At 44.2% G+C, this 413,800-nt stretch carries 396 protein-coding genes, 11 tRNA genes, 4 rRNA genes, 13 pseudogenes and 3 riboswitches (2 of these 427 cut by a window edge); of the genes and pseudogenes, 122 read left to right on the top strand and 302 right to left on the bottom strand.

Going from position 1 to position 413,800, the window contains the following annotated elements:
* Both MHI44_RS16235 and MHI44_RS16230 read right to left on the bottom strand, forming a co-directional pair.
* Positions 1-1,037 (bottom strand): 16S ribosomal RNA (locus tag MHI44_RS16235) (it extends 513 nt beyond the left edge of the window).
* Positions 1,038-1,330: 293 nt separating this feature from the next.
* Positions 1,331-2,215: a nucleotidyltransferase-like protein gene (locus MHI44_RS16230; RefSeq protein WP_003243727.1), complete on the bottom strand. Its 885-nt coding sequence runs from the start codon at positions 2,213-2,215 to the stop codon at positions 1,331-1,333.
* Between the two features lie 207 nt (positions 2,216-2,422).
* Between MHI44_RS16230 and MHI44_RS16225 the strand changes: the two genes are divergently transcribed.
* Positions 2,423-2,776, top strand: a complete 354-nt coding sequence (locus tag MHI44_RS16225) for a YgzB family protein (RefSeq protein WP_014479226.1) — start codon at positions 2,423-2,425, stop codon at positions 2,774-2,776.
* A gap of 34 nt (positions 2,777-2,810) precedes the next feature.
* Here the strand turns inward: MHI44_RS16225 and perR are convergent, their stop codons facing one another.
* Together perR and bcp are read right to left on the bottom strand one after the other, a co-directional pair.
* Positions 2,811-3,248: a peroxide-responsive transcriptional repressor PerR gene (gene perR, locus MHI44_RS16220; protein WP_003223285.1), complete on the bottom strand. Its 438-nt coding sequence runs from the start codon at positions 3,246-3,248 to the stop codon at positions 2,811-2,813.
* A gap of 122 nt (positions 3,249-3,370) precedes the next feature.
* Complete coding sequence (bcp, locus tag MHI44_RS16215; protein ID WP_003233532.1) at positions 3,371-3,844, bottom strand: thioredoxin-dependent thiol peroxidase; 474 nt, start codon at positions 3,842-3,844, stop codon at positions 3,371-3,373.
* Between the two features lie 152 nt (positions 3,845-3,996).
* Between bcp and MHI44_RS16210 the strand changes: the two genes are divergently transcribed.
* Together MHI44_RS16210 and MHI44_RS16205 are read left to right on the top strand one after the other, a co-directional pair.
* Entirely contained in the window at positions 3,997-5,286 is a 1,290-nt protein-coding gene (locus MHI44_RS16210; RefSeq protein ID WP_029317453.1) for a glutamate-1-semialdehyde 2,1-aminomutase, read from the top strand.
* A gap of 220 nt (positions 5,287-5,506) precedes the next feature.
* Positions 5,507-6,568, top strand: a complete 1,062-nt coding sequence (locus tag MHI44_RS16205; RefSeq protein ID WP_003233537.1) for an aromatic acid exporter family protein — start codon at positions 5,507-5,509, stop codon at positions 6,566-6,568.
* A 76-nt stretch (positions 6,569-6,644) separates the two neighbouring features.
* On the opposite strand, the gene MHI44_RS16200 is transcribed toward MHI44_RS16205, so the two are convergent.
* From MHI44_RS16200 to fabL, 5 genes are all read right to left on the bottom strand, one after another.
* Complete coding sequence (locus MHI44_RS16200; protein ID WP_009966836.1) at positions 6,645-8,387, bottom strand: ABC transporter ATP-binding protein; 1,743 nt, start codon at positions 8,385-8,387, stop codon at positions 6,645-6,647.
* Positions 8,388-8,473: 86 nt separating this feature from the next.
* On the bottom strand, positions 8,474-9,004 hold the full coding sequence (locus MHI44_RS16195) for a DUF402 domain-containing protein (protein WP_003223272.1): 531 nt from the start codon (positions 9,002-9,004) through the stop codon (positions 8,474-8,476).
* Positions 9,005-9,147: 143 nt separating this feature from the next.
* Entirely contained in the window at positions 9,148-9,408 is a 261-nt protein-coding gene (locus MHI44_RS16190; RefSeq protein ID WP_339202431.1) for a YgaB family protein, read from the bottom strand.
* Positions 9,409-9,580: 172 nt separating this feature from the next.
* Entirely contained in the window at positions 9,581-9,835 is a 255-nt protein-coding gene (sspE, locus tag MHI44_RS16185) for a gamma type acid-soluble spore protein SspE (protein WP_003233541.1), read from the bottom strand.
* 68 nt (positions 9,836-9,903) lie between these two features.
* Positions 9,904-10,656, bottom strand: coding sequence for an enoyl-[acyl-carrier-protein] reductase FabL (fabL, locus tag MHI44_RS16180; RefSeq protein WP_003223262.1), 753 nt, complete (start codon positions 10,654-10,656; stop codon positions 9,904-9,906).
* Between the two features lie 81 nt (positions 10,657-10,737).
* On the opposite strand from fabL, the gene MHI44_RS16175 reads away from it, so the two are divergent.
* The gene (locus MHI44_RS16175) at positions 10,738-10,962 is read left to right on the top strand and encodes a hypothetical protein (RefSeq protein ID WP_003233542.1); all 225 of its coding nucleotides are present in this window, start codon (positions 10,738-10,740) and stop codon (positions 10,960-10,962) included.
* Between the two features lie 7 nt (positions 10,963-10,969).
* Here the strand turns inward: MHI44_RS16175 and mutY are convergent, their stop codons facing one another.
* A complete protein-coding gene (mutY, locus tag MHI44_RS16170) occupies positions 10,970-12,079 on the bottom strand; it encodes an A/G-specific adenine glycosylase (protein ID WP_003243838.1) in 1,110 nt (369 codons plus the stop codon).
* A gap of 215 nt (positions 12,080-12,294) precedes the next feature.
* On the opposite strand from mutY, the gene MHI44_RS16165 reads away from it, so the two are divergent.
* Complete coding sequence (locus tag MHI44_RS16165) at positions 12,295-13,278, top strand: metal-dependent hydrolase (RefSeq protein ID WP_003244136.1); 984 nt, start codon at positions 12,295-12,297, stop codon at positions 13,276-13,278.
* Here MHI44_RS16165 and MHI44_RS16160 read toward each other — a convergent pair.
* The 6 genes from MHI44_RS16160 to MHI44_RS16135 form a co-directional block, all read right to left on the bottom strand.
* The gene (locus MHI44_RS16160) at positions 13,271-15,856 is read right to left on the bottom strand and encodes a YfhO family protein (RefSeq protein ID WP_087614457.1); all 2,586 of its coding nucleotides are present in this window, start codon (positions 15,854-15,856) and stop codon (positions 13,271-13,273) included. The two genes, MHI44_RS16165 and MHI44_RS16160, sit on opposite strands and share 8 nt — an antisense overlap.
* 71 nt (positions 15,857-15,927) lie before the next feature.
* On the bottom strand, positions 15,928-16,917 hold the full coding sequence (locus MHI44_RS16155; protein ID WP_003244113.1) for a glycosyltransferase family 2 protein: 990 nt from the start codon (positions 16,915-16,917) through the stop codon (positions 15,928-15,930).
* A gap of 231 nt (positions 16,918-17,148) precedes the next feature.
* Positions 17,149-18,009 (bottom strand): epoxide hydrolase EphM, encoded by an 861-nt coding sequence (gene ephM, locus MHI44_RS16150; protein WP_076458543.1) that lies wholly within the window; start codon positions 18,007-18,009, stop codon positions 17,149-17,151.
* Positions 17,996-18,328, bottom strand: coding sequence for an SdpC immunity protein SpdL (gene spdL / locus MHI44_RS16145; RefSeq protein ID WP_003242803.1), 333 nt, complete (start codon positions 18,326-18,328; stop codon positions 17,996-17,998). Before spdL ends, ephM begins: the two co-directional genes overlap by 14 nt.
* Before the next feature lie 84 nt (positions 18,329-18,412).
* Positions 18,413-18,931 (bottom strand): SH3 domain-containing protein, encoded by a 519-nt coding sequence (locus MHI44_RS16140; RefSeq protein WP_003243363.1) that lies wholly within the window; start codon positions 18,929-18,931, stop codon positions 18,413-18,415.
* A 144-nt stretch (positions 18,932-19,075) separates the two neighbouring features.
* Positions 19,076-19,345 carry a YfhJ family protein gene (locus MHI44_RS16135; RefSeq protein ID WP_327847241.1) on the bottom strand — a complete coding sequence of 90 codons (270 nt, stop codon included), beginning with the start codon at positions 19,343-19,345 and terminating at the stop codon, positions 19,076-19,078.
* A 124-nt stretch (positions 19,346-19,469) separates the two neighbouring features.
* Between MHI44_RS16135 and MHI44_RS16130 the strand changes: the two genes are divergently transcribed.
* A complete protein-coding gene (locus MHI44_RS16130) occupies positions 19,470-19,622 on the top strand; it encodes a small, acid-soluble spore protein K (protein WP_003223241.1) in 153 nt (50 codons plus the stop codon).
* Positions 19,623-19,653: 31 nt separating this feature from the next.
* On the opposite strand, the gene MHI44_RS16125 is transcribed toward MHI44_RS16130, so the two are convergent.
* The 3 genes from MHI44_RS16125 to recX all read right to left on the bottom strand — a co-directional run bounded on the left by MHI44_RS16125 (position 19,654) and on the right by recX (position 22,100).
* Positions 19,654-20,847: an MFS transporter gene (locus MHI44_RS16125; protein WP_003243500.1), complete on the bottom strand. Its 1,194-nt coding sequence runs from the start codon at positions 20,845-20,847 to the stop codon at positions 19,654-19,656.
* A 142-nt stretch (positions 20,848-20,989) separates the two neighbouring features.
* Positions 20,990-21,304: a YfhH family protein gene (locus MHI44_RS16120; RefSeq protein ID WP_003244592.1), complete on the bottom strand. Its 315-nt coding sequence runs from the start codon at positions 21,302-21,304 to the stop codon at positions 20,990-20,992.
* A 1-nt stretch (position 21,305) separates the two neighbouring features.
* The gene (gene recX / locus MHI44_RS16115) at positions 21,306-22,100 is read right to left on the bottom strand and encodes a recombination regulator RecX (RefSeq protein WP_038428646.1); all 795 of its coding nucleotides are present in this window, start codon (positions 22,098-22,100) and stop codon (positions 21,306-21,308) included.
* An 88-nt stretch (positions 22,101-22,188) separates the two neighbouring features.
* On the opposite strand from recX, the gene MHI44_RS16110 reads away from it, so the two are divergent.
* From MHI44_RS16110 to MHI44_RS16100, 3 genes are all read left to right on the top strand, one after another.
* Entirely contained in the window at positions 22,189-23,100 is a 912-nt protein-coding gene (locus MHI44_RS16110; protein WP_198878901.1) for a TIGR01777 family oxidoreductase, read from the top strand.
* A 54-nt stretch (positions 23,101-23,154) separates the two neighbouring features.
* Positions 23,155-23,265 carry a YfhE family protein gene (locus MHI44_RS16105; protein WP_003223230.1) on the top strand — a complete coding sequence of 37 codons (111 nt, stop codon included), beginning with the start codon at positions 23,155-23,157 and terminating at the stop codon, positions 23,263-23,265.
* 66 nt (positions 23,266-23,331) lie between these two features.
* Positions 23,332-23,523 carry a YfhD family protein gene (locus MHI44_RS16100; RefSeq protein ID WP_003233561.1) on the top strand — a complete coding sequence of 64 codons (192 nt, stop codon included), beginning with the start codon at positions 23,332-23,334 and terminating at the stop codon, positions 23,521-23,523.
* A gap of 38 nt (positions 23,524-23,561) precedes the next feature.
* On the opposite strand, the gene MHI44_RS16095 is transcribed toward MHI44_RS16100, so the two are convergent.
* The 4 genes from MHI44_RS16095 to MHI44_RS16080 all read right to left on the bottom strand — a co-directional run bounded on the left by MHI44_RS16095 (position 23,562) and on the right by MHI44_RS16080 (position 27,259).
* Positions 23,562-24,146 (bottom strand): nitroreductase, encoded by a 585-nt coding sequence (locus tag MHI44_RS16095; protein ID WP_003243940.1) that lies wholly within the window; start codon positions 24,144-24,146, stop codon positions 23,562-23,564.
* Between the two features lie 87 nt (positions 24,147-24,233).
* Complete coding sequence (locus tag MHI44_RS16090; RefSeq protein ID WP_339202428.1) at positions 24,234-25,115, bottom strand: PhzF family phenazine biosynthesis isomerase; 882 nt, start codon at positions 25,113-25,115, stop codon at positions 24,234-24,236.
* A 114-nt stretch (positions 25,116-25,229) separates the two neighbouring features.
* The gene (locus tag MHI44_RS16085) at positions 25,230-26,261 is read right to left on the bottom strand and encodes an iron ABC transporter permease (protein ID WP_339202426.1); all 1,032 of its coding nucleotides are present in this window, start codon (positions 26,259-26,261) and stop codon (positions 25,230-25,232) included.
* On the bottom strand, positions 26,258-27,259 hold the full coding sequence (locus MHI44_RS16080) for an iron ABC transporter permease (protein WP_327847244.1): 1,002 nt from the start codon (positions 27,257-27,259) through the stop codon (positions 26,258-26,260). The genes MHI44_RS16085 and MHI44_RS16080 overlap by 4 nt, the downstream gene beginning before the upstream one ends.
* Before the next feature lie 130 nt (positions 27,260-27,389).
* On the opposite strand from MHI44_RS16080, the gene MHI44_RS16075 reads away from it, so the two are divergent.
* Positions 27,390-28,367 (top strand): iron-siderophore ABC transporter substrate-binding protein, encoded by a 978-nt coding sequence (locus MHI44_RS16075; protein ID WP_339202424.1) that lies wholly within the window; start codon positions 27,390-27,392, stop codon positions 28,365-28,367.
* 16 nt (positions 28,368-28,383) lie between these two features.
* Here the strand turns inward: MHI44_RS16075 and mprF are convergent, their stop codons facing one another.
* On the bottom strand, positions 28,384-30,954 hold the full coding sequence (gene mprF, locus MHI44_RS16070; protein ID WP_212059899.1) for a bifunctional lysylphosphatidylglycerol flippase/synthetase MprF: 2,571 nt from the start codon (positions 30,952-30,954) through the stop codon (positions 28,384-28,386).
* A gap of 171 nt (positions 30,955-31,125) precedes the next feature.
* Here mprF and MHI44_RS16065 point away from each other — a divergent pair, with 171 nt between their 5' ends.
* Together MHI44_RS16065 and MHI44_RS16060 are read left to right on the top strand one after the other, a co-directional pair.
* On the top strand, positions 31,126-31,608 hold the full coding sequence (locus tag MHI44_RS16065) for a MarR family transcriptional regulator (protein WP_015252522.1): 483 nt from the start codon (positions 31,126-31,128) through the stop codon (positions 31,606-31,608).
* 110 nt (positions 31,609-31,718) lie between these two features.
* Complete coding sequence (locus tag MHI44_RS16060; RefSeq protein ID WP_339202422.1) at positions 31,719-33,275, top strand: MFS transporter; 1,557 nt, start codon at positions 31,719-31,721, stop codon at positions 33,273-33,275.
* On the opposite strand, the gene bstA is transcribed toward MHI44_RS16060, so the two are convergent.
* The 3 genes from bstA to estB form a co-directional block, all read right to left on the bottom strand.
* Positions 33,272-33,808: a bacillithiol transferase BstA gene (bstA, locus tag MHI44_RS16055; RefSeq protein WP_339202420.1), complete on the bottom strand. Its 537-nt coding sequence runs from the start codon at positions 33,806-33,808 to the stop codon at positions 33,272-33,274. The two genes, MHI44_RS16060 and bstA, sit on opposite strands and share 4 nt — an antisense overlap.
* 111 nt (positions 33,809-33,919) lie before the next feature.
* A complete protein-coding gene (locus MHI44_RS16050) occupies positions 33,920-35,008 on the bottom strand; it encodes an acyltransferase family protein (RefSeq protein ID WP_014479205.1) in 1,089 nt (362 codons plus the stop codon).
* Positions 35,009-35,196: 188 nt separating this feature from the next.
* A complete protein-coding gene (gene estB / locus MHI44_RS16045) occupies positions 35,197-35,829 on the bottom strand; it encodes an esterase EstB (RefSeq protein ID WP_003243184.1) in 633 nt (210 codons plus the stop codon).
* Between the two features lie 272 nt (positions 35,830-36,101).
* Between estB and padR the strand changes: the two genes are divergently transcribed.
* Positions 36,102-36,650, top strand: a complete 549-nt coding sequence (gene padR / locus MHI44_RS16040; RefSeq protein ID WP_003233588.1) for a transcriptional regulator PadR — start codon at positions 36,102-36,104, stop codon at positions 36,648-36,650.
* A 72-nt stretch (positions 36,651-36,722) separates the two neighbouring features.
* Here padR and lnrN read toward each other — a convergent pair whose 3' ends face one another.
* The 16 genes from lnrN to glvA all read right to left on the bottom strand — a co-directional run bounded on the left by lnrN (position 36,723) and on the right by glvA (position 55,824).
* Complete coding sequence (lnrN, locus tag MHI44_RS16035; RefSeq protein ID WP_339202419.1) at positions 36,723-37,880, bottom strand: linearmycin resistance permease LnrN; 1,158 nt, start codon at positions 37,878-37,880, stop codon at positions 36,723-36,725.
* A 13-nt stretch (positions 37,881-37,893) separates the two neighbouring features.
* Positions 37,894-39,084, bottom strand: coding sequence for a linearmycin resistance permease LnrM (gene lnrM / locus MHI44_RS16030; protein WP_192858322.1), 1,191 nt, complete (start codon positions 39,082-39,084; stop codon positions 37,894-37,896).
* A gap of 11 nt (positions 39,085-39,095) precedes the next feature.
* Positions 39,096-40,031, bottom strand: coding sequence for a linearmycin resistance ATP-binding protein LnrL (gene lnrL / locus MHI44_RS16025; RefSeq protein ID WP_192858321.1), 936 nt, complete (start codon positions 40,029-40,031; stop codon positions 39,096-39,098).
* Between the two features lie 143 nt (positions 40,032-40,174).
* Entirely contained in the window at positions 40,175-40,837 is a 663-nt protein-coding gene (gene lnrK, locus MHI44_RS16020) for a two-component system response regulator LnrK (RefSeq protein ID WP_101172078.1), read from the bottom strand.
* Positions 40,834-42,036, bottom strand: a complete 1,203-nt coding sequence (lnrJ, locus tag MHI44_RS16015) for a two-component system sensor histidine kinase LnrJ (RefSeq protein ID WP_192858320.1) — start codon at positions 42,034-42,036, stop codon at positions 40,834-40,836. The genes lnrK and lnrJ overlap by 4 nt, the downstream gene beginning before the upstream one ends.
* 123 nt (positions 42,037-42,159) lie before the next feature.
* Positions 42,160-43,341, bottom strand: a complete 1,182-nt coding sequence (locus MHI44_RS16010; protein WP_010886447.1) for a Gfo/Idh/MocA family oxidoreductase — start codon at positions 43,339-43,341, stop codon at positions 42,160-42,162.
* Between the two features lie 9 nt (positions 43,342-43,350).
* Positions 43,351-44,292, bottom strand: a complete 942-nt coding sequence (locus MHI44_RS16005) for a sugar phosphate isomerase/epimerase (protein WP_003244504.1) — start codon at positions 44,290-44,292, stop codon at positions 43,351-43,353.
* Between the two features lie 26 nt (positions 44,293-44,318).
* Positions 44,319-45,767 (bottom strand): sugar porter family MFS transporter, encoded by a 1,449-nt coding sequence (locus MHI44_RS16000; RefSeq protein WP_339202414.1) that lies wholly within the window; start codon positions 45,765-45,767, stop codon positions 44,319-44,321.
* Between the two features lie 174 nt (positions 45,768-45,941).
* Complete coding sequence (locus tag MHI44_RS15995) at positions 45,942-46,886, bottom strand: helix-turn-helix domain-containing protein (protein ID WP_003243004.1); 945 nt, start codon at positions 46,884-46,886, stop codon at positions 45,942-45,944.
* Positions 46,887-46,979: 93 nt separating this feature from the next.
* Positions 46,980-47,837, bottom strand: a complete 858-nt coding sequence (gene catE, locus MHI44_RS15990) for a catechol 2,3-dioxygenase (protein WP_339202412.1) — start codon at positions 47,835-47,837, stop codon at positions 46,980-46,982.
* 17 nt (positions 47,838-47,854) lie between these two features.
* Entirely contained in the window at positions 47,855-48,259 is a 405-nt protein-coding gene (gene catD / locus MHI44_RS15985; protein ID WP_042978123.1) for a DoxX family oxidoreductase CatD, read from the bottom strand.
* Positions 48,260-48,412: 153 nt separating this feature from the next.
* The gene (locus MHI44_RS15980; RefSeq protein ID WP_339202410.1) at positions 48,413-50,227 is read right to left on the bottom strand and encodes an ABC transporter ATP-binding protein; all 1,815 of its coding nucleotides are present in this window, start codon (positions 50,225-50,227) and stop codon (positions 48,413-48,415) included.
* Positions 50,221-51,942 (bottom strand): ABC transporter ATP-binding protein, encoded by a 1,722-nt coding sequence (locus MHI44_RS15975; protein ID WP_339202409.1) that lies wholly within the window; start codon positions 51,940-51,942, stop codon positions 50,221-50,223. Before MHI44_RS15975 ends, MHI44_RS15980 begins: the two co-directional genes overlap by 7 nt.
* A gap of 105 nt (positions 51,943-52,047) precedes the next feature.
* Positions 52,048-53,631: a PTS maltose transporter subunit IIBC gene (malP, locus tag MHI44_RS15970; RefSeq protein ID WP_003233606.1), complete on the bottom strand. Its 1,584-nt coding sequence runs from the start codon at positions 53,629-53,631 to the stop codon at positions 52,048-52,050.
* 14 nt (positions 53,632-53,645) lie between these two features.
* Positions 53,646-54,410 carry a MurR/RpiR family transcriptional regulator GlvR gene (gene glvR, locus MHI44_RS15965; protein WP_015482966.1) on the bottom strand — a complete coding sequence of 255 codons (765 nt, stop codon included), beginning with the start codon at positions 54,408-54,410 and terminating at the stop codon, positions 53,646-53,648.
* 64 nt (positions 54,411-54,474) lie between these two features.
* On the bottom strand, positions 54,475-55,824 hold the full coding sequence (glvA, locus tag MHI44_RS15960) for a maltose-6'-phosphate glucosidase (RefSeq protein ID WP_003244008.1): 1,350 nt from the start codon (positions 55,822-55,824) through the stop codon (positions 54,475-54,477).
* A 335-nt stretch (positions 55,825-56,159) separates the two neighbouring features.
* Here glvA and MHI44_RS15955 point away from each other — a divergent pair, with 335 nt between their 5' ends.
* Genes MHI44_RS15955 through MHI44_RS15930 form a run of 6 tightly spaced genes read left to right on the top strand, consistent with a single transcriptional unit; the run spans position 56,160 to position 60,032 of the window.
* Entirely contained in the window at positions 56,160-56,474 is a 315-nt protein-coding gene (locus MHI44_RS15955; protein WP_339202407.1) for a WXG100 family type VII secretion target, read from the top strand.
* A gap of 5 nt (positions 56,475-56,479) precedes the next feature.
* Positions 56,480-57,703: a hypothetical protein gene (locus tag MHI44_RS15950; RefSeq protein WP_015482965.1), complete on the top strand. Its 1,224-nt coding sequence runs from the start codon at positions 56,480-56,482 to the stop codon at positions 57,701-57,703.
* Positions 57,704-57,714: 11 nt separating this feature from the next.
* A complete protein-coding gene (locus MHI44_RS15945) occupies positions 57,715-58,482 on the top strand; it encodes a hypothetical protein (protein WP_042978110.1) in 768 nt (255 codons plus the stop codon).
* Positions 58,483-58,513: 31 nt separating this feature from the next.
* Positions 58,514-59,071, top strand: coding sequence for a YfjD family protein (locus MHI44_RS15940; RefSeq protein WP_003244496.1), 558 nt, complete (start codon positions 58,514-58,516; stop codon positions 59,069-59,071).
* A gap of 9 nt (positions 59,072-59,080) precedes the next feature.
* On the top strand, positions 59,081-59,653 hold the full coding sequence (locus MHI44_RS15935) for a YfjD family protein (protein WP_339202404.1): 573 nt from the start codon (positions 59,081-59,083) through the stop codon (positions 59,651-59,653).
* A gap of 49 nt (positions 59,654-59,702) precedes the next feature.
* A complete protein-coding gene (locus MHI44_RS15930; protein ID WP_010886445.1) occupies positions 59,703-60,032 on the top strand; it encodes a YnfA family protein in 330 nt (109 codons plus the stop codon).
* A gap of 35 nt (positions 60,033-60,067) precedes the next feature.
* On the opposite strand, the gene MHI44_RS15925 is transcribed toward MHI44_RS15930, so the two are convergent.
* From MHI44_RS15925 to MHI44_RS15870, 12 genes are all read right to left on the bottom strand, one after another.
* The gene (locus MHI44_RS15925; protein ID WP_339202401.1) at positions 60,068-60,247 is read right to left on the bottom strand and encodes a small acid-soluble spore protein H; all 180 of its coding nucleotides are present in this window, start codon (positions 60,245-60,247) and stop codon (positions 60,068-60,070) included.
* 53 nt (positions 60,248-60,300) lie between these two features.
* A complete protein-coding gene (acoR, locus tag MHI44_RS15920; RefSeq protein WP_339203567.1) occupies positions 60,301-62,118 on the bottom strand; it encodes an acetoin dehydrogenase operon transcriptional activator AcoR in 1,818 nt (605 codons plus the stop codon).
* 116 nt (positions 62,119-62,234) lie between these two features.
* A complete protein-coding gene (acoL, locus tag MHI44_RS15915) occupies positions 62,235-63,611 on the bottom strand; it encodes an acetoin dehydrogenase complex dihydrolipoyl dehydrogenase (protein WP_032723005.1) in 1,377 nt (458 codons plus the stop codon).
* Between the two features lie 20 nt (positions 63,612-63,631).
* Entirely contained in the window at positions 63,632-64,828 is a 1,197-nt protein-coding gene (acoC, locus tag MHI44_RS15910) for an acetoin dehydrogenase complex dihydrolipoyllysine-residue acetyltransferase (RefSeq protein ID WP_339202399.1), read from the bottom strand.
* 13 nt (positions 64,829-64,841) lie between these two features.
* The gene (gene acoB, locus MHI44_RS15905; RefSeq protein ID WP_339202398.1) at positions 64,842-65,870 is read right to left on the bottom strand and encodes an acetoin:2,6-dichlorophenolindophenol oxidoreductase subunit beta; all 1,029 of its coding nucleotides are present in this window, start codon (positions 65,868-65,870) and stop codon (positions 64,842-64,844) included.
* A 3-nt stretch (positions 65,871-65,873) separates the two neighbouring features.
* Positions 65,874-66,875 (bottom strand): acetoin:2,6-dichlorophenolindophenol oxidoreductase subunit alpha, encoded by a 1,002-nt coding sequence (gene acoA / locus MHI44_RS15900; protein ID WP_339202397.1) that lies wholly within the window; start codon positions 66,873-66,875, stop codon positions 65,874-65,876.
* 231 nt (positions 66,876-67,106) lie between these two features.
* A complete protein-coding gene (locus tag MHI44_RS15895; RefSeq protein WP_069322455.1) occupies positions 67,107-67,796 on the bottom strand; it encodes a hypothetical protein in 690 nt (229 codons plus the stop codon).
* A 29-nt stretch (positions 67,797-67,825) separates the two neighbouring features.
* Positions 67,826-68,278, bottom strand: coding sequence for a DUF6884 domain-containing protein (locus MHI44_RS15890; protein WP_167407977.1), 453 nt, complete (start codon positions 68,276-68,278; stop codon positions 67,826-67,828).
* Between the two features lie 192 nt (positions 68,279-68,470).
* Complete coding sequence (locus MHI44_RS15885; protein ID WP_015715509.1) at positions 68,471-69,448, bottom strand: tRNA-dihydrouridine synthase; 978 nt, start codon at positions 69,446-69,448, stop codon at positions 68,471-68,473.
* A 736-nt stretch (positions 69,449-70,184) separates the two neighbouring features.
* Positions 70,185-70,469, bottom strand: coding sequence for a YfzA family protein (locus MHI44_RS15880; protein WP_021481197.1), 285 nt, complete (start codon positions 70,467-70,469; stop codon positions 70,185-70,187).
* 572 nt (positions 70,470-71,041) lie between these two features.
* Positions 71,042-72,442, bottom strand: coding sequence for a 23S rRNA (uracil(1939)-C(5))-methyltransferase RlmD (gene rlmD / locus MHI44_RS15875; RefSeq protein WP_015252551.1), 1,401 nt, complete (start codon positions 72,440-72,442; stop codon positions 71,042-71,044).
* A gap of 113 nt (positions 72,443-72,555) precedes the next feature.
* The gene (locus MHI44_RS15870; protein WP_317680116.1) at positions 72,556-73,419 is read right to left on the bottom strand and encodes a DNA-3-methyladenine glycosylase; all 864 of its coding nucleotides are present in this window, start codon (positions 73,417-73,419) and stop codon (positions 72,556-72,558) included.
* 117 nt (positions 73,420-73,536) lie between these two features.
* On the opposite strand from MHI44_RS15870, the gene corA reads away from it, so the two are divergent.
* The gene (gene corA / locus MHI44_RS15865) at positions 73,537-74,496 is read left to right on the top strand and encodes a magnesium/cobalt transporter CorA (protein ID WP_003233650.1); all 960 of its coding nucleotides are present in this window, start codon (positions 73,537-73,539) and stop codon (positions 74,494-74,496) included.
* A 98-nt stretch (positions 74,497-74,594) separates the two neighbouring features.
* Positions 74,595-75,455 (top strand): NAD(P)-dependent oxidoreductase, encoded by an 861-nt coding sequence (locus tag MHI44_RS15860; protein WP_003243106.1) that lies wholly within the window; start codon positions 74,595-74,597, stop codon positions 75,453-75,455.
* A gap of 37 nt (positions 75,456-75,492) precedes the next feature.
* Here the strand turns inward: MHI44_RS15860 and pdaA are convergent, their stop codons facing one another.
* The gene (pdaA, locus tag MHI44_RS15855) at positions 75,493-76,284 is read right to left on the bottom strand and encodes a delta-lactam-biosynthetic de-N-acetylase (RefSeq protein WP_339202394.1); all 792 of its coding nucleotides are present in this window, start codon (positions 76,282-76,284) and stop codon (positions 75,493-75,495) included.
* Positions 76,285-76,384: 100 nt separating this feature from the next.
* A complete protein-coding gene (locus MHI44_RS15850) occupies positions 76,385-76,570 on the bottom strand; it encodes an SE1561 family protein (RefSeq protein WP_003223132.1) in 186 nt (61 codons plus the stop codon).
* A 144-nt stretch (positions 76,571-76,714) separates the two neighbouring features.
* Here MHI44_RS15850 and yfkAB point away from each other — a divergent pair, with 144 nt between their 5' ends.
* Positions 76,715-77,836: a radical SAM/CxCxxxxC motif protein YfkAB gene (yfkAB, locus tag MHI44_RS15845; protein WP_003233655.1), complete on the top strand. Its 1,122-nt coding sequence runs from the start codon at positions 76,715-76,717 to the stop codon at positions 77,834-77,836.
* Complete coding sequence (gene mscC, locus MHI44_RS15840; protein WP_251188083.1) at positions 77,837-78,679, top strand: mechanosensitive ion channel protein MscC; 843 nt, start codon at positions 77,837-77,839, stop codon at positions 78,677-78,679.
* 38 nt (positions 78,680-78,717) lie between these two features.
* Here the strand turns inward: mscC and MHI44_RS15835 are convergent, their stop codons facing one another.
* Together MHI44_RS15835 and cax are read right to left on the bottom strand one after the other, a co-directional pair.
* A complete protein-coding gene (locus MHI44_RS15835; RefSeq protein WP_003233657.1) occupies positions 78,718-79,512 on the bottom strand; it encodes a YfkD famly protein in 795 nt (264 codons plus the stop codon).
* Positions 79,513-79,582: 70 nt separating this feature from the next.
* Positions 79,583-80,638: a calcium/proton exchanger gene (cax, locus tag MHI44_RS15830; RefSeq protein ID WP_003242902.1), complete on the bottom strand. Its 1,056-nt coding sequence runs from the start codon at positions 80,636-80,638 to the stop codon at positions 79,583-79,585.
* A gap of 167 nt (positions 80,639-80,805) precedes the next feature.
* Here cax and MHI44_RS15825 point away from each other — a divergent pair, with 167 nt between their 5' ends.
* Positions 80,806-81,981 (top strand): MFS transporter, encoded by a 1,176-nt coding sequence (locus MHI44_RS15825; protein ID WP_339202388.1) that lies wholly within the window; start codon positions 80,806-80,808, stop codon positions 81,979-81,981.
* Between the two features lie 198 nt (positions 81,982-82,179).
* Here MHI44_RS15825 and MHI44_RS15820 read toward each other — a convergent pair whose 3' ends face one another.
* Genes MHI44_RS15820 through yfkJ form a run of 3 tightly spaced genes read right to left on the bottom strand, consistent with a single transcriptional unit; the run spans position 82,180 to position 83,839 of the window.
* Positions 82,180-83,007: a YihY family inner membrane protein gene (locus tag MHI44_RS15820; protein WP_003242564.1), complete on the bottom strand. Its 828-nt coding sequence runs from the start codon at positions 83,005-83,007 to the stop codon at positions 82,180-82,182.
* 23 nt (positions 83,008-83,030) lie between these two features.
* Complete coding sequence (locus tag MHI44_RS15815) at positions 83,031-83,351, bottom strand: hypothetical protein (protein ID WP_003233665.1); 321 nt, start codon at positions 83,349-83,351, stop codon at positions 83,031-83,033.
* Positions 83,352-83,368: 17 nt separating this feature from the next.
* Positions 83,369-83,839 (bottom strand): protein-tyrosine-phosphatase, encoded by a 471-nt coding sequence (yfkJ, locus tag MHI44_RS15810; RefSeq protein ID WP_317680113.1) that lies wholly within the window; start codon positions 83,837-83,839, stop codon positions 83,369-83,371.
* 202 nt (positions 83,840-84,041) lie between these two features.
* Between yfkJ and MHI44_RS15805 the strand changes: the two genes are divergently transcribed.
* Both MHI44_RS15805 and MHI44_RS15800 read left to right on the top strand, forming a co-directional pair.
* Entirely contained in the window at positions 84,042-84,257 is a 216-nt protein-coding gene (locus MHI44_RS15805) for a DUF1128 domain-containing protein (protein WP_010330293.1), read from the top strand.
* 109 nt (positions 84,258-84,366) lie between these two features.
* Entirely contained in the window at positions 84,367-85,557 is a 1,191-nt protein-coding gene (locus tag MHI44_RS15800; RefSeq protein ID WP_003233671.1) for an MFS transporter, read from the top strand.
* A 38-nt stretch (positions 85,558-85,595) separates the two neighbouring features.
* On the opposite strand, the gene yfkM is transcribed toward MHI44_RS15800, so the two are convergent.
* Positions 85,596-86,114: a general stress protein 18 gene (gene yfkM / locus MHI44_RS15795; RefSeq protein WP_015252557.1), complete on the bottom strand. Its 519-nt coding sequence runs from the start codon at positions 86,112-86,114 to the stop codon at positions 85,596-85,598.
* A gap of 243 nt (positions 86,115-86,357) precedes the next feature.
* Here yfkM and MHI44_RS15790 point away from each other — a divergent pair, with 243 nt between their 5' ends.
* A complete protein-coding gene (locus MHI44_RS15790) occupies positions 86,358-90,746 on the top strand; it encodes a multifunctional 2',3'-cyclic-nucleotide 2'-phosphodiesterase/3'-nucleotidase/5'-nucleotidase (protein WP_339202383.1) in 4,389 nt (1,462 codons plus the stop codon).
* A 37-nt stretch (positions 90,747-90,783) separates the two neighbouring features.
* Here MHI44_RS15790 and MHI44_RS15785 read toward each other — a convergent pair whose 3' ends face one another.
* The 4 genes from MHI44_RS15785 to treP form a co-directional block, all read right to left on the bottom strand.
* A complete protein-coding gene (locus MHI44_RS15785) occupies positions 90,784-91,449 on the bottom strand; it encodes an NAD(P)H-dependent oxidoreductase (RefSeq protein ID WP_029317487.1) in 666 nt (221 codons plus the stop codon).
* 139 nt (positions 91,450-91,588) lie between these two features.
* Positions 91,589-92,305, bottom strand: coding sequence for a trehalose operon repressor (treR, locus tag MHI44_RS15780; RefSeq protein ID WP_003233679.1), 717 nt, complete (start codon positions 92,303-92,305; stop codon positions 91,589-91,591).
* A gap of 20 nt (positions 92,306-92,325) precedes the next feature.
* A complete protein-coding gene (gene treC / locus MHI44_RS15775) occupies positions 92,326-94,014 on the bottom strand; it encodes an alpha,alpha-phosphotrehalase (RefSeq protein ID WP_339202379.1) in 1,689 nt (562 codons plus the stop codon).
* Between the two features lie 70 nt (positions 94,015-94,084).
* The gene (gene treP / locus MHI44_RS15770; protein ID WP_003233682.1) at positions 94,085-95,497 is read right to left on the bottom strand and encodes a PTS system trehalose-specific EIIBC component; all 1,413 of its coding nucleotides are present in this window, start codon (positions 95,495-95,497) and stop codon (positions 94,085-94,087) included.
* 192 nt (positions 95,498-95,689) lie between these two features.
* Between treP and MHI44_RS15765 the strand changes: the two are divergent.
* Both MHI44_RS15765 and MHI44_RS15760 read left to right on the top strand, forming a co-directional pair.
* Positions 95,690-95,869 (top strand): annotated as a pseudogene (locus MHI44_RS15765) (spore germination protein); the annotation flags it as partial.
* Between the two features lie 261 nt (positions 95,870-96,130).
* Positions 96,131-96,403 (top strand): annotated as a pseudogene (locus tag MHI44_RS15760) (spore gernimation protein); the annotation flags it as partial.
* On the opposite strand, the gene MHI44_RS15755 reads toward MHI44_RS15760, so the two are convergent.
* The 3 genes from MHI44_RS15755 to MHI44_RS15745 form a co-directional block, all read right to left on the bottom strand.
* Entirely contained in the window at positions 96,400-97,815 is a 1,416-nt protein-coding gene (locus MHI44_RS15755; RefSeq protein WP_339202377.1) for a sodium:alanine symporter family protein, read from the bottom strand. The pseudogene MHI44_RS15760 and the gene MHI44_RS15755 overlap by 4 nt on opposite strands.
* 124 nt (positions 97,816-97,939) lie before the next feature.
* Positions 97,940-98,332, bottom strand: coding sequence for a DUF1992 domain-containing protein (locus MHI44_RS15750; RefSeq protein ID WP_003233692.1), 393 nt, complete (start codon positions 98,330-98,332; stop codon positions 97,940-97,942).
* Between the two features lie 18 nt (positions 98,333-98,350).
* Positions 98,351-98,488, bottom strand: a complete 138-nt coding sequence (locus MHI44_RS15745) for a hypothetical protein (RefSeq protein WP_072557053.1) — start codon at positions 98,486-98,488, stop codon at positions 98,351-98,353.
* A 100-nt stretch (positions 98,489-98,588) separates the two neighbouring features.
* On the opposite strand from MHI44_RS15745, the gene ltaS reads away from it, so the two are divergent.
* Positions 98,589-100,538 (top strand): lipoteichoic acid synthase, encoded by a 1,950-nt coding sequence (gene ltaS / locus MHI44_RS15740; protein ID WP_003233694.1) that lies wholly within the window; start codon positions 98,589-98,591, stop codon positions 100,536-100,538.
* 32 nt (positions 100,539-100,570) lie between these two features.
* On the opposite strand, the gene nagE is transcribed toward ltaS, so the two are convergent.
* The gene (gene nagE, locus MHI44_RS15735) at positions 100,571-101,929 is read right to left on the bottom strand and encodes an N-acetylglucosamine-specific PTS transporter subunit IIBC (protein WP_029317493.1); all 1,359 of its coding nucleotides are present in this window, start codon (positions 101,927-101,929) and stop codon (positions 100,571-100,573) included.
* Positions 101,930-102,100: 171 nt separating this feature from the next.
* On the opposite strand from nagE, the gene map reads away from it, so the two are divergent.
* The 4 genes from map to MHI44_RS15715 all read left to right on the top strand — a co-directional run bounded on the left by map (position 102,101) and on the right by MHI44_RS15715 (position 103,802).
* On the top strand, positions 102,101-102,850 hold the full coding sequence (gene map, locus MHI44_RS15730; RefSeq protein WP_003233698.1) for a type I methionyl aminopeptidase: 750 nt from the start codon (positions 102,101-102,103) through the stop codon (positions 102,848-102,850).
* 81 nt (positions 102,851-102,931) lie between these two features.
* A complete protein-coding gene (locus MHI44_RS15725; protein WP_029317494.1) occupies positions 102,932-103,246 on the top strand; it encodes a DUF3243 domain-containing protein in 315 nt (104 codons plus the stop codon).
* Between the two features lie 106 nt (positions 103,247-103,352).
* The gene (locus tag MHI44_RS15720) at positions 103,353-103,508 is read left to right on the top strand and encodes a hypothetical protein (RefSeq protein ID WP_003244572.1); all 156 of its coding nucleotides are present in this window, start codon (positions 103,353-103,355) and stop codon (positions 103,506-103,508) included.
* 156 nt (positions 103,509-103,664) lie between these two features.
* Positions 103,665-103,802, top strand: a complete 138-nt coding sequence (locus MHI44_RS15715; RefSeq protein WP_003233704.1) for a YflJ family protein — start codon at positions 103,665-103,667, stop codon at positions 103,800-103,802.
* 40 nt (positions 103,803-103,842) lie between these two features.
* Here MHI44_RS15715 and MHI44_RS15710 read toward each other — a convergent pair whose 3' ends face one another.
* A complete protein-coding gene (locus MHI44_RS15710; RefSeq protein WP_014479155.1) occupies positions 103,843-104,508 on the bottom strand; it encodes an MOSC domain-containing protein in 666 nt (221 codons plus the stop codon).
* 66 nt (positions 104,509-104,574) lie between these two features.
* Between MHI44_RS15710 and MHI44_RS15705 the strand changes: the two genes are divergently transcribed.
* Positions 104,575-104,850, top strand: coding sequence for an acylphosphatase (locus tag MHI44_RS15705; protein ID WP_003233709.1), 276 nt, complete (start codon positions 104,575-104,577; stop codon positions 104,848-104,850).
* Here MHI44_RS15705 and nosA read toward each other — a convergent pair.
* From nosA to MHI44_RS15655, 10 genes are all read right to left on the bottom strand, one after another.
* Entirely contained in the window at positions 104,841-105,932 is a 1,092-nt protein-coding gene (nosA, locus tag MHI44_RS15700) for a nitric oxide synthase (protein ID WP_003233711.1), read from the bottom strand. The genes MHI44_RS15705 and nosA overlap by 10 nt on opposite strands.
* 118 nt (positions 105,933-106,050) lie before the next feature.
* Positions 106,051-106,845, bottom strand: a complete 795-nt coding sequence (locus tag MHI44_RS15695) for an MBL fold metallo-hydrolase (RefSeq protein ID WP_029317495.1) — start codon at positions 106,843-106,845, stop codon at positions 106,051-106,053.
* 55 nt (positions 106,846-106,900) lie between these two features.
* On the bottom strand, positions 106,901-108,202 hold the full coding sequence (citM, locus tag MHI44_RS15690; protein ID WP_029317496.1) for a citrate transporter CitM: 1,302 nt from the start codon (positions 108,200-108,202) through the stop codon (positions 106,901-106,903).
* Between the two features lie 43 nt (positions 108,203-108,245).
* Positions 108,246-108,371, bottom strand: a complete 126-nt coding sequence (locus tag MHI44_RS15685) for a hypothetical protein (RefSeq protein ID WP_003233716.1) — start codon at positions 108,369-108,371, stop codon at positions 108,246-108,248.
* A 26-nt stretch (positions 108,372-108,397) separates the two neighbouring features.
* Positions 108,398-109,357: a tripartite tricarboxylate transporter substrate binding protein gene (locus tag MHI44_RS15680; RefSeq protein WP_029317497.1), complete on the bottom strand. Its 960-nt coding sequence runs from the start codon at positions 109,355-109,357 to the stop codon at positions 108,398-108,400.
* Positions 109,358-109,359: 2 nt separating this feature from the next.
* Positions 109,360-110,040 carry a two-component response regulator CitT gene (gene citT / locus MHI44_RS15675; RefSeq protein ID WP_015252569.1) on the bottom strand — a complete coding sequence of 227 codons (681 nt, stop codon included), beginning with the start codon at positions 110,038-110,040 and terminating at the stop codon, positions 109,360-109,362.
* Positions 110,012-111,640, bottom strand: a complete 1,629-nt coding sequence (gene yflR / locus MHI44_RS15670) for a two-component sensor histidine kinase CitS (protein WP_029317498.1) — start codon at positions 111,638-111,640, stop codon at positions 110,012-110,014. The genes citT and yflR overlap by 29 nt, the downstream gene beginning before the upstream one ends.
* A gap of 127 nt (positions 111,641-111,767) precedes the next feature.
* Entirely contained in the window at positions 111,768-113,204 is a 1,437-nt protein-coding gene (locus tag MHI44_RS15665) for an anion permease (RefSeq protein WP_003233725.1), read from the bottom strand.
* Between the two features lie 126 nt (positions 113,205-113,330).
* Entirely contained in the window at positions 113,331-114,593 is a 1,263-nt protein-coding gene (locus MHI44_RS15660) for a pectate lyase (RefSeq protein ID WP_003244025.1), read from the bottom strand.
* A gap of 189 nt (positions 114,594-114,782) precedes the next feature.
* Positions 114,783-115,130, bottom strand: coding sequence for a general stress protein (locus tag MHI44_RS15655; RefSeq protein ID WP_003233729.1), 348 nt, complete (start codon positions 115,128-115,130; stop codon positions 114,783-114,785).
* A gap of 243 nt (positions 115,131-115,373) precedes the next feature.
* On the opposite strand from MHI44_RS15655, the gene MHI44_RS15650 reads away from it, so the two are divergent.
* The 5 genes from MHI44_RS15650 (at position 115,374) to yfmF (ending at position 119,683) form a co-directional block, all read left to right on the top strand.
* Complete coding sequence (locus tag MHI44_RS15650; protein WP_339202371.1) at positions 115,374-115,742, top strand: YfmB family protein; 369 nt, start codon at positions 115,374-115,376, stop codon at positions 115,740-115,742.
* Positions 115,743-115,850: 108 nt separating this feature from the next.
* Positions 115,851-116,798 (top strand): Fe(3+)-citrate ABC transporter substrate-binding protein YfmC, encoded by a 948-nt coding sequence (gene yfmC, locus MHI44_RS15645; protein ID WP_339202370.1) that lies wholly within the window; start codon positions 115,851-115,853, stop codon positions 116,796-116,798.
* Between the two features lie 72 nt (positions 116,799-116,870).
* Positions 116,871-117,872: a Fe(3+) dicitrate ABC transporter permease FecD gene (gene fecD, locus MHI44_RS15640; RefSeq protein WP_015482945.1), complete on the top strand. Its 1,002-nt coding sequence runs from the start codon at positions 116,871-116,873 to the stop codon at positions 117,870-117,872.
* Positions 117,869-118,870 (top strand): iron chelate uptake ABC transporter family permease subunit, encoded by a 1,002-nt coding sequence (gene yfmE / locus MHI44_RS15635; protein WP_213415009.1) that lies wholly within the window; start codon positions 117,869-117,871, stop codon positions 118,868-118,870. The genes fecD and yfmE overlap by 4 nt, the downstream gene beginning before the upstream one ends.
* Positions 118,871-118,882: 12 nt before the next feature.
* Positions 118,883-119,683 (top strand): Fe(3+)-citrate ABC transporter ATP-binding protein YfmF, encoded by an 801-nt coding sequence (yfmF, locus tag MHI44_RS15630; RefSeq protein ID WP_003233737.1) that lies wholly within the window; start codon positions 118,883-118,885, stop codon positions 119,681-119,683.
* Between the two features lie 572 nt (positions 119,684-120,255).
* Here yfmF and MHI44_RS15625 read toward each other — a convergent pair.
* Entirely contained in the window at positions 120,256-121,719 is a 1,464-nt protein-coding gene (locus MHI44_RS15625; RefSeq protein WP_003244287.1) for a formylglycine-generating enzyme family protein, read from the bottom strand.
* Positions 121,720-122,054: 335 nt separating this feature from the next.
* Between MHI44_RS15625 and MHI44_RS15620 the strand changes: the two genes are divergently transcribed.
* Entirely contained in the window at positions 122,055-123,275 is a 1,221-nt protein-coding gene (locus MHI44_RS15620) for an MFS transporter (RefSeq protein ID WP_015252577.1), read from the top strand.
* A gap of 481 nt (positions 123,276-123,756) precedes the next feature.
* Positions 123,757-124,776 (top strand): NADP-dependent oxidoreductase, encoded by a 1,020-nt coding sequence (locus tag MHI44_RS15615; protein ID WP_339202369.1) that lies wholly within the window; start codon positions 123,757-123,759, stop codon positions 124,774-124,776.
* A 52-nt stretch (positions 124,777-124,828) separates the two neighbouring features.
* Here MHI44_RS15615 and MHI44_RS15610 read toward each other — a convergent pair whose 3' ends face one another.
* A complete protein-coding gene (locus tag MHI44_RS15610) occupies positions 124,829-125,275 on the bottom strand; it encodes an N-acetyltransferase family protein (RefSeq protein ID WP_339202368.1) in 447 nt (148 codons plus the stop codon).
* Between the two features lie 67 nt (positions 125,276-125,342).
* Positions 125,343-126,473, bottom strand: coding sequence for a DEAD/DEAH box helicase (locus MHI44_RS15605; RefSeq protein ID WP_015252580.1), 1,131 nt, complete (start codon positions 126,471-126,473; stop codon positions 125,343-125,345).
* Positions 126,474-126,645: 172 nt separating this feature from the next.
* On the opposite strand from MHI44_RS15605, the gene MHI44_RS15600 reads away from it, so the two are divergent.
* Positions 126,646-128,202 carry an ABC-F family ATP-binding cassette domain-containing protein gene (locus tag MHI44_RS15600; protein WP_033883242.1) on the top strand — a complete coding sequence of 519 codons (1,557 nt, stop codon included), beginning with the start codon at positions 126,646-126,648 and terminating at the stop codon, positions 128,200-128,202.
* Between the two features lie 157 nt (positions 128,203-128,359).
* Here MHI44_RS15600 and MHI44_RS15595 read toward each other — a convergent pair.
* Positions 128,360-128,446 (bottom strand): annotated as a pseudogene (locus MHI44_RS15595) (hypothetical protein); the annotation flags it as partial.
* A 104-nt stretch (positions 128,447-128,550) separates the two neighbouring features.
* Here MHI44_RS15595 and MHI44_RS15590 point away from each other — a divergent pair.
* Positions 128,551-128,707: pseudogene (locus MHI44_RS15590) on the top strand (GNAT family N-acetyltransferase); the annotation flags it as partial.
* Positions 128,708-128,742: 35 nt separating this feature from the next.
* Here MHI44_RS15590 and MHI44_RS15585 read toward each other — a convergent pair.
* The 6 genes from MHI44_RS15585 to yfmT all read right to left on the bottom strand — a co-directional run bounded on the left by MHI44_RS15585 (position 128,743) and on the right by yfmT (position 135,469).
* Entirely contained in the window at positions 128,743-129,933 is a 1,191-nt protein-coding gene (locus MHI44_RS15585) for an MFS transporter (protein WP_003233759.1), read from the bottom strand.
* A 65-nt stretch (positions 129,934-129,998) separates the two neighbouring features.
* Entirely contained in the window at positions 129,999-130,421 is a 423-nt protein-coding gene (locus MHI44_RS15580; RefSeq protein ID WP_014479143.1) for a MerR family transcriptional regulator, read from the bottom strand.
* 124 nt (positions 130,422-130,545) lie between these two features.
* Positions 130,546-130,992, bottom strand: a complete 447-nt coding sequence (locus tag MHI44_RS15575; RefSeq protein WP_019712577.1) for a YfmQ family protein — start codon at positions 130,990-130,992, stop codon at positions 130,546-130,548.
* Between the two features lie 122 nt (positions 130,993-131,114).
* Positions 131,115-133,004, bottom strand: a complete 1,890-nt coding sequence (locus tag MHI44_RS15570; protein ID WP_019712578.1) for an ABC-F family ATP-binding cassette domain-containing protein — start codon at positions 133,002-133,004, stop codon at positions 131,115-131,117.
* 133 nt (positions 133,005-133,137) lie between these two features.
* A complete protein-coding gene (locus MHI44_RS15565) occupies positions 133,138-133,998 on the bottom strand; it encodes a methyl-accepting chemotaxis protein (RefSeq protein ID WP_003233767.1) in 861 nt (286 codons plus the stop codon).
* A 13-nt stretch (positions 133,999-134,011) separates the two neighbouring features.
* Positions 134,012-135,469 carry a benzaldehyde dehydrogenase gene (gene yfmT / locus MHI44_RS15560; protein ID WP_019712579.1) on the bottom strand — a complete coding sequence of 486 codons (1,458 nt, stop codon included), beginning with the start codon at positions 135,467-135,469 and terminating at the stop codon, positions 134,012-134,014.
* A gap of 249 nt (positions 135,470-135,718) precedes the next feature.
* Here yfmT and MHI44_RS15555 point away from each other — a divergent pair, with 249 nt between their 5' ends.
* The 3 genes from MHI44_RS15555 (at position 135,719) to MHI44_RS15545 (ending at position 139,227) form a co-directional block, all read left to right on the top strand.
* A complete protein-coding gene (locus MHI44_RS15555) occupies positions 135,719-137,104 on the top strand; it encodes an amino acid permease (RefSeq protein WP_003233771.1) in 1,386 nt (461 codons plus the stop codon).
* 91 nt (positions 137,105-137,195) lie between these two features.
* Entirely contained in the window at positions 137,196-137,903 is a 708-nt protein-coding gene (locus MHI44_RS15550; protein ID WP_032677442.1) for a YjjG family noncanonical pyrimidine nucleotidase, read from the top strand.
* Positions 137,904-137,997: 94 nt separating this feature from the next.
* Positions 137,998-139,227, top strand: a complete 1,230-nt coding sequence (locus tag MHI44_RS15545) for an MFS transporter (protein WP_014479139.1) — start codon at positions 137,998-138,000, stop codon at positions 139,225-139,227.
* Between the two features lie 30 nt (positions 139,228-139,257).
* Here the strand turns inward: MHI44_RS15545 and MHI44_RS15540 are convergent, their stop codons facing one another.
* The 7 genes from MHI44_RS15540 to cypD all read right to left on the bottom strand — a co-directional run bounded on the left by MHI44_RS15540 (position 139,258) and on the right by cypD (position 149,864).
* Entirely contained in the window at positions 139,258-140,193 is a 936-nt protein-coding gene (locus tag MHI44_RS15540; RefSeq protein ID WP_015252589.1) for a putative nucleotide-diphospho-sugar transferase, read from the bottom strand.
* The gene (locus tag MHI44_RS15535) at positions 140,194-141,372 is read right to left on the bottom strand and encodes a glycosyltransferase family 2 protein (protein WP_339202365.1); all 1,179 of its coding nucleotides are present in this window, start codon (positions 141,370-141,372) and stop codon (positions 140,194-140,196) included.
* Positions 141,373-141,400: 28 nt separating this feature from the next.
* Entirely contained in the window at positions 141,401-142,312 is a 912-nt protein-coding gene (locus MHI44_RS15530; protein ID WP_339203565.1) for a putative nucleotide-diphospho-sugar transferase, read from the bottom strand.
* 23 nt (positions 142,313-142,335) lie between these two features.
* Entirely contained in the window at positions 142,336-143,304 is a 969-nt protein-coding gene (locus MHI44_RS15525; RefSeq protein ID WP_080529050.1) for a GDP-mannose 4,6-dehydratase, read from the bottom strand.
* Positions 143,305-143,310: 6 nt separating this feature from the next.
* Positions 143,311-144,075, bottom strand: a complete 765-nt coding sequence (locus tag MHI44_RS15520; protein WP_003244408.1) for a glucose-1-phosphate cytidylyltransferase — start codon at positions 144,073-144,075, stop codon at positions 143,311-143,313.
* 237 nt (positions 144,076-144,312) lie between these two features.
* A complete protein-coding gene (gene ltaS1 / locus MHI44_RS15515; RefSeq protein WP_024572622.1) occupies positions 144,313-146,232 on the bottom strand; it encodes a lipoteichoic acid synthase LtaS1 in 1,920 nt (639 codons plus the stop codon).
* A gap of 446 nt (positions 146,233-146,678) precedes the next feature.
* Positions 146,679-149,864, bottom strand: a complete 3,186-nt coding sequence (gene cypD / locus MHI44_RS15510) for a bifunctional P-450/NADPH--P450 reductase (protein ID WP_217024743.1) — start codon at positions 149,862-149,864, stop codon at positions 146,679-146,681.
* A gap of 149 nt (positions 149,865-150,013) precedes the next feature.
* On the opposite strand from cypD, the gene MHI44_RS15505 reads away from it, so the two are divergent.
* A complete protein-coding gene (locus tag MHI44_RS15505) occupies positions 150,014-151,078 on the top strand; it encodes a DUF3900 domain-containing protein (protein ID WP_134156867.1) in 1,065 nt (354 codons plus the stop codon).
* A 147-nt stretch (positions 151,079-151,225) separates the two neighbouring features.
* On the opposite strand, the gene MHI44_RS15500 is transcribed toward MHI44_RS15505, so the two are convergent.
* Together MHI44_RS15500 and MHI44_RS15495 are read right to left on the bottom strand one after the other, a co-directional pair.
* Positions 151,226-152,947 (bottom strand): AAA family ATPase, encoded by a 1,722-nt coding sequence (locus tag MHI44_RS15500; RefSeq protein ID WP_070548690.1) that lies wholly within the window; start codon positions 152,945-152,947, stop codon positions 151,226-151,228.
* Between the two features lie 174 nt (positions 152,948-153,121).
* Entirely contained in the window at positions 153,122-154,231 is a 1,110-nt protein-coding gene (locus tag MHI44_RS15495; protein WP_339202362.1) for an FAD-dependent oxidoreductase, read from the bottom strand.
* A 162-nt stretch (positions 154,232-154,393) separates the two neighbouring features.
* Between MHI44_RS15495 and yetL the strand changes: the two genes are divergently transcribed.
* A complete protein-coding gene (yetL, locus tag MHI44_RS15490; protein ID WP_038829581.1) occupies positions 154,394-154,897 on the top strand; it encodes a transcriptional regulator YetL in 504 nt (167 codons plus the stop codon).
* On the opposite strand, the pseudogene MHI44_RS15485 reads toward yetL, so the two are convergent.
* From MHI44_RS15485 to MHI44_RS15470, 4 genes and pseudogenes are all read right to left on the bottom strand, one after another.
* Positions 154,887-155,059: pseudogene (locus MHI44_RS15485) on the bottom strand (hypothetical protein); the annotation flags it as partial. The gene yetL and the pseudogene MHI44_RS15485 sit on opposite strands and share 11 nt — an antisense overlap.
* Positions 155,060-155,122: 63 nt before the next feature.
* A complete protein-coding gene (locus tag MHI44_RS15480; RefSeq protein WP_029317448.1) occupies positions 155,123-155,767 on the bottom strand; it encodes a Bax inhibitor-1 family protein in 645 nt (214 codons plus the stop codon).
* 109 nt (positions 155,768-155,876) lie between these two features.
* Complete coding sequence (locus tag MHI44_RS15475; protein ID WP_003244522.1) at positions 155,877-156,044, bottom strand: YezD family protein; 168 nt, start codon at positions 156,042-156,044, stop codon at positions 155,877-155,879.
* A 154-nt stretch (positions 156,045-156,198) separates the two neighbouring features.
* Complete coding sequence (locus MHI44_RS15470; RefSeq protein ID WP_029317447.1) at positions 156,199-157,071, bottom strand: STAS domain-containing protein; 873 nt, start codon at positions 157,069-157,071, stop codon at positions 156,199-156,201.
* Between the two features lie 197 nt (positions 157,072-157,268).
* Here MHI44_RS15470 and MHI44_RS15465 point away from each other — a divergent pair, with 197 nt between their 5' ends.
* The 3 genes from MHI44_RS15465 to hmoA all read left to right on the top strand — a co-directional run bounded on the left by MHI44_RS15465 (position 157,269) and on the right by hmoA (position 158,647).
* The gene (locus MHI44_RS15465) at positions 157,269-157,763 is read left to right on the top strand and encodes a hypothetical protein (protein ID WP_003233802.1); all 495 of its coding nucleotides are present in this window, start codon (positions 157,269-157,271) and stop codon (positions 157,761-157,763) included.
* A 91-nt stretch (positions 157,764-157,854) separates the two neighbouring features.
* A complete protein-coding gene (locus tag MHI44_RS15460) occupies positions 157,855-158,217 on the top strand; it encodes a VOC family protein (RefSeq protein ID WP_003233803.1) in 363 nt (120 codons plus the stop codon).
* Positions 158,218-158,320: 103 nt separating this feature from the next.
* The gene (hmoA, locus tag MHI44_RS15455) at positions 158,321-158,647 is read left to right on the top strand and encodes a heme-degrading oxygenase HmoA (protein ID WP_014479126.1); all 327 of its coding nucleotides are present in this window, start codon (positions 158,321-158,323) and stop codon (positions 158,645-158,647) included.
* A 32-nt stretch (positions 158,648-158,679) separates the two neighbouring features.
* On the opposite strand, the gene MHI44_RS15450 is transcribed toward hmoA, so the two are convergent.
* From MHI44_RS15450 to MHI44_RS15275, 36 genes and pseudogenes are all read right to left on the bottom strand, one after another.
* Positions 158,680-159,375, bottom strand: coding sequence for a DUF421 domain-containing protein (locus MHI44_RS15450; RefSeq protein WP_014479125.1), 696 nt, complete (start codon positions 159,373-159,375; stop codon positions 158,680-158,682).
* Positions 159,376-159,457: 82 nt separating this feature from the next.
* A pseudogene (gene lplD, locus MHI44_RS15445) lies at positions 159,458-160,796 on the bottom strand (alpha-galacturonidase LplD).
* Between the two features lie 8 nt (positions 160,797-160,804).
* A complete protein-coding gene (locus MHI44_RS15440; protein ID WP_003233807.1) occupies positions 160,805-161,692 on the bottom strand; it encodes a carbohydrate ABC transporter permease in 888 nt (295 codons plus the stop codon).
* Between the two features lie 13 nt (positions 161,693-161,705).
* Positions 161,706-162,662, bottom strand: coding sequence for a sugar ABC transporter permease (locus tag MHI44_RS15435; protein ID WP_069322444.1), 957 nt, complete (start codon positions 162,660-162,662; stop codon positions 161,706-161,708).
* Between the two features lie 54 nt (positions 162,663-162,716).
* Positions 162,717-164,225, bottom strand: a complete 1,509-nt coding sequence (locus MHI44_RS15430) for an extracellular solute-binding protein (protein ID WP_167407960.1) — start codon at positions 164,223-164,225, stop codon at positions 162,717-162,719.
* Positions 164,226-164,346: 121 nt separating this feature from the next.
* A complete protein-coding gene (locus MHI44_RS15425) occupies positions 164,347-166,920 on the bottom strand; it encodes a hypothetical protein (protein ID WP_339202356.1) in 2,574 nt (857 codons plus the stop codon).
* A 43-nt stretch (positions 166,921-166,963) separates the two neighbouring features.
* Positions 166,964-168,955: a beta-galactosidase YesZ gene (gene yesZ, locus MHI44_RS15420; protein ID WP_339202353.1), complete on the bottom strand. Its 1,992-nt coding sequence runs from the start codon at positions 168,953-168,955 to the stop codon at positions 166,964-166,966.
* Between the two features lie 7 nt (positions 168,956-168,962).
* Positions 168,963-169,616, bottom strand: a complete 654-nt coding sequence (locus MHI44_RS15415) for a rhamnogalacturonan acetylesterase (RefSeq protein WP_339202350.1) — start codon at positions 169,614-169,616, stop codon at positions 168,963-168,965.
* A 156-nt stretch (positions 169,617-169,772) separates the two neighbouring features.
* The gene (gene rhgX, locus MHI44_RS15410) at positions 169,773-171,611 is read right to left on the bottom strand and encodes a rhamnogalacturonan exolyase (protein WP_339202347.1); all 1,839 of its coding nucleotides are present in this window, start codon (positions 171,609-171,611) and stop codon (positions 169,773-169,775) included.
* A gap of 45 nt (positions 171,612-171,656) precedes the next feature.
* A complete protein-coding gene (gene rhgW, locus MHI44_RS15405) occupies positions 171,657-173,519 on the bottom strand; it encodes a rhamnogalacturonan lyase (RefSeq protein ID WP_080348113.1) in 1,863 nt (620 codons plus the stop codon).
* 120 nt (positions 173,520-173,639) lie between these two features.
* Complete coding sequence (locus MHI44_RS15400; RefSeq protein ID WP_003233820.1) at positions 173,640-174,266, bottom strand: YesL family protein; 627 nt, start codon at positions 174,264-174,266, stop codon at positions 173,640-173,642.
* The gene (locus MHI44_RS15395) at positions 174,263-174,925 is read right to left on the bottom strand and encodes a YesU family protein (protein ID WP_339202345.1); all 663 of its coding nucleotides are present in this window, start codon (positions 174,923-174,925) and stop codon (positions 174,263-174,265) included. Before MHI44_RS15395 ends, MHI44_RS15400 begins: the two co-directional genes overlap by 4 nt.
* On the bottom strand, positions 174,918-175,616 hold the full coding sequence (gene rhgT / locus MHI44_RS15390) for a rhamnogalacturonan acetylesterase (RefSeq protein ID WP_080121151.1): 699 nt from the start codon (positions 175,614-175,616) through the stop codon (positions 174,918-174,920). The genes MHI44_RS15395 and rhgT overlap by 8 nt, the downstream gene beginning before the upstream one ends.
* 13 nt (positions 175,617-175,629) lie before the next feature.
* Positions 175,630-177,915 carry a transcriptional regulator YesS gene (gene yesS / locus MHI44_RS15385; protein ID WP_339202341.1) on the bottom strand — a complete coding sequence of 762 codons (2,286 nt, stop codon included), beginning with the start codon at positions 177,913-177,915 and terminating at the stop codon, positions 175,630-175,632.
* A 22-nt stretch (positions 177,916-177,937) separates the two neighbouring features.
* The gene (gene yesR, locus MHI44_RS15380) at positions 177,938-178,972 is read right to left on the bottom strand and encodes a rhamnogalacturonyl hydrolase YesR (RefSeq protein ID WP_014479107.1); all 1,035 of its coding nucleotides are present in this window, start codon (positions 178,970-178,972) and stop codon (positions 177,938-177,940) included.
* A gap of 15 nt (positions 178,973-178,987) precedes the next feature.
* The gene (locus MHI44_RS15375) at positions 178,988-179,878 is read right to left on the bottom strand and encodes a carbohydrate ABC transporter permease (RefSeq protein WP_212059999.1); all 891 of its coding nucleotides are present in this window, start codon (positions 179,876-179,878) and stop codon (positions 178,988-178,990) included.
* A 3-nt stretch (positions 179,879-179,881) separates the two neighbouring features.
* Positions 179,882-180,811, bottom strand: coding sequence for a sugar ABC transporter permease (locus MHI44_RS15370; RefSeq protein WP_003233835.1), 930 nt, complete (start codon positions 180,809-180,811; stop codon positions 179,882-179,884).
* Positions 180,808-182,091, bottom strand: a complete 1,284-nt coding sequence (locus MHI44_RS15365) for an ABC transporter substrate-binding protein (protein ID WP_144531319.1) — start codon at positions 182,089-182,091, stop codon at positions 180,808-180,810. The genes MHI44_RS15370 and MHI44_RS15365 overlap by 4 nt, the downstream gene beginning before the upstream one ends.
* Positions 182,092-182,193: 102 nt before the next feature.
* Complete coding sequence (gene yesN / locus MHI44_RS15360; RefSeq protein ID WP_339202340.1) at positions 182,194-183,300, bottom strand: two-component system response regulator YesN; 1,107 nt, start codon at positions 183,298-183,300, stop codon at positions 182,194-182,196.
* Positions 183,300-185,033, bottom strand: a complete 1,734-nt coding sequence (yesM, locus tag MHI44_RS15355; RefSeq protein ID WP_220396549.1) for a two-component system sensor histidine kinase YesM — start codon at positions 185,031-185,033, stop codon at positions 183,300-183,302. Before yesM ends, yesN begins: the two co-directional genes overlap by 1 nt.
* Entirely contained in the window at positions 185,030-185,659 is a 630-nt protein-coding gene (locus tag MHI44_RS15350) for a YesL family protein (RefSeq protein ID WP_019712807.1), read from the bottom strand. Before MHI44_RS15350 ends, yesM begins: the two co-directional genes overlap by 4 nt.
* Positions 185,660-185,773: 114 nt before the next feature.
* Positions 185,774-186,077: pseudogene (locus MHI44_RS15345) on the bottom strand (YesK-like family protein).
* A gap of 22 nt (positions 186,078-186,099) precedes the next feature.
* A complete protein-coding gene (locus MHI44_RS15340) occupies positions 186,100-186,642 on the bottom strand; it encodes a GNAT family N-acetyltransferase (protein WP_213385798.1) in 543 nt (180 codons plus the stop codon).
* 124 nt (positions 186,643-186,766) lie between these two features.
* On the bottom strand, positions 186,767-187,336 hold the full coding sequence (gene cotJC, locus MHI44_RS15335) for a spore coat protein CotJC (RefSeq protein ID WP_003233850.1): 570 nt from the start codon (positions 187,334-187,336) through the stop codon (positions 186,767-186,769).
* 14 nt (positions 187,337-187,350) lie between these two features.
* Complete coding sequence (cotJB, locus tag MHI44_RS15330; protein ID WP_003219491.1) at positions 187,351-187,614, bottom strand: spore coat protein CotJB; 264 nt, start codon at positions 187,612-187,614, stop codon at positions 187,351-187,353.
* A complete protein-coding gene (gene cotJA, locus MHI44_RS15325) occupies positions 187,598-187,846 on the bottom strand; it encodes a spore coat-associated protein CotJA (protein WP_003219489.1) in 249 nt (82 codons plus the stop codon). Before cotJA ends, cotJB begins: the two co-directional genes overlap by 17 nt.
* Before the next feature lie 128 nt (positions 187,847-187,974).
* Positions 187,975-188,840: pseudogene (locus MHI44_RS15320) on the bottom strand (NAD-dependent epimerase/dehydratase family protein); the annotation flags it as partial.
* Positions 188,837-189,280 (bottom strand): nuclear transport factor 2 family protein, encoded by a 444-nt coding sequence (locus tag MHI44_RS15315; protein WP_151262066.1) that lies wholly within the window; start codon positions 189,278-189,280, stop codon positions 188,837-188,839. The gene MHI44_RS15315 and the pseudogene MHI44_RS15320, both read right to left, overlap by 4 nt.
* Before the next feature lie 78 nt (positions 189,281-189,358).
* Positions 189,359-189,943: a TetR/AcrR family transcriptional regulator gene (locus MHI44_RS15310; RefSeq protein ID WP_339175944.1), complete on the bottom strand. Its 585-nt coding sequence runs from the start codon at positions 189,941-189,943 to the stop codon at positions 189,359-189,361.
* A 114-nt stretch (positions 189,944-190,057) separates the two neighbouring features.
* Positions 190,058-190,495: a spore coat protein YeeK gene (gene yeeK / locus MHI44_RS15305; protein WP_024571798.1), complete on the bottom strand. Its 438-nt coding sequence runs from the start codon at positions 190,493-190,495 to the stop codon at positions 190,058-190,060.
* Between the two features lie 133 nt (positions 190,496-190,628).
* A complete protein-coding gene (locus tag MHI44_RS15300) occupies positions 190,629-191,348 on the bottom strand; it encodes a YebC/PmpR family DNA-binding transcriptional regulator (protein WP_003242611.1) in 720 nt (239 codons plus the stop codon).
* A gap of 159 nt (positions 191,349-191,507) precedes the next feature.
* Complete coding sequence (phrH, locus tag MHI44_RS15295; RefSeq protein WP_024571797.1) at positions 191,508-191,681, bottom strand: phosphatase RapH inhibitor PhrH; 174 nt, start codon at positions 191,679-191,681, stop codon at positions 191,508-191,510.
* Complete coding sequence (gene rapH / locus MHI44_RS15290; RefSeq protein ID WP_015715464.1) at positions 191,671-192,801, bottom strand: response regulator aspartate phosphatase RapH; 1,131 nt, start codon at positions 192,799-192,801, stop codon at positions 191,671-191,673. The genes phrH and rapH overlap by 11 nt, the downstream gene beginning before the upstream one ends.
* Before the next feature lie 147 nt (positions 192,802-192,948).
* Positions 192,949-194,109 carry a lysozyme inhibitor LprI family protein gene (locus tag MHI44_RS15285; RefSeq protein ID WP_339202336.1) on the bottom strand — a complete coding sequence of 387 codons (1,161 nt, stop codon included), beginning with the start codon at positions 194,107-194,109 and terminating at the stop codon, positions 192,949-192,951.
* A 200-nt stretch (positions 194,110-194,309) separates the two neighbouring features.
* Positions 194,310-194,747, bottom strand: a complete 438-nt coding sequence (locus tag MHI44_RS15280; RefSeq protein WP_015252628.1) for a hypothetical protein — start codon at positions 194,745-194,747, stop codon at positions 194,310-194,312.
* 214 nt (positions 194,748-194,961) lie between these two features.
* Complete coding sequence (locus tag MHI44_RS15275) at positions 194,962-195,978, bottom strand: hypothetical protein (RefSeq protein WP_339202334.1); 1,017 nt, start codon at positions 195,976-195,978, stop codon at positions 194,962-194,964.
* 211 nt (positions 195,979-196,189) lie between these two features.
* On the opposite strand from MHI44_RS15275, the gene MHI44_RS15270 reads away from it, so the two are divergent.
* A complete protein-coding gene (locus MHI44_RS15270) occupies positions 196,190-197,938 on the top strand; it encodes a T7SS effector LXG polymorphic toxin (protein ID WP_339202332.1) in 1,749 nt (582 codons plus the stop codon).
* A 15-nt stretch (positions 197,939-197,953) separates the two neighbouring features.
* The gene (locus MHI44_RS15265; RefSeq protein ID WP_181216862.1) at positions 197,954-198,337 is read left to right on the top strand and encodes an Imm50 family immunity protein; all 384 of its coding nucleotides are present in this window, start codon (positions 197,954-197,956) and stop codon (positions 198,335-198,337) included.
* Between the two features lie 451 nt (positions 198,338-198,788).
* On the opposite strand, the gene MHI44_RS15260 is transcribed toward MHI44_RS15265, so the two are convergent.
* The 4 genes from MHI44_RS15260 to srfP all read right to left on the bottom strand — a co-directional run bounded on the left by MHI44_RS15260 (position 198,789) and on the right by srfP (position 205,969).
* Positions 198,789-199,952, bottom strand: coding sequence for a DUF3578 domain-containing protein (locus MHI44_RS15260; protein ID WP_181216861.1), 1,164 nt, complete (start codon positions 199,950-199,952; stop codon positions 198,789-198,791).
* Positions 199,953-200,054: 102 nt separating this feature from the next.
* Complete coding sequence (rlmD, locus tag MHI44_RS15255) at positions 200,055-201,437, bottom strand: 23S rRNA (uracil(1939)-C(5))-methyltransferase RlmD (protein WP_339202328.1); 1,383 nt, start codon at positions 201,435-201,437, stop codon at positions 200,055-200,057.
* Between the two features lie 310 nt (positions 201,438-201,747).
* Positions 201,748-202,659 (bottom strand): diacylglycerol kinase, encoded by a 912-nt coding sequence (locus MHI44_RS15250; RefSeq protein ID WP_339202326.1) that lies wholly within the window; start codon positions 202,657-202,659, stop codon positions 201,748-201,750.
* Between the two features lie 151 nt (positions 202,660-202,810).
* A complete protein-coding gene (gene srfP, locus MHI44_RS15245; protein WP_014479080.1) occupies positions 202,811-205,969 on the bottom strand; it encodes a surfactin resistance protein SrfP in 3,159 nt (1,052 codons plus the stop codon).
* A gap of 131 nt (positions 205,970-206,100) precedes the next feature.
* Between srfP and MHI44_RS15240 the strand changes: the two are divergent.
* A pseudogene (locus MHI44_RS15240) lies at positions 206,101-206,971 on the top strand (TetR/AcrR family transcriptional regulator).
* Between the two features lie 14 nt (positions 206,972-206,985).
* Here the strand turns inward: MHI44_RS15240 and gatB are convergent.
* From gatB to gatC, 3 genes are read right to left on the bottom strand one after another with little or no spacing between them, the layout of a single operon-like run.
* A complete protein-coding gene (gene gatB, locus MHI44_RS15235) occupies positions 206,986-208,416 on the bottom strand; it encodes an Asp-tRNA(Asn)/Glu-tRNA(Gln) amidotransferase subunit GatB (RefSeq protein ID WP_029317417.1) in 1,431 nt (476 codons plus the stop codon).
* A 13-nt stretch (positions 208,417-208,429) separates the two neighbouring features.
* Positions 208,430-209,887: an Asp-tRNA(Asn)/Glu-tRNA(Gln) amidotransferase subunit GatA gene (gene gatA, locus MHI44_RS15230; RefSeq protein WP_003242878.1), complete on the bottom strand. Its 1,458-nt coding sequence runs from the start codon at positions 209,885-209,887 to the stop codon at positions 208,430-208,432.
* A gap of 15 nt (positions 209,888-209,902) precedes the next feature.
* On the bottom strand, positions 209,903-210,193 hold the full coding sequence (gene gatC / locus MHI44_RS15225; protein WP_003219442.1) for an Asp-tRNA(Asn)/Glu-tRNA(Gln) amidotransferase subunit GatC: 291 nt from the start codon (positions 210,191-210,193) through the stop codon (positions 209,903-209,905).
* Between the two features lie 413 nt (positions 210,194-210,606).
* On the opposite strand from gatC, the gene opuE reads away from it, so the two are divergent.
* On the top strand, positions 210,607-212,085 hold the full coding sequence (gene opuE, locus MHI44_RS15220) for a proline transporter OpuE (protein ID WP_339202323.1): 1,479 nt from the start codon (positions 210,607-210,609) through the stop codon (positions 212,083-212,085).
* A 105-nt stretch (positions 212,086-212,190) separates the two neighbouring features.
* Entirely contained in the window at positions 212,191-212,889 is a 699-nt protein-coding gene (locus MHI44_RS15215; protein ID WP_010886431.1) for an MgtC/SapB family protein, read from the top strand.
* A gap of 35 nt (positions 212,890-212,924) precedes the next feature.
* On the opposite strand, the gene MHI44_RS15210 is transcribed toward MHI44_RS15215, so the two are convergent.
* The 5 genes from MHI44_RS15210 to MHI44_RS15190 all read right to left on the bottom strand — a co-directional run bounded on the left by MHI44_RS15210 (position 212,925) and on the right by MHI44_RS15190 (position 220,300).
* Positions 212,925-213,935 (bottom strand): phosphotransferase enzyme family protein, encoded by a 1,011-nt coding sequence (locus MHI44_RS15210; protein WP_339202320.1) that lies wholly within the window; start codon positions 213,933-213,935, stop codon positions 212,925-212,927.
* 161 nt (positions 213,936-214,096) lie between these two features.
* The gene (locus MHI44_RS15205; RefSeq protein WP_080529014.1) at positions 214,097-215,287 is read right to left on the bottom strand and encodes a CamS family sex pheromone protein; all 1,191 of its coding nucleotides are present in this window, start codon (positions 215,285-215,287) and stop codon (positions 214,097-214,099) included.
* A 15-nt stretch (positions 215,288-215,302) separates the two neighbouring features.
* Positions 215,303-217,309 carry an NAD-dependent DNA ligase LigA gene (ligA, locus tag MHI44_RS15200; RefSeq protein ID WP_144483598.1) on the bottom strand — a complete coding sequence of 669 codons (2,007 nt, stop codon included), beginning with the start codon at positions 217,307-217,309 and terminating at the stop codon, positions 215,303-215,305.
* A 23-nt stretch (positions 217,310-217,332) separates the two neighbouring features.
* A complete protein-coding gene (gene pcrA / locus MHI44_RS15195) occupies positions 217,333-219,552 on the bottom strand; it encodes a DNA helicase PcrA (RefSeq protein ID WP_015383008.1) in 2,220 nt (739 codons plus the stop codon).
* A 61-nt stretch (positions 219,553-219,613) separates the two neighbouring features.
* Positions 219,614-220,300 carry a heptaprenylglyceryl phosphate synthase gene (locus MHI44_RS15190; RefSeq protein ID WP_339202318.1) on the bottom strand — a complete coding sequence of 229 codons (687 nt, stop codon included), beginning with the start codon at positions 220,298-220,300 and terminating at the stop codon, positions 219,614-219,616.
* A 262-nt stretch (positions 220,301-220,562) separates the two neighbouring features.
* On the opposite strand from MHI44_RS15190, the gene MHI44_RS15185 reads away from it, so the two are divergent.
* Positions 220,563-222,140, top strand: coding sequence for an FMN-binding glutamate synthase family protein (locus MHI44_RS15185; RefSeq protein ID WP_327847463.1), 1,578 nt, complete (start codon positions 220,563-220,565; stop codon positions 222,138-222,140).
* A gap of 37 nt (positions 222,141-222,177) precedes the next feature.
* On the opposite strand, the gene MHI44_RS15180 is transcribed toward MHI44_RS15185, so the two are convergent.
* The 3 genes from MHI44_RS15180 to MHI44_RS15170 are packed head-to-tail and all read right to left on the bottom strand — an operon-like array spanning position 222,178 to position 225,259.
* Entirely contained in the window at positions 222,178-222,492 is a 315-nt protein-coding gene (locus tag MHI44_RS15180; RefSeq protein ID WP_003219429.1) for a YerC/YecD family TrpR-related protein, read from the bottom strand.
* Positions 222,493-222,494: 2 nt separating this feature from the next.
* Positions 222,495-223,490 carry a DUF3048 domain-containing protein gene (locus MHI44_RS15175; RefSeq protein ID WP_129092303.1) on the bottom strand — a complete coding sequence of 332 codons (996 nt, stop codon included), beginning with the start codon at positions 223,488-223,490 and terminating at the stop codon, positions 222,495-222,497.
* A gap of 26 nt (positions 223,491-223,516) precedes the next feature.
* Positions 223,517-225,259, bottom strand: a complete 1,743-nt coding sequence (locus MHI44_RS15170; RefSeq protein WP_032726723.1) for an adenine deaminase — start codon at positions 225,257-225,259, stop codon at positions 223,517-223,519.
* Between the two features lie 128 nt (positions 225,260-225,387).
* Here MHI44_RS15170 and MHI44_RS15165 point away from each other — a divergent pair, with 128 nt between their 5' ends.
* Positions 225,388-225,615, top strand: a complete 228-nt coding sequence (locus MHI44_RS15165) for a DUF2892 domain-containing protein (protein WP_032726724.1) — start codon at positions 225,388-225,390, stop codon at positions 225,613-225,615.
* Positions 225,616-225,629: 14 nt separating this feature from the next.
* Here MHI44_RS15165 and MHI44_RS15160 read toward each other — a convergent pair whose 3' ends face one another.
* Positions 225,630-226,904 (bottom strand): amino acid permease, encoded by a 1,275-nt coding sequence (locus MHI44_RS15160; protein ID WP_327847464.1) that lies wholly within the window; start codon positions 226,902-226,904, stop codon positions 225,630-225,632.
* Positions 226,905-227,047: 143 nt separating this feature from the next.
* On the opposite strand from MHI44_RS15160, the gene MHI44_RS15155 reads away from it, so the two are divergent.
* Positions 227,048-227,467: an Lrp/AsnC family transcriptional regulator gene (locus tag MHI44_RS15155; protein ID WP_015252648.1), complete on the top strand. Its 420-nt coding sequence runs from the start codon at positions 227,048-227,050 to the stop codon at positions 227,465-227,467.
* 39 nt (positions 227,468-227,506) lie between these two features.
* Here MHI44_RS15155 and purD read toward each other — a convergent pair whose 3' ends face one another.
* From purD to mneS, 23 genes are all read right to left on the bottom strand, one after another.
* Positions 227,507-228,775, bottom strand: coding sequence for a phosphoribosylamine--glycine ligase (gene purD / locus MHI44_RS15150; protein ID WP_339202314.1), 1,269 nt, complete (start codon positions 228,773-228,775; stop codon positions 227,507-227,509).
* 15 nt (positions 228,776-228,790) lie between these two features.
* Positions 228,791-230,329, bottom strand: a complete 1,539-nt coding sequence (gene purH, locus MHI44_RS15145; RefSeq protein ID WP_003233940.1) for a bifunctional phosphoribosylaminoimidazolecarboxamide formyltransferase/IMP cyclohydrolase — start codon at positions 230,327-230,329, stop codon at positions 228,791-228,793.
* Complete coding sequence (gene purN / locus MHI44_RS15140; RefSeq protein ID WP_015252651.1) at positions 230,326-230,913, bottom strand: phosphoribosylglycinamide formyltransferase; 588 nt, start codon at positions 230,911-230,913, stop codon at positions 230,326-230,328. The genes purH and purN overlap by 4 nt, the downstream gene beginning before the upstream one ends.
* On the bottom strand, positions 230,910-231,950 hold the full coding sequence (gene purM, locus MHI44_RS15135; RefSeq protein ID WP_021481302.1) for a phosphoribosylformylglycinamidine cyclo-ligase: 1,041 nt from the start codon (positions 231,948-231,950) through the stop codon (positions 230,910-230,912). Before purM ends, purN begins: the two co-directional genes overlap by 4 nt.
* A gap of 101 nt (positions 231,951-232,051) precedes the next feature.
* Complete coding sequence (gene purF / locus MHI44_RS15130) at positions 232,052-233,482, bottom strand: amidophosphoribosyltransferase (RefSeq protein WP_003233947.1); 1,431 nt, start codon at positions 233,480-233,482, stop codon at positions 232,052-232,054.
* Positions 233,458-235,686, bottom strand: a complete 2,229-nt coding sequence (purL, locus tag MHI44_RS15125; RefSeq protein WP_339202311.1) for a phosphoribosylformylglycinamidine synthase subunit PurL — start codon at positions 235,684-235,686, stop codon at positions 233,458-233,460. The genes purF and purL overlap by 25 nt, the downstream gene beginning before the upstream one ends.
* Positions 235,670-236,353, bottom strand: a complete 684-nt coding sequence (gene purQ / locus MHI44_RS15120) for a phosphoribosylformylglycinamidine synthase subunit PurQ (protein WP_339202310.1) — start codon at positions 236,351-236,353, stop codon at positions 235,670-235,672. The genes purL and purQ overlap by 17 nt, the downstream gene beginning before the upstream one ends.
* Entirely contained in the window at positions 236,350-236,604 is a 255-nt protein-coding gene (gene purS, locus MHI44_RS15115; protein WP_003219409.1) for a phosphoribosylformylglycinamidine synthase subunit PurS, read from the bottom strand. Before purS ends, purQ begins: the two co-directional genes overlap by 4 nt.
* Complete coding sequence (gene purC, locus MHI44_RS15110; protein ID WP_041337795.1) at positions 236,597-237,322, bottom strand: phosphoribosylaminoimidazolesuccinocarboxamide synthase; 726 nt, start codon at positions 237,320-237,322, stop codon at positions 236,597-236,599. The genes purS and purC overlap by 8 nt, the downstream gene beginning before the upstream one ends.
* Before the next feature lie 73 nt (positions 237,323-237,395).
* Positions 237,396-238,691 carry an adenylosuccinate lyase gene (gene purB / locus MHI44_RS15105; RefSeq protein ID WP_003233955.1) on the bottom strand — a complete coding sequence of 432 codons (1,296 nt, stop codon included), beginning with the start codon at positions 238,689-238,691 and terminating at the stop codon, positions 237,396-237,398.
* A complete protein-coding gene (purK, locus tag MHI44_RS15100; RefSeq protein WP_221777168.1) occupies positions 238,688-239,830 on the bottom strand; it encodes a 5-(carboxyamino)imidazole ribonucleotide synthase in 1,143 nt (380 codons plus the stop codon). Before purK ends, purB begins: the two co-directional genes overlap by 4 nt.
* The gene (gene purE, locus MHI44_RS15095) at positions 239,823-240,311 is read right to left on the bottom strand and encodes a 5-(carboxyamino)imidazole ribonucleotide mutase (protein ID WP_003244134.1); all 489 of its coding nucleotides are present in this window, start codon (positions 240,309-240,311) and stop codon (positions 239,823-239,825) included. The genes purK and purE overlap by 8 nt, the downstream gene beginning before the upstream one ends.
* Positions 240,312-240,452: 141 nt before the next feature.
* Positions 240,453-240,554, bottom strand: a riboswitch (purine riboswitch).
* A gap of 79 nt (positions 240,555-240,633) precedes the next feature.
* Positions 240,634-240,831 carry an NETI motif-containing protein gene (locus MHI44_RS15090; RefSeq protein ID WP_003219403.1) on the bottom strand — a complete coding sequence of 66 codons (198 nt, stop codon included), beginning with the start codon at positions 240,829-240,831 and terminating at the stop codon, positions 240,634-240,636.
* The gene (locus MHI44_RS15085; protein ID WP_015482896.1) at positions 240,831-241,385 is read right to left on the bottom strand and encodes a DUF5698 domain-containing protein; all 555 of its coding nucleotides are present in this window, start codon (positions 241,383-241,385) and stop codon (positions 240,831-240,833) included. Before MHI44_RS15085 ends, MHI44_RS15090 begins: the two co-directional genes overlap by 1 nt.
* A gap of 213 nt (positions 241,386-241,598) precedes the next feature.
* Complete coding sequence (locus tag MHI44_RS15080; RefSeq protein WP_003244066.1) at positions 241,599-241,766, bottom strand: Fur-regulated basic protein FbpA; 168 nt, start codon at positions 241,764-241,766, stop codon at positions 241,599-241,601.
* 158 nt (positions 241,767-241,924) lie between these two features.
* Entirely contained in the window at positions 241,925-242,728 is an 804-nt protein-coding gene (locus MHI44_RS15075; RefSeq protein ID WP_144459068.1) for a hypothetical protein, read from the bottom strand.
* 210 nt (positions 242,729-242,938) lie between these two features.
* Positions 242,939-244,261 carry a hypoxanthine/guanine permease PbuG gene (gene pbuG, locus MHI44_RS15070; RefSeq protein ID WP_021481311.1) on the bottom strand — a complete coding sequence of 441 codons (1,323 nt, stop codon included), beginning with the start codon at positions 244,259-244,261 and terminating at the stop codon, positions 242,939-242,941.
* A 135-nt stretch (positions 244,262-244,396) separates the two neighbouring features.
* Positions 244,397-244,498: riboswitch (purine riboswitch) on the bottom strand.
* A 143-nt stretch (positions 244,499-244,641) separates the two neighbouring features.
* Positions 244,642-246,183: a glutamine-hydrolyzing GMP synthase gene (gene guaA / locus MHI44_RS15065; protein ID WP_003244399.1), complete on the bottom strand. Its 1,542-nt coding sequence runs from the start codon at positions 246,181-246,183 to the stop codon at positions 244,642-244,644.
* Between the two features lie 9 nt (positions 246,184-246,192).
* On the bottom strand, positions 246,193-246,333 hold the full coding sequence (locus tag MHI44_RS15060) for a hypothetical protein (RefSeq protein ID WP_009968829.1): 141 nt from the start codon (positions 246,331-246,333) through the stop codon (positions 246,193-246,195).
* 12 nt (positions 246,334-246,345) lie between these two features.
* Positions 246,346-248,553 (bottom strand): DUF4129 domain-containing transglutaminase family protein, encoded by a 2,208-nt coding sequence (locus MHI44_RS15055; protein WP_339202308.1) that lies wholly within the window; start codon positions 248,551-248,553, stop codon positions 246,346-246,348.
* A 21-nt stretch (positions 248,554-248,574) separates the two neighbouring features.
* Positions 248,575-249,771: a DUF58 domain-containing protein gene (locus MHI44_RS15050; protein WP_264099510.1), complete on the bottom strand. Its 1,197-nt coding sequence runs from the start codon at positions 249,769-249,771 to the stop codon at positions 248,575-248,577.
* Entirely contained in the window at positions 249,771-250,733 is a 963-nt protein-coding gene (locus tag MHI44_RS15045; protein WP_339202305.1) for a MoxR family ATPase, read from the bottom strand. Before MHI44_RS15045 ends, MHI44_RS15050 begins: the two co-directional genes overlap by 1 nt.
* Positions 250,734-250,883: 150 nt before the next feature.
* Positions 250,884-251,756 carry a manganese transporter MneS gene (mneS, locus tag MHI44_RS15040; protein ID WP_339202303.1) on the bottom strand — a complete coding sequence of 291 codons (873 nt, stop codon included), beginning with the start codon at positions 251,754-251,756 and terminating at the stop codon, positions 250,884-250,886.
* 73 nt (positions 251,757-251,829) lie between these two features.
* Here mneS and MHI44_RS15035 point away from each other — a divergent pair, with 73 nt between their 5' ends.
* From MHI44_RS15035 to MHI44_RS15005, 7 genes are all read left to right on the top strand, one after another.
* Positions 251,830-252,117 carry a hypothetical protein gene (locus MHI44_RS15035; protein ID WP_032726737.1) on the top strand — a complete coding sequence of 96 codons (288 nt, stop codon included), beginning with the start codon at positions 251,830-251,832 and terminating at the stop codon, positions 252,115-252,117.
* Positions 252,118-252,154: 37 nt separating this feature from the next.
* Entirely contained in the window at positions 252,155-253,564 is a 1,410-nt protein-coding gene (gene gabP / locus MHI44_RS15030; protein WP_220396848.1) for a GABA permease, read from the top strand.
* A 151-nt stretch (positions 253,565-253,715) separates the two neighbouring features.
* Positions 253,716-255,257 (top strand): outer spore coat copper-dependent laccase CotA, encoded by a 1,542-nt coding sequence (gene cotA / locus MHI44_RS15025; protein ID WP_014479048.1) that lies wholly within the window; start codon positions 253,716-253,718, stop codon positions 255,255-255,257.
* A gap of 98 nt (positions 255,258-255,355) precedes the next feature.
* Positions 255,356-256,342 (top strand): DUF4003 domain-containing protein, encoded by a 987-nt coding sequence (locus tag MHI44_RS15020; RefSeq protein WP_032677457.1) that lies wholly within the window; start codon positions 255,356-255,358, stop codon positions 256,340-256,342.
* A 12-nt stretch (positions 256,343-256,354) separates the two neighbouring features.
* Positions 256,355-257,170 (top strand): alpha/beta hydrolase, encoded by an 816-nt coding sequence (locus tag MHI44_RS15015; protein ID WP_041333557.1) that lies wholly within the window; start codon positions 256,355-256,357, stop codon positions 257,168-257,170.
* An 82-nt stretch (positions 257,171-257,252) separates the two neighbouring features.
* Positions 257,253-257,462 (top strand): cold-shock protein, encoded by a 210-nt coding sequence (locus MHI44_RS15010; protein WP_003234008.1) that lies wholly within the window; start codon positions 257,253-257,255, stop codon positions 257,460-257,462.
* A gap of 189 nt (positions 257,463-257,651) precedes the next feature.
* Positions 257,652-257,810, top strand: a complete 159-nt coding sequence (locus MHI44_RS15005) for a hypothetical protein (RefSeq protein ID WP_003243985.1) — start codon at positions 257,652-257,654, stop codon at positions 257,808-257,810.
* A gap of 33 nt (positions 257,811-257,843) precedes the next feature.
* On the opposite strand, the gene MHI44_RS15000 is transcribed toward MHI44_RS15005, so the two are convergent.
* Together MHI44_RS15000 and walM are read right to left on the bottom strand one after the other, a co-directional pair.
* Entirely contained in the window at positions 257,844-258,890 is a 1,047-nt protein-coding gene (locus tag MHI44_RS15000) for a PD40 domain-containing protein (RefSeq protein WP_038827715.1), read from the bottom strand.
* Positions 258,891-258,955: 65 nt separating this feature from the next.
* Positions 258,956-259,327, bottom strand: coding sequence for a cell wall metabolism protein WalM (gene walM, locus MHI44_RS14995; RefSeq protein ID WP_003234013.1), 372 nt, complete (start codon positions 259,325-259,327; stop codon positions 258,956-258,958).
* Positions 259,328-259,763: 436 nt separating this feature from the next.
* On the opposite strand from walM, the gene bdhA reads away from it, so the two are divergent.
* Complete coding sequence (gene bdhA / locus MHI44_RS14990; RefSeq protein WP_003234015.1) at positions 259,764-260,804, top strand: (R,R)-butanediol dehydrogenase; 1,041 nt, start codon at positions 259,764-259,766, stop codon at positions 260,802-260,804.
* Between the two features lie 47 nt (positions 260,805-260,851).
* On the opposite strand, the gene iolT is transcribed toward bdhA, so the two are convergent.
* Positions 260,852-262,273, bottom strand: a complete 1,422-nt coding sequence (gene iolT, locus MHI44_RS14985) for a myo-inositol transporter IolT (RefSeq protein WP_116316325.1) — start codon at positions 262,271-262,273, stop codon at positions 260,852-260,854.
* A gap of 583 nt (positions 262,274-262,856) precedes the next feature.
* Here iolT and MHI44_RS14980 point away from each other — a divergent pair.
* Entirely contained in the window at positions 262,857-263,882 is a 1,026-nt protein-coding gene (locus tag MHI44_RS14980) for a potassium channel family protein (RefSeq protein ID WP_003234030.1), read from the top strand.
* 46 nt (positions 263,883-263,928) lie between these two features.
* On the opposite strand, the gene MHI44_RS14975 is transcribed toward MHI44_RS14980, so the two are convergent.
* From MHI44_RS14975 to gutB, 7 genes are all read right to left on the bottom strand, one after another.
* Positions 263,929-264,900, bottom strand: coding sequence for an SPFH domain-containing protein (locus tag MHI44_RS14975; protein ID WP_003234032.1), 972 nt, complete (start codon positions 264,898-264,900; stop codon positions 263,929-263,931).
* Positions 264,901-264,930: 30 nt separating this feature from the next.
* Entirely contained in the window at positions 264,931-265,692 is a 762-nt protein-coding gene (locus tag MHI44_RS14970) for a YgcG family protein (RefSeq protein WP_326131835.1), read from the bottom strand.
* Complete coding sequence (locus MHI44_RS14965) at positions 265,692-266,717, bottom strand: TFIIB-type zinc ribbon-containing protein (RefSeq protein WP_029317392.1); 1,026 nt, start codon at positions 266,715-266,717, stop codon at positions 265,692-265,694. Before MHI44_RS14965 ends, MHI44_RS14970 begins: the two co-directional genes overlap by 1 nt.
* A gap of 65 nt (positions 266,718-266,782) precedes the next feature.
* Positions 266,783-267,466, bottom strand: a complete 684-nt coding sequence (locus MHI44_RS14960) for a PspA/IM30 family protein (protein WP_339202299.1) — start codon at positions 267,464-267,466, stop codon at positions 266,783-266,785.
* Between the two features lie 195 nt (positions 267,467-267,661).
* Entirely contained in the window at positions 267,662-268,624 is a 963-nt protein-coding gene (locus MHI44_RS14955) for a carbohydrate kinase (RefSeq protein WP_339202298.1), read from the bottom strand.
* A 94-nt stretch (positions 268,625-268,718) separates the two neighbouring features.
* A complete protein-coding gene (locus tag MHI44_RS14950) occupies positions 268,719-270,095 on the bottom strand; it encodes an MFS transporter (protein WP_339203562.1) in 1,377 nt (458 codons plus the stop codon).
* A gap of 73 nt (positions 270,096-270,168) precedes the next feature.
* Positions 270,169-271,230 carry a sorbitol dehydrogenase gene (gene gutB, locus MHI44_RS14945; protein ID WP_339202297.1) on the bottom strand — a complete coding sequence of 354 codons (1,062 nt, stop codon included), beginning with the start codon at positions 271,228-271,230 and terminating at the stop codon, positions 270,169-270,171.
* A 201-nt stretch (positions 271,231-271,431) separates the two neighbouring features.
* Between gutB and gutR the strand changes: the two genes are divergently transcribed.
* Entirely contained in the window at positions 271,432-273,909 is a 2,478-nt protein-coding gene (gutR, locus tag MHI44_RS14940) for a glucitol operon transcriptional regulator GutR (RefSeq protein ID WP_339202295.1), read from the top strand.
* Between the two features lie 196 nt (positions 273,910-274,105).
* Here the strand turns inward: gutR and MHI44_RS14935 are convergent, their stop codons facing one another.
* The 4 genes from MHI44_RS14935 to groES all read right to left on the bottom strand — a co-directional run bounded on the left by MHI44_RS14935 (position 274,106) and on the right by groES (position 280,800).
* Positions 274,106-274,495 carry a hypothetical protein gene (locus MHI44_RS14935; protein WP_024573002.1) on the bottom strand — a complete coding sequence of 130 codons (390 nt, stop codon included), beginning with the start codon at positions 274,493-274,495 and terminating at the stop codon, positions 274,106-274,108.
* Positions 274,496-276,185: 1,690 nt separating this feature from the next.
* Positions 276,186-278,501: a glycoside hydrolase domain-containing protein gene (locus MHI44_RS14930; protein ID WP_326214479.1), complete on the bottom strand. Its 2,316-nt coding sequence runs from the start codon at positions 278,499-278,501 to the stop codon at positions 276,186-276,188.
* A 336-nt stretch (positions 278,502-278,837) separates the two neighbouring features.
* Positions 278,838-280,469: a chaperonin GroEL gene (gene groL / locus MHI44_RS14925; protein ID WP_003234067.1), complete on the bottom strand. Its 1,632-nt coding sequence runs from the start codon at positions 280,467-280,469 to the stop codon at positions 278,838-278,840.
* Between the two features lie 46 nt (positions 280,470-280,515).
* Positions 280,516-280,800, bottom strand: a complete 285-nt coding sequence (groES, locus tag MHI44_RS14920; protein WP_003155970.1) for a co-chaperone GroES — start codon at positions 280,798-280,800, stop codon at positions 280,516-280,518.
* A 238-nt stretch (positions 280,801-281,038) separates the two neighbouring features.
* Between groES and MHI44_RS14915 the strand changes: the two genes are divergently transcribed.
* Both MHI44_RS14915 and MHI44_RS14910 read left to right on the top strand, forming a co-directional pair.
* Positions 281,039-281,773 (top strand): type II CAAX endopeptidase family protein, encoded by a 735-nt coding sequence (locus tag MHI44_RS14915; RefSeq protein WP_285300193.1) that lies wholly within the window; start codon positions 281,039-281,041, stop codon positions 281,771-281,773.
* Positions 281,770-281,961: a YdiK family protein gene (locus MHI44_RS14910; protein WP_003225680.1), complete on the top strand. Its 192-nt coding sequence runs from the start codon at positions 281,770-281,772 to the stop codon at positions 281,959-281,961. Before MHI44_RS14915 ends, MHI44_RS14910 begins: the two co-directional genes overlap by 4 nt.
* 232 nt (positions 281,962-282,193) lie before the next feature.
* Here the strand turns inward: MHI44_RS14910 and tatC are convergent, their stop codons facing one another.
* The 4 genes from tatC to moaC are packed head-to-tail and all read right to left on the bottom strand — an operon-like array spanning position 282,194 to position 284,316.
* Complete coding sequence (gene tatC / locus MHI44_RS14905) at positions 282,194-282,958, bottom strand: twin-arginine translocase subunit TatC (RefSeq protein ID WP_015252680.1); 765 nt, start codon at positions 282,956-282,958, stop codon at positions 282,194-282,196.
* A gap of 6 nt (positions 282,959-282,964) precedes the next feature.
* Positions 282,965-283,138 carry a sec-independent protein translocase protein TatAY gene (gene tatAY, locus MHI44_RS14900; protein WP_003234072.1) on the bottom strand — a complete coding sequence of 58 codons (174 nt, stop codon included), beginning with the start codon at positions 283,136-283,138 and terminating at the stop codon, positions 282,965-282,967.
* Between the two features lie 21 nt (positions 283,139-283,159).
* Complete coding sequence (locus MHI44_RS14895) at positions 283,160-283,807, bottom strand: redox-sensing transcriptional repressor Rex (protein WP_003234073.1); 648 nt, start codon at positions 283,805-283,807, stop codon at positions 283,160-283,162.
* Entirely contained in the window at positions 283,804-284,316 is a 513-nt protein-coding gene (gene moaC, locus MHI44_RS14890) for a cyclic pyranopterin monophosphate synthase MoaC (protein WP_047182181.1), read from the bottom strand. The genes MHI44_RS14895 and moaC overlap by 4 nt, the downstream gene beginning before the upstream one ends.
* A 125-nt stretch (positions 284,317-284,441) precedes the next feature.
* Here moaC and MHI44_RS14885 point away from each other — a divergent pair, with 125 nt between their 5' ends.
* The gene (locus MHI44_RS14885) at positions 284,442-286,370 is read left to right on the top strand and encodes an ABC-F family ATP-binding cassette domain-containing protein (protein ID WP_029317385.1); all 1,929 of its coding nucleotides are present in this window, start codon (positions 284,442-284,444) and stop codon (positions 286,368-286,370) included.
* A gap of 230 nt (positions 286,371-286,600) precedes the next feature.
* On the opposite strand, the gene tsaD is transcribed toward MHI44_RS14885, so the two are convergent.
* From tsaD to MHI44_RS14825, 12 genes are all read right to left on the bottom strand, one after another.
* Complete coding sequence (tsaD, locus tag MHI44_RS14880; RefSeq protein WP_003234076.1) at positions 286,601-287,641, bottom strand: tRNA (adenosine(37)-N6)-threonylcarbamoyltransferase complex transferase subunit TsaD; 1,041 nt, start codon at positions 287,639-287,641, stop codon at positions 286,601-286,603.
* Positions 287,634-288,089 carry a ribosomal protein S18-alanine N-acetyltransferase gene (gene rimI, locus MHI44_RS14875; RefSeq protein ID WP_015252683.1) on the bottom strand — a complete coding sequence of 152 codons (456 nt, stop codon included), beginning with the start codon at positions 288,087-288,089 and terminating at the stop codon, positions 287,634-287,636. Before rimI ends, tsaD begins: the two co-directional genes overlap by 8 nt.
* Before the next feature lie 9 nt (positions 288,090-288,098).
* On the bottom strand, positions 288,099-288,788 hold the full coding sequence (gene tsaB, locus MHI44_RS14870) for a tRNA (adenosine(37)-N6)-threonylcarbamoyltransferase complex dimerization subunit type 1 TsaB (protein WP_339202293.1): 690 nt from the start codon (positions 288,786-288,788) through the stop codon (positions 288,099-288,101).
* Positions 288,769-289,245, bottom strand: coding sequence for a tRNA (adenosine(37)-N6)-threonylcarbamoyltransferase complex ATPase subunit type 1 TsaE (tsaE, locus tag MHI44_RS14865; protein ID WP_319621433.1), 477 nt, complete (start codon positions 289,243-289,245; stop codon positions 288,769-288,771). The genes tsaB and tsaE overlap by 20 nt, the downstream gene beginning before the upstream one ends.
* Positions 289,246-289,259: 14 nt before the next feature.
* Complete coding sequence (thiL, locus tag MHI44_RS14860) at positions 289,260-290,237, bottom strand: thiamine-phosphate kinase (protein WP_339202289.1); 978 nt, start codon at positions 290,235-290,237, stop codon at positions 289,260-289,262.
* A gap of 180 nt (positions 290,238-290,417) precedes the next feature.
* A tRNA-Asp gene (locus MHI44_RS14855) sits at positions 290,418-290,494 on the bottom strand.
* A gap of 60 nt (positions 290,495-290,554) precedes the next feature.
* Positions 290,555-290,631 (bottom strand) — tRNA-Met (locus MHI44_RS14850).
* Between the two features lie 14 nt (positions 290,632-290,645).
* Positions 290,646-290,761: ribosomal RNA gene (rrf, locus tag MHI44_RS14845) — 5S ribosomal RNA — on the bottom strand.
* Between the two features lie 55 nt (positions 290,762-290,816).
* Positions 290,817-293,744: ribosomal RNA gene (locus MHI44_RS14840) — 23S ribosomal RNA — on the bottom strand.
* Positions 293,745-293,914: 170 nt separating this feature from the next.
* A 16S ribosomal RNA gene (locus tag MHI44_RS14835) occupies positions 293,915-295,464 on the bottom strand.
* Together the 16S, 23S and 5S rRNA genes with 4 tRNA genes alongside form the textbook arrangement of a ribosomal RNA operon.
* Positions 295,465-295,624: 160 nt before the next feature.
* Positions 295,625-295,698, bottom strand: a tRNA-Gly gene (locus tag MHI44_RS14830).
* Between the two features lie 13 nt (positions 295,699-295,711).
* Positions 295,712-295,788 (bottom strand) — tRNA-Arg (locus MHI44_RS14825).
* A gap of 326 nt (positions 295,789-296,114) precedes the next feature.
* Here MHI44_RS14825 and MHI44_RS14820 point away from each other — a divergent pair.
* Positions 296,115-296,969, top strand: a complete 855-nt coding sequence (locus MHI44_RS14820; RefSeq protein ID WP_021481617.1) for a manganese catalase family protein — start codon at positions 296,115-296,117, stop codon at positions 296,967-296,969.
* 58 nt (positions 296,970-297,027) lie between these two features.
* Here the strand turns inward: MHI44_RS14820 and gmuG are convergent, their stop codons facing one another.
* From gmuG to MHI44_RS14780, 8 genes are all read right to left on the bottom strand, one after another.
* Entirely contained in the window at positions 297,028-298,116 is a 1,089-nt protein-coding gene (gmuG, locus tag MHI44_RS14815) for a mannan endo-1,4-beta-mannosidase (protein WP_339202288.1), read from the bottom strand.
* Positions 298,117-298,134: 18 nt separating this feature from the next.
* A complete protein-coding gene (gene manA / locus MHI44_RS14810) occupies positions 298,135-299,082 on the bottom strand; it encodes a mannose-6-phosphate isomerase, class I (protein ID WP_339202287.1) in 948 nt (315 codons plus the stop codon).
* Positions 299,079-299,978, bottom strand: a complete 900-nt coding sequence (gmuE, locus tag MHI44_RS14805) for a fructokinase GmuE (RefSeq protein WP_339202286.1) — start codon at positions 299,976-299,978, stop codon at positions 299,079-299,081. The genes manA and gmuE overlap by 4 nt, the downstream gene beginning before the upstream one ends.
* A 28-nt stretch (positions 299,979-300,006) precedes the next feature.
* Positions 300,007-300,720, bottom strand: a complete 714-nt coding sequence (gene gmuR / locus MHI44_RS14800) for a transcriptional regulator GmuR (protein ID WP_015715336.1) — start codon at positions 300,718-300,720, stop codon at positions 300,007-300,009.
* Positions 300,721-300,868: 148 nt separating this feature from the next.
* Entirely contained in the window at positions 300,869-302,266 is a 1,398-nt protein-coding gene (gmuD, locus tag MHI44_RS14795) for a 6-phospho-beta-glucosidase GmuD (RefSeq protein WP_339202285.1), read from the bottom strand.
* 17 nt (positions 302,267-302,283) lie between these two features.
* Positions 302,284-303,612: a PTS cellobiose transporter subunit IIC gene (gene celB, locus MHI44_RS14790; RefSeq protein WP_003244271.1), complete on the bottom strand. Its 1,329-nt coding sequence runs from the start codon at positions 303,610-303,612 to the stop codon at positions 302,284-302,286.
* Between the two features lie 18 nt (positions 303,613-303,630).
* Entirely contained in the window at positions 303,631-303,963 is a 333-nt protein-coding gene (locus MHI44_RS14785) for a PTS lactose/cellobiose transporter subunit IIA (protein WP_015252690.1), read from the bottom strand.
* A complete protein-coding gene (locus MHI44_RS14780; protein ID WP_003242472.1) occupies positions 303,963-304,274 on the bottom strand; it encodes a PTS sugar transporter subunit IIB in 312 nt (103 codons plus the stop codon). Before MHI44_RS14780 ends, MHI44_RS14785 begins: the two co-directional genes overlap by 1 nt.
* 176 nt (positions 304,275-304,450) lie before the next feature.
* Positions 304,451-304,550, top strand: a riboswitch (purine riboswitch).
* Between the two features lie 55 nt (positions 304,551-304,605).
* On the opposite strand from MHI44_RS14780, the gene pbuE reads away from it, so the two are divergent.
* Positions 304,606-305,772, top strand: a complete 1,167-nt coding sequence (gene pbuE / locus MHI44_RS14775; RefSeq protein ID WP_339202281.1) for a purine transporter PbuE — start codon at positions 304,606-304,608, stop codon at positions 305,770-305,772.
* 15 nt (positions 305,773-305,787) lie between these two features.
* Here pbuE and MHI44_RS14770 read toward each other — a convergent pair whose 3' ends face one another.
* Entirely contained in the window at positions 305,788-306,405 is a 618-nt protein-coding gene (locus MHI44_RS14770) for a YdhK family protein (RefSeq protein ID WP_082200996.1), read from the bottom strand.
* Between the two features lie 141 nt (positions 306,406-306,546).
* Positions 306,547-307,524: an HD domain-containing protein gene (locus MHI44_RS14765; RefSeq protein ID WP_339202280.1), complete on the bottom strand. Its 978-nt coding sequence runs from the start codon at positions 307,522-307,524 to the stop codon at positions 306,547-306,549.
* A gap of 82 nt (positions 307,525-307,606) precedes the next feature.
* Between MHI44_RS14765 and MHI44_RS14760 the strand changes: the two genes are divergently transcribed.
* Positions 307,607-308,089 (top strand): GNAT family N-acetyltransferase, encoded by a 483-nt coding sequence (locus tag MHI44_RS14760; protein ID WP_080121114.1) that lies wholly within the window; start codon positions 307,607-307,609, stop codon positions 308,087-308,089.
* Between the two features lie 17 nt (positions 308,090-308,106).
* Positions 308,107-308,604 carry a YdhH/YoaO family protein gene (locus tag MHI44_RS14755; protein ID WP_339202278.1) on the top strand — a complete coding sequence of 166 codons (498 nt, stop codon included), beginning with the start codon at positions 308,107-308,109 and terminating at the stop codon, positions 308,602-308,604.
* Positions 308,605-308,684: 80 nt separating this feature from the next.
* Here the strand turns inward: MHI44_RS14755 and fra are convergent, their stop codons facing one another.
* Positions 308,685-309,056 (bottom strand): iron chaperone frataxin, encoded by a 372-nt coding sequence (fra, locus tag MHI44_RS14750; protein ID WP_277736947.1) that lies wholly within the window; start codon positions 309,054-309,056, stop codon positions 308,685-308,687.
* A gap of 330 nt (positions 309,057-309,386) precedes the next feature.
* Between fra and phoB the strand changes: the two genes are divergently transcribed.
* Both phoB and MHI44_RS14740 read left to right on the top strand, forming a co-directional pair.
* On the top strand, positions 309,387-310,775 hold the full coding sequence (gene phoB / locus MHI44_RS14745) for an alkaline phosphatase PhoB (protein WP_195727925.1): 1,389 nt from the start codon (positions 309,387-309,389) through the stop codon (positions 310,773-310,775).
* Positions 310,776-310,840: 65 nt separating this feature from the next.
* Positions 310,841-311,551, top strand: coding sequence for a membrane lipoprotein lipid attachment site-containing protein (locus MHI44_RS14740; protein WP_285300198.1), 711 nt, complete (start codon positions 310,841-310,843; stop codon positions 311,549-311,551).
* Positions 311,552-311,589: 38 nt separating this feature from the next.
* Here MHI44_RS14740 and MHI44_RS14735 read toward each other — a convergent pair whose 3' ends face one another.
* From MHI44_RS14735 to MHI44_RS14725, 3 genes are all read right to left on the bottom strand, one after another.
* Positions 311,590-312,777 (bottom strand): glycosyltransferase, encoded by a 1,188-nt coding sequence (locus MHI44_RS14735; RefSeq protein ID WP_015715326.1) that lies wholly within the window; start codon positions 312,775-312,777, stop codon positions 311,590-311,592.
* A gap of 160 nt (positions 312,778-312,937) precedes the next feature.
* Positions 312,938-314,200, bottom strand: a complete 1,263-nt coding sequence (locus MHI44_RS14730; protein WP_015715325.1) for a glycoside hydrolase family 18 protein — start codon at positions 314,198-314,200, stop codon at positions 312,938-312,940.
* Between the two features lie 124 nt (positions 314,201-314,324).
* The gene (locus MHI44_RS14725) at positions 314,325-314,999 is read right to left on the bottom strand and encodes a GntR family transcriptional regulator (protein ID WP_003234129.1); all 675 of its coding nucleotides are present in this window, start codon (positions 314,997-314,999) and stop codon (positions 314,325-314,327) included.
* A gap of 248 nt (positions 315,000-315,247) precedes the next feature.
* On the opposite strand from MHI44_RS14725, the gene MHI44_RS14720 reads away from it, so the two are divergent.
* Complete coding sequence (locus MHI44_RS14720) at positions 315,248-315,985, top strand: sulfite exporter TauE/SafE family protein (RefSeq protein ID WP_003234130.1); 738 nt, start codon at positions 315,248-315,250, stop codon at positions 315,983-315,985.
* Between the two features lie 35 nt (positions 315,986-316,020).
* Here the strand turns inward: MHI44_RS14720 and MHI44_RS14715 are convergent, their stop codons facing one another.
* The gene (locus MHI44_RS14715; RefSeq protein WP_015715324.1) at positions 316,021-317,229 is read right to left on the bottom strand and encodes an MFS transporter; all 1,209 of its coding nucleotides are present in this window, start codon (positions 317,227-317,229) and stop codon (positions 316,021-316,023) included.
* Between the two features lie 312 nt (positions 317,230-317,541).
* On the opposite strand from MHI44_RS14715, the gene MHI44_RS14710 reads away from it, so the two are divergent.
* Both MHI44_RS14710 and MHI44_RS14705 read left to right on the top strand, forming a co-directional pair.
* Positions 317,542-318,036: a MarR family transcriptional regulator gene (locus MHI44_RS14710; protein WP_072557150.1), complete on the top strand. Its 495-nt coding sequence runs from the start codon at positions 317,542-317,544 to the stop codon at positions 318,034-318,036.
* 15 nt (positions 318,037-318,051) lie between these two features.
* On the top strand, positions 318,052-318,681 hold the full coding sequence (locus MHI44_RS14705; RefSeq protein WP_015252704.1) for a nitroreductase family protein: 630 nt from the start codon (positions 318,052-318,054) through the stop codon (positions 318,679-318,681).
* 145 nt (positions 318,682-318,826) lie between these two features.
* Here the strand turns inward: MHI44_RS14705 and MHI44_RS14700 are convergent, their stop codons facing one another.
* Positions 318,827-321,484, bottom strand: coding sequence for an MMPL family transporter (locus tag MHI44_RS14700; protein WP_339202266.1), 2,658 nt, complete (start codon positions 321,482-321,484; stop codon positions 318,827-318,829).
* Positions 321,481-321,939, bottom strand: a complete 459-nt coding sequence (locus MHI44_RS14695; protein ID WP_015252707.1) for a MarR family transcriptional regulator — start codon at positions 321,937-321,939, stop codon at positions 321,481-321,483. The genes MHI44_RS14700 and MHI44_RS14695 overlap by 4 nt, the downstream gene beginning before the upstream one ends.
* A gap of 168 nt (positions 321,940-322,107) precedes the next feature.
* Between MHI44_RS14695 and dinB the strand changes: the two genes are divergently transcribed.
* The 3 genes from dinB (at position 322,108) to vmlR (ending at position 326,120) form a co-directional block, all read left to right on the top strand.
* Positions 322,108-322,626, top strand: coding sequence for a damage-inducible protein DinB (gene dinB / locus MHI44_RS14690; protein ID WP_251233444.1), 519 nt, complete (start codon positions 322,108-322,110; stop codon positions 322,624-322,626).
* Positions 322,627-322,797: 171 nt separating this feature from the next.
* Positions 322,798-324,174, top strand: coding sequence for an amino acid permease (locus MHI44_RS14685; protein WP_014475969.1), 1,377 nt, complete (start codon positions 322,798-322,800; stop codon positions 324,172-324,174).
* Between the two features lie 320 nt (positions 324,175-324,494).
* Positions 324,495-326,120 carry an ABC-F type ribosomal protection protein VmlR gene (vmlR, locus tag MHI44_RS14680; RefSeq protein ID WP_339202262.1) on the top strand — a complete coding sequence of 542 codons (1,626 nt, stop codon included), beginning with the start codon at positions 324,495-324,497 and terminating at the stop codon, positions 326,118-326,120.
* A gap of 71 nt (positions 326,121-326,191) precedes the next feature.
* On the opposite strand, the gene MHI44_RS14675 is transcribed toward vmlR, so the two are convergent.
* The 4 genes from MHI44_RS14675 to MHI44_RS14660 all read right to left on the bottom strand — a co-directional run bounded on the left by MHI44_RS14675 (position 326,192) and on the right by MHI44_RS14660 (position 330,565).
* Positions 326,192-327,013 carry a sugar phosphate isomerase/epimerase family protein gene (locus MHI44_RS14675; protein ID WP_339202259.1) on the bottom strand — a complete coding sequence of 274 codons (822 nt, stop codon included), beginning with the start codon at positions 327,011-327,013 and terminating at the stop codon, positions 326,192-326,194.
* 15 nt (positions 327,014-327,028) lie between these two features.
* Positions 327,029-328,372, bottom strand: coding sequence for a sugar porter family MFS transporter (locus MHI44_RS14670; protein WP_339202253.1), 1,344 nt, complete (start codon positions 328,370-328,372; stop codon positions 327,029-327,031).
* Positions 328,373-328,441: 69 nt separating this feature from the next.
* The gene (locus MHI44_RS14665) at positions 328,442-329,446 is read right to left on the bottom strand and encodes a LacI family DNA-binding transcriptional regulator (protein WP_339202251.1); all 1,005 of its coding nucleotides are present in this window, start codon (positions 329,444-329,446) and stop codon (positions 328,442-328,444) included.
* A 93-nt stretch (positions 329,447-329,539) separates the two neighbouring features.
* Complete coding sequence (locus tag MHI44_RS14660; RefSeq protein WP_029725835.1) at positions 329,540-330,565, bottom strand: Gfo/Idh/MocA family oxidoreductase; 1,026 nt, start codon at positions 330,563-330,565, stop codon at positions 329,540-329,542.
* 398 nt (positions 330,566-330,963) lie between these two features.
* Between MHI44_RS14660 and MHI44_RS14655 the strand changes: the two genes are divergently transcribed.
* Positions 330,964-331,230: an HIT domain-containing protein gene (locus MHI44_RS14655; RefSeq protein WP_240304240.1), complete on the top strand. Its 267-nt coding sequence runs from the start codon at positions 330,964-330,966 to the stop codon at positions 331,228-331,230.
* A 10-nt stretch (positions 331,231-331,240) separates the two neighbouring features.
* Here the strand turns inward: MHI44_RS14655 and MHI44_RS14650 are convergent, their stop codons facing one another.
* From MHI44_RS14650 to MHI44_RS14640, 3 genes are all read right to left on the bottom strand, one after another.
* Positions 331,241-331,714 (bottom strand): GNAT family N-acetyltransferase, encoded by a 474-nt coding sequence (locus tag MHI44_RS14650; RefSeq protein WP_119899067.1) that lies wholly within the window; start codon positions 331,712-331,714, stop codon positions 331,241-331,243.
* 162 nt (positions 331,715-331,876) lie between these two features.
* Positions 331,877-332,221: a DoxX family protein gene (locus MHI44_RS14645; RefSeq protein WP_119899065.1), complete on the bottom strand. Its 345-nt coding sequence runs from the start codon at positions 332,219-332,221 to the stop codon at positions 331,877-331,879.
* Positions 332,218-332,814 carry a TetR/AcrR family transcriptional regulator gene (locus tag MHI44_RS14640; protein WP_119899063.1) on the bottom strand — a complete coding sequence of 199 codons (597 nt, stop codon included), beginning with the start codon at positions 332,812-332,814 and terminating at the stop codon, positions 332,218-332,220. Before MHI44_RS14640 ends, MHI44_RS14645 begins: the two co-directional genes overlap by 4 nt.
* A gap of 297 nt (positions 332,815-333,111) precedes the next feature.
* Between MHI44_RS14640 and MHI44_RS14635 the strand changes: the two genes are divergently transcribed.
* Genes MHI44_RS14635 through cotP form a run of 3 tightly spaced genes read left to right on the top strand, consistent with a single transcriptional unit; the run spans position 333,112 to position 334,084 of the window.
* Positions 333,112-333,384, top strand: a complete 273-nt coding sequence (locus MHI44_RS14635; RefSeq protein WP_003243854.1) for a spore germination protein — start codon at positions 333,112-333,114, stop codon at positions 333,382-333,384.
* A gap of 13 nt (positions 333,385-333,397) precedes the next feature.
* Positions 333,398-333,640: a spore germination protein gene (locus MHI44_RS14630; RefSeq protein ID WP_003234151.1), complete on the top strand. Its 243-nt coding sequence runs from the start codon at positions 333,398-333,400 to the stop codon at positions 333,638-333,640.
* A 12-nt stretch (positions 333,641-333,652) separates the two neighbouring features.
* Entirely contained in the window at positions 333,653-334,084 is a 432-nt protein-coding gene (gene cotP, locus MHI44_RS14625; RefSeq protein WP_003234154.1) for a spore coat protein CotP, read from the top strand.
* Positions 334,085-334,098: 14 nt separating this feature from the next.
* On the opposite strand, the gene MHI44_RS14620 is transcribed toward cotP, so the two are convergent.
* Positions 334,099-334,806, bottom strand: coding sequence for a DUF421 domain-containing protein (locus tag MHI44_RS14620; RefSeq protein ID WP_003234156.1), 708 nt, complete (start codon positions 334,804-334,806; stop codon positions 334,099-334,101).
* Positions 334,807-335,014: 208 nt separating this feature from the next.
* On the opposite strand from MHI44_RS14620, the gene MHI44_RS14615 reads away from it, so the two are divergent.
* From MHI44_RS14615 to MHI44_RS14600, 4 genes are all read left to right on the top strand, one after another.
* Positions 335,015-335,596 (top strand): DUF421 domain-containing protein, encoded by a 582-nt coding sequence (locus MHI44_RS14615; RefSeq protein WP_003234158.1) that lies wholly within the window; start codon positions 335,015-335,017, stop codon positions 335,594-335,596.
* Positions 335,597-335,719: 123 nt separating this feature from the next.
* Complete coding sequence (locus MHI44_RS14610) at positions 335,720-335,950, top strand: spore germination protein (protein WP_003244212.1); 231 nt, start codon at positions 335,720-335,722, stop codon at positions 335,948-335,950.
* 33 nt (positions 335,951-335,983) lie between these two features.
* Positions 335,984-336,277, top strand: a complete 294-nt coding sequence (locus MHI44_RS14605; protein ID WP_009969672.1) for a hypothetical protein — start codon at positions 335,984-335,986, stop codon at positions 336,275-336,277.
* 204 nt (positions 336,278-336,481) lie between these two features.
* Positions 336,482-336,718 carry a spore germination protein gene (locus MHI44_RS14600; RefSeq protein ID WP_003244342.1) on the top strand — a complete coding sequence of 79 codons (237 nt, stop codon included), beginning with the start codon at positions 336,482-336,484 and terminating at the stop codon, positions 336,716-336,718.
* 482 nt (positions 336,719-337,200) lie between these two features.
* Here MHI44_RS14600 and MHI44_RS14595 read toward each other — a convergent pair whose 3' ends face one another.
* The 4 genes from MHI44_RS14595 to MHI44_RS14580 all read right to left on the bottom strand — a co-directional run bounded on the left by MHI44_RS14595 (position 337,201) and on the right by MHI44_RS14580 (position 339,787).
* Positions 337,201-337,539 (bottom strand): thioredoxin family protein, encoded by a 339-nt coding sequence (locus MHI44_RS14595; protein WP_003244013.1) that lies wholly within the window; start codon positions 337,537-337,539, stop codon positions 337,201-337,203.
* Positions 337,540-337,724: 185 nt separating this feature from the next.
* Positions 337,725-338,114, bottom strand: coding sequence for a DoxX family protein (locus MHI44_RS14590; RefSeq protein ID WP_003234169.1), 390 nt, complete (start codon positions 338,112-338,114; stop codon positions 337,725-337,727).
* A gap of 98 nt (positions 338,115-338,212) precedes the next feature.
* On the bottom strand, positions 338,213-339,151 hold the full coding sequence (locus MHI44_RS14585; protein ID WP_014478981.1) for a ring-cleaving dioxygenase: 939 nt from the start codon (positions 339,149-339,151) through the stop codon (positions 338,213-338,215).
* Between the two features lie 15 nt (positions 339,152-339,166).
* Positions 339,167-339,787: a nitroreductase family protein gene (locus tag MHI44_RS14580; protein WP_041850752.1), complete on the bottom strand. Its 621-nt coding sequence runs from the start codon at positions 339,785-339,787 to the stop codon at positions 339,167-339,169.
* Between the two features lie 474 nt (positions 339,788-340,261).
* On the opposite strand from MHI44_RS14580, the gene mneP reads away from it, so the two are divergent.
* The 4 genes from mneP to MHI44_RS14560 all read left to right on the top strand — a co-directional run bounded on the left by mneP (position 340,262) and on the right by MHI44_RS14560 (position 343,963).
* Positions 340,262-341,155, top strand: coding sequence for a manganese transporter MneP (gene mneP, locus MHI44_RS14575; protein WP_015252717.1), 894 nt, complete (start codon positions 340,262-340,264; stop codon positions 341,153-341,155).
* Positions 341,156-341,266: 111 nt separating this feature from the next.
* On the top strand, positions 341,267-342,079 hold the full coding sequence (locus MHI44_RS14570) for a MerR family transcriptional regulator (protein ID WP_003234177.1): 813 nt from the start codon (positions 341,267-341,269) through the stop codon (positions 342,077-342,079).
* Between the two features lie 89 nt (positions 342,080-342,168).
* Complete coding sequence (locus MHI44_RS14565) at positions 342,169-342,858, top strand: DUF554 domain-containing protein (protein WP_015252719.1); 690 nt, start codon at positions 342,169-342,171, stop codon at positions 342,856-342,858.
* A 202-nt stretch (positions 342,859-343,060) separates the two neighbouring features.
* A complete protein-coding gene (locus MHI44_RS14560; protein WP_003234180.1) occupies positions 343,061-343,963 on the top strand; it encodes a carboxylesterase in 903 nt (300 codons plus the stop codon).
* A 410-nt stretch (positions 343,964-344,373) separates the two neighbouring features.
* On the opposite strand, the gene MHI44_RS14555 is transcribed toward MHI44_RS14560, so the two are convergent.
* The 3 genes from MHI44_RS14555 to ydfH form a co-directional block, all read right to left on the bottom strand.
* A complete protein-coding gene (locus MHI44_RS14555) occupies positions 344,374-346,548 on the bottom strand; it encodes an MMPL family transporter (protein ID WP_319621875.1) in 2,175 nt (724 codons plus the stop codon).
* Positions 346,549-346,663: 115 nt separating this feature from the next.
* Entirely contained in the window at positions 346,664-347,305 is a 642-nt protein-coding gene (gene ydfI / locus MHI44_RS14550; RefSeq protein ID WP_003244318.1) for a two-component system response regulator YdfI, read from the bottom strand.
* Positions 347,298-348,521: a two-component system sensor histidine kinase YdfH gene (gene ydfH, locus MHI44_RS14545; protein WP_015252722.1), complete on the bottom strand. Its 1,224-nt coding sequence runs from the start codon at positions 348,519-348,521 to the stop codon at positions 347,298-347,300. The genes ydfI and ydfH overlap by 8 nt, the downstream gene beginning before the upstream one ends.
* A gap of 255 nt (positions 348,522-348,776) precedes the next feature.
* Here ydfH and MHI44_RS14540 point away from each other — a divergent pair, with 255 nt between their 5' ends.
* The 3 genes from MHI44_RS14540 (at position 348,777) to MHI44_RS14530 (ending at position 349,625) form a co-directional block, all read left to right on the top strand.
* A complete protein-coding gene (locus tag MHI44_RS14540; protein WP_014478971.1) occupies positions 348,777-348,920 on the top strand; it encodes a hypothetical protein in 144 nt (47 codons plus the stop codon).
* Positions 348,917-349,096 carry a hypothetical protein gene (locus MHI44_RS14535; protein WP_010886421.1) on the top strand — a complete coding sequence of 60 codons (180 nt, stop codon included), beginning with the start codon at positions 348,917-348,919 and terminating at the stop codon, positions 349,094-349,096. Before MHI44_RS14540 ends, MHI44_RS14535 begins: the two co-directional genes overlap by 4 nt.
* Before the next feature lie 85 nt (positions 349,097-349,181).
* A complete protein-coding gene (locus MHI44_RS14530; RefSeq protein WP_014478970.1) occupies positions 349,182-349,625 on the top strand; it encodes a carboxymuconolactone decarboxylase family protein in 444 nt (147 codons plus the stop codon).
* A 79-nt stretch (positions 349,626-349,704) separates the two neighbouring features.
* Here MHI44_RS14530 and MHI44_RS14525 read toward each other — a convergent pair whose 3' ends face one another.
* Positions 349,705-350,385 carry a winged helix-turn-helix domain-containing protein gene (locus MHI44_RS14525; protein ID WP_014478969.1) on the bottom strand — a complete coding sequence of 227 codons (681 nt, stop codon included), beginning with the start codon at positions 350,383-350,385 and terminating at the stop codon, positions 349,705-349,707.
* Between the two features lie 88 nt (positions 350,386-350,473).
* Between MHI44_RS14525 and MHI44_RS14520 the strand changes: the two genes are divergently transcribed.
* The gene (locus tag MHI44_RS14520; protein ID WP_029725823.1) at positions 350,474-351,097 is read left to right on the top strand and encodes a flavin reductase family protein; all 624 of its coding nucleotides are present in this window, start codon (positions 350,474-350,476) and stop codon (positions 351,095-351,097) included.
* A gap of 117 nt (positions 351,098-351,214) precedes the next feature.
* Here the strand turns inward: MHI44_RS14520 and MHI44_RS14515 are convergent, their stop codons facing one another.
* Positions 351,215-352,663, bottom strand: a complete 1,449-nt coding sequence (locus tag MHI44_RS14515) for a PLP-dependent aminotransferase family protein (protein ID WP_015252725.1) — start codon at positions 352,661-352,663, stop codon at positions 351,215-351,217.
* A gap of 132 nt (positions 352,664-352,795) precedes the next feature.
* Here MHI44_RS14515 and MHI44_RS14510 point away from each other — a divergent pair, with 132 nt between their 5' ends.
* Positions 352,796-353,716 (top strand): EamA family transporter, encoded by a 921-nt coding sequence (locus tag MHI44_RS14510; RefSeq protein WP_339202244.1) that lies wholly within the window; start codon positions 352,796-352,798, stop codon positions 353,714-353,716.
* Positions 353,717-353,772: 56 nt separating this feature from the next.
* On the opposite strand, the pseudogene MHI44_RS14505 reads toward MHI44_RS14510, so the two are convergent.
* The 5 genes and pseudogenes from MHI44_RS14505 to MHI44_RS14485 all read right to left on the bottom strand — a co-directional run bounded on the left by MHI44_RS14505 (position 353,773) and on the right by MHI44_RS14485 (position 357,930).
* Positions 353,773-354,548, bottom strand: a pseudogene (locus tag MHI44_RS14505) (GNAT family N-acetyltransferase).
* Positions 354,549-354,741: 193 nt separating this feature from the next.
* Positions 354,742-354,988 (bottom strand): annotated as a pseudogene (locus tag MHI44_RS14500) (hypothetical protein).
* A gap of 58 nt (positions 354,989-355,046) precedes the next feature.
* On the bottom strand, positions 355,047-356,354 hold the full coding sequence (locus tag MHI44_RS14495) for an arsenical efflux pump membrane protein ArsB (RefSeq protein ID WP_015252728.1): 1,308 nt from the start codon (positions 356,352-356,354) through the stop codon (positions 355,047-355,049).
* Positions 356,355-356,366: 12 nt separating this feature from the next.
* The gene (gene aseR, locus MHI44_RS14490) at positions 356,367-356,702 is read right to left on the bottom strand and encodes a metal-responsive transcriptional regulator AseR (protein ID WP_015482851.1); all 336 of its coding nucleotides are present in this window, start codon (positions 356,700-356,702) and stop codon (positions 356,367-356,369) included.
* Between the two features lie 631 nt (positions 356,703-357,333).
* Positions 357,334-357,930 (bottom strand): TetR/AcrR family transcriptional regulator, encoded by a 597-nt coding sequence (locus MHI44_RS14485; RefSeq protein WP_080348090.1) that lies wholly within the window; start codon positions 357,928-357,930, stop codon positions 357,334-357,336.
* 205 nt (positions 357,931-358,135) lie between these two features.
* Between MHI44_RS14485 and MHI44_RS14480 the strand changes: the two genes are divergently transcribed.
* Positions 358,136-359,323 carry an MFS transporter gene (locus tag MHI44_RS14480; RefSeq protein WP_339202240.1) on the top strand — a complete coding sequence of 396 codons (1,188 nt, stop codon included), beginning with the start codon at positions 358,136-358,138 and terminating at the stop codon, positions 359,321-359,323.
* Between the two features lie 142 nt (positions 359,324-359,465).
* On the opposite strand, the gene MHI44_RS14475 is transcribed toward MHI44_RS14480, so the two are convergent.
* Positions 359,466-360,059 carry an NAD(P)H-dependent oxidoreductase gene (locus MHI44_RS14475; RefSeq protein ID WP_041850771.1) on the bottom strand — a complete coding sequence of 198 codons (594 nt, stop codon included), beginning with the start codon at positions 360,057-360,059 and terminating at the stop codon, positions 359,466-359,468.
* A 110-nt stretch (positions 360,060-360,169) separates the two neighbouring features.
* On the opposite strand from MHI44_RS14475, the gene MHI44_RS14470 reads away from it, so the two are divergent.
* Entirely contained in the window at positions 360,170-360,556 is a 387-nt protein-coding gene (locus MHI44_RS14470; protein WP_003242640.1) for a winged helix-turn-helix transcriptional regulator, read from the top strand.
* Between the two features lie 148 nt (positions 360,557-360,704).
* Here MHI44_RS14470 and MHI44_RS14465 read toward each other — a convergent pair whose 3' ends face one another.
* Positions 360,705-361,577, bottom strand: a complete 873-nt coding sequence (locus MHI44_RS14465; RefSeq protein WP_080528966.1) for a YitT family protein — start codon at positions 361,575-361,577, stop codon at positions 360,705-360,707.
* Between the two features lie 252 nt (positions 361,578-361,829).
* Here MHI44_RS14465 and MHI44_RS14460 point away from each other — a divergent pair, with 252 nt between their 5' ends.
* Positions 361,830-362,159 carry a winged helix-turn-helix transcriptional regulator gene (locus tag MHI44_RS14460; protein ID WP_015252733.1) on the top strand — a complete coding sequence of 110 codons (330 nt, stop codon included), beginning with the start codon at positions 361,830-361,832 and terminating at the stop codon, positions 362,157-362,159.
* An 81-nt stretch (positions 362,160-362,240) separates the two neighbouring features.
* Complete coding sequence (locus tag MHI44_RS14455) at positions 362,241-362,813, top strand: alpha/beta hydrolase (RefSeq protein ID WP_015252734.1); 573 nt, start codon at positions 362,241-362,243, stop codon at positions 362,811-362,813.
* Between the two features lie 52 nt (positions 362,814-362,865).
* Here MHI44_RS14455 and MHI44_RS14450 read toward each other — a convergent pair whose 3' ends face one another.
* Together MHI44_RS14450 and MHI44_RS14445 are read right to left on the bottom strand one after the other, a co-directional pair.
* On the bottom strand, positions 362,866-363,291 hold the full coding sequence (locus tag MHI44_RS14450; protein WP_003234221.1) for a MaoC family dehydratase: 426 nt from the start codon (positions 363,289-363,291) through the stop codon (positions 362,866-362,868).
* A gap of 194 nt (positions 363,292-363,485) precedes the next feature.
* Complete coding sequence (locus MHI44_RS14445) at positions 363,486-364,877, bottom strand: PLP-dependent aminotransferase family protein (protein WP_015252735.1); 1,392 nt, start codon at positions 364,875-364,877, stop codon at positions 363,486-363,488.
* Positions 364,878-365,031: 154 nt separating this feature from the next.
* Here MHI44_RS14445 and MHI44_RS14440 point away from each other — a divergent pair.
* Positions 365,032-365,896, top strand: a pseudogene (locus MHI44_RS14440) (DMT family transporter).
* A 129-nt stretch (positions 365,897-366,025) separates the two neighbouring features.
* Here the strand turns inward: MHI44_RS14440 and MHI44_RS14435 are convergent.
* A complete protein-coding gene (locus tag MHI44_RS14435) occupies positions 366,026-366,571 on the bottom strand; it encodes a TetR/AcrR family transcriptional regulator (protein ID WP_015252737.1) in 546 nt (181 codons plus the stop codon).
* A 333-nt stretch (positions 366,572-366,904) separates the two neighbouring features.
* On the opposite strand from MHI44_RS14435, the gene MHI44_RS14430 reads away from it, so the two are divergent.
* A complete protein-coding gene (locus MHI44_RS14430) occupies positions 366,905-367,180 on the top strand; it encodes an HPr family phosphocarrier protein (protein ID WP_014478952.1) in 276 nt (91 codons plus the stop codon).
* Between the two features lie 273 nt (positions 367,181-367,453).
* Here the strand turns inward: MHI44_RS14430 and MHI44_RS14425 are convergent, their stop codons facing one another.
* Positions 367,454-367,780 (bottom strand): hypothetical protein, encoded by a 327-nt coding sequence (locus tag MHI44_RS14425; protein ID WP_252118137.1) that lies wholly within the window; start codon positions 367,778-367,780, stop codon positions 367,454-367,456.
* A gap of 187 nt (positions 367,781-367,967) precedes the next feature.
* Between MHI44_RS14425 and MHI44_RS14420 the strand changes: the two genes are divergently transcribed.
* Positions 367,968-368,627: a hypothetical protein gene (locus tag MHI44_RS14420; protein ID WP_106074094.1), complete on the top strand. Its 660-nt coding sequence runs from the start codon at positions 367,968-367,970 to the stop codon at positions 368,625-368,627.
* A gap of 353 nt (positions 368,628-368,980) precedes the next feature.
* Here the strand turns inward: MHI44_RS14420 and MHI44_RS14415 are convergent, their stop codons facing one another.
* The 4 genes from MHI44_RS14415 to MHI44_RS14400 all read right to left on the bottom strand — a co-directional run bounded on the left by MHI44_RS14415 (position 368,981) and on the right by MHI44_RS14400 (position 373,207).
* The gene (locus MHI44_RS14415) at positions 368,981-369,574 is read right to left on the bottom strand and encodes a YdeI family protein (RefSeq protein ID WP_019712427.1); all 594 of its coding nucleotides are present in this window, start codon (positions 369,572-369,574) and stop codon (positions 368,981-368,983) included.
* Positions 369,575-369,811: 237 nt separating this feature from the next.
* Positions 369,812-370,186 (bottom strand): hypothetical protein, encoded by a 375-nt coding sequence (locus tag MHI44_RS14410; protein ID WP_029317371.1) that lies wholly within the window; start codon positions 370,184-370,186, stop codon positions 369,812-369,814.
* A gap of 230 nt (positions 370,187-370,416) precedes the next feature.
* A complete protein-coding gene (locus tag MHI44_RS14405; protein ID WP_029317372.1) occupies positions 370,417-371,709 on the bottom strand; it encodes an MFS transporter in 1,293 nt (430 codons plus the stop codon).
* 109 nt (positions 371,710-371,818) lie between these two features.
* Positions 371,819-373,207 carry a PLP-dependent aminotransferase family protein gene (locus MHI44_RS14400; RefSeq protein ID WP_069322393.1) on the bottom strand — a complete coding sequence of 463 codons (1,389 nt, stop codon included), beginning with the start codon at positions 373,205-373,207 and terminating at the stop codon, positions 371,819-371,821.
* 226 nt (positions 373,208-373,433) lie between these two features.
* Between MHI44_RS14400 and MHI44_RS14395 the strand changes: the two genes are divergently transcribed.
* Complete coding sequence (locus tag MHI44_RS14395) at positions 373,434-374,312, top strand: AraC family transcriptional regulator (protein ID WP_069322392.1); 879 nt, start codon at positions 373,434-373,436, stop codon at positions 374,310-374,312.
* Between the two features lie 122 nt (positions 374,313-374,434).
* On the opposite strand, the gene MHI44_RS14390 is transcribed toward MHI44_RS14395, so the two are convergent.
* Positions 374,435-375,394, bottom strand: a complete 960-nt coding sequence (locus tag MHI44_RS14390) for a DMT family transporter (RefSeq protein WP_015252746.1) — start codon at positions 375,392-375,394, stop codon at positions 374,435-374,437.
* Positions 375,395-375,506: 112 nt separating this feature from the next.
* Here MHI44_RS14390 and MHI44_RS14385 point away from each other — a divergent pair, with 112 nt between their 5' ends.
* From MHI44_RS14385 to MHI44_RS14375, 3 genes are all read left to right on the top strand, one after another.
* The gene (locus MHI44_RS14385) at positions 375,507-376,382 is read left to right on the top strand and encodes a helix-turn-helix domain-containing protein (RefSeq protein WP_326228432.1); all 876 of its coding nucleotides are present in this window, start codon (positions 375,507-375,509) and stop codon (positions 376,380-376,382) included.
* A gap of 230 nt (positions 376,383-376,612) precedes the next feature.
* Complete coding sequence (locus MHI44_RS14380; protein ID WP_029317376.1) at positions 376,613-377,497, top strand: DMT family transporter; 885 nt, start codon at positions 376,613-376,615, stop codon at positions 377,495-377,497.
* A 563-nt stretch (positions 377,498-378,060) separates the two neighbouring features.
* On the top strand, positions 378,061-378,522 hold the full coding sequence (locus tag MHI44_RS14375; RefSeq protein WP_010886417.1) for a CarD family transcriptional regulator: 462 nt from the start codon (positions 378,061-378,063) through the stop codon (positions 378,520-378,522).
* Between the two features lie 686 nt (positions 378,523-379,208).
* Here MHI44_RS14375 and cspC read toward each other — a convergent pair.
* The gene (gene cspC / locus MHI44_RS14370; protein WP_003234247.1) at positions 379,209-379,409 is read right to left on the bottom strand and encodes a cold shock protein CspC; all 201 of its coding nucleotides are present in this window, start codon (positions 379,407-379,409) and stop codon (positions 379,209-379,211) included.
* A gap of 698 nt (positions 379,410-380,107) precedes the next feature.
* Between cspC and MHI44_RS14365 the strand changes: the two genes are divergently transcribed.
* Positions 380,108-381,136, top strand: coding sequence for a fatty acid desaturase (locus tag MHI44_RS14365; RefSeq protein ID WP_339202219.1), 1,029 nt, complete (start codon positions 380,108-380,110; stop codon positions 381,134-381,136).
* A 423-nt stretch (positions 381,137-381,559) separates the two neighbouring features.
* Here MHI44_RS14365 and MHI44_RS14360 read toward each other — a convergent pair whose 3' ends face one another.
* Together MHI44_RS14360 and MHI44_RS14355 are read right to left on the bottom strand one after the other, a co-directional pair.
* The gene (locus tag MHI44_RS14360) at positions 381,560-381,913 is read right to left on the bottom strand and encodes a hypothetical protein (protein WP_029317379.1); all 354 of its coding nucleotides are present in this window, start codon (positions 381,911-381,913) and stop codon (positions 381,560-381,562) included.
* Complete coding sequence (locus tag MHI44_RS14355; protein ID WP_003240464.1) at positions 381,910-382,143, bottom strand: helix-turn-helix transcriptional regulator; 234 nt, start codon at positions 382,141-382,143, stop codon at positions 381,910-381,912. The genes MHI44_RS14360 and MHI44_RS14355 overlap by 4 nt, the downstream gene beginning before the upstream one ends.
* 480 nt (positions 382,144-382,623) lie before the next feature.
* Between MHI44_RS14355 and MHI44_RS14350 the strand changes: the two are divergent.
* From MHI44_RS14350 to MHI44_RS14340, 3 genes and pseudogenes are all read left to right on the top strand, one after another.
* Positions 382,624-384,343: pseudogene (locus MHI44_RS14350) on the top strand (T7SS effector LXG polymorphic toxin).
* Between the two features lie 10 nt (positions 384,344-384,353).
* The gene (locus MHI44_RS14345; protein ID WP_339202217.1) at positions 384,354-384,872 is read left to right on the top strand and encodes a hypothetical protein; all 519 of its coding nucleotides are present in this window, start codon (positions 384,354-384,356) and stop codon (positions 384,870-384,872) included.
* Between the two features lie 8 nt (positions 384,873-384,880).
* The gene (locus tag MHI44_RS14340) at positions 384,881-385,168 is read left to right on the top strand and encodes an SMI1/KNR4 family protein (protein ID WP_082200919.1); all 288 of its coding nucleotides are present in this window, start codon (positions 384,881-384,883) and stop codon (positions 385,166-385,168) included.
* Positions 385,169-385,511: 343 nt separating this feature from the next.
* Here MHI44_RS14340 and MHI44_RS14335 read toward each other — a convergent pair whose 3' ends face one another.
* The 9 genes from MHI44_RS14335 to MHI44_RS14295 all read right to left on the bottom strand — a co-directional run bounded on the left by MHI44_RS14335 (position 385,512) and on the right by MHI44_RS14295 (position 388,020).
* On the bottom strand, positions 385,512-386,516 hold the full coding sequence (locus MHI44_RS14335; protein ID WP_339202212.1) for a hypothetical protein: 1,005 nt from the start codon (positions 386,514-386,516) through the stop codon (positions 385,512-385,514).
* Between the two features lie 211 nt (positions 386,517-386,727).
* Positions 386,728-386,811 (bottom strand) — tRNA-Leu (locus MHI44_RS14330).
* A gap of 81 nt (positions 386,812-386,892) precedes the next feature.
* Positions 386,893-386,974 (bottom strand) — tRNA-Leu (locus tag MHI44_RS14325).
* Between the two features lie 11 nt (positions 386,975-386,985).
* Positions 386,986-387,061 (bottom strand) — tRNA-Lys (locus tag MHI44_RS14320).
* A gap of 27 nt (positions 387,062-387,088) precedes the next feature.
* Positions 387,089-387,163: transfer RNA gene (locus MHI44_RS14315), tRNA-Gln, on the bottom strand.
* Between the two features lie 11 nt (positions 387,164-387,174).
* Positions 387,175-387,246 (bottom strand) — tRNA-Glu (locus MHI44_RS14310).
* Positions 387,247-387,275: 29 nt separating this feature from the next.
* Positions 387,276-387,366: transfer RNA gene (locus MHI44_RS14305), tRNA-Ser, on the bottom strand.
* Between the two features lie 4 nt (positions 387,367-387,370).
* Positions 387,371-387,445, bottom strand: a tRNA-Asn gene (locus MHI44_RS14300).
* Positions 387,446-387,567: 122 nt separating this feature from the next.
* Positions 387,568-388,020 carry a SprT family protein gene (locus MHI44_RS14295; protein WP_003234309.1) on the bottom strand — a complete coding sequence of 151 codons (453 nt, stop codon included), beginning with the start codon at positions 388,018-388,020 and terminating at the stop codon, positions 387,568-387,570.
* Positions 388,021-388,123: 103 nt separating this feature from the next.
* On the opposite strand from MHI44_RS14295, the gene cmpA reads away from it, so the two are divergent.
* Positions 388,124-388,237, top strand: a complete 114-nt coding sequence (gene cmpA, locus MHI44_RS14290; protein WP_003225207.1) for a cortex morphogenetic protein CmpA — start codon at positions 388,124-388,126, stop codon at positions 388,235-388,237.
* A gap of 9 nt (positions 388,238-388,246) precedes the next feature.
* On the opposite strand, the gene MHI44_RS14285 is transcribed toward cmpA, so the two are convergent.
* The 19 genes from MHI44_RS14285 to acpS all read right to left on the bottom strand — a co-directional run bounded on the left by MHI44_RS14285 (position 388,247) and on the right by acpS (position 400,442).
* On the bottom strand, positions 388,247-390,406 hold the full coding sequence (locus MHI44_RS14285; protein WP_217003203.1) for a Tex family protein: 2,160 nt from the start codon (positions 390,404-390,406) through the stop codon (positions 388,247-388,249).
* 93 nt (positions 390,407-390,499) lie between these two features.
* On the bottom strand, positions 390,500-390,943 hold the full coding sequence (locus tag MHI44_RS14280) for a MarR family transcriptional regulator (RefSeq protein WP_144484221.1): 444 nt from the start codon (positions 390,941-390,943) through the stop codon (positions 390,500-390,502).
* Positions 390,927-391,367, bottom strand: a complete 441-nt coding sequence (locus MHI44_RS14275; RefSeq protein ID WP_003246529.1) for an EVE domain-containing protein — start codon at positions 391,365-391,367, stop codon at positions 390,927-390,929. The genes MHI44_RS14280 and MHI44_RS14275 overlap by 17 nt, the downstream gene beginning before the upstream one ends.
* On the bottom strand, positions 391,364-391,600 hold the full coding sequence (locus tag MHI44_RS14270; RefSeq protein ID WP_147797771.1) for a hypothetical protein: 237 nt from the start codon (positions 391,598-391,600) through the stop codon (positions 391,364-391,366). The genes MHI44_RS14275 and MHI44_RS14270 overlap by 4 nt, the downstream gene beginning before the upstream one ends.
* A complete protein-coding gene (locus MHI44_RS14265; protein WP_003246653.1) occupies positions 391,551-391,712 on the bottom strand; it encodes a hypothetical protein in 162 nt (53 codons plus the stop codon). The genes MHI44_RS14270 and MHI44_RS14265 overlap by 50 nt, the downstream gene beginning before the upstream one ends.
* Entirely contained in the window at positions 391,673-391,789 is a 117-nt protein-coding gene (locus tag MHI44_RS14260; protein WP_003246539.1) for a hypothetical protein, read from the bottom strand. The genes MHI44_RS14265 and MHI44_RS14260 overlap by 40 nt, the downstream gene beginning before the upstream one ends.
* A 113-nt stretch (positions 391,790-391,902) precedes the next feature.
* Positions 391,903-392,502: a phosphoserine phosphatase RsbX gene (gene rsbX / locus MHI44_RS14255; protein ID WP_003246608.1), complete on the bottom strand. Its 600-nt coding sequence runs from the start codon at positions 392,500-392,502 to the stop codon at positions 391,903-391,905.
* Positions 392,502-393,290 (bottom strand): RNA polymerase sigma factor SigB, encoded by a 789-nt coding sequence (sigB, locus tag MHI44_RS14250; protein ID WP_003246715.1) that lies wholly within the window; start codon positions 393,288-393,290, stop codon positions 392,502-392,504. The genes rsbX and sigB overlap by 1 nt, the downstream gene beginning before the upstream one ends.
* A complete protein-coding gene (gene rsbW, locus MHI44_RS14245; protein ID WP_003234299.1) occupies positions 393,256-393,738 on the bottom strand; it encodes an anti-sigma B factor RsbW in 483 nt (160 codons plus the stop codon). The genes sigB and rsbW overlap by 35 nt, the downstream gene beginning before the upstream one ends.
* Positions 393,735-394,064, bottom strand: coding sequence for an anti-sigma factor antagonist RsbV (gene rsbV / locus MHI44_RS14240; RefSeq protein WP_144484224.1), 330 nt, complete (start codon positions 394,062-394,064; stop codon positions 393,735-393,737). The genes rsbW and rsbV overlap by 4 nt, the downstream gene beginning before the upstream one ends.
* 61 nt (positions 394,065-394,125) lie before the next feature.
* Positions 394,126-395,133, bottom strand: coding sequence for a phosphoserine phosphatase RsbU (gene rsbU, locus MHI44_RS14235; RefSeq protein ID WP_015252763.1), 1,008 nt, complete (start codon positions 395,131-395,133; stop codon positions 394,126-394,128).
* A gap of 11 nt (positions 395,134-395,144) precedes the next feature.
* A complete protein-coding gene (gene rsbT, locus MHI44_RS14230) occupies positions 395,145-395,546 on the bottom strand; it encodes a serine/threonine-protein kinase RsbT (RefSeq protein WP_003246640.1) in 402 nt (133 codons plus the stop codon).
* Positions 395,547-395,549: 3 nt separating this feature from the next.
* Positions 395,550-395,915: an RsbT antagonist protein RsbS gene (gene rsbS, locus MHI44_RS14225; RefSeq protein WP_003225190.1), complete on the bottom strand. Its 366-nt coding sequence runs from the start codon at positions 395,913-395,915 to the stop codon at positions 395,550-395,552.
* Positions 395,916-395,919: 4 nt separating this feature from the next.
* Positions 395,920-396,744, bottom strand: coding sequence for an RsbT co-antagonist protein RsbRA (rsbRA, locus tag MHI44_RS14220; protein WP_015252765.1), 825 nt, complete (start codon positions 396,742-396,744; stop codon positions 395,920-395,922).
* 114 nt (positions 396,745-396,858) lie between these two features.
* Positions 396,859-397,209: a type II toxin-antitoxin system endoribonuclease NdoA gene (ndoA, locus tag MHI44_RS14215; RefSeq protein ID WP_003156187.1), complete on the bottom strand. Its 351-nt coding sequence runs from the start codon at positions 397,207-397,209 to the stop codon at positions 396,859-396,861.
* A gap of 4 nt (positions 397,210-397,213) precedes the next feature.
* Positions 397,214-397,495, bottom strand: coding sequence for a type II toxin-antitoxin system antitoxin EndoAI (gene endB, locus MHI44_RS14210; RefSeq protein WP_003225183.1), 282 nt, complete (start codon positions 397,493-397,495; stop codon positions 397,214-397,216).
* 115 nt (positions 397,496-397,610) lie between these two features.
* Positions 397,611-398,780, bottom strand: coding sequence for an alanine racemase (gene alr, locus MHI44_RS14205; protein WP_167407878.1), 1,170 nt, complete (start codon positions 398,778-398,780; stop codon positions 397,611-397,613).
* A gap of 114 nt (positions 398,781-398,894) precedes the next feature.
* Positions 398,895-399,911 (bottom strand): outer membrane lipoprotein carrier protein LolA, encoded by a 1,017-nt coding sequence (locus tag MHI44_RS14200; RefSeq protein WP_003234282.1) that lies wholly within the window; start codon positions 399,909-399,911, stop codon positions 398,895-398,897.
* 165 nt (positions 399,912-400,076) lie between these two features.
* Entirely contained in the window at positions 400,077-400,442 is a 366-nt protein-coding gene (gene acpS / locus MHI44_RS14195; protein WP_339202201.1) for a holo-ACP synthase, read from the bottom strand.
* A 94-nt stretch (positions 400,443-400,536) separates the two neighbouring features.
* Here acpS and MHI44_RS14190 point away from each other — a divergent pair, with 94 nt between their 5' ends.
* Complete coding sequence (locus MHI44_RS14190; RefSeq protein ID WP_003246687.1) at positions 400,537-401,136, top strand: rhomboid family intramembrane serine protease; 600 nt, start codon at positions 400,537-400,539, stop codon at positions 401,134-401,136.
* Positions 401,137-401,332: 196 nt separating this feature from the next.
* Here the strand turns inward: MHI44_RS14190 and MHI44_RS14185 are convergent, their stop codons facing one another.
* From MHI44_RS14185 to MHI44_RS14165, 5 genes are all read right to left on the bottom strand, one after another.
* Positions 401,333-402,814 carry a PH domain-containing protein gene (locus tag MHI44_RS14185; protein WP_339202199.1) on the bottom strand — a complete coding sequence of 494 codons (1,482 nt, stop codon included), beginning with the start codon at positions 402,812-402,814 and terminating at the stop codon, positions 401,333-401,335.
* Positions 402,804-403,283, bottom strand: a complete 480-nt coding sequence (locus tag MHI44_RS14180; protein WP_003234318.1) for a PH domain-containing protein — start codon at positions 403,281-403,283, stop codon at positions 402,804-402,806. The genes MHI44_RS14185 and MHI44_RS14180 overlap by 11 nt, the downstream gene beginning before the upstream one ends.
* Positions 403,284-403,455: 172 nt before the next feature.
* The gene (gene cshA, locus MHI44_RS14175) at positions 403,456-404,940 is read right to left on the bottom strand and encodes an ATP-dependent RNA helicase CshA (RefSeq protein WP_003246685.1); all 1,485 of its coding nucleotides are present in this window, start codon (positions 404,938-404,940) and stop codon (positions 403,456-403,458) included.
* 399 nt (positions 404,941-405,339) lie between these two features.
* A complete protein-coding gene (murF, locus tag MHI44_RS14170) occupies positions 405,340-406,713 on the bottom strand; it encodes a UDP-N-acetylmuramoyl-tripeptide--D-alanyl-D-alanine ligase (RefSeq protein WP_339202197.1) in 1,374 nt (457 codons plus the stop codon).
* 71 nt (positions 406,714-406,784) lie between these two features.
* Entirely contained in the window at positions 406,785-407,870 is a 1,086-nt protein-coding gene (locus tag MHI44_RS14165) for a D-alanine--D-alanine ligase (RefSeq protein WP_014475870.1), read from the bottom strand.
* Between the two features lie 153 nt (positions 407,871-408,023).
* Here MHI44_RS14165 and MHI44_RS14160 point away from each other — a divergent pair, with 153 nt between their 5' ends.
* Positions 408,024-408,344, top strand: a complete 321-nt coding sequence (locus MHI44_RS14160) for a thioredoxin family protein (RefSeq protein ID WP_003234326.1) — start codon at positions 408,024-408,026, stop codon at positions 408,342-408,344.
* A 14-nt stretch (positions 408,345-408,358) separates the two neighbouring features.
* On the opposite strand, the gene MHI44_RS14155 is transcribed toward MHI44_RS14160, so the two are convergent.
* Entirely contained in the window at positions 408,359-409,231 is an 873-nt protein-coding gene (locus MHI44_RS14155; protein WP_339202192.1) for a cation diffusion facilitator family transporter, read from the bottom strand.
* A 247-nt stretch (positions 409,232-409,478) separates the two neighbouring features.
* Here MHI44_RS14155 and MHI44_RS14150 point away from each other — a divergent pair, with 247 nt between their 5' ends.
* Positions 409,479-409,643 (top strand): Fur-regulated basic protein FbpA, encoded by a 165-nt coding sequence (locus MHI44_RS14150; RefSeq protein ID WP_003225157.1) that lies wholly within the window; start codon positions 409,479-409,481, stop codon positions 409,641-409,643.
* Positions 409,597-409,776 carry a Fur-regulated basic protein FbpB gene (fbpB, locus tag MHI44_RS14145; protein WP_010886410.1) on the top strand — a complete coding sequence of 60 codons (180 nt, stop codon included), beginning with the start codon at positions 409,597-409,599 and terminating at the stop codon, positions 409,774-409,776. Before MHI44_RS14150 ends, fbpB begins: the two co-directional genes overlap by 47 nt.
* Before the next feature lie 23 nt (positions 409,777-409,799).
* Here fbpB and MHI44_RS14140 read toward each other — a convergent pair whose 3' ends face one another.
* The 5 genes from MHI44_RS14140 to MHI44_RS14120 form a co-directional block, all read right to left on the bottom strand.
* A complete protein-coding gene (locus MHI44_RS14140; protein WP_003234334.1) occupies positions 409,800-410,945 on the bottom strand; it encodes an acyl-CoA dehydrogenase family protein in 1,146 nt (381 codons plus the stop codon).
* 129 nt (positions 410,946-411,074) lie between these two features.
* Positions 411,075-411,410: a hypothetical protein gene (locus MHI44_RS14135; RefSeq protein ID WP_339202188.1), complete on the bottom strand. Its 336-nt coding sequence runs from the start codon at positions 411,408-411,410 to the stop codon at positions 411,075-411,077.
* A 94-nt stretch (positions 411,411-411,504) separates the two neighbouring features.
* Positions 411,505-412,245 (bottom strand): ABC transporter permease, encoded by a 741-nt coding sequence (locus MHI44_RS14130; protein ID WP_231573535.1) that lies wholly within the window; start codon positions 412,243-412,245, stop codon positions 411,505-411,507.
* 19 nt (positions 412,246-412,264) lie between these two features.
* Complete coding sequence (locus tag MHI44_RS14125; protein WP_029317323.1) at positions 412,265-413,191, bottom strand: ABC transporter ATP-binding protein; 927 nt, start codon at positions 413,189-413,191, stop codon at positions 412,265-412,267.
* A 276-nt stretch (positions 413,192-413,467) separates the two neighbouring features.
* Positions 413,468-413,800, bottom strand: partial view of an AI-2E family transporter gene (locus MHI44_RS14120; protein ID WP_003246523.1) — the 3' portion only. 720 nt of this gene lie beyond the right edge of the window; the window shows 333 of its 1,053 coding nt (coding positions 721-1,053); its start codon lies off the right edge, out of view; it ends in the stop codon at positions 413,468-413,470.

The raw sequence follows: 413,800 nt of genomic DNA, 5'->3' as shown, positions 1-413,800 counted from the left end.
AGGGGACGTCCTATCTCTAGGATTGTCAGAGGATGTCAAGACCTGGTAAGGTTCTTCGCGTTGCTTCGAATTAAACCACATGCTCCACCGCTTGTGCGGGCCCCCGTCAATTCCTTTGAGTTTCAGTCTTGCGACCGTACTCCCCAGGCGGAGTGCTTAATGCGTTAGCTGCAGCACTAAGGGGCGGAAACCCCCTAACACTTAGCACTCATCGTTTACGGCGTGGACTACCAGGGTATCTAATCCTGTTCGCTCCCCACGCTTTCGCTCCTCAGCGTCAGTTACAGACCAGAGAGTCGCCTTCGCCACTGGTGTTCCTCCACATCTCTACGCATTTCACCGCTACACGTGGAATTCCACTCTCCTCTTCTGCACTCAAGTTCCCCAGTTTCCAATGACCCTCCCCGGTTGAGCCGGGGGCTTTCACATCAGACTTAAGAAACCGCCTGCGAGCCCTTTACGCCCAATAATTCCGGACAACGCTTGCCACCTACGTATTACCGCGGCTGCTGGCACGTAGTTAGCCGTGGCTTTCTGGTTAGGTACCGTCAAGGTACCGCCCTATTCGAACGGTACTTGTTCTTCCCTAACAACAGAGCTTTACGATCCGAAAACCTTCATCACTCACGCGGCGTTGCTCCGTCAGACTTTCGTCCATTGCGGAAGATTCCCTACTGCTGCCTCCCGTAGGAGTCTGGGCCGTGTCTCAGTCCCAGTGTGGCCGATCACCCTCTCAGGTCGGCTACGCATCGTTGCCTTGGTGAGCCGTTACCTCACCAACTAGCTAATGCGCCGCGGGTCCATCTGTAAGTGGTAGCCGAAGCCACCTTTTATGTTTGAACCATGCGGTTCAAACAACCATCCGGTATTAGCCCCGGTTTCCCGGAGTTATCCCAGTCTTACAGGCAGGTTACCCACGTGTTACTCACCCGTCCGCCGCTAACATCAGGGAGCAAGCTCCCATCTGTCCGCTCGACTTGCATGTATTAGGCACGCCGCCAGCGTTCGTCCTGAGCCAGGATCAAACTCTCCGATAAATGGATCACAGGTTAAGTTCACCGCACCCTGCGGCGACACCTGTGTGACCTGCGTCGTGCAGGCCCTAGTTTGACTGACTACGCACATCGCTGTGCGATTTTTTAAAAACTGAATTAACAGGTACGTTTTGTCTTGTTTAGTTTTCAAAGATCATTTTCACTTCTTGTTGAAGCGACTTTATTAATATAACATTTTGACTTTCTTTTGTCAAATGTTTTTTTGATTTATTTTCCCGCCGCTGTGAGCTTGTTTTCTCAGAAGCGCATCAGCGACGTTTAATAATATAACACGGTCAAGAATCAGAGTCAACACCTTTTTTAAAAGAATATCCTCGGTGATAGACAGCCTGTCCTTTCGTTTCTATCTGGCAGACGTTGATAAGTCCCTTTTCCGTCAAGTAATCAAGCATAACGCCAAGATCTTGGGTAAAGTGCTTTAGGTCATGATGTTGAAGAAGCTCACCGAATTGCCAAATGTCTTTTTCTTTCATTACTTCGAAAAGATGCGCCGAACCGATCTCGGCTTTGGAATGGATGAGAAAATCATTTGCTAAGAATAATAATTCAAGTCTTTTTTCCAGGCTCTCATGACTTTCAATCAGCTCGGAATATAATTTGTACACCTGGGGCTCCATCTGGCGCACTTGGCTCCACACCGTGGTTTCGGGATGGAATCCTCTGTCGATTACTTCAATACGTGCTAAATGATGCAGCGCATGAACAACGGCATTGTAGGCATCTAAAAATTGATTGGCTTCAAAAAAAGCTTTCCCTTCAACATACCTTCTGATTAATTTGCCGTATTCGAGTCCGATCTTCAGTTTACGTTCGGCAAACGGAAATGTATTCAGCCTGTCAATCAGTTCAACTACGTATTCATTACGGTCAAACAAGACTCTGCCATTTACAATCCAATCTATGATTCTTCTATTTGTTCCAAGCAAAATCCATTCTTGAATCTGAGAATCTGTTACCACATGCAAAGAAGCTGTTTGATGATCAAATTCATAATGCTTTATAAAAACTGGCTCATCAGCATCCTTTACAATCACCAGCAAAGCTGCATCAAAGTTATCTGTTAAGGAAGATGTTTTGTTTCTTCTCTCAATCATAATGACAGCCAATGTATTGGGGTGACTTGCTCTTTCTTGGTAAATTGGACGGAGAAGATTTTCCATCACTATTCCTCCAATGCAATTGTTCAAATTTTTTTATTCTCTATTTGATTCAATTCTATGGTTAAAACGAAATTCCTTTTTTCTAAACACATTGAACTATTATAAACAATTTCACAGTAACTCTCCATATGTAAATTCCAGTTCAACCGAAAACATGAAGAAAATCCCATCGGGTTTGTGCTATAGTTAAAACAGAGGGGGATGGACATGGCGAAATACTCCAGCAAAATTAATAAAATCAGAACATTTGCGTTAAGTTTGGTTTTCGTTGGGTTTATCATTATGTACATCGGGATCTTTTTCAAAGAGTCAGTTTTGCTTTCTAGTTTGTTTATGATACTTGGGCTTTTATCCATCGGTCTCAGCACGGTAGTTTACTTTTGGATCGGAATGCTTTCGACTAAAGCGGTTCGCGTCATTTGTCCAGGCTGTGATAAAGAGACAAAGGTTTTAGGAAGAGTCGATATGTGCATGCATTGCCGAGAGCCGCTGACTTTAGATAAGGGATTAGAAGGAAAAGAATTTGATGAGTCTTATAATAAAAAGAAAATGTCGAAATAAAATAAGCTGACCGTTTCGTGCGGTCAGCTTATTTTTAATGATTTTCTTTTTTCGAACACTCTTGGCAGACGCCGTAAATTTCTAAACGGTGGTGGCTTACCTTGAAGCCCGTGACGTGGGCAGCGAGCTGCTCCACTTCATCAAGGCCCGGGTAGTGGAAGTCCACAATTTTACCGCAGTTTTCGCAAATCGCGTGATAGTGATCGGATGTGACAAAATCGAATCTGCTGGAAGCATCACCGTATGTGAGCTCTTTTACCAAACCTGATTCCCGGAACACACGCAAATTGTTATATACCGTCGCTACGCTCATGTTAGGAAATTTCCCTTCCAGAGCTTTATATATATCGTCCGCTGTTGGATGAGCCATAGAGTTAACGAGATATTCCAGAATCGCATGACGTTGAGGAGTAATGCGAACTCCGGTTTCCTTCAACGTTTCTAAGGCTTCTTTTAGTTCATGTGCAGCCATCCGTCATGCACCTCTCTTCTAAAAAAAATTCTTACATTGTAATGTTTATAATTAGTGTAACTCTTTCTACGATAATTTGTCAATTGATATCAGGGTAAAAGTAAGCATAGGCTCATAGAGATTTACTTTTCCGACATATCTTTGAGGGTTTGAAGCGCTTCGGCTACATGGTCCTTTACTTTTACTTTTCTCCATTCTTTAATGAGCCGGCCTTCTTTATCAATTAAAAAAGTGGAACGCTCGATTCCCATATACTCTTTTCCGAAGTTTTTCTTCAGCTTCCACACATCAAATGCTTCCGCCAGCTTATGCTCGTCATCAACAAGAAGCAGAAATGGAAGGTTATGCTTCTCTTTAAATTTTCCGTGTTTTTCCTGGCTGTCCGGGCTGACGCCGATAATGACGGCATCCAGTTCGGCGAAGCTTTCGTGACTGTCCCGAAAATCGCATGCTTCAGTTGTACATCCCGGTGTCATGTCCTTTGGATAAAAATAAAGCACGATGTACTTTCCTTTATAATCCGATAATTTTACTGTTTCCCCATGATCACCTTTTAACTCAAGATCAGGCGCTTTTTGTCCGATTTCTATAGTCATTACGTTACCTCCGGATGTTTTTTTATTAAGCGTATCCAATTCTTGTCCAGATTACAACCATCTCAGCTGAATCTGAAGCCCGAAGCCATTGTTCTTGTTCGGAAGCATGCTACAATAGAAAGGACGCATGGAGATATAGGAGGTTTTTATTCTTGCATACAAAATCAATTGAACTTCACAATGAGGCATTACAGCACATTGTCGGCGGTGTAAACAGCCCGTCTAGATCATATAAAGCAGTCGGCGGCGGTTCTCCTGTTGCAATGGAGAAAGCAAGCGGCGCTTATTTTTGGGATGTGGACGGCAACAAATACATCGATTATTTAGCGGCGTACGGTCCGATTATTACAGGACATGCCCATCCGCATATTACAGAAGCGATTAAAAAAGCAGCAGAGAACGGTGTATTGTATGGAACACCAACGAAACACGAGGTTACATTTGCAAAAATGCTCAAAGAAGCCATTCCCGCTATGGACAAAGTAAGATTCGTCAATTCGGGTACAGAAGCCGTTATGACGACCATCCGCGTGGCTCGCGCATATACAGGCCGGACAAAAATCATTAAATTTGCGGGCTGCTATCACGGGCATTCGGACCTTGTGCTTGTCGCCGCAGGCTCCGGTCCGTCTACTCTCGGCACACCAGACTCAGCCGGTGTACCGAAAAGCATTGCAAACGAAGTGATCACAGTACCATTTAATGATATCGATAGCTATAAAGCGGCTCTTGATAAATGGGGCAGTGAAATCGCGGCAGTTCTCGTTGAACCGATTGTCGGTAACTTCGGTATCGTCGAGCCGAAAGAGGGCTTCTTAGAAAAAGTAAATGAATTGACACATAATGCAGGCGCTCTCGTTATTTACGATGAAGTCATTACGGCTTTCCGCTTTATGTATGGCGGCGCGCAGGATCTCTTACAGGTGAAACCAGATTTAACAGCACTCGGGAAAATTATCGGCGGCGGACTTCCGATTGGCGCCTATGGCGGCAAACAAGAAATCATGGAGCAGGTAGCTCCGCTAGGACCTGCTTATCAGGCAGGAACAATGGCAGGGAACCCCGCTTCCATCCTATCAGGCATCGCTTGTCTGGAAGTGCTCAAAGAAAAAGGCGTGTATGAAAAGCTTGATCACCTTGGCGCTATGCTTGAGGAAGGCATTTTGAAGCACGCAGAAACACACGGCATCACCATTACGGTCAACCGGTTAAAAGGTGCGCTCACGGTATATTTCTCTGATGAGAAAGTGGAAAATTACGAGCAGGCTGAACGGAGTGACGGAGAAACATTCGCTACGTTTTTTAAGCTGATGCTGGAACGCGGAATTAATTTAGCACCTTCTAAGTATGAAGCTTGGTTTATTACCACAGCACATACAGAGCAGGATATTAAAGACACGCTTACAGCGGTCGAAGATGCATTTAAACATCTAAAAAACTAGAATCAAATACCTTGAACAGGAGCTTTGAGCTCCTGTTTTTTTTATGGAATCAAACAACGTGTAAGATTTTGGTCTTTTTCTAGAAAAATAGCTTGAATATTTGTATCGATCCCTGTATATTACTTAATTGTTTAGCAAATAAACTAACCGGGAATTTTAAGGATTAGCCCATTTGCTATGTCACACAATTTACTATAGAAAGGAATGCACGCACAAACCAATGAAACTTGGTGCCCGCATTTTCAAAACCGGGATTGCGATTACACTTGCCCTTTATTTGGCTTCGTGGATCGGGCTTCCCGCGCCGATTTTCGCTGGAATTGCAGCGATATTTGCGATCCAGCCGTCGATTTACCGCTCTTTTCTCATTATTATTGACCAGGTTCAAGCAAATATCATCGGAGCTGTGATTGCCACAGTGTTCGGCCTTATTTTCGGACCCAGCCCGATTATGATCGGGTTAACAGCAGTTATTGTCATTACAATCATGCTGAAACTTAAAATTGAACATACAATTTCAATTGCTCTTGTAACAGTCATTGCGATATTAGAATCTGCCGGTGACGACTTTTTAATGTTCGCGCTGATCAGAACAAGCACAGTCATCTTAGGGGTGCTTTCTTCCTTTATCGTCAACCTTGTGTTTTTGCCTCCTAAGTACGAAACAAAGCTGATTCATAATACCGTCGAAAACACCGAAGAAATTATGAAGTGGATCAGATTGTCCATGCGGCAGTCGACAGAGCATTCGATTTTGAAAGAGGATATTGAAAAACTGAAAGAAAAAATGATCAAGCTTGATCAGACATATCTTCTATATAAAGAAGAAAGAAGTTACTTTAAGAAAACGACTTATGTGAAATCAAGAAAGCTTGTCCTGTTCAGACAGGCCATTATTACTGCAAATCGGGCGCTTGATACATTGAAGAAGCTGCATCGTCTGGAAAACGAGATCTATCATATGCCGGAAGAGTTTCAGGAAACATTGACTGAAGAACTTGATTACCTGCTTTACTGGCACGAACGGATTTTGATGAGGTTTGTCGGAAAAATCAAACCGCATGATGACGCGGTTGAAGAAGGCATCCGGTATAAGCAGCTTTTAACAAAGTCATTTTTAAAAAATCAGCAGAATACGGATGAGGAGCTTATTGATTACAACATGCTCAATATTATGGCAAGCGCCGTGGAATATCGCGAGCAGCTTGAACATTTAGAAACACTTATCACAAGTTTTCAAACGTATCATCCGAAAGACTGCGAAATAGAAACAGAAGAGTAACCCGGTTAAACAGCCGGGTTTTTTTATATACAAAAAAATCTTATATCCTTCGTTAAAAGGATATAAGATTGATGTTTTAGTTCAAATTTTGAATGGTAAATAAGTGCTTGTACTGGCTCTCATAGTCCATGAGTTCATCATGGGTTCCGATTTCAATGATTGTGCCGTTTTCCATGACAACAATCTTATCCGCATGGGTGATTGTCGATAAACGGTGGGCGACAACAAAAGTTGTTCTATCCTTCGCCAGTTTGTCCATCGCTTCTTGAATGTAATGCTCACTTTCCAAATCCAGAGCTGATGTAGCTTCATCTAAAATGAGGAGCGGCGGATTTTTCAGGAATACCCGCGCAATTGAGATCCGCTGCTTTTGTCCGCCTGAAAGCTTAACGCCTCGTTCCCCCACCCGGGTCTCATATCCTTCTGGAAAACTCATGATAAATTCATGGGCATTTGCAGCTTTGGCGGCTTCGATTATCTCTTCAAGTGTGGCATCAGGCTTGCCGATCGCGATATTTTCCCGAATCGTTTCACTAAATAAAAAGGTATCCTGAAGCACCATACCAACCTGGTTGCGAAGGCTTCTTGCTTCATAATCGCGAATATCCGTCCCATCAATCAGCAGTCTGCCGCTTGTTACATCATAAAATCTTGGGATCAGGCTGACGAGCGTTGATTTTCCTCCTCCGCTCATGCCGACGAGAGCTACAGTTTCTCCTCTATTTACTTTTAAGGATACATCATGAAGAATATTTTCTTTGTCCTTCTCATATTGAAACGAAACGTTTTGAAACTCCACTCCTCCGCGAATCTGATCGGCCTTTATCGCATTTGGTTTGTCAGTGAGTTCATAGGGCTCGTCAATAAATTCAAACACCCTGTCCATTGATGCGATTGACTGTGTCAAAGTTGTAGAGGAATTGATCAGCCTTCTAACAGGGTTGTACATTCTGTCAATATATCCGACAAACGCGACCATTGTTCCGACTGTCAGCGGTCCATTAATGACAAAATACCCGGCGCACGCTATGACGATGAGCGGCGCCAAATCTGTAATGGTATTAACGACCGCAAAAGTTTTGGCGTTCCAATTCGTGTGTCGGATGGCTTTATCTAAGAAATGACCGTTTTTCTCATTAAATTGAGCCTGTTCATGATCTTCTATCGCAAAGCTTCTGATGACAGGCATGCCTTGAATGCGTTCGTGCAAATGCCCCTGCACTTGAGCAAGAGCCTGTGAGCGCTCCCTTGTCAGCTTTCGTAAACGGCCGTAAAAATACTTCACTGATATTCCGTATAATGGGAATAATACGATAGAAATCAGCGTTAATTTAACGTCCAGTGTGAGCATGATAGAGATTACAATCAAAATCGTCAGCATATCGAGCCATATATTCATCAGCCCTGTGATGACGAAATCCTTTGTTTGTTCTACATCATTAATCACTCGGGAAATGACTTCCCCTGTTCTTGTATTCGCGTAAAAACGAAGGCTCAGTTTTTGTATATGGTCAAACAGCTTAGCTCTTATATCATAAAGCACCTTGCTGGCAGTCCACTGGGCAAAATATTGCCGGTAATATTCAACAGGCGGGCGCAAAATTAAAAATAAGGCGAACATGATCGCCATAATCGTGAACAATGACGTGGTTTTGTCACTGGCCGTGCCGCCTCCTTGAATAATGTCGTCAACTACGTACTTCAGAAGCAATGGGAGAGCAAGCGGAATGGAAAATTTGACGATCCCGATTAACACTGTAACGAAAATTTGCTTCTTATAAGGTTTGACGAATTGCATGTAACGTTTCATAACCCCCACGTTGATTCCCCCTCTCTCTTTCTCATGATGTGTGTGAGCCCATGTGAAAAACCTGTTGTACCCCGCAACAGGTTTTTACGTAACCATTATTTTGTATAGCGCAGATACCGTTCATACCACATATCGACAAACTCGGGCGCAAACGGTCCCTGACGCTGGTGAATCCAATGGAGCAGCGTATTTAAGTAGTCTCTTAAAATACTGTCGATTTCTTTTGGATAATTCATGGCTTTCCGATGATCATCATATTCGTCTTCATCGAGAATATTGTAGGTCATGTCAGGAAAAACCTTAACATCTAAGTCATAATCAATATATTTAATTGCTTCGCCATCATAGGCAAACGGAGAACTGATGTTGCAATAATAATGAACCCCGTCTTCCCTCAGCATCCCGATGACATTAAACCATTGTCTTGCGTGAAAATAACAGATTGCGGGCTCTCTGGTTATCCATGTCCGGCCGTCTGATTCGGTTACCATCGTCCGGTCATTGGCTCCGATGACACACATTTCTGTACTTTTTAAGATTGTTGTCTCATTCCAAATTCTATGAATCAGCCCGTTGTGCTTATAGCTGTGAATTTGAATGGTTTCTCCTTCCTTGGGATAGCCCATATTTCTCCCCTACTTTCTATAAAGCCCTACAGTTAGTATGTCCAAATTTGCTTACCGACAACGTCTTTTACCTATTATAACGTTACAAATTGAAAAATGAAAATAAAAGAGCCATTCCGGCCGGGGAATGGCACATTCCTGCACTACACAAAGGAAGACGGCTTTTCTGAGCTGCGATAAGAACGAATGACCTGCTCTGTCTGCTTTTGAAACATATCCTGTATATCGGCAAGGTGTTTCCGTTTTACCGCAATTTCAGCCCGAATCCCACGCAGCCTTGCATCCCTTTCCAAATGCCGGAGTTCCGCCTCAATTTGTTTGCAGCGGTCGAGCTCTGATTGGAGATCGAGAAGCTTATCCATCGTTTTCATCTGTTCACTTACCAGCTTTTCAAATTCGGTCATCGGTTCCTCCTTCAGCCTGATGAAAGTATAAACATTTCCTCCTTTAATCATTTCGATCTCCGTAAAGCAAACCCTTTGACTCATTCTGTAGACCTTCCACAAGTTTTGTCGTTTTTCAAACAGAAAAAAGCACTTCCACCCGAAGATGAAGTGCTTTTTTCTGTTTCAGTGATTAGCTGTTTTGTTGTTTGTTTTGTTCAGCAGATTGGTTTTGCTGTCTTACCTGCTGTGCGTCAGTTTCACTAGCGAATTCAGTGCCGAATTGACCTTGTTGTCCAGCTGATTGCTGGTTTTGTTTTCTGACTTGCTGAGCGTTTGTTTCGCTAGCAAATTCAGTGCCAAATTGACCTTGACCAGCAGCTGATTGTTGGTTTTGTTTTCTAACTTGTTGAGCGTTTGTTTTGCTGAAGTTATTTGAGTTAGCCATTGTTATCACCTCCACGGTCATTAGAATGTGCAGGTGATCGTATAGCTATTCCTCTTTTTTAAAAATTTTTAAACGAGCAGTGAGCGTCCGCCGTCAACGATAATTGTCTGTCCGCGGATCATGTCAGCCTTGGAAGACACTAGAAACTCCACAGTATCAACCATGTCTTTAATTTCGACCATGCGTCCCGCCGGCGTATTTTGGCGCGCATCCTCAAGCAGATCTTCTCTATTCGGGAAGTGCTTCAGCGCATCTGTGTCGATCGCTCCGCCTGAAACAGCATTGACGATAATTTGTTTTGGTGAAAGCTCAACGGCAAGATAACGGGTTAAAGCCTCTAACGCTGCTTTTGATACACCGACCGTGGTGTAGTTTTCAAGATAGCGGATAGAGCCTAATGAACTAATGCTGACAATATGCCCGCCACCGTTCTTCTCCATTAGCTTGGCAGCTTCCTGAGCGCAGAAAAGCAATGCTTTCGCATTAATGTTCATCGTCCAGTCCCAGTGTGTTTCTTCTAATTCCATGACAGGTCTTAGTACTCCTGAAGCGGCATTATTGACAAAAACATCAAGTCTGCCGAACGTTTCATCAATTTGCTGAAACATTTCTTTGATTTTTGCAGGCTGTCCTACGTTTGCTTTTACGACAAGCACTTTAACGCCAAGCTTTTCGATTTCTTCCGCTGTTTCTAATGCTGCTTTTTTGCTGCGTGCATAGTTAATGACGATGTTATAGCCGTTCTCAGCAAGTCTGATCGCGGCCGCTTTTCCGACACCGCGGCTGCTTCCTGTTACGAGTGCACATTTATTTTGTTCCATTTTTCCTCATCTCCTTGTAGCGTATAGTTCTTTTATTTCCACAAACAATAATGGCAAGAACTTTAAAGGGGGTCTTCTGTTATGTATGTCGGACGTGATATGAGCGAATTGAACATGGTTTCCAAAAAAGATTGGAAGAACAGTGAACTCGCTTATTTTCATCATGCCTTTCAGCAAATTATGCCTTATTTGAACGAAGAAGGCCAATCAAAATACCGGGAATTAACGCAAGAAATTGAAGCGCGCGGCGGAATGAAGCGCAATGAAGCGGACTACAGCCACGGCACGCGCGTCTCTTACGATTAAGAATGGTTTACGGAGCAGCCGAGATGGCGGCTGCTTCTCCTGCCATCTTCCAGATTTTTTGATGTGACACCGGGAACGCAAATTGTTCGAGCTCTTCTTTCGTTACTTTTTTCAGCTTGCTGGTATCCGACACTTGTTTTACTTTACCGAAAAACACTGAAATATTCCATACCAGGTGGGTGAAAACATGCTCGACTACACCTTGCAGATCACTGATATCAGCTTGTATGCCATATTCGTTTTCTAAGAAAGCAATGAGCTGTTCACGCTCAGTTTTGATCCCTTTTTGTGTTTCAAGATTCGGGAATTCCCACAGGTTGGCGAGCAAACCTTTAGACGGCCGTTTGTGGATATACACTTGTCCGTCTTCATCAGTCAGTACGATCGCGGCCATGGTTTTGATCCCGGGCTTTTTCTTTTTGCTTTTTACCGGAAGCTCCCGTTCAGTGCCTTCTTCAAATGCTGAGCAATGCTGCTGAACCGGGCAAAGCAGGCATGAGGGTGATTTTGGCGTACAGATCAAGGCTCCAAGCTCCATCAAGCCCTGATTAAATTCAGATGGTTTTTCTTTGGAAATAAAAGCTCGTATGGCGTCTTCAAAGATCGTTCTTGTTTTTGGTTTGGCAATATCATCCCAAATAGATAGAATCCTGGACATGACACGCATCACATTTCCGTCAACCGCGGGAATGGGTTTATTGTAGGCAATGCTGAGCACCGCTCCCTTTGTATAAGGGCCGACGCCTTTTAACCCGCCAAAATCTTTCTCGTCTGGAGGAACAATGCCGCCGTATTCCTGTTTCACTTCTTTTACCGCGCTTTGCAGGTTTCTGACTCGCGAATAATAGCCGAGCCCTTCCCATGCTTTCAGCACCTTTTCTTCATCAGCATCAGCGAGCGCTTCCACTGTCGGAAATTGTTCTACAAACCGGAGAAAGTAAGGAATCACTGTCTCTACTCTCGTTTGCTGCAGCATCACTTCAGATACCCACACCTTATATGGATCTTGGTCCTCTCTCCACGGCAGAACGCGCTGCTCTCGTTCAAACCATGAGATTAAATCATCACGAAATTGCTGTATGTCTTTTTGTTTTAATTTGTCTTCAAGTACGTTCATATGTGTTTCTCCCCAGTCTTTCGCGCCCCGCTTTTCTTTAGACTGTTTTTTGTTGTACACTAAGGGCACAGTACGATAATATGTTACATTAAATAGTAATAAAGAAAAAGCGGAAACATATGAGAACGATTGAATCAGTTTAAAAATTGGGTATATGAAAATGGGGAATTTCTTACAAAGTGAATGTGCAGGATCACCCTGCAAGGAGGTCACCTATGGATACGGGCACACATGTCGTTATGGGCATCGCACTGGGCGGTATTGCGACGCTTGATCCTGTTGTCGGATCAGATCCGGCAATGGCTCATGCTGTTATGATCGCAACGCTTGCGGGCTCTCAGGCTCCGGATATTGATACTGTGTTAAAGCTTAAAAACAATGCTGTTTATATAAGGAATCACAGAGGATTTACCCATTCAATTCCCGCCGTTTTGTTTTGGTCTGTCATCATCCCGGCGATTCTGTATTTATTTTATCCTCAGGCCGATTTTCTGCACCTATGGCTGTGGACACTGCTGGCAGTCGTTCTGCATGTCTTTGTTGATATATTCAACGCCTATGGAACACAAGCCATTCGTCCGTTTTCGAAAAAATGGGTTGCGCTCGGGCTGATTAATACGTTTGATCCGTTTATTTTTATCAGCCATCTGGCAGCTATCGCGATTTGGTATGCAGGCGGGAGTCCCGGCATCACGTTTCTCAGCTTATATATCATATTGGTAGGCTACTACTTGGTGCGCCTGATCATGCAGCTGAGAATTAAACGGAAGCTTCATGAGATGATTCATGATGAGATCGAAAGCATTATTATTTCTCCAACGATGAAATTCAGGCAATGGCGAATCGCAGTGACGACAGCACATGCTTTCTATGTAGGAAGAAGCATGGAAGGACATGTCGTGATTCTGGATACATTTAATCGGGTGCCTGTTCCTGAAACCGATGTAATGCATGCGGCAAAGCAGGATGATAACATCGCGGCGTTTCTGTCCTTTTCTCCGGTTTACCGGTGGGAAGTGGATACGTTTAAAGATCATTATGAGGTGAGATTTATCGACCTGCGTTATCGGAGCAAAGGCCATTATCCGTTTGTCGCAATTGTTCATATCGGCCATGATCTCACAATTCGTTCATCCTATACGGGATGGATATTCAGCGAAGAAAAACTACAGAAAAAATTAAAGCTCGGCTCTATATAGAGCCGGGCTTTTTACGTCTTATATAAAAAACAGCAAGCAGCAGACTGACGAGAGATATGATCGCCGATATTTTGAAGTATGGCGGATAGTAAGTCAGCTCAATGTGATTGTCTCCCTTTTGCGCCTTGAAGCCTATAAAAGCATAATCCGCTTTTTCGATCTTCTGTGTTTTTCCGTTGATCTTCAGCTCCCAGCCTTTTTCATATGGGATCGGAAGCATGATGTACTGGTCTTTTGACAGATGATAGGCAAAGGTCAGTCGATTTTTGTTCCAATTCAGTTTGTCTGCTTTCTCTGTTTTATTTTGCATTACAGCGTTTTTCAGCGTTTGGTAATTTTCTTCATAGAGCGCTATGTTTCTCAGCTCATAGGTTCCTTTCGGAAGATTGATTGAGATATGGCCTGATTTAGGCACTCTTACCGTTATATTATTTACTCCGGTTTTATATATCGATTTGTTCGATTTCCTTGTTGTGACATAATCATTTACCTTTAACGTAAATCCTTTGTCTTTTGCTTTGCTTTTCAAATAAAAGCTGACATAGTAGTCTCCCGCAGCGGATGATGGCTGTTTCGGGGTGATGATCAGCTCTCCTCCGTTTTCTCCAGTTACGGTTAGCAGCCCGTTTTGATACTGGGCTTGTTTTGCAGTGATGTCCGACTTGGTGATCAAATTGGACGGTTTTGGTGTCTGCTCCGTTTTTACTGATGGATCTTTTAATATGATTCCTTTCAGCATCGCCTGTTCTTTCGCAAGAGCGGGCAATCGGTCCAGCTCACTTTCGCTGTATATGGCATCCGCTGTTTTGACGAATGGAAGCATGTACTGATTCTCATAAACTGCATAATGCTCTGTTTCTAAATGCTTTTTGAAGCCGTACGGGACGCTGGCTTCGTTTGTTTTTTCGGTCATATAATATTTGCCGTAAAGCAGGCTGTATAAATTCGCCCTGTCTCCCAATGACGCGTAACGGCTGACGCTTTCCCTGCCCATATCGATGCTTAAATCATTCCAATAGAAGGCCAGCAGATCTTTGTTTAAAATGCTGGAATACGCGCTGAAGCCATTAAATCCGTAAATGATTGGCGTATTATTGCGGACCCCGTTCATCCAGTCGATTCTCATGAGCGGATCATCGTCTTCCTTCTGTAAACGTCTGATGAGCTCAGATGATTCCCGCCCTCTGTATTCCTCACTTGTAAGATATTCTTTTGTCACACTATCCAAATCGCCGCCTTCTGAGAGCGCGTATTTTTGATAGGAGTTGGCGACAAACAGCGAAGAAAGAATGATTATACCGTACACAGCCATTTTTGCCCGTTTTTTCGCAAAAGCTGCAGCAAACAAGGCTGCGATTGTCATGAGTAAGAGCAATAGAATACTTTCATTCGCAGGCTTCCATATATCGAGCTTATACCTTTGAATATGATACAAGTAAAGAAGCAGGACGACAGCTGCGGCCGGGAGCAGTTCTTTCCGTTTCAATTCAGACAGCTGTGACAAACCAGCCGCAGCTGCTCCCGCAATGGTAAAGGCCAGAACATATTCAAAACGGTTTTGCGGGGCGGAAAAACCGTTAAAGACGCTTGCCGCATACGGACTGAAATGAAACAGAATAAACAGCAGGCTCAACCCGGCAAAGAGACGAAACACACGGTTTTTGTAAAAAGAAATCATAAACAAAAACAGCAGAAAAGCGGCCGGCACAATGATGATCCGGCTCGAAAATAAGATATTATCATCGAAATTGAGCCACTCTATTTTCTGGCTGTATGGAGGGCGCAGGTTGTTTAAAAAACCGTATACTACCGGCACAAACGCCGCCGCACTGATGCCAAAAGAAATGAAGCCTGAAACGAGAAATAATCTGATTTGAATCCATCTTTTCTCTTCATGTGGTTCCAAACGGATCAGCCATCTGAACAGCACATAGATTCCGATGAATATAAGGTTTATGTATGCAAAGTAAAAATTGTTGATTAACGTCAGCGAACACGCAACGATAAACCACGCCGGACGCCGCTCTCTAATAATTTTTTCTGCACCAAGCACAAGCAGCGGAAGCCAAACCATTGTATCGGTGAAAAATTCCCAATACGCTTCGTGACGGAAATAAATAATTGAGACGCCGTATAACACGGCTCCCGTGAACGATGCCGCCCTGTGCTTGAGAAGATAATGAAAAACAGAAGCGGACGTAAAGATGATCAAGCTCAATTTGAAAATACTGATAAAAACAGCTGACTCTGCCCAAAAAAGCGTATCCGCTTCTCCGATCAGCTGGACGGCTTGAAGCAGCCAAACAGCGGCAGACACAGCAAGAAAAAGAAAAGAAGCAGAAAAATAATAGCCGAGCTGACTGAATGTGCCGCCGCCAAGTCCGAATGAATAATTGTAGAAAAAATTCCCGTGTGTATATTGGTCAAATAATAATTTTTTAAATACGATCATTTGCGCAAGCCCGTCACCCGGACCTGTCATATACCTGCCTTCCGCCCATTCTTTCACAAAAAAAGCGTGTGCCAGAACGGACACCAGCAAACTGGCCGCATAGATCATGATATGTTTTCTTTTCATATAAATTCTCCAGTCTTGCTTTTAAGATAATAGACACGCAAAAAAAGCACTGCCAATGGCGCTTGGTATTTTCAGTGCATTTTTGTCAGACGCCGCATGCTTTTTAATTCGTTCGTTTCAGGCAGGTCTTTGTTCGGGATATTCGCTTCTTTGATCAAATAATGCGGGCGTTTTTTTGTTTCATAATAGATTCGGCCGATATATTCACCTATAATTCCAAGGCTTAACAGCTGTACTCCGCCGAGAAATAACACTGCTGAGATAATGGTGAAATACCCAGGCACAGAAATACCGTTAGTCAGAATTTTAACGAATGTGGCAATGATATAAATGATGGAAAGCAGCAGGATGAAAATGCCTGTATAAAAACATAATCTCAGCGGCTTATGATTAAATGAAACGACGCCGTCCATGCCGTAATTAAACAGACTGCTGAACGACCATTTGGAGGTGCCGTTTTTTCGTTCGACATTTTCATAAAATACAATTTTCTGATCAAAGCCAATCCAGCAAAAAAGGCCTTTTGAGAAGCGGTTTCCTTCGCTCAGCTTCAAAAGTGCATTCACAGCTTGGCGGCTTAACAATCTGAAGTCACCGACACCGTCACGCAAATCGACTTCCACCGCTTTATTAATGAACTTGTAGTACATAGATGATAAGAGTGAGCGGACAAAGCTGTCCCCTTTTCTGTTCCTTTGGGCAATGACTTGGTCATACCCTTCTTCGTAGCCTTTGATAAATTCCTTCAGCAAATATGTCGGATGCTGCAGATCGGCATCCATTACAATAACCGCCTCGCCCTGAACATGCTCAAAGCCCGCCAAAATCGCGGCTTCTTTTCCAAAGTTTCGAGAAAAAGATATATATTTTACCCGGCTGCACGTCGCTGCCAAGTCTTTGATCTGCTGAAGCGTGTCATCAACACTTCCGTCGTTTATGAAGAATATTTCATAGTCATAATGAATGTTTTTAAATTCCTTTTTTAAAGATTCATGAATGAGTTTGACATTATACCCTTCATTGTAAGACGGAATAATAATCGAGATTAATCCTTGCTTCATTAAGGCACCTTCTTTTTATTATTCTTTTTAAGTATTGCCTTAGGGGAGTTTTACACAAATCTTCAGTAAGGCTATTCCTTTTTTTAAAGTCGTTTAAACCTGTTTTTTGTTACAATTTTATGGTGACATTCATGATTTTTAATGTTATTTTGTCATGTTTAAAACAGACTATGAAAAAAACGCACAGAAAAAGTCTGCCATTATGACAGACGGATGGAGAGAAATTTTAGCTTATTGGTTCTTAAGATATTCCAAAATCAGCTGATTGACGATGGCTGGCTTTTCGTGGTTAATCCAATGGGAAGCTTCATCAACAAAGATGAGATGTCCATTCGGGCAATGCCTTTCCGTCTCTTTCGCAAGCTTTCTGCTCAAAAAGCGGTCTTCCATTCCCCAGATCATTCGGTAAGGTACTGTTTCGTAAGAGGGTTTCTCTGCCAAGCTTCCTTTTCTGAGGGCTCTGTACCAGTTCAGCATAGCTGTCAGCGCGCCCGGCTGCTTCCACGCTTCTTTGTACCTGCTGACATCCTCGGATGTAAAAAGCGCGGGACGGTCGGATAATCCAATCGCTTTGTCTAATGTTTCATAATCATTTTCCCTTAGTGATGCCTCCGGTATATCGGGCAGCTGGAAGTATGCGATATACGAGCTTTTCAGCCATTGCGGCGGATAAAGCGGCGTTACGGTTTTCATGACGTGCGGGTGCGGGATATTGATCGCGATCAGTTTTTCAAGATATTCCGGGCGTGTGGAAGCCAAATGCCATGCGACAGCTCCTCCCCAGTCATGACCGATGACAATTGCTTTTTCATCAGTGAATTGCGTAATAAGCCCGATGATATCATCTCTTAATGTATCAATCCGATACGAATCAATTCCTTCCGGTTTGTCACTGAGATTGTAGCCCCGCTGATCAGGAGCAATGACCCGGTAACCCGCATCAACAAGCGGTTTGATTTGATTTTTCCAGCCGTACCAAAACTCAGGAAATCCATGGAGCAGGACAATTAACGGGCCATCTTCCCGTCCTGCGGCTGCAACGTGAAGCGTGATTCCGTTCGTATTGACAAACTGGCATTTAACTCCGTCCACTTCTATCTCCTCCTTGACTGTGCGTCATGATTTTCAGCCTTTTCTCTGTTAGCATAAATGTTATGACACAGGCGGCAATCAGCAGGATAAGCTGAAGAATAAACAAGTTTGATCCCAGCAGCAAACCCATTCCCGCAATCACCAAGCCTGACAGGATCATTAATGATGCACTGTAACGGTTCGCTTCATTCCATAATCTTTGATCTGACATTGAGCGTCTCGTTCTGTATCCGTACACACTGTTGATCGATTTGGGAGGAAACAGTTTGATCAGTATGCCCGCAATGATCATAAGCCCTCCGCCGACTAAACCCGTCATATCATCATCTCCTTTCTCATTGTTACGTGCAGAAAGAAGAAATGTTTCATGCATAGGCAAAAAGACAAGCCTCGGCCTGCCTTTTTATCGCATTTGTAAATCCTTTGTGTGAATATAGCCTTTAACTCCGCCATAATCCACGAACGCCCAAGTGAAGTCAAATCCGCCGTTTTCACTGAATCCCCACCCAAGTATTGTCACCTCTGTTCCAGATGAGAGCTGCTTAGCTTTTCCGTTTTCGGGCGTCGGTGTATAGAAGGCTGTCTGTTTCGTTGTTTTCGCTTGGCTTGCGGTTTTCATTAAAAAGTGAGTTGAAATATATGCTTTCTTTCCTTTGAAATGAATTTGAGCCCAATCGGCATTTACGAACCTATCGACTTTTACCTTTTGTTCTGATGATACAGTGCCGAGAATATCACCTTCATGATTTGGCTCAGTCCGGACATTCAGCTTTCCTGCTTTTATGATGTAAGTATCGGATGATGGCATGCTGACAGATATGTCGTGAAGGGGCGCAGCTTTTGCTGCGGGAGCGGAATGAAGTGCTGTCAAACCCAGTCCTGCGGCAGCTGTTAAAGCGAGCATTACTTGTTTCTTTTTCATATAAACCTCCTCCTCGCATTTTGACAAGATATAAGTGGTATTCCCTGATTGACAGGCTGGTGAAACATGTTTTGTTTATGATTTCTTCCTGTTAAGGTAATTTTAAGAAAATGAAAAAACCTGCCGGTCGTTAACGGCAGGTTTTTAATGCAAAAGGCCTCTGCTTTGATTTAAGTAATCATTCACGTCGTTACGGGAGCTTTGAAAAAGGTGGAGCTGGCCGCCATAGTTTTCAATCCATTGTGTGACGATTTTTTCAGTCATTTTTTTACCTTGATAGGCGTGTCCGGCTTTTGCGTAGGTTGCTTCAAAATCGCTCCATAACAATTCCACCCACGTTTTTGCCTGTATATAGCTGATCATCTCGTTCTTTTCCAGAAGCAGATTAGTCAGTTTCTCAATGTACATATTCATGTGTGCAGTCTCCTTTCTTCAGGAAAAAAATAACGCTTTATTACGTGGTGTTCTCCATATACTAACCTTACGTCTTCATCTGAAAAGACGCAACTTTTTGATCTCGAACCTAGGGGGATATGACATGGTCCGAAATAAAGAAAAAGGATTTCCTTACGAAAACGAAAACAAATTTCAGGGTGAACCGAGAGCAAAGGACGACTATGCTTCAAAGCGTGCTGACGGATCTATCAATCAGCATCCTCAAGAAAGAATGAGAGCCTCAGGCAAACGGTAAAGAAGAACAGCTGCATACACTGCAGCTGTTTTTACCCTTTATTGACTTGATATTCGTAGACGCTCTTCTTTTCTGATAAGTGTGCGAAGGTAGAAAGCACAAGTCCGCATGCAGTCATAAGCGCACCTCCTGCAAACAGCCAGGAATAAGAGCCTGTTCCGTTTAAAATCATTCCGCCGATCCATGCACCAAGGGCATTGGCAAGGTTAAATGCTGATACGCTGACAGCTGCGGCAATGGTTGTGCCGCCCTCAGATGAGGAAATGACCTTTGTTTGCAGAAGAGGCGGCGTGCCGAATGCGCATGCCCCGAATAGGAACGTTGCCACAATGGCTGCAGCCGGGTAAATGGCGATGTAAGGAAATACAGCCAGAACACCGATTAAACCGATCATTACGCCGATCATCGTCCGAGTCAGCAAAGGCAGCGGTACTTTTCCAGCAAAGAAATTCCCGGCAACGCCTCCCAATCCATACGCAAAGAGAGCACCTGTAATGCCAACCGTGCTGAATCCGGCTGAATGCCTCAAAATGGGTTCGATAAAGGTGTAGGCGATAAAGACACCGGAATAGCCTAAAATGGTAATCGCGAAGGAAAACAGCACTTGTTTGTGTTTAAAAACCCCCCACTCATTCATAAGCATTGGGATCACTTTTGGTTTTCTGTTCGGCACGGCAGCCATAAGGCCTAAAAATCCGATGACACCAAGTGCCGTAATGATGGAAAACACCGCTCTCCAATTCAGGACATCTCCGAGATAAGAGCCGAATGGAACACCAAGCATTAGAGCCACTGTCAGTCCGCCGTTCATTGAAGCAGCAGCTGCAGCACGCTTTTCCGGCGGAACCATTTCACTTGCGAATACCATGGCAATCGCGAAGAAAGCGCCGTGAATGGACGCAGATAAAATTCTTGAAATGGCCAATACCGCAAAATTCGGCGCCAGTGCGCTCATCAGGTTGGAAAGGATAAATATCGCCATCAGCCCAAGAAGCACAGGCTTTCTCGGAAGCTTGACGGAAATGATGGTGACGAGCGGCCCTGTCAAACAAACGCTTGCCGCATAAGCCGTGACAAGAAGCCCTGCGGATGAAACCTGTATATGAAAGTCATTGGCAATCGACGTCAAAATACCCATCACCGCGTATTCTGTATAGCCGATTGAAAATGTACAAATCATAAGAACAAATATAATAAATTTTACAGATGGGTTTTTGATACTCAACGTCATCGCCTCCTTTGATTTTAAAAAACAACGAGTTTCATCTTAAAAGATTTTTCAAGTGAATTCAATGATTTTTTCTTTAAGAATTCGTGTAAATGTGCTGCAAACAAAAAGAGGCTGATCATCAGCCTCCTGTTACGCTTTATTCTTTTTCTTGCAATACTGAGATTGGCAGCGCTTCCTCTTGCTGAGGGGAAGAGGTCCTGTATCCCCATGCGAAAACGCCATTTAAATAACTGATGGTAAACTCGTCCTCAGTGTTTTCCACACGATATGTTTCTCCCGGTGAGTAATCTTCCGGGTTCAGCAAATATGCTTTTGCCATCGTAATTTTCCGTTCGAGCACTGCCAGTTCGTTTATGATTCCATGCTGTTCGGCTTTTCTTGCTTTTTCAGAAAGTAATGCGATTTCGGTATTGAGTTCGTGAGGTGTCATTTGACTGTATCGTTTCTCCATTTCAGTACTCCTCTTCCTGCAGTAATTGCTCGATTAAATCGAGTGAGAATCCTTTGCGGAATAAAAATTGTTTGACCTTCATGGCGCTTTCATATGAGCCGTCATAGCGGTATTTTCTAAACGCTTTTTCCGCGTGAAGGCGCAGCGCTTCTTTCTCTGTGTCTTCATCATTTTCATATTCAATCTGATCCATCGCCGCGCTGATAACATCAAATGAGAAGCCCTTGCGCTGAAGCTGCAGCTGGGCGCGCTGTTTGAGTTCTTTCGTCGAAAGCTTTTTATCTTTTTTGAGAAGCTTTTCAACATGCTTGACCGCTTCTCTTGTCTGATCTTCAAAGGAAAAGGAACTTAGCGCCTCCTTAATTGTATCGTCATCAATTCCCTTCGCTCTTAGCTCTCTGAACAAAACATCAGGGCCTTTTCCGTTTGTTTTTTTGTGAGTGCTGACATAGGCTGAGGCAAATTCCTGGTCGTTTAAGTACTTGTAATCGTTAAGCCTATGGATGACTTCCGCAATGACGGGGGGCGAGGTTTCTTTTTTCTTTAAGTGGTCCTCGACCTCTTTCGTCGACCGCATTCGATAGGATAAAAAGTCAAGCGCACGGTTGAAGCCTTTCTTCACTTCATCGCCGTATTGAATCTCAATGATGTCAAGATCATCGAGTTCTTTTCCCTTCTTGAGCTCAAATTTCACGAGCACATCCGCGTCCACGCTGAAGGCGTATTTATCATCCAGAAAAATATTGAAGCGTTCCGTATTCTTTTTTTGCGTTGATATTTTTGTAATAAACGGCATCTTAATCTCCCTTCTCAGGCCTGAAACGCGTTTTCTTTTATTACAATGAGGTAAAGTATATTTATTAGAACGATGAGGAGAGATGTTCATGAATATCGCAATGACGGGCGGAACCGGTTTTCTCGGCCAGCATCTGACAGGCGTTCTTATCCGCCAGGGACACCATGTTTATATTTTATCAAGAAACGCAAGAGAAACTGAACAAAAAAATATGACATATGTGCAATGGCTGACGGAAGGAGCCGCCCCGGAGCAGGAACTTCCTCATATTGATGTCTGGATAAACCTTGCGGGAAAATCGATTTTTGGCCGCTGGACAGAAAAAACGAAGCAGCACATTCTCTCCAGCCGTATCAATGCGACGCGTGAAGTGCAGCGGCTTATTCAGAAACAGAAGGAGAAGCCGAAGACATTGATCCAAGCCAGTGCCGTGGGTATTTACGGGACAAGCCTTGAGAAAACTTTCACAGAGGATTCTGCAACGTCAGATGAGGATTTTCTCAGCCATACTGCACACCTGTGGGAAAAGGAAGGACAGAATATTGAAGCGATGGGCATCCGGACGGTTTATGCAAGATTTGGCGTGATGCTTGGAGAAAGAGGTGCTCTACCGCTTATGGTTCTCCCCTATAAGTTTCTGGCCGGCGGAACGATCGGAACGGGAAGGCAGTGGCTGTCATGGATTCATGTCGAGGATGCGGCCCAGATGATCCGATATGCGGTGGAAAATGCCGGCATCTCAGGCCCAATGAATGTCACCGCGCCCAATCCTGTGGACATGAAGCAATTCGGAAAAGCGATTGCACGGGTGAAGCACCGCCCGCACTGGCTCCCCGTCCCGGAATTCTTTTTATCAAAAGCATTGGGTGAAATGAGTCTTTTGATTGTGAAAGGACAGCGCGCTCTTCCTAAAAAAGCGATAACCTCTGGATTTCGTTTTACATATTCGGATCTTGAATTTGCACTCTCACAGCTGATAGCGGACCGAAAGACTGTATAAAAACAGCAGGAAGCGTCAACCTTAAGAATAACATGGTTGAAGGAGGTCCTTTTTATGGAAAAAAAGAGGGAGAAGCATCAGCAAGGCGCCAACCTTAAAAAAATGCAGGAAGTTCTTTATTCAGGCGAATTTAAAAAAGCGGAAAAAGCTGCTAAGCGGAAGTAGGAATACATAACCCCTTAAAACCAAATACTATATTTGTTTGATATCACTTTTTAGGGGGAATTTGATATGGGCAGAAATCATATCCACAAAAACCGTGATAAAAACAAACAAAAGCTTCCACAAGTTCCCGATGCATTAAAAAGGGAAACTGACGGCGTTTACGAAGAATATTCAACCGAGCTTGCTGATGCAGATGATCGCGAAGCGCAAGAGCGTGCGAAAGCAGCCGACAACAGAGCGAAAAAGAAATCTCGTTAATGAAAAACCCCTTGTCTCCGTTTGAGACAAGGGGCTTTTTACATTTCAGTAAACCGGTCGCGGATCGGTGTGCGTTTTTTCACTTCCGGCGCCTCGTCAGGATAACCTGTTTGTATGATGGCGGCGAAACGCTCATTATCCTGCAAACCAAAGGCCTGATGGACTTCTTTGTCATAAAGGATTTTTCCGCTTTTCCAAACCATGCCGATTCCTTTTTCCCAAGCAAGAAGCTGAAGATTTTGAATCAACGAGCTTGTTGCCGCAAAATCGTCGTCCCGCGCTCTTTCGTTTTCATCTTCCTGAAACACGACGAGGAGAAATCCCGGAACGCGCCCAAGTGTGTTTTTGAAATTTTGAAGCTTTTCCTCTGTCATATCCGGCTTGGATTTCTTAGAAAACGCTGCAAATGTATTGATGAGGTTCGCTTTACCTGTCTCACTGGAAACGTAAATAAATCTCCATGGCTCTGTCACTCTGTGATTTGGCGCATATTTTGCCGTTTCTAGCATGTCAAGAATGACTGCTGAAGGTACTGGCTCTTGTTTAAACTTTCGAATCGATCTTCTGCTGCGTATGATGTCACGCAGTACTGAATGCTGATGTATTTGTTCGGTTTGAGGCATACCGTCTCACCTTCCTATGCAATTGAAAATGATTATCATTTCATAATGATAACGGAAAGTGCATCTTTTTGTAAACCACCATCCGTATTAGATTTTAAGAATACGGGTTTCTGAGTAAACGGCTGTTCCTGTCATGTTCACTTTCACATGGCCGCCGGCTTCGTTCATTTCGATCTCCACTTTTCCGTCTTTTCCAATTTCCTGCCCTTGTTCAATGATAAATTTATGCTGCTTGGCATTGCCATATTGTTTCATATAGGCCCCCATCACGCCGGAAGCTGTGCCGGTCACGGGGTCTTCAATCGTTCCCGAATACGGGGATGAAAAGTGGCGTCCGTGCAGGTCGCTGTCGGGATGAACGGTTTCAAAGGTAAACGGATGGACTGAAGCTTTTGGCAGATCAATTAACACTTCCGGAAATTGTTTGTTATCTGGCACCATTTTTTTGGAAGCCTCCAATGATTTAAGCGGAACGATGGCTGTCCATATGCCAGTGCTGCCAAACACAATCGGAAGGTCTTCATGAAAATCCTCTTCGGTGATACCCAGTGCGTCCGCAAGTTTTTTCCGATCGCCTGTAAATGGTTTGAATTGCGGAGAGGCCTGTTCAAGCGTGATATGAATACGGCCATCTTTTTCAGAAATCTTCACAGGCAGGATACCCACTTTCGTTTGGATGCTGTACGTTTTACCGCTCTCCAGCATTCCTTTCTCACATAATGCGTAAAGAGAAGCAACTGTCGCATGACCGCACAAATTCATTTCGTGTCCAGGGGTAAAGTAACGGAGTTCAAGATCGGCCGACTCGCTTTTTCGGATAAAGGAGGTTTCTGAATACCCAGCACGCTCAGCTATGATCTGCATCTCGTCTTCCGTATAATCGTCTCCCTGCAAAACGACGCCTGCGGGGTTTCCTTTGCCGGGACTGCTTGTAAATGCTTCATATTTTAATACCTCTGCTTCTTTCATTCATCTGCCGCCCTTTCTTTATCAATGTCTCTGTCAGTATAGCAAAAATAATTACGAATCTTCAGTCATTATCAAAAAAACCCATTTTCTTTTTTAAGAAAATGGGTGTAACGATTAAGAATTTCTTGTTTTATAGAGCAAATAAATAAAATAAGGTGCGCCGATAGCCGCTGTAAAGACGCCGGCCGGCACTTCCACCGGAGCAAATAAGGTTCTGCCGACGATATCAGCTGTTAAAACGAGCAGAGCTCCAATAAGTGCCGACGCTGGGAGCAGCGCGCCATAAGATGAGCCGACAAGCCGTCTTGCAATATGGGGCGCCATCAGCCCGACAAAACCGATTGTGCCGGCAACTGAAACTGCACAACCCGTAAGAGCCGTACTCAAAAGGAGCAAGAAAAAACGATTTCGCTGCACAGCGCTTCCTGCACCCGCCGCAATATCTTCACCCAGCACCTGTATATTCATATTTTTTAGCGCGACAAAACAAATGAATAAGAGAATGACAGATAAGATAATAGCTATTTTTACATGCTGCCAGTTTGACCCATAAACTGACCCAGTGATATACACATTGGCTTGTGATGCTCGGTAAATCGGGCCTTTGATCATCAACAGGGTAGTCATCGCCTGCGCCGACATTGAAAATCCGATTCCGATAAGCACCAGCCGAAATGTGGAGGCGCCATTTTTGTATGCCAGTAAATAGACGATGAGCCCGACAGCCGATGCGCCGATAAATGCGGCTGCTGGAAGCCATGACAGACTGATCGTAAGTGAACTGCTGCGGTCTGAGAAGAACATCATTAAAAGCACGACCGCTACCGCCGCTCCTCCTGTTATTCCGATAATATCCGGAGATGCGAGAGGGTTTCTGACGAGCCCCTGCAATATCGCGCCTGCCGCTGCCAAGCAGACACCGGCGCATAAAGCCGTCAAAATTCTTGGCATGCGGAACGACATGATCATCAGTTCATCCAGCTTGGAACCTGCACCAAAGAATGTTTTTGCTACATCCCAGGGAGGAATAAACCTTTGTCCGAGACCTGCGCTTATGATGAGTACAGCAGCTGTTAACCCCAGTAAAATTAAATAGACGATCCATGCTTTCTTTTCAGCCGCAGTAACGCCAAAACGAAGTTTCATAGCTTCGCCCCCCTTCTTGCGATGTACACAAACACAGGCATTCCGATGATGGCGGTCATGACCCCGACAGGAACTTCCTGAGGCATAATGATATATCGCGCACCGATATCCGCGCAAACAAGCAAAATGGCACCCAAAACAGCGGAAAATGGCAGAACCCAGCGATAATCATTACCAACGACAAAGCGGGCAAAATGCGGAATAATGATGCCGATAAAAGAAATCGGCCCGGCAATGGCGACAGCGGACCCTGCAAGCATGACAATACAAAGCGCCATCACAAATTTCAGCAGGCTTGTTTTTTGGCCGAGTCCTTTTGCCACATCTTCTCCCATAACGAGGAGATTAATTTTTTGGCCGAGAAAGAAGCAGATTACCAGCGCTGCCGCTGCATATGGAAACATCGTCATCAACAGATCCAGACTCCGGCCCTGCACAGAGCCAGTCAGCCAAAAAAGCACCTGGGCAAGCTCGAGTTCGTTGACAGACAGCAAGCCCTGTGTCAGAGAAGAAAACATGGCTGCCATGGCAGCTCCCGCCAGCGTCAGTTTGATTGGCGTCAGCCCTTCCCTCCCAAGCGAGCCTGCTGCATAGACGATCGCGGCGGTAAATGCTGCCCCCAGAAACGAGCTCCATACTAATGCCTGAGGTGACTGAATATGCAGAAAAAACGATCCGGCAACAATAAAAAAACCGGCACCGGCGTTAATCCCGAAAATCCCCGGTGACGCAAGCGGATTTTTTGTGAGCGCCTGCATGAGAGCGCCTGCGGCTGCAAGCGAGGCGCCGACGACTGTCGCAACCAAAGCGCGCGGAAGCCTGACATCCTTGATGATGACATGCTCATTTGTTCCGTTGAAGGAAGTAAACGCCTGATAGACCTGTCTCCATGACGTACCTGTATAGCCATACACGACGCTTGCGCAGACAGCCGCCAGTAAAATGAAAATCAGACATACTAACACAATCCATTTTGAAGATGCCTTTTTGCAGATCATGATCTAATTCTCCTAGTTATTTACTATGTAATGTTTGTTTTTGAGAATAATCCTCAATTAGGGATTGACACTCTTAACACTGCTTATTATGATCTAAATGATAATGAATTTCAATATTGGGAGGAAAAAGATGAAAAAGCATATCAGCATGCTATTCGTATTTTTAATGGCCGTTATGGTACTTTCTGCCTGTAATAGTTCAGAAAGTTCAAGCAACAGCGAGGGGTCAAGCAGCAAAACAAGAACGGTCAAACATGCAATGGGGACATCAGACAACATCCCCGCCAATCCAAAACGGATTGTTGTTTTAACTAATGAAGGAACAGAGGCGCTCTTAGCGCTTGGCATTAAGCCGGTCGGAGCCGTAAAGTCATGGAAGGGCGACCCGTGGTATGACTATCTGAAAGATGACATGAAAGGTGTTCAAAACGTCGGTCTTGAAACGGAACCGAATGTGGAAGCCATCGCAGAATTAAAGCCTGATTTGATTATTGGAAACAAAGTGCGCCAGGAAAAAATTTATGATCAGTTAAATGCGATTGCGCCGACTGTTTTTGCTGAATCTTTGGCCGGGAACTGGAAGGATAACCTGACTCTATACGCCAACGCGGTGAATAAGGCGGACAAAGGCAAGGAAGTCATTGCCGATTTTGATAAACGCGTTTCTGATTTAAAAAACAAGCTGGGCGACCAGACAAACAAAACCGTTTCAGTCGTACGCTTTTTATCCGGTGAATCAAGAATCTATTATACCGATTCATTCTCAGGGATTATTTTAGACCAGCTTGGCTTCAAACGCCCTGAAAAACAAGTGGAACTGTTCAAGAAACAAAAGGACCAATTTACGTTCTCAACCGACAGTAAAGAATCTATTCCTGATATGGATGCTGATGTGCTGTTTTATTTCACTTATAAAGCCGATAATGCAAAGGAAAATGAAAAATGGGCCAATCAGTGGACAAGCAGTTCACTATGGAAAAACCTAAAGGCCGTGAAATCAGGTAATGCGCATGAAGTCGATGACGTCGTATGGACAACCGCAGGCGGAATTAAAGCCGCAAACTACCTGCTTGATGATATTGAAACCTACTTCTTAAAAACGAAATAAAACAGACTCCGTCTTATTAGACGGAGTCTTTTTTGCTTTTGCCAATCAGACGTGTAACGAGGAACATGGTGACAGAAAGAGATCTGTTTTTCCGATACGCTAAGTATTTCCCTCGCCACTCCGGTTTATATTTTTCTTTAAAGGCTCTTAGGCCGCTGAAACTGTACATGTATCTGACATTATTAAAAATGACAGCGGCAAACCTTTCGGACCAGAAGGATGTAAAGGCAGTGCCGACATTGGCCAAGGGTGCCATCCCCATATTAAATGACGTGCAGCCCTCTTCCTTTGCCCATAAAAACATGCGGATGAACAATGCGTCCATAATGCCATTTGGAGCGTCGCCGCGATAGCGCATCAGATCGACCGATATCTCTCCTTCCTGGTACATCGGCATGACATTTGCGAATGCAACGATCTCTCCTTCTGCATTTTTCATATAGGCGATCGGCGCTTTCTGTAAATAGGAAGGATCAAAAAATCCGAGCGAGAATCCCTTCTCTTTTTTCGAGCCGAGCCATTCGTCTGAGATTTGCTTCAGCTCCTCCAAAAACGCATCAGAAAATGGGGGATGATCCACATGGAAAGTATACTCCTCCCGCTCAAAGCGGTTATTGATTGCCCGAAGGCCGGCTTTTTTCTTCCCAGTCAAGGTAAATGTATTTAAATCTACATATGCTTCCTCGCCCAATTTAAAGAAGTTGTAGCCAAAATCGTGATACAGCGCCATGTCCTCTCGTTCAATTTGATAGAACAAAACACTGAATCCCTTCTGATGCGCTTCGTTTAGAAATTCTTCCAGCACGAGCGGGAATGATTCTCTTTGGCCAGATGGATCGCCAAGCACGACCAGCCTTCTGGCGATTTTCCCAAATAGAAGCAGTGCATTCCCATCGCTGGAAAAATAAAACCGCTTATCTCCAAGAAAACCAAGATGGCTCAGCGCGTTGCCGCCTTTTTCATTGAGAAACGCAGCAAGACGCTCAGGGTCAGCTTTCTCTCCGATCGGTTTCGTTCTCTTATGATAGACCACTGTAAATATAAAGAAGAACAGCGGCACAATGATGATCGCCATGATGGTTGCATGTGTAATATGCGAGGTGCTGTGGACGAAATATTCGTGACGCAGCACCTTCTTCATCCGGTCCCAAATAAAGCCCGCGATCAGATTGTAGTTAAAGAGCGCCACAGTAAACAGCGCCACAGCGAATATCAATTGTCCCAGTGTATAGGATGCCTGTTCGCGGACAAATTGTTTTTTCAATAGCACAAGCAATACGATAATCATCGGCAGTACGAATATCGCGCTGATGTTAAGCCCTTTTAAAAAGCTGAACACAAAGCCGCCGACAAGCGCTGTAATGGCCATCGTGTAGGAACGTTTTGTCCGTTTATAAAGCTCGATCGGCAAAATGAGCAGAATGAGCGCTGAGCTTAAGGACAGGCCGTTGAACAGCAAAAGCGCCGGGCGCGGAATGTGCGGTATAACCGTCAGCCTGTCAATCGGCAAGGAAACTGAGGCCAAGACAATCAGACCTGCTACGAACACAATAAGGGAAAGCGAGCCTTGCAAAATTCTCACTAATACCGCACGCTGAACAACAAGCAGAACGTTTGTCGTCTCAATTGCCGGTGCGATGCGCGGGTTCGTTTCGAGCCGCTTCATTGTATTTTCCGTCAGGTCGCCGGCGGCAAAGAACAGTCCCAAGATAAATGGGATAAATGAGTAGGCGAGCCTGTACAACACAATAGAAGTAACGATGGCCTCTTGATGATAGCCAAGCTGCTCCATCCCCAGCAAAAATAAAAGGTCAAACGAGCCGAAGCCGCCCGGCACGAGGCTGATCATTCCTCCGATCGCCGCAATGACGAACACCCCGAACACATACCTGATATCTGCATGAATGCCCATAGCGAACAAAGCAAAATAGATGACGGTCCCGGCCATGAGCCATTCAACAACTGAAGCTCCAATATATGCGAAAATCGGATTTTTCACTTTATCCGCATTCTCTTCGTCCCCAGCTTTGCGGTCTTTTATTTTGGACACCGCTAAAGATAACGGCAATATCAGTGCAAAACCGATAACGACCGCCCACAGCCAAGGCTTCTCATGAATCACTTCATCAACTGGCAGCACTCTCGCAGCAACGAAAATGCTGAAAACAGATAATCCGAGCAGCATAGATGATGTGAGCCAGGCGATTCCTTTCACGAGTGCCTTATGGTCTTTCGTATGCTCCTTATAGAACATCATTCTTAACCCGACTCCGGCTAAACCGCCGAATCCCAACACATTATTAAATGAATTGGCGATCCAGGAAACCCTGAAAACTTTTCCGTTTGTGATCGATAGGCGCAGTGAGTACTTCAGGACGTAATCATACAGCGACATAGCCGCAACAGCCAGCAAGCCGATCAACACAAGCATGAATAAATCCGTTCGTTCCAGTCCGTTGATGACCATGAGCGTACGTTTGAATGACAGATTTGTCAGTTCTTTTTTCGATTGATAAATAACAAATAGCAAAACAGCAATAGGAAAAACGATTTTTAATATTGATAAAGCATTCTTTTTAATCAGCAATGGTCTCTCCAATCATATTCTAGTTCGATCCTCTCCCCCAATAATCTCCAACTCATTATACACTACCGTTATTTTTCGGACAAAGTCCCGCATGCGGTTTCTGCTCACTTTCTTTCAGGAGTGAAAATCGAGTAATATGGTAAGAGGAGTGAATGATGAGGAAGTGATGAAATGGAATATAATTTACACGATACAACAGTATTAAACGAAAACATTCTTTCATCGGAGGAACGGGAAATATGGGTGCTCTATATGAAAGTCTTAACGTCCGCCGGGCTCGGTGATGTGTCCGAGTGGATGAAACTGGATATGAGCATGCCGCAAATGAAGGTGCTGATGCTATTAAACAACCATGGAACATTGAAAGTGAGCGACATTGCTGAAAAAATGGGGGCTTCCCTGTCCAATACAACTGGGCTGCTTGACCGGCTTGAAAAATCAGGATTTGTCAAACGCTCACATTCTGAAGAGGACCGCCGCTCTGTAGTTGTTCAGTTGACAGAGAATGCGAAAAAGATTTTCCGGGGTTTGTATGAAAAAGGCCACCTGAAATTGAAGCGTTCATTAGAGCTGCTGTCCCCTGAAGAAAAGCAGGCTGTTTCCGAAGGGCTGTCTATCCTTTCAAGAGCATTAGAGAATGCGAAAAAAGAATAAATCTGTAAGTCTGTCATCCGCAAACTGCGGGAGCAGGCTTTTTTTATTTGACATTTAGTTCATTTAAAATGAATAATATATTTCAAGTGAACTAAAAGGAGTTGACGAAAATGTCTGAAGCATTAACAGAGCAGAAAAGCCAAAAGTGGGCAATCAGCCTGTTTACGATTGGCGTGTTTATGGCTGCTTTAGATAACGGAATTATTTCGGCTGCTTTAACAACGATAAACGAGTCGTTTGCCGTTTCTCCTTCCTGGGGATCATGGGGCATCACCCTTTATACGCTCGGTCTTAGCGTCAGTGTGCCAATCGTCGGAAAGCTTTCCGACCGCTACGGCAGAAAAAAACTCTTTCTCATTGAGGTTTGCCTGTTCGGACTTGGTTCTTTGCTTGTTGCTTTGAGCCAAAGCTTCCCGCTCTTTCTGATATCGCGGCTGATTCAGGCGCTTGGAGGCGGCGGGATTTTCATCATCGGCAGCTCTCACATTCTCGCGACCCTCCCAAAGGAAAAACAAGGGAAGGCGCTTGGGCTGCTTGGCGCAATGAACGGGATGGCCGCTGTGCTCGGGCCAAATATCGGAAGCTTTCTGCTTGATTGGACCGGGTCTTGGCATTGGCTGTTTTTGATTAATTTGCCGATTGCCGTGCTATTGGTTGTTTTCGGCGCATGTTTTATCGCGGAAACAAAAGCACCTGAGGCTAAGCGCCTCGATGCGGCCGGAATCTTCCTTTTGTCCCTGTCGATTTTAGCTGTGATGTACGGCATGACCAATCTTGACGGGGCAAATCTCTTACACAGCTTGGGGAATCCGGAGGTTTATGGATGTATTATTTTTGGCATACTCTGTTTTGCAGCGCTTATCTCGTATGAAAAGAGAGTTGAAATGCGAGGAGGCGATCCCATTTTGGCGTATTCTCTGCTGCGAAACCATATGTTTCAGCGCACGCTTATCATCGGTTTGTTATCCGGGGGGCTCTTGGCGGCAGTCATTTTTATCCCGTCATATGTCGAACAGTATTTGGGTGTCCCTGCCGCAAAAGCAGGCTATTGGATGACACCGCTTGCGTTGGCTTCCGGAATCGGCGCTTGGCTTGGCGGAGCGCTTACCGACAAAAAAGGTCCTGTAAAAACCGTTATTCTTTCGGGAATCATCTCATGTGCGGGGTTTGCTTTATTTCCGCTCTGGGTCACGGAAAAATGGGAGTTTGTGATCGCAAGTGTGGCAGCTGGGATCGGTTTTGGTTTTCTGTTAGGCGCTCCGCTGAACGTCCTTGTATCAGAAGCGGCAAAAACAAATAAGGGTACAGCTCTTGGCACGCTTTCATTAGTGAGGCAAATTGGACTGACCTTGGCGCCTACTCTTTATGCAGGTTTTATCACAGCCGGGTTTGACCAAATAGGTGATGAGATCAACAGCCGCTTATCGGACAGCGGATATTCAGAAAAGGCGATGCAGATGATTCCGGAGATCGACAGTTCTGAAGTTTCTTCTTTACAAGAACAAATCGAACGCATTCCCGTTCCTGAAGTCAAAACCGCGATAAGCGACGCCATTCATGCGAGTGTCGCCAGCGGCTATGATCATTTATATGCAGCGGCTGCTGTGGTCTCACTTCTGGTGATTGCTGCTATCAGTATTCCGGCTTTCCGCCGGCAAAAGCGTTAAGACCACCCCATCCGTCTGGAAAGCTCCGTAATATGAGCGATATGGTGATGTGAGTGCCAGACATACAGGCCGAGCGCGTTCTCCAGGGTAATGATCTCCTTTGTATCAGGGTGATAAAATCCGCGCTTAAATTGCTGATCCGTCAGGATGCGGAGCAGAGCCGTCCATCTTCCGTGAAGCTCCTGCAAAAGCGAAAGCGAGCCGCTCGGATCTGCCGTTTTCGAGTCTTTTAGCTCCGACCATGCTTTTTCATCATACGGACGGATAGCCGGTGTCTCTTCCGTCAAGCTCAATTTAAAACGAATATAGCTGTTCATATGACTGTCAGCCAGATGATGAATAACTTGCCGAACGGTCCATCCACCGTCCCGGTACGGTGTGTCAAGCTGGCTGTCCGTCATGCCCTCTACAGCTTGCTTCAATTTTGCCGGCACTTCTTCAAGTACTTGAATCCATTTATCTTTTTGCTCCTTCGATATGGATTTCCTCGGCTTGTATTCTCCTATTGGGTAGCTTAGATTGACTGATGTCATGAATGTTCTCCCTTCTATTCACTCTTCTCCTTTATTTTACAAGAAAAAGATTATGTATGCTGTATGATTTAATACACAACAAGCGGCAGGAGCCCTCCTGCCGCTTGTTTTTCACCCTGCGTGATCACGCACTTCGACTGTTACCTTCTTCTGTTTTGGCTGATAAATTTTCCCCACAAATAAATACCCGTATTTGAATTTATTCAGTGCCCACGAGGTCAGAATCGGGCCGGCTGTACACACGGCAAACAGCAGGAGAACAGCCGGTACGGCAGGAATTTCGGGCATATTCAAAAGCAACACGTAGCCTATAATCATAAAATAGGCATGAAGCAGATAAATCGAAAAGGAATAGTTGCTGATAAACATCATGATTTTCGGCACATGCTTCATTTTGGAAAACAAGTGAAAACACAGGAAAATCATGCTTGTTGAATACAGCATGATATCAGGCCGCTTCGAGCTGATCATGCCGATTTCACCGACATAAGAAACAGTGACAACCAGCGCCCCAGAAGCAATTGCGGCGCCGTACACCACCCAGCGGTATTGGTTCAGCAGCGCTAAAAAACGCTTGTATTCTTTTCCGCAATAGTAGGCTAGACAAAAGTAGAAAAGCCAGCCTGCGAACGGAACCCAGAAGAACGGAAATGCCCCGCCCTCTTCAGAAGCAGGAGCCGGGCTGGCTGCGGAGAAATAGCCTAAATAAGCGGCTGTCACCACAAATGAGATAGACAGCACCCATTTCGGCGATGCTTTTTTCAAGTACTCATGAAACATCATATGCAGCATGTAAAATTGAAAGATGACGAGAATGAAGTATCCGATAAAGTTTCCTAAGAATACGTTCGCCAGATATTTTTGCACAAACGCGAGAAAGGTTACCTCTCCCCCCATCGCACTGGTCATCAGCAGCGCATCGATGGCCGCGATAAATAAAAAAGGAACAAAAATCACTTTTCCCCGCTTCTTTAAAAAACCGTCAGGCACCCCATCAGGATAAGAACGGGCCAGTAAAAATTCAGAGATGAAAATAAAAGCGGGCGTGCTGAACATCAGGAGTGTGCGGAAAGAATCAACAGTGTGAGAAATATCTGCAAGAGCTTCTGCCTGAAGCATCAGGACCATTGAAATGATATGGAGCAAGACGACACTTAAGCACGAAACGCAACGGATCATAAAAATTTCTTTAATTTGCATAACAGCGCTCCTTTTATTTCAAATTGATAGAAATCGATGGTTGTACCTTAACATGTCCGCTCTATTTGAAAAAGTGCCTGATGTCATAAATTGACGTATGCATGATAGACTAAGGTCATAAGACCCTATGGCTTTCTCAGACGAAAAAACCCACTGTAACGGAGACAGCAGGTTGTTTTTTGAAGATATTAATTTGTATTGAGGCCTCCGCCATTCAGCCCTTCTTTGATATAGCCGTTCACTTGGCTATTAGAAAGCAAGCCAATATGACCGATGCCATAAAGCTGGATGTTTCGCGCTCCTTGTAACCGAGACAAGCTATTGATTACAATTTGATCATTGAGACTGTAAATAGATGTATAGAGGATCTTTTGATTAGGGTCTGTGCCCGGCAGCGCGGTTGATGACACTAAACCATTAGCCCCTCCAAGCGTTACGACATTTTGAATCTTATTGCCCCCGCCTAAATATTTAATATAGTACAGCGTATTGGCGCCTCCCATACTATGAGCCACAATATCTACTTTTTTTGCCCCCGTCTCTTTTAAAACACGGTCAACATATGAAGCAAGCTGCGGGCCGTTATTTAAGTTGTTTCCTGTTTTATCATAAAAATCAATTGCGTATAGTTTGTTGCTTTGCCAGCCTTGAGAAATTAAGTAGTTTTTAATAGCGAAAAAGTTGTATGATGCACCACTTATTCCATGAACAAGAACGACAGGATTATGTACTGATTCAGCTTTTGCGCCAGACGGCGGAGCGGCTAAAACAGATAGAATCAGCGATAAACAAATAATGAATGCCATAAGTACTTTTTTCACGTTTATTCCCCCAAAAAATTTTCATACCACCAATTTCCTATTATATATAAAAAATCAATATAGTTACTATTTTTTCTGAAAATTAAATTTAAATCTCTTTTATATTGACGGAGATAAATCGGATACCTTCTGACAAACCTTTTATCTTCATTTCCAAAGAGCCCGGTTGTGTTCCCTTCCTCCCTTTTCTATAATAAGGGGAATAGGCAGTTAGAATCACAGTTGAGCACCGGCTCATCTGTTTTGCGAAACAGCCAGACACGGAGGATAGCATGAGAGTATTAAAATACGCCATATTAGGGCTTTTGCGAAAAGGCGAATTGAGTGGATACGATATTACGAGTTATTTTAAAGAGGAGCTCGGCCAGTTTTGGAGCGCCAAGCACAGCCAGATTTACCCTGAGCTCAAAAAGCTGACGGATGAAGGATTTATCACGTTCCGGACAACGATTCAGGGCACAAAGCTGGAGAAAAAGATGTACACCCTGACAGACAGCGGAAAGCAGGAGCTGCATGACTGGCTGATCCGCCACCAGCCGATACCCGAGACGGTGAAGGATGAATTTATGCTGAAGGCTTATTTCATTTCTTGTCTATCGCGCCAGGAGGCTTCTGATTTGTTCAAAGACCAGCTGCAAAAACGCCAGGCCAAGCTTTCTGACTTACAGGGAAGCTATGAAAAGCTTATGGCTTCAGCAGAGCCGATGTCATTTTCTTCACCAGACTTCGGCCACTATCTTGTGCTGACGAAAGCGCTGGAGCGGGAAAAAAATTACGTTTCTTGGCTGGAATCAATTTTAGCTATGATCGATAAGGATTAACCGCAGTTCAGGCTACACCCATACGAATGTACCCACATGCAAAAAAACATCTGCCTAAACGGCAGATGTTTTTTAGGCTCGGAGCGCTTTCAGCCCCGCTGCGAAAGTGATCGCAGCAAATGCAAGCAAGATGCCGCAGATTCCGAGAATATCTGTGACGCGGGCACCGTTAGCGATAATCTCCGTCAGCCCGCTCATCGCCCACTTTTGCGGAAGAAATTCAGCGATGGATTGCATAAATTTCGGTTCAATGTCGATCGGCCAATACATCCCGCTCACCATACATGTTGCGATGACGAACAAGTTGCCGAACGCAAGCTGCTGTTCTGGCGTTCTGACATTGGCCGCAATCATCAATCCAATGCCGACAACGGTCAATAGAAAAAGCGACACCAACACCATAACCGCAGCCGGATTCCCCCAGTTGATGCCAAACAGCCAATGGGTTGCGAGAAGCAATATGCCAAATTGAATCCAGCCAATGACAAAGAAGGACAGCACATACCCAGCACCGATTTCGGCTCGGCTGACAGAGGCTGTAAGCAATCTGGACCATACGCCGTTTTTTCTTGCTTCTAAAATGGTTCCAGCCGCTCCCATCATGGTCAGCATGACAAACAGGATGGAAAAACCTGCTGCTCTGGAGGCTGTGTCACTTGCTTCCGCACCCTCTTTTTTATCACTGAGCGTCTGTCGTTTTACAGCCGGAACTGTATCTTCATGTTTTTTGGCGAAAACGGTTTTATACGCAGCCTTCCAGTTCTCTCCCGCTGTCTGCGATGCCGTTTTTGCCGCGGTCACCTGAATATTGAGCGTTGCCAATGTGCTTTCTGCATATTGTTTGACCATCGGCGCTTCCGACAGCTCAGGGCCGTGACGGAAAATCAGCTCAGGATGTTTGCCTTTTTCCAGCTGTGTCTGGAACGAGCGGGAAATGACGATGATCCCGGCAATTTTCTTTTGTTTCAGCTTTTCTGACGCTTTGCTTTCAGACATGTTTTCGAATACATACATATCATCGTGTGCCTTCAGCTGCCGAATATAATGCTGTGAGAGAATCGTATCGTCCTGATCAACGATTGCAAGCCGCACCTTATCATCATTGCCGCTGAGCATACTCCCAAATACAAAGGTAAGCAAAAGCGGGGCAGCAAACATGATCAAATAGTTCTGTGGCTTCTTAAAAATGAGAGAAAGCTCAATGCCGCAAATGGCTAGAATTTTTTTCACCTTTTGTACCTCCTTATCTTGTATGAAGCCGTCTGATACCAATTACAAGTGAACAAAAGCCGATCGCCGCAAAAAGAAGCACAGGCTTTTGAAGGTCAGCCCAGCCTCCCCCTTCCATTAAAGAAAGAAAGCCGTCAAGCGCCCAGCGATTTGGCACCGCTTTGGATACAGACTGCAAGACGTCCGGAAATTGATACAGCGGCAGCATGGACCCGCCGAGAACCGCAAGCAATTGAATACCGAAGCCGCCTATCGCATCTGCAGATTTCATATCGCTGATGCACGACGCAAGCAGCATTGAAATGCCAGATACAGCGGCGGCGTAAGAAAGCCCGAGTACACTCACAAACAGCAGATTACCTCCCCAGTCCACACCAAATGCATTGATTGTGACGATCAGAAATATGAAAAATTGTATGATGGCAAACAGATACGTCCCAAGCCATTTTCCGAAGAGAATGACAGATTTTTGCGCGGGCGTCATCAGCATTCTGGCAAGCGTCTCCGTATCCTTTTCCTGTAAAAACGATTTCGCCCCGACTGTGATATGAAACAGCATAAACATGCAAAGCATTGCCGCCGAATAGTATTGAAAACTGGTAACGGCCTTGCTGCCGACAGATTTTTCCGCAATAGTAAGCTTGTCACCTGTTTCTTTTTCTAGCGTCTTTGCCAGCTTTTCTGCAAACTGTGCAGGGTCAAGTTTTCCTTGCTGTACAGCTTCCGTTTTGCTGATGTAGTCCATTGAGGCTGACGCGGCTTCCTTTACCGCTTTATATTGCTCTATAAAAGAGCTGGCAGCTGTTTCGATGATGGAACTTTTCAATGTTTGATCAGGTGCGGCATAAACAACAGCTGAGGTTTTGCCGGCTTCCCAATGGTTCGGGATGACGATGCCTACATCGATTTTCTTTTCATCAATCAGTTTTTTCATCTTGTCTTCGCTGCTGGCTTTTGTGACCTTTATCGACTTCATTTTTTTGAGAACATCTTTTGTAAACATGTTTGCTGCATCTGACTGGTCTGATGGAATGTAGCCGACTTTGATGTCATCAATCCGGCTGCCTCCGTCAACAACTGATCCGAGCGCCGCGCCTAAAATACAGGTTAGGAGCAGCGGCATTAGAATAAGCATCATAAACCCTTTTCTGTCCGTGATTCTGATTTTGACATCTTTCCATGCGATCCATATGCTTTTTTTCATGGCCGTCCCTCCTAATCCCGCAACGTGCGGCCGGTCAGATTCAAAAACAGGCGCTCTAGATTCGGTTCCTGCACCTGAAGAGACAGCAGGTTTATATGATGAGCAGCGGCTTCAGCAAGAAGACTTGTGACGACTTTCTCATGATGAGCCGCAGAAATGTCAATTTTGAGCTCTAATTCATGTACTGTTACATCATTCACATGGGCCAGAGATCGGATCGCCACAAGAAACGCTTCATTGATCCCGCTGACCGTGAGCTGAATGATGGTATCGCCCCCAAGGCGGCTGCACAAATCAGTTTTTGTGCCAATCGCAATCATTTCCCCCTGATCAATAATTCCGATCCGATCGCATAAAAACTCAACCTCTTCCATGTAATGACTCGTATAGATCACCGTCATGCCCGTTTCGTTGAGCTGTTTGACCGTTTCTAAAATGTGATTTCTCGATTGAGGGTCAATACCGACAGTCGGTTCATCCATAATCAGCAGCTCGGGCTTATGCATTAAAGCCGCACCGATGTTGATTCTTCGTTTCATCCCCCCGGAGAATGTTTCAATCTTATCTTTAGCCCGCTCAGCCAGACCGACATATTCAAGGACCTCAGCCGCTCTTTTTTTGGCCTCACCGTGCGTAAGTCCGTACATTTTCCCCCAAAACATAAGATTCTCATGAGCCGTCAGCGTCGGATATAATGCAATTTCCTGCGGAACAATGCCGATTTTTTGTTTCGCTTTGGCCGTTTCTTTTCCGATAACATAGCCGCCCACCGTGATGTTCCCGCTGTCATGCGGCACAAGGCCGGAAATCATCGAGATGGTTGTGGACTTCCCCGCACCGTTTGGCCCGAGCAGACCGAACGACTCCCCCTTTTGAAGGGAAAAAGAAATGCCTTTCACGATTGTTTTTTTTCCATATGCCTTTTTGATGTTTTCTGCTTGCAGCAAGTCGTTTCACTCCTTTTTTTGATCCATTGCCATTGTAGAAGAAAGAAAGGCGTGCGGCATGTAGCGGCAGATAGAACATAGGGCATGAAAAAAAGGCCTGTAAAAGGCCTTTTCAGAGAAGCGTATATGCAAAACGTCATATGTCAAAAGACAGATATACCATATCTGACCGAGTAAATGGCGGCTTGGGTTCTGTCCCTGACAGCCAGCTTGCTGATGATATTTGAAACGTGGTTTTTGACTGTGCCTTCTGTAATGAAAAGCTTTTCGGCAATTTCTTTGTTATTCAGCCCGTACCCCAGCTCAGCCAGAACTTCGATTTCGCGCTCGGTCAGGTCGAGCAGCTCGTTAGGTTTTTCTATCTCATTTATTCCTTTCAGCTGTTTTTCACGCTTCCATTCATTCAGCATTTGGGCAGTCAATTCCGGCGGAAGCACCATTCCGCCAGAATGAACTGTCATCACTGCTTTTACAATCGTATCTGCCGACATATCCTTCAGCAGGTACCCGCTTGCTCCTTCTTCAAGCGCTTCAGCAATCAGCGCTGAATCCTTAAAGGTTGTCAGCATCAAAACCTTTACGCCGGGCAGTGAGCTTGTGATTAATTTTGTTCCCTCCACCCCGTTGGAAACCGGCATGCGGATGTCCATTAATACGATATCCGGCTCCAGCTCTTTCGCCTTTTCGAATGCTTCCTGTCCGTTTCGCGCCGTTGCGATCACATCGAGCTCTTCTCGGAGCTGGAGCAGGGATGCCAGCCCTTCTCTGACGATATCCTGATCGTCGGTAATGATGATCTTAATCATGATAAACTCTCCTTTTGCTGCACGGGCCCGAAGCTCCATTTTTTATTGGCAAGTGAAAATTCTGCATTTACAGTAAATCCTTGATCCCGTTCGCTTTCAAAGCGGATCATTCCGCCATGTTCCGCTGCCCGCTTTTTCATATTCAAGAGACCAAAACCAAGTGCTGCCTCGGGATTGCCTTTTCCGTCATCCTTAATGACAAGGCTGATGCTGTCCGTTGTGCAGGCAAGCTGTATCGAACAAGCTGCGGCGCCGCCGTGCCGTTTGGCATTGGTCAGTGCTTCCTGCACCGTTCTGATCAGGGTCGGATGGAGAGACAGCGGGATGATTGCAGGATCACCGCTGACCGCAAATTCTGTTGTGACTCCTGCATTTTTGCAAAAGTCCTCTGTCAGCTGTTTCAGCGATTCGATTAGCGAAGGATCGTTTTCAGTTTGCAGAGTGCGTACTGATAAGCGGACATCATCAAGCGCTTCACGGGCAAGTGTTTCACAGACACCTACTGTCTCATCCGCTTTTTGGCTGTCTCTTTTTTGCCATTCACGCAAAAGCTGCAGCTGGACGAGAAGGGCCGTCATTTTATGCCCCACTGTATCATGGATTTCCCTTGCCATTCTGTTCCGCTCGTAAATGGCGGTCAGCTCTTCAACCTGCTTCGCATATAAATTCAGCTCCTGATGTGCGGAAGACAGCGCCAAGTGGGATTCTGTCAGTTCCCGGTACTGCTGTTTTGCCGTTTCCTGCGCATCCAACAGCTTGCGGATTAATTTGCCCACGACACCGCAGAAGACGACGAATGTCATGCTAGTCAAATGATCAATGACAAATTCATTGCCGAACATCGCATATGTACGGATGAGGACGGTCAAAAATAAAATAGAGGAAAGACATAAGACAGACCATGCTGTTCTTTTAGGAAACCCCCGCAGAAAAAAAGCGACCGCAACCGGACAAAGCATAATAATGAACAAACCTGTGCCGGGAAATATAAATCCGAACGAAAAGCCGATTGCAATATCAATCAGGCAGAACCAGATGGCATTTGTCTCTTTTGTCAGCAAAACATGATTGACTGCATACATGGCAGCACCTGCTGCTATAAATACATATCCAAACCAGTTATCCTCTTTCACAATGGACAGATACATTAAACAGCTCACCATCAAGGTGAACATTCTCGTAAAAAAAAGAGCTTTCACGCTCATCACTCCCGATACCCAATTCCCTTCTTATCATACCTGCCTCAGGGCATTTTTGACAGGAGTTTCTGGAAAATAAAAACCGCATATGAACTTTATGTCATATGCGGCGCATTCCCTCATTTATTTAAATTCAACCCAAACTGATCCTTGGTTTGCCGAGCGCACGCAGTTCTCAATCCAGCGAATGCCCTCGATCCCTGCATCAATGTCAGGATAAACCAAGTTGTTCAAGATTTCTTCATCTTCACGGTTTTTGGCGTCTATCGCAATGGCAAATTTAAGATAAATATTGGCCCATGCTTCGGACAGCCCTTCGCTGTGTAAGGCGCCCAGTCGTTCATCGGCGTTGCAAACATCATCTAAATACGGCATGCCGCGAACGAGTGTCTGGCCCGGCTCTCCCTGCACTTCATACGTCAGTTCATTTGGCTTGCTGTCCCACCACTCAATGCTTGCCTTTGAGCCGACAATCCGGATTCTATGGCCATCCATACATCCGGCATTGATTGACGATGTCCACATCGTTCCGACCGCTCCATTTTCATAATGCATCAGCACATGGGCATTATCCTCTAGCGGTGCGCGGCTGCCGACGAAGCTCTGTCGGTCACACAGCAGCTCCTTAATTTTCATCTTTGGCATAATAAGCTGTGACATATAATACGTGTGGGTAGATAAATCGCCCAGCACAAAGCTTGGCCCGGCGATCGCAGGGTCGACACGCCATTTCTGTGCAGCGCTTATCTTTTCACCTTCATCTGTTGCACAAAAACCGTGTGTGTACTGCAAGTCAACCACGCGAATATCGCCGATCATTCCTTGTTCAATCATCGCACGCATTTGAAGAAGCATTTGATTGCCTGAAAAACCGTACGTCACGCCGACAATTTTCCCTTTTTTCTCTGCGAGCGCTTTGATTTCCTGCCCCTCTGCTGAAGTGAAGAACAGCGGTTTTTCACAGATGACATGCACTCCTGCTTCAAGCGCCGCCTTACAAATCTCATAATGAGTGCCGTTCGGAGTGGCAATCGATACTACCTCTATGCCATCCTGTCTTTTCGCTTCCTCGGCAAACATGGTTTGATAGTTGGGATAACAGCGTTCCGCATCCACTCCAAGGTTCACCCCGAAATCTTTTCCTCTTTCGGCATCGATATCAAAAGCGCCAGCAGTTAATTGAAAAGCAGTATTGTCTCTCAGCGCTCCAATACGATGTTTATATCCAACCTGGCTGAGCCGCCCGCCGCCTACCATTGCCCAGCGAAGCGGCTTAGAGATGATTCTTTCTCCATTTAGCATCATGAAAACCTCCTATTGGCTGATGGTTTGTTTTAAAGCTTCTACAGAAGTACGGATGCCCGCTTCAGGTGACATCGTCAGATCCTCCATTTCTAAAGAAACCTCACCTTCATATCCCATCATTTTTACAACTGAAAAAAATTCCTTCCACCACTGTAAATCCTGTCCGCAGCCGACAGCTACGTAATTCCACGCCCGGTTTGCAGGATCTGTCACTTCTTTTGTTTCTAAAAGTCCGTTGACCGCCGATAAATATCTTTCAATTCTGACATCTTTCCCGTGGACATGGTGAATGGCTGAGCCGAGCTCCCTTGCTGCGATGATCGGGTCTGCGCCCATCCATAACAAATGGCTCGGGTCAAGATTCAAACCGACCATCGGGCCGACTGCATTTCTGAGCCGAAAGAGAGTCTCAGGATTATAGACTAATTGAGAGCTGAAGTTCTCAAGCGCTATTTTCCCCACGCCGCAGGCCTCCGCTTTTTTGACAAGCTTCTTCCAATATGGGATCGCAACGTCTTCCCATTGATAGTTGAGGATATCTTTTAAAACGGGAGGCCAGCTTACTGTGTATGTGATCCAGTTCGGCACTTTGTCGTCCGGGCCGCCGGCTGGCAAACCGCTCATCATGATCACTTTTTTGACGCCTAATAATCCAGCCAGCTCCATCGTTTTGTCAGTTATGTCTCTGTGCGATTTGCCCAATTCACCCGGATCTAAAGGGTTCCCCGAGCAGTTTAATGCGCAAAGTGTCATGTTCCGCTTTTCCAGCGCTTGTGAAAATTCTTTTCTTTTTTCGCTGCTTTGCAGCAATTCATCAAGATTCAAGTGAGGTGCCGGCGACCAGCCCCCGGTTGTCATTTCAAGTGTATCGATCCCAAGCTTTGCGGCAAAATTGAGCATGTCTTCAAAAGGCAAATGCCCTAGGCTGTCTGTTACATAAGATAGTTTCATTGATAGATTCCTCCTGGTATCTCAGGTTACGATAAGTGAGTTGTTTGATTTTGGATTTCCTGATCAGCGCGGCGGCCATACTGGCGAAAGGAATGCTCAAGCTGTTCAAGTGACCGCCCTTTTGTCTCAGGCACATATTTTTTCACAAATAGAATCGCTAGGATATTCATAGCGACAAAGATAAAAAATGTCGCCGACATCCCAATATGATTGAGCAAAATGGGAAAGGTGAATCCAATGAGAAAGTTAGCTGTCCACAAGCAGAAGGTGCTGATCCCCATGCCAAGCCCCCGCACATGCATAGGAAAGATTTCCGAGAGCATCAGCCACGTCACCGTAGAAATGGCAGTCTGCTGAAACGCAAGAAACAAAATGGTCAAACTCAGCACAACATACGGCAGGGCGGGTGTTCCTTCAAGGACAATGGATAAAATCCCGATCAGCAGAAGGGCTGTCATCGTGCCAATCTGTCCGATGATCAGCATGGGCCGGCGACGGACTTTGCCGAGAAGCCATATCCCAAAAATGACCGCAATAACTGAAATAACACCGTTTGCAATATTGCCGATTAATGCAGCTTCTGTTTGAAAACCGGCTTCTCTCAGAATTTCTGTCCCATAGTACATAATCGAATTGACACCGGTAATTTGCTGTACGATGGCGATTCCAATCCCAATGAATAGAATGCGCCTTATCCACGGCTCTTGAAAATCATGAAAGCCGGTCTTTTTTGCTGTGCCCTCAATCGCATGTTTGATTTCTTTTATTTCCTGCTGTGCCTGACTGTCTTCACGGATTTGCCGAAGCACCCGCAGGGCGTCACCCATTCTGCCTTTAGCTGCCAGCCAGCGCGGGCTTTCAGGCACGATGAGCATTCCGAACCATAACACAACAGCCGGAAGTGTCGCGATGACCAGCATATACCGCCATACATTTGCGCTCTCCCCCATTGTGCTGCCAATAATGGCGTTAAAGGTGTATGCCAGAAGCTGGCCAATTACGATCATCAGTTCATTTTGTGTCACGATTCGTCCCCTGCGTTCTGCCGGCGAAATTTCCGCTAAAAAGGTTGGAACCGTTACAGAAGCGCAGCCAACCGCCAGTCCAAGCAGAAAACGAAAGGCAATCATCACGGACGCGTTTGGTGAAAAGGTACAGCCAAGTGTGGCTGCGATGAAGAGTAAGGCTAAATAAAGGATCGTTTTTCGGCGGCCGTGCCGATCGGACAGACGTCCTCCAAACATCGCCCCGAAGGCTGCCCCGAGAAGCAGGGAACTCGCAACCAGTCCTTCTGTAACAGGTGTAAGATTCAGCTGACCTGCAGTTGCCATAAAAGGAAGTGCTCCATTAATGACACCCGTATCATAACCGAACAACAGGCCGCCGAATGTAGATACCAATGTAATCGTTCGTAAAAGCCCTTTATGAGCTAAGCTTTCTTTTCCTATTACAGCCTCTTTCTTTTTTGTACTCACGGCTTTCTTCCCCTTCTTTCAAGAATGGCAGAGCACCCGACACCAAGCATAAGCCAATGCATCCCTCCTTCAGCAATACCCCTTGTTGTAACCGCTTTCTAAAAAGATTATAAGACAACGAGATTTCTCGCGTCTTTATCATATGAAGACATTGTTTTGTCATTTCAGGACATCTTATTCGTGCGGCTTGGCCTGTTCGATTTTTTGAAAAGGTTTATTGATTTGAAATGCGGTCATTTTTGAGTCTTTATAAAGGGAGCGGAAAAGCCCTGGAGAGCTGCCGATTTTAGCGGAAAAGACGCGAGTGAAATAATGTACTGAGAAACCGATTTCTTCCGCTATTTCTTTAATCGACAAATTCGTTGATTTCAGCAGTTCGGCAGCTTTGTTTATTTTTTCATTTTGGACAAATTCTGAGTAGCTGACGCCCAGTTCTGCTGCAAATAAACGTGATAAATGCCTCCCTGAGATATGAAAGTGGCTAGCGACATCCGTCAGCTTTAACGGCTGTGACAGATTGTCTTTTATGTGCAGTTTCACCTCTGTCAGCAAAGCAGAAGATGTGTGAATGGGCTGCTTTTGTTTCGGGCGTTGGGCGTACGGGAGAAAGGTTTGGATTAATGACAGGATCAATGCATGCGACAAATGAGATAGGATCTCTTTGTCAAAAGCATTGACAGGTTGCGCTGCTTGCAGCATTAACGTTTTCCAAAGCAGGCCCGGCGGTTCGCCATCTTTCAATTGCATTGTGATAAAGGGGCTTTGTTTCACTTCTTCCATCACTTTGATCCATTCGGCGCTTGACTGATCCTCGCTCAGCTCGAAAGCGACGTAAAAAAGGAACAGCCCTGTTTCACTTTTGATTTGGTGCAAATGCTCCGGCTTTGACAAAAAAATCGTCTGTTCACGAAGCGGATATGTACGATCGCCTTCAAGGTAATATCCTTCACCTCTTACCACGTAACAAATTTCATAAAAGGAATGCTTATGAAGCAGTGTGTTATAGTGGTTCGTCATCGCTCCCCAGTAGTGGACGTAAAATGAAACATCCTTTTGCTCTAAGCGATGCACATATTGATTTAATGCTATTTTGCCCGTCACAAGGTGGTTGAGTTCCATGTAAACGCCTCCTAACAAGTTGGTTCTCTCATCATAACAAGGCGGACAAAAATAAAAAATCCCCCTGCCGTTATTTCGGCAAGGGGATTGCAGTTAAATCACAAATGTAATATAGGCGCCGGAAACAGGGTCTTTCACACGAAAACTGTTTTCCGTCTCTTCAATCGAATACCCGGCATGTTTGACTCGGTTCGCCACTAAAACCAGCTCCTCTTGGTGAGGCAGGACAACAGTGTAATAGTCTAGTCCGCTGGCATTTGTCGGTTTAGGCGGCGCATTTCTTCCCGCCCAAATGTTTAAGCCGATATGATGGTGGTACCCCCCGGCTGAAACGAAGAGGGCGGACATGCCCGCATAGTTTCCGACAATGTCAAAGCCCAGTACATCTGTATAAAACGCCTTTGCTTCTTTCAAATCACTGACATGCAGATGAATGTGTCCGATGATTGTATCGTTCGGAAGCGATGTTTTCCGCTCATCTCCCGCCTCTTCCAGAAGGCCCTCAATGTCAACAGCGGTTGTCGTCATGACGTAGTTTCCTTCCAGATCACGCTGCCACGTGCTGCGGGGGCGGTCAGCATACATTTCAATGCCGTTTCGGTCAGGATCAGACAGGTAGAGCGCTTCGCTGACAGCATGGTCCCCATGTCCGATAGCAATGCCGTGTTCAATCAAGCGGGCGAGCGCGATCCCAAGTTCCTTCCTGTCCGGAAGAAGAATCGCAAAATGATAAAGGCCTGTCACAGACCGTTCAGGCAAGACGACAGCGCTCGAATTTTCTTCAAGAATAAGCAGTACGCGTTTCCCGTCAGCCGTTAATTCAGCTTGGCGATCCGTCTTTTTTAAGACTTGAAAACCGATGACGTTACAGTAGAACTGAAGCGAACGCTCCAGACTGCGAATTGTGAGTTTGGCATAGCCAATGTGTGTATCCTCATGAATACTGGTCATGCTGCATGCCTCTTTTCTTATGCTGAAACGTTTTCGTTCTTTTTTCCTTTAAACACAAATGGGTCCAGCGCCAGGAATCGACTTCCAGTAAGCGCCAGGTGAATGGATGTCAAAAGCAGAAGGTAATCAAATTCTGCATTGCCCATGAATGGCTCTTTCAGCTTAACAGTGATGATGGCGCCGATCAGTGTAAGGGCGAACAGTACACCGACAATACGTGTAGCCAATCCGAAGAAGACAAGCACTCCGCCAATCAGTTCAATCGCTGCGATGACATACGCCATAAAGCTTGGAAGGCCTATGCTGCCGAAAAATTGGATGGTGCCCTCCATTCCCTGAAATTTTGATAAACCGTGAACAAAAAAGATAATACCTGTAATAACTCTTAAAAGTAATGTGCCAATTTCAAATGATTTATTCATTTTATCCTCCTTGATAAATGTTATCACTTACTTAATGTAAGCTAGTATATATACATAACTTGTTTACGTCAAGTAATTTTGTTACATTTTACGAAAATGAAATAAAAGTACTATAAAACTGTAACAAAAAAGACCTCTGTGCAGGACAAAGGTCTATTTATCAAATTGGCTTTCATATAAGTCACTGTAAAATCCTTTTTGCCGAATCAGCTCATCATGGCTGCCTTTTTCAATCATTTCACCGTCTTTTAGCACCACAATCTGGTCCGCTCTTTGAATGGTGTTCAGCCTGTGGGCAATGATGACGCTTGTTCTTCCTTCCATTAAACGGGCGAGCGCTTCTTGAATGTTGACTTCTGTTACGGTATCAATGTTGCTTGTCGCTTCATCCAAAATGAGAAGAACCGGATCGGCAAGCACCGCCCTCGCTATAGAAATCAACTGCTTCTGTCCTTGACTGATGCCCGAACCGTTTTGCGTCAGCACGGTGTCATACCCTTTTGGCAGCCTTTCAATAAAACTATGGGCATTCGCTGTTTTTGCAGCAGCTTCGACTTCCTGATCAGAAGCATCAAGCCTGCCGTAGCGAATGTTTTCTCTGATCGTTCCCTGAAATAAGAAAGAATCCTGAAGAACAAACCCCATGTTTTTTCTCAGGCTTGCTCTAGTAAGAGTTTTAATATCTGTACCATCGATTAAAATTTTTCCTTCGTTAGGCTCGTAAAAACGGGCGAGAAGGTTAGTGACGGTTGTCTTTCCCGCCCCCGTCGGCCCGACAAACGCGATGGACTGCCCGGCAGGCACGGTAAACTGTAAATGCTTCAGTGTCTGCTGCCCTTTATCGTAACCGAAGGACACATCCCGGAATTCAATGCTGCCTGTTTGGATGGGCTGATGCACGGCGTTCTTTTCATCCTCGCGCTCTTCTTTTTCATCAAGCACGTCAAACACCCGTTCAGCGCCGGCGATTGCGGACAGCATCGTATTAAACTGGTTGGCCAGATCGTTTAAAGGGCGTGTAAATTGTCTTGAATACTCGGCAAAGACGACGATGGAGCCGATCGAGATCCAGCCTTTCAGCGCAAACAAACCGCCGATTGCCGCAATCATTGTAAAGCTTAAGTTATTCAAAGAGTTCATGACCTTCGGGATAAACCCGGAAATCGTCTGCGCCCAAAAGCCCGACGTCTTGAGTGCAGCGTTTTTTTCGAGGAATTCAGCAGTAATCTGCTTCTCACGTGAATATGCTTTGATGACCTTTGCGCCTGAAACAGATTCCTCAATATACCCATTCAGATCACCAAGGTTTTTCTGCTGTTCTTTAAACAGCTTTCCCGTTCGGCTGGTGATCCATTTCAGGCTCGCTGCCATCACCGGAATAATGGTCAGCGTAATCAATGTAAGGAGCGGGCTCATGTACAGCATCACCGCAATCGTCCCGACAAAGGTGATCACGCTTGACAAAATTTGAATGACTGACGTGTTTAAGGTAGAACTGACATTTTCGATGTCATTCGTCACCCGGCTCATCAGCTCGCCGTGCCGCTGTTTATCAAAAAATGGAATCGGCAGCTCATGCAGATGGGTGAACAATTCGCTTCTCATTCTGAAAACCGTGCCCTGCGAGATCGTAATCATCCAATAGTTTTGAAACCAAAGCGACAGAGACTGAATGATATAGATAGCGAGCAGAAGAAGCAAAACGGGAATCAAGCCGCTGACCGTTTTCCCGACGATAAAATGGTCGATGGCCTTTCCGATCACAAAGGGGCCAAGGAGCCCGAATATCGCGCTGATAACAACCATCAGCATGACAAGTATGAGCAGTCCTTTTCTTTCAGCCAAGTAAGACCAGATTCGTCTCAGTGTACCCTTTGTATCCTTTGCTTTCGCCCGCTTTTTCGCGCCTTCTTTTTTGTCAATTGGCAGTTTGGGATATTGGAAAGGCTTGCGGATGTCTTTTAGCATGACTCGCTCCCCTCCCTTCCGAATTGTGACTCGTAAATGCGCTTGTATAACTGAGATTCAGAAAGCAGCACACTGTGAGTGCCTTTTTCAATCAGTTCGCCGTCCTCAAGCAGCAAAATCTGATCAGCTTTCATCGCCGTGGTCATTTTTTGTGTAATGATCAAAGTTGTGCAATGGTATGTGCTGATTGCTTCAAGCAGCTTCGCCTCCGTTTGCAGGTCAAGCGCGCTTGTGCTGTCATCTAATAGAAGGATAGCCGGTTTTCGAATCAGTGCCCGCGCAATGGAAATTCGCTGCTTTTGGCCGCCGGACAGGTTGACGCCTCTTTGCCCCAAAACAGTGTCATATCCATTTGGGAGCTTCAAAATCGTTTCATGAATTTGCGCATGTTTGGCCGCATCCATTATTTCATCTAGTGAAGCATTTTCTTTGCCCCAAGCGATGTTTTCTTTGATTGTGCCGGAAAACAAGAGGACTTCCTGCGGCACATATCCAATTTGCCTGCGCAGCCCCTCAGCCGGAATATCTTGAACCGGCTTTTTATCTATGTAAATGCGGCCTGAATCCGGCTGATAAAGCCGCGGAATGAGCTGAAAAAGCGTAGACTTGCCCGAGCCCGTCGCACCGAGAATCGCGATCGTTTCTCTTGGCTTTGCGGAAAATGAGACATTCCTGAGCGCTTCTCTGTCCATTTCAGGATAGCGAAAGGATACATGCTGAAACTCAATCCGTCCTGACAAACGATCAGATATGCTGCCTTCCTCCCGCTCGTCGCCTTCTGTTTCAAGCACCTCGCCGATTCTATCCCCTGAAGCCTTCGCCCGGGTGAAAATCATAATCAAAAACGGAAACATCGAAAGCGCGCCTGTAATTCGTGTTGCGTAGTTAATTATCGCAACAACATCGCCGACCTGAGTGCTTCCGCTCGTAATACTGTAGGACCCCGCCCACAAAATCAAAAGGATGCAGAGATTCATCAAAAGCATCAGTACAGGCATCGTGAATTCCACAAGCTGAAAGGCCGAAACCGTTTTTTCCATCAGCCTTGTGTTGGCTTTGATAAATCGTTTGACTTCGTGGCTGCCGCGAAGCAGCGCTTTGATCAGCTTGATTGCAATTAAATTTTCCTGCATGATGGTGTTCACTTGATCCAGCCTTTTCTGCACTGAGCGGAACAGTGCCCCGCCTTTCCTTAATACCCACAGCAAAAACAAGATCAGGATCGGAATGGTCACAAGCAGAAAAAAGCCGAGTTTCACATTAACGGCAAGCGACAGCACAATGCCGCCTGCAATCATTAAGGGAGCCCGCAGCATAAACCGCAAACTCATAAAAATCATATTTTGAACCTGTGTGACGTCGTTTGTCAGCCTTGTAATATAAGAAGAGGACGAAAACTGGCCAAATGTGGAATAGGAGAAGGACTGGATTTTTTGAAAAAGCCCTTTTCTCGTATCATAGGAAAAGCTTTGGCTGACATGGGCGGCATAAAAGGAATTCAGCATCCCCGCCGCAAAGGATAACACGGTCAGCCCGATCATGACCGCGCCCCATATCCATACATGCCGCAGATCTTGCTTCAATATCCCATCGTCGATGATTTTTGCAATCAATAAAGGCTGCATCAGTTCAACTGCAAGCTCCGTCAACATAAGAATCAGAGCAATTCCCGCCAGCAATGAATATGGTTTTAAAAACGACAAAGCCTTTTGCATGTAAAAGCCTCCAAACCCCTTTTTACTCGATTGTCTCTTTCTTTACTTTACTATGGCGGTCTTTTTGACGGCAAACGAAAACCCTCCCGAAAAGGAGGGCAGTCTTTATTGATTCAATATTTTTTCCACACGCTCCCGCATCTGCGGTACGCTTAATCCGATAATTACCTGAAACGCCTTCCCGTTCCTGACAACGCCGTGTGCGCCAAGCGCGCGGAATACGCTGTCGGGTTCAACCTTTGTTTCATCCTTGACACTGACTCTGAGGCGGGTGGCGCAGTTTGTGACTTCAGTGATGTTGTCTTTTCCGCCCAGCGCTTCAATATACAGAAAAGCGGTGTCATCAGCCGTTTCAGCAGCGGAGGCCGTTTCATCCTTGTTTTTTCGTTCTCTGTATTCCTTTTTCGAATATAGCTTTGTTTCCTGCTGTTCATCCTTTTCCCGTCCTGGTGTAGCGATATTGAATTTGAGGATTAAAAATCTGAAGACGAAAAAATAAATTGCTGTAAACGAGAGTCCGATCAAAATTTGATATACATATGTCATACCGTGGCTTCCAAAGAGCGGAATCCAGTTCAAGGTCACCGCTTCGATCAGTCCGCCCCCCATGTTTCCGACGACGCCGGCCATATACATAACTGTCGACATTGTGGCGGCAAGCACGGCGTGAACCGCAAATAAGAAAGGTGAAATGAATAAGAACGTAAACTCAATCGGCTCTGTAATACCGGCGACAATCGCTGTCAGTGTGACAGGAATCAGCAGCCCTGCGACGAGTTTTTTCTTTTCCTTTTTGGCTGTCACATAAAAAGCCAGGGCGATACCCGGAATACCGAAGATTTTCGAGTTGCCGTGAAGCGCGAATCCGCCTTGCGGAAAGAGCTCCTTCAGCGGTTTGGCGCTTTGCGAATATTCGCCAAGATGCTGTGCCCAATACGTGACGATCCCGCCTTCCGCTACAGCCGGGCCATAAATAAACGGCGTGTAAATAAAGTGATGAAGGCCGGTCGGAATTAAAATCCGTTCCAAAAATGTGTATATCCAAACGCCCACCGCCCCAGAAGCAACCAGGAAGCTTTGAAGCGAGCCGATTCCCGATTGAACCATCGGCCAAATATAAGACACAGCCAAGGCAATCGGGATCATAATAAAGAAGGAAATCATCACGATATATGTTGAGCCTTGAAAGATGCCGAGAAAATCGGGCAGTTTTTTATCAAAATAGCGATTATGCAAAAAGACGACAATCGAAGAAATAAAGATGGCTCCGATGATGTTGGTATCGAGCGTTTTTATGCCCGCAATCATCGTTAACCCGCTCGTTCCGCCGACCTCTTGATTCATGTCGACGCCAAATGCTCCTCCCCATACCGTCAATATCGCGCTGACAAAATAGTTGAATGTCAGGTAGACAGTAAGCGCTTCCAAACAAGCGCGTGCCTGAGCTTTCTTCGCCAAAGCAACCGGGATGCCAATGGCGAATAAGAGCGGCATTTGGTTAAAAACAGTCCAGCCGCCCTGCTCAATGATATACCAGCACTGATACCAAAAACCGTCAGGATCGGCGAGCGGTCCCATGAGGGTTTTATTTTTAAAGAGCGTGCTGATACCGACGATAATGCCGGCGAACGCGAATAATAAAACAGGCACAAACATCGCGCTTCCAAACCGCTGAATTTTTTGCATCATACCAGAACCCCCTGCTACTCATTGTCATTTTTTTCTGCCTCTTTGTAATCAACATATGCGCGGAACAATGCTTCGCCAACGAGAAAAAACGGTGCAAAAGCGACAATTTCTGTTTTATCGCTTAATGTCACAGGTTTGCTTGTCGCATAAAGATTATGCGGAGTCAGCTGGGCGAGGACATTGTTTTTTAAATTCGTAATGGAAATAAAGGGAATACCCTTTGCAGAAAGCATTCTTGCCTGAGGAATCAGCTCCGGTGTTTCTCCAGAAAGAGAAATGATGATAAACAGATCGTTTACTTTAAAATCATCGCGCATCAAATTAAATTCATTTGTGTCTTCAATTAAAATAAGATAGCGATGGCGCGGAATAAACATTCTTTGCAGGTCGCGGGCGCATATCTTTTGCGCATTTCCAGAACCGTAGACGAAAATGCGGTCAGCTGCATCAATCAGCTGGCACATGTCCGTCATGTCCTTTGTCCGTAAGAACTTCAAATTTGCTTCAATATCATCAAGCAGCTTTTGAAAACTCATACTCTCGCCTTCTTCCGGCTGATCTTCCCACTTTAAAAAGACGCGAAATTCACTGTAACCGCTGAAACCGAGCTTTTGGGCAAGCCGTAAAATTGAGGAACGCGATACACTGCAAGCTTTGGCCAGCGCGTCGATTCCAAGGTGATAGCATGTGTGCTTATGATTCAATATATATTTTAAAATATGAAAATCGTTGTCATTCAATTTGCTGTAGTGCTGATTGATCAGTTCTTCGAGCTGCATATCAGATCCCCCCATTTTCTTTCTATTATATACAATTACAGATTCGAAAATGGGGGAATTTCATTTATGATATGCGGGTTGGGCTTTGATCAAGCTCAGGCCAGAAGTCTTTGTTGGCCTCCACTAAATCCTCAAGAATGAGTCTTGCCACACGCGCGTTCGGCACTGTTTTTGACAGGATCAGCGCCTGCCACAGCTTTTGGAACGATTTCTCTGCCCACGCTTCAACAGTCAGCTTCTCAACGGATACCTGCTGCTCCATGAGCCCTTTCTGGAATTGCGGAATGGTGCCAACGGTAATCGGTTCAGGTCCATTTGAGCCGACGATGCATGGCACCTCAACCATCGCAGTCGGGTCAAAGTTCGCAATTGCACCGTTATTTTCAACAATCAACAGCATTCTTTCACCTGTGTTGTAGGCAATCGCCCGGGCAAGATCAACGATATACGATGCGTGGTCATCGATTTTAATTTCGCTGTTTTCCGAGGACTGTTCACGTGTGATCATGTCACATTGGCTGAAAATAAAAGCTTCGCGCCCTTCCATGACTTCATTCGCCCGCGTATGATTCGGATTTGATTTTTTCACCATATCATCTGGGAACAAATAATATTGCAAATACGTATTCGGCAGTGTGTCAGGATCTGCAGCCTGCACGTCACGCGCTTTGGCGAACGTGTCATTCCAGCTTGCCTCCACAGCTTCAGCCTCTGTTTTCGGAATATAGCCGTATTGGGATACATGTTCCTTCAGCTTCGGCATTAAATCGTTGCCCTCTTGATCCTGAATCGATGTCCACCAGCCGAAATGATTCAATCCGTAATAGCGGACCTTCATCTCTTTTCTTGAGGACAAGCCAAGAATTTGCGCCATCCGGTCTTCAATTCCAACAGGCATATCACAGATATTGAGAATTTTAGAATTCGGTCTAAGGCGTCTCGTAGCTTCAGCTACAATCGCCGCCGGGTTGGAATAATTGAGCATCCACGCATCAGGCGAGTATTTTTCCATGTAATCTAATATTTCAAGCACACCGCCGATCGAACGCATCCCGTACGCGATCCCGCCCGGCCCGCATGTCTCCTGGCCGACAACTCCGTACTTCAACGGAATTTGTTCATCCAGCGCGCGCATCGCGTATTTCCCCACCCGGATGTGCGCCATAACAAAATCGACATCTGTAAAAGCTTCTTCCGGGTCAGTCGTCGCTGCAAATTCAATATCCGGCGCTTTTTCTCTGATAAAAACGTCACAGGCGCCTGCAATGCGATCCTGTCTCTCTTTATCATTATCATACAGCTTCAGCTTTCTGATCGGAAACTCCTCCAAATGGTCCAAGAGCATGAGTACGATCCCTGGAGTGAAAGTGCTTCCTCCGCCCGCTATTACAATTGAGAATGATTTTTTCTTCATATGACGACCTCCTTGATAACGTTTACAATTTCATTTATACCATGGGAGAGCCCGTCCCGTAACACGTTTGGCGCACTTAGGTCATTTGATCAATTTTAGTGTTTTTTCCCATAGAGCGGGAAATTTCTCATTTACCTTCCGTCCGTAAGATTTGGTTTTTTTTCCTTTTTTGTAATCTTAAAGTCTCATCAACTGTGAATTTTAAGTGAATATACGCCCTTCCAGTTCTTATGAAAAGGTTCTTTTGTACGATTCGGATACATGCCGAATTATTTATAATCATTTATATAAAACATCCAATTGTGCGTGAATTTAGAAAAGGCAGGGGACAAAAGTTGGACTCATATAAAGTCATTGAGCTGGCAAACAAGTACAGTGCGGCCGCCGAAGAGGTCAGAAGCTCCAAAATGCTGCTTGAATCCCGGTTATCTGCATTGGGAGATGCTTGGCAGGGCAAAGCAAGAGATTCGTTTGACCAGGATTTCGAGGAAACGAAAGCCGCCTACGATCAATTCGAACAGGAGCTGCTTGAAACAAGCCAAGAGCTGAAGGCTGCCGCTGTCAAAATAGAAGTACGAAAAGCTGAAATTGCCAGAATGGAAGAACTGGAGCGTAAAGCAAGAGAGGAAAGACATAAACTCGGGAGGTGAACGGTGTGTCAGGAAACATTGCAGTTGATCCGGATAAGCTCGAACAGCTTGCAAATGATGTAGTCACTGAATTAACTGATATGGAAAACAAATATAAGGATCTGCATGTGGAGCTGGGGCAGATGATTTTGCAATGCGATCCCCGCTACAGCAGCTGTTTTTCCGGAGTGGGCGATGCGTGGAGCTCAGGAAAGGCGCTCGTCACCAAGCTGAGTGACAATGAGATTTTCATCAGAAAAACGGGCGATAAATTTGTGGAACAAGATGATATTTTGCGAAAGCTCTACAATGCCTACGACAAATACGGTACGATGACAAGCTTAACCGCCCTTATGCTGACGCAGGGAAAATATTACGGATTAGGGCTTACGAAATTTGTGAAACAGCCAAGCGGCTTGCATACAGCCCAGCACTCAAAACTGCTCTTGGATATTTCCAGGGCCGTTGACAGCTCACGTTATCAAAAAGCGGCAAGAGTGCTTTTGAATCCTAAATATTTGTTGAAAAAGACAAACCGTCCATTTTCAGATTTGGTACATAAAAAGTTTACAAAATACTTCCCTCAGGACACGGTGGATTTTTCAAACAGCGTCAGAAGCTACACAAAAGGATTTCTTAATGAAGCCGGCGTACGCTCCACTTTGAAGGATGTAGGAAAAACGGGCTTGAAATTCGCGAAAGGAAATGCCATTACCGCCACACTGATTACCGGTGCGACCGAAACATTCGGAGCAGGCGTGAAAATTGCTGAAAATTATGCAAAATACCAGGACAAACCCGAAGTTCTCAAGCGTGAAAACGCCAAGGCCGTCGGGAATGCTGTGAATAATACGATTTTTGTTGCCGGCGGTGCGACAGCTGGTGCTGTCATCGGCGGTGCAATCGGAAGCTTTGCAGGACCTGTGGGTACTGTCCTTCTTGGGGCAGCAGGTTCATACATTGGCGGAGTCGTCGGAGAACAAATCGCCAAATATACAGCCGGTTTTGCTGAAAAAGCAGCCTTAAAGCTGAAAGAACCGATCCATGCTGTTGTTGATACAGCCAAAAAAGGGCTGGAATCAGCCGGCAAAGTCGTCAAATCAGTGAATGACGGCATAGATGCGGCGAATAAATCGATACATAAAGGGATAGACAGCGCAAAAAAAGGAATGGAAAAAGCAAAGAAAACAGCGGATTCGCTTATACACGGCGCAACCCATTTCCTTAAAGGGAAATTTTCATTTGGATAGGAGAATAAACAATGAAGCAGTTTACAATTAGCATAGAAGAACTCTTATTTTGCTTTTACAGCGAAGGGTTTTTCGAACAGGGAATGGCCTTAAAACAAGCCTATTTTCCCGAAATAGAAGATGAACAGCTCGGCGCCTTATTTGAAGCCGCGTGCCGCTCACTCTTAGCCAAAGATGCGGCGGAATATCGGAATCATCAATATCGGCTAAAGGACGAATACTGTCCGTTTATCCATGTGTTAAACGACGCTGACTATACAGTGAAGCTTTCTAAATTTAACGGGCAAGGCGCCGAACAGAATGTGTCCTGCCATGTATCAAAATTCGGCACCTACTCTCACGAACTCCTTTTTGATGAACAAGTCCATCGCATTACAAAAATGGAATCAAGTGAAGGGTTACTTGCTAAGACAGATGAGTTTTTACATATAATAGATACAGAGGATAAAAGAGAATCGATTGTGACATTGACATCAAATGAATTTGAAAAACTCTTGGAGGGCGCTTCAGACAACCCTTCATATCTAAAAGAGTTCCTTGAAAAACATGACCACCAAGAGGACGTTACCCGATTTACAAATGATTTGGCTTTGCGGAAAGGGAAAATGGATACACTTATGCGTCTGGCATATGGCAAAGATAACACTCCTGAAGTGGCTGACATGGCATTTGTCCTGCCGGGGGCCCACCATACTTGGCTTGTCACAGGCATCACCCAGAATGCATTTTCTATCCTCCCTGCTCATAAGGATGTTGTAAATCAAATCATTTCACAATGATAAGAATTGAATTAACAAAAGGAGAAAAGCATTGAAAAACCAAGAAATCATTGAAGTCAAAAGCAAAATGTTCCTGAGAATATGGGCTTTTGTCGGATCTGCCGGTATGGGATTAGCATGTTTGTGGCTCTTTTATATGGGTATTACGTTTCAAACGAAATATTACCTATTAGCCATTCCTGCTGGCTTTCTGTTCACCTTGTTTTGTTTATATTTATTTATCATCTTCTTTCCGGCTTTCACCCCGCGGGGAAATACCATTTTCCGCATCAAGACAGGAAAAAATGGAGAAGTGTTCACTGACAAAGTGTCTGTTACGTTTACTGATATCAAGAAAATTGAGATGAGCCGCCATAAATTTAGTCTAAAAGGAATTTTCCAGGAAGATATATTGATCCAAACCGTTGATCAGAAGACCATTCGCATTCCCACTTGGAACATCATTCCGAATCCGTTGTTTTTCGAAGCGGTTGAACGCTATATCCTTCCCCATCTGAATGAAGAGGCGAAAAGCAATTGGATCGGACAGTTTACAGACATCCAACGCAGTGCGTATTTGAAGGAATTTGAGAATCATCCGAAGCTTTAGGGGCAGCACATGATTGAAGTAAAAAGCATGATGTTTCTAAAGGCTTGGCTGTTCCTCGCTACAGGGGGCGCCTTTATTGTGGGCGCCTTTATTGTGGGCGCCTTTATTGCGGGCGTCTGGCTGGTGTCTGAAGCTCTCACGTTTGAATCTAAATATGCCCTGCTTTATTTGGGCGGCGGTTTACTGGTGATGATTTATGGATTGATCACATTCTTTATGGCTTTTCCTGCGTTCACAAGCCGTGGAAATGTCATTTTCAGCATAAAGATCGGACCTAGTGGCGAGATCTTCTCGAGAAAGCGCAGCGTGCTGTTTTCCGAGGTGAAGCGGCTTTATATGGGACGTCATCAATACAGTTTGAAAGGGATCTTTTTTGAGGATATTATCATCGAAAAAACAGACGGCAAAATCGTTCGCATCCCGACCTGGAACATCATCGCGAATCCGCTGTTTTTCGAAGCGGTTGAACGCTATATCCTTCCCCATCTGAATGAAGAGGCCAAAAGCAATTGGATCGGACAGTTTACAGACATCCAACGCAGTGCGTATTTGAAGGAATTTGAGAATCATCCGAAGCTTTAAAAGCTCTCCTCCTCTATAATGAAAGATAAATGCAAATTGAGGAGTGCTCATGATGCTGATTACCATTCTTTTATTTCTCGCGGCAGGGCTTGCTGAAATTGGCGGCGGATATCTGGTTTGGCTATGGCTGAGAGAGGCAAAGCCAGCCGGCTACGGAATTGCCGGGGCGCTGATCCTCATTGTATACGGCATTCTTCCGACGTTTCAGTCCTTCCCATCTTTCGGCCGTGTATACGCCGCTTATGGCGGGGTATTCATCGTGCTTGCGGTCCTGTGGGGATGGCTTGTTGACCGGAAAACACCTGATCTGTATGATTGGATCGGCGCATTCATTTGTCTCATCGGTGTCTGTGTTATTTTATTTGCGCCGCGCGGATAACAAAATGGCCTGCTTATGAAGCGGGCCATTTTTGTTTAATCCTCTTTTAAGCTGTTCAGCTGCACTTCATGCTCATCTTGCGGTTCGTCAAGCGGATAAATTCTTGCTGTTCCAGTTTCTTCATTTACGTGCTGAATGTAAATAGGAACGCCGTTATATGTTACTTTCTTCATGTCGGGAGATTCTACAATTTCTTTCGCCCTTTGAATATTCATCGTAACACCCTCCTTCAATACATAACGTTTCCATTTCCTGAAGGAAGTATGCTTTATGATTCAGCGGACAAGTTGAATTTTTTCAGGCGTTTGTAGAAAGTGCTTCGGGGGATCCCGCTGATTTTTGCGGCTTGAGAGACGTTTCCTTTTGCAGATTCAAGCGCTTTGATCATCATATCTTTTTGGATTTGCTCACGAAGTTTGAGCACGCCGGCAGCAGCGGGCTGTTTTTCTGCAGTGCTGACCGGCAGTCCAGCGGCTTCCAGTAAAGCGGAAAGCGGCTCATCCCCAAGCCCGCCTTCCGGAAATCTGATGGAAAGACGTTCAAACACATTAAATAGCTCACGGATATTTCCCGGCCACTTCCAATGCTTCAGCACCTCGCAAAAATCAGAAGGAAGTTCGCCTGGCCAATGATTCTTCTGTTTGAAGTACTCGAAGAGGTCCGGAATATCCTCGGGGCGATCGCGCAATGGAGGAAGTTCAATTGGATAGACATGAAGGCGGTAAAACAAGTCCTCTCTGATTTTTCCGCTTTCGGCAAGCTCGCGTAAATCACAATGTGTGGCGGCAATGACTCTGATATCAACCGGAATTTCTTTTGCCCCGCCGATTGGCGTAATCTTGCGTTCCTGAAGCACACGCAAAAGCGCAACCTGCATCGAGTGGGAGATTTCTCCGATCTCATCTAAAAACAATGTGCCTTGATTCGCTTTTTGAAAAGCGCCTTTATAGCCATTTCGCTTCGCTCCCGTAAAAGCGCCCTCTGCATAGCCGAACAGTTCGCTTTCAATCAAATCAGACGGAATCGCTCCGCAATTGACAGCAACAAACGGACCGTGCCGTCTCTCACTGTTCTCATGAAGCGCGCGAGCCGCGACCTCCTTCCCCGTACCCGTTTCACCCGACAAACAGACCGTTGCATCCGTCGCAGCTGCTCGTTCAAGGTGCATCAGCATCGCTTGCGATCGGCCGCTTTGCCCGATCACTCCATTGAATCGAAACGCCTTCTTTTTCTTTTGTTCCGAAAGATAAAAACAAGTGCCGCCATCTCCTATGGTGACAGCATTTTCGATTGAATAGCCCCGTTCCTTCAACTCGTACAGGTGCCGGCCCTGCCAATCCGGCATTGAGGTTCGAATCGGCATGCTCGCACTGATGATGTGCTGCTTGGTATTACAGAGCACCATCGGCACACTGGATGCAGCTCTCTCCCCAAAACGGCTGATCAGCTCCAGCTCTTTCTCACGGCTTTTAGCTGCGAGTTCCCGTTCAGCGGCATAGGCAATCGCCGTGGCAATACCAAGCATATGAGGATGCGCGCCTGCCGCCGGGCATGATATGTCAATTACACCCGCAAGGCTGCCATCCTCATGGTGAATCGGAGCAGCTGAACAGTTCCAAAGATGGGAAGCGATAGAGTAATGCTCTGATCCTTGTATTGCAACCGGCTCGCTGATGTGGAGCGCCGTGCCAATCGCATTTGTTCCGACAGCCGTTTCTGTCCAGCATGCCCCTTCGACGAAATTGATGCGTTTGGCTTCATAGAGCGCGCGGGGATGGCCGTCCAATGCCAGTACAACACCATCTGAATCAATTAACAGCGCCATCATTTCCATTTCTTTTATGGCAGGCAGCAGTTTTTCGAGGTAAGGCTTTGCGGTCGTCAGGAAGAATGAATGCTTTTTTGACTGCTGATCCAGCTCCGTTTGCTGTAAAACCCTCGGGCCTTTTTCTAAATAAGGATTGACCTCAGCTTTTTTGCAGCGATGCCATGACTCGGCGATCCGTTTTCTTATTCGGGCTTCGTCAAGCACACCGTCTTTCACAAAACGTTTCCAGGTTTGCAAATCGTTTGGGACCGAATTCATTTCCTTGATCGCTCCTCCCTTACACGCCGTTTTCATCTATTGTAGGGGAAAAATAAAGCGCTTTCAACAATAAAAAAAGCAGACGCCTTATATCCATGCGCCTGCTTTTCCTCTTATTATGCATGTACTGCAAGCCCGATCGTGCTTAGCAGCGCCTCGTGCAATGTTTCCGATAAAGTCGGATGGGCGGCGATAAAATGCTCCGCCATATCTGCCGTCATCTCACCATTCATGATCGCTGCCGCTTGGCCGATGAGCTCGGTTACATCCGGGCCAATCATCGAGACACCCACGATTTCGCCGAATTCCGGTTCAGCCATGATTTTGACCTTTCCTTCCGCTTGCTGTTTAATGAGCGCCTTGCCGTTTGCGGAAAATGAAAATTCGCCGATCTTCACATCCCCGTATATGCTTCTTGCCTGTCGTTCTGTCATTCCGATACACGCGATTTCCGGGGACGTATAGATGCAGCGCGGCACATGTTTCTCATTGATTTTGACATCCCTTCCGGAAGCATGAGAAGCAGCGATGATGCCCTCATGGAAAGCGGCATGCGCGAGCTGAATGCCCCCTATAGCATCTCCGCACGCGTAAATATGAGGCACGTTCGTCTGCATGTGCCCATTCACCGGAATGCCCTTTGGAGAAAAATCAACTCCGGCCTGTTCCAGCTGCAATCCGTCAAGACGGGGTTTTCTGCCGATCGCCACCAGCACATAATCGGCCTTCGTTTTAAACTCTCGCTGACCGCTTTTCCATATTGCCGTTTTGGCCGTTTGATCCACCCGCCCTAATCTGGATGAAGTATGCACTTCGACACCGTCTTCCTCAAGTTTCTCCTGAAAGAGACGGGCAATATCTTCATCTTCAGCCGGGATCAGCTGGTCCGCTGTTTCAATGATGGTCACCTGCGATCCCAATCTGGCGAACAGCCCTGCATACTCACACCCGATGACACCGCCGCCGACAATGACTAGTGAAGACGGAATCTCGGAAAGAGAAAGCGCGTCTTTGCTGTCGAGGATCCATTCGCCGTCAAATGGGGCAAAAGGCAGCTCGATTGGCTCTGACCCGGAGGCAATCAATACTTGGTCCGCCTCTCTGATTTCTTTTCCGTTTTCTCCTTCGATCAAGAGCTTTCTTTCAGAAAGAAAGGAGGCTGTTCCCTTTACAACCTGTATTTGATTTTTCTTCATTAGGTACTGAACGCCTTGGACAAGCTGACTGACAACCTGTTGTTTTCGGCTTTGCATTTTACTCCAATCGACTGATATCGCACCTGCCGGAAGTTCGATTCCAAAGCTGTCGGCATGCTTGATTTTATCAAGAACGTTTGCGCTTTCTAACAAAGACTTTGTCGGGATGCAGCCTTCATTCAGGCAGGTCCCCCCAAGCTTGCCTTTGTCAATGAGCAGCACGTTTCTGCCCTGCTGTGCCGCGGAAACCGCAGCCGCATAGCCTGCAGGTCCGCCGCCGATAATGGCTAATGTCATGTCGTTTTCACCTGCTTTTCCTATAAAATTAATGCTGCGGGTTCTTCCAAATATGTTTTCATCGCCTTCAGGAATGCAGCGGCAGGGGCGCCGTCACACGCTCTGTGATCAAATGTCAGGCTGAGTGGCAGGATCGTGCTTCTGACGATCTCCTCCCCTTGATACACCGGTGTGTCATAGCTTGCTCCGATGCCGAGAATGCCTGCTTCCGGCGGATTTAGTATCGGTGTGAAATGCTCAACTCCAAACGCGCCAAGGTTTGTAATGGAGAAGGTAGAGCCTTGCAGTTCTTCGCTTCCCGCACGTCCCTCGCGTGCTTTTTTGGCATTTTCTGAGATGGATTGAGCCAGTTCAATCAGCGATAGCTTTTCAGCATGGCGGATGACAGGCACCACTAAGCCATTTTCCAAGGCTACAGCCATACCAAGGTGCACATGGGGATGTGTGATGATGCGCTCATTTTGATAAAAGCTGTTCAGCACAGGGTGAGCTTGCAGAGCGAGAACGGCGGCTCTTGAGACAAAATGAGTGATCGTCAGTTTTGTGCCGTATCTCTCTTCCGCAGTTGGTGAAAGCTGTTTTTGAAGAGTGGCAAGCTTGGTGATATCAGCTTTCATCGTGATCGTCAGCTGCGCGCTGTTTGCCAGGCTTTCCTGCATTCGGGCAGCGATGACCTTTCTCATGCCTGTCACCGGGATTTCCTGCGCTTTCTGCTCCGAAACAGGCTTTGCCTGATCTTTTTTCTGTTCAGCAAGAGCCTTTGTTACGTCATCCTTCACGATTCGTCCGCCTGGTCCAGTTCCTTTCAGTTGTTTTAGGTCTAATCCTGCTTTTTCTGCTATTTTCCTGGCGACTGGAGATATTTTCATTCGATCTTTTTTGGAGGCTGCGGGTTTGTTTTCTTGTTTGACGGGCTGGACGGCTTGCGGCATATTGTCTTCAGCAGCAGGCCTGCTTGCCTCTTCCCGCACCGACTCATTGGCGTCCCCGATGTAGCAGATTGCAGTGCCGGGCGGAACCTCTTCACCCTCTTTCACTTTGATGTCGATCAGCGTTCCTTTTTCAGGCGCTTCGATCTCCATTTCAATTTTCTCCGATTGAATGCTGGCAATGCTTTCTCCCTTTTCAACCGGGTCGCCTACTTTTTTATTCCATATCGATACTTCCCCTTGTTTCATGGCCATTCCCAATTTTGGCATCACTACTTTTACCGCCATTTGTGTCCCCCCTTTAATTCATTGCCGGCTCGCCAAGCAATTCAAGCGTGACGCTGATAATTTTATCTGGTGTCGGCAAATATTGATCTTCAAGCACTGGTGAAAACGGCACTGGTGTATGCGGCGCTGTAATCCGTTTAATCGGCGCATCAAGCAAATCAAAGCCCTTGTCAGCGACAAGCGCAGCAATATCCGTGGCAATGCTGCATCGCGGATTGGCTTCATCAATGATGATCAGCCGGTTTGTTTTTTCTAACGATGTGAAAATCGCATCCTCATCCAGAGGAGACAGACTGCGGGGATCAAGGACCTCGGCTTCGATGCCCCTCTCTGAAAGCTGTGCAGCCGCTTCAAGCGCAGTATTGACCTGCTTGCCGACTGCAAAGAGCGTAACATCATTGCCTTCGCGTTTGATATCCGCTTTTCCGAGGGGAATTGTATAATAATCTTCCGGCACCTCGCCCTTCATGTTGTAGGACGTTTTGTCTTCAAAGAAGAACACCGGATCATTATCTTCTATTGCTGCAAGCAAAAGACCTTTGGCATCATACGGATTGGATGGAACAACTGTCTTCAGTCCAGGGATGCTCGTGAAAAGGCCATACAGCGATTGTGAATGCTGGGCAGCGGCCCGGAACCCTGCTCCGTATGTGGTGCGGACGGTAATCGGCACTTGCGCTTTTCCGCCGAACATATAACGGAATTTCGCCCCTTGGTTGATCACCTGATCAAAGCACGTGCCGATAAAATCGTTAAACATCAGCTCGGCAATCGGTCTCAAACCGGTTGATGCCGCAGCCATAGCCGCTCCCATATAGCCTGCCTCAGAAATCGGAGTGTCCAGCACTCTTGTACGCCCGAATTCCTGTACGAGTCCCTTTGTGACCCCTAATACACCGCCCCATGCTTCATCATCCTGCAAATGATCGACCGCCGCTCCCCCGGCGACATCCTCACCGATCAAAAGCACATTTTCGTCTTTTCTCATCGCAAGCTTCATTGCTTCATTGATCGCGTCTGACATGCTTATGACTCTCGCCATCTCTTACATTCCTCCTTTTTCATATGACACATACACATCTGTCAGCAGCTCCGAATCTTTTGGATATGGGCTGTCTTCGCTGAACGAGACGGCTTTTTCAATCGATTCGCTGACACGCTGTTCAATGTCTGACAGCTTATTAGCATCTGTTTCTTTTAAAAGGTAGTTTTTAAAGCCTTGAATGGCATCTTTTTCTTCAAGGTGCTCAACTCTTTCATCCTTCGTTTTATAGGTTTGGGCATCTCCTTCGAAATGGCCGTAGTTTCTGTAGGTCATACATTCAATCAAAGACGGGCCGCCGCCGTTTCTTGCTCTTTCTATCGCTTCCTCGGCTGCCTGGTAAACTGCTAAAATATCTTTGCCGTCAACTGTAACCCCCGGCATGTTATAAGCAGCCGCCCGATCGGCGATTGATTCACAGGCTGATGCGTACTCAAATGGGGTGGCTTCGCCATAGCCGTTGTTTTCAGCAACAAATACGACAGGAAGGTTCCATACAGCCGCTAAATTCAGCCCTTCGTGGAAGGTGCCTTGGTTATTTGCCCCGTCCCCAAAAAAGCAAACGCTTACATTTTTAGTCTGTTTATATTTAGCCGTGAGCGCTGATCCGCATGCGAGCGTAAAGCCGCCCCCGACGATTCCATTTGCGCCTAACATGCCTTTATCAAGATCCGCAATGTGCATAGAACCGCCCTTGCCTTTGCACAATCCGGTCGCTTTCCCGAAAATTTCCGCCATCATGCCGTCCAGGTCACAGCCTTTGGCGATACAATGTCCATGTCCCCTGTGGGTGCTTGTAATGCTGTCGCCATCATGTAAATGAGCGCACACCCCTACAGCCACGGCTTCCTCACCGGCATATAAATGAACGAATCCGGGAAGCACTCCCTGGGCGAACAGGTCATGCACTTTGTCTTCAAAGCCCCTGATCTCCAGCATCTTTTGGTACATCCACAGCGCTTTTTCCTCAGTTAATGACAAGCCCTCTCGTTTTAACAATTCCATTTTGTGCGCCTCCTTCTATTTAGGGTTCACCATTAAAAATGCAAGAAGTGTGCCAGTCTTTTGAGCCCGTAAAATCAGTCTTCTCGTCTTCACCTTGGAGACAGTTTGAGACGTGTGTCTCGTTTTGTCTCAAACTGATTCATTTGTCTAGTTTTACAGCATGCAAAAAAAAGACCGGATATCACCCGGCCTTTGACAATGATCGACGTATTTATTTCCTTGGAAATCTTTTTAACTTCCTAGTTCCTCTGCATCGTTTGACTGAATAGCTGCTTTTGAAAGAAAATCAATTGAATATTTGACATATCCAATACCGCCGTCCCCGTCCTTCTGCATACAGTCTATCGTGCCGTTTGAGTATGTATATCCCTTTTCATTAAGCGTTTTTCTGACCGTTTCCGCCATCTTTGCGGCATCTGTTTTTGATAACCCGCTGGCGTCTAACTGAATCGTCATGCTCATAGGCGCTTTTTCAGCCAGCTGTTTGTTCCATTTTGTATCTAACGTGAACTGTCCGTTTTCAATACTCAAAGCAGCATCAGCTTTTATAAGTCGAGGAACCGCTTTTTTCAGATCTGCTTCGATTGCCTTCGTTGCTTCTTCATTTACATGTTTTGCTACTGATTCGGTATACGCTTCTTCAATTCCATCGCACGTTACTTTAGGATGCAGAAATCCCTTCGTACACATTGGGTAGCGATGAGATTGGGAGGTTGCTTCGAATACATATTCAGAGGTTTTAGCGTTATATACCCCATTCGTGATCTTGATTTCTTTCTTAGGATAGGTTTGTTTCACATAAGAGACTAGCTTCTGTTCTGCAGCATTTTTCGAAAATGGATCACCGAACCATACATGATAGATATATAGTCCGCATCCGAATAACGCAATGGCAAGCAAGCCAAACACAAGTTTTTTCATGTTCACACTCTTTTCTTCTTATATACGTGCTACAGTTCATGCTTTTCTTCAACAGCTCGGTTCAGCGCTTGGAGCATGTAGCCTATGCCTTTGTATGATGATAGCGGCCAGCTGATATGCTGGTGCTCTCCGATGACGGCGTTTAGAACGCTTCGATATTTTTTTCCGCCAAGCATGACTAGCTCTTCGATATCAGAAAAGCCTTTTTCGTGAAATTGGCGGCTCAGCTCGTCCGCTGTCATGATTTCCGGATGACCGGTGCCAAAAGTGACATCGTAATTTCCCGAAACGAGATCATTAGGGCGGAGGAACCCGTGCTTCGCAGACAAAATCACCCACTCATCGAAAAATGCTTTCGCATACCGCTCGCACACCTGATGAAACGGGCTGAGATAAGCGTCCTCTGCTCTTACCGGCCCGGCATCAGGCTGGACGTCCCAGATTTTTTTCTTGCCGCAGGGGATGATGCATAGCCGTTTCATTTTTCTCTCCCCCTTTATAAGATATCTCCACTAAATATACCATTATTTTCTTACAATAAATTAGAGAAAAGACAGGCTGAGTAAAGCTGCGTACAAAAAAGACCCAGATTTACCGAAAATCCAGGTATTTTAGTCAAGAATTGTGTAAAAATCCCTTTATTTTGTTAGCCTTTTTTGAATCAAGCACTGCAGTTACTCTATCCCATCAAGATACTTTCTCTCAAAGTCGTCGAGCAATGCACGCACTTCATCTGTTGACTTTGTGTTCATGCATTGATTTCTTAATTCACTTGCCCCTCGGAACCCGCGGAGATAAATTTTGAAAAAGCGAGGAAGAGGCTTGTACGGACGGGCTTCTAATGCTGAATATTTATCATGAAGATCCAGATGCAGCCTTAAGAGATCAAGCAATTCCTTGCTGCTATGCTCTTTCGGCTCCTTTTCAAAGGCAAATGGATTTGTAAAAATACCACGCCCAATCATAATTCCATCAACACCGTATTGTTCAGCAAGTTTCAAGCCAGTTTGGCGGTCAGGGATATCCCCGTTTATTGTTAACAATGTATCTGGTGCCACCTCGTCACGAAGTTTCTTAATCTCCGGGATGAGTTCCCAATGCGCATCTACTTTGCTCATTTCTGCTCTTGTGCGCAGATGAATAGAAAGATTGGCAATATCCTGTTTCAGTATGTGTGTCAGCCACTCGCGCCATTCGTCTACATCCGTGAAACCAAGTCTTGTTTTTACGCTTACGGGCAATCCCCCTGCTTTTGCTGCTTGTATTAACTCTGCTGCAACTTCCGGCCGGCGGATAAGACCGCTTCCCTTACCGTTCTGTGTCACATTAGGCACAGGACAGCCCATATTGATATCTAGTCCTTTAAATCCTAACTCTGCCATGCCAATACTCATTTTACGGAAGTTTTCAGGCTTATCTCCCCATATATGGGCCACAATTGGCTGTTCATCCTCTGTAAAAGTCAAACGGCCGCGCACGCTATCCTTCCCATCCGGGTGGCAATAGCTCTCTGAGTTTGTGAACTCTGTAAAAAACACATCCGGTCTGCCTGCTTCACTTACTACATGCCGGAAAACAACATCTGTCACATCTTCCATTGGTGCCAGTACAAAAAATGGCCGTGGCAATTCACGCCAGAAATTTTCTGTCATAACAAAAATCAAATCCTTTCATTAGGGGATACGGCTATACCTTTATCTCAATATTAAAATACTGACCATGCTTCTTTTTACACTTATCGCATGCGAAAGCATTTCTTATCAATCTATAGTAAATTTTGAACATTTCACGTGGGATGATTATCTACCCTATTTTTTATATTGTGGTTAACTCGCGCTGACCTTCGTCTTTCTTAGTGGCCTTACTTTTGAACTTTTGGATAAAAAGGATTCCAACCTAAATAGAATATCATATGAGTTCTCCATATTACCAACGCAAAATAATTGCCCTGTTATTGAAGATAAGATATTTAACACTACACCATATCCGTATCTCTATATCATATTTGCGGAAAAACTAATAGAGATAAAGCAAATTGAGTTGGGGGTGGTATAACTGAGTACTCAAGAGAATAAAAAAAACTCTACTTAAGCTGCTACCACTTGTGAATCACATGGAGTAAAGAGGATGAGAAGAGAAAATAAATCCTTATTTAAAAGAATTCAAGAACTTCAATCTGAATCATTTGGGATTTGCTCATGATTTAGAAAATAACCAACGCAGCAAGTGGCAACCTACTATATATTTGTATAGGGTTATAATTCGGTAATCCTGATCCAGAACCAATAAAATAGACTGCTGACTAAATGTCGCAGTCTTCACTCATAAGATAATTAAGAAAGTGTTCATTTTCTTTCATCATTAAATAAGGCATCAGAAGTTATTGCTTTAATTTCGAATATCCTTTGTTATCCCTGTAATTATTTGTATAATAGTGAAAACTCCCAAGAAAACAGTAATAATATTAAACCATGGATTATCATAGAATGAAAGATATGTTTGAAAGAAATCTAGTTCAACTATGTTTGCTGGGAATCCATTCATTTCTCTATACTTAGGACCCCATCCCGTTAATTCTACAAAATTAAAATAAAGCTGAGATACTAAAAATGCCAAAAATGTTTGAAACCAACTTCTTTTATATAACGGTCGTTTTTTATATACTTTATCCATTTAGTTATCCATTTCCTTCTCTGCAATACTTTTTAGCTAGTATAACCATTGTTGGTATTACTGTAATAGTTTTTATCGTCTCGGCACTATTATTTTAGTGCTCATACGTTATTCATTTTAAAATGGGGTTGGCCATCATTTTCACCTCTTTCGTTTATTACAATGTTTCAACTTTTTACATCGAATGACTCTTGAAATGATATACGCCATACCTTTCCTTATATTCCTATAATCAATATTTCACACGTAATAACTGCAAGTCAATATATAATTTTGCAAATTATGAAAAATATATCTATGATTTTACATCATTTTACTCATGTATTTTAATCATACTGGAAGGAAATTTTTCCGGTTAAATAACGCTTTTTTTCACCCGCTTTTCAACACGTTTTTTCAATTCTTTTCGCCAGTTAAAATAAAGATCTCCGAGAAAAGAAGGAAGATAAAATTGGGGAAAGACAGTTAGGACAAGGGCTGTGCACGAAAAAGACCCGGAAATCGGAATTGTTTATTTTACCGAAATCCAGGTCTTATTAGGAAAACTATTTTATGACTGGGAAATGTTCTTTTTAGTTAGACGATTTCAATACAAGTCTCGCCACTGCTTCAACATGCGCCGTCTGCGGAAACATATCGACAGGCTGAATATAGTCCACGCGATAGTCCTTCGACAGCGTCTGCAAATCCTTCGCAAGCGTGGATGGATTGCAGGAAACGTAGACGAAGCGTTTCGGTTTGACTTTTTTGATCGTGTCCAGGAACGTGCTGTCACAGCCCGTTCTTGGCGGGTCTACAATGACGACGTCCGGGCGGAAGCCTTCTTTCGTCCATTTCGGGAGCCAGTGCTCGGCTGTTCCTGTTACGTATGTGGCATTTGCCATGCCGTGTTTTTTGGCGTTTTTCTTGGCATCGTCAATTGATTCCTTGATGACGTCCATGCCGCGGACTTCCTTTGCTCCGTCCGCAACCCACATGCCGATAGTGCCGACGCCGCAATACGCATCAACGACTTTTTCTTTTCCGGTCAGCTGCGCCGCTTTTTTCACTTCATCATACAGCTTGACGGTCTGTTCCGGATTGAGCTGGAAGAAAGCGCGGGCGCTCAATTCAAAAGATACGTCGCCGAGCACTTCTTGAATCACTGTTTTTCCGGCGAGCGGTTTTGTTTTCTCACCAAAAATCACTGAGGTTTTCGCACCATTTACATTCTGAATAATGGATTTGACCTCTGGCAATCGCTTTTGAATCGCTTTGACGATTTCTTCCTTGTGCGGAAGCGTTTCTTTTGCGGTTACAAGCACGACCTGCACTTCGCCTGTTTCAAAGCCGACTCTCGTCACGATCGTGCGAACGTCACCTTTTCGTTTTCTTTCATTATAAACAGACACATTGAAGTCCTCTAAAATGCGGCGGACGATGCCTGTTGTTTTGTTCGTTGCCGGATGCTGAACGATACAGTCTTTAATCGGCACGATGTCATGAGAATCAAGGCCGTATAAGCCGGCGATGATGCTGCCGCTTTGCGAGCGCCCGATCTGGAATTGGCTTTTATTGCGGTAATTCCACGGGTTGTCCATGCCAATCGTTTCTTTGATTTCCATGTTTTCAACTTTAAACTTCGTATGGCGTTCAAGAGACTGAATGACGATATCGCGTTTTTCCCGAAGCTGCTGGCTGTATGCAAGGTGCTGAAGCTGACATCCGCCGCATTGTTCATAAACAGGGCAAGGCGGTGCCACCCGGTGCTCAGATGCCTTGCGGATTTTCTTAATGCGGCCCTCCGAAAACTTCGGCTGGACCTTTGTGGCCTGCACAACAACTTCTTCGCCAGGAAGCGCGCCGGGCACGAAGACGACTTTTTTCTTAAAATAGCCGACACCTTCTCCGTTAATGCCGAGACGCTTAATCGTCAGCGGAAAGGTTTGTCCGACCTTCAGTTCGACGGGCGCCTGTTTCTTTTGTTGGTTCACGTTGTTCTCTCCGTTTCTATATGAAGCTTTCTGCGGATGGCAGAAAGTGAAATGGTTTTTTCACATCTTTCTAGTATAACACGTTTGCAGGATTTCCTTCATTGTCAGACGAATTATTCTATACTCCTCCACAAATACAAAGACGCATAGCTTAAATAAGGCTCCCACTCCTTGCTCATCGCCAGCATGACATCCTTTGCCGGCTTATCGTCCAGCTGAAAGTGGCGTTTGATGGCATTCTGGAGGCCGATATCGGCAAGCGGGAATAAATTGGGACGGCCAAGTCCGAACATGAGGACGTTTTGCACGGTCCACGGGCCGATACCCCTGATTTTGATCAGTTTCTTCATAATGTCTTCATCCGCCATATGCGGCAGCTCTGACAAGCTGAGTGTGCCTTCTGCGATCATCCTTGATGTATCAATGGTGTATTCCGCTTTTCTCATGCTGAATTGCAGATCACGCAGATCCTGATAATCGAGTTCCGCAATCGTTTCCGGCTTTGGATAGCACCACACGCCATCCTTCTGCTCGCCAAACGCATGAACAAACCGTTCTGTTAGCGTGTAAGCGAAGGAAAGATTGAGCTGCTGGTGGATAATGCATTTCATCATGCAGTTGTACACACTGTAGTCCAGAACAAGCGGTGTCCCGGCATGCTCTTCAAAAATGGCGGACAGGCTCGTTTTTGAGAAATGATCCAGAACGTGCTGCAAATGATGTTCCCATTGAAAAATCCGCTTGATTTCCTTCATCATCTCATCCTGATCCGTTTCCCCGCTGACGAGGAACTCAGGCTCGCCCGCATGGCCTAACGCCTGTACCTTTACAATACATACGTCCCCCGCTTGATTTCTGATTGGGACACGGACTTCCCTCGCCTCTCGATCAACAGCATTGAGGGGGTCTAAAGACAGCCTGTCCAGCACGCGGTCAAAATGATACGGAGGCGTGACAGATACTTTTTCCTTCCACATGAGATCCACCCTTTTTCCGTTTTTGTTCAGTATAACATGCCGCTTGAATTAGGCAGAGAGTACCGTATACTTTTCTCATAAAGACCGCATGATATAATGGCAGGTGGAGGGTTGTTTATGATCAACATTACCGCAATCACAACAGAGCATCAGCTGCTGAAAAATATACCAATCGAACGAGTGGAACAGCCTGATATTGCATGGTACTGGGTTGATTTTTACGGCCCGGAGGATACGGAAACGGCGTTATTGAGAGATTTTTTTCATTTTCACCCGCTTGCCATTGAGGATTGCTTCCAGCATATGCAGCGGCCGAAGCTTGACCATTATGACGGCTATCGTTTTTACGTGATTCATGCGCTGAATAAGGAAACACTTGAGACGGAGGAAGTCGATATCTTTCAAGGCGAAAAATTTGTCGTCACCTTTCATTTACACGAAACGCCCGGTATCGCTAAAGTCCGGGAGCGTTTGTATGCTTCACCGGACATATTGAAAAAAGGGCCCGGGCATATTTCTTATATGATCATGGATCAGCTTGTTGATGAATATTTTCCTCTCGTGTATAAAATTGAAGACCGGCTGAATGAAATTGAAGAAAGCCGTCCCCACAAAACGTATGGAACGCTGATGAACGAGGTGTTTGATCTCAGAACAGACCTATTGCATTTGAGACGGACGATTATCCCGATGCGTGATTTGCTCTATCGGATTTTAAGCCTTGACCATGTGAAAGAGCAGCGGGAAACGAAAGCCTACTTCAGCGACATATATGATCATTTGTTAAAGTTGTCTGAAATTGTGGAATCCAACCGTGACATGACGTCCGACTTGCGTGACAGCTACGTGACGCTAAACTCAAACCGGATGAATGCGATTATGATGACACTGACGATCGTATCAACCATTTTCATCCCGCTCACCTTTATTGCCGGTGTATACGGTATGAACTTCGACTTTATGCCGGAACTGCATTGGAAATACGGATATTTCGCTGTACTTGGCCTGATGGCCGCGCTTGTGATTGGAATGCTGATTTGGTTTGTACATAAAGGATGGTTCAATATTTTTAAATGAGGACAGCGAGCAGCTGTTCTTTTTTGTTGTAAGCCGATCGCTATGCATATTCTGTTCATATTGTTTATAATGGAAAAAATATTCAGGGAGTGATCAGATTGAAAATTGCTGTCATCGGACTCGGCAATATGGGACAGCCCATTGCCCGAAATGTTCTTCAAGCAGGCTACGAATTGACTGTCTATAACCGGACGAAACAAAAGACAGAAGACCTTGTCACAGAAGGCGCACAGGCAGCTGATACGCCGCGGCTGGCGGCAAAATCCGCTGATATTGTCATCACAATGCTTGCAGATGATGATTCTGTCAGCACCGTGACATTCGGAGAAGACGGGCTGCTTGAAGGATTAGCAGAGAACGGCATTCACATCTCGATGAGCACAATCAGTGTTGAGTTCTCAGAAAAGCTCGCAGCGGCTCATGCAGAGAAAGGACAATTTTTTCTCGCCGCTCCTGTCCTTGGCAGACCGGATGCCGCAGCCAAAGCCGCGCTCCGTATCATAACAGCCGGACCGGCGGAAGCAAAGCAAGCTGCCAAGCCTCTGCTCGACAGCCTGAGCCAGCAGATATTTGACGTCGGCGAAGAAAGCAAGACGGCAAATGCAGCCAAAATCAGCATTAATTTCTTGCTTGTGTCCATGCTGGAGGCGTTATCTGAATCCTTTTTAATGATGGAGAAATACGGCTTAGAACAAAAACAATTTTTAGAAATCGCCAGCGCGCTCTTTGGTTCTCCAGTCTATCAAAATTACGGAACCATTATGGCCGAGCAGAAATTTGAGCCGGCCGGCTTCAAAATGTCTTTAGGGCTGAAGGATACCAACCTGGCACTCGCCGCCGCAAAACGGGTTTCTGCAAATCTTCCTCTTGCCGAGCTGGCCAAGAGCCATTTTGAAAGCGGGATTGAGAAAGGCTTCGGGGATCTGGACTGGGCCGCACTGATTAAATGTATAAAATAAAGAAAAGCCTCTCCGTTTAAGGAGAGGTCTTTCTCTTTTACAAAGACGGCAGCCTCATTTCTTTCTCAAACATCAGATCATCAATGCTTTTAAAAGTGTAGCCCTGTTTTTTCAGATCTGTAATCGCGTCATCCAGCGCTTCTGCATTGTCCCTCGATACGGTGTGAAGCAGGTAAATGGCTCCCGGGTGCGCCTGCTTGATCATATGATCGTAGGCATATTTCTTTCCCTTTTGGTTGTTGATTTTCCAATCAACAAAAGCGACCGACCAGAAAACGGTTTGATAGCCGAGGCGTTTCGTTTCTTTCAGTACGTACTCACTGAACACGCCGCGCGGCGGACGCAAATACAGGTTGTCCTGCTTTCCCGTAATTTTATAAACCTCTTCGTTGACTGAATCAAGTTCATCCTGAATCTGATCAGCTGTTTTTGTCGTTAAATCCGGATGGTGAAAGGAATGATTGCCGATAATATGGCCCTCATCTGACATTCGTTTGATCAGCTGAGGCTGGTCCTTTACGAAATGCCCGGTGACAAAAAACGTTCCTGTTACGCGATGTTTTTTTAAGACATCAAGCACTTTTGGCGTATAGCCAATTTCATATCCGTTATCAAACGTTAAGTAAATCGTTTTTTCCTTTGTATTCCCTAAATAAAACGCGTCATATTTTTCAATTAAACTGTTCAGCTGCTTCCCGGCATCTGGCGGCTGATGATTGACACTTCGTTTAAAGCCCCAATTAATCGGCTCATTCGGCACCGCTTCCGCCTGTGCTGCACCTCCGGCAAGCAATACGGCGGCGCAGCATATTGAACACATCCACTTCATGGCCAGCGCTCCTTCTGCATTTTTTCTTATTTTACAGATAGGGGCTTTGTTTTATACTGTTGCTTTATGCCAATAAAAAAACCGCGGCGGGCGCGCGGTTTTATTCCCAATCTTTTTTAAAACGTTCGTATTTGGCTTCCAGGTCATCAAGCATGCTGATGAGCCTGTCTATATCTTCAACGTCGGTTGCTTCAGGGTCTAATGAATCGATGACGTTCATAAACATGTCAAGTCTGTTCTTTAAATAATCAATCTGCTGATCTTTATTGTTTACGGCGTTCCCCATTCTGTTCCTCCATTCATTTTTTATTATGGTAGCTCATTTTTTGCCGTTTTTCAATCGCCGCGCTACTTGCGATCTTGGCAAATCAGGTCTAAAATTAACTGTTGGCAGCGTTAGTATGCCCATTTATAAAGGAGTTAGATAGTCATGACACAAAACACGAAGCTGCGTCCGATTACGCCCGAGTTTGACCCTTGGGAAGCCTATATGGATGTTGACCAATACGGAGACATGCAGCTGACAAACGTTGAATTCACAACGACGACACTGTGCAATATGAGATGCGAGCATTGTGCTGTAGGCTATACATTGCAGCCTAAAGACCCGAATGCTCTGCCAATAGATCTTCTGTTAAAACGGCTGGAGGAAATCCCGCGCCTCAGATCCATCAGCATCACAGGCGGAGAGCCGATGCTTTCGCTGAAATCAGTAAAAGAATATGTTGTTCCTTTATTGAAATATGCCCATGAACGGGGTGTGCGGACACAAATTAATTCAAATCTGACCCTCGACATCGAGCGGTACGAATGGATCATTCCATATCTCGATGTGCTACATATTTCTCACAACTGGGGTACAGTTGAAGATTTTGCTGAAATCGGCTTTGCCATGATGGACAGAAAACCGACCTTCGAACAGCGCGCGCGCTATTTTGAAAAAATGATCGAAAACAGCCGCACGCTCGTGGATGCCGGAGTAATGGTATCTGCGGAAACGATGCTGAACAAACGAACACTTCCGCATATTGAGCATATTCACCGCCAAATCACAGAAGATATGAAATGTCAGCGTCACGAGGTCCACCCAATGTATCCAAGCGATTTCGCAAGCGCTCTTGAATCCCTCAGCCTGAAAGAGATGAGACAGGCCATTCACCGCTTGCTGGATATTCGTGATGAAAATACGTGGATGCTGTTCGGAACGCTGCCGTTTTATGCCTGCAGTCCGGACGAAGACGACCAAAAGCTGCTTCGCCGGCTTCGCGCGGCGAAAAACGTCACAGTGCGAAATGACCCTGACGGCCGGTCCCGCCTGAATGTGAACATTTTCGATGGAAACATTATCGTGACCGATTTCGGTGATACCCCGCCGCTTGGCAACATTCAGACGGACAGCCTCCCTTCCGCCTATGAAAAGTGGAGAGAGACCAAGCTTGCGAAGGAACTAAGTTGCCACTGCCCGAATGTCCGGTGCCTCGGACCGAATGTCCTTGTCAAAAACAGTTATTATCAGGATACAGACTTCACAAAACGTCAAGCCAGGAGTTAGATGCGGATGAAAGAAACACTTACGGAGATTTTTCAAAATAAAATCGTCGATATTCTCCTCGTTGCCGTTATCCTTTGGATCGGTGTCTTTATCATCAACCAGCTGGTACAGCTATTTTTTAAACGGACGGATTTTATTGAAGAAAAAAAGGAAAAAACGATTGAAAGCCTTGTCCGTTCTGTCACCCAGTATACGGCGACAATTGGTTTTATCTTTTACGTTATTTCTTTATTTGTGCATGATTTCGGCAAGATATTGGCCGGGGCGGGCGTAGCAGGTATCGTGATCGGTTTTGGCGCCCAATCGCTGATCAAAGATGTGCTGGCTGGTGTGTTCTTAATATATGAACGCCAGCTGCACAAAGGCGATTATGTCACCGTCAACAACTTGTTCAACGGGACAGTGGAGGAAATCGGCCTCCGCTCGCTGCAAATCCGGGAATGGAGCGGGAAGCTGCTCACCATCAGCAACGGCGAGGTCAGACAAATAGAGAACTATAATATTGATTTTATGCGGATTACCGAATCCTTTCTTATCAGCTTTAAAGAAGATCCGGACCGCGTGTACAGCGTGTTGGAAGAGGCATGTGACATGCTGAATGAAGAGCTTCGTGATTCATTGAAGCGGGATGAATTCGGCAATCCGACAGAACCGTTTCAAATCCACGGCATCACCGCATTGAATAAAATCAATCGCGGCGTCGAATTTACGGTTAAAGGCATGGTGAAAGATGATGATTATTTCAGTGCCAGCCTTGCAGTCAGACGGGTTCTCGTTCGCCAGCTCTACCAAAACAATGTGCAAATGCTTGAGGAAGCGGTCCGAATCGAGAGAACCCAATAAACAAAAAAACTGATTCCGAGTTGGAATCAGTTTTTTATTTATCTTGGCAGTGAGGAAAGCTGAAAGCCAAATGTGACATGATCTTGAACCGGAATCCACGCGCCGATGCCCTGTGACGTGACATTTTTCACGACGAGTTTTCGTTTATTTCCTTTCAGCACTAAGTACACTTCTCCGTAAGTCACTTTTCCTTTTTCATTCACAGCCGGTGCATATGCATGTAAATAACCGATTTTTTTAGGAGCGACTTTATAAATCTGATCCCGTTTTGTGCCAGCCCCAATGACCGTCTCAAATGCAAGCGGAAGGTTCGTTTTCTTCATTGCTTTTTGCATCATCATGCTTTTGACATCTTCAGCATTTGGAACTTTAGCTGTCAGGCCGCCCTTCACTCTGTACTGCTGTTCCTGGGCATAATGCATTTCAGCCGTTTCTTTCCCGCCGCGGTTATCCGCACGGTTTGTATTGATTTTTTTATATTCCCAGTTTGCGACTGTTTCATTTGATTCATAGCCGAGCGCCCATTTCCCGAGAAATATTGTCGCCCGGTACCCTACTGCAAGCGGTGTGCCGGATATGTTGGATTCATTCAGCATTTTGATGAGATGCGGATTTTCAATCTTCACCTCAGAATGATCGAGCAATTCCTTTGCCAGCTTGCTCGGCTGAAGCATTGGCTGATCCTGTGAAGCATTCGGATACGTGTTTTCCTTTGAAATGCTTGCGACAGAATTAGGAACCTTAAACTGCTTTTTCGCGTGGATGGGCTGAACGCCGAAAAAACTAAAGAATAACAACACGATAAGTGTGGAATGAAATAGCTTTTTCATCATATCACTCTTTCTATGGCATTTTCCCTTAGTCTTTTCATCCCGCTTTGTTGTTATCCATCATTTTTTCAGGTTAAAGAAGGAAAAAGCCGATCGCCATAATGACATATGCAGCAAGCAGTGTCGCCCCTTCAAACCAGTTGGAATCCCCGTCATTCGAAATCGCGATCATCAAGAGAACCGCTGATACCATCGCGACGAGCTCAGGCAATGTAAATACAAGCGGCATGCTTGTCGGAAAAAAGATAGAACAGATGACGAGAACCGGTGCGACAAACATAGCGATCTGCAGCGTAGAGCCGACTGCAATTTCAACCGCAATGTCCATTTTATTTTTGAAGGCCATAATAATCGCTGACGCGTGCTCCGCCGCATTTCCTACAATCGCCACGATGATGACCCCGATAAACAGCTCGCTCCACCCGAACTGTTCAGCCACCGAGTGAAAGGTATGGACCAGGTTTTCGGATATGTATGCAACCACAATCGTTGCCGCAAACAAGACAATCGTCGCAACCTTCCCTGACCATTCCGGCTCTTCCTCTTCTTCAGTCTGAGCGGCATTATTCGGCTGATAAACGCCCCGATGCGTGACAAGTTTAAAGTACAGCGCCGCCACATATAACAGAATCATAATGATGCTGATGCCGATGCTTAAATTGAGTTTGCTGGCGTTCCCCATACCAACAGAGAATACCTCCGGAATCACAAAGGCGACAATGATGGCAAAAATCAGAAGCCCGGAATTATGGCGGGCATCATGGATATTAAATTCCTGCCGCTTATATTTTAAACCGCCGACAAAAAACGATAGGCCCGCTACCAGCAGCAGGTTCCCCAGCACTGAACCGGTTAAAGAGGCAAGCACGATTCCTGTCAGGCCTTCCTTTAATGCAAAAAGGGAAATAATCAGCTCCACCGCATTCCCGAAGGTGGCATTCAACAAACCGCCGATACGCGGTCCTGCAATGATGGAAAGTGATTCTGTCGCCCTCCCCATATAGCTTGCAAGCGCGATAATCGTCACGCAATAAACGGCAAAAAGAACCGCGGAAGGCCAATGCATCAAACTGCCAATCACAGAAAGCGGAACACCGGCCGCCACTAAAATAAAAAAGATACGATTCATGGTGAAATAGCTCCTTTTTTATGACTTGTTTTATTTTTATTCTTCACAAAAACCTTCATGATTACACGAGGGCAAATGTATAGCGTGATATAGGCTTTTTTCAGGTTGCCTGCTTTTGGAAAACGTTGTACGATCAACATAGATTCCACATAAGGAGAACTGACACGATGTCACGATTTCATTTCTTTATCCTTGTCTTGCTCGTATCCATTTCCGGGTTTTCACAAGGCATACTGCTGCCTGTCATTTCAATCATTTTTGAAACAAATGGAGAATCCACTGCTATCAACGGCCTGCACGCGACCGGGCTGTATATCGGTGTGCTTTTGGCTTCGCCGTTTATGGAAGCGCCGCTCAGAAAGCTCGGGTTCAAGCCGCTGATCGTCATGGGCGGAAGCATTGTCATTTTAAGCTTATTCGGATTTATTTGGCTTCAGTCAGTTTGGGTCTGGTTCCTGCTTCGCCTGTTCATTGGAATCGGCGACCACATGCTTCACTTCTCTACGCAAACGTGGGTGACCTCCATGTCATCAAAACAAAATCGCGGAAGAAACCTGTCTATTTATGGGCTTTCCTTTGGCCTTGGCTTTGCCGCAGGCCCGTTCATGGTGCCGCTTGTCAAGCTGAGTCCGTCGCTTCCTTTTATCGTGTCCGGCTGCATCAGTCTGTTTGCGTGGCTTTTTGTTTTCTTTCTACAAAATGCATACCCGGAAACCAGTCCTCATGAAACCAAATCAGACAATAGTTTCAGGCGATTTTATCAGGCCATGCTGTTTGGGTGGGTTGCCTTTATGCCTACATTTGGCTATGGCTTTCTGGAAACGGCGCTGAACGGAAGCTTTCCGGTGTACGCGCTCCGTTTGGGGATATCAGTAGACGCAGTAGCGATCATACTTCCCGCATTTGCGATTGGAAGCATTATCTTTCAGTTTCCGCTCGGCATCCTCAGCGATAAATACGGCAGGCGGAATGTGCTGCTGGTGATTTTGCTGACTGGGGCTCTTTGCTTTTTCATCGCCGGTGTATTTCCTTCGCCTTACGTGATCGGCGGCTGCTTTTTTATTGCAGGAATGGCAGTCGGATCAACCTTTACACTTGGCATCAGCTATATGACAGATCTTCTTCCGTCTCATCTCCTGCCGGCGGGAAACCTGCTTTGCGGCATTACATTCAGTCTCGGCAGCATCCTCGGCCCGGTTGCCGGCGGCTGGTATATGCAGACATTTGAAAGCGCAAACTTGTTCTACTTCATTACTCTCACGCTTAGCGCTGTGTGGCTGGCCCTTGTGCTGGGCAAACCGAAAAGCTGGTCACCGGCTGAAACCTATTCTTCATCTTCTTAATCAAAAAGCCTCCTGACATCATGTCAGGAGGCTTTTATGCTAATGGTAGCCGTTTTGTCCGTTGGCGCTTCCGCTTGTTTTATGGCTCGATTTGCTTTTCGAGTTTTGTTTGTTATGGCTTCCGCCTTTTTTCGTATGCTTGGTCATCACGATATCCCCCCGACTTCTTTTTGAACCGAAGTTCGTTTATAGGGTGCGCTAATGGTAGGGATTTTCATCAGGAAGCTTTTTACGTTTATGTAAAAGAGCGTTGATTTCTCCGCCTAGGATAATTAAAATGCCGCTCAAGTAAAACCAAATCATCAGAACGATGATTCCCCCGATGCTCCCGTAAGTGGCGCTATAGTTCGCAAACGTGCTGACGTAAAATGAAAACAATGTGCTGACAATGATCCAGCCGATGGTCGCAAAGACCGCACCCGGCATGACAAACCGGAGAGACAGCTTTTTGTTCGGCGCAATCACATACAGCGCGGAAAAAACAATCAAAAGCACAAGCGGGCTGACACCCCAGCGAATGGCGGCCCAGACGGATAAAAACAGATCCGACGCGCCGACAAAGTCAGAAGCGAGCCTTCCAATCTCCCGGCCAAATACCGGCAGAAGCAAAGCCACTAAAATCGTAAATACCATGGCAATCGTCAAAAAAATCGAGGTTAGACGAACAATGATAAAAGAGCGGTTTTCTTCCACATCATACGCGTGGTTTAGCGACCGGACGATCGCGTTCATTCCATTAGACGCAGACCATAATGCGGCGATAATCCCGAATGACAGCAAACCGCCATTTCGATTATTTAAGGTTTGATGGGTAATGGATTCAACGAGAGACATCGCACTGGCGGGAGCATATTGTTCTATGACTCCTAAAACATCATCGGTAGAAAGCGGAAGATACGCGGTGAGCGTCAGCATAAAAATCAAAAACGGAAACAGTGATAATAGAAAAAAATACGCCAGCTCCGCTGATTTACTTTGTCCTTCATGAAGGGTGTATCTGCTGAAAAGCTCTTTCAAAAAACTCATGTCGTCTCACCTCGCATGTTTGATCATTTTTTTGAAAAATGCTCTTTCGTTTCTTGCACGAGTTCCATCACTTGCGGCGTTGTTTTCTTCAGCTCTTTCACCTGCTGGTTCACAAAGTCGACTTCCTTTGAAAGCGTTTGGGCGAGCTTTTTGGCCTCATCCACTTTTGTGATAACAGTGTTTTTTAACAGCTCCGGATTGCTTTTATACAGTGAAAGTTTATGCTTGCATGTCAGCCATCTCATGCCGCACGCCTGTCTTGTCGGCTTATGGAGCAGTGATAACGCCGCACCTGCCGCAGCTCCGAGAAATATCCCTTTCAGCATTAAACGTTCGTTGTTCATGCAAATTCTCCTTTCACTCACAATTGTTTTTCTTTTTGAATAGACACAAGGAGATGCTCACAGCCCGATTTGATTAATTGGCAGACCTCTTCAAAATTCCCTGTGTAGTAAGGATCGGGAACGTCGGCAAGATCTGAATCTTCAACATAGTCCAAAAGCCTTTTGATATGTGAGGTGTTTTTAAATCCCTCCATGCTTCTGAGACTTCCGATATTTTCTGCATCCATTGCAATGATGTAATCAAAATCGGCAAGATCCTGTTCGCTGACTTGACGCGCCAGCATGCCATCAAAGCTGATTCCTTCTCTGCGCAATATCTCCTGCGTTCCCTCATGCGGCGGATTGCCGATGTGCCAGCCGCCGATTCCCGCTGAGTCCGCCTTGATTTTCTCCTCTAATCCTTTTTTGGCTGCAAGGTCCCGAAAAATCGCTTCCGCCATCGGAGACCGGCAAATGTTTCCTAAACAAACAAATAACACGCTTATCATGTTGTCCAACCTCCCTATTCTTTGCCCCTATTTCTCTAAAAAGAAACCTTCATGAATATCTTAGTAGGATGTTCATTTTCTTTTCAACTGATGTCTTCACTTTTTTGGAATGAACAGCCTGCTTTTAGAATAGGGTTTTTTTCTGATGGAATTCTGTTAGAATAAAACATACCTATATTGCGCATAGAAAGGATGGAACCATTTGTCCAGCCCAAATACAGAAACATTAACTCAAATGATTGAAGAGATTTCCCAAAAGCTGAACATGCTGAACGTCGGCGTAATCAAAGCGGAGGATTTCAGTGATGAGAAGATTGAAGACCTCACGTACCTTCACAGCATGGTGATGAAAAAAGAATCATTCAGCCCAAGTGAAATGCAGGCGATTGCTCAAGAATTAGCCTCGCTTCGTAAATAATGGAGACTGGCCGGAAACTCGGCGAGTCTTTTTTATCATTTCCCCAAACCAATTTTCCTTAGAACAGTAAACAGCAAAGTGTTCGAATAAGATTTGAAGGAGTACAAGCATGCAAACGACATCTATCAAAACAGCATCCGGAATGTATATCAACTACTTCTTTCTGGGGATGGTCAACATCATTCTCGCATCCAATATGTCTTCATTAACAAAACAGTGGAATACCGATCCGACCGGCATCAGTTATGTCATTGCCGCTATCGGGTTTGGCAAACTGCTGACATACGGCATTTCCGGCGTTCTATCAGATAAAATCGGCAGAAAGCCGCTTGTTGTCGCTTCTGCGGGAATTATGGCCGTCTTTTTAGTCGGTATTCCTTTATCACCGAGCTATGAGCTGGCGTTTGTGTTCGCCTTATTAGCCGGAGTCGCAAATTCAGCGATGGATGCCGGAACATATCCGGCCCTAACCGAGCTCTTTCCGTCTGCTTCCGGTTCGGCGAATGTCTTGGTCAAAGCCTTTATGTCTGTCGGGGCCGCACTTTTGCCGCTTTTGATCACATTTTTATCAGACCACAGCATGTTTTACGGATTTGCTTTTTATCTGCCGGCAGCGGTCTATCTCCTGAATATTATTTATTTATCAACGCTTTCGTTTCCTAAAAAACATAAGAAACCAACTAATAGCGGCCAACAGGAATCTCCCGTTTTCTTGTCTGAACCCGTTTTTCAGAAGGAAGGCACCGCACTGATTATCATCGGTTTTACATCCACGGCTTTATTTACTGTTTCTCAAATCTGGCTCCCGAGCTACGCGCAAAAGGCAGCCGGTTTAGCTGAATCAGCATCTGTACAATTGCTGAGCTATTATAGTATAGGATCTCTGGCATCTGTTTTATTATTAGCCGTTTTGCTGAATAGATGGGTCAAACCTGTCTTCATAACGCTCTTATATCCTATTATTACTTTATGTACGCTCGCAGTCATGCTGACCGTTCATATCCCAGTTGTGCTGGACATCACTGCCTTTTTCTTAGGCTTTTCAACTGCGGGTGTGTTTCAAATTACCATTACGTTAATGACAGAGCTTTTCTGGAAGCGAAAAGGAACCGTTACCGGAATTGTAGCGACCGCTTCAAGTCTTGCATCGATTCTGCTGCCGATTGCAACAGGGCTTATCGCAAAAGCGGGGGGCATCGCTCATATTTTCATATTCGACTTCGGCATTGCGGTCATCGGAACGGCTGCAGCTGCTTTCTTGTATTACAGGTACAAGAAACTGACAGGTGCTCAAGCCTAAGCAACAAAAAACGGACGCCCAAGAGCGTCCGTTTTTTCTTATTTCTCAAGCAATGCCAATGACTCGCGGTTAAATGCCGGTATATCTTCCGGTGTGCGGCTAGTGACCAATTGATCCTGGCAAACAACCACTTCCTTGTCCACAACGTCGGCACCGGCGTTTTCCATGTCAACACGAATGGACGTATAGCCCGTCGCTTTTCGGCCGTCGAGCGCTTTCGCATTGATTAAAAGCTGCGGGCCGTGGCAAATGGCGAATACCGGTTTTTTGTCAGTCATAAACGCTTTTGTAAATTGGACGAAACGATCGTCAGCGCGAAGCTGGTCTGGTGAAAATCCTCCGGGAATCAAAAGCGCATCAAAGTCTGAAGGGTTTACGTCGTCAATGGACGCGTCAACCGTCACTTCCGCTTTTCCCTGCTTGCCTTTTACTGTTTTTCCTTTTTCATTTTCGATGACAGTCAGTTCATGTCCCGCTTCTTTAAAGGCTTTCGCAGGCTCAGTGTACTCGCTGTCCTCAAAGTAATCTGTCAAAACAACTGCAATTTTTTTCCCCATGGTTCATAACCTCCCGCTTTATATGTCTACATAAAACACTCTACCCCAGCCACACTAAAATAAACATTTTGCGAATATGGACAAACGATAAGCATAAATACCCAGTATTTGTCGCTTGAAGCTGCTACATAGTACTCATTTTTCTCCCTTTTACAATAATCATAAAGAAACACCTACAAATAGTTACAAAATATTCTTACAATAGGAGCTGTAACACAAATTTCGTTGAAAGGTGGAGAACTGGTGAGAATACAGAAAAGACGAACACACGTCGAAAACATTCTCCGTATTCTTTTGCCCCCAATTATGATACTTAGCCTAATCCTCCCAACACCACCCATTCATGCAGAAGAAAGCGCGGCTCCTCAGGTGCATCTGAGTATTTTGGCTACAACTGATATTCATGCCAACATGATGGATTACGATTACTACAGCGACAAAGAAACGGCGGATTTCGGTCTGGCAAGAACAGCGCAATTGATCCAAAAGCACCGCGAGCAAAACCCTAACACTCTGCTTGTGGATAACGGCGACTTGATTCAAGGGAATCCGCTGGGTGAATACGCGGTGAAATATCAAAAAGACGACATTATCTCCGGCACGAAAACCCATCCGATTATCAGCGTCATGAATGCGCTGAAATACGACGCCGGAACGCTTGGCAATCATGAATTCAACTACGGGCTCGACTTTCTCGACGGCACAATCAAAGGAGCCGATTTCCCGATTGTAAATGCCAACGTCAAAACAACTAGCGGCGAAAACCGTTATACGCCGTATGTGATTAATGAAAAAACCCTCATTGATAAAAATGGTAATGAGCAAAAAGTAAAAGTCGGTTACATAGGCTTTGTCCCGCCGCAAATCATGACATGGGACAAAAAGAATCTCGAGGGACAGGTGCAGGTGCAGGATATCGTAGAATCCGCCAATGAAACGATCCCGAAAATGAAGGCGGAAGGCGCAGATGTCATTATTGCCCTCGCCCACACCGGCATTGAAAAGCAGTCACAATCATCAGGCGCAGAAAACGCCGTGTTTGACCTTGCCACTAAAACGAAAGGCATTGACGCGATTATCTCGGGCCATCAGCACGGACTCTTTCCTTCCGCCGAGTATGCGGGTGTTGCTCAGTTCAATGTGGAAAAGGGAACAATTAACGGCATTCCTGTCGTCATGCCAAGCAGCTGGGGCAAATATTTAGGCGTGATTGACCTCAAGCTTGAAAAGGCAGAGGGCTCATGGAAGGTAGCAGATTCCAAAGGAAGTATTGAATCTATTGCTGGCAACGTCACATCAAGAAACGAAACCGTTACAAACATCATTCAGCAAACACACCAAAACACACTGGAGTATGTCCGAAAGCCAGTCGGCAAAACCGAAGCAGATATTAACAGCTTCTTTGCACAGGTCAAAGATGATCCTTCCATTCAGATCGTGACTGACGCGCAAAAGTGGTACGCTGAAAAAGAAATGAAGGATACCGAGTACAAGAACCTGCCGATTTTATCCGCTGGAGCGCCGTTTAAAGCAGGCGGCAGAAACGGAGCCAATTACTATACAAACATTCCAGCCGGAGATCTTGCGATTAAAAATGTCGGTGACTTGTACCTTTACGATAATACTGTTCAAATCGTCAAGCTGACAGGCAGCGAAGTCAAGGACTGGCTGGAGATGTCAGCAGGCCAATTCAATCAAATTGATCCAGCCAAAGGCGGCGATCAGGCCTTGCTGAACGAGAATTTCCGCTCCTATAATTTTGATGTGATTGACGGTGTCACATATCAGGTCGATGTGACAAAACCAGCTAAATACAATGAGAACGGAAAAGTGATCAATGCGGATTCATCCCGTATCATCAATCTTTCCTATGAAGGCAAGCCGATCAGCCCAAGCCAGGAATTTCTCGTGGTCACCAATAACTATCGTGCGTCCGGAGGCGGCGGATTCCCTCATCTGACGAGCGATAAAATTGTCCACGGCTCTGCGGTTGAAAACAGGCAGGTGCTGATGGATTACATTATTGAACAAAAAACAGTCAATCCAAAAGCAGACAACAACTGGTCAATCGCGCCTGTTTCCGGCACGAATCTGACGTTTGAATCCTCGCTTTTGGCCAAGCCATTTGCCGATAAAGCAGACGATGTCGCTTATGTAGGCAAGTCTGCGAATGAAGGCTATGGTGTGTATAAGCTGCAATTCGATGATGATTCAAATCCAGATCCTCCTAAAGACGGACTGTGGGATCTGACCGTCATGCACACCAATGATACGCACGCCCATCTCGATGATGCAGCGAGACGAATGACGAAAATCAACGAAGTGCGCAGCGAAACAAATCACAACATTCTCCTTGATGCGGGAGATGTATTTTCCGGCGATCTATATTTTACTAAATGGAACGGTTTGGCCGATCTGAAAATGATGAACATGATGGGCTATGACGCCATGACCTTCGGAAACCATGAATTTGACAAAGGCCCGACAGTGCTTTCTGATTTTCTAAGCGGAAACAGCGCAACCGTTGATCCGGCGAACCGCTATCACTTTGAAGCGCCGGAATTTCCGATTGTCAGTGCAAACGTAGATGTGTCAAATGAGCCCAAGCTGAAATCATTTGCCAAAAAGCCGCAAACCTTTACGGCAGGTGAAAAGAAAGAGGCCGGCATCCACCCTTACATTCTGTTAGACGTTGACGGGGAGAAAGTCGCCGTATTCGGCCTGACAACGGAAGATACAGCCACCACATCAAGCCCGGGCAAAAGCATCGTATTCAATGATGCCTTTGAAACAGCCCAAAACACCGTCAAAGCGATTCAGGAAGAAGAAAAGGTAAATAAGATTATTGCTTTAACCCACATCGGGCATAACCGTGATCTTGAGCTAGCCAAAAAAGTAAAAGGCATTGACTTGATCATCGGCGGACACACTCACACCCTCGTAGACAAAATGGAGGTCGTGAACAACGAAGAACCGACGATCGTGGCACAGGCAAAAGAATACGGCCAATTCTTGGGGCGCGTTGATGTCGCGTTTGATGAAAATGGCGTTGTGCAAACAGACAAATCAAATCAGAGCGTGCTGCCAATTGATGAGCATACAGAAGAAAACGCAGAAGCAAAACAAGAGCTTGATCAGTTCAAAAGTGAATTAGAAGACGTAAAAAATGAAAAAGTCGGCTATACGGATGTGGCGCTTGACGGCCAGCGTGAGCATGTGCGCACGAAAGAAACGAATCTCGGAAACTTCATCGCGGACGGTATGCTGGCAAAAGCGAAAGAAGCAGCCGGCGCCAGAATAGCGATAACAAATGGCGGCGGCATCAGAGCCGGCATTGACAAAGGTGATATCACACTCGGCGAGGTGCTCAACGTGATGCCGTTCGGCAATACGCTTTACGTGGCCGATTTAACCGGAAAACAAATTAAAGAAGCCCTTGAACAAGGCCTAAGCAATGTGGAAAATGGCGGCGGCGCTTTCCCTCAGGTGGCCGGAATCGAATATACCTTTACATTAAACAACGAACCTGGGCACCGTGTGTTAGAAGTGAAAATTGAATCGCCTAACGGAGACAAAGTTGCTATAAATACGGATGATACCTACCGCGTGGCAACAAATAATTTTGTCGGTGCCGGAGGAGACGGATATTCTGTCTTTACAGAAGCCTCCCATGGTGAAGACCTTGGCTACGTTGATTATGAGATTTTCACCGAACAGCTGAAAAAACTAGGAAACAAGGTCTCTCCTAAAGTTGAAGGACGGATCAAAGAAGTATTCCTGCCGACAAAGCAGAAGGACGGCAGCTGGACACTTGATGAAGACAAATTTGAGATTTACGCTAAAAATGCCAACACGCCGCTTGTCTATTACGGAACACATGAAGGATCACAAGAGAAGCCTATCAATCTCAAAGTAAAAAAAGATCAGGTCAAACTTTTGAAAGAAAGAGAGTCAGATCCTTCATTGACGGTGTTCAACTACTGGTACAGCATGAAGATGCCAATGGCGAACCTTAAAACTGCAAACACTGCAATCGGAATCAAGTCGACGGGAGAATTGAATGTGTCATTGGCAGATGTATATGACTTTACAGTAAAGCAAAAAGGAAAAGAAATAAAATCATTCAAGGAGCCCGTACAGCTTTCGCTTCGCATGTTTGATATTGAAGAAGCTCATAACCCTGCCATTTATCACGTCGACAGGAAAAAGAGAGCTTTCACAAAGACAGATAACGGATCAGTTGACGATGATATGGTGACAGGATATACAAACCACTTCAGCGAATACACGATCTTAAATTCCGGTTCGAACAACAAACCGCCGGCATTCCCGTCCGACCAACCGACAGGCGGTGATGACGGCAGTCATGGCGGAGGCTCCGACAAACCAGGCGGAAAACAGCCGACTGACGGAAACGGAGGAAATGATACGCCTCCCGGCACTCAACCGACTAACGGCTCTGGAGGAAACGGTTCGGGCGGATCAGGAACAGACGGTCCGGCTGGCGGCCTGCTTCCGGACACAGCCACATCCATGTACTCGATCCTGTTGGCCGGATTTCTTATCAGCGCACTCGGAACGGCAATGTACTTACATCAGAGGAGAAAACAGAATAGAACGAATCAGGCATAAAAAAAGAGCTGCTCGCTAAGCGAGCAGCTTTCTTTATTTAAACCCACTTCACAACATCTTCAACAGCAGATCTTGTTTTCGGGCGAGGGTCTCTCACTCGATAGCCGAATGCCACCATCACAGAAATATCAAAGCTTCCGTTTTCCAGAAGGCCTTCTTCTTCAAGAATACGGTGGATGTGATCGTACTGGAAGCCTTCGATTGGGCAGGAATCAACACCGATTTGCGCAGCGGCAGTCATCATGTTGCCAAGCGCGATATAGGTTTGTTTTGATGCCCAGTCAAACAATGTTCTGTCACTTTCAAGCAAATGCAAATCGTTTTTCTGGAATTCTTCTGTTTTGCTTAAATAGCCCTCGTACACGTCTTGAGGCATTTGTTTTACTTCTTTTAAATGACGTTTGATGTAGTCCGCATTATATTTGATATCCTTCGCTGTACGCGCAAGAATCAGGACGAAATGGCTTGCGGTCGGCAGCTGCTTTTGCGCGCCCCATGTGTATTCACGAAGCTTCTCGCGGAATTCCGGATTTTGGACGACGACAAATTTCCAAGGCTCAAGGCCGAGTGAGCTCGGAGACAGTCTTCCTGTTTCTAAAATAAATTCAAAATCGCTGTCTGACACTTTTTTATTCGGGTCAAATTCCTTAGTCGCATGCCTGAAATTGTATGCATCCAGAATTTGTTTCTTTAGTTCTGTCATGTAAAACACCTCTCCTTTAGGTTACTCTCATCTCTATTGTAGCCATTATGATAAAAAGTAAAAGTACGCACATTTTTGTTGGATAGTATCAATTTTGATACCAAACAAAAAAGCGCGCTGCCGCAGGCAGGCGCCTCTCTCATTTCCCCCGCCGCGCAAAATCAACAAATCGGAATTTGTCGAGACGGTGTCTGCTTTCCGTATATTGAAACAAACTGGTATCCTCCAAAAAGACGTAGTTTCTCACCACGACCATATGGTCATAGCCGCGTAAATCGAGCAGCTCTCTGTCCTCGTCGGTACACGGCTCGGCGACAATTTCTTTTTGGGCGTAACTGATCGAAAGACCGAGCTCTCCTTCTATATATTCATATATGGAGTTTTCACAAATTTCTTTCGTCAAGTGAGGGACATGCTTTCTGAAAAAGTAATCCTTGTCCAAAATCACATGTTCCCCGTCAATCTTCCTAGACCTGATGACTTCCCAGATGTCGTCATCCAGATTGGCCCGTAGCTGTTTTTGGATCAGCTCTGACGGAGGCTCCAGCCCGAATTTGTGTACAGTTGTTTTCGTTTCTTTGCCAAGCGTTTGCGCGAGCTCCTTGAAGCTGACAAGGCCCGAAACGGGAAACTGCATTTTTTCACGATTGAGCACGACGGAGCCTTTTCCCCTGATTTTCTGGATATAACCGTTTTGCGCGAGCATATGAAGCGCCTTTCGGACCGTTTCTCTTGATGTACCGTACTGTGCGGTCAACTCATGTTCAGACGGAAGAATCTCCTCCGCTTTCCATCGGCCGCCTTCAATTTGCTGTGCGATGTCTTTATAAATTGTGATGAATTTATTCACCTTCATTATGGACCACCCAGCTTAGTTTAACACGGTTTCGTTAAACGATAAACAATGGACTCATACGGGCGAAGCGTCATGTTCTGAAGCCCTTCCCTTGCTTCATCGTTCGTCAACAGCACCTCTGCCTTCCATTCGTCAGGCGCTAAAGAGTCCGGAAGTGTAAAGGCCGCCTCTGTCCCGTAAAAATTATTGATCACGAGCAGCTTTTCATTGCTGCCATGTCTGAGATACGCAAAAATGTTCGGGTCATCCTTTGCGATTAACTCATACGTTCCCTCTGTCACAATGTCATACATTTTGCGAATCTGAATCAATTTTTGATAATGGTAAAACACCGAATTTTGATCCCTCAGCGCCGCTTCAGCATTGATTTCCCGATAATTGCCGGCGACCGGTATCCATGGGGTGCCCGTTGTAAAACCGCCATTCTCCGTAGCATCCCACTGAACAGGGGTTCTGGAATTGTCACGGGATTTCGCCTGTAAAATGGCTGTGATCTCTTGATCAGCCATTCCTTTGTCCTTAAAGGCGTGATACATGTTCAGCGATTCGACATCCCGATAGGAGCTGATGTCCGAAAACTTCGGATTCGTCATCCCCAGCTCCTCGCCCTGATAAATATAAGGCGTGCCCTGCATCATATGAATGGCCGTAGCAAGCATTTTCGCCGATTTCACCCTATATGCGCCATCATCTCCATATCTTGATACTATGCGCGGCTGATCATGATTGCACCAGAACAGAGCGTTCCATCCCCCTCCTGCGTGCATCCCCGTTTGCCAGTCGGATAGGATCTCCTTCAGCTTCAAAAAATCAAACGGCGCCAAGGCCCATTTTTCGCCGTTAGGATAGTCAACCTTGAGATGATGGAAGCTGAATGTCATATCAAGTTCTTTATTGTCAGGATTCGTATACCGGATACAGTGGTCTACGGTTGTTGAAGACATCTCACCGACCGTCATGCTGTCGTAATGCGAAAACACCTTTTCGTTCATTTCATGCAGAAATTCGTGCACCCGCGGCCCGTCAGTGTAAAAAGAGCGGCCGTCGCCGCCGTCCTCCGCATCCGGAAAGCGCTGATCTTTAGAAATCAGGTTGATGACATCAAGCCTGAAGCCGTCTATTCCCTTTTCAAACCAAAAATGCATCATGTCATAGACATGCTTTCTGACCTCTTCATTTTCCCAATTCAAATCAGCCTGCGTCACATCAAACAGATGCAAATAGTATTGGCCCGACGCTTCGTCAAGCTCCCATGCCGAGCCGCCGAATTTCGATTCCCAGTTCGTCGGAAGAGAACCGTTTTCCTGCGAGTTTTTCCATATATAAAAATCACGATACGGGCTGTCTTTTGACGAAATAGCCTCTTGAAACCATTTGTGCTCTGTTGACGTATGATTGACGACAAGATCCATGACGACTTTCAGGTCTCTTTTATGTGCTTCGGACACTAGCCGCTCAAAATCCTCCATCGTTCCGTATTCAGGATAAATCGAGTAATAATCACGAATATCGTACCCATTATCATGCTGAGGAGAATCATAAATCGGCGTCAGCCATAGCACATCCACTTGAAGTGTTTTTAAGTAATCCAGCTTTTCAATAATGCCGTTCAAATCGCCGACACCGTTTCCCGTCGTATCGTTAAAGCTTTTCGGATAAATTTGATAAACCACAGCTTTTTTCCACCATGGCGTTTGTTCTGTTTTCATCTGTTTCCACCACCATATTTAAATTGAAAACGGGAAAAGGGAACGTTCAACACGTCCCGCTCCCCATTTGTTATTTATGTTTGAATCTCGCATACGCGTATGTTCCGGCAAACGGCACGATCAATACAATAGCCATCCCGATTGCAAACGCGCCCCAGTACTGACTCATGATTGAGAAAATCCCCGGCACGCCGCCGACACCGACGGAGCTTGCCAGCACACCTTGAGAAGAAATATACATTCCGGCCAGGCCAGAGCTGACCATTGCAATGATAAACGGGAATCTGTATCGCAGATTCACCCCAAAGATGGCAGGCTCTGTAATGCCAAGATAAGCAGAAATCCCTGATGTGAGGGAGAGGCCTTTTTGTTTCTCATCCTTCACGATAAACATCATGGCCAGAGCTGCCGAACCTTGTGCGATATTAGAAAGCGCCAGCATCGGCCATAAAAAGGTGCCGCCGAGCTTTGATCCGATGAGCTGCAGGTCGACTGCAAGAAACGTGTGATGCATACCGGTAATCACGAGCGCTGAGTAGAAACCGCCATATAACAGACCGCCCAGTGCGGCAAAAGAACCGAACACCGAGATCAGCCCTGAAGTCAGTACATTACCGATCGCAAATGTAATCGGGCCGATAATGATAAAAGAGGCAAATCCTGTTAAGAGAAGCGTAATTGGTGCGACAACGAGCAGCTGTATGCCCTCAGGTGTGCGTTTTGTTAAAAATACCTCAATCTTCGCCAGCATATAAGAAGCAAGCAAAATTGGGAGCACCTGGCCCTGATAGCCGACTTTCTGCACCTCTAGGCCGAATAGATTCCATACCGGGATCTCTCCGCTTTGTTCTGCCGCGCCATATCCCCACGCATTCAGCAAATCAGGATGCACGAGCATAACCCCGAGCACAATGCCGAGAAGCGGATTGCCGCCGAACCGCTTGACGGCAGACCATCCGATTAACGCAGGCAAAAACGTAAAGGCCGTGCCTGCAATCAGGTTAATCATATTAGCAAGATCCGCCCACTGCGGATAAACCTGCACAATCGATTTTGTGCTGAAGAAAATGCCTTCCGCCGTTAAAATGTTATTGATCCCCATTAAAAGACCCGCCGTGACAATCGCAGGCAATATTGGAATAAAAATATCCGCAAGCGTTTTCACAGCACGCTGCAAAGGATTCATATTTTTTTCTGAGGCCTTCTTCACTTCATCCTTTGTTGACTCGCCAATCCCCGTTTCCTTAACCAGTTCAGCATATACTTTATTGACAGTTCCCTGGCCGATTACGACCTGAAACTGTCCGTTTGTCGAGAATGATCCCTTTACCACATCAATTTGATCAAGCATCTCTTGGTCAACCTTGCTTTCATCTATTAAAGCAAAACGCAAACGTGTAACACAATGAGTTGCCGCTGCAATATTTTCAGCACCGCCGACTGCTTCGACAATCTGACGTGCCGATTTGTTCAGTTCCCCCATGCCAACCCCTCCGTATCCGTTTTTATAACTTGTATATACAACTTATAATCATATTGTATTCCTGTATATACAGGTAGTCAACACTTTTTTATAGCGCTTTCATCCTAGTCTGGAATATATGAAACAGACAAGGTTACCCTAAAAGTCACAAGCACTTATTGAATATGACATTAAAAAGCAGGGTGAGCCTCTATGAATAAACGCGACAAAGCGCTTCAGCTCATCAAAGAGCTTGAAGACAATCAGGACAGACCGATCTCTCCCAATTTGAAGGAAAACCTCGAAAATCTGACCTTATTAACAGAAGGCTGCTCAGACATCGTATTTAGACAATTTGACTTTGGAAACGGGCTGTGCGGATTTATTGTTTATGAAGAAACTTTGAAAAGTTAATAACAGAATCGACCATCAAAGGATCGAGAGAGGGCTTCACTGAAAGCCTCAGGGTATAATGTTCAGGGCGGCGTCTGCCCGCTAGCCGATTTCTTTCCCCGCCAAACAGCTGAGGCTCTCCGTGAAAAGGGAGTGCGCCTGCCGAAAACCGTTGGTCAGACGGTCGGCATCCTCGGCGCTCTTGTTATTGGGACAGTACTGATGCGGAAATTGGGTCTGCCCCATGGTGATGATTGTATCTTGGATCGTACAGGCCTGATCATCACGGCCTTTTGGATTTCCGTCATTATAGTGAAGTATCGTGGTACAGCCTATCGCTCTTACACTCAAAAAACGACCCGAAAGCCATGTATACACCAACCGGCAGCTTTTGGTTCTTCTTACATACAAATCAGCTTCGACTTTAACAGAATCAAACCAATCATTAATGTAGTGATTTCTATTTTGCTGCCTTTACTCATTTATTTGATCATAAAAAGCAAAGCGTTGTTCGGCGCCAAAGCAAAGCACTAGGAATTTTTAGCTTCTTTTGTTTGATAAACAGGATTCTGTTTTGTTTTTCTTATATCTTTCAGGTAGTACTGTTCAGATGTAAAGAATTCGGTGTACAGCGCTTTTACCTTTCTGCTCAATAACAACAGCGCAATCACATTTGGAACGAGAATAAAAGCCAATGCTAAGTCCAAAAAGCCCCAAATGGCTTTTGCTCCGCCTGCGGCACCTATGATAATAGCCGCTAAATATACGAATTTAATCACGTGTCCTGCCAGCCGCCCGAACAGAAATTCAGCTTGCTTTACGCCGTAAAAAATGACAACCATAATGGTTGATACGACAAAGAAGACTAGGGAAACCGAAACGAAGTACCCTCCGCCAGAACCGAAATAATGCTGAAATGCAGCCGTCGTCAGTGCTGCCGGGTCAATTGAGGCGTTCTTCCCTGTCCAGACACCAGATGCAAGAACGACAAAAGCGGTGGTCGTGCAGATGATCAAGGTGTCAATGACAATGCCGATCACAGACCAAAACCCTTGCCGCACAGGATGATCAGTCATTGCTGCCGCATGTGCAATCGGGGCTGTTCCCATTCCGGCTTCATTAGAATACAGCCCGCGGGCAAATCCCCAGCGAACGGTTTCCGCCAACGCAGCACCTGCGAACCCTCCAACTGCTGAAGAAGAGGTAAGCGCATTTGAAAAAACGAGAGAGAAAAACGCCGGCACTGATGATAGATTCATGAGAACAATCAGGAGACCGGCACCTGCGTATGCCCCTGCCATAAGAGGCACGACAAACTCTGTTACTTTTCCGATCCGCTTTACCCCTCCTATCACCACTAACCCAATCAAAAATGCAATTCCGATTCCTGCGTATATTTTATTGAAAGAAAACGTCTCGGCAAGCGAGACTGAAACCGAATTTCCCTGAACCATAATGCTGGGAATCAGCTCCACAATCAGCGCAACAGAGAAGAATACGCCGAGCCATTTCATGCGCAGCCCTTTTGTTATGTAATACATCGGTCCCCCGACGTATTCACCCTGCTCATTTTTTTCTCTGTAATGAACAGCAAGAACACTTTCAGAAAACTTAATCGCCATGGCAAATAAGGCAATAAGCCACATCCAAAAAACCGCTCCTGGCCCTCCAAACATAATAGCGGCGGGCACACCGACAATGTTCGCTGCACCGATCGTTGAACTGAGGGCTGAGGTCAATGCCTGAAGCGGTGTGACTGTGCCTTCTCCCTTCGGCTTTTTTCCTACGCTGCCGATTGTCTGTTTGAAAATGTATAAAGGATAGCGAAATTGAAAACCTTTCAGCAAAATAGTGAAATACAACCCCGTCCCCGTCAGCAGGATGATTAGCGGCGGGCCCCACAGCCAATCAGATATATGCTCTATCCATACTAATAGTCGTTCCATCCCATCACCCTTTTTTCGTTTATGGGTCATTTCCCATAGATGGAAAAACATAAACCTTTTGACATAGAACTTGGAACATAAAAAGGATGGCTTTTATCAATCGCCATCCTGCAGATCAGACAAATCAGCTGGAAGAAGGTCTGTTTCGTCCAAGCCGATCATATACTTTATTCTTATAAAAAGCGGATGCTGGCTTTGAAAACATGCCTTTTTTGTCGACAAGCTTATCAAGCAGCAATTGCTTTTCAGATTTTTTTCTGATTAATTGCTCGCGTTCTTTTTCGTCATAGCACTTTTCGATTAAATGGTCGATGGTCATAAGCTCTTTTTTGAGCGCGCCCTCGTCCTCTGCCATTCCCGCGTTTTTCAAAATACGATAGCCCATGCGCAGCGATTCCGGCAAGTGTGCCGCGTCATCCTTCGGCAGCGGCTTCCCCATTCCCGGGAGGTTTTGAAAGTCCCCGTCTTTGATGGCGCGCTTAATTTTATCTTCAGACACAATATGGGAAAAATCCATCATTTCACCTCTTTTTATCTATACCTTATATTTTATCATACAATTCTCAATGTACCATTTTATTCCTTTATTTCTAGAAAGATACCTTGTTTTACATTTGGTAATATCAAAGCGAAACGTTGATTCGACGGCGTTTTTCGCCACTTTCTCCATCATACGATTTTCACTTTTCTAATCTGCTGATTCGTGTTATATTGGATACGTTCGTTTTTTCTATCGTTTCGCTCGAACTGGATCGGAAAAAAGGAGTGTAACAATGAAAACATTTATAAAAGAAAGAGGACTGGCCTTCTTCTTAATTGCGGTCGTCCTGTTATGGATCAAGACGTATGTCGGTTATGTCCTGAACTTCAACTTAGGAATAGACAACACGATACAAAAAATATTGCTTTTTGTGAATCCTCTTAGCTCAAGCTTGTTCTTTCTTGGCTTTGGACTCTTGTTCAAGAAAAAATTACAGCAGACAGCCATTATAGTGATTCATTTTTTAATGTCTTTTTTACTGTACGCAAACATTGTGTACTACAGATTTTTCAATGATTTTATTACAATTCCGGTCATTATGCAGGCTAAAACAAACGGCGGCCAACTCGGAGACAGCGCATTTTCGCTGATGAGACCGACTGACGCCTTTTACTTTATCGATACGATCATCCTGATCATCTTGGCGATCAAAGTAAACAAGCCTGCCGAAACGTCAAGCAAAAAATCGTTCCGAATTATTTTTGCGTCTTCAATTCTTGTGTTCTTGATCAACCTGGCAGTTGCGGAATCAGACCGTCCTGAATTGCTGACAAGATCATTCGACCGGAACTATCTTGTGAAATACTTGGGAACATACAATTTCACGATTTATGACGCTGTACAGAATATCAAGTCCAACAGCCAGCGCGCGCTTGCCGATTCCAGCGACGTGACGGAAGTGGAAAACTACATGAAAGCCAATTACGATGTGCCGAATAACGTGTATTTCGGCAAAGCGGAAGGAAAAAACGTCATTTACGTTTCACTTGAATCTTTGCAGTCATTTATCATCGACTATAAAATTGACGGCAAAGAAGTGACACCGTTCTTAAATAAACTGGCACATGATAACGAAACGTTCTACTTTGATAACTTTTTCCACCAAACGGGACAAGGCAAAACATCTGATGCTGAATTTATGATGGAAAACTCTCTGTACCCGCTGGCTCAAGGTTCAGTTTTCGTAAACAAAGCGCAAAACACGCTGCAATCCGTTCCGGCGATTCTGAAGTCTAAGAATTACACATCTGCTACTTTCCACGGGAACACGCAGACGTTCTGGAACCGTAACGAAATGTACAAAGCGGAAGGCATTGATAAATTCTTTGATTCTGCTTACTATGACATGAACGAAGAAAACACGAAAAACTACGGCATGAAAGACAAACCGTTCTTCAAAGAATCAATGCCGCTGCTGGAAAGCCTGCCGCAGCCGTTCTATACGAAGTTCATTACCCTGTCTAACCACTTCCCATTCGGAATGGATGAGGGGGATACAGACTTCCCGGCTGGAGACTTTGGTGACTCTGTCGTCGATAACTACTTCCAGTCAGCCCATTACCTTGATCAGTCCATTGAACAATTCTTCAATGATCTGAAAAAAGACGGGTTATATGATAAATCGATTATTGTGATGTACGGAGACCACTACGGCATCTCTGAAAACCACAATAAAGCGATGGCGAAAGTGCTTGGCAAGGATGAAATCACTGATTACGACAACGCCCAGCTTCAACGGGTGCCGCTCTTTATCCACGCTGCCGGCGTGAAGGGCGAGAAAGTTCATAAATATGCCGGAGACGTTGATGTGGCTCCTACCATTCTGCATCTGCTCGGAGTGGATACGAAGGACTATCTGATGTCCGGTTCTGATATTTTATCGAAAGAACACCGTGAAGTGATTCCGTTCCGAAACGGAGACTTTATTTCACCGAAGTACACGAAAATATCCGGTAAGTATTACGACACGAAAACCGGAAAAGAACTCGATGAATCCGAAGTCGACAAGTCAGAAGACTCACTCGTCAAGAAGGAACTTGAAATGTCCGATAAAATCATAAACGGAGACCTGCTGCGGTTCTACGAGCCGAAAGGTTTTAAGAAGGTGAATCCTTCCGATTATGATTACACAAAACATGACGAAGATTCTTCCGAAACGTCAAAGGATAACGAAGATAAATAAGAAAAAGCGGAGAGGTTGCCCTCTCCGCTTTTTTATTTGACAGCAGCCCTCAATTCCTCAGCTGCAAATTCCACATTCGGGCCAATAATGACTTGAACCGATTGCCCGCCCGATTTGACAACCCCTTTTGCGCCTGCTTTCTTTAGCAGCGCTTCATCCACCAAAGCGGTATCCTTCACAGTCAGTCGCAGCCTTGTGGCGCAATGATCAATGGTTTGAAGGTTTTCTTTTCCGCCGAGCCCTTTCAGCATGATGTTTTCATTTACATCCTGAACAGTATTTTCATCCAGCACTTCATCCACATCATCGTCTTCCCGTCCAGGCGTTTTTAAATTCAAAGCCTTAATCAGTACATAAAACACGATAAAGTATACTGCCGCATAGCATATACCTACCAAAAGCAGAAGCAGCGGTTTTTCCGCGATTCCATAGCTGAGCACATAATCGATAGCTCCGGCTGAAAAAGAGAAGCCTGAGCGGATGCCGAGCCAGTTGACGATAAATAAAGATAACCCGGTTAAGACCGCGTGAACAGCGTATAAAAGCGGAGATAAAAACATAAATGCAAACTCAATCGGCTCCGTAATCCCTGTGATAAACGCTGTTAAAGCAAATCCAATCATCATTCCAGCCGTCGCTTTCCGTTTAGACGGCTTCGCAGTCACAATCATAGCCAGACACGCCGCCGGAAGACCGAACATCATGATTGGGAAGAATCCGGTCATGTATGTGCCCGCAGTCGGATCTTTCGCGAAAAAGCGCGCCAGATCCCCTGTCACTCCGTTATATTCTCCGAATTGGAACCAGAAAATATTGTTCAGCACATGGTGAAGGCCAAGCGGAATTAACAGCCTGTTGAATAGGCCGAATATGCCTGCCCCGATGCCGCCGAGCCCGAGCATCCACTCTCCAAACGAGTTTATACACGATTGAATCGGCGGCCAGACCACTCCGAATATGCCCGCTAAAATGATCGTAATAATGGCTGTTAAAATCGGCACAAGCCGTCTGCCACTGAAGAACCCGAGATATTCAGGCAGCTTGGTATCCTTGAAGCGGTTATAGGTGTAACCGGCAATTAAACCGGCAATAATTCCCCCAAACACCGCCATGTTATTTGTTTTATCAATTGTCTTTGTTGCCGCGTCAAGCATCAGATACGATATCGCCCCTGATAAACCCGCGGCCCCATTGCTGTCTTTTGAAATGCCGATGGCAATACCGATCGCAAAAATAAGCGGCAGATGATCAAAAACCGCCGTCCCCGCCTGATAGACAAACGGGATATTAAATACATCCTCTCTGCCAAGCGCAAGGATAATTCCAACCGCAGGCAGAACCGCAATCGGGAGCATAAATGACTTCCCGAGTTTTTGTAAAAATGAAAGCATACCCATCCCCCTCATACCCTTTTTTTTCAAATATACCATATAAGATATCTAGTGATCTATACCAATTTTCCCGGGGGTATTTCTTTTTTCCCAGGTCCGTGTGTTTCCTATTTTTAAGACAGTTGTGGTAAGCTTAATCTAGATTATTTAAAAAGAAAGCGGGAATGACAGATGATTGTAACAAACGATCAAGAATTAGAAGGCCTGAAAAAAATCGGAAGAATCGTCGCGCTTGCGCGTGAAGAAATGAAGCGGAAGGCAGAGCCCGGCATGAGCACAAAAGACCTTGACCTTATCGGAAAAGCTGTGCTTGATGAGCACGGCGCCGTTTCAGCTCCTGAGAAGGAATACGATTTTCCAGGTGTGACATGTATCAGCGTAAATGATGAAGTGGCTCACGGCATACCAAGCACATCCAAAATTTTAAAAGCAGGGGACCTTGTCAACATCGACATCTCCGCTGAATTTGGCGGCTTCTATTCCGACACAGGCATCTCATTTGTGCTCGGTGAAGGAGAAGAACGCCTTCATAAGCTTTGCCAATGCGCGGAAAACGCTTTTCAAAAGGGGCTTCAGCAGGCAAAAGCGGGCAAGCGCCAAAACCAGATCGGAAGAGCCGTTTATCATGAAGCACGCTCTCAAGGCTTTACCGTCATCAAAACCCTGACCGGCCACGGAATCGGCCGAAGCCTGCATGAAGCGCCGAACCACATCATGAACTATTATGATCCGTTTGATAATGCGCTGTTCAAAAATGGCACAGTCATCGCGCTTGAACCGTTTATTTCAACGAAAGCAGAAACGATTGTTGAAGCTGGAGACGGCTGGACGTTCAAGACGCCGGATAAAAGCATGGTTGCCCAAGTTGAACACACGATCGTCATCACAAAAGATGAACCGATTATCCTGACGAAACTGTAAAACACATTCCGGGCTTCCGGCAGGTTTAACCTCCTCCAATAGCAGGTAAAACATCATTATTCTGCACGAGGAGGTCTTGCAATGCACAGAGATCAAGAAAAAATCCAAATTGAAAACGAAATGAACGCGATGCATGGCACAATAAAAGAAGACATTTTAAAAGACTTTGAGGAATTTAAAGGCTACCTGAAAAAACAAGTCAACCGAGGCAAAAAGCTGGGATTGGATGACGGCAAGCTTGTGAAAAGCGCTGCGATCCTGGGAGACTACCTCGCAAAGCATGAAGAGCCGCAAAACGGTGAAGAAATGCTGCTGCAAGAGCTTTGGAGCGTTGCGGACGAAGATGAGAAAGAACATTTGGCACAGCTTCTGGTCAAATTGGTTGATAAACAATAAAACATGAGCCGGGCGATATGCGCCCGGCTTTCTTGATATTGTCACAGCCCGGCTCTTTCAGATATGCTACACTACTATTATGTCTGTGAAAGGAGCCTTTATCTGCATGTGGTTTATTATTTTCGGCATCATTTTTTTCATTGAAGGCATCATTATGACCGTTTACGGCGTTAAGAAAAAAAACGGGATGCTCACATATATCGGCATTGTTTTCGCCATTATGACATTTGGCGTTGTCATGATCAAACTAACCGGCCATTAAATCATATTCGGCTTTTGCTCCGCATATACATTCAGAAGAACATTCGTACATCTAGTGCGAAAGGCTCAGTTTTCCCCGCATCTCTTTTCAGCATCTTTTTATAGATGTTACAATGCCAATCGTTTCGAAATCAGATAGGGAAAGGAGTTTTCTGACATGCATTACGGCAGTAAAGGCTGGTATGTGGCAGAACTAAAAAAGCAGGGGATCACGCACCATGAAGGAAGAAAGCTTCAAAGCTATAAAACCTATTTTCTTGCCAACCTGCTTGAATCAAAGAAAAAACAATCTTAAATATGGCAAAGCCGCGCACGTTGATATGCGCGGCTTTTTTCTATTCAACCGGCAGCAGCCTGTCCTTTTTTTTCATAAAGGACGCTCTCCAGCTTTCCGATAGTGCAGCCTCACTTAAAATCAGTTCAATGGCGGTGAGATTTTTTGCATCATGGTAGTTGATGCGGTTGGCGAACTGGACGGATATGCCCTTCTCTCCTCTGGACAGCAATTCAAGGTTCGCGCCGGGAGACACCCTGCCCTCCTCCAGCACGCGAAAATAGAACCCTGTATAGCCGGTTTGCTGGACCTTCAGCACCATTTCTTTTACACCAAACTTTTTCGCCAGCTTTACACACGGCTGGCGCGGCTGGCTGACCTGAACAACAGCTTCATCAAGCCTGAACACATCCCCGATGCAAACATTCTCCTCAGTCAGGCCCGCGACCGTCAGATTTTCTCCAAATGCGGCATTTGACAGCGGTCTTGAGAGGAACTCTTCCCAAAACGGATAATGCTCCGCCGGGTAGACACAGACAGCCTTATCAGGTCCGCCGTGGTTGACGAGGTCCGCCTGTCCGTCTCCTTCAAAATTCTCCCGATACAGCATGACGGCTGATTCAGCCGGCCGCTTCATGATGCCGGTTTCGATTTTCTTTCCGTCATATTCAAGCGTCTGCGGTTTTCCCAGATTAAGAGAAAGAACTGAATAGCGCTCTGGTTTCATACAAACACATCCCCTTTACAGGTTGTAAAATGATTGATTATCATAAAAAGAAAAGGTGGTTTTTACATGCTTCAATACCGAATCATTGTAAACGGCCGGGTTCAAGGTGTGGGCTTTCGCTATTTTGTTCAAATGGAAGCTGATAAGCGAAAACTGGCCGGCTGGGTCAAAAACCGTGATGACGGGCGTGTCGAGATTTTGGCAGAGGGTCCGGAAAACGCCCTGCAATCGTTTGTTGAGGCTGTAAAGAACGGAAGCCCTTTCTCAAAGGTTACCGACATCTCTGTGACTGAATCCCGCAGCCTTGAAGGCCATCATCGATTTTCTATTGTTTACTCATAAGGCTTATCTTGATAAAAGTAATTCGGCTTAACGATTGAGTTATCATAGGATCGGTGGAAGATATGAGTGGCAGCGGGTGAAATTGGCGGAATCAGCCACGTCCAGTCCCCCGTCAGCTTTCTGCCCGCTTCTTCCTCCTGTTCTTCAAACCGTTTAAACTGGCTTGCCGCTGTATGATGGTCAACGATGCTGACACCCTGCTTTTTATACGAGTGCAGCACTGCTTTATTCAATTCAACTAGCGCTTGATCCTTCCATAAATCCGTATTGTAATCAGCGGCGATGCCGATCACGGACGCTACTTTTTTCAGCTTGTCGTACCGCTTTTCATCTGCGAGGTTTCTCGCTCCGATCTCCGTGCCCATATACCAGCCGTTAAATGGCGCGGCATTATAATGAATGCCCCCGACCTCAAGCTTCATATCAGAAATAATAGGCACGCCGTACCACTTCAGCTCCAAATCAGAAAACGCCTCGATGTCGGGATGTGTGATTGGAACCTCGATCACAAGTGAACGCGGCAGCTCATACCAGACAGGCTGTTCGTCCCCTTTCATGCGAAAAATGAGCGGCAGCAGGTCAAAATCCGTTCGCTCTCCCCGCCAGCCGAGCTCTTCGCAGGCTGCTGTCAGGGAACAGGAAGCCGGATCGCCGATTCTTTCTCCGTCTGACTCATATCCAGCGTACCGGATCAGCTGATGATTCCAGATCTCGACTTGCTTTTCACCCTTCTCTTCCGGAGGGAAAATCGTAATGGTCGGTCTGATTTTCCCGTTATTGGTGGCGGTTTCAATATGGTGAAAGAGGGCGTCACGCACTTCCTCCTTCGTCCGGACGTCTCGTCTGTCGATAACATTCAGCGAATTCCAGAACAATCTGCCGATGCAGCGGTTGCTGTTTCTCCAAGCCATTTTCGCTCCGTGCTCCAGCTCTTCCTTCGTATGTACATAGCTTCCGGTCAGGTCAATTTCACTTTTAATGTCCTCGAGACGGTCTTTCACTTCCTCCTCCTTTCCTAATTCCTGATAGCATGCGGCAATAAACGCTTTCGCTTCGTTCCAGAGTATTTCTTTTTCTTCCAACAAACTCTCCCCTTCACATCACTTCATGCTTTTCATTGTATCGTTTTTAAGCGGCAAGACAAATGATTTTTCTGCAACTTCCTGGAAAACAATAAAAAACACCCGCGTAATGCGGGTGTCAAATAGACGATAATCGACTTGCCAATTCAGTTAAGTCACTTCGAAAGTTTTTGCCGGTCATCGGTATGCCGTGCCCTGTCAATAACGCTTCCGGTTCAAGACCGGCCAGCTTTAGAATGGACTCCGCGGCCGTCTCTGTGTCAGGCGTGAAATAAGCCGGCGGACCGTGAAGCTCCTGTTTTTGTATCAAGACGTCAGCCATTTTCTCCTGTTCCACTGTAATAACAGCATCACCTGCTACAAGCACGCGTCCGTCATCGCGGAATAACGAAATATGGCCCGGCGTGTGTCCTGGTGTCGCGATCCATATCCACTCGTCAAGAAAAGGAACTGAACCGTCTTCCGGCAGTGCCTGGACATGTGAGGAAATATCGATGGAATGCCGCGGAAACAGCGGCGACAGCTTGGCGACCAGCCCGCTCTTGCTGTCAGGACGAGCCGGAGGATAATCCTCTTTACCTGTTACATAGGGCATTTCCCGAGAATGGACATAAACAGGTACATCCCAATGCTCAAGGATCTCTTCGATTGCCCCAATATGGTCAAAGTGCCCGTGTGTGAGGATAATCGCCTTCAGCTGAAACCCTTCACCAAATCTTTGTTTGGCTTCATTGACAATCATGCCGGCTGATTGAGGCATGCCGGCATCAATTAAAACAAATGAGTGAGGTTCAGAAGGCAGCTGAATAAAATAGACATTCGCAATTTGCACAGTCAGGCCGTGCACCCCTTTTGCCGCTTCGAACCCCGTTCCGCTTCTGACTGAAGTCAGCGGCATATAAGGATCACTCATAATGACACCTCCGGAATGTTATATGCCGTTAGTGTGTGTCATTACGCCTGAATTATCATACGGAAATAGAGATCGCACCGATCAATAGAGCGATAGCCGTCATGACGATCACTGCGAGAACCGCCCATTTCAATGCGAATTTTTGATGGTCATCAATAGAAACTCCGACGAGTCCGACAAGCAAATGAGTGGATGGCACAAGCGGACTCAGCATATGAATCGGCTGGCCGATAATAGAGGCTCTGGCAATTTCCACTTTATCCACACCGTATGCGACAGCTGTTTCTGATAAAATCGGCAGCACCCCGTAGAAATACGCGTCATTCGGCATCAAAAATGTGAAAATGCCGCTTGTTAAGGCAACAATCGCCGGGATCAATCCGCCCATTTGTTCCGGTATCATGGACACGAGCGAGATCGCCATTTCATCAACCATTTTCGTGCCTGTCAAAATCCCCGTGAACACCCCCGCAGCAAAAATCATTGAACCGATAGCCAGCACGTTGCTGGAATGCGCCGCGATGCGCTGTCTCTGATGCTCGAGATTGGGATAATTCACAATCAGCGCAATACAAAACGCAATGACAAACAGTACGGTTAAACTGACTTTACCCGATACTAAACATCCTATTAAAGAAAGCGTTAACAATAAATTGAACCACCAAAGCTTCGGCCGCTTCCACTCATCTTCAACCGCAGCAGCCGGTTCATTGGCATTGGCTGGCTGTTTCAGTTCAATCACACCAAGGCGCTTTCGTTCCGCTTTTCCAAGCACATACGCAACTGCCACCATACAAAGCATCCCGCTTGCAATGACAGGAATCATCGGCCCTGTAAGCTCAGCTGGATCAACCCCCAGCGCACTCGCCGCCCTCGGCGTCGCACCTCCCCATGGAATCGTGTTCATGATTCCCATGCCGACTCCCGCGATTCCTGCCAAGATAATTGGCCGGATGCCTAGCAGCAAATAGAGCGGAAGCATGGCGCTTGTCGTAATCATGTACGTTGTCGAGCCATCTCCGTCCAAGGCGACGAGCATTGTAAGGACCGCTGTCCCGACAACAATTTTTAAAGGGTCTCCTTTGACCATGCTTAAAATTTTGCCAACCATTGGATCAAACAGGCCTGTATCAATCATAATTCCAAAATATAAGATCGCAAACATAATCATGACCGCAGTCGGCGCGACTTGCTGAATCCCCGAAATCATCATGTCCCCAACTTCAGTAAATCCAAATCCGGCGATAAGCGCAAACACAATCGGCGTCAAAACTAATGCTGTTAAAACAGAAAGCCGTTTTGTCATGATCAATGTCATAAACACAAGCATCATGAGAAAGCCTAAGATTGCTAACACATCCATTCCCCCTTAAATGAATCCGCTTACATTTTTTTCTCCCTTACTCCCCTTTTTGTCTTGCCTTTTTGCCATCGTATGGGAAAACCAACCGCAAGTAAATAATTTGGTTTTTTTGTATTTTTAATTTTTTAAAACCGTTTTGTTCTTTTTGATCAATTTTCGGCATGAAAAAAATCCCGGGATGCCGGGATCTTAATTTCCTGTCATGATGCTTTGATAAAAAGCAGATTGCTCTTCTAAAAACCGTTTCGTTTCCCTGCTGTTTAAATAAAAGCTTTCCCAGTCCTGTTTGTTTATTTTCCGCTTCCATTCAGGTGAAGAGGTGACCTTCTTTAGCGCTTGATCCCAGTAAGAAATCTCTTCCTCAGACATATTTTTCGGGCCCAAAATCCCTCTCCAATGAGAAAAAACAAACGGGATTCCCTGCTCCTTCCACGTCGGTACATTTGGAAAACCGGGAAGTCTTTTATCAGACGTTACAGCGGCTAACGTGATATCGCCGTTTCGTTCATATGGTTTCGCTTCAGAAAGGGTCATGGAAGCTGCTTCTATCTCATGTCTGATCAGCGCCTGAATGAGCTGTTCACTGCTGTCATACTGTGAGAATTGAATGTCAAACGGGTCAATGCCGTACATATCTGCCGCTCTGACGAACGAGAGCTGATCATCATTGCCAAACCCCGGGGCAAAGCCGATTCTCACCTTGCCGGGATGCATGTTGATCTCATTCAGCACATCCTTGCCATTTGTTAACGCTGATCCTTTTGGCAATGCAACCGTCTGCCATTCCTTGGAGAGAATGGCGAGCGGCGTAAAATCGGACATTTTTAATTTGCTTTGCCCGAGAAGATCATTGCTCAATATTAGGCTGGACGTCATGCTGATGGTTTGTTTGCTGCTTTTGTTGACATATTTCCAGCCTTTCTCTCCCCCGCCGCCGGATTTATAGACGATATGAACATCATCCTTCACGATCTGCTTCTGCCTCAAAACTGATTGGATCGCCTGCGCTGTGACATCCCAGCCGCCAGAAGGTTCGGCAGGGACGACAATTTCTATTGGCCCGTCAGGCAGGCGCGGCGCAGCTGCCTGCCTGATATCACCCTGCATAAAGATCAATAGAATAATCAATAGGATTATAGATTTTTTCATATCTAATCCGCCGCCAAATAATATTTTCTCTCCGGCCTGCCGATAATCCCGTATTCAAGCTCGGCTCTTGCTTCTTCCTTTGACACAAGATACTCGGCATAACGGCGGGCAGTTGTTCGTGACGCCCCCATTTTTTCCCCAAGTTCCTCCGCTGTCAATCCTTCTGACGCAGTCTGAAGCGCTTCCTTAATTTTTCGCAGTGTAATCGAATTAATGCCAGTCGGCAAATCCTCTGCCGGCAAAGCTGTCTTCACACTGTTCCCAAAAATATGGTCGATCATGGATTGGCTGACCTCCGGCTGAGACATGAGCAGCTTCCTTTTTTCTTTATACTGAAGCAGCACCTGCCTGAACTTGTCAGCCGTTACAGGTTTGATCAAATAGTGGGCAATTCCTGCTCTTAGCGCTTCCTGCAAATGCCGGGTTTCTGTTGCCGCTGTGATAATCATAATGTCCACTTCAGGAAATTGGCTTCGTATATCAGGAATCAACGCGGTCCCAAGCTCGTCCGGCATATAAATATCCAGCAGAAGCAAATCAGCCTTGTGTTCCTTCAAAAGCGCCAATGTCTCTTTTGCGTTAGCCGCCTTGCCGATAATCTTGAATCCATCAAGCTGTTTAATCAATCTCTCATGGATTTGCGCAACTCGAAAATCATCCTCCGCAATCGCGATGTGAATCAAATGGATTCCCCCTTTGTTTCTCCTTCGGTATAAACACAGTGAATACCGCCCCGCCAGTTTTTTGATTCGCCAGTTCGATCCAGCCGCCCAGTTCACGCACTGAGTCTTTCACATTGGCCAGACCGTAGCCTCTCTTCATCCCCTTTGAAGAATAGCCTCTCTCAAACACAGCTTCTATTTTCTCTGGCGGCACACCGGGCCCTGTGTCTGATACTTCAATGACAATGTCATGGCCCATATCCGTGATAAAAAACAAAACTTCCTTCACGCTTTGCTCCGCTACAGCTTCGAAAGCGTTATCAATTAAATTGCCAATAATCGTAATAAGATGGGACAAGCCGATATGCGCAGGAAGAGGCGCGAGTGAGCTGTTCTCATCAATCACCAGCTTGACCTTCTTTTCCGATGCCTTGCTTATTTTCCCTAACAAAATGGCCTGCACCTGCTGCGAATGGATGTTATGGAATAAAAGATCATGCTGTTCATTTTGTATCGCATATTCCTCTTTTATCAGATCAATAGCTTCATCATACTCCCCAAGTTCAAGCAGCCCTAAAATCGCATAAAGCTTATTTGAAAATTCATGAGTCTGCGCCCTGAGATCCTCAGAATATTTGCGAACCTCTGTCAATGTGTCGATCAGCTTCTTCAGCTCTGTTTTCTCCCTGAAGCTGACGACAATCCCATATGCCTGCCCGCCTTGATTCATCACTTTCGTATTGATAATAAACACTTGATCGTTGACGCTTACTTCCTGGTTCGGCAGCATTTCTCCTTTTTCAAGCACAGACATCAGCCCTGCTCCCGGCATGACGTCATCTATAGGAAGATGGGTCACAGGCTCGGGCAGCTTCAGCATCTCGGCCGCCGATACGTTCATCATGGTGACGACGCCTTCACGATTGGTGGCAATAATCCCTTCTCGAATCGCGAAAAGCATTGCGTTCCTCTCACGATATAGAGCCGCGATCTCATGCGGTTCAAGCCCAAGCGTATCCTTTCTGATGCTTTTCGCCAGCACGGCGGCGCCAATAAATCCGAGCAGCAGTACAAGCACAGCAATCACACTCAAATTTCTCAAATGCTTTTTGATGCTTTGCTCTGTCTCCGTTTGCAGAAAATCAACAGATACGCTGCCGATCACTTGGCTGTATCCCTTCTGTTCTTTTATAATCGGCGCGCTCCCTCTGATCACTCTTCGTCCATCCGCTTTTGTTTCAGAAACATACGAACCGCCAAACAAAATTTCTCTGCTGCGCTCCAGTTTCTTTAATCCGCTTTTTCCAGAGGCGCTGCGAATGTCTCCTTTTTCGTCCAAAACATAAATGGCAAACGCGCCAGTCTGTTCTTTCATTTGTTCAATGACCTCTTGCGTCTGAGCCGCATGTCCGTCTTTTCTCTCAATGAGCTCTTTAACCGGCGGCATATAGGAAATGGTTCTCGCCGTTTGAACCGCCAGCTGCTCTGCCTGTCTCCGTTCTCCCTGTGTATGCTGAACGGCTAACGTAATGGTCAGCACACCAATGACAAAGACCAGCAGAGCCGCAATCAGCCCCATTATTTTTGTTTGCAGGGAAAAATGGAACCGCTTTTTCACCACAGCACCAGCCGTCCTTTCTACCTAGATCATACCATTTTTCACAGGAAATTTTCTCATTTTTCAAAATCCGTTTTCTTGCGAAGGAGTGAAAATAAAAAAAAGGCAGACCGCGTCTGCCTTTTTCTTTCTACCATATTCCTAGTACTTTCCACCATAATCCGCCGATCACAAGCCATACGATGATATGAACAATCGACAGGATAAATCCGATGGACCACCATTTGCCTTGCGGGATGTAGCCTGCTCCGAAGAAGACCGGAGCCGCTCCAGAACCGTAGTGAGTCGTTGACCCGAACAGGTTACTGATGAACGCGAGGCTCAGCGCTGCTAAAAGCGGCGGTGCGCCCGCTGCCACGACGACAGCCAAAAATGCTGAATACATCGCACTGATGTGGGCTGTCGCACTTGCAAAGAAATAGTGAGAGTAATAATACACAACAATTAAAATGATAAATGCCACAATCCAAGAGAACCCTGATACGGATGATTTCATGGCATTACTGAACCAAGATACCATGCCTAATTCATTCAAGAAGTTGGCGAGCATGACAAGCGCCGCAAACCAAGTGAGCGTATCCCAAGCGCCCTGTTCTTTCTTGATATCATCCCAAGTCAGAACTTGTGATAATAAGAGAACGGCCAAACCGATCAATGCGGTTGTGGTTGCGTCGATGTTGAAGCTGCCGCCAAAAATCCACAGCACGAGCACCAAAAGAAACACGATAACCATGGAAAGCTCTGATTTTTTGAACGGTCCCATTTCTTTCAGTTTTTCTGTTGCGATTTTCGCCGCATCCGGTGTTTCTTTGATTTCCGGCGGATACAGCTTGTAAATCACAAGCGGCGTGATGATTAAGCTTACAAGTCCCGGCACAATCGCGGCAATTGCCCAGCTTGTCCATGTTAAGTCCACCCCTGCGACATCATGGGCCAGCTTGGCAATCAGCGGGTTCGCCGCCATCGCTGTCAGGAACATAGCAGATGTGATCAGATTCCCCTGAAAACCGGTTTTTAATAAGAATGCACCGATTTTCCTCTCTGTTCCATTTGCCGGGCTTGATCCGAATGTTTCGGATAATGATCTGATAATAGGAAATATAATGCCTCCTGCACGCGCCGTATTACTTGGAATAGCAGGTGAAAGTATTAAATCACTGAATAGCAGTGAATAAGAAAGTCCAAGGGTTTTTTTCCCGAATTTCTGAACGAATACATACGAAATTCTCGCACCGAGCCCGGTTTTGATAAATCCCCGGGAAATAAAGAATGCGATAACGATAAGCCAAATGGTCTTATTCCCGAATCCGCTTAATGTATCCTCAATTGATAGTGTTCCAGTTAGTGCAGTAACCGCCAATGCAAAAATTGCAATTGCACCCATTGGCAAGGGCTTGGAGATAAAGCCGATAATTGTTGCGACAAAAATCGCAAACAAATGCCAAGCTTTAGGTTCAAGTCCGGACGGAGCGGGAATAAACCAGATGATTAGTCCCACAGCGACAGTAATAAGCAATGGAACAAGCTTTACTGCTGACTGTTTTCCTGCGTCTTTTTCTGAAGCCATAAATAGGTCTCCTCCTATATACTTGTTTTCCGATCCCCTTTTCCATTCTACTCCTTAACTAAGTTAATAAACATTTTAATTAATTAAAAAACACAAAGGTTAGCACCCTTTGTGTTTTTCACTTTCTTAATTTAATTTACCCGCACCCGCTTGATTTATAACATTTGATTTCACATTAGCAGAAGCATCAATCGATCCATGCAGAGACGGCGTCCAGCCGACAGAAGAGCTCAGCCCGTTTGCAGCCGATGCGTTGATCTGTGTGCCGTTCAGCAACGTGCCGGAGTCATATAAAGCCGTTCCCCCGCTGAATACGCTGATCGTTTTAGCAGCTGACAGTCCCGGTACGTCAATGACATTGTTTTGGGCATAGATTTTAGATGACTTTCCGATTCCCCATGCATAGCTGAAAGGATAACTTGAAGAGCTTGTGCTTCCTTCATAATAGTTGTTGTATACGTGCACTTGCCCGAAGCGGACTCTCGGCGCGCGCTGGACAATATTTTTATAGCGGTTATGATGCAGCGTAATTTTTAATTTGCCGTCATCGGAGGTTTTGCTGTCACTTGATCCGAAAATGGAGCTTTTATCATGATCGTGATAATAGTTGTAGGACATCGTGATATAGTTAGCACCGTTGGAAGCATCCGTTTGGCCGTCATGGTGCTGATATTTTCTTCCATAATATTTCGGTGATGTGCTGTCCGGACGCGAACCGTCATTAAATGTACAGTGATCAATCCAGATGTGTGTGCCGCCGTTTATCGTGATGTTGTCGTATTGTGAGTTCCAGTTCCCTGAGCTTCCGTCAGTCGGATCCCATTGCGGAAAATAGTCATAGGCATCCTGGAATTCAATGTTGCGAATAATGACGTTATCACTCTTGATTTGGAAGTTTCCTCCCACGACTTTAGCGTTAGTCCCTGAACCGACGATCGTCGTGTTTGCAGGGATATCCACCATGACCCGTGCTTTTTGGTTTTTCTGAGAGCGTGCTCTCGCTTCTTCTTGTGTTCCCGACGGCTCTTTTTTGCCCCATGTGCTAGGATCATAGGCTTTCAAATATTTGTCCAAATCATACTCCGGATCTTTATAGTCATTTAGGCCAAGCGGCTTCAGATTGTCATCCACGTTCATGTCAATCGTTCCCTTGATATAAATGATTTTTGGCGTTGTGTTCGTTTCCTTCCCTAATGCCGAGACAAGCTGGTTTCTGTTGCTGACGGTATACACATTTGAGGAGGATGCTTTTGATCCGCCTGTCGTGCCGGTCGAGTACGCGCCCCAGCCATCATTGGATCCCAACGTCTGGTGGCCTAAATCAGCTGCGTTCGCGCCAGCTGGAGTCAATCCTAAAAACAAAGCCGTAGCTAACATCACTTTTTTCATCCACTATGTACCCCCATTTTCTATTTTGTGAGATTTTATTCCAATTTATCACAAAAATATAATAGCAAATTGAGGGACATTCAGAACCGAAAATGTTCCGCTATCCTATTGCGGCATTCTGCAAAATGCCACCGCAAAGACCGCAAAAAAACCAAAAGGCCGTCATAGCCTTTTGGTTTTTTCCCTGCTTTATGCCCAAGCTTTCACTTTTTCGTTATCTGTCACAAAGAGAAGCACTTTTCCTTCATCTAAGCGTTTTTCAAATTGAGCGGCTTCATCTTCAGAAAAACCGATTTCGTGAATTTTATTGCGGAGCTCGTCTCCTTTTTTATTGAAGATATTTCCCACCGCGTGCTTGAAACCTGTTTCTTTGGCTCCGATCGTGTTGGCGTTCGTGTTGTCTGCCAGGCGTTCCGTTCTGTCATCGTCGTGAGCTAAGACGTATACATCCTCTTTCGCAACACCCATTTTCTGCAATTCCTCTACATCCTTCATGAGCTGTTCGTCATTTGTATACTCTTTTACAACTGGTTTCATGTCGATATTCCTCCTTCATGTTTTCTATATTTCTTTCATACCCGATCGTCTGTACCTGAAACAGATTCCAGAACATTAAAGAGAAAAACAGGAGGAATGGTAGTAGCTATTTGTTTTCCGTCCATGGTAAAGTGATAGGAACGGGACCTATTTTCAGAAAAATCAAAATTAAAGAGAAGCCGCTGCACGGAGCACACGACCATGAAACGCTGCCTTTATCCGTACGAGCAGGAGGTATGTCTAATGCAATACTTTTCACCAGAACAGCAATACAATGCTTGGATTGTGAGTGATTTAGTCAAACAGATATTCCATAAGCGTGCCGGATGTTCACCAGGAATTCACGAGCTTGCGGTTTTTGCCGAGGAACATTTTCATATCGATATCGACTTTGTTTTCTCGATTATCATGAATATCGGCGACATTGAATTTGCACTAACAGATGAAATAGAAAAGAAATTGTCCGGTTATCTCAGCACTCTCCTTCCTTATGTCACTGCTGATATGTTTGAAACCTCTAAAGCCAACGCCCATGCGTTTTTGTCTCGAAGACACGGTAACGCTGTATACCACTTATTTGTGTCTGATGATGCTTTCATGAGAAAGCAGTAAAAACGCAGCTTTCTTTACTAAAAAAATATTGACATGATAAGCCATGCTATTATAGTGTTACATGTGATAATGATTCTCATTACTAAATCTGAAAAAAGGAAGAATGACATGCGCACCTATTCTAACAAGTTGATTGCCATCATGAGTGTTTTATTGCTCGCCTGCCTCATTGTATCCGGCTGTTCATCAAGCCAGAATAACAACGGAAGCGGCAAAAGCGAGTCTAAGGATTCCAGAGTGATCCATGACGAAGAAGGAAAAACGACAGTAAGCGGCACACCTAAGCGGGTGGTTGTGCTTGAGCTTTCATTCTTGGATGCCGTTCACAATCTCGGCATTACGCCGGTGGGCATCGCAGATGACAACAAAAAAGATATGATTAAAAAGCTTGTCGGCAGCTCCATTGATTACACATCTGTAGGCACACGCAGCGAACCCAATCTTGAGGTCATCAGTTCCTTGAAGCCTGATTTAATCATCGCTGACGCTGAGCGCCATAAAAACATTTATAAACAGCTGAAACAAATCGCTCCGACGATTGAATTAAAAAGCCGTGAAGCGACATATGACGAAACGATCGACAGCTTTACGACCATTGCTAAAGCATTAAATAAAGAAGCTGAAGGAAAAGAAAAGCTTGCCGATCACAAAAAAGTCATCAACGATCTAAAAGCCGAACTTCCGAAAGATGAAAACCGCAACATCGTTCTCGGCGTTGCAAGGGCGGATTCCTTCCAGCTTCATACATCATCATCCTATGACGGAGAAATCTTTAAAATGCTAGGCTTTACACACGCTGTGAAGTCAGATAACGCCTATCAAGAGGTCAGCCTCGAGCAATTGAGCAAAATCGATCCTGATATTTTGTTCATCTCAGCCAACGAAGGCAAAACCATTGTAGACGAGTGGAAAACGAACCCGCTCTGGAAAAATCTCAAAGCGGTGAAAAATGGACAAGTCTATGATGCGGACCGTGACACTTGGACAAGATTCAGAGGCATCAAGTCTAGTGAAACAAGCGCCAAAGATGTGCTTAAAAAAGTGTATAATAAATAGGACAAATGAGAAGCGAGGGGAAATCCTTGCTTCTTCGTTTTTGCAACCAGACGCAGTAAGGAAGTGAGACTGTTGTATCATTCAGCCAAACGGCGCTCATCATCAAGACTGATGATGTTCATCATTGCACTGATTATTTTTATATTTGGGCTTGGGCTGAATCTTTCAGTAGGAGCCTCAGACATCGGCATCATAGATTCATTGAAATATCTTTTTGTATGGGACGGTTCAAAGGAACAGCTCATCATCTCTACTCTTCGCCTTCCCCGCACTTTAATCGGCGTTTTTGTCGGCGCCAGCCTAGCTGTAGCAGGGGCGCTGATGCAGGCTATGACCAGAAATCCTCTGGCTTCACCCCAAATTTTCGGTGTGAATGCGGGTGCATCGCTTTTTGTTGTTGCTTCTCTCGTCATTCTGCCGGCATCGCCCTATTCATCTGTTATATTCGCTTTTGCGGGTGCGGCAGCAGGCGGCGCGATTGTATATATGATTGCCTCATCCGGCGGAATGACACCTGTCAAGCTGGCGCTGTCAGGAATGGCCGTGCATTTGTTCCTCTCCTCTATGACACAGGCCATCATTATTTTAAATGAGTCAGGTGAGGATGTTCTGTACTGGATGACAGGCGCAATCGACGGCAGCAACTGGCAGGATGTCATAACCATCGCTCCGTTTTCTGTCATTGGCATCGGGCTTGCCCTCGTATTTTCCGGTTCTGTTTCTGTTCTCGGTCTCGGAGACGAAACAGCAAAAGGGCTTGGACAAAATATGAACGGCATCCGGATTCTGATCAGTTTGATTATTTTAATCCTTTCCGGCGCTTCCGTAGCCGTCGCCGGGCCGATTGGCTTTGTCGGGCTGCTCGTCCCGCATATTGTCCGCAAGCTGATCGGAGAACATTATCAATACGTGCTTCCGTTTTCGGCACTGTTCGGTGCCATTTTGCTGGTGTACGCAGATGTTCTGGCCAGGTGGATTGCATTTCCTTATGAATCACCGGTCGGCATTGTCACCGCGATTATCGGAACGCCGTTTTTCTTATATTTGGCAAGGAAAGGGCGGCATCTGAAATGAAGAAAACAACCAGAAAACAAAAACGCCCCTTGCTGGCGATACTCATATTGGCCGTGATTTTGATCGTTCTGTCCGTCATCAGCATTGGAATCGGTGCATTATACATTTCACCTGATGCGGTAGTGACGAATCTGCTGGGACTGGATCATTCCTTTGAATTTATCATCCAGCAATATCGTCTGCCCCGCATTATATTAGCGATTTTGGCCGGTGCTGGGCTTGCCGCTGCCGGAGCGATTTTACAGGGTGTGATCCGAAATCCGCTCGCTTCCCCGGACGTTGTCGGCATTTCAAAAGGCTCCGGACTTGCGGCGATGGCTGTGATTCTCATCTTTCCTGAGTCGCCGGTATACGTGCTTCCGTTCTCCGCATTTGCCGGAGCCGCCATTATTGCTGTACTATTATTAATGATAGCCCGAAAAAAGAGCATTCAGCCCTCTTCACTGGCTTTATCAGGCATTGCTTTAGGCGCGGTCTGCCACGCCGGAATGCAATATATGATGGTCAAGTTTCCAGGCGACGTGAATGCTGCACTCATTTGGCTGACAGGAAGCCTCTGGGGAAGAAACTGGGAAGAAGTCAAGCTGCTTGCGCCATGGCTTTTGATTCTTTTTCCGATCATCTGCATACTCATACCGAAGCTGGATCTTATGTCACTCGGGGATGAGCTTGCACAGGGTCTTGGAGAAAACGCAAACCGGCTGAGATTCATCCTGATTTTCACCGCGGTGGCGCTGGCGGGAAGCTGTGTAGCCGTCGTCGGCTCAATCGGTTTTATCGGCTTGCTTGCTCCGCATATCGCCAGACGGCTTACCGGAGAAAAAGCTAAATATTTACTGCCTGCATCGGCATTGATTGGTGCTATTATATTATTAATTGCAGATACGTTAGGGCGCGGCATCATGCCTCCGGTTGAAATACCTGCCGGAATACTGACAGCCGTGATCGGCGCGCCTTATTTCTTATATTTATTGAAATTCGAAGCGAGGAAACAGTAGGGAGAGGATACCATGGGAAAACTGGCTGCAGACCAGCTCACTCTTTCATATGACAGTACAGTGATTATTGACGGAGTCGACTTAAAGATAGAAGAAGGAAAAATCACTGCGCTCATCGGCGCTAATGGCTGCGGTAAATCAACAATCCTCAAATCGCTCGCCAGGCTGATGGCCCCAAAAAGCGGTACAGTGCTACTAGAAGGAAAAGACATCCACCGCCAGCCATCAAAAGAAGTCGCAAAAAAACTGGCCATTCTTCCACAATCTCCTCAGGCTCCTGAAGGATTGACGGTAGAGGAATTATGCTATTTTGGCAGACATCCTCACAAAAAGCTGTTATCCAAGCATACCCAAGAGGATCATGACATGGTAGAGTGGGCGCTGGAAGCAACGGGCATGATTGAACTGAAGGATCGGACACTTGATGCCCTCTCAGGCGGCCAAAGACAAAGAGCCTGGATTTCCATGGCACTTGCGCAAGGCACTGATTTGCTTTTGCTTGATGAGCCGACCACGTATTTAGACATCTCACATCAGATTGAAGTGCTTGAACTGCTGAAAAAGCTGAACCGCGACCATGGCCGCACCGTTGTCATGGTGCTCCATGATTTAAACCAAGCCGCTCAATATGCTGACTATCTGATCAGTGTGCTGGACGGAAAAATCTACAATGCCGGAACACCGGAAGATGTGTTCACCCAGCCATTTTTCCGTGAAGTCTTCGGCTTGGAATGCTGCATCATGAGAAGCCCGATCGACCAGAAGCCAATGTGCCTGCCGACGGGACTGTGCCCGAAATTACGGGCGAAATGAAAAGGAGAGGAAATCCCTAGGGCTGTCGAGAAACGTGACAGCCTTCATTTTCCCTTATAATATTTTATTCTCACATAATTGATGATAATCTTAAAAAACTCGTCATTCTTCTTATGTTCTATACGAGATACTCTTTTAACATAAAGTTAAATCTGTTCTTATTGACCAACTTGTTAAAGTTATTTCATCTATTCGAATCTTAACACATAGAAAAGCTGAAAGAATTATAGTAAGTCATCCTCGAAATGCGTGAAAAGACAAAAAAGAAAAGCGACAAAATTAGCTTATGTATCAGAAAAAGAATAATCAAAACAGATGCTTTGCTATTGCAGGCTCAGCTTAAAATCGAAATGCTAACTAACTGAATCTTCTATATTTCTCACAATAATATACAGAAGATCGTAATACCTAGCTAAGATCGAGCTTAATGGCTCTTTTTCTGATTCTCAATCCCTGATAATTTTGAAAAGCATTTAAAATAAAATCTTGTAGAAAAAACATTGTTTTTTCTACAAGCTGAACATTATTACACAATGTTAGTATACTTTTATCAAGTCTCTAACCTAGAATGATTAATAAATTGCTTTATTAGTAATTGGCCCATTAATTGATTCTCTAATTTTATATACTGGAATATTCTTTACGCATCTAATCCCCATTTCATTGTGTCGACAGAAAGGAATATCTTTTGCTCTAAAAGAAGGGAACATTAAGCCTGGATGAGAGAAGAATGATCCTCCTTTAAGAACGGCAAATGAGTTAACACTATTAAATGGTACATTCTCAAAAATAGGGTGGAAAGCTCTCTTTGTTTTAAGCTCACTTCTAGTCCACTCCCATGTTCCGCCGATCATACCGCATACTCCATAGGGACTTTCACCATTTTGTTCAAAAATATCACTTGTTAAATGATTTAATTCTTTATCAGCATGAGCTTTTAATAAATTTTCTCTCCAGGACTTTAAAGAAGTAATGGGTTCATTATAAAGACTTCCAGCATATTGAACCTTTGCAGGATCAAATTTATCTCCCCAAGGCCAGACATTACCCTTTTCGCCTCGAGCAGCTTTTTCCCATTGAAACTCGGTTGGCAATTCTTTCCCCTTATATCTTGCGTAAGCAAATGCATCATAAAAATCTATACCTGTAACGGGATGATTATCTAAATACCTATCATCCCAATATGTATTTCTTCTATGTTGTTTATTCTGCGGTTCATTAGGATGACAGAATATATGCCCATTTTCCTCTATGAACTCGGTAAAGATATCATAATCTTTATTTGTAACAGGATACTTATCGATAAAAAATGGAGGTAACCATACTTTTTGTCTAGGAACAGCATCTTTCCAATTAAATGTTTTGTCAGGAATTTCATTTTCATTTAAACCGAATTCAAAAAAGCCACCCGGAATTAAAATCATCCCATCTTCTTCTGTTTTTTCGAATTCCTCTATTAGACTTTGAGGAATTTTTTCTTCAAAGTCAAAGTTATTAGGAAGTATACCATTTTGATCAAAATAATTTTTTAGCATTACTAGCTCTTCATGTTTTTCAACACCGAATATATCTAATAATGTACTTAATACTTTTTGGGCCCCTAATCCCACAGGTTTTTTAGGGTAGCTTATACTCTCCCGGACATCATCAATGATCGAAGACAAATATGCTACAGATTCTTCAATTTTATGATTTGCACAGACATCCATAGCTTTAAAAGAAACTAAATCATCCGGATCCTGGGTTAGATTGATTATAGTTTCTACAGCAGAGAAATAAGGTACCCATTTTTCAACGAAATCAATTAATCTATACCTTATGTAAGTATTCGGATAAGCAATACACATCCCAAACACATTTTCAGCTGCTACAGGGTGTTGAATTTTATTTAGTAGAGTCATAATTCTATTATCGATTAAACTCTTAAAATCATTTTTTTTATTTTCTGGAACAGAAGTAATAAGTTCTTCAACTTCAATTAATATTTCTATATCTTTATTGTAAATTGATTTATGATCTTGCATTAATAGAGTCAAATTACGATAACCTCCCGATTTGTTTGTTGAAATAAGGAATAGCATTAAATGCTATTCCCTAAGTGTTTACCATTTTTCATTAGTATAAAGAACCGGGCTAACAATCGATTTTCTCCAGTTTTTTCTTAATTTTCTCATGGTTTTCCCCCCTTTAATAAGATATGTGGTTCCCTGAATATTGATAGAATAGTCAGAGAACTTAAATAAACAATAACAATAAATAGAATAAAAGTAAATAGTTTACAAGGAAATTTTTTCTTTACTTTTGTTGTTTTAAGGTGTTTAAATATGTTTAAGCTCTTTACCGAGAAAAATTATTCCAAGGGAGGATACATATGAGTAAAGGTTATTATTCTATTTTATTTAGCCAGACCACTACAAATTTAGGTTTTTCTCTATATACTATGGTAGTGATTTCGTTTTTGTTTAAAATGACCAATTCGACAACCATCGCCTCTATGGTGACATTAATAAGTATTATTTTTCGTATTTTTGGAAGTGCTATATTACCGTTAATAACAATTCGATTAAAACTGCCTCTTACAATAATTATTTCTCAATTGATACAAATGCTGTTATTAATATGTTTGTTCTATGCTTTATTAAGAACTTACTCTAATCAAACTCTCATTTTAGTCTTTATTATTATTAGCTGTATTTCCTTTTTTAATGGATGGTTCTCACCTTTAAAAAGTGCAATTATAGGGGAAATAATCTCTCCTGATAAAAGAGTAAAAGCAAATGGATTATTATCTACAGTGGACCAAACTTTTCAATTTGTAGGCTGGTCTTTAGGTGGTCTCATAATTGCATTTTTAGGTGAGGGATATACCATTATACTTACTATCTTTTTGTTGTTTACATCTCTTCTTTCTCTTTTATTTTGTCTACCACATGGCCACGCTAATTCTGTCATACGTGAAAAAAATTCTCCCAATAAGAGTATAGTAAGTGGTTGGCGGTATTTATTTAGCCAAAAGAAACTTAGAACAATTATTATTATGGATTTAATTGAGTCATGGGCAGGAATGATTTGGATAGGATCTGTCTCTTTGGCTTTCGTTAACGAAGTCTTGCATAAAGGAGAATCATGGTGGGGATTTATTAATGGAGCATATTATTTAGGTTCGATGATAGGGGGATTTATAATATATAAGCTGTCGGAGAGATTTCAAAATAAGTTAATTAATTTTATGTTAATTGGCGCTGTCTCATATGGAAGTTTAACTTTAATATATGGTTTTATAAGTAATTCATACTTAGCTCTAATTTTGGTTCTCTTTATGGGGCCGGCTTATATATTAAGAGATCTTACACAAGAAACACTTATTCAGAACATAACAACCGAGCAAACTCGAATTAATATAATGTCTGCAAGGTCTTCTTTAGTACAGTTCATTTTTATGTTTTCAATTCTGGCTATAGGGGCTATTTCAGATTTCCTTGGAGTTCGTTTAGTTTATGTTTCAGCAGGTATTCTTTTATTAGTGTCCGCAATATATGGATTTTCTCAATTACAATTCAAAAAAAAGGTAAATAAACATATAAGCTTTTAATAAATATATAAAATTTAATTATGTTTTCGTTTGCTTTTTCGCGTGTTTAATTAATAAGTAAACATTACTTTATTGACCAAAAGAAAATGGTTGAGTACCATCAATTATCTGTTTCAGAAAAACTCGGCATAAAAGGAAAAAATTGAACAAATCTTTGCTGATGTAAAAAAATCGCATAGACTTTGCTATTGCAGATTGATGCGAAAGCAAAATGTGAACGACTAAGCTCCCCCTCGCAGATGCTTGCAAGAATATGAAAAAGAATCGACATACACACTAGCCAATCTTAGCTAGGTGTACAGGAGCTCTTTTTCTGTTCTGTTTTCTAATAATGATAAATGACTAAAGAGAACTTTTAAAACAAAAGAGCTTGTAGAAAGCATAAGCTCATCTATAACCTTTTTTGTATGCCAGCTTACCTTTTGTATTTCCTCTCCTGTCCATGTTACAGTGGTGTCAACCAAGTGATAGGAGGATGAAAATGACAGCATCTCAGCAGCAAATTCAATTAGCAAGACGTCCACAAGGTATTCCTGTTCATGAAGACTTTCGCTTTGAAACCATTCCGGTTCCTGAACCCAAGCAAGGGGAAGTGCTTGTCAAAACGCTTTATGTATCGGTTGACCCTTATATGCGCGGCCGTATGCAGGATATGAAGTCATATGTTGAGCCGTTCGCTTTGGATAAAGCGCTTTCTGGCGGGGTTATCGCTGAAGTTGTGTCAGACGGGAATCATCTGAAAAAAGGCGATATCGTCATCGGAAATCTCAGCTGGCAGGAATTTTCCGCTGTGAGCGAGTCTGCCTTGCGAAAAATTGATACAAGCCTTGCTCCCGCTTCGGCCTATCTCGGCATTTTGGGAATGACCGGCTTAACAGCATACTTCGGATTGCTGGACATCGGACGCCCGAAGGAAGGCGAAACCGTGGTTGTCTCCGGAGCTGCTGGAGCCGTCGGTTCAACAGTCGGGCAAATTGCCAAAATCAAAGGCGCGCGAGTCGTCGGCATCGCGGGCTCTGATGAAAAAATCGACTATTTAAAACAGGAGCTTCAGTTTGACGAAGCCATCAATTACAAAACAGCGGATGATATCCAAAAAGCGCTTCAAAACGCTTGTCCTGACGGTGTCGATGTGTATTTTGACAATGTCGGCGGACCGATTTCAGACGCGGTGATGAATCTGCTCAATGAATTTGCCCGCATTCCGGTGTGCGGCGCCATTTCTTCCTATAACGCAAAAAGCGAAGCAGATGACATGGGCCCTCGTGTCCAATCAAAACTCATTAAAACGAAGTCGCTGATGCAAGGCTTTATCGTAAGCGACTACTCCGATCGTTTTTCTGAGGGAGCAAAACAGCTGGCCGAATGGCTGAATGCTGGTAAACTCCATTACGAGGAAACCATCACAGAAGGCTTCGAAAACATTCCTGACGCGTTTCTCGGTTTATTTAAGGGAGAAAATAAAGGGAAACAGCTGATCAAGGTCAGTGATCCGAGCTGAATGAAGATGAAAACGGGAGGGCTTTTTGCCCTCCTTTTGTGTTTCGATGAGATCAGCTGCGAAGAATCAGCGTAAGAAAACCATCTTCATCAGGTTCCGTGTCTTCTAAAGTGAATCCTGCTGCTTGAAAGCAAGCTAAACTGATTCGATTGTCTTCTTCAATGCATGCCACCCATTCTCGCACGCTAGTAAAATCAGGTTCGGTCATCAGCTTTTGCAGTATCCGTTTTCCGTACCCTTGAAGCCGGTACAAAGGATTGACGATCAATCCAATATACATCCGCTCCTCTCCGAACTCAATAACGACCATCCCTGCCGGCAGCTGTCCATCATACGCCATGATGACAGTATCGTGTTTATCTTTATTTACTCGTGCGTACCACTCATCTAATGGCAGCATCCCATCCATTCTCCGTCTGGTATCCTCATTCTCAAACCAGTGTTCAAGTATTTTCAGCTCTGGCTCCTGCATTACTTGAAACCTGTCTATTGAAGCCATTTTCCCACCTCTGCGCAAAATCTTTTCTATTATTTTACAACAAAAAAAGGGCTTTCCGCCCTCCTTTTTATTTCGTCTTCAGTTTTCCGCCTGCATACACAGCTTCACTCAGCTCAACACCAAGCTTCTTCGCCATTTTTTTCAGCTTTGATTCCTCCAATTTTGTCACAAGGCTCAGCACGTTGCCTTCTTTTCCGGCCCGGCCTGTTCGTCCTGATCTGTGGACATAGCCATCTTCATCTGGAATATCAGCATGAATCACGTATGGCAGGTTTTCAATGTCTAAACCGCGTGCGGCAATGTCAGTCGCCAATAAAAGAGGAAACTCTCCGTTTTCGAATGCGGCAATGATTTTCGCTCGCTCCATTTTTTTCGCTTCGCTGTGCAAAACGCCGAGTTCAACGTGGTGATATGCCAGCTTTTCCGCATATACACTCAGGTTGCCAATGTCTCTCACAAATACGAGTGCCTGCATGCCTTCAAGCCTTGACAGCTTTTGCAGCAGCTTTACTTTGTCACGCTGGTCACAAATGAGATATTGATGCTTCACTTTCCCTGCCTCTGCCTTGCTTCGCTGCACCTTCAACACCTCAGGCTCTTGCGCCAATTCGCGGAGCACATCCTCTGTTTCCTTTTTAAGCGTGGCAGAGAAACATAGAAGCTGGCGGTCTCTTAATGTCGTTTTAATAATTTGTTTGATCGTCTCGCGATGCTCCGGCAGGATAAGCTGATCCGCTTCATCAAGTACAATCGTTTTCACTTCATGCATTTTGAGTTTCTTTGCTTTAATCAGTTCAAATACCCTGCCTGGCGTGCCGACAATGATATGCGGATGTTTCTTTAGCTTTTCGACCTGCTTCTTCACATTCGCCCCGCCGATTAAGGAAGCCGCGCGCAGCTCTGAGCCCGCTTTCCAATCCTGAATCACCTGAAAAATCTGCATCACCAGCTCACGGGAAGGCGCTAAAATCACCGCCTGCGGATGCTTTTGCTCTGGTTTGATCCGCTCCAAGACCGGCAGCGCATACGCCAGCGTCTTCCCTGTGCCTGTCGGCGATTCTGCAATGACATCCTTTCCGTCCATGATCAGCTGGGCTGCCTGCTCTTGAACAGGGGTTGGCGTTTGAAAGCCGGAAGCATTCCAATTCTCTTGTATAAATGATTGTGCATTATGTAAAAATGGCCAAGTTTGCGTCATTTTGTTCTCCTCAATTCCTGAAATCTATTCCATAGTATCTCAAAACCTCGCCCGGAACGCAATTTTTCTTTTTCTTTCCTATACCTTTCAACATTCCGAATCCTCCTTTATAATCAAAAGGGTGAATATTACACGCCGATTGTGCGTGTTTGATAACGATAGAGGTGTAAACATGAGTATTTTATCTGTAAAGGATTTAAGCCACGGCTTCGGGGACCGGGCCATTTTTAATAACGTTTCCTTCCGCCTGTTAAAAGGCGAGCACGTCGGCTTGATCGGCGCAAACGGTGAAGGAAAGTCAACCTTCATGAATATTATTACCGGAAAGCTTGAACCTGATGAGGGAAAAGTCGAATGGTCAAAAAATGTCCGTGTCGGCTATCTGGATCAGCATACCGTGCTGGAAAAAGGAAAATCTATTCGCGACGTCCTGAAAGACGCATTCCATTATTTATTTGCGATGGAAGAGGAAATGAACGAGATTTACAACAAAATGGGCGAGGCTGATCCCGACGAGCTCGAGAAGCTGCTTGAAGAAGTCGGCGTCATTCAAGACGCGCTGACAAACAATGATTTTTATGTCATTGATTCCAAGGTGGAAGAAATCGCCCGCGGTCTCGGTTTGAGCGATATCGGTTTAGAGCGAGATGTCACCGATTTGAGCGGCGGACAGCGCACAAAGGTCCTTCTCGCTAAGCTTCTCCTTGAAAAGCCGGAAATTCTGCTTCTCGATGAGCCGACCAACTATCTTGATGAACAGCATATTGAATGGCTGAAACGCTACCTGCAGGAATACGAGAACGCGTTCATCCTGATTTCCCACGATATTCCGTTCTTGAATAGTGTCATCAACCTGATTTATCACGTTGAAAATCAAGAGCTGACACGTTATGTCGGCGACTACCATCAGTTTATGGAAGTCTACGAGGTGAAAAAACAGCAGCTTGAAGCGGCCTACAAAAAGCAGCAGCAGGAAGTCGCGGAGCTGAAGGATTTCGTTGCCCGCAACAAAGCGCGTGTCAGCACGAGAAACATGGCGATGTCCCGCCAAAAGAAACTCGATAAGATGGATATGATCGAGCTTGCGGCAGAAAAGCCAAAGCCGGAATTCCACTTTAAGCCGGCGAGAACGTCAGGCAAGCTGATTTTTGAAACGAAGGATCTCGTGATCGGTTACGATTCCCCGCTGTCCCGTCCGCTCAACCTCCGCATGGAGCGCGGCCAAAAAATTGCCCTTTACGGCGCGAATGGGATCGGAAAAACGACATTGCTGAAAAGTTTGCTTGGTGAAATCCAGCCGCTCGAAGGCTCTGTTGAACGCGGTGAGCACATCTATACCGGCTATTTCGAGCAAGAGGTCAAGGAAACAAACAACAATACGTGCATCGAAGAAGTATGGAGCGAATTCCCTTCTTATACGCAGTATGAAATCCGTGCCGCTCTGGCAAAATGCGGGCTGACGACAAAGCATATCGAAAGCCGCGTCTCCGTATTAAGCGGAGGCGAAAAAGCGAAAGTCAGATTGTGCAAGCTAATCAACTCAGAAACAAACCTGCTGGTGCTCGATGAGCCGACAAACCACTTGGATGTCGATGCCAAGGAAGAGCTCAAGCGTGCCCTGAAAGAATATAAAGGCTCCATTCTGCTCATTTCCCACGAGCCAGATTTTTATGTGGATATCGCGACAGAAACGTGGAACTGCGAGTCTTGGACGACGAAAGTGCTTTAATTTATAAAAAAACCCGCCTGCTAAAGGGCGGGTTTTTACTGCCATTTATTCTGAACGATTCTCAAAAGCTCTCTGTCTTTTAAAATGAGCTGCAATGGAGATGTGAATTCATCAAGTGTCAAGCCCTCTTTTGGCAGACAAGCGGTGACCACTCTACAGAAAAGCTGTTTTTCATGACGCTGTGTATGTATTGATAGAGCGTTTCTAAACATTTCTGATCATATTCGTCAGACTTTGCCTTCATGGCAAACGTCCCCTCTACAGCATGAACCATCACTTGAAATGGCAATCGTAAATGAACGGACACATTCTCAGCTTCTCCAAGATAAATCCCAGCCGCATCAATGCCTGACCGAAGCGGATGCCAACGAAATTAAAAAAATCTCACTGAATGTCCTGGAAACAAACGAAAGGATTTGAAGCAGAAGGAATCTTAAAAAAGGAGAAATTGCTTTCTGACGGAAATTACTATAATACGGTAGTAATGGGGAAATTCCACGATTAAAAAAAGACACTGCATCTGTGCAGTGTCTTTCGTTATTAATGCCCCGCCTTAATTCCAGCAAGATGTTTACGTCCCATGAGAAGGACAAGCATGCCGACAAAAACGACGATTCCGCCTACTGTATATGGTGTGCTTGCAGTAAAGTGTTCTGACAGCATTCCTGCAATCCACGGGGCGAGCGCGCCGCCGATGAAGCGGACTGAGCTGTAGGCTGAAGACGCGATTGAACGTTCAACCGGCGCAGAACCCATCACAGCGGTTGTCATGATCGTATTCACCATACCGAGGACAGCACCAGCGACAACGATACATGTAATAATCAAAGTCTGATGGTCTGTCCAGATCCCCATAATAACGAGAATGGCCGCAAAGGCGATAAAGAGAACGACGAGCGAACGCACTGTGCCCAGCGCTTTGTGAACGAGCGGCGCCGTAAAGACTGACGTAATCGCCAGCAGAAGGCCCCAGCCGAAGAAGACATATCCAAGACCGTGTTCATCTAAATCCAGTACGAACGGAGAATAAGCTAGCAAAATAAAAAATCCAAAGTTGTATAGGAATGCCGATACCGCCATTGTCAGCAGGCCTTTATATTTGAGTGCCTTCATCGCATCAAACACACCGACGCGTTTCGCCGGTTTCGGCAGCTTCGGAAGCATGAAAGAAATCGCGATTAACGCAATAAACATCAGGACAGATACTCCGAAAAACGGCGCGCGCCATGAAATGCTTCCAAGCTCTCCGCCTGCAAGCGGCCCGACAGAAATCCCGAGACCGAGCGCAGCCTCATACAAAATAATCGCTTGGGCGCTGCCACCGACTGATACGCCGACGATGACCGCAAGCGCTGTTGAAATAAACAAAGCATTCCCTAATCCCCAGCCGCCGCGATAGCCGACTAACTGAGCGATTGAGCTTGAGCTGCCGCCAAGCCCCGCAAACACAATAATAAAAATAAGTCCGAGAATTAATGTCCATTTCGCGCCGATGCGGCTGGAAATGGCTCCTGAGAAAAACATCATAAATCCGGTTACAAGCAAATAACTTGTAAACAAGAGTGATACTTCACTAGGTGAAGCATGTAGTTGTGCGGCAATGGCCGGAAGAATTGGATCGACCAGCCCGATTCCCATAAAGGAAATCACACAGGCAAACGCGACAGCCCATACCGCTTTTGGCTGGCTGAGCAAACCCGTTTTCTGATTCACTTGTGTTGTCTTATCCATTTGACCTAACCTCCATCTTTATTCCATTAAAAGAAACGCTACAAAAATAGCGTTTAACAAACTTTTCATTCGATTGATTGAATGGCGCGTTCCGCTTTGCCTTTCATGCCTTGCAGGCGTTCTTTAAAGCTTTGGAATGTGCGGATTTTCTCATCAATCAAACTCAGCTGGTGATTCAGGGTTTCCTGAATTTCCTCCAGTTTTTCTTTCCGTTCCTTAGGATCCAGTGACAACAAATACCCCTCTTTGTTTAACTCTAGCTGGCGGCTGGTTTCCATGAAATGCTGAAGCTCCTGAAGGGAAAAACCGAGCACCTCTTTTGTGCTGATGACTTTCTCAAGCTCCTCCATATCATCCTCTGAATAAAGCCTTACGCCGCCGTCTGTCCGTTTCGGCGCCGGAATCAAGCCGATTTCTTCATAAAACCGGATGGTCCGCTTTGTCAGTCCGCTTCTTTTGGCCACTTGATCAATCTTCATCCATTCCAAGGTAAATCCCCCTTCGCTGTTTCTGTTACCATTATACACCTTTTGAACCTTAACGTAAACGTTAAGTTTTAAAAAACAATAAAAAAGACGAGCAGCATAAAGCACCCGTCTTTCACTTTCCTGTTTAAGCTAAACTTCCCGCCACTGACAGAGACTCTTTTTGAAGGCTTTCAGAAAGCACTCGATACGCGATCACTTTCTTCTTGTACTGTTTCACGACGTCGATATGGTCGTCGTAGCGGTACACGAACAGCTTCACGTCTCTTTTTCCTTTTTTTGTATCTATCACCAGCGGCGTGCCGCCGTTTTCCGGATGTAAATAACGCTCTTCATCACCTGGATAGATATAATATTTTTCCAGGAAGACAGCTTCGTTAAATTGATCAATCACTTTCTGCTTCTCTGCACCCTTGAGGCGTTTTCCATCTAGAGAGAGACTCGCATTTTCGTCACTCAGCTTGGCGTGCACTTCAAATTTGCTGAGCAGCCATTCTATGACGCCTGTAGGAAGACAGGTTAATACGATTTTCACCAGACTCATGAGAATTAACATCACGATCGCCCATGTCATACTTCATCATCTCCGTTAGTTTTCCATGTGCCTCTGACACACAATTTTATCCTAACATAAGCAGGCCGGTTCGTTTTTGTCCATTATGTGAAAAAAAGCGCGGCCTGCTGCGGCCACGCTTTTTAGCTTTCCAGTTCTTCGATCATGAGGGACAATTCTGTCCAGCGGTCCATCGCAGCCTCAAGCTCTTCCGCAGTTTTCGCCTGCTCGGCCATCAGCTCTTGGATTTTGCCAAAATCACTGCCTGCTGCGGCGATGTCAGCTTCAAGCTGTTCATGCTTTTCTTCCAGCTGGGCAATTTTATCTTCGATGCCGTCCCATTCCAGCTGGTCTTTGTAAGAAAGCTTTTTCCGTTTTTTCTTCGGCTCGGCTTCAGCCGTTTTTTCCTCAGCTGTCGGTTTTGGGGCCGCTTTTTTCGCTTTTGACTCCTCCATATAGTCGCTGTAGGAGCCTTGAAAGCGGGAAATGACGCCATTTCCTTCAAATACAATCAAACGGTCGACGACGCGGTCAAGGAAATAGCGGTCATGGGATACGGTGATGACGACGCCAGGGAACTGGTCAATATAATCCTCAAGAACGCTTAATGTTTCAGTATCCAAATCGTTCGTCGGCTCATCGAGAAACAGGACATTCGGCTCCTGCATGAGAACCTGAAGCAAGTATAAACGGCGTTTTTCCCCGCCGGACAGCTTGCGGATATACGTCTGCTGCATCGATCGCGGGAAGAGGAAACGCTCGAGCATTTGTTCAGCTGTAATCATATCACCATCTGCCGTTTTTACGACCTCCGCCGTTTCTTTTATATAGTCAATGACCTTTAACTCACCGTTCATTTCACTATGATCCTGAGTATAGTAGCCGATTCTGACCGTCTGTCCGATCGTAATATCGCCTCCGTCCGGCGTATGACGGCCGGCAAGGGCATTTAACAGCGTTGTTTTCCCGATGCCGTTTGGCCCGATGATCCCGATCCGTTCACCTGGTATGACAAGTTCATTAAAACGGTCGACGAGCATGCGGCCGTCATAAGCGATCATGACGTTCTCCGCTTCAATAACCTGTTTTCCGAGACGGTGCGAGCCAATGGCAAAATCGAGTGAACCTGATGACTGAGGCCCTTTCTGCTCTTTAAGCGACTCTACCCGGTCAATTCTCGCCTTTTGTTTTGTGGAGCGGGCTTTCGCTCCTCGTCTGAGCCAGGCCAGCTCGCGGCGCAGCAGGTTCTGCCGCTTCGTTTCCTTTTGCTCAGCCTGCGCTTCCCGTTCCGCGCGTTTTTCTAAAAACACTTCATAGTTGCCTTTGTACGTGTAGAGGCTGCCTCTTTCAAGCTCATAAATGCGGTTGGTGACACGGTTTAAGAAATATCTATCGTGCGTCACCAGCATGACGGCGCCGGGATATTGGCTTAAATACCCTTCAAGCCACTCAATCGTTTCATTATCCAAATGGTTTGTCGGCTCGTCCAAAATGAGCAGATCAGCGGGCTGAATTAAGTTTTTGGCAATGGCTACCCGTTTTTTCTGGCCGCCTGAGAGCTCATTGACCGGTTTTGTTACGTCTTTGACGCCCAGCTTAGACAATACGGTTTTTGCCAAGGTGTTTGCATCCCATGCATTGTTTGCGTCCATTTTCGCTTGTGCTGCCAGCAGGTGTTTCTGGCGCTGTTCATTTTCGGGATCTTTCCCCAGTTCATACAGCGCTTTTTCATATTCACGCAAGGTTTTCATCACAGCCGATTCACCGGAATAGATATGCTCCAGCACTGTTTGCCCCGCAGGCAGCTCCGGGTCTTGATGAAGAAATTCGACCTGCACGCTTCCGGATTTCGTGATTTCTCCTTCTTCGGTAGATTCCAAGCCGGCAATCACTTTCAGCAGCGTTGATTTTCCTGTTCCGTTCGGCCCGATTAATCCGATTCTCTCATTCTCTTCAATATGAAAGGAGATATGGTCAAATAATGTTTTATCTCCGTATGTTTTATAAAGATTTTCCGCTTTTAATATGCTCATGGTTCCTATCAATCCTCACGTAAGTTCATGTGTACATTTTAAATCAGCCGCTGGAATAAAACTAGTAAAACGTCAGACGAATTTCATGGAAATGCAGGATAGAAAAAGACCGGGGACATTTGTCCCCGGTCTCTTACTCTTCCTCAAGCGCTTTTTCGGCCATTTTTGCAAGATGCTGCGCGCTTCCTGAAATCTCCTGCATCGTGGCGGAAATTTGTTCAACGGCAGCGGCTTGTCCGTCTGTATGCTGATTAATCGACTCAATGGATTCCTCCAGCCCTTTCAGCAGGCTGTGGATTTTTTTCGTAATCTGGTCAATTTGGCCGACATTTTCTTTTGAATGCGTCGCTAGCTTTCTGATCTCATCTGCGACGACAGAGAATCCTTTTCCAGACTCCCCTGCTCTTGCCGCTTCGATCGCGGCGTTCAAGCCGAGCAGATTGCTTTGGTCAGAGATGCCTTTAACAGTTACTGAAATATCGGCGATTTCACCGGCGCTTTCGCTTACTTTTTTCGCCTGAGAGGAAATGCCCGACATTTGAGTTGAAAACCCGTTAATTGATTCAGAAATGTCGGAAATAGCCGCGGCTGTTTGTTCAACGACAGCTGATAAGCTTTCCGCCACATCATGCAGCTTTGACGACTCCTCAAGGCTCGTTCCGAGGCCGACGCCTCCAATGACTCTTCCATTCTCGTCGTGCAGCGGGATGGCACGCGCGATCAATGGGAAGCCGAACAATTCTTTCGGAACCATGCTCGTCTTCTTCTGATTGCTGCGGATGGCATCTGTGATGATATCCCCTTCCTGCAGCGGATCGCCGGCTTTTACGTTCAGCGAAAAGGTTTTGGCCGGTATATTCACGAGCAGTTTTTCCGTATCATAAATGCCGATTGTAATATCATCCTGAACCAGGCTGTTTAAATAAGGGGCTACTTTGATAAATGCGTCCAGAATATCTGCGGTTTCTTTTTCCGTGTTTATGGTCAATTCCATTCACTCCTTTTCATTAATAAGGGAAGCTGCGTTTTTCGTGCTGGACCGAGATCCATTTCAGCGTTGTAAATTCTTCGAGGCTCCACTCACCGTTTAAACGGCCGAGGCCTGATTGCTTTTCACCGCCGAAGGCTACATTCGGTTCATCATTGATGGTCGTGTCATTGACGTGAATCATGCCTGTTTCAATGCGTTTCGCAAAAGCCACGCCGCGCTCAAGATTTGACGTGTGTACGGCACCGCTCAAGCCAAACGGGGTTTCGTTTGCGATATCCACCGCTTCGTCTTCTGAATCAAACTTCATAAAGGAGACGACCGGTCCGAACAGCTCTTCCTTGGCAATGCTCATGAACGGTTTGACGTCTTTTAAGATCGTCGGTTCCACGATCGTCCCGTTAAATCCGCCAAGCTTCACTGGTACAGCGCCTTCTTCAATTGCTTGCTCTACAGTCTTCATCAGCCCGTCCGTCTGTCTGCTGTTGATTAATGGCCCGATAATCGTATCAGGGTCCATTGGGTCGCCGACTTTCAGCGATTCCACTTTTGCCTGGTACAGCTCAAGGAACTTGTCATAAATAGAAGAATGAACAAGCACGCGGTTGGCTGACATGCAAATCTGTCCTTGATGTGTAAATCGGCTGAACACCGCCGCATTGACCGCATATTCTATATCTGCATCCTCAAGTACGATGAAGGCACTGTTCCCGCCAAGCTCAAGAAGCGGCTTTTTAAAATGCTTCATCGCAAGCTGTCCGATGTAGCTGCCGACTTTCGTAGAACCGGTAAATGAGATGATCCGCGGCACTGGATGCTCAACGAAGCTGTCGCCGATTTCAGCAATGTCTGTGACAACAACATTCAGCAGCCCCGCTGGAATTCCCGCGTTCTCAAAAATTTTCGCAATCAGCGTTCCGCCGCAAATCGGCGTTTCCTCATGCGGCTTTAGCACAACGCCATTGCCGGCTCCGAGTGCAGGCGCCACTGATTTCATAGATAAAAAGAATGGGAAGTTAAACGGACTGATGACACCGACAACACCTGCCGGCACGCGATATAATCTGTTTTCCTTGCCATCTATTGTGGACGGAAGAATTTTGCCTTCCATGCGGACAGGGAACGTTGCCGCTTCTTTTATGATGTTTTTGACAAGACCGATTTCAAAAGCTGCTTTGAGCCTTGTTCCGCCAAGCTCTTCCATAATCAAATAAATGATGGCTTCTTCGTTCTCTTCGATATACGTGACGGCTTTTTCTAAAATGGTCCTTTTCTCGAACGGATTGACCGCATCCCATTTTTTCTTCGCCAGCGCCGCTGCCCTGTACGCTTCATCTACATCGTCAGCAGTCGCTTTACGGAATGTTGTGAATGTTTTTTGAGTATAAGGATTTTTGTTTTCCAATACATTTGGGCTGCTGCCCTCCTGCCATTTCCCGCCGATAAACTGTTTATTCAACTCTTCATATTGAAACATGGTCAGCATCTCCTTTATAACCGCAAATCAAAATATGGGCGAATCTATTTTTTCTATCGGTTCATCTTGCATAAAATTGAATATACGATTAGTAAAAATTACTATCCTATGATACGACAACGCTGTTTCGCTTCTATCATTTAAAGCAGAAAAATATTTTATTGACTGCGTCAAATTTCGACAATATAATACAACAAGAACTGCATATAATGATTAGAATATTTTGAATATTTCTAGGAGGAACTTTTGATGAGTTCATTATTTAGAAAAAAACCGCTTGAAACATTGAGTGCGCAGAGCAAGTCAAAAAGCCTTGCCCGTACGTTAAGCGCATTTGATTTAACCTTGCTCGGTATCGGTTGTGTCATCGGTACAGGGATTTTTGTCATTACAGGAACAGTGGCAGCGACCGGTGCAGGTCCCGCCCTCATCATATCGTTTATTTTAGCGGGGCTCGCCTGTGCGCTGGCTGCTTTCTGTTATGCTGAGTTTTCGTCTTCCATTCCGATTTCGGGAAGCGTGTACTCATACTCATACGTGACACTTGGAGAGCTGCTCGCCTTTTTGATCGGATGGGATCTCATGCTTGAATATGTCATTGCACTGTCGGCGGTTGCCACCGGCTGGTCTTCATACTTTCAATCACTGCTTGCCGGCTTCAATCTTCATATTCCGGCTGCACTGACAGGAGCGCCGGGAAGCACGGCGGGCGCCGTATTTAACCTTCCGGCTGCGGTGATCATTCTCCTCATCACTGCGATTGTCAGCAGAGGCGTCAAGGAAAGCACACGCTTTAACAACGTTATTGTACTGATGAAAATCGCGATCATTTTATTGTTCATTATTGTCGGCATCGGCTATGTGAAACCGGACAACTGGTCTCCTTTTATGCCATTCGGGATGAAAGGCGTCATACTTAGCGCTGCCACTGTATTCTTCGCGTACCTTGGGTTTGACGCGGTTTCAAACGCATCAGAGGAAGTGAAAAATCCGCAAAAAAACATGCCCGTCGGCATTATTTCAGCTCTAGCCGTCTGCACGGTTCTGTACATCGCGGTATCGCTTGTGCTGACAGGCATGATGCCTTATGCCAAATTGAATGTCGGAGATCCTGTATCCTTTGCGCTGAAATTCGTCGGACAGGACGCTGTTGCCGGAATTATTTCTGTCGGTGCGATTATCGGGATTACGACGGTGATGCTCGCTTTGCTGTACGCACAGGTCCGCTTGACATTTGCCATGAGCAGAGACGGCCTTCTGCCTGGATTGTTCGCAAAGGTTCATCCGTCATTTAAAACCCCGTTCCGCAACACATGGCTGACAGGGATCGTTGCAGCGGGAATCGCCGGCTTTATTAACCTCGGAACGCTGGCCCATCTGGTGAACATGGGAACACTTGCCGCGTTTACGGTCATTTCCATTGCTGTCATTGTGTTAAGAAAGAAACATCCTGAAATCAAGGCGTCCTTCAGAGTGCCATTCGTTCCGGTTGTGCCGATTATCAGCGCAGGCATCTGCCTTTGGTTCATGTACAGCCTTCCCGGCGTCACATGGCTTTCATTTGTCATCTGGATCGCTGTCGGAACGCTGGTTTACTTCCTATATTCGAGAAAACACAGCTTATTAAACAAATAATCTCTTTTCAGCCGGCGGTGCCTCACCCGCCGGCTTTTTCCTTTTTTTATGTGCTATACTTTGAATACATATGAGAAAGGGAGACACACAGATGAAGCGATACCGCACTTTATTATTTGATGTAGATGATACCATCCTTGATTTTCAAGCGGCAGAAGCTTTAGCCCTGCGTTTGCTGTTTGAAGATCAGAATATTCCTTTAACAAATGACATGAAGGCGCAGTATAAAACCATCAATCAAGGTCTCTGGAGAGTCTTTGAAGAAGGTAAGATGACACGGGATGAAGTCGTAAACACACGTTTCTCCGCTTTGCTCAAGGAGTACGGTTACGAGGCGGACGGCGCCTTGCTTGAGCAAAAATACCGCCGCTTTCTTGAAGAAGGACATCAGCTTATTGACGGTGCATTTGATCTCATCTCAAATCTGCAGCAACAGTTTGATTTGTACATCGTGACAAACGGTGTGTCTAACACACAATATAAGCGTCTCCGTGATTCAGGATTATTTCCATTCTTCAAGGACATTTTCGTTTCTGAAGACACAGGCTTCCAAAAGCCGATGAAGGAATATTTCGATTACGTGTTTGAACGGATTCCTCAATTTTCAGCAGAGCACACATTAATCATCGGGGATTCACTAACTGCTGATATCAAAGGCGGACAGCTCGCCGGGCTTGATACTTGCTGGATGAACCCTGACATGAAGCCGAATGTGCCAGAGATCATACCAACCTATGAGATTCGTAAGCTTGAAGAGCTATATCACATTTTGAATATCGAAAATACCGTCAGCTGCTAATATTTATAAGAGTCTTTTTTCCTCTTGATAAATTCTTCACCTTATGAATAATATGGTGGTATGCTTTGGTTATATATGTAAGGAGGAGACTCAATTGGCTATCGCCGCCCCGTTAAAAGAAAAAACAGTTCAAAAACCAGGCACCACGGTGTATCCGATTTTGATTATTATCGGAATTTGCCATATGCTCAACGATTCGCTTCAGGCTGTGATTCCGGCCATGTTCCCTATTTTGGAACGCTCCATGAGCCTGACGTTTACACAGCTTGGCATCATCGCTTTCACATTAAACATGGTGTCATCCGTCATGCAGCCTGTTGTCGGCTGGTATACCGATAAACGGCCGCGGCCGTATGCGCTGCCAGTCGGTTTGACTGCCAGCATGCTTGGCATTTTGGGCCTTGCATTTGCCCCGTCATTCATAACGATCTTATGCTGTGTGTTTTTCATTGGATTAGGCTCGGCCATTTTCCATCCGGAGGGCTCCCGTGTGGCGTATATGGCCGCCGGCACAAAACGCGGGCTCGCCCAGTCGATTTATCAGGTGGGCGGAAACTCAGGCCAGGCGATGGCGCCGCTGATCACCGCGCTGATCCTTGTGCCGCTCGGGCAATTCGGCGCTGTTTGGTTCACGCTCGTCGCCGCGCTTGCTGTTTTGTTTCTCATGTATATTGCGAAATGGTACGCCTCACGTCTCGGCAGCCTTGCCCAGAAATCAGGCAAGCAAAAGAAAACGGCTGAAAACACGGCCATCACCAAATCTGTTGTATCTGCTCTTATTATTATTATATTTCTCATTTTTGCTCGTTCTTGGTATACGAGTGCGATCGGTAACTTTTACACGTTTTACGCGATGGATACCTATCACGTAAGCATTCAGCAGGCACAAAGCTATATTTTTGTCTTCTTGCTGTTCGGCGCAATCGGCACGTTTCTCGGCGGCCCGCTTGCAGACCGTTTTGGAAAACGCTTCGTTATTCTCGGTTCGCTGTTATGCTCGGCGCCGCTGGCGATTGTGCTGCCATTTGCCGGCCCGGTTCTCGCCTATGGCGTGCTCGCATTGATTGGCTTGGTTCTGATGTCGAGCTTTTCTGTAACGGTCGTCTACGCACAGGAGCTAGTTCCTGGAAAAATCGGCACAATGTCCGGTTTAACCGTCGGGCTTGCCTTCGGGATGGGCGCGATCGGCGCTGTGGCGCTGGGCGCTCTGATTGACGCCGCGGGACTGACCCCGACGATGATCGCCATTGCCTTTCTCCCTGTTCTCGGCATCCTTGCCTTCCTATTGCCAAGTGACCAGAAGCTGAGAGAATGGCATAGCTGAAAAAACCCCTGCCAGGCGGCAGGGGGTTTTTTAATCCAGCTGGATAAAATGAGTGTCAGGCACTGCGTGCTTCGGGATAAAGCCATCCGCAAAGTCCGGAAACGCCGACTGTATTTCATCAATCCATCTTTTCAGATTTAATATATACGGCATATAAATCATCTCAATTGTCGCTTCGTCTTCAATCCGGTAGTACCAGCAAAGATTAAACTCTTTTTCTGTCACCAGTGTAAACCCAGAGAAATGATAGAAAATCAGCGGCGTTTCATCTATATACACGCGGCCGTCCTTTTGCCCGACCTTATAGTTTTCAATATTCCAAAGCGCTGTATTGGCTCCTATTGATTTGACAACATGAACACCTTTAAACTGCTCCGGCCATTTCTCCACATATCTTTGATCACCATATGTCTTTCGTTCCGTATCCATTTCGACCGTGCAAAATTCAATACAGTCCTGTCTCCACTGCCACACCGCTTCATATGCTTCCTTTGTATTACCGGCACCGACAAAGCCTGTATTAAAGCGTCCGGTTCGGTCGTAGTAGGACATGAAGCGCGGCGAATTACGATGATCAGTCAAATACAGAGACGCCGTTGGGTTTTCTGCAAAAATACGTGCCGGATCAGAAAAGAAAAATAGATCCGTATCCATATGGGCAAAGTATTCAGCGTCATCCCACTTGCTCATCACATGAAACAAAAAGGCAGGCTTTAACGTCCAGCAATATTCATGAAACGTTCTGTTGCTTTTCGCTTTCAGCAGCTCCGGGTCTTCCATTTCATGCAGCTGCACAAAGGTTACATGCTCCCATGGAACGTGCTGAAGCAATTCATATGCTTTCTGGTCGACACACAGCACATATAAATGAAAATCATCGCAATGCTCATGGAGAGAATGAATCATAGGCATGAGCTTAAAGATATGTGTCCTTGACACTATCGTTGAAAAATGAAATGTACTCACTTATACCACATCCAATGATCTAAGATCCACGTGCAGCAAATCGTTGACAAGCGCATACAGTGCGTTGGCAAAATCGTTCACGCCTAGCTTTTTCTTCGCCTTAGGCAGAAGCTTGCGGACAGTTTGCAAATCAAAGCTTTTCGCCGTCACCCTTGGGGATTTCTTTCGCCAATCCGGATCAATGTTGCGCTCTTTAACAACATGCAGAAGCTCAAGAAACAGATTCAGCAGCATATCATATTTCTGTGATTCCAGCAGCTTTTGAATATCAGCCATGATTCTGTTCGTCATGTCAGGCGGGAACGGCCCATTAAAAGCGAGATGAACGTCTAAGGAGCGGATGTTATTGTATTTATCGCACATATAGGCAATGTTTGCCCGAATATCGTCTACAGACTTACAATTGCTTGGATGTTCCTGATGAACACTGACAATATCACGGCGAAGCCTGAAGGTCAATCCGGCCTGATGAAGCCTGATCCCGAGGTCATAATCCTCAAACCCGTACCGCACAATGCCTTCGTCAAATAAACCGAGGTCAACCACATGCTTGCGTTTCACAGAGGAATTATTCGTGATAAAAAAGCGCCATGGCATATGATAGCCTTTCAAGTCATCGCCGTACTCATCTAAAATCTTCTTGAGCACGTCTATAAAGTCGGTATCGAGGTCAAAGCTTTTATCAAGAAAGCTTCCGTTTTTGATGTCCGCTTCCTCCAGCAGCTTTTGTTTGTCTTTCTTCGGCATTTCACCTGTGAGCTTTGCGAGCTGTTCCTTATGTTCTTCTTCAAACCGTTCATAGTAAAAACTGTAGATCCGTTTCCAAAACAACCCGCAAACGACGAGATTCTCTTCGTTCTCATGGGCTTTAATATGTTTTGCCACAAGGTCCTTTGCCGCAAGCATATCGCTGTCATGGAAAATCAGGATGTCTCCTCTGGCATTGCGAAGCGCCTGATTTCGTCCGTACGCAATGCCCCTGTTTTCTTTAATCCGTGTAAAGATCAGCGGAAAATCAGCTTGAAATGACTCAAGCATCGAGAGCGTCCCGTCCTCAGAGCCATTGTCCGCTACAATGACTTCGAATTCTTCATCACACTCCTGCTGGCTTAATGACAGAAGGCTGTTGTAAAGACGCTCCTTTGAATTATATGCAGGAATAATAACGCTTGCTTTCACTTCATTTTCACTTCCTGTATTTACTCATTTATTTGTTGTCATCTTTTGAAGCAAAACCGTTAAATTCAGGGTCTAACGTTTTCATGTGCTGAATGATATGCGGCAGTGTCTCTTGATACAGTTCATGCACAAACGGCAGATCTGTGCGGGTTGTTTCATGAATCTGTTTGATTTCATTGATGCTGACGATTCGGTATCCGCTGAAATGATAAAAGATCAGCGGACTGCCATCCTCCAGCACGATCCGGCCATCTTTCCAGGAAAACGTATGCTGTCCATAATTCCAATGGCCGATGTTCACGCCGGGTGTTGTAATGTCACACACATTCGGAAACAGCTCAGACATATAATCCAAATAGCCCTGATCACCGAATTTCCCTTCACCCGGTGCATTTTTGCATTCCTCAAGACAGCGTTCCTTCCACCACTCCAAGCAATCCGTGCCTGCATCATCATGCTTGAAGCTGATAAACCCGGAATTATATCTGCCTAAAAGACGCTGCAGCATGTCAATCTGCTCTTTCTCAAAAGAAGGGATTACAATATCCCCCCGTGAAAGCAGCACCGAGCAGTCCGGCTGGTTTTCAAAAATCGGCGATGGATCTGCATAGAAAAAGAGATCCCCGTCAATATACGTCACGCGCTCCAGCTCAGGATTGCTGTTCAGCACAGCTTGCAGAAAGATCGGCTTCATCGTCCAGCAATACTCACTTTGATCTCTAGTTTCCTTCAGCTTCAGCAGCATTTCATTTTCAAGAGCGGTCACCGGCACAAGGTTCAGCTGCTTCATCTTCAGCTTCTGTAACACGCGGTGCGTATCTTCATCCATGCAAAGTATAAAAATGGGACTGTCTTGATCAACTTGCTCTAACGACTTAAACAAAGCGACTGCCTGATATAATCTTCCTTTTGATAAAACGGTGCAATACGCGCTGGTCACAGTCTTGTTCACCTCGTTTCACATTACTTTTTGAAGAATTCCGTATACCACTCAATCGTTTTTTCAAGTCCCTCATCAATAGTGTAGGCCGGTGTCCAATTCAGCAGCTTTCTTGCTTTTTCCGCGGATAAATATTGATGTTTGATTTCATTGCTTCCCTGATTCAGCACCTTAGGTTTCAGATTACTGTTCATTTTCTTTAATATTTTCTCTACCAGTTCAAGTACGGTCAGCTGGATCTCATTGCTGAAGTTAAAGGCCTCTCCGGCAAGATTGTTTTCTTCCATTTTTTCTGCAAGAAGCAGATAAGCCTGAACGGCGTCTTCAATATAGAAGTAGTCCCGTACAAATGTGCCGTCGCTTCGGATTTCCGGCGCTTCCCCGTTCAGCACAAGCTGAATCGTCTGAGGAATGATGCGGTTGAAGTTCAAATCTCCGCCGCCGTATAAGTTTCCGCAGCGCGTAATGCAGACCGGAAGCCCGTACGTGTGAAAATAGGTGTGGCTGATCAGATCTGCGCAGCTTTTTGAGACGTCGTACGGGTGCTTGCCTTGCAGCGGCATGTTTTCATCGTATGGAAGGTTTTCTTGATCGCCGTAAGCTTTATCACTTGAAGCGACAATGATCCGCTTAATTAACGGATGCTTGCGGCAGGCTTCGAGAATATTCCAGGTGCCGAGGATATTCGCTTCAAAGGTAGAAATCGGGTTGCGGTTTGCCACGCCGACAATCGCTTGTGCAGCAAGATGAAAGACTGTGTCGATCTCATACTCGCCAAGCGCGCGTTCAATCACAGCCAAGTCCTCAAGAGAGCCCCGCACGATGTTCATTTTCTTGATATGTTCTCCCTGATAAAGATTGGATTGAGGCACATGATCCCTGACTAGCCCCGTAACGTTTGCGCCCTGTTCGATCAGCTCTTTCACCAAATAGCTTCCTAAAAGACCTGTGCATCCCGTGACAAATACGTTTTTATTTTTCCAGAAACTCAAATCAATTCACCATACCTTCCATACTTGTTGTCCTTGATTCCACATTTTGTTGACTTCTAAGAGATTTTTATACGTATCGATGGCCGTCCAAAATCCGTAATGGCGGTACACAGCAAGCTCCCCATCTTTGGCAAGGTTCTTCAGCGGTTCATCTTCGAACATCGTGTTCCCGTCCTTCGGCAAATAATCGAAAACCTTTGGACTAAGAACGAAGAATCCGCCGTTGATGATTCCATCACTTGATGTCTTCTCAGAAAATGTTTTCGCCATGCCATCCTCAACCGTCAAGGTGCCAAACTGCGAGACTTTGTCAATGCCGGTGACAGTCGCGGCAGCACCTTTTGTCTGATGATAGCTGATGAGATGGAAAAGATTGATATTGGCCAGCCCGTCTCCATAGGTGAGCAGAAATGTTTCATCACCGATATAGTCTTTCGCCTGCAAGATTCTTCCGGCTGTCAGCGTATCTACCCCAGTCTCCAAAAACGTAATTTTCCACGTTTCAGGCTGCCCCAGCATCTGTACCTCTCCCGTAGAGCTGTCGAGTGTCAGGCTGTTGTGCTTCCATTCATAGTCGAGAAAGTATTCCTTGATTTTTTCTCCTTTATAGCCCAAAAGCAGAATAAACTCGTTTACTCCGTAGTACTGATAAATTTTCATAATATGCCATAGAATCGGTTTGCCGCCTATCATGGCGAGCGGTTTAGGAATGTCATTCGTGACTTCACTCATTCTCGTTCCTTTTCCGCCGCAGAGAATGACCGCTTTCATCTCTACCCCTCATCTCTATGAATATTGAGTTCGAAACCTGGTACATCTTCACAATCTATCAAGGCATTTCCCCGATAATTTGTCCGATTTCAATCCGGTTTCAAAATCTACTGTAATGATATGAGAGAAAGACGGCCTTGGTGACCAAATAGAATCTATTTTTTGAAGTTGGTTATGTAACCAAAAAAAAGAGCCTTCAGCGAAGGCAATGCGCCCGCTCAAGGCTCTTTCTCATCTTTATTTGATTTCTTTTTCCTTGCCGTAATGATAGTCAGACGGATCAACGGCTGTGAAATCACTTAGTTTATGGAACCTCAGCAAGTCTTTGTACAGGACACTGTCTGAAAGACTCAACTGCTGGGTCACTCTTGTTTTCAGATTCTTCGTTTCTTCATTCGCTTTCAGTTTTTCACCTGTCTTCGTATCGTAAATGATATTGTCAACTGATGTGTACTTCGGCGTTACGAAGTCTCCGTTTCTGAATGCCACCGTATCGTCGTGGTCTTTAGAGAATAAATCAGTACCAAAGTTGATATATTTCTGAGAATCAATTCCTTCTAAGTGCAGAAGTGTCGGCATAACGTCAATTTCGCCGCCATACGTATGGTTCACTCCGCCTTTTTTGCCAGGAACGCGGATCATCAGCGGCACACGCTGGTTCTGTGCGTTTTGATAATCTGTGATCTCTTTTCCAAGAATCTCTTTCATCGCTCGGTTATGGTTTTCAGAAATACCGTTATGGTCACCGTAAATCATGATGACTGAGTTGTCATACAGGCCGGCTTCCTTCAGCTCCTTGAAGAATTGCTCAAGCGCTTCGTCAAGGTAACGCGCTGTCTGGAAGTAGCTGTCAACTGTGTTATCGCCTGTTGTCGCTTTTTTAAGAGACGCGTCTTTTTCATCAAGGTTAAACGGATAATGGTTTGTCAATGTAATCAAATGCGCATAAAATGGCTGTTTAAGAGATTCAAGCTTTGGAATCGATTCTGTAAAGAACGGCTTATCCTTAAGCCCCATATTAATCACATTTTCATCTGACATATCATACGTGCTTGCGTCGAAGAACTTGTCATATCCGATATGTTTGTAAATCTGGTCACGGTTCCAGAACGATTTGTAATCACCATGCAGGACGGCGCTTGTATAGCCTTCCTTCTGGTCTAAAATCGCAGGAAGCGACTGGTAGGTGTTTTCGCCTTTCGTCACAAACGCGGAGCCTTCAGGAAGACCGAAGATCGAGTTATCCATTGTCAGCTCGGCATCAGATGTTTTTCCTTGGCCTGTCTGATGGAAGAAGTTATCAAAATACGTCACATCTTCCCCGCCGTGCGCAAGTTTATTTAAGAAAGGCGTCACCTCTTCACCGTTTAGCTTGTAGTCAATCAGGAATGACTGGAAGCTTTCGAGGTGGATTTTAATGATATTTTTGCCTTTGGCAGAGCCGAAGTACTCGGCGTTCGGTTTCGCATAATGAGACGTCGTGTAATTCTCGACGCTTGTTAAATCATCGCTGCTTGCATAGGCCCGTTGCGTTTCTGTTTGAGCCGTCTGCACACCGTCATAAATGGTGTAGTTGTAAAGACCTAAATACTTCACGATATAATTGCGGTCAAACGTTCTTGTTAGCAGCTGCGGACGGTCTTTTTCCGCATAGTGCAGGTTGATGAAAAACAGTGCGATCCCAGAAAGGATCACTAAAGACGCAAAGCGTTTTTTCATTTTGTATTCTTTTAATTCAGGTCTCCAGATCAATACCGCAATCAAAATGATAATATCTAAGAAATAGAAAATATCATGACCGGCCATGATACTGAAAATCCCGTCTCCCATGTTTCCAACGTTTCCGGACTGTTTAATGTTCGGGAACGTCAAGAAATCGTCAAAGAAACGATAGAATAAAATATTTGCATATAACACAAATGTCATCAAGAAATCGATAATCAGCATAATAATGGCTGATTTACGCCCTTTCGCCAGCAAAGCCAGTCCTAAAAAGAAGACGGCGCTTGAGAATGGGTTAAATATCAGGAGGATCTCCTGAGTTGTGCCTTTTACCCCAAGATTAAACTCAGTCTTGTAGGATAAATACGTTTTTGCCCAAAACAGTATAACAGCCAGCACAAAAAAGCTAAGTTTGTAAGAAAAAAGTTTCTTCATGGCAACCTCTACTTTCTTAAACACTTTAAGTTCTTCATTCATATTTACCTGCTCTTTATATCCTGCCTTCCAATTCCTTCTTTCCAAACAAAATCAAGGCATCACACAACAAGAAATACACCGCGGCAAGCCGGAATATTTATGTTTCGCACCATATCATTTTTATTACAACCATTTGGAAACCAATCACTGGACGAAAGAAACCTTCATTTCGTTTCACATTTTTTTCTTGGAAATAAAAAAAGGATTTCTTTTGTCATGTGTGCCTTTGAAAAAAGAAATAGATACCGAGTATAAGAATAACATAAACTAGCAAAAACGAAAAATAGGTTTTGCAGACAGCCCGCCCTTCCGGCGGACTGAAGTTATTGTATGCATCAATGTTTAGCGCGATCACTATTTTTTCTAAAGGGTAAAAAAGACTGGATGTCTCCAGTCTTCTTTATCTATATCCCTGCCCAGACATCCTTAGCGTACATACCGGTATCCTGCAGATGTCTCAGCCAGTTTTGCGCTTCTTGCTCCCCGGTGCCATGGACAGACTGATACGCCTTTTGCAGTGCCGCCTCCACATCCGGGGCCATTTTGCTGCCGTCACCGCATACATAAAGCCTGCCTCCGCGGTCAAGGATCGATATTAACGTTTCTGCATGGTCAGCCATGACATGCTGGACATACGTTTTCGGCATGCCTTCTTTACGGGAAAAGGCTGTGTGGACAGTGACGATTCCGTCTTTTTCAAACTGCTCAAGCTCATCGCGGTATATAAAATCACGATCGTTCCTGCATCCAAAATAGAGATGAGCTTCACCGAGCGTTTTCCCCTCCCGTTTTAAAACTTCGCGGGCTTGAAGGAAGCCGCGGAATGGCGCGACTCCTGTGCCTGGTCCGACCATAATGATTGGCGTTTCAGGGTCTTCCGGAAGCTGAAACCGGGATTCCGGTGTGCGGACAAACATCACGACATCATCACCGGCTTTACGCTCAGCTAAATCATTTGAAGCCACGCCCCTGTATTCGCCACGGCCGCTCCACGAAGGGCCGCGCACGACGCCGACTGTGATCGATGCTAGCCGCGGATTCACTCTTGGAGAGCTTGAAATTGAATAATATCTCGGTTTTAGCGGACGTAAAAGCTCTAAAAATCGTTCAAACGGCATGTCGCATGCTTCGTACTTTTCAAGCAGATCCAGCATGGAAATTCGTTTTTTCAATATTTGCTCCTGATAAACACCCTCTGCTGTCAGTTCTTCTAATTCGCGCTTATGCGGCGGACACACTGTAAAAGCGGCCAGTTCACGTATTTGCGCTCTTGTGGCTGCTTCCTGGACCTCAACGCTGTAGCTGAGAAGATCATGCAGGCTGACAGGACGGCCCAATGGCAGATGCCCTGCACTCCGGCCGCTTGCCGACAATGTCACTTGATCGGTTCCCTTCAGACCGAATCTGTGGAGAATCCGGTTGACATTGGTTTGGCTGTTTTTTGGCAATACGCCAAGATGGTCGCCCTCTTGATATTCAACATCCGGCGGCAATGCAATTTCGATATGGCGAGTGCTTCGATCGCTGTCTGCGGACTGGAGTTCACGATTTTCGGCAATGGATGCGTGAGAGGCTTCGTACGATCTAGCGAGCGGAGACTCGCCCAGCCCTCTGACAAACTGAAGGCTTAGCGTGCTTCGTTCCTTATCGGCGTTTTCATTCAGCTCCAGTCCGAATGCCTTAATGGCGTCCGCCCACATGCTTTTTTTCCACTCGTCAAGCTGCCCTTCAAAATCACCGCTGACATCACCTTCCCCGCGCGCAGAAAACCGAGTCGCGCCTTTCTCCGCAAGCTGCTCATCAATGAATCTCGGCACGTATTGATACGTGCTCGCCCAGTTGTGGTCGCCGCAGCCAAATACCGCGTAATGGACGCCCTCAAGCTCACCCGGTTTGATTTCTTGAAGCCACTGCACGAATTGTCCGGCATTGCTTGGCGGCTTTCCATTATAAGACGAGGTCACAATGACAACCGCTCCCTCTTTCGGCAGCTTTCCAATCCGGTCGTTCAGAGGTGCTGTCTTTGTCCTTACGCCGTGAAGACTGGCAGTATCAGCAAGCTCCCGGGCGACGCCTTCTGCGGTGCCGGTATCTGAGCCGTACAGCACGAGAAGCGGGCGGTTGTTAAGACCGATGACCGATGCACCCTTTGCTTCCGTTTTCTCCTTTTGCTCATCAGGCGCGGCTTTTTCAGCTGCCTGGACGTCTGCATGAATGGCTTCCTGATGACGGCTTTGAACCCTGATGTGAAAATCGCCCGGCTTAAGTGTTAAGGTTTGTTTGATATCAAGCTCATAATTCTCATGATCAATCAATGTGAAATATTTTAGAATCATGCCTAACACAAGTGTGGCTTCATGAAGGGCAAACTGCATGCCGATACAGGCCCGTTGTCCATTTCCGAATGGTTTGTACGCATGATGAGGCACTTGGTCCCGATGCTCAAACCGTTCCGGCCGGAATTCTTCTGCGTCCTTTCCCCAAGCGTCTCGATCACGATGAAGCTGCGGAATCAGCACAGAAATTCTGTCATTCGTCGTGATCGGAAATTTTCCGCCAATGACTGTGTCTTCTTTTGGATAAAGGCTGAAAGCCGGAGCTGTCGGCCATAAGCGCAGTGATTCATTTAAAATCATCCGTATGTATGTAAGCTCCAGCACTTGTTTATAGGTCGGCGCTGCATCCGTCAGCACCCGATCGACCTCTTCATACGCCTTTTTCAGTTTGTCAGGATGCTTCAATAAAAAGTAAGTCGCAAAGGAAAGCAGGCCGCTCGTTGTTTCATGGCCGGCAATCAAAAACGTGATGATCTGAAAGCGGATATTTTCATCGTCGAGCTTTTCACCAGTTTCCGGATCTTCCACATTCAGCATGCGGGCGAGCAAATCTTTTTCATCCTGGTCTCCATTCGCCCTGCGCTCTGCAATAATGCTGTCGACTAACGAAAACATCGTTTGAATATCATGGCGGAATTGCCGCTTTGTTCTGACCATAAGCTTATCTTGAACATCAAGCCGCTGCATTTGATGCATCGCTTCATCAAGCGCCCGCACCATGCTGTTGATAAACGGGTGGGGCGTTTCTCTGTAGTAACTGTTAAAGCGGTAGTTAAACCCGCATAGCCCAATGGTGTCGAGCGTCAGCCGGGTCATATCTCCCGGGACATCGACTGCTTCATTCGGATTGAGCCTTGCCCATTTTTGAATGAGCTGAACAGCGATATCGACCATTTTCTCATGATAGTCCTTCATGGCCCGCTGGCTGAACGTCGGCATCAGAATGTTGTGCGCTTTTCTCCAGTTAGGCTCATGCGTCCAGCTCGTAAACAATCCGTCACCGGAAAACGCGCGGACCTTTTCCAAGGCGCCTTCAATGCTTTTATCAAACCGTTCTTCATCACAAACCTCTTTCACCAATTCGTGGCCGGACACTACAATGGTCGTGCCCGCGGGTGTATGGATTTGAAAAATCGGGCCCTGTTCTTCCGCCAGTTTGATCAGCGAAAGCGTCGGCTTGTCTTTATCGATTAAAGGCAAATTGCCGAGCGGCCCAAACGTCTTCGGTTGAGGAATCGGGCTTGTTTCCTTCATCGAACCATTCCTTTCCGTATGAGATGCCTTCTATTTGACTACATTTCCCTTTCATGGTCATGATTATTCCGTTCTCCCAATTGACGCATGATCGCTGTTTTTTCTATACTTGAGAAGCTGTACAATACGCGAATAAGGTGAGTTTATATATGGATTTTGAAATTCGGTTTTTATCCTTTTATGTCATACAGGTGGAAGGCAAAGATGAGCAGGCGAACAAGCAGTTCAAGCACTTCCAGACCCTTGATACGGGCGAATTTGAAGAAAGCGAGCTAAAGGACTTTCTCGACGGGGAACTGAAAAAAATCGTCAAACGGAAAGCCGACCGCCATCCGCAGTCCGAGCAGGTGCCGACGAAAATCGGCCATTTTATCGTCGAGCCCGGCCACGAGCTCGATTCCAACCCAAACTACAACATGTTCAACCGCGCGCGTCTGGCGGAAACAAAAGAAGACTTCAATGAGCTGAGCGAGCAGTTCGTCCGCACGTACCTTGACACAAGCGCGGTTCGCGGCGGCGTGTTTCTCGTCGCTTCGGCCGTGCCGAGAAAATACTTTGACGAGTCATTTGTCTTTATTATGAAATGTGATTTTGAGCCGAAGGTCGCCCGCATCTCTGACACGTCTTCTCTCATTAAAAAAGTCGAAATGGCGATCACGACAAAAAACATGAAAAGCATCCAATACCCGTACATGCCAGAGGAAGGAATGGTCGAGGAAGGTGAGCTAAAAATCCATCAGGCCTCGCACGCCCGCTATTTTGAGGACTTTCTGAAATTCGTCGAGTACGGCGAATCGATGCCGGAAATCATGAAAAATCAGGTCATGAACATGGTACAGGAGCACGTCTACGAGACATTTGAAGACAACAGCGAAGAGCTCAAGCAGTTCGAGCACGACATTGAGATTTGGGAAGCAAGCGAAAAGCGGGAAATCCAAGAGCGTCTCGACACCCATCAAGTCATCGAAGCCTCCGCCCAAATCATCGAGCACACGCCAGAGGCCCAGCTGAAAATGAAAGTCGGAGAAACAGAGATTAAGGGATTGCTAGCGGATTTTGGCGATTCTATTCATCTCGCAAAAGTAAACGGGCGCTATGTCGCGCTGATTGAAGCCGAGACGATTTCGTTTGAGAAAGGCAGTTCACCGGTGGAGTTTTATAAGCCTGAGGGTTTGATAGAGATCGTAGATATGATTAGCAAAAAATTAAAGTAAAAGACTTCAATATTTTTGAAGTCTTTTATCCTTATCATTTTATCTTTAAATTAAATCGTATATAAAAAGTTATATTATTTTAAATCGTCATTTCAATGATTTACTTGCTAACAATGGAAAACTTCTAAAACTTAACCTTTGAGTGATCTAAAATTGTTTTATTAAGGAGCTTCTTCTTCTCCCTTTTCTCTTTCTTACTTCTAATTCTTTTTGTTTAATAAATTCATCAAAGAAATTCTTATAGTCTTCCTCTGAACTAATTTCCACAAAGTTATCACTTAAAATCTCTTTACCATCTGTTTTTGTTATATGGTTAAATATTTTTTTAATTGACTCTCTAGCTGAAGCATATTCATCTCCGCCAGTAGGTTCATTAAGTATTTGGTAAATAGTTTGTGTTTTTCTTTGATTTGGTACATCTCCTATACCAATTGCATTCTCAAAGTTCGAAATTGAAGAAAAAATTCTTATGCTATCACTAATCCTGAGTTGATATATTTTTTTACAATTTGTCAGTTGGGCTTTTAAAGCTGAGAAATTATATTTTTGGTGATTATCCATATCATGTAAAACATTATAATTAGAATTAAACTGATTTAAGATTTTCATTAGGGTACAAATTGTAGCTTTTCCTCTCGCCCTAATTATGTGAATGTTCTTATTCTCTAACTTAGCAAAATGCTTAAAAGCAATATACTCAGTATCTCCTTCTACAATCAAAATTTTATCCGCAAAGAAAAATTCGTTCACATAAGAGTCTACGTAGTTTAATATTTTCATATTTTTAATATCATCATTGTCAAATTGGTCGTTTATAGACTGATATAATTGAATTGCTTCTTTTTCACAAACTCGAAAAACTTGAATAGAGGTGTGTCTTTCAGATAAATCTATAAGCATTGGTGAATGAGTTGAAATCATTAGCGGCATTCTTTCACCAATTTTATATAGAGAACGACTAAGTGCTCGTACTGCTTCTGGGTGTAAAAAAGCTTCTGGTTCATCAATTAATAGTAATTTGTTATCACTCTTACCCATAAGCTTTTTTTCAATCATATTTTGAATGAGGTATATTAAACTCATTCGTTGCAGACCAGTTCCTTGGTTTATCAATGGCATTCCAGATTGCTTTTTACTATCAATATTAACACTTGAATTTGTAGACTTTAATATATCACTGGCTGAAAACCCATCACTCTCTCCACCCACTACATTTAAAGACAAATATTCGTTAGAAAAAACTGTTTGAAGATCGTTCGAAACATCTTCACTTACTTGTTTAAGAATTTTATCAGTATTTATTTTGAGTTTCTTTAAAAACTCAGGATAAGACTTCTTGATTTGAGAATATTCCTCAGCTAGCTCTTTAAGTTCTTTTTCCTCTTCAGAACCACCCTCTAAATCCTCAATTTTTTGCAAGTCATTTTTTATTATTTCTGAATATATTTCTTGAATTAATTCGTTAATATCATCGGGTAACATTGACGGGGTAATATAAAATGGTTTATTATTTTGAATTTCTTCTAATTTATCTCGGAGTTCATGTGTGCTTTTTATTTCAACACCATTTATATCATAAAATTTTGGCGCAGCTTCCTCTTTATATTTCTTTACGATAGTGATATTCTCTTCACCAAATTCAAACACGGCTTTTAGTACAATTTCGCTGCCAGCTTTAGAAAAGCAATTGTTGGGAATGGTTTTAGCTTTACTCTCTTTTAAGAAAAAACAGTTGATAGCCTCTAATATTGTTGATTTACCTGTATTATTCCTTCCAGTTAAAATTGCAATTGAGTCTTTAGAAAAATTAATACTAAAAGTATCCTTAAAAACCTTATAATTCGTAACACTAAAGTTTATTATTTTCATTTATATCCCCCCCACTTCATTTTACCATATATATCCTAATTTTAGAGTCTTGAAGTCTGAAATTTCATATAATAGTCCCCCATCACTCTAGTGAAAATTATACTGAGGTGGATACAATACAAGCCCTAGCCCTAACTAAAAAAGTCCAGAAATCACTTTCTGGACTTTTCCTATTTAATACCCTTCCCTCAACACCGCATAGCACTCCCCAATCAGTTCTTCCGCTCCCGGCTCTCCTTTCAGCCCGCGGCGGACGATTTCCGATGATAGGTTCTGGACTTTGAGCGCTCGTGGGGCTCTTCTTTTGTAGTACGCCTGTAATGCTGTTTCGTGGTCGGCGTGGTTTTGGAGTTCTTCGGCGAGGACGATGGCATCCTCGATCGCCATTGCCGCTCCTTGCGCCAGGGTCGGCGCGCCGGCGTGGGCAGCGTCTCCTCCGATGACAACGCGGCCTTTATGCCATGGCTCCTGCACGGCGACCTGCTCCAGTTTGTTAAAGATGACAGGATGCTGTTTTGACATGTGCTTTGTGACAAAATCCAGCCCCCGAAAACCAGAAAGAATCTCTTTTACTCTATCAAACCGGGTATCTTCCTCATCCCAGTAATCGCTCGTGCAAGGCTGTAGGACGAAGACATAGCCAGCGTGTTCTGCCAATGGCACCACCCCGATTTGTGTGTCTCCGCTTCTATACATGAATGTTGCGTCCTCGAATGTGTAATCAGGAAGTTCGATATAAAAGCGCCACGCTCCCATGCCGAGATGCTCTTTTTCCGTCTCCTTTTGCAGCATTATATCGCGAACAACGGAGTGAATGCCGTCAAAGCCCGCCAGAATGTCAGCCTGCATCTTTTCCCCATCTTCACATACGGCAGTGACCGATTCAGCTGTTTCTTCATAAGCGACAACCTTTTTCCCCCACTTGATGTCTACACCCACTGCCTCGGCATGCTTCATGAGAATGTCATTTAACGTTTTGCGCAGGATATTATTGCGTCCCGGAAGTGAATGGTCTAAAAAGGATTCACTGACTTGAAACAGCAAATTCCCCTGTTCATCAAACGTTTTAAACCATTCTGTTTGAAAGCCGTGCTTACAGCACTCTTCGAATACGCCCAGTTCTTTCAACACCGCCAGTGCGTTTTGCGGCTGAAGAATCCCCGCACCTGTTTTTCGGTTTTCTGAAGCCGCTTCACATAAGGTGACGGAAAACCCTGCCTTACGGAGAGAAATGGCCGCTGACAAGCCGCCGATGCCGCCTCCTGCAATTAACATATGTTTCATATCAATAACCACCTTTTCAGCTCTATATGTATTAGTTAGGCGCCTAACTATATTACCTTACTATGTCCCAAGAAAATCTGTCAATCATCTCCAAGCCAAGTTGCGTTATGGTTTTCCCTCCTTTATAATCGTGTCACAACGAATGTACGGGAGCTACTTGCGATGGAATTAAAACATTTACCGAAATATAAGCATATAACAGAGCACGCCGAAACGTATGCCAATATTGACGCCGGCTCTCTTGAATTGTTTTTATCTCTTTTTGATATTTCAAAAAAAATGAATCATGTGATGGAGCATTACTTTGCTGGCCGAGGGCTGTCAGAAGGAAAATTCAAAATCCTGATGCTGCTCTTTGATGCCAAGGATCATAGGTTAAGTCCGACAGAGCTTGCCAAACAGTCAAACGTCACGAAAGCGACGATTACAGGCCTGCTGGACGGGCTGGCGAGGGACGGTTTTGTCAGCCGCAGGCATCACACAGAGGATAAACGAAAAATCAGCATTGAACTGACAACGGAAGGCAAAGCACGCCTTGAGGAATTTCTGCCCGGCCATTTCAGCAAAATCTCAGCGGTCATGGAAAACTACAGCGACGAGGAAAAAGGCATGTTCGTAAAGATGCTTGGTGATCTTTTTGAAAGGCTGAGCGTGTTTAAAGACTAAAAAACCCGTCCGATCTGGACAGGCTACAGCGTCTTTCTGCAGCTGGATACGCATTGGCTGCTTTTTCTTTATGGCCGTCACAAATATGCCGCCGATGACACATGCAATGTGCACAAGCTCAAACGGCTCCTTCAATAGCACGCCTGACAACATGACAGACGCACGACTCCACCTGTCTTTTTGTGTATGGCAAAAAGCGCCTATCCAAAGACAGGCGCTTTTTCATTAATCATCACTGCTCAAAATGCCGAAGAAGCGGAGCAGGTTGATGAACAAGTTGATAAAGTCTAGGTACAGCGATAACGCCATAACCGGAATCAAGTCTTCCGTAATGTGGCGGTGTTTGATTTGATTCAAATCATACAAAATGTAAAGGGAAAAGACGATGGTTCCGATCACGGAATACGCCATCATCGCCGCTGAGTTTAACGGGCTGAAAATGTTGAAAATCCCTACCACAACGAGGGCGAGCACCGCTACCAGCAGAAAGGACCACAGGAAGGATAAATCCTTCTTCATTTTTGCTCCGATTGTGCCTAAGACGGCAAAAATGACAAATGTAGAGCCAAAGGCTTCAAGCACGACATAGGCGCCGGCGATGGAAGCGTAATGGCTGACGATCGGAAATAAGGTAATGCCGGAAACGAACGCGAATGTATATACAAACGCATACCCGACCGCTTTTCTTCTGCGCATCCAGAAGGCCAGAATAATCATCGCCACTTCAAGAATAGATAGCGGCAGCATCAAAGCGACAGGAACAAATTGGCCGATAAAAAGGCCGACAATCGCGATCAGCAATGTGAAGACAAAGACTGTCAAAATGCGTTGCATGATCGATTGCTTACTCTCGTGAACCGTAGCTTGCATGTCAAAAATCCTCCTAAAAAATGATCTTAAAGGTCTATTATATAAAAATTGGATGAAATATGTATATGTTTTAAGGAGAATTTAATGAAAACAAACGCCCTTTACATTATCATTTTGATTCTTTCCTTTTCAGCGAAAAACGGTGCTTTTCTATTTTCTCAATTTGGGTAATCTGAGAATCATGAACCGTAATCTGAACTGTGCCGAAATCGAGTGTTTCCAGCGAGCTGATGATTTTTTCAATCACTTCCGGATCAATCGTTGATTTTGAAACCAAAAGACCTTCCCCCCTGTTGAATAGGTTTTAATTCACAGTATTCTTATAAGAATTATAATATTATGTTTTTTTCGATAAATCAATGGTGATTTCTGTTCAAATCAAAAAGGCATATGATCACCCGGTGACGGACAATCATATGCCTGGAAACTTCCTATTTGTTTTCTTCCAATTCCTCAACAATACAGCGGACACCCATGTTTTCTAATGCCTGCTTCAACGTGCCGTACGTTTCATATTCACTAAAATCAAGCCCCAATTGAATCGATGTTTGGGCCACATCAGGGCGAATCCCTGAAAATACGGCTTTGACGCCTAATAAGAAAAGTGTTTTAGACAGGTTGTACAATTGCTGAGCCACCATGGTATCCACAATCGGAACACCCGAAAGATCAACGACGAGGCTTGTGATTTTTCTCTCGACACAGCGGACCGGCACTGTTTCTAAAATGACTTGTGCCCGTTTTGTATCAATTGAGCCGATAAGCGGCAATATCCCGATTCCATCGGCAATGGAAATAACCGGGCAGCCAAGCTCTGAGATCAATTCCTGCTGAGATGTGAGCCTCATCAGCATGAATTTTTGGTACTGCTCGGAGAATTCAATAATCAGCTTATCGAACGACTGATTCACAATGCGGTTCCATCGGTCTGCATCCTCATTTGTCACAATCTCCTGATTCTCTTTTATAAATGTGACGACTGCGTCCCAGAATGAGATTCTTGAATTGGATATGGCTTCTACGACCTCATGAACTTGAACATCCTGCTCTACCCTGTTTTTCGCAACGTTTTGCGCCCATTTTGTCATGTTTTCTTGAAAATCGGTTTGATCCTCCAGAAATGCGCTTGCGATTGTTATATTGGTAAATGTATGCTGCTCGGTTAAAAGTGTTTTCGTTTCTTCACTTAAATGGCTGGCGGAATATAGCTCGCCTTTTAGCTGGCAACGCAAACTGAACCATTTCTCAGTAATATCCGCAGTGTTGTCTATGATATATTGATATAATAATTGATCGATATTCACGGTCTGTCTCCTTTTTCGTAATAGAAGCACTTTCATTATAAAATGATAAATCGGAATTGTGAATAAGACTAGAGAAAAATCAAATGATTCTGCTCTCTGAGAGCATTCCTGCTTCATATCCTTAGGCGAATGCACCAATAAGAGTCCGCCCGCATAAACTGCAATGTACAGTTTACAATGAGAAAGGACGTTATCACATGTATTATGTTGATCCTTATATGTTTGCGGGGCATTTTTATGAGCCTTGGCCTGCTTTTGAATATGAATACCGATATCCATGGCCTGGCATTGGCAGCGGCGCTGTTCCGGGCTTCGGCGGCGGCTCCGGCCCTGGCATTGGCGGTGGCGCTGTTCCAGGCTTTGGCGGCGGCTCCGGCCCTGGTATTGGCAGCGGTGCCAGCCCAGGCTTCGGCGGTGCGCCGCAGGGACCTCCTCCTTCCCAAATACCAGCGAAACCCCCAAAACCGCAGGGTTCTCAAGGAGCCGTTTTATTAGTTGAACCAATCACCATTCGTCCTTGCCTTTTCCGATTTACCTATGTCTGGTTAACCAATGGCCGCTCATTTTGGTTTTACCCGATCATCCTTGGCAGAAGATCCGTCGGCGGCTTTTATTGGGATTCCTCACGGCGCCGCTGGGTTTATTTCGCCTTAGACACAAATCACATCGATGTTGTGAGCTGCTCATTTTAATAATCAGCCGGTTTCCCGGCTGATTTTTTTATGTTACTTCGTCCGTAAACAGGTTATAGTATTATTATCTTTTCAACTTGGAGGTTTCCCTATGATCAAACAAATTGGCACTGTTGCTGTATATGTCGAGGACCAGCAGAAAGCGAAGCAATTTTGGACAGAGAAGGTAGGCTTTGATATTGCAGCGGACCACCCAATGGGACCTGAAGCAAGCTGGCTGGAGGTTGCGCCAAAAGGAGCCGAGACTCGTTTAGTCATTTACCCGAAAGCCATGATGAAAGGCTCAGAGCAAATGAAGGCTTCTATTGTGTTTGAATGCGAAGACATCTTTGGTACATACGAGAAAATGAAGACAAACGGTGTAGAATTTCTCGGTGAGCCCAATCAAATGGAGTGGGGCACCTTCGTTCAATTTAAGGACGAAGACGGAAATGTGTTTTTATTAAAAGAATAAACTGTTGCGCACGGCGGTTCGATTCCGCCCTGCGCTTTCTTTGACAATGAGAATGAATTTCATTTACAATTATTCATATGTGAGAATGATTGGAGTGAGACGAATGTTTGTTCAGTTGAGAAAAATGACGGTAAAAGAAGGCTTTGCAGATAAAGTCATAGAACGTTTCAGCGCTGAAGGAATCATTGAAAAACAAGAAGGTTTAATTGATGTGACAGTGCTTGAGAAAAACGTACGCCGCGGTGATGAGGAAGTTGTTGTCATGATTCGCTGGGAATCAGAGGATCGCTGGAAGCAATGGGAAAAAAGCGATGCGCATATCGCCGGCCACAAAGCAAACAAAGGCAAACCAAAGCCTGACTATCTGATCAGCACTGAAGTGAGCATGTACCATGTACGTGCTGTCAAACAAGGGACATACAATCAATAAAAAGCTTGCGCCTGCAAGCTTTTTTCTAAGAGTCATGTTGATCTGCTTTGTTCGTATGTTACGGTATACAGCGGCTTATTTTTATGCCATTCTGCAAATAACACGTCCTCCGTCTTATCAATGTTCTTCTTTTTCAATTCTTGCTTCAGCCACTGTTCATCCACACCTGCTTCCTTCAGATTATCCCGGACAATCTCTCCATCTATGATTAAAGTGATCGGCAGGGAAACAGACTTCGAAGGAATCTGCAAATCCTTATTGGTCGGTTTGTCAAAGTCGGATTTTGGAAGCACACTGACCATCCCGTTTGTTTCCAAAATCGCATATTCTACTTCTTGAATCGAAAAGCTCCCCGCTTGCCTCAAAAGGCTTTGCAGCTGGTTAATGTCCATCTTATTTTTCTTCAATACTTTATATTGAAGCTCCCCTTTGCGGATGACGATATTCGGCTCGCCCTCCAAGAACTTTCGCGATGATTTCATTTTTTGCGTGATAAATTCAATAATATAAATCAGCACGCCCCACAGCAGCGAAGCAAAAATAATTTCTTTGATTTTGATTTCATGATCGTAGACGGCATTTCCGACCAATTCACCTAAAATTAAAGCAGAAATAAAGTCAAACGGCGTAATTTGAGAAAATTGGGTTTTCCCGAGAAGCTTTAAGATGATAAATAAAATGCCTAAACCGCAGACCAGTTCTACCGCAACACTTAAATAATTTCCCATATTGATAGCACCTACTTCTTGATTATACTATCAGTATGGTCAATGCTTTCCTTTCTAAACCGGAAAGAGCTAATCGGCAAGCTCAGCTTTGCATGATGCATTGGAGCATGTCATTGAAAAGCTGCTCTGCATCACTGCGGTCAATCTGGACAAGCGGGTCATTGAGGAAGGCTTGAAACGCGAGGCCAACATCCTTTGTTAAACCTGCGTCCGCCACTGCCTCCTGATTGGATATATGCCTAGCCGCCAGCATTTCCACACCTTTCGGAAGCGCTCCGGACAAAATCGGCTGGACACGGTTCCTTGTGATGAATGCGTTTGTTTCGACAATGGCTTGTATAGGAAGGTTTAAGACCTGGCCTTGATTCGGCATATTTACATTTGTGACGAGTTCACCCAATCCGAGAAGAGCCGCTATGATGTTCACGCCTTCTTCTCCCGAAGCTTTCTCAGCAACGCCCCGTTGTTGCACGATCAACCGTTCTGTTTCTTGTCGTTTCTCAGCTCTGTCTTGTTTTCTGAGATATAGGTGTGAGATGAAATTTCCATACTTCAGGCTGTTTGAGGTATGGGCCGGGAAGAAACTCTGCCAGATGCCTGTCACCCGCAGCAGGGATGGCGCCATACGTTTCAAATAAATCAAACGCAACACGGTGTGCCGAACAAAAGACGCTGTCCCTCCAGCATTCCCCCTCCAGCTCATATCCTGATTCCCCATAGTGCGCGCTGAATTCACGGAATATAGGCAGCAGGTCAATATGGCGGTAAGAGGCTTTTGTGATCCATGTAAAATGGTTAATGCCGAGCACATTAACGCGGATATCCTCACGCCGCGGCACCTCAATCCCCAGCCTTTCCGTGACCATTTCCGCCAATAACTTTTGCGTCCCGAATACCTCGTGGCAGCAGCCAATCGCTTTGATGCCGGGAAACACTTTATACAGCACTCTTGTACAGACAGACATCGGGTTTGTATAATTAATGACCCATGATTCAGGTGCGTAGTCTCTTATTGCCCGGGCAATTTCCGCAAATATCGGCACAGCACGCAAGCCCCTGATGATCCCTCCAGGCCCGACAGTATCACCTACAGACTGATAAATACCGCAGCGCTCAGGCAAGTGCACATCGACTTCCATATCATCCAGTGATCCCGGCAAAATGGAAATAATGACGATATCCGCAGCTGATAACGCCTTTTTCAAAGTAGAAACAGCCTCATATCTCCATCTGCCGTTCCCGCTGTGATTGCCGATCACTTCATTTTTCTGAGCGGCTTCAAAATCAAGATCATAGAGCGCCACCGTGCCTGACATCCGTTCATCAATCGACAAATCACTCATCAGGCTTCTGGCCCAGCCTTGGGACCCCCCGCCGATATAGGCAATCTTAATCTGATCTAATGTACTGATATGAAACACTCCCTTTCTCAGCCTTTCACCGAACCGATCAGCATTCCTTTTGCAAAGTGTTTTTGTAAAAATGGATAGACCGCCAAAATCGGCAGCGTCGCAATGACAATGACAGCGAGTTTAATTCCCTGCTCCGGCGGAACGGCATTTTGCATCGTATCGCCATTGGTCGCCGTTAAATCCGATAAAATCGTGACTTGGCGAAGCACCATTTGCAGCGGCCATTTTGCACTGTCATTGATATATAAGAGAGCGTGGAAGAAATCATTCCAAATCCCGACCGCATAAAACAGCGCAAAGGTCGCAATAACCGGCTTTGACAGTGGCAGGGCGATCCGCCAGAAGACGCCGATTTCGGAACAGCCGTCTATTTTTGCTGATTCCTCCAGCTCGCGCGGCAACTGCTGAAAGAAGTTTTTGATAATAATAAGGTTGAACGGATTAATCGCCATCGGCAGAATCAATGCCCAATACGTATCCAAAAGGCCAAGTGATTTTACGACAAGGTACGTCGGAATCATGCCGCCTGAAAACAGCATGGAGAAAATCACCAGATTCAACAGCAGATTCCGTCCCTTCACATGCCGCTTCGCCAGCGGATACGCCATCGTGAAGGTGAAAAACAGCTGTACAGCCGTCCCGACCACGGTGATGAGGATGGACACACCCATGCTTCGAAGGAACGTCGGTGTCGAAAACACATACTTGTAAGCATCAAGTGTAAAGGTTTTCGGGAAAATAAAGAAGCTCCGCTGGGCGAGTTCCGCTTCTGTCGCAAAGGAACCAGCGATAATATATAAAAACGGCAAAATGGTAATCGCGCCGACACCACCGAGAAACAGAATGTTGCAGACGTCAAACACCCGTCCGGCTTTGGTGTTGTGCATCGTGTGAATTTCAGCCATACCTCTCCCTCCTCTAAAACAATCCTTCCTGATCAAACTTTTTCGCAATGTAATTGGCGCCAAAAATCAAGATAATCCCGACAACTGATTTAAACAAACCGACCGCCGTGCTGTAGCTATACGCCCCTTGGGTAATCCCCATCATGTACACATACGTGTCGAAGATGTCAGCCACACTGCGGTTGAGTGAGTTCGTCATCAAATACACCTGTTCAAAGCCAAGATTCAAAAAGCTGCCGATTCTTAAAATCAACAAAACGATAATAGTGCTTCTAATCGCCGGCAGCGTAATATGCCACATTCTCCTGAACCGCCCCGCTCCGTCCATGATGGCCGCTTCATACTGCTCTTGATCAACCGTAGCGAGCGCTGCCAAAAATAGAATCGTTCCCCAGCCTGTCTCCTTCCAAATGCTTTGCATCACAATCATCGGCCGGAACCAGTCTGCATCCGACAAGAAAGAAATCTGCTCACCTGTCAGGCTCATGATCATTTTGTTGATCACACCTGTATCGACAGTAAAGAAAACGAAGGTGATGCTGACCACAATTGTCCATGATACGAAATGGGGTACGTAAATGAAGGTTTGGATACATCTTTTATACGCGGCCTTTCTTACCTCATTCAAAAGCAGGGCCAAAATGAGAGGCGCGGGAAAGGCAAACAAAAGATCCAGACTCGCCAGCATGAGGGTGTTGCGCAGCAGCCGGAAAAAATCCGGATTCATAAAAAAGTCTTTGAAATAATCAAAGCCGACCCATTCGCTTTTCCAGAAGCCGAGATATGGCGAATAGTCTTTAAAAGCGATCAGCACACCCCACATCGGCAAGTATTTGAAAATCAAGAAATAAAGCAGACCGGGAATAAGAAGAAGATAAAGCCATTTGTCCCGTTTGAGCGCAGCCATCCAGCTGATGCCTTTTCCAGCGGTGAGAACAGGTGAATTTCCCTTCTTCGGCACTGTTTCCATATCTGTTCTCCTTTCATGTTACCGGGGCGCCCGCCGAACGGCAGGCGCATCGGTTTATTTTGACGATTGGTACAATTTGTTCAAGTCCTTCATCAGGTCATTGCCGCCGCTTTTTTTCCAAAGCTCCACTGCATCAGCGAACCCTTTTTCATCAATTTCTCCAATGATAAATTGTGTTCTCGCGTCGAGGATGATGTTGTCAAGCTGGGCTCCTTTTTGGGTATAGACATCAGATACAAGCGACTCAGCCGGGTTAAAGACGGCTATTTTTTCTCCTTCGGTTATGATGTCCTTGCGATGCTGGAAGAGCTTGGTTTTCTGGTCTTCGATGTAATACTCGCTTTTCGGAATCGACATGCTGAACTGTGCCAAGCCTTCATGCTCATACAGGAGAGATTTATTATTTTTTTCAAGTGAGGTGAATACGCCGTCCTTGAGCTCGTAATTGCGGCCCTTCACTCCGTTGTTCGTGAGAATCTGCGCCTCCTTATCATTCATCTTATCGAGGAAGGACAGCACCTCTTTCAGCTCTTTTTCGGTTTTGACACTTGATTTTGGTATCGCGATCATGCCTGAATAACCAGATGTCGGGAAGGTGCGCTTGCCATTCGGTCCCTCAAGCGAGCCGACGATATCAATGATATCCTTGTTCGACTCATCCGCCTCCTCCATCGCGCTTTGGATTTGAGACGCTCTTGAGCCTGTATCAACGATGACACCCGCTTTTCCTTTTACAACCGGATCATTCCACTTCGCAGAATCCATGACAGCAAAGTCCTTATTGATCAATCCCTCATCATAGAGCTTTTTAAAAAACGTGAGCGCATCCATGTATTCCTTCGTTGTAAAATCCGGAATCAGCTTTCCGTTTTCAACACCGTAGCGGTTCGGAGCGCCGAACCAGATTTGCAGAACATCCCATGGGCTTCCGTTGCCGAGTCCCATCCATTTCGGCACGACCATGCCGTACGTATCATCCTTGCCGTTTCCGTCAGGATCTTTTTCCTTAAAGGCTTTCAGCACTTCATAGAAATCATCAAGCGTTTCCGGCATATCCAGACCGACATTTTTCAGCCAGTCGGTTCTGATGATCATACACGCCCTAATCAGATCCCTCGTTCTGTAGATTCCGTACACCTCGCCGTTCACCGAGCTGTTCTTCAAAATCTTTTCATCTGCCTGGCTTAAATTCTTGTAGTCTTTTAAATAAGGAGACAGCTCCCAAAACGCCCCTGCTTTGACAGACTTGATAAAGCCGGCTGACTTATCTTTAATGACAATCGCGTGAGGCATCTCTCCTGAAGCCATGACGATGTTGAATTTGTCGTTGTAGGATGAATCAGGCACCCATGTGACCTTAATCTCTTTGCCTGTGTATTTTTCGAGCGCTTTTAATGAAGGACTCTTATCACTCGGGCTTTCCGGCGATAAGAGCGGCGCCATAATTTTGATCGTATCTTTCGAATCGCTTGCTGAATTGGATGTTTCCGAATGGCTGCATCCGGCGATCATCATGGCAGCAAGCGGCAAGGCCATCCATTTTTTTCGCATTCTTATTTTCATGATGCGTAAGTCCCCCTTTTTTCAATTTGCATTTCCCCTTTGCCCCTCTCAATATAAAGCGCTTACATAAATTCTTGCAATCTTCATTTTTTGCACCATTTCTCCTATGAAATTCCGGCTGTTATCCTTTTTTGCCCGATGTTTCTTTTTTTGCCGGAAGGGAATCTCCGATCAGTTCCAGTGCCGCTATGACATTTAAACACCATTGAGAGACAGTGTTCGTTGTCACCCATGGAAGCTCCTCTAGCTGCGTCCATGTCTCGATGCGCTCCGGTTTGATCGGAAGCGGCGTATGGCTGAGCTTATCATCGAGCAAAAGATTCCACGCTTTGGCGGCGAGATGAGGATCTTGTTTTTTTCTCGCGGCGTAGGCTGTCATACCGGCGGCGAACATCGGCCAGTGAAAATGCCCGTCATGAAGAGCGCCTCCGCTTTTTTTTCGTTTTTCCTCATCACTTAGTGTGTAAAATTCGCCGAATTCACTCAGCATATCCTCCCATTCCCGGTCATCAAGAAGCTCAGCCAGCTCCATCCACACTTGCGGCGCGCCGAAGGCAATGATCATATGATATCCGCCCGCAATGCCGTCTCCCATGTGATGAAGCATCGAGGTCGCCGGGTCATATTCAAATGTCGGGCCGGATAATAAGCGGAGCGGCAGCAGCTTCAGACAGTTGATTCCCGTTTCGATTTTTTTGAGATATTTCGGATTTTCGGTCCGCTCCCATTCCGCCAGCCAGTTCGAGCAAAACGCCGCCCAGTCCGGTCCCGTTCTGGCGTGAGTCGGGTGCTTGCCTTTCTCGTAAAAAGCGCGCATCGGATCGGTTTTGACGAGGGCATAATCGGCATCCTTCACTTCTGTCAAAAGATCTCCCGTCCGCTCATCACCCGTCAGATAATAATAGAATTTATAAAGCCCGGCCATGCTGATTCTCGCTTCCTTGCAGCCGCATCCCCAGTGCACAACGTTATGCCGTGAACCAAGCCCGGCGTATTCACCGAGGTGAAAGCTGTCCGTTTCGCTCGTATGGCGGGTCATGGCTTCTGCCATGCGAAAGATATCCTCTCTGCCTGAGCGGAAAAACGCCTGCCACAGCCATAGGGTCGGAACGAGCTCATTGTTTTGCCATGCGTATCCACCGAGATCGTACCGCCACATATGCCGGATCGGGTCATACGTATGCATGACATCGCCATAATGCCAAAAACCGTACCATCTACGTTGCTCTACTTCCTTTTTATAAAACAGAAAGGCCGCATCAAGCTGTTCTTCCAGCTCTTTTTTGAGCGGATGGGATGTGTCAATGATGCTCCAAACCCCGAGTGCTTTTGATTCGTAATAAACGTCCGGCTCGCATACAATGAGCGGCGGCGCCTGCCATTTGTCAGCGAGTGCATTAAGGACTTCGTCAGACGGCATGTGCGAAAAGCACGCCAGGCTGATTTCATTTGTGTTCGCAATGCCTGTCGGATCAGAGCGCATTTCATCAAAGCCTTCATACGCGCTGGCCACGTGGGTGTTTCCTGTATAATGCCGCAAATCCATCGCTTCGCCGTCCGGGGGCCAAAGCCAGACGGTCATTTTGGGGCGGCTGCCGGCAAGACCTGTGATTTCCAGTGCTGAAGGGTATTTCTCAAAGAAATACCGCAGGCCGAGAGCCACACCGCCATTTTCTCCGCCCGCATAGCAGAGCCCCTTCGCCCGGCAGCCATGCAGCATGCCGATCCACGCATAATCTTTTCCGGTCCGTTTTGACAGGCTGTAATGATCGCTGGAATCCTGAACAAGCTTCACATCGTCCCAAACCGCATTCTGTGTGCCATGTGCAAACCATTCCTTATGCTCTTCATCTGAAGACAGCATTTCGCCATTGATTTGTTTTTCATAAAGCGGATACCGTTCATTGAATTTACGTGTGCCAAACAGCTGGGCGGGTTCTTTATACATCCCTTTCTCTCCCGCAAAGCGGAAATGGCGGTTGTACGGCTCTCCCTCCAAAAAAAGGGCAAATTCGATGCCGAGCCCCTTAATAAATTCTTGTTTACCGCTCCTGTCAATCAGCTGCGTGTGCACAAGGTCGATCTCAGACAGCCCGGCATAAAACGTCAATCGGATGACAAACGGCAGCCATTCTTCATTCGTTTTATGGAGCACATGCACTCCCTCGATTTTGACTACTGCTTTGACAGGACCACTCTGCTCAATCGTCGCCCGTTTGATAAAGCTGACAGATGCTTCTTGAAATAGAACCGTTTCCACCGCCGACTCTTTTCTCGTTTCTCTTATGGCAACGAGCCTCCCGCCTGCGGCGATCGGCTTTCCATTGATCTGCAATGATTGAATGAAATCAGATCCTGTTTTATGAATGGTACAAACGAGTGCTCCTGTATCCACTTGGATATCATGCTCTGTCTCAAGAATGCTGAGCGATTCAGTTGGCTGCGGCACTTCTCTTTTGCGAACTGTAAAGATTTGGTTCCCCTGACCGCCAAACACCGCCGCGTGCTTCGTCCACTTGATGCTCCCATCCGGCCAATAGGCCGACGGTTCGCTTTGCACATATCGCGTTTCCGCGTTTTCATTCATAAGCGCCAGACGGTCTCCTTTTTTTAATTCTCCTTTTTTCCATGGCACGCCCCACGTCACGCCGCTTATCACCTTTGGCTGTCCTGATAACCATTTGATCTTTTTCATCGGTCTCTCCCTCCATAGAAAAAAGCTGATTCGATGCAAAGAATCAGCTGGGATTGTCAAATTGAATCACACGGTATTCATGCGGTCCGACCGCCAGCCTCCCCGCCTTTTCCAAGCGGTGCGTCAACAGATCTGTTCCCGCTTCCGGCAGTGTCACACTTCCTCCTTTTCCATCCATATTCACGATGATCCACACAAGGCCGTTATCGCCTTTGCGCGGGGCAACGATTGTGCCGGGCGTAACATCCGACCGGCTGGAAATAACAGCTTCCTCCGCGTAATGCCTAACGAGCGCTTCCAGCATCGCATCCCCTTCTTTCCCGGATGGAAGCGAGCCCAGCATGACAATTTTCCCCTCGCCGTAATTCCGTTCCGTCAGAAATGCATGGCCCGCCCCCGGTCCTGATTCAACCGTGCCAAGGGTGTTTCCGCTCTCTGTGTCAAACACCGCGCTCCATAGTCCGAGCGGCGCCGTGATGCCAAACGCTTTTCCTGTATTCACGTTCTCATTCATCGGAAAGGTAAAAAGTGTTTTGATCCCTGACGTTTTCTCAAGTTCGCCAAGTCCGCAATCGGTATGAATGGTATGCTCGCATGTGCGCCCTCCTGTCAGCGGCCCCGTGATCCAGATGCCGCCCGCTTCAGCGAATGCCGAAGCTTTTTTGATAAATTCAGAAGACAAATACGGCACAAATGGCGTAAACAGCAAGCGATAGCCGTCCAGTGGAGCGCCTTCCGGAATAAGGTCACGGTGAATCCCCGTGTTGAGAATACGTTCATAAAAATGCGTCACAAGCGAACGATGCCGGAGTCCCCGGTGAGGCTCAGTTTTAATAAATGCTTTTGCTCTGTCAGAGTAAGTCATCGCCGCCTCGGCTTGAACGGGTTCAGTCGATAGAATAATAGGCTCGATTTCCTTTCTTGCCCGCTCAACCGCCAGCACATTTTGGTAGCCAATGGCGGGTTCGCCCCAGGCACTGAGAACCGAACCGTGGGAAATCTCGCTGCCTGAACGCTGCTGTCGCCATAGCCAGTAGCAAAATCCCTGGCTTCCTAAGGCGTAGGACGATACGGCTTCGGCCTGCAAATACCCGTCTGCGTGCGGGTAAGCGGAGCTTTCAAGCGAGGCGGCATACGACGGACTCGTTTCCAAAATCCAAAACGGGCGCCCTTGTTTCAGATTTCTCCATAAATCACAGTTCAATAAAAAGGCAGAGGCGTTTTCCTGCGAAGCGTACGTGTCATAGGAGGCAAAATCGAGATTCTGAAACATTCGCTCATTGTCCACGCTGAACATGACTGATCCGTTATGCGTGATCGGCGCATCTGAATAGCATCGGATGATTTTGGCCTGTTCATCCGCAAACGAAGCGATCATCTCCATCGAAAACAGCTGATACATAGTGCGTAGAGAGGCATGATGCAGAAACGGGGCCGGTCCCGGCTGCGGGACTTGCTCAAACGTCTGATAGGTCTCGCTCCACACATCGGTTCCCCAAGCTTCATTCAAGCGCTCAATTACCCCGTAGCGATTTTTGAGCCAGTCATGCCATAGGCGCAAGCATGTCTCACACATGCATTCTGCAACATGGCATTTAAACTCATTGTCTAGCTGCCATCCGATCAGCCCCGGGAGCCGGCCAAGCTCCTTGGCGATGGCTGTGGTGATGATGGCGGCTTTTTTTCGGAAATACGGGTTGTTCGTACAGGCATGCTGACGGGAGCCATGCCCCATGATCTCTCTTTTTTCATTGACATGCATGCGTTCCGGCCGGCCATGTGAGAACCAAATCGGCGGGGTAGGCGTCGGCGTGCACATAATCGTTTCGATCCCGCTATCATACAGCCGGGCGATGATTTCTTTGAAAAAACCGACGTCAATTTTTCCTTCTTCAGGTTCCATGATAGACCAGGCAAATTCGCCGATCCGCACAACATTTACGCCAACTTCACGCATGATGTCAATGTCCTGCTGAATCGTCTCTTCATCCCATAATTCCGGATAATAGCAAGCGCCATGATACAGTTTTCTCATCCCATTTTCACCTTTCTTTGATGATCGATTCTGTCAATGGCAGGCCGAGCTCCTTTATGCCTTTTGCCACAAGTTTCGCCATTTCATTTGCGCCTTTTTTTGTAAAATGCGTGTAATCGTTAATCCCTTCTGAAATCATAAAATAGGTGTATACTTTTTCCTCGCCCATCTCAGTAAAGAAAGCAAGGCTTTTCTCCATCAGATCAATGAGCTGGACATTCTCCTCTTCAGCAGTCTGCTTCATAGCAATGCAGTAATCAGGAAAATCGTTCAAAAACACGCCATTTTCGTAATGAAAGCGGGCTACGGGGGTAATGAGAAGCGGATGGGCGCCTTTTTCCCGCGCACCTGCGATATACTGCTTTAAATATTGTTTATAAGTAGTGTAGGGCTCGGTGTAGCGCTCCGGCTTATTTTTCGATGCGTCATTATGGCCCATCTGCACGAACAGCCAATCATCCGGCTCGATCACATCGAGGATTGCCTGAAGCCTGCCCTCTTCCACAAATGTTTTCGAGCTTCTTCCCCCGATCGCTCTGTTGATCACTTGAATATGCTCCGGCAGATGCGAGCCGAGAAACTGCCCCCAGCCCCCTTGATTTGTGCTGTCTCCATACGTTTGAACAGTCGAATCGCCGGCAAGATAAATATGATTTGCCATTTTTTATTCCCCCTCGTTTTTTATACAGCTTCCATCACGGATAGCTCTTCCCTTGAAAAAGACCGGTGCGTACAGCGCTTGAGCATTGGTTCGTCCTGCCCGTTCGTTAATCATCTTGTCGTAGCGTTCAGCCTTTGCGTCTTATCCTTAGTCCTCCTACAGCGGCGCCTCCGCTTTGCTTCCCGCTATGTACAGGGCGGGCTTCGGCGGTTTTTTCATTCCCGTTCCGAGGTAAAAGCTCGTGTGCGGCGGCTGGTTGTAGGCGGTATTCTGCCAGGCGATGCCGAGCCTGTAAACTGGATCATGCATCAGCGTGTAAAAGCAGTGGCGGGTGAGATGTGTCGTTGTATAGATACGGAGCGCGCTGCTGTCTTCCGTTCTCCATATCACTTCTTCCCGCCAGTCTCCGAACAGGTTGGCCTGAAGAACCGGGTTTCCTTTCGTGCCGTTGTTGGACAGCACGCCGGCCGGCTGAAATATCGTCTTCAGACAGCCGTTTTCAGCATCCCATTTTTCAATCTTTGGCCTGCCAATCGTTCCGTCCCAGTCATGATCAAGCAGTTCTCTGACCAAATCACCGTCCCACCAGATGGCGAAATTGGCTGAAGCGGGCGCTTTGTCGCTGATTTTTTCGCCTTTGCTCGTGAAAAGCCCATACGACATGCCATCATTGCCCGGCGGATCAATTCCCCAGACAAGCGACCCTTTGTAGCTTGGGTCAATATGAGCCGCCATGCCCCGGCCAACGTCAGTTCCAGCATGGACGCCCCATAATATCTCACCGGTTCCGGCATCTCGCAGTGACAGTCCGTACGGCTTCGTGGCGTCCTCATGCACCTGGAACACTTCAAGCCCTTTTCGTGACGGGTCCAGATCCCCTACATGCATCGCGTCTCCATGCCCGAGCCCCGTTGTGTACAGGCCGGTTCCGTCATGATCGACCGCCATTGCGCCGTATATGATTTCATCCTTTCCGTCTCCGTCGACGTCAGCCACGCTCAAGCTGTGGTTCCCCTGTCCTGCGTACGCTTCATGTCCCGGATGGTTGGAGTCAAATACCCATCGTTTTTTGAGCCTTCCGTTTCTGAAATCGTATGCTACGAGAACGGCTCTCGTATAATAGCCCCGCGCCATCACGAGGCTCGGCCGCTCCCCATCCAAATAAGCGATCCCGGCGAGAAAACGGTCCATCCGATTTCCATAGCCGTCTCCCCAATCCTCCAGTTTGCCGCGGGGCGGTTCATATTCCACGGTCGTGAGCGCCTCACCGGTTTCTCCTTTAAACACCGTCAAATATTCCGGTCCGGACAGAATCCTTCCCTGTTCATTTCTAAAATCGGCATGCTCATCACCGATGATATGTCCTTTCCCGTCTGTTGTGCCGTCAGCTGTTTTCATGGCGATTTCTGCTTTTCCGTCACCGTCAAGGTCATACACCATAAATTGCGTGTAATGAGCGCCCGCCCTGATGTTTCTGCCAAGGTTGATACGCCACAAAAAGGTGCCGTCCAGTTTATAGGCATCTATGAGCACCTCCCCGGTATACCCGTCATGGGCGTTGTCTTTTGAATTGGACGGGTCCCACTTCAGGATGATTTCATATTCTCCATCCCCGTCCACATCCCCGACGCTGGCATCATTGGCGCTGTAGGTGTACGGCTTTCCGTCCGGCGTGATACCGCCTTCCGGTTTGGCAAGCGGAACCTCCAGGACATTTTCCTGCCAAACACGAGCTTCCTTGGAAAGTTTTTCTTCCCGTCCTTTATTGACAGCCGCCACCTGATAAACAGAGTCAGCCGTTCCATTTTGATCGAGAAAATTAGTGCTTTCAGCGATTGGATCGCGGGTGATCCGCTTTCCATCCCGATAAAGGTGAAAAGCCGTCGTCTCATGATCCGTGCCGAGAAAACGCCAGCTGACAAACACGCCCTGTTCTGTCTGTACCGCAATCAAACCTCTGGTCAAGTATTCCATTTGCCTCTTTTTTTGTTTCATTTGATGGGAACGGGCTGCGCGCAGCCCGTTCCTTCCCCCTTTCAGTTAAGGCGTATACATATTTGGTTTTGGCTGTTCCGCCATGCCGTCTCCTAAAAAGAAGCTTGTGTGCGGCGGCTGGTTATAGGCGACATTTTGCCAGGCGATGCCGAGCCGGTACACCGGATCGTGCATCAGTGTATACAGCCTGTGCTCAGTCGGAATGGTCGTCGTGTAAATGCGCAGAGCACTGCTGTCCTCCGTTCTCCACACCACTTCCTCGCGCCAGTCACCGAGCAGATCAGCCTGAAGCGCCGGTGTTGCTTTTGTGCCGTTGTTAGCCGCTGCGCCTGATGCAGTCAGCACATTTTTTGATACGCCGTTTTGATAATCCCACTTATCAATTCGGTTGCTGTCCAGCTGTTCCCGGAGCAGATCGCCGTCCCACCAGATGCCGAAGTTGGTCGAGGACGGAACCCCGCTTCCGATTTTGACCCCTTTCGCTGAGTAGAGAGAACCGTTTGCCCACACTTCCTGTCCCGGATAACGCGGGTCAATATCAGCAGCCATTCCCCGGCCTACATCCTTGCCGGCATAAACGCCCCAAAGGATTTTTCCGGTTGCAGCATCCCGGAAAGATAAGCCGTATTTTGCATTTTTGTCCTCATGAACTTGAAATACCTCAAGCCCCGGCCGGCCCGGATCAAGATCTCCTGTATGGAGGGCATCCCCATGGCCTAAGCCGGTCGAGTACATGCCTTTCCCGTCATGATCAACAGCCATTGAGCCGAAAATAATCTCATCTTTTCCATCCCCGTCAACGTCCGCGATGCTCAGGTTGTGATTCCCCTGTCCAGCAAACGCTTCATTTCCTGACTTTGAGGAGTCCAGCGTCCAAAGCTTTGACAGCTTTCCATCCCTGAAGTTATAGGCAACTAGCATGGTTTTAGCGTAATACCCTCTGGTCATGATCAGGCTCGGCCGCTGTCCATCAAGGTAGGCAATGCCGGCGAGAAAACGGTCAACACGGTTGCCGTAGCTGTCTCCCCAATCCGACACATTGCCGCGCGCCGGTTCAAAATTTGCGGTGACAAGCTCTTTCCCGGTTGAACCTTGAAACACAGTGAGATATTCAGGGCCTGAAAGCACACGCCCCTGTTCATTTCTGTAATCAGCATTGGCATTTCCAATTACTTTGCCCGTGCCGTCTTTTGTCCCGTCTGCCGTTTTCATTGCCACTTCTGCTTTTCCGTCACCATCAAGGTCATACACCATAAACTGGGTGTAGTGCGCGCCCGCTCTGATGTTTTTGCCGAGATTGATCCGCCATAACTTTGTGCCGTCCAGTTTATACGCGTCAATCAGCACGTCACCCGTATAGCCATCCTGTGAATTGTCTTTTGAGTTAGACGGGTCCCATTTCAGGATCAGCTCGTATTGCCCGTCACCATCCACATCGCCAACACTTGCGTCATTAGCGCTGTACGTGTAAGCTTCACCCTTTGGCGTCGTGCCGCCAGCCGGTTTATCCAGCGGGACGGAATGATACGGCTGCGCCCATACGGAGGCTTTTTCAGAAGCCGGCTGTTCGGTACCGTTTACAACAGCCCGAACCGTATACGTTGAGCCCGCCGATCCGTTTTTATCCACATAGTTCGTGGTTTTGACAGGCGCAGCATTCAGTTTTTGCCCGTCTCTGTACACATTGAACAAAACAGATGCGTTTTCGGTTCCAAGAAACCGCCAGCTGACAAAAATGCCCCCGTCCGTCTTGACCGCTACAAGCCCCCGGTTCAGCGCTTCCATCTGCCGCGCTGCCCCTTCAGCTTTCACAGGACATACAGAGGTTCCCATCACCAACAAGACCAGCAACGTAATAGCGGTAAACATGCGTTTCCTTCGTGTAATCATCAGACAGCTCCTTCTCATTTATCTGTAAGCGCTTACTTAAATTGGATTTTATGCGCTGTGTGAGCTGTCTTCAATTTCACTTTTTTGCATCTGCCTATTTCGGACACTGCACTTTTTTGCGTATTTGTCATTTTTTTGTTACCCGGCTTGATGGTGCTGGGCCTCCGTCTTTTGAAATCCCCTAAGAGCAAAAAACATCAACACAAGCCCAAATAAACATGGGCCGTAAAACGGAATCAAGCCAGGAAGCGTATAGAGCAAATAAAGGACAAATCCGCACCCGATCAGCATACAGCCGGTCGTCAGCGGCCTCATGGCGCCAAAAAGCAGTGCCTGCGGAATATATTTGCGAAGCGGGAGCTGGTAATGCACATAAAGGGGAAACACATACATCAGCGCGATGATATACAAAAGCCCTGCAAGCAGCGTGCAGCTTGTTACGGCAAAGGACAGCCAATTCGTACTGGCAGAAAAATAATGATAGTTGGCAGACAATATGAGCAAAAGAGCCGAAAACGCCAATCCGATCGCATTAACCTTGAGAAACTCTTTTTTATAGGTATCGAGAAATAACGAAAATATCGGGACATCCTTTTGCCCCATCAGCCATTTCCTTATAACGGCACACATCGCAGCTGTGCTCGGCGCCCATCCGAAAAGAACGCCGCCCAAAAGTGTAAACAACAGCCACAGCCCGTTGAGCCATGCTATTTTCACCACCGCTTCGCAGCCTGCATAAAGCGCATCCGTTACAGTCGTCTTCATCTTCTCACCGCTTGATGCACGGCAAAATCCCTGTAAACGGCTTTCATGGGGGCCATCTGCCGGAACCCGATTTTTCCTTTTGTTAACACAGGCCCATAAGTGCTGCCGTCGTCCATCCACTCAAGAATGGGCAGACCATTGATTGAAAAGTGCACATAGCCTTTGTCTTTGATCAGCTTCATACGATACGGAGAATCAGCGTCGTCTGGAGAAGGCAGCGGATCGGCCCCCATTGCGGCGAGGTGGAAACCGCGGCTTTTTCTTAAATTGCAGGTGCGGAACGCTCTTTCCTCCGCGTACTTTCTGCGGAAATACGACAGGTGGAGAGCGTTGATGTCCCCCGAATGATACTCGGGGTATTTTCCCGTTCTTTTCTGGAGACTTGGATCAAACAAATCCTCGCCTCCCATTCCCGCAGCAGAAAAAAACAGCATACACAATCCCGGCTGCTCGATCGGAGAGAAGTCCCATGTCACAATGATGCCGTCTGGAAAGGTTTCCGGACACCAAAAGACAAAGTGCGCTTCGTCCTGGACATGTGACAGGTGCAAGCTGTGATCGTCAAATGAGATCTGTCCGCCTCCCTCCATCCGCCATTCCTTCACATCGCTTTTAGACCGGAGCGGATTACGGTACAGGCACGCGCCTTCCTTATACATGTTCTTTTCCCTCCCGGCTCACAAGGTGGTCCTTAAGCGGAAGTCCGAGCTCTTCAATGCCTTCTGCCACAAGCTTCGCAACCTCCATTGCACCTTTTTCCGAAAAATGCGTATTGTCCTCAATACCGTCCGGGTAATTCGGATGTTCATTCGGCTGAAACCAAACGAACAATCGCTTCGACTCCTCCGGCCCGTATTCTTCATACAGCACCTTTGTTTTCGCAAGCAGATCAATCACAGGTACATCGAGCTCCTTCGCCAGTGCTTTCATCGCATCGGGATACTCACCGAGGGAATGCTCGATTCGTCCGTTTTCATCAAAGCGGCGGCGCTGCACCGATGTGACGAACACAGGATGCGCGCCCTTTTCGCGTGCCGTATCTGCAAACAAGGTAAGAAACTGCTGAAATGTGGAGTACGGCTTCGTCCCCCGCGGTTTTTGGTCATTGTGGCCGAATTGAATCAACAAATAATCGCCTTGTGTGATGCGTTCGGCAATTGCTTGAAGCCTTCCTTCCTCCACAAAAGAATTGGTGCTCGCTCCTCCTTTGGCATGATTGTGCACCACTACCTCTTCAGAAAACAATTGCCCGAATACCTGCCCCCACCCCGCCATCGGCGCTTCATGAGGCGGGCAGTCACTCACAGTGGAATCTCCCGCTAAAAATACTTGAATCGGTTTCTTCATCACATGTTCTCTCCTTTCACGGCGTTTCCTGATACATTTGCCTGAAGACACCCGGCGGCATGCCGACCTGTTTTTTAAAAATCCGATTGAAGTAATTGTGGCGGTAACCGACTTCTTCTGACACGTCATGAATTTTTTTATTCGTATTGACCAGCAGTTCTTTCGCCTTTTCGATTCTGATCTGGGTCACATAATCGATAAAATTAATGCCGGTCACTTGCTTAAATGCCTTGCTTAACGTATATGAATTCATGCCAAGCGCATCGGCACAGCTTTCCAATGAAATGTCCGCCATATACTGTTCGTGAATCATCGCAATCACACGTTCTGCCAGCTGCTTTTGCTGTCTGTTTTTTCTGCCCTCAAGCTTGGAAAGGTAAGGCGTCACCACTACATCCATCAGCCAGGCCGCCGCTTCGTTAGGTTCGCGCAATTCTGAAATATCAAGAAACGGATTCCGGTGCTGAAATAGTTCGCTGGGATTGATCCCTGAATGCAAAATATCCTCCTGAATGCGGGAAAACAGCTGAATCAGGGCGGAATGCACATGCCTGTCTATGGCCGCCTTTTCCGCCAGTTCCCTCATACATCCATCTATCAGTTCCTTGGCTTCCTGTTTTCTTTCCAGCCGGATGGCCTGAACAATTTGTTTTTTCAGCTCAAAAGGGTAATAAGGAGCGAACTGCTCATCCTGAGGGAAGTCGGCCTGCAAATCAATGACCTGATCCCGGTTAGCAAATTTCCTGCGGGATTTGCCGCATTTCACATTCTGAAATAAAGAAGGAATTTCCGTGACACGCTCCGTCTTGCTGCTCAATGTCGAGGTCAGGCATAGTCCGGTTACATCTCCAAATTGGCGTGCCAGCTCCGTTATATACGCCTTCAGATCAGAGCTGTTTGTTTTCATCACAAGAATGGTGACAGAAAGCCGGCCGATATCAAGTATGGAGAGCTGAAAAACGCGTTTAGCCGCCAATTCCTCAGCGATATTAGTCAGTGTAAACACGGCAAGCTGTTCATCACCTTCACGGAAGATGCTTTTTTCACAACGGAGCCCTGTCACCTGTAGATCAAGCACATGAAACGCGTTTCCGCCGATGTTCCAGCCAGCCTCCTCCATCCGCAATCTGAGGCTTTCCTCGTTGTCATAGTAAAAATCGCCCTGTAAGAGATGCTGCAAAAAACTCTTTTTCATATGGGGCGTCTGCCGCAGGAGCTGCTGTTGGAGCTTCCGGCTATCAAGGGATAGATCCTGCCATCTCTTTTCAATCCATTTGAATTCATCCTGCCCGGACGCCTGCCATGTTTTCTTCTCTCCTCCGGTAAACAAGCCAAGCAAATGCTGGATGGGACGATAGATTTTTTTTGATGCATACCATGTCATGCACACCGCCAAACCGATGCAAATGACCAGCATCACGATGATCACTTTTGATAAAAACACCATCGGCGCTGTAATAGCTGAAAGAGGCGCCGCTGACACAAAGGTCCATTGCTGATGCATCCGGTTCATTTCTCCAAAGGAGACAGAATACACCTTGCCTTCCCATTCCATCTGAAAATGGCCGTTCTCAGCAGGCTGTTTTTTTATCTCATGAAGTAAAGTCTTTTCAAAATCTTTTTCCCCCTCATGAAACAGCACCTCTCGATTTTGATCTAAAAGCAGCGCACTGCCATCAGGATAGGGGGACAAGCTTTGCAGGATTGATTCCATTTCTTTCGGATCAACCGCCAGCATGATCGTGCCGAACGGTTTCTCCGCCGCGCCCGGAATGAGCTGGATCAGCATCGCTTGATTTCCCGACCGTTTCCAATAAATGCTGTGGTCTGAGGCAAGCAGCGAGCGATACTTGCGAAGGCCCTCTTGTTCTGTCAAAGCGCTGTATTCAGGGCTCAGCACAAGAGGCCGGGGGCTGTTCAGAAAGATGGAAGCCTGCTCGATCAGCGGCTGCTGGTCCCGCAAAAGAAACAGCTTTTTCGTTAATTGATAGGAGAACGTAAAGTCTTTCTCCAAATCCCTCTCGGCCAATCCATTCATCAGTGAAGAATCGTAGGCCATCTGGGTGAGTGCCAGTTCAAGCACTGCCAGCTTCTCATCCATTCGGCTGACCTCACGCGCCACCTGTGTTTCATGCGATCTCTGCAGCTCATTCTCCACCTTGTCGATCGAAAGAAAGTAGATTGCGCCGCCAGTCAGCAATCCGGGAATACAGGCAATCAGCAAAATGAAGACAAAGTTTCTTTTGAAATACGTTCCCTTCCAGCGAGAAACCCGTTCCTTCTGTTGAGGCTGTTTTTTCATCCCTTTCCTCCCGCCGCTGTCTTTACTGATACACGCGTTTTTTCGTTTTCAAAACATCAGCAAGAAACGTCAGCGCAAGTCCCTGCCCCCATCCTTGTATTCGTTTGTAAGGCACCTGTTTGTATCCTTCGGCATTTTTCATGACGGCTGTCCCGGCAGATACCTTGCTGACCCGTCCGTCCTCTTCCACCGCATCCAAAATGGCGGCAAGCGATTTCTGCACATATTTTGTATACAGCTTTCCGCTCGACATCAGAGCAGAAGCAATACCCGCTGATGCCGAAACCTCCAGATAAGAATCCGGATCATCCAAAATCGTATGCCACAGCCCTGATTCATCCTGAAGCCGGACAAGCGCGCTAAGCTGGTCTCTGAGCGATCCGTCGATGATCATAAAGGAAGGATGTGTCACCTCAATAAGCGGGAGCGCCTTTGCCATCGTGAGTGCCGCCCAGCCGTTCGCCCTGCCCCAATAAATCCCCGACAGATGATTTTGCGCTTTGTTGTCCCAGGCGTGGTAGTACAAATTCGTGACAGGGTCCTGAAGCACATCCTCATGTCCGTGAAACTGGCGCAGGCCGTCTTCAAAATAATCCTCACGCTCCATGATCCGCCCGATTCTCAGCATAAACAGCCCAGCCATCATCAGCGTATCCGCCCATGCCTGTTCAGGGAATACGTATTCTGCCGCATTCACCGTATGCTGAAGGATACCCTCGCCAAAGCGCGGCGCCTTATGCAGCACATATTCCGCCATCTCGGCCGCTGTTTCCAAATACACGTCATCACCTGTCACCTTGTGGAGGAACAAAAGCGTATGCCCAATGGAAACTCCGTTGATCGAAAGCGGCGGCAGCCCATCCTCCAGCTGTTCATCCACCCACGTTTTTAACAGATTGATATATTCCTCGTTTTCCGTCGCTTCATAGGCCTCCGCCACACCGTAAAACGCGACGCCGCCAGGCCAATCCCACGCAAAATCCATCTGAAATGTCCGTTTCACGATCCGGTCAATAACCGACGTCACCTTTTCTTCATCAAAGATAAGCTGTGCCATCTGCAACACTCCTTTTTATTTTAATCCGGTCGTACTGATACCCTGAACGATATATTTCTGAAACAAAAAGAAAACTAGAATCACAGGCAATAACGAGACGGCCGACATGGCAAACATCGCGCCCCAGTTCGAAGCCGACTCTGTATCGAGAAAAAGCTTCAGCGCAAGTGAAACAGGATAAAGCTCCGGCTTATTCAAATACAAAAGCGGTTGAATCAGCTCCTCCCACTTCCAATAGAAGGAGAAAATCGCAGACGTCGCAAGCGCGGGGGCAATCAGCGGGAGAATGATTCGCCAAAAGCAGGCAAAGCGCCCGCATCCGTCGATTCGCGCGGCTTCATCCAGCTCCTCGGGAATCGTCCGGATAAACTGGATCATCAGAAAGATAAAAAACGCATGCCCGAAAAATTGCGGAACGACAATTGGTTTAAAGGAATTCAGCCAGTCTAATTTCGCAAACATAATATACTGCGGAATCATCAACACTTCATGAGGCAGCATTAACGTCCCCATCATGCACGCAAACCAAAATTTTTTTCCCTTAAACGGAATACGCGCAAATCCGTACGCAATGACAGCCGATGACAGGACGGCACCGATTGTTGACAGTCCGACAATGATCGCCGAGTTTTTAATAAACGTCAGAAACGGCTGTCCCGCGATACCCTTCCACCCTTCAGCATAGTTACTGAGAATAAAAGGGTCGGGAATGAGAGAATGTGAGGTTGTAAAAATACTGGCGCTTTCTTTAAACGAGCTGACAAACAGCCAAATGACCGGGTACAGCAGTAACACCGCCAGCGTTGCCGTAAAAACATGGAACAGTATGCGTTTGGGACTGACGCGCTCGGCTTTTTTTCTTTCTAAAACCGGGGCTTTTCTGACAGGCTCGTTGACCGGCTCCATCCGTCATTCCTCCTTTGACTCGTAATGAACCCAATATGACGATGTTTTAAACAATATGAGCGTAATCAGCCCGACAATGACAAGCATGACCCACGCCATCGCCGATGCGTAGCCCATTTGAAAATAGTTAAACGCCCGCTGGAACAAATAGAGCGAATAGAGAAGTGTCCCGTCAAGCGGCCCGCCCTCGCCCTTCGAAATGATATAGGCAGGTGTAAATGTCATAAAAGCAGAAATCGTCTGCATCACTAGGTTAAAGAAAATAATCGGTGTAAGAATCGGAAGCGTGATCTTGAAGAAACGCTGCACCCGATTTGCCCCATCCACACTTGCCGCTTCCAAATAAGAAGACGGAATGTTTTTCAGCCCGGCCAGAAAAATCAGCATTGACGACCCGAACTGCCAGACGGACAGCAGAATCAATGTCCACAGTGCACTTGTCGGATTCTGGTACCAAAGAATTTTTTGATCAATTCCGACAAAAAACAGCAGCGCATTGATGACCCCGTCATTGCCAAAAATATTGCGCCACATAATCGCCACGGCGACGCTCCCGCCGATGATCGAAGGCAGATAAAAGAGCGTTCTGTAAATGGCCGTTCCTTTTGCTGCATTGTTTAAAATGACAGCGATAAAAAGCGCGAAGCCGAGACGGAGCGGAACCCCGGCAAGCACATACGTAAACGTCACCTTCAACGACTGCCAATACTTTTCGTCACCCGTAAACATTTCCTTAAAGTTGTCGAGCCCGATCCATTTCGGCGCCGTAAACAAGTCATAGCTCGTGAAGGACAGAAACAGGGACGCCCCCATCGGAATCACCGTAAAGCATAGGAACCCGATGATAAACGGAGAAATAAAAGCATATCCCGCCAGATTGTCTTTTCTTATACTCCGGCTTTTTTTCATTGCGTCAGCCCCATTTCCCGTCAATTATTCCTCTCTAATATCTCATTGGCCTTTTTCCGGAACGTTTTGGCGGCTTTTTCCGGCGATACCTTCTGATACAGAATCTGATCTGACGTATCCTTCAGCAGCTTGATGACCTCCGCGCTTCCCACAGGCTCTGGCGGATCGGCTTTGCTGATGTTTTTTGACGCGGTTTCTACATACTCCACGATGTTGGCTTCTTCCTCATTCAGCTTCGGTTTAATCGCATCCGCCACCTTGTCGGAGACTGGAACGCCTCGCTCGCCTTTAATCAGCTGGTTCGCTTCCTCATTATTCACGAAGAAATTAATAAATTTTGCGGCCTCTTTTTTATGCTCAGAGCTTTTCGGAATGGAAAACAGCATACTCGGCTTCAGTGTCAGCGCCTTTTCCTTCATTTGCTCCGGCGGCAGATAGAGAGACAGCGGCGAGTCTGTCAGCCGGGCAAAGCCCAAATATTGATTGGAGTAGTTCCATGTAATCGCTGACTTGCCTTTGACGATAAAATCGTCTTCCATCCCTTTAATCTGTGCGCTTTCATCAGGTGTTGGGGACGTTTTCGCTTTCACCAGCCTCAGCTGCCGCTCAAAGTAATCGACAAACAGCTGATCATCTTGATACGCGAGGCCAGTGCCGTCTTCTTTATAAAAGCGCTCACCCTTTGTGCGCAAATAATAAGGGAAGAAAATATCAGGCGGATGCATTCCGTTGGAACCGTAGACACCGGCTTTTTCCTGAAGATCATACGCCAGCTTCTCGTAATCCTCCCACGTCCAGTTTTCCTGATTGATAGACACACCGGCTTTTTTCAGCAAATCTTCATTGGCAATCACAGACAGCACGTTGACACCTAGCGTAAATCCATATAGCTTATTGTCGATTTTTCCGCCCGACAGCATATTCTCGTCGATTGAACTGACGTCAATCGTCCCATCCTTTGTATACGGCGTTAAATCTTCCAGCTGGTTCTTCTTTCCGTATTGGGCTAAGTAAGCGGTATCCATTTGAATGACATCAGGAAGCTGGCCGGCGGCAGACATGGGCGCAAGCTTTTTCCAGTAGTCATCCCAGTTCGCAAATTCCGCTTCAATATGGACGTGAGGATTCTTTTTCTCGTAAAGTTCAATTACCTTTGTTGTATAATCATGCCTTGGCTGCCCGCCCCACCACGCGATTCTGAGTGTAACGTCTTCTTTTTTCCCCGATGCCTCTTCGCCCACAGAACATCCGCTGAAAATAAAGACACAGACAAGCGATAACAGCACGTAACAAATCTTCTTCAAACCAATCCCCCTTTAATGTAAGTGCTTACATTTTATTTTAAAGCGTTCGGATAAGGCGAAACACTCAAAAAACAGTGGCGAAAGTCAAAAAAACAGAGATGGCTATCCTGCGGAAGCGCCTCCCTGTTTTCTTCTGAATTCTGACGGTGTCAGACCGGTATATTTTTTAAAAACAAGACTGAAATACTTCGGATTATCGCCAAACCCGATTTCTTCAGCAATTTCTGATACACTCGCATCCCGCCTCATTTTCATCTGTTTTATCGCATGTTCAAGACGCACTCGTGTAACATATTGTGAAAATTTCTCGCCTGTTTCCTGCTTAAATAACTTCCCGAGATAATCAGGATTCATAAACAGCATATCCTTCGCCGCCCATTTTAAGGACAGATTCGGATTTCCGAGCTCGTCGGCAATAAGCCTGATCATTTTTGAAATCACTGCGCTCCCATGCAGGTCACCAGACGCTTCAGCTGTGTCACGAAACAGCTGCCCCGCGTGCCGGAGTTCTCCCGCCTGACTGATGGCCATCTTGCGGGTTGCAAAAACCTCCGCCACCTTTTCAGCGGCGTTCTCCTCTACGGCGAGTACGGTCCATTCTCCGCTGCTGCAAACCGCTGTCAGTGCCGACCCGAGTGCCTCTCTGGCTGCAGCATCAATAGATTGTTCCCCTTTTAAGATCAAGAGGCGGATCTTTTTTCCGGCAAGTGAAGGCGGTGGAGACAGCTGGGCCACACCGGCGATCAAGCCTTCCAAGTATTGATCGGCTGCAAAGGAACGGATATGGTCGAGCTCGTGTTTTAGATGGGCTGTTTTCTTTTTGTGCACATCTTGCCGCTTCAGCTCAGCAATGATTTCCTCCAGCGAGCTGATAATCTGCTGTTCATTGCAGGGTTTCAGCAAATAATGCTTCACCCCATATTTCATGGCTTCCTTTGCGTACTCAAACTCTCCAAACCCGGACAGGACGATAAATTGCACCGACGGGCTGACGGCTGACACCTTTTTGATCAGCTCAAGCCCGTCCATGCCGGGCATTTTGACGTCTGTGATGACGATATGCGGCTGCTTATGTACAATCTTTTCATATGCTTCATGTCCGTTCTGCGCTTTACCGATCAATGAGGCGCCAAGCGACTCCCACTCAATGATTCCTGCCATCCCATCAAGGATAATCCTCTCATCATCAGCCAGCAGTATTTTATACATCACACCACCTCATTTCGGCACGGTATTGTGATCACAATCCTCGTCCCCTTTTCATGCTCACTATGAATCCGCAATCCGTATGGCTCTCCGAATGTCAGGCTGATGCGCTCGCGAATATTCCAAAGTCCGATTCCTCTTCCGCCCGTTGATTCAAGAATCCGTCCATCCATGCCAGGGCCGTTATCTTCGACCGTAATACAGACACAGCCCTTCGCCTTTTTCGCCTGAATCCGGATGGCGCATGGCCTTGTAAAGGGTTCAAGCGCGTATTGAATCGCATTTTCCGCAAGAGGCTGGAGCGTCAGTTTCGGAATGAGGCAATGCTTCACCTCATCGTCAATATCCAACGTGAAATTCAGGCGCTCTTCAAATCGAAATCGCTGAATGGTCATATAGTGACGTACAATGTCCGCCTCCTCCTGAATGGTCACGATATCCTTCTTCATATGTATGCTGTTTCTCAGAAGAAAACCGAGCGATTCCACCATTTTTGAGATTTGCTTTTGCTGATTCGCCTTGGCCAGCCAATTGATGGACTCGAGCGTGTTATATAAAAAATGCGGATTGATCTGGGCTTGCAGTGCTTTCAATTCGGTTTCTTTAATAATGAGCTGTTTTTCCACATTTTCTTCCATCAGCTCATTAATCCGTTTCATCATGACAGTAAAATGGCGGTTCAGCATGCCGGCCTCATCCTGTGTATGTTCCGGCAGAGAAAGCGACACACCTGCTTCAATGCCGCCGTGCTGTACCGATTTCATCGCGGTCACAAGCTGTTCAATCGGCTCCGTGATGCTGTTGGCGATTTTCCTTCCGAAAAGCAAAACCACACAGAAAAAGAGGAGAAAGCATGTGCCGATCACTGTTTTCATAAAGGAAATTTTTTCGAACATCTGGTCAAAGGGGATGACATTATAGTAGCTCCAATTTTGGTAGGATGATTGAAGATAAGAAATAAAGTAACGTTTGCCATTCTTTTTTATCAAGTCATAACCGGGGTGCTTCAGCGTCTCTTTTGCTGCCTCAGGAACATGCGCTGATGCATGTGCCGTATACACCAAATTCCCGCCTTGGTCAGCAATCATAATGTCTCCGACTGAATCGCCCCAATCCTTCGGCACATCACGAATCATTTGTTTTACATTGACTTGGATCAGCACCATGCCCAAGCCGTTCAGACTCAGCTGGTGATAGGACCTGATCTGCCGTGCTGAAATCAGGACAGGATCTGACCCGCCGAGCGTCATCCAAAGATTTCTTCCATTTTTCGCTTTCGCTCGCTTAAATACCTCTTCCTGCTCCTGCTGCAAAAGATCTGAAGAACTGCTTCCGGCTGAATACTCTGAGCCGCGGGCATCAATCACATGAATGGAATCGATGTACTTTTCATCGCTGGCATATCCCGCAAGCTGATCCCACAGCTCCTGCTTCATTTGATATTGATCATACGTATCATCCCGATTTTGCATACTCAGGATGCGCTGAATCTGTTCGTCTGTAATGATTTCATATGACACATCCTCTATCTTCTTCAGCTCGTCTTCGATCCTTTCAGAAGACATCCGAAGCACCTCCGAGGACTTGCGGTAAATCTGCTCATCATACACATGAAAGGCATACTGGACCCCGCTGTATACAAACAGAAAGGATACGGCCATAATCAACGATAGAAACACAAACAGCTTATCCTTAATCTTCATCCGCCTGTACCAGCCAGCAACTCTTTTCTTCATGCCGCCTTTTCTTTCTCCTGCCGCTGATCCATTGACCGAAACGCTTTAAAGGACAGCTTCGTTAAGATCAGGCTGAGTAAACTCCCGCTGAAAAACAATAGAAACGTGACATGAAACAGAACGAGACAAAGCACACCGACAGCGCCCGCCGCCATCAAAAGCGTCACCGCCGGACGGCTGAAAGCAATCAAAAAGCTGATGCTCAGCACCTCTCTGATTTTTACATCAAAATGAGAAAACACCGGGAACACATACAGCACAACAAACGCGAAAATCAAACTAATGCTCAGGAATACATTGACGAGCACAGGCTGGTCCATCTGAGCCGCTATCCGCATATCCGCAAACAGAAACAGGGCAGCCGTCACAACGATAAGCCCGAGGATCTGTGATGCCCGCCATTCCTTTTTAAACGTCCGAAAAAAGACAGAAAACACCGGGGCATCTGTATTCCCCTTCGCCCATTCTCTCGCCACTGTAAACATCGCGGCAGTAGCGGGCATCAGCCCAAACACAACCAGGCCTGCAAGAGAAAACAAAATCCAAAGCACATTCAAATAGGCCAGTCTCATCACCCACGTACAAAAACGATTCAGCCCATTTGTCACACTGTGTATCATCAACATCACCTTCCTGTTTTGGAAAACGCTTTCATTTTAAAGTAATATGTATTTCTCCTTTCGAAAGAAAATTCCTGCCGTTCTGTGAAAATTTCGACATGATGAGAGACGGCAGCAGCCTTATCTTTTCCTGTAACGCCGGATGGCCTTATCGATCAAATATCCGGCAATGGCTCCGAAAATGACATTGAATCCAAGCATTCCGAGCGCAGCCCCTTCCCAGCCGCGTACATACACGAGGCTGTACCAGATCGCAAACACACCAAGGACGATCAGCCCGGCCAACATCCATTCCGGCCGACTTTTGTCAGGAAATCTCATCCGCATCAAAACGGATACGCCAGCAAACAGACAAGCCGTCACAATCCCTGTCACAAATAAAATTGGCCACAACATCGCCTGCCCTCCCTTTTAGAAAAGACAAAAAAGCCCACTGCAAAGGACGCTTATTCTGCCGTAATCTCTTTCTCAAACAAATGATATCCGGACGCATCAGCACCCATGAATTCATATCCCATACGCCGATAAAAGGAATGCAGGGCGTCGTTATCAGCGACACAGTCAAGCCGGATCCGTGTTTTTCCCGGAAAGTGTATGCCCGTCTCCGCCCATTGAAGGACGCGGGCTCCAAGCCCCTGTCCCGCAAACCGGCGGCTTACTGCGAGGCGATGCAAATAAATGGACTCCTCATGCCCATCGTCTCCCCAAAGCGCCCGGTCCCACTCGCTCGGTTCAGGCAGCAACATCACGACAGCCGCAAGCTCTTCATCTTTTTTAAACACAAACACATGTCCCTTTTCAATTGACCCCGTGATATCATGTATATCTTGCCCTTTTAGAAGTCCGCTCCATTGGTTAGAACCCCGATCCCGGAGCCATTCAGCTGTTCGGACGAGCAACCCGGTAATCGATTCTGCATCCTCATAGACGGCCGGACACGCGTAAAATCCATCTGCAATCGTTTCGTTCTCAATCTTAAAAGCTGACATAAAGGCCTCCCAATCAAAAAGTAAGCTTGCACACACACCTTGATTATAATGCAGACCAAACTGCAAAAACAGACCATTTTCTCTGTATGTAAAAGGGTGTATGAAAGAGAGGCCAATCTGCCTATTAGAAAATCTTCTTTTTATCCCGTTCTTCTTTTAAAATTTCAACCGCTTCTCTGAAGCGCATAGAGTGTACGATTTCACGCTCACGCAAAAAACGCAGGGAATCGTTTAAATCAGGATCATCCGAAATATCAATCAGCCATTGATACGTCGCCCGCGCCTTTTCTTCTGCGGCAATATCTTCGTATAAATCGGCAATCGGATCGCCCTTCGCTTGGATATAGCTCGCGGTAAACGGCACGCCCGCCGCATTATGATAAAAAAGCGCGCTGTCGTGATTGACGTAATGATCGCCAAGCCCAGCTTCACGCAGCTGCTCCGGTGTGGCGTCTTTTGTTAACTTATAGACCATGGTCGCAATCATTTCCAAATGGGCAAACTCCTCCGTGCCGATATCTGTTAAAAGGCCGATGACCTTATCAGGAATCGTATAACGCTGGTTCAAATACCGGAGAGCTGCGGCCAGCTCGCCGTCCGCTCCGCCATACTGCTCAATCAAATACTTCGCCAGCGTCGGGTTGCACGTACTGACCTTGACAGGGTATTGCAGCTTCTTTTCATACACCCACATTCAGGCATTCCTCCTTATACTTGCCACGGCCATGGCCCTTTTCCCCAATCCCAATCCTTGCCCGCGGGGCTGTTGCCGAACTGCAGAAGCGGTCCGTAAGAGGATTCGAACTGTCTTTTTAAGTGCCTTGAATAGCCGGAATATTGATTGAATTGCTTCAACGCATCTTCATCATGAGGATGTGTATTTAAATAAAGACTCAGCTCAACAAGCACAAAATCAGCAGCCTGTATTTGCTCTAGCTGACGATAATATTCGGCGTCAACCTTTTTTGCCATGTGCGTCTCCCCCTCGATAAGGGTTTTCATAAAAATCATAGAGATCCTTCCAAAGGGTGCCTTTCCTCAAAGCCTCCATCGGCGAAAACTGCTCCATGTGCTCAGGCTGAAAGGTCATATAAAGGTTAGGGGGCGTTCTGTAATATTTCTTCCCTATGGGCGGACAGGGATCAAAACGGCTGTGAAAGGGCGTATATGATTTGACAGGCGTAAACGGCTGCATATCCTTCATTCCGGCTCCTCCTTTCTCAAAAACAATGACCTTAATAGGTATGAGGCAGGAGGCATGATTATGACTAAAACACGACTTAGCTTTTTCAATAAGAAGACCTTCGAAAGCGCCGAAGGTCTTCTAGACTATTCAGTCCAAAATGAGGTCAGTGTTTCCAATATGCAGCATGAGCAGCCGCAAACTCTGACAGCGAACGAGGTTCTTTTCCCGTCACACGCTTCACTGTATCCGTTACCCGATGTTCCGCACCATGGCTGATTGCCTCATCAAGCTTCGCCATAAAATGGGCATAATCCGCGGGCAAACCTCCTGCCTCCATTTTATGCTGCAACTCGGTACGAGAAATGCTGACATGCTCCACCCGGCGTCCCGCCGCAGCTCCAATGATCTCCGCCGCTTCGGCATAGCTCAGCGCCTCGGGACCTGTCAGAATATGATGTGTTTGATGAGGAACATCATCAATCAAAGCCCTGACGGCTGTTTCTGCGATGTCATCAGCGTCAATAAACCCAAGTTTTCCTTCACCCGAAGCCGTTGTGATGCGGCCCTCCGTTTGAATAGACATGCGATGCTGGACATTGATGAAATTTTGCATAAAGTATGAGGGCCGCAGCACCGTCCATTCTGGAAACTCGCGCACTGCCTGGTGAAGCGCGCCAAACACGGGACCATTCTCAGGGACAACAGACGCACTTTGCATCACTACACGCTTTGCACCGAGACGCTTTGCCTCCTTTAAAAAGGGGAGCACATAGGGAGCCGGATCAAATACACCGACCGGAGCAACAAGATAGATCTGTTTTACTTGTTCCAGAGCAGGCGTAAAACTGGAGGCGTCCTTCCAATCAAAATACACATACTCAGCATCAGCAAGCGCGCCCTTTTTCCGGCTCGCAATACGCACCCTGTGCCCCAGCTCTATTAAACGGCTGGCGATTCGGCTGCCGACTGTGCCAGTCCCGCCCGTGATTAAAATCGGATTCTGTTTCATCATTTCCCACTCTCCTCTGTTTGCAAAAATGATCCTCCAAAGGCCTCTTTTACAACAAGCGGATTCCAATAATCCCTATAACGCACAATGCGGCCGTCTCTCATTTCGATGACACTGATATAACTTTGGCGATAAGGCAGTCCAGTCTCAATCACATGGCCGTCACATTGAAACTCCGCAATCATCGTATTCGAGTCTGCTGAACGGTACACTGTCGGAGCCGTAAATGAAGAAAGATGGATCTGCTTAGGATAATCCTTAATATAATCGTAAATGGCCGCTTTTCCTTCTATTCTTTTTGGTGATCCCTCCGGCGCATAAGGGAACTCAAATACAGCATTCTCATCCCAAAGCTCCGTCCAGCTCTTCATGTCCTTCTCAAGCATATAAGCCATAAACTTTCTCAATGTTTCACATGCTTTTTCAAATTCATTCATCAACATTCATCATCACCTCATTTTTATTTCTAGACTGTTCAGTCCAAAAAGTACATACATGGGCAAAGAATTCTTTACCACATGTTAATCAAGCACTGATAAACTCACGTCAACATGGTCCTGAAGCCGATCCATATCTGCCGTCACTTTCGCAATAAAGGTCAATGACAGCCTGCTTTGATTCAGGTACCGGGCAAGCGCAGATATATCAGTCTCTTCTCCATTCAATTCTCCTTGATCCTTCGCTCTTAAAAGCGCCTGATAAAAAGCGTTCTCAAGCTGCTTGGATTGTCTTTCAAAATACCGGGCAAGCTCAGGGTCATGAGGAATCTGTTCAATCGCGCTGTTCATAATGTAACACGCCTTCGCCCGTTCCGGGTCCCTCAGGGCATTGACACCTTCTTGAAAAATATCACGAATGGCTTCCTTTACAGATCCTGGCGCTTCAAGCCTTTCCATAACGGCAGCGTTTTTCCCTTCAAGATACGATTTCACCGCGGACAAAAACAAATCACGCTTCGTGCCATACGTATCATACAAGCTCTGGCGCGCAATGCCTAAATGAGAGAGCAGATCCTGAAGAGACGTTCCTTCGTAGCCATACTCTCCGAAGACCTCTATCGCCCTGTGAAGAACAAGCGCCGTATCAAATTCTTTATTCCTCCCCAAAAAATGATCACCTCCTGAAATAAATGTTACCAGTTTCCAGACTGAACAGTCAAGAAAAAAGCTAAAAAAACACTCTTGATCTGCAAGAGTGTCCTCTTTATACCATCATCTTCTTTATTTATAACCGTCTTTTCCCCAGTGGCCCATATGGTGGTGATGGTGGCCATAATGACCATCATGATGGTGGTGGTGATTATCCTTTCCAACATGGTGATGATGGTGATGAAGGTTATCTTTTCCATCATGATGATGGTGATAATAGTGATGATGTCCATCATTTTCATGGTGCATGCTTGGATAGCTTCCAGCTCCCGGAGAGCCTCCATAGCCGCCGCTTGGGTAACCGCCGTACCCACCATATCCCGGATAGCCGCCGACTCCTCCATGTATGCCGTGATCTGGGTAGCCTTGCATGCCATAGCCCGGGTGGCCTCCATACATGCCATAGCCCGGATAGCCTGTGCTTTGCATGCCATAGCCCGGGTGGCCAATACCAAAGCCCTGATAATGACCAAAACCAGGTCCGCCATACATATGTCTTGTATCAGTCATATTCACTCTCTCCTTCACATAGGTTACAGTCCAGAGTATGAGAATATATTACAGATCGTATAGGCGGCCGCCTACATACAGCTAAAACAATTTCCGGGACAAAAAAAGCAGGCCATAACAGCCTGCTCACTCCTTACTCACCTAAATCAACGTTATGATATACCTGCTGAACATCTTCCAAATCTTCTAATGCATCAATCAATTTTTCAAACTGTTCCTTTGCATCATCCGGAAGCGTTACTTCACTTTGCGCAAGCATTGTCAGCTCCGCTACTGTAAATTCCTCGACACCCGCGTTTTTAAACGCCTCTTGCACCGCATGGAATTGATCAGGCTCGGCATACACGATCGCGCTGTCATCCTCTTCTAAAATGTCACGTACATCAACATCCGCTTCCATCAGGATTTCAAGTGCTTCGTCAGCCGTTTTGCCTTCCACACCGATTACAGCCGTCGCGTCAAACATGTAAGCAACAGATCCGCTCACACCCATGTTTCCGCCGTTTTTCCCGAACGCCGCACGCACTTCCGGCGCCGTACGGTTTACATTATTCGTCAGCGCATCAACGATAATCATTGATCCGTTCGGCCCGAAGCCCTCATAACGAAGCTCATCGTAATTCTCTTCCGCTCCGCCCTTCGCCTTCTCGATCGCACGTTCAATGATGTTTTTCGGCACGCTGTAAGTCTTCGCACGCTCAAGCACAACCTTCAGTGCCTGGTTGGATTCCGGATCAGGCTCGCCCTGTTTCGCCGCCACATAAATCTCACGGCCAAACTTCGCATAAATCCGACTCGTATTTGCGTCCTTAGACGCCTTCTTCTCTTTAATATTGTTCCACTTACGGCCCATGATGTTCCACTCTCTTTCATATATATCAATCTAAATACTGTTATTCACTTTATCCATTATACCTCAAATGGTTTGGTTGTTTCGAGTGTCTTGCGTTAGAAATAGAAGGAATGCCGCGATGTGGAAAATGGAACGTCTTCCGTAAAGCAAGAAAAAGCCCTAGCTAAGGGCTTTCTTCTGATCACTGAGTTTGTAAGGGGAATGATCGATATACGTCGTATTTCGATCTGTTGATTCCTTAAATCCGCCGGAGTTTGTCAGGGTTGGAAACGACATGCTTCCCAATAATAGAGTAACAGCCAGGCACATCATCACTTTTTTCTTAATAGGCATATAAACACTCTCCTTTTAGAATATCTTCTTGGGCTTTCAGCACTTTCCGATAAAACGCAGCGGCTTGTTCAAAGTGACAGCTGCTTTCAAAAACAGCGGCAGCACTCCGGGCACATGCTTCAATGTAAGCGTGCAGGTTCTTTTTTTCGAAATAGCTTAAAAGATCATGAATTTTTCGTTCATCAACAGTCTCCTTGTACACGGCCTGCAAGAACAGAAACAATTCTTTATAAAATTTGTGAGAACGTGCTGTGATATGGTCTAATCCTTCCTCTATGAACTGAAACGCCTTCTGTGTTTGGCCCGCTTTACATAATGTCCAGCTTAATCCAAACAAGACTTTCGGAAGCAGATCAGGCACTTTCTCTCTGCTTACTTTCGCAGCTTTTTGGAAATGTTCTACAGCCATCTGATCGTCTCCTGATCTGTCATAGCTGTTTGCAATGTTCAATAGAGAAATGGCGATAAACCTGTCATTTTGAATGTCCATTGCCAATTCCAGCGCCGCCTCTAAATGCGGGAGCGCTTTATCATAATGTTTGAAATCATCATAGTTGCCGGCGATCACAAACAAGCTTTGTATCGTTCTAATGCTGTATAGAGGATGGTTTTGATAAATGTCCAAGGCTTGAAGAATATGATGCATCGACACATGGGTTTGCTTCATGTGATAATACGCTTCTGCCACTTTAAAATGGAATTCGGCTTTCTCAATATCATCTGACACAAACGGCAGTTCTTTCTCCGCCTCGCGATAATATCCGATCGCTTCCACATATTCTTTTTGGTCAAATTCATACATGCCACGGAAAAACAAAGAGTAGTATTTCAAAAGGCCTGTGAGTTTTTTCTGAGGAGTCTCAATCGTTTCAAGAAGCTCTGTCACTGTAGGGCGATTCCCGTATGTTTGTCCCGGCTCCAAATAATCAAGCATCAGCTGGTGCCGAAAACACATCAGAGAATAATAGATCAGCAAATCCTGGTCTTCTTCCATTTGCTGAATGTCCTGCTCCACCTCCGCTTTCAGAATCTCAGCATCCGGAACACTGAACTGGCGAATCATTTTATACCATTCATTAATCTTAACACCTACACGCGAAGACGGTATGGCTTGACTCAACGGCTTCCCTCCTTCTCTATGAGATATGTCATATTCTATCAATCCCAAATTTTGAAAACAATACAGAAGGAAGAAATTGCTTTTTCATCCTGTCAATTTGTTTTTCTCCGCAAAAAAGACCCTTTATGCAAGGGTTCCATGTCAATCTTATTTCATATACGTATTCACCAGCTCGTAACAGCGCTCTTTCGTCTGTTTGGCAAGCTCTTCCGTTTGGACGACTCGGGATAATGAACCGCCGCCCTCCTCATCATATCGCTTCTGGGCCGCAGCATCCCTATCCTTTATCCATTGGCGCTGTTTCACTTTTAATGCCGTCATGTCTGGGGCAGAAAGCTGCTTTTGCAGCACGCCGTATATCTCGTTCAGCAATCCGTCCCACATTTGATAATTGTAACCGTAATCCTCAATCATCTGATAATCACTTTGATAGTCATTGTGCTTCTCTTTCTGTTCTGTCGCTGACAATTTGGCAGCATAATCTGCTTTTGTGCTTCCCATTGTCTGCTCACTGCTCTGTGTATCCGCTGTATCGGGCGATGCGGTTTCCGCAGTCTTCTGAGCTGTCTCTTGCTCTGGGGCCTCAGTCTCGTTTTCATTATCACTTACCAGACTGGTATCCTTTGAGCTGATCGCCGCCTGTCTTTCCCCATTTGAACTTTTCACATTGAAAAGATAAGCTGTTCCGCCGGCAGCCTTCGATTCATAGGACTTCACAAATTCCGCCGTTTCACCGTTTCTAGACAGAATCGTTTTCGCTTCTTCTTTTGTCAGCTTGATATCATCCCCTTGAAGCGACTTACTGTCCCATTTGTTGATCTTCCAATCGCCATCTTCCTTCACCAATTCAAACGTCCATAACGTGCCCATATTGTTTAACTCTGTTGCCGGGTCTATTGATGAAGCCTCTATCTTATTCTTGTCCTGTTCATAAGTAAAACGCACATCGAAATCAGTGCCGGGGTGAAAAGGAGCATCACACTCGCAAAAGTACTCTCCGGCCAAATCCTTTAAGGTCTGATCTGCAAACGTTTCTGTTGCATAAGGCAGCACACTAGGCCGTAGCTTGTTGAAATCCGCCTTGTTTGCCGTGCTCCAGCCGTTTTCTTTTCCCGCTTTATCAAATGCATTAAAGATCGAATCAATATCGTTTTTCAAAGCTGATTTTACTTCCTGCTCCGTCAGCTTCGCAACGCTCGCCTTCTTCACGGCTTGCTTTTCTTGATCCTTATCAGAAGATCCGCTATTAGAACACGCCGATAATAGGAATAGTATCAATAAAAGCATCGCACCTAATTTATAACTCATTGTCTCTCTCACCCTTCTGCTCTCTCATGGTAGCTTTCTTATTTCATAGTTTTTGTAGGTTTGCAAATCTAAAATCAGATACCTAGACTATAGAACAATATATTTAAATAAACCTTAGCAGAGAATCAAAATCAAAATGGTAACTAAGGAATCATAATATAACAAAAAAGCTCTCCTTCTTAAAAAGGAGAGCTTTTTCTTCATCTAGTCCATTTACTAGAATATACTGTTTGCATATAGTCTGAATGATCCCAATTATTATAAAGTTTTAGTTTCACTCTAGTCGATGCAGATTTTTTTGCAATATTTGTGAATGTAACATTTAGTTTTTTACCGTATGATGCATTTCCAGAAGCTGTATCAATTGTTTTCCAAGAACCATTTGTATAACGTTGCAAATATAATTTGCAATAAGCAGCACTTTCCCAAGTTCCTGTTCTCCCCATTTCAACTGTAGTATAAACATTCTTATAGTTTTCTGATGTGTGAATATAAGATTTTGATTCTACAGTTGCATGAAAAGTAAAACTCGTAGTTTTACTAACAGCCTTAGCCGATTGACCTGATCCAATGAATACTAGTCCAAATGCCATTACACCTGCAAGAACTAGTGTCATCAAGTGGTTTACTCTTTTCATTATCAAATACCTCCATCAATTAAAATTGTAAAATACAGGACTTACATACATTATAAACCATAAAAACTAGAATTAAAATATATTTTCAAATTATATTCCTAGTAAATGCTTTCAATCTGAAGTTTTAATAAATTCTATTATTAAGCAAAAGGACATTTGATTAATTTACTCACCTCGTTACATATGAGTTGATTCAAGATTACAGCTATGAAGTCTAATCAACCACTACAAAATCCTGAACCTTCACCTGTTCCTCAGGCAAATCAAACTGATAAAGCATCTTCTTAGAATGGATATCAAACACACCCACATAGCCGCCGATGCCCTTTTTATGCTCTTCCTGGGCGACTATATACAATAAATTCCCCTTAAACTTCGCCTCCATATAAGGGAAATTCAAACTATATGTATGAAAAGAAAATCCCTTCCCATACTCCAGCAAGTTCGCCTCACCCTCTTTGTCCTCGTACGCCACGTAAAAACTGCCGCTTTCTTTGTCATAATACACAGTATCTGCATATTCAAGATCTTCAGGATACGGAATATATGTCGTTTTCCATGTCCCTTTTTCAATCACAGTCAATTCATGCTCCGAGCTCGCGACAATAAATTCCTCCGAGTCTGCGAATTGATCAGCGTACGAAGCTAAACTCAGGGTCTCAATCATTTCCTCTGTTTTTCTGTCAATCACGCAAATAGCCATGCTTTGAATGATATAAATATAGTTCTCATCACTGGCCCCCATCGTGACAAGCGAAGGCAAGGTAAGGCTATATTCCTTTTTCTTTTTTCTGTCGTTTATGTGGATCTCATTTCCCGTCGTATCAACATTATAGGCCTTAACAGAGACATCCTTCTCCTCATACCAAAACGCAAATGGATCTGAAAGCGGATGCTCTTTGATCGCATCCTTCTCCAGCGTGTAGTAAAAAGGCTCGTGTTCCGCCAATAATACAAGTTCTGTTGATGCATAAGATTTCGTTTGAATATAAGGCACATCCGCCACCTTAAACGTACGCCTGTTAAACCGTTCGCCTGTAGAGGTTGAAACCAGCACGCTTTCTTTTATGAAAGGATTGGAGTAGATAAAAAAGATGCGGTCTTCTTCGGGGTGGATGGCGGAAGATTGGACAGGAATACTGTCTTTATTGCGTAACTGAACATACAGAACAAACAGGATGACACATACCATTAAAACTAATAAACCAAATGTAATCCGTTTTTTCGTCATCAACATGCTCCTTAAAAAACAATATAGAATACAAACTTCCAAAAAATGTGTAGCAATCAATATCATTTCGACCATGTTTCCGCCAATCCCTCCACGAATAAAGACACATGCCAAATGACTCATTTTTCCACCAAAACACGTTCTCACCCCCACCTTATCCCGACCCGTGGTAAAATTTTGATATTGAGCGAACAAAAGAAGGGAAATGGTCATGAAAGTATTTGAAGCGAAAACACTGCTTTCGGAAGCGACAGACCGTGCAAAAGAGTACAAAGAACTAAGAACGCAAATGGTGAACTTGAGAAAAGCGTTAAAAAGCGTCGCTGATCTCAGTGACAGCGAATTCTCAGGAAAAGGCGCCAGCAACATCAAAGCCTTCTACCACGACCACGTCGGCGTCACCGACCAATGGATCGACTACATTGATATGAAAATCGCATTTTTCAACAGCATCGCCGGAGCCGCCGAGGACAAAGGCCTCTCAGACGCATACATCGAAGAATCCTTCCTGGAGCACGAACTGGCAAATGCCCATAAAAAATCAAAATCCATCATGTCCGAACAGAAAAAAGCGATGAAAGACATCCTGAACGATATCGACTACATCCTCCCGCTCGACCTGTTTTCAACAGAAACCTTCAAAGACGAGTTGGCCGATGCCAACGACAAACGCAAAAAAACACTGGATAAATTGGACGCCTTGGACGAAGACCTGAAAACAGAATACGCCCTGTCAGAACCAAACGAACAATTCATCAAATCCGACTTCCAAAAGCTCCAAGAAGCAACAGGCAAAGGCAAAAACGCCACACCCATCCACTACAACGCCAAGGCGTACCGTGAGAGTGACATACACAAGAAAAAAGGCGACATTGAAAAGCGGACTGAGGCTTACTTGAAGATTAAGAAAGAGGAAGCGAAGGAACGCGAGATTGAAAAATTGAAGAAAAAGCTTGCGGATGGTGTATCTGACCCTGATGAATATTTAGAAATTGCGAAGAAGATTGGGTATGAGAACCTTGAATCTTATCAACAACAGTATGTGATACAATTAGAAACGGCTAAACAGGATGCTAAAATTTTAAAAGGAATTGGTGAGGGATTATACGACTTTGGCAAAGACACTGCTCTTGGTGTGAAGGATATGATTTTAAATGCACCAGAGACAATTAACAGTGTGTACAAATTTTTAAACTCCTCTCCCACCCAACAACTTGCAACAGTTACATTTACGGGAGTTAATATATGGGCAGCGTTATCCGATTCATGGAAGCGTGATATGGTAAACGGAGACGCAGAGTCAAGATCACGTTGGATCACCTATTCCCTGGCCACTGTTGTAACAGCACTTATTGGAACTAAAGGGATAGATAAAGTTGGAAAGCTAGGAACATTTACAGCAAAAAAAACCATTACAAAAGGAAATGAAGCACTTGTTACTACATCTAGAATGATTAGTGACTCATTTCATAACGGATCAGTTCAATTTGCTTTTTCGGGCGATCTAAATCGAATTCAAGATATTCATAATACATTAGATACAAAACCTCTGAAAGATATAACCGAGAAAAATAGTGTACTATATCAGTCCAATAACGGAAAAAATACAAGTGTTAGCACCAATCTAAAAGTCGTTACAAATGCACGCAGAGGTGCTTTTAAAGAAGCTAAAAGAGATGCGGGAATTCCTGTTGTTCAGCAACCATTTGATGTAAAAACAGAACCAATGCGAACTGCAGCCCATGAAGGTGGACATGTGATAAAAGATAAACAAGGTAATGTTATATACACGCGAGAATATTACTTTAAAAACAATAAAGGTGAAACAATTATTATCCAAGATCACAGTGCTGGCCATGAAAAAGGTGGACAAGGACCCCATTTTAACGTAAGACCAAGCGATAACCCCCGAACTGGAAGTATTGATGGTACAAAAGATCATTACGAATTTAATAAATAGATATGAGGTGTTAATATGTGGCATGAAGCTTTAGACAAAAACATAGCGATTTGTAATTTATACAACAAGGTACCTGAATTAAAAAATGTTAGAATTGCAGAGATTAATATTCTTCAAGAAGGCGACAAGGTTAGCATTAAATTTGATATGCCATCACACGCTGATAATCCGCCAAAAAAATGGAGCCTTTTAAATTATAACACCACCGTTATTGAAATTGACTTATTTGAAATAAAGGAAATTAGCATTAAGTCACTAAGCAGAAATTTCAGCGGAAACATAGAGATTGAAAAGATAGACGATGAAATCAAAGTTAACATAACAGGCACAGTTGAGGCTAGAATAAAAGCTGTTGCAGGACTTGTGCAATCTGTGGGAGGATATCATAATAATATTTGATTGAATTTCTATTTATTGTGGTTTATAAAGCAACCTACTAGTAAGCCCTCTTAATCGAGGGCTTATAGTTTTAATAGAAGGCGTTCACTTTGAGGGTTAGATATGATTTAATACAGCTCTATTAACAATTACAGCAATAAAAACAATTAATAAAAAGATCCAACCCCTATAGTGAAAAACATATTCAAAAGATATGAATCTGACAAGAGCATATCTAGCATCAGCAAACGACTACATGAATCCTATCCAAACATAAAAGCTTCTAAAAAGATGGTGAAAAGTTTAAGAACGGACATCTGATAACTCCTCCGCCTTTTTCTAAATGAACAGTTCTCACTATCGTATTACCGAGAGTCAATAATACCCTTAAAACTATTGATTGCAGTAATAGACCTGCTATAATCAATAATTAAAGGATTAATACCTCTAGAAAACAATGTAAATAATTTCACTAACTTTTTATTTGACAACCATAGATCTCTTTAAGATCTGAAAAGGTTATTTCTATACCTATACGTTTCAATTGATCCTTTCGCTGGTCAAACAATTTCTTTAAAAGTGTTTCTTTATCTTCATCTCTACCTAAATGTATAAGACGATGACAAAGTGGACATAAACTTACCATGTTCTCTAGTTGATCTAAGTCATATTGGAATTCATCTTGCTTAGCTATAGGCACAAGATGATGACACTCAACAAAAGGCTTATTGGTAGATTTAGAGATAAATGTTTTATGGGAGTCGTCAATTTCGCAAGTGTAATTTGAAAGCATCATTGCTATTGAGGCTAGGCTTGCATTCCTTGTCCATTGCTTTTGTCCACCTTTATTATAAATTGGTTCTGGACGTACTTTTTTTTGATTTACTTCATATGTCTTTTTTACACTCTCAGATATAATAAAATGCTGAACTGCTAGCTGATATTCTTCTTCATTATTCGTATCTTCCGTATACAATCCGTCTTCCTGTAATAAAATGAAATCATTAAACTGTTCTATCGATCTCTTTCCAATCAACACTTCTATTTCTTTGTATACAATTAACAAATTTTGTAAATCGGTTATCAATGTTTCCTTACTAGGTATATTGTTCACATCATAGTATCGTCCACATATATGTCCAAGTTCATACCCTCTAGCAAGATCACCCTTGCCTTTTAAATCAATATTTAATAGATTCATGTTTTTAGGTATAGTATTTAATTTCCCTCTAATTATAGAAGCTGTTTTTTTTATTTTTTCCTTCCCCAGCTTTGTTCCATATTTATCTTTAAAATATGTCCAACCTTGATTCAAACTAATGTAAAAACCGCTGCCATCTGCATTAAACAAGTATACAATATAGTACCCTCTTGTCGCTGAAATCGTTAAGTTCTTAATAAAGACAGAGATCCATGGAACCTCAGCCCATCTACCTTGTCCTACCGAACCTACTATATGATAAATTTTTCGATCCAATTCAGCGTCTTTAAAAAGAGACTCCTTTATCTTATGACGAACAAGTGTCCCTAAAGGATGGTCTTTAAACATTTCCCTTTTAGCTTTATGATATTCTGTTATTACTTTAATCATTTTTTCTAGTATGGTTAAATTTGAATCATCTAAAACTTTAGCCACTATTTCAAACACCTCTATATATAAATGAGATACCTAAAGACGACGTAATCATATAAAAAGCCTCTCCTGATGTTGGGAGGCTTTAGTTTTTTTAAAAATTTCTTATATATCTTTTCTCTCAAGCACAGCCACACACTCCACATGATTCGTATGCGGAAACATATCCACAGGCTGCACTTCGCGCGTCGCATACCCGCCATCCTCAAGCACCCGCAGGTCTCTCGCAAGCGTGCCAGGATTACAGGACACATACACTACCCGCTTCGGTTTCATCTCCACAATTGTCCGCAGGAGGGCTTCGTCGCAGCCTTTTCTTGGCGGGTCTACGACTAGCGTATCGGCCGTGATGCCTTCTTCATACCACTTTGGAATCACAGTTTCCGCTTCCCCGACCGCGAACTCAGCGTTTGTGATGCCGTTGAGCTCGGCGTTTCGTTTGGCATCCTCAATTGCCTCCGGTACAATTTCTACGCCGTACACTTTTTTCGCTTGCTTTGCCAGAAATAAAGAAATCGTTCCGATGCCGCAGTAGGCGTCGATGACGGTTTCTTCCCCTTGAAGCTCAGCGTACTCAAGCGCTTTGTCGTAGAGCACTTTGGTTTGCTCCGGATTGACCTGATAGAACGATCTGGCGGAGATGGCGAATTTGACGTCTCCAATGAGGTCGTAGATGTATTCTTCGCCCCAGATGACGTTTGTTTCGTTCCCAAAGATGACGTTTGTTTTGTTTGGGTTGATGTTTTGCACGATGGATTTGACGTGCGGGAACGCTGCTGTGATGTCTTCGATAATCTTCGCTTTGTGCGGGAAGTCATTTGTTTTTGTGATGAAGACAATCATCATTTCACCCGTAACGACGCCGTATCTGACCATGATGTGGCGGAGCCAGCCTTTGTGGCGTTCTTCGTTGTAGGCTTTGACACCGTAGTTTGCGCAAATGTCTTTGACAGCTTGAACGGCTTCGTCGTTTTTGGATTGCTGGATCAGGCAGGCGCTCATGTCGATGATGTCATGGCTTCTTTGCTGATAGAATCCCGCGACGAGTCCGCCTTCCCGTTCTCCTACCGGCACCTGTGCTTTGTTTCTGTAGTTCCACGGGTCTTCCATGCCGAGTGTCGGGTGCACGGTGACGTTTGAAAGGTCCAGCTTGCCGATGCGTTCTAAGACGTCTTTGACTTGTTTCTGTTTAAACAAGAGCTGGCCTTCGTAGGTCATGTGCTGAAGCTGACAGCCTCCGCATTGCTTGTAAATCGGGCATGGGGCGTCCGTTCTATGCGGGCTTTCTTCCTTCAGCTCAATCAGACGGCCGAAGGCGAACCCTTTTTTGACACGTGTGACTTTGATTTGGGCTTTTTCCTCCGGCAGGGCGTTCGGCACAAAGATCGGGAATCCTTGGACCTTTGCGACACCCGCTCCTTCGTGGGTCAAATCCTCAAATGTCACGTCATAGTATTCGTTTTTTTCTACTGGGGGTTTCATTTTCATGTATGTTCACCTCTTGTTTTAAGCGAAAGAAAAACTTGGCCTATTCAAGCCAAGTTTCAGCGTGTAGGCAAACCTTCGCATTCGTTGTCAGTCCTGTGCTTCGGTGCTCACGTAAAAAGACCAGCGGCTAAAAACTAGAGCGTCCTGCTCAAACGCCGCTGTCACCGCATCCTGCGGAAGTACGCTCCGATGCTCGCCCTTCCTAGACTTCAAAGGTTTTCAATCACGCTGAAAAGATGACAAAATCCTAAAACGAAAACTGTTTTAGGATTTTGTCAACATTCTGAGCTTGGCTTACAAAGCCAAGTTTTTAGTCATCCAGCTGTTCCGCTTTCTCCTTCGGCATGACGACGTGAATGTGCCGATACAGATTCACGAATTCGCCCGGCAGCATGCCGCCGTACTCGCCGTCCAGGTTCAGCTGCATCTTTTCTGATACATTGACTTTCACGCGGTTCGCTTTTGTATAAATAATGTGCTGGTCGTTGATGTGTTCGCCGCGAAGCGCCATCGTAGCGACCCTGATAAATTCAGCAAGGTTTGCTTTCTTTAGTATCATCAAATCAAACATGCCGTCATTCAGGCTGGAATCCGGCGCGAGTTTTTCGAACCCGCCGACGGAGTTTGTCAGCGTGACCAAAAACAGCATGATTTCACCCTGAAACAGCTTGCCGTCATATTCAATCTCGACTTCTGTCGGACGAAGTGAAGGCAGCATTTCCATTCCTTTTAAATAATAAGCAAGCTGGCCTAGCATTGTTTTGAGTTTGCTTGGCACGTCGTACGTCAGCTCTGTCAGACGGCCTCCTCCGGCGATATTGATAAAATACTGGCCGTTGACCTGTCCGATATCAATCGGGTGGGCGACGCCGTTAATGACCGTATCTGCCGCTTTTAAAATATCCTCTCGCGGAATGCCGAGCGCTCTGGCGAAGTCGTTTGTTGTGCCGACTGGAATGACACCGAGTGTCGGACGGTTGTCTAAAGGCGCAAGCCCGTTGACGACCTCATTAATCGTTCCGTCTCCGCCTGCCGCAATGATCAGGTCAAACTCACGCAATGCCGCTTCCTTGGCAGCGTGTGTAGCGTCTCCTGCGCATGTCGTCGCATGGGTGGAGGTTTCATAGCCGGCTTGTTCAAATTTTTGCAGGACCTGGGCAAGATGCTTTTTAAAGATCTCCCGTCCTGAAGTCGGATTGTATATTATGCGTGCACGTTTCATTATCTCATCATCCTACTTAAGAGTATCCGATCCATTTTTACACTAACAACCTTTAATTATACTATGAGTTAAAAAAATCGCAACAAAATGTACATAATCTTACAGGTGAAAACGCACAAAAGCCTCAGCAGAGCTGAGGCTTTTAGTTTTTTTACTCTTCTTCTGTTCCAGGTTTTTTCTTGCGGAACTTCGCCAATACTTCATATACGATTGGCACGATCAAGAGTGTCAGAAGCGTTGAACTGATTAAACCGCCGATAACCGTGACGCCGAGTCCTTTTGAAATGACCTGGCTTCCGCCTTCGAAGCCGAGGGCTAATGGAATCAAGGCGCCGATTGTCGCAATGGCTGTCATCAGGATCGGACGGAGTCGTGTAGAGCCGGCTTCCAGGAGCGCTTCTCTCGTAGACAGGCCTTCCGCTTCCTTATGAATCACGCGGTCAATTAAGACAATGGCATTCGTGACAACGATACCGATCAGCATGAGCATACCGATCATGGCGTTCAGACTGATCGTTTCACCTGATACGTAAAGTCCGACCAGGGCACCGATGACTGTGAACGGCAATGAGAACAGAATCGCAAATGGCGCTAGTGCTCCGCCGAAGGTAATCACGAGCACAAGGTAAACGATCGCTATTGCTGCCAGCATCGCTAAACCGAGCTTCGTGAAGGAATCAGCGATATCCGCTGATACGCCGCCTGTGTCAATCGATACGTTATCAGGATGGTCAAGCTTATCGATTTTCTTCTGGATAGCAGCTGATACGGCTGTGACGTTGTCAGATGTAACCTCACCTGTGACATCCGCATAGACTTTTCCGTCACGTTTTGACACGGTATCTGATGTTGATCCTTCCTTCACTTTTGCCACATCGCCGATTTTGACTTCCTGGCCAGTCGCGGAAGTGATCTTTTTATTCTCTAAATCTTTCACACTCTTATACTCGTCTTTTTCTGTCTTAATGTTCACATCAAGCTCTTTGCCGTCTTTTTTCACAGTTGTGAGCGGTTCTTGTGATGTTTGTGACATTAAGGCCTGAGAAATTTGAGACGCAGTTAAACCGAGTTTGCTTAGTTTTTCTTGGTCAGCGACAAATGTGTACTCATCATATGTGCTGGAAAGGCCTGAGTTTACGTTTTTCAGATCCTTTTCATCCTTCATGATTTTTTCAATATCTTTGACCGTGTCTTTAATATCGTTTTCAGAATCGCCATACACATAGTATGTTAATTCGTTGTTATTGCCTGAAGAGCTGAAGTCCTGTGACTTCCATTCTCCGCGGTCAGATTGCTTTTGGATTTCCTTCAGAACGTTATCTTTTTCTTTATCAAAGTCAGGTGTGTCGCTTTCATATTTGATATAGAATAACGCGCCGTTAGAATCTCCTCCGGCAAGCGGGCTGCCAGAGCCTAATGAATACTGAACCGTATCGACATGCTTGCGGTCAAGCAGGATTTTTTCCGCTTTTTCAGCTTCATTTTCGGCTTCTTTTTTCGTTTCACCCGGTTCTGGGCTGTATGTGAGCTGCATCGTTTTTTCTTCCTCGGACGGCAGGTAGCTGGCACCGATTAACGGTACGAGGAACAAGCTTCCAAGGAGCATCAGAACAGCGATGATAGACGTGATCCATTTGTGGCTCAGCGCCCAGTTCAATACTTTTTTATAGATGTTTGCAAGTCTGCCTGGTTTGTGTTCTTTCGCTTTAATCGGCGCACCGGTTAATGATTTTTTGAACAGGCTGTGTGCGAGCATTGGCACAAGCGTGATTGAAATCACCAGGGATGCGGCAAGCGCAAAAACAATCGTTAAGGCAAATGGAATAAACAATTCACCGATTTGTCCGCCTACAAGTGCGAGCGGCAGGAATACCGCGATTGTCACGATCGTCGATGACATGATCGGTTTAAACATTTCCTTCGTCGCTTCACGAACCAAGGCTTTTCCGCGGAGCGGCTCGTCTTTGAGTCTCATGCGGCGATAAATGTTCTCGATGACAACGATGGAGTCATCGACGACACGTCCGATGGCAACGGTCATTGCGCCGAGCGTCATAATATTCAATGTGATATCAAGCTGCTGCAGCACAAGGAGTGCGATCAGCAATGATAATGGAATTGAAACGACCGAAATTAATGTTGATTTGATATCTCTTAAGAATAAGAGAATAATCACAATCGCAAAAATAGCACCGAAGATGGCTTTGCTTAACATCGTGTCAACTGACTGTGTGATCGGCTCCGCCATGTCGAGAGTTGCGCTGTAATTGAAGCCTTTATGGTCTTCTTTGAACTTCTTCAGCTCAGCTTTGACATTGTCGGCAACCTCTACCGTATTCGCATCGTTTGCTTTGACGATATTGATGCCGATGCTGTCTTTGCCATTTGTGCGTGAAACAGATTCAGCTTTTTTCACATCTTTAATTGTGGCAATGTCAGAAAGCTTGACCGTCGGCACTGCTGTGCTTGCGCTTTGCTGCGCCTGTGCTGCCGCTTGTGCGCTTTGGGCTGCTTGAGCACTCTGCGCACCCGCTTGAGATGCTGCGCTGCTGCCTGCACTTGAAGCAGATGCCGTCGGGATTCTCATATTCTTCAAATCTTTAATTGTTTCAATATCGCCGCTGACGACGACAGATTTTTCTTCATTTCCGAATGTGTACAATCCAAGCGGAGTTGTCACATCTGAACCTTGAATCACTTGCTTGACTGTATCTTCATCAAGGCCGTATTCCTTCAGTTTGTCTTCTTTGAAAGAGAATTCAACCTCTTCCACCTGCTGGCCTGATACTTGGACGGACGCAACGCCTTCTATGCCTTCAAGCTTAGAAACGAGGCTGTCCTCCACTTGTTTCGTCAGCTCTTGTAGATTATCTTTATCACTGGACACGCTCAGCGTCAGAATCGGGAATGAATTCAAGCTGTAGCGTGAAATCTCCGGATCCTTCGCGTCATCAGGCAGGTTGACGTTTTCTAACGCTTCAGCTGCTTCTGTTTTCGCTTTGTCCATATCTTTCTCATAATCATATTCAATCATGACCGACGATGCGTTTTCATAGGACGTCGACGTCACAACACTGACACCGTCCAAGTTCTGCACGGCTTGTTCAACCGGTTTGGTCACTTCATCAGCCACTTGGCTTGGTGTCGCACCCGGATATGTCGTGCTGATCGTCAAGTAAGGCATGTTCACGTCAGGAATAGACTCTTGCTTCATATTCATACCCGCATACAAGCCGGCTGCCGTTACAATAATCGTCATCAGCCATACGGCGAATTTGTTTTTCAGAACGAAATTAATAACGTGATTCATCATATCCTCCATTACATTTTTTATTGACTGACTGGTCATTCTATATAATACTAAACGTTATAACGCAACAACGTCAACTCATATACCAGAAAATTTTACTAAATTTTTCAAGGATTAAGGGGAAGCACGTCATGAATGAAAAAAAAGAGAGAATCATAAAAACCAGCATTCGTTTATTTGCGAAAAAAGGATTCGCAGCTACGACGATCCAAGAAATCGCCAGTGAATGCGGCATTTCGAAGGGCGCTTTTTATTTGCACTTCAAATCGAAAGAAGCGCTGCTGTTATCTGCCTGTGAATATTATATCGGTATGTCTATGAACAAAATGAAAAATATAGAAGAAGATCTTGCCGGAAAGCCGCCTAAAGAAGTTTTGAAAAAACAAATTGGCGCTCAATTTGAGGATTTTCGTGATCATAAAGATTTTATCGTACTTTTGCTTACCGAAAATATCATTCCGGAAAATCAAGAAATCAAGCAATACTTTTACAAAGTAACCATGGAGACGGATAAGCTGTACCGGAACGCCTTGCTGGTATCCTATGGCGAAGGAATCAAGCGGTATGTCGCAGATCTGTCCATCATGGCAAGAGGCATTGTGCATTCTTATATGAACGTGATGGTATTTAACGGTGAGCTTAATATCGATGCAGAAGAAATCTCAGCCTTTATTATTGAGAGACTGGATGATCTTGTACAGGGGCTGAGCCGTTCTGCACTCAATCCGATTGTGTCAGAAGACATTTTCAACCCGATGCCTGCGGGGAAAGACCAGCTGCTTGAGGACATTCAGAAAGTGAAAGAAAACAGCACGCTGCCCGAGGATATCACCGTGTCACTTGATGTTATCGAGGAAGAATTGACTCAGGATAAACCGCGCAAACCGATTATTAAAGGCATGCTGTCCAATTTGACCGGAACCAACGACAAAGAAGTTGAAAGGCTTCGGGCCCTCATCTCTGTCTTTATCTCAATTTGACCATAAAAAAAGCAGCCTCTAAGGGCTGCTTTTTTATTAGCGTTTTTTAATTTCTTCAAGCAGAATTTTGTTGACCATCGGCGGGTTGGCTTGTCCTTTGGACGCTTTCATAATCTGTCCGACTAGGAAGCCGATCGCGCGGTCTTTTCCGTTTTTAAAGTCTTCGATCGATTGAGGATTGTTGTCAAGCGCCTCAGTGACAAGCTTCAGAAGCACGCCTTCGTCAGAAATCTGAACAAGGCCTTTCTCTTTCACAATCTTCTCAGCGTCGCCGCCTTTTTCAATCAATTCTTTAAACACTTTCTTTGCGATCTTAGAAGAAATGGTTCCTTTTTCAATCAATTTGATCATACCGGCAAGGCCTTCAGGTGTCAGGGCAACGTCGGCAAGCTCTTTTTGTTCTGCGTTTAGGTAAGCTGATACTTCACCCATCAGCCAGTTAGACGCTTGTTTAGCTTCAGCGCCTTTTTGAACGGTTTCTTCGAAGAAATCAGCCATTTCTTTTGTCAGCGTCAGAACCATCGCGTCATATGCAGGCAAGCCAAGCTCTTCGATATAACGCTTGCGGCGCTCATCCGGAAGCTCAGGAATGCTTGCTTTTACGCGTTCCTTCCATTCATCATCAATGTAGAGCTCGACTAGATCCGGCTCTGGGAAGTAACGGTAGTCGTCAGATCCCTCTTTGACACGCATAAGAATGGTTTTCTTCGTTGCTTCATCATAACGGCGAGTTTCCTGCTGGATGACGCCGCCGGAAAGAAGAACCTGCTCCTGGCGTTTTTCTTCATGCTCAAGGCCTTTTTGAACAAACGCAAAGGAGTTCAAGTTTTTCAATTCTGTTTTTGTGCCGAATTCCTCTTGGCCGATCGGACGAAGAGAGATATTGGCGTCACAGCGAAGTGAGCCTTCTTCCATTTTACAGTCAGAAACGCCTGTATACTGGATGATGGATTTCAGCTTTTCAAGATACGCGTACGCTTCTTCCGGCGTGCGGATGTCCGGCTCTGATACGATCTCAACAAGCGGCGTTCCTTGACGGTTGAAGTCAACAAGAGAATAGCCGTCGCCCGTATGCGTCAGTTTTCCGGCATCCTCTTCAAGATGAAGGCGCGTGATGCCGATGCGTTTTGTTTTGCCGCCGACTTCAATTTCGATCCAGCCGTTTTCGCCGATTGGCTTATCAAATTGAGAAATCTGATACGCTTTCGGGTTGTCAGGATAGAAATAGTTTTTGCGGTCAAACTTCGTATCCGTTGCGATCTCACAGTTGAGCGCCATAGCGGCTTTCATTGCGAATTCAACGGCTTCTCTGTTCAGAACAGGCAGGACGCCCGGATATCCGAGGTCAATAACGCTTGTCTGCGTATTCGCCTCCGCGCCGAATGGCGTAGGAGAGCTTGAGAAAATTTTTGATTTTGTTTTTAACTCAACGTGGACTTCAAGTCCGATTACCGTTTCAAAGTTCAATTCTTTTCACCCCTTACAGTTCAGGTTTTGCTTTATGATGGTCTGTCGCTTGTTCAAATGCATGAGCAACGCGGTATACAGTGCTTTCGTCAAAGTGCTTTCCGATGATTTGCAGGCCGAGCGGAAGACCGTCTGCTAATCCGCATGGCACGCTGATTCCCGGTACGCCGGCAAGGTTGACCGGAATCGTTAAGATATCGTTTGCGTACATTGTGAGCGGATCCTTCGTGTTTTCACCGATTTTAAACGCAGGTGTCGGTGTAGTCGGTCCAACAATAACATCATATTTTTCAAATACGTCCTCGAAATCCTTCTTAATCAACGTACGCACTTTTTGCGCTTTTTTGTAGTACGCATCGTAGTAGCCTGAGCTTAAAGCAAACGTTCCGAGCATGATGCGGCGTTTGACTTCATTTCCGAAACCTTCAGCGCGCGTTTGCTTGTAAAGGTCGATCAGGTTATCAGCATTGTCTGTGCGGTAGCCGTAGCGGATGCCGTCAAAGCGTGCAAGGTTCGCTGACGCTTCAGAAGATGACAGCAGGTAATATGTCGCAAGCGCGTATTTACTGTGCGGAAGAGACACTTCTTCCCATGTAGCGCCGAGGCCTTCAAGGACTTTCAGCGCTGCCAAGACAGATTCTCTCGCTTCTTTGCCGACACCTTCACCAAGGTATTCTTTCGGAACGGCGATTTTCAGTCCTTTGATGTCGCCAGTTAATGAAGAAAGAAAATCAGGCACGTCCACATTTGCACTCGTGGAGTCCATTTTGTCTACGCCGGAAATCGCTTGAAGTAAAAACGCGTTATCCTCAACCGTACGTGTAATCGGCCCGATTTGGTCTAATGAAGACGCAAATGCGACCAGACCGTAACGAGATACACGTCCGTATGTAGGTTTTAATCCGACAACGCCGCAGAAAGATGCCGGCTGACGGATGGAGCCGCCTGTGTCAGATCCAAGAGAAAACGGAACTTCTCCCGCAGCAACCGCAGCTGCAGATCCGCCGCTTGAACCGCCGGGAACTGTATCCAGGTTCCAAGGGTTTTTCGTCAGCTTGTAAGCTGAGTTTTCTGTAGATGATCCCATGGCGAATTCGTCCATGTTCAGTTTTCCGATTGTGACCGCTTCAGCGTCTTGAAGGCGCTGAACGACAGTAGCATCATAGATCGGATCAAAGTTTTCGAGAATTTTGCTGGAGCATGTTGTGCGCAGCCCTTTTGTTACGATATTATCTTTTACGCCGATCGGCATACCGAAAAGAAGACCGTGCTCAGAACGGCCGTCAACCGCCTCATCAAGCTCCTTCGCGTATGCGCGCGCTCTTTCTTCATCTAATGCCAAAAAGGCTTGTACCTTATCATCAACCGCTTGGATGCGTTTATAAGATTCATCAACCAGATCAGAAATCTTAATTTCTTTTTTATGTATGAGCTGTTTTAATTCTGTGATTTTATGATCAAATAATGACATTCTTGTGTCCCTCCTTTAGTCCAGAATTGATGGCACACGAATATAGCCGTCTTTATGGTCAGGCGCATTTTTCATGACATCCTCAACCGGAAGACCTTTACCCGCTTCATCTTCTCTCATGACATTTTTCATTTTCAGCACGTGAGTTGTAGGCTCCACATTGTCTGTGTTAACCTCATTAAGCTCCTCGGCAAATGAAATGATACTGTCGAGCTGTTCAGTGAACATTTTTGCTTCTTCTTCAGTAATTGCAAGTCTTGCAAGGTGCGCAACGTGCTTTACTTCTTCTATTGAAATTCGTGACATATGATCCACCTCCACATATTTCTCCGTTAAGTCATATAATACTGATCATATCAAAAACAAGCCCTTTAAAGCAACAAAACGCCTTGAGACAGGCCTGTGTTTTCGAAACAATACCCTTTATATTTTATACTAAAATGAGGCGAAGGAGAAACGAAATATTTTTCTGAATATTTTTACTTTAATTATTTTTTGAAAGCGTTTTATTCTTTATTCCCTTCTAGGTTTGCAACGGTATTTCCAGCTTATGATCAATGTTTCATCGCTTGAATGGCCGGGAATACTTTGTTAGGTTAAGTTACCAAGTGCACCCGCAAAAGAATTTCTTTTGTTTTGCACTTACGCCAGGCTGCTTAACTGGCACCATCAATTTGAGAGGTGATGCAACATTATTAGAAATGAAGAGAGGGTAAAACGTGAGTATTGAAATTATTATATCTTTAGGAATTTACTTTATTGCCATGCTGTTAATCGGCTGGTATGCATTCAAGAAAACCACTGACATCAATGATTACATGCTTGGAGGAAGAGGCCTCGGACCATTCGTTACTGCTTTGTCTGCCGGCGCGGCCGATATGAGCGGATGGATGCTGATGGGTGTTCCCGGCGCGATGTTTGCGACAGGGCTGTCCACCTTATGGCTTGCTTTAGGTCTTACAATCGGGGCGTACTCAAATTACTTGCTGCTGGCTCCAAGGCTGCGTGCTTATACAGAAGCGGCGGATGATGCGATTACGATTCCTGATTTCTTTGATAAACGATTCCAGCATTCTTCATCACTGCTGAAAATCGTATCTGCATTGATCATCATGATCTTTTTCACATTATATACCTCTTCCGGTATGGTTTCCGGCGGACGGCTGTTTGAATCTGCTTTTGGTGCGGATTACAAATTAGGCTTGTTTCTGACCACCGCAGTTGTAGTATTATACACACTGTTTGGCGGTTTCCTTGCTGTCAGTCTGACTGACTTCGTGCAGGGTGCGATCATGTTTGCAGCACTAGTGCTTGTGCCGATCGTTGCTTTTACCCATGTGGGCGGCGTTGCTCCGACTCTCCATGAAATCGGCGCTGTTAACCCACACTTATTGGATATTTTTAAAGGCGCGAGCGTCATTAGCATTATTTCCTATTTAGCCTGGGGCTTGGGCTACTACGGCCAGCCTCATATCATCGTCCGATTTATGGCGATTAAAAACATTAAAGATTTGAAGCCTGCACGCCGAATCGGCATGAGCTGGATGATCATTACAGTTCTAGGTTCCGTGCTGACGGGTTTAATCGGTGTTGCATACGCCCATAAATTCGGAGTTGCTGTAAAAGATCCGGAGATGATTTTCATTATCTTCTCTAAAATCTTGTTCCACCCATTAATTACAGGGTTCTTATTGTCAGCTATTTTGGCTGCCATCATGAGTTCGATTTCCTCACAGCTCTTGGTCACAGCAAGTGCTGTAACAGAGGATTTATACCGGTCATTTTTCAGACGAAAAGCTTCTGATAAAGAATTGGTCATGATCGGGCGTTTGTCCGTCTTAGTCATTGCCGTTATCGCGGTACTCTTATCATTGAATCCGAACAGCACCATTCTTGATTTGGTCGGATACGCTTGGGCCGGCTTCGGTTCAGCTTTCGGGCCTGCGATTCTGCTCAGTCTGTATTGGAAGCGGATGAACGAATGGGGCGCGCTTGCTGCCATGATTGTCGGGGCTGCGACCGTGTTGATCTGGATTACAACCGGCCTGGCAAAATCAACCGGTGTGTACGAAATCATCCCTGGGTTTATTTTCAGTATGATTGCCGGCATCATTGTCAGCATGATCACAAAACGTCCTGCAAAAGCCTCTTACCGATTATTCGGTGTCATGGAAAAGCTGTTAAAACGCAAAAAGTAAGCAATAAGCCATCAAGCGCAGCTTGGTGGCTTTTGTGCTCTTGTTTTGCTATAAATACTGTGAGAAAATCATATTTATTTAAAAACACCATAGAGAAGGGGGAAGTTGCTGTTGAGCTGGTATATTGATCCTGATATTTTATTGAAATTGGGCATTGCCACATTGATTGGCATGGTCATCGGGCTTGAACGCGAATTAAAAAATAAGCCGCTCGGATTAAAAACCTGTATTGTCATCGCAGTCAGCTCATGCATGCTGACGATCGTCAGTATTAATGCGGCATATCATTTCCCTAAATACTACCGCATCATGATGGATCCGCTTCGTCTGCCGGCACAAATCATCTCCGGCGTCGGGTTTATCGGCGCCGGTGTCATCCTGCGAAAAAGCAATGATGTCATTTCCGGCCTGACGACATCGGCCATGATCTGGGGGGCAGCGGGGCTCGGGCTGGCTACGGGAGCCGGTTTTTATAAAGAAGCGTTTGCCAGTCTTCTGTTCATCCTGATCAGCGTGGAATTTCTCCCATGGGTGGTCAGAAAAATCGGCCCCGACCGCCTGCAGGAAAAAGACATCCGCATCAGAATGTCGCTTTCTGATAAAGACAAAATGACAGAGATTTTAAAAGAAATGAAAAGAAGAGATATCAAAGCACACTCCGTTCGGATCGACGACCTAGGCGAAAAGGATTTTCCAATTATGGAAGTGAAGGTCCGCGTCCATAAAAACAGATACACGACCGACGTCTACTATGACATTAAAGCCATTGAAGGCGTAGTTGGCGTGAAGTGTGATACATTATAAAAGCCAATGGGACTGGAATCCCATTGGCTTTTTCTCTACACCAATGCTGAAAAATCAAATGCTGTAATCGGCGTGCCATTCTCTATATCGTTTCTGAAACCGGCCAGCATTTCTTTTTCCTCTTCTCCTATTGTGTTAAGGTCAAACATCTGGTGCAGCAATCCGTAAATCAGCATATGGCGAAGGCGGAGGAAATCAGGTATTATCATCAGCCATGCAGGGTCAAGCTCATTTTCCTCCCAGTACCCTTTCATAAAATGCGTCATAAATTCTTCTGTAAACGCAGCTTTATCATCATATGGCACAACAGGATACCACAGGACATTGTAGAGAAGAATGCTAATATCGTTAACAAACCAGTTGTAGCCGATATCATCAAAATCAAATGCCGTGATTTTGCCATGATCCCAGTTAAAATTGCCATGGTGCAGATCCGCATGCACCAAGCCGTAGCTGTCCTGGCTTTTCGGGAGCCTCCGCAGTTCATTCATCAAATAATCGGCTTGCTGAAACACCTTTATCTGATCTTCAGGCACATATTTTCTCAGCTTTAATTGCTCTTCTTCATCCCATTCCTGTCTTTTGAAAGCGGGATTGCTCAATTTGTAGCTTTTTGTCAGGCTGTGCATGCTGCCTGTGTATCTGCCAAGCTCATAAAATAGCGTTTCATTCCAGTCCGATTCATCCACTTTTTGTCCCGGCGCTTTCTCATACACTCTCAATAAAAATGACCCGCCGTTTCCGTCCGGCACTGCTTCTACGTCTTTTCCGTTCAGTGACGGGAGCGGTTTGGCTACTGAAATTCCCCCTATTGCAAGGTGACGGAGCCATTCCATCTCTCCCATTATATACTCAGAAGATCTGCGGATCGTATGGGTAATCTTTAAAATATAAGGTTGATTGTCTTTCATACATTCATATACATAGTTTTCCGCATCAGCCAGAAAACGCACCTGATCTTTTGAGAAACCGTATCTCGCTGCAGCTTCTGCCAAAACCTGCTCTTCATGAAATATTTTTTTGATATCTTTATGCACGTCTAACATCCTTTCATTGCTATAGATTTGATAATGATTGTTTTCACACGATTTCCAGCATCAACATACCTCCCCTTGATTTGTGTTTCGGCAGAAGCGAAAATATTTTCCCTTTTCCTGTTAATTGTAACATAAAAACCCTTGTGCCAATATGGCACAAGGGTCTTCTATCAGTCATAAATGTGAACAGTCGGCTCTTTATCTCCGGCATTGCGGATAATAACCGCTTCCTGTCCGTCTGAGGACGTGATATTGACTTCGACATCAACTGAGCCTTTAGAGTAGTAGTCCATCACTTCACCCGTTAAAAACTGGGTAAACGCGACAACTTCACTTTTTCCGTAGAATTGCATTGGTATGTCAATCTTCATTTTCTTCATTTCATCATTATCATACAGCGCTGTACCGACAACGCCTGTATAGTTCGGGAAATATTCTTCAATTGAATTTTTGAACCGCTTAAAGACCTCGGTGTCATCCGGGTACTTTTCTGCTGTGGTTGTATCCGCCGGATAGAATACATATTTTTCATTAATATCATCCCAATTTGAGATATCAGTAGAGCCTGCTTTGACCTCTGTTTTGGCGATGAAGTTCCCCGGCACAATCGATGTTTTTGACGCCTGCTTGTAGAGTGCGACAGTAATCGGCACATTCTTCAAGTTATCTTTTTTACGGAGGCGGTTAATAACCTCCTGTGCAATTTTTTCTCCCTGCTGGCGGAGCGTGCTGTCCTTAATCTCCACTTCTTTTTGCGGGTCGCCAGTTTTTTCACGATAGTAATACACGGAGTTTAACGCCAGTCCGATCATGACGCCGCCAAGCTGGATAGAATTCTTGTCTTTTCTGACTAAATAATCGTGCTCAAGCATGGATGCTAAATAAATCGGGCTGCTTTCGTTCTTTTCTTCTGTTGAACCAGAACTCGGGAGCGCCGGGTTCAAGCCTTCATTTTTGAAGTTCTTATCTTCTTTTTCGGCTTTTTTCAAATCAGAGCCCGTTTTTTTCCGTGCCAGCCAGCTTAATACTGTATCCTCATCTAAATATTGTCCTTCTTGGAACAGATAATCGTCAGTTGAGAAAGAATCTTGGGCAAGGCGCATCAGCCCTGTTTCAAATTCGTCAATGTCCAGCCTTGTATTCAGCTGTTCCGTTGTTAAGCCGCGCGCTTTGCCTGCCTTAAACGGCAGCACCATTTTGTAATAGGAGTCAGAGATATTATATTTCGGGACAATCGCTTTTTCTGACGATTTCGCCGTCTTTTGCGTAATCTCTTCCTCCTTCTCCCCCCCGAAACCTGACGAGCAGGCAGACAGCATTAATACTGCCGCCGTTGCCGCCAATGCCAACGTCTTTTTCAATAGAAAACACTCCTCTTATTTCTTTAGCTCTCCCATTAACTGTTCTTCATTCCACACTTCAATGTTCAGCTCTTGTGCTTTTGTCAGCTTGCTTCCCGCCGCTTCTCCGGCGATGACTAAGTCTGTGTTTTTGCTGACGCTTCCAGTCAGCTTTCCGCCCAGCGCTTCGATTTGCGCTTTGGCTTCGTTTCTTGACAGCTCTTCCAGCTTTCCTGTCAGAACAATTGTTTTACCAGCAAAGTAAGAGTCGCTGTCCTCTGCTTTTACTTTTTTCGGACCTTTGTAGAGCGTGTTTACGCCCAGCTCCTGAAGTTCATTCAAGAGTTCAAGCATTTCTTCTTTATGAAAATAGGTGATCACAGCATCAGCCATTTTTTCACCGATTTCATCTACCGCGAGAAGTTCCTCTTTAGAGGCTTTTTTCAGGTTCTCCAAGCTTTCAAAATGCATGGCAAGCGTCTTTGCGGCCTTTGATCCGATAAAACGGATGCCAAGCCCAAACAGCAGGCGCTCTAACGAATTTTCTTTTGATTTTTGGATGGAGCTGATCAGGTTTTCAGTGGACTTTTCGCCCATGCGCTCGAGCTGGATGACTCGTTCCTTCGTCAGCTTATATAAATCTGCCACATTGCGGACAAGGTTTTCCTCAAACAGCTGTGTGATCACTCGTTCGCCGAGCCCATCAATGTTCATGGCATTGCGGGAAACGAAATGGATAAGCCCTTCCCGGATTTGCGCCGGACATTCAGGGTTAATGCAGCGAAGCGCCACTTCTCCTTCGATCCGGACGAGTTCACTGCCGCATTCAGGACATTCCGTCGGCATGCTGAATTCCTTTTCTTCTCCTGTGCGCTGGTCAACGAGGACATTCACAACTTCCGGGATGATATCGCCCGCTTTTTTGACGACAACCTTATCCAAAATCCGAATGTCCTTCTCTTTAATTAAATCTTCGTTATGAAGGGATGCTCTTGAGACCGTTGTGCCGGCAACTTTTACCGGCTCAAGAATCGCAGTCGGCGTGATCACACCCGTTCTGCCGACATTTAATTCGATATCGAGAAGCTTCGTCACGACCTCTTCAGCAGGAAACTTATACGCGATGGCCCAGCGCGGGCTTTTCGCCGTAAAACCGAGCTCCTCCTGTTGATCGAGAGAATCGACTTTAATGACAATGCCGTCTATTTCATACGGCAGGTCAGCGCGCTTCGCCTGAAGCTCATCGATCAGCGTAATGACTTCTTCTATGTCGCCGCATTTTTTTCGTTCCTGATTCGTTTTAAATCCGAGTTCGTCGAGAAAATCAAGCCCTTGGCTTTGCGTCTCCACACCCATCTCGTCAAGCTCCGCTATACTGTAGACGAAGATATCGAGGTTTCGTTTCGCTGCAATTTTCGGATCGAGCTGCCTAAGTGATCCCGCCGCGGCATTTCGCGGATTGGCGAACGGTTCTTCCTCATTTTTAATCCGTTCCTCATTGAGTGCTTCAAACGAACGCTTCGGCATATACGCCTCGCCGCGCACTTCGATTGACAGCTCACGGTTCATTTTAAGGGGGATATTGCGAATCGTCTTCAGATTCTCCGTGATATCCTCTCCCGTCGTCCCGTCACCTCTTGTGGCCCCTCTGACAAAATAGCCGTCTTCATAACGGAGAGAAACAGCAAGACCGTCTATTTTCAGCTCCACATTATACTCCACATCGTCGCCGACGGCTTGGCGCACACGGCGGTCGAAATCACGAAGATCATCAGCATTAAAGGCATTGCCCAGACTGAGCATCGGTGTGCCGTGGGTGACTTTCTGAAACGCTTCAAGCACGGCTCCGCCGACGCGCTGCGTAGGAGAGTCAGGCGTTCTGAGGTCTGGGTGCTCATCCTCGATCGCAATCAGCTCCTGCATCAATCTGTCGTATTCGGCATCTGGGACGCTCGGTTCATCTAAGGTGTAATATTCATAGCTATACTTGTTGATGGTGCGGCGCAGTTCTTCTGCCCGCTGCTTCGCTGTTTCTTTGTCCATCTGCTTCTTCCTTTCCTCTTCAATTACTGCTTTTCAATAGGAGCAAATGCTGCTAACAGGCGTTTCACGCCGACAGGGCTCGGGAAGGCAATATCGAGCTCCGTCCCTTCTCCTTCGCCTTTTACGCTGACGACAGTTCCTGTTCCCCATTTTTTATGGCCCGCCTTATCTCCGACTGCCCAGTTCAAGGTGTCGCCTCCTGTTTTGCTGGCGTAGGATACCGGGCGTGAAACAGGGCCGCGTCTCGGCTGCATTTTTCTCGCAGACGTCGCTCTTGTTTCTTTTTTCTCATTTAGGTTTTCCAATAAATCATCCGGTATTTCAGCAATGAAGCGAGATTCCGGGTTCATATTTGTCCGGCCAAACAAGGTGCGCATTTTAGCATTGGTCAGATAAAGCTCCTGTTCCGCCCTTGTAATCCCAACGTACGCAAGGCGGCGTTCTTCTTCCATTTCCGCTTCCTCCATGAGTGAACGGCTATGCGGGAAGACGCCTTCTTCAAGCCCCATCAAGAAAACAACCGGGAACTCCAGTCCTTTCGCGGCGTGCAGTGTCATCAGGGTGATCGCATCCTTGCCGCCTGACTCTTCCTCCTTCTGATCGAGCTGATCAATATCTGCGATCAATGCCAAGTCTGTCAGGAACGCAACGAGTGTCTTGTCTTCACTTTTCTGTTCAAAGTTTTTCGTAACAGACAGGAACTCGTCGATATTTTCTAAACGGCTTTGGGCTTCGATCGATTTCTCAGCCTTCAGCATTTCTCTGTATTCCGTCTTATCAAGAATTTCTTCTGTCAGCTCTGTAATGGATAAGTAATCCTGCATATTGGTCAGGTTTTCAATCATCTGTCTAAAGCTGTCAAGCGCGTTTGCCGCTTTGGCACTGACGCCGATAAAATCAACCTGCTGAATCGCTTGGAAAAATGACAAGCCGTTTATGGCCGCATACGAAGCGATTTTTTCAAGTGATGTCGCGCCGACTCCGCGCTTCGGCACATTGACAATGCGCGTGAAACTGATATCGTCATCCGGATTGGATACAAGGCGCAGGTACGCAAGAATGTCTTTAATTTCTTTTCTGTCATAGAACTTTGTGCCGCCGACAATGTTATAGTTCAAGCCCGCTTTGAGAAGCGTTTCCTCAATCACACGGGACTGCGCGTTTGTCCGGTATAATATGGCGATATCAGACAGCTTCCGCTTGCCTGAGCTGTGAAGCTGATGAATTTTACCGGCCACAAACTGCCCTTCACCGAATTCATTATCACCGCGATAATAGGAAATTTTGATGCCTTCATCGTTTTCCGTCCACAAATTTTTCGGTTTACGGTTAGAGTTGTTTTTAATGACCTCGTTTGCCGCGCGCAAAATCCGTTTCGTTGAACGATAGTTTTGTTCTAGCAAAATCACGCTTGCATTCGGATAATCTTTTTCAAATGAAAGGATGTTGGTGATATCCGCGCCGCGCCATCTGTAGATTGACTGATCAGAATCCCCGACAACGCAAAGGTTCTGGAAACGCTCGGCAAGCTGCTTAACGAGCATGTATTGCGCCCTGTTCGTATCCTGATACTCATCAACATGGATGTACTGGAATTTGCGCTGATAAAATTCAAGCACTTCAGGCACTCGGTCAAACAGTTTAATCGTCGTCATAATCAAATCGTCAAAATCGAGCGACTGGTTTTTCAATAGCTTCTTCTGATAATCAGCATATACATCGCTGACCACCTGATCGTAGTAGCCGCCAGCAACTTTAGAGAATTCCTCCGGTTCGGTCAATTCGTTTTTCGCACTGCTGATCGTACCGAGGATGCTTCTCGGGTCAAACTTCTTCGGATCAAGATTGCGCTCCTTCAAAATCCCCTTGATCACTGAAAGCTGGTCAGCCGTATCAAGGATGGAGAAATTTCGGTTGATCCCAATCCGGTCGATATCTCTGCGCAAGATCCGCACGCACATGCTGTGGAATGTGGAAATCCAGATATCGTCCGCGCCGGGTCCGAGGATGCTTTCTACACGTTCTTTCATTTCGCGTGCCGCTTTATTTGTAAATGTGATCGCCAGAATGTTCCACGGCGCCACATGCTTTTCTGCCATTAAATAAGCAATTCTGTGTGTCAGGACACGCGTCTTTCCGCTTCCCGCTCCCGCCATCAGCAAAAGAGGCCCGTCCGTTGTTTTGACTGCTTCCTGCTGAACGGGGTTTAAACCGCTTAGTAATTGATTGCTAATATAATTCAAAATTTGTTCACCCGCCTATACAAAACATATGTTCTATCATAAACCAAATCCGTACAATTTACTACTCGCCTTTCACAGCCGCTACTGTTTTCAAAGCCCTGTCAAAATCTTCATACACAGCATTGCCTACAACGATCACGTCCGCATGCTCTCCGTACTGCTTGGCCGTTTCCGCATCCTTGATGCCGCCGCCGTAAAACAAGGTGGACGTTTCCAATACAGCCTTCGTTTTCTTGACAGCTTCTATGTCTCCAAGCACGCCGCTGTATTCTAAATAAAAAATCGGCAGTTGCAGCAGCTCCGACACACGCGCATAGGCGACAATATCATCCATATTCAGATCGGCGTCCGCTTCAGTCAGTGCCGCGGCTTTGCAATCTGGATTTGCGATGCAGTAGCCCTCCGCCACGATTTCTTCCATAGACATCAGTTCTCCGTATTCCTTCATGGCTTTCTGGTGCATTCCGACAATCCAATCCGCGTTTTTGCTGTTTAATACACTCGGAATAAAATATAAGTCAAAGCCGGGAACGATCGCTTCAATCGCTGACACCTCTAGGACACACGGCACCAAAAACCGTCTTACCTTAGACATCATCCGCAGGACATTATCCTCTGTCACACCATCACTGCCTCCGATAATGACCGCATCCGTTCCTGATTCGCAAAGAATCTCCAGCTGTTCGTCAGGCAAATCTTTATTTGGATCGAGTTTAAAGACATGCTTCCACTCTGTTACATCGTACACGTCATACGTTCCTCCATTCGTTTGTTACCATTTAAACATTATAACAAATTCACATAGCGCGGAAAAACGGAAAAAGCCGTTAATCTCGTTATTCACTGAAAAAGGTGTTTTGATTCTATTTTCATAAAAAAAGAGCTTATGGCAGTACCTGCATGGTGAGTCCTGTATCGGCAGGAGCACACATTTTTCACCAGATTCCTTCTGCTATTGTTTGGAAAGTGTTCAACTGTGGAAATGGTTACATAAAAAGGGAGGCTGAGAGATGGAAACCATCATAATAGCACTCATCGCATTTATCATAGGGATCATCGCTATCCCGATCGTCTTGTTTGCCTGGATCTACATAAAGGATGAAAAACAGCAGGAGCACTCAATTCTTCGCAACTATCCCGTCATCGGAAGGTTTCGGTATATCCTTGAAAAAATCGGGCCGGAGCTCAGACAGTATTTATACAGCAATGACAATGAGGAGCAGCCTTTTTCACGAAAGGAATATGAGCAAACCGTCATCTCCGGCAAATACAAAAGCAGAATGATGGGCTTTGGATCTGTAAGAGATTTTGATAAACCTGGCTATTATATCCGTAACGCTATGTTTCCAAAACAAAGGGAAGAAATGCACGTCAATCAAACGCCAAAAATTGAAACCCAAATCTATAAAATGGATGCTGACAATCTATTCAAACGCAAGGAGCATGCCGAACATATCAAGGCAGACCCGTATTTTCTCCATCCTGATGATGTACAGGTGATTGGCGAGCATACATGCGAGAAGCCATTTTATATGAAGGGCTTAGTCGGCCAGTCTGCCATGAGCTACGGCTCTCTTGGAGAACGGGCTGTTACGGCGCTCTCAAAAGGGCTCCACCAGGCAGGCGGAACCTGGATGAATACAGGTGAAGGAGGATTGTCTGAGTATCACTTAAAGGGCGGCGCCGATATCATTTGCCAAATCGGACCGGGCCTATTCGGCGTGCGCAAAAGAAACGGGGAATTTTCGTGGGAGGAATTTAAAAGAAAAAGCAGGATTGACCAGATTAAAGCGTTTGAGCTAAAGCTGGCACAAGGAGCGAAAACCCGGGGCGGCCATGTGGACGGCGCCAAAGTATCAGAGGAAGTGGCAGACATTCGGAATGTCGAACCTGGAAAGTCGATTGACAGCCCGAACCGCTTTTATGAATTCTCAAACCCTCCTGAAATGCTCGACTTTATTGAAAAACTTAGAGATGTCGGACAAAAGCCAGTCGGCATCAAACTGGTCGCTGGGCATCCTGAAGAATTACATGAGCTTTTCTCTTATATGCAGAAAAGCGGAAAGCATCCGGATTTTATCACGATCGACGGAAGTGAAGGCGGTACCGGAGCTTCCTTTTACGAGCTCGCGGATACAGTCGGCCTTCCGATTATGACAGCGCTGCCTATTGTTGACACGCTTCTTAAACAGTACGGCTTGCGCAGCCAGCTGAAAATCTTTGCTTCCGGAAAGCTCCTGACTCCTGATAAAATCGCGGTCGCCTTAGCCCTCGGCGCTGACTTTGTCAACATCGCACGCGGCATGATGTTTTCCGTTGGCTGCATCCGCGCTCTCGTCTGCCACACCAACACCTGTCCGGCAGGTGTGGCGACGACAGATCCGAAGCTGCAAAAAGCGCTGAGCGTTGAGGAAAAACAGCACCGTGTCTGCAACTACGTCATTTCCCTGCGGGAGGGGCTGTTTAACCTTGCAGCCGCAGCAGGGATCAATTCGCCGATTCACTTTTCCAAGGAGCATGTTGTCTATCGCAAAGAGGATGGCAGTCTCATCGATATCGACAACCTGATCCATCAATTTGTTTCATAAAGAAACCGCCCTTGCCGAACGGCAGGGCGGTTCTATGTTATTTTGAAGAAGACTCAGTTTCCGTCTCTTTCACACGGTCAAGCGCCATTTCATAAGCGTCATTTCCGTAATTTAAGCAGCGTTTCACACGGGAAATCGTAGCCGTGGAAGCGCCTGTTTCTGTTTCAATCTTATGATACGTGTTTCCTTCGCGAAGCATGCGCGCCACTTCAAGGCGCTGAGCCAGCGATTGAATTTCGTTAATTGTGCATAGATCATCGAAGAATCGGTAACATTCCTCCAGGTCTTTCAGCGATAAGATCGAGTTAAATAACTGGTCCAGCTCTTTGCCGCGTAATTTATCGATTTGCATCGTTACACACCTTCTCCTTTACTAATGGAAGCCGCATCAAGATCAGGTACGATATTGATCCAAGTCTTTCCTGGCACAAACGGAAGCCACTTGCCGTCTTTTACCGGCACAATTCTGCCATTCACTTGTTTCCAGTCTGTTTCAATGACGTTTCCGTGCTGAAACAACAGACCTTTTCCTCCTGATTCCAAGTCGATGTCCCGCCTTCCATCTTGATCAATAATATGATGGCTGGCTTCAACAATGAAAATATTTTGCATTGCAACCGGCTTTCCGGTTTCCCGGTCTGTCGTTATGACACCATCAGAGCTTCTTGTATAAAATTCAGCTTTTTTATCATAGTTGTATTCGACAAGATTTGTAACGTTATTTGTTCCATAATCTACCCGAACATTGTAAGATTCATTTGCAGGTTTTGCATCTGATGTTTGAAACAGCAGCGGATTTGTTTCCTGCTTCAGCTTATAACCCTTTTGTTCCGCCGCCTTTTTTATGTAATCATAAGACGTATAGGAATTGTGGGGCGGTTTGCTGAAATCAGCTCTCCAAAATAAGCTTCCGTCAAAATCCAATCCGTTCATATAATCGGCAGCTCCGGATTCCAGCTGCTCTTTGGCGCCGGGACTCCAGCCGTGATGGACAAATATGCTGTCAAAGCCATTGCTGAGAGTGACGAAATATTCCCGCGCGCTCCGCACAGGTCCGACAGTTTCAGGCATCTGGCTTTGGAAAATGGCCAGAAATCTTGTGATTTGCCCTTCGGCTAGCGCTTCTATGACAATGTCTGCTTTAGACAGACCCGACTGCGGCCTCGCCTTCGGGTGATTGTTCACCACAACAGCAACAGGCCGGCGTTCAGTCACCTTCTGTTCACTCTTTAGCCCCGTTAAAGGAGCTTTCAGCTTCTTTGCAGTATCCGGGACAGCATCCTTCTGCTGGCAGGATACCAGCAGAAAAAACACGAAACACAGCGCGCAAACTGTCATCCATTTTTTCATATGTCGGCTCCCTGCTCTTTTATATTTTAACGCATTATCGATGGAAAGAGTACAGTTTTTTTCATGACGTCGAAGATTCCTCTTGGCGTAATGCGTATATACGGAAGGTGCGTACTTTGTAAAAAGAGCAGCGTATAGATAGGATCGCAAAACTCATAGCCTCTTTCAGTCAAAAGATCTCTCAGCTTTTGTTCCTTCTCAAGCACGTCTTCATACGCTTCCGAAGAGGCGCAGCCGCACAGCGCAAGCGGGATTTCATGCAGAATGTTTCCGTTCTCCGCTAAAACAATTCCTCCTCCGATTTCTTTCATGCGGGCAAAAGCGAGCAGCATATCCGCTTTATTTTTTCCAATCGCGACAATGTCGCCCGTCGTCGTAAAGGAGCTTACAAATCCCTGCACGCTTGAGGCAAACCCTTTTATCATCGTATTGACGCGCCATTTCCCGTGTCTGTCGAGCATCGTCAAATAACTTTCATCATGGTCAAACGAGAGCTGTTCCATCGAATTGTCGATCTCAATCATATACGGCTCCATAATGACCGCATTCCGCATTTTCACGCCCATCGGCATAGAAAACTGCAAGTCATCCATCGTCATATCATATGAAAGCTCAAGCGGGACAAGACCGCCTTTGTGCCAGTCCGTCTTTGTAAACGCCTTCAAATCACAGCCGTCTTCACGCAGAATGGTCCCTTTTGACAGAACAGTCACGGGATTCGGATTTAACGGATCTTCCAATATGTTCAGCGATGCCAGTCTGCCCGGTCCGACAACTCCTAAATAATCATCCATTTGGTAATACTTTGCGATATTAAATGATGCCATATTGTAGGCATCGATTGCAGGTACGCCTTCTTCTAACGCGATGCGAATCAGCTCGTTTGTCATGCCGCCTTTATAGAAATTCGGGGTTGCGCCATCTGTCGTGAAAAAGAAGTGGTCATAATAGCGGAAGCCCTTCTCATGCAGCTCCTGCAAGATTTTTCTTACATCAGGGCGAATGGAAGAGTTCCGAAGGGAAACATAATAGCCCAGTTCCAGCCTTCTCATCACTTCATCACCTGTCATCGCTTCATGATCACAATCCGCTCCGAACAGCTTCATTTTTGTAAGCGTTTTATCAGAAGCGCCGGGAAAATGCCCTTCAATGCGTTTTCTCTGTTTCTTTGTAGCTTGCATACAGTGGAGCATTAAATCATCACCATCTACCAGGCGAGGCCATCCGGTCATTTCTCCGCCTTGAATCACATCCGGATGTTCAATCCACTGTTTTCTGACGTCAAATGGAAGGACGTGGTCCTCGTTCAGAACCTCGGTCTGGAGGTCATAGCGTGACCACCAAAAATACTGGACAGGCTGCTTTTTGAGTTCATTCAAAATCGTAAGCGCTTTCTTTTTTCCGCTTTGCAAAAGCAAAAATAAGTTATCATTCACGAATGTCGTTGTTCCGTATTGAGACACATATTCCGCCAGTGTTTGGGGATTATATATTTGAAAAGGATGTGCGTGCGGTTCAATATAACCTGGCACAATGTATTTTCCTTCACAATCAATCGTATGAATTTCTTCGGCTCTATTCGGAAGTTCATGACCCACATAAACAATGCGGTCCTGATAAATCCAAATGTTTTTTTTCAGCCATTGTTTTACATATGGATTTAAGACGAGAGCATTCCGTAAAAGGAGCGTTGGAAGCAGCTTTGAGTCTACAACATCAACCTGTGCCCTGATGTCTTTGTTTTTCCAGTTAAAGGTGCGTTCGGACATTCACATACTCTCCTTTACATGTATTAGACTCATGGTATCACATCCTTCCTCATCACGCACGATAAAAACGTTACAAATTTTTGAAGGTTCGATTAAAAAACTTTTTTAAGTAAAAGGAGCGGATTTCCTTGAAGCCAAACATCAGTCTCATCAATGCCGTGTTCAGAATCGCCTGCGGATTGACGATTATGTCAGCCGCCAGTGCAAAGTTTACGAAAAAACCTTGGTGCAGAATGCATCTCTTTTACATCTTTATGGGGGCCATGAAAGCGGGTTCGGGAATCTTGCGCTTCTGCCCTATGACCTACATGTTTCAACACAGCGATTCTGGAAATAACGGCCAGCATAACGGATAAATGAAAAAGCTTGATCACGAAACGTGATCAAGCTTTTTTTTATGCCCTCCCTTTGTTTTCATATAGAAATATCCTGCAGCTGCCAGCACTGCTGGATAAAGCAGTGCCCAGCCGCTGAATGAATAAATCACCGCGCACGCCACAAATGCCCCGAGCGCCATCCACCAGCCTATATCTCTCCTGCCCAGCAGTTTCAGTGCTGCCGCCATTGTACATATGTAAGATGCGATAAAAGCCGCGCTCGGCCCTTTCAACAGAGTCGTCAAATCGATTTGAAACAGGCCATGCGCCGCAAGCACTAAGCCAAACACTGCGGCCATCGCTGTCAAAACGCGAATAGGCGTACGTTTTGTCGCACTGAGTTTTCCAAAATATACAGGAATGTGCCCCTCTCTCGCCAATGCGTACACCATTCTTGAAAAACCAGCAATATTGGCATGGATGGTGGCGAATGTAATAAACAGCGCTAAACATACCGTAACATATACACCGCTTTCCCCTGCTCCTTTTGAGATGAGCATGGCAAGCGATGCAATTTCTCCATTCTCTCCATATGAATGAGTCCCCACCGTCACAAATGACAGCATGATATACAGCCCTGCCACACAAGACGCTGCCAAAAACAAGCTGAGCGGGACATCTTTTTCAGGGCGATGAAATTCCTCAGCCAACGGGGTAATCATTTCCCAGCCTACAAAAGAGAAAAAAATCATGACAGAAACAGATCCCGCGGCAGACCAGCCATGCGGAAGAAACGGTTTGAATTCTGCTATCGTGACGTGTGGCAATGACACAGCAATAGAAGTGACAAGCAGAAATACGATGACACAAATAACGAGTGTACTGATGTTTGCGGATAGTTGAATGCCTCTCATATGAAGCAAAATAGATATAGCCAGCATGCAACCAGCAATCGATGTAACCTGCCAATCCGCCGCCTCTGTGACGTAACTGACGTAATGCGCGCCAGTCAAAGCGATGATGGGAACGCCGATCGGAACGGACCCTAACATGATCCAGCCCAAAATAGCCCCGGCTTTTTTCTGAAAGGCCAGCTGCACATAAGCCGTGATTCCTCCCGCGCTGGGCGCGATTTTCACAAGCCGGGCCAGCGTGCCGACAAGAAGAAAAGATAAAAAAGACATGAATACCCAGACAAATAAAGAAGCCGGACCGGCCGTGTCCGCGGTGACAGACGGCAGAATTAATATCCCGCAGCCTAAAACCGCCCCAATCGTTAACGCCGTCCCTTGTATCCAAGTGATCGAACGCTGCAATTCTGGCAACATGATGCCTCCTCTCCCATTGATGGCTTTATTATAGAAAAAATAAGACGGCATCCATATGCTACAATGAAGGTAAATCAACAGCATTACCTTACGATCAAAGGAATTTTCATTCATTCGCCTAAATATGTAAAGGAGCCAGACAAATGGACGATACAGACCTTCAGATTCTCTCGCATTTGCAGCGAAATGGCAGATTAACGATGGTTGAGCTGGGAAAGCTTGTCGGACTCAGTTCGCCAAGCGCGGCGGAGCGTGTCAGGAAGCTTGAAGACAAAGGAGTGATTACCGGGTACAGCGCGAATATCTGTTATGAAAAACTAAACAAGCATGTCACCGCTTTTATTCTCATGGAGCCAAAAAGCTGTAAGCACTACGCCGCCTTTGCAACATCGCATCCTGATGTAGCAGAAAACCACCGCATCACGGGTATGTACAGCTATGTGACAAAGGTCGTGACTGAATCGGTACATACGCTTGAGGATTTTATTGACGCCTCGATGGCCCATGGAAAACCAACCACGCTCGTTGTCCTTTCTTCTTCCAGCTGCCATCCCGCTTTTTGATAACAAAAAACCCGCAGCTATTCTGCGGGTTTTCCTCACTTATTTTTGGGCAGCCTTTAAAGCGCGTGCCCCAATGTCTTTTCTGAAAAAGAGTCCCGGTTTGAAAATTTCATCAACCGCTTTGTACACTCGGTCTCTAGCCGCTTCAAACGTTTCATCAAAAGCCGTCACATTGGCGACGCGCCCCCCGTTTGTAACGAACTCTCCACCTTCTGCTTTCGTTCCGGCATGGAAGACCACGACCTGCTCAGTTTCTGCTGCAAGGCTGCCGATCGGCGTGCCTTTTGCATAGCTTTCCGGATACCCTTCTGATGCAAGCACAACACTCACTGCCGCGGTATCCTTCCATCTTAAGTCAACTTCCTTATCATCTAAAAGATCAAGAAGCACCTGTACCAGATCAGATTCCATGCGCGGAAGCACGACCTGTGTTTCCGGATCGCCGAAACGGGCATTAAATTCAATGACCTTCGAGCCGTTTTCAGTAAGCATCAATCCAGCGTACAAAACGCCAGTGAAGGAACGGCCTTCTTGTACCATTGCTTTTGCGGCCGGCTTAACGATCGTTTCTACAGCATGGCGGACCGTTTCTTCCGAAATTTGCGGAACTGGAGAGTAAGCGCCCATTCCGCCCGTATTCGGGCCTTTGTCTCCGTCAAACGCACGCTTGTGATCCTGGGCAATCACCATTGGATACACCTTTTCCCCTTTGACAAAGGCCATCAGAGAAAATTCTTCACCAGAAAGATATTCTTCAATGACAACGGACGCGCTCGCATCACCGAACTTTTCATCTTCAAGAAAGTCATGCAGACACGCAATTGCTTCTTCCTCTGTCATAGCCACAGTAACGCCTTTTCCAGCTGCAAGTCCATCTGCTTTTATCACAATCGGAGCACCTTTTTCCTGCACATATGCCTTCGCCTCTTCAAAGGATGTAAACGTGTCGTATTCTGCGGTCGGAATGTCGTATTTCTTCATTAAATCCTTAGCGAACTGTTTGCTTCCTTCGATGATCGCCGCGGCTTTTGACGGGCCGAACACGCGCAGACCCGCTTTTTCGAATTCATCCACCAGGCCTTCAATTAAAGGAACCTCAGGGCCGACAATGGTTAGGCCGACCTGGTTTTCTTTTGCAAACGAGACAAGCCCTGCGTGGTCGCTTTCCTCAATGTTTACAAGCTGTGCGGAAGCTTTCATGCCGTCATTTCCAGGAGCTGCAAATACATTCTCGACGAGGCTGCTTTGCGCTGCCTTCCACGCCAGCGTATGCTCTCTTCCGCCTTTACCGATAATTAATACATTCACGTCGTTTTCATCCCCTTAATGTTTGAAGTGTCTGATGCCGGTGAATACCATGGCAATGCCGTATTCATCCGCTTTTTTGATGGAATCCTCGTCACGCACAGATCCCCCCGGCTGAATGATAGCCGTAACGCCCGCTTTTGCTGCTTCTTCAACAGTATCCGGCATTGGGAAAAATGCATCAGATCCGAGCGCGCTGCCTTTCGCTTTTTCCCCTGCTTGCTCGATTGCGATTTTTGCCGATCCGACGCGGTTCATTTGGCCTGCTCCCACGCCGACTGTCATGTTGTCCTTCGCGAGAACAATCGCATTTGATTTCACATGCTTCACGACTTTCCAAGCAAGCTTCAAGTCTTCCCACTCTTGCTCGTTCGGCTCTCTTTTTGTCGGAATGCTAATCTCAGCATCATCAAAGCCGTGCATATCTAAATCTTGAATCAATAGCCCGCCTTGAACGGATGTCAGCTGTTTTTCCTTTTGAACAGCAGCAGATACGTCAAGCGTCAGCAGGCGGAGATTTTTCTTCGCAGTCAGGACGTCGAGCGCTTCTTGGCTGAATGAAGGCGCAATGATGATTTCTAAGAAAATGTTATGAAGCGCTTCGGCAGTTGTCTTGTCCACTTCACGGTTCAACGCGATAATGCCGCCAAAGATAGATGTTTTATCCGCTTCAAACGCTCTGTCAAACGCTTCGGCGATCGTTTTTCCTGTTCCCACGCCGCACGGGTTCATATGCTTCACGGCAACCGCAGCCGGTTCAGTGAATTCACGAACGATTTGAACTGCCGCATCCGCGTCTTTAATGTTGTTGTAAGAAAGCTCTTTTCCGTGAAGCTGTTCTGCTTGCGCAATGGAGCCTTTGACAGGAAGAGCTGTTTGATAGAAAGTTGCTTCCTGATGCGGGTTTTCTCCATAGCGAAGCGATTGTTTTTTCTCAAATGTCACAGTGAATTGCTCTGGTTCTTTTTCACCGACAACATTTGTCAGATAGTCAGCGATCAGTGCATCATATGCCGCAGTATGACGGAATACCTTTGCCGCGAGCTCGCGTTTTTTCTGAAGAGATACGCTGCCTTCTTCTTTGATTTGATTCAGCACTGGGCTGTAATCGGCCGGATCGACGATAACCGTGACATCCTGATGGTTCTTTGATGCCGCACGCAGCATGCCAGGTCCGCCGATGTCGATATTTTCGATCGCTTCTTCATATGTGACGTCTTCCTTAGAAATCGTTTCTTTAAATGGATAGAGGTTGACGACAACGAGGTCAATCGGCTGAATCCCGTGTTCATTGATCTGCGCCATATGCTCTTCATTGCCGCGAACCGCCAGAAGGCCGCCGTGAATATTCGGGTGAAGGGTTTTTAACCGGCCGTCCATAATTTCAGGGAAGCCTGTCACTTCCGAAATTCCGATCACATCCACACCGTTTTCTTGAAGAAGCTTTTTCGTTCCGCCTGTGGAGATGACTTCAACGCCAAGCTCTGTCAGTTCTTTTACGAAAGGAACGAGATTTGTTTTATCTGAAACACTGATTAACGCACGTTTAATGGTCATGCCTTTTCACCTCTGTTATTTAATCCTAATAGCTGTTTAATCACACTCGGATACCATTTATGCTCAAGCTTGTGAATCCGCTGTTCGATTGTTTCCAATGTATCATGTTCATCAATTTCGATTGCCTTTTGAGCGATGATCGGACCTGTATCCATTCCTTCATCGACATAATGCACGGTGATTCCGGCCACCTTCACACCCGCCCGGAACGCCTGTCCGACTGCGTCGATTCCAGGAAACGCCGGAAGAAGCGACGGGTGAATGTTAATGATTTTTCCTCCATATGCTTGAAGGAGCGTATCACCGATCAGCCTCATATAGCCGGCAAGAACAATCAATTCAACCTCGTGAAGACGAAGCTGTTCAATGATGGCTTGTTCAAATGCAGCCTTGTTTTCATAAGACTTCGGCTCAAATGCAAAGGAAGGAATATGGAATGCTTCCGCCCGTTCGATGACTTTCGCCTGCGGTTTGTCGCAAACGAGGAGCGCTGCTGACGCATCCCAGTTCTCCTCCTTCAAACGCGTGACGATGGCTTCGAAGTTTGAACCGTTTCCTGATGCAAATACCGCAAACTTTTTCATGAAAGTGCCGCACCGCCGAATGTGACGCCTTCACCTTTTTTCACACGCCCGATTAAATAGGCTTTTTCGCCATGGCTTTCAAGCGTTCCGATCACATCTGTCAGATGCTCTTCTTTGACAGCCAAAACAAAACCAATACCCATATTAAAGACGTTGAACATGTCTTCTTCCTTTAGCTGGCCGTACTCTTGCAAGAAAGAGAAAATCGGCGGGATCGGCCATGAGCCATGATCAATTTCCGCACTTAAGCCTTCCGGAAGCATACGCGGAATATTTTCAATAAATCCTCCGCCTGTCACGTGCGCCATGCCGTCGATTTTTCCGCTTTTGACCGCGGCAAGCACAGGCTTCACGTAAATCCTTGTCGGTTCAAGCAATTCCTCGCCAAGCGGGCGTTCAAACGGCTCATATGTTGTATCAAGGTCCAGCTCCGCATCATCCAGAAGCACTTTTCTGACAAGGGAAAAGCCATTGCTGTGAAGGCCGCTGGAGCTGAGGCCGATCAACAGATGGCCCTCTTCGATGTTTTCTCCAGTCACGATTTCGTCCTTTTCTGCCACTCCGACTGAGAAACCGGCAATATCGTATTCATCAGCTGTATAGAGTCCTGGCATTTCAGCCGTTTCACCGCCGACTAAGGCTGAACCTGACTGCTCACAGCCTTCCGCAACACCTTGTACAATCTGTTCAATTTTCACTGGGTCCGCTTTGCCGACCGCTAAATAATCGAGGAAAAACAGCGGCTCTGCACCTTGTGCCAGCACGTCATTGACACACATTGCAACAGCATCCACGCCAATCGTGTCATGCTTATCCATGGAAAAAGCGAGCTTTAATTTTGTGCCGACACCGTCCGTTCCCGAAATGAGAACTGGTTTTTGATAAGAAAGCTCAGACAGGTCAAACATGCCGCCAAAACCGCCAAGGCTGCCCATAACGCCAAGTCGTTTCGTGCGCTCCACGTGTTTTTTCATTCGTTTTACAGCTTCATATCCGGCTTCGATGTCAACTCCTGCGTTTTTATATGCTTCAGACATCCTATTCACTCCTTTAAGGCGCTTTTCAAAATATCTCCCCGAACGAGGGCAGAAAGAGAAAGGCAGCCGAACTGCGCTGCCTTTATGTCATTTTTCAAGTTTTATTTGGTTAATACTGCTTCTTTTACGTGAGGAAGCACTGTATCCTGGTAAATTTCAGTCGGATATTTTCCTGTAAAGCAAGCGAGACACTGTCCGCAATTCGAGTCATCGTATTTTCTGCCGATGCCTTTCAGCAGCCCTTCCACACTCAAAAATGAGAGGGTATCGGCTCCGATTTCCTGACGGATTTCTTCAACAGAATGCGAAGACGCGATTAATTCTTCATGTGTGGAAGTATCAATGCCGTAAAAGCACGGATGAGCGATCGGCGGTGAACTGATTTTCACATGCACCTCTGTCGCACCCGCTTCTCTAAGCATCGTGACAATCCGGCGGCTAGTTGTTCCGCGTACGATAGAGTCATCCACCATCACGACGCGTTTGCCTTCTACAACCCCGCGCACCGCAGACAGCTTCATTCTGACGCCTTGCTCACGCAGAGCCTGGGACGGCTGAATAAACGTTCTGCCGACATAGCGGTTTTTGATTAAACCGAGCTCATACGGAATGCCTGTTGCCTCTGCATAGCCGATCGCCGCTGAAATACTGGAATCCGGAACCCCGGTTACGACGTCAGCTTCAACTGCGGATTCCTGAGCCAGCATTTTTCCAAGGTTTTTACGGGCACTGTGTACGTTAATACCGTCAATATTGCTGTCTGGTCTGGAGAAATAAATGTACTCCATGCTGCAAATGGAACGGTTGATATTCATGGAAAAACGCTCTGATTTCATGCCTTCATCATTAATGATCAGCATTTCTCCCGGCTCTACCTCGCGAAGGTACGTTGCGCCGACGACGTCAAATGCGCATGTTTCTGATGCGACCACATAAGCGTCGCCCATCATGCCGATGGATAGCGGTCTCAGCCCGTTTGGATCAAGTGCGACAATCATTTCTGTTTCGGTCATGATCAGGAACGCGTAGGCGCCTTTCAGCATAGAAAGCGAGTTTTTAATTTGATCCTTCAGCGTGAAGTGTCCGCTTCTTTTGATCAGGTGAGCCAAAACCTCTGTATCCGAAGAGGTTTGAAAGATGCTCCCTTGATTTTCAAGCTGCTGCTTCAGCTGAGTGGCATTGACAAGATTTCCGTTATGAGCAAGCGCCAGGCTGCCGTTGTTTTGGGAACGGAAGAGGAGCGGCTGAACATTTTCGTATCCGCCGCCTCCAGCCGTTGCGTACCGAACGTGCCCGATAGCGCCTTTTCCCTTTACTTTGCTGAGCTCGCCATTTTGAAATACTTCAGTGATCAGCCCTTGGCCTTTGTGAGCCGTCAGCTTTTCACCGTCAGTCGCTACGATGCCCGCACCCTCCTGTCCTCGGTGCTGAAGGCTGTGGAGACCGTAATACGTGATCTGCGGGGCTTCTTCATGTCCCCAAATCCCAAAAACGCCGCATTCTTCATTTAAGCCTTTGATTTCAGCAAGCATGGGATAGCTCCTTTCCATACGCGTTCAAGCTCTTTCGTTTGCGCATGAATCATTTGTTGTCCATCTTGGCTTTGAATCACCAGAATTCCGTCAGCTGTTACCTCACCAATATGAACCGCATCTTTGACAGTTGCTTCAAACGCTTCTTGGTGTTCTTTTTTCACTGAAACGACGAAGCGGGATTGAGATTCAGAGAATAATAATGCCGCTCCCCCTTCTACAGTCACATTAGCGCCAAGGTTTTCCGTCGTCATGACACTTTCCGCAATCGCTACGCCTAAGCCGCCTTCAGACACATCATGCGCAGATTGAACGAAGCTTTTTTTAATCGCGTCAAGCAGTGCTTTTTGACGAGACAGCTCTACATCAAGATCGATTTGCGGCGCTTTGCCGTAAATACGGCCTTCTGTCATTTTTTGCAGCTCGCTTCCCGCAAACTCTGGTTTTGTTTCGCCGATCACGTATACGAGATCTCCTGCTTGTTTGAAATGCTGTGTTGTAATGTGCGCTGTATCTTCAATTAGGCCGACCATGCCGATAACTGGTGTCGGATAGATCGCCGTGCCGTTTGATTCGTTATAAAGCGATACGTTACCGCCGATAACCGGAGTGCTGAGAACATTGCACGCTTCGCTTATGCCGTCTGCCGCTTTTTCGATCTGCCAGAAGATTTCCGGCTTCTCCGGGTTTCCGAAGTTAAGGTTATCTGTGACCGCAAGCGGTTCTGCGCCTGAGCAAATGATGTTGCGCGCTGCTTCAGCGACAGCAATTTTCCCTCCGACTTCAGGATCAAGATAGAGATAACGCGCGTTACAGTCTGTCGTCATCGCCAGCGCCTTTTTCGTTCCGCGGATTCTGAGAACACCAGCATCAGACCCAGGAGCGACAACTGTATTCGTGCGCACCATGTAGTCATACTGATCATACACCCACTCTTTACTCGCAATCGTCGGCTGCTGAAGAAGGGCCTTCAGCGTTTCATTCGCATCTTCAATTTGCGGAGCCTGAACGTCCGTTTCCAAAAACTCGCGATAGTAAGCAGGCTCTTGAGAAGGCTTATGGTAAACCGGTGCTTCTTCTGCCAAGGCATCAACAGGCAGCTCGCACACAACCTCTCCTTTGTGTGTCAGGCGAAGCATTTTATCATCTGTCACATGTCCGACAGAAACCGCTTCAAGATCGTACTTGTCAAAAATATCGATGATTTCCTGCTCACGTCCGCGCTCAATAACCAAAAGCATCCGTTCTTGTGATTCAGAAAGCATCATTTCATACGCGGTCATGCCTGTTTCGCGCTGAGGAATCAGGTCAAGGTTCATTTCAATGCCAGAACCGGCTTTACTTGCCATTTCTGCACTTGAGCTTGTTAAACCGGCAGCTCCCATATCCTGAATGCCGACTAAGGCGTCGCATTGGATGACTTCCAGACATGCTTCAAGCAAAAGCTTCTCCATAAACGGATCGCCGACTTGGACAGCAGAACGCTTTTCTTCAGACGAGTCTGACATTTCTTCAGAAGCAAACGTAGCGCCGTGGATGCCGTCACGCCCAGTTTTCGCTCCTACGTACATTACTGTGTTGCCGACACCTTTTGCCTGGCCTTTTTTGATGTCTTCATGATTGATTAAACCGACGCACATTGCGTTGACGAGCGGATTTCCTTCATAGCTGCTGTCAAACTGCACTTCTCCGCCGACTGTCGGGATGCCGATACAGTTGCCGTATCCGGCGATACCCGCTACTACTTCTTCAAACAAGTACTTCACGCGTGGTGAAGTCAGTTCACCAAATCGAAGAGAGTTCAATACAGCGATTGGGCGTGCACCCATTGAAAATACGTCACGGATAATTCCGCCTACGCCAGTCGCAGCGCCTTGGTAAGGCTCGAGAGCTGATGGGTGGTTATGTGATTCAATTTTGAACACAACCGCTTGGTTATCACCGATATCCACGATTCCGGCGCCTTCCCCCGGCCCCTGCAGCACACGCTCGCCGCTTGTCGGGAATTTACGCAGAATCGGCTTTGAGTTTTTATAGCTGCAATGCTCAGACCACATGACAGAAAAAATTCCGATTTCTGTGTAGTTCGGCAATCTTCCAAGAATGGATTCTATCAATGCAAACTCATCATCACTGACACCCATTTGCTGATACAGTTTCTCTTCTTTTATTTGTTCTTTACTTGGTTCAAGCAGTAGTGACATGAGTTTCCCTCCAATTTTTCACGATAGACTGGAACAATTTAAGACCGTCGGCGCTTCCAAGCAGTTCATCGACCGCGCGCTCAGGGTGAGGCATCATGCCTAATACATTGCCTTTCTCATTCACGACACCGGCAATGTCGCTGACACTTCCATTAATATTAGAGCCGTATGTGAAAGCAATTTGATTGTTTTCCTTTAATGAAGCAAGCGTCTCGTCATCACAGTAGAAATTCCCTTCACCGTGGGCAACCGGGATTGTAATCGGTTGTCCCTTTTCGTAGGAAGCTGTGAATAAGGTTTCGTCGTTCTGAACAATTAATTCAACCGGACGGCAAATGAACTTCAAATCTTTGTTGCGTCTCATTGCACCTGGCAGAAGGCCAAGCTCCTGTAAAATCTGGAATCCGTTGCAGACGCCAAGAACAGGTTTTCCTTCAGCCGCTGCTTGTTTGACAGCTGGCATAATATTCGCAAATCGGGCGATGGCGCCGCATCTTAAGTAATCGCCGTAAGAAAACCCTCCCGGAATTAACACGCCGTCGAAGCCGTCAAGACTTGTTTCCTCATGCCAGACGTATTCCACTTCATGGCCGAGCTCATCCTTTACAGCATGATACATATCGATATCACAGTTGGAGCCGGGTAACACAATCACCGCAAATTTCACTGTGCGACTACCTCCTCAACCTCGTATCTGTAATCTTCAATCACTGTGTTTGCAAGAAGTTTTTCGCACATTTCTTTCACTAGCACGTCAAGATCACGGTCAGATTTTTCAATGGTAAGCTCCATGTATTTCCCGATGCGCACATCTTGAACTTCGTTGTAAGTCATACTGTGCAAGGCATGCTGGACAGCGCTCCCTTGTGGATCTAGTACACTTTCTTTTAAGCTGACATAAACTTTTACTTTATACATGATGAATGCCTCCCAGTCTTTTGAAAATCTCTTCGTATGCGTCGGTTAAGCTTCCCAGATTGCGTCTGAATAAATCTTTGTCCAGCTTTTCGTTCGTTTCTTTATCCCACAAGCGGCATGTGTCAGGAGAAATTTCATCCGCCAAAAGCACTTGCCCTTCTGCATCTAGACCGAATTCAAGCTTGAAATCTATTAATCTGACATGACAATCGTCGAAAATGCTTTGAAGCTCCTCATTTACTGTTTTTGTAATGGACTTAATGGTTTCTACCTGCTCAGGAGTCGCCGCTTTTAAGAGCCAAATATGATCTTCTGTGATGAGCGGATCACCCAGCGCGTCATCCTTGTAGTAAAACTCGATAATCGGCTGCTCAAGCTCCGTGCCTTCTGGAATGCCGAGACGTTTGGACATGCTTCCTGCCACAACATTTCTGACCACGACTTCAAGCGGCACAATCGTTACCTTTTTAATGAGCTGTTCCGTTTCCGAAATGCGCTCGATAAAATGATTGTTAATGCCCTTTGCATGAAGGTGTTTGAAAATTAAGCTTGAAATCTCGTTATTTAAGCGCCCTTTCCCGCTGATTTCTGCTTTTTTCTCGCCGTTAAAGGCAGTGGCGGAGTCTTTATACACGACATACAGCGTGTTTTCGTCATCGGTTTTGTAGATCTTTTTTGCTTTTCCTTCGTATAAAAGTTCATTCTTCACAATATTCACGGAAGGCCTCCTAACCCGAATGTTGGGAATTTTCAAACTGCGGCGGCTTAGAAGAAGCCGCTAAAAGCTTCTTCTATGCTAAACCTAAACGTTCAAAGATCAGATCAACATTTTTCAGATGGTAATTGTAATCAAAGCAGTCAGCAATTTTTTCCGGAGAAAGGCGTGACGTGATTTTCTCTTCCGCTTCCACAAGCTCGCGGAACGGCACTTGTTTTTCCCACGCTTCCATTGCTTTCGGCTGAACTGTATCATAGGCTTCTTCACGTGTAAGGCCTGTGTCAATCAAAGCAAGCAGCACACGCTGAGAATAGATAAGGCCGAGAGTGCGGTCCATGTTGCGCTTCATGTTTTCCGGGAAGACCGTTAAATTCTTCACGATGTTGGAGAAGCGGTTCAGCATGTAGTTCAGCGCAATTGTCGCATCCGGAAGAATAATCCGTTCTGCTGAAGAATGAGAAATATCGCGCTCATGCCATAATGGAACATTTTCGTAAGCTGTCATCATGTAGCCGCGGATCACGCGCGCCATGCCTGTCATGTTTTCAGAGCCAATCGGATTTCGTTTATGCGGCATTGCAGATGAACCCTTTTGCCCTTTCGCGAAAAATTCCTCAACTTCACGTGTTTCACTCTTTTGCAAACCGCGGATTTCCACAGCGAATTTCTCAATGCTTGTCGCGATCAAAGCAAGTGTTGCCATATAGTCAGCATGGCGGTCACGCTGAAGGGTTTGAGTGGAAATTGGTGCTGCTTTCAATCCGAGCTTCTCACAGACATATTGCTCAACAAATGGATCAATGTTCGCATATGTGCCGACAGCGCCGGAAATCTTTCCAACCTCAATGCCTGCTTTCGCTTGTTTAAAGCGCTCAAGATTACGTTTCATTTCTTCATGCCAAAGCGCAAGTTTTAAGCCGAAAGTTGTAGGCTCAGCGTGTACGCCGTGCGTGCGCCCCATCATGACTGTGTATTTATGTTCTTTCGCTTTTTCTTTTATAATGTCAACAAATCTCTCAAGATCCTTGAGCAAAATATCGTTTGCCTGTTTTAATAAGTAGGAAAGAGCCGTATCAACAACGTCAGTTGACGTTAATCCGTAGTGCACCCACTTTCTTTCTTCGCCCAGTGATTCGGAAACGGCGCGTGTAAAAGCGACAACGTCATGGCGCGTGTCCTTTTCAATTTCTAAAATGCGGTTGATGTCAAATGACGCGTTCTCACGCATAACCTTTACATCTTCTTTCGGAATGACGCCAAGCTCCGCCCACGCTTCACAGGCAAGAATCTCTACCTCCAGCCATGCTTGAAATCTGTTTTCATCCGTCCAAATCGCGGACATTTCAGGTCTTGAATAACGTTCGATCATTCTGCTTGTCCTCCGTCTCTATTCATCCATTTATTTGTGATCTCCTGAATCCATTCGTCTTCAGGCTGCTTCATAAATGTAATATGCCCCATTTTGCGGCCTTTTTTGATTTTATGTTTTCCGTATATATATAGCTTTGCCTCTTTTAAAAGCTCCGGGTCTTCCTCAACAAGCTTCACTTCATCGCCGAGAAGATTCACCATCATGCCCGGCTTCAGCAAATCTGTCTTCCCAAGCGGAAGCCCGCATACCGCTCTGATATGCTGCTCAAACTGGCTCGTCTCACAAAGGTCCAGCGTATAATGCCCAGAATTGTGCGGTCTTGGCGCCAGTTCATTGACCAAAAGCTCTCCGTCCTCTGTCAGGAACATCTCAACAGCAAGCGGTCCGACAAGGTTAAGCTCATCTGCAAGCTTAACTGCGAGATCAGCAGCCTTCTGCTGAATCCCTTTCTCTACCCGTGCGGGCACGATGCTTTGGAAAAGAATATTGTTGTGGTGAATGTTTTCAGCTGTCGGAAATGTTGAAATTTCACCGTTTACCGATCTGACGACGATCACCGACAGTTCCATTTTAAAAGAAACCCAGCTTTCAAGAATGCAAGTTCCGTGTTCTAACAGAGCGGCTGCCTGCTCCATTTGCGCCTCTTCTTTTATCACAAATTGACCTTTGCCGTCGTACCCGCCGCGACATGTCTTCAGAACTGCCGGAAGCCTGAGCTCCTGTACCGCCTGTTTCAGTTCATTCTTTGTTTTGACGATGCTGTACGGTGCGACTTCACAGCCCGCGGATTGAATTGCTTTTTTCTCTGTTTCACGGTTTTGGGTAATGAGCAGCAGCTCACTTCCTTGCGGGAGATACGCATGATCTTTTAGCCAATGCAGCGCATCATAGTCGATGTTTTCAAACTCATATGTGATGATATCGCTGATTTCAGCCAATTTTCGAATCGCTTCACGGTCATTATAATGAGCGGTAATTTCGACATCCGCAACCTGCCCGCACGGCGAATCTTTCACCGGATCAACGACCGCGACTTTATACCCCATTTGTTTGGCGGACACAGCCATCATTTTCCCAAGCTGGCCGCCGCCGATAATGCCGATTACAGCTCCCGGATAGATGATTTGTTTAGACAAGCTGATCACTGCTTTCTAACACTGTCTGTTTTGTATTTTCTCTTCTCTCATCCAGCTTACGGGCAAGGTCTTCGTCAAATGCTGACAAAATTTGCGCCGCTAACAGGCCTGCGTTCACAGCACCCGCTTTGCCGATGGATGTTGTCGCAACAGGCACGCCTCCAGGCATTTGGACGATGGAAAGAAGTGAATCCATTCCGTTCAGCGCCTTGGACTGAACCGGAACTCCAATGACTGGCAGTGTTGTTTTCGCAGCCGTCATCCCTGGCAGATGCGCTGCTCCTCCGGCACCGGCAATAATCACCTTGATGCCTCTTTCTCTAGCAGTTTCAGCATATTCAAACATGAAATCAGGCGTCCGGTGAGCGGAAACGACCTTTTTTTCGTACGGAACATTGAGTTCGTCAAGTATGTCGCATGCGTGTTTCATTGTCTCCCAATCGGAAGTGCTTCCCATGATGATTCCTACTAGCGGCTGCATTCTGTTCCCCACCTTCTAATGCTTTTGTTTTCAGAAAATAAAAAATACCCGCTCTGCATTGCACTTATGAGGAAGCAATACAAACCGGGCATGGTACATGTATCGTCAGTCGTTCGCTTCTGCGATATATCCATGTCAGTTTTATCGATCACTTTCCTGCATAGTCCGGCAATTTACGGTTGCCGGGTAGAAACTTATGGGCCATATTCCCAAGATTATATGAGGTCGTGTTTTGATTTCATGTTTATCTTAACAACGGACATGGATAATGTCAACGATATTATCGAACGATACAAAAATTCATTCTACTAATGTTCGTGTTTTAGATCAATTTCCCTTCAAATACGATTTTTTTCCCGCACGGAACGATCTGAATTGACCCATTTTCCTTTTTTTCCATAAAAATAGGCTCTTCCATTCGCCTTACAGGCAGATATCCTTCTTCTTTCATTTGCTGAAGCACCGCATCAATCGTTTGCTGCTCTGTCACTTCAAACTTTTTCTTCTTCGGCTTTGCCATTATTCTTTAATTCTCCTCTTCTTCACCGCTTTGACCCAGAAGCCGCCGTGGATTGTTTTTGGTTCGTACGCAATAATAAAGGCTTTTGAATCAAGTGTTTTAATCGTATCATATAGCTGGAGTTCATATTTTCTCGGCGTCAGGATCTGAAGGGCTGTGCGGTCGCCTTCAAGCCCGCCTGCCACCCAGTTTGTCACGCCGTAGCCTTTTTCACGGAGCTGCTTCGGAAGATCAAGATCGAGCTCCTTCGTAATCACATTGACCATAATATAGCCAAGCGCCAATTTTTCTTCTATTTTCATGCCGACAATTACGCCAAGACCGTAACCGAGCGCGTACGCGATCACATTTTGAATCTGGTCTAAGTTATCGAGCACCAGACTCAGTCCTGTCACATAAACCAGTATTTCAATCGTACTGATGCCGGCCGCTAAATAACGCTGTCCTTTCAGCGTTAAAATCATTCTTATCGTAAAAAATGACACATAGACAATATTAATAATGAGAATTATGAGAACCATGGCTATCCCATTTGATAAGATGGTTTGCATCATTTTATTCATCCCCCTACTCTTCAGCTTGCACAAAGCATTCATATTCTACTAGAGAAATGAGCCGTTTACAATCAGCTTCGCCCGTAAGCTTAAGCAAAATATTTCGACATGCTTTTATGAGTTGAACAGTAGTAGTTTACCCTCTTTCTCGCCTTTTCAAAATCAAAACAAAAAAGCCCGCTTTTCAGCAGACTCACCTCTTTATATCTATTGTCAGATCTCTTTTTTCATTTTCTGAAGGGACTTGTATTCTTTCTCAAGCTCACTCAGCGTGTAGTCCGCAAGCTGTTCCCCTCTTCCTTGATAAAATTCCGAGAGCAGTAATTTGGTTTTTAAAAATTGCTTCTTTTGGTTAATTGCTCGGCGAAGCACATCAGCCATGTCCATCATCCTCCTTAAACATAAAGGTTTTTGCGCTGGACGTTTTCAGCATTTTCCCCATCATACACGGGTTAATCCTACAAATCAACTATGTTTTTTAGATATATTTGTAAAAAGTGTGACATAAAAAAACCGGCTGCTTTGAGCCGGTTTTTTCATTAAAGCGGAATCAGCGATGCCGTGAAATATTCAGAAATAAATGGCCAAGTCACTGCCGTAAACAGCAGCGCTATCGCAACCACAGCCAATACACAATAGATATAATCAATCGGTGCATCTTCTGCCGCCTGGTACACACGCTGTACATACAGCGCGATGATAAAAAAGATGGAAAACAAGATCAGCACCGTAAACAGTACTGTCAGCATTGGGATATTTACAATCGCAAAGATCAGCCAAAGGATTGAAACAGCAATTACGGGTACAAGCAATGAACCCAATACGGCAGCCGCTTCTCTGAACGTCACCTTCTGCTTCATCATATAGCGGGAGACAGCCCATATAGCAAAGACCATTACCGCGAAAAAGATCAGCAAATACACAAGAACAACTAAAAACCCGTCATAGAAAGCATGATGGCGTTCTCCGAAACCGAGCGGCCGATTCCAGCTTGCCTTTAACTGAAACCAATTCCCAATTGAAAAAATGATACTGAATATAAGCATTGAAATCAGACCGTACTTATAATGAGAAAAACCATCCGTTACGACAGTTTTCGCCGGAGATTTTAAAATCGAGAACGCAAAACCGCAATATCTGTTGATGGCTGCCCAAACAGACGCAAGCTTGTCTTTAACAGTTGATTCACCGCGTTCCTGGCGCGGTTTCTGCTTTTGTTTTTGCTTCTGCTTGCTTTGCCGGCTCGCCTTTCTGGACATTCTCGATAGCGGTTCTTCATCTGCATCTATTCTTTCACTCTGGTTAATTTCTTCTTCAAACGTTTCTTTTCTTTCTTCCGTCATGTCAGCAACTCCTATCAAAAAAATACGGCGGAATACCATTCAGCAAGAAAATAAAACACTTATATAAGGTACCGAAGCCTTCCTGAACAGTCAAGTCATTTCCATTTAAGTAAAGCAAGGCGGCACATCTACATGACGGTATATCGTATGAAATGGTTTTATCTTTTGCAACAAAAAAACCAGCTGCCGGTGCAGCTGGTTTTTCATTCCTTATTTTAAGAAGATAAAGTACAGGATAAATACGACAAACAGCCCGTACATGATTGGATGAACCTCTTTTGCTTTTCCTTTGCACACCATCGTAATCGGATAGAAAATAAATCCGATGGCAATACCAGTCGCGATGCTGTACGTTAACGGCATCATGATCATGGTAAGGAAAGCAGGAACGGCCACTTCGAACTTATCCCAAGCGATTTTGCCAAGCGGCGCCACCATCAATGCACCAACGATAATAAGCGCCGGCGCTGTTACATTTGACGTAACGACTGATAGGAGCGGAGAGAAAAACGTAGCCAGTAAAAAGAGAATCCCTGTTACAATTGCGGCAAATCCTGAACGGGCACCCGCAGCGACACCTGAGCTTGATTCCACGTAAGAAGTTGTTGTAGACGTACCAAGCACGGCACCGATCACAATAGAAGATGAATCAGCTAAAAGCGCACGGCCTGCACGCGGCAATTTGTTTTCCTTCATTAAACCAGCTTGTGTCGCCACAGCAACAAGTGTACCAGCTGTATCAAAAAATCCGACAAATAAGAATGTTAAAATAACGATCAGCATTTGTACGGAGAAAATATCCGGGAGGTGAATCCACGCTTGTCCGAAAGTCGGCGCAAGGCTCGGCACACTGCCGACAATTTGAGTCGGAACCGGAACCAAACCGAAAATCATGCCGGCAACCGCTGTTAACAGCATCCCGATAAACACGCCTGCGTTCACGCGAAGCACCATTAAAATAACCGTGACAATCACACCGAAAATCGTTAACAGCACAGGGCCGCTGTGAATGTTTCCGATCGTGACGAGCGTAGAAGGATTTGCAGTAATGATTCCTGAGCCTTGCAAACCAACGAATGTAATAAACAGGCCGATCCCCGCACCGACTGCCAATTTCAGCTCAGGCGGAATGGCGTTGATGATTTTTTCACGAAAACCTGTTAAAGAAAGAGCAACGAAAATAAGACCTGAAATAAAAACACCAGACAAAGCTGCCTGCCATGAAATACCCATACCAAGGACAACAGAAAACGCAAAAAACGCGTTCAGCCCCATACCCGGCGCGATGGCAATCGGATATCTCGCTATTAATCCCATTAAGATACAGCCTGCTGCAGACGCCAGCGCTGTCGCCGTAAAGACCGCACCCTGGTCAATTCTCAGCGCCTCCGGAAAATCTTTCACGCTCTCCAAAGCAAGCGTAATCGGATTGACGAACAGAATATATGCCATAGATAAAAAAGTCGTTAATCCGCCAATGATTTCATTGCGATAGCTGGTGCCCAGCTCATCAAACTGAAAAAACGTTTTCAAGCTATTTGACTCCCTTCACTCTTTGCTATTTATTCTGTCCTGAAAACGCCAAATAAAAAACGTCCCAATACATTTTGGGACGCTTGACTACAGACGGATTTCAGTTTGAATAAATAAACGTGTTTTATTTATATCAAACGAAAGAAATGTTTACGTAGTCAAGCCATTTACGGTAGCTTGGTAGAGACTTGCGAGCCATATTCCCGCGATTATACGAATTCATCTTATTTGATTTCTGTGTCTATTGTACCAAGTTCATTTTGAAAAAACAATACAAAAAGCGAACAATAGTCGCACAAAATCGGATTTTGTTCGTAATAAACAAATAAAACCATCTTCCCGGCAAAATTGCCAAAAAGATGGTTTCCATTAATTGATTCTTATTCCCACTCAATCGTCGCAGGCGGCTTACTTGTAATATCGTACACCACGCGGTTAATGTGCTTCACTTCGTTTACGATACGTGTCGAAATGACTTCAAGCACATCCCACGGGATACGTGCCCAGTCTGATGTCATGCCGTCTATTGATGTAACGGCACGGATTCCGATTGTGTAATCATATGTTCTTGCGTCACCCATAACACCAACGCTGCGGATGTCAGGAAGAACAGTGAAGTATTGCCAGATATCACGCTCTAAGCCGTGATTTGCAATTTCTTCACGCAAGATTGCATCTGATTCACGAACGATTTCAAGTTTTTCTTCTGTTACTTCGCCAAGAACACGGATTCCGAGTCCCGGTCCTGGGAATGGCTGACGCCATACGATTTCATCCGGAATGCCGAGCTCTGTGCCAAGCGCGCGCACTTCGTCTTTGAAGAGCGTATTTAACGGCTCGATCAGCTCAAACTGCATGTCTTCAGGAAGTCCGCCGACATTGTGGTGAGATTTGATCGTTTGCGCCGTTGCTGTACCGCTCTCGATGATATCTGTGTAAAGCGTACCTTGTGCAAGGTAGTCGATGCCTTTGAGCTTGTCCGCTTCATCATCAAACACGTAAATGAATTCATTACCGATGATTTTGCGTTTTTGCTCAGGATCAGAAACGCCTTTTAGTTTGTTTAAGAATCGATCTTTTGCGTCTACTTTAATCACATTCATGTTAAAGCCTTCGCTGAATGTTTTCATAACACCCTCAGCTTCGCCTTTACGGAGAAGACCATGGTCTACAAAGATACAAGTCAGCTGGTCGCCGATCGCTTTATGAATCAAAACAGCAACAACAGAGGAATCAACGCCGCCGCTTAGCGCGCAAAGAACCTGTTTGTCTCCGACCGTTTCACGGATTTTTTGCATTTCGATTTCGATAAAGTTCTCCATTGACCATTCGCCTTCGCATTCGCAAACACCGAATACAAAGTTTTTCAGAAGATCATTGCCGTATTCAGAGTGGCGCACTTCCGGGTGGAACTGAACGCCATACCATTTTTTGTCCGCTTTGCTCATTGCTGAGTTCGGGCAGTGATGGCTTGTCGCGTCAACAGTGAAGCCTTCAGGAACTTCTACAACCAAATCGCCGTGGCTCATCCAAACCACTTGTTCATTCGGAAGATCTCTGAACAAATCAGGTGTGCCTTCGATGCGGATGTTTGCTTTTCCGTATTCACGCTGGCTTGCCGCTTCAACTTTACCGCCAAGGTAATGAGTCATCAGCTGCATGCCGTAGCAAATTCCCAAAACAGGAATATCAAGCTCGAAGATTTTCTCGTCACAGCGGAAAGAGTTTTCATCATACACACTGTTTGGACCGCCGGATAAAATAATTCCTTTTGGATTCATTTTTTTAATTTCTTCAGCCGTCAATGTATGTGGATGCAGCTCGCTGTATACACCGAATTCACGGATACGGCGTGTAATCAGCTGGTTATACTGACTGCCGAAATCAAGGACAAGAATCATTTCATTCACTAACTTTGTCATGGTTGTCACCTAATCTCCTCTAAGTTTTTTGACACAGAAAAAAACGAGGACAGATATGAAGCTCGCTCCGCCCTCTTTGGCAAGGCCGTTTGCCGGAGTCAGGCCAACTCGCTCCCAGACTCCGATAATATTCACTAATTCTAACAACACGTCGATAAGTGGTCAAGACCATCTTCTTTTAATTAAATTTTCCCATAACTCTCTCGAATCATTCCATAGCGCCGAAGAATCTTCATTTCTGTAAAGCGCCCTTTCATAGCTTAATGTCAGCTTTGACATGTCTTCTATGTCGTATTTTTCATCGATTCGTTTTGCATAATCACGCAGTGTTTCACTGTCTCGTTTCGGCAGCCCTTTTCTCTTCAGTTGTTTCAGCAGCGCGCCATATGCCTCAAAAAACGCGTGCTGATCGCTGCGCCGCTTCAATTTCCTCACGGCGAAAACAGGAATCCATAACGAGCGGAAAACATACAGCAATACAGCTGCCACCAGGAGGACTGCAAGAACCGCAAGCGCTGCATACAAGCCCGCACCGGCATTGGTATGCGAAGCGGACGGCTTTTTAGAAACAGCTGGCTCCCGCTTTTCCTTTTGTTTTTCCTCTTTTTGCGGCTGTTTTTTCTCTTCTTTCTGTTTTGCTTTCTTCGGCGAGCTGCTGTTATCGCTGCCGGAGTCCTTTGTGTCAGAAGAAGTAAATTCAGCCGGATTTGTAAACCCTTTAGTCGGCTCAAATGTAACCCAGCCCTGTTCCGGGAAATACACCTCTACCCAGGAATGGGCATTGTTATTTGTCACTTCGTAAATGCTGCCATTTTTGTTCCCTGCTTCTTTGTATTCGCCGGACGTATAACCCTTTACCCAGCGGGCCGGAATGCCGGCCGAGCGCAAGAGCACCACCATGGCGGAAGAAAAGTTATCACAATAACCCATTTTCGTTTCAAAGAGAAATTGATCGACATAATCCTCATCATTCTTCGGAATGGTCACGTTTTCTGTTTCATAGGTAAACGCATTTGACCCTAAATAGTCCTCAACCGCTTTCACCTTATCAAACATATTGTCGTGATCCTGAGTCAGTTTGATCGCAAGGGTTCTCACCCGCTCTGGCAGTGAATCTGGAAGCTGCATGTAGCGATCGCTGAATGTGTACTCCTCACTGTTTTTTCTCACTTTTACCTTTCTCAGTTCATCCAGCTTATAGACCGGGGAATTGTACGTTACAGTATAATTCCCCATATTTCTGATTTCACCGGCTTGTTCACTGATCGGAGAAATTTGCTCCGTGTTGCCGTTCATTTCAAGTGAGACAGCCTGCTTTGGCTGAATGGTTTCCGCACCAATCGGATACATCAAATGGTTATACCCGTAGTGCTTATCGACTTTTACACGGACGGTGCGGCGCTCTGTCGCAACCTTATGGTCAAACCACAGATTTTCAACTTTTCCATTGCTAAGCTGATACGACATGCCTGTGTCTGTTTCAATCCAGCCTTTTCCGGTATACGTGTCCTTCGTTTCCACACGGAAATACGTACGCTCTTTTCCCTGCCATGTAAAAACAGGTGTAGCATCCTGCTGGAACGGGCCGCCGAGTGATTCATCATGATTCCCGTATCCGATTTTGCTTTCCCCTGCAGACACGCGGTCTTGATGAGTGATTTTTTTAAGAAAAGGCACCGGATCAGGCCAAGCCGGCTCTGATTTTGGAGCGGCGAGTCCGAATCCCGTTGCAGCCAAAACCAATACAGATAAAGGAAGAAACCATTTCAGGACAGATGTTTTTGGCAGTGTGATTCTTTCCATCAGCTTAATGCGCTCCAAGTATAAAAGGCCCAGCATAAAGAAGCCGATCAGCACGATACGGATGACGGCAAAAGTGGCATCATATGGCGTAAAGGTATCAAGAATCGTAATATACGCTACTGTCATCAAAAAGAAAAACAAAATTCTTCTCTGGTAAATCACCCAATAATGCAGGAGATAGACCAGCAGCCACAGCAGCACAAAAAACAGCAGGGTCCGAAAAGAAGGAATCATGTCATTCCATTGCCCAGATTGAATCAGCGTGATATTCAGATAGACATCCTGCAAAAAAGAGCTGACCCAGCTCAAGTCGAATATAGATCCTTGATAAAACAGGATGTGTATCGAGATCAATGTAAATAAGACACAAAAAGGAACGGTGACAAACCACCTCATCCTGAAAAAAGTCAGCAGAAACGTCAAGCCGATAAAGACACTAAAAAAGCCTGTATGTTTCGTTTCAGTAAAACTGTCAAGCGGCCTGAGCCACTCCCACAGCAATAAAAAAGCCAGAAAATAAAATAACAGCAAGCTCAAACGGCTCCCCTTGTGATCATCGTGCGGCATGTGAACCAGTCACCTCTCTTTCTAAACAACACGCGAAACTCGCCCGCCCCTCATGACCCGAACTCTGATTTGGCGTTTCATCATGCGTTCAATCATGACATTTTCAGCTTGAGAGAGCTCAGCATCTTTCTCTTTTGCCAGTATCACCGTAACCCGGCCGCCTCCTATTTCTGCGAGGTGCAGCATATCTTCCGTTAACTGTCCCGTGACAACAACTTGATCAGCCTGGCGAACAGATGGCTTTCCCAGCTCTTCCCGTGCATATCGGCTTATCGGGTCTGCCGCATCACAATGAGCGATGGCTAAATGCCGAAGCATGTGCTTAAAATGCTGATCCCCTTCCTGAATAGGGAAAATGTTTTTTTCCTTCCCGATGGAAGCCAGACCAGCACCCGCGCCGTTTTTTAAAACAGAATGAAGAATCGAAGCTGTCACTGAAACGACCTCTTCGAATGCGTCTGAGGAAAAACGGTCCATCAGCAGAAACAGATTTTTGCTGCGAGAAGGCTCAAATTCCTTCGTCATCAGCTGGCTCCGCCGTGCAGAGGTCTTCCAATCTAACGCAGCAAACCGGTCTCCCGGCTGATAATTCCGCACACTTGCTGCGACTGAGGAATGGTGCTGATGAATAGGAGAAGAACCGCTTACACCGTCTTCCTGATGCCTCTCATTCACCTGATAGGAAAAACGCTGATAGAATGGATAAACAAACAAGGTATCATCCAGCTCAAAAAATGCTGTTTTTTCAATCAAGCCAAGAACATCCCCGGTTCGCACCCTGACAGAATGAAAGTGATGCTCTCCGCGCGGTACCCGAGCTAATTCATACGACATCGTCATGCTCCGTTTAAACCAAGGAAAAACGAGCCGTTTGGCCGCGGCTCCGTCTCGATTTAATGACTCGATACCTTCTGGCAGGCAATCTTCAATCACCATATACATCAGGGGAAATGGCAGCTTTCTTCTCAGCGTAACCGTTACGCCCAGCCTGTCCCCCGCATGTAATTGTGTTCTATCCATTTGCCTTGAAGCCTGAAAAGAACGGAGCGGATACAAGGCCAGCAGCCCGGCATACAAGACAAAAGGGAGAAACGCGTAAAACAAAAACCAGCTGACAAAGCCGCCCTGAAACATCGCATAAGAAAAAACAGCAGCCGTCAATAAAATTAATATAATCAGCTTCCAACCATATACGAGCCATTGCCATTTCTTATTCATCAGCGGACCGACGACCTTTGAACCGGCACCTTCACAGCTGACATGATCTCCCTTACGATCGCTTCTGCCTGACTCCCTTCAAATTTTGCCTCAGAATGAAGCATCATCCGGTGCGGCAGCGTGAAAGGAGCTAAATATTGAATATCATCCGGTATGACATAGTCGCGATGATGCAGCAGCGCGTATGCCTGTGCCGCTTTCATGAGGGCGATTGAGCCGCGCGGACTGACGCCTAATTGAACAGAAGGATGCTGTCTCGTTTTCTGCACAATTTCAACGATATATTCCTTAATGCTGTCATCAGCACGGACATTTTGCACTTCCCTCTGTAAACAGATGAAGTCTTCTTTTGCAATAACCGGCTCAAGCGTCTCAATCGGATGGCTTTTTTCCTGAAGAGATAAGACGTCAAGCTCTTCATTAAAGGACGGATAACCCATCCGAAGTTTGAATAAAAAACGGTCAAGCTGAGCTTCCGGCAAAGGATAGGTCCCTTCATATTCGACCGGGTTTTGCGTTGCCATCACAAAAAAAGGAGCGGCAAGCTGCATCGTATGGCCATCTACCGTGACGCTCCCCTCTTCCATCGCTTCGAGCAAAGCCGACTGTGTCTTCGGAGAGGTACGGTTGATTTCATCGGCCAGCACGATATTTCCCATAATCGGGCCAGGACGATATTCAAATTCCATCGTTTTCGCATTATAGATAGATACCCCTGTTACATCAGATGGCAGCAAATCCGGAGTGAATTGGATTCTTTTGAAATCGGCGCCGATTGACTTTGCCAGCGCGCGGACCATCATCGTTTTTCCGACTCCGGGTACATCCTCAAGCAGCACATGCCCTTTGGCAAGAAGGGCTGCTAAGCTGAGTATGGCGATGTCTCGTTTTCCAACCATTACTCTATTAATATGTTCAACTGCTTTCCCCAGCAAAGGATGCAGGTCTTCTTGATATGCCATTCTTTTCCTCCTAGTCATCTACAAAATTCATCATAATGTAACCTAACTTTACCACAAAAAGCAATCTGTATAAAAAAACGATTCAAGCAAATTGTTTCCAATAAAGCTGGCCAAAACACAAAAAAAAGCTTCCTGTGGCAGGAAGCTCAATTATTTGTGTTCTAAAGGCTCCATATGAACATGCGAATAATCAATCGCATGCTCCTCCTTCATTCTCCGCTCAATTTCATTGGCTATATCGTGGCTTTCCGTAATATTTAAATCTGCCGATACCTCAACCACCACATCAACATGAACCGTACTGCCCAAGTATCTTGCTTTTATGTCTTTTAAACGGCTCACACCGGAGATTTTTTCGATTGTCTGTTTATAAGCGGAAATGTCCTTTATGTCGAATCCATCTGTCAAAGAGTGAGATGACTCTTTAAAAATATCCCATGCGGTCTTGCAAATAAGCAGACCGATCACAAACGCAGTGACCGTATCAATCCAAGCAAGATGGAATTGAGCAGCCACAATGCCGATAAATGTGCCGATACTGACGAATGCGTCTGTTTTATTATCAGCAGCCGCAGCAAGGAGCGCCTGGCTCTTCACCTTTTTGGCCAGCCTTTTATTGTACCGGTAAACGATCAGCATCAGGACTGCCCCGCCCGCTGCCGTCCAAGCCGCAATCATATCCGGCGTCTCTTGTTTAGCAGAAAAAATAGATTCTCCGGCGCTGAACAGCACTTGCAGGCCGACAACCATCATAATAAACGATGCGATAAGCGATGCAATCGTTTCCGCTCGAAAGTGGCCGTATGGATGATCTTCGTCAGGAGGCTTTTGAGAGATGCGCAGGCCAATCAGCACAGCAACAGAAGCAATAATGTCAGTTGTGTTATTTAACCCGTCTGCCGTAAGTGCTTCCGAGTGAAAAAGATAACCGATGATCAGTTTAATTGCGGAAAGAACAAGATACGCGGCAATGCTGACCAGCGCCCCGGATTCTCCCTTTTTCAGTTCATCATATCTCTCCATACAAAACCTCCTCCCCGCTCACATTTTCCTATTATTATCTTACAAAGCTGAACCGCAGTGGGTCTACAGAAACATGATTCACCCGCCACAGAAAAATAGTGATGATGGAACACTTTTTCTCTCATCCAATTTATTTGCTCCGCCAAAAAGCCCATCAGATCCAATGACACCAGCGCTTCTCGCATTCTATCGAATTGTAAATAGTACACAAAATCACACAGCGAATAAAAAACGAAACATTTTTTCCACACATTCGCTGAAAGCGCAAACAAAACACTACAAATTTGAAATAAGCTGGTATATTTTCTTACACGAATTTTCGACAAACTGTATATTTATGATAGAGTTTCAATTATCATAATATTCAGTAATGATTGCATTTTAAAAGGAGGTAACTTATGAACCAGTCTCAATCAGGATTAAAAAAGGAATTAAAGACCCGCCATATGACAATGATTTCGATTGCCGGTGTAATCGGAGCCGGCCTATTTGTAGGCAGCGGTTCAGTGATTCACTCGACCGGTCCGGGTGCCGTTGTTTCTTACGCGTTAGCCGGATTATTGGTGATTTTTATTATGAGAATGCTCGGTGAGATGTCTGCCGTAAACCCGACGAGCGGATCGTTTTCTCAATACGCTCACGACGCCATCGGCCCGTGGGCAGGATTTGCAATCGGCTGGCTGTACTGGTTTTTCTGGGTGATCGTCATCGCGATCGAAGCCATTGCCGGTGCTGGCATTATTCAATACTGGTTCCATGATATTCCGCTGTGGCTGACAAGTTTGATCTTGACCATTGTGCTCACCCTGACAAACGTCTACTCCGTTAAGTCTTTCGGTGAGTTTGAATATTGGTTCTCCCTCATTAAAGTTGTGACTATCATTGCTTTTCTAATCGTTGGTTTTGCCTTTATTTTTGGCTTTGCACCGGGCAGTGAGCCAGTCGGTTTTTCGAATCTTACAGGCAAAGGCGGATTTTTCCCTGAGGGCATCAGCTCCGTATTGCTCGGCATTGTCGTTGTCATCTTCTCTTTTATGGGAACTGAAATCGTTGCCATTGCAGCAGGGGAAACATCCAATCCGATCGAATCTGTGACAAAAGCCACCAGATCCGTTGTATGGCGCATCATCGTCTTTTACGTGGGCTCAATTGCCATTGTCGTGGCGCTGTTGCCATGGAATTCAGCAAATATTTTAGAAAGCCCTTTCGTCGCTGTACTTGAGCATATAGGAGTGCCGGCAGCCGCACAGATTATGAACTTTATCGTCCTCACAGCCGTACTCTCTTGCCTGAATTCAGGTTTGTACACCACATCCAGAATGCTGTATTCACTTGCAGAAAGAAATGAAGCGCCGCGCCGTTTTATGAAATTGAGCAAAAAAGGCGTTCCCGTACAAGCCATTGTGGCCGGGACATTTTTCTCTTATATCGCGGTCGTAATGAACTATTTTTCACCGGATACCGTCTTTTTATTCTTAGTCAACTCATCAGGCGCAATCGCTTTACTCGTCTATCTTGTCATCGCCGTTTCCCAGCTGAAAATGCGGAAAAAACTCGAAAAAACAAACCCAGAAGCATTGAAGATCAAAATGTGGCTCTTCCCTTTCCTAACCTACTTGACCATCATCGCCATTTGCGGAATTTTAGTGTCCATGGCGTTTATTGATTCCATGAGAGACGAGCTGCTGCTGACAGGCGTCATCACGGGAATCGTTCTGATTTCTTACCTTGTGTTCAGAAAACGCAAGGTGAGCGAGAAAGCGGCTGCCAACCCAGTCACACAGCAGCAACCCGATATCCTGCCTTAATGCTGATCAAATCCTAAACGGCCTGCCGTTTAGGATTTTGTTATTTTCTTCTTCGGGCGGGCTGCAGCACGAAGATTTTTTGTAACCATCACGTCCTTATTGTCATTAACTATAATACCAATTTGGAAAATTTAGATAAGGACAGATGAAAATGACACTTGAAAAATTTGTGGATGCTCTCCCAATCCCAGATACACTAAAGCCAGTACAGCAATCAAAAGAAAAAACATACTACGAAGTCACCATGGAGGAATGCACTCATCAGCTCCATCGCGATCTCCCTCCAACCCGCCTGTGGGGCTACAACGGCTTATTTCCGGGGCCGACCATTGAGGTTAAAAGAAATGAAAACGTATATGTAAAATGGATGAATAATCTTCCTTCCACGCATTTCCTTCCGATTGATCACACCATTCATCACAGTGACAGCCAGCATGAAGAGCCCGAGGTAAAGACTGTTGTTCATTTACACGGCGGCGTCACGCCAGATGATAGTGACGGGTATCCGGAGGCTTGGTTTTCCAAAGACTTTGAACAAACAGGACCTTATTTCAAAAGAGAGGTTTATCATTATCCAAACCAGCAGCGCGGGGCTATATTGTGGTATCACGATCACGCCATGGCGCTCACCAGGCTAAATGTCTATGCCGGACTTGTCGGTGCTTATATCATTCATGACCCAAAGGAAAAACGCTTAAAACTGCCTTCAGACGAATACGATGTGCCGCTTCTTATCACAGACCGCACGATCAATGAGGATGGTTCTTTGTTTTATCCGAGCGCACCGGAAAACCCTTCTCCGTCACTGCCTAATCCTTCAATCGTTCCGGCTTTTTGCGGAGAAACCATACTCGTCAACGGGAAGGTATGGCCATACTTGGAAGTCGAGCCAAGGAAATACCGATTCCGTGTCATCAACGCCTCCAATACAAGAACCTATAACCTGTCACTCGATAATGGCGGAGAGTTTATTCAGATTGGTTCAGATGGAGGGCTCCTGCCGCGATCTGTTAAACTGAATTCTTTCAGCCTTGCGCCTGCTGAACGTTATGATATCATCATTGACTTCACAGCATATGAAGGAGAATCGATCATTTTGGCAAACAGCGCGGGCTGCGGCGGTGACGTCAATCCTGAAACAGATGCGAATATCATGCAATTCAGAGTCACAAAACCATTGGCACAAAAAGACGAAAGCAGAAAGCCGAAGTACCTCGCCTCATACCCTTCGGTACAGCATGAAAGAATACAAAACATCAGAACGTTAAAACTGGCAGGCACCCAGGACGAATACGGCAGACCCGTCCTTCTGCTTAATAACAAACGCTGGCATGATCCCGTCACAGAAGCACCAAAAGTCGGCACAACTGAAATATGGTCCATTATCAACCCGACACGCGGAACACATCCGATCCACCTGCATCTAGTCTCCTTCCGTGTATTAGACCGGCGGCCGTTTGATATCGCCCGTTATCAAGAAAGCGGGGAATTGTCCTATACCGGTCCGGCTGTCCCGCCGCCGCCAAGTGAAAAGGGCTGGAAAGACACCATTCAGGCGCATGCAGGTGAAGTCCTGAGAATCGCGGCGACATTCGGTCCGTACAGCGGACGATACGTATGGCATTGCCATATTCTAGAGCATGAAGACTATGACATGATGAGACCGATGGATATAACAGATCCCCATAAATAACCCGACAAACTTGCCTCTAGCAGGCAAGTTTTTTCCTTATGAAACCTTTGGCCCTATTTATCGTATTACGTAAAAACAGCAAAAAGGAGCTGCTTTTTATGCTGACACACGACCTACATGAAAAAATAAAGCAATACATTTCCATTTATGCTGAATTAAAATCAAAATTAAAATGGAAAGTTTCACACGATCAGATATTAATGCTCATTTCTTCTGCATATATTGTGAATAAAAGAGAGTTTGATTTTCAGCGCTTTTATGATTTGAGCAGCTATATCAAATCAAACATCGGCAGCTTCTCAACACTCAATTCACACCACCGCTTTACTGTTGCATCTATTCTGGACATTCATTTTCAGCATGAGGCAAAACAAACATTTCATACTTTTATCGATGTATACAATGAAATGGTGAAGCTAGGATATAAGCGGGATATGTTCACATACCTTTCCACTCTGATCTTGCTCACCGGCAAATCTGAAACGACAAACCAAAAAGAACAGATGAACATGGGGCTAGCAGTTTATCAGCAGATGAAGAAAAATCATTATTTCCTCACTTCAACTCAGAATGTTCCGCTCGCCATACTGCTTGGAGAAAACGGAAAAGGTTTGCAGGCGCTACAGAAGGCGGAAACATGCTATCAACTGCTGGCAGCCAACGGCTTTAAAAAAGGACAGTACTTACATCAGGTCAGCCATATTCTGGCCTTGCAAAGTGAAAAAGAGCCCGAAATGCTTGTTTCCGCCTGCAAACAGATATATCAATCGATCACTGATGTCAAAAAACCAAAGGATTATCATTATCCAGACCTTGCTCTCCTCACATTTCTGGAAGAGCCAGATATCAAAACCGTTTTGTGCATCACTGACGAATTAAACCAGGAAAAAGCTTTTAAATGGCAAAAGGAAATGAACTTTAAAATTGCTGTCAGCCTCTATCTCAGTGAGCATATGGAGAAAAATCTGCTGATGGAATCAGGACTATACACCGCTATCGAAACAGTCATTCAAGCACAGCAGGCAGCCGCGACAGCTGCCATCATCAGCTCAACAGCAGCCAGCCATACTCATGATGGAAACTAAAGGAGGAGAAACATGCCATACATCACATTAGAAGATCAGACACGCCTTTACTATGTAACACACGGGAACGGGACGCCGATCCTGTTTATACATGGGGTGCTGATGAGCGGACAATTTTTCCACAAACAATTTTCGGCGCTTTCTGCCAATTATCAATGTATTCGTCTTGATCTTAGAGGACACGGCGAATCTGACAAAGTGCTTCACGGCCACACCATTTCCCAATATGCCCGTGACATAAGGGAATTTCTAAATGCAATGGAGCTTGACCATGTCGTTCTTGCCGGCTGGTCAATGGGCGCTTTTGTCGTATGGGATTATCTCAATCAATTTGGGAATGATAACATTCAAGCCGCTGTGATCATCGATCAATCCGCTTCCGACTATCAATGGGAGGGCTGGGAACACGGTCCATTTGATTTTGACGGCTTAAAAACAGCGATGCACGCCATTCAAACTGACCCGCTGCCTTTCTACGAAAGCTTCATCCAGAATATGTTCGCAGAACCGCCTGCCGAGACCGAAACAGAATGGATGCTGGCAGAAATCCTCAAACAGCCGGCTGCCATTTCTAGCACGATTTTATTTAACCAAACGGCCGCTGATTACCGGGGCACCCTCCAAAACATCAATGTGCCGACATTGCTGTGCTTCGGGGAAGACAAGAAATTTTTCTCTACAGCAGCTGGGGAACACTTGCGCAGCAATATTCCAAACGCGACACTCGTTACCTTTTCTAAAAGCAGCCATTGCCCGTTTTTAGAAGAGCCAGATGCTTTTAACAGCACACTCCTCTCCTTTTTAGATGGGGTTATTGGAAAGTCATAAAGAAAAAGGAATTAGGAGATTAGGGAAAAGTATGAGACAATAAGAAATGTGCAGTAAAATACATGAGGGAAGAAGTGACTTTATGTCTTACTATAACAAACGAAATCAAGAACCGCTGCCAAAAGAAGATGTGAGTACTTGGGAATGCACAAAAGAAGACTGTAATGGCTGGACCCGAAAAAACTTCGCCAGCAGTGATACGCCATTGTGCCCTTTGTGCGGAAGTAAAATGGTCGACGGCATCCGTTCATTAGTGAATCTCCAAAACAACAGCCAAACGAAAACAAGCTAGTTCTTCCCTATAACAAATGCAGTCTCCCGCAAGCAAACAAACCCCGAACGGAGACAAAATTCTATATTTCAGAATAAAAGCCTCTCATTGCAAGAGGCCAAATACGAAGAAAGAAGCCCAAAACTGTAAACGTTTAGGGCTTTTTTGTCTGTTTCAATGGTATAATATGGATATAAGAGGAGTGATAACGTGATCTCAAACCAGCAGCAAAAAGACTTGAAAAAAAGAGCTGCGTTCAAAAAGCTGAATGTTGCAATGAACTCATATGTTGAACTTCTGTTTTTGTCAGTACCTCTGATTCATATCTTTAAATGGCTCGGATCATTAGCCCTGCACCTCATCCATTAAAAAAGCCACTCAGCTTATGCCGAGTGGTTTTTATTAGTTTATCACAGAAAAGCTGTTGATGATGCCGTTTGGATTTTCCCATACTTTTTTGAAGGTCTTATTTTCAAGGCTATAGGAATAAATCGTCCGCACCTTAGCTTCACGCCCTGTTTCATCCTTCAGCTTTTTAGCCCCCTTGGCTTCGGCAAGAAAATAAATGTTCTTTCCATCCTTAGAGAACTGAGGCTGTGCGTCAATTAACAGCTTAAATGATTTTTGATTTGAGATGATGCTTTCATACTTTTTCGTATCCGCATTGAGCATCTGAATAGAAGCGGTTTGCTCCGTTCCTTTCTGCGTATATGATGTGAATAAAATACGTTTATCATCATCAGAAACAGCAATATCGCTGATAAATTGGTTCAGGCTTTTCAGCTCATTAAATTTATGTTGGCGGCCTTCCGCAAAATGAATCGTTGTCGGTTCTGGGTCGATGCCCTTTTCGTTTGCTTCATCTGTTTTCTTGTAGTCTTCTTCTACAGAATAATGAAGCAATGCAAATGAATCGTTTTTTTGGTTATAAAAGAAGCTGCTGACGGTGTTATCCTGATCATTAGCGGCAGGATAAAGATTTTTGTACTTTTTCGTTTTCAGATCAAAAGCGGCGATCCGAAAATTGCTTTCGTCCGCTTTTCCTAAGCGGAAATAGATGGTTGAACGGTCCTTTGATAAAAACAAACTGTCCGCACTCTCCGCGCCTTTATAAAGCACCGTCTTTTTATTAGACTTTAGATCCAGTTTAAAAAGCCTCATTTCATTCTGTTCATTATTGCCCGTATAATAGAGCACCTGCTGTTTTTGATCCAAGGCAAATGCCGGATAGCTGGTCAGCTTCTCCTCATGGATCACCTTGTCATTTTCATAATACTTTGTCAGCAGATCCGTATCTGTAATTGAAACCAGCAGCTCATCACCGCTTTCAGTATTGACTGAAACATCAGCAGCCTTCTCATGGCCTTTATCCTTTGCAACATAAAACGCAACCCCCGCGGCAGCTGCCGCTATTATCACTGCTAATAATAATATGATTCTTTTTTTCATCTTTTATCTCCACCAATAGAAAAAGCAAGAATGTGACTTCTTGCTTTCCAGATTATATATGTACATTAATAGCTGTAATGCCCCGCTACTTTCCCTTTGCTTAATGGGTATCCAAGCGCTTTAAACGCTTTAGGGCTAACATCCAGCACTGCATTAGGCATTCTGCCAACATCATTTTTATAAACCGTAATCACCTTTTTAGGCTTCGCTTTTGCATAAGCTCTGATTTTTGTCCCGTTTCTAGGAACATCAAATCCGATTTTGGTCGCACAATCCCAATGTCCAAGTTTCTTACCTGAAGAGCCTTTTTTCCCGACTCCGTTATACCAAGTAATATTTCCGTTCACATGTTTCGCACTGGCATCTGATGAAAAACTAAAAGCTCCCAAAGTACTTCCTACTAAGATAAAAGCGGCTAAAATGACTTTCTTCAACATTTCGTCCCCCTGTTTGTTAACATCTAGGAAGATTATACACGATCAACCAGCTATTTTTTATTTCAATATCCTTACAGTAATGTTACAAAGTCAAAAAGTTACCTCTGCTAAATTAAACCATGGAAGATTATCCTATTATAATAGCGGTATTAGCGTTATAATTATTGATAGAGTAGTTGTCGCATTCAATATGAACGAACCATTACCGTATTGTTCAAACCAAATTCATAGCTATGTAAACGATTGATACTCTCATATAAAGAAAAAAGAGTGTGCGAGACCCTTTTTTCTTTAAAGTTTCTTTTTTCAAAAAAACGTAGATTATATTATATAAAAATTTCATTTCTTTTTTGGTTTTAAAAATGGCGATTTTGTGAACAGTTCATATTGACCGGTGCGGAATTACTCACATCAAAAGTTATAGGAGTGGTAATCCATGAAGGCAGCAAGATGGCATAACCAAAAGGATATCCGTATTGAACATATCGAAGAGCCAAAAACGGAGCCGGGAAAAGTAAAGATCAAAGTCAAATGGTGCGGCATCTGCGGAAGTGATTTACACGAATATCTGGGCGGCCCGATCTTTATTCCGGTTGACAAACCGCACCCATTAACAAATGAAACGGCCCCTGTCACAATGGGGCATGAATTCTCCGGTGAAGTTGTCGAAGTCGGAGAAGGCGTTGAAAATTATAAAGTTGGAGACCGCGTTGTAGTCGAGCCGATTTTTGCTACACACGGCCACCAAGGCGCCTACAACCTTGATGAACAAATGGGATTCCTCGGCTTAGCCGGCGGAGGCGGCGGTTTCTCTGAATACGTCTCTGTGGATGAAGAGCTTTTGTTCAAACTTCCTGATGAATTATCATATGAACAAGGCGCGCTCGTTGAACCTTCTGCAGTTGCTCTATACGCTGTCCGCTCAAGCAAACTCAAAGCAGGCGACAAAGCGGCTGTATTCGGCTGCGGCCCGATCGGACTTCTTGTCATTGAAGCGCTGAAGGCTGCCGGTGCAACTGATATTTACGCTGTTGAGCTTTCTCCTGAACGCCAGCAAAAAGCTGAGGAGCTTGGCGCGATCATCGTTGATCCGTCTAAAACAGACGATGTAGTCGCTGAGATTGCAGAACGTACAGGAGGCGGTGTTGACGTAGCATTCGAAGTCACTGGTGTCCCAGTGGTGTTACGACAAGCCATCCAGTCCACTACAATTGCCGGTGAAACCGTCATCGTCAGCATTTGGGAAAAAGGTGCTGAAATCCATCCGAACGATATCGTAATCAAAGAACGTACAGTAAAAGGAATTATCGGATACCGCGACATCTTCCCGGCTGTATTGTCATTAATGAAAGAAGGCTATTTCTCAGCCGACAAACTCGTAACGAAAAAAATCGTACTAGATGATTTGATCGAGGAAGGCTTCGGGGCTCTTATTAAAGAGAAAAGCCAAGTCAAAATCCTTGTCAGACCTAACTAATTTGAAACCAAAAAGAATCCGCACTCGGGTGCGGATTCTTTTTTTAATTATCCAATCACTTCAGCCCCAGAATCCTTCTTTGCCCCGCCGTGATCATAAGCGCGGAAGTTTTCCTCCAGCTGCTCAAGCGAAAGACCTTTCGTTTCCGGTAAAAACTTCTTCACAAACAGGACAGAGCAAATTCCTAATCCAACGAAGATAAAGAACGTTGTGGACAGCCCGATGGCTGCCAGCAATATCGGAAACGTGAAACTGACTGCAAAATTCACCATCCACAGACAGAATACCGTAACACCCATTCCCAGTCCGCGCAGGCGAAGCGGGAAGATTTCAGAAAGCATCAGCCAAGTCACTGGTGAAATGGCGCCCTGCTGAAAAGCAAGAAATGTGACCGTTAATGACAGGATTACATACGGAAGTGCCGGTGATCCTTCAAGTACAAGTGAGAATATCCCGATCAGCAATAACGCTGTTGTCGTACCGATCAAGCCTGTCATCAGCATCGGCCGGCGCCCCACTCTTCCCAGCAGCCAGATTCCGACGAATGTTGCCAATACCGAAATCACGCCATTCGCAATATTTCCGATTAAAGCGGCTTCCGTTTGGAAACCGGAATTTCTTAGAATTTCAGTCCCATAATACATAATCGAATTCACACCTGTAATTTGCTGTACAATCGCAATCCCTAATCCAATAAACACAATACGGCGCACCCATGGGACTGAAAGATCTTTAAACGTCGCTTTTTCAAGCTGATCTTCTTTTTTGAAAGCGAATTCAATTTCTTGCAGCTCAGCTGCTGCCCGTTTTTCATCCCTGATTTTTTTCAATACACGCAAAGCATCTTCTTTTCTTCCTTTAGAAACAAGCCAGCGGGGACTCTCGGGCATTCTGATCATGCCGAAAAACAGGAACACGGCTGGAAGTGACGCAATGACCAGCATAAACCTCCACACATGGGAGTTGTCTCCCATTGTTGTTCCAAGGATCGCATTAAAAACAAAGGCCAAAAGCTGTCCTGATACAATCATCAATTCGTTCTGCGTCACCATTCGTCCCCTGCTTTCCACAGGAGACATCTCTGCTAAATAGGCAGGCACCGTTACGGATGCACCCCCAACCGCAATACCGAGCACAAAACGGGAAATAATCATGACCGTAACATTTGGAGCAAACGTACACCCGATCGTTGAAATAAAAAATATAACAGCGAGGAACAAAATATTTTTGCGGCGGCCGTTAAAATCAGACATCCTGCCGCCAAACACAGCACCCAGTGCCGCTCCAAAAAGAAGTGAACTGGTGACAAGGCCCTCTGTGAAGGCATTGAGATTAAGCTGATCCGGCTCTCCCATATACGGCAAAGCTCCATTGAGCACACCGGTATCATAGCCAAAAAGAAGCCCGCCGAAAGTGGAGACTAAAATAATTGTACGTAAAAATGACATTTGATTGCCTTGTTTATTCATACTGTTTCCCCCAGTCTTTTTCAAAATGCGTATGTCAAAAACTCATTCCAGGGCTGCTGCCTTCCTCACATTTCGTAAGCAGGCTTCAGAAAATAGTTGTTCATGTTTTTATCCAATAACCTCATAACCTTCCCTTCTTCTTAGCATGTCAGTTCCAATGGAAGCGATTTCATTTCTCGCTAAAAGAGCAATGGTCATTTCTTTGTGCATAACCTTGTAAATTTGGCATTTAATAGTCACTTGATAGTTCAATTGTAGTGATATGATAGTGACATTTTTGTTATATCTGATATTATCATAATTATAAAAACGTTTTCAGTCAATATAAATTTCTGAAAATTTTTTACTCTATAAAAGGAAAATCACCAATTCAAGGGGAAAATGAACGTTTTTCTTCATGAAAGTGTGTGAATCAAGTCAAAAATCCTGTGATTTTCTATTCATATCGATAAATGAGTAAGTGTTGGGTAACTTCACCTACTTTTCTCTGTAAAATCAAACATTCGTTCAATTGTTTCAGACTCAGGATAAAAGGAAATAGAGAAGAAAATAAAAGAAGGCTGGCTTAAGGGAGGCAACCAAAATGAATGAGGGTTATATCATTGCAGGCCTTTTATTATTGACAGCGGGGATGATTGATTTTTTATGGACCACGTTATGGTTAGAGAGCGGTGCAGGCCCGATCACAAGATGCCTGTCTGCCTGGCTGTGGAAGGGCTGCCGCAAAATCAGCGGTGACCACGCAAAGGTTCTAAGTATGGCTGGTCCTCTGCTGTTATGCCTGACGTTAGTGATATGGATTAGTCTATTTTGGGGCGGGTGGGTTTTGATTTACTCAAGTGACCCTCAATCACTTATGGAAACTCAATCAAAAGAACCGGCTTCCTGGTCAGACCGAATTTATTTTTCCGGCTATGTCATGTTTACATTAGGAAATGGCGACCTCGCTCCGAACGGAGGCCTATGGAAGCTTGTCACGATTATTGAAACAGCTCAAGGACTGCTTACCATCACGTTTTCTGTCACGTATTTGATTTCCGTCTTGAGTGCGGTTAATCAAAAACGCTCCTTTGCCCAAAGTGTATTAAGTCTAGGGCATGACGGAACAGAAATCGTCCATAATGCATGGAATGGCAAAGATTTTCACGACATTGATTTTCTTCTTATCGCTGCCTCATCAGAACTGGGAAAGCTGACCGCTCAGCATAACGCCTTCCCCATCCTTCATTTTTACCACAGCACGCAGCATCAGGAATCATCCATTATAGCTGTTGCTGTATTGGATGAGGCTCTAACCATTTTCAAATACGGAATTCCTGAACAATATCAGCCGAATCAGCTTCATATCAAAGAAGCGCGCTCAAGTATCAAAAACTATCTAGATACCGTTCATACTGCCTATATCCATCCTGCAGAACAAGCGCCGCCGGAACCAGACATCTCAAAGCTTCAACAATCAGGCATACCGGCTTTATCAAAGCAAACATTTCAAATTGCTGTCAATTCAATAAAGGAACGTCGTCAATTGCTGCTGGGAATTATCCAAGCGGGTGCTCGAAAATGGCCTGTTCAGGAGCAAGCAATAGGTAACGCTTATTCTCCTAAATAAAAAAGTCCCGAGTGCTGATCACTCCGGACTTTTCACTGTATGAGTCTTACACAAGCTTCTGGCCGCAATTCGGACAAAAATTGGCTTCGCCCGTTTTTGTTCCGCAGTTTGGACAGAAATTCGGTTTGCTTCCGCTGCCAGTTGACTGTGGGCCTGATGACTGTGCCTGCTGATTTTGATTCATTTGGTTCATCATCTGATTGGCCATATTCATTCCCATCATCATTCCAGCCATATCCGAAGCCGCTCCGCCTCCGCTCATCTTTCCGGATGCCATTCCATCCGTCATTGATATTTGCTGGTATCTGTTCACATCCCCAACCATACCGTAGGAAGCGTTCTTTGTAATCATATCTTGAACCTCTTGAGGATAATTAAAGCTCATGATTTGAAAACCAGTGACCGTCATCCCGTCGCTTATTAATTGCATATCTAAGTCCTCTTGAATTCCCTTGGCAATATCAAAAGCGTTTGCTTGAAGATTAAACATATCTTTCCCTTCTCTTGTGATCCACTTCATGAGAAGCTGATCCAGAATAGAAATGATACGGGTTTTAATATCCTCTACAAAATATTGATCTTTCACGCCAGCGATTTTATCAATCAGGCTGATATAGTCCTGCACCTTGAAATTAAATGTGCCGTTTGCGCGAATGGGCATCCCGCCTGGCATTCCCGCTGCCGGAATATTTATCGCCTGTTTTGTTCCCCATCTTACGGTAAATTCCTTCGTATTGACAAACAGCACCTCAGCTCGCATGCCGCTGTTAAAGCCAAACTTAAAGCCCTTTAACGTTGAAAGGAATGGAATAATTTCTGATTCAATATCATAATCGCCATCATCTTGAAAGACTCCTTCAACCCGCCCATTGTTCAAAAAGACAGCATCCTGTCCGGGACGAATGATTAAACGGCTCCCTTTTTTGATTTCACGATTGTTCCATTTATAAAAAATCATATCATCTCTAAATTCTTCCCACTCTACTACATTCGCTAATTGATTTCTGAAAAACGACATTACGCCTCTCCCTTTCTCTATTTCTTACATTTAAAAACTGCCCCGGCTCCCACTGTATGACGTGCCGCCTTTCGTAACACCGCCATCGCTGCCGCTGTCTTTATCTGATGGTTTTCTTTCTCTTGTTACAGTCGTTCTAATATAAGTGTCGTATTGATCAATCACATCAGACGTACGCTGATCCATATATGTATTTCCATTAACCGTTACTTTGCCGCCTGCATGATAAAGCATGATTGAAACCGCAATTCCCCCGACTGCGATGGCAGCAATCAGCTGAAACCACCATGTAAAGAATATGTTGTCAGGGTTTACTCCCGGTTTTATGCCCATATCTTTATAGGAAAGCTGAATATATGTCTCAAAAGCTTCAAAATAATTTTCATTGGATAAATCAGATGAAATCGTATTTCTGATGCTATTGAGCCTGCTGTTGTCCAAATACTGTTCGGCTTTTTTGAAGCCTGCGATAAACACTTCTCTGTTTGTCATATCAATCGTCAGAATGGCTGTACTGCCTTTTCCGTAACGATCATAAAAATCGCCGGTATAGTCTGCAATATCTTCACCGTTTGTGCTTTTGGTCGTAATAATGATGAAATCAGTGTCCCTCTTTGCACCCAGCTCTGCCGAGAGAGATTCAAGTTTTCCGATCTCCGCTTTTGACAATAGATGAGCACGATCGTACACATGCTGCTGTGATTCAGAGGCTCTTGCCGCTTCGATCCCCAGTAAAGGCATCATGATGAAAGCCAGCACAACAAAGATCGCTTTTCCAAAAAATCCACGCATCAAAATCCGCCTCCCATCATCAATGAGACGAGCTTCAACGCAAGAAATGTCCCGCCTGCTATTCCGCTAAACCATGCCGCCACTTTTCCTCGACTGATCGGCGGCTTTCCGACAACCTTTCCTGTTTGCCCGTTCATCGCAAAGATATGCTCCGCTCTTTCATAATCGTAACTGACCATCCAAACAGGAAGCAAAACGTAAAAGCTGTTCACGTTTTTCGTGTGAATATGTTTGTCCCTCACATTGACTGACGTATATCCGGAAAAAGTAGAATGGATGTATGAATCTATATAACTGCTGATTTTCTCTTTTGCCCTCGGAAAAAGCTCCTCATCGGTATAATTGTACTTTTCCGCAATATAACCGGCCAAATATGCCGTTTGAAAGTCCTTCAGCTCTTCGTATGAATAAGGCTCCAATTTGTCCATTAATTCGTCTTTCATTTTTTCAGAGGCATCGACAGGGATTTTCAAATAATCGAGATTGATATCACGAAACGCTTCAAAGTGCTCTGTTTCCGTGCAAATATAATCCCCTTCTTCATACCGGTGGACCCTGGTACAGTTTGCTCTCACCTGTACTTCACTATTTAAATCAAACATCCAAAACGGAATATACATGCCGGTGATGCTTTTAATGCGATCGGCAGACATGAAACCTCTTGGTGTCAGAAGGCCTTTTTTGCACCACTTTCGAAATGCCTGCTCCGCTTCTTGCTTGCTGATTGTAAATGGAATGACCTTCGCCGGCGCCAAATGTCCTGATAAACGATCGGCAAGTATTGCAGCACCTCCGCAGAAGCTGCACGTCGTTGCTGTCGTTTCAGCTTCCGTGATCAAAACGGCACCGCAGTTTTCACATTGATATTCTTTTGCTTCATCATCAGAAAACCGTGCCGCAATGTTTTCTTTCGGAAGGCTTTCAATATTGTCCTGTCTTCCGCAGCTGCTGCAGGATAACGAGCCGGTTTCACTGTCAAATGCCATATCACTGCCGCAGTTCGGACACTTATAAGATATTATCATTACCGTTCCCTCTCACATCTTATGATAAAATGACGCCGCAGCCGAGAGCTGCGGCCTCCTATGTATTACTTATCGAGCATCATTTTCGCTTTTAACGCCGCAAGTTCATCATCAACCTGGCTTGAACCGCCAGTGTCATACTTTGCAGTCAGATCAGCCATATCATCCTGCGGAGCGCTGTTCAGTTCAGCCATTGCATTGGCCTGATCAAGTGCCTTATTTACTTTGTCCTCCATTCGGCCGAATGCAGACATTGATTGGCTTGTACTTGAAACAGAAGCGCCCAGTTTGTTCATTCTTTCTTGCGTTTTCGCTACTGCCCACTTCGCCTTGATCATATTTTTGCGTGCTTCCAGCTCTCCAATGTCAGATACCAATTTGTCATGCATCTTTCGCATCTGTGCGGCATTGGTTGCAGCAATTTGATTCGCCGCCTGCAGCTCAGAAAGCTTTGATTCCAAAGATGTTTTTCTTTCAAGGAACTTTCTCGCATCGCCCTCATTCCCGGCTTGCAGCGCCTTCATTGCATAGCTTTCCATCTTTTCCATATCCGCCTGGCATTCGTGATATTCTCTTTTTGCTCTCTGCTCCTCGGCCATAACAGCTGCTGTTTCTGCCTTAACCTTAGCCAAATCGCTATTCATATTTCTTAAATATTTATCTGCCATTTTCTCCGGATTTTCAGCCTTGTCCAATAAAGCATTGATATTCGCAGACATAATATCTTTAAATCTTCCAATTATACTCATTATATCGTTCCTCCTAAAGCTAATTCGGTAACCCTTGTTACATATACTATTTATTATCGTTAAAAGTTTCACTTTTTTAATAAAAAATGACATTTCAAACAAAAAATATATAACTTTTTACCTGAACAAAAATGTAAGCAATAAAAAAAGATGCCCCCAAAAGTCCAAAGACTTTCAAGAAACATCTTCAATGATTTACAAAGAAACTTCGATCTCATCCAAGCTCGGCAGTGCATCAATCGCTCCAATTTTAGTGCACACAAGAGCTCCGACCTTATTGGCAAACGACACAATCTCACGCAGTTTCACAAAATCAGCATCTACAGATTGAATCTGATTCGTATTTGCCAATTGATATAAAGCCGCACCGACAAAAGCATCTCCCGCCCCTGTTGAATCGATTGATGTCACCGGAATGCTTGGAATGATTTCACGGTCTTTTCCATTGGAAAGAAGCGTTCCGCTTTTCCCAAGTGTCACAGCGACAATGTTGGCTCCGATCTCATGAAGGATCGCAACACCCTTTTCATGATCCTTCACACCGCTGATAATCTCAAGCTCCTCGTCACTGACTTTCACAAAATCACTTACAGCGATCGCTTTTTTCGCAACACTTACAAACTCTGAGACTCTTCCCCTCCATAAATCTTCACGGTAGTTAGGGTCAAACGAAATAAACTGTCCATTGTCTTTCGCAATCGACATCAGCCGTAAATAGGCTGAGCAAAACGGATCCGATAACAGTGCCGTCGCAGAGCCGAAATGAAGGATTTTCGCTCCGTTTAGTTTTTCCTGGTCAATATCCTCCAGCGTAAACAAAGCGTCCGCGCCTCTATTAAAAACAAAGTCACGCTCTCCATTTTGTTTTAATGAAACAAAAGCAAGCGTTGTAGGCGCTTTCTCATCCATCACCAGCATAGAGGTATCGACATGTACAGCGTCCAATGTTCGCTTCAGAAAATACCCAAACGGATCCTTTCCTACTTTTCCGCTGAAAGCGGCGTCTCCGCCCAGCTTGGCAATCGCTGCCGACACATTCGCCGGTGCACCTCCGGCACTTTTCAGGAATTGGCGCCCTTCCATTAAATCAACGTCAACATCGGTACAAAAGAAATCAATTAACAATTCCCCAATACAAACTACAGAATGACTACGCATATTATCACACTCATTTATAAAGTCTAGATTACAGTCTCAGTATATTACTTTTTGCCATAAATACAACATTGAATATTAAAAATTTTACATCTATTTATCTCGCAGACCTTTGCTCCAGCTCAGAGATGATGTGCTTATATCTTTTTTCAGTTAAAGGATAGAAGGCGATGAGAATAATAGAAAGCAAAATGAAGAATCCCGGAATCAAAGCATTCATGTTTTTAATCGCATTCAAGGACGTGACAGTCTGGTCTGCATTCGCCACATATCCTGCGATTCCTAAATAGATGGCCGAAAATGACCCGGCCAACGCCACACCCAGCTTATTGATAAAGCTCATGCTCGAAATCACCACACCATCCGCGCGAATTCCGGTTTTCCATTCCGCATAATCGACACAATCCGCAACCATTCCCCAAGCAAGCGTATTTAAAGGCGTTGTGAAAAATCCCGAAGCGAAAAGCCAAATGAAAATGAGTGGAATTGAAGAATACGACGTAAAATGCAGGCCGGCATAAGAAATAAGCGATAGAGCTGCCGTGATGATCATGACTTGTTTTCTGCCCCACTTCTCAGAAAAGAAAGGAATAAACAAATTGCTGATCAGCGCTGCTCCGAAAAATAAAACGGTGCCCATAAATACGAACTCTTTATGGTTGACGTTATACGTAAAATAATACACCATCGTGCTGAGCTTAATATTAAACCCGATCGCAAAAGCCAAAAATGATGAAATTAACATAAGCAAGGGTTTGTTTCGGAATAAAACGGATAACGTCTTTTTGATCCCTTGTTTTTTTCTCTTTTTAGGCTGAATTCGCTCCCGTACAGTAAAGAAACTAAATAGATTCAAAACGATGCTGACAGCCGCGTAGATGAGCGCCGTCATTTGAAATCCAAACGCCTGATCTTCCCCTCCGATAGCAGTTGCAAGCGGTGTCGCACAGGAAATGGATAAAAGAATGCCGATATACACCAAAATCATCCGGGTTGTGGTCAGAACCGTTCGTTCCTCCACAGAATTCGTCATCCGCCCCGTTAAGCTGTTCACCGGGATCGTTTGCATACTAAAGGACATCCCAAGCAGAATATAAGTGACATACGCATATACCATATTTCCGGTCTCACCGAAATGAGGCGTCGTGAAACATAAGAATGTGAATAGCGCAAAAGGAAATGCCACCCACAGCAAATATGGCCTTGCTTTTCCCCACCTTGTATTCGTTTTATCTAAAATCAATCCCATGATCGGGTCAAAAATAGCATCCAGCACACGCACAACAAGAAACAAAGTTGCGATCACCGCAGGCTGAATGCCGCCGACGTCTGTATAATAAAATAATAAGTATGCGTTTACAAACTGAAAGATAATATTATACGACATATCGCCGAATCCATAGCCGATTCGTTCAAACCAGGACAGTCCGCGATATTTCGTCTTTACTGCCGCTGCTTTTTCTGTTTCAATCATCATTTCCCACCCCAAGAATCCGTTTTCATTTTTGATAAGCAAGAGGGAGAATGCAAAGATCCTCCCCGTTCACTCAGCGATTTGGATACACCATCACTTTTAAGCATTCATTTTTGTATTGAAAGGCCCGTTCCATCGCCTCTTGCGTCTGCTCCAGCGGATATTGGTCCGTTATAAGGTGCTTCGTGTCCACTATGCCGGAAGCGAGAAATTCAATTCCCTTCGGATACGTATTCGCATAACGGAAGATTCCGTATATATCAATCTCGTTATCTGCAATAAATGGCACATTGAGCGGAATCTCGTTCTGAGAAGGCAAACCGACAATCGCCAGTTTTCCGCCCCGGCGCACGGAAGCCAGTGCGGATTGCAATGCCGCCGGATTCCCTGCTGTTTCCCAAGCAACATCAACGCCTCTATCATTCGTGATCGTTTTAATCTCTTCAAGTGCATCCTGTTCACGTATATTAATAATATGAGTCGCTCCCATTTTTTTCGCAGCTTCTAACCGCAGCGGCTCTAAGTCGGTGACAATGATTGTGCCTGCCCCAAATGCTTTAGCTGCGGCAACAGCCATTAACCCAACAGGGCCCATCCCCATAATCGCAATCGTTGATCCGGGCTGTAGCTTCGTTCTGGCCGCCGCATGGATGCCGACAGAAAACGGCTCGATCAAAGCAGCATCTTCATAAGAAAGTGAATCTGGGATTAAAAAAACAAAGTCCTGACGCATTTTAATATATTGGACAAACGCACCGTCTACCGGCGGTGTAGCCAAAAACTGTACATCCGGGCAAAGATTATAGCGTCCTTCTTTGCACGCTTCACATCGTCCGCACGTAACACCCGGCTCTACAGCGACGCGGTCTCCCACCTTGAATTGATCGACAGATGATCCGACAGCGGCGATTTCACCCGCGCATTCATGGCCAAGGATAAATGGTTTTTCCACTACATAGTTGCCGATTCGTCCATTTGTATAGTAATGCAGATCTGATCCGCAAATTCCGACAGCCTTCACCTTAATCAACACTTCATCATGATTGATGTCAGGCACAGGCAATGTTTCGATTTTGATTTCTCTTGTGTTGTGCATAACAGCCGCTTTCATGTTCTGAGGTACTGTGTGAGTCATTTGGCAAATTCCTTTCTTTAGAAAATAAAATGTAAGTGCATACATTTTTGTTTTCTCTGTTACTGCCCCCATTTTATCTGCTTTTCAATACGTTCAACAGCCTTTCCTGCTGTATAAAAGGACAGCGGCACTGTACTTTTATTTTTTCATATACAAAAAACGCTGGATTGATAAAATAGTACTAATAGGAGGTGCAGGCTTATGGCTGAACTTGAAAACCGAAAACAATTTGCACAACTGCTGGCACCTGGCGTCAAAACGCTAAAACTTCATCCTGATTATAAAGTCAGAAGGAAAAAGAACGAAAAAACAGGGCAGTCTTACATAGATAAAATCGCGCTCCAGCTGGGGGTTTCCTCTAACACGATCAAAAGCTGGATTGGACAGATGGGGGCAAACTATATTCCCGGGAGAATCGACGACGGAAAACTGTTCGGAATGATCTGGATCATTCTCGAAAAGACCGACTTGGATATCGAGTGGTTGACCGACTTGCTGGAAGCCACCACTATCCCAGTCATCAAACCCGCATTGCCTGTATGGGCAACATCCTGTTTGAAAAAAGCGAAAACGCTGCGAAAAGACGGATCATTCGGGGCTCCGAGTGAAGACGAAATTGAAAATGTAGTAAAACGGCTGTTTCATGACAGACCCGGCCATGAAACGAATGCGCTTACAGAACAGCCTATCACGCATAATTTACCCTCACGCTGGTCCGGACGCTTTATCGGACGCAGCTTTGATATGGAAGCGATACGGCAATGGATGCTTTCTCCTTCACCAGTCTGTTTAATCACCGGCTGGGCTGGTATGGGTAAAACCACAGTCGCTCTTGAAGCCGCTTATTCCTGTGTCGACGATACTTCAGATTGGCTGGCGTTCAACAGTATCATTTGGGTCAGCGCTGATTGGAAAGGATTGAGCTTTAGCGATTTTTTAAATACGATCGCCTATCAGCTCGGACGCACAGAACAAATCGATAAATCAATCAATGAAAAACGATTCGTCGTCCGCAATGCGTTAGCCAATTACACAAGAGAAAAACCGATCCTGCTGATTGTTGACAGCATTGATACTGCAGAACGTGACATTCATGAATTTATCACCAGCCTTCCGCAAGGCGTGAAAGTTCTCCTCACAGCGCGGGAAAACGTAAAGCAAACCTATCGGGAAAGCTTCGGAGAAATGACAGCTATTCAGCTGAGCGGCCTTGAGCAAACAGATGCCTTGGATTTTTTTCAGCAAGAAGTGCACCGATGCTTACAAACATGCAACATTCAAAATAAACGGGAAAAGCTGGAGCAGCTGTTACATCTATCATCTGACCTGAAAAACGAATTCATTTCAGCGACTGCCGGAAACCCGAAAGCCATGGCACTCAGCATTGCCTATATGTCAGACGATGACATCCCCGCTCAGCAGCTGATTCATGAGCTTGGAAAAGCAGGCTACTCACTGCTGGAATTGTTTGAATTCCTCTTTGGCCGCACCTGGGATAGATGCAATGAAGATACGCGAAAGCTCTGGCAGACGCTTTGCTTTTTCAGCAAGCCGCCTGATGAAAAAAGCTTGGCGGCAGCAGCCGGATTAGACGCCCGCCGTTTTCATTACGCTATGGAGCAAATGCGGTCATATGCGCTGATTCAGCCGGAACGAAGCCAAGGCAGGACACAATACTTAGCGCACCAAACCGTTGTCGCTTACGGAGAACAGCACTTGTCCGAACAGCACGAATATGAAAAAGAAGCCCGCAATCGCTGGGCTCACTATTATATTGATTATGCCGAAACCCATTTAAAGCGGGAACAGCCCAACTCTATCTATTGGAGCTACCTGCTGGGACGGAACTTAGATCAAATGAAACAAGAATGGCCAAACATCTTAAAGGTCATCCAATGGGCAAGTGAAACCGATCAAAAAGAAATCCTAATCGAACTCATCACCCGCATCAGCCATTTTCTAAGCAGAATCAACCTGCCCCTGCGAATCGAATACGGGCGCAAAGCCGCCGACGCCGCCCATCAATTAGGCCAACACATACGAGAAGCGTACTTCCGAATCGACACAGCAGGCTGGGCTCTGATGGAAGTCAATGATTTAGACAGGGCCTTACAGCAAATTGAAGCCGGGCTGAGGATTCTGGAACAATCAGACGTTCACGATGCCTATGATCTAAAGGTTTGGGGACACGCACTCAAAGCAAGGCTTTTTTTAAAAGACGGGCAACAGGAAAAAGCAGAGACCATTTTAAACGAAATCGAAAATCAACCGATTTCCCCTACGATTCAACACAGGGTTCTATTGGTTCGCGGAGACCTAAGCTTTGCGAGAGACCTTGATGAAGAAGCCATTCAACTATACGAAGCGGCAAATGAGATCAGCTCCACGTACGGCGGCGAAAAAACGATAGAAGCCTATTTCAATTTGGGTGTTGCTTATGTGAAGTGTGACCAGTTTGAGAAAGCGGAAGAAGCCTTTGAGCAAATGCTCTATGACAAACATAACGCCAATCAGGTTGAGTTGATCTATTATTTTTACGGGATGGCGCAGCTGTTGAACCGTAAAGGAGAGAAAACGAAAGCGATGGAATCTAATCAGAGAGCGATTCGTTTGATTGATTCGTGGGAGCCTGCGATTGGGATTCGGGGAGAGGTGGAACGATTGGATATTGTCTTTTAAAAGATAAATAAATTGTAGCTAGTTGTATGAGCTTTAAAAAATACCCATGTCCTGGTTGTTATTAAAGATAAAAAAGGTATCTTATCAGTACAGCAACTGATTAAGCTACCTTTTTTGAATAAATAAACATTTCACAGAACACAAATTCAAAAGTGAACTTTTTAACAACAAATGGTTAATACTTATTACATCAGCATTAATGCTGTACTGTAATATAATGTTTTAGTTCACCTGACCAATATCTTCCTCCCCAATCTTGTGCAACATGCACATCATACTTTCCTGCTGGAAGATTTTTCGTTGAAAAACTCACACGAAAATTGCGTGAACCAATACTATGCCAGAATTGCTTTCTGGTTATTTCTTTTCCTTTATTGTTTGATAAAATTACTGCAAAACCATTATCTAAATCCCTAGCCAGAGTACCAGTAACCACAATAGAAGTAGCTCTTTTCGTATATGTATTAGCATCTGTTTTAAATTTGATTGTACCTTTCGAATCCATAGCTAAGGCTTCTGACCCACCTGCAAAAATGACAACCCCTAAAAGAGCTGCTGTAAACAGGATCATTACTAACTTTTTCATCTTTAGAATTCCTCTTCTCTTTTACTATTTTAAATCCACACTTACAATAACATATTTTTCTAAAAAAACGAAGGTTTTTCCACATCTTTCTTCTAGGATATAATTAAGTTTGGTAGAAATATATCGATATTAATGCAAACTTAAGATTCTTTTTGAACAAAATCTGCTTTTAATCTATTTGAAATGAAGCTTAAAATTTGAAGTATCATCTATAAAGCTTTGACGAGGTGTCCAATAAATCCATATACACGAATAAAAGAAAGTGCTAGACAAATACACTTTTATAAATTTCGAAAATTTACCCACTACTTCCTCATGCTCTCTATTGAAAAAATTAAATTTATAGGTTTCTTATATTTCATGAACCTTAATATAGAGTATTTCTGAGTTGTAATAATATCTTTAAACAAAAATGGATTTTAACAGATTTATACCTGCTTTCAAAGTTAAATTGCAAATACATGCTAAAAAAATAATACAGAAGAATTCCTAAAACATATAAGTATCTAAATTCATGAATAAATGTTATCTTAGCATTCGGATGAAATCAACAGCCATACTTCGGTATATCTAGAGTCATTCAATTAAACGGAACTTAGTACAATAAAACCCAAATTGGTAAACTCAGCTTGTATAGAAACAATTTCTCCACAAGCCTTTTTGTTTTATAAAGATTTCTTTAATTGAAACAGAAAAAAGCTCCCATATACTAAGATCTGCTTGGTTAGGGAGATGTGAGTAATCACGTTAGGCGGATGTGAGTAATCACGTTAGGCGGATGTGAGGAAGAAATTGTTCGCACACATTTCATTAGCCTGCTCGTAATAAAGAACAAGTGATTGTTTTCACCTGCAAAATGCGCGCTATTTTTTCATAGAATTTTTTCCTGAGACTTTAAATTGGTTTTTTCCAACCTCTTCTTTTCTTATGGTCTTCTCATACATGCTGGGTGATGACTTTTCGACAGTTCTTTGACTTTGTGCGGTTCTAAAGCAGCGGGTATTGAACATATTTTAGAATTGATCTATATCATCGATAGCCTTTTCGGTCAGTTATTGTGTATGTGATTTTTGTGTATCTTTTCGATTGTTTACCTTGTGCATTTACTCTTGTTGGACATTGGCTTTAAGATAAGTGAAGACATGTCCGCCCATTATATTATGATTGATGGCCTAAAGTAAAATTTTATCAAAAACATCTTGTAAGTTGGTTGTATTTTTATAAAGCTAGTGTATTTCTTCCAGTTTATAGTAAGCGGTGCAGAATATTATATCGTCGTTGATATTCAAATTCAAGAAATCATCTGTTACGCCCTATTATCGTTACTTCCCCACTAAACCCGCCATCAAAAGGCCTGCTACAATCAATAATAAGAGTAAAAGAATACAAAGTGCTAGGATAAAAATAGAAAGATACTTAGCAATCCCTTTAGGTGCTTTGAATGCTAGAATACTCCCCACAACTATTCCAAGAATTCCAAGCGCCCAATGGATGTGGGGTAGAAAACACAATGTGAATAACAGGATGATAAATGACACTATCCCTAAATATTTCCTCATGTCTCCCCCTTTCTCTTTCCTTCCATTAAATCAAAAAGAAATTTTAACTTATAATTTGTTGTATATTCTTAAGATCTTAAAATATAGAGTACCATATTTTTTGAGATGTATGGTACTCTACTCTAAGTTTTCTATTCACTTGCTACAAGGTCTAGTATTTTATCAGCAAAAGCATTTGCAATAATTTCTCCCTCTTCTTTCGTATAATAAGGGACTTCCATTTGCATTGAACCCCTTAGGGCTACCCTTGCCGCTGTAATATCAGGATTATCTCCAATCATGATATTACTCGCATTCAGTCTCAAATTATTTTCATTACTATTAAATTTATTTTTATAAAATAGCTTATATCTTGAGAAAACAAGACTATTATAATACTCTTGAACTGCATTTAAAATTGGCTTAGTGTCATTATTAAATAAAATTTGTGAGATGTTAATAGCATCAATATCTCCAAGGAAATCCGAATTATCAAAGTTACCAGCCGATGTTTTTGTACCAATCAAGTCGTAAGCAGCTTTATATGTTCTTGTTTCATTGTCGCCGCTATACTTATCTCTATTTTTATATACATCTGCAGCAACAGTAAATAAATCACCACCCCACCCTGCTAAATCTTGCTGTGTAGTTCCAACTAACGGAAGATTCGCATACAATAAAGCAGATAATGTAGCCATAAGATGAGGAAAATCAATAACTTCAGATTTTGAAACGGGATCAGTTGCATAGACAAAACTATTTTCTCCTACAGCATTAATAACATACTCCTCAAAGTCTTTATCAAATTGTCCAGAAGTTAATGTCCATATTAATGATTCATATCTTTTGCGGCGATAATAGTTGGTTGTAAGCTTATTCGCTTGATTAATGTCATTGTTTGTAAATTGAAGTCCTAAAAGTTGAATTTCATATAATTGCTTGTATAGCTCTTGATTGAGATCAGTTGAGAAATCAAGACTTGAAGCCCCATTATCCAGTCCCGACTTAATATTATTGTCTATTTCAATTTTACTGTCTTCTGAACCAACACTAATAGTTGAAATTTGATCAAATGCCCAATTTTTTGGCAATGGATAGCCTAAATTTGCACTAAATCCCGTGGACATATCACTTACAAAACTGGTTGTTGCCCAACCTTTCTCCGATACTTGACTGCAAACATTCCGGGCTCCATATATTCCAACTTTGTAACGGTTCCCCAGATATTTCATTTGTTCATTAATACCCTTAAAGTGTGGAAGAATTTTGTTAGTTATATCATCTCCTAAAGCGTCAAAATCCACGGCAAAATATATTGTTGTTCCATTTTTAAATCCATAATTTTTGGCAGCTGTAAAAGCATCTTGAGCATCTCTTTTCCCTTGAGCTTCACTGAAATGTCTTGAATTATTCCCATAAGCTTGATATATCGGAAAAACAGTTAAACCAGCATTAAAAATAGTTTTTAATTCGCCAGGTTTTATTTTTTTCTCCAATCCTCCTGGAATGTCTACAAGATAACGACCAATAGTTTCATAGCCTGCATTTTTTAAAGCTTTAGCTCTAGCAGGCGTAACTTCTGTTATACAATCACAAGCTGTTCCCTTGCGATTAGGATCTCCTTTACTCTGCAACAAAGAAAGCCAAGTTTGTTTTCCTGTAACTCCATCGGCTGGCAACTTAACAAACTGTTGGAATTCACTTACTACATTTTTTAATAGTGTGCTGTACTGTCCATTGAAATCTCCTGGATTGAAATCATTTACATATAATGCATATTGAAGGAGCTTAACGAAGTTTGCATTAGTATTCCCTATGCTCAGAGTTGGTAAAAGGTTGGTCGTAGAAGGCCCTATTGATCCCGTTTGTAGAGAGGGAGCAATTCCCTCTTCTGTTTGAATACCGTATATTAAAGCTTTATTAGTCCCTCTTTGGTAGTAACCATCACATGGTTGGACTCCAGATGTTTTGTAATATTTTGAATTAAGATCTCTTTGCATTTCTCTAATTCTAGAATTACCACCAGATGTGAGCACATAAGCATCCATAGTTAAAAATGCTTTAAATATATAGGAATAAACTTTCCCGTCACGAATAGGCAGTCCCGCATCAGTTTGTAATTTAATTACTGCAGCTTTAGTCCCTTCTCCAAAAGTTCCTGTAAATCCAGTTGGATTGTAACCTTTACAATACATTGCTCCTTGAAGAATTAGTACAATTCTTTTTCCTTTGTCATCAGTAGGCACACGCCCAATTTCCATTTCTCCCCATGATTTGTACGCCACTTCAGTTCCTGGTCCAAAATTATCAGCAGGTGTAGAGATTCCAAGTTCAATCTGCAAAGCCCTAGTTAAAGCATACATCGTGGACCAACCAGTTTTCCCACTTTCAGGAGCTGGAACGAAGCCAGGCTTTCCTGAATAAGCAGCATTTACCCATAGTTGTACTTTCTGAATCATTTCATCCATTATGGTCACCTCTTTCATAGTATTCATATCTAGGTGGCAAGCGTATGACAAGAAAACCCTTCTCAGTTGAGAAGGGTTTCATCATAATATGGCAAACTTCATCAATAAGCTTTTTTGCAAGACATTTTAAATTAATACCTGCAATTATTGAAAAAGTAAGCGGAGTCAACAATAAAATATATACCTACTTTTCACCTTATAAATAAAAAAGATGCTTCCTCTAAAGTCCAGTAGACTTTTGGAAGCATCCTCAATGAATGTTATCTTTTTGTTATTTGTGCACGGGTGATGAAAAACGCTCAAACCCTTGGTATATCAAGGGTTTTCGCCGTTTGATTACATCATACCACCCATACCGCCCATGCCGCCCATATCAGGCATTCCGCCGCCAGCGTTTTCTTCTGGCTTGTCAGCGACAACGGCTTCTGTTGTTAAGAACATTGCAGCTACAGACGCAGCGTTTTGAAGAGCTGAGCGTGTAACTTTCGTTGGGTCAACGATACCTTTTTCGATCATGTTTACCCATTCACCAGTTGCAGCGTTGAAGCCTACGCCGATTTCTTCGTTTTTGAGGCGTTCAACGATGACAGATCCTTCAAGACCAGCATTGTGTGCGATTTGACGGATTGGCTCTTCAAGCGCGCGAAGCACGATGTTGATACCTGTTTGAGCATCGCCTTCAGCTTCAACTGCAGCGACTTTGTTATATACGTTTACAAGCGCTGTACCACCACCGGATACGATGCCTTCTTCAACAGCTGCGCGAGTTGAGTTCAGGGCGTCTTCGATGCGAAGTTTACGCTCTTTCAGTTCAGTTTCAGTCGCAGCGCCGACTTTGATGACAGCTACGCCGCCAGCAAGTTTAGCAAGACGCTCTTGTAATTTTTCTCTGTCGAATTCAGAAGTTGTTTCTTCCACTTGAGCGCGGATTTGAGTCACGCGGGCAGAAATTTTGTCTGTTTCGCCAGCGCCTTCAACGATTGTTGTGTTTTCTTTAGTAACGACAACTTTAGAAGCGCGTCCCAATTGAGCGATTTGAGTAGATTTCAGGTCAAGGCCAAGATCTTCTGTGATGACTTCTCCGCCAGTAAGGACAGCGATGTCTTCAAGCATTGCTTTACGGCGGTCACCGAAGCCAGGAGCTTTAACAGCAACTGCGTTGAATGTGCCGCGAAGTTTGTTCACAACAAGTGTTGCAAGTGCTTCGCCTTCAACGTCTTCTGCGATCAGAAGCAATGGTTTGCCTTGCTGAACAACCTGCTCAAGCACAGGAAGGATTTCTTGAATGTTTGTGATTTTTTTGTCTGTGATTAAGATGTAAGGATTGTCAAGAACCGCTTCCATCTTATCAGAGTCAGTTACCATGTAAGGAGACGCATATCCGCGGTCGAATTGCATACCTTCAACAACTTCAAGCTCAGTTGTGAAGCCTTTAGACTCTTCGATTGTGATAACGCCGTCGTTTCCTACGCGCTCCATTGCTTCAGCGATAAGGCTTCCGACTTCCTCATCAGCAGCAGAGATCGCAGCAACCTGAGCGATAGACTCTTTGCCTTCGATTGGCTTAGAAATTTCTTTTAAGTTTTCGATCGCAACCGCTACAGCTTGTTCCATACCTTTACGCACGCCTACAGGGTTAGCGCCTGCTGTTACGTTTTTAAGGCCTTCACGGATCATTGCTTGCGCAAGAACTGTCGCAGTTGTTGTACCGTCACCGGCAACGTCGTTTGTTTTGCTGGCTACTTCAGCAACAAGCTTAGCACCCATGTTTTCAAACGCGTCTTCTAGCTCGATCTCTTTAGCAATTGTTACACCGTCATTTGTGATTAACGGAGAACCGAATTTTTTCTCTAGAACCACGTTGCGTCCTTTTGGTCCTAAAGTTACTTTAACAGCATCAGCAAGTGCATCGACACCGCGAAGCATTGCGCGGCGAGCTTCTTCACTAAACTTAATTTCTTTTGCCATGTTTACAAGACCTCCTCAAATGTTTTAAGTATTGTTTATTTAAGAATTAGCCAATAACAGCTAAAATGTCGCTTTCACGTAAGATTAAGTATTCAGTACCTTCGTATTTCACTTCAGTACCTGCGTATTTTGAGAAGATAATGCGGTCGCCCTCTTTTACTTCTAAAGCAACGCGCTCTCCGCTTTCTAACACGCGACCTGAACCAGCTGCCACGATTTTGCCTTCTTGCGGTTTTTCTTTTGCAGAATCCGGCAACACAATTCCGCTGGCAGTTTTTTCTTCAGATTCTACGAGTTCAATGACAACGCGATCACCTAATGGCTTTAACAATGTAATAACCTCCTCAATAGTATGAATATGTAATTTTAGCACTCAGCACTAAAGAGTGCTAACACAATTCTTATAATAAAGAATCTCCCTTCCAATTTCAAGTGATAAGATAAAAAATTTTTCACGCTTACATCATTCTTTTCCGCTCCCTTTTCCGTTAGCTTTTTCACCCCCGTACCGATTATGTTACAATAGCTGTAGATGAACGAAACCCACTTAACAAAGGAGTACATACCATTTGAGAAAACAGTATTGGTTTATTATTTTGACATATATCATCATGCAGTTTTCCGCATTAATCGCGATTCCCTTGTTATTTAAATTCGGTTATGCCGGAGGACAGCCTACAGATGAAAATATGCTGCATGCACAAGGATTATGGTCCGTTATCAGCTTTATCGCCTGTCTCGTTGTTGTTCTGCTCATTCTGAGAACCGTTCCGAAAGAAACGCTGCGAAACGGACAGAAGGACTCAATCGGACTCTCTATCCTTTGGGCGATAGCCGGTTTTTTCATTGCCCTTTTCTCTCAAGGAATAGCAGGCTCTATTGAATATTATGTTTTTGGCATCGGAAGAGAATCAGAAAATACACAAGCGATTCTGGATGTCATTCAGGCAGTCCCGATCATGATTATCGTTTCTTCCGTCATCGGGCCTATATTAGAAGAAATCATCTTCAGAAAAATCATTTTCGGCGCGCTCTACGAAAAAACGAATTTCTTTTTCGCAGGACTGATCAGCTCGGTTATCTTCGGTATTGTTCACGCTGATTTGAAGCATCTCCTTCTATATACAGCAATGGGTTTTACCTTTGCCTTTTTATATGCGAGAACAAAACGGATATGGGTGCCGATTTTCGCCCATTTAATGATGAATACATTCGTCGTCATCATGCAGCTTGAGCCTGTTCGGAATTACCTTGAACAGCAGAGCACACAAATGCAATTGATTATTGGAGGATTATTTTTATGAGAAACCCGGTAGTTTGGGGAATGATCTACTTTGCCGTAGGGTGCATCTTTACTTATCTTGCCGCAAGCTCGCCAGGCAGCATGTGGTCATTTTACTCCATCCTGCTGATGGTGTTCGCCGCTTACAACATCAGCATTTCTTTTAAGATGTTCGCCTTTTCATTTAAAATCAAAAAGAACCAAAAATAAAGAAAATCCATTTCTAAATGAGAAATGGATTCAAATTAAATCCTAAAACGGCTTTCGTTTTAGGATTTTGTCATTTTCAGCGTGGTTGAAAACCCTTGAAGTCTAGGAAAGGCGAGCATCGGAGCGGAGCGAATGTTTTCATTCGTGAGCACCAACGCACAGGCTTGACAACGAATGCGGGGGGTTTGTCAACACGCTGAATCCATTTCTCTCATGAGAAATGGATTTTTTATTATTGCCCCGAAGACACGTCCTGATCGGCAGCACTGCTTTTCTGCGCTTTCCGATAGGCGGCCTTCGATATAAGGATACTGATTTCATATAAAATCAAAAGCGGGACTGTGACCATCATATGGGACAGAAGCTCAGGCGGTGTAATCAGGGCTGCGATCACCAGCAGCGTAAAATACGCATACTTTCTGATTTTCGCCAAGAACATCGGTGTCACAATTCCGAGCCTGGTCAAAAACATGAGGATGACCGGCATTTGGAACAGCAGTCCAAACGGAATCGTCAGCTGCAGAAGAAAATGAAAATATTCATTAATTCCGATCACCTGATTGACATTCAAGTCCTGAGAAATCCGCTTCATAAAATCAACAACAAAAGGAAATAAAATATAATATGAAAAAGATAAGCCCGCTAAAAACAGCAAAATAGAGATCGGAATGTAGCTGAGCGTTACTTTGCGCTCTTTCTCATAGAGACCCGGACTCACAAAAGCCCAAAGCTGATAAAGAATAACCGGCGAGGTCAGGACTATGCCGATGATAAACGCAAATTGCATAAACACATAAAGCGGGTCTGTCAGGTTAAACGCGTTAAGCGTAAGCTGCTTCGCTTCATCTGTTTCTTGCAGATACACAATAATCGGCTTCGCTAAAAAAAATCCAGCAATAAAGAAAACGACAAACGCCAGCGCTACAATCAGCAACCGTTTTCGAAGCTCAGCAATATGCTCCAGCAGCGACATTTGATTCACTTTCATTCGTGTCATCCTAACTTACTGATCTTCTTTCTTTTTTTCCTCTTCATCACTCGTTAATCCTTTTGTAGCGTTTTTGAATTCACGAAGTGTGTCTCCCGCTGCTTTACCCAATTCAGGCAGCTTTTTGGGACCGAAGATAATCAGAGCAACGATTGCGATAACAGCAAGGCTTCCAGGACCGATCGGCATATTTGGGCTCCTCCTTTCCCTCTATTCGATTTCCTCTAAAACTGAATAATGCTTCAAAAAATAAACCAGTGACTGAAGCTCAACTGCTAAATCTATATGATGAATTCGAATGTGTTCCGGCACATTCAAACGGGCCGGCGTAAAATTAAGGATTCCCTTGATTCCTAATGCGACCAATCTGTCTGTAATGGATTGAGCGGCAACTGCTGGCACTGTAAGAATGGCAACTGATTCATCTTTTACGTGTTGTTCAAGGTCATCAAGGTTATAGACGGGCACGCCGCCTACCTCAGTTCCTATTTTACTCTCATTTATATCAAAAGCCATAGAAATTTTTGTGTTATTATTTTTTGTGAAATTATAGTGAAGAAATGCCGTTCCCAAGTTCCCGACACCAATCAAGATGACGTCTGTCATCTCATCCTGATCAAGCGTTTTCCGGAAAAAAGACAGCAAATAATCCACATTATATCCGTATCCTTTTTTGCCAAGAGCTCCAAAATAGGAAAAATCCCTCCGAATCGTGGCAGAATCAACCTTTACGGCATCACTGAGTTCAGCGGATGATACACGCTGTTTTCCTGACGCATGAAGATTCTTTAAAAAGCGATAGTAAAGCGGCAGCCGTTTCGCCGTCGCCTGCGGAATTTTTGATTGATCCTTATTCATTTTTGGTCCTCCAAATTATACTCGGATAGTTCTCTTTTAAAGTCACCGTTTTTCCCGCCTGTCTTCTCCAGCAAGAAAGTAGGGCCGATGACCATCCCCTTATCAAGGGCCTTGCACATATCGTAAACGGTAAGAGCGCACACCGATGCAGAAGTGAGCGCTTCCATTTCCACACCTGTACTCCCTTTCGTTTTGACCTGTGCTTTTATATGAAGTATAACTTCTGCTTCTTTTATTTTCCAGTCAAACGATATATCTATCCCGCTCAATGAAAGCGGATGGCACATCGGAATGATATTCGACGTTTGCTTTGCGGCCATAATGCCTGCCACCTGTGCGACAGCCAGTACATCTCCTTTGCCGATATCGTGACTCTGTATTTTCTCGTACACTTCATTCTTCATGTGTACGCTTGAAACAGCCGCCGCAGTACGGACAGTCGAAGATTTTTCGCTAATATCCACCATCTGGGCTCTGCCCTGTTCATTAAAATGAGAAAATCCATTCATATTAAAACGCTCCTTAAACAGATCATACACTATTTTCTTCTCTATGTCTTATATGGCCAATGTATTGTTTGCTGACTTCTGGTTCATAAGCTACACTTAACTTATTATAGCAGAGGTGAAATAATATGATGATCTTACAAGTTAATCAGCTGTCCAAATCGTTTGGTGCTGATACTATTTTAAACAATATAAAGCTGGAAGTCAGAAATCGTGATCGCATCGCCATTGTAGGAAGAAATGGCGCCGGAAAATCCACGCTCCTTAAAATTATCGCAGGCCAGCTTTCGTATGAAAAGGGCGAAATTATTAAACCGAAAGATATTACAATGGGATATCTCGCCCAGCATACTGGCTTGGATTCTAAGCTTACCATAAAAGAAGAGCTGCTGACTGTTTTTGACCACTTAAAAGCAATGGAAAAGGAAATGCGGGCTATGGAAGAAAAAATGGCGGCAGCTGACCCGGGTGAATTAGAAAGCATCATGAAAACCTACGACCGCCTTCAGCAGGAATTCAAAGATAAAGGCGGCTATCAATATGAAGCGGATGTAAGATCTGTGCTGCATGGTCTCGGCTTCAGCCATTTTGACGATTCTACACAGGTTCAAAGCCTCAGCGGAGGCCAGAAAACAAGACTGGCTTTAGGTAAGCTTCTGTTAACACAGCCTGATTTGCTCATTCTCGATGAGCCGACAAACCATCTGGATATTGATACGCTTACCTGGCTTGAGCATTATTTGCAAGGCTATTCAGGCGCCATCCTCATCGTTTCGCATGACCGCTACTTTTTGGACAAAGTAGTAAACCAGGTATACGAGGTATCAAGAGCAGAAAGCAAAAAGTATCACGGCAACTACAGCGCTTATCTCGACCAAAAAGCCGCGCAGTATGAAAAAGATCTGAAAATGTATGAAAAGCAGCAGGACGAGATTGCAAAGCTGCAGGACTTCGTAGACCGAAATCTGGCGAGAGCCTCTACCACCAAAAGGGCACAAAGCCGCAGAAAGCAGCTTGAGCGAATGGAAGTCATGTCAAAACCGCTTGGCGATGAAAAATCCGCAAACTTTCATTTTGATATTACAAAACAGAGCGGAAATGAAGTCCTTCGTGTTCAGGATCTCACAATCAGCTATGAAAACCAGCCGCCGCTTTTAACAGAAGTGTCATTCATGCTCACAAGAGGAGAAAGCGCAGCGCTTGTCGGCCCTAACGGAATTGGTAAATCGACATTGCTGAAAACATTGATAGACACCCTAAAACCAGATCAAGGAACGATCTCATACGGCTCAAATGTCAGTGTCGGCTATTATGATCAGGAACAGGCTGAGCTGACTTCCTCTAAACGTGTCCTTGATGAGCTGTGGGACGAGTACCCCGGGCTCCCAGAAAAAGAAATCAGAACGTGTCTCGGAAATTTCTTATTCTCCGGAGATGACGTGCTGAAACCCGTCCATTCACTGAGCGGGGGCGAAAAAGCAAGATTGGCTCTAGCTAAGCTGATGCTTCAAAAAGCCAACTTTCTCATCCTTGATGAACCGACAAACCATCTGGACTTAGACAGCAAAGAAGTTCTCGAAAACGCGCTGATTGATTATCCAGGTACACTGTTATTTGTCTCACATGACAGATATTTTATTAACAGAATCGCCACAAGAGTATTGGAGCTTTCTTCAAGCCATATAGAGGAGTATCTGGGAGATTACGATTATTATACTGAGAAAAAAACAGAGCAGCTTGAATTGGAGAAAATAAATCAGCAAGAAGAAACTGAAAAAACGCCAGCTACTGTGAAGTCTGACTCCAAACGTTCCTACGAGGAAGAAAAAGAATGGAAAAAGAAAGAGCGCCAACGACTCCGTCGGATTGAAGAAATTGAAACCACTGTTCAAACCATTGAAGAAAACATCAGCCGCAATGATGAATTGCTATGTGACCCTGAAGTCTATCAGGATCATGAAAAAGTACAAGCTATCCATGCAGACAATGAGAAGCTCAATCAGGAGCTGGAATCTCTTTTGTCCGAATGGGAAGAACTATCCACAGAAGAAGATTAAAAAAGTCAAGCACCTCTTTTTAGAGGTGCTTTTTATCCACAGAACATACCCTAATAAGCAAAACAAAGTAAGCGCTTTATACACAATATCCACAAAATATTCTGAATTTATCCACTTTATTAACAGCGACTTCAGCCCTTTATCCATCTATATCTCTATAATTACTCACAGACATGTGGATAAATTGTGAATTATCTGTTAATAACAAACATATAAAAAGTCTCACGCTATTATCTCGTGAGACTTTGATAAGAAGTCAATTCAAGGCCGGGCTGGCCATTCATATCATATGCACCGCGAATTCCTTTTTCAAAAGCAATTGTACCAGCAGCAGCAATCATCGCAGCATTATCCGTGCATAAAGCTAATGGAGGAATGACAAGCGTAATCCCTTCATGCTGGGCAAATTCCTTTTCTAATGCAGCTCTGAGGCCTCTGTTTGCAGCTACTCCTCCGGCTAAAAGGACCTGTTTGACATCATATTCCTTTGCCGCGCGCGCCGTTTTGGTTACCAAGACATCGATCACACTATTTTGGAAGCTGGCAGACAAATCTTCCGGAGCAATCTCTTGCCCTTTTTGGGATGCATTATGAAGCGTATTGATCACCGCAGACTTCAATCCGCTAAAGCTGAAGTTGTAAGAGCCTTCTTCAAGCCATGCGCGAGGAAGCGGAATATTGTCATTCCCTTTTTCAGCTAGCTTGTCAATTTGCGGTCCACCCGGATATGGCAATCCCATCGTCCGCGCCACTTTGTCGTAGGCTTCTCCTGCCGCATCATCAAGGGTTTCCCCAATGACTTCAAATGATCCATGTTCCTTCATATAAACCAGTTCTGTATGGCCTCCTGAAACGACCAATGCCAGTGCCGGGAACACGATGTCTTCTACAAGACGGTTCGCGTATATATGACCGGCTATATGATGAACGCCTACTAACGGAATGTTATGTGCAAAGCTCAATGCTTTAGCGGCATTTACTCCAATAAGAAGCGCCCCCACCAGTCCCGGACCTTCTGTTACTGCAATCGCATCAATATCACTATACGTCATGCCAGCTTTGCGAAACGCCTCTTCTATAACCAAAGTGATTTGTTCAACATGATGTCTTGAAGCAATTTCCGGAACAACGCCTCCGAAGCGCTTATGGCTTTCAATTTGAGAGGCTACTACGTTTGAAATGATCTCTTTCCCGTTTTTTACAATAGCTGCAGCAGTCTCATCACAGCTTGTTTCAATTCCTAATACGTACATGTCTTTTTGCTCACTCATTTATCGTCACCCACATAATTAACGCATCTTCCCCGTTATCAGTATAATAGTTCTTTCTTATTCCGCCGGGCTGCATCCCGAATTTCTTATATAAGCCTTGAGCAGGATGATTCGAAACCCTCACTTCAAGCGAAAGCCGCCTTGCGTCTTTTTCTTTGCACAGTTCAACAGCTGAGCGAAAAAGCGTTTCTCCTAAAGACTGGCCGCGATACTCTGGTTTTATTGCTATATTTGTAATCTGGGCATCATCCATCACAATCCAAATCCCACAATACCCAACAACATGGCCGTCCTTTTCAATCACGAGATAATGAGCATACGGATTTTCCAGCAGCTCATGATAAAACGAATCCTTCGTCCAAGGAGACGTAAAGGAGGATGCTTCGATTTCGTATACGTGATCTATATCTTCAAGCCGCATATTTCTGACCGCTGCTTTTGTTTTCATCCTATCACCCTACTTTTGACTTTCAATCCATTTCGCTTCAGCTTCTGCCAGCCGCAAGTAATCCGGGACAAGCCCATGAACATCAGCTGCTTCCTTTTCCTTCCCGAGAAAAGCCAATTCTGAAGGACGCGGGTTATGCTGGACGGCAGTTCCAATGAATCCTTTTGTTCTAAGAACATCCTCTATCATCTGCTTGTGAATAGAAGTGTCGTGACCTAAAAACAAAACAGGACGATCCTCTTCTTTTAACATCTCCAGCCAATCTGCCAGCATCACATTTTGATCTGGAACAACTTGCTCTAAAAGTCCATTTTTATATTGATACAGACCTGTGTACACCTGTCCCCGTCTAGCATCAAAGATTGGGCTGATCAGACCGTCAAAATGCCGGCCATTTGCCGCAAGCGTCTCAAGACTTGATACAGCACTTATTGGAATGTCTAAAGACCAGGCAAGTGTTTTGGCCAATGTCACACCTATTCTTACTCCTGTGTATGAACCAGGGCCTTTTGCAACGACAATTTTAGAAAGGTCCTGCGGTGCCATATCACAATCATTCAGCAATGAATGAACAGCAGGCATCGCTCTTACAGAGTGGTTCTTTTTCAAATATGTAATGTATTCTGCTATAACAGTGTCTTCTCGAAGCAGCGCAATGCCCAATGTATAATTTGATGTATCAATTGCTAATATTGTCATGTCTACTTAACTCCTCACAAAGCATTTCATACCGATTCCCGACAGCAGTAAAGGTAATTTCCCGCTCATCATCACCAGCTCTTTTGATGACAATTTGCAGTCGCTCCTGCGGCAGCTGTTCTTCAATTAAATGAGCCCATTCAACGAGACAGACACCTTGTCCGTGAAAATATTCATCAAGTCCCAAATCTTCACTTTCATCTTCCATTCTATACACATCCATGTGATAAAGAGGAAGTACGCCATCGTTATATTCTTTTATAATTGTAAAAGTCGGACTGTTTACAACACGTGTAATTCCCAGCCCTTCTGCAAAACCTTTCGTAAAAGTCGTTTTTCCAGCACCTAAATCGCCCTCTAATGTCAGGACGTCTCCCGGTTTAGCAAACGATGCCGCAAGCTTGGCAATTGCTTTTGTTTCTTCTGGATTTACAGTTCTCCATTTTAATTGCTTCACACGAGTCACCCGTCTTATTTAAAATGATTATATCCCTTTTTCTCTAAGATCATTGATGTTTGATCTGTTTTTAGGATCACTTTAGATTTTGTTTTTTCCCTGACATGGCCAATCTTTGTAATGGGAAGTTGACGTGCTGCGCACTGCTGCTTCAACACTTCCCACTCCTCTTTTGAAACCGTCCCTGTCAGCTCAAAATCCTCACCGCCAAACAAAGCCCATTCTTTCCAGTTAGGATGAAGCTTAGGCAAATCAGAATGAATTGGAAGCATGCTTTCATCAATTTCAATTGAAACACAGCTGGCTTCTGCAATCTCGTTCAGTTCACTAGCCAATCCGTCACTAACATCATTTAAAGCTGCCCGTTTAAAACTCGAGCATAATCTGCCGACGCTTACTCTTGGCTCAGGCCGTTTATGCCTATGGATAAAGTAATCCGTTTCCACAGATGAGTTTTGAGGATTAGTCTCTTCCAGCAATAAAGAAAGCCCTGCTGCAGAAGAACCGATTTCACCGGTTACAAACACAATATCATCCGGTTTTGCCAAGCTCCGCAAACAGGCCTGCCCCTTTTCAATTTCACCGATCACAGTGACTGTAACGACTAATTTGTCAGCGGTAGAAACTGTATCGCCGCCAATCAGATCCATCTGATATAGTTTCGCCAGTTCATTCATTCCTTCATACATCGCCTTGATTTCAGATTCAGTCCATTTTGAAGGTACCGCAAGTGATACCAGATAAAACTTAGGAATGCCTCCCATCGCGGCAATATCACTTACATTAACGGCTAACGCCTTGTACCCGATATCTTCAGGTGAGGAATAGTGTAATTTGAAGTGCACGTCTTCTACCATAGTATCAACACAAACAATTTCCTGAACGCCGTGTTTCGCAGTGTAGAGCGCTGCATCATCACCTATTCCTACATCAACGGAAGAATGGTGAATGGTCCGCGGAGTAATGCTATGTATCAAATCAAATTCATCCATGAACCAAAATCTCCTTTCAACCCTGCTTATGCCTATATGTGCTCTTCCTAGTTTATCGAATTTTGCTTAAATATCCAAGATGTTCCCGATATAAAGAAAGCTTGGCTATGACACCAAGCAGAAGATATAGTAAAAGAAAACACAAAAAAAACGAAAACATGATCGTTTCGTTTACATTAATGGCGGTCCGGACGGGACTCGAACCCGCGACCTCCTGCGTGACAGGCAGGCATTCTAACCAACTGAACTACCGGACCATATTTGTATAAGATTATTTTAGTTGTACCCTTAGGGCACTCCTTATTTAATCATATATTTGGTTGCGGGGGCAGGATTTGAACCTGCGACCTTCGGGTTATGAGCCCGACGAGCTACCGAACTGCTCCACCCCGCGATGATAAAAGTAATGCTTGGCGGCGTCCTACTCTCACAGGGGGAAACCCCCGACTACCATCGGCGCTGAAGAGCTTAACTTCCGTGTTCGGTATGGGAACGGGTGTGACCTCTTCGCTATCGCCACCAAACAAATTGAGAGTGTTCTCTCAAAACTAGATAACAGGTGTGACATCATTCAAAAATATGGTTAAGTCCTCGATCGATTAGTATCTGTCAGCTCCATGTGTCGCCACACTTCCACCTCAGACCTATCAACCTGATCATCTTTCAGGGATCTTACTTCCTTGCGGAATGGGAAATCTCATCTTGAGGGGGGCTTCATGCTTAGATGCTTTCAGCACTTATCCCGTCCGCACATAGCTACCCAGCGATGCCCTTGGCAGAACAACTGGTACACCAGCGGTGCGTCCATCCCGGTCCTCTCGTACTAAGGACAGCTCCTCTCAAATTTCCTGCGCCCGCGACGGATAGGGACCGAACTGTCTCACGACGTTCTGAACCCAGCTCGCGTACCGCTTTAATGGGCGAACAGCCCAACCCTTGGGACCGACTACAGCCCCAGGATGCGATGAGCCGACATCGAGGTGCCAAACCTCCCCGTCGATGTGGACTCTTGGGGGAGATAAGCCTGTTATCCCCGGGGTAGCTTTTATCCGTTGAGCGATGGCCCTTCCATGCGGAACCACCGGATCACTAAGCCCGACTTTCGTCCCTGCTCGACTTGTAGGTCTCGCAGTCAAGCTCCCTTGTGCCTTTACACTCTGCGAATGATTTCCAACCATTCTGAGGGAACCTTTGGGCGCCTCCGTTACCTTTTAGGAGGCGACCGCCCCAGTCAAACTGCCCACCTGACACTGTCTCCCCGCCCGATAAGGGCGGCGGGTTAGAAGGTCAATACAGCCAGGGTAGTATCCCACCGATGCCTCCACCGAAGCTGGCGCTCCGGTTTCCAAGGCTCCTACCTATCCTGTACAAGCTGTACCAACATTCAATATCAGGCTGCAGTAAAGCTCCACGGGGTCTTTCCGTCCTGTCGCGGGTAACCTGCATCTTCACAGGTACTATAATTTCACCGAGTCTCTCGTTGAGACAGTGCCCAGATCGTTGCGCCTTTCGTGCGGGTCGGAACTTACCCGACAAGGAATTTCGCTACCTTAGGACCGTTATAGTTACGGCCGCCGTTTACTGGGGCTTCAATTCGCACCTTCGCTTACGCTAAGCGCTCCTCTTAACCTTCCAGCACCGGGCAGGCGTCAGCCCCTATACTTCGCCTTACGGCTTCGCAGAGACCTGTGTTTTTGCTAAACAGTCGCCTGGGCCTATTCACTGCGGCTCTCTCGGGCTTGCACCCTAACAGAGCACCCCTTCTCCCGAAGTTACGGGGTCATTTTGCCGAGTTCCTTAACGAGAGTTCTCTCGATCACCTTAGGATTCTCTCCTCGCCTACCTGTGTCGGTTTGCGGTACGGGCACCTCTCACCTCGCTAGAGGCTTTTCTTGGCAGTGTGGAATCAGGAACTTCGCTACTATATTTCGCTCGCCATCACAGCTCAGCCTTATGGGAAACGGATTTGCCTATTTCCCAGCCTAACTGCTTGGACGCGGATATCCAATACCGCGCTTACCCTATCCTCCTGCGTCCCCCCATTGCTCAAATGGTGAGGAGGTGGTACAGGAATATCAACCTGTTGTCCATCGCCTACGCCTTTCGGCCTCGGCTTAGGTCCCGACTAACCCTGAGCGGACGAGCCTTCCTCAGGAAACCTTAGGCATTCGGTGGAGGGGATTCTCACCCCTCTTTCGCTACTCATACCGGCATTCTCACTTCTAAGCGCTCCACCAGTCCTTCCGGTCTGGCTTCACAGCCCTTAGAACGCTCTCCTACCACTGTTCGAAGAACAGTCCGCAGCTTCGGTGATACGTTTAGCCCCGGTACATTTTCGGCGCAGAGTCACTCGACCAGTGAGCTATTACGCACTCTTTAAATGGTGGCTGCTTCTAAGCCAACATCCTGGTTGTCTAAGCAACTCCACATCCTTTTCCACTTAACGTATACTTTGGGACCTTAGCTGGCGGTCTGGGCTGTTTCCCTTTCGACTACGGATCTTATCACTCGCAGTCTGACTCCCAAGGATAAGTCATTGGCATTCGGAGTTTGACTGAATTCGGTAACCCGGTAGGGGCCCCTAGTCCAATCAGTGCTCTACCTCCAAGACTCTTACCTTGAGGCTAGCCCTAAAGCTATTTCGGAGAGAACCAGCTATCTCCAGGTTCGATTGGCATTTCACCCCTACCCACACCTCATCCCCGCACTTTTCAACGTGCGTGGGTTCGGGCCTCCATTCAGTGTTACCTGAACTTCACCCTGGACATGGGTAGATCACCTGGTTTCGGGTCTACGACCACGTACTCATGCGCCCTATTCAGACTCGCTTTCGCTGCGGCTCCGCATCTTCTGCTTAACCTTGCACGGGATCGTAACTCGCCGGTTCATTCTACAAAAGGCACGCCATCACCCGTTAACGGGCTCTGACTACTTGTAGGCACACGGTTTCAGGATCTCTTTCACTCCCCTTCCGGGGTGCTTTTCACCTTTCCCTCACGGTACTGGTTCACTATCGGTCACTAGGGAGTATTTAGCCTTGGGAGATGGTCCTCCCGGATTCCGACGGAATTTCACGTGTTCCGCCGTACTCAGGATCCACTCAGGAGAGAACGAAGTTTTGACTACAGGGCTGTTACCTCCTATGGCGGGCCTTTCCAGACCTCTTCATCTACCTCGTTCCTTTGTAACTCCGTACAGAGTGTCCTACAACCCCAAGAGGCAAGCCTCTTGGTTTGGGCTAATCCCGTTTCGCTCGCCGCTACTCAGGGAATCGCATTTGCTTTCTCTTCCTCCGGGTACTTAGATGTTTCAGTTCCCCGGGTCTGCCTTCTCATATCCTATGAATTCAGATATGGATACCACTCCATTACGAGTGGTGGGTTTCCCCATTCGGAAATCTCCGGATCAAAGCTTGCTTACAGCTCCCCGAAGCATATCGGTGTTCGTCCCGTCCTTCATCGGCTCCTAGTGCCAAGGCATCCACCGTGCGCCCTTTCTAACTTAACCGTTAAAAAGAATCACTATGTGATATCTTGTATTACTAATTGAATGTGATGTCTACTGTTATCTAGTTTTCAAAGAACACGTTTCGAAGGAATGATCCTTCAAAACTAAACAAGACAGGGAACGTTCTGTTTATAAGACCCAAGGTCTTATATTCCGTATAATATCCTTAGAAAGGAGGTGATCCAGCCGCACCTTCCGATACGGCTACCTTGTTACGACTTCACCCCAATCATCTGTCCCACCTTCGGCGGCTGGCTCCTAAAAGGTTACCTCACCGACTTCGGGTGTTACAAACTCTCGTGGTGTGACGGGCGGTGTGTACAAGGCCCGGGAACGTATTCACCGCGGCATGCTGATCCGCGATTACTAGCGATTCCAGCTTCACGCAGTCGAGTTGCAGACTGCGATCCGAACTGAGAACAGATTTGTGGGATTGGCTTAACCTCGCGGTTTCGCTGCCCTTTGTTCTGTCCATTGTAGCACGTGTGTAGCCCAGGTCATAAGGGGCATGATGATTTGACGTCATCCCCACCTTCCTCCGGTTTGTCACCGGCAGTCACCTTAGAGTGCCCAACTGAATGCTGGCAACTAAGATCAAGGGTTGCGCTCGTTGCGGGACTTAACCCAACATCTCACGACACGAGCTGACGACAACCATGCACCACCTGTCACTCTGCCCCCGAAGGGGACGTCCTATCTCTAGGATTGTCAGAGGATGTCAAGACCTGGTAAGGTTCTTCGCGTTGCTTCGAATTAAACCACATGCTCCACCGCTTGTGCGGGCCCCCGTCAATTCCTTTGAGTTTCAGTCTTGCGACCGTACTCCCCAGGCGGAGTGCTTAATGCGTTAGCTGCAGCACTAAGGGGCGGAAACCCCCTAACACTTAGCACTCATCGTTTACGGCGTGGACTACCAGGGTATCTAATCCTGTTCGCTCCCCACGCTTTCGCTCCTCAGCGTCAGTTACAGACCAGAGAGTCGCCTTCGCCACTGGTGTTCCTCCACATCTCTACGCATTTCACCGCTACACGTGGAATTCCACTCTCCTCTTCTGCACTCAAGTTCCCCAGTTTCCAATGACCCTCCCCGGTTGAGCCGGGGGCTTTCACATCAGACTTAAGAAACCGCCTGCGAGCCCTTTACGCCCAATAATTCCGGACAACGCTTGCCACCTACGTATTACCGCGGCTGCTGGCACGTAGTTAGCCGTGGCTTTCTGGTTAGGTACCGTCAAGGTACCGCCCTATTCGAACGGTACTTGTTCTTCCCTAACAACAGAGCTTTACGATCCGAAAACCTTCATCACTCACGCGGCGTTGCTCCGTCAGACTTTCGTCCATTGCGGAAGATTCCCTACTGCTGCCTCCCGTAGGAGTCTGGGCCGTGTCTCAGTCCCAGTGTGGCCGATCACCCTCTCAGGTCGGCTACGCATCGTTGCCTTGGTGAGCCGTTACCTCACCAACTAGCTAATGCGCCGCGGGTCCATCTGTAAGTGGTAGCCGAAGCCACCTTTTATGTTTGAACCATGCGGTTCAAACAACCATCCGGTATTAGCCCCGGTTTCCCGGAGTTATCCCAGTCTTACAGGCAGGTTACCCACGTGTTACTCACCCGTCCGCCGCTAACATCAGGGAGCAAGCTCCCATCTGTCCGCTCGACTTGCATGTATTAGGCACGCCGCCAGCGTTCGTCCTGAGCCAGGATCAAACTCTCCGATAAATGGATCACAGGTTAAGTTCACCGCATCCTGCGGCGACACCTGTGTGACCTGCGTCGTGCAGGCCCTAGTTTGACTGACTACGCACATCGCTGTGCGATTTATAAAAATGAATTAACAGGTACGTTTTGTCTTGTTTAGTTTTCAAAGATCATTCAATAATGGAGCGGGTGATGAGAATCGAACTCACGACATCAGCTTGGAAGGCTGAGGTTTTACCACTAAACTACACCCGCGTGGTATCTTAAATGGCGCGCCCGAGAGGAGTCGAACCCCTAACCTTTTGATCCGTAGTCAAACGCTCTATCCAATTGAGCTACGGGCGCTTATCAAGCGACTTAACTATCATACTATCATTTGATGGTGAAGTCAAGAAGTTTTTTAAAATGTTTTTTCGAATCTTTTTCAATTCGACTTTTCTTATTATACACATTTTTAAAATCTTGTAAACACCTTAGAAAAACTTTTTTTGTTTTTCGTTTTGTTTCACGCTGTTCATCAGCGACGTTTAATAATATACCATGCCTGTTTTATTTGGTCAACACTTTTTCTGTATTTTTTTATTCTCTTCTTTCACCCCTTCTCATGTATATATTTTATCTCATCTTACAAATAATATAAGAAAATCTCTTAAGAAGAAATGAGGCGTGTTATGTATTACTACAAAGAGGAACTGATTAATATCATTAAACCGGACAAACCAGACCCGGCAGCTGCTAAGGTCCTGCAGGAGATATTAGGCGGTCATTACGGAGAAATGCGTACAATGATGCAGTTTTTTTTCCAAAGCTCTAATTTCAGAGGAAAGCAGAAACAGTACCGCGATCTGCTTCGCGGCATTTTTTTAGAGGAGATTGCCCACGTTGAACTGGTTCAAAACACAATCAATGCTTTATTAGATGAATCAGGCGGTGAAGGTGTCGGCAGTCAAGGTGCAGATCAAGCACCACTTAATGAAGCCGTTAAACATGCTAATCCTCATCATTATATTATTGGTGCGCAAAGTTCCCTTCCCGTTGATGCAGGGGGCAATCCGTGGAACGGGTCGTGGGTGTATAACCACGGAAACTTAATTACTGACCTGCTGGATAACCTGCTTCTTGAGTCGACAGGTGTGCTGCAAAAAACAAGAATTTATGAAATGAGCTCTAATCAGACGTTCCGCGAAACACTTGCTTTTCTGATTGTACGCGACAATGCTCACCAGAATGCATTCGCGAAAGCGCTCGAGACATTGGGCGTTGAGTGGGCGAAGCTCCTCCCTGTACCGAATTATGACATTAATAAATATCCTGAGTGCAGAAAGTATGTCGAATTAGGCTACCATAATGCACAGTTTAACTTTAGGTTGGATGAAACGAGAATCGGTGAAATCTATCAAGGGAAATCTCCAAGCCGAAATGGCGGAGAGTTACAAGTAATAGATCCTCCGGCAGGGTTTCCCGTACCAGTGCTTCCTGAAATACCGAATGAACACAGTCCTGGGTTAGGCGATATGAATGCTTAATCCAGTGGGAAGGTGCTCAAGAAACTTCTTGAGCACCTTCTTATTGTACATTACTGATTCATTCAACGATTGGCGTTAAAGAATCACCATTCCATATTTCTCCCTTGTTGAGTGTCCAGCTGTCATGATATAAAGCTGAAGCACCCTTGTTTACTGCTGGGCTCCATTCATCATTCCATGCGAGGAAGTAAATGGTTTTAGGATATTTTTGTTTTATTGCATTGATGAACAGGCTGTAATCGAAGCTGCCGTTTGCTGTTTGCGGGCCAACTTCTGTAAAAGCAAATGGTTTATTAAGCGCTGTTAGCTGATCGTATCCATTGATCGAGTAGGCATCTTGAAAATACGCATCTAATCCGACAATATCCACGTAAGACGCGCCCGGGTAAAAATCAGTTTTAAAATCTCGGTTGGCGTCGGGAGAGTAAACCCAGATCAAATGATCAAGTCCTCTTGTGTCGGTCATATAATGATAGATTTTCTTGTAGAGCTGTTTATATAGAGAGATTCTTTCATTATCCTTTTGATTATATGATGTAAGTCCCCACCAAAACCATTCACCGTTCATTTCATGCAGCGGCCTGAACAGAACAGACACACCTTGGTTCTCCAGCTCTTGAAGTCCGTCAGCAATTTTGCTGAGCATGGCATTTAGCCGCTTTCCTTCTGCTGTTGAAGAATCTAGTATTTTTTTATACTGATCATTTGTAATCGGTGTTTTAAAATGCCCTGACTGAAAAGCAGGGTTCGCCAGGTGCAAGCTGATTTGAGGGATTCCACCATTTTTCCAATACGACATTAAATCGCTGTTGCAGCTTACATCTATTGAATCTTCAATATTTGCTGTTTCAAGCCATCCTCTGGCATAATCGCAGCCATAAATAGCAGGCGATTGCCCGGTGGCGCTTCGGATTCTATCAGCCTCAGCCATAGAAAATGTGTCATGACTGTAACCTCCGAACGCTCCGGAAAGGACTCTGTTTTCCGTTCGGTTCGGCAGGTGCGCAAGCCAGTTCATCACTGTTTTTGTTGTCTGCTGGGCATTAGGATTCACAGGCGACACAGTATGCGCTTCAATTGGTTTTGCTAAAACAGCAGACGCAAGTAAAAATATAATGAGCAAAGAGATCGTATGTTTCTTAAACAAATGCAACTCCCCCATTCATTAAGGATGAGATATCATGAATTCACATGTTCCTTCTATTGAAAACTCGCCAAAATGCGCAGGCAAGACAAAGTGTGAGCCTGCATTGCATTCATACTGAATACCATTATTTATGATTCGTCCTGATCCGCTCAGAACACTCCCCAGCAAATAGGTTTGATGTGAAGGAAAAGCAGCTCGGCCGCTAATCTTCCATTTGTACACTGAGAAATAATCTGATTGCACATAAACAATGATCTCAGCGTTACCAACTTCTTTTACTTCCGGTGTATGCACTTTATCGATATGCGGTATCGTTATGACTTCCATGGCTTTTTCTATATGAAGAGTTCTTTTTTGGCCCTGGTCATTACAGCGGTCATAATCGTATACGCGATACGTTGTATCAGAGTTTTGCTGGATTTCAAGGACAAGGGTTCCCTCACATAATGCATGGAGTGTACCGCTTGGCACATAAAAGAAATCTCCGGGCTTGATTTTGATTCGCCTCAGCAGCCCGTTCCAATCACCGCTTTCTATTCGTTGTTTGAATTCCTCCTTTGTGCTTGCGTGATGTCCCAAAATCAGTTCGGCGTCATCTTTGCAATCAATGATATACCAGCACTCCGTTTTACCAAGGTCGCCATTTTCATGCAGTTTTGCATAATCATCATCAGGATGGACTTGCACGGAGAGATCCGTATTGGCGTCCAGCAGCTTTACCAGCAGCGGAAACACCTTACCATCCGGAAACCCGAATATCTCTGGGTGATCTTGCCATACTTGATCTAGTGTCTTTCCTGCCAGCGGGCCGTTCTTTACAGCCGACGGGCCATGGGCATGTGCAGAAACGGCCCAGCACTCACCTGTTTTTTGTGAGGGTATTGCGTAGCCAAAAGCGTCACGAAGCTTCGTCCCTCCCCATAGTCTTTCTTTAAAGACAGGCTCTAAAAATAATGGATGCGTCATAATCGCACCTCCCCGGATGCTGCCTCTGCTTGTAAGGCCTGATGCGCTAAAACTAGCGTGCCGATGATTCCGGCGTTACTGCCTAAACGTGGAGGTACAATATAATCACTTATATCATCTGACAATTCAGAAAAATCTAAGTAGTTGTTCATGATTTTCGGTACATATTGATAGATATAAGGAAACACTTGTTTCTGTTGCATGACGCCGCCGCCAAGAATGATTTTTTTAGGTGCAAGGATCAAAACATACTGAGCCAGCGCTTGGGCAATATAGTACCCTTCCAGTTCCCAGACTTGGGCTATATCTGATAAATCCGCGGCTTTTTTCCCCCAGCGGGCTTCGATAGCTGGGCCTGAAGCTAAGCCTTCAAAGCAATCTCCATGATAAGGGCACTTCCCTTGGTATACGTCATCCGGGTGCCTCCGGATATAAATATGGCCCATCTCTGGGTGTGACAGCCCCTGAAGGAGCCTACCCTCTACAATTGCGCCCGCACCGATGCCAGTGCCGATCGTTATATACAGGCAGCTGTCGAGACCCTTCGCTTCACCGAAAAGGAATTCACCCAGCGCCGCAGCGTTGACATCTGTACTAAATCCGACTGGGATTTTCATTTCGTTCTTAACGGTTTGCAAAAAGGGGTAGTGTCTCCAGCCCGCTTTCGGCGTGGCCATAATAGTACCGTATGTTTGACTGGTTTTATCGTTATCAACAGGACCAAAGGAGCCGATGCCGATTGCCTGTAATGAAAATTGGCGAAAGTATTGAATTACTTTCTCTATCGTTTCATCCGGCATCTTTGTAGGGAATTCTATTCGGTCAATGATTGTTCCATCTTCTTTACCGACAGCACAAACAATCTTTGTGCCGCCTGCTTCAATACCGCCAAGCATGCAGATGGCCTCCTTGTTGTCTCCGCAATCAGCGCCGTATGTTTACAGAAGTCACAACAAACTTGTCATGCCGATGACGTGAAAAGGAATATTCAAATGGAATCCCGGTATCTAAGAAGCCCACATGTTCAACTTCAAGAATTGGATCATCCTGTTTGCAGCCCAGATGCTGCTGGTCAATATGATCAGATTTGCAGGCTCTGATTTTCCGATGCGTTCCGGCGATTTTGAGCTGCAGCACATTTGTAATATGATTGTAGATCGAATCATGAAGGACATCGTCATTAATGCCTGGGATTAAATGCGTCGGCATATATGTTTTTTCCAATACATAGGGTTCACCTTCTACAATCCGCAGCCGAACGACATAATAAACCGGTGTTTTCTGATCAATAGACAAATGGGCGGCCACTTCCTCAGTGGGAAATTGCACTTCAAACTGAATGACCTTGCTTTGGATTTTTTTATCTTTCAGCAAGTTGGTCAATCCGAGAATCTCATTGCTGACTACATGGACATGGTCATCCTGTATTGCAGATTGAATAATAAACGTGCCATGGCCTCGTTTTCTAAACAGCAGACCCTCGGCAACTAAATTATCCAAGGCTCTCTTCATCGTCATGCGGCTTGAGTTAAATTCTTTTGCAAGAGATACTTCATCAGGAATGGGCTGATCGATCGGATATACGTTATTTTTAATTCTATTTCTCATTTCATTTGCAATGATTTCGTATTTATTCATTGGTATCCTCCGGCAGCTGTTAGAGTTTGATATCACATAAGCTTTTACGGATATCATAAGTTCTTTTCCCTATTTCATCAATGTTGCGGATTTTCGTCATCTCTATTCGTTATGATGATTGCCGGAAGATCTTGACCTTTAGGAAAATCTAGAAACCGTGTTGCTCAGCAACCTTTTTGAACCATTTTCCGCTCTTTTTGATGGTTCTTTCTCCGTTTTTCTCAAGATTGACTGATACAAACCCGTATCGGTTTTTATAGGCATTTGTCCAAGACCAGTTGTCCATGAACGTCCATAAGTGATAGCCTTTTACGTTTGATCCTTCCTGTATGGCGCGGTGAATCCATTTGAGGTGCTCTTTTATAAATTCGATCCGGTAATCATCTTGAATGATGCCTTGTTCATCCCTGAAGCGCTCTTCACCTTCAACCCCCATGCCGTTTTCAGAGATAAAACACTCGATGTTGCCGTAGTTTTCTTTTAAATTGATCAAAATATCATAAACGCCTTTTTCATAAATCTCCCAGCCGCGATGCGGATTCATTTTGCGGCCCGGCATGACGTAGGGATCAAAATATCTGTCCGGCAAAAAAGGAGCGTCGGGATTCGGAAGATGTTCTTTTGCTTTCACACGTCTCGGCTGGTAATAATTCACGCCCAACAGGTCAACCGTGTTCTTTTTGATGATGTCAAGATCTTCAGGAGTGTAATCAGGCATAAAGCCTTCATTCTTCAAAATGTCAACCAGCTCTTTTGGAAATTCGCCTTTGACAGATGGGTCTAAAAAGGATCTGTTAAAAAACGCGTCTGCGATTTCCCCGGCTTTTACATCCGCCGGATGGCTGCTTCTCGGGTATGATGGGGTCAAATTTAAAATGATTCCGATTTTTCCGTCCTGCTCCATCTCCCTGTAAGCCTGAATGGCGCGGGCACTTGACAGCATCGTATGAAATCCAACCTGGACGGCCTCTTTAAAGTCTACCTTGTTTGGATAATGAAAATCATATAGGTATCCGCCTTCTACGGGAACGATTGGTTCATTATGCGTGAACCATTTTTTCACCCGGCCGCCAAACAAACGGAAGCAAGTTCTTGCATAGTTTTCATACGCGTCAACCGTCTCTCTGTTGACCCAGCCGCCGATTTTTTGAAGCGCCATCGGCATATCGAAATGAAACAAATTGACAAAAGGTTCAATTCCGTTAGCGATTAACTCATCAATGACATTGTTATAGAAATTTGCGGCTTTATCGTTGATCTCGCCCGTTCCGTTTGGTATTAAACGTGACCAGGAAATCGACATCCGGAACGAGTTGTGGCCAAGCTCCTTCATCAGCCTGATATCTTCTTTATAGTTGTCGTAAAATTGGGATGTGTCTGCGGGGCCGACATGATCAAAAAAACGATGCGGTTCTTTTTCAAACCAATAATCCCATATATTCTGGCCTTTTCCGTCTCTGTCGGCGGCACCCTCCGTTTGTGTTGCTGAAGCCGATGATCCCCACCAAAAATCCTTTGGAAAACGATATTGTTCTGTTTGTGCCAAGTCTCTCTCCCCTTATGTCACATTTTTATGCTGTTATCATTTTGCTGAGCAGCTGTCTCCTGCACAGCCTGTTCTTTTTCTTTTGCCAGATTTAATTTATCCATTGCTTTTAGGAACGGAAACCAGATCACGAAGACAATCAGCAGATTGATAAGCTGCATCACGCCCCCCATGATTGAGTTCGTCGCCATGATGCCATTAATGAACAATGGAACCGTCCACGGCACTGTCACACCAGTCGGAGGCGGAACGAGCCCGGCTGACATAGCCAGATAGGTGACGAGCGTAACAACCATCGGTGCCAGCACCCAAGGCACAATAATGATCGGATTCATGACAATCGGAAGCCCGAAGATAATCGGTTCGTTTACGTTAAAAATACCGGGAGCGAGGCCAAGTTTTGATACTTGCTTCATCTGCCTGCTTTTCATGAATATGAGAATGGTAAACACAATCGCAAGCGTCATCCCGGTTCCGCCCATCCCTACTGTATAAATCTCCATAAACGGTTTTGAAATAATATGAGGGATTTCTTTTCCCGCCGTGTAAGCAGAAAGGTTTTCTACCTGCAGTGTATTCCAAATCGGGTCCATCACGGAGTTGATAATGATCTGTCCATGCAGTCCGAAAAACCAAAGAATTTGTATGAAAAACACGGCAATCAGCGTTGGAATGATACCGCTTCCAAGTCCGACAAGCGGAGCCTGAATCGCGTGATAAATAACGTCGTGCATATTTGTTTTAAAAAACAGAGTCACCATTACGTTAATCAACAAAAATACGGTCAATGTGATAAAAGCCGGAATAAGTGCGGCAAATGATTTTGCTACAGCAGGCGGAACGCCGGCTGGCATTTTGATTGTCAGGTTTTTTTGAACGATTCTTCTGTAAATTTCACCAGAAAGAAATGCCGTAATCATCCCAAGAAACATCCCTTTTGCACCGAGACGATCGACCGGGATAACCCCTGTAATGGCATCTCCTGTTTCTGGCTGAATGATAAATGGCGTTAAGAGCAAAAAGGAAACCAAAGCGATCGCTCCGCCAAATACAGCTTCGACCTGATAGCTTTTTGACAGGTAATAGCCTATCCCGAACACAACAAAGACAGACATAATGCCCATTGTCGCCGTGGAGGCAATGCCGAAATGAGACTGAAACGACGTAAGCATTGAGGCGTTCATGATTTTGTTTAGAAACGGCAAATTCGTTAACACAACAAAAATGGACCCGAATATCGTCAGCGGGAAAGCCAGCATAAATGCATCACGCAACACTTGCAAATAGCGGTTATTGTTTAACCTCCCTGCAATTGGAACAAGGAATTGGCTGATTTTCTCGAACACCCTATCCACCCCGATTATTTATAGATTCTTGGTTTTAAAGAGATCAAGCATCTCTTTCACTAATTCTTTCATGGATAATGTTGACATCAGATGATCCTCTGCATGCATAAGCAGCAATGAAAAAGCTGTTGCTTCTCCGCCGGATTCCTTCTGTATCATTTGAAAGTGAATGTCATGGGCCGCGGATAAATCCTGCTCAGCCTTGGCAATGAGGGCATCAGCCTCGTCCTTGTTCCCTTCTTTGTAGGCGCGCAGTGATTGTATGATGCAGCTGCGGGCATTTCCGCTGTGCAGGATTAGCTGAAAACTGATTTGCTCGTCTGTTAAATTCGTGATTTTCATCTGTTCCATTATTGATTCACCATTAAGGACAATGCCTGCTCATACGCTTTTTTCCCATCTGCCATTCCGTAGGCCATCATGTCAATGACTTCAACTTGAATGTTGTATTGATCCGCTTCTTTTTGGAGTTCGCTTTTCAGAAAGCTCATTTGCGGACCGATCAAAACGGCATCCGCTTTTCTCATGTCTTCTTTTGCTTTATCCTGGCCAACAGCCCAAATCTCTGCTTCCTCACCGATAGACTGTGCGTATTCCTTCATTTTTGTCACCAATAAACTGGTAGACATTCCTGAACTGCACGCGAGTAATATTTTTTTCAACTGCTATCCCCCCTTGTGATTAAAACGCTTACATGGATTATTATAGTCATTTATTTTTAAATGTCTATACTTTTGTAAAATAAATATAATCATATGCTTGTCCGGTTCATCATTTTGTAAATTTTTCTATGGAAGATTCATTCATAATGTGGTACACTCATCAACGGAAACGAATCAATTAAATAGCTATTATCACTTGTATAACCTCAATAATATGGTTTGAGGGTGTCTACCAGGAACCGTAAAATCCTGATTACAAAATTTGTTTATGACATTTTTTGTAATCAGGATTTTTTTTATTTATCAAAACATTTAAGTAAAGGAGTTTGTTATGAATTTCAAAGTTTTCCTGCTTGCAGCTTCTACGATTGCAGTCGGATTGGTTGAGTTAATTGCGGGGGGAATTCTTCCTCAGATCGCAAATGATTTAGACATTTCCATTGTTTCAGCCGGACAGCTGATCAGTGTGTTTGCGCTGGGATATGCAGTATCTGGGCCGCTGCTTTTGGCATTGACTGCGAAGATTGAGCGGAAGCGCTTATATCTAATTGCTTTATTTGTTTTCTTCCTTAGCAATCTTGTCGCCTATTTCAGCCCTAATTTCGCAACACTGATGGTATCTAGGGTATTGGCAGCAATGAGTACAGGGCTGATTGTTGTGCTTTCTTTAACAATTGCCCCGAAAATTGTAGCGCCTGAATACAGAGCCCGCGCAATCGGAATTATTTTTATGGGATTCAGCTCTGCTATCGCATTAGGCGTGCCGCTCGGAATCTTAATCAGCGATTCCTTCGGGTGGCGGATTTTGTTCCTTGGCATCGGCCTGTTGGCACTGATCTCCATGCTGATTATTTCAATCTTCTTTGAAAGAATACCGGCGGAGAAAATGATTCCTTTCCGGGAACAACTCAAGACGATCGGTAATCTGAAAATCGCGAGTTCACACCTCGTCACGATGTTTACATTAGCTGGCCACTACACGCTTTACGCTTACTTTGCGCCGTTTTTAGAAGAGACTCTTCACCTGAGCTCTTTCTGGGTCAGCATTTGTTATTTCCTTTTCGGGATATCTGCTGTATGCGGAGGCCCTTTCGGAGGAGCGCTATCTGACCGGCTTGGTTCCTTTAAGAGCATTTTGCTGGTGACCGGTTCCTTTGCCATCATTATGTTCTTACTGCCGCTGTCTACATCGTCTATGATTTTCTTTTTGCCTGTCATGGTGATTTGGGGTCTTCTGAGCTGGAGCCTCGCCCCGGCTCAGCAAAGCTATTTAATTGAAATTGCACCTGATTCGTCTGACATTCAGCAAAGCTTTAACACATCGGCCCTCCAAGTCGGAATTGCCCTTGGCTCAGCCATTGGCGGTGTTGTTTTGGATCAGACGGGTACTGTGGTGTCAACGGCATGGTGCGGCGGATCGATTGTGATCATCGCTGTCCTGTTTGCTTTCATTTCTTTAACAAGACCTGTTCAAACAGCAAAAAAATCCTCCTTGTAAAAGGAGGATTTTTTATTATTTAGCTGAAAGCTCATCTTCGGTGACCCATTTGTGGTTTTTCACTTTTTCTCCGCTCGTTGTCGATGTATAGTCAACCATGTATACAGTTGTTTTTTCCGCGGAGTCGATCTCGGCTGTTGCTCCTTTCATGCCTTTCATATGAGAAGCCTCTAAAATCACCTGATCTCCGGGTTGTAACGTTTTATCTCCGGCATCTTTGATTTCTTCTTGGATCACCCATTTATGATGATCCACACGCTGTCCCCCATTAGTCGGAGTATAAGAAACCACATACGCCGTTGTATCATAGGCGCCTGTTACCGTAGCTTCGGCACCTTTCATGCCTTTCATATGAGAAGTATTGATGATTACTTGGCTGCCTACTTTGTATTTCGGATTTTTAGATTCCTGTAATCCCTCTGGAACGTCAGCTGATCCGGAATGGTCCATCTCTTCATGTGTTGAGGAGTCTGAATGATTGTCATGTGTGCTTTCTTTCGTACTGTTGTTATTGCCGCATGCTGATAAAACAAAAACAAGAGATAACATCAGAATTCCCAGTGCATTTTTAGAGATTTTCATGTTCATTCTCCTTTGCTTCATTTTTTTCCTGTAACTTTTGCCCGCAGACAATGAAAACATGCCCTCTCGATAATACTATACCCCCGAACGGTATGTAAATACGCTGATATTCTCATAAAGCGTTCCCGCAGTTTGTCCTATTCCCCTTTGTTTGCAAAGCCAAACATAAAAAAAGCCGCTGTCAGGCGGCAATTACTGATTTAAGATTTTTATATACACACCTTTTTTTGCTTTTTGATAAGCGGCCTCACCCATTTTCCTCACCTTTTCAGAAACACCTGAGGATTTGATCCATTTGTCATCAAGAAAAATGGATGGATCGATTAGGCGCATTTTCTTCTTTTGATGGAAATCGTACTGGATGTCATCCTCTATTACTTGTATGCCGGGATGAATGGATGTAAGCAAGCTCAGGACTTCTTCATTTTTTGATGCACGCAGGATGTTCAGTACCTCTTGGTCCGTTTTCAGCAGATCCTCTGCAGATATGACATCATGCCGCAGCGCTGCCTTCAATGCTCGCGCTAAATATTCATATCCATATACATTCACAGGATTCAAAAAGAAATCAATTACTTCCTTGTAGTACACACTGACAAACCATTCGGCGGCTTCAATACTATCAGGAAACATCCTTCCGTTTCTCACAATAAGATGATCCAAAAAGGTTTGCGCTTCGTGCAGGTTAATGTGTCCATATCGGTACATATCACGCAGCGTATAGTCTGTCCGATCAGCACACAGCTCCGGTGCGGGCTGTTCGAGCAATGTCCACCTTGAATCGTCAGATAAAAGTTCTTCAGTATGATAGCCGTGTTTTTGTAAAATGTCCGGGATTTCAGAGTGAACAATGACTTGTTGAAAGATGTTTTCATGATAGTCTTCTGCTTGATTTTCAAAGACAACGTCGACCACATGAGAAAAAGCTGTGTGTGATACGTCGTGGAGCAGACCCGCAATCTGTTCTTCTATCGTTCCTCCGAGCTTTTTGATGAGGAGCATCACGCCGATGGAGTGCTCATACCTGGTCACATTCCACTTTCGATTGACTAAAAAGCTTGCTCCGCCTTGATAGATTCCTTTTAATCTTTGCACAGGAGCGCTTTTGATAAGCTCTTCCAGCACTCCGTCTATATGGTGCTGCCCGTAAATGATATCGCTGATTTCCATGCCGTCACCTCAACATCTATTTTTTTTGTTATATATTGTTTATATTGATAGTACATATGCAATCTTTCAATAGAGGAGTGTTATGATGATCATCATCCCAAACAATGAGATAGCGAAACATATGTTGACCGATTTTTTTGCCAAGCATTGGGGTACACCCGAGATGGCGATTTCCAGCGGCATTTTTCGGTGTGATGAATTAGATGGATTTGCCGCAGTAAATGAAAGCGGCGAAATCATTGGCTGTATTACATACACAATAGATGGGAAAGATTGTGAAATTATTTCATTAGATAGTATGATTGAAAATAAAGGAATCGGCACAGCTTTACTTCAGCAGGTTGAAGAGAAGGCTAAACATGCACATTGTCAACGAATAAAGCTTATCACAACGAATGATAATGTACATGCGATAGCGTTTTATCAAAAGAGAGGCTATCAATTCGCCGCAGTGTTTCCGAACGCAGTTGAAAAAGCGCGCCGACTCAAGCCGGAGATTCCCGAGGTGGCTGAAAACGGCATTTTGATTCGGGATGAAATTCTATTTTCGAAGGTAATTGATTAAACGAATAGGAGTCTTTTATGTCCAGTCATTATAAATACCCTCTCATTTTCACGGCATTCCTATTAATCGCTTTCTGCTTGATCTTTTTTTCCTATCACCTGATTCATCATGTTCGTTTGGAGTATCCGAATTGGCAGGGAGAAAGCAAAGATCAGAATTGGGAAGCTGTTTTTATAAAAAATGAAGATGCACCGAATGAATACAGCGGCAAACTTTATTGGATCGGTGATACAATTGAAATAGACAACACTTATTTGGAATCACTGATTGTAAAAAAGGATGATGAAGTTCTGCTGAGTTCTAACACAGAAATTCCAATGCGTGACTATTCCGGAGGCACTTTTTCTGATGGAAGCGCAAAGGAAAAGTCTGTTTCTTTTTTAGAGCGGTTAGATGAACATGAGCTTGAAGGCCATGATATAACCATTGAAGTGAAATGGAAACAAGGTAATCATTATTCTGCGAGTCAGCTTACGCTCAATGAAAAGACCTTGTTTGATGAAAAGCAGCAATAGATGATCAAAACGAAAAATAGACAAATGAAAAGGAATAGCATATTTTATACAGCTCATATGTTATGCCTTTTCTACTTTTTTCATTTCCGCCAAAAAGTGGAGCATTCCGCCTTGTCCAGAATATTAAACTCAATCATTTTCTCAAGTAGCGTGTAATCAACTGGACCGTTCCAAGGGATACGTATTAGCTGCTCGGTGTAATCATATCCGGCCTTCACAATATCATCCTCTACGTGCGCTATCGTTACTTTTTCAGGAGCGACAGCTAAATGCTTTTTAGAAACACTAAAGCCAATAATAAATGTACCGTGATCCGTAAACATCGGTTGGTTCCATTTTATTTCTGTATGTAAATTTGGATATTTATTTTTTATCCAAGTTAACACCACTTCCGTTCTTTCTCGGTGGAACGGGTCATCAATCCCCGCTAAATACTCAGAAAAAATGTCCATGTTGTTCCCTCCTAAAATAAAATGATGCCACTCCATATGAACTGCTCAGACATGTGCTTACACAATACCTCTTTCCAACATAATACTTAAAATTGTTCAAGATGTAAGCGGGTTGCTTCTATGCGACTATAGCAGATTTCAGTCCGCCTATCCACGGCCAGTATCTATTCCTCCAATTTATTTCTATAGTACTATCACTCTTTCCTTTCTCTTGATAGCAGTTCATTATTCTTGTAAATCCAATCTTTAAAATCCATTAATACTAGCTTAACAGTTTAAAAATATAATTGGGTTGTCATTGAGATTTATCTATTTTAGGAGGTTATCCAGTTGAAAAAATTCCCGAAGAAATTACTGCCTATCGCGGTTTTATCATCAATTGCGTTCAGCAGCTTAGCCAGCGGCAGTGTGCCTGAAGCCAGCGCCCAGGAAAAGAAAAAGGGAAACCAAGACGAAATTAAAAATGTTATTGTTCTGATTGGTGATGGTATGGGTGTGTCTTATACGTCCGCTTATCGATACTTAAAGGATAATAAAAAGACAAAAGTTGTGGAGCCTACGGCTTTTGATCAGTATCTTGTCGGCCAGCAAACAACTTACCCCGATGATCCTGAACAAAATGTAACGGATTCAGCAGCGGCGGCAACGGCTATGTCTGCGGGAATTAAAACATACAATAATGCCATAGCCGTTGATAACGACGGGTCAGAAGCCAAAACGGTGCTTGAAGCTGCGAAAGAAAAAGGAAAAGCAACAGGACTTGTGGCCACTTCAGAAATTACACACGCCACTCCGGCCTCTTTTGGTTCACACGACCACAGCCGAAAAAATATGAACTCAATTGCGGATGATTATTTTGATGAGATGGTCAACGGCAAGCACAAAATTGATGTCCTTCTAGGCGGAGGAAAGAGCAATTTTGACCGTAAGGACCGTAATTTGATCAAGGAATTCAAAAAAGCGGGATACAGCTATGTGGATAACCGCAAGGACATGCTGAAAAACAAAGACAGCCAAGTTCTCGGCCTATTCGCTGACGGCGGCCTGCCTAAAAAGATTGACCGGACGAAGGATATTCCATCACTTAAAGATATGACAAACACAGCCATTAAAAAATTAAACAAGAATAAAGACGGCTTCTTCCTCATGGTGGAAGGCAGCCAGATTGACTGGGCGGGCCATGACAATGATATCGTCGGCGCCATGAGCGAGATGGAAGACTTCGAACAAGCTTATAAGGCGGCTATTGATTTCGCTAAAAAAGACAAGCACACATTGGTTGTCGCAACGGCTGACCACTCAACCGGCGGATATTCCATCGGTGCGGACGGCATCTACAATTGGTTCAGTGAACCCATTAAAGCCGCAAAGCGCACACCTGACTTTATGGCAGAAAAGATCGCTGACGGCGCGGATGTTGAAAAAACGTTGAAAACATATATCGATCAAAAGAAATTGGCTTTAACAAAAGCCGAAATTCAATCTGTTGAAGAAGCGGCAAAATCGAAGGAAGTACTGGATATCGATAACGCAATCGAGAACATCTTTAATAAACGCTCTCACACTGGATGGACAACAGGCGGACATACCGGTGAAGATGTTCCCGTCTATGCATACGGTCCGTCTAGTGAGACATTTGCCGGCCAAATCGACAATACAGAAATCGCCAAAAATGTTTTCAAGGCTTTACAATACAACATTAAGATTAACGATAAGTAAAAGAATACAAGGTGTCCCGTTGCTTGTATGAAGTAACGGGATCTCTTTTTAATGGAGGAATCATCATGAGAAGAATTCTTTCAATTTTCGTTTTTGCTATCATGCTTGCGGGCTGCTCATCAAACGCCAGTACTGAAAAACAGCATGCAGGCGGGGAGAAAACAGTAAAAGCTGAGCCGCAAAGCACTTCATCCCAGAAGGACAGCACAGATAATTATCAGCCTAATTCCCAGGTAACTGATGACCGGTCACTGCTTAAGGTCGGCCAAACGTTTTCAGATGATAAAGGAAAAGCTGTCTTAAAAGATATCAAACAAGTGAACAAAACCTATAAGATTGGCGACGTGGAGTTAACAGTAAAAGAAATGAAGCTGATCCACTTGCGCCCGGACTACAGCATGATTGATTACTTTCATGAGTTAACACATGATGAAGAGTTTGATTTCGTTAAGGTTTTCGTTGATATCAAGAACACCTCTACAAAAAAAGTAAATGTTGCGCCGATTGCATTGATGAAAACAAATACGGGTGAAACCTTTGATTGGAACAAAGATATTTATCTTGAAGAGTTAAACGGCGAATTGGAAGGCGGCGCCGAAAAGTCCGGAAATCTCGGCTTTATTGTGAACGCATCAAGCGGCCATGCTCATGATAAGGCCGCGGATGCTGAGAAGAAAACAAAAGAGATCAAGTGGATCGAAATCACGACAAGTGACGTCTTTGACCATAACCATAAGAAAATCAGTGATGCTCAAAAAATCAAAATCAAGTTTTAAATCAAGAACTCCCGTACAAGGTACGGGAGTTCTTTTTCTTATTTGTTTTTTTGGCGAATCAACTCATCAATCCGCTCCATCACTTCTTCCATGTCCATACATTCCTTGAAGCTTTGATTGATTTTTTTAATGCCTGCCGTATACTGATCGTTGCGCAAAACCTCATCTACGGCCTGTTTTAATATTTGGGCATTGACTTCATCTTTAGAGATGACATAGCCTGCATGGAGTTCAGAGAGACGCTGCGCCACCATCGGCTGATCCTTGTCATGAGGCATGACAACCAGTGGCACGCTGAAATGAATGCCTTCGTTTACGCTGTTCATTCCGCCGTGTGTAATGAAAACATCCGATTGCTCCAGCACTTCCAGCTGAGGGACATACGGAGCAATGATAAAGTTTTCCGGCGCCTGCTTTAATTTGGTCAGGTCCGCTTTTTCTCCGGCAGCGATGACGACTTTTCCGTTAAAGCCTGAAAATGCATCAATACAAAGGTTGAAGAAATCCTCTGTATGATCCAGTACAGTCCCCATTGAAATATAAATGACACTCTCATCTTTTAGCTGTTCAATCGGGAAATCCGTTTTTTCCGCTCTCTTTGGAAAGCTTGGCCCGATAAACAGACATTCATCCCCGAAACGATCACTTTCTGGCTGAAAATAACGGCTTGTATACACTACGTTCAATTCCCCTTTATTGTTCATGAATTGAACCAGGTTTTTCGGGGCAACACCGTACGTTTCTTTCATTTTTGCCAAAAGATCTTCGCACTCTTGATCCAATTCAAGCGGCGCTCCAGACTCCGGATGCAGCGGCAGGATTTTCAGGTGCTCCTCGCCAAACAAGAAAGACGCCGATGAAGAGACCCCTGGAATATCTAAGTAATCCCTTACCAATTCCCCCGCGCCGAATTTATCATAATAAACAAAATCAAATTGAATGCTCTTAGATAAGTCTTTGACAATCTGTAAAATGTCCAATGACGTTTTGATATGGATTTTCACGAAATCAAGAATGCCATTGGGCGAACCGACATGAATAGGTGTTGTTCGCAGCAGATCCCGGTGAAGATGGACCGTTGCTCCCGCTGCTTCTAATCGTTTTTTATATTTTTCAGTGGATATATAATGGACATCATATCCCTTATCGGAAAACGCTTTTGTAATGCCTAAGGTAGGATTCACATGGCCTTCCGCAGGAAAATTCAAAATCAATACTGTCTTCATGTAGACAACTCCCTCTCAAATCGTATTCTGACTCTTTGTTTGATCAGACTACTACTAATCGTAAAATGGGAACACAACCCATGCAAGGTACAAATGAATGAACTATTCTGCTGCTCTGGACTTAATCAAAAAAAAGACACCCAAGCTCTGGTGTCTTTTTTTACACTTTTCTGATCGTAAAAAATTTCCGCAGTAGCCATGGGCCCGGTGTAAAGCCCAGCGTTAACTGCCAAGCGCCAATAGCCTGCAATCTGTATTCGCGGACGATCTGCATCTTCCGGCTCATGCTCCTGACATCCTCAAACCATACCTCATGCGTCCGCCCCTGCTGATCACTGTACCGGAAAAACGGTGATTGATATTCGGCTGAATATTGTATCGGGGCTTGGTACCTCATCGCTCTTTCGATTGCGTTTTGATTTGAAATCGCTGAAGCAACTGTGCCCGGCTGGTACGGGATGATCCAGTCGTACCCGTAGAGCGGGACTCCGATAATGATTTTTCTGCTCGGCACCTGCGCAATCGTAAACTCAATGGTTCTCCTTATTTCAGTAATCGGCGCTACAGGACCCGGCTCACTTCCGGCATGATGCCAATCATAAGCCATGATAAACATATAATTGACAACCGCTCCTATCCCCCCGTAATCGTAGCCCCTCAGCCATGGAATATTATCACTTGTTTTTGCAGGAACAGCTATCGTCAGCACATACCCTCCCGCCTGAAGTCGATCTCTCAGCTGGCGTAAAAACCCAGTGAAAAGATCGCGATCCGCGGCGCTCACCTGCTCAAAATCGATTGTGACACCGCCATATCCCCTTGTGGAAACTAAGTCATAAATGTTGTTGACCAGATTGGTTCTCGCTGTCGGATTGTTTAGCACTTGGTGAACAATCTCCGTACTGAAGCCTCCTGATGTAAGGTTCGTTATTGTTGCCAGCGGCGTGACTCGCCTTTGCCAAGTTGTCTCAATAGCGGCCGCATCATTCAATTGGTTTGCAATGTCGCCGTTCGGTGCAATATGGTATTCGAAAATCGAAATCGAAGACGAGTATGGCGCATAATCATTGATTAATTCCCGATCGAGGTCTGGGTTACGGAGCACATAAAAACTCAATGTTCCCGCAATGTAATTTGAGATCGAAGGAATCGTTATTTTTGCTCCCGCTTGTAAAGCATTTGGGCTGATGCCCGGATTGGCCGCTCGCAGTCGCTCTAATGGCACAAACGCTTTAGCTGCAATGGCGGTAAGCGTATCTCCCGGCTGGACTGTATATACATAAAGAGGGATAAGCAGAGCCTGCCCCGGCACGATATTCGTTTCATCTAAACCATTCACACCCCGTATTTGATCAACAGAAGCACCGTATCTTCTGCCTATCGAAAACAAAGAATCACCAGGCCCGACGATATGGATAAACATGTTTAACCCCCATTATTCGTTAGTCAAACCATCATAAAATCTTATTAACGGGGCCTCTTAGATATGTGGTGAATACATAAAAAAACCAAGGGTTCTGCTCCCCCTTGGTACCGGATCATAGAAATCAATTCTCTTTACCTTCTTCAAGCACATGCTTCAAATGCTCACAGTCATGATTGAAATGAGCCAGCACATGCTGTTTGGCTGCTTCTTTGTTTTTCTTTTTCACTTCTTCAAATATCCTGCGGTGCTCACGCAGTATCGTTTCTGCGCGGTGATCGCCGGTATAATTAAGGATTCTGCAAAAATGAATCAGGTCATTTACATGCTCAAGCAAATTTTTCAAATGTCTGTTATGGCTGAAATCAACCAGCAGCTCATGAAATTTTTGGTTTAAACGAATGATTTCTGTATCTTCCGTGCCGTTGTGAATCGCTTTCTCTGTTTCTTCAAGCTGTTTTTCGAGTATGGTCAGCTCTTCTTCGTCCGCTTCGTCTATGACTAATTCGACTGCCAGCTGCTCCAGCGGAATTCTGATTTTATAAATCTCATCTACATCTTTTGCCGTTAACGACGTGATCGAAAATCCATTTCGGTCATCCGCTTTTAACAAACCATCTTTCTCAAGCAATCGCATGGCTTCCCTTATCGGAGAGCGGCTGACGCCAAAGCTTTTCGCCAGCTGTGTTTCGTTTATCCGTTCCCCAGGCTTAAAAGTCCCGTTGAAGATCATTTTTTTTAGCTGGTTATAAAATTGCAGGTAGTAGGGAGTCGGCTTATCTAATTTAAAATCGTCCATATATAATACCTCTTTTGAATATATTCAAGGGCTTTTCTTCATCAAAATCATATAACAGATGGTAATGGGAAGCAACAAACTGCCTTGTCAGATCCCTGAATTTGAGGTACGATATGTTTGCTGAACGACGGTCGACGGACTACTGGCAACTGAAAAAACGGCGTGTTTTTCTTCGTCAATAGGACACCATACCTCCGCCAGAATAGCGCACGATTACATTTTTACATCTTTTCAATGGAGGAAAAAATATGCTCATTATTCTTGTTATGTTTCTTCTAGGAATTATTTTAGGCTTTATTGGCGCCGGTGGAGCCGGCTTTGTCATTGCCCTTTTAACGCTTCTTTTCCATATCCCGATTCATACGGCTTTAGGCACTTCGCTTGCCGGCATGGCTTTTACAAGCTTATCAGGGGCATACAGCCACTATCGCGAGGGTAACATTCAAATGAAAATCGGCTTAATAGTCGGAGGCTTTGCTGCGGTTGGCTCATTTTTCGGCGCCAAGCTGACTTCTTTTATTCCGGCTGATTTGCTTCATTATTTGACGGCTGGAATGTTATTTTTATCAGCAATTCTCATTTTAATCAGATTATTTATTTTAAAAGAGAAGGCTCAAGTGAATCAAAGCACTCTTTCAACGTATACGAGAGCGGTCATCTTAGGAATTGCAGCCGGCGTTCTTTCCGGCACATTCGGCATCGGGTCGGCACCTTTTATTCAAATCGGTTTAATGATTATGCTGAATCTGTCCATTCGCCATTCTGTCGGAACGACGATGCTTGTGATCATCCCTCTGGCTGTAGGTGGAGGCATCGGATATATTACAGAAGGTTTTGTTGATTACGTTTTACTTGTCAAAGTTCTGGTCGGGACAATGTGCGGGGCCTATGTAGGCGCGAAATTCACCAACCTCATGCCAAAGGTGGTTTTGAAATCAGCCATCTTTTTGACTCCGGCGATTGCAGGCCTGCTGTTGTTATTCTAAATAAAACAAAAAACCTGACGTCATGTCAGGTTTTTTTATGAATTCTGCCCTACTCGTTCTTTCGTTAATCCAAAAAACGCCAGTGAGCCGATGACAGCTGTCACAAACATGATGGCTCCCATCGGAACGGCTGTTGTCTCATTAATGCCTACAAGCGGTGACACGATTGAACCGAGGAGCAGCGGAAGCATTCCAAGCAGCGCACTTGCACTTCCGGCGCGGTGCCCCTGCTTTTCCATGGCTAGGGTAAACGTGCTGGTCAGAACCATGCCGATCGTAATCATGTAAATGAAAATGGATATGACTAATGTAGCAAGAGGACCGTGAATCATGGTCATGGTTAATAGCACAGCCGTCGCAATCATAGCCGTAATGACCGCTATACGAAGCAGGCTTTTTTCATGAATGATTCCGCCAAAGCGTCCGATGATAAAGCTGCCCGATATAATCGCCAGCCCGTTAATGCCAAAAAGAATACTAAATACCTGCGGAGACACCCCGTAGATATCCTGGTATACAAAAGGCGTACCAGACACATATGCAAAGCTTCCCCCGTGAATAAATCCGACAGTTAACGCGTACCCCATAAAGGATCGATCCTTCAGCAGGCTGCCCATCGTTTTGACGGATGTTCCGATTGAGCTTGGAATCCGTTTTTCCGGCGGAAGCGTTTCTTTTAACCTCAATGCAATCAGAAGAACTAGTAAAAATCCGATGATCATTAGGACGTGAAAAATTGTATGCCACGTTGCGAACGGCAAAAGCAAAATGGCACCGCCTGTCATAGGCGCAACCATTGGCGCCACCGCGGTAATGACCATTAACAGCGAGAAAAATTTAGAAAGCTCTCTTCCGGTAAACACATCGCGGACGATTGCGCGAGACAGCACAAGCCCTGCAGAAGCAGTGAAGCCTTGTAAAAAACGCGCAGCCACTAAAGTTGTTATATTGGGCGACAGTGCACAAAACAGAGAAGATAACGCAAATAAAAAAATACAGATTAATAGCGGTTTTCGTCTTCCCTGCGCATCGCTGACCGGCCCGACAATCAGCTGGCCGATCGTAAGCCCGACCAGACAGGCTGTTAAACTTAACTGAACAAGTGAAGCACTTGCTGATAAATCTTTCGCGATTTCAGGAAAACTTGGCAAATACATATCTATATTAAGCGGGCCCAATATAGCAAGCATACCGAGCAGAAACGCTAGTGCCAAGCGTTCTTTTCCAGTTGGATTGTGCAGCATGTTATCAAACCTTCCCTTCAACCTAGTCCCTTATATAATGGATGTCAGCTCCAACAATGGATTGAAGCTGTGAAACATTTGTATATTGTATCATAACTTTCAGCCTGTGAAAGCCGCTTGAGCACGGGCTCGGCAAAGTGAAATTCCGAACACCTATAAATGGGAATGTTGCAGGGAATCATCGTGACCAGCATCATCTGAAGAATCGGCCAGCTTTTTTTTGCTAAGTTCTAGCCTAGCGAATTTTATACGCTGGGAGGTTTTTCTAGAGTGCAAATGGCTTGCAAGATGAAATCAATCGTTGTATATTAATTGACGTGTCAATCATTGATATATCAATTAATAGTTTTGACAGGAAAGAAGGGATGGGTTTTGGCGTCATTTTGTTCAGAGGAAGCCGAGATTTTATATCAGCTGCAAGGCGTGAACAAGGTGATTGGCGTGAAGTTCGAGGCATGCACGGGCATCAGCCAATCTCGTTTGGAATTGCTGACATTGCTTTATCATGCAGATGAGATCAGTCAAAGCGACCTTCAAAAGAAAGTAAATATCGATAGCGCAGCCGTTACCAGACACCTGAAACAGCTGGAAGCCAAAGGCATGGTATCAAGGCGGCGCAAGCCTGAGGACAACCGCATCACCCTTGTTCGGTTAACAGACCAAGGAAGAGAGCGAATTGAGTCTTCTAAGAAGGAAAAGGAGCGTTTCATGAAGGAAATGCTCGCAAATGTAAGCGCAGAAGAACGCCGCCTGCTCATTGATGTGCTGGCGCGCATGCGAAACAATATAGATAATATCGAAGCTTAAGAGGAGTGTATCAACATGATCAAAACAAACGATTTTATGGAAATTATGAAAGGCCGCCGTTCTATTCGCAACTATGATCCGGCAGTAAAAATCAGCAAAGAAGAAATGACAGAGATCTTAGAGGAAGCAACAACTGCGCCATCTTCTGTTAACGCGCAGCCATGGCGTTTTCTTGTCATTGACAGCCCGGAAGGAAAAGAAAAGCTCGCACCGCTTGCAAGCTTTAACCAAACACAGGTCACAACATCATCTGCTGTCATCGCTGTATTTGCAGACATGAACAATGCAGACTACTTAGAAGAAATCTATTCAAAAGCTGTGGAACTTGGTTACATGCCGCAGGAGGTCAAAGACAGACAAATCACCGCGCTGACCGCACATTTTGAAAAGCTTCCGGCACAGGTCAACCGTGAAACGATCCTGATTGACGGAGGTCTCGTTTCCATGCAGCTGATGCTGACTGCACGCGCGCATGGCTACGATACAAACCCGATCGGCGGATACGATAAAGAAAACATCGCGGAAACCTTCGGATTAGATAAAGAACGTTATGTACCGGTTATGCTACTTTCTATCGGAAAAGCAGCAGACGAAGGCTATGCTTCCTACCGTCTGCCGATTGATACAATTGCAGAATGGAAATAAAACAAAGAGCCCGGGAATGTTTTCCGGGCTCTTTGTTTTTAAGTACAGCCGCCGTTTAATCGTCTGATCTTTTTGGGTAACACGTCTGAAGTTAGTCGTTTAGTCATGAAAAAAGAGTGATGACCATTCATCACTCTTCTCTCGATTACTCTTTTCCTTTCTTCCTGCCGAACGGCCACCAGTTTCCTTCTCCAAAGGTCGCAATGATTGCCGGGATGAAGAGCGGAAGTATGACAAGGCCGTAAAGCAAGAGCCCGATGATGATAACACTTGCCACCTGCATCAGTGTATTAACACCTGAAGGCATCATCGCCGCGAACGTACCGGCCAATATAATGGCAGCTGTAATAATGACAGATCCCATTTTGCTCATTGACCTGACGACACCTTGCTCAATGCCAAGGTGCACCTCTTCCTTAAATCGATCCAGCAAGAAGATCGAATAATCTACCCCTAACGCGATCAAGATGACAAAGCTGAAGAATGGCACTGCCCAGCTGACACCCGCGTTTCCTAAGCCGTTTACAAAAATTAATTCTGTTATGGATATCGACGTATAGTACGTCAGCAGCAATGACGCGATCATATAAATCGGCATGATCATTGAGCGGAACAAAATGGTTAACACGATAAACAGGCCTATAATCATAATCACCATTGTTCTGGAGAAGTCCGTTGTGGACAGCTCTTTTAAGTCCGCATTCATACTCGTGACCCCGCCGTATACGATCTGTGCATCCTCCAAAGGAGTGCCGTCAACTTCGTTTGCGACAGCTTTTTTGATTTGGTTTATTGTCGCAATAGCTTGTTCTGAGTACGGATTTGAATCCAGAACGACACTTAATTGAACACCTTTGCCGTCTGCAAAGGAATACTGGTCAATTGACTTCTTAAAGTCTTTGTCCTTCATTACTTGATCAGGAATGAATATGCCTGTATCTCTTACAGTTGGACTTTTGCTCATGTCTTCTAACATATCACTGGAAGCTGTAATACCGTCAGAGACTTTCGTCAGGCCCTCATTTGCGCTTTTTACGCCTTCGGACAGCTTCTTCAGGCTTTCTGTCAGGGTTCCAGCTTGTGCCTGCTGGCCTGAGAGCTGTTGGTTCGCTTGTTCAAGGCCGGTTTGAATCTGGCCAAGCTGTCCGCTTATTGCCGTAAGCTGCTGCACGGTCTGTGCGGTATTGCCGGTTTGGGAAATCTGTTTGCTCACGAGCTGCAGCTGCTGATTGATTTTGCCCAAGCCATCTGCCGCATCGCCCAGTGAACCGCCAGACCCTCCATTTGAGGCCGAGCCGGTTTGCCCTGCCATTTGATTCAGTCCGTTTTCTATATCCGTTAATCCGCTTTGGACATCGGCAATCCCTTTCACCGTCTTATCCAGCCCGTCTGAAACCGATCCTAGCTGGTTATCAATATATAAATCTTTGATTTTTTTACCAGTCGGCTGCGTAATGGTCATAACAGAGTCAACATGATCAACTTTCTCGATCGCTTTGCTGATATTTCCTAGATAGGGGATTGTATCAGCTGTTGTAAGATCTTTGTCTCCTTTTACGACAACATTGATCGGGAACGCTTTTCCTTCCCCGAATCCATCCTTAATGGCCTCGAGAGCTTTTATAGATTTATAATCGCTGCAAATTTCCGCAGTTGAGTCGAATGAAATCTGGTCATTATAGGTCAAGATGAACGGAAGCGTAATCACCACCGTGATGACAATGAACAGAAACGGACGCGCAACGGAGTGTCTGCCGAGAAACGCCCATAGTTTGTTATCACTGTGTGACAGCACTTTCTTAGAAGGCCAGAATAATTTTTCTCCCAGCGTCACCATAAATAATGGCAGCAGTGTGTAGAGGATGATCATTAAAATTCCCACACCGACTGCTACCCCTACTGCGGATTGGAAAATCGCAAACTTCGCAAATCCTAAGGCGGAAAATCCGATCAATACCGCAAATCCGCTGATAAATAAGGTTTTTCCCCCTGTGCGGTAAGCGATAAGCGCCGCTTCTTTTTTATCATGCCCGTTTGCCAATTCTTCACGGAATCGTGTAAGAAGCAGTATGCAGTAATCTGTTCCAATGCCGAACAGGATCGCGACTAAGAAGGTTTGCGTAAACGTCGAGATAGGAAAATCAACATTGTATACAAGGATGCCCAGTATGGATTGACTGATCAGATAAGAAAAACCGACAACCACAATCGGGATAAAAGGCGTCACAACAGATCGGAACACGATCAACAGTAAACCGATGATCAGGCAGACTGTGATCACTTCCGTTTTCTTAAGCCCTTCCTCTGAGCTGTGAGCGAAATCCTGGTTGATAAGGGAAGCTCCCGTAATATATGCCGTCAAGTCATCAGGAACGATTTGATAAATCTCGTCCGCAATTTTTTCCGCCTTTTTATCAGAACCTGTAATCGTGATAGGCATGAGAACGGTTTTCTTGTCTTTCGACATCAACTGGTCTTTGACTTCTTTTTCCGCTGACAGAGGAGATGTTACCTCTTCTACACCGTCGATCTTTTTGATTTTATCGATCATTATCCGAAGCTGATTCTCTGTTTCTTTCTTTAGAGCATGGTCTAATGTAAAGACGACACTGATCGAATTATTGTCTTCTCCCGCTTGTTTTAAAATGGCGTTTGCCCTTTCTGAAACAGCATCAGCGGGAAGCTGGGCCTGCCCCTTTTGATTGGCCAGCTCCGTTAAGTTCGGAGAAAACAAACTCAAAACGACGGTAAGTGCTAATACTATGGCTGCAATTGCCCACTTGAATTTGATGATTGCTCTCATTCGGCAGAATCTCCTCCTTTAAATTTGCTTTTTAAAATGGTGAATATCTCGATGATGGAATGTAAGTGTTCCTCATCTATATCATCAATCAGCGGTTTGAGCGCGTTAAAGATGGCAGAATCTAATTCTTCTAGTATGTGTTCACCACTGGGTGTAATGTTAATAAGCTTAGAGCGCCTATCACTTTTTGCCGGACAGTCGTCCCATTGAACCAATCCCTTTTCGAGCAGCTTTTTCAGTCTGTTAGAGATCGCGCTCTTATGTACATTTTGGTACATGGCCAGGCTGCCGGGAGAGGTTGGGCCCTTGACTTTTAAAATTTTCAACAGGTCTGCCTGTTCCCTTGAGATATGCTTGAAGACATCCTGATTGATTTCACGATGCACAAATTCTGTCCCTTCAAGCAGGACTTCCACAAACAGGTTTATCGCCTGACATAGCTTTTGTTCATTCAATATCTTCCCCTCCTCATTATAGTTTACCCCGCTAAACTTTATGTTCAATGTCATTTAGTTTATTCCTCTAAACTATATATGTCAACAAATTTTATTTTCAAGCACTCTACATAAGAACTCATGTCCGCGTATAATGGAAGCTACACACACGAAAGGGGGAATTTTAACATGTCAGATTTTGCATTCAAATTGTATGAATATAACGTCTGGGCCAATCAACAAATATTCAACCGATTAAAGGAGCTTCCAAAAGAGGTATACCATCAAGAAATTCAAAGCGTGTTTCCGTCAATATCCCATGTATTGTCTCATGTTTATCTTTCTGATCTCGGCTGGATTGAAGTGTTTTCCGGCAAAACCTTGAGCGATGCGTTGGCTTTAGCTGAACAGCTTAAAGAACAGACAGAGGCAAAAGAAATAGAGGAAATGGAAGACCTTTTTCTGAGGTTATCCGAGCGCTATATACTATTTTTACAGCAAAAAGAACAGCTCAATAAGCCACTCCAGATTCAAAATCCCTCAAGCGGAATCATGGAAACAACTGTTTCCGAACTGCTTCCCCACGTTGTCAACCACGGGACATACCACCGCGGCAATATCACAGCAATGCTGCGGCAGGCAGGCTACGCATCCGCACCGACAGATTACGGGCTCTACCTGTTTATGAAAAAAACTGAAAAAGCATAAAAAAGCGGCTCCCTAAATGGAGCCGCTTTTTTCGGGAAATAGTCCAAATCACATTAAAATTCTTTTCATCAATCCTTTTTTAGTAAAAAAGATAGAAATTTTAGTGTTATAATAATCATTAAAAATAGATTGCTGACTCAATAAACAATTTTCAATGGAGGAACACATAAAGTGACAGACGACATGACGAAAGACAATATAAATCAGCAAACGTTGCAGAGAGGCTTGAAAAACAGGCATATCCAGCTCATCGCCATCGGCGGAGCCATTGGGACAGGCTTATTTCTCGGCTCGGGCAAATCGATTCATTTTGCCGGACCTTCGATTTTATTTGCTTATATGATCACAGGGATCATTTGCTTTTTAATTATGAGATCGCTGGGTGAACTGCTGTTATCAAACTTGAACTATCACTCTTTTGTGGATTTTGTACAAGACTACCTAGGCGATATGGCAGCATTTATCACCGGCTGGACATATTGGTTCTGCTGGATTTCCATTGCGATGGCTGATCTGACAGCAGTCGGGCTCTACACTCAATATTGGCTCCCGGGTGTGCCGCAATGGGTGCCTGGCTTAATCGCTCTAATTATTTTACTGATTATGAACCTGGCGACAGTCAAGCTGTTTGGAGAATTAGAATTTTGGTTTGCTTTGATTAAAGTCATTGCCATTTTGGCGTTAATCGTCATTGGCCTTGTGATGATTTTCAAAGGCTTTTCCACAAGCTCAGGAGTGTCCAGCTTCACAAATCTCTGGAGCCACGGAGGCCTGTTCCCGAATGGCATGCACGGGTTTATCCTCTCGTTCCAGATGGTTGTGTTTGCTTTTGTCGGCATTGAGCTTGTCGGGCTTACGGCCGGTGAAACAGAAAACCCTGAAAAAGTAATCCCTAAGGCGATCAACAATATTCCTGTCCGTGTGCTGCTTTTTTATATCGGGGCTCTTCTCGTGATTATGAGCATCTATCCTTGGGATGTCATCAATCCCAGCGAAAGCCCATTCGTACAAGTATTTGTCGCTGTTGGCATCGTCGGGGCTGCAAGTATTATCAACTTTGTTGTGTTGACATCCGCTGCTTCAGCGTGCAACAGCGCTGTATTCAGTACAAGCCGTATGGTCTATTCCCTGGCGAAAGATCACAATGCGCCTGAGTCAATGGCGAAACTGACTCAGCGTAAAGTGCCTAGAAATGCTTTATTCTTTTCAGCTATCGTGATTTTAATCGGTGTTACGTTAAACTACATCATGCCAGAAGGCGTATTCACCCTGATCACAAGTATTTCAACCGTATGCTTTATCTACATTTGGGGAATTACGGTCATCTGCCATATGAAATACCGCAAAACAAGACCTGAATTAGCGAAAACAAACAAGTTTAAGCTTCCGCTTTATCCGTTTACAAATTACCTGATTCTTGCGTTCCTGGCGTTTGTTCTGGTTGTGCTGGCACTGGCACAGGATACTCGAGTTTCCTTATTTGTCACACCGGTTTGGTTTATTTTGCTGATTGTGATTTATAAAGTGAGAAAAGCGAAGCATCAATAACACTCGAAACTCCTGCCTCAAAAATGAGAGCAGGAGTTTTTTTGATGAAAATGACCTTTGCTTTTGAATTTAAAGGTATGCTATAGTGTTTGTAATCAAAACAAGAAGGGATGATGGGTGGACAATGATTAACTAATCTTATTTTTACCGTTTGAAATCAATATTTCAAATCAAAAAAATAGGATTAGTCTGCCCATTTTCTATATAAACGACACTGCTATTTATAAAAAATAGCTTATTTGATCATGCACAGGCACGGCTAATCCTTCCAACACATTTGGGAGGATTTTTTTATTCTCCCTTTAAAGCGAGGGATATGGATGAAAGAGATCGTAACATTAACAAACGTTAGCTATGAAGTGAAGGATCTGACTGTTTTTAAACATGTAAATGCCAGTGTTCAGCAAGGAGATATCATTGGAATTATCGGCAAAAACGGCGCTGGGAAATCTACGCTGCTGCACCTCATTCACAATGACTTAGCCCCTTCCCAGGGTCAAATCCTTCGAAAGGATATAAAACTGGCTTTGGTTGAACAGGAAACAGCGGCATATTCCTTTGCGGATCAGACACCTGCCGAAAAGAAGTTACTGGAGAAATGGCATGTGCCTCTTCGTGATTTTCATCAGTTAAGCGGCGGTGAAAAACTGAAAGCGCGGCTGGCGAAAGGACTATCAGAGGATGCAGATCTGCTGCTGTTAGATGAACCGACAAACCACCTTGATGAAAAAAGCTTGCAATTTCTCATCCAACATCTGAAACATTATAACGGCACTGTGATTCTCGTTTCTCACGATCGATATTTTTTAGACGAAGCCGCAACAAAAATATGGTCGCTTGAGGATCAGACGCTGATTGAATTCAAAGGGAATTACTCCGGGTATATGAAGTTCCGGGAGAAGAAAAGACTCACCCAGCAGCGTGAATATGAAAAGCAGCAAAAAATGGTTGAACGGATTGAAGCACAAATGAATGAGCTCGCTTCTTGGTCGGAAAAAGCCCATGCTCAATCGACGAAAAAGGAAGGGTTTAAAGAATATCACCGGGTAAAAGCGAAGCGTACGGATGCCCAGATAAAATCCAAGCAGAAGCGGCTTGAAAAAGAGCTGGAAAAAGCAAAGGCGGAACCCGTCACCCCAGAATATACAGTCCGCTTTTCAATCGATACAACCCACAAAACAGGAAAACGTTTTTTAGAAGTTCAGAATGTAACGAAAACGTTTGGAGAAAGGATACTCTTTAAAAACGCAAACTTTACGATTCAGCACGGCGAAAAGGTTGCGATCATAGGCCCCAATGGCAGCGGAAAAACGACATTACTGAACATCATTCTGGGACAGGAAACAGCAGAAGGAAGTGTATGGGTGTCGCCGTCCGCAAACATCGGCTATTTAACGCAGGAGGTGTTTGATTTGCCTTTAGAACAAACACCGGAAGAGTTATTTGAGAATGAAACATTCAAAGCAAGGGGGCACGTTCAAAATCTGATGAGGCACTTAGGTTTTACAGCCGCCCAATGGACTGAACCGATCAAGCATATGAGTATGGGTGAGCGTGTAAAGATCAAGCTTATGGCATATATTCTGGAGGAAAAAGACGTGCTGATTTTAGATGAGCCGACAAACCATCTCGACCTGCCGTCACGCGAACAGCTGGAAGAAACACTGTCACAATACAGCGGCACATTGCTGGCGGTTTCACATGACCGATACTTTCTCGAAAAAACAACAAACAGTAAACTCGTCATCTCAAACAACGGCATCGAAAAGCAGTTAAACGACGCTCCTTCAGAAAGAAATGAGCGGGAGGAGCTTCGGTTAAAGCTTGAGACAGAAAGACAAGAAATGCTGGGAAAGCTCAGTTTTATGACGCCAAATGATAAAGGGTATAAGGAGCTTGATCAGGCTTTCAATGAGCTTACGAAACGAATAAAAGAGCTGGATTGAAGCCGTGAGAACAACTATGGATATAAAGACGCATGGCAATAAAAAGGACAACAGCTGTTGTCCTTTTTTCTTTATATGTTCAAGCCTTCCCATGACCTTAATGTCTCTAATGATGACTTATAGTACCCTGCCACTGCTTCCAAATAGTCATTTCCTTTGATCGGGGTGAACGGGTCTGGTCCAGCTGCCACCATCTCCATAATAATCGGGCCTTTATAACCGATAGAATGAAGCGCTTCGATTTGCCTTTCCAGATTCGCATGGCCGTTTCCGATGGCCTGGCGATTTGAATCAGCCACGTGATAAACGCCGAGTTTCTGCCCTGTCAATTCAATGGCTTTCACAGGGTCAGCTTCTTCTATGTTCATATGATACGCATCGAGAAGAACATAGAGATTGGGGCTGCCGACATCACTTATTAATTGCAATGCTTCTTCCCCAGTGACCACTTGATGATTTTCGTATCGGTTCAATACTTCAAATACAACCTGAATCTGTAATTCCTCCGCTCTGGCCAGGATCTTTTTAGCGCTTTCGACCAATAAACTCCAATCCCTCGCCTCATCCCCGCTCCCTCTCACTTTGCCGACATCACCGTGAAGACAGATACGAGGAGCTCCTAAAGCCACAGCCCAGTCTAATAAATCGAAGTAATACTGTACAGCCTTTAACTGAACCTCTTCATTTGCGCTTGAAATATCCCAATTCCTTGGTGTTATTGATAAAACCTTTACATGATGAGCAGCAAGTGTCTCGGCAAGGTCTCTCGGATTCAGCGAAATATCTCCTTCAACCTCCACTCCGTCTACTCCAATTTCTGCAGCCAGCCGGCATTTTTGTTCAAATGGAATGCTGCCGAAAGTCCATAAGCATATACCATATTCTCTTTCCATATTGAAATCCCCCTTTTATAAAGGTGAAACTGTATTCTTTGCCATGATTTCTCCCTCAATTTGCTCCAATGATTTGCCTTTTGTCTCCGGCACAAATTGATAAACAAAGAGAAAGGCAAGAATGCCAATGGCGCCGTACATGAGAAATAAAGAACCTGTACCGATCAGATCTAAAAGCAGCGGGAAGGACAGCGACACTGCAATATTCGCCAGCCACAGACAGGTACTTGCGATCCCCAGCGCCGTCCCCCTGATCTGTAACGGGAAAATTTCAGCCAGCACAACCCAAACGACCATTCCCCAGCTTGCTGAATACGCTACCATAAACAAGCATAAGCAGGATAACAGCAGCCACCCGGGTGCATGAAAGAATAGCGTACTGACACCCAAAATACCAAGTGCCAAGGACATTCCGACATTGCCGATCAGCATGAGATTTCTTCGCCCTATCATATCAATCAGCAGCAAGCCAAGGATCGTAAATAAGACATTGATGACGCCGATGCCGATGGTTCCCGCGATGGCACTAGAAGCGCCGAACCCCGCATTTTCTAAGATGGTCGGTGTATAATAAATAATCGTATTTGTGCCTATTACTTGCTGAAAGATGGCGACCCCAATACCGATAAATAAGATCGGCCTGATTGCCGGAGATAATAAAGTTGATATGGAAACACGCTCTTTCGTCTTAATCTCTTTCATACTGCGGATCTCAGCATCGATTGTTTTCGGATCTCTCGTCAGAAGCAAAATATGGCGTGCTTCCTCCTCACTTTTTTTCTGCAACAACCATCGCGGACTTTCTGGCATAAAAAACATACCGGCCATGAGAATGAAGGATGGAATCACTGCTAATAGGAGCATCAGATCCCACCTGCCGGAAGATGAAAAAACGAAGTTTACAATATAAGCCATGAGAATCCCGAAGGAATTCATCAATGTATTCAATGAAGCAATTCTGCCTCTGATCGCAGCAGGCGCCATTTCTGACAGATATAAAGGAACGATTGCAGAAGCTCCTCCAACTGCTATGCCCAGTTCTATTCTGAATAGTAACAATATTCCGATATCACGAGCTAAACCTGTACCAATGGCTCCAATTGTAAAAAGCACCCCCAGCCAGATGATTGTTTTTTTCCTGCCATAGCGGTCGGAAAATCTTCCGCAAAAGGCTGCTCCGGCTAAAGCACCGATCAGCACTCCGCTGACAACTAATCCTTCTAGTAATGGCGACAGCTCCATGTCTTCTCTTATAAACAGCAGCGCGCCGGATATTACACCCGTATCGTACCCGAACAGCAAACCTCCTAATGCCCCGAAAAAGTAAATAAGACTGATATAAGCCTTTTTGGACGTCATCAAGAAACCTCCGACTCATTGTATTTAAACGTTTAAGCAAGGGAGATCTCTCAAAGATCCCCCAAATCGTCATAACTGTGATGCGGTTGAATCCCGTACAATTAATGAAGGAGACAGCATCACGCGCTGTATCACTTTCTTTTGTTTTGAATCGGCCATGCCGTCCATCAGCAGTTCAATTGCTTTTTCCCCCATTTCTTCAGTCGGCTGTGCGATAGTTGTTAATTGGGGATCACTGATCTTTGCAAGGATGCTGTTATCAAACCCAATCAGAGAAAGAGATGAAGGAATAGGAATATGAAGCTGCCTTGCAGCCTGCAAAACGCCTAAAGCAAGCAGCTCAGTCGTCACAAAGACAGCCGTCGGCCTTTGTTTTTGATTAAGCAGCTTTAAACTGATGTCTTTACTGGCTGACAAATCATATGGACAGTCTAGAATGGCTGATTCATCGATTTGGATTCCTGAAACCTGCAGTCCTTCTTGAAAGCCGAGGACACGATTTTTGATTGATGTATTGTTAATCTTTTCTGCTATGACAGCTATATTAGTATGCCCTAATTGGGCTAAATGGACGGCTGCCTCATATCCCCCTTTAAAATCATCCGCAACTACAGTGTCTACAGGCAGGTGCGGTATATCTCTCGATAGCATGACAACCGGCATGTCGCTTTCAATCAGTTCCCGTATCGCCTGACTGTTTTTGAGGCCCGTCGCCACAATAATGCCGTCTACATGCTTTTGCTTCAGCATGGCGATATATTCTTCTTCTCTCAGCGAATCGTTGTCCGTACTGCATATGATGACGCTGAAGTCCTTTTTACGGCCGCTGTCCTCCACAGCTCGGGCAAGTTCGGCCATAAAAGGATTGGCGATGTCAGGAATGAGCAGCCCGATGGTCTTCATCATTTTTCTCGCTGACGTTACAACACTTGGCTGATATTGAAGCTCCTCAATCACTTTCAAAATTCTATTTTTGGTTTTCTCACTTATATTGCCTGTGTTATTCAGAACCTTTGAAACCGTAGAGATTGAAACGTTTGCTTCCTTAGCAACATCATAAATGGTTGTTTTCATTAAGAAGGCCACCTTTATATAATAGATCCTCTTTAGTATAAACGAATGCTTACCAGAATTTCTTTTTAAAAAGGCGCTTCTTCTATCAAATACTCAAACCGTTTGCGGCACTCCATTTTTTAACGTGACAGGCTGCTTCGTTTTGCAAGACTCTATACAAGCTGCGGCAATGGCAAGTGCTGCACGCGCATCTTCACCTGTTACTGAGGTTGGTGAATTATTTCGAACAGCGTCAACAAACGATTGTAACTCATCAACATAAGCATCAAATAATAAATCTTGGTCGTAGCGAATCGTGTTGTAGCTGACTCCGTCTTTGTTATACCTTGTCATGTTTGTATGGCGGAGATCTCCGATGGTCAGCATGCCTTCAGACCCAAACACCTCTCCGCGGACATCATATCCATAAACCGCTTGAAAGTTTGCCTCCGCCGTTGCAATCGCTCCGTTATCAAATTTGATCGTGACTACTGCCGTATCCAAAAATCCTTTGTCTTTAAAATCAGGCCTGACAAGCGCATCAGCCGAGGCATAGACTTCAATCGGCTTCGCATTTGGATTGAGGTAAAGTAACGTATCAAAGTCATGAATCAGCGTCTCTAAGAAGATCGTCCATTGAGGAATTGGTGTTGGATCGCCGAGTGCCGGGTCTCTTGTAATGGAACGCATTAACTGAGGTGTTCCGATTTTTCCTGCACGGATTTCCTCATATGCACTGCGAAAGCCTTTAGCAAAACGTCTGTTAAAACCGATCTGAAGCGGAACAGACTCTTCATTTACTACCCTTATGACTTCATCCGCTTCTTCCAGTGTGACAGCCATCGGTTTCTCACAAAATACAGCTTTCCCCTTCTTTGCCGCTGCCATAATGTTTGCTGCATGCGTCCTTGCCGGCGAAGCAATGATGACCGCATCAATATCAGGATGCTCCAGCATTTCTAACGGATTTGTAAACGCTTTAATATTTGAGCCGATTGTTTTTGCAAATGCTTCTGCATTCCCCGGAACCGGATCTGCAACTGCATACAAATCTGCTCCTTTCACACGAAACGCAATACTCTCTCCATGGAAAGCTCCCATCCGTCCCGCACCTAATAGCCCAACCTGTACATTTCCCATCAGCACCACTCCCATTCTGCAAATATAAGGAAAGTCTTTCCTTGATTATCTCATCTAAAAAAACAAATCATGAAATTGTTATAATATTAGTTTGTTAATAAGGGAAAGTCTTTCCTAATTGTTTTCAATTGTAACCCCTTACATTTTACAGGTCAATCTTTTTTTCTGTTTTCAAAGCCAACCTCTCCTATAGCCGCCGTTCAAGCCTGCGATGGGTTAGGAATTTAGGGAGCAAAAAAATACCGAGGGTGTGCGGCACCTCAGGTGGAAATTTCCCGCAATAGAAGGAAGGTGATGAAGAAAAGCAGAATATGAAATGAAACAAACAAAGTGAGGATGATATGACTGAAGACTTTTACTGAGATGAAGTATTTAGCGGCAAAACGAAAGTAAAGAAGGTGCTAGAGACAGATTACGTATTGGCTTATTACCATACAAAGCCTTTTTATCCAGTCCATATTGTGGCTGTCCCTAAGAAACATATTTCCTCATTGATCACTCTAGAAGAGAACGACCATGACTTGCTTCTTGAATTAATGGGTATCATTCAAAAGATCGCTTCCATGATGACGGAAGAAAAAAGCGGTGTGATCACCAACTCAGGAGCTTACCAGGACTCTAAACATCTACATTGGCATATTGTGTTTGGGAAGCCGCTTAAGTAAGCAGCTTTTATCAGCATAGCTGTTTCCGCATACGTATATTGGTCATGGCATAGCCCATCTTCTGATAAAGATAGACGGCTGTCTCGTTGTGTGCAAATACATGTAGAGCCAGCCTTTCCGCACCGAGCTCTCTTGCTCTTTCATCAAGCGTTTGAAGCGCCAATTGAGCAAGTCCTTTTCCGCGAAAGGCTTCATACAATCCAAAGGAATAGATAAACGCTTCCTTTTGCGGATGAAACGGATCAGCATACAGCCAGAGCCAGCCCATTCTTTCCCCTTGGTCATTTGTGATGTTCCAAAAATAATGATTGCTGCTGTCTCGCCCATTCGGAATCATGTTCTCATATGCCTGCTCCGATTTCTCAAATACCTCTTTTTCCGTCCAAGTTCCTGACGTTATGTTTTGTTTCGCATAATTTTGCACGGACATCACTCGAAAGGCTTCGAACTCTTCCTCAGTCATGTCTTCCAAAGTTAATGCCATCCTGTATTCCTCCTTTATAAAAAAAGCCCAGCTGATGCCGGACGAATAACGCAGAAATGGAGCTCTATTTTACTGCTTCAGTTAATTCCTGGACTTTCTATTATTCGATAAGAACAGGAGATTTCCTGCAAATGGGCTTGTTCTTAAACATTAGTGAAAAGCTTACGTGTAACTCCCCATGATGATCATGATAGAAACAATCAAACAAATCATCGCTGGTATCGCCATGATGGCCGATTGTCTTGCTCGAAACATATGCGCATGAATGGCTCCCGCCATGAGAACGACAAACAGAACACCTGCTCCAATTGCTGCATACCGATTCCAAATTCCCGCTGTCATAGCAAGTGCCCCGGCTATTTCAAGAATGCCAGTAACAGTCAGAAACCATAATGGATATTGATAATGCCGCCAATGCTCAACTTGAAAGGGAACGCGGCTTACCTTTATGATGCCTCCCGCAAGCATAAAAACTGCCAAACTGACTTTCGTAATAATAGATATCATCTTACGTCATTCCCTTTCGGAAGCATCCCGTATATTAAAAGATTCACAACCTCTGCTGCGAGGCTTGCCGGATCTTTGATTCCGGTTAACAAAAATGAATCGGTTAAATGTTCAATCATGCCGACCAAACACTCAGCGACAGTTTCCATATCCAGTTCAGAGTGAAAATAGCCAAGCCGCTGTTCTGCTTCTAAGTTCTCTTTCAAAACCATCGCCAAGTCTTTTTTCATTTGTTTTGCTTCCGGGTTGAGAAAAAAGCCGATCTTGGTTAAATCCTTGTCCTCAGCCAGACATTGAAAAACAGATTCCACAGCAGACAGCACCCGTTTTGTCACATCCTCCGTGTTTAATCCGTTTTCCAGAAGAAGTGACTCTGTCAGCTTTCTTACTCGGAAGTGAAAATCGGTGATTAACTCCTCAAAGATGGCTTCTTTGCTTTGAAAGTACAGGTAAAATGAAGGCTGTGTGAACCCAGCTTTTTTTACAATCTCACTTATCTTCGTGTCATGGAATCCCCGAATCGAAAATTCATTAGCGGCAGCTTTAAGTAATCGTTTTCGGCTTTCTACTCCTTTACGTCCTTTACTTTTCAACTAGGACCACCCCAAAAATAATACTCACGAGTAATGTTACTTACGAGTATTATTTCATGGCATTAGCTTCATTGTCAATGATTTCAAACTCATCCTGTTGCCAGCTTCCTTTATTAAAAGGTCTCATGCATTTCGAATAACTGAATCAATTCATTGATTCCTATATCAATGGCTTTTCATTCACTGATAATTGAGCATCACTCCGGGGCCAGATAGAGTTTTGCCCGTAAATGCAAGGAACAATTGGGTGCAGCGGCGCATAATGTACTGTACAGAAAGATGGAAGGGTGTGATGGGATGCCGTCTACAGTAATCAACCTATATTATTTGAAGATCAACAGTATTTCGGGCAATGGTTCAATTACAATAGGCGAAGCTGCTTATAACAGCCCTACCAACAATCAAAAATCTCAAGGGACCAACTCTTCTTTCGGTGATACATCACCTACAGAATCCGTAATGGAAAACTTCTTAAACGATCCTGATGTAAATGACCAGACATCTATCGGCAACTCTGATACATCCAACGTTAATGCTCCTCCGATTGCACCACCGCCAATTTTAGATTAAAGGGGTTTCGTCTATGCCATATCAAATTAATATCGCAAATATTAAGATCAACGGCGTCACGCAAAACGGAAATATAGATGTCGGTCCGACTGTGCACAACAGCCATACTGCGAACAGCAAATATTTTGGAGCAAACTTTTCCTTAGGGGATCTTTCGCCTACGTCTTCACTTTTAAACACTGGAAATATTGATTCAGACGTTAGTGACCAAGACCAAATCGGAAACCCTTCTGCGCCGATTTCAAATCAAATTTAAGGAGAATCTCATATGGATTTCGAAAAAATTCGAAAGTGGCTTGAGATTACGAATGAATATAAACAAAGTGACTTTTGGACAAATGTGCTCAAATATAAAGCCCCGGAACATTTTTTTGATTCCGAAGCTTCTACGTTTGTTTACGACTTTTATCAAGATGAGGAATATAATTTTATCATTGTGGAAATGCCCGGTGTGTATGAGGAAGAATTAACGATCCGTTTACTGTCTAAAACCCAGCTGCTGATCAAAGGAACGATCACGCCTGTTTTTCCAGCCGAAATGGAAGTGCTGCGTGAACGGTATTACGGAGAAATTGAGCGAATCATTCAGCTTCCCGAAGCCGCTGAAACTCATTTGTTACAGATTCAGCTGTTAAACGGGCTTCTGCATATTTCGTACCCAAGACAAGTTGAAACCGTTGCGTTCAATAAGGGGCTTTAAGATTGATTGTTCCTTCATTCCTTATCCATAGGGACTGATATATGGTCTTTATATTGATCCACATAAATATCCCCATTACCCAGCAGCACTGCGTACACGGTCTCTTTCACCTTTATGTCTCTTTTTCGCAATTCTTCCAAAAGCCAGGATTCCGTCAAACGATTCTGCTTTAAATTATTCTCAATGATTTCTCCGTCCATAATAAGCTCTATCGGAAGCCTTTGTTCTTGGTTTACCGCAATCATTAAATCCTGTTTGGTCACATGCCGGAATTGCGGTTTTCTTAACACAGTCAGCTGACCATTCGTTTCAAGAATGGCAAAAAGAACTTCTTCGATATTAAATATTTCTTTTTCCCGTAATTGCTGATTTAAATAATCAAGTGTGTAACGCATTTTCCTCATATTTGATTCAAGTATCTTCCCGTTTTGAATCAGCACTGTTGGATCTCCGGCAAAAAATTTCCTCAGCTTCCTGTTCTTTATCGACAGAAACGAAATTAGAAAAATGGTTAGCACAAAAATACTAAACGAAATGGCCATATTGTGCGGTTTTATTGAAGTATTGTAAGCTAATCCGGCAGCAATCGCCCCTAGTGTGATCGCCGCAATAAAATCAAAAATCGTCATTTGAGAGATTGTCTGTTTGCCTAAAATTCGTTCTGCGATTAACAGCAAGCCAAAGCTGGCAACCGTTCTAATGACAACTTCAAGTTCAATCATGTTATGGCGCTCCCCGCTTCCCAGATTGTTTCGGCCAAAAAACTCCTGTTGCTATCATTGTTTGGCTTAATATATCCATCTATACCAAAAATATTGTTCGGTTCAGGACAGAATGAACCGACTGCCTTTCGGATATATTAAATTGCGATTGGCCGGAAGAAAAGCCAATCCCATGACAAATCTAATTCATCATTGGTCAGGTGGTAGCATGAATTTCACTTGGGAATCTCTTGTTCTCATTGTAGCCGGGGTCATTTTGCTGAGAATTTCAGGAAGGAAATCAATCGCACAAATGACGTCGACTCAAACGGTTGTCATGATTTCGATCGGAACTATTATCGTTCAGCCAATCATCGAGTACAGCCTCTTCAAAACATTAATTGCAGCGGCAATTTTCACAAGCACACTCATCGTTATGGAATGGATCCAAATGAAATCGAACACCATTGAAAAGATGTTAACCGGAAAAGCAAAAATCGTCATTGAAAACGGACAGCTTCATATCGAAAACTTAAAGAAGATGAGACTTACAGCTGACCAGCTTGAAATGCAGCTAAGGCTTCACGGCGTTACGGCTATACAAGATGTCAAAATTGCGACATTAGAGGCAAACGGGCAATTAGGAATAGAATTAACTGATGACGCCAAGCCTTTAACAGTCAGGGATCTGAAAAAACTCATTCACCCCGATTTCATAAATAAGGACGGACAAGCCCAGTCTGGCAATCAGAATATTTTTGATGAAGTTGGCAAAAAAAATAAAAAAAACGTCCCTAAAAAGCTGCATTAACAAAAGGCGCTTGTGGCATTTTGCAGGTTTTTGTCTCTTACTGAAAGTTTTTGCCGTTTTGTTTAAGCAACTGCTGCTCACACACCATATTGTATAAACAGTCATAACAGAGAGGAGAGATGAATGATGAAATTCCCAGTTTATATTCATTCGATATCCGGGAACAGCGTTTTTAATAACGGATTTGCAGTTTCCATCAGCCCGTTCTCTGTGTCTAAAACAACAGAGGGTTCCGGTGGGAGTAATACAGGTTTGGTTTTTGAATCCAATGCTTTAAGCCAAACAAGCTCCGCCAATCAAGCCCAAAATGTAACATATGCGATCCAAGAGCTGCTTTCCAAGCTTTTAGCGTAAAAATTAAGAAATAAACACTTCATGAGGTGCCGTATGGCTTTTCCAATTATTCACACGAACTTTTGGGATGCTGTGATAGCTGTTCCAATCATCATATTGATAACCCAAATCCTCAAAATATTATTGAAAATCCCCAAAACTTTTGTACCGTCAGTTGCCTTAATAACAGGCCTTGTCATTTCTGTTTTCATAAGCCATCGACACAGCCTCTTTTCTGGCGTATTTATGGGCTGGTTTTATGGCTACGCTGCTATAGGCTCCTACTCATCATTAAAAACGACTATCTTATCCTTCAGGCAAACGAAAAACGATACATCAAATTCATAGATGACATATAACGATCTGCCGCCTCTTTATCAGGCGGCTTTATTTCTGCTGATAGGTTGATCATCTTCAAAAGATGATCATTCACTCGCTATTATTTTTACCATTATGTTGATGCAATGATATAAAAACGCAATATCATAGAAGTAAATAGACTGCCAGCGTCCTTTATGACAGCTACTTCTGAGTGAAAGGAGTTTTTGAAGCATGCGATCTCAAATCAACATCTCAAATCTCACGATAAATGGAATGACACAAAACGCCAATACAGATATCGGACAAAACTTGCAAAACAGCCATACTGCGAACAGCAAAAATTACGGAGTGAATTTCACATTAGGAGATTACTCTCCTTCTCATTCAATTATTATTTCAGCAAGTTGTGATAATGATACAAGTGATCAAGGGCAGGTTGATAACCCTTCTTCGCCTAGTGAAGAATAAAAAAAAGAACTCATTTGAGTTCTTTTTTTACCTTATTTCTTTAGTTTGTCTCGTTTGATATGATGATTCTTTTCTGAAAAGCCCAATGATGTTCCACAGGATGAGTGCTGAGGATATGATAAAGTGAGGAGTACTAATATGCTGATGGGTAAATAATTTATACCCCATGACTGATCCTAGTGCTATGATGCAGAAAAGATTAATCCATTTGCTCCAGCCCATTTTCAAAAAGCTCCTTTTATTGATATGTTCACTGCCAAACATCTCTTTTTGGCACAACTTCATTATGACCAATAAAGAAGCGAAAAGATATAAATCCTTTCCAATTCATTCCTTAAATCTTTCTTAATTTAACAAGCTCTTTGTCCAAACTTCGATTGTTTTTTAATATGTTCTTTCATTGGAGAGGACTTGAGCCTTGTCCCCTTTAAAATGACAAAAAGCCCTTATATGGGGCTGGCTATGTGAAACGTATAAACCCTTTATTCACCTTCATATAATCGATAAACCCTTTTCAGCTTTTGTTCAAGCTGTTCAAAATGAACAAAACGGGCTTCTCTTAGAAACTCAGTCCCATCAATGAACAAAAGAAGCACAGGAACGGTGAAAACTGAAAATCTGCCAGCGACCTCTGCTACATCGTCAGCATTGATATGCCCCAATTTGATGTTTGGAAACTGATCCAATACTATTCTGAGCTGGGGCAGAACTGCGTGACATACTGTACAGCCAGGCCTTGATATATAAATAAAACTGAATTTGTGCTGTTTGATAAAGTTTTCTATAGAAACTAATGAATGTAATCCTGTCATCTCTTTCATCCATTTACTCCTTCAAATAGGTCTGTTTTTCATGACCAAGCTCATCAATACGTATCATTCACTATACAGATTTATATTTATGATATCCGCTTTTTTGCTTTGCAGAGTACCTGCAAGCTTGCCGAAAATGTGAAAATAAAAGAACAGTTACTGACAAGCAGCAACTGTTCTTACATACTTTCGTATTAAAAATGCAAAGCGTAAGCTCCTGAACCGATGAGTGCAACCCCTATGGAAACTGCAATGAGCACCAGGTTATATTCAAAACCTCCGGCGCCATTCGCAAAACCTTTCGCTCCATGGACTTTTACGATAGCACCTAACATGATGATCGTTATGATAGCAGCTCCAAGCGGGAGGAATACGCCTAAAATAAATAGAATTCCGCTTACTAACTCCCCAAGACCTGATAGAGCGGCCGCAACGTTTCCTGGTTTCACCCCAATTGATTCGAACCATTGTCCGGTTCCTTTAATCCCGTATCCGCCAAACCAGCCGAATAATTTTTGTGTGCCATAAAACAAAAACACTACACCAATCATTATACGAATAAGCAACAGTCCTGCATCTTCCATTTGTATCTCTCCTCATCTTTGATTTTATCTGATTCTTTGCTGACAGTATCCAGCAATCATCAATTGAATATATGTTTCTTTATTTTTTATGTGTCAAATCAATCTAACTCTCTTACTTCAAACGGCAGCAGCCCTTGTTCAATTTGTGTGCGATGCGGTTCATATTGTACAGGCAGCATCAGTTTTTCGCCCATTGTATCCTGTGTTTCATCATGTGCAAAGCCCGGGGGATCAGTTGCGATTTCAAACAGGATTTCCCCATGTTCCCTGAAGTAAATGGCATTAAAGTAGTTTCTATCCCGAACAGGAGTTACACCATATCCATGGGAAGCAATATATCTTTGCCAATCTAACTGATCTTCATCATCGTTAGCCCGCCAAGCGATGTGATGCACCGTTCCGGCCCCCATTTGCCCGCGGCCAATAGGCGTTAACTTAAGGTCAATCACATTTCCGATATCACCGGCGGAACGATAACGAACGAAGTCTCCTTCTTTGCCGACTCGCTCCAGCCCCATGATGTTTTCTAAAAGCTCAGCGGTTTTGTCAGGCTGCGCTGATAATAGGGTTGCACCCCCAAAACCTTTAATGGCAACATCGGGCGTTACATCTCCGAAAGTCCACGTGTTAGCCTCTCCTTCTTCTCTTTCCACGATTTCTAAGTGCAGTCCATGAGGATCATCAAATTCTACATATTGTTCCCCAAAGCGCTCGATTTTGGTGTAGGGAACGTTGAACTTTTCTAGTCTCTTTTCCCAAAATGCCATAGCCCCTTTCGGCACGACATACGAAGTCACGCCAACTTGACCGTCTCCAATGACGCCTTGGCGGGCTCCGGCCCACGGAAAGAAGGTAATGATTGTTCCCGGCTTCCCGCCTTCATTCCCAAAATAAAGATGATACGTACCTGGGTCATCAAAATTGACAGTTTGCTTGACCAAACGAAGCCCAAGCACTCCTGCGTAAAAATCTGTGTTCTCTTGAGGGTGACCGACAATCGCTGTAATATGATGAATTCCCATCGTTTTTTTAGCCATTTTTATCCGCTCCTTTTACATATACTCAACAAACTCATTCACAGGCTTCCGGTAGCCGCGCGGTCTTCTGCTCTCTGTTTTTTCTTTTCCAATCGTAATCATCATGACAACCTCAAATTGGTCGTCTATGTTCAAAATCCGTTTTACGGCTTCCGCATCAAAGCCGATCATCGGGCAGGTATCCCAGCCTTTTTCCTTAGCACTCAGCATAAACATCATCGCAGAAAGTGAAGCATTCCTTATCGCCTCATCTCTCTTAAATTGTTCTCCCCTGTTTTCATAAAACGAAACGGTGTCGTGCACCATGTGGTCATACTCTTGCTTATTTAATATCCCCAATACCTTTAAACCTTCATAGATATCAGCCGCTTGTTGATATGCCTGCTTATCCCCTAATACCAAGAGAACCGCAGAAGAGCTAACCACTTTATATTGTCCATTTGCGGCCTGCTTCAGCTTTTCCTTTACGTCCTGGTCAAGAACCGCCACATATTTTGTATGCTGCAAATTAAAAGCCGATGGCGCCAATGCAACCAATTCAAACATCTCATTGAGATCTTCTTTTGTGATTGGATGACCTGAAAGAAAATTGCTTGCAGATCGTCTTTCATTGACTAAATGAGTAAATTCAGCCATTACGCTACACTCCCTTTTATCTCGAATTCGAGATATTATGTTATAAAAAATCATATTGAATATTGTGTAAAAGAACTGACAACGATTGAACACTTAGAGTTGCGCTTGATCGCTGATCTTTTCAATCAAATATCTCGAATTAAAATATCTTGAATATGAGATAATAATAAAATACAGATCTTCTCATGTCAATAGGTTTTTAACAATCAGGTGGAAATTTTTCACTGACGGCAGCATTTTAATGGCGAATCATCACTGTTGTTACATAAGAACTCATTTGTTTGCTGTATGACCTTTTAGCACAGCTCCAACTTTTTTTCTGTCACCTTATTTATTAGTAAACAGGAAACAACGTTGCTGTAGACCCACTCGAAATTGAATTGGTATGATAAGCAAAGTGATTACACAGGAAAGGATACGGAGAGCGTATATAGAGCACTCCTATTTTTTTGTGCAGTTTTATAGGAGGAAAAAATGGCAAGTGAAAGAGAACAAATAAGCAGAAAAGTTGCTTTGATTGCATTGATCGCCAATCTGATCTTAATGGCAGGAAAGGTCTTTTTTGGGCTGGTAGGCGATAGTGAAGCCGTGTTTGCAGACGGAATACATTCCGCGGCAGATGTCGTTGCTTCGATTGCAGTCTTGGCAGTGATCGGAATTTCCAATAAACCGCCCGATCAAGACCATCCTTTTGGTCACGGAAAAGCTGAAGTCATTAGTGAGGCGATTGTAGGAATTATCTTAGTGATCGTATCCGTTTATATCCTCATAGAAGCGATTCTGTCCTTTGTTAAAGGGCCAAGCGTTCCCCAATACAGCGCATTGTTTGCGGCTCTGATTTCGTACGTGGCTAAGGAAATCTTATATCGTTATTCTATAAAGCAAGGGGAAAAATGGAACAGCAAAGCGATTATAGCGATTGCGTACGATCATAAAGGCGATATCGTTGCCTCTCTTGCCGCTTTTATCGGCGTCCTGTTGGCTATCATCGGAAACACCCGCGGATGGTCCTATCTGTTGTACGCCGATGCCATTGCCAGTGCAATCGTTGCTTACCTCATTTTTAAGATTTCAATGGAATTAATCAGGCCGTCTGTTGATGTGCTCATGGAAAAGAGTGTTGATCCCGAGCTGATAGAGGAATATAAAGCTGTTATTTTTCAATGTGATCAAGTAAAACGAATTGATAGAATCCGCGCGCGAGAACATGGCCACTATAAATTGCTTGATGTCCGTTTATCTTTGGATCATGATTTGACAATTAAGCAGGGACACGATATTGCCCGCGAAATTCGAAATGAAATCAAAAGACAGTTTTCAGATGTAGAAGAAGTGCTCATCCATGTAAATCCTTATTTCGAAGAGTGAAAAGCTCCTTTTTAGAAGGAGCTTTTTCTTTATGATGCAAACTTTACCTTTAGAACTCGCCGTACTATATAATGTGTGTATATCAATCATAGGCACAGAAAGGTTGTTAGAATGAAGGAATTTTTTTCGATTGGAGAAGTGTCAAAGTTATTCAATGTGAAAATCTCTGCTCTTCGGTATTATGATGAAATCGGCCTTTTGAAACCGGAATATAAAGATGAGCAAACGAACTATAGATATTATTCTACCCAACAGTTTGAGCGGCTTGATACCATCAAGTATTTGAGGGCCCTAGGCCTGCCAATCAATAAGCTTCTTGATTTTTATAACTCTCAAAATACAAACACTCTTCTTCATTTACTAAAAAGCCAGCAGGCTGAAATTGATCGCAAAAAGAAAGAATTGGAACGCATCGAACGAAAGATCTCCCGACGCATCACACATATAGAAGATGCCGTTAACATGCCGTTACATCAAATTTCAAAAATCAAACTTCCCGCAATGCGTGTGGCTTACTTGCAGCATGAATATGTTCTCGGTCATGATATCGAACATTCGTTAGCTGAATTGAGAACCCACCTGAATGTAAACGAAGATATATTCATAGGCAAGATCGGTTTATCCATTTCTGCAGCAAATGTGAAAGCAAAACAGTTTGACAAATATTCCAGTATATTTATGATTCTTGAAGATGAAAATGAAAAAACTTCTTCAGAAATCATCTTTCCTTCAAGAGAATATCTGCAAATTAGGTTTAAAGGGTCACATCCAGAAGCCGAACCATACTACAAAAAATTACTGGCATATATGAAAGAACATCATTATGAAGTAGCAGGGGACTCAATCGAAATCACACTCATTGATTATGGCATTACGAATAACCTAGATAATTACGTGACTGAAATCCTGCTGCCCATCAAATAATCTCATGAATATGTTTTGATCTCCCTTGACTCTCTACTAACTAGAGGGTTTATTTTTTATGCAGGAATGATTTTTGGAGGAGAAAGCTTATGTTTGGAACGATTTTTAACACAGTGATGATCATTGCAGGAAGCATAATCGGAGGGATATTCAAAAAAGGCATTAAAGATGAATACCAGGATATTTTGATGCAGGCAATGGGATTCGCTGCAGTCGCGCTGGGGATCAACGCCATTACACAGCATTTGCCTGATAGTAAATATCCCATTCTATTCATCGTGAGTTTAGCCATTGGAGGTTTGCTAGGCCAGATCATCAATTTAGAATTACGATTCAACAAGCTGGTGAACAAATTTTCTAAAAGTAATTTAGCAGAGGGCTTATCTACTGCGGTCTTATTATTTTGTATAGGTTCGCTGTCAATATTGGGCCCTGTTGAAGCCGCTTTGCATGGAGATTATACATACCTCCTGACAAACGGGATGTTAGATGGGATCACCTCCATTGTGCTCGCTTCAACTTTTGGTTTTGGAATAGCGGCTGCAGCCATTGTATTATTTGCCTGGCAGGGCTCCATCTATTTATTTGCTAAAGTAATGGAGAGCGCAATCAATACAGACCTTATTAATGAAATCACAATTGTGGGAGGCATACTCATCCTCAGTTCAGGTCTAAGCATTCTTGGAATCAAGAAGTTCAAAACATTGAATTTGCTGCCTTCCCTCTTGATCCCTCCTGTTGTGATTTTTGTGATTCATGCATTTGGATTGCGGTTTTAATGAAGCGGCTCCACAAAGGAGGTTAATATTCTGTTATATTGATTTTCAATAATCTGTTCCAATCGTTTTATTTCCTTTTTATCTTGGATTTGACGTCTAACAACAACTGTATTATATTGTAAATAAAGTCTGTTATATCAAAATCAGATTCCCCATCACGAAACGGCACATTCATTTAAACAATGTTGGGAGGGGCATTTGTATGTCAAACCATTCATCTAGTATTCCCGAATTAAGTGACAACGGTATCCGCTATTATCAAACTTATAATGAAAGCCTTAGTCTTTGGCCGGTCCGTTGCAAATCATTCTATATATCTACTCGTTTTGGTCAAACACATGTGATTGCAAGCGGCCCAGAGGATGCCCCGCCGCTTGTATTACTCCACGGAGCATTATTCAGCTCGACGATGTGGTATCCCAACATCGCCGATTGGAGCAGCAAATACAGAACTTATGCAGTTGATATCATAGGTGATAAAAACAAGAGTATTCCTGAGAATGTAAGCGGTACAAGAACGGATTACGCCAATTGGCTTCTTGATGTGTTTGACAATCTGGGGATCGAAAAGTCCCACATGATCGGACTTTCGCTTGGCGGTCTCCATACGATGAATTTCCTTTTACGTATGCCTGAGAGAGTAAAAAGCGCAGCTATACTGAGTCCGGCAGAAACGTTTTTGCCATTTCATCACGATTTCTACAAATACGCTCTTGGCCTTACAGCGTCAAATGGAGTTGAAACATTCTTAAATTGGATGATGAATGATCAGAATGTGCTGCACCCGATTTTTGTGAAGCAGTTTCAGGCAGGGGTAATGTGGCAGGATGGATCAAGAAATCCAAATCCTAAAGCAGACGGATTTCCGTATGTTTTTACCGATGAGGAATTACGTTCAGCAAGAGTTCCTATCCTATTATTACTTGGTGAACATGAAGTCATCTATGATCCCCACTCAGCCCTGCACCGAGCCTCTTCATTCGTTCCTGATATTGAGGCGGAAGTCATTAAAAATGCCGGACATGTTTTATCGATGGAACAACCCGCTTACGTAAATGAACGTGTAATGCGTTTTTTCAATGCAGAAACAGGCATTTCACGGTAAGGGCTTATAAGATAGTGTTTTGCATTCATAAAGACCTGCAATATACTTCTAGCCGGGCATTTCAAAAAATAGAGTCTCTCTCATGGACTCTATTTTTCTTGGACAAAACCCGCAGCTGGTTTTGTGTGCTTGTTTCTTTAGGTTTCTTATATGATCAGTTGTAAAATCCTTTATTTTCAAGAAGGATTCTCAAGATCCTTGGCATCAAGTAGTGAATGCAAAGTCAAAAAATCATGTCACTTCTCCTGGGATGCCTGCTAGTATGATCAGCTTCTGCCAATATGAAACAAAGTTCCATCCATATCGAAAATGAGTGATGGCGCCATAAGTGTCTCCTTTTAACTGCCGACTTCATCTTCTAAATACTACCATAAGCAAAAAAGCAGATCATAAAAGATCTGCTTTTTCTATTACACACTGATTTGTTTCTTTTGTTCATGATCTATTTCCGGCTGTATTTCCTTTGTCAGTTGATGCCCTTCTATATCCACGTTCGGAATAATCTTGTCTAACCATTTCGGCAAATACCAGGCTGCATTCCCCATCAGCTTCATGACACTTGGAATCAGTGTCATTCTTACAATAAAGGCATCAAAGAGCACACCAAAGGAAAGTGCTAATCCGTTGGCTTTAATAGAAGCTTCGCCTGCAAAGATAAATCCTGCAAAAACGAAGATCATGATCAAGCCGGCTGCTGTAACAACAGGACCACTGTGTTTTAATCCAGCCTGAATGGCTTGTACTGGATTCTTTGTTTTTACATATTCTTCACGCATTCTGCTGACGAGGAATACTTGATAATCCATGGCTAACCCGAACAGAATCCCAATAGATAAAATCGGCAGGAACGCGAGTATCGGCCCTCTTTCAGGTATTTTGAAAAAGTCGATGAGATTCCCGTCTTGCAAGACAAATACACAAATCCCAAGAGTGGCTGTCATCGTCAACATGAAACCTGCAACAGCAACAAGCGGCACAAGCAGCGAACGGAAAACGATGGTCAGCAATACAAACGCAAATCCAACAATAAGTACAGCAAACACCGGTATCGCATCATTCAGGCGATCTGAAATGTCAATATTCACTGCAGTCGATCCAGTTACAAGCAAATCTACTCCGTTTTTATCTGACAAACTGCGTACATCGTGTACCAAATCTTTCGTTGTGACATCATTTGGACCTGTTTCCGGAACGACCGTAATGATGGCAAAGTTCCCTTCTTTATTAGGCATTGCAGGGGTGACACTTGCTACATGGTCTAAACCCTTTATTTCTTTCACTGCATCTGCGAAAGCCTCCGCCTTATTTTCTGTAGCATTTGCGGCATCCGCTACGATTGTTAATTGGCCATTAAATCCTTCTCCAAAGCCTTCGGCAAGCAAGTCATATGCCCGGCGATCCGGATTATCCTTAGCTTTCATCCCAGCATCAGGCAAGCCCAGTTCCAAATGCATAGATGGTATACTAATGACGATCAAAATCAGAATGCTGCATACACTTAGAATGATAGGATTTTTGGTGACAAAGCGTCCCCAGACATTTGTTTCAGTGCTTTGTTTTTCTATTTTCTTGTTTGATTTCGGAATCATCCGCTTCCCTGCAATCGATAAGACCGCAGGCACAAGTGTGATTGAAGCCAAAACAGCCATCAGTACACTAAGCCCTGCTGTCAGCCCCATCGCAGACATAAAAGGAATGTTAACGACAGTCAATCCGCAAAGTGCAACGATAACAGTAAGTCCGGCAAAAACGACTGCGCTTCCCGCTGTTCCCACGGCTCTCGCAATTGATTCATTCTTTTGTATGCCTTCGCCTAAAAACTGGCGGTGTTTCGTAAAAATAAATAAAGCATAATCAATACCAACAGCAAGGCCAATCATTCCGGCTAATGAAAGACTGACGGAAGCAATATCAAATACTTGTGTCCCAATCAAAACCAGTCCAATACTTACACCTAAACCAATCATTGCAGTTAAAATCGGCAAACCTGCTATTAATAAAGAACCGAATGTAATGGCTAAAACGACAAAAGCCAAGATAATGCCGACAATTTCAGAGACACCGCCTATCTCCATCTCGGCTCCCGGTACATCTCCGCTTAGCTCAGTTTGCAATCCTTCATCATCAGCCAGCTTCAAACTGTCTTTTAAGTGTTTGATAGAGTAATCCTTTATATCATCTGCTGATGATTTATACTTGATATCAGCATAGGCAACTGTGCCATCTTTCGCGATTGTCCCTGTCACAAAAGGACTTGCAATCGAGTCAACAGAATCATCTTTACTGATTTCTTTGAACGTATCTTCTATTGCTTTTTTTGCTGGCTTCCCAGTAAGTTTCTCCCCATCACCAGCACCGAAAATAACCCGTATGCTCCCTTTATCAGGACCGTGAGGAAATTCTTTTTGAATCACATCCATCGCTTTTTCCGAAGGTGTGTCAGGTATGGACATATCCTCAGAAAAACTTGGTTTCAAGGTGACTGCAAGGCCTATCGCAGCAACTAACACAACGATCCACGCACATATTGCTTTTATGCGATTGCGAGCAACCCATCCTCCTAATGTATATAACATTTTTGACATGATAATCTCCTTTCAACACATTGCTTGATCACATTCTTTCTCATTGTAGTTGACAATGAAATGAAAAAAACGTACATTCGGGCATGTACGTTTGGGCAATTTTCAAATATGCAGTTTAGTTGTCTATTGTCAGAATACCTTTTTGCATGGCAATCGTTACTGCCTCAGTTCTTGAATTCGCGCCTAATTTATTGTAAATGGACGTTAATCTGGACTTTACTGTTCGCTCAGAGACGCCCAAATCAAAGGCAATCGCTTTGCTTTTAAGACCTTTAGCAATTGCTTTTAGAACAATGACTTCCTTTTCTGTCAGCTGCGTCTCATTGCGCTGCTTTTTCATCCGCTCAAATTGGATTTCTTGCAGACGTTTGAGGATATCAGGCTGCAACAGCACATTTCCTCTGATCGCTGCATCCATTGTGTGAAAAAGGGTTTCTGAACTCGTATCCTTTAACAGATATCCTTTCGCTCCTAATTCAATCCCTTCGATCATTAAGTGATCTTCATTATATGTAGTCAAAATAATGATGGGGGTATCGTGTTTTTCTTTTATTTGTTTAATGGCCTCTAACCCGCTCATCTCCGGCATATACAAATCCATCAGAATGATATCCGGTTCTAATTCATCTGCAAGACGGACTGCGACTTTTCCATTTTCCGCCTCTCCTATAATGGTGTATTGATCATTCGTTTCAATTAAAAGCTTCAGACCTTCCCTCACGACAAGATGGTCATCAACGATTAAAACCTTATTCATCTTGCATCTCTCCCTGAATTGGTACAGTGATCTCAATTTGTGTTCCTTTCAATTTTGTACTCTTGATATTGAATTGGCCATTTATTGCCCTGACGCGTTCTTGTATGCCAAGAAGCCCATAATGTCCTCTCTTTTTCTTTCCTTTTTCAACATCAAATCCCTTGCCGTTATCCTTAACTGTTAAATGGAGCCTTCCCTTTTCATCATCCCAAATGGATATCCAGATTGTTTTCGCCTCAGCATGCTTTGCCGCATTCGTCATGCATTCTCCAATGATGTAATAACAGTTTTCAGCTGTACGCACATCCAGCACCTGATGCAATCTGTAATCTAATAAACAAGCCATGCCTGTCGACTCTATAAAATGATCCATTAGCGAGGTAATTCTTTCTTTTAAAACACCGATTTCTTCTGATTTGCTGCGGAGATCGTCAATAGCTGAACGTGCATCAGCTAATGTGCTTTTCACTCTTTTCATCGATTGTTGTATGATTTCCTTCGCTCTCTCTGTGTTGCCTTTGGCGAGATGAACATGAATCGCATCCAGCTGCATATTTAAACTGACAAGACCTTGAGCAAGCGTATCGTGTAAGTCTCGGGCCATCCGCTGTCTTTCGTTCTGCAGCGTCAGCTGTTCTACCTGCTGATGAGCCAGCTCCAGCCTTTCAAGAGTCAATTGAGCTTTTATTTTTTCATCGACTTGGGCAAAAAATGTTGCGGCATAAGTGATGATGACAATCATGATCGGCGCAGCAATAACAATAAAATGCAAAACTTCACCTTTATGAAGGTGATACGCCGAATTTATGACCAGCAGCAGCAATAGATAAAGAATGGGAATCGTCCTTCTTCTGTCTGCCATTCCTAAAATCTGTCCAATCAAAAATGCATAAAGGCCAATGATGACCAGCATAAGGTAGCCAGTCATGAGATTAGCAAGTGTAAAGGTGATCAAACCTTGTATCACAAAATACAGAACCACCCTTTTCTTAACCCAGCGATATGAGTGCCAATGAAGCAAAGCAAAAATGGCGATTAATATGGTAAACGCATAAAGCAATAAAATGGACCAGCCCCCAGAAACAAATTGCAGCACGATAGAGGCTATATAGATCATGAGAATAAAAGCCAGGCCCGGCACTCTGAGTGCAAGCATGTTTAATGCCCGCCTATCATGTGAGTAATATTTATCTTTAAAAGGATTCCTTATAAGCAAACCTTATCCACTTCCTTTACCTGTTTCACCGAATAGAGATTCATGAAAATCGAACCCATATTTCAACGTGCAAACATACATGTATCCAATCATTTTATAGGAAGAGAAGGAACACAACAATATCAGGTGCAGGGAAACATTAGAGTTTCCAACAAGTGATCATTGCCCAAACGTACATGAACGTTCTGCCTCTATGTACGTTTTATCTTTTCAAAATCATAAGGAACTTACTATTCATTGAAGGAATGATCATCATTGAAATCGATTGATCTCACAATTTTATCATTAAAGAGAAAAGGAATCCGGACCGAAAAGGTATTAAAAAATCAGAACCCTGATCGATTAAGCCATATGACAGACAAAAATGCGCAACCAAAAAGCAAGGAAAAAGAGGATTGAACATGTATTGGTTTCTAGGTGCTTTATTATATTTTCTGATCGGTACTTATATATTCATTAGAGTCACTAGAGACAGCCAATCAGGCTCATGGATACTGCTTGCATTAGCAGCTCCACTCATCATTGCTGGCTACCCTTATTTTTATTCAAAGAAGCTTCTTTCCAAAAGACGCTGAAACAGCTGTCATTCAAACCGCACATTGGTAAAATGATCAATACCGGGATACAATCTAGGTATTCTATGGAAAGGAGTCTTGCCTTATGAGTCAAAGAGTGTCCTACTATGAGATTGCACCTGAAGGTATGAAAATCATGATGGATATGGAGAAATACACGAAACAATCCTCAATTAACCGAACGACGAGAGAACTAATCAAAATCAGAGTCTCTCAAATGAACGGCTGTGCCTACTGCATAGATATGCATACGTCCGATGCCCGCAAAATGGGGGAAACTGAACAGCGAATTTACTGTTTACATGCTTGGAATGAATGTGATTTTTACTCACCTGAAGAGAAAGCGGCTCTCGAACTATCTGAACACATCACGCTCATTCCATCTAAAAGGGTTCCTGATGAGCTATATCATCGGGTGCGGGAACATTATGATGAAAAACAATATGTTGACCTTGTTCTCATCATTAATCAAATAAACAGTTGGAACCGCATCTCTATTGCAATGGGGAATCGAGCTGCTTCAAAATAAGAAGAAGGAGTAAGATTAGAACAAATCTTACTCCTCCTAGATATCGTGCCTCATCATCTGGTGTTTCCGCTTCAAAGTCCTAAATCTTCACGTTTAGGTGCTTTTCAAACGCGATTTTCCCGCTTTGTGTAATCCTAATCGCTCTCGTTTTAGGCATACGAACGATCCATTCTTCTTCTAACATGCGCACCAATAGGGCGTTTCCTAATGCTCCTGCAATATGATGCTGCCGTTCACTCCAATCCAAACAGCAGCGGGCAAAAGCTCTCCTCTTATTCCGTTGTTGCTCTTCATTGATGCCTAACTTTGAAAAGAATAAAGCACCCTCTGAAGTCACCTCAAAGTTTAAATCAACTTTTTTTAACATCCCCTGCTCAACTAGTGAATGTGCCATTTGCACGCCCACATAACCTGCCAAATGATCATAACAGGTACGGGCGAAATGCAAGTCCTTTTTCTCTTTTGACTCTTTTAAAGATTTGACTTTTGCTTTAGGCGCAATATGAAGCAATTGTTCGATCACATTTGCAGCATCTGAGTCAGACAATCTGTAATACCGATGTCTCCCATGCTTCTCTACGCTAATCAGCTTTGCTTCAAGCAATTTATTCAGGTGAAAACTGGCGGTTTGAGGTTTAATGTTAGCGAGATATGCAAGCTCTCCCGCAGGGTGTATCCTTCCATCCATCAGGCTGAGAAGAATGGAAGAACGCGAGGGATCTGATAGCAACGAAGAGATTTTTGCAATATTAGGATTCATGATTTTCCTCCTTACATTCATATTTCGATGATAGTTGAAATGTTAATCCTTTACAATATAAATGTAAGCGTGAAAGGAGGAAAAAACGTTGGACATCAAAAAACAAGACACTCGTCGATTTAAGGAAATCAAACCCAAGATCATGTATTATGGTACCTCGACATTTCTTCTAACCACATTGAATGAGGATGGAACCACTAATATTAGTCCTATGTCTTCTTCTTGGGCTCTTGGACATTATATAATCCTTGGAGTAGGACTGGGAGGAAAAGCCATCGACAATTTGGAAAGACACAAAGAGTGTGTCATAAACTTGCCTGGCCCGGAATTATGGGAAAACATTGAAAGAATTTCATCTTATAGCGGAAAAAAAAGCATACCGCCTTTAAAGAAGCAGCTCGGATTTACATATAAAAAAGAAAAATACGAGGCAGCAGGGTTAACGCCTTTACAATCAAAAACAGTATCACCAACACGAATCAAAGAATGCCCTATCCAAATAGAAGCCGAAGTGAAACACATTCGGCTTCCAGAATATGAATCGTCATTCGCAATTGTAGAGACGCAGGCACTACATTTTCATGCCGAGGAAAGTATTATACTAGACGAAAACCATATCAACCCTTCCAAATGGAGCCCGCTTATCTATAATTTCAGACATTACTTTGGTTTAGGAAGAGAAGTCGGAAAGACTTTTCGCTCAGAGACATGATCATTTTAAGACCGAACCATGATTTGATCTATTCTAGTAACCCTTGTTATTATCAGATCAAGCGATCATTAGGCTTGATCTCTTTTTTAGTGAAACATCCATTTAAGGATATAAAAGTTACCTGCTTGCCAATTCTTTTATCATTAAACCCAACTCATAAATCCCCTTTTGAAGGTCTTCAAGAGATGCATAAGCATATGATAAGCGAATATAATTCCCTTTTTCCTGAGCATAGATACTGCCGAGATTGAGCAGAATCCCTTTTGATAAGGCTTTAGTATAAAGTAATTTCATTGATATGGAAGGCAATATTTTTATCCAGACAAAAAATCCTCCTTTTGGGATATTCCATGTCGCCACATCTTTCAAATGAGTTTCTAAAGCACTCAAGGCCAATTCTCTTCTCACCTTTAATTGCTGCCTAACCTTTTCTACATGCTGCTGGTATTGGCCGGAAGTAAACCACTCTGCCGCTACTCTCTGGGATAGCGAACTGGATCCATAATCTGTTTGCATTTTAATGTCAGATAAACGTTCAATCACCGGTTCCGGTCCGACGATCCATCCAATCCTCAAACCTGGGCTTAATGTTTTCGATAAACTTCCTATGTACAGTACGTGTCCATTTTTATCAATTGTTTTAATAGGATATGGCGGAATTTCATCGATCCATAACTCACGATAAATGTCATCTTCAATAATAGGAAGCTGTGTATTCTCACTTACTGCTAGGATTTCTTCCCGTCGCTTTTTAGACATAAGAATACCAGTCGGATTGTGAAAACATGGATTTGTATATAAGATAGCCCTTCCCCGCTCTCCTCTTGTTAAATGAACATTTTCAGGCAAAAGTCCTTCATTATCCATAGGAAGTCCAGTCAGCTTCATACCAGCTGATTGAAATACGTGTAATGAATAAAGGTAGGAGGGCTGATCAAGATAAACGGTTGATCCTCTTTGTAACAGCCCCATTGATATCAGCTGCAAGGCTTGCAACGCTCCTGAGACAATCAGAATGGAAGAAGATGAGACGTTGATTCCAATGGTTTTTAAATAGTTGCTTAATGCCTCCCTCAAAGGTAAGTAACCTTTTGGTTCTTCATATCCGAATGCCTCCATGTGTTGAGATACCTTCCCCATCATCTCTTTCATAACAGCCAAAGGAAAAATCTCAGCTGAAAGTTCACCTTTACTGAGCTGTATAAGGTCTGTATTTGATTCTGATTGATTTATCTCTTGAACGATTTTTCGGCTTGGCATCTGAATGCCAGAGGTGACATATTGATCCCAATCGGGAGCAGAATTCTTAGCCATCAGTGTCCATGTGTTGTTGATAACAACTGTGCCTTTCCCCATTGTGCCTTCTATTAGCCCATCGGCCATCAATTCCTCTAACGCTGTAATCACTGTGCTCCGATTTACCTGAAAATCTTTTGCAAGCGTGCGCTGGCTTGGAATCTTGCTTCCAATCGGCCACTCTCCATTTCCTATTTTCTCTTTAATAAAATGAACGATTTGTCTGTACTTAGGGAGCTTTTTCATCTTTTTTTCTTCTGGAAAGCTCATAGAATCGGTCTCCTTAAAATAAATTGGTTGGGTCAAAATCCGTTTAACTGGTTGAAGCCATATCACCAAATCTTTATTAATATAAAACCACATTAAATAACTGGTTGGTTTTTGTAAAGAGGAGTGAGAGGAATGCGAAAGAAAACAGTTCAAATAATGATATCTCATAGTCTCATGATTGGTTTATGGGCATCTGCTTTTCCGGGAATTCGCGCAGGACTAGAAGGGTACACACCAGAACACCTTGCTTTATTTCGTTTGTTAATCGGCTCTATGGCATTATTGCTTTTTGCTGTTTTGACTCAGATGCACCTACCCGACTTGAAAGACATTCCTGCCATTTTTCTTTTAGGGTTTTTAGGATTTGCACTCTATCACATTTTGCTGAACATCGGTGAAAAAACAGTTAGTGCCGGAGTTGCAAGCTTACTCGTTACTACGGCACCGATCTTCTCAGCCATGCTATCCCGCCTGTTTTATAAAGAGCATTTTGGATTTACGAAATGGCTTGGCTCTATGATCAGTTTATTGGGTGTATTATTGATTGCATTTGGGGCGGGAGACTTTACATATTCAATGAGCGGTATCTTGGTCATCCTGCTGGCAGCATTTTCGGAGAGTATTTATTTCGTTTTTCAAGCCCGCTATATAAAAAAATATGGTTTTATTCCATTCGTTACATTCACCATTTGGGGCGGAACAATACCTATGCTTGTGTTTCTGCCAGGCTTAGGCGAAGAGATGATGAACGCTTCAATAAGCGCAACTTTGTCTATCGTTTACTTAGGATTATTGCCGACGGTTATTCCTTACTTCGCACTAGCATATGTCACTTCACTCGTCGGTGCTTCAGAAGCAACCCTTTCACTTTATGTTACACCGGCTTTAGCCTTGATCATATCTTGGATCTGGATCGGCGAAATACCCACACTGCTCTCTCTGCTAGGCGGAGTGGTTACAGTTGGCGGGGTATGTTTTACCTACCTAAAAGTAAATAAAATGAATAAGATTTTCATCACCCATTTTTCTGCTAAAAGGGTAAAAAAACTCTAAAACAAAAAAGATACCAACATCGGTTGGTATCTCCTTTTAAGGTTCTTTCATTAAGGTTAGCCAGTGTAGTAAATAGTGTATTCCGTAAACCCTAGTTTAGCTGCTAATGCAATGGACGAATTGTTGCAGATATCACAATCCCAGCTAGGAACAATCCCATTTTCAATACAAAACGCTATAAACCTATTTGCTACGCAATAAGCTAACCCCAGTCCTCTATATTCCTCAAGTGTATAGATATCCACTTCCGCTCGATTATGCCCTAAAAATATAGAAGTACACTCACTTACTACATGATTGCCATGTAATACGGCAAACCCAAAACCTTTTGAAGCAAACTGTGAGACAGAATCCCAATACTCCTCATAATACGCGCTGTTAAACGCTGTGCTGTGTGAAATGATGTCTTCGTCTATTCTTTTCAATACAAGACCCTTTGGCAGTTGCAAAGTCTTTTTGAAAGATTTTGGTTGATAAGAAAATGCAGCTCTTCTCATTTGGTTCAAGTCATCTTTCAGTATGGGTTTCAGTACGCTATCCCATGTATCACTGGAAGAAAACAAGGTAAATCGTTTTGATGATTTCACTTGTTCTTCATAATATCCTGCAATGAAATCATGAAAATCCCGATTCCCTTGGTCTCCCGCAATAAAATAAATGCCTGATTCAGTTCCTATAAAAAACGATTTAGGAAAGGTTTGATCATCTGCATAAACAGCTCCCGGAATGGTTTGGTCTAATATTGAATAGACAAATGTGGACAATATTTGTCATCAAACATTGTTTTTAAGCTACTGTATTTTTCTTTTGTTAATTCCTGCAAAACAGACAACTCCTTTAAAACACCGTCTCCTTCATGATTCTGTTCACAAATCAATTTTCCTCTGTCACCAGCTAAATAACTTCCCTGTTACGAATCTCAGACAAATAAAAACAAAAACAGGTGTCTGCACTCAGCTCGCAGACACCTGTTGAACAACACATTGCATTATATAACCCAAGGAAACGCTGAATATATCGATTCTTTATTCCCCAGTTACAGCAAACTGTTTTAAACGGTCACCAATTTCATCACGGACCCTTTGGAAACACTTCTTCTGTTCCGTGTGCTTTTGCCGGATCATCAAATTTATCCGATGTTTGATTTGAAATATCAATCCCTGCTTCTTTCATAGCTTTGACAGCTTTCAGATGTCATCCATGACATTCGATTTCAGCGCTATACTCATTCCACTTGTCCCCAAGGTATTTTCTCCCCCACCCTTCAGCCATTTGGCTGCGGCAAGAGTTACCAGTGCATTGTTTTCCTTGATATAGTGACCTTGTCCTTTTAGAAACAAGAATGGATTATCAGCAGCCAAATATACAGGCCGACAAGTGTGATCAATAAAGTGGGTATCGTGAGGATAATTCCTGTTTTAAAATACGTGCCCCAGGAAATCTTCATACCTTTGTGCGAAAGAACATGAAGCCATAATAATGTCGCCAAGGAACCAATCGGTGTTATTTTAGGCCCTAAATCTGAACCGATCACATTTGCATAAATAAGCGCTTCTCTCATCATCCCATGTGTATCTGTACCGGCAATCGCCAATGCGTCAATCATAACAGTCGGCAAGTTATTCATAATGGAAGAAAGAATCGCCGCAATAAAGCCCATTCCAATTGTCCCAGCAAACAATCCTTGATCAGCTGCGGCTTGAATCACATCTGAAAGGACATCCGTTAATCCGGCATTTCGGACACCATACACAACAACGTACATGCCAATTGAAAAGAATACGATAGCCCATGGCGCCTCTTTCACCACTTTCTTTGTATGGACGGCCGGACTCTTTTGCGCAGCGATTAAGAAAATGATTGCAATGCTGCCCGCTACCACTGATACAGGGATAGAAAAAAATTCACTTGCAAAATATCCAATTAACAGCAGCCCTAAGATATACCATGACAGTCTGAACATGTTTTGATCTTTAATTGCTTCAACAGGTTTTTTAACCTCAGTCAGATCATAGCGTTTTGGTATGCTTTTTCTAAAGAAAAGGTAAAGTACAATGATGCTCGCCAGCAGCGAAAACAGGTACGGGACAACCATTCTGGATGCATAATCAATAAACGTAATATGAAAATAGTCCGCTGAAACAATGTTGACCAAATTGCTCACTACTAAAGGAAGCGAAGTGGTATCCGCAATAAATCCGCTGGCAATGATAAAAGGAAAAACTAATTTTTCATTAAAATGTAATGCTCTGACCATCGCTAATACGATTGGTGTCAATATAAGAGCTGCACCGTCATTTGCAAATAACGCGGCGACAATAGCTCCTAATAGAGATACATAAACGAACATCCGCACACCGTATCCTTTTGCAGCCTTAGCCATATGAAGCGCTGCCCATTCAAAGAAACCGATATTATCAAGAATTAACGATATCAGTATGATGGCCACAAAAGCCAATGTCGCATTCCAAACAATCCCTGTCACAGTTAACACATCATGAAAATTGACAACACCTGCTATTAGAGCTAAAACTGCGCCTCCACAGGCTGACCACCCTATAGATAAATTTTTCGGCTGCCATATGACCAATACTAGAGTTAATAAAAAGATGAATACTGCCAAAATCATTGATGTCAATCTAATGCCTCCTTACTGGCAACACGCTTGAGTTTTCTTTTGTTTGATATGGTTTAACAATTCATCCTCCTGATCAATTTGATGTAAGATCAATTGCAATGTATCAAACTCAGGACAGGAACCATTTATTGAATAATAACGCCATTGGCCTCTTCTGTCCTCATTCACAAAACCTGCGTTTTTTAATTTCCGCAAATGCTGGCTTATGGCGGGCTGGCTCATTTCGAACATATCAACCAATTGACAGACACAATATTCTTTTTCAAGAAATAATCTCATCATTATAAGCCTAGTTTGATCACTAAGTGTTTTCAAACAACGAGTCATCGCCGCAACATCAATCGTCATATGAGCTCCTCCTTCCCAAATCAATATATAAGCAAATCGTTATATACACGCCAAATGATTATACATTCCCCTTTACGTTTCCATATGTAGCGCTCCGTATATCTTAAGGATCAAAACTTCGAAAACGAAAACCTGAGTCGCTCCCCGCGTTTCCTTAGCGCCCACGTCATTATATAAACTTTTATTTATATAAACAATCCCTTATATTTGGAACATCAAATATTCCGGTATAAATATTAGACTATTTCAGTTATGGGAGTAGTCATAGAGCCCAAGCTGAAACTAGACAATCATCTGGATATTAAAAAACAGGTCTCTTTAGAGGCCTGTTTACATTGCAAGTATTTTTTCCATTGCCATGACACCTACATAATGGCCATCGATTTTCCCCTGTTGTTTAAATACTCCAACTTTGCGATATTCCATTGAAGTATAGAACCCTTGTTCCAATCGATGAAAAGGAATGTAATAATATGATGTTATGTATTCACGATTGAATGACTTCTTTTTCGACATCCGATAAGAGAACTTTTCCCTCGATTCCGCTCAGCAACAAAAATCTTATCTTTCACTGTGCGATTAGAGAGAACCAATTTGTCATATAATCCGCAGCTTTTGCAGTTCTTATCAGCTACATACTCTCTGTAGCAGAGGTAGCTTGAACTCCCTTAAACGCGTTCATCACCAAATCATGCACATAGGAATCATTCACCTCATCCCCTGTTATAAGCAGACGATAGAAAATTGGTCCGTAAATGAGATCTATGCTTACTTCAATATCAAGATTCTCTCTCAATTCACCTTTCTGAATTCCCTTTTCTAGAAGGCCTTTCGCTTGGAGGCGGCGAGGCTGGAAAAATCGCATGCGATATTCTTCTGCCAATTTTTCATCCAACTGCCCTGCACCTATCAATTCCTTAATAACGGTTCCTTCCCGGCTTGTCAAAAACCTAGCTAAATTCGTGGCGTGGGTTACTATATCTTGTACTGACGACCCTGTATCAGGCACAGGCAGCCTGTCCGTCGCTGTCGAAAGAAAGCTGTCCATGATAACGGCAGCTTTGTTAGACCACCATTTATAAATCGTTGCTTTACTCACTTTCGCACGCTCGGCAATTTTATCGACTGTCACCGCATCGAAGCCTTTTTCCAGCAATAGACCATAGGCTGCAGAGAGAATCGCCTTATGTGTTCCTTCATCACGCGGCCGCCCTCGTTTACTCTGCACATGAATCATTCCTTTCCGAAATATAAACTATACGTTCAGTATACTTAACCTGAATAAAAAAGAAAACAGAAACCCATTTACAAAACTGAACGTTTAGTATATTATTTTCATTAATCGGCAAAACTGAACGTTCAGTTTATAAAATCACTTGTGTTGAGAAGTCATGATTACACTCAAAAAACAACTTAAAAAGGAGTTCATTCTTATGGCTAATGGAAACAAACAAGCAGGTCAGAGGATTTCACCCAGTTTAACCCTTCTTCTCGCAACAGCATGCGGTATCATTGTTGCTAATCTTTACTATGCACAACCCTTGGTCGGATTAATTAGTAAGGCAATTGGACTTTCTCCAGGCAGTGCTGGATTGATCGTCACACTCACCCAAATCGGATACGTTGCCGGCTTACTATTTCTTGTCCCTTTAGGAGATATTATCGAAAACAAAAAACTTATTGTTGTATCGCTCCTTCTAAGCGCAGCGGCTTTGACACTAACAGCATTTGTGAAGCATGGAACACTGTTTTTAGCAGCTGCGTTTTTCGTCGGATTGGGATCAATCGCAGCCCAAGTGCTTGTTCCATTTGCATCATACCTTGCATCAGACGCTGCACGCGGCCGGGTTGTTGGCAATGTCATGAGCGGCTTATTACTCGGTATTATGCTTTCCCGTCCGATATCTAGTCTAGTCGCTGATATCTGGGGTTGGAATGCAATATTCGCTTTGTCCGCCGTGGTAAGTGTTGTCCTGGCCATCGTATTATCAAAAGTGCTTCCTGCCAGAAAACCATCAGCAAATACAAACTATACTGCCTTACTCGGTTCAATGTGGAAGCTGCTGCGCACGACTCCAGTCTTACGCCGCCGTGCCATCTATCATGCGTTTGTATTTGGAGCTTTCAGCTTGTTCTGGACTACCGTTCCTTTATTATTGTCGGGTCCTGATTTTCATTTTTCTCAGAAGGCAATAGCACTCTACGCATTGGTGGGCATTGCGGGTGCAGTCGCTGCACCAATAGGCGGCCGGCTGGCTGATCGAGGCTTAACCAGGCTTGCCACTGGAATCGCTCTCGTTGTTGTCGTTGTCTCTTTATTAATGCCGCTCATGATTCAGAGCAGCTCCCCCGTCGGTATAACAGTTCTAGTGGCCGCAGCTATTCTGTTAGATATGGGTGTATCTGCAAACCTTGTGCTCAGTCAACGTGCTATTTTTTCGTTGGCGCCTGAAATTCGCAGTCGATTAAACGGATTATTCATGGCGATCTTCTTTCTAGGCGGTGCGATAGGGTCATCAATTGGAGGATGGGCATATGCCTCAGGCGGATGGAGTACAGCATTATGGATTGGAATCGCTTTTCCGGTCATCGCTTTGCTTTATTTCGCCACAGAGAAATAATCTTTCACCAAAAATAAGCAGTCAGGACCAAGCAAATAGCTTATTTTTGGTGGCTTCTTCTTTTTTCGCTATATGTTAAAATCCCTCTGCTGAACAAGAAAAAATCCTGCTTGGTGAGTACAGGATTTTCCAAAATCAATCTTTATGTTAAATCGACACCCTCCAGCTGTTTCAAATATCTTTGCAGGCGAACCTTCGGGTTTAATTCTATATTTGTAATATGCTTTACATACCGATTCGCACTTTCGGCAATTTCTTGGTCACTGATTGTATTGGCGCGATATTCGGCAAAGGAAGGCAGATAGGTCATGCCTACTAAATGGGCAGATGCTTGGAACGGTTTTGTCAGCTCGCTTATCGAAAACAAGTTATATCCGCCGGCTTGATAAGAGTGTTCAGGTGAACCGATGGACATGGCAGTTACCCACTCTTTCCCCTTCAATTTATTTCCGCCGGGACCATGAGCCCAGCCAAACGTAAACACTTCATCAAACCACTGTTTTAAAAGCGGTGGGCTGCTGTACCAGTATAATGGAAACTGAAAAACGATACGGTCATGGGCCAGGAGCTGCTGTTGTTCAAATTCCACATCAATTGGTTGATCGCGATATTTTTCATAAAGATCATGGACAGTTACATTTGGTTCACTTAAAACGGCTTCTTTCCACTTTTTATTGATACGAGAGGATTCTATATTCGGATGTACAACGAGTACGAGTGTTTTCATATGATCCATTCCTTTCATTCCTTAGATGTGACATCATTATATGATGTATATTAATATATAAAAAGTACGCACATTGAATGTATATAGTATCAAAAAGTATACTATTAGGAGTGAACAGCTTGAGAAATCGTAAACTCGGCATTGATTATTCTTCTGATGACTTTGAAGGATGTCCGGTGGAGACAACATTAGATATCATCGGAGGTAAGTGGAAAGGCATTCTTCTTTATCATCTCATTGACGGTAAAAAAAGGTTTAATGAGTTTCGAAAACTATACCCCAAAATTACCCAGCGTATGCTCACGCTGCAATTAAGAGAATTGGAACGGGATGGCGTGATTCACCGCGAGGTTTATAAACAGGTCCCTCCAAAAGTCGAATACTCTTTAACTGAGTTTGGAAGAACATTAGAACCTGTTATCCTGCACATGAAGGACTGGGGAGAAAAATATAAAGACAGGATTGATAAGCTCGAAGCAGCACGTAAAGCTGAAGATAAAATCTAATAACCAGAAAAAATACCAAGGGTTTTGATTCCCTTGGTATTTTTATGATTCAGACCTTCACTGGTGACACCCACAAGCCCTCAAAAAAGTGTTTTTGATTAAATTACCCGCGGCATGTCAGTTACGGTTAAAAAGGTCATTCTATTTTTTAGTGATGATTAAGATTTCTAAAATTGCTGCCCTTCACTTCAGCTACGTCATATACGGTGACAAAGGCGGATTTATCAATATCATTAATAATTTCCTTTAGTTTGGTTTCTTCTAAACGGTTGATGACACATGTGATTTCTTTAAATTTCTCGTGGGAAAAACCCCCGTAAGCTTCTTTATATGTGGCGCTTCGGCCTAATTGATCACGTATTGTCTCTACCATTAATTCAGGTTGGGTTGTAATAATTTGAAAGGTTTTAGAGCCGCTTAAGCCTTCCTCCACAACATGAATCACTTTGGATGCAATGTAGTAAGCAATGACTGAAAGCAATGCCCCTTGTAAGCCAAATACTGTGGAAACAAAAATAAACACAAATAGGTTTAAGAATAGAATGAGATCGCTCGTTCCGAATGGCAGTTTTCGGGATAGCAGCACAGCAAGCATGTCAATTCCATCTAATGCGCCGCCATTACGCAGCGCCAGCCCCATTCCGAATCCAAGGATAATCCCGCCGACAACGGTAATTAACAGGGTATCTCCTTCTATGATAGCGGGTGTGTGGTGGAAAAAGCTTGTCCCCGCGGCAAGCGATACGATTCCGATAATTGATAATAATGCAAAGCTTTTCCCTATTTGCTTATATCCTAACCAGACAAATGGAATGTTGATCACTGCAATCAAAATCCCCAGCGGCAAGTTGAATAGCTGTGAACCAACGATGCTAAGACCCGTCACCCCTCCATCAGATACACTGTTTGGAATGAGCACTGTTTCTAGTCCATACGCCGCTATGATTCCTCCAATGATAACCATGATGATTTGGAAAATCATTTTCGCTTTAAATTTCTTATGTTTTTTGGGTGTATTCATACCATTCCTCATTTCTCAAATATTTCGTTATATTTAAATATACCATAATAGATATTTTCAGCTAAAAACATGCGTTTTTTTAAATAAAGTAATTAACAGTAAGGTAACCCTCTTTGACTTAGAACATTCATGTACCGTGCCGCCTGTTGAGCAAGCGTTCCTTTCAGTTCAGATCGCGAATCGCCCTCAAACTTCAACACCGAAAATCCTGAATTATTCTGATATGATACCTTAAAAAGGAGGTTCGATTACATGGATAGCCTGTGCCGCAGTAAACAAGCCCCATTTGAATACACCTTGTCTCTTATAGGGGGCAAATGGAAAATGAGAATACTCTATGAGTTAGGGTGTGAAAAAATGATGAGATACGGCGAGCTGAAAAGGGCTATGCCCTTCATCACCCATAAAATGTTAAGCGCACAGCTTAAGGAATTGCAAACTGACGGCCTTATTCATCGGTCTGAGGTTTCTCAAACCCCACTGAAAGTAGAGTATTCGTTATCTGACAGAGGGCGATCTTTGTATCCCCTCATAGGTGAGATGTGTAAGTGGGGAATGGCACAAGGAGTGCCTCATATGTAAAGCTACTTACAAAAAAGTGCGTACTTGTTTCCCAATGAGAGGAATTTTATACTGAATGAAAATATTTCTTAGGAGGAAATAATGACAAAACAAGTCTATATCATTCATGGCTACAGAGCCTCCTCAACAAATCATTGGTTCCCTTGGTTGAAAAAACGTCTGCTCGCAGATGGGGTCCAAGCAGACATTTTAAACATGCCTAATCCGCTCCAGCCAAGACTTGAGGATTGGCTGGAGACACTCTCTTTATATCAGCACACTTTACACGAAAATACGTATTTGGTTGCGCACAGCTTAGGGTGCCCTGCCATTTTGAGATTTTTGGAACATATTCAATTACGAAAACAGCTTGGCGGAATCATACTTGTTTCCGGCTTTGCCAAATCGTTGCCCACTTTACAGATGTTAGATGAATTTACACAGGGATCGTTTGATCATCAAAAAATCATCGAGTCCGCGAAGCACCGTGCTGTCATTGCTTCTAAGGACGACCAAATTGTGCCTTTTTCATTCAGCAAGGATCTGGCACAACAAATTGACGCTGCGTTATATGAAATTCAGCACGGAGGTCATTTTCTAGAAGATGATGGATTTACTTCTTTGCCTATTGTTTATGATGTTTTAACCTCTTATTTTTCAAAGGAAACTCGCTAACATCTTTCACCCATCTGCTTCAATCGAGCCCGCGAAAAGCGGGCTTTCTGAGTTATCGTTTGATCAATACAGATAACTCACCTTCAAACACTTTTACTTCTTTTTGATTATAAGTAGATAGCAATACTGTGAGTATTCCCAATTCATTTCTCTTTGGCTGCTTATCAAGAACCTCAACAATTGTAAACAATTCATCATCCGGATATACAGGTTTTATGAATGTCATATGATTCATCTCTGTTCCGGCTATAATATCGTCTCCATAGAAACCTTCTTCAATCCAAAGTTTAAAAGATATGGCCAGTGTTTGTATGCCGGAAGCGATAATTCCATTAAATCTGCCTTTACTCGCTTTTTCTTCATCTACATGCATATACTGAGGGTCAAATTCACCCGCAAACCGCATAATATCATCTTTTGATACTTTTAATGATTTCGTTTTGAAGACCTGGCCAATTGTAAACTCATCTAACTTCATTCTTACACCTCTATTTTTCAATTGTCTATTTTGTTTATTTTAGCACTGTGATGAGCAAATAAAAAATTCTGTTTTTCGCTAAACAGACATATCGTGGGCTGGACTGCTGGCACTCATCATATACTTAAAAAATATTGAACAGCTCTCAACACTTAGTTCCGTCACTTGGCCGTTTTGCTAAACTGAAAGCTCCCTCATATCTTCCAGGCAGCCTTCAGTTTTTTTATGCCTTCTCTTATGTCGGATTCAGAAACCCCTGCAAACCCGAGCGAGACCGTTTTTGCAGGAGGATGATGTTGATAAGAAAGAGAAACAGGATAAATTTTTACTCCATGTTTTTTCGCCTTCTCAATTAACTCTTTTTCACCAAATGGCAAATAAACGTCAAGTAAGATACGAAGCCCAGAGTTTTCTCCGCGGATTCTGACATGCTCTCCTAATTCCCTTTGCACTGCCTCTAATACAATGGCTCTTTTTTTGCGGTAAAGCTTTCTCATTCTGTTGATGTGTTTTTGCCACTCTCCATTTTTTATAAATTCAGCTAGGGTTAGCTGACTGTGGCAGGACACTGTCTGCTTATATAAGGACGTGATTTCATGCCCCTTTTTTAAAAGAGGCGAAGGAAGAATCATATAGCTGATACGCAGCGAGGGCAAAAGAGACTTAGAAAAAGTGCCCATATAAATGACACGGTTATGCTGATCAAGCCCTTGCAGAGAAGGAACCGGCTGTCCTGTGTACCTAAATTCCCCGTCATAATCATCCTCTATGATAAAGGATTGATTTTCGGCCGCCCATTTGAGCAGCTGAATTCTTCTGTTGATCGTCATGATTGTTCCCAGCGTAAATTGATGGGAAGGTGTGACATATACAAGGTTTGGCTGCTGTTCTTTGATCTTCTGTATACAGATTCCTTCAGCATCGACTGGTATAGGAACAATATTCATGCGGTTGGCTTCAAAAATCTTGCGTGCTCTTGGATAACCAGGATCCTCATACCCTATAGAAATATTCGGCTCAAAAACTTGGCACAAGATTTGCAGCAGAATAGGGTTCCCGGCACCTATAATCACTTGTTCAGGGCCGCAATGAACACCCCGAGATTGATACAGGTACTCTGCAATGAGTGTTCTCAGCTCAAACTCTCCTAAAACATGTCCCGGCCGATAAAGCTCGTGTCCATATTGGTCTAAGCTATTGACCATGCTTTTTCGCCATGCGGAAAAAGGGAAGTAAGAAGAATCTACATTTCCATAATGAAAATCAATCCATTGTTTATTTGCTTCTGCTTCTTGTTGAATGGGTGTTGTGCTCGGCATTCTATCATAAGCAAAATCAGAATCATGATAATCAGCAAACCACCCGCTTCTTGGCTTGCTCACAATATAACCTTCAGCAGCGAGCTGTTCATAGGCACGTTCTACAGTCGTTTGGCTGATGGAAAGCTGATTCGCCAAAAGTCTTTTTGAAGGAAGCTTCATTCCTTTTTGAATACGGCCCCGATGCATATTTTCTTTAAAATACCGATAAAGCTGCTGATAAAGCGGAATATCCAGAGTTCTATTCAAAAAAGGCGTGATATCCATTTGCACGTTGTTCTCCTAACTGGTATGCATTTTTTTATGAAAACTGGCTGTTTATAAAAGGCCAATTCCAGTTTATAGTCATTGTAATCCTAAGCTATTGGTTTTGTTAAGAAAATACAGACAATGAACAAGAAAGATATGTGGAGTGATTGTAATGAACAAACGAACAAATGGCTGGATAAATGGTTTTATAGGCGTACTCATTTTCAGCGGCTCGCTGCCTGCGACCCGTTTGGCTGTGTCGGACTTCGATCCGCTGTTCCTCACCGTATGCCGCGCTGCGATAGCTGGTGTACTGGCGGGAAGTCTCCTTCTCATCTTCCGGCAGCAGCATCCTGCCAAAAGAGACCTCATTTCATTATTAGTGGTAGCGTTTGGCGTAGTGATTGGTTTCCCGTTGCTGACAGCTTTAGCGCTTCAGCATGTTACATCCGCACACGCCATTGTCTTCATTGGACTTCTTCCGCTTGCAACGGCGGTCTTCGGCGTACTGCGCGGGGGTGAACGCCCTCGCCCCGTCTTCTGGATTTTCTCAACCGTTGGCAGCTTGTTAGTAGCAGGTTTCGCCCTCATTCAGGGGGGAGGTTCATCCCCCGCTTGGCGACGCGTACATGCTGGCTTCTATTGTCGTATGCGGTCTTGGTTATGCAGAAGGGGCCAAACTTTCACGGCGTCTGGGGAATTGGCAGGTGATCTCATGGGCACTCGTTCTGTCGCTTCCTCTTATGCTGCCATTGTCGTTCTTTTTTACGCCGGACTCATGGTCGGCGATCGACGTTCCCGCGCTGCTCAGTCTTGCATATGTATCCTTATTCAGCATGCTGATTGGCTTCGTGTTCTGGTATCGAGGTCTTGCCCAAGGGGGAATTGCGGCGGTTGGGCAGCTCCAGCTTCTCCAGCCTTTTTTTGGACTGCTGCTTGCCTCAGTGATTCTGCACGAGAAAGTGGGCTGGGCACTCGTAGCAGTAAATATCGCCGTTATCATGTGCGTTGCAGCAGCTCGGCGATTTGCAAAGTAAGGCAGACCTTTAAGCATAAACTTCAAAAATGCATGAAGGTATAAAAATACCAAGGGTTGCTGGCCCTTGGTATTTTGTATGCGATCGAAGTGCCTAGACAAATAAGTCAACACCCATTTCCTGCCTCCATTATAAAATCCTCTCTAATAAATCCCCCACTTTTTCTGCCATGACACGAGGCGGATAAGGCATTTCGTTTTTTAACCACCATTCCACTACCCCTACGTAAGCATTTGCTATAAATTCAACAATGACATCTTCACTTTGGCCGTAATTCTTGCCTTTCGTTACATCTACATCTTTCCTGAACTCTTCGATATTAAACTTAAGGAACTGACTGCGAAAATATCGAGCGCCTTCACTGGCTAACATCGTCGAAAAGAATAAATAATTACTCTCAAGGTATTCCATGCAGTGTACAGTCGATTCAATCCAGTCCATTTCAGCTGCCGACTCACAAAAATCCCCCATATTGTTTATATGCTCTTCCATAATTTTTTCTAATAGATCAAATTTATCTAAGTAATGAAGATAGATTGTTCCCCGGTTTACATTTGCCCTTTCAGAAATTTCCTTAATCGTAATATGATCAAAACTTTTTTCAGTCATCAGCTCAATCAGAGCTATTTTAATAGCCTCTTGGCTTTTGGTTATTCTTCTATCCACTTTGGACATAGCTTTTCACCAAACTTTCTTAAGATAATCAACAATTTAGAGTGGAATGTTGAATAATCAACAAATCGCCTGAATGTAACCATTGTACACACCATGTTTTTATTTACAATAATAAACAAAAGCTGATAGTGAATCATGCTTTTTTCCCGAATGAAGTCATTGTCCATTTTAGTTAGTTGAGAATTATTTTGTAAACACAAAGAAAGGGTGTTATTTCAAAATGCAGAGAAAATGATGAAATTAGATCACTTATCCTAAAGGTACTCTAAATTCAAATTTGATCTGCAGCCCAACTATAAATCCGTCAAGAGGCTGAATGTAATGAGGTGAAGAATGATTAAAAGACAATTTACGATCATTAAGGAAACAGGGTTTGCGCGACCAGCTACCCTGTTAGTCAGTATAGCTCATCGGTTTACATCAGATATTTTTCTTGAATACCAAGGGAAAACTGTTAACCTCAAACAAGCGCCAAAAGCCATCATGGACATTATGGATTTAGGAATTAAACCAGGAACCGAAATACATATATACGCTCATGGAGCCGACGAAGCGAAGGCAATTCAAAAAATGAAAGAGCATTTACTAAAAAACGATTATATACAGTAATCAAAATCTATCGTAGTAGCGAGATTGTTATCGTTGATTTATTTATTTTGCGACGAAACAGCTTTTCAGATCATGCGTTCATTTTTCTTCTGGTGATCATTCAACCTAAAATACAAAAATTAAAAAGGATCTACAAACGAAAATGGAGGGTTTATATATGTGCAGCAGAACATAATACCAAGGGCAGTTATACCCTTGGTATTATTGGATACCGAAAGAACTTAAATCTCTACAGGTGCTTATAAGCTATAAATGGTTAGTCTCGTGGCATTTCTATGTGCTCCGTTTATGCTTAAGGGTGTTCCACATTTTAATGGATACAATAGAAACCAAAACAAATGATGCGACAACCAATACAGTTCCCATTAATGACTCACTAAAATTGATCACAATGAAACTCGAAAATATCAATAAAGGGATATTCGTAACGATAACCGTTAAAATGTAAGTGGTATACTTGATTCCTACAGCTGCCGATAAAAAACAAACGACATCTGTTGGAGCTATTGGACAAATCATCCCCAGCGCCAAAAACTTATAATTATAAGTCTCCAATAATTTTTTCAACTCTGGATATTTACGTTCTAAATCCTTCATCATGTTCCCGCTTGAAAACACAGAAAAAGGGGCAAAACTTCTTAAGAATTCTTAAGTTTTCGCGATGCTATTCAAGATCGTTTCCTCTTCTTAAACAGTTTTCAACATCATCCTATCTATTCCATGGTAATATTTAGATACATAAACTTATATATGAAGCTGACCTGAGTTAATGGAGAGGAATGAAAAAATGAAGAAACACAGAAAGATATATTATTGCAATACTGCCCTGCTGCTCATGACTTTGCTTGCTGGATGTACGGGCAGTAAGGATGAAGAAGCACAACAACCTTCAAATCAAGCGTCTGCTGTGCAAACTGATGAAAAACACGCTGAGCCTGAAGACAGCACCAAAATACGCAAGGATGAAGCGGAGCCAATAACAGAATCAGAAGAATCCGCAACAAAAGCTGCAAATGAGACCTCTTCAGCAGAAGAGAAAAGCAAAGAAGACAATGTATTGGCAGCATACTCTTCGGAAAAAATTGAATATGCCAGAGTTTGGCTTCAACTTGGATCTAATCAAGAGATAGATGAATTAAATGTTCGACATATTTCGGCTGGCGAGCCAATTAATCCTAATGATGATACAAGTGCCAGCTATCCAGAAGATGTAACCCAGTTAGCAGGTTCTCGTTTAGTGGATGGATCAGTCACTTATCATGGCAATGGGGATGGCACGATTCATGTATATAATGTGCCTTTACGCTGGGATTCCGCTGATGATGTAGAAAAAGGCGTCATGCGGGAAGTGACTGAGAGTATCATAAAAAACAGAAAAACAGTGTACGTTGATACAGGCGACGATGAAAAAATCAAGCGGCTCATTGATATCATGATGATTCATTAATCAGTATTCGTTTGTCTGTACCTGACTAAATACAATGGTTAATAAGGAAATAAGATATATTAATATAAAAACAAAGTTTGAAGTGCAGTAACTTGCTGAAAAATCTTCCGGTTCTATTAGTTCTCCTAGGCATTCTAAATGTGATGAGCCGTACCATTGAGCTATTTCTAGGTGTTGCATTAATATTTTATAACGCTGTCTAGTGGCATACAATGTTAATCAAAAGAAGCATTTCAGCAGTAAGTGAATGTTGTCCTAAGAAAAAACAAGCATCTTACTATGCTTGTTTTTCTTCTATAGAAATGATCTTATTACGCTATGATGCTATTCCTTTAGCCTGAACCTTGGCGTGCCTAATCCTTTAATCCCTTTCCATCGAGAATTTTTTGCACATATTTTTCGACTCTCGATTCTCGGGTTTTGGATTGTTTGGCTTGAGAAAAATAAAGAGTGTATGCTCTTTGCCGTCCCGGGGTCAATGCTTCAAAAGCAGTTTTCAAGGCAGGGATTTCATCGAATTTATTTTGAAGTTCTTCAGGAATGTTCAATTCAATATTTTTGTTAACATCCACTTTCAAACCGGCTTTTTCAACTTCAATGGCTTCGTGAATATAGGCTTTCAAAATGTTTTCTAGCTCATTTATTTCCTGAACATTTGTAAACCGAATCTGGCGCGCCGCCTGTACATTCTCCGTTTGTTGAATGAGAATTCCATCGGTATCCTGTAATAAGGCGCCTTTGTGAAACAGAAGCGCACAATATTCTTTAAACCCATGTATTAAAACGACATTTTTATTATTGTATGTGTAACAAGGATGCATCCACTTAAAATCTTCAGTCAGCTCACAGTCAAGAATGATGGTTCTCAACTTCTCAAATTCTTCCTTCCACTTTTTCGCTTTACTTAAAAATTCATCAACCTTCGGATTCGTTCTGCTATTTGTCATGAAAGAATTCCCCTCTTTCCAAGCTTTTTACATTTACGTGAATTGATAATAATGAAGTCCAGTTTTATTTTTGACATCTCGTTATTTATTTTATTCTTCTATAGGTTCCTTCTCTTATTATTCAATAGATTAAGCTTAAAGTGGGGATGATGCAACAACAAAAAAAGAAGGCCCACAAAGCCTTCTCATCTTGTTTTATTATTTCACTGACAATCTGAAAAAATAACAATTCAATTATTATATATCTTTTTCATTCTTGCCAATGCATAAGGTTACGGCAACACTAGCTATACTGACTAAAGTTCCTGCAATAGAAACTAGAATTGTCAAAAAGCCATTGGGAATAAGAAATCCAATTGGAATGAGCCCCAGAAAAGTGAAAACGATAAAACATTGGTATACACCAGATATTATTCTTACAACCAAATTGCCAAAAAAGGACATGACTAATGGAGGGATAAATAAAAATACAACGATCCCAATTGAGATCATCAAGATAAGAGGTTCATCAAATGAGATGACATAATCTCCAGGCGACTCTTTAGCAGCCGCTAAAACAACAACGATAGACATCATTAGTGTAACAAAAACAAGAGAAAACCTTTTTAACAACGTGATGACTCCTTTACCTAAAGCGAGTAATCCTGCCTTTTTCAAATCCGATAACCATTTTATGTGATTCAATTAAAGAATATGCAGTGAGTGACACAGCTATAAGGAATCCTAGTCAAATCTTTATAATAGATTTAATTGAGCAACTATAGTTAGTTAGAATATTAGACGACGCAATAGACTTTATCTAACAATATAACAAATTAATGTAAATTAAACAATCCTATCCTTTAGCGGCCCCTAAACCATACCACCACTGGAATGAGTAATAAGGACAACATCCCTCCAGTAAATGATAATGCTAGGTAACTTGACCCTGCCACAATCATTCCAGATAATGCTCCGCCAGCAGCTCCTGACAACGCAATCAGAACATCCACTGTCCCCTGCGTTTTAGCTCGTGTGGCACTATCAGTTGAATCTACAATAAGGGCAGTCCCGCTTATCAAACCAAAATTCCACCCTAATCCGAGTAAAGAAAGAGCAATGACGAGAAAAACCATAGAATCTCCCGGAGCAAATGCTGCTATTACACCTGCCAAAAGCAACGTTGTTCCAGAGGAAATAGCCATTGCGGTACGTCCCAACCTATCTACAAGAACACCTGTAACCAGTGAAGGGAGATACATAGCACCTATATGAAAACCAATAACAAGCCCTACTGCCCCCAAGTCATGCCCATGATGTCTCATATGAACCGGTGTCATTGTCATAATAGCTACCATTACTATTTGGGTAAGAACCATAACTGTTGCCCCAACGATTATCCCTTTTTTGTTTTCTGTATGCTCAGTTGCCGCCAAATGTCCTTTATCACCAGGCTCTTCATTTGCCGCTTCTATTGTTCTTGCTATAACTAATGGATCTGGACGAAGCATAATGAAAAGGACCACACCTGCTAACATATATGCTGCTGCGGCTAAAATGAAAGGGCCAGCAAGTGATGGAACACCAATAGAAAGAGCGAAATCCCCCATCACATTCACTAAGCTTGGACCTGCCACTGCGCCAAATGTAGTAAAAACCATCGTAATACTAACAGCAGTCGCTCGCTGCTTATGATTTGCTAAGTCTGTACCAGCATAACGGGCCTGTAAATTAGTGGCTGTACCTGCACCGTAAATAAGCAACGAAATAAATAACAAGAAAATACTATTTATGATTGCTGCCATAATAACGCCTATTGCTCCAAGTCCGCCAATCATAAAGCCAGCCGAAAGACCTGTTCGACGGCCATAACGTTGAGAAAGTCTTCCAACAATTAATGCAGATCCTGCTGACCCTAAAGTAAATAACGCAGAAGGCAGACCAGCAAACGCATCAGTGCCAAGCATTTGCTGTGCAATAAGCGCACCGACAGTCACTCCTGCCGCCAGCCCCGCACCGCCAAAAATTTGTGAGATACTCACAACGAATAGTGTACGCTTGTATAACGATTTTTGTTTTTCTGGTGAACCGATGTAGCTTTGTAATGAAGCAGTTTGAACATCTATTGCTTTTACGCTGTCCTTGTCTAACATCATCTGACCTTCCTTTCTAAAAGCCAATTTTGTATAAACCTCCCTCTAGATGTGGATCATCATAACACGCACAAAAAAGCCATACAATGTCATAATTGTATGGCAAACAATATTAGGTAAGATCGTCTAGCAAACGTCTCAGGATCATTAATCCTTGTTCAAGCTCTTCAAGTGTTTTTGGTGCACAGACAGAAACCCTTACAGCTCTTTCAGGACAACTATTTCCCACTACAAAGCGTTCAGCCGCATACACTTGCACGCCATGTCGAGCAGCCAATTCTTCAAATTCGGCACCAGACATTTTACCCGGTAACAACAACCAACGAAAAATGCCTGTTTCAACACCTAAACATGTATATCCCGCAACATATCGGTTTACGAGTTGATTTCTGCGAATGGTTTGTTCACGATGACTCTCAATTAAGACTTCAAATTGATTTGATACAATCGTGCGAGCAGTAAGTTCAGCTAATAGCGGGGAAACGGTTATATTTAAATTATAAAGCGCCTTCGATATTGGCTCCTTATATTGTCTCGGCACTGCTACATAAGCCAAACGCAGGCCTGGCGCTAACGATTTTGATAAACTTGCAATATGAATAACCTGTTGCGGTGCGAATGAGGCGAGTGCCGGAAGCGGCTTTTTGCTAAGAAGATGGTACGATGCATCCTCAATAACAAACAGATTATATTTCTTTGCAATGTCTGCAACCATTCTTCGATTCTCAACAGACATAAAGGAAGTCGTCGGATTATGATAATCCGGGATTAAATACAAACCTTTAATATTTTCATTTTTACACGCATATTCAAGTGACTCCGGACTCATTTCATCGTTCTCTGATTTTATCGGTACGATTTGCACACTAAGCAATGATGCAACAGTTTTTAAACCAGGGTACGTATGATGGTCAACTCCGATGCGGTCTCCAGGCTTACAAAGACTCGCCAATGTCGCTGCAATCGCATTTTGCCCTCCATTTGCAAATAAAATGTGATCAACGGATGTTTCAAATCCGCCTCTTTGGATGAGCTTTACAGCTGCATCTTTTTGCCAAAGGCTTTCGCCTGCCCGGCCGTAGCTAAACCATTTTTCATAATCCTCCTCCTGAATCATGTTTTTCAGTTGGTGTAACAAGGGCTCATATGAAGCGTGATCTGGAAGTATTGCTCCCATTTCAATTAAATGTGTCGGCTTTGTATCCTCAAGTAAATACGCATTCGACAACGCATCATACGATACAAATGTGCCGCTCCCTACAGTCGCACTCAGCAGCCCCTTTAACTCACACACTTTAAATGCTTTGGAAATCGTACTCACATTTAAATCTAAATAATCAGCCAATTCTCGCTGCGGAGGAAGTTTTGTTCCAGGTAATAAAACTCCGTTTAAAATATCCTGTTCCAATTGCCCTGCAAGTGCTTTATAAATAGGCTTTTCAGCTTTATCAATCGATGGCTTCCAGCTCATCGGATAATTTTCAAAAGAATTGATAGGCATGATACGCATCCTTTTTCACTCAATTATATGAATGTGCCGTTTATAAGACAATTATAACTTTCTTTTATTGATGCCTTTTTATGAACAGCATGCTTCAATAAAACCTGTACAAATACAAGTGAATCACTTACTTTATTTCATATAAGTCATCCTGCAAAACTGTGCACAGAATGTCGGATAAATACATTTCACTCCTGTTATTCTTTGGTTAAAGGAGGCCAAATAAATGGATTTGCTTAAAAGTATGAATAGGGCGTTAAAGTATATTGAAGAAAACCTCACTAATGATATTGATTTTCAAGAGGCAGCAAAGCTTGCTTTCTGCTCTGAATATCATTTTAAAAGGATGTTTTCCTTCCTTGCAGGTATTTCATTATCGGAATATATTCGTCGCAGACGTCTTACTCTTGCAGCTTTTGAACTGAAAGACAGCAATGTAAAAGTGATTGATATTGCAATAAAGTACGGTTATAACTCACCAGATTCTTTTGCACGGGCATTCCAAAATTTACATGGCATAAACCCATCAAAAGCCAGACTTAATGGCCATTCCCTTAAAGCTTATCCACGAATGACCTTCCAGCTAACAATTAAAGGAGGAAATGAAATGAACTACCGTATTGAAGAAAAAGAGGCATTTCGCATCGTTGGCATTAAAAAAAGAGTTCCTATTATTTTCAAAGGAATTAATCCGGAAATTGCATCTATGTGGGAAAGTTTAGATGAAAAAGCAATAAATAAACTAAAAGAGCTTTCTAATGTAGCACCATCAGGCCTCATTAGTGCATCCACGAATTTTTCTGAAGGTCGGACAGAGGAAAAAGGAGAGCTCGATCACTATATTGGCGCAGCCACAACGAAACAGTGTCCAGATAATTTCTCACGGCTTGAAGTTCCTGCCTCAACATGGGCTGTATTCGAATCAATCGGGCCATTTCCGGATACACTGCAAGAAGTATGGGGACGCATTTATTCCGAATGGTTTCCATCGTCAAATTACGAACAAATAGAAGGTCCAGAAATATTGTGGAACGAGCATAAGGATGTAACATCACCATCTTTTAAAAGTGAAATTTGGATACCAATTACAAAAAAGAAAAATTGAAGGTTCTTGAAGAAAAAATACCAAGGGCGTCAAAACCCTTGGTCTTTTTGATATTGCCGAGAGGGCTCAAACTCCACCAGTGTTTTTCATTGTCGGACCGGTCATGTAAGCAAAAAAAGCCCCTATATATCCCGATTTGCATGATTCCTAATCTTTAATATCGATTTTTCACTCTCCATAGAAGGCTCTTTATGTAAAGCCAATATTAAAGTTATCCCTATAATACAAATAGCACCAATCCATTGAAAAGAACCAAATGGCGCTTTTAACCAAACGACAGTTGTTACAACAGCTGATAGAGGCTCTAGACTGCCTAGTAGGCTTGTTTCTTTTGGAGAGAGGCTTTCCAAGCTTTTTATGAAGAACCAGAACGCAATCATTGTTCCAAATAATATCACAAATAAAATATATGCATAAGCCTCAGCAGTTAATCGTTGAAAATCCAGTTGCCATGGCGGATGGATAAAACCCAATGCAAAACCGCCAATAATCATAGCCCAACCTACAACGACAAGAGAATCAAATTTATTTAATAAACCAACGGCATACAAAGTATAAAAAGCTGCCGCGAATCCTGATAAAACTCCCCATACTACTGCAGCTGCCGGCACTGAAAGTTGAGACATTGAACCATTTGTTAACAAAAAAAAGCAACCCACTAAAGCAAGCACAACAGTAATGATATCTTGTTTGGTAAGAACCGTTTGTTTTCGCAAAAGCGTGTAGATAATGACGATTACTGGGGATAAATATTGCAATAATGTAGCAACGGCAGCATTCCCATGTTGAATGGATGCCATATATGTGTACTGCACAGCTAGCATTCCCAATAGGCCAAAAATAAGAAGCTGGCCAGCCGACGCTTTGTTTCTCCAAACCTCAATAACCTGAGACCGATCCTTTCTGAACAGTTGCAGCATTAAAAGTAACATTCCAGCCGTAAGCAAGCGTGTCGTTACAAGCCAATTGACATCAATTTGATATTCTTGAAAAAGTTTTTTGGCTACTGTGCCTCCAATCCCCCAACATGTCGCCCCTGTGATAACATAGAACAATCCCATTCTTCTATTGGAAGTATTCATACATGACTCCTCACTAATAAATATAATAATAGTGTTATAATAAATGCAAAACATGATAAAAAATACTCAAATTGAATGAAAAAATATAAATATATTGAGGTGTGAAGTCAGAATGAAGAATTTTGTGATCGATCAAAATTTAAAAGAATTAACAGAGCACCGAACGGTAGAATTGCCAGTTGCCTGTTACGAGACAAGGATCAATCAAAATATAAATGGCTATATTCCGCTTCATTGGCATGATGAAATCCAATTTGTTTTGATACTAAAAGGGATAGCTCTTTTTCAAATAAATGAAGAAAAAATAGAGGTTCACGAAGGGGATGGATTATTTATCAATAGCGGCTGCCTGCACATGGCCGAAGAAAAGGAAGGCTCGGATTGTACGTATATTTGCTTGAATGTGTCACCCTATTTCGTTTTATCTCAGGAACTGTATTCAAGCTATGTTCAGCCCTATATGTTTTCAACCAATTTGCCCTATTTATTTTTGGATGGAAATCAACAGTGGGCAAAAAATATTCTAAATGCTGTTAAAAAAATAAATCAATTGATTCAACAAAAGACATCGCTCTATGAGATTGACATTACGATGCAATTAACGTTAATGTGGAAAAACCTGGTCGTTAATGGTTTTCAATTAGAGTACGATCAATCTGAAATGATAAAAAGTCATCGAATGAAACAAATGTTAAACTGGATCCATCTCCATTATGCTGAAAAAATCACATTAGAGGACATTGCAAAAGCTGGCCAACTGAGCCGTTCTGAATGCTGCCGTTATTTTAAACGAATGCTGAATAAGACGCCATTACGTTATGTAATGGATTATAGAATTCAAAAAAGCTTATTATTACTGCAACACCCTGAATCCAATGTGACAGAAGTGTCTTATCAAGTTGGATTTAACAGTACCAGTTATTTCATAAGTAAATTTCAACAAGCGATGAATATGACGCCATTATCATACAAAAAAATGAATTCATAAAGTTTATTCTATTAATAAACGGAGTCCTCTTAAGATGTTTACGGCTTTAAAACCAACATTGTATAATGATAGTCATTCTTGAAAATCGAGGTGATCATAACATGTTTTTAGCTCCACTATTTGAAAATGATGTTCCAGTAGCACTTCTCCGCCCTTAATGGAGTAAAGTGACTACTTCTCTCCGTTAGGGCATTTATTGACCTAATTTTAAATACGGAGGGAACAAAAAAATGAAAAATACCCTGTTAGGTTCTATATATTTAGCTTTAGCCGCTAGTATCTGGGGTGGCATGTATGTTGTGGTTAAGGTTGTTGTCGCAGTAATTCCGCCTTTTGAATTGGTTTGGATCAGGTACGTCATCGCCATCCTTGCGCTTCTTATTGTTGGTTTGATAAGGAAACAATCTTGGAAAATTCATAAGCGCGACCTTTTATTAATTGTTGCCATTGGAATTGTTGGCAACACCATTTCAATTGTTACACAAGAATATGGAACGATGTTGTCTTCAGCACAAATGGGAGCAATTATTACGTCCTCCACACCAGCGTTCATGGTTATTTTTGCTCGTCTATTACTTAAAGAACCATTGAATATAAAAAAAGGAACTTCAATAATTTTAGCGACCACAGGCGTATTATTTATTGTTGGAAACGGACATATTGATACCTCTAATCAGCTTGGCGGTATTTCTCTGCTTGTTGCAGCCCTTACATGGGCACTGATGTCAGTGCTTATCAAACGCGTGCCAAACAGCTATTCGCCTATACTTGTTACCACGTATTCAACTTTTGTGGCCATTGTGGCACTAACTCCTTTTGTAAAACCTAGCACGATTTTTACGCCACTACTGCTTGACCCTAAAATTCTAGGTGGCCTTTTGTATTTGGGAATTGTTTCAACAGCTTGTGCATTTTTATTGTGGAACCACGGCTTACAATTATTAAATGCCTCAAGTGGAGGCCTCTTTTTCTTTTTTCAGCCTCTGGTTGGAACCTTACTCGGATGGATTCTGCTTGGAGAACAAATAGGCGGGACATTTTGGATAGGTTCGTTTTTAATTCTGAGCGGTGTTTTATTAGTCATTAAAGAGAAAGAAAAAGAAGTGAAGTCATAACAAAAAAAAGCAAACTATTTTATATAGTTTGCTTTTCAATTAACCTTGTTCTTTCCCCTTCACTTCTTTATGTTCTGGTCTTCATTTATAATCTCTCCTTTCTTTATTTTTCTTCTCACCTCAATACCCATTTGAAGGTTGTCAATTTCCCTGATAATAATATTTGATGGCTAAATGTTTATCAACAAACCTTTTTCTGTTCGCAAGATAAGTGATAATGCATCATTAAGTAAGTGGGCCGTTATCCATATCAAATCGGTAAAGAAATTAGAACTTAATCATGTGCTTTAAATATTTTTAGCTGACATTTCACGAATATCGTTCTTTCTTATCTACTCAAATCATTTCTGTAATGTCATTGAGCCAATGAAAAACTGCTCACACGGATCAATTGACCTTTTCCTGATTGGAAATCCGACACGTTCCCTATTGTTTTTGCTTGATCTGTTTTTTCAAAAAAGTTATTGACATCAAAAATTCGATCATGTTATTATTAAAATTTTGATATTACACCTCCATATATGGTAATCTTAAGAAGGATACCATATAAGGAGGTGGATGATATGTTTCAAATTGGCGATAACATTGTTTATCCAATGCACGGAGCAGGTATAATTGAAGCCATAGAAGAAAAAGAATTCTTAGAGGAAAAACAACAGTATTATGTCATAAGAATGTCAATCAGTAATATGACAGTTATGATTCCAACGAGTAAAATATTGAGTTCGAATATACGACCAGTTACCGATATACTTGCATTAAAACACATTATGCACATTTTTCAGCATGGAGAATCAGATAGGTTACTGCCATGGAAGCAAAGGTACAAAATAAACACGGACAAAATAAAAACAGGTGAAATACAAGAAGGCGCTGAAGTTGTACGTGATTTAATGCGTATGAAGAAAGAAAAAGCACTTAATGCAAGCGAAAAAAAAATGCTGGATAATGCATATGAATTTTTGATTAGTGAACTGGAAGTAATTAAAGGAATCACTGAAAAACAAATAAAAAGTTTTGGTTAGATACATCCCAAAAGATATTTCGGTATATTATGATGAAAAGCAAATCTTCTCCAACTTATGTTTAGAACATTAACGACCTCTTTTGTTATTCCTACATTCTAATCCATTTTTATTATTTACATTTCTTCTGCGAAGATTGAAGTTTTACCCAAAAATTCAATAAAATAGTCACTTTTTTTAGTATCCTGATTCACACTGGCACGGACAAGGAGCCGTAAGGATGGAAGAGAGGTAGGGCTTTCATTGTTTTAGGTATCTCTAAGTGATTATTTCCAGGAGAAAAAAACAATCGATCTCCTCATTATTTTTAAGAATTTCTTATATCCACTGCCACATTGAATAATAATTGTTTATCTTCTTCTCATAAAAGAGATATGCGAGTTGATAACATTTAGATGAAACCATTTTTATAATTCATCTAATCTTACTTAAATGAACGAACAGGTTAGTGAAAAAAAGAGTCAGTTATCTATATTTGAACAAAAAATTAAATATTTTATATACATTCCGCATATTGTCAATCCAGTATGTTATACTGTAAACAAACCTTTGAAGTTTTAAATCTTTTTCTATTACCTTGTAGCATCTCCCTACTCGAACGTTGAGTAGGGTTTTTTATTGAGTATGATATAGACATAAAAAAACAGGCCCTATATAAAGAGCCTGTTTGTATAAACGATTGAAGATTAAGCTTTTTGAACGTTAGCAGCTTGAGCTCCACGAGCACCTTGCTCAACGTCAAACGATACTTTTTGACCTTCGTCTAAAGATTTGAATCCGTCACTTTGGATTGCAGAAAAGTGTACGAATACATCGTCTCCATTTTCGCGTTCGATAAAGCCAAAACCTTTTTCTGCATTAAACCATTTAACTGTACCTTGTTCCATTTTTGTTGCCTCCTAGTGTGTAACCACACAGTATATACTATCCTTGCCCAAAGTATCATCAAGACGAAAAGTCAATCTTCATACTATCCTTTACACCGAACAAAAATAATTCTTCTTTATTATATCAGGAATCGGAAATAACTGCAAATTATATTTACGATTTATTCATGGCATTATTTGTTAAACATGTGTATACCAGCGCAAAATAAGAGGCCTATTAAAAACTATGGTTTGAAAACACCGTGAAAAATGAATCACGAGTTGTCTTCAAACCTTTTTCTTTGCTTAATAGTACTTAGCTCAGCTGTTTCTTGTTCAAGAGCAAGATAATCTTTTAAAAGCAGGGCTGTTCACTTGTAAAACTTTGTTTCTGCAGATGTTTCCAAACAGTCACTCATGGATATACCCATTCTTTTTTCCTCAAACAATCAATGTTCACGGTCAAATAAATCGATCCCCATGGGGGAGCATTGAGAGAGTTTGACCCGATAATGTGCTGGGTATAATCTTCATACGCCTTTTGTATCCCGGCTGACTCTGCTAATAATAAACTGGAAATCAGTTTATTATTTCCAATAATTTTACAGATGAATGGGAAGAATACTTATCATATATGAGGTGTATAACGTTGGGCCTTCTAAGGCTATAAAACGTTTTCTACACTTAGAAGATCACCAGGGAAGGGGAAACTTTTTAATATGAAAGAACAAAACCTAAGGACTTTGAGAAAACTGGTTACACCTTATGAAAAGTCCGATTTACACAAAAGCATTTGTCAAATCATTAACACATTGGTGCCATTTTTCCTATTATGGTGTTTGGCATATAAGAGCTTGTCGATTTCTTATTTCCTTACATTAGCGATTTCTGTTGTTGCGGCAGGTTTTTTAGTGAGAACCTTCATCATCTTTCATGATTGCTGCCACTATTCCTTTTTTAAGAACAGAAAGGCGAATCGAATCCTTGGTACATTAACAGGAATTCTAACTCTGCATCCTTTTGATCATTGGGCACACGACCATTCTGTCCATCATGCGACAAGCAGCAACCTGGATAAACGCGGTACAGGCGATATTTGGGTACTGATAGTTGAGGAATATAAGAAAGCCTCAACTAAGACAAAAATAATGTACCGATTGTACAGAAATCCGTTTGTTATGTTTATTATTGGGCCGATTTACGTTTTTGGGATTGCCAATCGTTTTAATCGAAAAGGGGCAAAACGCAAAGAACGGATGAATACGTATGTAACGAACCTGGGGATCGTCACTTTGGCAGCACTTTTATGTTGGGCTGTTGGCTGGCAAAACTTCCTGCTAGTTCAGGTGCCGATTTTTATGATATCGGGCTCTCTCGGAATTTGGATGTTTTATATTCAGCATACGTTTGAGGATTCTTATTTTGAAGAAGATGAGCATTGGGAATATGTAAAAGCAGCAGTTGAAGGAAGCTCTTTTTATAAACTTCCAAAAGTCATGCAGTGGCTAACAGGCAATATCGGTTTTCATCATGTTCATCATTTAAGCCCGAGAGTCCCAAACTATAAGCTTGAAAAAGTGCATAACAACACTGAACCATTGCAAAACGTTCCGACCATTACACTGGTAACAAGCCTTAAGTCGTTAAAGTTCCGCCTATGGGATGAAGAAGGCAAAAAATTTGTTAGTTTTAGCCACTTAAAAAAAGCTTCTAAAAGCCAAGTATCGGCGCGGCTAACAACGGATTAAAATAAACTCCCCATAATCGCAGAATAAAAGTGCAGACTCGCGCAACGATGTTGTGCAGAGGTCAGCACTTTTTTAGTGGACTCCACAATGCGGTACAGCCGTATTTTCCGCAAAAAAATAACACCAAAGATGGTTAAACCCTTGGTATTATTGGGGTGCGGCCGAGAGAACTTGAACCTTTACGGGTTATTCACCCCACTGAGCCCTCAACATGGTAAATTCATATCACTGATTATGAAAGCTTATTTTCATTACATTTTACATCATCTCTAACGGTTTGTATGAATTGTGGTTAATAATTGGCGGCAAAAAACCCCCATACTTTCCCACATCTCCAAATCTCATTATAAAATGATTTCATATTCGTTCCCTCTCCTAAAACAATTAAAACTACAGAGACACTATCTTTCTCGGTAATTGAATTCACAAAAAATCTTTTTTATATCGAACTGCTAGATAGATTGCTGAAGCGAAGAATGCAATAGAATACTTAAATAAGAAGAAAACTTGCCACATATATTCTTTTGGGAAAAGCAAGTCGCAAAAAATTAGTGCACATAACGTACAGAGACTACCTTTTAAAGCGATTTGGTTTGTTCTTTCGTCAGTCTTACCCATTTTTTTAGTAAATACGAATGTCAGAATCAATCCGACTACAAGCAATACAAACCCACTGCCAATAAGAATATTCCAATTTCCCGGAGAATGTTCAGCCCAGGACTTTAAAGGGGAAAAAATTGCGTTGGTGATCGTATCTGTGATCGAATTCATTTTCATTTTTGATCATTTCCTTTCTCATAAGTAAAAATCTCGTTTACATCCACATTAAAAAATTCGGCAATTCGAAAAGCTAACAGCAGAGTCGGAACATAATTTCCTTTCTCCATTACAAAGATGGTTTGTTTGGAAACCCCGACTTTCTTTGCTAATTCTTGCTGAGACAATCTGGCAAGTACACGATATTCATAAACCTTATTTGAGATCGAATCACCAAAATCTTTCTTCATGACCATCACCTCTTGAACCAAATTATAAACTCACCTTATATAAAAGTAAAGTAAACTTATATAAAAATATAAAATACTTTTATGTTTATTAAGATTACTTTGATTTAATCATGAACCAGAATGCAGAAAGAACCTGACGAAATTCATGATTCCGTCAGGTTCGATCTAGTGTAATTTATATTTTTAAAAGAACACGGTTTTGATGGCGCATACAGAACAATGATTCTTGGTTATGACTCTGAGGCGCTGAAGTTGTAGAGCAAACAAAAGAATACAGAATCACTGATTATGTAAGAATATTTTCATTACACTTTCTAACTTCTCTTTACGTTAATAATTGGTGAGCAAAAAAACACCCTTACTTCATATTTCTCCAACTCTCATTATGTTCAAATGATCTAAGATTCGTTCCCTACCCCTTAAACTTCATATCTATTCCATGGTAATATTTAGATATAAACTTACTGAAAGGATTGGACAATGAAGGTATTTGAAGCTAAGTCTTTGTTATCTGAAGCTGAAAACCGAGCAAAAGATTATAAAGAATTGAAAAATCAAATGATTAAGCTAAGAAAAGCATTTAAGGCTGTTGCCGATCTTGATGACAGTGAGTTCTCTGGCAAGGGAGCAAACAATATTAAAGCTTTTTATCACGATCATGTGGGTGTCATTGATCAATGGATTGATTTAATTGAAATGAAGATCGCTTTCCTTACTAGTATCTCCGGTGTTTTAGAAGATGCCAGCTTATCTGACGCATATATCGAGGAATCCTTCTTAGAACATGAACTAACAAACGCATATAAAAAATCAAAATCAATTATGTCTGAGCAGAAGAAAGCAATGAAAGATATTCTGAATGATATCGATGACATTCTTACACTTGATTTATTTTCAACAGAGACTTTTAAAGATGAACTCTCTTCTGCCGAAAACACACGGAAAAAGACTGTTGATAAAATAGGCGATGTGGATGAAAACTTAAAAACTGAATATGCGATAACTGAACCTAACGAACAATTCATTAAAGCAGACTTTCAAAAGTTACAGGAATCAACAGGTAAGGGCAAGAATGCTACACCCCTTCACTATAATGCCAAGGCATATCGTGAGCGATATACATAAGAAAAAAGGCGATATCGAAAAGCAATCTGAAGCATATTTAAAGATCAAAAAAGAGGAAGCTAACAAACGTGAGATAAAAGATTTGAAAAAGCAGCTTGTAAAGGTAACAGATCCAGACGAGTATTTAAAAATTGCGAAGAAAATAGGATACGAGAATTTGGAACCTGAGCAGCAAGTTTATTTCCGCCAACTCGAAGAACTCCAACAAAAAGCTGAAATTGGAAAAGGTATTGCAGTGGGAATGTATGAAGCAGGTAAAGATACAGTGATGGGTCTCTATCAACTTGCAAGACACCCGATTGAATCGCTTTCTGGAACTGTGAACGCAGCCTTACATCCAATCGATACTTATAAGATCATAGCAAAAGACATAGAAGACACATTTCAACGTGAAATGATTAATGGAGATAGCCACAGCAGAGCAAAATGGGTTTCCTATGTCGGCAGTACTGTTGTTCTTGCAATAGTTGGTCCGAAAGGCATTGATAAAGTGTCTAAAGTTGCAAAAGCCGGTTCAAAAGTTGCTGCACTTAAGACACTTGAAGTTTCAAAAACAGGAATAAAAAAAGGTATAGAATACGTTAAAATACCAAGTGTTTTTGAACAACAGTACGCAATGGCTGGTGGTTCAGGGACTTTTCCTTTTAACGTGCTTGATGGAGAGAATTATAAAAACTCTGCACTTGAAATATTTAAGAACTCGTCTACTGTACAAGGATTAAAGAAAGCTAAACCGTATGAAGTTGTAAACGAATTAAAAACTTTTCAAAGCAGAAAATACATTTTCGGAGGACAATCATTCCTCATAGACAAACGAGGAATGAAGCATATTTTAGAGCGCCATCATCCTAATTTATGGGATGGTTCAATTAAGTCTCAACAATCTTTTCTTAATAAAGAGATGACTGTTAACGATGTTGCAGATGCGATAGAATCAATTATGAAACAAAACCGTGAAGAGTTAACAAAAAAAGGAACTAAATTTAGTTATCAAATTCGAGGAACATATGAGGGTCAAAAATATGTTGTTGGCTTTCAAAAAGGAAGAGTAGGACAATTCTATCCGGAAAAATAGGAGAGGTAAAATGTTTTATATTGAATCATTAATTCTTAGGCCAAATAAGAAGATAAACGATCTTTCAATCTCAAAAAATAATATTGACGATTACTTTGTTCCACTTAGCAATATAGAGGGACTAAAGAACATAAAACCACAGTTAGACTCTTACTATTTATCTGGGGCGATTATTTTAAAATATGGTGAACAAGATTTGCTTGATGTCACTATGTGGGACTTGGTTGACCAATTGTGGGCTTATTTTTTAAATCTAATTGAAGAAGCTATTGAAACAGGAAAAAGCGAAACTTATTTTCCAGATCAACCCCTTCTATTGAAAATGAAATCAATATCGAATGATATGTTGTTATTTGAAATTGACCAAAAACAAAAAGTATTACTACCGAAACTTGATTTTTTTGAATCACTCTTAAAGAATGCGAAAAGTTTCTTTGAAACTATGAATTTTGTTTTAGAAGGTAACTGTGATTATGAGTATGAACTTAATAAGATCGATGAATTGCAAACCAAAATTAAATGTATGTGAGGCTAAATGTGAATTACTCTAGAGTGAAAAAATTCTTTGATGAGAATAAAAAATATTCAATTCTTACTGGAGGCGTCACTGACAAACATATTAAAGAGATAGAAAAAGATCTCAAAGTAACCCTTCCAGACAGTTATAAGTGGTTTTTAACTGAGTATGGTTCAGGAGGCGCGTTCGGGACTATGATACTCGGTTATGACTCTCATGGAGCTGAAGTTGTTTTAAGCCTTGATACCAACAAAACAAATAATGGCGAATGCTGTTATTCTTTAAGATATCCAAGATGGCTAATGTAAACAGTAGGTAATAAATAAATTTCTTGGTTTTTATTAGAGGAACTTGAGATGTTTAAAGATGACTGGGTAAAAAAGAACTTCTAGAAGAATAACAAGAAAAAATTCTGAGTGCTTGTAGCCCTTATTCATGATTTAACAAGTTATTATTCCTTATGATTAATGAACAATTATCGTCATATGATTTTTTTCGATAAAAGCCATCTTCAAGGAACAAGAGAATTAAAAATACCAAGGGATTCAAAACCCTTGGTATCATTTATTATGCAACCAACAGAAAATTAATTAAGAAAAATAAACAAAATATCTCATAAGTACATGCGTTATTGTTGTTCACTCAAATAATTCATTCAATCATGTCTAATTCTTTAAGTCTTTTTATAAGAGCTTCTTCATCAATGCTACCCTTTGTACTCCCTTTAAATAAACTTAGATCGACTTCTCCCATATAGTTCAAATAACCGTTTTCTTTTAGTGCTTTACTTATGTAGTTTCTCGCATTAACATATACCCTATGTGCTTCAAGAGCTATTTCACCTGTTATATCTATTTTTCCACTATGAACAATTTCATTCCTAACTGAATATAGTCCGTCATACCAACCTTTAATAATTGGATTACTTTTAAAACCTAGGTCAGTTTTTAAAAACTTTTTTCCTAAATGATCCTCTAAGACATTCCGAAAGGCAATTGATGATGCTTTAGAGAGTTCCTGCTCTTCTTTTCCATTCTTTAATAATATAAGTTTGTGAGAATTTCTAATAAAAATCTCAAATGAGGTTTGCAAATCAATAATTACATCAATAAATTGTTCCTTATAAAAGTGAGATTTCGCAGAATGAAAAAATTTTTCAACTAGATATAAATCATGGTGATCATCATAAATCTTAATTTTATTTTGTAACTTTTTTAAACCCTCTTCTCCTAACACAAATTCTTTGTACGCATAATCCTGTGGATTTGTTACATAAATATAATCTTTATCTCCATATTTAATTATTATTATTGGTGGTAAATCAGCGATAGTAATGTTATGTACGTATTCTAAATTAAAACTTGCTCTGATGGCATCAAAGAACTTATTTAAATAACTAATAGTATTGAGAATCACAGTTCTCAGTATCTCATCAACTTCTTTTATATTATGCAAGTTATCTTTTGGAATTATATAATCAACAGTTATTCTTGTACATTCTTGACTGCTTTGAAAAAGACTATCATCAACAACTATACTTCTAGTATAAGTATTAAAATTTAATATGTACTCAACAATACCATAATTACTATAAAACTTCTGATTAGATTCTAATGGTAATTTAAACGGTAAATTAAAGTCAAAATTAAATTTCAAATGTTATCACTCCATTTTTAAGAGGATTATTTTATAAGGAAGGTTTAAAGAAAAAGGATATTTGAAGTAAGTTACTTTGAACAACACGTCATAAATCTAAGGGATTCAATGTGTCATTAATTCATCATACTCGTAAAAAATACTTTAGACCCAAATGGAGACATCCAAAAATGAAAAATACCAAGGGCGTCAAAACCCTTGGTATCATTGATGCGGCCGAGAGGACTTGAACCTCCACGGGTTATTCACCCACTAGGCCCTCAACCTAGCGCGTCTGCCATTCCGCCACGACCGCGTGATCATTAAATTGTGTTTGTGCTGGTTTAGTAGGCTCTTAACCTAGTAAAACCGATTTGCGTGCACTTTGTAAATAAAGTGCGGGTGAAGGGACTCGAACCCCCACGTCGTAAGACACTAGATCCTAAGTCTAGCGCGTCTGCCAATTCCGCCACACCCGCAAAAAGACAAATGGTGAGCCATGAAGGACTCGAACCTTCGACCCTCTGATTAAAAGTCAGATGCTCTACCAACTGAGCTAATGGCTCTTACTATTAGATTTCAAAAAATAAAAATGGCTGGGCTAGCTGGATTCGAACCAACGCATGACGGAGTCAAAGTCCGTTGCCTTACCGCTTGGCTATAGCCCAACGAAATGGAATGACCCGTACGGGATTCGAACCCGTGTTACCGCCGTGAAAGGGCGGTGTCTTAACCGCTTGACCAACGGGCCGATGGTTGAGAACTTATATCGAAATCTTATGGCGGAGAAGGAGGGATTTGAACCCTCGCGCCGCTTACGCGACCTACACCCTTAGCAGGGGCGCCTCTTCAGCCACTTGAGTACTTCTCCAATATGGCTCCACAGGCAGGATTCGAACCTGCGACCGATCGGTTAACAGCCGATAGCTCTACCACTGAGCTACTGTGGAATAATGAGACAAGACTTATTATATCAGCCTTGATTTACAGTGTCAAGAGGTAAATATTTTTATTTATCTCTCGTAACGACTTTTATAATGTAACATAGGCTTGCCATATTCGTCAACCTTTTTCACGAAAAAATTCTTTTTATTTTCCCGCGGCATTTTCCGCACCTGTATCTGTCAGGGTTCATGGCGCGCTTCTTTATATACTGTTGGCCGCAGGCCGTACAGATATACATATAAGTTTTTTTGTTTTCCGCTTTTTTCTTAAGGGGTGTACAGAACCTCGGCGCGTTGACCTGCTGCAAAAGCATTCTAAAATCTCTGTCTCTGTGCTTGTACCCTTTTCCTTCAAGGTGGAGGTGATAATGGCAGAGCTCGTGCTTGATAATGCCGATCAGCTCCTCCCTGCCGTGTTCAATCAGATATTTTCTGTTCAATTCAATGTTATGGGAGGTTAACAGGTACCTGCCGCCAGTGGTTTTAAGCCTGTCATTAAAAAGCGCCTGATGGCGGAACGGCTTTTTAAAATACGTTTTAGAAATATCCTCTGTCAGCTTTTGAAGCTCTATATTATCCATAGTGCACCTCACTTAAAAAACATTGAACGGGACAATTCACCGTTCGCATACAATATGGTAATCACCGTCCCTCTTATGATAAAAGCTGAGGAGGAATGAGCCTATGCCAAATTGGCTTAAAAAGCAGATGCAAAAAGCGTTCCTTGAAAAAGATAATTACCAAATTAAACTGCTGAATCAATGCTGGTATTTCTATAGGAAAAAACACTGCTCGTAAGCAGTGCTTTTATTTTACCATAGACAGCGATACTCTGCCTTTTTGTACATCTACGCCGTCAACCCAAACTGTCACAATATCGCCGACAGATACGACATCAAGAGGATGCTTGACGAATTGATTGCTCAATTTTGAGATATGCACAAGCCCGTCTTGTTTGACTCCGATATCAACAAACGCTCCGAAGTCCACTACATTGCGCACGGTGCCCTGCAGTTCCATTCCCTCTTTCAAATCTTCCAGCTGAAGGACGTCTGTTTTCAGCAAAGGCTTAGGCACCTCATCGCGTGGATCGCGTTCCGGCCTTGTCAGCTGTTCACAAATGTCTTTCAGAGTGATTTCGCCGATTCCCAGCTCTTTTGCCGTTTCAGAGAGCGCCAGCTGATTGATTTTGTCCTTCAATTCCGCCGTGCCGATATGTTCTGTTGAAAGTCCGAGTTTTTTCAAAAGTGCTTTTGTTTCTTTATAGCTTTCCGGGTGGATGCCTGTTCTATCCAAAGGCTCTGTCCCTTCCTGCACTCTTAAGAAACCGATACATTGTTCATAGGTTTTCGCACCGAGCCTTGGGATGTCCTTCAGTTCTTTTCGATTTGAAAACTTTCCGATTTCCTCGCGTTTTTTGACAACGTTGCCTGCTACAGATTTCGATAATCCAGCTACATATTGAAGCAGCGCGGCGGAGGCTGTGTTGACGTTTACTCCAACCTGGTTTACGACAGTTTCGACGACAAACCGCAGAGATTCATTTAAGCGTTTTTGGCTGACGTCATGCTGATACTGTCCGACACCAACAGACTTCGGATCGATCTTAACGAGCTCCGCGAGCGGGTCTTGAAGTCTCCGAGCAATAGATACGGCACTGCGCTCTTCAACCTTAAGGTCAGGGAATTCTTCTCTGGCAAGCTCTGAAGCCGAATAGACGCTTGCTCCCGCTTCATTGACGATCACATAATAAATTTTGCGCGGCATGTCTCTGAGTACATTGACGATGAATTGCTCTGTTTCTCTGGATGCTGTGCCGTTTCCGATCGCCACCATCTCGACTTGATACTGCTCAAGAATCTTTTTCACTTTTTCATGGGCTTCTTTTGTTTTGTTGACTGGCGCATGCGGATAGATCACATCAATTTTCAAGACTTTTCCAGTCTCATCTGACACAGCGAGCTTACAGCCGGTTCGAAAGGCTGGGTCAACACCGAGAACGGTTTTGCCTTTCATCGGCGGCTGCAAAAGAAGTTTTCTCAAGTTCTCTGAGAAAATATGAATCGCCTGTTCATCAGCTTTTTCTGAGAGCTCTTTCCTGATTTCACGCTCGATTGCCGGCTGGATCAGCCTTTTATAGCTGTCTTCAATTGTCTCCTGCAAAATCTCTTTTACGGATGTTGAGCGATTTTTGATGATTTGTTTTTCTAAATACGCCTTAATGTGATCCGCAGGCGGTTCGATCGACACCTTTAAAATGTCTTCTTTTTCGCCGCGGTTCATTGCCAGCACCCTATGCGGAACGACTTTTGCAATTGGCTCTTCATACTCGTAATACATTTCATACACATTTTTCTCATCGGTGTCTGCCGACTTTCCGGCTGCAGACTTAATGGTTCCTCTTTTGAAGGTTTCCTGGCGAATCCACTTTCTGAAGGTCGGCTCGTCTGAGATTTGTTCCGCAATAATGTGCTTGGCGCCTTCAATCGCTTCTTCTCGTGTGAACACTTCTTTTTCTTCGCTGATGTATTGGTCTGCAGTTGCTGCCAGATGATCATCTTGGGGAAGTGTCAGGATATAGTCGGCAAGCGGCTCAAGGCCTTTGCTTTTGGCGACTGTCGCCTTTGTTTTACGTTTTTGTTTATAAGGGCGGTAAAGGTCTTCCACTTCCTGAAGCTTCACCGATTGCTCGATTTTACGTTTTAGATTATCTGTCAGTTTATCCTGCTCTGCAATCAGCCTGATGACTTCTTCTTTTCGCTGATTCAGGTTTTGTATGTATTGCCAGCGTTCAGAAATCGTCTGAATCTGAACCTCATCCATTGAACCCGTCTGCTCTTTTCGATACCGGGCAATAAACGGGACTGTATTGCCGTCCTCAAGCAGGCGGATGACACTTTCAACATGTTTTTGTGATAAACCTATTTCTTTCGCAATTTGCTGTTTTAAAAGGGCTGACGTTTCCATGTAACCAAAGCCTCCAATTTTGTCGTTCTTTCTCTAGTGTATCAAAAACCGAAAAAAACACATAAAAAAAGACAGCTGGCGCTGCCCGTATCTTTACTCATGTTTCAATAGTTCCTGTAAGCCGCTCAGAAAATTCTCTTTTTTCATCGCAGCTGCAAAGAAGGCTTGATCAATCTTCTCAACAATTGGCAAAGCCGCTGTTACTTTTTCTCCTCCTATTTCTGTAAGAGACAGGAGGACCTCTCTTTTATCCTGGGGATTTTTGCTTCTTTCGATAAATCCTTTTTTCTCAAGCGTCCGCACAACCTCCGAAACCATCATGATATTGGTCTGGCTGAAGCTTGCAAGTTTTTTTTGCGTGACGGTTTCTCCGTGAGCAATCATATACTTGCACGAGGTCAGCAGAACAAATTGAACGTGGGTCAGGTCAAACTCAGCCAATGCTTTTCCTACTTTCCGCTGCCAGCTTTGCGTGGCCTGCCATAATAAAAAGCCCGGGCTTTTGTTCGGACCGCTAAATTTAGAGTGCCATTCCACTTATGTTAACTCCCATCGCTTGTGCTATTGTCAAAAAATCTTTTTTGCTTATTTCAAAGTGTCCTCTGCGAAATAAAAAGCCAAGATGCTTGGTTTCCTGAACAAATTCAAGCTTTGATTTAATGTCGTAAAAACCGATTTTATGGCATGGATAATAGTCTATATCTAATCGGTATGGAATAAAATTCGGAGCCATTTGATACGGATAGATGTTTCCGCTTTTTACTTTGCCGATCGCAGTAAAGCTTCGCAGCAGTTTGCCGTCTGGATATGCGTCTCTCGGAGAATAATAAATCAGCCAATCTCCCTCTTTCATTTTGGCGAGCGGGGCTTTTTTTCCATGGCACAGCTGTGCAAAACCGCCGGCAGCGCCTTTTAATACATGCTGCTCTGACACAACGCCGATCCAGTAATTTGTGTTCATTTTATCACTCCTCCGTAAAGATGGACAAGCCTGCTGACAGCCGTCGGCATGTCTTTAGACAGTTCAGTCCCAATGATTTCTCCCCACTTTTTTGCTTCAGCGCCTTCTAATACAATTCCATATGTGATACACAAATCTTCTTTTTGCTTTTGAAGCACGTGAAAAAACTCCATTATTACATTGCTATGCGGGCATGTTGACCATGACAGAAAACGCCCGATGTTTCTCCACATGCTCAAGCCATAAGAGAATTGTTTTTCCTTGCAGAAGCAATGTTCCTTCCGTTCCATTTTGAAATTGTCCTTTCAAAGAATCTGATGCAATACCCGTCTCCCATTGATCCATTGTTTCTGTTTCCTGATAACAGTTCCAGGTTTTCCCACATCCACATCAGCTATCGCTGTGTATTCATAATTCCACATCCCATAAGCTCCCAGAATGATAAGTTCACTTATTAATTATAATAAGCGCACTTATTAATAGTCAACCGCAAAAAAAAGAAGCCGGCATTCCGGCTTCTTCTTGTTCTTATTCTCTAGGACAGCTGTCCGAGAATATAGGTCAGGTCATCTTTTCTCGATGTCGTATACATTTTCAGCGAATTCGATATTTCTTCTACCGATTGGCCTTTTTTCAAATGGGAGCGGATATCAGGTACGTTGAGTCCATCTGTATGTATAATGAACTTTGAACCCTTTTCATAGGTGGCGGTGTGCGTTTTGTATTTTTGCGGCTTGCCTGATAAATAGCCCGAAATCGGCAGAGGATAAAAGCTTTCACCAGACGGGGAATGCAGAATAAACCGTACATTTCCGACAGAGCAGTACGTAAACTGCCTTTGCTCAAAATTGATTTTCAGGATAGATGCTGTAGCGCCTCTTTTGTTTTTCATCGCCTGATTACAGCGTTCGATAATGCTTTCTACGTCTTCACTCGCATAGTTTTCCACTAAGTCTTTGATGGCTGCAGAGGATTCATTAGCAAGTGATCCACTTCCCAGTCCGTCAGCAACCGCGCAAATTAACTCCTTATCATCAGCTTTCATAAAAAAACTGTCACCGCAAATCGATTTCCCTTCTTTATTCAGTTGATATACTAGAGTTTGAATATGCTCGTTTTCTTCAACCTGGATCATTACATTAACTCCATCGAGGGATCTTCAATCAAGGCCTCTCTGAGCTTCTTCACAGCTTTGCGTTGCAAGCGCGAGACGTGCATTTGAGATATACCGAGAATGTCCCCAGTTTCTTTTTGGCTTTTGTTTTGAATATACGTAAGGTCTATGATTTGTTTCTCACGGTCTGAAAGGACATGAAGCACGCTTTGCAGCATCAATTGCTGGTTGACCCGCTCATATCCGTCCTCCTGTGATCCGACGATATCAAGAATCGTGACGGTGCTTCCGTCCGAATCCGCTTCAATGCTGTGGTCAACGGATAAGGCTTGATAGCTTTTGCCCATTTCCATCGTTTCAAGAACCTCTTCTTCAGAAACATCGAGGAATTCGGCAATCTCTTCGACTTTCGGCGATCTTTGTGTTTCAGTGGTCAGCTGATCAACCGCCATTTTGATTCTTGGACCCAGTTCTTTAATTCGTCTCGGCACATGAACGCTCCATGTTTTATCTCTGAGGAAACGTTTAATTTCACCGATGATTGTCGGGATTGCAAAAGCTTCAAACGATTTGCCGACAACAGGATCGTATCGCTTAATCGCGCCTAGCAGCCCGATCATGCCGACCTGGCGGAGATCCTCGTGGAAGCTTTTGCCTTTTGAGTATTTTTTCGCAAGCATGTCAACCAGATTTGTATACACCCGCACAAGCGTTTCCTGCGCTTGTTCATCTTGCTTTGTTTGGTAATCGCTTATGAGCCGATCGACTTCATCTTTAGTTAGTTTCGTAGTTTTTGATGGTTGTGTCATGATCAACTCGCTCCCCATTTAAATACTTTGTCATCGCTACGGTGACGCCGGAGTGGTTTTGCACTCTGACTTCATCCATGAGCGTTTCCATTAAATATAGACCGAGCCCTCCTTCTGATAATTGATCAACTGTGTGCGAAGGTGTGTACGGCCCTAGATCCTGCTGCTTTTGATCAAAGTCAAAGCTGTCTCCTTCATCCGCCACAATAACCTCTAAACGGTCTTCAAACACACCGAATCGTATTGACACTTCCCCATTTTTATCTTCTTTGTAAGCGTGCTGAACCGCATTTGTGCACGCCTCACTGACTGCGATTTTCAAGTCTTCAATTTCATCGTACGTATAGCCCATTCTGCTTGCGACCCCTGACAGCGTCAGTCTTATAATTCCCACATATTCAGGTTGGGCCGGCACTTTCATTTCGATGTAATCAGCATTATTCTTCATTGCACTCCACCTTCTGACTTTGCAGAAATATCAATGATGTCCTTCAAGCCTGTAATGTCAAACAGTCGGATCAGCCGTTCAGATAGATTTTCAAGTTTCAGCGAACCGCCTTGTTTTTTCACCATTTTAAAGGTCCCTACAAAAACGCCCAATCCGGTACTGTCCATGTAGCTGACATCTTTCAGGCAAATTCTTAAGTCAGCTCCTTGTTCTGCCAGAGGAACGAGCTTCTCTCTAAGCACCGGGGCTGAGTATACATCAATTTCTCCTGCAATGTTTACTTGTATATCATTCACGTTTTGCTTCACATCAACATTTATATTCATTCGTATCACCTCAAATTTTCCTTCAAATCACTAGTTGCTTTATACCCTCGTCTGACAGACGTTAAACCTTTCTCCGCAAAACAATTAACGTAAAATCATCGTGAAGCTGAAAATCCTGCAATTTGAGGAGGCTGTCATAAATGTTTTTGACCATTTCCTGCGCGGAGGAACACATATGTTCCTCAATGAGCTTCTGCAGATCAGGACGCTCCAAGAAACCGTTTTCCGTTCTGCATTCTGTGACGCCGTCAGAAAATAAAACAATCATATCGCCCTTTTCCAGATGCTGATCGAATTGTTTGTAGTCATAGTCCTGCGAGATGCCGAGAACGAGTCCTTTGGCCTCTAAATCGTAAAACGTGTTGTCTTTTTGAGAATAATAGAATCCCGGTTCATGTCCCGCTGAAGCATATGTAAATTGATGCTTGTCCATATTGTAATTCGCATAAAACATCGTAATAAACATACTGGCATCAACGTTTTGTTCAACAACACGATTCAAATTTTTCAGCACTTGAGAAGGGTGTATGCCCGTTTCCGGCAAAGAGTCCATTGCGTATTTAATCATGGACATGCATAAAGCCGCTGGAATGCCTTTTCCGATCACGTCCGCGATTGCGATATTGATGGATTCCTTGTCTTTGACAAAGTGGTAGTAATCACCGCTCATCTGTTTAGCGGGAACACTGATGGCGCCGATATCCAGCGCTTCCTCCTGAGGAACTTTAGTTCCGAGAAGCGTCTGCTGGACATTTGCCGCGATTTCAATTTCTGATTTGATTTCCTGCTGTATCCCTCTAAGGGTTTGATGCTCCTGATAAGCCATTCCATAGCCAATCATGACTTCTATTAAAAAATCCAGCGAATGAAACACATCTTCCGGGAGACTTGGATACAGCTCCTTCAGCACTTTTCTGTGAACGCTGATGATTTCTTCCGGAGGAATTTGGTGCTCGATTGTTTTTCGGCTGAATTTTTGGGCTTGATATAAAGATGTTTCTGTTAATTCGGCTATATATCGACTAAGCAGCTGATGATACCGCTGCTCAATAACCTCCCTAAAATCCACGTTCTTACCTCCTACCGAAGCCATTTGATGGCTTGTATCTCTGTTCCTTCCCCCGCTACGGAATTTAAGCTGAATTCATCCATCAGCCTTTTGACCCCGGGAAGTCCCGCACCAAGTCCTCCAGACGTTGAAAACCCGTCTTCCATGACTTTTCGGATATCAGGAATTCCCGGCCCTTGGTCTTCCGCTATAATTTTCAGGCCTTTTTTTCCTCTGTCTGCGACCTGTTCAATTCCAATCTGCCCTTTGCCGGCATATAAATAAATATTCCTGGCTAATTCTGAAATAGCCGTTGTAATTCTAGCCTGGTCTACCGTGCCGAAACCCAGTTCTTTCGCAACGTTTCGTCCCAGCTGTCTGGCGGCCACAATATCCCATTCTGTCATGATTCTTACACAGGATTGGTCGTTCATTCGCTATTCCCCCAATTCCCGCTTCAATGTCTCAAGCCCCTGCTCTAAGTCGAGCGCAGTTTCGATTTCCTCAAGTGCGATTCCAAGTTCAATCAGCGTCACTGCCACAGCAGGCTGAATGCCGGTCAAGACGACTTTAGCCCCCATTAACTTAGACATTGTAATGACGTCGCCCAGCACTTTCGCGATAAATGAATCAATCATATCCACAGATGTCAGGTCAATGACGACTCCGTTAGCACCTGTTTCGTATATTTTATTTAATAAGTCTTCTTGAAAGGTTAATGCTGTTTGGTCATCAAGTTCCCACTGAATGGACACTAATAAGCAATTATACAGTTTCAAGATCGGGATTTTCGGATGTCTCAAAATGTTATTCCCCCAATGAAACGATTTTTCGATCCGTCATTTCCAATGCTGTTTGAATTCCTTTTTGCAGGGTATTCTTAGTTATAACTTGGGATAAATCAATCCCCAAATTGACGATGGTTTGAGCAATTTCCGGGCGGATTCCGGCCAGCAGGCATTTTGCTCCGACAAGCCTTACAGCTTCTGATGCCTGAATAATATGATGGGCAACCATCGTATCGACGACAGGGACACCTGTAATGTCAATCAGCACGACTTGGGAACGGTGTTTGACGACGCCATTAAGAAGGTTTTCCATAATTCGTTTCGCGCGTTCGGTATCAATTGTTCCGACAAGAGGCATCACAGTGATATTTTCAAACACCGGGATAAGCGGCGCAGACAGCTCTTGCAGCGCGATTTTTTGCAGAGATACTGTTTTTTCCCATGAGATTGAGTATTGATTAAAAATTTCTGTGTTAATCGGGCTGAAAAAGCGGTCAATCTGCCAGATTAATTCCGTGCTCTCTTGATCTGGCAATCTCTTATCATTCATTTTCGTGTAGAGACGCTTCCAGAATTCAGCAAACGCAGTAGCCAAAAACTTCATAGACAGTCCGATTTGGACCGCTCGAAGCGCCAGTTCGCTGATTTGGCTTTCAGCAGCATTTTCGTCCTTAACAGACAGCAGCAGAATGTCGATATATTCTTTAGATATATTTTCATACACTTGGTCAGTCAGCTGATAGGATTCTTGCTCGCTTAATTCTTTTAGTGTGTCAGTCCACAGTTGGAGCAGTTCATTTTGATTTTCGGCAATGAACTGGTATACAGTCTGGTTCGACATCAAATTCGCTTACCTCCCAATAAAAAACAACATATTTTTTCGTTATTTCACTATTATATCGTTTATGTTTTTTGAAAACAAAAAAAGTTGCTCTATTTGAGCAACCTGCAAATATGTCTAAAAATCAATGAGTGCCAAACTGATTTGTAAGGCTTCATCAACCTTATCCATCATTTCATCATCCAGATGAGTAATCTTATCCGTTAACCTTTGCTTGTCAATCGTCCGAATTTGCTCCAGCAAAATAACGGAATCTCTTTCAAAACCGTAGCGTTTTGCATCGATTTCGACGTGGGTTGGTAATTTCGCTTTCTGTATTTGTGCTGTTATGGCTGCAACAATAGCAGTTGGGCTGAAGCGATTTCCGATGTCATTTTGGATCACTAAAACCGGGCGCACCCCGCCTTGCTCTGAGCCAACAACAGGAGATAAATCAGCAAAATAAACATCGCCGCGTTTCACAATCAAATGATTATCCTCCGCTGACTAAGCGCTCAACTGTCGTTTCAGCCTCGCACTCCGCAAAGTGAGCCTCAGAAGAAATATTCAGGTTGATTTTCGCCATTTCCATATAGCCGCGTCTCATCAAATCACGGTTGTGACGAGTTGTTCGTTCGCTGACATACGCTCTCACTGCTTGTGATATCAGTTCGTTTCTGCTTCGTTTCTCCCGCATCGCTACACCATCCAATTCAGCTACTAGGTTTTCGGGCAAGCTGATTTTCATTTCGGTTCTTGCGCTGGATTCAGACAAAAAACATACACCTCCACCAAACTTACGGATACGACTCTTTTATCCATCCAGTGATAATGATACCATTATTCACTCTTCAAGCAAAGCTGTTTTATGAATTCTCCATTTAGGTAAGTTAATTGCTTGTATTTACCTGCAATAAAGGATTTCTTACTTCCATTATACTCCCATTTTCCAAAAACATACGGGGAACACGGGAACTTATTGTACAGGCCACCTCATAGTTAATGGTTTCGAGCCTTCCTGCAATCTCATCCATGGAAATATATTCATCCCCCTGCCGGCCTATTAATGTGACTTTTGTGCCCGGCGGATATTCCTGATCCAGCTCCACCATAAATTGGTCCATGCAAATTCGGCCGGCAATTTTCAGGCGTTTTCCCTTCACAAGGATGTCGGTCCCTTTCAATTTTCGGAGCCAGCCGTCCGCATAGCCTACAGGCACCGTCCCGATCCATGTATCTTTTTTTGCTGTGTACTCGGCTCCGTAGCTGACGCTCTCGCCTTTTCTGATCAGTTTGACATGTGACAGCGTCGAATGCAGGGTAAATGCCGGACGCAGCTGAAACGGTATCTCGTCCGAAATGTCAGCAGACGGGCGAAGGCCATACATGCCGATGCCGAATCTGACTGCATTAAAAAAGCCTTTTTTCAGCCGGAGCCCGGCGGCGCTGTTCGCGCAGTGGACCATCAGATTCTTTAACGGCAGCGGAGCAATCAGCTCTTTAAAGCGCTCAAACTGCATTAAGAAATAGCCTCTTTCTTTTTCATCCGCTGTCGCAAAATGGGTAAATACCCCTTTGCACTTTAAACGAGGGTTGCGGTCAAGAATGGCCATCACGTTCTGAACTTCTTCCTCTGTTTTTACACCAAGCCTGTTCATCCCCGTATCGACCTTCAGATGAAAATGAAGAGAACCTTTTTTCGTGTGGCGGGCTGCCTCCTGAAGCCATTCAACAGAATAACCTGTTAAGGTCACGTCATACTCAGCAGCGATTGCCACATACTCTGGGGGAACCGCGCCAAGCACCAATATAGGCGCCTTCAATCCCTTTTGGCGCAGTGAAATCGCTTCATCCAAAATGGCCACAGCCAAGCATGAGGCACCTGCGTCAAGAGCAGCCTTTGCTGTTTCTGCATCACCATGCCCGTAGGCGTTTGCTTTCACAACTGCCATCAGGTGGACATGTTCACCGATATGTTTTTTCATATTGCTGACATTTTCCTTTATCGCGGACAAGTCAATTTCCGCCCACGTATCTCTGTAAAAAGGTTTTGTGCTCATTACGACACTTCCTAGCTTTTATTCAATATCATTTACATATCATACTAAAATTAAAGGCTAAAGGGAAACGATGTCTAACGAAAAAAAGGCCAAATCATGTTTGGCCTTTGGCGGTTATTTCGATGATTGTCCCTGCATGCTTTTCGCTACTGTTACCATTTCTTCTTTAGAAAGATCTTTAGAAGAGAGAAGGTAATCTACGCCGTCATATGTCCATGACAATGATGCATCCGACAGGGCGCCGATGGTGTAGCCGAGATTTACCGGTTCGCCGTTCAGCGTAACGGAGGAGGAAGCCTTGGCAATCTGGGCTTTTTCCTGAATTAACGTAAATGATTTTTCTCCTCCGTACGTCATGATGATGCGCTTCCCGTCTTCAGTAGATATATCTTTTTCTTCAAGCAGCTTGACGCCAAGCGGCAGTTCCAGCGGCGTTTTGACCGCAAATGTATCGGAAGGCTTCGCGCTTGTGGCGACATCCATTTGAGAAAGGGTCATATTTTTCTTTTCATCAAATGATTCTTTATCAAATTGTTTATTAAATTCAAAGCTGCTGAATTCTACTTTGACCATCACTTTCCGGTCGGTATCCATCACTTTGACAGATGACGGGCTCATATCTTTTTTGTTAAATGTGATTTCTTGCGTCGGCAGCATTTTGTTATGCTGATAGTTTGTTTTTGTTTCGAATACGTATTTCTTTTCTTTCGCTGTGAAAACTGCATCCGAATCGTTTTGAACATCCTTTACGAGCGATTCAAACAGATAAACCTGGCTGCTGTTGTTTGGCCAATCGCTTTGAAATCTGAAGCTCTTATTTAAAGACGGCGTGAGAACGAATACTCCGTTTTCATTTCGTAAAATGACTTGGTTTTGGTCCTTTTTCGGATTCTCTAAATAAACCCTGTACAGAGACGGCTTTTTGTGCCAGATTTCCACATTGTATACTTGAGGCTCACTCCCTGTCTCGATGGTCATTTTCGCTTTTGCTTTGTACGAGGTGTATTCTTTCGCCTTTTCATCTAACCCGGCCACAATATCTTGCTGTGTTTTTTGCCCGCAGGCAGAAAGAATAAGAACAGCAAGCAGTCCCGTTAAAAGCAAAACAAAGCTTTTTCTCACCTTTTTCAACCCCTTTTTCTCAATTGATGTAAAAGGAAGAAATCGCTTGTTTGACTTTAACGGTACGCTCGGTACACGTTTAGGCAGAACAGATGCGTACCATAAAAGCCTCAAACAACTTGTCTCCCTTAATGCACTATCAAATATATGAGTGGGGTTTCCCTAATATGCAGACTAGCTTGACAACCTTTCAATCACAACCTGCGCGGCAGCGTATTCTTTTGTATGAGTGATCGATACGTGAACGGCGGCTTGGATCAGTTTCGTGCAAATGATATAGGGCTTGCCATTTTGGTCTTTCCTAATTTCAATGTCCTGAAAGCTGAGCTGCCTCCCAATGCCGGTGCCAAATGCTTTCGAGAAAGCTTCTTTTGCCGCGAATCTGCCCGCGAGAAATTCGATTTTTCTTTTCTCTGAAAGCTCATGGTATTGGTCAAGCTCGCTTCGCGTCAAAATCCGCTCGGCAAACCTTTTCTGGCGCCCAGCCATAGAGGCGATGCGTTTAAGCTCGGTAATGTCCAGCCCAATGCCGTAAATCATGTATGATAACCTCCTTTGCCTACGTACTATTTAAATGGTTTGTCTCATAAACGTGTTACTATAGATATACCAAAATGAAGAAAAGGGGCTCGGAATGTTTATACGGACTGAAAATTTTCAAACGTTTATCAGGCTTTACCCCGTTGTCACCTTTATATTGGCTTTGCAAGCTGTTCTCTGGCTGTTTTTTTCACTTCCTGCCCATTCAGTCGTGTTATGGAGGGATACCGTCACAGGCTATAATCTAGGTGTCGCAAACGGTGAATGGTGGCGGCTGATCACACCGATTTTGCTGCACGCCGGTTTCACACATCTGCTGTTTAATTCCATGTCCATCTTTTTATTTGCCCCGGCTTTGGAACGCATGCTGGGAAAAGCGCGTTTTCTTCTTGTATACGCCGGCTCCGGCATCATCGGCAATATCGGCACTTATGTTACAGAGCCGCTTGATTACGTGCATGTCGGTGCTTCAGGCGCAATTTTCGGGCTATTCGGCGTGTACCTGTTTATGGTTCTTTTTCGCAATGAGCTAATAGGGCAGGAGCATTCCAAAATGATCATCACACTGCTCGCATTTGCCGTTCTCATGTCGTTTATCAACTCCAATATTAACATGATGGCCCATCTGTTTGGACTATGCGGCGGGTTTCTTCTTTCGTTTTTATGCGTGCAAAAAAAAGAGCGGCGGTATTAACCGCCGCTTCAGATTGTTGACAAAATCCTAAAATGGTTTTCATTTTAGGATTTTGTCATCTTTTCAGCGTGATTGAAAACCCTTGAAGTCTAGGAAGGACGAGCATAGGAGCGGAGCGAATGTTCTCATTCGTGAGCACCGAAGCGCAGTCCTGACAACGAATGCGAGGGTTTGCCGACACGCTGGAGCGGCGGTATTAACCGTCCGCTTTTTCATATGAGTACCACTTTAAAATGAAGGCTGCATCCTCTTCACCTACATCCCTCACCGTTAATTCTTCCATATGGCTCGATGATTTCACCGAAGTAGAAATGGTATACAAGCGGCCTTTCTTTTGGAAATAGGATTGGCTGAACTTGCAGACCTGCATTCGTTTTTTCAGTACAATGGCGGTTGTTCTGCCTATAAATCTAGACGTCAGCTGAAGACGGTCCCCGTTGATCGTCCATGCAGCCTCTTTATACGCGAGATAGCCGAAGAACAATTCTATCGGCAGCAGGATCACTGACAGATAGCCCCATGGCTGAAAGAAGATACATAACGGGATGATCAAAAAGAGTGAAAAAATGACAGAACGGAACAAATAACGTTTCAACGCGCGCCGCGGCAGGCGGCGGCAGTTTTCTTCCAGCGTATATTCCGGTGTAAATGTTCGGAGCATGTGCGGAAGCTTTTTTTTATGAATCATTGGAAAGAGAATGGTCAAAGCGCCTTCTTCTTTTTCCCGGTCGCCGCCTCCTGCGCTGACGATGGACACCGTTACAAAGCCGAAAAGCTGGCGAATGATATTTTCTTTGATTTTAATGGCTTGTATTTTTCGCAATGGAATCGTGACTTGATGTTTTTCAATAATTCCCCTTGAAATCACCAGTTCCTGCTCTTTTTTTATGATTTGAAAGTTCGCGTATCTAAACATCATGCCCGCGATGCTGAAAATCCAGGCGATAAATAAACCGATAAAAATCAGTACCGCGTAAATACCGATGCTGGCGTGCTGAAGGAAGGAAAACTTATCGAATAACCAATCCATTGGCAGCACTTCATCAAGCTGGGAAATAAGTGCAAATACAGCGGAGATAATGACTCCGATTCCGCCGGAGGTAGAAGCGGCCATGAGCAATTCTTTCGCGTTCATGCGATAGTGCTCTTGCACCTCAACGGCCGGAACCAACTCCTCTTCAGCTTCAAGCCGTTCTTCATCAAGTTCATTTTCTCGTCTTTGCGCTTTTTTCTTAAAGACAGCTTCTTTGATGCGTTCCGCTTCTTCAACAGAAATAGCAGAAAGGACGGCTTCTGCCTCCTTGCCTCCGCCTGCTGTTTCAATTTGCAGCTTCACAAGCTTAAAGATTTGCTGGACAAGGCCTGCGCTCGTATTCATCGTTTGAATCCGATCAATCGATATGTATCGCTTTTTCGTAACAAATAAGCCTTCTTCGATTCTAAATTCATCATCTTCAATTCGATAGGTAAACCTTCTCCATTTGATAATGCTTGCCGCTACAAGCCAGATGAATAGCACACCGAGCGCAATGGCTCCGTAAAAACGGACAGTATGGTTTGAATTGACAATATACACAAAAAAGAATGGCAGAATGATATTTTTTACCGTTTGAATAATGGTATGGCATAAATTCAAAATGACTGCTGCCGGGTGCAGGCGTTTCGGTTCAGACATCATCGTCAGTCACCCTCGCCAGACGGGAAATGGAGTCTCTCAGCCGATCCGCTTCCTCCATCTCTAAAGCGGGGATCGAATGAACGGTCGCGGCCGTGGAAATTTTCACGGTTGCCAGGTTGTATTTTTTTAATAATGGCCCTTGTGACGTATCGACGTGCTGAACTCTGACCATCGGAACAATCACACGTGTCACCACAAAAATACCTGACTGAATATCTATTTCATGTTCATGGACTTCATATCGCCACACCTTATGACGGACCTTCGGAATGATAAAGACCGTCACAATCGATCCCAGCAGCCAAACTGCGCCGAGCACGCCGCTGATCCAGTACGGCCAATGAAAATAATAGCTTAACACTGCAACTGCAATGACAATAAGCAAGCAAACAGCGGATATGATGATCTCTTGAAGTCGCCAAACCTTTAATCCGTCTGGACTGATTTGGTTTTTTGGCTGCTCTCTCAAAAATACCTACCTCCCTTTTTTTCGTCGTTACTTATACGTCTCTTTTACAGAAAGGTTTCATTCTTAAGCATACAGAGAAAAATGGCTTCCGTCAGCTGAAAGTTTGCTGAATAACAAATCGCGAACATAAAAAAACCCAAAACATCATGTTTTGGGCTCTGAATCGATCAAATTAGTAAGATTTTTTCTGGCGTCTGTCACCTGAAGAACGGCGATCGTTTGAACGCTTTTTATCGTAGGAAGAACGGTTGTTGCTTTTCCCTTTTCCGCCGCGGTAGCCGCCGCCTTGACCGTCTCTGCGTTTAGAAGAGCGCTGGTTCTTGTAGCGTTTGCTGACCATCGGCGCTTCGTCTGTTAAGCGAACCGGTGTGTCGTCTGGCTCTTTTGTAGCCATTTTGATAGCCGCCGCAACCACTGTTACTGCATCATGATCTTCAAGCAGCTCAGCTGCCGCTGTCATGTAGAAGTTCAGGTTGTTTTCACTGATTGTTGTGCGAAGACGTTCAACAGTAACCTGCTGCTGGCCTTCTAACGCTTCATCAAGTGTAGGCTCCTTCATGCGGTCCATTTTGCGTTTTGTTGTTTGTTCAATTGCGCGAAGCATGCTTTTCTCACGCGGTGTAATGAACGTCATTGCCATACCTGTTTTTCCTGCACGGCCCGTTCTTCCGATACGGTGAACGTAGCTTTCAGGATCTTGAGGCACGTCGAAGTTGTATACGTGTGTAACACCTGAGATATCAAGTCCGCGAGCGGCAACATCAGTTGCGACTAGAACTTCGATTGCGCCTTCTTTAAATTTACGAAGCGCAACCATACGTTTCGCCTGCGTTAAGTCACCGTGAATACCTTCAGCTGCATATCCGCGAAGGTTCAGGGCTTCAGCCAGTTCATCGACACGGCGTTTTGTACGTCCGAATACGATCGCAAGCTCAGGAGACTGAATGTCAAGAAGACGAGTCAGTGTATCGAATTTTTTGCGTTCTTGCACTTCCAAATAGAACTGCTGAATGTTAGAAACCGTCATTTCTTTCGCTTTTACTTTTACGTGTTCCGGCTCAGTCATGAAGCGCTCTGCAATGCGTTTGATCGGTGCAGGCATTGTGGCAGAGAACAGAAGTGTCTGATGCTCGCTTGGCACGTTTGAAAGGATAGATTCAATATCGTCAATGAATCCCATGTTCAGCATTTCATCCGCTTCATCCATTACAACGGTATTTACGTTGTTTAAACGAATTGTGCGGCGATTGATGTGGTCAAGAAGACGTCCAGGTGTTCCGACAATGATATTCGGATTCTTCTTTAACGCCCGGATTTGCCGTCCAATATCCTGTCCGCCGTAAATAGGAAGAACCTTCGCACGTTTATCTTGTCCGATTTTATACAATTCTTCAGATACTTGAATGGCTAATTCACGGGTTGGCGCGATTACGATTGCTTGAATATTAGGAGACTCGGGGTTAATTTTTTCAACAAGGGGTATACCAAACGCAGCTGTTTTACCTGTACCTGTTTGCGCTTGTCCAATGACGTCTTTATTTGAAAGTCCGAGCGGTATCGTTTGTGCCTGAATCGGTGTTGCTTCTTCAAATCCCATACGATTAATTGCTTTCATGAGATCAGAACTTAAATTAAAATCTTGAAACGTTATAGTCAAATTATTCAAACTCCTTCTAATTGCTGTTTCAGTAATGTCGTGATTTACCACTTATAAAACTGCCCTTTAGACAAGAAGGACAGGATCCATCCGTATACAAAGCCCGAATTACTTTAAGTTTTATCTTACCATTACACTATTTGTTTTTCAATAAGATGAGAAGCAGATCGGCATCTCGAATATGCCGGCTGCTGCTCCATCCGCTCCCAAGAATCCGGCGGAGAACTTCGGGTCACGATGATAAGTCCGGACGAATATGTTCGTATCGCGAAATAACCTATATATATTGTATCATAGCCGCAGCCAGCCAGATATACATAATTTTCGGCCGGCATACATTAGTGTTTGCATATCATGTTATTTTATGATGCAATATGCGTTTTTTCGCAAAATATTTTCTTATGAAAGCGGGCTCTCTATTAAATCTTTAACGATTTCTTCAAGCTTCATACCTCTGGACGCTTTGAATAAAATCAAATCGCCTTTTGATGCGTTTTCCTTCACAGCTTGGAGGAGATCTTTTTTCTCAGTGTAATGGCTGACGCGGTCTTTCTCAAAGTGTTTCAGGGCGCCTTCCGCGATAAAAGCTCCCAGTTTTCCGTACGTAAAGACGCGGTCAATTTTATCAGGGCTGATCACAGCGCCGCACTCTTTATGGAACGTTTCTTCAAGATCGCCGAGTTCAAGCATATCACCGAGCACGAGCATTTTTTTGCCGTAGCCTTCGAGGCTTTCTGTCAATTGAATTGCAGCTTTCATGGAAGTCGGGCTCGCATTATAAGCGTCATTGATTATCGAAAGGCCGCTGTCTGTTTTGATGAGTTCAAGTCTCATCCCGGTTACCTTTAGGCCGCTCAGTCCTTTTGCCGCACCCTCAGGCGTGATGCCAAAATAAGCTCCTGCAGCAATCGCTGCCATGGCGTTCATCACATTGTGCTTGCCGAGTATCGGAATAAAAAACGTGTTTTTTATCCCTTTGATTGTAAAATGGGTTCCTTCCTCACTCTGGCTGACATCCTGAAGCTGATAATCATTATGCGCTCCCGTACCGTACGTTTTCGTCTGGCAGCTGTATGCATTTTGAAGAAGCGGTTCGTCCCCGATATAAATCAGCACTCCGTCTTCTTTAAGCCCGTTAATGATTTCAAGCTTCGCCTCCGCGATGCCCTCTCTAGAGCCAAGGTCTTGCATATGCGATTCGCCGATATTCGTAATCACTGCCGCATCCGGGTTTGCCAGTCGGCTCAAGAGGTCAATTTCTCCTTTGGCGCTCATTCCCATCTCCAATACGGCGATCTCCGTATTTTCAGGCATCGCTAAAACCGTCAGCGGCAAACCGATATGATTATTGAAGTTTCCTCCAGTTTTGTGGACACGGTACTGGGTCCCCAGTACGGCGTGAATCATATCTTTTGTTGTCGTTTTGCCATTGCTTCCGGTTACTCCGATGACACGCGTGCCAAGCTCCTGCAAATAGGCTTTTGCAAGCTGCTGAAGTGCAGTAAGGGTATCGTCCACTAAAATGACGGCGTGATTCTCGGGCGGATTTGGTTCTGACCGATCCCAAAGAACAGCCGCTACACCAGCTTCAAAAGCCTGCTCCACAAAAGTGTGGCCGTCAAAACGTTCCCCTTTCAGCGGAATGAAGAGCTGATGTTGTTCCAGTTTTCTTGTATCGGTTGCCACTCCATGAATGACTGTTTGTTCATATTGCGGATTTGTTAGTGTGCCATTAACCATTTTGGCAATGTTTTTTACTGTTCGCTTAATCAAGTAAGGTCCCTCTCTTTCTTTTGTATATACGGGAAAAAACACTGCCCTTTTACCGGCAGTGTCCTTCTTCATTAGAATGTATGCTTAATCAATTGTTTTTCAGCGTGGCGTTCTTTTGCAAGCTCCACAAGCTGTTCAATCAGGTCAGCATATTCCACTCCGGCTTCTTTCCAGAGCAGCGGGAACATGCTGAAAGGTGTAAAGCCAGGCATTGTGTTGACTTCATTGATCAGAACTTCGCCGTCAGCTGTCAGGAAAAAGTCCGCTCTGACGAGTCCTGAACCGTCGATCGCTTTAAATGCTTTGATCGCCATATCACTGATTGTTGCGTATTCCTCATCAGTCACAATCGCCGGAATCATCAGATCAGTATCTCCATCCTCATATTTCGCTTTGTAATCGTAGAAATCCGTCTTCGGTGCGATTTCCCCCACAACAGAGCATTTAGGATCGTCATTTCCAAGAACGCCGATTTCGATCTCGCGGCCGTTAATGCCTTCTTCGACGACGACTTTGCGGTCATATTGGAAAGCAAGCTCAAACGCTTTTTGCAGTTCTTCACGGTTTCGGCATTTGCTGATTCCGACACTTGAGCCGAGGTTCGCCGGTTTTACGAAGCAAGGGTAGCCTAATTCCTGTTCAACCTGCTCACAGCTTTCTTTCGGAGAACGAGTCCAGTCTTTCTTAAGGAAAGCTGCGTATTTAGCCTGAGCAAGGCCGGCCTGAGCAAATAAATGTTTCATGACAACTTTATCCATGCCGGCTGAGGAAGCAAGCACTCCGTTGCCGACATAAGGAATGTTCAACAGCTCGAGCATTCCCTGGATCGTACCGTCTTCTCCGTTCGGTCCGTGGAGGAGCGGGAATACGACGTCGATGGCTTCATTTTGCTGTGACGCTTCCTGCGGAAACATCTCCTGGTTCAGGGCAGCTGGAGAAAAAGCACTGCCTCCTTGCTCAAATTGAAGCATTTTCACATTTGAAACAGGCTCAGTTAAACGAGCGCCTCTTACCCATTCGCCTTTTTCTGTTATATAAATCGGATGTATATCAAACTTCTCAGTATTTAGCGCTTTGATTACAGCCAGAGCCGTCTGCAGGGAAACATTATGTTCTGCCGACTTTCCTCCGTACACTAATCCTAGACTTGTTTTCAATGGATACTCCCCCCACTACAATTCATCTTTACTATCTTATCATTTTCACCGGAAAATGATCTAATTATTTTTGGGCATGCTGATGTTGAATGCATTTGTATGTAATTCCTTTTTATTTTATATTAAAATGGCATTGAAAAGGAGATGTGACATATGAAAAAAATCACAACAAACGAACAATTTAATGAACTGATTCAATCCGATAAAGAAATCATTGTAAAGTTTTATGCTGATTGGTGCCCAGACTGCACACGCATGAATATGTTCATCGGCGATATTTTGGAAGAATACAATCAAAACGATTGGTATGAGCTGAATAAGGACGAGCTTCCTGACCTGGCTGAAAAATACCAAGTAATGGGCATTCCCAGCCTGCTTATTTTCAAGAACGGTGAAAAAACAGCTCACCTTCACAGCGCCAATGCCAAAACGCCTGAAGAAGTGACTGAATTTTTATCTGAACATATAAGCTAATTCGTTAAACAGCCTTATTTTATGTCGTCAGGCTCTACATGAACATGAACATGAGTGACATCGTGTTCATGTTTTATTTTGTCTTCTACTTCATCCGCCACTCCATGGCCTTCTTCTACTGTAAGCTTCGGATCAACCGTAATGACCATCTCGATATGAACTGTACTGCCTAAATACCTCGCTTTCACATCCTTTAGGCGATGCACATTTTCGATCCTGCCGACGGTCTGTTTGTAAGGCTCAAGATCTTTTAAATGGAAGCCGTCTGTTAAGGAATGTGAAGCGTCTTTAAAGATATCCCACGCTGTTTTGCAAATGATGATGCCGATGATAAAAGCCGTTACCGGATCAATCCACGGCAGCTTCAGCTGGGACGAAAAAACACCGATAAACGCGCCTGCGCTTACAAAAGCGTCTGACCTGCTGTCCTTTGCCGCTGCCATCAGGGCAGAGCTTTTAATGGATGCTGCCAGCCTTTTGTTATATAAATAGATGACATACATAAACACAGCACTGCCTAACGCCGTCCATGCCGCGATAAGATTTGGCGTTTCCGTTGTGCCGCCCGCAATCGCTTTTCCTCCGCCGATTAACACTTCAATGCCGACTGCCATCATAATAAAAGACGCAACAAGAGACGAAATTGTTTCAGCCCGATAATGGCCGTATGGATGATCGCTGTCAGCCGGTCTTTGAGAAATCCGCAATCCTATCAGCACTGCTACTGACGCAACAATATCTGTTCCATTATTTAACCCGTCTGCTCTCAGCGCTTCAGAATGATATAGAATCCCGATGACTAGCTTTACAACAGCAAGAATGACATATGCAAAAATATTGAGGAGCGCCCCTTTTTCTCCCTTTTTCAGATTTTCTGTCCGCTCCATTGAATACCAGCCTCCATTCTATTACATAGTATGGTTCAAAACATGAAAAATAGCAGGGTGCGTTCAATGAAGCGGAATATTTCGACAGCAAATTATTGCCCGGGAAACTTTTTGTCGATTTGTTGAATGTTTGTAAATTGGCGAAAGAATAGGACTGTTTTCACCTTTACAGGCGATTGCGGACATTGTATACTGAAGTTAATTGATAATGATTATCAATATCGTTTGATTGGAGGTTGGTGACACAATGACACCTCAGTCTGCAGAAATCAGAAAAAAACAGCTCATTCATCTGTTAATACAGAATGGTATATACAAAAAGTCAAAGCGACATCTGTATGAATTGTCGCTGACGGAGTTAGAAAGTGAATACAAACATGTCAGGAGGGCGCCGGAGCATGCCGAAGCGTAAAGTGAAAACTTACCAACAGCTGATCCAGGAAAACAAAGAGGCGATTATGGGCAATCCAAAGCTGATGAACGTTATTTATGACAGAATTGACCGCAAGCATCAAAAAAATCTGCAGGAGCAAAACAATACATAAAAAGAGCCGGCTAGGCTCTTTTTTTATGACTCAAACGCTTCAGCTGCCAGCTTGTGTATCACGGCGTCATCCATCGGCGGGTTGTGAAGACCGGCGCGCACATCACGGTAATAGCGCTGAAGCGGGTTGGTTCGTTCCAGGCTTTTGGCCCCGACAATTCTCATCGCTTTATCAACAACAGACAGCGCAGCGTTTGTGACGATATGTTTCGCCGCACCGAGCTCGCTGGTCAAGTGTGGACGCCGCACCGGATCGTCATACAATTGAGCGATATGGAAAAGAAAGTGTCTGGCATTGAGCAGTTCAAGCTCCATTTCGCCTGTTCTTTGCTGTACGGCCGGGACATTCTTGATCGGTCCATTCAAGCTGTTTGGAGAATACTCAGATGCAAATTGCACTGCATAGTCACGAGCAGCTTGAGCCACACCAAGATAAATCGCAGGAATGTGAAGCAGCCAGCCATTCGGCTTAGCTCCACGAGGCCCTTGAAGCAGTTCCACCAGCTTATTCTCATCAAGCATGACTTCGTTCAGTACAAGGTCATGGCTCCCAGTCGCCCGCATCGCCATCATATCCCACGTTTCTTCAATCGACAAGCCGGGATCATCTTTATGAATGAGAAACACGCCTGTTGTTTGTTTGTCCTCAATCCATGCGGTTACTAAAAAATAATCCAGAGCTTGTGACATCGTCGTAAAGGTTTTTCTCCCGTTCACTGCCCATTTGCCATCCTTTTTGACGGCGTGTGTACCGGGACGCCCTCCTCTTGTCGGGCTTCCGGTTTTCGCTTCAGTCGCCGCCCTGTTAATGACAGCTCCGTTTTGGACTTCCTTGGCAACAAATGCAAATACGTCTTCATCCCAGCTGTTGCCTTCTCCAAGCTCCCCGATCACGCTCAAATGCCAGCCGATGCTAAGAGCCGTCGGAGCATCTCCCCGTGCAAGCCGTTCTTGAAACAGGAGCATATCGTAAACAGAAATGCCCCCTCCGCCATGAGATGCCGGCAATGTTAATGCTGTATACCCAGCATCACGCAGTTTTTGTATTTTCTCTGCAGGAAAACGTCCCTGTTCGTCATCTTCAGCAGCTGTTTGCTGAAATTCATCCGCAATCCGTCCGATTTTCTCCATCCATTGCCGCTGTTGATCGTTTTGTATAAATAATGACATCCGGCAGCCCCCCAAGTTTTAATTCCGATAAATTTAATATGTATTATAGATTTCCTGCCATTTTTCCGCAACTGTTAATCTTTTTGTCCAGTATAAAAAAACACGCCGTTCCCCAAGGGAACAGCGCGATTACACAGGATTTGCATCCCGGTCTTGTTTCATGCCGAGATAAATCAGCATATATGTCAGGTAACCCATCGTCATCACCAGGCCGCCAAAGAAAAAGCTTGAGAAAATCGGCTCTTCAAAAGCGGTCACTGCGGCCAACACAATCCAGCTGGCATACAGATAGATGATAAAATAGCGGATGCCCTTCTTCATTTTATATATCATGTACAGTCCCACGAGAGAAAACAACCCAAGCGCGAGCCTGAAATAAACAAGATGTTCAAACTGAAACATGAATGACACAAATGAGAATCCAAGCAGCAATACGATCGGTAAAGCGGTAATAAAGTTCCTCAATCGAGACACCTCCGTCAGTACCTTTAGTATAAACCAAAATATCAAATGATATTGATTTACGTGAGCTTTTTCACAAAAATGTCATTCCTTGCCTTTAGACCCGAACATCCCGTTTACAGAAGCACCACCAGCCAACAACGATGAAGAATATGGCATGTATGATGAGAATTCCAATTGAAAACAATGGCGTCATGCCTGAAAACAACGCTGTCTCTCCGCTTCTGTATTGCGTAAAGTCAGTGTTCGCAAAAAGCAAAAAGCTGCCCCACTTGTTTTCAAACAACTTCATGAGCTGAACAAGTGTACTCGCTCCGTATAAAACGACAAAAGAAACAACAACTGCTACCGCGCTGTTGCGGAACAGCGAAGAACAAAGCAGCCCGAATAATCCCATCATTACAGCTTCAAGCCAGTTTGACCCGATCAGCGCCAAGGTGTTGACCAGCAATGTCTTTGATTCCGCAGTCACCGATGTGCCAAAAAACACGAGACCGAATAATAATGCCAGAATGTAGTATGCCAGATACAAATAGAAGCTTACCATCACGACTGTGATTAATTTTGACCAAAAGACCTTTTGGCGTTTAACCGGACGAATGAGCAAAAATTTGATCGTCTTTTTATCAAATTCCATCGAAACAATTGTTGCTGCAATTACGATCGTTAAAGCCTGCAGCAAAATGTTCAGGCTCGGTGTATACGATAAATAGCCGATGAAGTTTTCATCTGTTCCGGCACTGATGACAATCCGTTTAATGATCAATGCCATGAAGAATTGAAAGACAGCCATCAGGATAAGAGAAACCAAAGTGACCTTCCGATTAAAAAGTTTCATATGTTCATTCCAAATTAATTTAGACAAGCTCTTCTCCCTCCTCTTGATGAGCTGTTGTCGCTTTTATAAATTCGTCTTCCAGTGACTGCGTGTAAGGCGTAATGGAAAATACATTCAGATCTTGTCCGACAAGTGATCGGTTCAGCTCCGGTATGTTTTCTTTTGCCACCTCAACTACAATCGTCCCGTCTTGGCTCTCAGCTTGATATTGATTGCCTGTAAGCCAATTGAGCGCTTTTTCTTGCGGCTGCACTTCTATAATTGCTTTTTCTGTGGTTTGATCAGTTCCTTGTAAGCTGACTTCCGCTTTGATCTCACCTTTTTGAATGATGATGACACGGTCGCACAAGTCTTCAACCTCGCGCAATAAATGAGTGGCGAACAGGACAGCTGTTCCTTCCATTTCTGCGAGTTCCTTAACATGATTGCGAAAATCCTTCATCCCCGCAGGATCGAGTCCGTTTGTCGGTTCATCTAGAATGAGAAGCTTCGGCCGGTGAAGAATTGCCTGGGCGATTCCCAGACGCTGGCGCATCCCAAGGGAATAGGTTTTCACCTTATCATGAATCGCTGACGTCAGCCCGACACGTTCTACCACTTCATCAAGCCGTTCATCCGCTATTTTTTTGTGCATATTCGCAAAGTGCTTGAGGTTTTCCCAGCCTGTCAGGTACGGATAGAACTCAGGGTTCTCAACAATTGCTCCAACCGCTTCCATCGCTTTTTCAAACTCTGTATCATGCTGGAATCCGCTGATTGTCACGCTTCCGCTGTTTTGTTTCAGCAGCCCGACGATGATACGGATGAGTGTTGTTTTCCCGGAACCATTTGGACCGAGAAGGCCGATGATTTCACCCTCCATGACGTCCATGCTGATCTGTTTTAAAATCTGTTTAGACCCAATCTTTTTATCGAGGCCTTCAATATGTAAAATCGGCTCAGCCATAAAGCCTTCCTCCTTTTTCGACAAAAAATAAACAGTGCCTAACATTAGGCACTGTTTGTATTATAGCATTTGTTGCTTCCAAATGTTTGGTTAAACCGATGATGAGCGTTTGCTCCGACTGTTTGTTCTTTTCAGTTTCTGTACTGATGACAGGCATTGTCACCTGTTGTGTTCACCACTGTGCGAAGCAATATCAAGCGCCGATTCCGAATCTTAATCTCATGCCCTGAACAGGCAGGCCGGCAGATCGAGGCACACTCATTATTCGATTTTAAACTACTTTTTATCGCTATTCTCTCGGGGTCCTTTAGACCTATCTTCCTTGTTGGTGACATCCAGAATATCAAGGAGAAACACAAAGATCGGAATCCCGATAATTAAACCCCAAATGCCGAAGAAGTGTTCAGAGAAAATGAGTACTGTGAAGGTGAAAAAGATTGGCAGCTCTGTTTTCGCCGACATCAGCTTCGGATTTAAGAAATAGGTTTCGATCGCATGAATGGCGAATATGACAAGGACAATGTAGAGCACATACATTCCGCCGCCAGTGCTGTAGGCGATAATGCTGAGCGGAATCAGGGAAATGACGACGCCTGCTACAGGGATCAA

This window comes from Bacillus sp. FSL K6-1366 (genome assembly GCF_037976695.1).
In the GTDB taxonomy this organism is placed as follows: domain Bacteria; phylum Bacillota; class Bacilli; order Bacillales; family Bacillaceae; genus Bacillus; species Bacillus subtilis.
The sequence above is the reverse complement of the archived record's forward strand: the minus strand, read 5'-3'. Positions and strand labels throughout refer to the sequence as shown.

Coding starts and splice junctions, on each gene's coding strand:
- MHI44_RS16230 (WP_003243727.1), bottom strand. CDS start 2,215: ATGGAAAATCTTCTCCGTCCAATTTACCAAGAAAGAGCAAGTCACCCC.
- MHI44_RS16225 (WP_014479226.1), top strand. CDS start 2,423: ATGGCGAAATACTCCAGCAAAATTAATAAAATCAGAACATTTGCGTTA.
- perR (WP_003223285.1), bottom strand. CDS start 3,248: ATGGCTGCACATGAACTAAAAGAAGCCTTAGAAACGTTGAAGGAAACC.
- bcp (WP_003233532.1), bottom strand. CDS start 3,844: ATGACTATAGAAATCGGACAAAAAGCGCCTGATCTTGAGTTAAAAGGT.
- MHI44_RS16205 (WP_003233537.1), top strand. CDS start 5,507: ATGAAACTTGGTGCCCGCATTTTCAAAACCGGGATTGCGATTACACTT.
- MHI44_RS16195 (WP_003223272.1), bottom strand. CDS start 9,004: ATGGGCTATCCCAAGGAAGGAGAAACCATTCAAATTCACAGCTATAAG.
- MHI44_RS16190 (WP_339202431.1), bottom strand. CDS start 9,408: ATGACCGAATTTGAAAAGCTGGTAAGTGAACAGATGAAAACGATGGAT.
- sspE (WP_003233541.1), bottom strand. CDS start 9,835: ATGGCTAACTCAAATAACTTCAGCAAAACAAACGCTCAACAAGTTAGA.
- fabL (WP_003223262.1), bottom strand. CDS start 10,656: ATGGAACAAAATAAATGTGCACTCGTAACAGGAAGCAGCCGCGGTGTC.
- MHI44_RS16175 (WP_003233542.1), top strand. CDS start 10,738: ATGTATGTCGGACGTGATATGAGCGAATTGAACATGGTTTCCAAAAAA.
- mutY (WP_003243838.1), bottom strand. CDS start 12,079: ATGAACGTACTTGAAGACAAATTAAAACAAAAAGACATACAGCAATTT.
- MHI44_RS16165 (WP_003244136.1), top strand. CDS start 12,295: ATGGATACGGGCACACATGTCGTTATGGGCATCGCACTGGGCGGTATT.
- MHI44_RS16160 (WP_087614457.1), bottom strand. CDS start 15,856: ATGAAAAGAAAACATATCATGATCTATGCGGCCAGTTTGCTGGTGTCC.
- MHI44_RS16155 (WP_003244113.1), bottom strand. CDS start 16,917: ATGAAGCAAGGATTAATCTCGATTATTATTCCGTCTTACAATGAAGGG.
- spdL (WP_003242803.1), bottom strand. CDS start 18,328: ATGACGGGTTTAGTCGGCGGAGGGCTTATGATCATTGCGGGCATACTG.
- MHI44_RS16140 (WP_003243363.1), bottom strand. CDS start 18,931: ATGAAAAAGAAACAAGTAATGCTCGCTTTAACAGCTGCCGCAGGACTG.
- MHI44_RS16135 (WP_327847241.1), bottom strand. CDS start 19,345: ATGAATATGTACATTGAGAAACTGACTAATCTGCTTCTGGAAAAGAAC.
- MHI44_RS16130 (WP_003223241.1), top strand. CDS start 19,470: ATGGTCCGAAATAAAGAAAAAGGATTTCCTTACGAAAACGAAAACAAA.
- MHI44_RS16120 (WP_003244592.1), bottom strand. CDS start 21,304: ATGGAGAAACGATACAGTCAAATGACACCTCACGAACTCAATACCGAA.
- recX (WP_038428646.1), bottom strand. CDS start 22,100: ATGCCGTTTATTACAAAAATATCAACGCAAAAAAAGAATACGGAACGC.
- MHI44_RS16110 (WP_198878901.1), top strand. CDS start 22,189: ATGAATATCGCAATGACGGGCGGAACCGGTTTTCTCGGCCAGCATCTG.
- MHI44_RS16105 (WP_003223230.1), top strand. CDS start 23,155: ATGGAAAAAAAGAGGGAGAAGCATCAGCAAGGCGCCAACCTTAAAAAA.
- MHI44_RS16100 (WP_003233561.1), top strand. CDS start 23,332: ATGGGCAGAAATCATATCCACAAAAACCGTGATAAAAACAAACAAAAG.
- MHI44_RS16095 (WP_003243940.1), bottom strand. CDS start 24,146: ATGCCTCAAACCGAACAAATACATCAGCATTCAGTACTGCGTGACATC.
- MHI44_RS16090 (WP_339202428.1), bottom strand. CDS start 25,115: ATGAAAGAAGCAGAGGTATTAAAATATGAAGCATTTACAAGCAGTCCC.
- MHI44_RS16085 (WP_339202426.1), bottom strand. CDS start 26,261: ATGAAACTTCGTTTTGGCGTTACTGCGGCTGAAAAGAAAGCATGGATC.
- MHI44_RS16080 (WP_327847244.1), bottom strand. CDS start 27,259: ATGATCTGCAAAAAGGCATCTTCAAAATGGATTGTGTTAGTATGTCTG.
- MHI44_RS16075 (WP_339202424.1), top strand. CDS start 27,390: ATGAAAAAGCATATCAGCATGCTATTCGTATTTTTAATGGCCGTTATG.
- MHI44_RS16065 (WP_015252522.1), top strand. CDS start 31,126: ATGGAATATAATTTACACGATACAACAGTATTAAACGAAAACATTCTT.
- MHI44_RS16060 (WP_339202422.1), top strand. CDS start 31,719: ATGTCTGAAGCATTAACAGAGCAGAAAAGCCAAAAGTGGGCAATCAGC.
- bstA (WP_339202420.1), bottom strand. CDS start 33,808: ATGACATCAGTCAATCTAAGCTACCCAATAGGAGAATACAAGCCGAGG.
- MHI44_RS16050 (WP_014479205.1), bottom strand. CDS start 35,008: ATGCAAATTAAAGAAATTTTTATGATCCGTTGCGTTTCGTGCTTAAGT.
- padR (WP_003233588.1), top strand. CDS start 36,102: ATGAGAGTATTAAAATACGCCATATTAGGGCTTTTGCGAAAAGGCGAA.
- lnrM (WP_192858322.1), bottom strand. CDS start 39,084: ATGAAAAAAAGCATATGGATCGCATGGAAAGATGTCAAAATCAGAATC.
- lnrK (WP_101172078.1), bottom strand. CDS start 40,837: ATGATTAAGATCATCATTACCGACGATCAGGATATCGTCAGAGAAGGG.
- MHI44_RS16010 (WP_010886447.1), bottom strand. CDS start 43,341: ATGATGCTAAATGGAGAAAGAATCATCTCTAAGCCGCTTCGCTGGGCA.
- MHI44_RS16005 (WP_003244504.1), bottom strand. CDS start 44,292: ATGAAACTATCTTATGTAACAGACAGCCTAGGGCATTTGCCTTTTGAA.
- MHI44_RS15995 (WP_003243004.1), bottom strand. CDS start 46,886: ATGGAACTCAACCACCTTGTGACGGGCAAAATAGCATTAAATCAATAT.
- catE (WP_339202412.1), bottom strand. CDS start 47,837: ATGACCAGTATTCATGAGGATACACACATTGGCTATGCCAAACTCACA.
- catD (WP_042978123.1), bottom strand. CDS start 48,259: ATGAATAAATCATTTGAAATTGGCACATTACTTTTAAGAGTTATTACA.
- MHI44_RS15980 (WP_339202410.1), bottom strand. CDS start 50,227: ATGCTAAAAGACATCCGCAAGCCTTTCCAATATCCCAAACTGCCAATT.
- MHI44_RS15975 (WP_339202409.1), bottom strand. CDS start 51,942: ATGCAAAAGGCTTTGTCGTTTTTAAAACCATATTCATTGCTGGCGGGA.
- malP (WP_003233606.1), bottom strand. CDS start 53,631: ATGATGCAAAAAATTCAGCGGTTTGGAAGCGCGATGTTTGTGCCTGTT.
- glvR (WP_015482966.1), bottom strand. CDS start 54,410: ATGCAGCTCGAAGAACTGATCAATCAGCACTACAGCAAATTGAATGAC.
- glvA (WP_003244008.1), bottom strand. CDS start 55,824: ATGAAGAAAAAATCATTCTCAATTGTAATAGCGGGCGGAGGAAGCACT.
- MHI44_RS15945 (WP_042978110.1), top strand. CDS start 57,715: ATGAAGCAGTTTACAATTAGCATAGAAGAACTCTTATTTTGCTTTTAC.
- MHI44_RS15935 (WP_339202404.1), top strand. CDS start 59,081: ATGATTGAAGTAAAAAGCATGATGTTTCTAAAGGCTTGGCTGTTCCTC.
- MHI44_RS15930 (WP_010886445.1), top strand. CDS start 59,703: ATGATGCTGATTACCATTCTTTTATTTCTCGCGGCAGGGCTTGCTGAA.
- MHI44_RS15925 (WP_339202401.1), bottom strand. CDS start 60,247: ATGAATATTCAAAGGGCGAAAGAAATTGTAGAATCTCCCGACATGAAG.
- acoR (WP_339203567.1), bottom strand. CDS start 62,118: ATGAATTCGGTCCCAAACGATTTGCAAACCTGGAAACGTTTTGTGAAA.
- acoL (WP_032723005.1), bottom strand. CDS start 63,611: ATGACATTAGCCATTATCGGCGGCGGACCTGCAGGCTATGCGGCTGCG.
- acoC (WP_339202399.1), bottom strand. CDS start 64,828: ATGGCGGTAAAAGTAGTGATGCCAAAATTGGGAATGGCCATGAAACAA.
- acoB (WP_339202398.1), bottom strand. CDS start 65,870: ATGGCGAGAGTCATAAGCATGTCAGACGCGATCAATGAAGCAATGAAG.
- acoA (WP_339202397.1), bottom strand. CDS start 66,875: ATGGAATTGTTAAAACGAGAGGGCTTGTCATTAACTGAGGAAAAAGCG.
- MHI44_RS15895 (WP_069322455.1), bottom strand. CDS start 67,796: ATGAAAAAACTTGTGTTTGGCTTGCTTGCCATTGCGTTATTCGGATGC.
- MHI44_RS15890 (WP_167407977.1), bottom strand. CDS start 68,278: ATGAAACGGCTATGCATCATCCCCTGCGGCAAGAAAAAAATCTGGGAC.
- MHI44_RS15885 (WP_015715509.1), bottom strand. CDS start 69,448: ATGACAGAAAATTTCTGGCGTGAATTGCCACGGCCATTTTTTGTACTG.
- MHI44_RS15880 (WP_021481197.1), bottom strand. CDS start 70,469: ATGGATAAAGTATATAAAAAACGACCGTTATATAAAAGAAGTTGGTTT.
- MHI44_RS15870 (WP_317680116.1), bottom strand. CDS start 73,419: ATGTGGAAGGAAAAAGTATCTGTCACGCCTCCGTATCATTTTGACCGC.
- corA (WP_003233650.1), top strand. CDS start 73,537: ATGATCAACATTACCGCAATCACAACAGAGCATCAGCTGCTGAAAAAT.
- pdaA (WP_339202394.1), bottom strand. CDS start 76,284: ATGAAGTGGATGTGTTCAATATGCTGCGCCGCCGTATTGCTTGCCGGA.
- MHI44_RS15850 (WP_003223132.1), bottom strand. CDS start 76,570: ATGGGGAACGCCGTAAACAATAAAGATCAGCAGATTGATTATTTAAAG.
- yfkAB (WP_003233655.1), top strand. CDS start 76,715: ATGACACAAAACACGAAGCTGCGTCCGATTACGCCCGAGTTTGACCCT.
- mscC (WP_251188083.1), top strand. CDS start 77,837: ATGCGGATGAAAGAAACACTTACGGAGATTTTTCAAAATAAAATCGTC.
- MHI44_RS15835 (WP_003233657.1), bottom strand. CDS start 79,512: ATGATGAAAAAGCTATTTCATTCCACACTTATCGTGTTGTTATTCTTT.
- cax (WP_003242902.1), bottom strand. CDS start 80,638: ATGAATCGTATCTTTTTTATTTTAGTGGCGGCCGGTGTTCCGCTTTCT.
- MHI44_RS15825 (WP_339202388.1), top strand. CDS start 80,806: ATGTCACGATTTCATTTCTTTATCCTTGTCTTGCTCGTATCCATTTCC.
- MHI44_RS15820 (WP_003242564.1), bottom strand. CDS start 83,007: ATGAGTTTTTTGAAAGAGCTTTTCAGCAGATACACCCTTCATGAAGGA.
- MHI44_RS15815 (WP_003233665.1), bottom strand. CDS start 83,351: ATGAACAACGAACGTTTAATGCTGAAAGGGATATTTCTCGGAGCTGCG.
- yfkJ (WP_317680113.1), bottom strand. CDS start 83,839: ATGATAAGCGTGTTATTTGTTTGTTTAGGAAACATTTGCCGGTCTCCG.
- MHI44_RS15800 (WP_003233671.1), top strand. CDS start 84,367: ATGCAAACGACATCTATCAAAACAGCATCCGGAATGTATATCAACTAC.
- yfkM (WP_015252557.1), bottom strand. CDS start 86,114: ATGGGGAAAAAAATTGCAGTTGTTTTGACAGATTACTTTGAGGACAGC.
- MHI44_RS15785 (WP_029317487.1), bottom strand. CDS start 91,449: ATGACAGAACTAAAGAAACAAATTCTGGATGCATACAATTTCAGGCAT.
- treR (WP_003233679.1), bottom strand. CDS start 92,305: ATGAAGGTGAATAAATTCATCACAATTTATAAAGACATCGCACAGCAA.
- treC (WP_339202379.1), bottom strand. CDS start 94,014: ATGAAAACAGAACAAACGCCATGGTGGAAAAAAGCTGTGGTTTATCAA.
- treP (WP_003233682.1), bottom strand. CDS start 95,497: ATGGGGGAACTGAACAAATCGGCACGTCAGATTGTCGAAGCAGTCGGC.
- MHI44_RS15755 (WP_339202377.1), bottom strand. CDS start 97,815: ATGGAACGACTATTAGTATGGATAGAGCATATATCTGATTGGCTGTGG.
- MHI44_RS15750 (WP_003233692.1), bottom strand. CDS start 98,332: ATGGATTTTTCCCATATTGTGTCTGAAGATAAAATTAAGCGCGCCATC.
- MHI44_RS15745 (WP_072557053.1), bottom strand. CDS start 98,488: ATGATGGAGAAAGTGGCGAAAAACGCCGTCGAATCAACGTTTCGCTTT.
- ltaS (WP_003233694.1), top strand. CDS start 98,589: ATGAAAACATTTATAAAAGAAAGAGGACTGGCCTTCTTCTTAATTGCG.
- nagE (WP_029317493.1), bottom strand. CDS start 101,929: ATGCTTTCATTTTTACAAAAACTCGGGAAGTCATTTATGCTCCCGATT.
- map (WP_003233698.1), top strand. CDS start 102,101: ATGATTGTAACAAACGATCAAGAATTAGAAGGCCTGAAAAAAATCGGA.
- MHI44_RS15725 (WP_029317494.1), top strand. CDS start 102,932: ATGCACAGAGATCAAGAAAAAATCCAAATTGAAAACGAAATGAACGCG.
- MHI44_RS15720 (WP_003244572.1), top strand. CDS start 103,353: ATGTGGTTTATTATTTTCGGCATCATTTTTTTCATTGAAGGCATCATT.
- MHI44_RS15715 (WP_003233704.1), top strand. CDS start 103,665: ATGCATTACGGCAGTAAAGGCTGGTATGTGGCAGAACTAAAAAAGCAG.
- MHI44_RS15710 (WP_014479155.1), bottom strand. CDS start 104,508: ATGAAACCAGAGCGCTATTCAGTTCTTTCTCTTAATCTGGGAAAACCG.
- MHI44_RS15705 (WP_003233709.1), top strand. CDS start 104,575: ATGCTTCAATACCGAATCATTGTAAACGGCCGGGTTCAAGGTGTGGGC.
- MHI44_RS15695 (WP_029317495.1), bottom strand. CDS start 106,845: ATGAGTGATCCTTATATGCCGCTGACTTCAGTCAGAAGCGGAACGGGG.
- MHI44_RS15685 (WP_003233716.1), bottom strand. CDS start 108,371: ATGCCGAAAATTGATCAAAAAGAACAAAACGGTTTTAAAAAATTAAAA.
- MHI44_RS15680 (WP_029317497.1), bottom strand. CDS start 109,357: ATGAAAAAATCTATAATCCTATTGATTATTCTATTGATCTTTATGCAG.
- MHI44_RS15665 (WP_003233725.1), bottom strand. CDS start 113,204: ATGGCTTCAGAAAAAGACGCAGGAAAACAGTCAGCAGTAAAGCTTGTT.
- MHI44_RS15660 (WP_003244025.1), bottom strand. CDS start 114,593: ATGAAAAAAGTGATGTTAGCTACGGCTTTGTTTTTAGGATTGACTCCA.
- MHI44_RS15655 (WP_003233729.1), bottom strand. CDS start 115,130: ATGAAACCAGTTGTAAAAGAGTATACAAATGACGAACAGCTCATGAAG.
- MHI44_RS15650 (WP_339202371.1), top strand. CDS start 115,374: ATGCAATACTTTTCACCAGAACAGCAATACAATGCTTGGATTGTGAGT.
- yfmC (WP_339202370.1), top strand. CDS start 115,851: ATGCGCACCTATTCTAACAAGTTGATTGCCATCATGAGTGTTTTATTG.
- yfmE (WP_213415009.1), top strand. CDS start 117,869: ATGAAGAAAACAACCAGAAAACAAAAACGCCCCTTGCTGGCGATACTC.
- yfmF (WP_003233737.1), top strand. CDS start 118,883: ATGGGAAAACTGGCTGCAGACCAGCTCACTCTTTCATATGACAGTACA.
- MHI44_RS15620 (WP_015252577.1), top strand. CDS start 122,055: ATGAGTAAAGGTTATTATTCTATTTTATTTAGCCAGACCACTACAAAT.
- MHI44_RS15615 (WP_339202369.1), top strand. CDS start 123,757: ATGACAGCATCTCAGCAGCAAATTCAATTAGCAAGACGTCCACAAGGT.
- MHI44_RS15610 (WP_339202368.1), bottom strand. CDS start 125,275: ATGGCTTCAATAGACAGGTTTCAAGTAATGCAGGAGCCAGAGCTGAAA.
- MHI44_RS15605 (WP_015252580.1), bottom strand. CDS start 126,473: ATGACGCAAACTTGGCCATTTTTACATAATGCACAATCATTTATACAA.
- MHI44_RS15600 (WP_033883242.1), top strand. CDS start 126,646: ATGAGTATTTTATCTGTAAAGGATTTAAGCCACGGCTTCGGGGACCGG.
- MHI44_RS15585 (WP_003233759.1), bottom strand. CDS start 129,933: ATGGATAAGACAACACAAGTGAATCAGAAAACGGGTTTGCTCAGCCAG.
- MHI44_RS15575 (WP_019712577.1), bottom strand. CDS start 130,992: ATGACATGGGCGATCGTGATGTTAATTCTCATGAGTCTGGTGAAAATC.
- MHI44_RS15570 (WP_019712578.1), bottom strand. CDS start 133,004: ATGAGCATATTAAAAGCGGAAAATCTTTATAAAACATACGGAGATAAA.
- MHI44_RS15565 (WP_003233767.1), bottom strand. CDS start 133,998: ATGGAATTGACCATAAACACGGAAAAAGAAACCGCAGATATTCTGGAC.
- yfmT (WP_019712579.1), bottom strand. CDS start 135,469: ATGTTTCAATATGAAGAGTTGAATAAACAGTTTATCGGCGGGAAATGG.
- MHI44_RS15555 (WP_003233771.1), top strand. CDS start 135,719: ATGAGTTCATTATTTAGAAAAAAACCGCTTGAAACATTGAGTGCGCAG.
- MHI44_RS15550 (WP_032677442.1), top strand. CDS start 137,196: ATGAAGCGATACCGCACTTTATTATTTGATGTAGATGATACCATCCTT.
- MHI44_RS15520 (WP_003244408.1), bottom strand. CDS start 144,075: ATGAAAGCGGTCATTCTCTGCGGCGGAAAAGGAACGAGAATGAGTGAA.
- ltaS1 (WP_024572622.1), bottom strand. CDS start 146,232: ATGAAGAAACTTTTTTCTTACAAACTTAGCTTTTTTGTGCTGGCTGTT.
- cypD (WP_217024743.1), bottom strand. CDS start 149,864: ATGAAGGAAACAAGCCCGATTCCTCAACCGAAGACGTTTGGGCCGCTC.
- MHI44_RS15505 (WP_134156867.1), top strand. CDS start 150,014: ATGGATTTTGAAATTCGGTTTTTATCCTTTTATGTCATACAGGTGGAA.
- MHI44_RS15500 (WP_070548690.1), bottom strand. CDS start 152,947: ATGAAAATAATAAACTTTAGTGTTACGAATTATAAGGTTTTTAAGGAT.
- MHI44_RS15495 (WP_339202362.1), bottom strand. CDS start 154,231: ATGAAACATATGTTAATTGCAGGAGGCGGCATCGGCGGCTTGTCAGCG.
- yetL (WP_038829581.1), top strand. CDS start 154,394: ATGGAATTAAAACATTTACCGAAATATAAGCATATAACAGAGCACGCC.
- MHI44_RS15480 (WP_029317448.1), bottom strand. CDS start 155,767: ATGCAAGCTACGGTTCACGAGAGTAAGCAATCGATCATGCAACGCATT.
- MHI44_RS15465 (WP_003233802.1), top strand. CDS start 157,269: ATGTATTATGTTGATCCTTATATGTTTGCGGGGCATTTTTATGAGCCT.
- MHI44_RS15460 (WP_003233803.1), top strand. CDS start 157,855: ATGATCAAACAAATTGGCACTGTTGCTGTATATGTCGAGGACCAGCAG.
- hmoA (WP_014479126.1), top strand. CDS start 158,321: ATGTTTGTTCAGTTGAGAAAAATGACGGTAAAAGAAGGCTTTGCAGAT.
- MHI44_RS15450 (WP_014479125.1), bottom strand. CDS start 159,375: ATGGGAAATTATTTAAGTGTTGCGGTAGAACTGGTCTGCGGTTTAGGC.
- MHI44_RS15440 (WP_003233807.1), bottom strand. CDS start 161,692: ATGGCTGAAATTCACACGATGCACAACACCAAAGCCGGACGGGTGTTT.
- MHI44_RS15435 (WP_069322444.1), bottom strand. CDS start 162,662: ATGGAAACAGTGCCGAAGAAGGGAAATTCACCTGTTCTCACCGCTGGA.
- MHI44_RS15430 (WP_167407960.1), bottom strand. CDS start 164,225: ATGAAAATAAGAATGCGAAAAAAATGGATGGCCTTGCCGCTTGCTGCC.
- MHI44_RS15425 (WP_339202356.1), bottom strand. CDS start 166,920: ATGAAAAAGATCAAATGGTTATCAGGACAGCCAAAGGTGATAAGCGGC.
- yesZ (WP_339202353.1), bottom strand. CDS start 168,955: ATGAGAAAACTGTATCATGGCGCTTGCTATTATCCGGAATTATGGGAT.
- MHI44_RS15415 (WP_339202350.1), bottom strand. CDS start 169,616: ATGGCAAATCATATTTATCTTGCCGGCGATTCGACTGTTCAAACGTAT.
- rhgX (WP_339202347.1), bottom strand. CDS start 171,611: ATGAAACAAAAAAAGAGGCAAATGGAATACTTGACCAGAGGTTTGATT.
- rhgW (WP_080348113.1), bottom strand. CDS start 173,519: ATGAGAAGGAGCTGTCTGATGATTACACGAAGGAAACGCATGTTTACC.
- MHI44_RS15400 (WP_003233820.1), bottom strand. CDS start 174,266: ATGAAGACGACTGTAACGGATGCGCTTTATGCAGGCTGCGAAGCGGTG.
- MHI44_RS15395 (WP_339202345.1), bottom strand. CDS start 174,925: ATGTATAAGGAAGGCGCGTGCCTGTACCGTAATCCGCTCCGGTCTAAA.
- yesS (WP_339202341.1), bottom strand. CDS start 177,915: ATGAAAAAACAGCCTCAACAGAAGGAACGGGTTTCTCGCTGGAAGGGA.
- yesR (WP_014479107.1), bottom strand. CDS start 178,972: ATGGCACAGCTTATCTTTGATGAAGAAAAGGTGACGTCGGTTATTGAC.
- MHI44_RS15375 (WP_212059999.1), bottom strand. CDS start 179,878: ATGGAGCCGGTCAACGAGCCTGTCAGAAAAGCCCCGGTTTTAGAAAGA.
- yesN (WP_339202340.1), bottom strand. CDS start 183,300: ATGTATAAAATACTGCTGGCTGATGATGAGAGGATTATCCTTGATGGG.
- yesM (WP_220396549.1), bottom strand. CDS start 185,033: ATGAAGAAAAGAGTTGCTGGCTGGTACAGGCGGATGAAGATTAAGGAT.
- MHI44_RS15350 (WP_019712807.1), bottom strand. CDS start 185,659: ATGTTGATGATACACAGTGTGACAAATGGGCTGAATCGTTTTTGTACG.
- MHI44_RS15340 (WP_213385798.1), bottom strand. CDS start 186,642: ATGTCAGCTTTTAAGATTGAGAACGAAACGATTGCAGATGGATTTTAC.
- cotJC (WP_003233850.1), bottom strand. CDS start 187,336: ATGTGGGTGTATGAAAAGAAGCTGCAATACCCTGTCAAGGTCAGTACG.
- cotJB (WP_003219491.1), bottom strand. CDS start 187,614: ATGGCAAAAAAGGTTGACGCCGAATATTATCGTCAGCTAGAGCAAATA.
- cotJA (WP_003219489.1), bottom strand. CDS start 187,846: ATGAAGGATATGCAGCCGTTTACGCCTGTCAAATCATATACGCCCTTT.
- MHI44_RS15315 (WP_151262066.1), bottom strand. CDS start 189,280: ATGTTGATGAATGAATTTGAAAAAGCATGTGAAACATTGAGAAAGTTT.
- yeeK (WP_024571798.1), bottom strand. CDS start 190,495: ATGACTGATACAAGACATATGTATGGCGGACCTGGTTTTGGTCATTAT.
- MHI44_RS15300 (WP_003242611.1), bottom strand. CDS start 191,348: ATGGGCCGTAAGTGGAACAATATTAAAGAGAAGAAGGCGTCTAAGGAC.
- phrH (WP_024571797.1), bottom strand. CDS start 191,681: ATGCCTATTAAGAAAAAAGTGATGATGTGCCTGGCTGTTACTCTATTA.
- MHI44_RS15285 (WP_339202336.1), bottom strand. CDS start 194,109: ATGAGTTATAAATTAGGTGCGATGCTTTTATTGATACTATTCCTATTA.
- MHI44_RS15280 (WP_015252628.1), bottom strand. CDS start 194,747: ATGAAAAGAGTAAACCACTTGATGACACTAGTTCTTGCAGGTGTAATG.
- MHI44_RS15275 (WP_339202334.1), bottom strand. CDS start 195,978: ATGACGAAAAAACGGATTACATTTGGTTTATTAGTTTTAATGGTATGT.
- MHI44_RS15270 (WP_339202332.1), top strand. CDS start 196,190: ATGAAAGTATTTGAAGCGAAAACACTGCTTTCGGAAGCGACAGACCGT.
- MHI44_RS15265 (WP_181216862.1), top strand. CDS start 197,954: ATGTGGCATGAAGCTTTAGACAAAAACATAGCGATTTGTAATTTATAC.
- rlmD (WP_339202328.1), bottom strand. CDS start 201,437: ATGAAAATGAAACCCCCAGTAGAAAAAAACGAATACTATGACGTGACA.
- MHI44_RS15250 (WP_339202326.1), bottom strand. CDS start 202,659: ATGAAACGTGCACGCATAATATACAATCCGACTTCAGGACGGGAGATC.
- srfP (WP_014479080.1), bottom strand. CDS start 205,969: ATGAATCACGTTATTAATTTCGTTCTGAAAAACAAATTCGCCGTATGG.
- gatA (WP_003242878.1), bottom strand. CDS start 209,887: ATGTCATTATTTGATCATAAAATCACAGAATTAAAACAGCTCATACAT.
- gatC (WP_003219442.1), bottom strand. CDS start 210,193: ATGTCACGAATTTCAATAGAAGAAGTAAAGCACGTTGCGCACCTTGCA.
- MHI44_RS15210 (WP_339202320.1), bottom strand. CDS start 213,935: ATGTTAGACGTGCATAAAGATATCAAAAAAATATTTCATGAAGAGCAG.
- ligA (WP_144483598.1), bottom strand. CDS start 217,309: ATGGACAAAGAAACAGCGAAGCAGCGGGCAGAAGAACTGCGCCGCACC.
- MHI44_RS15185 (WP_327847463.1), top strand. CDS start 220,563: ATGGAAACCATCATAATAGCACTCATCGCATTTATCATAGGGATCATC.
- MHI44_RS15180 (WP_003219429.1), bottom strand. CDS start 222,492: ATGCAAATCGATAAATTACGCGGCAAAGAGCTGGACCAGTTATTTAAC.
- MHI44_RS15175 (WP_129092303.1), bottom strand. CDS start 223,490: ATGAAAAAATGGATGACAGTTTGCGCGCTGTGTTTCGTGTTTTTTCTG.
- MHI44_RS15170 (WP_032726723.1), bottom strand. CDS start 225,259: ATGTCCGAACGCACCTTTAACTGGAAAAACAAAGACATCAGGGCACAG.
- MHI44_RS15160 (WP_327847464.1), bottom strand. CDS start 226,904: ATGTTGCCAGAATTGCAGCGTTCGATCACTTGGATACAAGGGACGGCG.
- MHI44_RS15155 (WP_015252648.1), top strand. CDS start 227,048: ATGGACGATACAGACCTTCAGATTCTCTCGCATTTGCAGCGAAATGGC.
- purH (WP_003233940.1), bottom strand. CDS start 230,329: ATGACCATTAAACGTGCGTTAATCAGTGTTTCAGATAAAACAAATCTC.
- purN (WP_015252651.1), bottom strand. CDS start 230,913: ATGAAAAAGTTTGCGGTATTTGCATCAGGAAACGGTTCAAACTTCGAA.
- purM (WP_021481302.1), bottom strand. CDS start 231,950: ATGTCTGAAGCATATAAAAACGCAGGAGTTGACATCGAAGCCGGATAT.
- purF (WP_003233947.1), bottom strand. CDS start 233,482: ATGCTTGCTGAAATCAAAGGCTTAAATGAAGAATGCGGCGTTTTTGGG.
- purL (WP_339202311.1), bottom strand. CDS start 235,686: ATGTCACTACTGCTTGAACCAAGTAAAGAACAAATAAAAGAAGAGAAA.
- purS (WP_003219409.1), bottom strand. CDS start 236,604: ATGTATAAAGTAAAAGTTTATGTCAGCTTAAAAGAAAGTGTACTAGAT.
- purB (WP_003233955.1), bottom strand. CDS start 238,691: ATGATCGAACGTTATTCAAGACCTGAAATGTCCGCGATTTGGACGGAT.
- purE (WP_003244134.1), bottom strand. CDS start 240,311: ATGCAGCCGCTAGTAGGAATCATCATGGGAAGCACTTCCGATTGGGAG.
- MHI44_RS15090 (WP_003219403.1), bottom strand. CDS start 240,831: ATGGCAAAGCCGAAGAAGAAAAAGTTTGAAGTGACAGAGCAGCAAACG.
- MHI44_RS15085 (WP_015482896.1), bottom strand. CDS start 241,385: ATGATGCAAACCATCTTATCAAATGGGATAGCCATGGTTCTCATAATT.
- MHI44_RS15080 (WP_003244066.1), bottom strand. CDS start 241,766: ATGGCTGATGTGCTTCGCCGAGCAATTAACCAAAAGAAGCAATTTTTA.
- MHI44_RS15075 (WP_144459068.1), bottom strand. CDS start 242,728: ATGACGGAAGAAAGAAAAGAAACGTTTGAAGAAGAAATTAACCAGAGT.
- guaA (WP_003244399.1), bottom strand. CDS start 246,183: ATGACAAAGTTAGTGAATGAAATGATTCTTGTCCTTGATTTCGGCAGT.
- MHI44_RS15055 (WP_339202308.1), bottom strand. CDS start 248,553: ATGCCGCACGATGATCACAAGGGGAGCCGTTTGAGCTTGCTGTTATTT.
- MHI44_RS15050 (WP_264099510.1), bottom strand. CDS start 249,771: ATGAATAAGAAATGGCAATGGCTCGTATATGGTTGGAAGCTGATTATA.
- MHI44_RS15045 (WP_339202305.1), bottom strand. CDS start 250,733: ATGGCATATCAAGAAGACCTGCATCCTTTGCTGGGGAAAGCAGTTGAA.
- mneS (WP_339202303.1), bottom strand. CDS start 251,756: ATGGAGAGATATGATGAACTGAAAAAGGGAGAATCCGGGGCGCTGGTC.
- MHI44_RS15035 (WP_032726737.1), top strand. CDS start 251,830: ATGATTCACCCGCCACAGAAAAATAGTGATGATGGAACACTTTTTCTC.
- gabP (WP_220396848.1), top strand. CDS start 252,155: ATGAACCAGTCTCAATCAGGATTAAAAAAGGAATTAAAGACCCGCCAT.
- cotA (WP_014479048.1), top strand. CDS start 253,716: ATGACACTTGAAAAATTTGTGGATGCTCTCCCAATCCCAGATACACTA.
- MHI44_RS15020 (WP_032677457.1), top strand. CDS start 255,356: ATGCTGACACACGACCTACATGAAAAAATAAAGCAATACATTTCCATT.
- MHI44_RS15015 (WP_041333557.1), top strand. CDS start 256,355: ATGCCATACATCACATTAGAAGATCAGACACGCCTTTACTATGTAACA.
- MHI44_RS15010 (WP_003234008.1), top strand. CDS start 257,253: ATGTCTTACTATAACAAACGAAATCAAGAACCGCTGCCAAAAGAAGAT.
- MHI44_RS15000 (WP_038827715.1), bottom strand. CDS start 258,890: ATGAAAAAAAGAATCATATTATTATTAGCAGTGATAATAGCGGCAGCT.
- walM (WP_003234013.1), bottom strand. CDS start 259,327: ATGTTGAAGAAAGTCATTTTAGCCGCTTTTATCTTAGTAGGAAGTACT.
- bdhA (WP_003234015.1), top strand. CDS start 259,764: ATGAAGGCAGCAAGATGGCATAACCAAAAGGATATCCGTATTGAACAT.
- iolT (WP_116316325.1), bottom strand. CDS start 262,273: ATGAATAAACAAGGCAATCAAATGTCATTTTTACGTACAATTATTTTA.
- MHI44_RS14980 (WP_003234030.1), top strand. CDS start 262,857: ATGAATGAGGGTTATATCATTGCAGGCCTTTTATTATTGACAGCGGGG.
- MHI44_RS14975 (WP_003234032.1), bottom strand. CDS start 264,900: ATGTCGTTTTTCAGAAATCAATTAGCGAATGTAGTAGAGTGGGAAGAA.
- MHI44_RS14970 (WP_326131835.1), bottom strand. CDS start 265,692: ATGCGTGGATTTTTTGGAAAAGCGATCTTTGTTGTGCTGGCTTTCATC.
- MHI44_RS14965 (WP_029317392.1), bottom strand. CDS start 266,717: ATGATAATATCTTATAAGTGTCCGAACTGCGGCAGTGATATGGCATTT.
- MHI44_RS14960 (WP_339202299.1), bottom strand. CDS start 267,466: ATGAGTATAATTGGAAGATTTAAAGATATTATGTCTGCGAATATCAAT.
- MHI44_RS14955 (WP_339202298.1), bottom strand. CDS start 268,624: ATGCGTAGTCATTCTGTAGTTTGTATTGGGGAATTGTTAATTGATTTC.
- MHI44_RS14950 (WP_339203562.1), bottom strand. CDS start 270,095: ATGATTGAAACAGAAAAAGCAGCGGCAGTAAAGACGAAATATCGCGGA.
- gutB (WP_339202297.1), bottom strand. CDS start 271,230: ATGACTCACACAGTACCTCAGAACATGAAAGCGGCTGTTATGCACAAC.
- gutR (WP_339202295.1), top strand. CDS start 271,432: ATGGCTGAACTTGAAAACCGAAAACAATTTGCACAACTGCTGGCACCT.
- MHI44_RS14935 (WP_024573002.1), bottom strand. CDS start 274,495: ATGAAAAAGTTAGTAATGATCCTGTTTACAGCAGCTCTTTTAGGGGTT.
- MHI44_RS14930 (WP_326214479.1), bottom strand. CDS start 278,501: ATGGATGAAATGATTCAGAAAGTACAACTATGGGTAAATGCTGCTTAT.
- groL (WP_003234067.1), bottom strand. CDS start 280,469: ATGGCAAAAGAAATTAAGTTTAGTGAAGAAGCTCGCCGCGCAATGCTT.
- MHI44_RS14910 (WP_003225680.1), top strand. CDS start 281,770: ATGAGAAACCCGGTAGTTTGGGGAATGATCTACTTTGCCGTAGGGTGC.
- tatC (WP_015252680.1), bottom strand. CDS start 282,958: ATGACACGAATGAAAGTGAATCAAATGTCGCTGCTGGAGCATATTGCT.
- tatAY (WP_003234072.1), bottom strand. CDS start 283,138: ATGCCGATCGGTCCTGGAAGCCTTGCTGTTATCGCAATCGTTGCTCTG.
- MHI44_RS14895 (WP_003234073.1), bottom strand. CDS start 283,807: ATGAATAAGGATCAATCAAAAATTCCGCAGGCGACGGCGAAACGGCTG.
- moaC (WP_047182181.1), bottom strand. CDS start 284,316: ATGAATGGATTTTCTCATTTTAATGAACAGGGCAGAGCCCAGATGGTG.
- MHI44_RS14885 (WP_029317385.1), top strand. CDS start 284,442: ATGATGATCTTACAAGTTAATCAGCTGTCCAAATCGTTTGGTGCTGAT.
- tsaD (WP_003234076.1), bottom strand. CDS start 287,641: ATGAGTGAGCAAAAAGACATGTACGTATTAGGAATTGAAACAAGCTGT.
- rimI (WP_015252683.1), bottom strand. CDS start 288,089: ATGAAAACAAAAGCAGCGGTCAGAAATATGCGGCTTGAAGATATAGAT.
- tsaB (WP_339202293.1), bottom strand. CDS start 288,788: ATGACAATATTAGCAATTGATACATCAAATTATACATTGGGCATTGCG.
- thiL (WP_339202289.1), bottom strand. CDS start 290,237: ATGGATGAATTTGATTTGATACATAGCATTACTCCGCGGACCATTCAC.
- MHI44_RS14820 (WP_021481617.1), top strand. CDS start 296,115: ATGTATTACTACAAAGAGGAACTGATTAATATCATTAAACCGGACAAA.
- manA (WP_339202287.1), bottom strand. CDS start 299,082: ATGACGCATCCATTATTTTTAGAGCCTGTCTTTAAAGAAAGACTATGG.
- gmuE (WP_339202286.1), bottom strand. CDS start 299,978: ATGCTTGGCGGTATTGAAGCAGGCGGCACAAAGATTGTTTGTGCTGTC.
- gmuR (WP_015715336.1), bottom strand. CDS start 300,720: ATGAATAAATACGAAATCATTGCAAATGAAATGAGAAATAGAATTAAA.
- MHI44_RS14785 (WP_015252690.1), bottom strand. CDS start 303,963: ATGGAACAGATGAAAATCACGAATTTAACAGACGAGCAAATCAGTTTT.
- pbuE (WP_339202281.1), top strand. CDS start 304,606: ATGAATTTCAAAGTTTTCCTGCTTGCAGCTTCTACGATTGCAGTCGGA.
- MHI44_RS14765 (WP_339202280.1), bottom strand. CDS start 307,524: ATGGAAATCAGCGATATCATTTACGGGCAGCACCATATAGACGGAGTG.
- MHI44_RS14760 (WP_080121114.1), top strand. CDS start 307,607: ATGATGATCATCATCCCAAACAATGAGATAGCGAAACATATGTTGACC.
- MHI44_RS14755 (WP_339202278.1), top strand. CDS start 308,107: ATGTCCAGTCATTATAAATACCCTCTCATTTTCACGGCATTCCTATTA.
- fra (WP_277736947.1), bottom strand. CDS start 309,056: ATGGACATTTTTTCTGAGTATTTAGCGGGGATTGATGACCCGTTCCAC.
- MHI44_RS14740 (WP_285300198.1), top strand. CDS start 310,841: ATGAGAAGAATTCTTTCAATTTTCGTTTTTGCTATCATGCTTGCGGGC.
- MHI44_RS14735 (WP_015715326.1), bottom strand. CDS start 312,777: ATGAAGACAGTATTGATTTTGAATTTTCCTGCGGAAGGCCATGTGAAT.
- MHI44_RS14730 (WP_015715325.1), bottom strand. CDS start 314,200: ATGTTTATCCATATCGTCGGGCCTGGTGATTCTTTGTTTTCGATAGGC.
- MHI44_RS14725 (WP_003234129.1), bottom strand. CDS start 314,999: ATGGACGATTTTAAATTAGATAAGCCGACTCCCTACTACCTGCAATTT.
- MHI44_RS14720 (WP_003234130.1), top strand. CDS start 315,248: ATGCTCATTATTCTTGTTATGTTTCTTCTAGGAATTATTTTAGGCTTT.
- MHI44_RS14715 (WP_015715324.1), bottom strand. CDS start 317,229: ATGCTGCACAATCCAACTGGAAAAGAACGCTTGGCACTAGCGTTTCTG.
- MHI44_RS14705 (WP_015252704.1), top strand. CDS start 318,052: ATGATCAAAACAAACGATTTTATGGAAATTATGAAAGGCCGCCGTTCT.
- MHI44_RS14700 (WP_339202266.1), bottom strand. CDS start 321,484: ATGAGAGCAATCATCAAATTCAAGTGGGCAATTGCAGCCATAGTATTA.
- dinB (WP_251233444.1), top strand. CDS start 322,108: ATGTCAGATTTTGCATTCAAATTGTATGAATATAACGTCTGGGCCAAT.
- vmlR (WP_339202262.1), top strand. CDS start 324,495: ATGAAAGAGATCGTAACATTAACAAACGTTAGCTATGAAGTGAAGGAT.
- MHI44_RS14675 (WP_339202259.1), bottom strand. CDS start 327,013: ATGGAAAGAGAATATGGTATATGCTTATGGACTTTCGGCAGCATTCCA.
- MHI44_RS14670 (WP_339202253.1), bottom strand. CDS start 328,372: ATGACGTCCAAAAAGGCTTATATCAGTCTTATTTACTTTTTCGGGGCA.
- MHI44_RS14665 (WP_339202251.1), bottom strand. CDS start 329,446: ATGAAAACAACCATTTATGATGTTGCTAAGGAAGCAAACGTTTCAATC.
- MHI44_RS14660 (WP_029725835.1), bottom strand. CDS start 330,565: ATGGGAAATGTACAGGTTGGGCTATTAGGTGCGGGACGGATGGGAGCT.
- MHI44_RS14650 (WP_119899067.1), bottom strand. CDS start 331,714: ATGGCATTAACTTTGGAAGACATGACTGAGGAAGAGTTCGAAGCCTTT.
- MHI44_RS14645 (WP_119899065.1), bottom strand. CDS start 332,221: ATGATATCTATTATTACGAAAGTCAGTTTGGCAGTTTTTATGCTTGCG.
- MHI44_RS14635 (WP_003243854.1), top strand. CDS start 333,112: ATGCCGTCTACAGTAATCAACCTATATTATTTGAAGATCAACAGTATT.
- MHI44_RS14630 (WP_003234151.1), top strand. CDS start 333,398: ATGCCATATCAAATTAATATCGCAAATATTAAGATCAACGGCGTCACG.
- cotP (WP_003234154.1), top strand. CDS start 333,653: ATGGATTTCGAAAAAATTCGAAAGTGGCTTGAGATTACGAATGAATAT.
- MHI44_RS14620 (WP_003234156.1), bottom strand. CDS start 334,806: ATGATTGAACTTGAAGTTGTCATTAGAACGGTTGCCAGCTTTGGCTTG.
- MHI44_RS14615 (WP_003234158.1), top strand. CDS start 335,015: ATGAATTTCACTTGGGAATCTCTTGTTCTCATTGTAGCCGGGGTCATT.
- MHI44_RS14610 (WP_003244212.1), top strand. CDS start 335,720: ATGATGAAATTCCCAGTTTATATTCATTCGATATCCGGGAACAGCGTT.
- MHI44_RS14605 (WP_009969672.1), top strand. CDS start 335,984: ATGGCTTTTCCAATTATTCACACGAACTTTTGGGATGCTGTGATAGCT.
- MHI44_RS14600 (WP_003244342.1), top strand. CDS start 336,482: ATGCGATCTCAAATCAACATCTCAAATCTCACGATAAATGGAATGACA.
- MHI44_RS14595 (WP_003244013.1), bottom strand. CDS start 337,539: ATGAAAGAGATGACAGGATTACATTCATTAGTTTCTATAGAAAACTTT.
- MHI44_RS14590 (WP_003234169.1), bottom strand. CDS start 338,114: ATGGAAGATGCAGGACTGTTGCTTATTCGTATAATGATTGGTGTAGTG.
- MHI44_RS14585 (WP_014478981.1), bottom strand. CDS start 339,151: ATGGCTAAAAAAACGATGGGAATTCATCATATTACAGCGATTGTCGGT.
- MHI44_RS14580 (WP_041850752.1), bottom strand. CDS start 339,787: ATGGCTGAATTTACTCATTTAGTCAATGAAAGACGATCTGCAAGCAAT.
- mneP (WP_015252717.1), top strand. CDS start 340,262: ATGGCAAGTGAAAGAGAACAAATAAGCAGAAAAGTTGCTTTGATTGCA.
- MHI44_RS14570 (WP_003234177.1), top strand. CDS start 341,267: ATGAAGGAATTTTTTTCGATTGGAGAAGTGTCAAAGTTATTCAATGTG.
- MHI44_RS14565 (WP_015252719.1), top strand. CDS start 342,169: ATGTTTGGAACGATTTTTAACACAGTGATGATCATTGCAGGAAGCATA.
- MHI44_RS14560 (WP_003234180.1), top strand. CDS start 343,061: ATGTCAAACCATTCATCTAGTATTCCCGAATTAAGTGACAACGGTATC.
- MHI44_RS14555 (WP_319621875.1), bottom strand. CDS start 346,548: ATGTCAAAAATGTTATATACATTAGGAGGATGGGTTGCTCGCAATCGC.
- ydfI (WP_003244318.1), bottom strand. CDS start 347,305: ATGAATAAGGTTTTAATCGTTGATGACCATCTTGTCGTGAGGGAAGGT.
- MHI44_RS14530 (WP_014478970.1), top strand. CDS start 349,182: ATGAGTCAAAGAGTGTCCTACTATGAGATTGCACCTGAAGGTATGAAA.
- MHI44_RS14525 (WP_014478969.1), bottom strand. CDS start 350,385: ATGAATCCTAATATTGCAAAAATCTCTTCGTTGCTATCAGATCCCTCG.
- MHI44_RS14515 (WP_015252725.1), bottom strand. CDS start 352,663: ATGAGCTTTCCAGAAGAAAAAAAGATGAAAAAGCTCCCTAAGTACAGA.
- MHI44_RS14510 (WP_339202244.1), top strand. CDS start 352,796: ATGCGAAAGAAAACAGTTCAAATAATGATATCTCATAGTCTCATGATT.
- aseR (WP_015482851.1), bottom strand. CDS start 356,702: ATGACGATTGATGTTGCGGCGATGACTCGTTGTTTGAAAACACTTAGT.
- MHI44_RS14480 (WP_339202240.1), top strand. CDS start 358,136: ATGGCTAATGGAAACAAACAAGCAGGTCAGAGGATTTCACCCAGTTTA.
- MHI44_RS14475 (WP_041850771.1), bottom strand. CDS start 360,059: ATGGATCATATGAAAACACTCGTACTCGTTGTACATCCGAATATAGAA.
- MHI44_RS14465 (WP_080528966.1), bottom strand. CDS start 361,577: ATGAATACACCCAAAAAACATAAGAAATTTAAAGCGAAAATGATTTTC.
- MHI44_RS14460 (WP_015252733.1), top strand. CDS start 361,830: ATGGATAGCCTGTGCCGCAGTAAACAAGCCCCATTTGAATACACCTTG.
- MHI44_RS14455 (WP_015252734.1), top strand. CDS start 362,241: ATGACAAAACAAGTCTATATCATTCATGGCTACAGAGCCTCCTCAACA.
- MHI44_RS14450 (WP_003234221.1), bottom strand. CDS start 363,291: ATGAAGTTAGATGAGTTTACAATTGGCCAGGTCTTCAAAACGAAATCA.
- MHI44_RS14445 (WP_015252735.1), bottom strand. CDS start 364,877: ATGGATATCACGCCTTTTTTGAATAGAACTCTGGATATTCCGCTTTAT.
- MHI44_RS14435 (WP_015252737.1), bottom strand. CDS start 366,571: ATGTCCAAAGTGGATAGAAGAATAACCAAAAGCCAAGAGGCTATTAAA.
- MHI44_RS14430 (WP_014478952.1), top strand. CDS start 366,905: ATGATTAAAAGACAATTTACGATCATTAAGGAAACAGGGTTTGCGCGA.
- MHI44_RS14425 (WP_252118137.1), bottom strand. CDS start 367,780: ATGATGAAGGATTTAGAACGTAAATATCCAGAGTTGAAAAAATTATTG.
- MHI44_RS14420 (WP_106074094.1), top strand. CDS start 367,968: ATGAAGAAACACAGAAAGATATATTATTGCAATACTGCCCTGCTGCTC.
- MHI44_RS14415 (WP_019712427.1), bottom strand. CDS start 369,574: ATGACAAATAGCAGAACGAATCCGAAGGTTGATGAATTTTTAAGTAAA.
- MHI44_RS14405 (WP_029317372.1), bottom strand. CDS start 371,709: ATGATGTTAGACAAGGACAGCGTAAAAGCAATAGATGTTCAAACTGCT.
- MHI44_RS14400 (WP_069322393.1), bottom strand. CDS start 373,207: ATGCCTATCAATTCTTTTGAAAATTATCCGATGAGCTGGAAGCCATCG.
- MHI44_RS14395 (WP_069322392.1), top strand. CDS start 373,434: ATGGATTTGCTTAAAAGTATGAATAGGGCGTTAAAGTATATTGAAGAA.
- MHI44_RS14390 (WP_015252746.1), bottom strand. CDS start 375,394: ATGAATACTTCCAATAGAAGAATGGGATTGTTCTATGTTATCACAGGG.
- MHI44_RS14385 (WP_326228432.1), top strand. CDS start 375,507: ATGAAGAATTTTGTGATCGATCAAAATTTAAAAGAATTAACAGAGCAC.
- MHI44_RS14380 (WP_029317376.1), top strand. CDS start 376,613: ATGAAAAATACCCTGTTAGGTTCTATATATTTAGCTTTAGCCGCTAGT.
- MHI44_RS14375 (WP_010886417.1), top strand. CDS start 378,061: ATGTTTCAAATTGGCGATAACATTGTTTATCCAATGCACGGAGCAGGT.
- cspC (WP_003234247.1), bottom strand. CDS start 379,409: ATGGAACAAGGTACAGTTAAATGGTTTAATGCAGAAAAAGGTTTTGGC.
- MHI44_RS14365 (WP_339202219.1), top strand. CDS start 380,108: ATGAAAGAACAAAACCTAAGGACTTTGAGAAAACTGGTTACACCTTAT.
- MHI44_RS14360 (WP_029317379.1), bottom strand. CDS start 381,913: ATGAAAATGAATTCGATCACAGATACGATCACCAACGCAATTTTTTCC.
- MHI44_RS14355 (WP_003240464.1), bottom strand. CDS start 382,143: ATGAAGAAAGATTTTGGTGATTCGATCTCAAATAAGGTTTATGAATAT.
- MHI44_RS14345 (WP_339202217.1), top strand. CDS start 384,354: ATGTTTTATATTGAATCATTAATTCTTAGGCCAAATAAGAAGATAAAC.
- MHI44_RS14295 (WP_003234309.1), bottom strand. CDS start 388,020: ATGGATAATATAGAGCTTCAAAAGCTGACAGAGGATATTTCTAAAACG.
- cmpA (WP_003225207.1), top strand. CDS start 388,124: ATGCCAAATTGGCTTAAAAAGCAGATGCAAAAAGCGTTCCTTGAAAAA.
- MHI44_RS14285 (WP_217003203.1), bottom strand. CDS start 390,406: ATGGAAACGTCAGCCCTTTTAAAACAGCAAATTGCGAAAGAAATAGGT.
- MHI44_RS14275 (WP_003246529.1), bottom strand. CDS start 391,367: ATGAACACAAATTACTGGATCGGCGTTGTGTCAGAGCAGCATGTATTA.
- MHI44_RS14270 (WP_147797771.1), bottom strand. CDS start 391,600: ATGTGGAGAAACATCGGGCGTTTTCTGTCATGGTCAACATGCCCGCAT.
- MHI44_RS14265 (WP_003246653.1), bottom strand. CDS start 391,712: ATGGATCAATGGGAGACGGGTATTGCATCAGATTCTTTGAAAGGACAA.
- MHI44_RS14260 (WP_003246539.1), bottom strand. CDS start 391,789: ATGTGGAATTATGAATACACAGCGATAGCTGATGTGGATGTGGGAAAA.
- rsbX (WP_003246608.1), bottom strand. CDS start 392,502: ATGATCCAGGTTGAAGAAAACGAGCATATTCAAACTCTAGTATATCAA.
- sigB (WP_003246715.1), bottom strand. CDS start 393,290: ATGACACAACCATCAAAAACTACGAAACTAACTAAAGATGAAGTCGAT.
- rsbW (WP_003234299.1), bottom strand. CDS start 393,738: ATGAAGAATAATGCTGATTACATCGAAATGAAAGTGCCGGCCCAACCT.
- rsbV (WP_144484224.1), bottom strand. CDS start 394,064: ATGAATATAAATGTTGATGTGAAGCAAAACGTGAATGATATACAAGTA.
- rsbT (WP_003246640.1), bottom strand. CDS start 395,546: ATGAACGACCAATCCTGTGTAAGAATCATGACAGAATGGGATATTGTG.
- alr (WP_167407878.1), bottom strand. CDS start 398,780: ATGAGCACAAAACCTTTTTACAGAGATACGTGGGCGGAAATTGACTTG.
- acpS (WP_339202201.1), bottom strand. CDS start 400,442: ATGATTTACGGCATTGGGCTGGACATTACCGAGCTTAAACGCATCGCC.
- MHI44_RS14190 (WP_003246687.1), top strand. CDS start 400,537: ATGTTTATACGGACTGAAAATTTTCAAACGTTTATCAGGCTTTACCCC.
- MHI44_RS14185 (WP_339202199.1), bottom strand. CDS start 402,814: ATGATGTCTGAACCGAAACGCCTGCACCCGGCAGCAGTCATTTTGAAT.
- MHI44_RS14160 (WP_003234326.1), top strand. CDS start 408,024: ATGAAAAAAATCACAACAAACGAACAATTTAATGAACTGATTCAATCC.
- MHI44_RS14155 (WP_339202192.1), bottom strand. CDS start 409,231: ATGGAGCGGACAGAAAATCTGAAAAAGGGAGAAAAAGGGGCGCTCCTC.
- MHI44_RS14150 (WP_003225157.1), top strand. CDS start 409,479: ATGACACCTCAGTCTGCAGAAATCAGAAAAAAACAGCTCATTCATCTG.
- MHI44_RS14140 (WP_003234334.1), bottom strand. CDS start 410,945: ATGTCATTATTTATACAAAACGATCAACAGCGGCAATGGATGGAGAAA.
- MHI44_RS14130 (WP_231573535.1), bottom strand. CDS start 412,245: ATGAAACTTTTTAATCGGAAGGTCACTTTGGTTTCTCTTATCCTGATG.
- MHI44_RS14125 (WP_029317323.1), bottom strand. CDS start 413,191: ATGGCTGAGCCGATTTTACATATTGAAGGCCTCGATAAAAAGATTGGG.